The sequence below is a fragment of the Treponema succinifaciens DSM 2489 genome (assembly GCF_000195275.1).
Classification (GTDB): Bacteria; Spirochaetota; Spirochaetia; order Treponematales; family Treponemataceae; genus Treponema_D; species Treponema_D succinifaciens.
On the sequence record NC_015385.1, the window covers coordinates 2,399,602 to 2,731,853 of the forward strand.

General features: G+C 40.5%; 323 protein-coding genes, 10 tRNA genes, 3 rRNA genes, 1 other RNA gene and 1 pseudogene (1 of these 338 running past the window's edge). 127 read left to right on the plus strand and 211 right to left on the minus strand.

The annotated features are described in order from the left end of the window. The 3 genes from TRESU_RS11415 to TRESU_RS11425 form a co-directional block, all read left to right on the plus strand. On the plus strand, window positions 1-380 hold the 3' portion of the coding sequence (locus TRESU_RS11415; RefSeq protein ID WP_013702365.1) for a hypothetical protein. It extends 121 nt beyond the left edge of the window; 380 of the gene's 501 nt are visible here — the last part of the coding sequence; its start codon lies beyond the left edge, outside the window; it ends in the stop codon at window positions 378-380. 32 nt (window positions 381-412) lie between these two features. Beyond that, the gene (locus TRESU_RS14390; protein WP_013702366.1) at window positions 413-1,204 is read left to right on the plus strand and encodes a formylglycine-generating enzyme family protein; all 792 of its coding nucleotides are present in this window, start codon (window positions 413-415) and stop codon (window positions 1,202-1,204) included. Window positions 1,205-1,338: 134 nt separating this feature from the next. After that, complete coding sequence (locus TRESU_RS11425; RefSeq protein WP_013702367.1) at window positions 1,339-1,803, plus strand: AAC(3) family N-acetyltransferase; 465 nt, start codon at window positions 1,339-1,341, stop codon at window positions 1,801-1,803. A 243-nt stretch (window positions 1,804-2,046) separates the two neighbouring features. Here TRESU_RS11425 and TRESU_RS11430 read toward each other — a convergent pair whose 3' ends face one another. The 6 genes from TRESU_RS11430 to TRESU_RS11450 all read right to left on the minus strand — a co-directional run bounded on the left by TRESU_RS11430 (window position 2,047) and on the right by TRESU_RS11450 (window position 5,025). Next, window positions 2,047-2,475, minus strand: a complete 429-nt coding sequence (locus tag TRESU_RS11430) for a type II toxin-antitoxin system VapC family toxin (RefSeq protein ID WP_013702368.1) — start codon at window positions 2,473-2,475, stop codon at window positions 2,047-2,049. Further along, window positions 2,466-2,777 carry a type II toxin-antitoxin system Phd/YefM family antitoxin gene (locus tag TRESU_RS11435; RefSeq protein ID WP_013702369.1) on the minus strand — a complete coding sequence of 104 codons (312 nt, stop codon included), beginning with the start codon at window positions 2,775-2,777 and terminating at the stop codon, window positions 2,466-2,468. Before TRESU_RS11435 ends, TRESU_RS11430 begins: the two co-directional genes overlap by 10 nt. Before the next feature lie 501 nt (window positions 2,778-3,278). Further along, entirely contained in the window at window positions 3,279-3,803 is a 525-nt protein-coding gene (locus TRESU_RS14395; RefSeq protein ID WP_013702370.1) for a hypothetical protein, read from the minus strand. 17 nt (window positions 3,804-3,820) lie between these two features. Beyond that, on the minus strand, window positions 3,821-4,144 hold the full coding sequence (locus TRESU_RS11445) for a hypothetical protein (protein ID WP_013702371.1): 324 nt from the start codon (window positions 4,142-4,144) through the stop codon (window positions 3,821-3,823). 23 nt (window positions 4,145-4,167) lie between these two features. Continuing rightward, the gene (locus TRESU_RS15835; RefSeq protein ID WP_013702372.1) at window positions 4,168-4,293 is read right to left on the minus strand and encodes a hypothetical protein; all 126 of its coding nucleotides are present in this window, start codon (window positions 4,291-4,293) and stop codon (window positions 4,168-4,170) included. 225 nt (window positions 4,294-4,518) lie between these two features. Beyond that, on the minus strand, window positions 4,519-5,025 hold the full coding sequence (locus TRESU_RS11450) for a hypothetical protein (RefSeq protein WP_013702373.1): 507 nt from the start codon (window positions 5,023-5,025) through the stop codon (window positions 4,519-4,521). A gap of 138 nt (window positions 5,026-5,163) precedes the next feature. Here TRESU_RS11450 and TRESU_RS11455 point away from each other — a divergent pair, with 138 nt between their 5' ends. The 7 genes from TRESU_RS11455 (at window position 5,164) to TRESU_RS11480 (ending at window position 8,843) form a co-directional block, all read left to right on the plus strand. After that, window positions 5,164-6,216, plus strand: coding sequence for a sensor histidine kinase (locus tag TRESU_RS11455; protein WP_169309768.1), 1,053 nt, complete (start codon window positions 5,164-5,166; stop codon window positions 6,214-6,216). Continuing rightward, the gene (locus TRESU_RS11460; RefSeq protein ID WP_041612075.1) at window positions 6,185-6,493 is read left to right on the plus strand and encodes a response regulator; all 309 of its coding nucleotides are present in this window, start codon (window positions 6,185-6,187) and stop codon (window positions 6,491-6,493) included. Before TRESU_RS11455 ends, TRESU_RS11460 begins: the two co-directional genes overlap by 32 nt. A 99-nt stretch (window positions 6,494-6,592) precedes the next feature. Next, complete coding sequence (locus TRESU_RS11465) at window positions 6,593-6,862, plus strand: helix-turn-helix domain-containing protein (RefSeq protein WP_041612076.1); 270 nt, start codon at window positions 6,593-6,595, stop codon at window positions 6,860-6,862. Next, on the plus strand, window positions 6,859-7,482 hold the full coding sequence (locus tag TRESU_RS11470) for a hypothetical protein (protein WP_013702374.1): 624 nt from the start codon (window positions 6,859-6,861) through the stop codon (window positions 7,480-7,482). Before TRESU_RS11465 ends, TRESU_RS11470 begins: the two co-directional genes overlap by 4 nt. Window positions 7,483-7,520: 38 nt before the next feature. Continuing rightward, window positions 7,521-7,631: a Dabb family protein gene (locus tag TRESU_RS14760; RefSeq protein WP_245535736.1), complete on the plus strand. Its 111-nt coding sequence runs from the start codon at window positions 7,521-7,523 to the stop codon at window positions 7,629-7,631. Between the two features lie 175 nt (window positions 7,632-7,806). Next, a complete protein-coding gene (locus TRESU_RS11475; RefSeq protein WP_041612077.1) occupies window positions 7,807-8,487 on the plus strand; it encodes a hypothetical protein in 681 nt (226 codons plus the stop codon). Window positions 8,488-8,492: 5 nt separating this feature from the next. Next, window positions 8,493-8,843, plus strand: a complete 351-nt coding sequence (locus TRESU_RS11480; RefSeq protein ID WP_041612078.1) for a WYL domain-containing protein — start codon at window positions 8,493-8,495, stop codon at window positions 8,841-8,843. Between the two features lie 17 nt (window positions 8,844-8,860). Here the strand turns inward: TRESU_RS11480 and TRESU_RS11485 are convergent, their stop codons facing one another. Beyond that, a complete protein-coding gene (locus TRESU_RS11485; RefSeq protein WP_013702375.1) occupies window positions 8,861-9,226 on the minus strand; it encodes a hypothetical protein in 366 nt (121 codons plus the stop codon). A 3-nt stretch (window positions 9,227-9,229) separates the two neighbouring features. On the opposite strand from TRESU_RS11485, the gene TRESU_RS14765 reads away from it, so the two are divergent. From TRESU_RS14765 to TRESU_RS11545, 11 genes and pseudogenes are all read left to right on the plus strand, one after another. Further along, on the plus strand, window positions 9,230-9,382 hold the full coding sequence (locus TRESU_RS14765) for a DUF3791 domain-containing protein (RefSeq protein WP_081454793.1): 153 nt from the start codon (window positions 9,230-9,232) through the stop codon (window positions 9,380-9,382). 98 nt (window positions 9,383-9,480) lie between these two features. Continuing rightward, a pseudogene (locus TRESU_RS15840) lies at window positions 9,481-9,768 on the plus strand (DUF3990 domain-containing protein); the annotation flags it as partial. A gap of 510 nt (window positions 9,769-10,278) precedes the next feature. Beyond that, a complete protein-coding gene (locus TRESU_RS11500; protein WP_013702376.1) occupies window positions 10,279-11,088 on the plus strand; it encodes a GNAT family N-acetyltransferase in 810 nt (269 codons plus the stop codon). Window positions 11,089-11,329: 241 nt separating this feature from the next. Continuing rightward, a complete protein-coding gene (locus TRESU_RS11505; RefSeq protein ID WP_013702377.1) occupies window positions 11,330-11,986 on the plus strand; it encodes a TetR/AcrR family transcriptional regulator in 657 nt (218 codons plus the stop codon). A gap of 28 nt (window positions 11,987-12,014) precedes the next feature. Beyond that, window positions 12,015-12,872 carry a putative ABC transporter permease gene (locus tag TRESU_RS11510; RefSeq protein ID WP_013702378.1) on the plus strand — a complete coding sequence of 286 codons (858 nt, stop codon included), beginning with the start codon at window positions 12,015-12,017 and terminating at the stop codon, window positions 12,870-12,872. A 257-nt stretch (window positions 12,873-13,129) separates the two neighbouring features. Then, window positions 13,130-14,251, plus strand: a complete 1,122-nt coding sequence (serC, locus tag TRESU_RS11520; RefSeq protein ID WP_013702379.1) for a 3-phosphoserine/phosphohydroxythreonine transaminase — start codon at window positions 13,130-13,132, stop codon at window positions 14,249-14,251. Window positions 14,252-14,266: 15 nt separating this feature from the next. Beyond that, complete coding sequence (locus TRESU_RS11525; RefSeq protein ID WP_013702380.1) at window positions 14,267-15,445, plus strand: phosphoglycerate dehydrogenase; 1,179 nt, start codon at window positions 14,267-14,269, stop codon at window positions 15,443-15,445. 187 nt (window positions 15,446-15,632) lie between these two features. Beyond that, a complete protein-coding gene (locus tag TRESU_RS11530) occupies window positions 15,633-15,944 on the plus strand; it encodes a metal-sensing transcriptional repressor (RefSeq protein WP_013702381.1) in 312 nt (103 codons plus the stop codon). A 20-nt stretch (window positions 15,945-15,964) separates the two neighbouring features. Then, a complete protein-coding gene (locus TRESU_RS11535; protein WP_013702382.1) occupies window positions 15,965-16,327 on the plus strand; it encodes a heavy-metal-associated domain-containing protein in 363 nt (120 codons plus the stop codon). Window positions 16,328-16,378: 51 nt separating this feature from the next. Next, window positions 16,379-18,898 carry a heavy metal translocating P-type ATPase gene (locus tag TRESU_RS11540; RefSeq protein ID WP_013702383.1) on the plus strand — a complete coding sequence of 840 codons (2,520 nt, stop codon included), beginning with the start codon at window positions 16,379-16,381 and terminating at the stop codon, window positions 18,896-18,898. Between the two features lie 119 nt (window positions 18,899-19,017). Then, complete coding sequence (locus tag TRESU_RS11545) at window positions 19,018-21,894, plus strand: M16 family metallopeptidase (RefSeq protein WP_013702384.1); 2,877 nt, start codon at window positions 19,018-19,020, stop codon at window positions 21,892-21,894. Here the strand turns inward: TRESU_RS11545 and TRESU_RS11550 are convergent. From TRESU_RS11550 to TRESU_RS11560, 3 genes are all read right to left on the minus strand, one after another. Continuing rightward, window positions 21,806-23,389: a RecQ family ATP-dependent DNA helicase gene (locus TRESU_RS11550; protein WP_013702385.1), complete on the minus strand. Its 1,584-nt coding sequence runs from the start codon at window positions 23,387-23,389 to the stop codon at window positions 21,806-21,808. The two genes, TRESU_RS11545 and TRESU_RS11550, sit on opposite strands and share 89 nt — an antisense overlap. Before the next feature lie 137 nt (window positions 23,390-23,526). Beyond that, a complete protein-coding gene (locus tag TRESU_RS11555) occupies window positions 23,527-25,617 on the minus strand; it encodes a cation:proton antiporter domain-containing protein (RefSeq protein WP_013702386.1) in 2,091 nt (696 codons plus the stop codon). A gap of 101 nt (window positions 25,618-25,718) precedes the next feature. Next, window positions 25,719-26,483, minus strand: a complete 765-nt coding sequence (locus TRESU_RS11560; RefSeq protein WP_013702387.1) for a class I SAM-dependent methyltransferase — start codon at window positions 26,481-26,483, stop codon at window positions 25,719-25,721. A gap of 48 nt (window positions 26,484-26,531) precedes the next feature. Here TRESU_RS11560 and hprK point away from each other — a divergent pair, with 48 nt between their 5' ends. From hprK to holA, 4 genes are read left to right on the plus strand one after another with little or no spacing between them, the layout of a single operon-like run. Continuing rightward, a complete protein-coding gene (gene hprK, locus TRESU_RS11565; protein WP_013702388.1) occupies window positions 26,532-27,521 on the plus strand; it encodes an HPr(Ser) kinase/phosphatase in 990 nt (329 codons plus the stop codon). A 32-nt stretch (window positions 27,522-27,553) separates the two neighbouring features. Next, window positions 27,554-27,820 carry an HPr family phosphocarrier protein gene (locus TRESU_RS11570; RefSeq protein ID WP_013702389.1) on the plus strand — a complete coding sequence of 89 codons (267 nt, stop codon included), beginning with the start codon at window positions 27,554-27,556 and terminating at the stop codon, window positions 27,818-27,820. 3 nt (window positions 27,821-27,823) lie between these two features. Next, entirely contained in the window at window positions 27,824-28,438 is a 615-nt protein-coding gene (gene lexA, locus TRESU_RS11575) for a transcriptional repressor LexA (protein ID WP_013702390.1), read from the plus strand. A 1-nt stretch (window position 28,439) separates the two neighbouring features. Continuing rightward, window positions 28,440-29,456, plus strand: coding sequence for a DNA polymerase III subunit delta (gene holA, locus TRESU_RS11580; RefSeq protein ID WP_013702391.1), 1,017 nt, complete (start codon window positions 28,440-28,442; stop codon window positions 29,454-29,456). Window positions 29,457-29,527: 71 nt separating this feature from the next. Here the strand turns inward: holA and rpsD are convergent, their stop codons facing one another. Continuing rightward, complete coding sequence (rpsD, locus tag TRESU_RS11585; protein ID WP_013702392.1) at window positions 29,528-30,121, minus strand: 30S ribosomal protein S4; 594 nt, start codon at window positions 30,119-30,121, stop codon at window positions 29,528-29,530. A gap of 378 nt (window positions 30,122-30,499) precedes the next feature. Here rpsD and TRESU_RS11590 point away from each other — a divergent pair, with 378 nt between their 5' ends. Then, complete coding sequence (locus tag TRESU_RS11590) at window positions 30,500-31,402, plus strand: PilZ domain-containing protein (RefSeq protein ID WP_013702393.1); 903 nt, start codon at window positions 30,500-30,502, stop codon at window positions 31,400-31,402. Window positions 31,403-31,419: 17 nt separating this feature from the next. Beyond that, the gene (locus TRESU_RS11595; RefSeq protein ID WP_013702394.1) at window positions 31,420-32,574 is read left to right on the plus strand and encodes a tetratricopeptide repeat protein; all 1,155 of its coding nucleotides are present in this window, start codon (window positions 31,420-31,422) and stop codon (window positions 32,572-32,574) included. Between the two features lie 6 nt (window positions 32,575-32,580). Here the strand turns inward: TRESU_RS11595 and TRESU_RS11600 are convergent, their stop codons facing one another. The 4 genes from TRESU_RS11600 to murB are packed head-to-tail and all read right to left on the minus strand — an operon-like array spanning window position 32,581 to window position 35,739. Next, on the minus strand, window positions 32,581-33,033 hold the full coding sequence (locus TRESU_RS11600) for a DUF192 domain-containing protein (RefSeq protein WP_013702395.1): 453 nt from the start codon (window positions 33,031-33,033) through the stop codon (window positions 32,581-32,583). Between the two features lie 3 nt (window positions 33,034-33,036). Beyond that, the gene (locus TRESU_RS11605; protein ID WP_013702396.1) at window positions 33,037-33,582 is read right to left on the minus strand and encodes a hypothetical protein; all 546 of its coding nucleotides are present in this window, start codon (window positions 33,580-33,582) and stop codon (window positions 33,037-33,039) included. Continuing rightward, window positions 33,572-34,771 (minus strand): Crp/Fnr family transcriptional regulator, encoded by a 1,200-nt coding sequence (locus TRESU_RS11610; protein ID WP_245535675.1) that lies wholly within the window; start codon window positions 34,769-34,771, stop codon window positions 33,572-33,574. The genes TRESU_RS11605 and TRESU_RS11610 overlap by 11 nt, the downstream gene beginning before the upstream one ends. A gap of 8 nt (window positions 34,772-34,779) precedes the next feature. Further along, window positions 34,780-35,739: a UDP-N-acetylmuramate dehydrogenase gene (gene murB / locus TRESU_RS11615; RefSeq protein ID WP_013702398.1), complete on the minus strand. Its 960-nt coding sequence runs from the start codon at window positions 35,737-35,739 to the stop codon at window positions 34,780-34,782. Window positions 35,740-35,831: 92 nt separating this feature from the next. Between murB and cysS the strand changes: the two genes are divergently transcribed. The 7 genes from cysS to purD all read left to right on the plus strand — a co-directional run bounded on the left by cysS (window position 35,832) and on the right by purD (window position 43,125). After that, complete coding sequence (cysS, locus tag TRESU_RS11620) at window positions 35,832-37,364, plus strand: cysteine--tRNA ligase (RefSeq protein ID WP_013702399.1); 1,533 nt, start codon at window positions 35,832-35,834, stop codon at window positions 37,362-37,364. Window positions 37,365-37,400: 36 nt separating this feature from the next. Then, entirely contained in the window at window positions 37,401-37,955 is a 555-nt protein-coding gene (locus tag TRESU_RS11625; RefSeq protein WP_013702400.1) for an RNA polymerase sigma factor, read from the plus strand. Continuing rightward, the gene (locus TRESU_RS11630) at window positions 37,939-38,655 is read left to right on the plus strand and encodes an anti-sigma factor family protein (protein WP_013702401.1); all 717 of its coding nucleotides are present in this window, start codon (window positions 37,939-37,941) and stop codon (window positions 38,653-38,655) included. Before TRESU_RS11625 ends, TRESU_RS11630 begins: the two co-directional genes overlap by 17 nt. A 1-nt stretch (window position 38,656) precedes the next feature. Beyond that, on the plus strand, window positions 38,657-40,366 hold the full coding sequence (locus tag TRESU_RS11635; protein WP_013702402.1) for a transglutaminase domain-containing protein: 1,710 nt from the start codon (window positions 38,657-38,659) through the stop codon (window positions 40,364-40,366). Window positions 40,367-40,385: 19 nt separating this feature from the next. Continuing rightward, on the plus strand, window positions 40,386-41,117 hold the full coding sequence (gene pyrH, locus TRESU_RS11640; RefSeq protein ID WP_013702403.1) for a UMP kinase: 732 nt from the start codon (window positions 40,386-40,388) through the stop codon (window positions 41,115-41,117). Window positions 41,118-41,119: 2 nt separating this feature from the next. Then, a complete protein-coding gene (locus TRESU_RS11645; RefSeq protein WP_013702404.1) occupies window positions 41,120-41,698 on the plus strand; it encodes a glucosaminidase domain-containing protein in 579 nt (192 codons plus the stop codon). Between the two features lie 74 nt (window positions 41,699-41,772). After that, window positions 41,773-43,125, plus strand: coding sequence for a phosphoribosylamine--glycine ligase (gene purD, locus TRESU_RS11650; RefSeq protein ID WP_013702405.1), 1,353 nt, complete (start codon window positions 41,773-41,775; stop codon window positions 43,123-43,125). A 125-nt stretch (window positions 43,126-43,250) separates the two neighbouring features. Here the strand turns inward: purD and TRESU_RS11655 are convergent, their stop codons facing one another. Beyond that, window positions 43,251-44,084 (minus strand): undecaprenyl-diphosphate phosphatase, encoded by an 834-nt coding sequence (locus TRESU_RS11655; RefSeq protein WP_013702406.1) that lies wholly within the window; start codon window positions 44,082-44,084, stop codon window positions 43,251-43,253. 138 nt (window positions 44,085-44,222) lie between these two features. Here TRESU_RS11655 and TRESU_RS11660 point away from each other — a divergent pair, with 138 nt between their 5' ends. Next, on the plus strand, window positions 44,223-45,674 hold the full coding sequence (locus tag TRESU_RS11660; protein ID WP_013702407.1) for an NAD-binding protein: 1,452 nt from the start codon (window positions 44,223-44,225) through the stop codon (window positions 45,672-45,674). 9 nt (window positions 45,675-45,683) lie between these two features. Further along, complete coding sequence (locus TRESU_RS11665) at window positions 45,684-47,126, plus strand: TrkH family potassium uptake protein (RefSeq protein ID WP_013702408.1); 1,443 nt, start codon at window positions 45,684-45,686, stop codon at window positions 47,124-47,126. Window positions 47,127-47,221: 95 nt separating this feature from the next. Here the strand turns inward: TRESU_RS11665 and TRESU_RS11670 are convergent. The 5 genes from TRESU_RS11670 to hflK all read right to left on the minus strand — a co-directional run bounded on the left by TRESU_RS11670 (window position 47,222) and on the right by hflK (window position 52,589). Then, window positions 47,222-47,294, minus strand: a tRNA-Thr gene (locus TRESU_RS11670). An 82-nt stretch (window positions 47,295-47,376) separates the two neighbouring features. After that, entirely contained in the window at window positions 47,377-48,873 is a 1,497-nt protein-coding gene (locus tag TRESU_RS11675) for an acyl-CoA carboxylase subunit beta (protein WP_013702409.1), read from the minus strand. Between the two features lie 131 nt (window positions 48,874-49,004). Continuing rightward, complete coding sequence (locus TRESU_RS11680) at window positions 49,005-50,627, minus strand: hypothetical protein (protein ID WP_013702410.1); 1,623 nt, start codon at window positions 50,625-50,627, stop codon at window positions 49,005-49,007. Next, the gene (gene hflC / locus TRESU_RS11685) at window positions 50,624-51,628 is read right to left on the minus strand and encodes a protease modulator HflC (RefSeq protein ID WP_013702411.1); all 1,005 of its coding nucleotides are present in this window, start codon (window positions 51,626-51,628) and stop codon (window positions 50,624-50,626) included. The genes TRESU_RS11680 and hflC overlap by 4 nt, the downstream gene beginning before the upstream one ends. Next, window positions 51,612-52,589, minus strand: coding sequence for an FtsH protease activity modulator HflK (hflK, locus tag TRESU_RS11690; protein ID WP_013702412.1), 978 nt, complete (start codon window positions 52,587-52,589; stop codon window positions 51,612-51,614). The genes hflC and hflK overlap by 17 nt, the downstream gene beginning before the upstream one ends. A 534-nt stretch (window positions 52,590-53,123) precedes the next feature. Between hflK and TRESU_RS11695 the strand changes: the two genes are divergently transcribed. The 4 genes from TRESU_RS11695 to TRESU_RS11705 all read left to right on the plus strand — a co-directional run bounded on the left by TRESU_RS11695 (window position 53,124) and on the right by TRESU_RS11705 (window position 55,359). Next, window positions 53,124-54,470: a hypothetical protein gene (locus TRESU_RS11695; RefSeq protein ID WP_013702413.1), complete on the plus strand. Its 1,347-nt coding sequence runs from the start codon at window positions 53,124-53,126 to the stop codon at window positions 54,468-54,470. 288 nt (window positions 54,471-54,758) lie between these two features. Further along, window positions 54,759-54,908 (plus strand): type II toxin-antitoxin system RelE/ParE family toxin, encoded by a 150-nt coding sequence (locus tag TRESU_RS15675; RefSeq protein ID WP_245535676.1) that lies wholly within the window; start codon window positions 54,759-54,761, stop codon window positions 54,906-54,908. After that, complete coding sequence (locus tag TRESU_RS15680; RefSeq protein ID WP_245535677.1) at window positions 54,892-55,050, plus strand: type II toxin-antitoxin system RelE/ParE family toxin; 159 nt, start codon at window positions 54,892-54,894, stop codon at window positions 55,048-55,050. The genes TRESU_RS15675 and TRESU_RS15680 overlap by 17 nt, the downstream gene beginning before the upstream one ends. Before the next feature lie 3 nt (window positions 55,051-55,053). Further along, window positions 55,054-55,359 carry an addiction module antidote protein gene (locus tag TRESU_RS11705; RefSeq protein WP_013702414.1) on the plus strand — a complete coding sequence of 102 codons (306 nt, stop codon included), beginning with the start codon at window positions 55,054-55,056 and terminating at the stop codon, window positions 55,357-55,359. Window positions 55,360-55,471: 112 nt separating this feature from the next. Here TRESU_RS11705 and TRESU_RS11710 read toward each other — a convergent pair whose 3' ends face one another. The 7 genes from TRESU_RS11710 to TRESU_RS11740 form a co-directional block, all read right to left on the minus strand. Beyond that, window positions 55,472-56,698 (minus strand): hypothetical protein, encoded by a 1,227-nt coding sequence (locus TRESU_RS11710; protein ID WP_013702415.1) that lies wholly within the window; start codon window positions 56,696-56,698, stop codon window positions 55,472-55,474. A 182-nt stretch (window positions 56,699-56,880) separates the two neighbouring features. Further along, window positions 56,881-57,717: an Rpn family recombination-promoting nuclease/putative transposase gene (locus tag TRESU_RS11715; RefSeq protein ID WP_013702416.1), complete on the minus strand. Its 837-nt coding sequence runs from the start codon at window positions 57,715-57,717 to the stop codon at window positions 56,881-56,883. 60 nt (window positions 57,718-57,777) lie between these two features. Then, window positions 57,778-58,593 carry a dCTP deaminase gene (locus TRESU_RS11720; RefSeq protein ID WP_013702417.1) on the minus strand — a complete coding sequence of 272 codons (816 nt, stop codon included), beginning with the start codon at window positions 58,591-58,593 and terminating at the stop codon, window positions 57,778-57,780. A gap of 76 nt (window positions 58,594-58,669) precedes the next feature. Then, window positions 58,670-59,593, minus strand: a complete 924-nt coding sequence (locus tag TRESU_RS11725) for a PSP1 domain-containing protein (RefSeq protein ID WP_013702418.1) — start codon at window positions 59,591-59,593, stop codon at window positions 58,670-58,672. Between the two features lie 28 nt (window positions 59,594-59,621). After that, on the minus strand, window positions 59,622-60,164 hold the full coding sequence (locus tag TRESU_RS11730) for a YaaR family protein (protein WP_013702419.1): 543 nt from the start codon (window positions 60,162-60,164) through the stop codon (window positions 59,622-59,624). A gap of 1 nt (window position 60,165) precedes the next feature. Beyond that, window positions 60,166-60,582, minus strand: coding sequence for a bactofilin family protein (locus TRESU_RS11735; protein WP_013702420.1), 417 nt, complete (start codon window positions 60,580-60,582; stop codon window positions 60,166-60,168). Between the two features lies 1 nt (window position 60,583). Continuing rightward, window positions 60,584-61,597: a M23 family metallopeptidase gene (locus TRESU_RS11740; RefSeq protein WP_013702421.1), complete on the minus strand. Its 1,014-nt coding sequence runs from the start codon at window positions 61,595-61,597 to the stop codon at window positions 60,584-60,586. 270 nt (window positions 61,598-61,867) lie between these two features. Between TRESU_RS11740 and TRESU_RS11745 the strand changes: the two genes are divergently transcribed. The 9 genes from TRESU_RS11745 (at window position 61,868) to TRESU_RS14400 (ending at window position 72,051) form a co-directional block, all read left to right on the plus strand. Further along, the gene (locus tag TRESU_RS11745) at window positions 61,868-62,653 is read left to right on the plus strand and encodes a TatD family hydrolase (RefSeq protein ID WP_013702422.1); all 786 of its coding nucleotides are present in this window, start codon (window positions 61,868-61,870) and stop codon (window positions 62,651-62,653) included. Then, window positions 62,650-63,660: a tRNA dihydrouridine synthase DusB gene (gene dusB, locus TRESU_RS11750; RefSeq protein ID WP_013702423.1), complete on the plus strand. Its 1,011-nt coding sequence runs from the start codon at window positions 62,650-62,652 to the stop codon at window positions 63,658-63,660. Before TRESU_RS11745 ends, dusB begins: the two co-directional genes overlap by 4 nt. Window positions 63,661-63,728: 68 nt before the next feature. Continuing rightward, window positions 63,729-65,309: a DUF5312 family protein gene (locus TRESU_RS11755; protein ID WP_013702424.1), complete on the plus strand. Its 1,581-nt coding sequence runs from the start codon at window positions 63,729-63,731 to the stop codon at window positions 65,307-65,309. A gap of 1 nt (window position 65,310) precedes the next feature. Continuing rightward, entirely contained in the window at window positions 65,311-66,468 is a 1,158-nt protein-coding gene (gene dgcA, locus TRESU_RS11760) for a diguanylate cyclase DgcA (RefSeq protein WP_013702425.1), read from the plus strand. Then, the gene (locus TRESU_RS11765; protein WP_013702426.1) at window positions 66,465-67,088 is read left to right on the plus strand and encodes a rhomboid family intramembrane serine protease; all 624 of its coding nucleotides are present in this window, start codon (window positions 66,465-66,467) and stop codon (window positions 67,086-67,088) included. The genes dgcA and TRESU_RS11765 overlap by 4 nt, the downstream gene beginning before the upstream one ends. Beyond that, entirely contained in the window at window positions 67,079-67,807 is a 729-nt protein-coding gene (locus TRESU_RS11770) for a hypothetical protein (RefSeq protein ID WP_013702427.1), read from the plus strand. Before TRESU_RS11765 ends, TRESU_RS11770 begins: the two co-directional genes overlap by 10 nt. A 23-nt stretch (window positions 67,808-67,830) precedes the next feature. Next, window positions 67,831-68,265, plus strand: a complete 435-nt coding sequence (locus TRESU_RS11775; RefSeq protein WP_013702428.1) for a hypothetical protein — start codon at window positions 67,831-67,833, stop codon at window positions 68,263-68,265. 102 nt (window positions 68,266-68,367) lie between these two features. After that, window positions 68,368-69,927, plus strand: coding sequence for a phenylalanine--tRNA ligase subunit alpha (gene pheS / locus TRESU_RS11780; protein ID WP_041612445.1), 1,560 nt, complete (start codon window positions 68,368-68,370; stop codon window positions 69,925-69,927). 54 nt (window positions 69,928-69,981) lie between these two features. After that, on the plus strand, window positions 69,982-72,051 hold the full coding sequence (locus TRESU_RS14400) for a methyl-accepting chemotaxis protein (protein WP_013702430.1): 2,070 nt from the start codon (window positions 69,982-69,984) through the stop codon (window positions 72,049-72,051). On the opposite strand, the gene radA is transcribed toward TRESU_RS14400, so the two are convergent. Then, window positions 72,048-73,397: a DNA repair protein RadA gene (gene radA / locus TRESU_RS11790; RefSeq protein ID WP_013702431.1), complete on the minus strand. Its 1,350-nt coding sequence runs from the start codon at window positions 73,395-73,397 to the stop codon at window positions 72,048-72,050. The genes TRESU_RS14400 and radA overlap by 4 nt on opposite strands. Window positions 73,398-73,463: 66 nt before the next feature. Between radA and pgsA the strand changes: the two genes are divergently transcribed. Next, window positions 73,464-74,126: a CDP-diacylglycerol--glycerol-3-phosphate 3-phosphatidyltransferase gene (gene pgsA, locus TRESU_RS11795; protein ID WP_013702432.1), complete on the plus strand. Its 663-nt coding sequence runs from the start codon at window positions 73,464-73,466 to the stop codon at window positions 74,124-74,126. Window positions 74,127-74,299: 173 nt separating this feature from the next. Next, on the plus strand, window positions 74,300-74,674 hold the full coding sequence (locus tag TRESU_RS11800; protein WP_013702433.1) for a hypothetical protein: 375 nt from the start codon (window positions 74,300-74,302) through the stop codon (window positions 74,672-74,674). A 45-nt stretch (window positions 74,675-74,719) separates the two neighbouring features. On the opposite strand, the gene TRESU_RS11805 is transcribed toward TRESU_RS11800, so the two are convergent. After that, a complete protein-coding gene (locus TRESU_RS11805) occupies window positions 74,720-75,457 on the minus strand; it encodes a class I SAM-dependent methyltransferase (protein WP_013702434.1) in 738 nt (245 codons plus the stop codon). Window positions 75,458-75,543: 86 nt separating this feature from the next. Here TRESU_RS11805 and TRESU_RS11810 point away from each other — a divergent pair, with 86 nt between their 5' ends. Then, window positions 75,544-76,083, plus strand: coding sequence for a DUF308 domain-containing protein (locus TRESU_RS11810; protein WP_013702435.1), 540 nt, complete (start codon window positions 75,544-75,546; stop codon window positions 76,081-76,083). 45 nt (window positions 76,084-76,128) lie between these two features. On the opposite strand, the gene thyX is transcribed toward TRESU_RS11810, so the two are convergent. From thyX to TRESU_RS11845, 6 genes are all read right to left on the minus strand, one after another. Then, window positions 76,129-76,965: an FAD-dependent thymidylate synthase gene (gene thyX, locus TRESU_RS11815; protein WP_013702436.1), complete on the minus strand. Its 837-nt coding sequence runs from the start codon at window positions 76,963-76,965 to the stop codon at window positions 76,129-76,131. Window positions 76,966-76,988: 23 nt separating this feature from the next. Beyond that, window positions 76,989-79,001, minus strand: a complete 2,013-nt coding sequence (locus TRESU_RS11820; RefSeq protein WP_013702437.1) for a hypothetical protein — start codon at window positions 78,999-79,001, stop codon at window positions 76,989-76,991. A gap of 26 nt (window positions 79,002-79,027) precedes the next feature. Continuing rightward, entirely contained in the window at window positions 79,028-80,095 is a 1,068-nt protein-coding gene (locus tag TRESU_RS11825) for a DUF2804 domain-containing protein (RefSeq protein WP_013702438.1), read from the minus strand. A 329-nt stretch (window positions 80,096-80,424) separates the two neighbouring features. Further along, window positions 80,425-81,666: an IS110 family RNA-guided transposase gene (locus TRESU_RS11830; RefSeq protein ID WP_013702439.1), complete on the minus strand. Its 1,242-nt coding sequence runs from the start codon at window positions 81,664-81,666 to the stop codon at window positions 80,425-80,427. Window positions 81,667-81,885: 219 nt separating this feature from the next. Further along, a complete protein-coding gene (locus TRESU_RS11840; protein WP_013702440.1) occupies window positions 81,886-82,245 on the minus strand; it encodes a type II toxin-antitoxin system HicB family antitoxin in 360 nt (119 codons plus the stop codon). Beyond that, entirely contained in the window at window positions 82,232-82,480 is a 249-nt protein-coding gene (locus TRESU_RS11845; protein WP_013702441.1) for a hypothetical protein, read from the minus strand. Before TRESU_RS11845 ends, TRESU_RS11840 begins: the two co-directional genes overlap by 14 nt. A 115-nt stretch (window positions 82,481-82,595) precedes the next feature. Here TRESU_RS11845 and TRESU_RS11850 point away from each other — a divergent pair, with 115 nt between their 5' ends. Next, window positions 82,596-83,783 carry a porin gene (locus TRESU_RS11850; RefSeq protein WP_013702442.1) on the plus strand — a complete coding sequence of 396 codons (1,188 nt, stop codon included), beginning with the start codon at window positions 82,596-82,598 and terminating at the stop codon, window positions 83,781-83,783. A gap of 281 nt (window positions 83,784-84,064) precedes the next feature. Here the strand turns inward: TRESU_RS11850 and TRESU_RS11855 are convergent, their stop codons facing one another. Next, a complete protein-coding gene (locus tag TRESU_RS11855; protein WP_013702443.1) occupies window positions 84,065-85,339 on the minus strand; it encodes an ATP-binding protein in 1,275 nt (424 codons plus the stop codon). Between the two features lie 465 nt (window positions 85,340-85,804). Then, window positions 85,805-87,157, minus strand: a complete 1,353-nt coding sequence (locus tag TRESU_RS11860; protein ID WP_013702444.1) for a porin family protein — start codon at window positions 87,155-87,157, stop codon at window positions 85,805-85,807. 417 nt (window positions 87,158-87,574) lie between these two features. Between TRESU_RS11860 and TRESU_RS11865 the strand changes: the two genes are divergently transcribed. Together TRESU_RS11865 and TRESU_RS11870 are read left to right on the plus strand one after the other, a co-directional pair. Next, window positions 87,575-89,107 (plus strand): MBL fold metallo-hydrolase RNA specificity domain-containing protein, encoded by a 1,533-nt coding sequence (locus TRESU_RS11865; RefSeq protein WP_013702445.1) that lies wholly within the window; start codon window positions 87,575-87,577, stop codon window positions 89,105-89,107. Between the two features lie 5 nt (window positions 89,108-89,112). Next, the gene (locus TRESU_RS11870; RefSeq protein ID WP_013702446.1) at window positions 89,113-89,325 is read left to right on the plus strand and encodes a SlyX family protein; all 213 of its coding nucleotides are present in this window, start codon (window positions 89,113-89,115) and stop codon (window positions 89,323-89,325) included. A 57-nt stretch (window positions 89,326-89,382) separates the two neighbouring features. Here the strand turns inward: TRESU_RS11870 and trhA are convergent, their stop codons facing one another. The 5 genes from trhA to eno all read right to left on the minus strand — a co-directional run bounded on the left by trhA (window position 89,383) and on the right by eno (window position 96,014). Then, window positions 89,383-90,240 (minus strand): PAQR family membrane homeostasis protein TrhA, encoded by an 858-nt coding sequence (trhA, locus tag TRESU_RS11875; protein WP_013702447.1) that lies wholly within the window; start codon window positions 90,238-90,240, stop codon window positions 89,383-89,385. Between the two features lie 187 nt (window positions 90,241-90,427). Further along, window positions 90,428-91,678 (minus strand): multiple monosaccharide ABC transporter permease, encoded by a 1,251-nt coding sequence (mmsB, locus tag TRESU_RS11880; RefSeq protein WP_013702448.1) that lies wholly within the window; start codon window positions 91,676-91,678, stop codon window positions 90,428-90,430. Window positions 91,679-91,702: 24 nt separating this feature from the next. Further along, window positions 91,703-93,235 (minus strand): multiple monosaccharide ABC transporter ATP-binding protein, encoded by a 1,533-nt coding sequence (mmsA, locus tag TRESU_RS11885; protein WP_013702449.1) that lies wholly within the window; start codon window positions 93,233-93,235, stop codon window positions 91,703-91,705. A gap of 85 nt (window positions 93,236-93,320) precedes the next feature. Further along, window positions 93,321-94,382 carry a multiple monosaccharide ABC transporter substrate-binding protein gene (chvE, locus tag TRESU_RS11890; protein ID WP_013702450.1) on the minus strand — a complete coding sequence of 354 codons (1,062 nt, stop codon included), beginning with the start codon at window positions 94,380-94,382 and terminating at the stop codon, window positions 93,321-93,323. Between the two features lie 342 nt (window positions 94,383-94,724). Further along, window positions 94,725-96,014, minus strand: a complete 1,290-nt coding sequence (gene eno / locus TRESU_RS11895; RefSeq protein ID WP_013702451.1) for a phosphopyruvate hydratase — start codon at window positions 96,012-96,014, stop codon at window positions 94,725-94,727. A 181-nt stretch (window positions 96,015-96,195) separates the two neighbouring features. On the opposite strand from eno, the gene TRESU_RS11900 reads away from it, so the two are divergent. The 3 genes from TRESU_RS11900 to TRESU_RS11910 all read left to right on the plus strand — a co-directional run bounded on the left by TRESU_RS11900 (window position 96,196) and on the right by TRESU_RS11910 (window position 99,235). Beyond that, complete coding sequence (locus tag TRESU_RS11900) at window positions 96,196-97,488, plus strand: aminotransferase class I/II-fold pyridoxal phosphate-dependent enzyme (protein ID WP_013702452.1); 1,293 nt, start codon at window positions 96,196-96,198, stop codon at window positions 97,486-97,488. After that, window positions 97,424-98,737 (plus strand): type 2 periplasmic-binding domain-containing protein, encoded by a 1,314-nt coding sequence (locus tag TRESU_RS11905; RefSeq protein WP_148228288.1) that lies wholly within the window; start codon window positions 97,424-97,426, stop codon window positions 98,735-98,737. Before TRESU_RS11900 ends, TRESU_RS11905 begins: the two co-directional genes overlap by 65 nt. A 96-nt stretch (window positions 98,738-98,833) precedes the next feature. Continuing rightward, window positions 98,834-99,235 (plus strand): hypothetical protein, encoded by a 402-nt coding sequence (locus tag TRESU_RS11910; RefSeq protein WP_013702454.1) that lies wholly within the window; start codon window positions 98,834-98,836, stop codon window positions 99,233-99,235. Between the two features lie 3 nt (window positions 99,236-99,238). Here TRESU_RS11910 and TRESU_RS11915 read toward each other — a convergent pair whose 3' ends face one another. The 7 genes from TRESU_RS11915 to TRESU_RS11945 form a co-directional block, all read right to left on the minus strand. Next, complete coding sequence (locus tag TRESU_RS11915) at window positions 99,239-100,594, minus strand: ArsB/NhaD family transporter (protein ID WP_013702455.1); 1,356 nt, start codon at window positions 100,592-100,594, stop codon at window positions 99,239-99,241. 16 nt (window positions 100,595-100,610) lie between these two features. Beyond that, window positions 100,611-102,728 (minus strand): energy-coupling factor transporter ATPase, encoded by a 2,118-nt coding sequence (locus tag TRESU_RS11920; RefSeq protein ID WP_013702456.1) that lies wholly within the window; start codon window positions 102,726-102,728, stop codon window positions 100,611-100,613. A gap of 2 nt (window positions 102,729-102,730) precedes the next feature. Next, complete coding sequence (locus TRESU_RS14405) at window positions 102,731-103,405, minus strand: YfcE family phosphodiesterase (protein WP_013702457.1); 675 nt, start codon at window positions 103,403-103,405, stop codon at window positions 102,731-102,733. A 1-nt stretch (window position 103,406) separates the two neighbouring features. Then, window positions 103,407-104,177, minus strand: a complete 771-nt coding sequence (locus TRESU_RS11930; protein WP_013702458.1) for a hypothetical protein — start codon at window positions 104,175-104,177, stop codon at window positions 103,407-103,409. Window positions 104,178-104,280: 103 nt separating this feature from the next. Continuing rightward, the gene (locus TRESU_RS14410; protein WP_013702459.1) at window positions 104,281-105,159 is read right to left on the minus strand and encodes a FecR domain-containing protein; all 879 of its coding nucleotides are present in this window, start codon (window positions 105,157-105,159) and stop codon (window positions 104,281-104,283) included. A 24-nt stretch (window positions 105,160-105,183) separates the two neighbouring features. Further along, a complete protein-coding gene (locus TRESU_RS11940) occupies window positions 105,184-106,368 on the minus strand; it encodes a hypothetical protein (protein WP_148228289.1) in 1,185 nt (394 codons plus the stop codon). A 7-nt stretch (window positions 106,369-106,375) separates the two neighbouring features. Continuing rightward, window positions 106,376-106,846 carry a hypothetical protein gene (locus TRESU_RS11945; protein WP_013702461.1) on the minus strand — a complete coding sequence of 157 codons (471 nt, stop codon included), beginning with the start codon at window positions 106,844-106,846 and terminating at the stop codon, window positions 106,376-106,378. Between the two features lie 78 nt (window positions 106,847-106,924). Here TRESU_RS11945 and TRESU_RS11950 point away from each other — a divergent pair, with 78 nt between their 5' ends. Then, the gene (locus TRESU_RS11950; protein ID WP_169309769.1) at window positions 106,925-109,765 is read left to right on the plus strand and encodes a CHASE2 domain-containing protein; all 2,841 of its coding nucleotides are present in this window, start codon (window positions 106,925-106,927) and stop codon (window positions 109,763-109,765) included. Window positions 109,766-109,910: 145 nt separating this feature from the next. Here the strand turns inward: TRESU_RS11950 and TRESU_RS15320 are convergent, their stop codons facing one another. Continuing rightward, entirely contained in the window at window positions 109,911-110,741 is an 831-nt protein-coding gene (locus TRESU_RS15320; protein WP_013702463.1) for a hypothetical protein, read from the minus strand. A gap of 349 nt (window positions 110,742-111,090) precedes the next feature. Here TRESU_RS15320 and TRESU_RS11960 point away from each other — a divergent pair, with 349 nt between their 5' ends. After that, the gene (locus TRESU_RS11960; RefSeq protein ID WP_013702464.1) at window positions 111,091-112,599 is read left to right on the plus strand and encodes an L-fucose/L-arabinose isomerase family protein; all 1,509 of its coding nucleotides are present in this window, start codon (window positions 111,091-111,093) and stop codon (window positions 112,597-112,599) included. Between the two features lie 89 nt (window positions 112,600-112,688). On the opposite strand, the gene araD is transcribed toward TRESU_RS11960, so the two are convergent. Continuing rightward, window positions 112,689-113,405: an L-ribulose-5-phosphate 4-epimerase AraD gene (araD, locus tag TRESU_RS11965; RefSeq protein WP_013702465.1), complete on the minus strand. Its 717-nt coding sequence runs from the start codon at window positions 113,403-113,405 to the stop codon at window positions 112,689-112,691. A 174-nt stretch (window positions 113,406-113,579) separates the two neighbouring features. Further along, window positions 113,580-115,178: a xylulokinase gene (locus TRESU_RS11970; protein WP_013702466.1), complete on the minus strand. Its 1,599-nt coding sequence runs from the start codon at window positions 115,176-115,178 to the stop codon at window positions 113,580-113,582. Between the two features lie 227 nt (window positions 115,179-115,405). Between TRESU_RS11970 and TRESU_RS11975 the strand changes: the two genes are divergently transcribed. The 5 genes from TRESU_RS11975 (at window position 115,406) to TRESU_RS11995 (ending at window position 121,167) form a co-directional block, all read left to right on the plus strand. After that, a complete protein-coding gene (locus TRESU_RS11975; protein ID WP_013702467.1) occupies window positions 115,406-116,335 on the plus strand; it encodes an ABC transporter substrate-binding protein in 930 nt (309 codons plus the stop codon). 125 nt (window positions 116,336-116,460) lie between these two features. Next, complete coding sequence (locus TRESU_RS11980; protein ID WP_013702468.1) at window positions 116,461-117,975, plus strand: sugar ABC transporter ATP-binding protein; 1,515 nt, start codon at window positions 116,461-116,463, stop codon at window positions 117,973-117,975. After that, on the plus strand, window positions 117,972-119,066 hold the full coding sequence (locus TRESU_RS11985; protein WP_013702469.1) for an ABC transporter permease: 1,095 nt from the start codon (window positions 117,972-117,974) through the stop codon (window positions 119,064-119,066). Before TRESU_RS11980 ends, TRESU_RS11985 begins: the two co-directional genes overlap by 4 nt. Further along, complete coding sequence (locus TRESU_RS11990; protein WP_013702470.1) at window positions 119,067-120,116, plus strand: ABC transporter permease subunit; 1,050 nt, start codon at window positions 119,067-119,069, stop codon at window positions 120,114-120,116. A gap of 265 nt (window positions 120,117-120,381) precedes the next feature. Further along, window positions 120,382-121,167 carry a helix-turn-helix transcriptional regulator gene (locus TRESU_RS11995; protein ID WP_013702471.1) on the plus strand — a complete coding sequence of 262 codons (786 nt, stop codon included), beginning with the start codon at window positions 120,382-120,384 and terminating at the stop codon, window positions 121,165-121,167. Between the two features lie 70 nt (window positions 121,168-121,237). On the opposite strand, the gene TRESU_RS12000 is transcribed toward TRESU_RS11995, so the two are convergent. Both TRESU_RS12000 and TRESU_RS14420 read right to left on the minus strand, forming a co-directional pair. After that, the gene (locus TRESU_RS12000; RefSeq protein WP_013702472.1) at window positions 121,238-122,098 is read right to left on the minus strand and encodes a flagellin N-terminal helical domain-containing protein; all 861 of its coding nucleotides are present in this window, start codon (window positions 122,096-122,098) and stop codon (window positions 121,238-121,240) included. 138 nt (window positions 122,099-122,236) lie between these two features. Beyond that, window positions 122,237-122,665, minus strand: coding sequence for a hypothetical protein (locus TRESU_RS14420; protein ID WP_148228290.1), 429 nt, complete (start codon window positions 122,663-122,665; stop codon window positions 122,237-122,239). A 110-nt stretch (window positions 122,666-122,775) separates the two neighbouring features. Between TRESU_RS14420 and TRESU_RS12010 the strand changes: the two genes are divergently transcribed. The 5 genes from TRESU_RS12010 to TRESU_RS12030 all read left to right on the plus strand — a co-directional run bounded on the left by TRESU_RS12010 (window position 122,776) and on the right by TRESU_RS12030 (window position 127,435). Further along, window positions 122,776-123,714, plus strand: coding sequence for an AraC family transcriptional regulator (locus tag TRESU_RS12010; protein ID WP_013702474.1), 939 nt, complete (start codon window positions 122,776-122,778; stop codon window positions 123,712-123,714). Further along, window positions 123,708-124,898, plus strand: a complete 1,191-nt coding sequence (coaBC, locus tag TRESU_RS12015; protein WP_013702475.1) for a bifunctional phosphopantothenoylcysteine decarboxylase/phosphopantothenate--cysteine ligase CoaBC — start codon at window positions 123,708-123,710, stop codon at window positions 124,896-124,898. The genes TRESU_RS12010 and coaBC overlap by 7 nt, the downstream gene beginning before the upstream one ends. Before the next feature lie 11 nt (window positions 124,899-124,909). Beyond that, window positions 124,910-125,719, plus strand: a complete 810-nt coding sequence (locus TRESU_RS12020; RefSeq protein ID WP_013702476.1) for a mechanosensitive ion channel family protein — start codon at window positions 124,910-124,912, stop codon at window positions 125,717-125,719. Between the two features lie 51 nt (window positions 125,720-125,770). Continuing rightward, the gene (locus TRESU_RS12025; RefSeq protein ID WP_013702477.1) at window positions 125,771-126,256 is read left to right on the plus strand and encodes a hypothetical protein; all 486 of its coding nucleotides are present in this window, start codon (window positions 125,771-125,773) and stop codon (window positions 126,254-126,256) included. A gap of 78 nt (window positions 126,257-126,334) precedes the next feature. Next, entirely contained in the window at window positions 126,335-127,435 is a 1,101-nt protein-coding gene (locus tag TRESU_RS12030; protein ID WP_148228291.1) for a DUF8086 family protein, read from the plus strand. Here the strand turns inward: TRESU_RS12030 and TRESU_RS12035 are convergent. The 9 genes from TRESU_RS12035 to TRESU_RS12075 form a co-directional block, all read right to left on the minus strand. Next, a complete protein-coding gene (locus tag TRESU_RS12035; protein ID WP_013702479.1) occupies window positions 127,432-128,976 on the minus strand; it encodes a peptide ABC transporter substrate-binding protein in 1,545 nt (514 codons plus the stop codon). The genes TRESU_RS12030 and TRESU_RS12035 overlap by 4 nt on opposite strands. 18 nt (window positions 128,977-128,994) lie before the next feature. Next, a complete protein-coding gene (locus tag TRESU_RS12040) occupies window positions 128,995-130,401 on the minus strand; it encodes a TP0584 family protein (RefSeq protein ID WP_013702480.1) in 1,407 nt (468 codons plus the stop codon). Between the two features lie 161 nt (window positions 130,402-130,562). Beyond that, on the minus strand, window positions 130,563-131,465 hold the full coding sequence (locus TRESU_RS12045; RefSeq protein ID WP_013702481.1) for a 1-acyl-sn-glycerol-3-phosphate acyltransferase: 903 nt from the start codon (window positions 131,463-131,465) through the stop codon (window positions 130,563-130,565). Between the two features lie 172 nt (window positions 131,466-131,637). Beyond that, window positions 131,638-131,747, minus strand: a 5S ribosomal RNA gene (gene rrf, locus TRESU_RS12050). Window positions 131,748-131,793: 46 nt separating this feature from the next. Then, window positions 131,794-134,740: ribosomal RNA gene (locus TRESU_RS12055) — 23S ribosomal RNA — on the minus strand. A 76-nt stretch (window positions 134,741-134,816) separates the two neighbouring features. Continuing rightward, window positions 134,817-134,890 (minus strand) — tRNA-Ile (locus TRESU_RS12060). Window positions 134,891-134,985: 95 nt separating this feature from the next. Then, window positions 134,986-136,528 (minus strand): 16S ribosomal RNA (locus TRESU_RS12065). Together the 16S, 23S and 5S rRNA genes with 1 tRNA gene alongside form the textbook arrangement of a ribosomal RNA operon. Before the next feature lie 385 nt (window positions 136,529-136,913). Beyond that, on the minus strand, window positions 136,914-137,636 hold the full coding sequence (locus TRESU_RS12070) for a hypothetical protein (RefSeq protein WP_013702482.1): 723 nt from the start codon (window positions 137,634-137,636) through the stop codon (window positions 136,914-136,916). Window positions 137,637-137,648: 12 nt separating this feature from the next. Continuing rightward, complete coding sequence (locus tag TRESU_RS12075) at window positions 137,649-137,888, minus strand: YdbC family protein (RefSeq protein ID WP_013702483.1); 240 nt, start codon at window positions 137,886-137,888, stop codon at window positions 137,649-137,651. 280 nt (window positions 137,889-138,168) lie between these two features. On the opposite strand from TRESU_RS12075, the gene TRESU_RS12080 reads away from it, so the two are divergent. Together TRESU_RS12080 and TRESU_RS12085 are read left to right on the plus strand one after the other, a co-directional pair. After that, complete coding sequence (locus tag TRESU_RS12080; RefSeq protein WP_013702484.1) at window positions 138,169-139,167, plus strand: hypothetical protein; 999 nt, start codon at window positions 138,169-138,171, stop codon at window positions 139,165-139,167. Beyond that, window positions 139,167-139,859, plus strand: a complete 693-nt coding sequence (locus tag TRESU_RS12085; protein ID WP_013702485.1) for a LysM peptidoglycan-binding domain-containing protein — start codon at window positions 139,167-139,169, stop codon at window positions 139,857-139,859. The genes TRESU_RS12080 and TRESU_RS12085 overlap by 1 nt, the downstream gene beginning before the upstream one ends. Here TRESU_RS12085 and TRESU_RS12090 read toward each other — a convergent pair. After that, window positions 139,856-140,398, minus strand: a complete 543-nt coding sequence (locus TRESU_RS12090; protein WP_041612083.1) for an NUDIX hydrolase — start codon at window positions 140,396-140,398, stop codon at window positions 139,856-139,858. The genes TRESU_RS12085 and TRESU_RS12090 overlap by 4 nt on opposite strands. 124 nt (window positions 140,399-140,522) lie before the next feature. Here TRESU_RS12090 and TRESU_RS12095 point away from each other — a divergent pair, with 124 nt between their 5' ends. Continuing rightward, complete coding sequence (locus TRESU_RS12095; RefSeq protein WP_013702487.1) at window positions 140,523-141,347, plus strand: cytidylate kinase-like family protein; 825 nt, start codon at window positions 140,523-140,525, stop codon at window positions 141,345-141,347. 130 nt (window positions 141,348-141,477) lie between these two features. Here the strand turns inward: TRESU_RS12095 and glmS are convergent, their stop codons facing one another. Then, window positions 141,478-143,319 (minus strand): glutamine--fructose-6-phosphate transaminase (isomerizing), encoded by a 1,842-nt coding sequence (glmS, locus tag TRESU_RS12100; RefSeq protein WP_013702488.1) that lies wholly within the window; start codon window positions 143,317-143,319, stop codon window positions 141,478-141,480. 330 nt (window positions 143,320-143,649) lie between these two features. On the opposite strand from glmS, the gene TRESU_RS12110 reads away from it, so the two are divergent. Further along, window positions 143,650-144,891 carry a hypothetical protein gene (locus TRESU_RS12110; RefSeq protein ID WP_013702489.1) on the plus strand — a complete coding sequence of 414 codons (1,242 nt, stop codon included), beginning with the start codon at window positions 143,650-143,652 and terminating at the stop codon, window positions 144,889-144,891. On the opposite strand, the gene nth is transcribed toward TRESU_RS12110, so the two are convergent. Beyond that, on the minus strand, window positions 144,881-145,525 hold the full coding sequence (gene nth, locus TRESU_RS12115) for an endonuclease III (protein WP_013702490.1): 645 nt from the start codon (window positions 145,523-145,525) through the stop codon (window positions 144,881-144,883). The genes TRESU_RS12110 and nth overlap by 11 nt on opposite strands. Before the next feature lies 1 nt (window position 145,526). After that, entirely contained in the window at window positions 145,527-146,705 is a 1,179-nt protein-coding gene (gene metK / locus TRESU_RS12120; RefSeq protein ID WP_013702491.1) for a methionine adenosyltransferase, read from the minus strand. A 554-nt stretch (window positions 146,706-147,259) separates the two neighbouring features. Between metK and TRESU_RS12130 the strand changes: the two genes are divergently transcribed. From TRESU_RS12130 to TRESU_RS12145, 4 genes are all read left to right on the plus strand, one after another. Continuing rightward, window positions 147,260-147,568: an isoamylase early set domain-containing protein gene (locus TRESU_RS12130; protein WP_013702492.1), complete on the plus strand. Its 309-nt coding sequence runs from the start codon at window positions 147,260-147,262 to the stop codon at window positions 147,566-147,568. A 145-nt stretch (window positions 147,569-147,713) separates the two neighbouring features. Next, window positions 147,714-148,694, plus strand: a complete 981-nt coding sequence (locus TRESU_RS12135; protein WP_013702493.1) for an aldo/keto reductase — start codon at window positions 147,714-147,716, stop codon at window positions 148,692-148,694. Between the two features lie 28 nt (window positions 148,695-148,722). Then, entirely contained in the window at window positions 148,723-148,965 is a 243-nt protein-coding gene (locus TRESU_RS12140) for a hypothetical protein (protein ID WP_013702494.1), read from the plus strand. Continuing rightward, the gene (locus tag TRESU_RS12145) at window positions 148,907-150,304 is read left to right on the plus strand and encodes a hypothetical protein (RefSeq protein WP_013702495.1); all 1,398 of its coding nucleotides are present in this window, start codon (window positions 148,907-148,909) and stop codon (window positions 150,302-150,304) included. Before TRESU_RS12140 ends, TRESU_RS12145 begins: the two co-directional genes overlap by 59 nt. Window positions 150,305-150,524: 220 nt before the next feature. Here TRESU_RS12145 and TRESU_RS12150 read toward each other — a convergent pair whose 3' ends face one another. Further along, the gene (locus TRESU_RS12150; protein ID WP_013702496.1) at window positions 150,525-152,102 is read right to left on the minus strand and encodes an ATP-binding cassette domain-containing protein; all 1,578 of its coding nucleotides are present in this window, start codon (window positions 152,100-152,102) and stop codon (window positions 150,525-150,527) included. A 22-nt stretch (window positions 152,103-152,124) separates the two neighbouring features. Further along, window positions 152,125-153,018, minus strand: coding sequence for a LysR substrate-binding domain-containing protein (locus TRESU_RS12155; protein ID WP_013702497.1), 894 nt, complete (start codon window positions 153,016-153,018; stop codon window positions 152,125-152,127). Between the two features lie 78 nt (window positions 153,019-153,096). On the opposite strand from TRESU_RS12155, the gene TRESU_RS12160 reads away from it, so the two are divergent. Continuing rightward, the gene (locus TRESU_RS12160) at window positions 153,097-153,921 is read left to right on the plus strand and encodes a hypothetical protein (RefSeq protein WP_013702498.1); all 825 of its coding nucleotides are present in this window, start codon (window positions 153,097-153,099) and stop codon (window positions 153,919-153,921) included. A gap of 132 nt (window positions 153,922-154,053) precedes the next feature. On the opposite strand, the gene TRESU_RS12165 is transcribed toward TRESU_RS12160, so the two are convergent. Then, window positions 154,054-155,211, minus strand: a complete 1,158-nt coding sequence (locus tag TRESU_RS12165) for an ISAs1 family transposase (protein WP_245535656.1) — start codon at window positions 155,209-155,211, stop codon at window positions 154,054-154,056. Window positions 155,212-155,333: 122 nt separating this feature from the next. On the opposite strand from TRESU_RS12165, the gene TRESU_RS12170 reads away from it, so the two are divergent. From TRESU_RS12170 to lptB, 6 genes are read left to right on the plus strand one after another with little or no spacing between them, the layout of a single operon-like run. Further along, window positions 155,334-156,422 carry a polyprenyl synthetase family protein gene (locus TRESU_RS12170; RefSeq protein WP_013702499.1) on the plus strand — a complete coding sequence of 363 codons (1,089 nt, stop codon included), beginning with the start codon at window positions 155,334-155,336 and terminating at the stop codon, window positions 156,420-156,422. Further along, complete coding sequence (locus tag TRESU_RS12175) at window positions 156,415-156,939, plus strand: tetratricopeptide repeat protein (RefSeq protein WP_013702500.1); 525 nt, start codon at window positions 156,415-156,417, stop codon at window positions 156,937-156,939. Before TRESU_RS12170 ends, TRESU_RS12175 begins: the two co-directional genes overlap by 8 nt. Window positions 156,940-156,959: 20 nt before the next feature. Then, a complete protein-coding gene (locus TRESU_RS12180; RefSeq protein ID WP_013702501.1) occupies window positions 156,960-157,370 on the plus strand; it encodes a SoxR reducing system RseC family protein in 411 nt (136 codons plus the stop codon). 7 nt (window positions 157,371-157,377) lie between these two features. Further along, complete coding sequence (gene lptC, locus TRESU_RS12185; RefSeq protein WP_013702502.1) at window positions 157,378-157,938, plus strand: LPS export ABC transporter periplasmic protein LptC; 561 nt, start codon at window positions 157,378-157,380, stop codon at window positions 157,936-157,938. Further along, entirely contained in the window at window positions 157,928-158,656 is a 729-nt protein-coding gene (locus TRESU_RS12190; RefSeq protein ID WP_013702503.1) for an LptA/OstA family protein, read from the plus strand. The genes lptC and TRESU_RS12190 overlap by 11 nt, the downstream gene beginning before the upstream one ends. Next, complete coding sequence (gene lptB / locus TRESU_RS12195) at window positions 158,640-159,386, plus strand: LPS export ABC transporter ATP-binding protein (RefSeq protein ID WP_013702504.1); 747 nt, start codon at window positions 158,640-158,642, stop codon at window positions 159,384-159,386. The genes TRESU_RS12190 and lptB overlap by 17 nt, the downstream gene beginning before the upstream one ends. A gap of 4 nt (window positions 159,387-159,390) precedes the next feature. Here lptB and ffs read toward each other — a convergent pair. The 8 genes from ffs to TRESU_RS12225 form a co-directional block, all read right to left on the minus strand. Further along, an RNA gene (gene ffs, locus TRESU_RS13915) (signal recognition particle sRNA small type) lies at window positions 159,391-159,489 on the minus strand. Window positions 159,490-159,496: 7 nt separating this feature from the next. Further along, window positions 159,497-159,583, minus strand: a tRNA-Ser gene (locus TRESU_RS12200). Between the two features lie 64 nt (window positions 159,584-159,647). After that, a tRNA-Arg gene (locus TRESU_RS12205) sits at window positions 159,648-159,722 on the minus strand. A 50-nt stretch (window positions 159,723-159,772) separates the two neighbouring features. Beyond that, window positions 159,773-159,859, minus strand: a tRNA-Ser gene (locus tag TRESU_RS12210). Between the two features lie 24 nt (window positions 159,860-159,883). Next, window positions 159,884-159,968, minus strand: a tRNA-Ser gene (locus TRESU_RS12215). Window positions 159,969-160,086: 118 nt separating this feature from the next. Beyond that, window positions 160,087-160,230: a hypothetical protein gene (locus TRESU_RS15685; RefSeq protein ID WP_245535659.1), complete on the minus strand. Its 144-nt coding sequence runs from the start codon at window positions 160,228-160,230 to the stop codon at window positions 160,087-160,089. A gap of 129 nt (window positions 160,231-160,359) precedes the next feature. Beyond that, a complete protein-coding gene (locus TRESU_RS12220; protein WP_245535678.1) occupies window positions 160,360-161,247 on the minus strand; it encodes an ISAs1 family transposase in 888 nt (295 codons plus the stop codon). Window positions 161,248-161,342: 95 nt separating this feature from the next. Beyond that, window positions 161,343-161,945 (minus strand): redox-sensing transcriptional repressor Rex, encoded by a 603-nt coding sequence (locus tag TRESU_RS12225; RefSeq protein ID WP_013702505.1) that lies wholly within the window; start codon window positions 161,943-161,945, stop codon window positions 161,343-161,345. Window positions 161,946-162,013: 68 nt separating this feature from the next. Between TRESU_RS12225 and TRESU_RS12230 the strand changes: the two genes are divergently transcribed. Further along, window positions 162,014-163,015, plus strand: coding sequence for an endonuclease/exonuclease/phosphatase family protein (locus TRESU_RS12230; RefSeq protein ID WP_013702506.1), 1,002 nt, complete (start codon window positions 162,014-162,016; stop codon window positions 163,013-163,015). Here the strand turns inward: TRESU_RS12230 and TRESU_RS12235 are convergent. Next, the gene (locus tag TRESU_RS12235; RefSeq protein WP_013702507.1) at window positions 163,012-164,181 is read right to left on the minus strand and encodes an MFS transporter; all 1,170 of its coding nucleotides are present in this window, start codon (window positions 164,179-164,181) and stop codon (window positions 163,012-163,014) included. The genes TRESU_RS12230 and TRESU_RS12235 overlap by 4 nt on opposite strands. Window positions 164,182-164,323: 142 nt before the next feature. Between TRESU_RS12235 and TRESU_RS12240 the strand changes: the two genes are divergently transcribed. Then, window positions 164,324-166,549, plus strand: coding sequence for a B12-binding domain-containing radical SAM protein (locus TRESU_RS12240; protein ID WP_013702508.1), 2,226 nt, complete (start codon window positions 164,324-164,326; stop codon window positions 166,547-166,549). Between the two features lie 22 nt (window positions 166,550-166,571). Here TRESU_RS12240 and rlmB read toward each other — a convergent pair whose 3' ends face one another. The 6 genes from rlmB to TRESU_RS12270 all read right to left on the minus strand — a co-directional run bounded on the left by rlmB (window position 166,572) and on the right by TRESU_RS12270 (window position 172,403). After that, window positions 166,572-167,348 carry a 23S rRNA (guanosine(2251)-2'-O)-methyltransferase RlmB gene (gene rlmB / locus TRESU_RS12245; RefSeq protein WP_013702509.1) on the minus strand — a complete coding sequence of 259 codons (777 nt, stop codon included), beginning with the start codon at window positions 167,346-167,348 and terminating at the stop codon, window positions 166,572-166,574. A 246-nt stretch (window positions 167,349-167,594) separates the two neighbouring features. Continuing rightward, window positions 167,595-168,098 (minus strand): YchJ family protein, encoded by a 504-nt coding sequence (locus TRESU_RS12250; RefSeq protein ID WP_013702510.1) that lies wholly within the window; start codon window positions 168,096-168,098, stop codon window positions 167,595-167,597. Between the two features lie 75 nt (window positions 168,099-168,173). After that, window positions 168,174-169,415, minus strand: coding sequence for a phenylacetate--CoA ligase family protein (locus TRESU_RS12255; RefSeq protein WP_013702511.1), 1,242 nt, complete (start codon window positions 169,413-169,415; stop codon window positions 168,174-168,176). After that, a complete protein-coding gene (locus TRESU_RS12260) occupies window positions 169,412-169,996 on the minus strand; it encodes an indolepyruvate oxidoreductase subunit beta (protein WP_013702512.1) in 585 nt (194 codons plus the stop codon). The genes TRESU_RS12255 and TRESU_RS12260 overlap by 4 nt, the downstream gene beginning before the upstream one ends. Before the next feature lie 11 nt (window positions 169,997-170,007). After that, entirely contained in the window at window positions 170,008-171,834 is a 1,827-nt protein-coding gene (iorA, locus tag TRESU_RS12265) for an indolepyruvate ferredoxin oxidoreductase subunit alpha (protein ID WP_013702513.1), read from the minus strand. 137 nt (window positions 171,835-171,971) lie between these two features. Beyond that, window positions 171,972-172,403 carry a hypothetical protein gene (locus TRESU_RS12270; protein WP_013702514.1) on the minus strand — a complete coding sequence of 144 codons (432 nt, stop codon included), beginning with the start codon at window positions 172,401-172,403 and terminating at the stop codon, window positions 171,972-171,974. A gap of 208 nt (window positions 172,404-172,611) precedes the next feature. Here TRESU_RS12270 and TRESU_RS15000 point away from each other — a divergent pair, with 208 nt between their 5' ends. From TRESU_RS15000 to TRESU_RS12295, 5 genes are all read left to right on the plus strand, one after another. Next, entirely contained in the window at window positions 172,612-174,282 is a 1,671-nt protein-coding gene (locus TRESU_RS15000) for an Hsp70 family protein (RefSeq protein WP_013702515.1), read from the plus strand. Window positions 174,283-174,312: 30 nt separating this feature from the next. Continuing rightward, the gene (locus TRESU_RS12280) at window positions 174,313-176,349 is read left to right on the plus strand and encodes a flagellar assembly lytic transglycosylase (protein WP_013702516.1); all 2,037 of its coding nucleotides are present in this window, start codon (window positions 174,313-174,315) and stop codon (window positions 176,347-176,349) included. A gap of 76 nt (window positions 176,350-176,425) precedes the next feature. Continuing rightward, complete coding sequence (locus TRESU_RS12285) at window positions 176,426-178,156, plus strand: cation:proton antiporter domain-containing protein (protein ID WP_013702517.1); 1,731 nt, start codon at window positions 176,426-176,428, stop codon at window positions 178,154-178,156. A 74-nt stretch (window positions 178,157-178,230) separates the two neighbouring features. Then, the gene (locus tag TRESU_RS12290; protein WP_013702518.1) at window positions 178,231-178,467 is read left to right on the plus strand and encodes a NifU family protein; all 237 of its coding nucleotides are present in this window, start codon (window positions 178,231-178,233) and stop codon (window positions 178,465-178,467) included. Between the two features lie 3 nt (window positions 178,468-178,470). Then, a complete protein-coding gene (locus TRESU_RS12295; RefSeq protein WP_013702519.1) occupies window positions 178,471-179,016 on the plus strand; it encodes an FKBP-type peptidyl-prolyl cis-trans isomerase in 546 nt (181 codons plus the stop codon). On the opposite strand, the gene TRESU_RS14425 is transcribed toward TRESU_RS12295, so the two are convergent. From TRESU_RS14425 to TRESU_RS12315, 4 genes are read right to left on the minus strand one after another with little or no spacing between them, the layout of a single operon-like run. Next, window positions 179,013-179,588, minus strand: coding sequence for a shikimate kinase (locus TRESU_RS14425; RefSeq protein WP_013702520.1), 576 nt, complete (start codon window positions 179,586-179,588; stop codon window positions 179,013-179,015). The genes TRESU_RS12295 and TRESU_RS14425 overlap by 4 nt on opposite strands. 3 nt (window positions 179,589-179,591) lie before the next feature. Continuing rightward, window positions 179,592-180,314, minus strand: a complete 723-nt coding sequence (locus TRESU_RS12305; protein ID WP_013702521.1) for an SAM-dependent methyltransferase — start codon at window positions 180,312-180,314, stop codon at window positions 179,592-179,594. A gap of 6 nt (window positions 180,315-180,320) precedes the next feature. After that, window positions 180,321-181,508 (minus strand): TraB/GumN family protein, encoded by a 1,188-nt coding sequence (locus TRESU_RS12310; protein ID WP_013702522.1) that lies wholly within the window; start codon window positions 181,506-181,508, stop codon window positions 180,321-180,323. 5 nt (window positions 181,509-181,513) lie between these two features. Beyond that, on the minus strand, window positions 181,514-182,974 hold the full coding sequence (locus tag TRESU_RS12315; RefSeq protein WP_013702523.1) for a tetratricopeptide repeat protein: 1,461 nt from the start codon (window positions 182,972-182,974) through the stop codon (window positions 181,514-181,516). A gap of 63 nt (window positions 182,975-183,037) precedes the next feature. Between TRESU_RS12315 and TRESU_RS12320 the strand changes: the two genes are divergently transcribed. The 4 genes from TRESU_RS12320 (at window position 183,038) to ppk1 (ending at window position 190,306) form a co-directional block, all read left to right on the plus strand. Continuing rightward, window positions 183,038-184,933: a hypothetical protein gene (locus tag TRESU_RS12320; protein WP_013702524.1), complete on the plus strand. Its 1,896-nt coding sequence runs from the start codon at window positions 183,038-183,040 to the stop codon at window positions 184,931-184,933. A 146-nt stretch (window positions 184,934-185,079) separates the two neighbouring features. Further along, entirely contained in the window at window positions 185,080-186,510 is a 1,431-nt protein-coding gene (locus tag TRESU_RS12325; RefSeq protein WP_013702525.1) for an MGH1-like glycoside hydrolase domain-containing protein, read from the plus strand. Window positions 186,511-186,634: 124 nt separating this feature from the next. Beyond that, entirely contained in the window at window positions 186,635-188,173 is a 1,539-nt protein-coding gene (locus TRESU_RS12330) for a Ppx/GppA phosphatase family protein (protein ID WP_013702526.1), read from the plus strand. Window positions 188,174-188,176: 3 nt separating this feature from the next. Continuing rightward, a complete protein-coding gene (ppk1, locus tag TRESU_RS12335) occupies window positions 188,177-190,306 on the plus strand; it encodes a polyphosphate kinase 1 (protein WP_013702527.1) in 2,130 nt (709 codons plus the stop codon). A 265-nt stretch (window positions 190,307-190,571) separates the two neighbouring features. On the opposite strand, the gene infA is transcribed toward ppk1, so the two are convergent. Beyond that, window positions 190,572-190,793, minus strand: a complete 222-nt coding sequence (infA, locus tag TRESU_RS12340; RefSeq protein ID WP_013702528.1) for a translation initiation factor IF-1 — start codon at window positions 190,791-190,793, stop codon at window positions 190,572-190,574. 122 nt (window positions 190,794-190,915) lie between these two features. On the opposite strand from infA, the gene TRESU_RS12345 reads away from it, so the two are divergent. Beyond that, window positions 190,916-191,272, plus strand: a complete 357-nt coding sequence (locus tag TRESU_RS12345; protein ID WP_013702529.1) for a TraR/DksA family transcriptional regulator — start codon at window positions 190,916-190,918, stop codon at window positions 191,270-191,272. Here TRESU_RS12345 and TRESU_RS12350 read toward each other — a convergent pair. Further along, complete coding sequence (locus TRESU_RS12350) at window positions 191,269-192,111, minus strand: histidinol-phosphatase (protein ID WP_013702530.1); 843 nt, start codon at window positions 192,109-192,111, stop codon at window positions 191,269-191,271. The two genes, TRESU_RS12345 and TRESU_RS12350, sit on opposite strands and share 4 nt — an antisense overlap. A 16-nt stretch (window positions 192,112-192,127) precedes the next feature. Then, the gene (locus TRESU_RS12355) at window positions 192,128-193,363 is read right to left on the minus strand and encodes a response regulator (protein WP_041612469.1); all 1,236 of its coding nucleotides are present in this window, start codon (window positions 193,361-193,363) and stop codon (window positions 192,128-192,130) included. A gap of 91 nt (window positions 193,364-193,454) precedes the next feature. Here TRESU_RS12355 and TRESU_RS12360 point away from each other — a divergent pair, with 91 nt between their 5' ends. Then, entirely contained in the window at window positions 193,455-194,033 is a 579-nt protein-coding gene (locus TRESU_RS12360; protein ID WP_013702532.1) for a DJ-1 family glyoxalase III, read from the plus strand. Window position 194,034: 1 nt separating this feature from the next. Here TRESU_RS12360 and TRESU_RS12365 read toward each other — a convergent pair whose 3' ends face one another. The 62 genes from TRESU_RS12365 to TRESU_RS12660 form a co-directional block, all read right to left on the minus strand. Further along, window positions 194,035-194,622 carry a LuxR C-terminal-related transcriptional regulator gene (locus TRESU_RS12365; RefSeq protein ID WP_013702533.1) on the minus strand — a complete coding sequence of 196 codons (588 nt, stop codon included), beginning with the start codon at window positions 194,620-194,622 and terminating at the stop codon, window positions 194,035-194,037. A 15-nt stretch (window positions 194,623-194,637) separates the two neighbouring features. Continuing rightward, window positions 194,638-194,817 carry a hypothetical protein gene (locus TRESU_RS12370; RefSeq protein ID WP_013702534.1) on the minus strand — a complete coding sequence of 60 codons (180 nt, stop codon included), beginning with the start codon at window positions 194,815-194,817 and terminating at the stop codon, window positions 194,638-194,640. Window positions 194,818-194,833: 16 nt separating this feature from the next. Beyond that, a complete protein-coding gene (locus TRESU_RS12375) occupies window positions 194,834-195,379 on the minus strand; it encodes a flavin reductase family protein (protein ID WP_013702535.1) in 546 nt (181 codons plus the stop codon). A 165-nt stretch (window positions 195,380-195,544) separates the two neighbouring features. Next, a tRNA-Ala gene (locus TRESU_RS12380) sits at window positions 195,545-195,618 on the minus strand. Between the two features lie 116 nt (window positions 195,619-195,734). Next, on the minus strand, window positions 195,735-196,379 hold the full coding sequence (locus TRESU_RS12385; protein ID WP_013702536.1) for a CBS domain-containing protein: 645 nt from the start codon (window positions 196,377-196,379) through the stop codon (window positions 195,735-195,737). A gap of 2 nt (window positions 196,380-196,381) precedes the next feature. Continuing rightward, window positions 196,382-197,086, minus strand: coding sequence for an ABC transporter ATP-binding protein (locus TRESU_RS12390; protein ID WP_041612470.1), 705 nt, complete (start codon window positions 197,084-197,086; stop codon window positions 196,382-196,384). After that, on the minus strand, window positions 197,079-197,903 hold the full coding sequence (locus TRESU_RS12395) for an ABC transporter ATP-binding protein (protein WP_013702538.1): 825 nt from the start codon (window positions 197,901-197,903) through the stop codon (window positions 197,079-197,081). Before TRESU_RS12395 ends, TRESU_RS12390 begins: the two co-directional genes overlap by 8 nt. Next, the gene (locus TRESU_RS12400; protein ID WP_013702539.1) at window positions 197,900-198,916 is read right to left on the minus strand and encodes a branched-chain amino acid ABC transporter permease; all 1,017 of its coding nucleotides are present in this window, start codon (window positions 198,914-198,916) and stop codon (window positions 197,900-197,902) included. Before TRESU_RS12400 ends, TRESU_RS12395 begins: the two co-directional genes overlap by 4 nt. Window positions 198,917-198,926: 10 nt before the next feature. Beyond that, a complete protein-coding gene (locus tag TRESU_RS12405) occupies window positions 198,927-199,817 on the minus strand; it encodes a branched-chain amino acid ABC transporter permease (protein WP_013702540.1) in 891 nt (296 codons plus the stop codon). A gap of 120 nt (window positions 199,818-199,937) precedes the next feature. Next, window positions 199,938-201,080 carry an ABC transporter substrate-binding protein gene (locus tag TRESU_RS12410; protein WP_013702541.1) on the minus strand — a complete coding sequence of 381 codons (1,143 nt, stop codon included), beginning with the start codon at window positions 201,078-201,080 and terminating at the stop codon, window positions 199,938-199,940. A 169-nt stretch (window positions 201,081-201,249) separates the two neighbouring features. Next, window positions 201,250-201,498 (minus strand): hypothetical protein, encoded by a 249-nt coding sequence (locus tag TRESU_RS12415; protein ID WP_013702542.1) that lies wholly within the window; start codon window positions 201,496-201,498, stop codon window positions 201,250-201,252. Window positions 201,499-201,508: 10 nt separating this feature from the next. Next, on the minus strand, window positions 201,509-201,940 hold the full coding sequence (rplQ, locus tag TRESU_RS12420) for a 50S ribosomal protein L17 (protein ID WP_013702543.1): 432 nt from the start codon (window positions 201,938-201,940) through the stop codon (window positions 201,509-201,511). Then, a complete protein-coding gene (locus TRESU_RS12425) occupies window positions 201,937-202,983 on the minus strand; it encodes a DNA-directed RNA polymerase subunit alpha (protein WP_013702544.1) in 1,047 nt (348 codons plus the stop codon). Before TRESU_RS12425 ends, rplQ begins: the two co-directional genes overlap by 4 nt. 93 nt (window positions 202,984-203,076) lie before the next feature. Beyond that, entirely contained in the window at window positions 203,077-203,460 is a 384-nt protein-coding gene (gene rpsK, locus TRESU_RS12430) for a 30S ribosomal protein S11 (protein ID WP_013702545.1), read from the minus strand. A gap of 12 nt (window positions 203,461-203,472) precedes the next feature. Further along, complete coding sequence (gene rpsM, locus TRESU_RS12435; protein WP_013702546.1) at window positions 203,473-203,841, minus strand: 30S ribosomal protein S13; 369 nt, start codon at window positions 203,839-203,841, stop codon at window positions 203,473-203,475. A gap of 10 nt (window positions 203,842-203,851) precedes the next feature. Next, window positions 203,852-203,965, minus strand: coding sequence for a 50S ribosomal protein L36 (rpmJ, locus tag TRESU_RS14775; RefSeq protein ID WP_013702547.1), 114 nt, complete (start codon window positions 203,963-203,965; stop codon window positions 203,852-203,854). Between the two features lie 156 nt (window positions 203,966-204,121). After that, a complete protein-coding gene (gene secY / locus TRESU_RS12440; RefSeq protein ID WP_013702548.1) occupies window positions 204,122-205,456 on the minus strand; it encodes a preprotein translocase subunit SecY in 1,335 nt (444 codons plus the stop codon). Between the two features lie 15 nt (window positions 205,457-205,471). Further along, on the minus strand, window positions 205,472-205,945 hold the full coding sequence (rplO, locus tag TRESU_RS12445) for a 50S ribosomal protein L15 (protein ID WP_013702549.1): 474 nt from the start codon (window positions 205,943-205,945) through the stop codon (window positions 205,472-205,474). Continuing rightward, window positions 205,945-206,127 (minus strand): 50S ribosomal protein L30, encoded by a 183-nt coding sequence (gene rpmD / locus TRESU_RS12450; RefSeq protein WP_013702550.1) that lies wholly within the window; start codon window positions 206,125-206,127, stop codon window positions 205,945-205,947. The genes rplO and rpmD overlap by 1 nt, the downstream gene beginning before the upstream one ends. A gap of 2 nt (window positions 206,128-206,129) precedes the next feature. Next, window positions 206,130-206,642, minus strand: a complete 513-nt coding sequence (gene rpsE / locus TRESU_RS12455; RefSeq protein WP_013702551.1) for a 30S ribosomal protein S5 — start codon at window positions 206,640-206,642, stop codon at window positions 206,130-206,132. Between the two features lie 8 nt (window positions 206,643-206,650). Next, window positions 206,651-207,013: a 50S ribosomal protein L18 gene (rplR, locus tag TRESU_RS12460; protein WP_013702552.1), complete on the minus strand. Its 363-nt coding sequence runs from the start codon at window positions 207,011-207,013 to the stop codon at window positions 206,651-206,653. An 11-nt stretch (window positions 207,014-207,024) separates the two neighbouring features. Further along, complete coding sequence (rplF, locus tag TRESU_RS12465; RefSeq protein ID WP_013702553.1) at window positions 207,025-207,567, minus strand: 50S ribosomal protein L6; 543 nt, start codon at window positions 207,565-207,567, stop codon at window positions 207,025-207,027. Between the two features lie 12 nt (window positions 207,568-207,579). Beyond that, the gene (gene rpsH, locus TRESU_RS12470) at window positions 207,580-207,981 is read right to left on the minus strand and encodes a 30S ribosomal protein S8 (protein ID WP_013702554.1); all 402 of its coding nucleotides are present in this window, start codon (window positions 207,979-207,981) and stop codon (window positions 207,580-207,582) included. 18 nt (window positions 207,982-207,999) lie between these two features. Continuing rightward, entirely contained in the window at window positions 208,000-208,185 is a 186-nt protein-coding gene (locus TRESU_RS14780) for a type Z 30S ribosomal protein S14 (protein WP_013702555.1), read from the minus strand. Between the two features lie 11 nt (window positions 208,186-208,196). After that, window positions 208,197-208,748, minus strand: coding sequence for a 50S ribosomal protein L5 (gene rplE / locus TRESU_RS12475; RefSeq protein WP_013702556.1), 552 nt, complete (start codon window positions 208,746-208,748; stop codon window positions 208,197-208,199). Then, window positions 208,748-209,071: a 50S ribosomal protein L24 gene (rplX, locus tag TRESU_RS12480; protein ID WP_013702557.1), complete on the minus strand. Its 324-nt coding sequence runs from the start codon at window positions 209,069-209,071 to the stop codon at window positions 208,748-208,750. Before rplX ends, rplE begins: the two co-directional genes overlap by 1 nt. 14 nt (window positions 209,072-209,085) lie before the next feature. Next, window positions 209,086-209,454 carry a 50S ribosomal protein L14 gene (gene rplN, locus TRESU_RS12485; protein WP_013702558.1) on the minus strand — a complete coding sequence of 123 codons (369 nt, stop codon included), beginning with the start codon at window positions 209,452-209,454 and terminating at the stop codon, window positions 209,086-209,088. A gap of 15 nt (window positions 209,455-209,469) precedes the next feature. Continuing rightward, on the minus strand, window positions 209,470-209,742 hold the full coding sequence (rpsQ, locus tag TRESU_RS12490) for a 30S ribosomal protein S17 (protein WP_013702559.1): 273 nt from the start codon (window positions 209,740-209,742) through the stop codon (window positions 209,470-209,472). 10 nt (window positions 209,743-209,752) lie between these two features. Next, window positions 209,753-209,995, minus strand: coding sequence for a 50S ribosomal protein L29 (gene rpmC / locus TRESU_RS12495; RefSeq protein WP_013702560.1), 243 nt, complete (start codon window positions 209,993-209,995; stop codon window positions 209,753-209,755). Window positions 209,996-210,005: 10 nt separating this feature from the next. Further along, window positions 210,006-210,422, minus strand: a complete 417-nt coding sequence (rplP, locus tag TRESU_RS12500; RefSeq protein WP_013702561.1) for a 50S ribosomal protein L16 — start codon at window positions 210,420-210,422, stop codon at window positions 210,006-210,008. Further along, window positions 210,415-211,167: a 30S ribosomal protein S3 gene (gene rpsC / locus TRESU_RS12505; RefSeq protein ID WP_013702562.1), complete on the minus strand. Its 753-nt coding sequence runs from the start codon at window positions 211,165-211,167 to the stop codon at window positions 210,415-210,417. The genes rplP and rpsC overlap by 8 nt, the downstream gene beginning before the upstream one ends. A 1-nt stretch (window position 211,168) precedes the next feature. Continuing rightward, on the minus strand, window positions 211,169-211,525 hold the full coding sequence (gene rplV / locus TRESU_RS12510) for a 50S ribosomal protein L22 (protein ID WP_013702563.1): 357 nt from the start codon (window positions 211,523-211,525) through the stop codon (window positions 211,169-211,171). A gap of 14 nt (window positions 211,526-211,539) precedes the next feature. Continuing rightward, window positions 211,540-211,824 carry a 30S ribosomal protein S19 gene (gene rpsS, locus TRESU_RS12515; RefSeq protein WP_013702564.1) on the minus strand — a complete coding sequence of 95 codons (285 nt, stop codon included), beginning with the start codon at window positions 211,822-211,824 and terminating at the stop codon, window positions 211,540-211,542. A 14-nt stretch (window positions 211,825-211,838) separates the two neighbouring features. Next, on the minus strand, window positions 211,839-212,663 hold the full coding sequence (gene rplB, locus TRESU_RS12520) for a 50S ribosomal protein L2 (RefSeq protein ID WP_013702565.1): 825 nt from the start codon (window positions 212,661-212,663) through the stop codon (window positions 211,839-211,841). A gap of 29 nt (window positions 212,664-212,692) precedes the next feature. Then, on the minus strand, window positions 212,693-212,977 hold the full coding sequence (locus tag TRESU_RS12525; protein WP_013702566.1) for a 50S ribosomal protein L23: 285 nt from the start codon (window positions 212,975-212,977) through the stop codon (window positions 212,693-212,695). Continuing rightward, window positions 212,977-213,615: a 50S ribosomal protein L4 gene (gene rplD / locus TRESU_RS12530; RefSeq protein WP_013702567.1), complete on the minus strand. Its 639-nt coding sequence runs from the start codon at window positions 213,613-213,615 to the stop codon at window positions 212,977-212,979. Before rplD ends, TRESU_RS12525 begins: the two co-directional genes overlap by 1 nt. 14 nt (window positions 213,616-213,629) lie before the next feature. Continuing rightward, a complete protein-coding gene (gene rplC / locus TRESU_RS12535) occupies window positions 213,630-214,250 on the minus strand; it encodes a 50S ribosomal protein L3 (RefSeq protein ID WP_013702568.1) in 621 nt (206 codons plus the stop codon). 80 nt (window positions 214,251-214,330) lie between these two features. Then, window positions 214,331-214,639: a 30S ribosomal protein S10 gene (gene rpsJ, locus TRESU_RS12540; protein WP_013702569.1), complete on the minus strand. Its 309-nt coding sequence runs from the start codon at window positions 214,637-214,639 to the stop codon at window positions 214,331-214,333. Window positions 214,640-214,687: 48 nt separating this feature from the next. Then, window positions 214,688-215,875, minus strand: a complete 1,188-nt coding sequence (gene tuf / locus TRESU_RS12545) for an elongation factor Tu (RefSeq protein ID WP_013702570.1) — start codon at window positions 215,873-215,875, stop codon at window positions 214,688-214,690. 722 nt (window positions 215,876-216,597) lie between these two features. Continuing rightward, window positions 216,598-217,068: a 30S ribosomal protein S7 gene (rpsG, locus tag TRESU_RS12550; protein ID WP_013702571.1), complete on the minus strand. Its 471-nt coding sequence runs from the start codon at window positions 217,066-217,068 to the stop codon at window positions 216,598-216,600. A 15-nt stretch (window positions 217,069-217,083) separates the two neighbouring features. Next, complete coding sequence (gene rpsL / locus TRESU_RS12555; protein ID WP_013702572.1) at window positions 217,084-217,458, minus strand: 30S ribosomal protein S12; 375 nt, start codon at window positions 217,456-217,458, stop codon at window positions 217,084-217,086. Between the two features lie 148 nt (window positions 217,459-217,606). Next, window positions 217,607-222,091 (minus strand): DNA-directed RNA polymerase subunit beta', encoded by a 4,485-nt coding sequence (rpoC, locus tag TRESU_RS12560; protein ID WP_013702573.1) that lies wholly within the window; start codon window positions 222,089-222,091, stop codon window positions 217,607-217,609. Further along, window positions 222,084-225,641, minus strand: a complete 3,558-nt coding sequence (rpoB, locus tag TRESU_RS12565; RefSeq protein WP_013702574.1) for a DNA-directed RNA polymerase subunit beta — start codon at window positions 225,639-225,641, stop codon at window positions 222,084-222,086. The genes rpoC and rpoB overlap by 8 nt, the downstream gene beginning before the upstream one ends. Window positions 225,642-225,881: 240 nt before the next feature. Then, complete coding sequence (gene rplL / locus TRESU_RS12570; protein WP_013702575.1) at window positions 225,882-226,256, minus strand: 50S ribosomal protein L7/L12; 375 nt, start codon at window positions 226,254-226,256, stop codon at window positions 225,882-225,884. Window positions 226,257-226,425: 169 nt separating this feature from the next. Continuing rightward, window positions 226,426-227,022 carry a 50S ribosomal protein L10 gene (gene rplJ, locus TRESU_RS12575; RefSeq protein ID WP_013702576.1) on the minus strand — a complete coding sequence of 199 codons (597 nt, stop codon included), beginning with the start codon at window positions 227,020-227,022 and terminating at the stop codon, window positions 226,426-226,428. Next, on the minus strand, window positions 227,022-227,699 hold the full coding sequence (rplA, locus tag TRESU_RS12580; RefSeq protein WP_013702577.1) for a 50S ribosomal protein L1: 678 nt from the start codon (window positions 227,697-227,699) through the stop codon (window positions 227,022-227,024). Before rplA ends, rplJ begins: the two co-directional genes overlap by 1 nt. Continuing rightward, window positions 227,699-228,133 carry a 50S ribosomal protein L11 gene (rplK, locus tag TRESU_RS12585; protein WP_013702578.1) on the minus strand — a complete coding sequence of 145 codons (435 nt, stop codon included), beginning with the start codon at window positions 228,131-228,133 and terminating at the stop codon, window positions 227,699-227,701. The genes rplA and rplK overlap by 1 nt, the downstream gene beginning before the upstream one ends. 193 nt (window positions 228,134-228,326) lie before the next feature. Further along, entirely contained in the window at window positions 228,327-228,884 is a 558-nt protein-coding gene (gene nusG / locus TRESU_RS12590) for a transcription termination/antitermination protein NusG (protein ID WP_013702579.1), read from the minus strand. Window positions 228,885-228,893: 9 nt separating this feature from the next. Beyond that, window positions 228,894-229,073: a preprotein translocase subunit SecE gene (gene secE, locus TRESU_RS12595; protein WP_013702580.1), complete on the minus strand. Its 180-nt coding sequence runs from the start codon at window positions 229,071-229,073 to the stop codon at window positions 228,894-228,896. 26 nt (window positions 229,074-229,099) lie between these two features. Further along, window positions 229,100-229,172 (minus strand) — tRNA-Trp (locus tag TRESU_RS12600). A 37-nt stretch (window positions 229,173-229,209) separates the two neighbouring features. Continuing rightward, complete coding sequence (rpmG, locus tag TRESU_RS12605) at window positions 229,210-229,386, minus strand: 50S ribosomal protein L33 (protein ID WP_013702581.1); 177 nt, start codon at window positions 229,384-229,386, stop codon at window positions 229,210-229,212. A 31-nt stretch (window positions 229,387-229,417) separates the two neighbouring features. Beyond that, window positions 229,418-229,490: transfer RNA gene (locus TRESU_RS12610), tRNA-Thr, on the minus strand. A gap of 122 nt (window positions 229,491-229,612) precedes the next feature. Beyond that, complete coding sequence (gene epsC / locus TRESU_RS12615; protein WP_013702582.1) at window positions 229,613-230,476, minus strand: serine O-acetyltransferase EpsC; 864 nt, start codon at window positions 230,474-230,476, stop codon at window positions 229,613-229,615. A 36-nt stretch (window positions 230,477-230,512) separates the two neighbouring features. Continuing rightward, on the minus strand, window positions 230,513-231,019 hold the full coding sequence (locus TRESU_RS12620; protein WP_013702583.1) for a BUD32 family EKC/KEOPS complex subunit: 507 nt from the start codon (window positions 231,017-231,019) through the stop codon (window positions 230,513-230,515). Between the two features lie 127 nt (window positions 231,020-231,146). Continuing rightward, the gene (locus TRESU_RS12625; RefSeq protein WP_013702584.1) at window positions 231,147-231,413 is read right to left on the minus strand and encodes a BrnA antitoxin family protein; all 267 of its coding nucleotides are present in this window, start codon (window positions 231,411-231,413) and stop codon (window positions 231,147-231,149) included. Then, the gene (locus TRESU_RS12630) at window positions 231,385-231,705 is read right to left on the minus strand and encodes a BrnT family toxin (protein WP_013702585.1); all 321 of its coding nucleotides are present in this window, start codon (window positions 231,703-231,705) and stop codon (window positions 231,385-231,387) included. The genes TRESU_RS12625 and TRESU_RS12630 overlap by 29 nt, the downstream gene beginning before the upstream one ends. Window positions 231,706-231,868: 163 nt before the next feature. Then, a complete protein-coding gene (locus TRESU_RS12635; RefSeq protein ID WP_013702586.1) occupies window positions 231,869-233,263 on the minus strand; it encodes a KAP family P-loop NTPase fold protein in 1,395 nt (464 codons plus the stop codon). A gap of 256 nt (window positions 233,264-233,519) precedes the next feature. Further along, window positions 233,520-234,467, minus strand: coding sequence for an SUMF1/EgtB/PvdO family nonheme iron enzyme (locus TRESU_RS14430; RefSeq protein WP_013702587.1), 948 nt, complete (start codon window positions 234,465-234,467; stop codon window positions 233,520-233,522). A gap of 102 nt (window positions 234,468-234,569) precedes the next feature. Continuing rightward, a complete protein-coding gene (locus tag TRESU_RS12645) occupies window positions 234,570-234,749 on the minus strand; it encodes a hypothetical protein (protein ID WP_013702588.1) in 180 nt (59 codons plus the stop codon). Between the two features lie 248 nt (window positions 234,750-234,997). Further along, window positions 234,998-235,609, minus strand: a complete 612-nt coding sequence (locus TRESU_RS12650; protein ID WP_013702589.1) for a polysaccharide deacetylase family protein — start codon at window positions 235,607-235,609, stop codon at window positions 234,998-235,000. Next, window positions 235,606-236,358 carry a Fic family protein gene (locus TRESU_RS12655; RefSeq protein ID WP_013702590.1) on the minus strand — a complete coding sequence of 251 codons (753 nt, stop codon included), beginning with the start codon at window positions 236,356-236,358 and terminating at the stop codon, window positions 235,606-235,608. The genes TRESU_RS12650 and TRESU_RS12655 overlap by 4 nt, the downstream gene beginning before the upstream one ends. A gap of 238 nt (window positions 236,359-236,596) precedes the next feature. After that, window positions 236,597-237,316 carry a hypothetical protein gene (locus TRESU_RS12660; protein WP_013702591.1) on the minus strand — a complete coding sequence of 240 codons (720 nt, stop codon included), beginning with the start codon at window positions 237,314-237,316 and terminating at the stop codon, window positions 236,597-236,599. 138 nt (window positions 237,317-237,454) lie between these two features. On the opposite strand from TRESU_RS12660, the gene TRESU_RS12665 reads away from it, so the two are divergent. From TRESU_RS12665 to TRESU_RS12675, 3 genes are read left to right on the plus strand one after another with little or no spacing between them, the layout of a single operon-like run. Then, a complete protein-coding gene (locus tag TRESU_RS12665) occupies window positions 237,455-238,606 on the plus strand; it encodes a P-loop NTPase (RefSeq protein ID WP_013702592.1) in 1,152 nt (383 codons plus the stop codon). A gap of 5 nt (window positions 238,607-238,611) precedes the next feature. Beyond that, window positions 238,612-239,613 (plus strand): prolipoprotein diacylglyceryl transferase, encoded by a 1,002-nt coding sequence (lgt, locus tag TRESU_RS12670; RefSeq protein WP_013702593.1) that lies wholly within the window; start codon window positions 238,612-238,614, stop codon window positions 239,611-239,613. Next, window positions 239,585-240,361 (plus strand): class I SAM-dependent methyltransferase, encoded by a 777-nt coding sequence (locus TRESU_RS12675; RefSeq protein ID WP_013702594.1) that lies wholly within the window; start codon window positions 239,585-239,587, stop codon window positions 240,359-240,361. Before lgt ends, TRESU_RS12675 begins: the two co-directional genes overlap by 29 nt. Before the next feature lie 71 nt (window positions 240,362-240,432). Here the strand turns inward: TRESU_RS12675 and TRESU_RS12680 are convergent, their stop codons facing one another. The 5 genes from TRESU_RS12680 to TRESU_RS12700 all read right to left on the minus strand — a co-directional run bounded on the left by TRESU_RS12680 (window position 240,433) and on the right by TRESU_RS12700 (window position 248,865). Beyond that, entirely contained in the window at window positions 240,433-241,605 is a 1,173-nt protein-coding gene (locus tag TRESU_RS12680; protein ID WP_013702595.1) for a phosphoribosylaminoimidazolecarboxamide formyltransferase, read from the minus strand. 14 nt (window positions 241,606-241,619) lie between these two features. After that, window positions 241,620-242,915 carry a bifunctional phosphoribosyl-AMP cyclohydrolase/phosphoribosyl-ATP diphosphatase HisIE gene (hisIE, locus tag TRESU_RS12685; protein WP_013702596.1) on the minus strand — a complete coding sequence of 432 codons (1,296 nt, stop codon included), beginning with the start codon at window positions 242,913-242,915 and terminating at the stop codon, window positions 241,620-241,622. 29 nt (window positions 242,916-242,944) lie between these two features. Beyond that, window positions 242,945-244,282 carry a dihydroorotase gene (locus tag TRESU_RS12690; protein ID WP_041612475.1) on the minus strand — a complete coding sequence of 446 codons (1,338 nt, stop codon included), beginning with the start codon at window positions 244,280-244,282 and terminating at the stop codon, window positions 242,945-242,947. Between the two features lie 59 nt (window positions 244,283-244,341). After that, complete coding sequence (locus TRESU_RS12695) at window positions 244,342-246,807, minus strand: ABC transporter substrate binding protein (protein ID WP_013702598.1); 2,466 nt, start codon at window positions 246,805-246,807, stop codon at window positions 244,342-244,344. 246 nt (window positions 246,808-247,053) lie between these two features. Further along, complete coding sequence (locus TRESU_RS12700) at window positions 247,054-248,865, minus strand: YgiQ family radical SAM protein (protein WP_013702599.1); 1,812 nt, start codon at window positions 248,863-248,865, stop codon at window positions 247,054-247,056. Window positions 248,866-249,095: 230 nt separating this feature from the next. Between TRESU_RS12700 and TRESU_RS12705 the strand changes: the two genes are divergently transcribed. Next, a complete protein-coding gene (locus TRESU_RS12705) occupies window positions 249,096-249,521 on the plus strand; it encodes a uroporphyrinogen decarboxylase/cobalamine-independent methonine synthase family protein (RefSeq protein ID WP_013702600.1) in 426 nt (141 codons plus the stop codon). Between the two features lie 54 nt (window positions 249,522-249,575). On the opposite strand, the gene TRESU_RS14435 is transcribed toward TRESU_RS12705, so the two are convergent. The 10 genes from TRESU_RS14435 to TRESU_RS12755 all read right to left on the minus strand — a co-directional run bounded on the left by TRESU_RS14435 (window position 249,576) and on the right by TRESU_RS12755 (window position 263,064). Further along, window positions 249,576-250,739 carry a 4Fe-4S binding protein gene (locus TRESU_RS14435; RefSeq protein WP_013702601.1) on the minus strand — a complete coding sequence of 388 codons (1,164 nt, stop codon included), beginning with the start codon at window positions 250,737-250,739 and terminating at the stop codon, window positions 249,576-249,578. Between the two features lie 11 nt (window positions 250,740-250,750). Beyond that, window positions 250,751-251,383 (minus strand): urease accessory protein UreH domain-containing protein, encoded by a 633-nt coding sequence (locus tag TRESU_RS12715; RefSeq protein ID WP_013702602.1) that lies wholly within the window; start codon window positions 251,381-251,383, stop codon window positions 250,751-250,753. A gap of 174 nt (window positions 251,384-251,557) precedes the next feature. Beyond that, on the minus strand, window positions 251,558-253,390 hold the full coding sequence (gene aspS / locus TRESU_RS12720) for an aspartate--tRNA ligase (protein WP_013702603.1): 1,833 nt from the start codon (window positions 253,388-253,390) through the stop codon (window positions 251,558-251,560). A 123-nt stretch (window positions 253,391-253,513) separates the two neighbouring features. Continuing rightward, a complete protein-coding gene (locus tag TRESU_RS14440) occupies window positions 253,514-254,839 on the minus strand; it encodes an HD-GYP domain-containing protein (protein WP_013702604.1) in 1,326 nt (441 codons plus the stop codon). Window positions 254,840-254,899: 60 nt separating this feature from the next. Further along, window positions 254,900-257,059 (minus strand): glycoside hydrolase family 9 protein, encoded by a 2,160-nt coding sequence (locus TRESU_RS12730; protein ID WP_013702605.1) that lies wholly within the window; start codon window positions 257,057-257,059, stop codon window positions 254,900-254,902. Between the two features lie 200 nt (window positions 257,060-257,259). Continuing rightward, window positions 257,260-258,744 (minus strand): 4-alpha-glucanotransferase, encoded by a 1,485-nt coding sequence (malQ, locus tag TRESU_RS12735; protein ID WP_013702606.1) that lies wholly within the window; start codon window positions 258,742-258,744, stop codon window positions 257,260-257,262. A 23-nt stretch (window positions 258,745-258,767) separates the two neighbouring features. Beyond that, the gene (locus tag TRESU_RS12740) at window positions 258,768-259,805 is read right to left on the minus strand and encodes a LacI family DNA-binding transcriptional regulator (RefSeq protein WP_013702607.1); all 1,038 of its coding nucleotides are present in this window, start codon (window positions 259,803-259,805) and stop codon (window positions 258,768-258,770) included. A gap of 93 nt (window positions 259,806-259,898) precedes the next feature. Next, window positions 259,899-260,744: a carbohydrate ABC transporter permease gene (locus tag TRESU_RS12745; protein WP_013702608.1), complete on the minus strand. Its 846-nt coding sequence runs from the start codon at window positions 260,742-260,744 to the stop codon at window positions 259,899-259,901. Beyond that, window positions 260,741-261,589 carry a carbohydrate ABC transporter permease gene (locus tag TRESU_RS12750; RefSeq protein ID WP_013702609.1) on the minus strand — a complete coding sequence of 283 codons (849 nt, stop codon included), beginning with the start codon at window positions 261,587-261,589 and terminating at the stop codon, window positions 260,741-260,743. The genes TRESU_RS12745 and TRESU_RS12750 overlap by 4 nt, the downstream gene beginning before the upstream one ends. 143 nt (window positions 261,590-261,732) lie before the next feature. Next, window positions 261,733-263,064 (minus strand): ABC transporter substrate-binding protein, encoded by a 1,332-nt coding sequence (locus tag TRESU_RS12755; RefSeq protein ID WP_013702610.1) that lies wholly within the window; start codon window positions 263,062-263,064, stop codon window positions 261,733-261,735. 167 nt (window positions 263,065-263,231) lie between these two features. On the opposite strand from TRESU_RS12755, the gene TRESU_RS15220 reads away from it, so the two are divergent. From TRESU_RS15220 to TRESU_RS12795, 8 genes are all read left to right on the plus strand, one after another. Beyond that, on the plus strand, window positions 263,232-263,378 hold the full coding sequence (locus TRESU_RS15220) for a hypothetical protein (protein ID WP_169309770.1): 147 nt from the start codon (window positions 263,232-263,234) through the stop codon (window positions 263,376-263,378). Window positions 263,379-263,407: 29 nt separating this feature from the next. After that, window positions 263,408-264,925, plus strand: a complete 1,518-nt coding sequence (putP, locus tag TRESU_RS12765; RefSeq protein WP_013702611.1) for a sodium/proline symporter PutP — start codon at window positions 263,408-263,410, stop codon at window positions 264,923-264,925. 312 nt (window positions 264,926-265,237) lie between these two features. Continuing rightward, complete coding sequence (locus TRESU_RS12770) at window positions 265,238-266,212, plus strand: ABC transporter substrate-binding protein (protein WP_013702612.1); 975 nt, start codon at window positions 265,238-265,240, stop codon at window positions 266,210-266,212. Between the two features lie 8 nt (window positions 266,213-266,220). Beyond that, entirely contained in the window at window positions 266,221-267,138 is a 918-nt protein-coding gene (locus TRESU_RS12775; protein WP_013702613.1) for an ABC transporter permease, read from the plus strand. After that, window positions 267,135-267,938: an ABC transporter ATP-binding protein gene (locus TRESU_RS12780; protein WP_013702614.1), complete on the plus strand. Its 804-nt coding sequence runs from the start codon at window positions 267,135-267,137 to the stop codon at window positions 267,936-267,938. The genes TRESU_RS12775 and TRESU_RS12780 overlap by 4 nt, the downstream gene beginning before the upstream one ends. A 55-nt stretch (window positions 267,939-267,993) precedes the next feature. Next, window positions 267,994-269,223, plus strand: a complete 1,230-nt coding sequence (locus TRESU_RS12785) for a dicarboxylate/amino acid:cation symporter (RefSeq protein WP_013702615.1) — start codon at window positions 267,994-267,996, stop codon at window positions 269,221-269,223. Window position 269,224: 1 nt separating this feature from the next. Beyond that, entirely contained in the window at window positions 269,225-269,989 is a 765-nt protein-coding gene (locus tag TRESU_RS12790) for an RsmE family RNA methyltransferase (protein ID WP_013702616.1), read from the plus strand. 1 nt (window position 269,990) lies between these two features. After that, window positions 269,991-271,235 carry a DUF763 domain-containing protein gene (locus TRESU_RS12795; RefSeq protein WP_013702617.1) on the plus strand — a complete coding sequence of 415 codons (1,245 nt, stop codon included), beginning with the start codon at window positions 269,991-269,993 and terminating at the stop codon, window positions 271,233-271,235. Here TRESU_RS12795 and TRESU_RS12800 read toward each other — a convergent pair. The 3 genes from TRESU_RS12800 to TRESU_RS12810 form a co-directional block, all read right to left on the minus strand. Then, a complete protein-coding gene (locus TRESU_RS12800; RefSeq protein ID WP_013702618.1) occupies window positions 271,232-271,885 on the minus strand; it encodes a methionine ABC transporter permease in 654 nt (217 codons plus the stop codon). The genes TRESU_RS12795 and TRESU_RS12800 overlap by 4 nt on opposite strands. After that, window positions 271,882-272,901: a methionine ABC transporter ATP-binding protein gene (locus TRESU_RS12805; RefSeq protein ID WP_013702619.1), complete on the minus strand. Its 1,020-nt coding sequence runs from the start codon at window positions 272,899-272,901 to the stop codon at window positions 271,882-271,884. Before TRESU_RS12805 ends, TRESU_RS12800 begins: the two co-directional genes overlap by 4 nt. Before the next feature lie 103 nt (window positions 272,902-273,004). Then, window positions 273,005-273,922 carry an RluA family pseudouridine synthase gene (locus TRESU_RS12810; RefSeq protein WP_013702620.1) on the minus strand — a complete coding sequence of 306 codons (918 nt, stop codon included), beginning with the start codon at window positions 273,920-273,922 and terminating at the stop codon, window positions 273,005-273,007. Window positions 273,923-274,043: 121 nt separating this feature from the next. Here TRESU_RS12810 and TRESU_RS12815 point away from each other — a divergent pair, with 121 nt between their 5' ends. Continuing rightward, window positions 274,044-274,844, plus strand: a complete 801-nt coding sequence (locus TRESU_RS12815) for a leucine-rich repeat domain-containing protein (protein WP_013702621.1) — start codon at window positions 274,044-274,046, stop codon at window positions 274,842-274,844. A 68-nt stretch (window positions 274,845-274,912) separates the two neighbouring features. Continuing rightward, entirely contained in the window at window positions 274,913-276,646 is a 1,734-nt protein-coding gene (locus TRESU_RS12820) for a flavocytochrome c (protein WP_013702622.1), read from the plus strand. Between the two features lie 300 nt (window positions 276,647-276,946). Here TRESU_RS12820 and TRESU_RS12825 read toward each other — a convergent pair whose 3' ends face one another. Further along, window positions 276,947-277,348: a hypothetical protein gene (locus TRESU_RS12825; protein WP_148228294.1), complete on the minus strand. Its 402-nt coding sequence runs from the start codon at window positions 277,346-277,348 to the stop codon at window positions 276,947-276,949. Window positions 277,349-277,672: 324 nt separating this feature from the next. On the opposite strand from TRESU_RS12825, the gene TRESU_RS12830 reads away from it, so the two are divergent. The 3 genes from TRESU_RS12830 (at window position 277,673) to TRESU_RS14445 (ending at window position 281,992) form a co-directional block, all read left to right on the plus strand. Next, window positions 277,673-279,034 (plus strand): PFL family protein, encoded by a 1,362-nt coding sequence (locus tag TRESU_RS12830; protein ID WP_013702624.1) that lies wholly within the window; start codon window positions 277,673-277,675, stop codon window positions 279,032-279,034. A 223-nt stretch (window positions 279,035-279,257) separates the two neighbouring features. Beyond that, window positions 279,258-280,166: an orotidine-5'-phosphate decarboxylase gene (gene pyrF / locus TRESU_RS12835; RefSeq protein ID WP_052299614.1), complete on the plus strand. Its 909-nt coding sequence runs from the start codon at window positions 279,258-279,260 to the stop codon at window positions 280,164-280,166. Window positions 280,167-280,216: 50 nt separating this feature from the next. Further along, window positions 280,217-281,992: a dihydroorotate dehydrogenase gene (locus tag TRESU_RS14445; protein WP_013702626.1), complete on the plus strand. Its 1,776-nt coding sequence runs from the start codon at window positions 280,217-280,219 to the stop codon at window positions 281,990-281,992. Window positions 281,993-281,996: 4 nt separating this feature from the next. On the opposite strand, the gene TRESU_RS12845 is transcribed toward TRESU_RS14445, so the two are convergent. Then, complete coding sequence (locus TRESU_RS12845; protein WP_013702627.1) at window positions 281,997-282,365, minus strand: hypothetical protein; 369 nt, start codon at window positions 282,363-282,365, stop codon at window positions 281,997-281,999. Between the two features lie 3 nt (window positions 282,366-282,368). Further along, on the minus strand, window positions 282,369-282,914 hold the full coding sequence (gene lspA, locus TRESU_RS12850; RefSeq protein WP_013702628.1) for a signal peptidase II: 546 nt from the start codon (window positions 282,912-282,914) through the stop codon (window positions 282,369-282,371). A gap of 86 nt (window positions 282,915-283,000) precedes the next feature. Here lspA and yfcE point away from each other — a divergent pair, with 86 nt between their 5' ends. Beyond that, window positions 283,001-283,558 carry a phosphodiesterase gene (yfcE, locus tag TRESU_RS12855; protein ID WP_013702629.1) on the plus strand — a complete coding sequence of 186 codons (558 nt, stop codon included), beginning with the start codon at window positions 283,001-283,003 and terminating at the stop codon, window positions 283,556-283,558. Here the strand turns inward: yfcE and TRESU_RS12860 are convergent. The 6 genes from TRESU_RS12860 to rsmI all read right to left on the minus strand — a co-directional run bounded on the left by TRESU_RS12860 (window position 283,530) and on the right by rsmI (window position 288,787). Continuing rightward, window positions 283,530-284,645, minus strand: a complete 1,116-nt coding sequence (locus TRESU_RS12860; RefSeq protein ID WP_148228295.1) for a hypothetical protein — start codon at window positions 284,643-284,645, stop codon at window positions 283,530-283,532. The genes yfcE and TRESU_RS12860 overlap by 29 nt on opposite strands. Beyond that, window positions 284,570-285,679: a glycosyltransferase gene (locus TRESU_RS12865; RefSeq protein ID WP_013702631.1), complete on the minus strand. Its 1,110-nt coding sequence runs from the start codon at window positions 285,677-285,679 to the stop codon at window positions 284,570-284,572. The genes TRESU_RS12860 and TRESU_RS12865 overlap by 76 nt, the downstream gene beginning before the upstream one ends. Before the next feature lie 56 nt (window positions 285,680-285,735). Further along, a complete protein-coding gene (locus tag TRESU_RS12870; protein WP_013702632.1) occupies window positions 285,736-286,548 on the minus strand; it encodes a TrmH family RNA methyltransferase in 813 nt (270 codons plus the stop codon). Continuing rightward, complete coding sequence (locus TRESU_RS12875; protein ID WP_013702633.1) at window positions 286,548-287,702, minus strand: iron-containing alcohol dehydrogenase; 1,155 nt, start codon at window positions 287,700-287,702, stop codon at window positions 286,548-286,550. The genes TRESU_RS12870 and TRESU_RS12875 overlap by 1 nt, the downstream gene beginning before the upstream one ends. 76 nt (window positions 287,703-287,778) lie before the next feature. Further along, the gene (locus tag TRESU_RS12880; protein WP_013702634.1) at window positions 287,779-288,066 is read right to left on the minus strand and encodes a flagellar biosynthesis anti-sigma factor FlgM; all 288 of its coding nucleotides are present in this window, start codon (window positions 288,064-288,066) and stop codon (window positions 287,779-287,781) included. Further along, complete coding sequence (gene rsmI, locus TRESU_RS12885) at window positions 288,038-288,787, minus strand: 16S rRNA (cytidine(1402)-2'-O)-methyltransferase (protein ID WP_013702635.1); 750 nt, start codon at window positions 288,785-288,787, stop codon at window positions 288,038-288,040. The genes TRESU_RS12880 and rsmI overlap by 29 nt, the downstream gene beginning before the upstream one ends. Before the next feature lie 192 nt (window positions 288,788-288,979). Here rsmI and TRESU_RS12890 point away from each other — a divergent pair, with 192 nt between their 5' ends. Both TRESU_RS12890 and TRESU_RS12895 read left to right on the plus strand, forming a co-directional pair. Then, window positions 288,980-291,799: a DNA translocase FtsK gene (locus tag TRESU_RS12890; RefSeq protein WP_013702636.1), complete on the plus strand. Its 2,820-nt coding sequence runs from the start codon at window positions 288,980-288,982 to the stop codon at window positions 291,797-291,799. 19 nt (window positions 291,800-291,818) lie between these two features. Then, window positions 291,819-292,775 (plus strand): glycosyl hydrolase family 18 protein, encoded by a 957-nt coding sequence (locus tag TRESU_RS12895; protein WP_013702637.1) that lies wholly within the window; start codon window positions 291,819-291,821, stop codon window positions 292,773-292,775. A 7-nt stretch (window positions 292,776-292,782) separates the two neighbouring features. Here TRESU_RS12895 and TRESU_RS12900 read toward each other — a convergent pair whose 3' ends face one another. Then, window positions 292,783-294,489, minus strand: coding sequence for a hypothetical protein (locus TRESU_RS12900; RefSeq protein WP_013702638.1), 1,707 nt, complete (start codon window positions 294,487-294,489; stop codon window positions 292,783-292,785). Between the two features lie 192 nt (window positions 294,490-294,681). Between TRESU_RS12900 and TRESU_RS12905 the strand changes: the two genes are divergently transcribed. After that, a complete protein-coding gene (locus TRESU_RS12905) occupies window positions 294,682-295,461 on the plus strand; it encodes a MetQ/NlpA family ABC transporter substrate-binding protein (protein WP_013702639.1) in 780 nt (259 codons plus the stop codon). 215 nt (window positions 295,462-295,676) lie between these two features. Here TRESU_RS12905 and TRESU_RS12910 read toward each other — a convergent pair whose 3' ends face one another. The 9 genes from TRESU_RS12910 to TRESU_RS12950 form a co-directional block, all read right to left on the minus strand. Beyond that, a complete protein-coding gene (locus TRESU_RS12910; RefSeq protein ID WP_013702640.1) occupies window positions 295,677-297,017 on the minus strand; it encodes a tetratricopeptide repeat protein in 1,341 nt (446 codons plus the stop codon). A gap of 114 nt (window positions 297,018-297,131) precedes the next feature. Beyond that, the gene (locus TRESU_RS12915; protein ID WP_013702641.1) at window positions 297,132-298,304 is read right to left on the minus strand and encodes a pyridoxal phosphate-dependent aminotransferase; all 1,173 of its coding nucleotides are present in this window, start codon (window positions 298,302-298,304) and stop codon (window positions 297,132-297,134) included. Beyond that, on the minus strand, window positions 298,305-298,799 hold the full coding sequence (locus TRESU_RS12920) for an Lrp/AsnC family transcriptional regulator (protein WP_013702642.1): 495 nt from the start codon (window positions 298,797-298,799) through the stop codon (window positions 298,305-298,307). It lies immediately after the preceding gene. Between the two features lie 27 nt (window positions 298,800-298,826). After that, window positions 298,827-299,444, minus strand: a complete 618-nt coding sequence (locus tag TRESU_RS12925; protein WP_013702643.1) for an imidazoleglycerol-phosphate dehydratase — start codon at window positions 299,442-299,444, stop codon at window positions 298,827-298,829. Between the two features lie 12 nt (window positions 299,445-299,456). Continuing rightward, the gene (gene hisG, locus TRESU_RS12930) at window positions 299,457-300,329 is read right to left on the minus strand and encodes an ATP phosphoribosyltransferase (protein WP_013702644.1); all 873 of its coding nucleotides are present in this window, start codon (window positions 300,327-300,329) and stop codon (window positions 299,457-299,459) included. Window positions 300,330-300,380: 51 nt separating this feature from the next. Further along, window positions 300,381-301,100, minus strand: a complete 720-nt coding sequence (rpiA, locus tag TRESU_RS12935; protein ID WP_013702645.1) for a ribose-5-phosphate isomerase RpiA — start codon at window positions 301,098-301,100, stop codon at window positions 300,381-300,383. After that, window positions 301,100-302,593, minus strand: a complete 1,494-nt coding sequence (locus TRESU_RS12940) for a type I 3-dehydroquinate dehydratase (RefSeq protein ID WP_013702646.1) — start codon at window positions 302,591-302,593, stop codon at window positions 301,100-301,102. The genes rpiA and TRESU_RS12940 overlap by 1 nt, the downstream gene beginning before the upstream one ends. Window position 302,594: 1 nt before the next feature. After that, a complete protein-coding gene (locus tag TRESU_RS12945; RefSeq protein WP_013702647.1) occupies window positions 302,595-304,691 on the minus strand; it encodes a helicase-associated domain-containing protein in 2,097 nt (698 codons plus the stop codon). Next, complete coding sequence (locus TRESU_RS12950) at window positions 304,688-306,475, minus strand: DNA repair helicase XPB (protein WP_013702648.1); 1,788 nt, start codon at window positions 306,473-306,475, stop codon at window positions 304,688-304,690. Before TRESU_RS12950 ends, TRESU_RS12945 begins: the two co-directional genes overlap by 4 nt. A 494-nt stretch (window positions 306,476-306,969) precedes the next feature. On the opposite strand from TRESU_RS12950, the gene TRESU_RS12955 reads away from it, so the two are divergent. Then, window positions 306,970-307,512 (plus strand): ferritin family protein, encoded by a 543-nt coding sequence (locus TRESU_RS12955; RefSeq protein ID WP_013702649.1) that lies wholly within the window; start codon window positions 306,970-306,972, stop codon window positions 307,510-307,512. A gap of 77 nt (window positions 307,513-307,589) precedes the next feature. Further along, the gene (locus TRESU_RS12960; RefSeq protein ID WP_013702650.1) at window positions 307,590-307,994 is read left to right on the plus strand and encodes a Fur family transcriptional regulator; all 405 of its coding nucleotides are present in this window, start codon (window positions 307,590-307,592) and stop codon (window positions 307,992-307,994) included. Between the two features lie 2 nt (window positions 307,995-307,996). Here TRESU_RS12960 and TRESU_RS12965 read toward each other — a convergent pair whose 3' ends face one another. The 4 genes from TRESU_RS12965 to TRESU_RS12980 all read right to left on the minus strand — a co-directional run bounded on the left by TRESU_RS12965 (window position 307,997) and on the right by TRESU_RS12980 (window position 311,686). After that, on the minus strand, window positions 307,997-308,656 hold the full coding sequence (locus TRESU_RS12965) for a PrsW family glutamic-type intramembrane protease (RefSeq protein ID WP_013702651.1): 660 nt from the start codon (window positions 308,654-308,656) through the stop codon (window positions 307,997-307,999). 1 nt (window position 308,657) lies between these two features. Further along, window positions 308,658-309,260 (minus strand): TetR/AcrR family transcriptional regulator, encoded by a 603-nt coding sequence (locus tag TRESU_RS12970; RefSeq protein ID WP_013702652.1) that lies wholly within the window; start codon window positions 309,258-309,260, stop codon window positions 308,658-308,660. A 3-nt stretch (window positions 309,261-309,263) separates the two neighbouring features. Next, the gene (locus TRESU_RS12975) at window positions 309,264-310,418 is read right to left on the minus strand and encodes a THUMP domain-containing class I SAM-dependent RNA methyltransferase (RefSeq protein ID WP_013702653.1); all 1,155 of its coding nucleotides are present in this window, start codon (window positions 310,416-310,418) and stop codon (window positions 309,264-309,266) included. A 110-nt stretch (window positions 310,419-310,528) separates the two neighbouring features. Then, window positions 310,529-311,686: an ISAs1 family transposase gene (locus TRESU_RS12980; RefSeq protein WP_245535656.1), complete on the minus strand. Its 1,158-nt coding sequence runs from the start codon at window positions 311,684-311,686 to the stop codon at window positions 310,529-310,531. A 305-nt stretch (window positions 311,687-311,991) separates the two neighbouring features. On the opposite strand from TRESU_RS12980, the gene TRESU_RS12985 reads away from it, so the two are divergent. Further along, entirely contained in the window at window positions 311,992-312,444 is a 453-nt protein-coding gene (locus tag TRESU_RS12985; RefSeq protein WP_013702654.1) for a very short patch repair endonuclease, read from the plus strand. Between the two features lie 10 nt (window positions 312,445-312,454). Here TRESU_RS12985 and TRESU_RS12990 read toward each other — a convergent pair whose 3' ends face one another. From TRESU_RS12990 to TRESU_RS13020, 7 genes are all read right to left on the minus strand, one after another. Beyond that, window positions 312,455-312,958 (minus strand): hypothetical protein, encoded by a 504-nt coding sequence (locus tag TRESU_RS12990; protein ID WP_013702655.1) that lies wholly within the window; start codon window positions 312,956-312,958, stop codon window positions 312,455-312,457. Window positions 312,959-312,977: 19 nt separating this feature from the next. Then, window positions 312,978-313,214, minus strand: coding sequence for a hypothetical protein (locus tag TRESU_RS12995; RefSeq protein ID WP_041612089.1), 237 nt, complete (start codon window positions 313,212-313,214; stop codon window positions 312,978-312,980). Between the two features lie 132 nt (window positions 313,215-313,346). Continuing rightward, a complete protein-coding gene (locus TRESU_RS13000) occupies window positions 313,347-313,925 on the minus strand; it encodes a flavodoxin family protein (RefSeq protein ID WP_013702656.1) in 579 nt (192 codons plus the stop codon). A 65-nt stretch (window positions 313,926-313,990) separates the two neighbouring features. Continuing rightward, the gene (locus TRESU_RS13005; RefSeq protein ID WP_013702657.1) at window positions 313,991-314,416 is read right to left on the minus strand and encodes a methyltransferase family protein; all 426 of its coding nucleotides are present in this window, start codon (window positions 314,414-314,416) and stop codon (window positions 313,991-313,993) included. A 52-nt stretch (window positions 314,417-314,468) separates the two neighbouring features. Continuing rightward, window positions 314,469-315,164 (minus strand): hypothetical protein, encoded by a 696-nt coding sequence (locus TRESU_RS13010; RefSeq protein ID WP_013702658.1) that lies wholly within the window; start codon window positions 315,162-315,164, stop codon window positions 314,469-314,471. Between the two features lie 15 nt (window positions 315,165-315,179). Beyond that, on the minus strand, window positions 315,180-315,773 hold the full coding sequence (locus TRESU_RS13015) for a TetR/AcrR family transcriptional regulator (protein ID WP_013702659.1): 594 nt from the start codon (window positions 315,771-315,773) through the stop codon (window positions 315,180-315,182). 86 nt (window positions 315,774-315,859) lie between these two features. Continuing rightward, the gene (locus tag TRESU_RS13020; protein WP_013702660.1) at window positions 315,860-316,642 is read right to left on the minus strand and encodes a helix-turn-helix domain-containing protein; all 783 of its coding nucleotides are present in this window, start codon (window positions 316,640-316,642) and stop codon (window positions 315,860-315,862) included. A gap of 201 nt (window positions 316,643-316,843) precedes the next feature. Here TRESU_RS13020 and TRESU_RS13025 point away from each other — a divergent pair, with 201 nt between their 5' ends. Together TRESU_RS13025 and TRESU_RS13030 are read left to right on the plus strand one after the other, a co-directional pair. Beyond that, complete coding sequence (locus TRESU_RS13025) at window positions 316,844-317,863, plus strand: glycoside hydrolase family 5 protein (RefSeq protein WP_013702661.1); 1,020 nt, start codon at window positions 316,844-316,846, stop codon at window positions 317,861-317,863. 33 nt (window positions 317,864-317,896) lie between these two features. Next, window positions 317,897-320,125 (plus strand): carbohydrate binding domain-containing protein, encoded by a 2,229-nt coding sequence (locus tag TRESU_RS13030; RefSeq protein WP_013702662.1) that lies wholly within the window; start codon window positions 317,897-317,899, stop codon window positions 320,123-320,125. 93 nt (window positions 320,126-320,218) lie between these two features. On the opposite strand, the gene TRESU_RS13035 is transcribed toward TRESU_RS13030, so the two are convergent. Both TRESU_RS13035 and TRESU_RS13040 read right to left on the minus strand, forming a co-directional pair. Beyond that, the gene (locus TRESU_RS13035) at window positions 320,219-320,863 is read right to left on the minus strand and encodes a GNAT family N-acetyltransferase (RefSeq protein ID WP_013702663.1); all 645 of its coding nucleotides are present in this window, start codon (window positions 320,861-320,863) and stop codon (window positions 320,219-320,221) included. 271 nt (window positions 320,864-321,134) lie between these two features. Further along, window positions 321,135-322,124 carry a TolB family protein gene (locus TRESU_RS13040; protein WP_013702664.1) on the minus strand — a complete coding sequence of 330 codons (990 nt, stop codon included), beginning with the start codon at window positions 322,122-322,124 and terminating at the stop codon, window positions 321,135-321,137. 102 nt (window positions 322,125-322,226) lie between these two features. Here TRESU_RS13040 and TRESU_RS13045 point away from each other — a divergent pair, with 102 nt between their 5' ends. Continuing rightward, the gene (locus TRESU_RS13045) at window positions 322,227-322,508 is read left to right on the plus strand and encodes a helix-turn-helix domain-containing protein (RefSeq protein ID WP_013702665.1); all 282 of its coding nucleotides are present in this window, start codon (window positions 322,227-322,229) and stop codon (window positions 322,506-322,508) included. A 77-nt stretch (window positions 322,509-322,585) separates the two neighbouring features. Here TRESU_RS13045 and TRESU_RS13050 read toward each other — a convergent pair whose 3' ends face one another. Further along, window positions 322,586-322,864, minus strand: coding sequence for a CD3324 family protein (locus tag TRESU_RS13050; protein ID WP_013702666.1), 279 nt, complete (start codon window positions 322,862-322,864; stop codon window positions 322,586-322,588). A gap of 236 nt (window positions 322,865-323,100) precedes the next feature. Continuing rightward, a complete protein-coding gene (locus tag TRESU_RS13055; protein ID WP_013702667.1) occupies window positions 323,101-323,580 on the minus strand; it encodes a pyridoxamine 5'-phosphate oxidase family protein in 480 nt (159 codons plus the stop codon). An 80-nt stretch (window positions 323,581-323,660) separates the two neighbouring features. Here TRESU_RS13055 and TRESU_RS13060 point away from each other — a divergent pair, with 80 nt between their 5' ends. Continuing rightward, window positions 323,661-324,758: a 30S ribosomal protein S1 gene (locus TRESU_RS13060; RefSeq protein WP_013702668.1), complete on the plus strand. Its 1,098-nt coding sequence runs from the start codon at window positions 323,661-323,663 to the stop codon at window positions 324,756-324,758. 113 nt (window positions 324,759-324,871) lie between these two features. Here TRESU_RS13060 and TRESU_RS13065 read toward each other — a convergent pair whose 3' ends face one another. Together TRESU_RS13065 and TRESU_RS13070 are read right to left on the minus strand one after the other, a co-directional pair. After that, window positions 324,872-325,345 (minus strand): NUDIX hydrolase, encoded by a 474-nt coding sequence (locus TRESU_RS13065; RefSeq protein WP_013702669.1) that lies wholly within the window; start codon window positions 325,343-325,345, stop codon window positions 324,872-324,874. Window positions 325,346-325,405: 60 nt separating this feature from the next. Then, window positions 325,406-325,479, minus strand: a tRNA-Val gene (locus TRESU_RS13070). Window positions 325,480-325,611: 132 nt separating this feature from the next. Between TRESU_RS13070 and argA the strand changes: the two genes are divergently transcribed. After that, window positions 325,612-327,021, plus strand: a complete 1,410-nt coding sequence (gene argA / locus TRESU_RS13075; protein WP_013702670.1) for an amino-acid N-acetyltransferase — start codon at window positions 325,612-325,614, stop codon at window positions 327,019-327,021. A 758-nt stretch (window positions 327,022-327,779) separates the two neighbouring features. On the opposite strand, the gene gyrA is transcribed toward argA, so the two are convergent. Then, on the minus strand, window positions 327,780-330,236 hold the full coding sequence (gene gyrA, locus TRESU_RS13080) for a DNA topoisomerase (ATP-hydrolyzing) subunit A (RefSeq protein WP_013702671.1): 2,457 nt from the start codon (window positions 330,234-330,236) through the stop codon (window positions 327,780-327,782). Window positions 330,237-330,244: 8 nt separating this feature from the next. Beyond that, window positions 330,245-332,170 (minus strand): DNA topoisomerase (ATP-hydrolyzing) subunit B, encoded by a 1,926-nt coding sequence (gene gyrB, locus TRESU_RS13085; protein ID WP_013702672.1) that lies wholly within the window; start codon window positions 332,168-332,170, stop codon window positions 330,245-330,247. Window positions 332,171-332,252 lie beyond the last annotated feature (82 nt).

Genomic DNA, 332,252 nt, shown 5'->3' on the forward strand with positions numbered 1-332,252 from the left:
AAGGACAATTATTTTTTGACATCGCAAATTCATACAAAGAACAGGATGGCTGGGCATTAGTTGATGGCAGAAAACTTCATTACTGGCTCTATGATTCTTATACATACCATGATGGGAACGACAGAAATATTTTTAATAAATATATTCCTTTTTGGGTTGAAAGCATGGGATATGTAATTGATTTTGACAATATAAAAAAATACAACCCAAGTCAAAAAGTTGCTTCCTCTGTAAAAGCTCTGATGAACCAGCGCAACTGCGATGTAAGTGTTGCCCTTGTAACAGACGATTGGCGTGCTGGCAATCATTATGTAGTTATAAACAGCTATAGCAGAGCCAAGCAAATTTATATCACAACAATTATGCCTCTTATTCAGTAATCAAAAATAATCTATAAAAACAGGAGATTTTTATGAAACACACAAAATTTATTCTTGCGGCAGTTTTAGCATTAGCTACAATTGTTCCACTTTCGGCACAAAATAATATGATTCTAGTGAAAGGCGGCACATTCCAGATGGGAAGCAATTCTGAAGAAGATGCCCCAGTACACACAGTTACCGTAAGTGATTTTTACATGAGTCAAACTAAAATCACACTTTATGAATGGATGAGCACAACTGGTGCATATCCAATAGGATATTATAGAGAAGAAATTCCACAAAGCCAGTGGAAGATAACAGCTGCAGGAAACATCAGCTGGTATGATGCAATAGTGTATTGTAATTTTCGGAGCATAGAAGAAGGTCTTACGCCTTGCTATGCCTCTAACGGTTCAAAAGATAATATCAATAATGCAGAAAAACTCCGCGCAGAATATCCAAATATTACTTGCGACTGGAATGCAAACGGCTACCGCTTGCCAACAGAAGCAGAGTGGGAATACGCAGCCCGGAATGAAATAAGAATTTCTGATTTTAACAAAGGAAATCATGAGTGGTGCTGGGACTTGTATTCTAGCGATTATTATAACAAAAGCAAAAATTCAAAAGACCCGCATGGATCAGATTACGGAGAAATGTCTTCTTGGGGAAAAATGTATTTTGACAGAATACTTAGAGGAGGATTAGATGATATGCAATTAGACTTAGGAAATAAGATTCCAACACCTATATACAAAAGACTCAAATGGGAACCAAAGTATTATGACACAGCACTTGGTCCTTACCCACTCTCTTTCCGTGTAGTAAGGAATGCAAAATAAGGTTGCAAACAGCAAAGGCAACTTCGCAAGCCGCTTGGAAATTTCTAAAGTCGCAACTTCAAGTTGATTTTTTTTCAGAAACGCAATAGGCTCTAGTTCCGAAAATATCGTTAAACCATTACATGGAGAAAAAAATGGACAAGAGCTTTATCGTAAATGCGCTTAGGAAAAATGGCGTTCAAGAAGGAATGTGCCTTGAAGTTCACAGCAGCCTTAAAAGTTTTGGTTATGTTGAAGGCGGAGCTGAAACTGTAATCAGCGCGATCAAGGAAAGTGTCGGTTCAGAAGGCACAATTTTTATGCCGGCACTAAGGCTCAGCCCTGCCCTTACGCTCACGGACGAAGACAAAAAACTTGGAATAACCTGCAAAATAAAAATCCTTCCCGACGACAGAAAAAAAAGCGCAATGGGAATTATCGCCAACACTTTCAGGCTGCAAAACGGAACTCTTACAGGAAGCGGAATCATGCAGATTTCAGGCTGGGGAAAACACGCGCAGGAAGCTGTAACTGGCGGACTTAACTTTGCCATTCACAACGGAGGCAAGGCACTACTTTTGGGCGTGGACATTTATAAACTTACCGCAATGCATTATTAGGAAGCGTTGTACCCGCCCTGTTTCATGCTTTTTGAAGGATAGACTTCATATTTCCAGTCGTAGGGCGAGCCGAAAGTTTTTTCGTCACAAAAAAAACTGCCGCTTCATCGCATAAACCTGCAATTTGCTCCAGATGGTTGTACTCAACTTTCACTTGAAATAGTTTGGGGGTTCTGAACAACCTTAATCTTTCTTATCACACAAAATCTTCACAACTTGTAAATTCACTTACGCTTTTATTTTTTATTCAAACCAATTTTCAACACAAAGCGAAAAATGCTCCCTAATAGGTTCATAATCTTTTATATTCCGAGTCACAAGAATCAAGTTGTTCGACATTGCAATAGAGGCAATTTGAGTATCAATAACAGGAGTTGGAGTTCCAGCAGCAATCATCTTTGCCGCAATATGAGAATTCAAGGACGCGGCAGATTCATCATAAGAAAGAACACTGAAATTCGAGTGTACAAAATTTTCAATCGCATCAAAAACCAAATCTTTTCTTTTTCCATGCGGCAACATATCCACACCTTTCAGCAATTCAAACCAGACCGGAGCACATATCGCAGAAAAGCTAGCCTGCATTTCAATTTTTGACAAAACTTTTTCATTTCCAAACGGTTTTGCAAATTCAGAAACAATATTTGTATCAAGCAAATAGACTAGCCCCATGAATTTTCCCTCCCAAAATCAAGGCGTTCCGCATTTCTATTTTCTTCAAGAATTCTATTATATTCTTCACCGGCCTCCGCCAACACCAAAAGCTCATCCTTGCTTAATCCCGCCCGCCATTTGCGCAGCTCCTCCACAGGATTCTTTTTTACAGAGTTTTTGTAGTTCTCATCAAAATCTTTTTTGCTGATTATCACCGCCGAAACCGTTCCGTGCTTTGTTATCTCAACGATTTCTCCATTTTCAGCGTACGTTATGTATTCGCTTAGCCTTGCCTTCACATCATAAAGCGGAGCAGTCATCGCGCCTCCCGTATCAGATTTTTCCGACCATCATATAGTCATATTATAGTCATATTATAGTCATATCGTCAAGTTTAAAATAAAAATCCGGAGGTTACCTTCGCTTCGCAAGGCTCGCTCAGGTCGCTACGTTCCGGGTTCAGTTCATTCCGCTATGCGCTATCCCTAACGCAGAAAGTAGCCTCTGTATTTGGTAAGCAGCTTAGAATTGCGATGCTGTAAAATTTGACTTTATTTAAAAATGACGATACGCTTGAAATAATCTATAAATTATTTCAAGCGTATTCATATTTTTTTCCATCAAAACAAAACAGAAATTACATCAACTATAACTTCTGACCCAGATAAAGTTCCATCTTGTGCAGCTGTTTTGAAGTAGCAGCCCTCCCAAAAGGCGCACTTGTTGAAATTGAAGCCGTAGCTGTTGTAGAGTAGTTATAATGCGGATAATTATTATCCGCTTACAACCATTATGAATTTTTAGAAAAAAACGCGTTTATTTTACTTCTTTCCCTGCTTTCCGAGAATCGGTTTTAATGAATCCCAGAGAATATCTTCACATTTCTGCATTTTATTATTTATATCTGATGCATCGTTTTTATTAATTTCAAGAATCTGAAAAGTAATGTTTTGCTCTATCTGTTTTGCCCATTCAGACAGGTGAAGGGCATAAGTTTTGGGATGACTTTCTGTAAAATGTTCAGCCAAACGAGAAAGAAGTTTTCTGGAACTTCCCACATACAAACATTTCTTTGACTCCATTTTTATATTCAGATTTTGATTATTAAAGCGCGGCAAAAAAACTGATTTGCTTTTTTTTATTTCATTATATTCTTTTTCACTGTATGGAAAATCAGTGTTACTCAAATAGAAAATATATATTCCGCAATCAGATTCGTGCACTGCTTTATATTTTTCTAATGAATCAAAAGTACCTTTGTCTTTAATAGAATCTAGAAAATCTTTTTGTATGTCTTCAAGAATTGAGATTTCTCTCTCTATTCCAGTTAAAATTTTCTCCTTCATAAAATTTTAACCTTTATTTAATTAGAATTCTGATGATATTCATCAATACTAATAACATTATAATTAAAAATTTGAATTACAATATCTTCATTTCCAAGAGTTACTGACCTAAGACGTTTAGAACTGTCAGTAGACACCCCTATATGAGCATTATAATAACCTAAATATGGTTCAATAACATAATTTGAATTGTCAGTTTCAGTCTTTGATATTTCACCTATCGATTCATCCTCTAGATTTACATTTGCATAAAGAACCCACGGAAGTTGAACTTCAGTTCCTTCTTCAAGATTTTTAAAGTCAGGTAAAGTGTTTAAAAATCTTATAGTTTCATCAAACACCAAATAATACGTATCAATACTGCTTACGTTATGCTTAAAATAATCGAATGTTTACTTGGTTCACTTGTAGGATTTGAATCATCACTTGCAGAATTTGCACAAGAGAAAAGCACAAAAGTCATCGCCAAAATAATTAAAATCTTCTTCATTTTTTATCTCCTTTGATTTTTATCAATTTTCATTGATTTCTAAATGCCATCATTCTACATCAAGAGGTCAAAATTCCTTTGAGACTCTTTCCTAAAATTCTTGGGAAAATTTCCCAAACAAAAAACGGGACTTTTGATGTATACTTGATAATAAATACACAAAAGGTGTTTTTTTTATGAAAAAATTTTGCATTTTTTTGTTTTTTTTAAACAATTTACTATTCATCAGTATAGTTTTTTTCTTTTCCAATGGACTATTTCCCATTCAGCAAGAGATTGACTGCCTGCTTTTTTTCTTATTTTATCAATAATACTTTTATATTCATTCTTATCTTCTATCTGAGTCCAGTTACAGCCTTTAATCCCTGCATTTTCAAGATTGATTCTGTCTATTGGAAGATGCGGCGGTTCTTCAATAAAACCTACGCACCAATAATATTTGCACATCATATTCAGAAGTTTCTGACAGGTGCCGAAATTCAATCTATTTCCCAGTTCTATGCTTTTTTCCTGAAGTTCTGCAATATTCTTGATATGCTCTTCTTCTGTTACTTTCCTTTCGCCATAAACTTTTGATAGCTTGTCTTCCAGAAATTCTTTTATGTTTTTTCTAAAATTACCTTTTGCTTTATCTGTAGTGTTTTTATTCCAAACTAAATTATGCTCTGTTGCGGCATTCCACGAGAAAATAAAAAATTCAGTTTTAAGAAATTGCTCTTTTGAATTGCTCATTGATATAAAATCTCCTGTTTTCAGTATTTTGACACCTTCATTCTAGCGCATCAGCTGAAAATTCCTTTGGGACTCTTTCCTAAAATTCTTGGGAAAATTTCCCAAACAAAAACGGGACTTTTGATGTATACTTGGCGCATGAGCAAAAGTGTTGCTTTAACATTGAAGCATGTTTTTAAAATTGAATTACTCATCATCTATGTGGCAATAATCAATTTTGGGTTTTCCATTTATTTTAAGACCTACTCAAACAAAAAGATTTCGGAACTGGATTCTCAGATGCTCAAAGTCCAGCTGGAAGAAAACAGCGGCAATTTTAATCATGATGATTTGATAGAAAAACTCACTTACGATTACGCGCCTTTTACTTATTTTGATGAAGAATTAAAAACTGAACTTTCAGAGATTATTGAACTTCTGGAAACAAATCAGAGCACAATTGAGCCGATAATCACTTTTCAAAACAACATGCACCAGACGCAGAACCGCCTGAACCTTGGCTACGACACACTTTTGTACTGCTCTCTCATCCTCATTATGATTGCAGTTTTTCTGATTGTAGAAAAATCCTTTAAAAACAGAATTGACCTTCACCGCCTTAAAGTTATGAGCGAAGAACAGTCTAAAATCAGCCGCAACCTTCACGACGGTGTTGCTCAGGATCTAGCCGCCCTCAAACTTTATCTTGAAAAGGAAGATATTTCAAAATCAAAGTTTTATGCTCAGCAGGCTTTTAACGAAGTGCGCTATATGATTGGAACCACTCACCTGAACTTAAGTGAAACTTTTGAGGAAATCGTAAAAAAACTTGCGGTGACGCTTGAAGCAAACTACGGGATTTCCACCAAGGTCTTCATCGGTTCAACTAAAATTCAGCATTTAAGCGAAAATGTCCAAATTGAACTCGTCCGCATTTTGCAGGAAGCTCTTTCCAACATCAGCCGTCATGCAAATGCCAGTAACGTGGAAATCCGTTTTGTAGATGGAATCGACGACTTCCGCTTTATTATAAAAGATGATGGCAAAGGTTTTTCGGAAGAAGAAGTTGAACTTAAAAACAAGCAGAGCGCCAAAAAGCATTACGGCGTTTCTAACATAAAAGAGCGAGTGGAACTTTTGGGCGGCACTGTCAATTTTATAAGCGAGGGAGGAACAACAATTGCAATCACAATTAAAGATTCTGTTCGTTGATGATCATGTGGGCTTACGCGACGGCATGACGCAGATGCTTAAAAATAAAGATTCCTCTTTTGATTTTGTGTGCGCAAGTGATTATGAAAGCGCACTGGAAACCTTAAAGGAAAACCGCGGCATCAAAATTGTCATTCTTGATTTGAACCTAGACGGCAGAAGCGGACTTGAATTGATTCCCGAACTCAAAAAGCTTTCTCCCGACATTGCTATTTTGATTTACACCATGTTCAATGATGTGATTCATGTTGAAAATTCTCTTTTGAACGGAGTCTAGGGCTACATTACAAAAGACGCAACAATTGATGAACTTGCCTCTGCAATTACTACTGTTGCAAACGGCAATTCATATTTTAATAAGGCTGCAACTGAACTGATGCAATCCCTCCTTGTAAAACATGGGCGCGAACACGACATCACAAATGATTTGAGCTACCTTTTTGATAACTACAAATCACTTTCCAAAAAAGAGCGTGAAGTTTTTATTCTTCTTTCGCAGGATATGCACGTTGCAGACATTGCAAAAAAGCTCGGTAAATCAGAAAAAACAGTCATTAATCAGCGAACCGAAGTCTATTCAAAACTCGATATTAAAGACAGGCACGACCTTCTTGAAAAAGCAAAACTTCTGGGGCTTACAGTATGAGCGGCAACTTAATAAACAGCAGGTTGCCGGACAAAAACTGGACACCGCGCAGAATAATTTTTACAGTTCTCTTTATAGCAATTTCAATCGGAATAAATTATCTAGGTTCATTTCTGGCGGGATTAATTGCATTTCCTCTTTATCTTGATTCAGTAATGACAATTGCGGTAACTGCTTTGTGCGGACTTGTACCAGGCTTAATCTGCGCTTTTGGTTCAAATCTTCTTTTGTTCATTTTTGCACACACGGGAATCTTCTTTTCTGCATGTCATCTTTCTACTGCGCTGATTGCTTGGCTGGTTTTCCGTGCCGAAAGGAAAAAACATCCTAATGAAAAACTGCTTTCTTCTGACAGTTTTATGTGGGCTGGATTTTTAGCCGCAATCAGCAATTCAATTATCGGCGACACAATTTCGACCTTTGTTTATGGCGCAAACACATCAATTCCGCAGGTTGATAACGCAGTTCAGGGAATCTACGTTGTAATCAGAAGCCTGCCGGTTGCAGCATACATAGGCGGCACAATCACAAACTTTGTAGATAAGCTTGTAAGTGCCACAATTTGCCTTTTTATTTACCGCTTCGTTAAGAAAGTTTTTTCGAACTTACCGTCATTCTGAAACACAACAGATTAGTTTTCCTCTGTCGCAGTAACTTTATTCCAGAAGCCCTCAAAGAATATTCAAAACACCCGGAACACGTAGCAGTTGCAGATAGCAAGGTTCGTCCATTTACAGCAAGCCGTGCCTGCCTGGATTTTGAAATATAAACGAGAGCCAGAATGAAACTCTTCGGTCGCAAGAAAGCAAGGAAAGCTGACCTACAATTCGATCCCGAAACTCAGTATGCCGTAATCCGCTCTTCAATCTGCACTGGAGAAGCGGTATTCGCCGGCGGCATATTGAAAAGTCGCGGAAATCGTTTAATTGTGGTATACTAAAACCATGAGCAAAGCACTTTCTTCAGAAGAAAAAAGAATTCGCCAGACAAAACGCGATGAAAAAAGAATCGAAAAACTTTTAACACCAAAACTTGATGAACGCTGCTACGAAATTCTCCGAATTCTACGAGATGCGCCAAATCATCCAGAAATAAAATACAATTCAAAATATTTTGAAAATCATTTTCAAACTTCAAACATAACAATTCTTAGAGCAATCCGAAGCTTAAAAGACATGGATTTAATAGAAGAAAAACAAATACACGGAAGTTATAAAATCAAAAAAACAGTCGATGAAATCTACTCCAATGAAACTAAAAAAAATATCGCACTTGTGGCAAGCCTAAAAGGCCTTCTACAGCAATACAAAAATACACCAATTTTCGAAAGCATTACAAAACTGATTTATTTTCTTGAACCAAAAGTTGCAAAAGAAGATTCCGTTTTATCTTCCGGGCGCGTAATTGTTTCCCCTCAAATGGAATATGACATCAACGTAAAAAACTGGGATAAAATAAACGAAGCCTTATCAAAAAACCGAAAAATACAATTTCGCTACACAAAACCATACACAAATAATGAAGCAAAGCGTTTGTATGGCCTTTCCAGCTTATTCTTGACAACGGTTCTGTATATCTTTTTGCCTACAGTGAATATGCGGACACAGTTCTTCTATATGATTTGAATTTTATGGCAGATATTGTTATTACAGGCGAAGAATTCAAGCTTCCTAAAAAATACGATTTCAATAACTATTGTGGCGGCGGCAGACTTGGAGCATTTAAAAGCGATAATGTTGAAAAATATAAAATCCGTTTTACAGGATATGCAAAAGATTGGATAAAGCTTCACAAATGGGCAGATGATCAAGAATTTAAGGAAGATAAAAAATCCACAACAATAACTTTTTCCTCAAGTCAATTTGAAAAAGTGCTTCAATTAATTTTTTCATGGGGCTCACAAGCAGAACCACTTGAACCAAAACAACTGGTAAAAAGATGGAAAGAAGAAATCACCGCCTTATGGAAAAAAATAAAATAAATTCAAACTAGTTATCCTTAAATTATTTTATAATGAAAATCTGTATCAAAATCAGTAAGCTCTTTTTGAAGGCAGAAGAATTTTCTAATTTTATTAAGCTCTCTTTTTTTTAATCCACCGTGAAGAATTGTGAATCTGCCTGTATCTTTGTGAAAAACAACGCGTCCGCGAGGAATATAAAAGTATTCAGATTGTAAGTTTTGTGGAATTTTATCAAGTTCCCCGTTTTTCAAAAGCTGTTCCCAGAACTCCGCATGGTCTGAAAGTCCTGTGATACATTCACCATAAGGCAAACCATTTTCAACGGCAACAGAATCCGCAAACAGAACTTCACCATAATAAAACCACCAGATTCCAACAGATGGTGTTTTACAACATAGCATATTATGCAACCTCCTGATGTTTATCATACATTGAACAAAACGAAAATCCTCGACGATTATATCATAAAATATTACGATGTGCTTCATACGCAGGGGGAAATGGCTTTAGTCGAAGATATTTCTGATTTTGTACGTGAAAAAGGAATCGCTGTATGACAGTTTTTCACGGTTCCAACAAGGAAATTCAGGCTCCTGATGTTTCTTTTTCTAAAAACTATTTGGATTTTGGAAAATGATTTTATGTCACAACTTACCAGAATCAGGCTGAAAAGTGGCTTGATTTTGTATGTTCATGCAGAAAGGGCGACAATCTGAATGAATCCTATGATATGATAATCGAAAACGTTGCCAATGATGATGTATTTAAGACTGTGGATATGTATTTCCGAGGTTTATGGGATAAAAACAGAACCATAGAAGAATTAAGATATTATAAAATGAATGACCAAATCTGCATCGTAAATCAGGAAGTTCTTACTGCTGTTCTGAAATTCGAAAAATCCTATTTGGTTGAAAATAAATTACAAATTCAAAAGATTTAACTGAAATTTATAAACAGAATCTCGAAACAGATATTATTAATTATCTTGCGGCATCATTAAAAATAGATTTGCGGGAGGCCATGGATAAATATTATTTCAGTAAACTTGCAAAACAAATTGAATCAAGTGAAAATGGAATAGAAAATCTGGACTACAAAAATCTGGCAGAAGATTTAATCGAAAATGAATTATCTAGTTGAGTCATTCTAAAGAAACTTTAGAATAAATAGATTGTTTCAGCAACTTAGATTCTTCTACATAAGGAATCGCTCCACTTGCTATCATACAGTTATAATAGACCAAACTAACAAAAAACACAACTTGTACGGTTCAAACGTACTAAATTGATAAAAATATGATTTTGTTCGCTACACAAGGACTGAAATATAACTTATTAGAATTACAGTCACTTCACAAAAACAGTGCAGCCACAAACAGAAGCGTTCTTAACGTTGCAAAGGCGGCAAAATTTATTTAAACTGACGGAAAACACCTGTCAGCGAGGTTTATATGCCGCAAAAAATCACGGACGAACAGATTCTAAAAACCGCAATGAGACAGTCGGCAATCGACATGAACTGCTGCGCGGAAGATTTTCTTATGAGCAAAAACAAAGTCGTAATCTCAAAGGAAAATGCGGACGCACGCCGTTACCTCAAGCTTCCGTTCGCCGCAGACCTTGTGAGCTACGGAAACAACATTGTCGCATCCTGCTTGCCCGAACTCTGCGCAATCGTTGAGGAATACATCTCATCCTTCGTGTGGTACCACTGCTTTGAAACGCCGAATATGCACGTGCTTTCCCAAAAGCTGCGTCCGCTCGGATTCGACGTGTGCTTTATGGCGGAATACTGGCTGCCCGACGTGAATAAGCTTTTTTCGGAAACTGAATCCGACAAAAGCAGAAACGACTTCGTCACAAAAATCCTTGAGCCGTGCGATTTTCAGAACCTTTACGTTGACGAATGGAGCAACGCTCTCTGCGCGGACAGAAAAAATCTTGACGTGCTTGCGGTAGCCGCCTTCGATTCGGACTCTAAAAAAACCGTCGGACTTGCAGGCTGCTCCGCGGACTGCGACACGATGTGGCAGATTGGCGTTGACGTTCTTCCCGGCTTCCGGCGAAAGGGAATCGCCTCCGCCCTCACAATGGAACTTGCAAAAGAAACTCTGCGGCGCGGAAAAATTCCTTTCTACTGCTGCGCCTGGTCGAACATCGTCTCCGCCCGAAACGCAATCAGAAGCGGCTTCCGTCCCGCCTGGTGCGAACTCACCGCCAAACCGATTGAGGAAATTGAAAAGATGAATGGGGAAAGGTGAAGATTTTCCGTATCCATGCACATCAATGTTATGCTTAGAAAACAACCGTTGTACTATTAAACAGTACGATGTTTATTTTCAGAGGAAATTAAAGCTTGTGCCAAAATAAATAAAAAAATGCTATTATCTTTGCTTCGTAAAATATACTTGCCATAAAATAAAAAATTCATCACTTCTTCCTCTTTACAAAAATCGCAAGTTGATTTAGACTAACGAGCGTTAGTAATTAAGCGAGGTTTATATGTCGGAAAAAATCACAAAGGAAAGCATTATAAAATCTCTTTTGGACACAGCGTTTTATAAGTCCGCGGGCGGAACAAGTCTTTCTGACATAGCCGAATCGCTTGGAATAAAAAAGGCATCGCTTTACAATCACTTTGAAAGCCGCAGCGACATAATCGAGCGGGCAACTTCTTCCTGCGCCGAATATTTAAAAAGCATTTCATTTATTCCAGCCGAAATTGAAAACGTGGCAAAAAAATATCCTGTTGAAACAGTCCTAAAAGGAATCGTGAGCCGCTACGTAAAAATGCACGAAAAAGCTCCGCTGTTTCAAATTTACACTTTTGTGGAAAGCCAGAAATATTTCGACATAAAAACCGCGCAGATTATAAAGGAAGAAAATGAAAAGCTCGAATCCCAGACTGAAATCGTGCTTGAATGCCTTTTGAATTTGGAAAAAATAAAAATTACAAAAGAGCAAATTCCGGGAATTTCAAAATGGTTCTGCGCCGGAATAAACGACTTTTTAAATCGAAGGCTTTTGGAACGCAAGCAAGTTGTAGTACAAAATCCCAAGAGCGGCGAAGGAGAACTTTTTACACTTCAGTCTGACGACAAGGGAATTGACGAAATCAACAGGCTTGTAGAGCAGTTCAGCAGACTTTTGTGCGCATAAAATTTTTTAAAGATTCTATGAGGAAAAAATGAATCAGATAAATATGCCTTTGATTGACAGCCAGCATCTTTTTTTGCTTTTTATTTTTTATTCTTTTGTCGGATGGATTTGCGAGGAAATCTGGGTTTCTTCACTTTACAGAAAAATCGAAAAACGCGGAATGCTGCACGGTCCGATTTGCCCTATTTACGGATTCGGCGCGCTTATAATTCTTTTTGGAATTTATCCTTGGCGTGAAACTTGGTTCAGGCTTTTTGTGGCATCCGCAATTTTAGCCTCTATTCTGGAGTATTTTTCAAGCTGGCTTTTGGAAACTATTTTCCACACAAAATGGTGGGACTATTCAGCACATAAATTCAATTTAAATGGAAGAATCTGTCTTTTAAATTCATGCGCTTTCGGACTTGGCGGAGTTGCGCTTGAGCATTTTCTGCATCCAATAGCCGTAAACTTGATTTTTGCTCCCAAAATTCAGCCGTTCATTCCTTCAATTTACTATGCGTTCAGTACAATTCTCGGAATCGATGTGATTTTCACGATAAAGCGGCTTGTAAGATTCAGCGAGACAATGGAAAAACTCAAGATGTTCGGCGAGCAGCTCAAGGAAAAATACGGAAGCGAATCTTGGTTTGCAGACACAAACTTGCACACAATGATTCAGTCTGTAAAAGCTAGAATAGAATCCGGCTCAATTCAGGCAAGCGAAAAAATGAGGGAACGGCTTGAAAAATTCTCACGCAGGCAGCACAACGAAGAAAGCCTTTTCAGGAAATTTCCTACAATGTCCAGCCGCGAATATAAACTTCCGCTTGACCACATAAAGCAGACGCTCAAGGAATATATCGAAAAGAAACGCAACGAACGGCTGAGCAAAATCCGCAAATAACTAACACTTTGAAAATTACAACAGATTGCCGTGTCAAGCGCGGCAATGACAAACCGTTTACAAAGCAAAAAACACCAAAATATTGTGATTTTTCTCACATAAAGACGATTTTCAGCGTAAAATCAGCAAATTCTGGCAATTTTTGTAAGCCTTGGCTAAATTTCAATGGAAACGCCTTCTTTTTTCTTATAAAATTAAGTAAATTACAGCAAAATTATTGTGATTTTTCTCACAAATCAAATTAAAAGGGGTACAGAATGTCAAGAGTATACAATTTTAGCGCAGGTCCATCTTGCTTGCCGGAAGAAGTTTTAAAAGAATGCGCGGCGGAAATGCTTGACTACAACGGAAGCGGTCAGTCAGTAATGGAAATGAGCCACCGCTCAAGCACATATCAGGCGATAATTGACCATGCGGAATCCCAAATCCGCAAGCTCATGAAAGTTCCCGAAAACTACAAAATCCTTTTTTTGCAGGGAGGCGGTTCAACACAGTTTGCAATGGTCGCAGAAAACCTTGGAATCCACACAGGAAAAGCAGCTTACATTCAGACTGGAGTCTGGGCAAAAAAGGCGGCGGCAGAAGCAAAACATCTTGGAATAAAAGTTGACATAATCGCTTCAAGTGAAGACAAAAATTATTCTTACATTCCGCATGTTGAAAAAATTGAAGGCGACTACGACTATGCGTATATATGCTTCAATAACACAATAATGGGAACCCACTACGAGTATATTCCGGACACAGGAAAAATTCCGCTTGTTGCAGACATTTCATCCTGTGTTTTGAGCGAAGAGCTTGATGTTTCAAAGTTCGGACTTCTTTTTGCAGGCGCGCAGAAAAACCTTGCTCCGGCTGGAGTTACGCTTGTTATAATCCGTGAAGATTTGATTACAGAAACTCCGCGCGAAGGAACACCGACAATGCTTTGCTACAAAACTCACGCAGACAACGGAAGCATGTACAACACTCCGCCTTGCTACACAATTTACGTTCTCGGAAAAGTTCTTGACTGGATTGAAAAAAATGGAGGAGCTGCAGGAATTCACAAGCTTAATGTTGAAAAAGCAAACTATCTTTACGACTATCTTGACTCAAGCGATTTCTATCACGCCACAGCAGAAAAAGGAAGCCGCTCTCTCATGAATGTTCCGTTCCTCACAAAATATTCAACAGGCTCAAAAGACGAAGCCGACATTGCAAAGGAAAAAGAAATAAATGCAAAGTTTGTAAAAGAAGCAGAAGCCGCGGGGCTTGTAAATCTTAAAGGACACAGGCTTGTAGGCGGAATGAGAGCTTCAATTTACAATGCGATGCCACTGGCCGGAGTTAAAGCTCTTGTTGAGTTCATGAAAAAATTCGCAGAAGAAAACAAATAAGAACGGAGAAAAAAAATGTTTAAGATTCAGACACTAGACAGAATCAGCGCAGTTGGACTTGATAACTTTCCACGCGATGAATATGAAATTGCAAGCGAAATCGTAAAGCCGGACGCAATTCTTGTTCGCAGCCACGATATGCTTTCAATGGAAATTGACCTGAACATAAAAGCTGTTGCCCGCGCTGGAGCAGGCGTAAACAACATTCCGGTAAAAGACCTTGCGCAAAAAGGCGTTGTAGTTTTCAACACACCGGGAGCAAACGCAAACGCTGTAAAGGAACTTGTAATCCTCGGACTTCTTATGGCAAGCCGTCCTGTAATCGCCGCAAATCAGTGGGTAAATTCCCTCGCTGGAAAAGGAGCAGAAATCGCAACACTTGCTGAAAAAGGAAAGAAAAATTTCATCGGACAGGAAGTAAAAGGAAAAACTTTAGGCGTAATCGGACTTGGAGCAATTGGAGCGCAAGTCGCAAACACAGCCGTAGAACTTGGAATGAATGTAATCGGCTACGATCCGTTCCTTTCCGTAGATGCCGCCTGGAGTTTAAATCATCAGGTTAAGCACGCTGAAACATTGGATACTCTTCTTGCAAAAGCAGACTACCTTACTTTCCATGTTCCAGAAACTCCAGACACAAAAGGCTTCGTCAACGCAAATACAATCAAGAACATGAAAAACGGCGTAAAGCTCATAAACATTGCGCGCGGCGGACTTGTAAACAATGAAGATGTTCTTGCGGCAATCAGAGCCGGAAAAATTTCATGCATGGTTACAGACTTTGCGGCTGAAGAACTTATTGCCTGCGACAAAGCAATCTGCCTTCCGCATTTGGGAGCTTCAACTCCAGAAGCAGAAGACAACTGCGCTGTAATGGCTGTAAAAGAACTTCGTGATTTTCTTGAGCGCGGAATCATCAAGAACAGCGTAAACTTCCCAAAGACAACAACTGACAATCCTATTCCTTGCGGCGGAACAAGGCTTTGCATAAGTCACAAAAATGAGCCTGGACTTGTTGCGCAGTTCACGACAATTCTTGGAGAAGCAAATCTCAATATCGAAGGAATGGTAAACCAGAACCGCTGCGAAGTTGCATACAACATTATTGATGTGGCAGGAAAAGTTACAGAGCAAACTTTGGAAAATCTTGCAGCTATAAAAGACGTTACAAAAGTAAGACCAATTTACAACTAAAAATCTTTCATCAAAATGCGTCCCTGCGGAATGAATTTTATTTTACTTTCGCAGGGATTTTTTTATTTTAAATTGTCGAAAAAAATTCATTTTCACGCTAAAAAATAATTCGCAAGACTTCCTAAGATATTGACATATACAGTAGCGTGGTATAGTATAATAAAAAAATTATTACATGGAGAAAACTATGGAAATGGAAGAAAAAAAATCATGCTGCGCAAACAAAACAACAAAACGCCCAGAAGAAGAATTAAGAAAACTTGTAAACAGGCTCAGTAGAATCGAAGGTCAGGTCAATGGAGTAAAAAAAATGCTTCAAAACGATGCGTATTGCACGGACATTCTTATTCAAGTTTCTGCATGCCAAGCCGCATTTAATTCGTTCACAAAAGAGCTTCTTGCAAGCCACATAAAAGGCTGCGTTGCGGAAGGAATTAAAAACGGCGACGAAGAAATTGTTGACGAGCTTGTCCGCACACTTCAAAAACTTATGAAATAACTTTTCTCTTTAGGAAAAAAATGATAAACATAATTTTAGTTTTATTTATAATTGTAATCTTTGCGTTTGCCTTAAGAAATTCAATAAAGCATTTCAAAGGCGAAGGTTCTTGCTGTGGAGGAGATAGCGGAACTTTAGTTGAAAAAAAACACCTTGCAAATCCTGTTGTTGAAAAAAAGACAGTTTTTACAGCAGGAATGAAATGTTCAGAGTGCGCAAAAAAACTATGGAATTCACTGAATAAAATCGAAGAGCTTTCTGTAAAAAAAGTAAACTTCAAAAATGGAACTGCGGTCTTAGAGGCAAGCAGAAATATTTCAGACGAAGAAATCAAATCTGCTGTTGAAAACACAGGATATAAATTTATAAAAACTATTCCATAATAAAAAGGAAATTTCATTCTTGGCTTTTGTCTGTAAGCAATGGAGGTTCGAATGGAAAAATTTCTTATTTCAGGAATGAGCTGCGCCGCTTGTTCTGCTAGAATTGAAAAAGCAGTGGCAAAAGTAAAAGGCGTGGAATCTTGCACTGTAAGCCTTCTTACAAATTCAATGTCCGTGAAAGGAACTGCTTCCGCACAAAGCATAATTCAGACCATTGAAAAAGCAGGATATGGCGCAAAAATTTCAGGCAGTGAAAAAACAAGCAAACCAGAAGAGCAAGAACTTTTGCTAGAAAATTCAGAACTAAAAAATCTAAAAAGCCGCTTAGCAGCTTCATTAATTTTTCTTTTGATTCTCATGTATTTCAGTATGGGCCACATGATGCTGAACTTTCCGCTGCCTGCTTGGATCAACGGAAACCATGTTGCAATGGGGCTTGTTCAGCTTTTGCTTACAATTATAATTTTATTCATCAATAGAAAATTTTTTATAAGCGGAACTAAAGGACTAATCCACGGAACTCCAAACATGGACACACTCGTTGCGCTTGGAAGCGGAATTTCATTTGCGTACAGCACACTGGTTCTTTTTAACATGACTGATGCGGTTCTAAAAGGTGATGAGCTGCGCGTAATGAAATGCATGGACAATTTCTATTTTGAAGGAGCTGCAATGATTGTAACTCTCATCACTGTAGGAAAAATGCTTGAGTCCATTTCAAAAGGAAAAACTACAAACGCCTTAAAAAATCTCATAAAGCTAAAACCTGAAAATGCAACAGTCATACGTGAAGGCAAAGAAATTGTAATTCCAATAAGCGAAATAAAAAAAGACGACGTTTTTATTGTAAAGCCCGGAGAAAATATTCCTGTCGATGGAATTGTAATTGAAGGAGAATCTTCTGTAAACGAATCAGCATTAACAGGAGAAAGCATTCCAGTCGATAAATCTGCAAAAACCGAAGTATATTCAGCAACTATAAATTTAAATGGATTTTTAAAATGCAAGGCATTGCGTGTTGGAGAAGAAACTGCGCTTTCACAAATAATAAAACTTGTAAGCGACGCTTCCGCAACAAAAGCTCCGATTGCAAAAACAGCAGACAAAGTTTCCGGAATTTTTGTGCCATCCGTGCTATTAATTTCAGCAATAACATTTTTTGTCTGGATGATTTGTGGCGCGGAAATCAACTTTGCATTGTCCAGAGCAATTTCCGTCCTTGTTATAAGCTGTCCGTGCGCATTGGGACTCGCAACTCCAGTAGCCATAATGGTCGGAAACGGAGTCGGAGCAAAGAACGGAATTCTTTTTAAGACCGCAACATCTCTTGAGGAAACCGGAAAAATAAAAATTGTCGCGCTAGATAAAACAGGAACAATAACAAAAGGCGAGCCGGAAGTGACTGACATTGTTGCGGCAGATGATATTTCAGAAAAAGACTTGGTGAAAATTGCAGCGTCGCTTGAATCAAAAAGTTCACATCCGCTTGCAAAAGCTGTTGTAAAATTTTATAGCAATTCCACTTTTACCAATGAAGAACTTATTGAAACACAAAATTTTGTTTCGCTTCCGGGAAATGGAATTTCATGCACAATCAAAGGAGAAAAATTTTTTGCAGGCAATTTAGCATTTATAGAAAAAAATGCAGATATTTCATCAATAAAAGAAAAAGCAGCTTTGTTTTCTTCCGAAGGAAAAACACCGCTCGTATTCGCAAAGGAAAATAAAATTCTTGGAATGATTTGCGTTGCGGACAAAATAAAAGATGACAGCGCGAAGGCTGTTTCGCAGCTAAAGGCAATGTCTGTAACTCCGGTTATGATTACAGGCGACAATGAAAAAACGGCGCAGGCAATCGCAAAAAATGCCGGCATAGAAAAAATTATCGCAGGTGTTCTTCCAGACGGAAAAGCAAAGACAATTGCAACTTTGAAATCAAAAGGAAAAACTGCGATGGCTGGAGACGGGATAAATGACGCACCGGCACTTGCAAGCGCAGACATCGGAATCGCACTTGGAGCAGGCAGCGACATTGCAATCGATTCCGCGCAAGTTGTTCTTATGAAAAATTCATTGCTAGATGTTCCGGCGGCAATCCGGCTTAGCAAGGCAACATTGAAAAATATTCATGAAAATTTATTCTGGGCATTTTTCTATAACATTGCAGGAATTCCGCTTGCGGCAGGAGTTTACTACAAGGCATTCGGGCTGCGTTTAAATCCAATGTTTGCGGCGGCGGCAATGAGCCTTTCAAGTTTCTGCGTTGTAACAAATGCGCTCAGACTGAATTTCTTTAAGCCGTATAAATTTTCAAAATCAGAAAATAAATTTCAATCTTTAAAAAGACAAGAGGAGGTTACTATGTCAACGATTGAAAAAACTATAAAAGTTGAAGGAATGATGTGCGGACATTGCGAGGCGCACGTAAAAGAAGCTCTTGAAAAAATAAAGGGAGTTGAAGAAGCCACAGCAGACCATGAAACAGGAAAAGTTGTCTTAAAACTTTCAAAAGAAATCGATGACAAAAAAATTGCAGACGCAGTAAAAAAGGCTGGATACAAAGTGGTTTAAAACAAAAACGCCGTGGTAATAAAAATGTCGCCACGGCATTTTTATTTCATAATAAAAAATTATTCTGTGCGAAATCAAACACTCTTGAAAATCTAGCAAAAATTCAGTGAAATAAACTTATGAAACAAAACAAAAAAATTATTAAGATTATTTCATTATTTGTATTTTTATTTACACTGAATTTTATTCATGCCGAAAAAACTCCAGTCGAAAATTTATATGAATACAAAATGGAAAACGGCCTTACAGTTTTTGCCGCAGAAAATCACACAGTTCCACTGGTCTATATTGAGATTGCAATACGCGCCGGAGCTATAACACAAACTCCGCAGACCGCAGGACTTTTTCATTTGTATGAGCACATGATGTTCAAGGGAAACAAACTTTACAAAGATGCGGCATCAGTGAACAGGGCTCTTTCTAATCTTGGAGTTGCAAGCTGGAACGGAACAACAGGAATAAACCATGTAAATTATTTTTTCACAGTACCTTCAAACAAACTTGAAGAAGGACTTGCATTTTGGAATGCGGCGGTTCGCTCTCCTCTTCTTAATGAACAGGAACTTGAAAATGAAAAAAAAGTTGTGCTTTCGGAAATTGAAGGCGGAAAATCAGACCCATCAAAAATCTTTTATAGCTACTTAAACAAAAAACTTTTCCCTGATGCGCCATACAAACTTGATTCAGGCGGTTCATTTGACGCTGTAAGAAATGCAAATTCAACTCAGCTAAAAGAAATAAAAGGAAAATATTACATTCCAAAAAACGCCGCTCTTTTTATTGGCGGAGACATTCAACCTGAAGAAACTTTCAAGCTTGCAGAAAAAATATTCGGAACTTGGAGCAACAACGATTCAAAAATAGAACCTTCAGCTCAGCAAAGGAAAGAGCCTTTTGCAAGCACACAATTTTGTGTAATGCCTTTTGACAAGATCACAAGGGAACTTGCGCAGATTATGATCCAGTTTAGAGGTCCAGACGCAGATTTTGATTTGCAAGACACTTACGCCGCGGATTATCTTATGTATCTTTTGTCAGAGCCAAACGGAAAGTACATTCAGTCACTTTATAAAAATCCAGAATTTAAAATTCCAGACTTCAACAATTCATGGGCGCAGTATGCCACAGTAAGGGCAAACGGACTTTTTGAATTCGGAACAATTGTAACAGAGCCGGAAAATTTGCTTCCAGAACGAGCAGAAAAAATTCTTTTAGAAATTCAAAATTCAATTATTCCGAAAATTGCAAATGAAAAAAAATTCTTTACAGAATCATACAAGTCAAAAATCATAGAGCAATTAAAAGACAGTCAGACACAAGCAACAGAAACTCCGTCAGAACTTTTAACAAGCATCCGAAGCTGGTGGACGAATACAAATGCAGAATATTTTTTCAACTACTATGACAACCTTTCAAAAGTTACGCAGGACGATGTAAAAAGAATTATAGAAAAATATATATCGGGTAAAAAACCTCTCGTAAGCGTTCTTTTAAATCCTGAAATTTACAACAGCACAAAAAAAGATTTCGAAAGCGAAGGATTCTATGAAGTCCGTTCCGATGAAAAAAGATGGTGGCAGGAAAAACAGTTTGAATTAAAAGAACCAGTTCAAAATTCAAATTTTAAATTTACAGAAGAAAAAAATATTTACATTCCGCAAGAAAATCAATCTAGCAAAACTGAAAATAAAATTTCAAAACGGAATATTGAAATTAAAAAACTTAAAAACAAAATTCCTATTTACATAAACAACACAAGCGATAAAATTATTTCTATTGCTATTCTTTGTCCGGGCGGAGTTGAAAAACTTACACCAGAAACATCAGGAATGGAAACAACATTATTCTCTTTTATGGCGGATTCTTCCAAAAAGTTTTCGTACAAAAAGCGTACAGAAATTTCATACGACACAAATTCCAGTATAGGATATTTTTCAAAACTTTCCGGAAGCGCTCTTTACTTAAATGCAATGGACAAGCATCTTGAAAAAATACTTCCAGTTTTTCTGGACGGATTTTTAAATCCTGCATTCAAGCAAAATGAATATGAAAACACAATCAATGCTTTGCGCCAAAGAATACAAGGAATTTTCAACGACCCGGAATCTTTCTTAGCTTTCACAATTTCAAATGAACTTTACAAAGACCATCCTTATGAAGCAAAAACTTTTGCAACTCCTGATTCAATAAAAAATATTACAATAGAAAATTTAAAAAAATATCACAAAGAACTTTTGGCAAATGGAAATTTTTCAGTTGTTGTTTCTGGAAAAATCGATTCAGACTTTTTAATTAAAAAACTGAACAGCACAATTGGAAAATTAAAATTTTCAAACGAAGAAACAAAAAGAAAAATCATACAGCCAATCAGCATCAAAAAAAATGCGCCGGTCACTCTTCGGCATCCGTCAGCAGAAGGAACTGCATACATTACAAAAGTCTTCGCTTCGCCTGCAAACACTGAGCCAGATTTTATTCCATGCGTGCTTGCAGGAAACATTTACACAGATATTCTTTTTAATGTTGTAAGGGAACACTACGGAATTTGCTATTCTCCGCAGAGTTACGTCATTGGCTCAAAAGCACCTTATGGAATTGAGCATTTATTTAAAGTTTCTGATTTCATCAATTTTGAAAAGGCCATGACGGAAGCAAGAAATTATATGTCAAATGACAAAATCGTAGAAAAAACAAATGCGGACGGAAGCTATGAATTTTCAACAATTGAACAAAATTTGGAAGGCTACAAAAATTCGTATATAAATCAAACTTACCAAAGCCAGCAAACCAGCGCAGGATTAGCTTCAATAATGGGTTACAACTTGATTCAGTTCAACGACATTGACTATGACTTAAAGCAACTAGAGCAAATCAAGCGAACTACAGCTCAGGAAATTCTCCATGTTTTCAAAAAATACTGGATTGAAAATCATTCCGCTTGGTTCGCAATAACTGGCGAAGACACAACTTTAAATTTTGGCGAGCAGGAGCAATAAGGCCTTTAAACGGAAACTTTCTTATACGGATGATTTTTTGCATCTTAAGCTGGCTTATAATTTCATCCATATCTGAATGCTCATAAATATTCACTGAACAATTTTTCCCAGCTGTTTTATTCAAGGCAATCATTGCTTCTTGATTCAATTCATCTTGAGTAAAACGGTTTGGATTTTTTCTTACAAGCTCCATGACAATTTTTGCATCAGGCGCAATTTTTTTATCTGATTTTCCAGAGCAAACATCACAGCCATCGCACGCAGCCTGTTCCCCGCCTAAAGCGTCCAATAAAATTTGACGGCGACAAGTTTTGCTTTCTGCAAATTTCTGCATAACTTTTCTTCTGTCGTTTTCTTTTATTGCTGAAAATTTTTTATGGTCATAAAAACTCCAAAGCAATATCGCATTTGAAATTTCTCCATCTCTTCCGCCACGACCAGCTTCCTGAATATAAGATTCCGCGCTTGGACTTGGTTCCAAATGAATGACAGTGCGGATATTTTTCTTGTCCACTCCCATTCCAAAAGCGCAAGTACAGCACAAAATTGCATCGTCTTTTGGATAAAACCATTTTTCAACTTTTTGCTTTTCTTCACGACTCATTCCGGCATGATAAAATTTCACTTTGTCGTTTCCGCAGTAAGCAGAAAGTTCTCTTGCCATGTCTTCCGATTTTGCACGAGTTCCACAAAAAATAATCAGCGGCTTTTGTTCCGTAAGTGCAAGTAAAAAGGCAGTCCGTTTTTTCGCATAGCATTTTATAACCTGATAGTGAATGTTCGGACGATCGCTTTCACTTCTTACAATTTTTGCTTCTCCATCAAAAAGAACTTCAGAAACTCTTGAAAGAACATTTTCTGAAGCAGTCGCAGTAAAAGCGGTTACAACAGGCGGATTAATTTTCTTTATAACTTTTCCAAGATTTAAATACGCAGGCCTAAAAGAATCGCCCCACTCGCTTACACAATGAGCCTCGTCAATTGCAATGTGAACAATTCCAAATGAACAAAGCCGCTCCAAAAGATTTTTATTTTGCAACGCCTCTGGATTTGTAATTATCACTTTTGCACCGTTCTTTATGCGCATAAAATTTTCTTCACGCTCCAAATCAGTCTGTCCGCCACGAAACACAACGCAGTCAAGACCGCCTTCATCCATTCTTCTTTTTTGATCTGAAATAAGCGCGAGCAAAGGATAGATAACAAGCGTAGGTTTATCTAAAAGCAAAGCCGGAGCAAGAAAGCAAAGCGATTTTCCAGCTCCTGTCGGAAGCAAAACAATCTGCCGCCCGTTCGAGCAGACATCATCTTTTAAAATGTCATTTCCTGGATTTGCCGAATCCAAAATATTTGCAATTACAATTCTCTGCCACGGAAAAAAATATGAAATGCCAAACGTCTTTTTTGCCGCCTGCAGAACTTCATCAGAATCCAAAGTATTTTCTTCTTCCGATTCTGGAACTGAATAAAACTCATCATTGATTTCTTCTGCCATAAAGTCCTCTTTTTATTTGCGCAAAAAAAACTGCCTAATAAATTTTACTTTACTAGACAGTCTGATTTTTTCTAACAAACACTTTATTGCTTAAGAAAAACAAAAAATGCAGAATCAACTGCAAAAACTTTTTTCCTTTAAGAATTATTTTTCCGCGCGGCAAATTCCTTCATCTTTTCAAAAAGAGATTTTGCGTCAGGACACTTCAAAAGCTCTTCAACATTTTTTTCATCACGCAGAATGTAGCTCATAGAAGAAAGCAAAAGCATGTGCGGCGAAGAAGTTTTTTTCGGCGAAACAATCATAACAAACACCTTGCACTTTTCTCCATCAAGAGAATCAAAGTCCACTCCATTGCGGCTAATTCCCAAGGCAACGCAAGTGTGGGTAACAGCGTCAGATTTTCCATGCGGGAAAGCGACTCCGTGCTGCATTCCAGTGCTCATAATATTTTCACGCTCACGAACATCAGCAAGAACAGTCTCCCAGTTGCGCACAGCCCCGGAATTTGCAAGAAGCATAACCATTTCCTGAAGAATCTGTTCTTTTGTAGTTCCCTTCAAATCCACAGAAACAGCGTCCGGCGCAAAAAGCTTAAGGATGTCGGAACTTGTGCGGCTCACTTCGCTCTGATCAAAAAAATTTATTTTTTCAGGAACATAGTTTTCCTTTAAATCCTGAACAAGATTTCCAAGTCGAATTAAAACTTCGTACATTGCGTTTTTTACAAAACCTGAATCTTCCGCGCTTGTTTCAATTTTTACAACAGATTCAGTTTCTGTAATTGAAAGAGAAATTCCATCTTTTCTTGCCTGAGAAATTCCATCGGAAATATTCATCATCTGAACATAAAAACCTTCGCTTCTAAGATCCTTAAGGAAAATGTCAATTACAAGGTCTGCAATTTCATCAGAACCAAAGTCCCAGGTAAACGCAACGTTATCTGTTGAGCGCGCTTCTTTTTTTGTTCCCTTTCCGTTTATAGAAAGAGATGCAGAAATAAGAGGAGGCGCAAACAAAGTTGTAACAAGCGTCATAAGAATAACAACGCCGAACATCTGCTCGTCAAGGATTCCAGCTGTAAGACCGATTCCAGCAATAATAAGAGCAACTTCTCCACGAGGAATCATTCCGCAGCCAATTCTCAAAGCTCCCTTCAAGTTAAAACCGAATCCCAAGGCAGGAAGTCCGCAGCCAACAACTTTCGCCATAACCGCAAGCAAAGTGTAGAACGCGCCGAATGCAAGAACATTCTTGGACATAAGCTCGCGCATATTCACCATCATTCCCATTACAGCAAAAAACAGCGGAACAAAGAATTTGTAAAGTCCGTGGATTCTTTCCTGAATAATCGCCGCAATGTCTGTTGCAGAAAGCGAAAGTCCTGTAATGTACGCGCCGATAATCATCGCAAGACCCTGCTTTTCAAAGAAGCCTCCAAGAAGCAACGCAATTCCCAAAGCGCAAATCGAAAAATCATAAGAATGCTTGAAGATCTTTAGGAAGTTTGCAATTTTCTTTGAAAACACAAGACCCGCAGCAGTAAACACAAGCCATATTCCAAAAGCGCGCGCCGCAATCAAAAGAATCTTAACACCGTCAATTGAAACCTGTCCGCCTTCGGAACTCAAAGCCGCGACAATTCCCATTACTACAGCAAGAAGAATAATTCCAAGAACATCGTCAAAAACAGCAGAGGCAAGAATCGTAACGCCTTCCGGAGAATCCATCTTCTTTTTATCAGACAAAATGCGCGCCGTAATTCCTACAGAAGTAGCAGTGGACATAATTCCAAGGAAAAGGCACCTTACATCCATTATTCCGCAGCCAAAAACCATCATTCCGGCAACATCGCCCAAAAGGAACGAAGCAACAACTCCGCCAAGACCAATTACGCCGCCAGCAAGTGAATAGCGCAAGAAAAGCGCAAGGTCAGTTTCAAGGCCGGAAGCAAAAAGCAAGATAACAGAAGCCACGATAGAAAAGCCGTAAAGCTCAGGAGTTACAGCAAGCGAAACAGAATTCAAACTGAAAATTCCAGACGGAAATCCAGGAAGCGGAATTGCTCCCAAAGCGTAAGGCCCAATAACAACACCGGCAATCAGCTCGCCAAGAACTGATGAAATTCTAGCTTTCTTAGCAAGAAATCCAAAAAAGCGGACAGCAAAAAGCAAGACTCCGATTTGAATAACAAGATTTCCCATCCGGGCTGTAATATCGCCTTCCATAAAAAAAGCCTCCGTGTAAAAATATAAGTCCGTATTTTATAACCTTTTTTAGACCTATACAATAAGGGCATCTTTAAAAATGTAATGCGAAAACTGAAAAATTATTTTTTTGCCACAATAACCATTGTTTTGGCGTTTTGGTCGTAAGGCTCTCCGCAAAATCCTCCTAAAACCTGCGCAGAAGAAAATCCGCACTCTTTGCAAAGAATGTCGCGCAGCTCTGCGGCGGAATAAAGGCGCTGGACAAATTCGTGCTCAATTCGTTTTCCGTCCTTGCCAATCAGAATCCATTTTGAAACCAAGCCTTCCCATGCGCCCTGCACTTTGAATTCCGTAAGAACTGTCATTCCGGCGCGCTCGAACCATTCGCCTTCTGTAAAATATTTTACGGCAGTCTCGCGGCTTATGCATTCAAGCACAAAAGTTCCACCTTTTTTAAGGGCTGCATTCACTTTTTTTAAGATTTTTATGTCGTCGCTGATTCTGTCGCAGTAGCCAAAAGAATTGTAAATGTTCACGGCGGCATCAAACTTTTTGCGTGAAGAAAAAACTCTCATGTCCTTGTTTATAAATTCAATCTGGACACCTTCGTCTTGCGCAGTTTCAGATGCCGCATCCAAAAACGGCTGAGTTATGTCAACACCGGTAACGTTCAGCCCAAGAAGAGCAAGTTCCACGCTGATTCTTCCAGGTCCGCAGCACACATCCAGCACGGAATTTCCTTCAGAAAGTCTTGCAAGATTCATCACGCTTTTTGCAATTCCTGCCGCCTGAGCCCACTGCTGCCCGTCAAACATAATAGGACCGTAATTCAGCCAAAAATCTTCGTTTTCAAACCATTCAGTTTCAGTTTTTTCGTTTTTCATTGTCCATTCCATATTGAGTTTGTTTGTTCATCGTTGTATACTATATATATGTCGGAAAAAAAGATAACAGTATTAGACCTTCTTGACTTGGATTTAAAAGGCCAGGACTCGCTGAACATGAAGTGCATCGCGGGAAGATCCGGACTTTACAGGGAAATAACTGTTTCCGACATAAACCGCCCGGGACTTGCAATTTCCGGATTTTACGAATCTTTTGCTTATGAGCGCGTCCAGCTTTTTGGAAGAGGAGAATCCGCTTATCTTGGAAAGCTTGAATCTGAAGGAAATTTCGATCTTATAAAAAAATTCTTTACTTATGAAATGCCCTGCATAGTTTTTAGCCACAGCATTGAGCCTTCAGAATTTTTTCTTTCAGTCGCGGAATCTTCAAGATGCGCGGTTCTTCAGACTGACTTGATTTCAACGGATTTTTCACAGCGGCTTTTAAGAGTTTTTTCAAATATTTTCGCTCCAAAAAAAACGCTCCACGGAGTTTTTGTAGAAGTTTACGGCGTTGGAATTCTTCTTATCGGAGAAAGCGGCGTTGGAAAAAGTGAAACTGCGCTTGAGCTTGTTGAGCGCGGACATCGTCTTGTTGCGGACGACATTGTTGAAATAAGATGCGTAAACGGAAACTCAATTATCGGGCAGGGAGCAAACAAACTTATAAGCCATCACATGGAAATCCGCGGGCTTGGAATTATAAACATCGCGCAACTTTATGGAGTCGGCGCAATCCGTGAGCAAAAAGAAGTGCAGATGGTCATAAAACTTGAAGCCTGGAACCAAACAAAAGTTTATGACAGAATCGGAACAAAGGGAGCTTTTATAGATCTTTTGGGCGTAAAAATTCCGATTATAGAAATTCCTGTAAAGCCGGGACGAAATCTTCCAATTATAATTGAAGCCGCCGCAATGAATGAAAGACTAAAGACTATGGGCTATTATTCCGCGCAGGAATTCAACCAGAATATTTTACGTTGGATAGAAACTGGAGCCGCCCAGAGAGATTACTATGGAAAAGAAGACTCTTATTGAGTCCAAAAAATAAAAACAAAGGAAGTGCCACTGTGACAGAAAAAATTCTTACAGTTAGAAACCGCGCAGGAATCCACGCAAGACCTGCAGCATTGATTGCCCAGACAGCAAACAAGTTTTCATCAGAAATAATCCTCGAAAAAGACTCGACCACCGTAAACGCCAAGTCAATAATGGGTGTTATCACAATGGCGGCTGGATATAACACAAATATAACTCTAAAGGCTGAAGGTTCGGACGAGAAAGAAGCTGCCGAAGCTATCTTCAAACTTTTTGAAGCGAAATTTGAAGAGGAGTAGCCAATGAAAAATCTTACAGACCGGCAAAAGGAAGTTTTGGAATTTATCGCGCGCTTTACAGAAGAAAATGGTTATCCTCCGACTGTACGCGAAATTGGAGAAAACTTCGGGATTTCACTTAGAGCTGTGCAAGACCATATCGCCGCCTGCCAGAAAAAGGGCTACCTTTCACAGTGCCAGAAACGCTCACGCTCAATCCGTGTCTTAAAAGACGATGGGCTTGTAAGAGAAACAAAGCCGTTCTTGGCAAAAATTCCTCTGCTTGGAACTGTAGCCGCAGGAAAGCCTCTTCTTTGCGAGGAAAATCTTGACGGCTATGTAAACATCGCAGAGCCTTTTGTGCGTCCGGGAAAAAGCTATTTTGCCCTTCACGTCCGCGGCGCAAGCATGGCAAACGCAGGAATTCTTGACGGCGATCTTGCGATAATTGAACAGGCAGAAATCGCCACCGAAGGACAGATTGTTGTTGCCGTTGTAAACAACGCAATCACATTAAAAAGATTCTACCGTGAAGAGGAAAGAATCCGTCTTCAGCCAGAAAATCCAGATTTCCAGCCGATTTACACAAGAGATGTTCAGATTGCAGGAATAATGGTTGGACTTGTAAGAACATACTAGAATGGCAGAAACAGAAGTCTATCTTTTTACAGGTCCAGAAGCCGGTGAAAAAAACGAAGCAATAGAAAATCTACGGGATGCAGCCTCAAAGAAAAACAACGGGATTGAGCAGTACAAATATTACGCCGCCGATGTAAGAATTGAAGACATTGTAGCCCAGCTTCAAAATGCAAGCCTTTTTTCCCCGGCGCTTTTTATATCACTTAGAAATGCCGAGCAGATAAAACAAAAAAGCGACATTGAATCTCTTGTTTCCTGGATAAAGGCTTCTAAAAATTCTCCAAACACACTTGTTTTAATTTCCGAAGAAAATTCCATAGACAAAAAAATTGAAAGCGCAGTTCCTTCCAGCCACAAGAAAATTTTCTGGGAAATGTTTGAAAACAGAAAGCCTCAGTGGGTTGAAAACTTCTTCAGGAAAAACGGATTTTCTATTTCACCGGACGCAGTTGAACAAATTCTTGAAATGGTCGAAAACAACACGGAAAGCCTCAAGTCTGAATGCTCAAGATTTTTCTTTTGCTTTGAAAAAGGCACAACAATTACTTCCGATGACGTTGAAAAAATTCTTTCGCACAACAGAGAAGAAAATGCGTTTACACTTTTTGACTCAATGGCAGACATTTCAAAAAATCCACAGCAGCGTTTTGAAAGCTCACTGGAAATTCTTCAGAAAATACGCGCAACAAAAGAATCAAACGGAATCGCATTAATTGCAGGTCTTACATATTGCTTTAGGCAGCTGCGGCTGTGGCATTCGCTCCATTCAGACGGGAATTCTCCAGCCGACTCAGAGTTAAAGTCATCAGGGTTTTCAGGCAAGCGGAATCAGGAAAAATATTCAAAGGCAGCCAAAATCTGGACAGCAGGCACCGCATCTTCAATCCTCGCGCTTCTTTCCGCAACAGACATTTCAATCAGGGAAACAGGAACAGCCCTTGAAGAAACCTACCTTTATATGCTCATTTATTCAATTGTAATAAAAAACGGACTTTTCTGCTCCGTATGCGAATATTAAAAATAATGACATTTAAAACAAAAAAAGTCCGCCTGAAAACAAGCGGGCTTTCTTTTTAAAGCGGAACCTAATTATTTAGAGTAGAATTCAACAACAAGCTGTTCATTGATTTCTACAGGAATTTCTTCACGCTTTGGCATCATGATAAGTTTTCCAGAGAAAGCTTCTTCTGAAACTTCAATATAAGCAAGCGGACGGCGGTTTCCATTAAGGAAGCTTGTCTTAAACTGCTCATTTTTCTGGGCTTTTTCACAAAGTGCTACAACCTGACCTGGTTTTACCTGGAAAGACGGAATGCTGATTTTTTTGCCATCAACACGAACGTGTCCATGAGAAACAACCTGACGGGCCATGCGGATTGAATTTGCAAAACCAATGCGGTAAACAAGATTATCAAGGCGAGTTTCAAGACCAACAATAAGGTTTTCACCAGTCTTTCCTTCTTTTCTTGAAGCGATGTCGTAATAACGGCGAAGCTGGCGCTCAAGAATTCCGTAGTAAGCCTTTACCTTCTGTTTTTCGCAAAGCTGTTTTCCGTATTCAGAAGTTTTCTTTGACTTCTTAAAAGCCGGATCATTTGCTCTGTTCATTGCCTTTGGGTGTCCGCAGACATTTACACCAAGTCTTCTGCATTCCTTAAAACGAGGATTTCTTCTAGTTGCCATAATTTTTACTCCTATTCACCATGGTGATTTTCTCACCAATTTTTGCCGCGGTGAGGGATATAAATTAGTTTATAAATTATATAAAACTTTCAAACTAATTTCAATAGAGATTTTTTATAAGCTCCACAAATAAGTTTTTGGCAAAAAGACTCTGATTGTTGCGGCCGCGTGAGCTGGCACTTCTATAGTTACTTTGCAACAATCAGTGTGTAGCGCATTATTGCGCGATTTTGAACCAGGAAACCGTGTCTGGGAGACAGTTTTATGCTGAATACATTTATAATGCGTTTCTCCTGTTTATAAGTAAAAACCTTTCATAGTATTTTTTTAATATTTTCTATTGTTGAAAGAAGAATTATGAGTTATTATTGATATACTATGGCAATCGTTACAGCTCAGGTTATCAACCGCTATTACGAAAATTATAAAAACACAGAAATCACCTTTTCAAAGGAAATAATACATACTCTAAAAATGGATCCGCGTCAGGTTTATATAAAATGCAGCGGACTTCAATGGCCTTGCATTATAAATTCAACGTCATTCAGTCAGGCAAAAATAATACTCGGGACAAAAAGCGGAGCCTATGCAGTACTTTCAAATAAATCCGCACCACCAGTCAGCTTAAGATTTTGCTTTTACCAGCCAGACGGTCAACTGATGAGTTTTTTTGTTACGGCTAAAGTCTACCTGATTGAACCGTATATGAACAGCACCGATCTTTCCATTATTACAATTCAGTACACACAAAGACCGCCGGACGACTTGATTCTGATGATTGGAAACATTCTCGATGCTAATTTCAATGCGGCAAGAAGAAAAGAAGAGCGCATTCTTATAACCCAGGAATCAATGCGCAAGCTCGGACTTCAGAAAAAAGAAATTGTAATTTACATACAGAACGTTCCGCGCCATTGCATTTTGCAGGACTTGTCATTTGGAGGCGCAAGAATTGTTCTGCTTGGACTTGCAAAATTCCTTATAAACAAGGAAGCTCTTATTCAGCTTGAATTTGAAGATCCTCACGAGACAATTTCAATCCGCGGAATTATTGTAAGAACAGACTTTATAGAAGGCAGAAAGGACATTATTTCAGCAAGCATAAAATTTGCAGAAGATTCCATAAGCCTTGCATATAAAGTCCACATAAACAAATACATTGCAAACACAAAGCGCAAAGAGCTGGACAATAAGTTCACAGCCGGAGAGCTTGAAGATGCTCAGCCTGCGGACGAGATCAAGCCTGCATCTCCTGTTCAGCCGGAAAATTCAGCAACATAATTTTAGCAAGGAAAAAAATGGTTTCTACAAATTCACTGGATTCTATCTATTTTATAAAGCTGCCTGAAGGCTCTGTTCTTTCCCCAAAGGCAATGAAAATCAATCCTGAAATTCCGCTGCCTGTTCAGAAAAAAAATCCAGAAGATCCAGTTGAGCAAGATGCGGCAAAACTTTCAGAAGAGCAGATTCTCTCTGGCATTTTAACAGTTCTTGCTTATGACAAAAAAAATGAAAATTCAGAATATTACCGCAAGCTGATTACAGATGTCCGCCCCGGAATAAAAAAAGAGCTGGCAGAAGCCGCAATATTAAAAGCCCGCAACGAAGACTGGGATTTAGCGGAAGAAATTTGGCTGGCTGTAAACGGAATCGACCCGCAAGACAAAGCGATAATCCTGAATATGGCGATTTTCTTTGACCAAAAAGCGGACAGCTACCGGCGCAATTCCTTGAATGAAGATGCGGATGCTTATGACGAAGCTGCGCTTGACTACTACAAGCAGGCCATGGACAGCGACAAGGAAATTCCAGACGCATATTTTAACGCAGGCTTTTTTTACCTGAAAAAACGCGACTATGGCGAAGCGAAAGGCTGCTTTGAAAGCTACCTCGGACTTGTCGCAGATGAAAAAGACGAAGAACTTGGCGAAAACGGAATTTACAAAAAAGAGCGCGCGCAGGAAATCATCAATAAAATTTCAAACCGCAATTTGGAAAACGACAGGTTCCGCGATGCATATAAACTTATTTCAGAAGGTCAGGAAGAAAAAGGACTTGAAGAAATAAGAAAATTCATAAGGGACAATCCTGTTGTCTGGAACGCATGGTTTTTGCTTGGCTGGGGACTCAGGCGTCTTGGACGATTTGAAGATGCAAAACAGGCGTTTCTAAAAGCAAGAGAATGTGAAGGCGGAGATGAAAACGCAGACACATTAAATGAGCTTGCAATCTGCCAGATGGAAACAGGCGAACTAAAAGAAGCAAAAGAAACTTTGGTAGACGCGCTTTCAATGGATTCAGAAAACACAAAAATTATAAGCAACCTTGGCTGTCTGTGCTTAAAAATGAATCAGAATGAAGAAGCAAGAAAATATTTTGAAGTTGTCCTTGAAATCGACCCGGATGACAAAATTGCAACAGCGCAAATAGCAAAGCTAGATGCTGAAATTTAACGCGGCTTAATCTAAAACAATTTTATCGCCAGTTTTTATTCCAGTTTTTTCAAACCAACCCTGAGGAACCTCCAAAGCATATCTTACAGAACGAGTGCTTTTTACAGGCGCAAGGCTAAAAGGCGTCATATCAAAAATATTCTGAATTTTTCCAGATCTATCAATGTAGGCAATTGAAAGCGGATGCGGTGTGTTTTTCATCCAGAAACTTAAAACCTGATCTTTTTCAAAAACAAAGAGCATTCCTGTTCCTTCTGGAATATTTTTGCGGTTCATAAATCCGTAGTTGCGCTCTTCTTCTTTTTGGGCAATCTCGGCTTTTACAAAAACAGAATTGCCTGCTGAAGTTAAAATTTCAATTTCTTCTACAGAAAGATTAAATTTCTTATTCTGGCACGAAACAAAAAAAGGAAAAAAAACGCAAACCGCAAAAAATGCAAAAAACTTAAACTTTTTCATAAATCAAAGTCCTTCAAGGAATTCATCTCGCGCCATTTCTTCCGCGCTTTTATTTACAAGAGCCTTTGACTGCAAGTCCTCAAAAATTTTCCTGTCAGTATATTTTAAAGTCAGCGGACGTTCCAGCGACATAATTACGTTGTCGTCTTTCCATTCGGATTTTTCAGGATTAAGTGATGACGGATTTCCATATTTTTCAGTCAATGAGGAAAAGACAGAATAATGGTCAATTTTCGAGCGGCGCAAATTCAGTGTAATTGTGTAAAGCTTATCTTCGTAAAACTGAAACCAGCAACGGTCAAGAAATGAATACGGAGCATTTTTTGAAGTGTCGGTTTCTATTAAAGTCCTGTTTTCTCCAGGCAAAAGCGAAACATCCCTGTCGCCTCTGTAGCCAAAATTCAAATCTTTTTTTAAAGCCTCTTTTACCTGATCCACAGACATTCCAAGCTGTATTCCGCGATAGCCAAAAGGAAGCGAATCTTCAGCAAAAAAAGGGAAAGTCAAAAGCAATGCAAAAAAACAGATAAAAAAAGTTTTAATTCGCATGTCTTGAACTCTGTTTTCTATAAAATGCAGCTTGTTTTATAAGCTCCTCAACATCAGGCACATCAATTTTCCCGCCAACAATTTTTATATTCTGGTCATACTGAATCTGCCGGCAAGCTTCACCTTGCTGCTCACGCGGAATTGCACAAAGCTTAAACACATCCGTCAAAGAAAGTCCTGAATGATAAACGTTGCCTTTTACAAAAGGAACTTTTTGTTTTTCAATCTGAAGCGAAATCATGTCGATGAGTTTTTCTCTCAAATCGCCAAGTTGGGTATTTGCAAGCTGACGATGCATTGCCCAAAGACGTTCAGCAAACATCATCGTGAGTTTTGAAATCATCTGCGGCTGAGTTGTTACCATCTGATTGAAGTTAGCCATATTCACAACCATAAGACGGCAAGGTTCGTGTGCAATCGCACTTGCAGAACGCGGCTTATTTTCTAGCAATGCCATTTCGCCAAACATATCGCCTTTCTTTAAAAGCGCAAGAGTAACTTCGTTTCCGTCTACAACTTTTGAAATTCTCACAGAGCCTTCCTGAATTATAAACATATCAGCACCTTTCTGACATTCAGAAAAAATCATTGAGTCGGCAGGATACTCACGGAAAATTTCATTTGACGGCTCCAAGTAAGCGGCTTTTGCTCTTTGCCGCAAAGCAATAAATTTTCGCTTGGCATTTTCAATGTTGATTCCAGTTGAACACTGCTTTAAATACTGATAATATCCGTACAAAGCTATATTGTAATGTCCTGATTTTTCGTAATATTCCGCTATAGAAAAAAGAGATTCAGGTGAATCCAAAATAATATTTTTAAGCGTAAGCTTTGTAAGCCGGTCATTTACAATTCTCATGTCGCGGGCAAAAGAACGCACAATCTTCATAGCGACAGGCGTGTTTTTCATAATCAGCTCTGGATACTGGCTTTTATGAACCATGATTGCAACTACAGGCGTCAATGAAACAACATTTTTAGGCTGTCCATGACCGGACATACACGAAACTACTCCAATAAAGTCGCCAGGACCTAAAATTTCAGGAGTTGTTCCCGGAATTGCAACTTCACTAAAGCATTTTACCCTTCCGCTTTGGATAATAAAAAATCTGTCATTTGCAGAAGTTCCTTCAACAAGAATATATGAGTTCTGCTTAAAATTAACAAATGAAAGCTGAAGCAATTTCAAACCACCTTCTAAACAAAAACAACTTCACATTCCAGCATAAAACCAGTCCGCTCTTTCACTTTTTCTTGAGCAAGCCGAACAAGTTTTTTTATATCGGAGCAAGTTGCGTTTCCTGCGTTGATAATTATATTTCCATGCCACGGAGCTATTTGCGCCCCGCCGATTTTTGCACCTTTCAAGCCAGCCTCATCAATAAGTCTTCCGCTCGGCTCTCCAAAATCCCTGTTATTCTTAAAAACACTTCCAGAACTTGGAGCTTTAAAATGACCTTTTCGTTCTCTATCTTGTATAAAACTTTCGCACGCAGCTTTAAGCTCGGAGGCTTTTTCAGGCTGACATTTTTCTGCTTTAAAGGCAACTTTTGTTATAACAGCGGATTTTTCCATAAAAGGCGAATGTTTATAAGCCCACTGCGCACAATCTTTATTATTATGATACATTTTTATATGTTTCTCAAGAAATTTATAGGAATTTTCATCAAAATTTTCCAAGTCAAGATATTCCACAAATTCGATTTTTGAGCTTATATCATTTGAATAGCAACGGGCATTCATGTAGCAGGCTCCGCCGCAAGTTCCAGGAAGCCCCGCAAAAGATTCCATTCCAAGAATTCCATTTTCCGCAAAAAATTCCACAGCACGATTGGTTTCAACTCCAGAGCCACAAACTACAATTCCGTTTTCAAATTTAATAGAAGAAAACGCATTCATTGAAATAATAACACCGCAAAATCCTTCATCGCTTACAATTAAATTGCTTCCGCCGCCAAGAATAAAAAAATCCACGGAATTTTTCTTGCATTCTGAAATAACAAGCGCAAGTGAAAAAACATCTTCCGGCTCAACAAAAAGATCAGCATTTCCGCCGACTTTCATCGTTGTGTGAAGCCTCATCGGCTCATCAGGCAAAAACCGCCCTTTGTACAAGTTCTTGATATTTTCAACTATTTTGCGTATTCTGTTAGTCATTGCATTTCATTTTATAGAAAAAAATTAAAAAAATCGATAGTGGAAACAAGCACTTAATATAAAGCGCATAAGATTTTTCAACGGAGGAAAAAATGGCGTTGAGACTTTACAACACAATGGGCCGCAAGATAGAAGAATTCGTTCCGATTCACGAGGGTTTTGTGGGATTTTACGGCTGCGGACCGACCGTCTACAACTACGCGCACATCGGAAACCTCCGCGCCTACGTCTTTCTTGACACGCTTGACCGCACGCTCACTTTCCTCGGATACGACAAAAAGCACGTGATGAACATAACCGACATCGGACATCTTACAGGAGACGCAGACGAGGGCGAGGACAAAATGCTCAAGACGGCACAGGAACGCCACCAGTCGGTTCTTGAAGTCGCCAAATTCTACACGGACGCTTTTTTCAATGACATCGACAGGCTGAACATAATCAGGCCGGATGTCGTCTGCAAGGCGACTGAGCACGTCCAGGACATGATTGAGCTTATCAAGAGAATCGAAGCGAACGGACACACCTATATGTCCGGCGGAAACCTCTACTACGACGTTACGACCTACCCCGACTACGGAAAGCTCGCCAACCTGAATCTTGACGATTTGAAAGCCGGGGCAAGAATCGAAGTTGACCAGAACAAGCGCAATCCCTACGACTTTGTCCTCTGGTTCACAAAATCAAAATTTGAAAATCAGGCCCTGACCTGGGACTCGCCTTGGGGAAGAGGCTATCCGGGCTGGCACATCGAATGTTCCGCAATGAGCATGAAATACCTCGGTGAGCATTTTGACATCCACACGGGCGGAATTGACCACATTCCGATTCACCACACGAACGAAATCGCACAGTCGGAAGGCGCGACCGGCCACAAATGGGTTAACTACTGGCTCCACAACGAATTCCTTGTAATCGCAAAAGACAAAAAAGCCGCAGAATCTGGTCAGGCAGAAAAAATGTCAAAGTCTCACGGTAACTTTTTGACGCTTCAGTCATTAATAGACAAAGGCTACAATCCGCTTGACTACAGATTTTTTCTTTTGGGAGGACATTACCGCAAGCAAATTTATTTCAGCTGGGACGCAATGGATTCAGCAAAAAATTCAAGAACGGCTCTTGTTCAGCGTGTTGCCCGGCTTGCTCAAAATGCAGGTGGCGCAGATTCCCTGAACTATTCTAAAATATATTCAAAAGGCGAAGCTTGCAAAACTGAAAATCTGTCTGAAAAAGCAAAGGAATACATAGAAAAATTCCAAGCCGCTTTGGAAAATGACCTTTCAACTCCAGTCGCATTGAGCTGCATTCAAAAAGCAGTTAAAGACGGTTCTTTAAAGCCTGAAGAATCGCTTGAACTTGTGCGCAGAATGGACAGTGTAATTGGCTTGAACCTTGTAAAATCTGCCGCGGATTTTCTTGCTGAACAGGAAAAAGAGAAAAAAGCTTCCGTTCCAGACCATTCAGGAGATCCAGAGGCACAGGAAATTGACGCGCTTGTGGCAGAAAGAGTTGAAGCAAAAAAAGCAAAGAACTTTGCAAGAGCTGATGAAATCCGCAACATGCTTTCATCCCGCGGAATCATTATAACAGACACTCCAAATGGAGCAGTTTGGAAGCGTTCTTAAAAAAACAGAAAAAAATGTAACTAAACAGGACTTATTGTGTTTTCTTTTAATAAAAGCGAATCAGGCTCGATAAATTGCGCGGATTCAAAGGACTTTAGAAAATTATACGACTCTGCAATGGAACTTTTGTTCAAAGTTTCGTTTAAAATTGTAGAAGATGAAGAAGCCGCAGAAGATTTGGTTCACGACTCATTTATAAAGGCAAACGAAAAAGCAATGGTTTTTCCCTCTATAAATGACGCAGTTTTCTGGCTAATCAGAGTTGTAAAAAACGCTTCGCTGAATTATGCAAAACGAAAAGTCAGAGAGGCGAACGCTTACCACAAGGCGCTTTACGAAGGCCGTCAGCAAATGGAAAGCGGCGAAACAGAGCTTTTAAAAAAGGAAGCAAAAAAAATTGCCCTAGAAGCCTTAAATAAGCTTCCTGACAATTTAAAAGAAGTGCTTATTCTAAAAGAATATGCTGATATGAACTACAAGGAGATTGGCCGCCAGCTCGGAATCACAGAGGGGAATGTAAAGGTGCGGGTTTTTCGGGCAAAGGCACAATTACTAAAATTGATAGGAGAAGAAGATGTTTACTTGTCCTGAAGATGACATTCATTCTATCTATGCAGACGGAGAACTTCCCAAGAATTATGTCGCAGAATACGAAGCGCACGTAAATTCCTGTCCCAAATGTTCCGCCAAGCTAAAAAAATTCCTTGCGCTTAATTCAGTTTTTGCTGAAGACAAAGAATCCTTTCATTTTTCAAAGGATGATTTTGACTCAAGTTTTCAAAGGCTTGAAGCACGGCTTTCTTACAAAAAAGTTACTCAGGCAGGAAAAAATACGTTTAAATTTCCAAAGCCAAGCAGCGGCATAAAATATTTCGCAGCTGGAATTGCAGCGGCTGCAGTTTTTGCATTCGTTGTTCCAAGCGCAAAAAAAGCAAATCCGTTTGAAGGACAAGTTTCCGCATTTCAGCCTGTAGCGCGCACTTCAATTTCGTCAACGGCAAATCAGGTTAGCTCTGACGGAAATATCGACGTTTCAGTTTTGAATTCGATTTTAGCTTCCGACAATTCAGACAAAAACTTTTACACTTTGCCGGTTTCTTCAAATTCAGTTTCGGCAGTTCCTGTTCTTATAATCGGCGGATCAAATTTCAAGAAAATCGCGCTGATTCCTTCTCTAAAAAACTATGATGTTTTTTGTCCGCAGAACGAAAATTCAGAGAACCAAAACAGAAACAATGGATTTGCATTTCATGTTTCCTACCCTTTTTCAAATTTAAACTCAGGAAAATGAATTGGCAATTTTAAAATCTTATGCGAATCTCCTTAGAAGTTCTCCGCTGGCAAGAACAATAAGCTGGATAATTGTTGTTGCTTCCGCAATTTTCATATTTGGAATTTTGGGACGCAATGTAAAACGCAAGCCGGTGATAGATTCAATAATTCCGATGATTGGCTCGCCGGGCGATGAAATGACAATAGAAGGCAGCGGCTTTGGAGATTCAAGAGGCACTTCAAGCGTAGAAATTGCAGGCTCAAAAATCACTGCAAGCGGATATTCACTTTGGTCGGACAAAAAAATCAAATTTATAATTCCGCCAAATGCGCAGGACGGACTTGTAATCGTAGGAACTTCGGCAGGAAAATCAGAGCCTGCTTTTTTTGCAAATGAAAACGGAATTCCAGTCGCAGCAATTGCATCTCCTATAACTTCAATTCCTGTAATCACATCAATTTCCGCAGAAAGCGCAGTTACCGGTCAGACAATAATAATCCGCGGAATAAATTTCGGATCTTCAAAAGGAAAATCAAAAGTTTACTTTACAGCGAACCGGGACGAAACTTCATCTTTACATAGCTCGGAACAAAATGAAAATCAGGACAAAAACAACATTTTCATTCCGGCAACCGAAACTGACTTTGACTACATAGCCTGGACAGATTCTGAAATTTCTGTGAAGATTCCAGACGGAGCTTCAAGCGGATCAGTCTTTATAGAAACACCGCACGGAACAAGCGCGGCAAAAAAAATAAATGTGAATTTTCCTTATGGAAAAAAGCAATATTCAAACAGAAGGACTTACGTAATTCAGATTGCCGCCGATATTTCAAATCACGTTGCTTCTCAAGAAAGTTCTATTTTGCTTTACATTCCAAAGCCAGCGGTTTCTTCGTTCCAGCCGTTTGTTGAACTGAATGAAGTTTATCCAGAGCCGTTTATAGTTGACGACGCTTTTGACATAATTCACAACAAGCAACTGAACAAAATTACAAACAACAAGCAAAGATTCAGCCAGACATTCATTGTGAGCACTTTCGGAATAAAAGGAAATTTCAACCCAAAGAATCTAGGACAGTACAAAGACAAAGGCGGAATTTTGTACACAAAAAACACTTCCGCGGATGCTTGTGTTCCGTCGGATTCAAAAGCAGTTTCTTCGCTTATTGAAACAATTGTCGGACGCGAAAAAAATCCGTACAGGCAGGCAAAACTCATTTACAATTTTATGACGGAAAATTATGAAGTTTCTGAAAAAGTCCGCACAGGAAATATTTCGCCGCTTGATTTAATCCGCAGAAAAAAAGGCGACGCTTACGACTTTGCAATTCTTTACACGGCTTTGTGCAGAGCGGCAGGAATTCCTTCAGTTCCAGTGGCAGGAATTCTTGCGCAGGACAAGTCAAATGTAACTCCGCATTGGTGGACAGAGATTTACTTTGAAGGATACGGATGGCTGCCCGTTGATGTTTCTCTTGGAGCCGGACTTCCATTTTCTTCATTTATTGAAATAGCTGATCCAAAAGAATTTTATTTTGGCAATCTTGACAATCAGCATATAGCGTTCAGCAGAGGCTGGCATCAGATAAAGCAGTCATCTTTAAACAGTAAAATTGTTTACAGACCGCGCACTTATGCTTTACAATCTTTATGGGAAGAAGCTGGGGACAAAACTTCAAGCTACAGTTCTTTATGGAACAATCCTGTTATTCAAGGAATTTACTAAAATATATACGGAGAACAAAATGACTACAAAAGTTTTAAGCGTAGGCGGTTCAATAATTGCGCCTGACAAACCAGATGAAAATTTTCTTTTTGAATTCAGCAGCATGATTTGTTCTTGGCTTTCTGAAAACAAAGATGCACGTCTTATTCTTGTAGCTGGCGGCGGCGGACCTGCAAGAAACTATCAGAACTCATACAAAGCGGTTTCTGAAAAATTTGATGAAAACCAGAAGAAACTTTCAGCATTTGAAGATTCAGAAAAACTTAACTATGCCTGCGACTGGATTGGCATAATGGCAACTCGGCTCAATGCTCAGCTTTTAAAAACTGTATTCGGACCTTTGTGTAGCCAAGATGTTGTAACAGATCCTACAAAAGTCAGCGACTTTACAGGAAGAATTCTTATTGCTTCCGGTTGGAAACCTGGATTTTCAACAGACAATGACGCAGTTCTTCTTGCAGAGAGGTTTGAAGCAGACACAGTTGTAAACCTTTCAAACATCGAGAAAGTGTACACAGACGATCCGCGCAAAAATCCTGATGCAAAACCAATCGACAATATCTCTTGGAGCGATTTTAGAAAAATGGTTGGAGACGAATGGGTTCCGGGAAAAAACTGTCCGTTTGATCCAATCGCTTCAAAAAAAGCACAGGAGCTTGGCTTAAAAGTTATTTGCGCAGGCGGAAAAAACATCGGGAATATAAAAGCAGTTCTTGATGGAAAAAATTACATAGGAACAACAATTTCGTAAGCATGAAAAAAATTCAATTGCCGATTTTTATATTTTGTCTTTTGCTAACAGCAGTTTCATGCGTTTCAACAAAAGGACACAAAGAAATTTCAAGAAATCTTTCTGATCAAGGAATAAAATCAGAAAAGCAGCTTTATAATTTTTTTATGAGCGCAAATCCTTCAGCAGACAAAAAAGAAGTTGCACGGCTTGCAGCTCTTTATATTGAAGAAGCAAATGCGGAAGGAATAAACAGCGACTGTGCTTTTGTTCAAATGTGCCTAGAAACTGGATTTTTAAGATTCGGAAATCTTGTTACGCCGCAAATGCACAATTACTGCGGACTTGGCGCAATCGATGCAGAGCATCCAGGCGAAACTTTTGCAACGGAACAACTCGGAGTAAGAGCGCATATTCAGCACCTTCACGCTTATGCGACAAAAGATATTCCGCTGAACAACGAATGTATTGATACTCGGTATAAGTATGTGAATCCGCGCGGAAAATCTCCAACAATAGAAGGTCTTGCAGGAACTTGGGCGGCAGACAAAAGCTACGCTGTAAAGCTTGAGCAGCTTTTAGTTCGCCTTGAATCTTTTTAAACAGCTCTGAATTCTTATCCGCCGAAAATTCTGCAATGTTGTAACTTTTTGATTTTTAAACTATCATAGCACCTATGAAAGTTATTGTTGTAGGAAATGGCGGACGAGAGCATACAATTGCATGGAAGTTAGCACAAAGCAATATTATTGAAGAAGTAATTTGTGTTCCAGGAAACGGCGGAACAGCCTTCGAAAAAAAATGCAGAAACATTGATTTTTCAAAATGCGAATATCTTAACGGCATTACAGGAAACGATGCGTACATAAAAGTTGCAAAGGAAAACAACTGTGAGCTTGCCGTTATCGGGCCGGAAAATCCGCTTGCAGAAGGACTTGCAGATTTATTTTGGAACGCAGGGATTCCAACTGTAGGACCAAAGTTTCAGGCAGCGCAACTTGAAGCAAGTAAAGACCTTGCAAAAGGATTCATGCACAAATACAACGTTGCCTGCGCAAAAAGCAAAACTTTCACTTCAAAAGAAGAAGCTCTTATATATATAAAAGAGCAAGGCGCGCCGATTGTTGTAAAGGCGGACGGACTTGCAGCCGGAAAAGGTGTTGTAGTTGCAAAGACTTTAGAGGAAGCTGAAAACGCAGTTGAGCAGCTTATGGACGGCTCTATCGCTGGAGAAGCCGGAAAAAAACTCGTAATTGAAGAATATCTTCGCGGAACTGAAATTTCAATTCTTGCGGCTGTAAGCGTTACAAAAGAATTTTCAGAGCAAGGAAAATCCTGCATAGTTCCATTCTTAAGCGCAAGAGACCACAAAAGGCTTTTCGACGGCGCAAAAGGTCCTAACACAGGCGGAATGGGCGCAATTGCTCCTGTTGATGACGCAACTCCTGCAATAATTTCCCAGTTTGAAAAAAATATTCTTGAACCAACATTAAAAGGTCTTGAGTCTGAAAATTATGACTACCGCGGATTTATTTTCTTCGGACTCATGCTTACAGAAGACGGACCAAAGTGCCTCGAATACAATGTGCGCCTTGGAGATCCTGAAACACAGGCTGTGCTTCCGCTCATGGACTTTGACTTTGCAAGCCTCTGCAAATCCATAACTGACGGTTCTTTAAAAGATTTCAAGCTTGAATGGAAAAAAGGATACCAAGTTGCTCCAGTCGCAGTAAGCGGCGGTTATCCAAAATCCTATAAAAAAGGATACAACATTATAATCAATGAAGAAAAAGTAAATGAATCCAATGCAAAAGTTTTTATAGCCGGCGCAATGGAAAACAGAAGAAGCCAAAGCCCGGACGACACAAAACTTGTAACTAGCGGCGGACGCGTTTTAGCCTGCTCTGCTTATGGAACGACTTTTGACGAAGCTTGGAAAAATGCCTATGAAGCAATGAGCGGAATAAAATTCAACGATATGTTCTACAGAAAAGACATAGGACTTCCGGGAGCCGCTGAATCTAATTAGCTTTGATTTTTACCTAATGTCATTATCGGGCTTGACCCGATAATACTTTTCTTAAACATTTATTCTCGCATCAAGTGCGAGAATGACAATGAAAATAGTTCTAGTCAAGCTGGAAATTCAAAATGTCAATGAAGGAAAATCATTCCTAAAATTCCAACAGGAATCAAGTAGCAGGCAAACCATTCAAGCCTGCCTTTTTTTATGAGCCGCATAAGCCAAGAAAGAGCAATGTATCCGCTTGCAAAAGCCGCCGCGCAACCTGCAATAACAGGTTCTGCTCCAATCGAAGATGAAACTTCACCCAAGTCTTTCAGCTCAAGAATAAACGCGCCCAAAATAGCCGGAATAGAAACAATAAATGAGAACTCACCGGCAACGTCCCGCTTAACTCCGCAAAAAAGAGAACCCGCAATTGTTGAGCCGCTTCTTGAAATTCCAGGCAAAGTTCCAATTCCCTGCGCGAGCCCAATCACCAAGGACTGTTTCCAGGACGGAGATTTCAAAGAAGTTTCAGAATAAGCCGAATGTTTTTTTTCAATAAGTGAAGAAAAAATCAAAAGCAAGGCTGTAACAATAAATCCAGCGCAAACAAGTTTTACAGAAATCTCAGAAATAACTTTTGAAGAAAAAATTCCAAGAACTCCGGTAACAAAAGTAGCAAGAATAATGGCAACAATGTATTTTGTGTCTTCGGATTTTTTTTCAATCTGGGCGGCGGAAGGATTTTTTATAGGAACAAAAATTCTTGCAAAACTGCAAATCAGCTCCCATATTTTTTTTCTAAAATACAAAACAACAGCAAGCAATGTTGCAACATGAAGAAACACATCAAACAAAAGCGGCACTTCTTCAAGTCCAAATAAATTCTGCGCGACAATCAAATGTCCAGAAGAAGAAATCGGCAGAAACTCGGCAATGCCCTGAAGAACACCCAAAACAATTCCTTGAAAAATTGACAATTTAAATCTCCAAAAATAAATTTTAGATACGCTAGCATTTTAGTTCATCTTGATTTTTCTGTCTATAAAAAGCTACGTTTAATTCCCACCATTTTCTTAGATTGAACACAGCGCGGAGTTTCATGTATAATAAAAAAAATGAACATAATGATAATCGGTGCAGGCTTTACTGGAGTTCAGCTGGCAAAACGCCTTATAAACGAAGGCAACATTGTAAAAATAATCGAAAGCAACGAAGACATTGTTGAGCACGTAAGCAATCGTCTTGACTGCCAAGTTATAAATGCGGACGGAAACAATCTTCAAGTTTTGGAAGAGCTTGAAATTGGAAAAATGGATGCGCTTGTAACTTTGACTGACAGCGATGAAATCAACATGATTACCTGTTCCCTTGTGGACGCCGTTTATCCAGACGTACTGAAAATTGCGCGTGTAAGAAACTACGCCTACTATGCAAACACAAACACAACAGCTCGCCAGCACGCGGAAACTTTCAAGGGAAATCACCGTCCGCTTTACGGAATTGACTACATGATTCATCCTGATGTAGAAGCCGCTCAGGCAATTGTAAAAGCTGTTGAGCATGGAGCAATAAGCGACATTGTTGATTTTGGTGAAAACGGAGATTTTGAAATCATTGCGCTTCAAATTGAAAAAGGAAGCAAACTCGATGGAGCCGCGTTAAAAAACATCCGCTCGCTTACAGACAAAAAATTTCTTATAGTTTATCAGGAAACAAAAGAAAAAGATTCAGACAACATGATTTCAGCCCTGCCATCCGGCGAAACAATTTTAAATGCAGGAGACAGAATCGGAATCATAATTGAAAAAGAAAACATTCCATTTATACTTGAGCTTTGCGGAATCAAGACAGACGCAATAAAAAAAATCGCTCTGGTTGGAATCGGAAGAATCGGAACAATCGTAGCAGACAAAATTATCGAAAAAGACAAGGTTTCATTTTTAAAAAAAATTTTCACTGGAACAAAAAATATTTCGCAGACATTCACAATCATAGACAGCGACAAAAATCTTTGCAAGGAAGCTGAAAAAAAATTTCCGCAGGCACAGATTTTCAACGCGGACATCACAGACGATGTTTTTATAGAAGAAGAAGGAATTCAAAAGTACAACCTTGTAATTTGCGCCACGCACAATCACGAACTGAACATGGTTGTTTCCGCTTACCTTGAATCTCTAGGCGTGGAAAAAACAATCGCGCTAGTTGCCCAGTCCCAGTTTGGAAACATAGCCAGAAAACTTGGAGTCGATGTTGCAATTCCTATGCGGGACACTTTGGTTGACTCAATTATAAGCCATCTGCACGGAAAATCAGTAACGGGAATTCATACAGTTTCAAACGGTGCATTTGAAATCGTGGAATGCGATTTGCCTTCATCAAGCAAGTTTATCGGCAAGCAGCTAAAAGACATCGCAAGTCCCGGCGAATATCTGATTCTCCTTGTAAAGAAAATTGGAAGTGAAAAATTTGAACTTCCGCAGGGAAACACAACATTTTCCGTGGGAGACCATCTGGTTATAATAGAAAAAACTGGAGATAAAAAGATTCTGGAAAAATTCAGCAAATAGGAACTTTCAATGGCATTTACACTTTGCATAATAATTTTTTTTATAATTTCAATAATCGGACTTTCATTCTCAATTCCAATCGCCACGGCAATTTTCTGCCATGAATATTTTGTAATTCCATCTTTTTTAATTCCGATGATTGCAAGCTTGATTCTAGGCGCAATGACACTGTTTTTTTTCCGCAACAAAAAATCAAGGCTTACAATAAGATCAAGTTTTGCAGCCGTCGCGCTCGCCTGGATTTCTGCAAGTTTATTCGGAGCGATTCCACTTTATTTTAGCGGAGCAATTCCAAATTTCACCGATGCATTTTTTGAAAGTGTAAGCGGATTTACAACAACAGGCGCAACGACTCTTTCCGAAATTGAAAAACTTCCGCGCAGCATAAATTTATGGAGATGCCTTTCACACTGGCTTGGCGGAATGGGAATTGTGGCACTTACGGTTGCGCTCATGCCAGTTCTTGGAGTCGGCGGATTTCAGCTTATAAAGGCGGAAACTACAGGTCCGGAAAAAGGAAAGTTCACGCCCAAAATAACAACCACCGCAAAAATTCTTTGGTTCATTTATCTTGGAATGACGCTCATTCAGACCGCTCTTTTAAAAATTGCGGGAATGGATTTTATAGACGCGCTTTGCCACGCATTTTCAACTTTGGGAACAGGCGGATTTTCTACAAGAAACGCAAGCATCGGCGCATACAATTCCGCCGCAATCGAATGGATTTGCTTTGTGTTTATGTTTTTAGCCGGAATAAATTTTTCGCTTTACTATTATTTTTTCACACGTAATTTCAGCGAAATAAAATGCAACTCGGAACTGAAAGCATATATCTGGATAAATATTATTTCAATCGCCGCAATCGCAGTTGCTCAGGCTTCTTCTTACGGCGGATTTTTTAAGTCGCTCAGATTTTCAGCATTTCAAACAGCAACCATTTTGACCACAACAGGTTTTTCCACAGCCGACTACACAAAATGGAAAAGCGCAAGTCAAATTGTAATTTTGATGCTTTTGTTCATAGGCGGAATGTCCGGCTCAACTGCCGGCGGAGTAAAAGTCATAAGATGGGTCGTGCTTTACAAGCAGTTCAAAAATGAAATACTAAAAATGATTCATCCGCACGGAGTTTTTTCAATCAGACTGAATCAGCAGACAGGAAGAAAAGATGTCGTTTTTTCAGTCTCGGCTTTTTTCTTTTTGTATTTTTCATTTGTGATTTTGACCGCATTTTTCACGTCATTTTTCGGACTTGATATGCAGACTTCCTTTACCGGAGCTTTAACAATGATCGGAAACTGCGGACCTGCATTCGGAGCGTTGGGACCAAGCAACAACTGTGGTTGGCTCGCTGCCCCTGTAAAATGGTGGTATAGTTTTGCAATGATTGCCGGTCGTCTGGAACTTTTTACACTCTTTATTTTCCTTACGCCAGCCTACTGGAAAAAATAAAAACTGCACTTGGTCGGCGTTCGCTTCGGTACTCGGTTCAGGTTTTCCATAAAAAATAAAGACCACACTTCATTTTAAGTGCGGTCTTGTACTTTAGCCAACTCCCGGACTTGAACCGAGTACCTGCTCGTTACGAGGGAGCTGCTCTACCAGGTGAGCTAAGTTGGCAAGTGAAAGAATGTTAGCAAAAATGGCTAAATCAGTCAACAGAAAATCCGCAGCCCGGCAAAGCGAGCCACGGACAATTTTATTAAAGAGGAATGTTTCCGTGTTTTTTTGCAGGAGATGAATTCTGTGTTTTTTGAGCAAGGAATTCAAGGCTGCGGGCAACACGTTGTCTTGTTTCTTCAGGATTTATAATTTCGCTGATATAATCACGCTGAGCAGCAATTGTCGGAGTCATAATTGTATCTTTATACTCCTGAGATTTCTGGGCAACAAGAGCAGCCTGAGCTGGATCTTTCATTTCCTTTGCATAAAGAATTCCAAGAGCACCTTCCGCACCCATTACAGCAATTTCAGCTTTTGGCCAGGCATAGACAAAGTCCGCGCCAAGATGCTTTGAGCACATTGCAATGTAAGCTCCGCCGTAAGCCTTGCGTGTAATAACTGTAACTTTTGGAACAGTCGCTTCGCTGTATGCGTAAATTACTTTTGCTCCATGACGGATAATTCCCTTTTGCTCTTCATCAGGGCCGGGCAAGAATCCCGGAACATCAACAAAAGTAACAAGCGGAACATTATAAGCGTCGCAGTAACGAACAAAGCGCGCAATCTTATCAGAAGCATCGCAGTTCAAAAGTCCACCCCAGACAGCCGGATTGTTAGCAACAACACCAACAGATTTTCCTTCAATTTTTGCAAAGCCGACAACTGCCATCTGAGCAAATTCTTTCATCACTTCAAAGAAACTGTCATCATCAACAACGCAGTCAATTACATTGCGGATGTCGTAGCCTTTTTTGCTTTCTTCTGGAAGAGCTTCTGCAATTTTCTTTGCCTTTTTCTTTTCGTCAAACTTGAATTTAGCTTCAGCAACAATTTCTTCGCCGTAATAATGCGGAATGTAGTCCAAAAGTTTTCTTACAGCTTCATAGCATTCTGGCTCTGAGGAAGCTCTAAAATGGGCAACGCCGCTTTTCTGAGCATGAATAGAAGCACCGCCCAAATCTTCCGCGGAAATATCAAGCGAAAGAACACTTTTTACAACTTTTGGTCCAGTGATAAACATCTGGCTGATTGTGTCAACTGCAAAAATAAAATCAGTGATTCCCGGTGAATAAACAGCACCGCCAGCGCAAGGTCCTACAATAATTGAAATCTGCGGAACAGTTCCAGATGCGCGCACATTCTGATAAAAAAGCTCGCCATAGCCGCAAAGAGCATCAACACCTTCCTGAATACGAGCTCCGCCTGAATCATTAAGACCGATAACCGGACACTTTGCCATAATCGCCTTATCAATGAGCTCCGCAATTTTCTGTCCATGAACTTTTCCAAGCGAGCCGCCCTGAACTGTAAAATCCTGAGCATAAATGGCAACTTTTTTTCCGTTGATTTTTCCAAAGCCAGTAATTACACCGTCATAAGGAATTTCTTTTTTGTCCATTCCAAAGCTTGTGCAAGTATGACGCGCCGCTGAATAAATTTCATAAAATGAGTCTTTGTCGCAAAGATTGTTGATTCTTTCAATAGCGTGAAATTTTCCCTTTGCGTGCTGTTTTTCAAGATTATAATTAGAAGCCATATTTCCTCCAAAAAACAAAACAATGCTTTATTTGCAAGCCAGTTCCAAATAAGAAACTTTTGCAACTGACTTCTTATAATATCGTGAATATTTTTCAAAGTCAATATGACAAAAAACGTAAAACTGTCATTTCATTTATTGGCAGGCTTTACAAACACAAGGCTCTGTTCTTCCACATATTTTTCAGCATCTTTGATTTCTTGGTCGGAAGGAATAAAATCATATTCTTGGCGCAAAACAGAAGCGCAGGCAAAAACATCACCGCCGCATTTTTCCATTGCAGCAGAATATTCCGCCTTTAGCTCGCTGAATTTAAAAAAGTTGCTTTCAATTTCAGTTTGAATATCAAAAATAATCCAGCGGTCTTTTTTAAATTTCAGGGAAACTTTTTCTTTTTGAAGCGAAACACAAAGGCTGTCTTCTCCAAGCGAATCAAAAATAAAGAATTCAACTTGGTATTCTTTTTTTTCTCCCGGGAAAACTTTCTGTCCGCTTTCTTCCAAAATAGCAGGCGGCTTTTCTTTTCTGCGCTGACCTTTAAAGAAAGTTCTGCAAGGATTTCCATCAACTGTGAAATTTGAAATTCCATAAATATTGTGGCTAAGCTGATTTTTTACAAGCCAGACAGAAGGTGGAACAAGGTCGTTACCGGCATTGTACATTGAACTTGTTTTTCCTGTAACAAAAATATTTGCAAGCCGGTCTACTCTGCCACCAAGAGATTTTGCAGAACTTGCCCGAGCTGAATCCACGTCCAGCAAATTTACCGCGCTGTAGTACATTTCCACCGTTTGAAGCGAAGTCAGCCCTTTTGTAGTCCGCTTTTCACAAAAAGTCCCGTAAAGCGAAACCGCAACCGCAATTGCAAAAATAAAAACCGCAATGCAAATTTTTATCGCCGTGGATTTTATACTAAGCCATCTTTTTGCACGGATTTTCTTTTCTTGGCGCAAAAGAAATTTATGGGACTCTTCATTAAATTTTTTCAAATCCGAAGAAGAAGGCTCTTTTAATTCAAGAGCGGAAAATTCTTCTTTGGGGAACGAGCAATATTTGCCTGCAAAAGCGTTTTCTGTAAACAAAAGAATTTTTTCATCAACTCCAAAAACCGCATGGCGCAACGGACAGTAATTTAAATCCCTGATATCAATTTCCCTTGCAGAAGCAGATTTTTCAGCAAACGGAACTTTTCCACAAATAGCCTTGTAAACAATTGCCGCCTGCAAAAAGCGCACCGCAGTTTTTCCAGAAAACACAGGATTCAAATAGCTTCCATATAAATCTGAAAAATTTTCTTCCCCAAGCGACGACAAAGAAATTTCAATCAAATTCTTAGGCAAAAATAGTACTTTGGAAAAATCCTTGGAAACAATAATTCCACCTGCGCCAACCAAAGAAAGAGCTGACTTGCTTTCATCCAAAGCATCAAGCGCATTGCAGACAAGCGAACAGGCTTTTATAGACTCTTCTTTCTCCAAGGATTCTAAATATTCACTAAGCACAAATCCATAAAAGCAAGAGCCTTCAAGAAAAACAGTCTCATCTTTGTCTTGCGCAAATTCTTTTAAATCCGCAGAAGAAACTGTGCTTTCAAAACTCCATAAAGAGAAATTCCAAGTTTCGCCATTGAGCTCAGCAAGAAGTCCGTTTTCCCTGATTTTTCCGGCAAATCCAGCTTTTACAAAAACATTACCAGACATCCGGCTGTCTAAAAAAATTTTTTCGCCTTGAAGAAAAACTGGGATAGAACTCATTGACGTTTCCCATCTGAACTATACAAATATTTAAAGTAGTCCATTTTTGTGCTGTAGGTAACATCAAAATTGCCAATTGTATTTTTGTACGACTCAAGACTTTTCCAGAACTCGTAGAACTTAGGATCACGCGTGTAAGACTGAGTGTAAATTGCCGCGGCTTCCGCATCAGCCTTTCCTTTTGTCTCCTCGCTTTTTCTGTAGGCTTCTGATTCTATCGTACGCTTTTCGTTTTCAAGCTTTCCAAGCCACTCGGATTTTTTTCCTTCGCCAAGAGAACGGTACGCCTGGGCCACTTGGTTGCGCTCCTTAATCATTCTGTTGTAAACGCTTTCTGTAAGCTCGTCAGAATATTTTATCTGGCGCGGAACAATGTCAATCAATTCGATTCCATATTCGCCAACCATTTTTCTTGCATCGTCAGCCATTTCCTGGCAAAGTGCGCTTCTTCCCTTGGAAACACTTTCGTTGTTTGAATTCACATTCACCAAAGCTTCAATTTCCGCGCTGTCCTCGCCTTCGATTCCTGCAAGCTGATTTGAATCCGCACTGTCTTTTTCTTCGTTTATAAGATTGCTGCTTCTTACAATTTCGCTAAGCCGGTTGCGTGTGATAATTGTCCTAGTTGAAGAATCAATTACATCGCTAAGCTTGTTGTACGCCGCATCCAAAGTCTTGAACGACTGATAAAACAACGCAGGATCTGAAATTTTCCAGCGGCTTGTAGTGTCCACAATTATAAACTGATTTTCCTTTGTGGGAATGCGGGCCTGATCACCTTCAAGCGAAAGAATTTTTGCAGGATAAAAAGTAACAACATCAAGAAAAGGAATCTTAAAATAAAGCCCGGTAGAAGTGCAGGATTTTACAATCTGACCAAACCTTGTAACAACAGCCTGATCACCTTCGTTCACGATATAAAAAGGACCTGCCGCAAGCAAAATCACAACGGCAGCAACAAATGCCGCAAGTCTAAGATAAAATTTATTCTGTTTTGCCATTTTTTCCTCCAAGATTCTTAAACGGAAGCACATTGTCAAGACCGCTGTCTATCAAAGCCGGATTCTTTTCTGCGCCGGAAGCAAAAATTTCTTCCATAGTTTCAAGGTAAAGACGTTCCCTTGTAACTGCAGGAGCTTTTCTGTATTCCTCATAAACTGAATTGAACCTTGCGACATCGCCTTTTGCCTTGTTCACACGTTCAGCCGCATAGCCGTCCGCCACTTGAATCTGACGGTCAGCCTCGCCCTTTGCCTTTGGAATTTCTGAATTGTAGCTTTCTTTTCCTTCATTTATAAAGCGGTTCATGTCCTGAATAGCCTTGTTCACGTCCTCAAACGCATCCTGAACTCCTTCCGGCGGAACAATATTCTGAAGCTTAACCGCAAACACATTTATTCCAAGCCCAAGCTGCGAAAACTGCTCGTTCATCATGGAAACCGCAAGATTTTCAATGTTGCTTCGCTCGCTGCTCATAACATCCAAAATCGCCCGGTCGCCAACCAAAGTATTGATTACAGAACGGCTTATATCGCGGATTGTCTGATCTTTTTCCTGAACCGTAAAAAGCCAGGCACGCGGATCAACAATCCTGTACTGAATAATCCATTCAACATCCACGATATTCAAATCGCCGGTCAGCATAGTTGATTCACGCGTAATATTATTCTGATACTGATTTACAGAGCCGCTTTTTGTGGTTTTAAATCCGAACTGCTCCGTCTGGACAACTTTGTTTCCCGGAACAATAAATTTTTTGTCTATAAACGGAATTTTATACTGAAGCCCCGGTCCCAAAGTAGCATAATATCTTCCAAACCGAGTGATTACAGCCTGCTCCGCCTGATCAACAACAAAAAGACTAGAGCCTGCCGACGCAAGCAAAATAACTCCTGCAATAACTGCCACAACATAAGATGGCTTTTTAAAAAAACTCCTGATTTTTACTTCCAAATCTGACATAAATATAAATTAATGCAAATCCGCTTAAAAAACAACGGTATCTATCAGCAAATTTTTTATATTTTCAATGTCTTTTCATTAAATTCCAAATTTTGTGTAAAACATACTTCTGATATTTTGAAATTCAATTCCCGATTTGACAGCAAAAACAACCCACTGTTTTTTTCTCCAATAATTCCATCTTTAAACATAGCCTCTTACATATAATTGTTCATTCTTATACCCTTGCAAAGAAATGCGGAACAGGAAAAACGGCAGTGTTCCATGGCAGAAAAGTGAGCCTTTCTTAGTCCGCGGCTAATGCTATATTCAGTTAAAAATTAACTTAAAATTGTTTTGTTTTTAACTTAAAAATATTTTAAAATTAAGTTGATTTCGTTTTGATTTTAACTTAAAAACATTTTGAAATTAACTTAATTTCGTTTTCTTTTTAAGTTTATTTCATTATTAAATCAAATTGATTTTTCCATATCTCTCTATATTCTCCTTTGCTCCGAAAGGCTCCCCAAGATTTAAACATAAGGAGGCTAAGAGATGAAAAAGACTCTTATCGCGGTCGCAGCGGCTGCCGCACTTACAGCAACTTCTGCTTTCGCAGAAATCACATTTGGAGCATGGCTTCGTGTTCTTGCTTCTCCAGTAGCACACAACGGCGAAGACGCAATGGTTGGCGTTGCAAACTCATGGGGATGGGGCGCACGTACAGCTCGTATCAACATCAACGGAACTTCTGAGGACGGAAAGGCCGGATTCGTAATGGGCGTTTACAACGACTTTGAGAGCGGACTCGGAGATGGCGATGACGCTTACCTTTGGGTTAAGCCTGTTGACACTGTAAAAGTTTCTGTAGGTAAGTTCGACTCACCTACAAACGGACTCCGCGGCGACTTCTGCTACGGCTCATGGAACTGGCTCAGACCTTATAACTGGGCTTATGACGGCGAAGGACTCACATTCGACGGAATCTGGAGAAGCGGTATGATGCTCGAAGCAGATCCAATCGAAGGACTCCATGCGTTCGCAGTTATCCCAATGTCTGCAACTTACAAGAAAGCTGAAGATGTATACAAGAACATCCAGGTTGGATTCGGATATGCAATCGAGGGTGTAGGTAAGCTCAAGGCACAGTACATTGGTGATTACTCAAAGAAAGATGACAAAGCTGCTGCTGCACATGGCAATTACATCTGGGCTAACACAACAGATGACGAAGGAAATCCTAAATTTGATGCAACAAAGGCAACAGCTCCTACATGGACTGCAGTAGAATCAACAGATGCTGTACCGGCTAATGATGATGTAATGACAACTGGACAGATTGGAGTTGCATTCGATCTTACAGCAGTTGAAAATCTTTATGTAACAGTTGGGGCAAGATTCGGAATTGCTGACAAGGATTACAGAAAAGACTACCTCAAGATGGCATTCACAGCTGGCGCTTCTTACCAGGTTTCAGAGCAGATGAAGTTCTCTGTAGACGGTGGATATGTTCAGTATCAGGATGACTGTGTTGCAAGAGACGGTGAACTTGTTGACAATGTGTTCTTTGTTGGTGCTGGTGTAGACTATGCAATCATGGACGGTCTTAGCTTGGCTGCTGATGTTCGCTACATGAGCAATGCAAAAGCTGCAGAAAAGCCATATGACATCAAAGCTTATGGTAAAGACAGTGATGAAGGCGCAATCAGCTTCCTCGTTGGAGTTAACAAGTCTGTTGGAAGCAATGGTTCTCTTGGTGTTGGATTCCAGGGCGCAACAAACGGTTGCGGATTCACATGGGGAACACCAGGTGAAAAAGGTGATGGCGTAGGCGGACTCAAGGCTAACGCAGCCGATGACTTCGTATGGGCAATCCCAGTATCTGTAAGCGTTTGGTTCTAGTCGATAAAACGAAGCTGGCTTCGTTTTACCTCTGCTAGTTTGCCTTGCAAGCTAGCGGTGGTACTGACCAAAGCATAGGCCTCCCGGAAGGGAGGCTTTTTTGTGTTTAAATGGGGAATACAATGTTCCCTGTTATTATCTGACTTGCTCCTGCGATGCTTCTGAAAGATACTCAGTTGATAATCTATTTCAGTTTTATAAAGCAAATGCTGTCCTGTTTATGGTTAAAAAATCCTTTTCCTGTAATGCATTATTGAGTATATGTTTATTATAGTATACATTATAGGTATGTATCAAATTTTTAAAACGGAAAACTACTTAAAGTGGTTCAAGAAACTGCGCGACAACACGGCAAAGTATGCAATCATTTTAAGAATAGAACGTCTTAAAAACGGCAACTTCGGCGATTCTAAAAGCGTGGGTGAAAAAGTTTTTTGAATTGCGAATTGATACTGGAAAAGGATATAGAGTTTATTTTACAAATAAAGATAAGGAAATTATTATTCTTTTAGTCGGAGGAAACAAATCCACGCAAGAAACTGATATACAAAAGGCTAAGGAATTGGCAAAGGATGTCTGAATCATGGAAAAAATAAAGCTTACAGCTTACGACGCGGCTGAATTTTTGGGCACAGAGAAACTTCAGAAAGGCTACCTTGACTATGTGGCGAAAGAAGGCACGCCGGAAGAGCTAATTGAAGCAATAAAGACAGTCGCAAGGGCAAAAGGAATGTCCAAGACCGCAAAGGAAACTGGAATTTCCCGCAGCGGACTTTACAAAGCCCTATCTCCAGACGGAAATCCGACAATAGACACATTGATTAAAATTGCAAAGTCAATAGGATACAATCTGAATATCTCCTTTTCTCCAATAAAGACAAACTGCTGATAGCTCCGAGCTTCTTGCAGAAAAAAAACACACATCCATAAGCACAAAAAAGGCTGCCCAAAGCTGGACAGCCTTTTTGCATTACTAAACTAAGTGCAAATTGCAGCTAGAATTAGAAGCTGAATGTGAAGACAACTGGAACGCACCACATGAATCCATCGTGTGCTTTGCCCTTGTCGTCTTTTCCAGCAGGGATTTCTGAGAATCCTATGCCGTTTGTAATACCCTCAAATCCTACTCCAAGAGAGCCGTTGCTGAAGCCTTTTGAAACGCCTACGAGGAAAGAAACTGCGTCGTCTTTTCCGTCAACCTTAATACCATTCTTGCTGTACTTTGTCTCGCTTATGTAGCGTACATCAGTGTTCAATGTAAGACCGTCCATAACTACATAGTCTACACCGGCGCCGATTCCCCATTTTGGATCAAAGCCAGAGTTCTTGAAGAGTTTTACACCGCCAGCAAGAGAAACCTTCATGGCATCTGAAACCTGGTAACCAGCATTCAATGCGAAGTATGCCTTGTTCTTTGCTCCGCCCCACTCGCCAAAACTTTTTTTGCTGAAGTCGATATCACCAACTTTATAGTCTTCATCAACGATGTCGAATTTTGCACCAATTGCAAGGTTCAAGTTTTCAACTGCTGTAAGGTTAAATGCAACACCGATTTTTCCTGTGTAGTCGCTTTTCTTGTTTCCTACTTTTGTTTCTTCGCTTACACCAGTCCAAAGAACTTTTAAAGTTCCTGTTCCGTCGATTGTATACGCTGCACCAATCTGTGTCTTTTTATAGATGTCATAGGCATCCTGGATGTATGTTCCAGTCTTAAGGAACGGAATGTTTGCCATTACCTTTAGACCTTCAATAGGTGTAACTTCTGCAATGAAGCCGTCTCCAGACTTTTTGTCCATGATTGCGTCATCACCGTTGAAGAACAAATCTGTTGTTCTTGAAGGACGCAGCCAGTCCCATGCTCCGAAGCCGCTTCCCTGTCTGAATCCGTTGTCGCCGTCGTCAAAATATCCGACAGAAAGCTTTACCATGTCAATAGGTTTTACCCAGAGAACAGAGCGATCTCCGTGGCTAATCTTGTCTTCGCCTGCCTGATCACGGATTTCAAATGTGTATCCTGCAGTTCCTTCTTCATTGACACCGTTTACACCAAGTCCGGCAGTACGGGCAGCTGAGCCCCATGCCTGTGTAAGACCTGCTTTGTAGTCCTCGCCATCATTTGCTACAGGTACGAGAACTGCCTTTGTCCACATGCCAAATGTGATTTCTGCGAAAGCAGAAGTAGCTGTAAGTGCGGCAGCCGCTGCGACCGCGATAAGAGTCTTTTTCATCTCTTAGCCTCCTTATTTTTTGCGATACCATACGATATCATATCGTTATTCTACCCCAAGAAAATCTATAAGTCAACAAAAAAATTAAATTTTTGTAACCTTTAGAACTGCCTACGGTTTGTAGAATCAACGCTATATTTTCGGCAAATTCCGCGGAATTCTTTAGCGGAATCTACGGCTTGCTACCCATTGGCAAGTTTTTTCACCTGCTCCAACGAAAGTCCAGTGCACTTTGCAACCACTTCCGGCGCAATCTTTTCCGCAAGCAGTTTTTTTGCAGTTTCTTCAACTTTTTCAGCTGCCATTTCCTTTGCTATGGTTTTTGCAAGCTGCTCGGATTTTTCTTTTACCTGGATTCGCATTTCCTGTTCCCACGTCATAAACCTATGCCTCCATTGCGCATTTGTCTTGGCGTACCTCACTTTTTGCTCAAGCTGGTCTGTAAAGTCCGAGGCCGCATTCAGTCCGTTAAGGAATTTAAAGAATTCCCTTAGGCTTTCCGTGGGCATTTTATCATATTTTGAAGCGTTAAAGAAGACTTTGTGAGTTCCGTCATTTAATAAAACTTCAGAATCCTGCTTGCAAACCTGATGAAAATCATATACGGGAAGTCCGTTGCCAAAGGCATCTTCCATGCACAGAAAAATCACATAGCTTTCATTAAGCTCGCTGTAATCCGCGCCGGAAACAAGGCTGTCAACGTCCATAAGACCTTGGTAATACCTTGCGCGCTTGGCAAGATTCGTTCTGTTTGTAGTCTGAATTTCAATATCAAAGCAGCGTCCTGTTCCGTCCTTTACATAGACATCAAACCGGATTCCCTTTGAATCGTAGTCAACTTTAAAGCTTCGTTCAGCCACAGGAATTTCAATCCGTTCAATTTTTATGTTCAGCAGAAGTTCCAAAAGCTCCTTGCACAAGTCCGGGTTTGCCGTCATGACTTTGCAAAAGATAAAGTTGTCAGCCAGTGTCGCTCGTTCCCATTTTTCCGCGGGAGTCAGTTCATGCATTTCTTCCATAAATCCTCCGCATATTTAATTGCAGAAAATTATCAAAAAAATGCAGATTAAATGGGGAAATTAGTTTTTTAACAAGGCAAGAATTATTGTTGAGGCGGCAAGCAATATCAAAAACACAGTATAAACTGCATTAAACCATTTCTTCTTGCCTTTGTTAACTATAAGCATTACAAATCCAAGCAAAGTTGCAATGCAGGTAAGGAGGCAGAGATTTACTGTTGCTATTAGGTTTTTAGAAATGGTTTCTCTTGCAAATGCCTGGATATTCACGCTTACAAGTGTAAATATTGAAACAAAAACGCCCATTATTGTAAGAACATTTCCATAAATCTTTTCTTTTAAAGATTCAAGATCTTCTTTTGCGTCTTTGTATTCCTTCATAAGCTTGTCGTATTCAGGCTGATATTTTCCAACTCCTACAAAGTCTTTTTCGTTTCTGAATGAAGCTCCGTGCTGCTTGTCGTAAGTCTGCTCAGGGATTTCCTTTAGTTCTTCAAAAACAATCTGTGCAATTCCAAATCCCTTAGAAATTGTAAGAACCGAGTCAGAAATATTTTGAACGCGTAAAAAGCAGAATGTTCTGTGCCCCGGAATATATTGCGGACCGTCAACTTTAAGTCCCATTCTCATAACTGAATTTCTTTCAATAATCCGAGCGGTCAGTTGAGGCGGAAGTTCTATTTCTTCATTTGATTTTATGTAAACCACGTCTCCCGGTTTCAGTTCAAAAGACAAAACGGTATTTTTTTGAGAGTCATATACGCAATCAACAGAAAGTTCGTAGGCAATTCCTTTTAAGTTTTCTTCTTTATAACCTGAAACAATGAGTTTTCCCTGCGAAACCAGTTCTTTTATATTTTTGTCAACTAAAAGCATAAAAACCTCTTTGATATGGATTTAAGTATATTCCCTATCATTTTTATTTTCAACAGTTGTGCGCTCTTTCAGTTTTTTAATTTCCGATTTTCCATCTGTTGCCTTCGCGGACAAACCGTTTGGCGTTCACTTCGATTACACGGCCGTCTTCTCCAAGCATTTTTACCATGGAAGTTATGGGGTTCACTTCAATTACGCGGAAATTTGTATCGTCGTAAAAAAGTCTTATGCCTTCATTCGGGAGCTTTTTGCGTGCCTCGGAATACCAGTCGTACTCATAGCTAAGGCAGCACAAAAGTCGTCCGCACTGTCCGCTGATTTTCATGGAATTCAGGCTTAGGTTTTGTTCCTTTGCCATTTTTATGCTTACAGGCCGGAGTTTGTCGCTTATGCTGTTGCAGCAGTAAGGCCGTCCGCACACTCCAAGCCCTCCTGTAATTCGGCATTCATCGCGCACTCCAATCTGGCGCAGTTCAATTCGCATTTTAAAGATTGAAACAAGGTCTTTTACAAGCTCGCGGAAGTCAACCCTGTTATCGCTGGAAAAGAAGAACAAGGCTTTTTGCTCGCCCACAAGAAAGTGCACGGAAATAAGTTTCATGTCCAGATGATGATGCTCTACTTTTTCACGGAATACTTTGAATGCGGACTTTTCAGTTTCTGCAAGTGAAGAAGCTTTTTCAAGGTCGTCATTGTTTGCCTTGCGCGCAATCTGCACAACGTCGCCCGGCTTTATTCCAACGGGAACTTTTGAAATTCCAAGGTTTTCTGCAAGGTCAAGCCCGTAGCGTGTGGGAACAATCACTTTGTCGCCGTCGTTCAGCTTTCCGCCGGGAAACGTGGCGTAAATCCCTTCAAATGAATACACCAGCTTAAGCTTGTAAAGTTCTTTGGGAAAAACAAAATTCCTTGAGTCAGTGCTTTCTGATTCCTGCAAGTCTTCAAGAGAGGCAAGATCTTCATTTTCTTCATATATATCGCTTTCAAAAATATCAGACATAAAAACTCCAATTGTCTTAGTTTATCAATTATGACGCCATAAGGTCTACAAGCAGGCCGCTGATTTCGTTTACCCGGGCAAGCATTGCGAACGCTTCCCTGTGCGAACTTAAAAGCCAGTTTGCCATTTCGTCCAGTTTCTGATTTATGACCACAATCTTGAACTGCGGATCAAGCGGCTTTCCTTTTCTTGTGAATCCGCGCCGTTCTCTTTTTTTTACTTCAAAGTTGTTTTTTGCAAGGTATCTTAAAAACTGTGACACTTTTTTTCTGTAGTCAGCGAATTCTTCCGGCGTCTGCTTTTCCTTTAGGCGGTCCGCCGCCATGTCGGCCTGATCTTTTAAATAAATTGCAGCGTCTTCCGTGTCCAGCCCCGCAATTTCCTTAGGGAAGCCGTCTTTTTGCAGAGCGAATTCTTCCCGGGTCTTTTCCATTGCGCTGGAAAAAAGTTTCCGCCTTGTTTTGTCTGTTTTCTGGGATTTTTCGTCTTTTTGGGCTTTTTGAGCCTGAGCATTCGCTATGGAAGCTGCTGCGGAAAAATACAGGCTTGAAGATGTGCCTTCAACTTCCATTTTAAATCCTTATGGACATTGAAGAAATCGCCTTCATGTTTTCCTGCCGTGAAACTGCGGATGCAAATTCCGCGCTGTCTGAAAGTGAAATGCAGTGGCCGTGCAAAACAACATTTTCTTCTGAAACAAGTTTTTTTGTCTGCAAGTCTCCAATCACCACGCTTGAAGAAAGAAGCTTTATAAAGTCCGGCGCAACAATGTCGCCCAGAACTATTCCGCCTATGACCGTTATGGATTTTGCTTTTATGTTTCCGCGGATTCTGGCATTTTCACCGATTATAACATTTCCGGTGGCTTCTATATTTCCGTCAATATCGCCGTCAATACGGGCAAATCCGTTTATCTTGACATCGCCTTTTACAGAAGAGCCTGTGCCAAGGATGCTGTTAATGGAAATATTGTCGTTAAAAATAGCCATATTATTTTACGTTGATGTATTTTGCAGGATCTACTACGTCTGAACCGATGTGGACTTCGTAATGAAGGTGCGGTCCTGTTGTGATTCCTGTGTTTCCGATTGTTCCAATTATCTGACGCTGGGCGACTATATCGCCTTTTTTTACGCGGGTTGTGCCAAGATGTGCATACCGTGTGTAAATTCCGTGCTTGTGCTTGATTATTACATTGAGACCAAAACTGTCATCGTAGGCAACTGTAACAACCTGGCCGTTTGCAGTTGCAATAACAGGATCTCCTTGTCTCCAAGTACTAAAATCAAGCCCTTTGTGAATGTACCATTGCTGCGTGATTGGGTGGATGTTCTGGCCAAATTCCATGGAAATATGTCCGATTCCATTTTTTACAGGCCAGACATTCGGAATATCAGAAAAAAGTGCGCCTTGGTTTTCAAGCATTTTTCCAATCTGTTCAACTGGACGAACTGCGCTTTCCAAACAAGCCGTAAGCTGTTTTATGTCGGAAGTTTCCTTTAAAGAGCCTGAAGTTATGTCCTGTGTATCAAACAAAGATGAAAGGTCAGAATTTCTTCCGGCGGATTTTGAAGTTCCTGTATTCTGGTTTATTCCTAAAAGCGAAAGAGACTGGCTTAAAGTTGACTGAAATCTTTTTGCAGTCTGAAGAAGATTGTTGTTTTCGTCCCTAAGCTCGTCAAGGCTTGCAAGGGTTTCTCTGTTTTCGTCCCTGAGCCGTGAAATTTCAAGTTCGGAAGAAGCATTTTTCTGATTAAAGTAAACAAATGAGCCTGTGATTCCGGCTGCGAGGATAATTCCAAGGACAAGCGCAAAAACATTTGTCTGCACACTGAAAACTTTTCCTTGTGAATGCGGAACAATCATCAAAGTAAGTTTTCCATCAAAGAATTTTACGACATTTGCGCAAACTCTGCCTATGGAAACAAAGAAAAGTCTAAAGGCATGCATAATACGGGAAACTATATTTTTTTCTAATCTCTTGTATTTGCGAGAACGCGCCACAAAAATCTCCGTAAAAACTTTATCCGGAAAGCAACAAGACAGTTTCAAAACTTAACTTTTAAAACCGCTTCCAAATTACCGAACAAACAGTATATCAAAGGACGTCTATGCTGTCAAACGGACTGCGCTTGCAAAATGCCAAATTATGTTTGACTTCAAGTCGTTCCTATGTTATCTTATTAATAATATATCGGACAATCAATTAAAAAATATTAAAATTTTCTAGGGAATCTTCTTTAGAAAAGTCTTTCAAGTTTTTAAGGAAAAGCCATGCAGTTTTTTGATACTCACGCCCATATAGGGTTGATTTATGACGACCCTGTAAGACAGATTAGCGTTATTCAGCAGGCAAAACAAGCCGGCGTTACAAGAATTATAAGCATAAACAATAGCATTCTTGACTTTAAAAAAGAATATGCATTCCTAAAGTCACAGAAAGGCGTTTACCATGCAGTTGGAGTCGGTCCGTCGGAAGTAAACAATCCAGGCGCAGATTGGATTAAAATAATAGAAGAAAGTGTTTCACTTCCGAATGTTGTTGCAATTGGGGAAACCGGACTTGATTATTTTAAGCAGTACGGAGACAAACGCCGCCAGATTGAGCTTTTTATAACTCAGCTGGAACTTGCCCAAAAACACAATCTTCCAGTAATAATCCACAACCGCGATGCGGGAAAAGATATTTTTGAAATTCTTCAGGACAGATTGCCGGAAAAAGGCGCGATTTTCCATTGCTACAGCGAAGATGCTCCTTACGCAAAAAAATGCCTGGACGCAGGAATGAATGTATATTTTTCTTTTGCAGGAAACCTGACTTACAGAAACGCCCGCAATTTGCACGAAACAGTTCTTAACATTCCGCTAGACAGAATTCTTTTGGAAACTGAAAGCCCTTTTATGATTCCTGCCGAATTCCGCGAGAAAAAAAGAACAATGCCGGCATATTTGCCTTCAACTGCAAGATTTTTGGCGGAAATGCTTGAAACTGACTTGGAAAAACTTTCTGCCCAGCTTTGGACAAACAGCTGCAAAGTCTTTAACCTGCCGGAAGAATGAGTCTTTATCATCCAGTAGACATAGGAACTCTTCATTTAGACGGAAATCTCTTTTTAGCTCCTATTGCAGGCTACAGCGACATGGCGTTCCGTTCGCTTTGTGTTGAATACGGAGCTTCTCTTTGTACTACGGAGATGGTTTCTGCGGAAGCTCTTGTGCGTGGAAATAAAAAAACTGAGCTTCTTATGCGCCGTGCCCCGAATGAAAAAGTTTACTGTGTTCAGATTTTCGGCGGAAATGCGCAGACAATGGCGGAAGCTGCAAAAATCGTCCTTGAAAAAACAGACTGCGACTGCATAGACATAAACGGTGGCTGTCCTGTTCCTAAAATAACAAAAACCGGAGCAGGCAGTGTGCTTACAAAAGAGCCGGAACGACTTTTTTCAATAGTAAAAGCAGTTAAAGAATCTTCTATAAAATACACTTCATTGCATCCAGAGCGCGGCAATGTTCCTGTAACAATAAAAATCCGCAGTGGCTGGGATTCTTCCAATATAACATGGAAAGAATGTGCAGATGCGGCTTTAAAAGCAGGGGCGGACGCAATAACGATTCACGCACGGACAAAAGCCCAAGGCTATTCTGGAAAAGCCGACTGGGAAATTCAAAAACGGCTGGTTGAATTTGTCGCGAAAAGAATTCCTGTTTTTGGAAGCGGAGACGCATTCAACCCGGAAACCGCAAAACTCATGCTTGAGCAAACCGGTGTAGATGCCGTGATGTTTGCAAGAGGCGCAATGGGAGATCCGTTTTTATTCAGAAGAACAAAACAATTTCTTACAGAAGGAAAATACGAAACAGAAACTCCAAAGGAGCGACTTGAAGCAGGTCTTCGCGAACTAAAAATGAATGTAGCAGAACACGGAGAGAAAGCCGCCTGTATGCTGATGAGAAAAAAATTCTGCGCGTACAGTTCAGGAATAAAAGGCGGCGCAAGGCTAAGAGAACAAATTGTGAATTCGCGTTCTATAAAAGACTACGAAGAACTTTTTAAGCAATTTTTGTGAAAAACTTTTGCGCAACGCATTTTTACTGCACTTGAATAAATCCTTGTTTATCCATAAAATAATCTATTATGGGGTTTTTTCAAATAATTGCAGAGTTTTTCAAAACAATATTTTCTCCTACATCACCAGAAAGCCTCCAGAGACAGGCTGTTAGAAAAATTGAATCCGAACTGAAAAACCTTGCGCCGGAACTTTACAAAAAAGGTCTTGTAATGCCTGACTTTGCAGAAGCCTTGCGTGTGCTTTTTATAAACACCACCCCAATTTTTGACATTCTTTCAGAAACTTACTGCTCTACAGATTTAGATACAAGCCGGCATTTTGAAGAGCAGCTTGTTTTTACAGGATTTGACAGTGAAGCCCGGGAAATTCTAGAAAATCTTCTTTCGTATGAGAATAGAAAAAAAAGCGCAATGGAAGCCCAGTCGCTTATCCGGCATTTTGAGAGCGAGCACAGACAGCTTGAAAAAGTTGAAAAGGAACTGAATTCTCCTGCATTTATAAAAATTGAAGAAACTTTAGACAAAATAAAACAGCTGAATGACATTTGCAAATTCAGCTACATAACCGCACTTAAGCTTTTTGATCCTAGCTACAGCACAAAAGATTCCTACACACCGGAATTTCAGCCAGTGCCTATTGAATTGCTGGAAAATTCCTTGCTGGATTTGTATTTTGTCATTGCGGAAATGGACATTACAAATTCGCTTTACAATGCGGTTCTTGCCCTTTTCAGGCTTAAAAAAGGCGGAAAAATTTCAGACAGGGAGACTCAAGGTTTAAAAGAAAATTTCAAGAAAATTCAGTATATTGTAAAGCATATTTTTACCAAGGAAATTCTTTCCTGCATGATTAGAATTTCAAAGAAAAACTACGAGCTTGTTCCAGAACGCGCGGTTTACAACGGAAAATCACGGCAAAAATACGCTGAATATCTTGAAACAAGATTCCGCACAGACGAAGCACGCTTAAAAGGCGAAATTCAAGATGCGGCAATAAACAATGAAATAAAACAAATTTTTGGTGGCTCGCCGCTCGCTGCGGTTCAGGGTTACAGCAAGGACTTGGATTCTCAGCTTAGGCAAAGTACGCCGTTTTCTTTTGCCTGGATTACTCCGCTTCAGCTTTTAAAGAATTTTATTTCAATTTTCTATGAAGAGCACGTAAAGCCGCTTTTAAATGACATTGTAATAGAAGGTTTTTTTAATAATCCGGCATACAAGTCTGAATTCTCATCTTCCGTATTCACTTGCAACGATTCCCTTGAGCGGATAAGCGCGTTTGAGTCCAAATTTACGCGCGGAAACGAATTTGACGAAACAAACATCACTTCGCTCATAAGAGACAGCCACAAGGACGCGACATTTGAATCAACGCTGAAAAACCTCATCGACAGAATCAACAGGCAGGCAAAAGAACTGATTCAGACGGAAACAACAAACATTTTTCAGCTTTACAAAAAAATAAACGATATTCTTATCGAATCCAAAAAACCAAGTTCCGAAGTTATAACGAATTTAAAGGTTCTTATGATTTCTTCAAGAAACAGAGACAATTCCGACTGCATGGAAAACCAAAACAGCCAGTGGAAAGTTTTTCTTGAAGTAATGAAGAATTATGTTATAATCGGAAATATAGAGAAGAAATAAAATGGCTAAAAAGAATGCGATTTCTGCAAAGACGCAAACTCCAGCGGCAAAAGAAAAACAAGTCATTGCCGAGTTTGAAAAGCATATTTACGATTTACAGCAGATGCTTGAAATTTCAAAGTCATTTTGTTCAACAATTGAATTTTCTCCGCTCATTGAATCTATTCTTTATGTGGCGATGGCCCAGATGCGCGTTACAGGAGCTGGGCTTTTTATTTCAGAAGAATTCGGCAGCGAATATTTTAAGCTTTCAGAAAACTATTCGGGAATTGCAATAGATCCGACAATCGAATACAAAATCGGCATAGATTCTCCGCTTATTGAATTTTTGTCAAGTTCTTCATCAGTTTTTGATTTGCATGAGCTTTCTGAAAAATTCCCGGAATCTCAAGAAATAAAAGTAATTGAATCACTGAATCCGTCGCTGATAGTTCCGCTTATGCTGAAAAATCACTTGAACGGAATTCTTGTTATGGGCGAGCGGATTTTTGTGAAAAATCTCTCTGCTGACTACACAACTTACGAAAAAAACGAAATTCAGACAATCGCTTCTCTTGCTTCGGTTGCAGTTCACAACGCATCTTTGATTGACCAGTCTACAACCGACATGATGACAAAGCTTCGCCTTAAATTTTACTTCTATAATATTCTTGAAGACAAGCTTGATTCCGCATTTTTCCAAGAACAGACGTTAAGCGTTATAATGTTCGACATTGATTTCTTTAAGAAGTTCAACGACACTTACGGACATGCCTGTGGAGATTATGTTCTAAAAAAAGTTGCGGAAATTATAAGCGACAGTATCAGGGAAGAAGATCTTGCCTCAAGATACGGCGGAGAAGAATTTACAGTTCTTTTGTGCAATGCAGGAAAAGACGAGGCAATGCTAGTTGCGGAACGCATAAGAAAACGGATTGAGCAGACTACGGTTTTCTATGAAGGCCACAATATGCAGATTACAATTTCCGGCGGAATTTCTGTTTTCAATGTAGAAACAAATCCTGTGCGCTCTGCAAAAATTCTAGTAGATCAAGCTGACAAAGCTCTCTACGTTTCTAAAAGAACTGGAAGAAACAGAGTTACTGTTTTTGATCCTTCTTCGCAAAATGAAAATTCCGCAAAAGAAACAGAATCTATCCTAGAAAAAACAAATTCATGAACATAATCCGCAAACCTTTCCGCTACAGTTTTTTTAATGCGACCTCTATAATAATTGCTTTAAATCTTATTGTCTTTTTTCTGACAATGATTTTTCCGCGGCTTCAAGTTTACCTTGGAATGTCGTATTTTGGAATTTTGCTTCATTATTATTGGCAACCGCTCACTTATCTTTTTGTGCATTCAGGCTGGAGCCACATCCTTTTTAATATGCTGGCTTTGTTTTTCTTTGGAATTTCCGTGGAGCGCGCGGTTGGCTCTAAGGAATTTCTGCTTTTTTATTTTTTGTGCGGAATTCTTGATGGGATTATTTCTACGGTCTTGTACCGTCTTCTTGGAATTACAGTTCTTCTTGTGGGCGCGAGCGGAGCTGTTTACGCGTTGCTTTTTGCCTATGCCGTTATTTTTCCGCGGAATGTAATTTATATTTGGGGAATAATTCCAGTGGCTGCTCCGCTGCTTGTTTTTGTCTATGCGCTGATTGAAATTACAAGCCAAATTTCCGGCGGTTCAGGAATTGCACATCTTGCGCATTTGGCAGGATTCGCTGTCGCTTGGATTTACTTTGTTGCAAGAATGGGAATTCATCCTTTAAAAGTATGGAAAGACGCATGGAGATAAAAAAAACGCTTTTTTTTTGTGTTCTGTTTTTATTCAGCGTAAATATTTTTTGCCAGGCTCCGCTGCAGAATGAGCAGATTAGAATTCAGGTTTGGGCGGAACTGGATTCTTTCCCTGGAAAATTTGAAGAAGAAAGTTCAGTTCATGAGCAAAAATCTTCCAAGCAAGAAGAAAAATCCGACTTTGAAAAACTTTACGGATTTGCAATTGAGAGGACAAAGCAAGTTGCGCCTTTTTTAATGGAAGGTCTTTTGTACGGCTGGAATTTTGACTACACGCCCTATGACAAAAAACGCGGAGTTAAGGAATACTGGGAATTTTCCGAAGTTAGAAAATTTGACTCTTCTATAAACCGCCTTGAATATCACAATCCAGTGCCCAAAGACGGAAAACTTTTAAGCTGGGTTTACTGCGACAGAACTCAAGCCCAACAGTTAGAATACAAAAGGTGGACTTCTATAATTCACCCAAAAGTAAAAGGCTGTGGCTCAGCCTCTGTTCAAGACGGATTTGAAGGAATAAAGCAGGCGTGCAGCAACGCGGCGAAAAATGCAGTAAGAGAATATTGGCGCACAATGGAAAAAAACAAGCCTAAGGAAATTTCCGGGACTTTGCTTTTAATCCGCGACCCAAGAATTTTCATAAAAAACGGACGCTATGAAGTTGACCTTGATTTTTTCTTGGAAACTGATAGAATAGTTCCGTATACTTACTATTGACGTTACTTGAAAGGAGGTATCGCATGAAAAAGATATTTATATTAGCAACAGCAATTATGCTTGCAGCAGGAACAGCTTTTGCACAGCAGGAAGAATCATTAGAAACACAGATGGCTTTAGATCCATTGGAAGCCGCAAACAGCTACGCGGACACAAAAACAAAAATTCTTCCTATCGAAGACAAATATTCAAGCTTGCATCCAAAAGCTAAAAATGTAACTATTCAGCTTGAATTTACTCCGCTCACTGGCGAAGTTATTTTCACTTATACTTGCATGCAGTCCAGCTTTGATTTAGGTGAAGCAATGAATGTTGCAATTGCAGTTTACGAGGATTTCGCCGCAGAAAATCAGTTCAAGCATTATACTTACGCACAGAAAGACAAGAAAAAATATTTCAAGGATGACAAAGGCGTAAGAATGGCAACATACACTTCAAAAGTTATCTTCACAAAATAATTTTTACTGAACACTTATTTTCACTTGCCTGTTAGGTGATTTTCATTTTGCTCCGGTTTGAAGTACAGGTTTTTCAGCCGGATTTTTTTGGTGCATATAAAATTGGCAGACTTAAAAACTTTAATTAAAAATCTTCATCCGCTTGAAACAAAAATTCTTCTTCATTACAGCTTAAAAGACGAGCTTACTTCAACAAGGCTTGAAACTGAATTGGGATACAAGGAAGGTCACGCAAATCAGGCGTTCAGCTGGCTTGCCGGAAAAAAACTTTTGGCAGAAACTTCCCGCACTCCGCACACATATTTTGAACTTACAGATTTTGGCCGCAAGATTTTTAAAGACGGTTTTGCAGAAGAAAGAATCGTTTCTTATTTAAAGGAAAACGGTCCAAAACGTCTGCCAGAAATTGCAGTTGCACTTGGAATTGAAAACAAAGATGTAGGCTCGGCATTCGGTTCGCTTAGCAAAGACAATGTTCTTGCCATGAATGCAGAAAAAAAAGCCGAATATACAGGAGCGCCTCTTCCAGAAAGATTCGCAGTGGCAAAATCACTTATAAAAAAAGCCTCTGAAGCGGAAAACTGCCAGCTTGACGCCGCAAATCTTACAAAGTCCGAAATTGAAATAATGGGCGGACTTACAAAAAAACGCGGAATTTCAGAAACTCCATTTAAAACAATTGAACGCGAAACTGTAATTTATAAACTTACAGAAGCATTTAAAGGAGTTGCTGATGCGCTCAAGAATTCAGGAATCACAGGAAATGAAATTGGAGAAATAACTCCGTCAATGCTTGCTTCCGGTGAATGGAAAAAAGGAACTTTCCGCGGATACAATATTTCAATTCCGCCGGCACGAATAATTCCGGGGCGCACAAATCCTTACGTTCAGTTTTTAGAGTCAGTAAAAGACAAGCTTTGCTCGCTCGGTTTTCAGGAATTTGACGGCCCGCTTGTAGAAACTGAATTCTGGAACGGAGACGCTTTGTTTATGCCTCAGTTCCATGCAGCCCGCGACATTCACGATGTTTACAGACTGAAGTATCCGACGCACGCAAAGTCAATTGAAGAGCCTTATCTTTCAAATGTTGCGGCAGTCCACAGAAACGGCGGAAACACAGGAAGCCGAGGCTGGAACTACAACTTTGACAACGAATTTACCCGCCGCCTGATTATGAGAAGCCAGGGAACAGTTCTTTCTGCGCACCAGCTTCACAAGGCGGAAATTCCTGGAAAGTACTTTGGAATTGCAAGATGCTTCCGCTATGACAAAGTTGACGCAACTCATTTGAGCGACTTTTACCAGACAGAAGGAATTGTTCTTGGCGAAGAAGTAAATTTAAAGACGCTTCTTGGATTCCTTGAAATGTTCGCGGTGGAAATTGCAGGCGCAACAGATGTAAAATATGTGCCGGGCTACTTTCCATTTACAGAGCCTTCAATTGAAGTTCATATAAAGCATCCTAAGCTGGGCTGGTTTGAGCTTGGCGGTTCTGGAATTTTCAGACCGGAAGTTACAAAGGCAATGGGCGTTGATGTTCCTGTTCTTGCCTGGGGAATTGGAATTGACCGAATGGCTTTGATGGCTTTGGGACTTAACGATTTGCGTGAGCTTTTTTGTGAGGACATAGAAAAAGTAAGACTTAGAAAAGCAAAGTTCTAGTCTTACAATAAGTCTAATAAAAAAACTGTGCTTTTATATATAAAGGAGGGAATGTTGTCTAAAGCAAAGTCTATAGTTTTTAATTTTTTTGTTTTATTTTTTGCATCATTTTTTTCTATTGCTTTTGTTGTTGCTGGCAGTAGAATTTTATTCAATAAAGATGCTAAAAAAATTTTAAATCAGTCGGCAAGAATAAAAGAACTTGAATTTTCTTCTAATCTTGATGGAGAGCTTTTGCTTGCAACAAAAATGGCAAAATCTCCTTTGATTTCCCATTACATGGAAAATCCTCAAGACGCATCTCTTTCAAAAGCCGCAATGGAAGAAATTCTTTCGTATCAGGATGCATTTAAAGGGAAAAATACATTTTCAATTGCAGATACAGACTTGCTTTATTATTCAAACGGAAAATATCTTTACACGCTTGACAAGTCAGATCCTGCAAATTCATGGTTTACATCTTGCCTTGCAATTTCGGAAGACTACACTTTTATTGTGAGTTACGACACTGTTCTGAAAAAGACAATGCTGTGGGTTAATGCGGTTGTTCGTGATGAAACAAAAAAAGGAATTGGCTTGATAGGAACTGGTGTTGACCTTTCAGATTTTGTAAACATGATGTACAATAATCTTGAAAAAAATCGTAAGATGTTTTTCTATAATAAAAACAAGGAAATTACCGGTGCAGAAAACACACAGCTTCTAGAAGACAAGGCAAAGATTGAGTCACAGCTTCCAGAAATGGGAAAGATTGATAATTTCCCCGTTGAAAAAACTTTCCTCTGTGGAAAAAAAGGTTGTTATGAAATCGTCCCGATTCCATCTGTTGACTGGATGATGGTAATTTTTCTTCCATACACTATGACAGTCGCATTGTCTTATGCCGTTGCGCCTCTTGGAGCAGTTTTAATTCTTTTGCTCTTGATTGCTGCCGCTATTACACTGAAACGTCTTGTAAAGCCGCTTTTAGTTTTAAATGACGCTGTAAAAAACATTTCAGCAGGGAACGCGGATCTTACAAAAAGACTGAATTCGAATTCTGATGCTGCGACAATCGGGCTTATAAAAAAGATTGAAAAAGGATTCAATGCATTTATAGAAAAACTTCAGCAGATAATTATAACTGTAAAAAAATCCAAGGAAGAGCTTTTTGAATCTCTAGAAAATCTCCGCAGGTCAATTCATAAAATTGTAAATTCCATTGAGGAAATAAATCAGCATATTGACGGCATGGAATCTTCTGTTAGCGAGCAGTCGGGATTTTCTAATCAGACATCGGATGCTGTAAATCAAATTTCAGAAAAAATAAGTTCGCTAAATAAAATGATTTTGACACAAAACCAAAGTATTGAAGAAGCCAGTTCTTCCGTAGTACAGATGATTGGAAACATAAATTCTGTAAATAATTCTGTTGCAAAGCTTTCTGATTCTTTTTCGGCTTTGGAAGCAAGCACAACTCAAGGTGTTAAAAAGCAAAAAGAAGTGAATGAAAGAATTTCCGAAATAGAAAACCAGTCTAAAATGCTTCAGGACGCAAACTTAATAATTTCATCTATAGCGAGCCAGACAAATCTTCTTGCCATGAATGCGGCGATTGAAGCTGCCCACGCAGGAGAAGCAGGAAAAGGATTTTCTGTAGTTGCGGATGAAATCAGAAAACTTTCAGAAACCTCATCCGAGCAATCAAAGACAATTGGTCAGCAACTTACTGCTATTCAGGAATCAATTTCAAATATTGTTGTTACTTCTGGAGACTCCGAGAAAGTTCTACATTCCGTAGCAGACAGCATTCATAATACAGACGGACTTGTTCAGTCGATAATGCAGGCGATGAAAGAACAGGAGTGCGGCTCTAAGCAGATAAGCGACTCCTTGGCACTTTTGCAGAGCAGCTCACAGGAAGTAAGGGATGCGTCAATGCAAACTGAGCAAAAAAACGAGTCGATTCTTGAAGAAACAAAGAAACTTCAAAACAGCTCTAAAACTATAAAAAATCGCATAAATGAAATGGCAGAATGTGCCCGTTCAATAACACAGGAAGCAGAAACACTTGGAGGTCTTTCCGATGGAGTTGACCGGTCGCTTGAAAAAATTGGAAGTGAAATCGACTTATTCAAGGTTTAGCTTCTTTCCACAAAAAGACATTTTATAAGGTCTTTTATAGTTTCTACTTGAGTTGCTCCGGCTTCGGATTCAGGGACAATAAATTTCTGGAAACCAAGATCCCTTGCGGCTTTTATTCTTTGCTTTTGCTTCGTAACAGGACGAATTTCACCAGCGAGGCTTATTTCGCCTACAATCGCAGTTTTTTCTGGAAGAGAAATGTCTGTTCTTGCTGAATAAAGAGCCGCTGCCAAAGCTCCGTCAATCGCACTTTCTGAAAGTCTTATTCCGCCGGCAACATTTATATAAATATCCTGATCGCTGAATTTTATTCCAAGCCTTTTCTCAAGAACTGCGGCAACTCTGCTCACCCTTGCAGAGTCGATTTTTTCTGAATAAACACGGTTCACAGCCGCTTTTGCAGGAACAGTCAACGCCTGAATTTCAACGATAAAAACACGGCTTCCTTCAAAAACACTGGCGCAAGCAATTCCAGCTGGAGTTTCTTTTTTTCTTCGAGTTATAAAAAGCGAACTTGGATCTGAAACGCACTTAAGACCTTTTTCATCCATTTCAAAAAGCCCAAGTTCATCAACAGAACCGAACCTGTTTTTTTGCGCGCGTAGAAACCTAACTTCATCACTTGTCCGCTCAAAAGACAAAACTGTGTCAACCATGTGCTCAAGGCTTTTTGGTCCGGCAATGTTTCCGTCCTTTGTAACATGGGCAGTCATAAACAAAACGCTGTCTCTTTCTTTTACCCAGCCAATCAGTTCGTTGCTACAATATTTCAATTGCGTTATAGTTCCCGGCACAAGTCCTGCTTCCACGGAATAAACAGTCTGAATCGAATCCACAATGATGACCAAAGGATTCAGTGAGTCAAGCGCATCAAGAATGTCTTCAAGACGCATCGTGCATAAAATTTCCAAAGAGCCAGCTTCAAGGTTCAGGCGGTTTGCCCGGCTTTTTATTTGTCCTGCAGATTCTTCTCCGCTGACATAAAGAATTTTTCCATTGGGAAGAAGACTTGCCGCCGCCTGTAAAAGAAGTGTTGACTTTCCGATTCCGGGTTCACCGCCGACAAGAATTGCACTGCGTTTTGTAGCTCCACCGCCAAGCACACGGTCAAATTCCTCGTTGCCGGTTGAAATCCGCGAATTGCTTTGCTGCGAAACTTTTTGCATTGGAACTGGCTTTGCTTTTAAAACTGTTCCGTCGGATTTCAAAGATGACTTTGGAGCATTTGAATCTAAAATGCATTCTTCAAGTGAATTCCATTCGCCGCATTCAGGACATCTTCCAAGCCAGGCAGGTTGTGTGTAGCCACATTTTGAGCATTTGTAAACAACAGATTTCTTCGCCATATTTTTCCTACTATATTCAAAATCAGACAAAAAGTCATTACCGAAAAAACGGCGCAGATTTTCAGCATGAAAAATACATTTATTGCTAAAACAGTAAAAATCTTCTATAATGAATTTATTATGAGAATTTCAAATAAATTCACACTTTCCAGAATTATTTTAGCGCCGATAATTTTTATAATATACAACATTCCAGTCTGGTTTGGACTTGAAAACGGAAGTCCTGCCGCCATCGCTTCAATTTGCATTGCTATTCCGCTTCTTGCTTTTGCGGAACTCACAGATTATTTTGACGGACATTATGCGCGCAAGCTGAACGATGTGAGCGACTTTGGAAAAATGTTCGATCCTTTTGCCGATGTTTTTCTTCATCTTTCAATGTTTACTTGCTTTGTTTTTTCTGGATATATGCCGGTCGTCTGCTATGTTCTGATTCTTTACCGTGAATTCAGCCAGAACTTTTTAAGAATGGTCGCGGCGAAACAAGGAACTGCAATTGCGGCAAGAAAAGGCGGAAAAATAAAAACTGTATTTTATGTGGCTTCGTGCTTTGCAGCTCTCATACAAGAAGCGTTGGTTCGCACAGAACTTGCTTCAATTTGGAACTTAGACATGAAACTTTTGCTTCACATAGGCCAGGCATTTTTTGTTGTGTGCGTAATTTTGGCTTATGTTTCGTTTATAGATTACTTAAAAAATTTTGGAAGCATACTAAAAAAGGCAATGTAATTTTATCGGAGGATGTAATAAAAACTTTGCCTAAAATAGCGTCAAAGTTTTTATTCATAAGTTTGCGTTGCAAACTTTAATATAAACTGTTGTTTCTCACTTTGTTGCGAAACAACTTAAAAAGTCAAATCAAAAATTGATATTTTCTTATTGACTTTTTATGGGAGGAAAATATGAAGAAAATTTTTGCAATCGCAGCAGTCCTTGTTATGGGCATAGCGGGAATGTTCGCTCTTGACTTGAAGGACATTCAGGGAACTTGGCATGATTCAAACTGGGATGCAAACTGGACTTTCAATGCAGACGGAAAAATTGTTCTTACAAAGGCTTCTAGCGGAGAAACAGTTTTCACTTTTGATGATTCAAATGTACAGAAATTTAAAATTCTCCCAACCACTTCCGGTTTAAGTATTTCATTTGACTGCGAAGAAACAGAACGCTCGTACAAGTTTACAAAGCCGATTACTCTCAATGCTGATTTGGATATGCACATTGACCCAAAGTGGACTTCTGAAGGCTATGACGTTAAAATTAAATTTCAGAAATAAAAATTCCTAAGCAAAAACTAAATGGCATTCTCTAAAGTGAGGATGTCATTCTGTTTTTAAAACCACAATAAACTGCTCTTCGTTTCCTGTGAATTCGGATTTGTCAAAGTCAGCAAAAAATTCCGCACTTTTAAAACCTGCGTCCTCTGCAAAATCTTCTATTTCGGAAGGAAGCAAAGGATAAATCGGAATGTCTTTTACAATAGGAAGAAGCTTGCCGGTACCTGTTTCAAGGTTCATGGAAAAAAGCCTGGAATCGTCTTGCTCTGTCATTATTTCAGAAAAAAGCTTGGCTCTCATGCTTTCACGGCATTTAAGCTGAAAAAACTTTTCGTCTTTTCTGTTTTCAAAATTGATGCATTGGATTACAAGAAATCCGTCTGTAGAAATGAGCTTTTTGCAGTCAAAGAAAAACTGCCGGATTTTTTCCCTTCCACCTAAAAAAAGCAAGCGGCTATTCAAAATGGAAATAACGTTGTAAAAATTCTTGCCTAGGAATTTTGTCATGTCCTCTGCTTCCATCTGAAAAAAGCGGATTGACATAAGCTGATTTCTTCGGCGCAAATTCGCCGTGTGCAAAAGTTCATCGCAGTTTTCAATTCCTGTAACATCGTGCCCTTGCTTGGAAAGTGAACTTTCAAAAAGTCCGGAGCCACAAAAAACTCTCAAGAATCTGACCGGCGAGCTAAAATTTTCGCACAATTCCGTATATAATTTTTTTTGAGCCTCTGAAACTTTAAAAAGCTCATCGTAATATTCAACAAGATTCTGAATAAACTTCATTCTTCTATTATAAAAGCAGTTTTGCTATTTTGCAAATTATAAATAAATGCTATAATACAAATAACATTTTTCATTCGGAGGAGAGCATGAATCCAAGAATTTTTTTAGGAATCTTAAGCGCAGTTGTCGGACTTTTGGCTGTTATAAATCCGCAGTCAAGCATTGAGGCGATTGTAATTCTTATCGGAATCGGCGCAATCGTAAACGGAATCAATTCTATTTTAAAAGTGAAAAGATTTTCGTTTTCGCCTTATTTTGAGCGCACTGTAATTATAAAAAACGTTGCAGGAATTTTAGTCGGAATTCTCGCGGTAATTCTTCCATTCGCATTTTTCAACATGATTCAAAAAATTGTTCGGATTATTCTTTATATTCAGGCTGTGTTTTTGCTTTTGTCGGCAATTTCGGAATTCATTTTGGTTTCTGGCACTGAAAATTCCGCTCCTTTTTTAACCGAAGCCGTTTGCTCAATTTTTATTGCGGTTTTGCTTTTTATGCTTCCTGCCGATTTTGGCGTAAGACTTGTAAGAGCCGCCGGAGTTCTGATTTTAATTTCTGGAATAATTTTTGCGTTTAGAGAATGGAAATCTTCTCCAACCGAAGTCGAAGCAGAAATAATAGAATAGATTTTGAAGAGGCTGCCCAATAAATTTTGAACAGCCTTTTTTATTTTAAAGCTGAATGCCTGTCTTGATTTTTTCGTTGAACCTTTTCAGTTTCTTTTCATCCTGAATTGGATTTTCTTCGCCGCTCAAAATTTTGCGCAAAGCTTCCATTTCTTCGCCATTAAATGAAACCGCTTTTTCCATTGTATTTTCAAATGAATTTACTGCCATTGGACAAACTGTTTTTATAATCTCAAGAATTTCTTCTGCATACAAGCGGATTTCATACTGGGCATGGCTATCGAGCCTGAGCTTTAAAAAATGGAACAAATTGTGCAAATCCATCTGCCAGTAAAATTCCGTGTACAACGCGAGCGGAAGATTTATGCGGGCAATTTCCCTTGCGATTCCTTTTTCAACCATGTCTTTGTAAACTTCGTAGGCTTTTTGCTGACCTTCAATAAATTCAGCCTGAAACTCTTTTGCCTGCTTCTCTTCAAAAACCTCTCCGCGGCCCTGCTTGTTGTTTGTTGACTGCTTTGAAATGCACGAATTTTCCGGAACATAAAATTCATCTTTCATAATGCTGTATCTGCCGGAAACTTCATTCATTCTGGCCATTCTGTGCCTAACCCACTGGCGCGCTACAAAAATCGGCATTTTCAAATGAAATGTAAAAACAACCTGCTCAAATGGAGAAGTGTGCTGATGGCGCAAAAGATAATCAATCAACGCTCCGTCCTGACTTATAGTTTTTGTTCCTTCGCCATAGGAAACGCGGGCTGACTGTACAATTCTTGAGTCGCTGCCGTAATAGTCAACCAGGCGGACAAAACCTTTATCTAAAACTTGAAATTCCTTGTCCAAAATTTCTTCTGCGGCAGGAACAATGCAATGTGCCATAAATACCTCTTTTTAATTATTTTTTATTTGCTGCGTTTTGCTTCAATTGCCTTTTTTACGCCTTCCGCAAAAAGCTGATTCTGATCTGAACGCTCTGGAACAGAAAACAAAGGACCGCCATCTTCTTCTGAAATACGGTAAAGATTAGAACAGTTCGCGTCATAGGCTGGGCTTGAAGGATTGTTTATCCACCAGTCTAAAACTGAAACAGTACAAAGCGTATACTTTATAAGATTCGCATTTGTGGCGGCAGTAACATCGTCATCTCTTTTTGCGCCAAGAAGCACATCAATTCTTTTTGAAACCGCATTTGGCAAATCGAACGTGTAACGATCCCATGGATTCAAAACCCCAAGCACAGTTTTCTTTCCGGCAGAATTCTCATCGATTCTGCGGACAAGAGTTGTAAGAACACTTCTCATGTAGTCGGTGCGGGCGGCAAGCGGTCTGTACTTTGAATCGTTCACGGGCTTCTGCAAAACCGGAGCATTGAACTTGTAGTTTGGAAGAAAATAAAATTTTATGCGCCACAAAATATTGTTCAAGTTTTCCTTGCCGAATCTGCTCTGGGCATATTCCTTCTGCGAGTAAATTGAATTCACATAGGAACGCAAATAATCACCGAGTTTTTTTGCAAATAAATCTTCATAATAAGAAGCCCAGTCTTCCATTGCAGAATCTAGCTTATCCGGATAAGCTGCAAGTTTTTCGTCCGCTTCAATGTTGAACTTTATGTTCCGGCAGCCTTTTAGAAAATCCTCGATAATCAAAATAAGAACAATCGTCACTTGCAGAGGATTTTCCGGAGCAATAACATTGAATCCATCCTCAAAGTTGTAAATCGGATTGAAGTACGGGAACAAGTCCGGATGCCGCTCCAAGTGAAGAAATCCTGCCTGTGGAAAAAGCTGGTCAAGAATTTTAAGTCCCATATTTACAATTTCATTTTTTTCGCCTGCAACATGTTGAACTTCCTGCTTTTTCTTTTCCTGAGCTTCCTCCTGTTTTTTTTCTTTATTCTTTTTTTCAGGAAGAAGAAGGTCAAACTTTGAAATTCCAAGGAACTTAAGAATTTCCACAATCTTTACTTTAAAGAAATCCGGGAACTCAACAAATTCATCGGAAGACATTCTCATCAAAAGCGGATACATTCCATGAATAATCTGGTCATGCACATAAAGCCATTCAGTTACGCCCTGTTTTACCAACGTCTGAAGCTTCGCTTTGTCTGCATTCGGAAATTCGGCAAGATCCGTGTAAATGTCTTTTATTAAAAGAGAAACCTGCTGCTCGCCAATATAGTAAACCGTAAGAAGCTGCCTGTAGACCGTCCGCACAAAAGGAATGAGCATAGGAACGGTAAGATAGTCCGAAGCATTTTCAACATCCATTGCCAGAATCTTGATGTCGCGGAGTGTCCACTTGCCCACGGTTCTAAGAAACTTAAACTTGAGGTCTGTCTCTGTGGCAATTTTGGCTTTGTATACATCCGGGGAAATCTGAATAAAAGTTTTTATTGTGCCGATAAAAGATTGAATGTGGTCAACGTGGCGGCGCACAATATATTCGCCGAATTTTTTTTGTACACGCTCGCGGTTCTTGGCTGACATTCTATAGAAAAAGTTGAACAGTCCGAAGTCCGGCTTAATATCGCAGCCCGGAGCCATCATTGTTTTGTCCATGAGCTTTAAGTCATGCGCAGAAATTTCAGGCAAATCTTCATCTGTGCGGATTTTCTTTGTAGAAGCCTTGATTCCGCCCACAGCTGCCGAAGAAAACGATGAGCCAAACGATGCGCTCTGAGACGAAATATCCGAAGCAGACCTTCCAGAAGCTTTTACCACAACATCCTGCCTTTTCCTGTTTGCCGGCATATTTGAATAGTCTGCTGGAGATAATTTTTCGCGGAGAACTTCCCCGCCAAGTTTTTTCTGCATAAAAAGAGCCTCATTTGCATCTATTGGTCCGATATTTTTCCGGGTTTTATCAAGTGTGCCGGGTTCAAGCGTCCGCTTTGGACGGTTCTCATTTTCCATAAATACTCCTCAAGAACTGAAAAAAGTTAAAGACGTATCAAGTAATTTTCGGAAATTCCTGCAAGAGATTTGAATGAAACTTTTTCACCACTGGCAGTAATTAAAGTTCCTTCAAAGCTGCCGTATATTGTATGGTACACGCTGCGCACAATTAACGCATTCACATTGTTAACGCAGATTGAAACAGGCGTAAAAACAAGGTCAACCATGTTTTCAGTATCTTGAATAATCCATTTTTTGTCCATGCCAGAATAATGCGAAATAACAACGGGAGGAAGCGGAGTAGGTTTTCCATCATAGAAAAGAACATTGCAGTTGTATTTGTCAGTGTCCACGCTTTCATGCGACTCGGAAGCAAGTTTGAACGCAATTTTCTTTCCATTAATTTCCCCGAATCCAAGTACAGATTTTCCATGAGAACGAAATTTCATATAGGTACGCGTCATGTCAAATGAGCAGACTCCATCAGATTCCGACATGGTTTTAGTTTCACCGCTATTATAAGCAAGTGTGAGAGAACCGTGTAATGGAAGAACAGAACTGTAGCTTGCATAGCTCCGCCTTAAAGTAGGATTTGGACGCACAGAAGTAAGTTCTGCAAACTGGGAATCGTTGAACACTGCGGAAAAAGCTCCACGCGCAGAAGGACGCACAGAATCTCCCTTCAAGTCGAATATAACAGAAAGCCTGTTCTGTTCCCTGTTCCAGCTGATTCTTGTGTAACGCCGCTTGCTGTAGTTTGAAGTTGAAGCCGCTTCAAGATTATGCGGAATAAGCCTCTTTCTCGGTCCCATGAGCGAATGATAGGCAAAACGTTGCGATGTATTTTTATTCCAGAATACAACTTCTGAAAATCCAGCAATTTTTGCGTCTATAAAACTTATGCGTCCGATATATTCCCCGATATTAAACGAAAATATAAGGCGGCTCTTTATGCGAAGGTTTGTTATAAAAGTCGGAAGCGGAATCACTCCATAAGGTCTGTAGACTCCGCGGATGTCAAAACGCCTAGGATGTCCCCTGAATGTACCGAACACTGGCCGCCCATTCAGAACAAATGACGGAGGAATTTCCTGTAAATCTCGTGTGTACATATATATAACTATTTTAACATTACGTGCAGCTAAAGTCTATGGATGGAGGAAAAGCAACTAATTCGTAAGCAAAGCGATTGTATCGCCGTTTTTTACCGCCCTGGTATACCACTCTCCTTTCCTTGCAACGCCTAGGGTTGCCACCCCTAAGAACCTAGCTTGGTGTTTTTATTACTGCTGCTTTTGATTTTTTTATAAATACCTGTCATTGCCGTAGTTGACACGGCAATCTTTCCAACAGATTATCAACCGAGTTTCTTTCAGAAACATCGCAGGGTCAAGCATGATAATGACATTAAATCATAAAACTCAAAATTGAATCCAATATGTTACCTGGCTTTTAGGGCAGCTCTTGCTATGCGGCGGGAAGTTCTTGCTGTTATGGCGGGGTTTATGCAGAGCATCGGGCTGTAGTCTATGTCGTTTTTTAAGACTGTGTAGATTATATTGAGGAGCTTGTGGCAGACAAAGCCCATCGACTGAAAATGCGTTTTTCCTTTGGAAACCTGCGACTTGTAAACAATTGTTATTTCACGGCAGTGGTTTACGGAAACGAATGAAGCCATCCAAAGGCATCTTCTAAGGTAGCCGGAACCGCGCTTGGACATATGGTTTTCGTTCCCAAGAAACTGACCGGACTGCTTTACCGAAGGGTCTATTCCAGCATAAGCGCACAGCTTCTTTGGATTGGCAAAACGGCTTATGTCGCCAATTTCACTTAGAATAGAAGCCCCAAGAACTGGTCCAATTCCCGGAATCTGCGTAATCTTTGTTCCGAACGACTTAAAATGCGATGATATGTGCTTTTCAAGGATTCCAATCTGATTTTGAAGAAGCTCCATCTGGTCCATCATCTGCTTTACAAGAAGCGAAAGTGTCTTGGAAGAAAGCCGGGCGGCAAAAGAATTGCGGGCAAGGCTTATAAGTTCCTGGGCCTTTTTTAGTCCGAACTTTCCGTTGGAAGCCACCTGAAGAAGCTGGGCAAGATTGTCTTCTCCGAACAATGTGATTTCTTCCGGAGTCGTGCAGTGCTTGAGAATTGCAGTAGAAGACTTTCCGAATGTATCCGAAAAAAAGCCTTGGTATTCTGGAAAAATTCTGTCCATCATCACAATTATCTTGCGTTTTAAGTTTGCAACCATATCCACAAGGAAAAACCTCTGTCGGCACAGGTCGCGCATCATGAGCATACGGTCATCCGCAAGCTTTGTTTCTGAATACTGCCCGATTCTGATTACCTGCGCAATTATTTTTGCGTCCACGGAATCTGTCTTTGTTTTTCTGATGTAAAGATTTCGAAGCGCGTCTGACTGGAGCGGATTTATTACGTGGACCGTTGCGTGATTGTCTGCAAGCCAAGTATACAAGTTAAGCCAGTAATGTCCTGTGGCCTCCATTCCGAATTCAAAGTTTTCAAGATTAGAATCTACCGCCGCAAGCTTGTCCATAAGAAACTCGAATCCTTGCTTTGTATTTGTAAATCTGAATGACCTGCCCACAAGAGTTCCGTCTGGCTTCATTATTGCCGCCTGATGTGATTTTTTTGCGATGTCGATTCCAACTATGTACATATTTGCCCCTTGAGTTTAAAGATTGAAGTTTGAAACGGGACTATCCTGCCCGAAAGTAGCCGAGCCAAAGTCCTATTCTTATGTGCGGGCTCAAGTCCCAAGGAGGCGATTAGGATTCTTCCTGGATAATCCAGTTCAAACAGTTTTATAATATACCAAAACGTCCGGGCAAAACAATAACACAGCCGCTTTTCTTCTATATAAAAGATATTTTTTGTTTCAATTTTGGTATGCACATCCTTTTGCCAAAAGATATACACAGTATTGGTTCATGCTTATTCCTTCGCTTTTTGATTCTTCTGCAAGACGTTTATGAAGGCTTTTTGGCAATCGTAGTTTGAATTGACCTGAATATTTTTCAACAGGCAAAGGTTCGTTTATTGAAATTCCGTCTTCAATTGCAGCCTCAAACCATGCTTTCTGCGCATCTTTTGCATTTGATACAGCTTCTTGAATATCGACTCCCGATGAAATGCATCCGGGAAGTTCAGGAAATGAAACAACAAATCCTCCCTCATCTGAATCCGGTTCAATTTCCATTTTATATGGAAGCGACATATATTCTTCAATGCTTTTCATTTTGTTCCTCCTCAACAACTTTCTTGTCCATTTGCACGTATACTTTTTTATAGGCTAATGATTTGGAATTGTAATAGGATTTTTTCCTTGCTTTCTGAATGTAAAATGGCTGCTCCCCACTTTTTGGTGAGTGCATTGTATAACCAAAACTTTCAAGTATCTTCTTAAGTTCTGAAAACCTCATGCCATTTGGCAAAGAACTAATTCTGCTTAGAAGTTTTTCCCACTTCGACATAAAAGAATCCCCTGAAAACAATATAAAAGGTGTCGCCAATGGTGTCAATTCTTTGAGGTCGGTTTTGAAAAATCTGCCGGGGAACCCCAAGATTTAAACATAAGGAGGCTAAGAGATGAAAAAGACTCTTATCGCGGTCGCAGCGGCTGCCGCACTTACAGCAACTTCTGCTTTCGCAGAAATCACATTTGGAGCATGGCTTCGCACATTGACAGCACCTGTTGCTTCAAACGGTGAAGACACAGTAGTTGGAACAGCAAACTCATGGGGATGGGGCGCACGTACAGCCCGTATCGACATCAATGGAGTTTCTGAAGACGGAAAAGCAGGTTTTGCAATGAACGTTTTCAATGATATGTCGATGGATATATCTGCTGGTGATCGTGCTGTTCTTTGGGTAAAACCAGTTGATATGATTAAAATATCTGTTGGTAAATACGACTCTCCGGACAACGGACTCCGCGGCGATTTCTGCTACGGCTCATGGAACTGGCTCAGACCTTATAACTGGGGATTCGATGGCGAAGGACTCACATTCGACGGAATCTGGCGCAAGGGTATGATGATTGAGGCTGATCCAATCGAAGGACTCCACGCATTCGTTGTTATTCCTATGGAAGATGCTAATGCTGATTCTTACTATAAGAAAGCAGAAGATACTTACAGAAATGTTCAGATTGGATTTGGATATGCAATTGATGGCGTAGGTAAGCTCAAGGCACAGTATATTGGTGATGACTCTTACACAACTGATGCAGAAGGCGATAGAGACGAAACAAAGACAACAGGACAGATTGGTGTTGCATTTGACCTTAATGCTGTTGAGAACCTCTACGTAACAGTTGGCGCAAGATTCGGTATCGCAGACAAGGATTATGCTCCTGACTACCTCAAGATGGCGTTCACAGCAGGTGCTTCTTACCAGGTTTCTGACGCCATGAAGTTCTCTGTAGACGGCGGTTACAAGCAGTATCAGGACAAAACTGTTGGAAAAGACGGTGATAAAAAAGACAATGAGTTCTTTGTTGGTGCTGGTGTAGACTATACAATCATGGACGGTCTTAATCTTGCTGCTGATGTTCGCTACAAGAACATTGGATACGGAAAAGAAGGCGATGACGGCGCAATCAGCTTCCTCGTTGGAGTTAACAAGTCTGTTTCTAGCAACGGTTCTCTAGGAATCGGTTTCCAGGGCGCAACAAACGGATGCGGATTTGTTCAGTCAGGCGGAAAAGGTCTTGTTGCTAACGAAGCTGATGACTTCGTATGGGCAATCCCAGTATCTGTAAGCGTTTGGTTCTAGTCGATAAAACGAAGCTGGCTTCGTTTTACCTCTGACAGTTTTGCTAGCAAAACTGTCGGGCAACAGCGCGTAGCGCGAATGCTGGCGAGTTTGCCTTGCAAGCTAGCGGTGGTACTGACCAAAGCATAGACCTCCCGGAAGGGAGGTTTTTTTTTCAATAAGTATACACTGGATGACTACGCTCCAAAAAATCATCCAAGCACAGGAACACAACATAGCTTTTCTTGAGCAAAGAAGAAATTTATTTTATTGAGCGGCATAAGCAAGTAATATAAGCAATTTCATAACGGAATCAATTCCGGGTGCAGCAAGAATTCTATCAGATTGCAGTGGATTATTCCGTCGTCATCCGAAAAATGAGACGGAATGTCATTCTGTATGATTATCTTTGCAAAAAAGTCCTTGGCAAGTTTTAGAGAATCAAGTTCCGCCGCAATTTTTTCAGTTGTGCCCATCTGCCATGCGGACTGAATATACACCCGTCTATCGCCTTTGTTCACGACAAAATCGATTTCTTTTTGTGCGTTTGCGCCTTTTCTTCTATCAACAACAACTCCAATATCAACAGAATATCCGCGCGTAAGCAGTTCGTTGTAGATTATGTTTTCCATAATGTGCCCGGAATCAATCTGCCTGAATCCCAGCCGTGCATTCCGCAGACCAATATCCGTAAAATAATATTTGTTCGGGTAATCAAAATAATGCTTTCCTCTCACATCGTAACGCTTTGCCTCGCTTATAAGAAAATCATCCTTGCAATACCCGATGTAATCGCTTACCGTGTTCGAGCTGAATTTTTCATTCTTTACGCTTTTTATGCTGTTCGTAATATTCAGCGGATTTGTCAAAGAGCTGATAAACGTGCTGAGCAAATTCAGAATGTCGTTCAGCAAATCCGGGCGCTCAATTTTATTCCGCTCTACAATATCCTTTATGTAGACCTCGTCAAAAAGATTTGAAAGATAGTCCTTGAACTGCTCTTCGGTCTTTAAATGCAGAAGATAAGGAAGTCCGCCGTAAATCATATAACGGTCAAAGTTGTCTCGCTTGTCGCCTCCAACCGCCTCATTATATTCTGCAAAACTCAATGGAAAAACATGAATCTGCGAGGAACGGGCGCGGAATTCCGTAGAAATATCCTTGGAAAGCATTTTTGAATTGCTTCCGGTAACATAAACGTCAAGGTTCTTATAATCTTTAAGCTCGTTCAGCATGTCGTATACTGTGATTTCAAAGCCGTCATTGTCCGGATCCGGAACTGAATAGCAGAACTGGATTTCATCAATAAAAAGATAGAATTTCTCCCTGCCTGCAGAAACTGTGTTTTCCACAAAATCAGCAAGGACTATAGGATTTCTGTATTTTGCGTATTTACGCTTGTCGAGCTGCAATGTAATAACGTTGTTTTGGGAAGTTCCGTTTTTGAGGAGATGGTCATAAAAAAGGTCGAAAAGAAGTGTGGATTTTCCAGCCCGGCGGATTCCTGTGATTACCTTTATCTGGCCGTCCCACATATAATCCAATAATTTTCTTAAATATAAATCCCGCTTTATCATTTGAAAGCTATCCTGCACTGAGAATTTACAGCATTTACGTCGTAAGTTCTCAATAAGAATAGGGAAATTTTCTTTTCCTGTCAACAATAAAAGGATAAATGGCTCTACGAACTCTACAGACTAATTCCAGAAAAAATTGCTGTTAGGAAACCGTAGTTGCTGAAACAATCTATTTATTTTGGGACTGAACAAATCAGATAATTCATTTTCGATTAAATCTTCTGCCAGATTTTTATAGTCCAGATTTTCTATTCCGTGGCCGGAAACTAGCCATTTAAACACAAAAAAACCTCCCTTCCGGGAGGCCTATGCTTTGGTCAGTACCACCGCTAGCTTGCAAGGCAAACTAGCAGATTGACCGAGTTTGCCTTGCAAACTAGCCAGCATTCGCGCTACGCGCTGTTGCCCGACAGTTTTGCTAGCAAAACTGTCAGAGGTAAAATGAAGCCAGCTTCGTTTTATCGACTATAACCAAATGTTCAATGCTACAGGAACTGCCCATACGAAGTCATCGTTCTTGCCGTTCTTGTTAGCACCAGCGATTCCTGTAAGTCCGTTTCCGTTTGTTGCACCCTGGAATCCAACTCCGATGTAGCCGTTGCTAGATACGTTCTTTGTAACTCCAACAAGGAAGCTGATTGCACCGTCGCTATCTCCACCTGCATTGCTCTTGTAGCGGAGGTCTGCAGCTGCGTTGAGTCCGTCCATGATTACGTAGTCTACACCAGCTCCGATTCCGAATGCGCTGTCATCTTTTCCGTCTTTTCCTGTGCATTTGTCCTGATACTTGACATAGCCACCAGAAACAGAGAATTTCATAGCGTCAGAAACCTGGTAAGAAGCACCAGCTGTGAACTTCATCTTTTCGTTCCACGCATTATATTCTTTATCTGCAATACCGAAGAAAGCACCTACTGTTACATAGAGATTCTCAACTGCGTTGAAGTCAAATGCAACGTTTACTGTTCCAATCTGCTCGCTGTCTTCTGTGTAAGTTTTTGAGTTGTATTTCCATTCAGGTTCCTCTGATGAACTAGAATCAAGAGACCAAGTTTCATCCTTATATTTGTTAGCAAGCAAATATTCTTTTGTGGTTTCGCCTTTTTTATGCTCAGCATAGCTTCCGAAATAACCAGCCTTGAGAGTACCAAGACCTTCAATTGTATAAGCAGCTGCATACATACCGTTCTTGAATGTATCTTCGATAGTATTTTTTGCATCTTCTGTCGCTGTTTTAGCAACATATTCAGCATTGTTTCCACCCCACTTAGCATTGTATACAGGAAGCTGGATTACTGCTACAAGACCATCAACAGGAGTGATTTTTGCCATAAGACCGTTTGTGTGGCTTCCGTTGAAAGTAAGACCTTCGTCCTCTGCAATCCAGTTGCCCGGTCTGAGCCAGTTCCATGAGCCGTAGCAGAAGTCGCCGCGGAGTCCTGTTTCTCCTCCATCAAACTTACCAAGAGCAAGCTGAACAGAGCTGGCAGGTTTTACCCAAATGTATGCGTTGTCGCCAACTTCAAGAACCTGTGTTGATCCACCAAAAGTTCCGTCTGCATTAACAGTCTGTGCTTTTGTAGCATTGAAGTAAATATCAAGCTTGAATCCAGCGTTTCCGTCTTCTGATGTGCCTGCAACGTTTACTCTTGAAGGTCTAATTCCACCCCAAGAGTTTGAAGTTCCTGTAACAATGTCCTCGCCGTTAGACGCTACGCCTGTGATGCTGCGAAGCCATGCTCCGAATGTGATTTCTGCGAAAGCAGAAGTTGCTGTAAGTGCGGCAGCCGCTGCGACCGCGATAAGAGTCTTTTTCATCTCTTAGCCTCCTTATGTTTAAATCTTGGGGAGCCTTTCGGAGCAAAGGAGAATATAGAGAGATATGGAAAAATCAATTTGATTTAATAATGAAATCAACTTAAAAAGAAAACGAAATTAAGTTAATTTCAAAATGTTTTTAAGTTAAAATCAAAACGAAATCAACTTAATTTTAAAATATTTTTAAGTTAAAAACAAAACAATTTTAAGTTAATTTTTAACTGAATATAGCATTAGCCGCGGACTAAGAAAGGCTGGCTTTTCTGCCATGGAACACTGCCGTTTTTCCTGTTCCGCATTTCTTTGCAAGGGTAAGAAAGCAAGACTTTCAGTGTAAAAGAAAAAAATTGAGAAAATCGCAAATCGGGTTTATAATTAAATATAGGCAGATTTTTAGCATTACATCAGGAGGCTTTTATGGCAGTTACAGCATATTCACTTGGAGCGGCAGAAGAAGTTACAGGAAGCCGGCATATACTTGAAATTGACGGGCGCAGCATAATGATAGACTGCGGAGCTTTTCAGGGACGGAGAGCGGAATCAGACAAAAAAAACAGGGAATTCAGTTTTCCGGCGGATAAAGTTGAAAGCGTTGTTTTGACCCATGCGCATTATGACCACTGCGGACTTCTTCCAGTTCTTATGAAAAACGGATACGACGGAACAATTTACGCAACACCAGCAACAAGAGATCTTGCGAACATCGTTATGATGGACAGTGCTCGCATTCAAGCAAGGGACGCTGAATTTCTTGCAAAGCAGGCAAAAAAGAAAGGCGAGGCTTTCACTTGGAAACCTCTATATAACGAAGCGGACTGCGTAAAGGCGGCAAACCAGATTGTTACGCTGGGCTACAACCGCAAAATGTACATTGCCCCAGATGTTCAGCTTGAATTTTTTGATGCAGGACACATTCTTGGAAGCTCACTCGCCTACTTTACAATTACCGGGCAAAGAAAAAATCAAAAAGTAACAAAGGTAAACACAGAAAGCAATACAAAGCAAAAAATTTGGCACAAACTGTTCGGCACAAGACTTCCTTCAAAAAATGAACCATCTCAAAACACGGACGGAGCAGACGAGCTTAGACTTCTTTACACAGGAGACTTGGGAAGACGGAACAAGCCAATCATAAAAGATCCGGCAACAAACATGCCTGCTCCTGACTATATCTTTATGGAAAGCACTTACGGAAACAGGCTTCATGCGGAAACCTCAAGCACAATGTATGAGCTGGAAAAAGTTGTACGCCAGGCAATCGACTCAAAAGGAAAAATAATCATTCCGACATTTGCAATCGAGCGCGCGCAGGAAATTGTCTATTACCTTCATCTTTTAGTTGACCAAAAAAGAATTCCGCAGATTCCTATTTACATGGACAGTCCTATGGCGGTGAACGCAACCGGAATCTATCAGCTTCATCAGGAGTGCTACGATGCCGCAACCCAGGAAGCGTTCCTTGCGCACCACAAAAATCCGTTCGGCTTTAATTCGCTGCAGTTCATTACAAGCGTCGATGAGTCCAAGGAGCTTAACAAAAAAAGCGGCCCGATGATAATTTTAAGCGCAGACGGAATGTGCGAAGCCGGACGCATTCTTTACCACTTGGCGAACAACATTTCAAATCCAAACAACATAATTCTAATTGTAGGCTATATGTCCGAGCATACATTGGGACGCAGAATTCTTGAAGGCGAAAAGGAAGTGAAAATTCTTGGTGACTGGTACAAAGTGAATGCGCAGGTAAAGCAAATCGATTCATTCAGTGCGCACGCTGACTACAAGGAAAGTACCGAATGGCTTAAGCTCATAGACACAAGCAGACTTAAAAAGATTTTCCTTGTGCATGGCGAAAAAGATGCGCAGGCATATCTTAAAGGCTACCTTGCAGAAAATGGATTTCCGAATGTTGAAATTGTAAAATACGGCGAAACATACAATTTGGAATAATTCAAATGGAAAAAGAAGTTGAAGAAAAAATAATCAGCCTTGAAACAAAGCTTGCCTATATGGAAGACTTTGTAAACCAGCTTCAGGCAGTTTCTGTTGAGCACACAGAAACAATTGAGCGGCTCAGGACTGAAAACAAGCTTTTATCTCAGAAACTGCATGAAGTTTCTGACATCCTTGAAGGCGACATTCCAAACAGAAAGCCGCCGCATTATTAAAAAATTCCCCGGTTGCAAAAACAGCCGGGGATTCTTGTTTTAATGTGACAGACAATTTTATATAAGGTTATAAATTCCAAAGAAAACCAGAACCGCAGCTCCAATCGCAAATATATGGAAAATGCTGTGAGTCCATTTGAAATTCCGCATCATAAAGAATGCAAGGCTTATTCCATAAGCGGCTGCTCCTGCAAACAAAAATACTTTGCTTGAAAAATTCAATGCGATAGTCCCAGAAGCAGCAAGCCCTATAATAATCGCCGCAAAAACTATGTATGTAAAAACAGAAAATGAATGAAGCCTTGCGCCGAACACCGCATACAAAACCAAAAGAAATACAAGAATTCCCCACAGAACAGCACAGGCGGTTGTGGCAGGTCCAGACATTCTTGCAAGCATCAAAGGTGTAAAAATTCCGCCTATAAAGAGATAAATTGCGCAATGGTTAAAAATAGAAAATACTTTTTTCGCCTTTGAAGGTGAAATCGCATGGTAAAGAGTCGCCATAAGATGAAGAACAAAAAGACTTGAGCCGAACACTGCGAATGTTGAAATATAAGTGCTTTTCTGTGCCGCTGGAGCATAAAAATACGCGCGGATAACCAGAAGAACAATCGCCGAAACACTAAGACCTGCTCCGATTCCGTTTGCAATTGAACTTAACACATCTTCGCCAAGTGTGAACGGACGCGGCTGGCGCGCATTGTAAGACAAGCGGGCGTTTGCTTTTTGCGCTCTAAGCTCACGTTTATGCTCACGCTCTGCTGCCTTTTCCTTTTTCTTTTCAGCATCCATAGAATAGTCGACTTTTATCTGATGAATTTTTTCTTTTGCCTGCGCCTTTATAGTTTTTATAGCCGCTTTTCTTTTTGCCTTTAATGATTTTCTTGTGATTCTGCGGGTAATATCGCCCATGACAAACCTCTTTAAAATTAATTGAAACCTCTAAAAACTTAAGTTCGTTTGAGGAAATCCTATGTTTTTATTATACAACATTCCAAGGCTTTTTTAAATACATAAACATCAATACAAAAAAAACACCCGGCATCTTTTTAGACACCGGGCAAAATGAAAGGAGGAAAAAATGAGTAAGAATTAACTTCTATTTTGAGCTGCTTCTTTTCTTTGAAACAACATCAAAGATTACAGCAAGCAAAAGAACAAGGCCTTTTACCGCGCGCTGCCAGTTAGCATCAACACCAAGAATCGACATACCATTATTCAGGATTCCCATAAATACAGCGCCGATTACAGCACCGCCTACAGTTCCTGTTCCGCCGTAAGCAGAAGCACCTCCAATAAAGCATGATGCAATCGCATCCATTTCATAGCTTGTTCCAACTGTAGGAGCTGCAGAGTTCAATCGCGCGGCGCAGACAAGTCCTGCAACAGCTGCAATGAATCCCATGTTTGTGTAAGCAAAAAACATAACGTTGTCTGTGTTTACGCCGGAAAGACGGGCAGCTTTTTCATTTCCGCCGATTGCATAAAGATAGCGGCCTGGAACTGTATTTTGTGTATAGTAAGAATAGATTCCGACAATCACTGCAAGAATTACAAGGATAAGCGGAAGTCCTTTGTCCTGAGCAAGTAGCCAGCCAACAAGCATAATAACAGCGCACAAAACAACCTGCTTTCCCATAAACGAGCCGGCAGAAGACACAGAATATCCCTTTCTCTTTTTTGACGCGCGGCTACAAAGTGCTGATGCCACAGTAACAAAGCAGCAGATAACGGCAATAATCAAAGTTACAATCAAAGTAATCTGCGCATTCTTGTCAACAAGAGCATAATAGGCATCTTCTGAAGCTTCAAAAAGCTCGTCTGTAGCCTGCTCAAGCGCAAGGTCTGGAAGATAGCTGTTGAAGATATTCATGAATGTTGAAGGGAACGGAGAAATTGTCATTCCGCCAAGAAGGATCAAGGCAACTCCGCGCCACAAAAGCATTCCGGACAATGTACAAATAAACGGCGGAATGTGAACATAAGCAATAAAAAATCCGTGCCATGCACCGATTGCTGTTCCGACAATAAGGCATACAATAATCGAAGGAATAACCGGCCAGCCAAGATTTACAATTAAAATTCCTGCGACCGCGCCAACAAGACAAATTACAGAGCCAACAGAAAGGTCAATGTTTCCGCCGGTAAGAATACACAGAAGCATACCAGTTGCAAGAATTACAACCCAGGCGTTCTGGTTTATAAGGTTTGTAATATTTTCCGGTGCAAAAAGCGATCCTTTTCCGAATCCAACAATCAAAGCCTGAAAAAACAGCATGACTGCCAGAAGAATAAAAATCATCGTGTTACCCTTAAGCATTTTCTTTAAGCTGTTTGTATTAACTGCCATATTTACACTCCTAATAAATTTTGGCTATTTATTTTCCGAGCTGATGATGCATGACATGATTTTTTCCTGACTTGCATCCTTCGCATTCATTTCTGCAATCATGCGGCCTTCATTCATAACATAAATACGGTCGCTCATTCCAAGCACTTCCGGCATCTCAGAAGAAATCAGAATTACAGATTTTCCTTCTGCAACCATGCGGTTTATAATGCAGTAAATCTCGTACTTTGCGCCAACATCAATTCCGCGTGTCGGCTCGTCAAGAATCAGAATATCCGGATCCGCAAAAAGCCATTTTCCAAGAAGAACTTTCTGCATGTTCCCGCCTGAAAGATTTCCTACAGCTTCGTCTACAGTTGCGCATTTTGTCCTCATTTCTTTTGATGAATCCTGGGCAACGCGCCTGCATTCGTCAAAGTTGTAGATTCCGTGCTTAGAAACTTTTTCCGGCCTTGCTGAAACTGTGTTCTGCGTGATTGTTTGTGAAAGAATAAGCCCGTTGCCTTTGCGGTCTTCTGTAACATAGGCAATCTTGTGGCTGATTGCTGACTTTACATTCGGAAGCTCAATTTCTTTTCCGTTAAGAAAAATCTGTCCGGAAATATTCGCGCCATAGGAATGTCCAAAAATGCTCATTGCAAGTTCTGTGCGGCCGGCTCCCATAAGCCCCGAAATTCCAAGAACTTCGCCTTTACGCAAATTGAAATTCACGTTGTCGCAAACCTTGATTCCGTCGAAAACAGGATGGTCAACGCACCAGTTCTTGACTTCAAAGCAGACATCTCCGACTTTTGAAGCGCGCTTAGGAAATCTATCTGTAATATCACGGCCAACCATCGCCGCAATAATTGTATTCTCTGAAAAATCGTCTTTGCTCTTGTCGAGCGTTTTTATTACAGCGCCATCTCGGATAACTGTAATTTTGTCAGCAACATAAGAAATTTCATTCAGCTTGTGGGAAATAATAATTGAAGTCATTCCCTGTTTTTTAAATTCAAGGAGCAAATCCAAAAGATGCTTGGATTCATTTTCATTCAAGGAGGCGGTTGGCTCGTCCAAAATCAAAAGCCGAACTTTTTTTCCAAGCGCCTTGGCAATTTCTACAAGCTGCTGCTTGCCAACGCCAATGTCCTTTATAAGTGTATGTGATGATTCTTTAAGACCAACTTCCGCAAGAAGGGAATCAGCCTTATCGAATGTTTCTGCCCAGTCAACCTTGAATTTTGAGCCGCGCTCATTTCCAAGGAACATATTTTCCGCAATCGTCAGAAGAGGAACAAGAGCCAGCTCCTGATGAATAATTACAATGCCCAGCGATTCACTGTCTTTTATTGTCTGGAATTTGCAGAGTTTGCCGTCATAGATAATATCGCCGGAATAAGAGCCGTATCCGTAAATGCCGCTTAAAACATTCATAAGAGTAGACTTTCCAGCTCCGTTTTCGCCGCAGAGAGCATGAATCTCGCCTTCTTCCACAGAAAGCGTAACGTTGTTCAGAGCTTTGACGCCAGGAAACTCTTTTGTAATATTCCGCATTTCCAATAATGCCTTTGCCATTGGAATCTCCTATTTTAAGCCGATTATAAACTTCTAAAAAAGACGGGGCTTTTGACCCCGCCTTGACCATTTTAGTTTTTACTATTTAAGCTGAGCTTCTGTGTAATAATCCAGAATCAACAAGGAGAGCCTTGTAGTTTGAAACATCAGCATAAACTGGATCACAAAGGTATGAAGGAACGATTCCTTTTCCATTGTCATAAGTCTTTGTGTCGTTGATTTCTGGTTTTGTTCCCTGAAGAAGAGCGTCAACCATTCCTACAACTTTTTCTGCCAAAGTGCGTGTGTCTTTGAAAACAGACATTGCCTGTGTTCCCTTGAGCATGTTCTTTACAGAACCAATGTCGCAGTCCTGTCCAGTAACGATTGGGAAGTTTGCCTTTGTGTAGCCAGCTGCAACAAGAGCATTTGTAATTCCCATTGCAACAGAGTCGTTTGAAGAATAGACAGCGTCAAGTTTTGTTCCGCGTGGACCGTATCCGTTTGAAGTGATAAGGTTTTCCATGCGTTTCTGACCTTCTTCTGTAGACCAGTTCAAAGTTGCACACTGTGCTTTTGAAGTCTGTCCTGAACGGCAAACAAGAACTCCGCTGTCAAGGTAAGGCTTGAGTGTGTCCATTGCTCCGCCGAAGAAGAAGTTGATGTTGTTGTCATCTGGAGATCCTGTGAAGAATTCAATGTAAGCAGGGTCAGATTTTGTGCGGTTCTTAAGATTCAGCTTGTCAACAAGATATTCACCCTGAATTGTTCCTACTTTGTAGTTGTCGAATGTTGCATAGTAAGAAACTGAATTTGTGTTCATAATCAAGCGGTCATAAGCAATAACCGGAATTCTCTTTTTCTTTGCACCGTCAAGCGCGTTTTTAAGAGCTGAACCATCAATAGAAGCAACAACAAGAACGTTGCATTTTCCAGTAATCATGTTTTCAATCTGGGAAACCTGAGTTGCAATGTCGTTGTTAGCATACTGCAAGTCAACAACATATCCTGCTTTTTCCAGCTGAGCCTTCATGTTTGCTCCGTCCTGGTTCCATCTCTGCAAGTCTTTTGTAGGCATAGAAACACCTACTTTTGTTCCTTTCTTTTTTGCTGCGAAACATGGAAGCACGAGCGCGCAAGCCAAAAGAACAGCGATAATTTTTTTCATAAGATAAACCTCCTTAAAAATGCATATCTTATTTTTTTAGTTAACAGAACTCCAAAAATGTTCCGTTACGTTCTAGATTGATTAAAGTATACAATATGAAACGTTTTCTGAATTCCCAATTTTCTTGATTATTTTGTTAATTTATGTGATTTTTTGAATAAATCTATAAAAAACGAAAGAAGAACATTAGGATTTTTTTGTTGTAAGAAAAATACAGAACGGCAAGAACGTAAAATATTCCCCGAAAAAAAACTCCGGGCAAGGAGGCTTACATTCCTTTTCCCGGAGCATATTCTACAAAGGTCCCGAGGTTGAACCCTATTGTATAAAAATTAAAAACAGCTATTTCACTCTCTTATAGCCGTAAACAGCCAAGTCTCCAAGCTCTTCTTCTATGCGCAAAAGCTGATTGTACTTTGCCATGCGGTCTGAACGAGATGCAGAACCTGTTTTAATCTGTCCTGAATTTGTTGCAACCGCAATGTCGGCAATTGTTGAATCTTCTGTTTCGCCGGAACGGTGAGAAGTTACGCTTGTATATCCGTGGCGGTGAGCCATTTCAATCGCATCAAGTGTTTCTGTAAGAGAGCCAATCTGGTTTACTTTTATAAGAATTGAATTTGCGCATCCAAGCTCGATTCCTTTCTTAAGATATTCAACATTTGTAACAAAAAGGTCATCGCCAACTAGCTGGCATTTTGAGCCGATTTTGTCAGTAAGAAGTTTCCAGCCTTCCCAGTCGCTTTCCGCCATTCCGTCTTCAATTGAATCAATCGGGTATTTTGAAATAAGGTCTGCAAGATAATCTGCCTGCTGTGCGGAAGTAAGTTTTTTTCCGTCCGCGCCTTCTTTCCAAGTATAATCGTAAATTCCATTCTCATAGAATTCAGAGGAAGCGCAGTCCATTGCGATTTTCACATCTTTTCCAGGCTCGTATCCTGCTTCTTTTATCGCCTTTACGATTGTATCAAGAGCATCTTCTGTTCCGTCAAGCTTAGGAGCAAAACCGCCTTCATCGCCTACAGCAGTTGAAAGTCCGCGCGCCTTTAAAACAGCCTTCAAGCTATGGAAAACTTCTGTTCCCATGCGGATTCCTTCCTTAAATGAAGAAGCTCCAACCGGGCGAATCATAAATTCTTGGAATGCAATAGGAGCGTCTGAATGCTGACCGGCATTTATAATGTTCATCATTGGAACTGGCAATGTGTAAGTGTTTGTTCCGCCAATGTAGCGGTAAAGAGGAATACCAAGATAAGCTGCGGCAGCTTTTGCCACTGCAAGTGAAACTCCAAGAATTGCATTTGCGCCAAGCTTAGACTTTGTTTTTGTTCCGTCAAGCTCAATCATTTTTTTGTCAATCGCACGCTGCTCGAGTCCGCACATTCCAATAAGAACAGGAGCAATTACTTTGTTAACATTTTCAACTGCCTTGAGAACTCCTTTTCCCAAGTAGCGTTTTTTGTCTCCATCGCGCAGCTCAAGTGCTTCGTTTTCACCAGTAGAGGCTCCAGAAGGAACTGATGCTCTGCCAAACGCGCCGCTTTCCAAAATAACGTCAACTTCTACCGTAGGATTTCCGCGAGAATCAAGAATTTCACGTCCGACAATTTTCTGAATTTTACAACCGCCCATAATTTCCTCCTGGGATAAAAAAATAGTTAGCTAATGCTAATTAATTTAAATATAATAAAATCCAGTGAATTTTTCAAGTTAAAACCAAAATTTTTTCAGAAAATTTATTTTCAACGGTGGACAATTATCTTGTTCTCAAAATTATTGAAACAAACAGGCAAAAAAGCTATAATTTGCAATCATGATAAATCCATTAGCACAAGAATTAAATGACGCGCTCAAAGGCACAACGCCAGGCGAGCTGCTTTCTGATGTTGGAACAAGACTTTACTTTCCAAAGGGAATAATCGCACAAAGCGCAGAAGCCAAAAAACTTGGAAAAACTGCGAACGGAACAATCGGAACAACTGTTGTTGAAGGCAAACCGATTATGCTTCCTTCTATAAAAAAATATGTGCCGGACTTAACTTCTTCAGAACTTGTAGGATATGCGCCGACAGCAGGAAATCCGGATTTGCGTGCAATGTGGAAAGAATCAATTATCCGCAAGAATCCGCTTTTAAAAGACAAAAAATTTTCATTGCCGGTTGTTGTTCCGGGACTTACAGCGGGAATTTCTTATCTTGCTGACCTTTTCCTTGACGAAACAAAACCGCTTGTCGCAGCAGATCCGTCTTGGGACAATTATGTTCTTATAGCTGAAGCGAGACGTAACGCAAAATTCGTTCAATTTAAAATGTTCAAGGACGGAAAATTCAACATTGAAGGATTGAAAGAAACGATGCAAAAACAGGCTGAATCCGGCTCTGTCCGCATTCTTTTGAATTTTCCACAGAACCCTTCAGGATACAGCCCTACTTCAGGCGAAGCAAAGCAGCTTGTTTCAATTGTAAAGGAAATTGCAGAAAAAGGCGCAAAAGTAATGGTTTGGTGCGATGACGCATATTTCGGACTGAACTACGAAGACAACATTGAAAAACAGTCGCTCTTTGCATATCTTTGCGACCTGCACGAAAATGTTCTTGCCGCAAAAATTGACGGACCTACAAAAGAAGATTTTGCCTGGGGATTCAGAACTGGATTTATAACTTTTGGCTGCAAAGGACTTTCTGACGCGCAATACGAAGCTCTTGTAAAAAAGCTCATGGCTGCAATCCGCTCGTCAGTTTCATGCGCGGCAACTCCGTCTCAGTCGCTGATTTTAAAAGCCGCATCAGATGGAAAACTTGAAGAAGAAAAAGCTGAATTCCGCAAAATTCTTGAGCGCCGTTATAAACTTGTGCGTGACTTTGTTTCCACACACGAAAGCAAATTTATAAAGCCGCTGCCATTCAATTCAGGCTACTTTATGTCATTTGACACAATGAGCATTGATGCAGAAAAATTAAGACAGAAACTTTTGAACGACCGCGGAATCGGAACAATTTCCATAGACGTAAAAACTTTAAGAGTTGCATTCTCAAGCCTTGATGAAGAAAAAATCAACATTGTTTATCAGGCGATTTACGACATTGCGGATGAACTTGGAAAATAAAAAATTTCTTGCAGTTATAGCCGCGCTGATTTCTCTTTTGCTTGCCTCCTGTAAAAATTCGGGAAGCAAGCCATTGATTATCTGGACAGACAATGCGGAAATTGTTTCTTACGTTGAGCTTTTTAACGCCACACACGAAGACATAAGCGCATTTGCAGTCTACAAAGATGAAGCCGCGCGCTCACTTCCACCTGCAAAAGACGAGCTTACTCCAGACTTGGTTGTAGGCTCCTGGCTCAAGAATTCCGCAACACGAAAATATTTTCAGCCGTTAGATTATCTTTTTCAAGAAAAAAGCCTTAACCGCACTTTGTTTTACAAACAGCTTCTTGAATACGGACAAATAAACGATAAGCAATATCTTATTCCCATAAGCTTTAATTTGCCCGCAATGATTTTCAGCAAAAAAAATGAAGGCTTTGTAGAATCAGAGCATTTTTTAAATCTTGAGCAGATAAGAACTTTTTCAACAGCATTCAACAAAAAAAATAAAAACGGCACATACACAGCGATGGGATACGCGCCTTCTTGGGACACAGATTTTATGTATCTTGTAACAAAACTTTACGGAGCCGCCTACCATGAAAAAGGAACAAGTTTTATATGGAACGAAAAAGCGATGGAAACTTCAATTTCCGAAATGCGACAATGGACAATCGCGCGTAATTCCAGCACTTCCGCAGAGCAAAACTTTCAGTTCCGCTATCTTTATATGCCGGGCTACAAGCAGGTTGCCACAACACGATGCCTTTTTTCGTATACAACCAGCGATAAGCTTTTTACGCTCACAGATGCGCAGATTACAGACCTTTCTTTTAGATGGATTGAACAGGACAATAAAATTCCTGTTGAAGACAATATTCTGACAATCGGGCTTTACAAAAAATCCGAGCATTCAGCGCAAGCCGAAGAATTTATTTCATGGTTTATGAAAACCGAAACTCAGCAGCTTTTAATTGAACGTACGGAAAAAATGAAGCTGGACACTGAAAACTTTGGAATTGCAGGCGGATTTTCTACCTTGCGCGAAGTAAACGAAAAATTTTATCCAGCATTCTACAGGCATCTTTTAGGAAATATGCCGCCGGAACAATTTATAACATTGCCGAATATTCTTCCATATAGATGGAACAGCTTAAAATCAAATGTAATAATTCCGTATTTAAAAGACAACACAAAAACTGAAAATTCAGGCGCAGTTCAGTCGCTTGAAGAAAGAATCGCGGAATGGACAAAGCAGTTCTACTAATATCTTAAAGCAAAAGCCAGCTAAACTTTTTATTTTAAATTCCGATACATAAGATAGTGCAAAGAAAATTGCTTGCACTAAACTGAGGGTAGACTTATGTATTCAAATGGAATCAGCCTAAACGCGGCATCTTACAGAACTCTTTTCTCTACTTCTTCAGGCTCGCTCTGTGTTCCAGTAAAGCCTAGCGCAGTCATATATTCTCAATTTGACTACGTGCATGGAACCGCAACAGAGCATGGCCAGCGCGGAGTTCCAATAAACCGACTGCGCATTTTAAACACACTGATTTCCCAGCTTGTTTCCATGAAGCAAAAGCCAGCCCTTTCAGAAGAAGAAGCCACTGGACTTTCCGAAGAACAAAAAGACGAGCTTATAAAAAGCTACCAGCAGCAAATAAAAACTGCAATTGCCGCCAGCAGCGCACAAGGACAGGCAGCTTATGGACTTGCAGGTCTTATGCCAGAAGCAGGCGCAGTTGTTTCTGTTTCTGCGTAAAAATTACGCCCAGATAAACCATAGCAAAGCAGATGCAGCGGCTGTTGTAATAAGCGTGAACGGAACACCGATTTTAAGCCAGCCGGAAAATTTCATAGGATAATTTTCTTTCTTTAAAATTCCCATTGCAACAATATTCGCGCTAGCACCAAAAGGAGTAAGGTTTCCGCCAAGGCAGCTTCCGACCAAAAGCGCAAACATAAAAAGCTCCGAATTTATTCCAATTTGAGCCGCCATTCCGCCAGCAACAGGAAGCATCGCGATTATATAAGGAACATTGTCAACAAATCCGCTTACAATAACAGAAATAAAAAGGATTACAAAAAATCCCGCAACTTTGGAACCACCAGTGACATTCACAAGCAAATCGGCAAGGTCATTCAAAAGCCCGGTTTCTTTTATTGCGCCGATTACAACAAAAATTCCAAGCAGGAAAAAAATTGTTTCCCAGTCAAGCTCCTTTACAACTTTTGCAGTTTCGGCATTTGTTTTTTTCTGAAACAACTTGAACCAAAGCAAACTCAAAATTCCAATCGACAATACTAAAGTTCCGCTCAAATACTCAAACCTGGTATTTACAAACGAAACTCCGGCAAGCCCAAAAATCATAAGCAAAAGGCAAACAAAAGGAACCCAGGAAATGACTTTTTCGCTTTCAACCAGAACTTTGTTTTTTCTATTTTTCGCAAAGAAAAAATAAAAGAAAACGCATCCGGCAACCATTCCAGCCTGAATTATAAAGAAAATAGAAGGTTTATCCGAATAAAAGAAGAAGTCGTTGAAACTGTATCCAGCATAGCTTGCAAAAATCATTGAAGGCGGATCTCCAACCAAAGTCGCAGTTCCTTCAAGATTGCTCATAACGGCAAGTCCCATCATAAAAAATGTAGGATTCGTTTTCAGCTTTGAGCAAAGCGCAAGTCCAATCGGAGCCATAACAAGAACCGTAGCAACATTTTCAACAAAAATTGAAATTATTCCCGTCATCGCAAGAATCGCAACCATCGCAATGCAAGTGTTCCGGCTTCTGTTCACAATTTTGTCAGCGATTTTTACTGGAACTTTTGAATAAATAAAAAGAGAGGCAATAATCATGCTGCCAAGGTAAATCATAATAACGTTCCAGTTTATGATTTCAAATAAAGAATGATAAAGCGCGTATATTCTCTGCGGAAACCAGCCTTCAAGCGCAACCACATCCTGCGGAAGCGGGAAAATCTGCCCCGGAAAAAAAGTCGCAATAATAACAACAAGAACTGCCGCTCCAGTTGTAAACAAAACTTTTTTATTCTGAAATAAAATCACAAGCGCATACATCAAAACTGCAATAAGCGCAACCAAAGTTTTCATGCTAAACATATTTTCTCCAAACTATCTATTTAAAATATCTTGCAGTAAGGGCATCAGCAAGGCAACTTGCTTTTCGGATTGTCTGAAGAACAAGCGGCACAAAAACAGGAATTATCGATTTTATTTTTTTTATTCCTTTTGCGTTTCCAAATGTTCCGCGGATAATCTGTGTTTTTATAATGCCCGAAAATTCATCTAAAAGCAACGGTATAAATCTAAAAATAATTCCAACTATTAAAACAACGCTTCTGACAGGAAATTTAAAGAAAGTAAGAGGCTTTAAAATAGCGGCGATTCCATCCATAACCTGTCGTTCATCCGCAGTAAAAATATAAGTTCCAATCGCAAAAATGGCGCAGACTGAATGAACAAAGGAAGCTGCAAAAAGCAAAAGTTTCCGAGGCGTGACGAAAATCATTTTCCAGCTGAAAAGGATCCTGTCTCCTTCATAAACTGGAAAAAGGATAATTCCAAGCAAAGAAAAAATTACAATCCAAGGAACAAGCCTTGCAATTATTTTAAAGGCATTTTTTAGCGGCGATTTTGCAAGAATAGAATACAAAATGTTTACAAAAATCATCGCAATGCAAGCCGGGAACGGAAGTAAAATGGAAACAAAAAACAAAATAAGAAATAAAAATGTTTTCTTGCCTGCGGAAAGCGAATTTATAAACGAAGGAGGAATTTTTTCGGGCGAAGAAAAAACTGAAGACGCTTTGGAAATTTTTTCAAGCATCAAAGCGTTTTCAATTAAATTCATTTCCCTTAAATTACCCAAGACTGAATCAGAATTTTCTTCACGCTTAGAAATCAAATCTTCCCAGCGCAGTCTGAAATCAGCAGCTTCCGCTTCCTGAAATCTATGCGTACTAAACAAAACGGTTTTTCCGCTTTCAGCTAGCTTTCTAAAAGACGCAAGGAGATTTTTTCTTGAAACAGGATCTAAGCCAGCAGTCGGCTCATCAAAAATCAGAATGTCGCTGTCAAGAGCAATAAGTCCCGCAACAGAAAGTTTTCGTTTTTCACCGCCACTAAGCGAAACAATCGGAAGATTTCCGTATTTTTTGTAATCAAGTCCGGCAAGTTCCATGGATTTTTTTACACGCTCAAAAAGTTCCTTGCCTTTTATATTTTTATTTTTAGGACCGAACGCAACATCATCCGCGGAATAAGGTTCAAACAATGCAGCCTCGCTTTCCTGCAAGCCAAGAACAGGACGGCTCAAAGCATAAATTTTTCCACCTTGATTTTTTTTGAGACCTGCAAGACATTCAAACAATGTTGATTTTCCGCAGCCGCTCGGTCCAGTCAAAGCAACAAGAGTTCCCTTTTTCAACTCAAAAGAAATATTTTTAAAAACTGAAAAATCGCCATAAGAAAACGAAAGCTCCTGAACTTTTAAAGATGTTTCTGCAGATTTATTTTTTTCTGAATTTAAACTTTTAAATGAAGTGTACTCTCCGTCAATTCCGAAAATCGATTCAAAAATATTTTTAGTTTCTTTAAATTCTTTTGGCGAGCCGTCGAAAATTACCTGCCCCTGATCCATAACGATGATTCTTTTTGCAGCCAACGCTTCGTCCAAATCATGCGTAACAGAAATAACCGTGTGCCCTTTTTTATTCCAAGCATTTACAAATTCTACAAGCTGATTTTTTGAATCCGGATCAAGCATTGCCGTGGCTTCGTCAAGAATCAGCAAATCTGGAAAAAGCGCAAGGATTCCGCTGAAAGCAAGCCGCTGTGTCTGCCCTAAGGAAAGCTCAAAAGTTTTGCTCAAAGCTTTGTCCACAAGAGAAACAACAGAAAGACATTCGATTGTACGCAGTTCAATTTCTGATTCCGTCATGCTGAGATTCTGCGGACCAAAAGCTGTATCGCGCTCAACAATTCCGGCTACAATTTGCTCTTTTGGTTGCTGAAAAACAATGCCTGGAAGAATTCCGTTTTGCTTTATGACTTCACCTTTTAAGGGCTCAAAAAATCCTGCAATAAGCCGGGCAAGCGTGCTTTTTCCAGAACCGTTAAGTCCAAGAATTGCAATATATTCGCCTTGGCTTACAGAAAAATTTATATTGTCGAGCGCAATTTTATTTGTGTGAGGATATTCATAGTAAACATTTTTTAGCTCAAGCAACGGCATTTTCAAAAAGTCCTAGCTGGAAAAAAAGGTTTGCTTCCCAAACTCGAAAGCTCATAAAAAATACATTCAAATCCGATGTTTTTTGTTAAATTTAACATCGCAAATGAAGGTTTTTGTCCGCCGCGAGGTCTAAAACAGCTCCCTGGATTTATAGTAAAAACTTCACCAAGTTTTTCAGCCGCAATATGAGTGTGGCCGTAAAGCGCAATTTTGCAGTTGCTTTTTTTTGCCGCGGAAATAATTTCACCAGTTCCAAGATAAAGGGAATTTCTGTGTCCATGCGTAAAAAAAATTCTTTGCCCGCAGGCTTCAAGCACATTAAAAATCGGAACTTTCCACTGAACATAATAAGGCTCATCGGAAAGAACATTTCTAACAGGATAAAGGTCTGCATCATTGTTTCCTTCGACAATTCCAATTACAGGCGGAATAATAGCTTTGATTTCAGCTTCATCAACGGCATTTGAAATCAGCTTGGAAATATCACAAATTCCGTCGCCGCAAAAAACAAGGGCATCGCTTGCAACTCCAAACTGACGCAAAATCAGCAAAAGATTAGAATACGCGCCATGAGAATCAGACACCACAAGAATCCGGGCAGAATCTTTTGTTGCGAGTTTTTGTATTTCTTCACGGCTGCCGATAAGCAAAGATTCGTCTTGTAAAAGTGTGTTCAATTTATTCCACCGAATTTAAAATTACAAAATGGTTTCTTGACTGAATTCCAGTTTCGCTGTCAACATAGCGGGCAACTTTTCTTTTTCCTGCCACAGCCTGAACATGATAATAAAGATCACTGTCCTGCGGAAGAACAAACGGAAGCTCCGCGGCATACTCAACAGCCGAAATCAAAAGCGCCAAAGTGTCATCGGCTTCATTTTTATTTTCTTCATCGCCAAACTGAATTCCAGCCGTATATTCATGGTCAATTACAAAGTTGCAAGTGAATTCCTGTCCCAAAACATCATCCTGTGGAAAAATCGAAAAAACATTGAACGGTGGATTGCCATCCCATTCTTCTTTTATCCTTGCAAGCGGAGAATGCGTATTTTCTGGCGCGCCAAGAAGAACGATTCCATGTACATTGTTTTTTTCGATTATATCACGCAAACTAGAAATTCTGCCATGCAAATCATCTGGAAAAACAATCGGAAGAACAAGACCTCCGTTTTCTGTAAGTCCAAATTTCTTCTCCAAGGAATTTATCGCTTTTTTTACAAAATCATCATCATTGAAACCATATCCAATAAGAACGCAGACGAGTCCATTTTCACTTGTCCAAAAATTTTCTTTTAATTCAGAGAAACTTTCGCGCGGCTGAATTTCAATAGAGTCGTCTGAAGCAATTTTTATGCTGGGAACATCTTTTTCTTTGCAACCTGAAAAAATAATCGCAAAAGCAAAAAAAAGAAGTTTTCCCATAAGAACAATTTTCTTTTTTAATTTCATTTTTTAAAATTCCATTCTATAAAACAAACAAACCCCGCTGCAAAAATAACAACGGGGCGCATTTTGGGTTACTTTACAAAATCACAAGTTTTCCGTTAATAAATCAGTCTTCCCAAACAATTGTAATAGCAACCGAGCCTCTGCCTTTATTAGAGCCAGATTTAGAACCCGCACCCGGCTCAACACTTGTTGTATTTATTAAGTTCATTCCCATGGATTCATTCTCTAATCCTTTTCCAGAAACTGCCGCAACTTTTTCCGCATGAGGATTTGAAGGCCTGCTTGCTGTAACATCAGACTTGCTGTCCTGACCTGCAAAAACTGGAACTCCATTTTTTTCTCCAACTTCCGCGCTGGAAGTAAACGGAGTTGATTCTGGATGTTCTTCGGCAGCAACGTTTCCGTCAGAAGTTTCATTTGCAGAAGCAACTGTTCCTGCATTGCTTTCTTCAGATGGAGCAACGTCGGTAGAATTATCCTCGGATTTAGCGACTTCCGCAGAAAAAGCTTCAGGACCGCCAAAACTTACAAGTCCCTGCGTAACAGAAAGACGTCCGGAAGAAGTAACTTTGAATTCTGTTCCTCTTACTGAAGCTGTTGCAACTGCGGAACGAACTTTGAATCCAACTTTTCTTCCATCAGAAGAAGAAACATTTGCTTTAAGCGAGCCGGAATCAATATAAATCTGAGTTGAATCCTTGTTTTCCATTGCGACCATGTTTTCAATTGTAATTCTTGTCAACGGTCCCAATGTAAAATTTGTTTCTTTTACAGAAACTACAGCATTTGATTTAAATCCAGTTGAAATAACGGCCCCTCTTTCCTGAATAATATCGCCCTCTTCAACAGGAATCCACATTCCGCCTTCCAGAATTTCAACTTTGCCTTCAATGCTTACAAATTTAGCTTCCAAAGCAGAAGCTGAAAAGCCCGCAAAAACTGCAAAAGCAAGCAACGGCAAAAACTTAAAACTCAATTTCATACAACACCTCCTAAAATTTTACGGCTAAAACGAAATAACCGCATTAAGCGCAATTTCTGTTCTGCTGGAATCACTTGAATCTCCTGAAAAATGGCTTGCAAAAAGCGTCAAAGCAAGATCAGAGAACAAGTAATATTTTGCATTTCCATAAACTTGGAAACCATAATAATCAAAAGCATTATCATCCCTGTCAAGGAAAACAGCATCTCCGCCAACAGCACAATAAAGTTTGTCAATTGGAACTATAGATGCAAACAATCCAGCTTTTGAAATTCCTGAATAAATCGGTTCATCAGCCGAAAGGCAGGCAGTAATCTGTGTAAATCCAATAAACGGAACAAAAGGACCTCTGTCTCCAGAAGCATAAGAAGCAGAAATAGTAACAGAAGAAGACTTAAAATCCGGGAACAAAGAAATGTTGGCTCTTCCCAAAAATCCAAAATCAGAAAAATCTGTAGAGCTTGCAGTTCCGCTCAAGCCGTAAAAAAGCATAGGAGCAAGCGGTCCGTCTAAGCGCAAAGTTCCATAAAAGCGGTTGTCTTCATCTTTTGGAGAATCGGCAGGGCCTTCTGTGTCCCAAAATCCAAGTCCTTCCAAAGAAATTGTCTGGTTAAACAATAAATACGGAAAGCTGATTTTTACTCCGCCTGCTATATAGGGAGCGCAAAAATCATAGAAGTCATTTTCATCATCTGGAGTCCATTCATAGCCACTGCTGTTCATAATAGAAATATTCTTTAAATTCAAAAGCCCTGTGTATCCGCCGAAAGCAGAAACATCAAGCCAGGAAGCGGAAAACTGCGCAGAAGCTCCGTCAAGCGATTGGGCAAAAACAGATTGCGAAAGATCCGGCAAGAAAAGGCGGCCTGCATCCAAGAAGAATTTTCCAGCAGAACACTCCATAATAGAAGAAAATTTCAAAACATTTAAATCTGCAATAAATTCATTTTCACTATTCTCATGGTCGCCAAAGATTTTTTCATAGCTATGGCTAAGGCTGGCTTCTAAAAAAAGAAATGTTGTGCCTTTTTTATTGAAAGGAATTTTTGCAAGCGCAGAAAAAGCCTCGCTTTGCTTTAATCTAGGCTCTTTGTATTCCTCACCATCAAATTTCAAGTCTGTGTTATCGCCCAAAAAGAAAGAAAGTTCAGCAGAAAAAGCAAACACCGAGAAAACTGAAAATAAAATAACGGCAAAATATTTTTTCATATTCATGCTAGTTTCTCACCTCATAAAAATCAATGCAGTCTGTAACGACATTAAGAAATTCCCTGCCAGTCGGAATGCGTTTTGGATCAAAAGAAGTCGAAATTACGCCGCCATTGCGAAGTTGTTTAAAGGCGTAGCGCGGACTTGGAAAAAACTTCATCATAAGACTATCTGGAACATTCCAAGTAAAATAGCACAGCCAGGCAAGATTTTCAAAGTTGATAAAATCATCTGCGGAAATCTCTGCTTTTATGGCTGGTTTAGAATACTGTTCTCCTATTTTTTTCCAAGCATCGACAGCATCTTCTTCTGAATCATCATCTGAAATATAGCCCATTGCGACTGCTGTAAAATACGCGGCAGTTCCGTAAGTGAGCTTTTCAGTAGATACAGTTTTCTCCACAATTTCCGCAGACTGAGAAAAAACAGCCGAAACAGAAATGAGAGCAAACAGAAAAATCGAAGTAAAAAGTTTCATACCACTCCTCTAAAAATAATGTTCGCAAATGTTCATTTACAAGAAATTATACTATATGATATAGTTTTTGTCATGGTAATGAAAAATAAATTCAAAGAATTTTTTAAAACTAAGATAGAACTGATTATTATGGCAGTTTTTGCGCTTTTGAGCGTAATGGCAATTCAGACAAGCCTTTTTCAAAAGCTCGACTACAGGCTTTATGATTCAATGCTAAAAATAACAAAAGAAATCGAGGCGCATCCAAACATTGTAATTGTCGATGTTGATGATGAGTCATTGGGACGCGTTGGCTCTTGGCCTTGGACTCGCGACATTCTGGGAAACGCCTTAATCCGCATGAAAGAATTCGGCGCAAAACAGGCTGTATTCGATATTGAATACATTTCACCTTCTTCAAAAGGTGTAAACGAAAATTTAAGCGACACAGTAAACAAGACTTTTATAGACGGCGAGCAGGCAATTTCAAGTTCAATTTCGGAATTTGCGAACGGAATTGAAGGTGGAACTGTAAACGCGAAAAATGCTCATGAACACGCGGAAAATCTTATTTCAAATGAAATCGATGGAATTCTTTACGAAATGCAAAAGGAAATCACTTCCGGTTTTGAGCTTGACTACGATGATTTTTTTGCAAGATGCGTTCAGTTCTTTGGAAATACTTCTCTAACCGTAAACATGAGGCACATTGCGCAAAAAGGCGATGAATCAGAGGAAAATTATGCCAGAACAAGATTTCTTTTTAACAATGTAACAGACGAAAAAAATCTTATTCAAAAAGGAAATATTTATTCAGTAAAAGAAGAAGCAAGCCAGGAACTTGGATTTACACCGGCGCTTCATAAAATTCTTTCACGAGCGCAAGGACTTGGATTTACAAATGTTATTGTAGACAAAGACGGAATCAGGCGCAGAATTGAGCTTTTGAATTTTCAGGACGGAAAATATGTCGGGCAGCTTTCTTTTGCGCCGCTTATGAAGATTTTGGATGTTCAGTCAATGGAAAGAACTTCAAATTCAATAATTCTGCAAGGCTTAAAGAATCCGAATTCGGATTCACGGTACAATATTTCAATTCCGCTGGATAAACATGGACGGATGCTGATAAACTGGCTTCATGAAAGTTACGTTGACAGCTTTAGACACGTTCCGGCATACTTGCTTTACAATCTTGATCTTGCGGAAAAACTTATAATAGAAAATCTTGCGGATATAAAAAATGCCGACTTATCGTCGCTTTCCGAAGAAGATGCGGAATACATTTTAAATGCAATGTATTTTGAAGACGAATATGAAAAAATTTCAAATTCAAAAAAACGTCTTCTATTAAAATGCCGCGGATTTGACGAGGAAGGAAATGCAATAAGAGGCGGACTTTCTGAAGAAGACTACGAAAAATATTTTTCAGCCAGAACAGAATTCTTTAAAAATCTCAAGGAATTTTCTGATTCATTTGCAACAGTTCAGGGATTTGATCAGATTCCTGAGCTTTCGGAACTTTCAAAAAGCATTGAATTTTACCTTCGCGACTTTGAAATATTAAAAGGCAGTATGGAAGGCTCGTTCTGCATAATCGGAAACTCGGCGACCTCCAGCACTGATTTGGGAGTAACGCCATTTTCAAAGCAATACGCAAACCTTGGACTTCACGCAAACGTTATAAACACAATTCTTCAGAAAAAATTCATACGCGAAATAGATTCACTTTGGGGACTTGCATTCTGCGTTGTTTTCATTTTTCTTACAATGTGCATAACAGCAAAATTCAGTACAGGAAAGAAAAACTTCACAAGATTTTTATACGTAATTGTTCCTGTTGTTCTTTTTTATATTTTGATGACGCAGTTCAACATTTATGTTCCGTTTGTAATTATTTTTGCATTTTCGTTCCTCAACTATTTTGCTGGAATAATTGTAAATTTCCATGCTATAAACTCAGATAAAAAATTCCTCCAATCAACATTCAGTGCTTACGTTGCTCCTGCTGTTGTAGACGAAATTATCAAGAATCCGGAAACAGCACAGCTCGGCGGAAACAGCAAAAATATAACCGCGCTTTTTTCAGACGTAAAGACATTTTCTGGATTCACAGAAGCTGTAAACAATGCGGAAGGCGAAAGCAAAGGTGCTGAACGGCTTGTTTCAATTTTGAACGGATACCTTGGAGCTTTGAGCGACGCAATAATGGACTGCCACGGAACAATCGATAAATATGTAGGAGATGAAATTGTTTCGTTTTTTGGCGCGCCGGTTGACGACGATGAAAATGCGTTCCATGCGTGCCTTGCGGGAATAAGAATGCTTCAGGCAGAAGCAAAATACAACGAAGAAAACAAAGATAAGCTTCCGATAAATCCGCATACAGGAGAGCCGTTCTATTTGAATTCCCGCGTAGGAATAAACACAGGAAACATGGTTGTTGGAAACATGGGCACAAAAAAGAAGCTCAATTATACAATCATGGGAAACAACGTAAACCTTGCGTCCCGTCTTGAAGGAACAAACAAAGTTTACAATTCCTGGATAATGTGTTCGGACAGCACTTGGAACGCCGCCGACAACGGAGCAAACAAAGGTCTTTTAGCCGCGCGGAAGTTCGACTTTGTGCGTGTTGTGAACATTGAAAATCCTGTTCAGATTCACTGCATTCTAGGACTTAAAGATGAACTTCCGGCAAAGCAAATTGAAGCAGCGGAAATTTTCAACGAAGGAATCAAATGGTATCTAAAGGGAAATGATTTTCCTGACACTCCAAAAGATCCGGAGGATTTCAAGAAAGCGTACCAGTTCTTTAAAAACGCAAAGGAATGCTTTCCGCAGGATATGTCGTCTGATGTGTTTATGAAACGCTGCAGCTACTTCTTAAAATACGGTTCCGGCGAAAAATGGGACGGCGTTTTCACAATGAAAGAAAAATAATATTGCTTCTTGCATCAAGTGCAAGAATGCAGCAAAAACAGTCAAAAACAAAAAAAATCCGTGTCAGTGTAATTGGCACGGATTTTTTTATTCAGCCTGAAATTTGATTTTTTATAAAATCAGCATTCAAGCTATTTAATTAAAACTACATTCTTTTTAAAGTTATAGGACCATCTGGACTGTCGTTAACCTTAATTTCTTTGTCAGACAATTTGCAAGACACTGTTACGGTTTGGCCGTCTTTTTTTTCATCTGTAAATTCCAAAGTACTTCCTGAAACTGTGCCTCCTAAAACATAAGGGTCGTCTAAACCATTCTTGCTTGAACATGTATGCTGTTCAAGATTGCAAGCTGTGCCATCAACAATTATTATATAAGCTACTGCTGACAGTTCTTCACTATCTGCTTCAGCTTTTGCAAAGGCATAAAGATTTCCTTTAAGTTTTTTCATTCCATCTATGCTTCCGTCTGACTTAATTGTAGCAATTAAATCCTTACCGACACCTTCAGGTGCTTTTACTGTCAAAGTTGAACCAGAAACTGAATAATCACATTCATCAGACTCAATAATATTGTCGTTGTTTTTGTCAACAGCTCCATTTTCAAAGTCATAAGCAAGTTCAGTATATTTTACTTTTTGTCCATTAGAATCAAAAGCAAACATACTAACCCGGATTTTCGCTTTGTTAATTGATTCTGAGGTATATTCCTTTTCTTCAAAGTCAATTGAATAATAAGTTTTTCCTGCAAGAATATTTTTTGTAGAAGAATCTTCTGATGATGACGAGCCTGAACCAGACGAATTTCCAGAACTAGAAGAGCCACTGCCACCCGATGAACCTCCAGTTTCGCTTCCAGAAGATGAGCCTCCAACCGTCACATCATCACTAGAGCTTCCGCCATCACTGCAACCTGCAAATGCAAGCGCAAGGACCATAGCTGCCAATACAGCTGAAATTTTAGCAAACTTTCTCATAAGTTCACTCCTTAAAATAAATAGATTCCGCTGAAAAAAATTCAGCAACGCCTATTGTACCCCCCCCCGGATTTGTCAAGTACTTTGAGGAATTTTTATGATTTGTTTTGCAGATGAAATTTTCAAAAGATTATCCGATCAAGCCGGATAATGACATAGCGTTTAAGCCCAAAGATAACACTTTTTATGCGCAACTGTTGCCCACCTTTTCATTTTCCAAATGTACAGACCTTCCACTTGCAAGAAAAAAAACTTGACATCTGCCATTTGTGAACTTAAACTGATTTTTAAGATTCCGCAGAAAATGCAAATCTAAAAAACACACAAATCAATTCAAGGAGGCTTTTTAATGGAAAAGTTTTCAAACATACCGGAAGTCAAGCTCGGAATAATCGCAGTAAGCCGAGACTGCTTTGTAATTTCACTTTCTGAAAAAAGAAGAGCGGCAATCGTAAAGGCATTCAGCTCAAAAGGAAGCCTTTATGAAGCAAAGACAACTGTAGAAAATGAATGCGATATGCTGAAGGCGGTTGAAGAAGTAAAACAGGCCGGCTGCAATGCGCTTGTTGTTTTCCTCGGAAACTTTGGACCAGAAACTCCAGAAACTCAAATTGCGCAGAAATTTGACGGTCCTTGCATGTTTGTCGCCGCCGCTGAAGAAACTCAGAATGATCTTATAAACGGACGCGGAGACGCTTACTGCGGAATGCTGAACTGCTCATACAATTTGAACTTGCGCAAAATTCCTGCCATAATCCCAGAATATCCAGTTGGAACAGCAGACGACATTGTAAAGATGATTGAAGAATTTATTCCTGTTGCACGCGCAATTATCGGTCTTAAAAATCTCAAGCTTATCACATTCGGACCTCGCCCGCAGGACTTTTTTGCTTGCAATGCGCCAATCAAGGGACTTTATGACATTGGAGTTGAAATTCAGGAAAATTCGGAACTTGACCTTCTTGTTGCATACCGCGCCCACAAAGACGACAAAAGAATTCCAGAAGTTGTCGCTGACATGGAAAAAGAGCTTGGTTCAGGCGGAAACAACTTCCCGGATCTTCTTCCACGCATGGCGCAGTTTGAACTTACACTTCTTGACTGGATTGAAGCAAACAAAGGCTGCAAAAAATATGCAGTTCTCGCAGACAAATGCTGGCCGGCATTTCCTAAGGAATTCGGATTTGAGCCTTGCTATGTGAACAGCCGGCTTGCTTCCCGCGGAATTCCTGTTGCCTGCGAAGTTGATATTTTCGGCGCGCTTTCTGAATATATTGGAACTTGCATTTCCGGTGCTCCTGTTACACTTCTTGACATCAACAATTCTGTTCCGCAGGATATGTACGATGAAAGCATCAAGGGTAAATTCTCTTATCCTTATGTTCTTAACGATACTTTCATGGCGTTCCACTGCGGAAACACACCTTTCTGCTGCATGAACAAGGCTTGCAATCCTGGAGTCAAGTATCAGTTGATTCAGCACAGACTTCTTGAGCCAAAGGATTCAACGCCAGACTTTACACGCGGAACTTTGGAAGGCGACATAATGCCAGGCCCAATCACATTCTTCAGATTGCAGTCAACTCCAGATACAAAGCTTCAGGCTTACATTGCGCACGGCGAAATTCTTCCAGTTGCAACCCGTTCGTTCGGAGGAATAGGTGTATTTGCAATTCCAGAAATGGGAAGATTCTACCGCCATGTTCTTATCCAGAAAAATTATCCGCACCACGGCGCAGTTGCTTTCGGCCACTACGGAAAAGCACTTTTTACACTTTTCAAGTATCTTGGAATTCCTGATGTTGCATACAATCAGCCAAAAGGAACTTTGTATCCATCGGAAAATCCGTTTAACTGATTTGCAATTTAGCATTTAGCTTGGAAACAAAAAAAATCCGTCTGTGTTTGCGCAGGCGGATTTTCTGTTTTATATAAACATTCTTATTTCTACTTCTGGCCGTAGTAGGCGTTCGGGCCGTGTTTTCTCATGTAGTGCTTGTTGATGATGTAGTCCGGAAGCGGCTGCTGCGACGGGTTAATCTGCAGCGTGTTCATGGCCATGTGGCTCACTTCCTCAAGGACTGCGGCGTTGTAGACGGCTTTGTCCGCGGTTGCTCCCCAGGCGAAAGGTCCGTGTCCGCCCACAAGAACCATGTTCACTTCATACGGATTCAGTTTTAGAGAACGGAAGTGGCTTACAATGAGATTTCCGGTTTCCTTCTCGTAGTCGTTCTGGACTGCCTCGCGGCTAAGATACGGTGTGCAGGGAACTTCCGTCTGGATGTGGTCTGCGTGGGTTGTTCCGAACAGTGGAACTGCCTTTACAGCCTGAGCCCAGCTCACCGCGTAAGTTGAATGAGTGTGGATTATTCCGCCGATTTTCGCTCCGTCCGAAACAGCGAATTCACTGTAAATAACAGCGTGCGTCGGAGTGTCGCTTGAAGGTCTTAGTTTTCCCTCAACAACATTTCCTTCAAGGTCAACAATCACCATGCTTTCGGGCGTAAGTTCCGGGTAAGGAACTCCCGAAGGCTTGATTGCGAACACGCCGGCCGCCTTGTCGAACGCGCTGACGTTTCCCCAAGTGTAAAGCGCAAGATGCTGCGCCGGTATCTGCATATTCGCCTCGTAAGCCTCTCTCTGCAGTTCTGTGTATTTTCCCATGAATTTTTCCTCCATTTGTTTTTATGTCATTGCCGTGTCAGGCACGGAAATGCGGTGGTTGAGCCTGCCGAAACCACCATGCACAGTGTATCCGGTCATTTCTACAGGCTCAATGACCTTCAGAACTAAAACTTATTGTACTCCAGAAGTTAAACTTATTGCCCCTGAAACTGATTATTTCACATTCTCAACTGCGGTGCGTTCGGCTTTGAGCGCGGACTTGTAGCCTTCAAGCCATCTGTCAAAGCCTGCTACATCCGCTGTGTCAGGTTTTACGGTTTTCTTCTGCGCGCCTGCGAAGACTTCGGTTTCAAGCCAGTCGCCCAGATTTTTTCCCTTTGAGTCCGCGGTGTATGAGGCAAGAAGCGCCATTCCCCAGGGACCGCCCTCGCCTGCTGTTTCCATCGCGCTGACCGGAGTGTGCATTGCCGCAGCCATCGTCTCAAGCCCCACGCCTTCCGTCTTGAAATATCCGCCGTGGCCTGTCATCGAGTCAATCTTCACATTCTCAGCAAAAAGAACGTCCATTCCGAGCCTGAGAGTTGCGACCGCGGAATAAATCTGGCTTCTCATAAAATTCGCAAGGTTCAGTTTTGAGTCCTGGGAGCGCACAACCATCGGCCGTCCCTCGCAGAAATCCGTAACGCTTTCGCCCGATATGTAGTTGACAGTGTAAACGCCGCCGCAGTCCTTTGCTCCGTCCTTCGCGCAGCCGAGAATCGTGTCGTAAAGTTTTCCCGTGCTGAATTCCGCGCCAAGAAGTCTCGCCGCCTCGCCGATAAGCTCGACCCACTTGTTGTATTCGGCGGTGCAGGTGTTCACGTGAACCATCGCGGTGGGTTTTCCGTCCGGAGTTGTAACAATGTCGATTATTCCAGGATAAGCCTTTGAAAGCGCCTTCTCAAGGACGACCATCGCGAATACGGAAGTTCCCGCGGAAATGTTTCCTGTTCTCGGAGCAACCGCGTTTGTCGCCACCATTCCGGTTCCCGCATCGCCTTCAGGAGGAGCGCACAGAATTCCTTCCGCAAGCTCGCCGGTCGGGTCAAGCCACAGCGCGCCTTCCTTTGTGAGCTTTCCTGCATCTGTTCCGGCTGGAATCGCCTTTGGCAGAAGCTCCAGAAGTTTTTTTGCACTTCCCTTTCCTTCAACAAGAGAATCGAATTTTCCGGCCATTGACTTGTCGTAGTCGCCTGTCTCCGCATCAATCGGGAACATTCCGCTCGCGTCTCCCACGCCCAGAACTTTTTTTCCTGTGAGCATGAAATGCGCGTAGCCTGCGAGAGTCGTAAAAAAATCCACCTGCGGAACATGGGCCTCGTTGTTCAGAATCGCCTGATAATAATGAGAAATGCTCCACCGCTCCGGGCAAGGATAATTGAAAAGCTCCGTGAGTTTTTTTGAAGCCCCGCCTGTAATCGTGTTCCTCCAGGTTCTGAACGGAACAAGAAGATTGTTTTCCCTGTCGAACGCAAGATAGCCGTGCATCATCGCGCTGATTCCAAGAGCCTTCAGATTGGAAAGCTTGACGCCGTATTTTTCAAGAACATCTTTTTTAAGCTCAGAATATGCCGAAACGATTCCGCCGTGAATTTCATCCAGACTGTAAGTCCAGATTCCGTCCGCAAGTGAATTTTCCCAAGTAAAGCCGCCCTGAGCCACGGGATTTTTTTCAGAATCAATAAGAACCGCCTTTATGCGCGTCGAACCGAATTCGATTCCAAGAACAGCCTGACCGTTTTCAATTTCTCTGGCAATATTTTCTTTCGTCATGTTTTACCTCTGATTTTATAGTAACTGACATTGCGAAAAAAACAAGTGGCGGTTTTCCCTAAAAAATGCCCAAAACTATCATCAAATATGAAATTCCGAACAAAATGATAGGAAAGTCCGAAAATCGGGAACAAAAAAACTATTCCTTTCTTTCGGATTCAGGCTGATAATCATAATCACAAGGGATGCAGAGGTCATCCTTAATCCAAACACATAGAGGTGAAACCATGAAAAAGAATTTAGTTTTGGCTGCCGTAATGGCAATGATGGTTCTTCCCACATTCGCCGCAAAACTGGTAAAAGTCGGAATCATCAACAACGACCCGAACGAGTCGGGCTACCGCACTGCGAACGTCAACGACATGAAAAAGACATTCACAAAGAAGAACGGCTACAAACCGACTTTCTTCTACAGCCTTAAAAACGACGAGCAGATTGCCGCCGCACGCAAGATGGTTCAGGACGAAGTTGACTACCTTCTGATTTCCGCGGCCGGAACTTCAGGATGGACATCAGTTCTCAAGGACGCTCAGGATGCCGGAATCAAGGTAATTCTCTTTGACCGCACAATCGACGCTGACGAAAGCCTTTACGAGGCATCAATTGTTTCCGACATGGCGCAGGAAGGAAAGACAGCCGTAAACTGGCTCGCAGGACAGAATCTCAAGGAATACAACATCATCCACATTCAGGGCGTTATGGGTTCAGCCGCTCAGATCGGACGCTCCGGCGCGCTTGACGAGAAGGCAAAGGCAGAAAGCAACTGGAACATCGTTGCCCAGCAGACAGCTGAATGGAACGCGGAAAATGCCCAGCAGATTGTTCAGGCTGTAATCGATTCCGGCAAGAAATTCAACGTAATCTATGCGGAAAACGACGACATGGCAAAAGGCGCGGTTGCTGCCCTCGACAAGGCGGGAATCTCTCACGGAGTCGGAAAAGATGTAATCATCATGGGATTCGACTGCAACAAATGGGCGCTTGAGGAGCTTCTTGCAAAGAGATGGAACTACGACGGCCAGTGCAATCCGTTCCAGGCTTCTTACATCAACGATATCATCAAGAACGGCGCGAAACAGAAGACAGTCATCATGGAAGAAAAAGGATTTGACGCCGCAACAATCACAAAGGCCGATGTCGCAAAATACGGTATCTAAGCATATTGTCAGGCGGATTCTTCTGTAAACAACAACTTTAAAAACTGACAGAGAATCCAACACCTTGGACACGGGGTTCGGATTGTCTTGAAATCTGAATCCCGTGTTTTTTTTGGAGGCATAGCATGGAGGAAAAATCAGTTCTTGAAATGCGCGGAATACACAAGAAATTTCCGGGTGTATATGCATTGCAGAATATTGATTTTACTTTGCGTGAAGGCGAAATTCACGCTCTTATGGGAGAAAACGGAGCCGGAAAATCAACGCTGATTAAGGTTCTGACTGGCGTACACCACAAGGACGAAGGCCAGGTTTTTGTAAAAGGAATCGGAGCGGTCAACATCCGTTCCCCGCAGGATGCCCAGAACGCAGGCATCTCAACAGTTTATCAGGAAATAACTCTCTGCCACAATCTCACCGTAGCGGAGAATATGTATATAGGAAGAACAAAAGGCTCCTTCATCAGCTGGAAAAAGATGAATGAAGGCGCGGAAAAAATCCTTAGGGATCTTGAAATTCCGTGTGGGGCGGAGCAGCAGCTTTCAAGCTGTTCAATCGCCGTACAGCAGATGGTCGCAATCGCGCGCGCCGTTGACATGGACTGCAAGATTCTGATTCTTGACGAGCCGACTTCATCCCTTGATGATCAGGAAGTCCAGAAGCTGTTCCGGCTTATGAGGAATCTGCGCGCAAAGGGAGTCGGAATAATTTTCGTTACCCACTTTCTTGAGCAGGTTTACGAAATCTGCGACAGAATCACCGTTCTGCGCGACGGACAGCTTGTGGGCGAATACGAAATCCGAGACCTTCCGCGCCTTGAGCTTGTCTCAAAAATGCTCGGAAAATCAGTCGAGAATCTTGACAAGTCGTCCAAATCTTCGGAGACTCCGGTATTCTCCGCGGATGAAGTTCCGGTCTACGAGGCGGAAAACCTTTCAAGCACTGGCGGCGTAAAACCGTTCAACTTCAGGATTTACAAGGGCGAAGTGAACGGATTCACAGGGCTTCTCGGATCCGGAAGAAGCGAGAGCGTGCGCGCGATATTCGGTGCGGACAAGGTTCTCGGCGGAAAAGTGAAGGTGAACGGAAAAAGCGTGAACATCACAAAGCCGATTCATGCGATGAAAAACGGAATCAGCTATCTGCCGGAAGACAGAAAACGCGACGGCATAATCGGAGACCTTTCCGTGCGTGAGAACCTGATTCTCGCGCTTCAGGTGATGAGAGGATTCTTCAAGCCTTTCAGCCGGGCGGAACAGGAAAAACTTGCGGACGAATACATCAGGCTTCTTGAGATAAAGACAGCCTCCGCGGAAACTCCGATAAAATCCCTTTCGGGCGGAAACCAGCAGAAAGTGCTCCTTGCGCGCGCCCTGCTCTCAAATCCGCAGTATCTGATTCTTGACGAGCCTACACGCGGAATCGACATCGGAACAAAAACGGAAATTCAGGAGCTTGTCCTGAAGCTTGCAAAGGAAGGCAAGAGTGTTACGTTCATCTCATCAGAAATCGACGAGATGATAAGAACCTGCTCGCGTCTTATCGTCATGCGGGACCTCAAGCAGGTCGGAGAGCTTTCCGGCAATGACCTGAACCAGACAAAGATTATGGAAACTATCGCAGGAGGAGAAAAACAATGACTTCCAAAAAAATCACGGACTTTCTTCTTGGACTTATAAAAAAGCAGATTTTCATTCCGATTGCGGCGCTGCTGATTCTTGTAATATTCAACCTTGCAGCGGATCCGTCATTCTTCAAGATTACGCTCGGGCAGAACAGCGAGGGCTTCCCGGTTCTTTCAGGCTACCTTATTACGATTCTGGACAACGCTTCCGAGCTTGTGATTCTTGCGATTGGAATGACGCTTGTAACTGCTGCTTCGGGCGGACAGGATATTTCCGTGGGCGCGGGAATTGCGATTGCCGGCTCGGTGATTCTGCGTGTTCTGTGCGGAACAGACGCGCGCCCCGAAACTCTTCAGGCTCCGATTTTTGTTGCGTTCCTTGTGGGCTGCATTGTGAGCATGGCGTTCGGCGGATTCAACGGTGTTCTTGTCTCGTACTTCAAGATTCAGCCGATGGTCGCGACTCTGATTCTTTTTACGGCCGGACGCTCAATCGCCGCCTGGATCAACGACAACGCACTTCCAATTGTTGTGGAGCCTGTTTTCGGCTACTTCGGAAACTTCATTCCGGGCATTCCTGTTCCGACTCCGGTTTTCATCGCGATAATCTGCATAATAATCACGATGCTTGTGCTCAAATTCACGAACCTCGGTCTTTACACGCAGGCGGTGGGAATCAACAGCAACTCGTCAAGGCTTAACGGACTTGACCCTCAGTTCATCAAATTCATCACCTATGTGATTATGGGACTTTGCGTTGCGGTCGCCGGATTCATCAAAGTCTGCCGAATTTCTTCTATTAATTATTCCGTTATCGCAAAGGACATAGAGATGGATGCGATTCTTGCGGTCGCGCTGGGCGGAAATGCTTTGAGCGGCGGCAAGTTCAATATGTGGGCTTCGATTCTTGGAGCTTACGTAATCCAGTTCCTTACGACAACACTGTTCAAGTTCAACGTAGCCTCGACCGCGCTTCCGGCTTACAAGGCCGTTGTTGTAATCATCCTCGTTGTAATCAGCGCTCCGGTATTCCGCGAGAAAATGTCGCAGCTGGCAAAGCAGATTTCCGGAGCAAGAAAACACGCTGCGGCGAATGGAGGCTGTTAAATGAACTTTCTAAATAAAAAAAGGCAGAACGAGACTGCGCTTGCAAAAAGAAAACCGCTTTCAGACACGAATCTTCTTCTTGTGATTACGATTTCGGTTTTTGCCGCGATGTATCTTCTTGCGGTAATTTTTCTAGGCGCAGGATTCAGGAAGCCACAGACTTTCCTAAACCTGCTGAACGAGAACGCCTCGCTCATAGTCCTTTCATGCGCGCTGAGCCTTGTAATGATTACCGGCGGAATCGACATTTCCGTTGGAACTGTAACGGCTCTCGTCTGTATGTGCTGCGCGGTTCACCTGGACAAAAACGGCGGAACAATTGCGGGAGCGGTAATCTACGCGCTGGTTATCGGAGTAAGCTTCGGACTTGTGCAGGGATTCCTTGTGGCATTCCTCGACATCCAGCCGTTCATCGTCTCGCTTGCGGGAATGTTCTTCGCAAAAGGAATGACGACAATCGTAAACGCGACTCAGTTCAACGTAAAGCATGAGGGATTCGTAAAGCTCATAGAAACAAGAATATACGTTCCGGGCATGGGCTCGGTGAACAAAGTCGGAAAATATATTCCGGCCTATGTGGAGCCGGGTGTTCTTATTGCGCTTCTTGTGGTCGTGATTCTTTTCCTTGTGCTCAGATGGACAAAGCTCGGACGCAACTTCTACGCTGTCGGCGGAAACCAGCAGAGCGCGAACATGCTCGGGATCAACGTCAAGATGACAAAATTCCTTGCGCACTTCATCTGCTCGGTTCTTGCGGCGGTCGGCGGATTCGTGTACTTCATGCACGTAGGTTCGGCTTCCCCAAGCCATGCAAGCGGCTACGAAATGAACGCAATCGCATCTTCGATTATCGGCGGAACAATGCTCACGGGCGGAGTCGGAAACATCGCAGGAACATTCTTCGGCGTGCTTTCACTTGCGACAATCAAGAACATCGTCTCCTCGCTCGGACTTGACGACGCCTGGTGGACGAACATCACGGTTGCTTTCATGATCTGTCTCTTCCTCCTGATTCAGAGCGTGGTTCTCTCAAGGAAGAATTCAAAGTGAATCCGGTTTGTCATCAGGGCTGTCCTATAGGCTGAAAATGCGGTTGTTGAGCTTGTCGAAACCACCATTCAGACTGGTCATTTCAGCAGGCTTAATGACCTTCAGGAATTAAACTTATTAGACATATCCGTGACAATAAAAAAATTACGGCTGCCCCTGAAAATTTGGAGCAGCCGTTTTCAGCGTCTTTCGGACATAGAGACTTGAAACTCAGACGAATTCCGCGACTGACATTTCCTTCAATTTTAGTTTATAATCAATATCAATGAAAATAGATTTTGCCGGAGCATTTTACAAAAAAACCGAAGAATCCTCTTTTAAAATGAAATTCGTTTCAGGAACCAAGGAATGTGTTCTTCTTCATTTCTACAATCCCATGGTCATAACACTGGACGGAAAACAGATTGAAACTCAGGCGAACGCGTGCATTCTTTACAGACCCGGAACTCCGCAGATTTACTGGTGCAAGAACAACGAATTTGAAAACGACTACATAAAATTTCTTCCGGCGGACATGACTTTTTTCAACGACTTTCAGATTCCGTTTGACGAGATTTTTTACGTGACCAACGCGGACATAATCAGGCGCGAAATGACGGACATCACATATTTTCTGACGGAACGCTACGAAAACCACGACCACGAGCTTCTGGACCGCCTGTGCAAGGTTCTTTCCAACCTCCAGAACAACCGCCTTTATCCGAGCATAAAGACAAAGCGCGAAAGTGAAATCCGATTCAGGCTTAACCAGCTGAGGAAAAAAGTTTCGGAAAATCCTGAAAAATGGACCGTTGACCTTATGGCGGATGATTTCTTCCTTACGCGCTCGCATTTTTCGGTGTTATATAAGAAAACATTTGGTGTAACGCCGCAGTCCGACATTCATTTTTTTGTAAACGAAAAAGCCCTCAAATTGCTGAATACAACGGAACTCTCAGTCCAGGAAATCTCCCAGAAATGCGGCTACAACGAATGTGAGAATTTCATCCGCGCCTTCAAGAAAACGAACGGCGTCTCTCCTCACCAATATCGAAAACAGAAAGGGGAATAAAAAAAGCTTCCTTAAAAGTTTTCACTTCTAGGGAAGCTTTCGTTACGCAGATTTTACGCTGCTTTCAATTCTACTGGAGAAGAGAAAGAACGTTCTGTGAGCTCTGGTTTGCCTGTGCAAGCATCGCTGTTCCAGCCTGAGAAAGAACCTGATTCTTTGTAAAGTCAACCATTTCCTTTGCCATGTCTGTGTCGCGGATGCGGCTCTCAGAAGCCTGAAGATTTTCTGCGCCAATATCAAGACCAACAACTGTCTTTTCAAGGCGGTTCTGGTATGCACCAAGGTCTGCACGCTGTTTGTTAATCTTCTTGATTGCTTCATCCAAAGTTCCGATTGCGCGGTTTGCTTCGTCTGGGCTTTCAAGAGTCATAATCTCTTCTGTTCCAACTGCGCGGAGTCCAAGAGCTGTTGCGCTCATTGTTCCAATATATACCTGTGTGCGCTGATCCATGTTTGCACCAATGTGGAGCCACATAGAAGCTGTAACGCTGTTTTCACCTGTTGGGCGTGCAAAGCGACCAGTAAGCATATTCATGCCGTTGAACTGTGCGCAAGAAGCAATGCGGTCAACTTCAGCGATGAGTGAAGAAACTTCAACCTGAATCTGCATACGGTCTTCGTCAGTGTAGATTCCGTTGCTTGACTGAACTGCAAGCTCGCGGATGCGCTGAATAATATCTTCAGTTTCCTGAAGGTATCCTTCTGTTGTCTGGATGAAAGAAATGCCGTTCTTTGCGTTTGTAGAAGCCTGATTCAATCCGCGAATCTGGGATCTCATTTTTTCTGAAACAGCAAGTCCAGAAGCATCATCACCGGCGCGGTTGATTTTCATTCCAGAAGAGAGTTTTTCCATGTTCTTCTGGTTGTTCAAATCAGTCAAACCCTGTGAACGCTGTGCAAACATTGCACTCATGTTGTGATTGATAACCATAATTTATCTCCTATGATCAAGATACTGGAGTTCTAAGCAAACATTTTGTGCCTGCTTCCCCTGCTTTGGGTTTACCACCCTATATTTTGATTGTCGGAGTTTGATTTTTTTACTTTAGATTTTTTTAGATAAAATGTGCTATTTTTTTCCTTTGCAGCATGAATTGCATCCGGTTACAATAACGTGCTTTTTTCCTTCAGTTTTATTAAAAAGCCGGGCAACAAGATGACCGTCTGAAAGAGGAATTTCTTTATGGCAAACAGGGCAAATTCTTTTTAATCCAGGCTCAACTCTTGGATAGCAATGCGGACAGCCATTTATTGTGCAAAGCTGATCTGGAACATTCATAGGTCTATAAACTCTGCTGACCAAATCTTCACCCGGCAAAAGAGAAGAACCGCAAATCGGACACGAAACCAAAAGTCCTTTTTTCTTTGCATTTTCACTGCGGATTTTTCTAGCTTTAATTTCTGAATTTTTATTTTCCAAGGATTTAAATTTTATATAAAGGTTCAGCAAAAAAATTATAAGCGCAAAAGCAGCGGCGGCAATAAAATATGTCAGCATGGAGCCATTATAAATTTTAAAAAATTTTATTTCAACAAAAAGCAGCGCATCTACAACAAAAGGTTGTTTTTGATAAAACCACATGATATAATCGGAACGAGAATAAAAATATGACAAAAGTATCTTCTAATTTGAAAGAAAAAATTCCTGTAAACGAACGTCAGCAGCGCGGAACTTCGCTTTTTCCATTGGAGTATAATTTTTGCAATACAGAAAATCCGTACTACGACTTATGGCTTCACTGGCACACAGAATTTGAGCTTATCCACATTCTTTCTGGAACTTACAATCTTTTTCTCAGCGACCACGAAATTGTCTTGAACAAGGGAGATTCCTGCATTATTCCCGGAAAAATTGTCCACGGAGATGCACCAGACAAAGGTGCAAGCAAATACGAATCCGCAGTTTTTGACATAGAGCTTTTACGCCAGCATGGATTCAGCCCGGACAGTTTTATAAACGACATTATATTGGAAAATATTTCGCTGAAAAATTATATTCCGGCGGAACAAAAAGATATTTTTACCACAATTGAATTTTTGTTCGACACAATCCGCGAACAAAGAGAAGGCTTTGACATAATCGCTTCCGGTGCGTTGATTGTTTTCTTTGGGCTTTTAAAAAAGAATCATTTTTATTCTGAAAAGAAAATTCTTCCGGCGCAAAAAAGAGCTAGAAACAAAAAGCTTGACCTTGTTTTGGATTTTATAAAAAAGAACTACGGAAACGACATTTCACTTGAGCAGCTTTCTGTAACCGCTGGATTTTCGCCAAAGTATTTTTGCCGCGTTTTTAAGGAAATGACGGGACGATCTCCAGTTGAATATTTAAACTGGTTCAGAATCAGCAGAAGCTGCGCGCTTTTACGCGAATCAAATGACAAGCTTTTAAATATCGCTCAAAAATGCGGATTCAAAGATTTCAGTTATTTTATAAAAATGTTCCACAGATACAAAGGAATGACGCCGCTAAAATACAGAAACATGGAACTAAAGTCAAATAAAATTTCAGAAGCTGAATCCACGCAAAAGGAAAATAAAATATGCTGAAAGACAAAACAATTTTAGTCGGAGTTACAGGAAGCATTGCGGCATACAAGGCAGCAACACTTGTAAGCATGCTTGTAAAGACAGGAGCTGAAGTCCGCGTGCTAATGACAAAAAATGCCACAAACATAATCAATCCGATTACATTTGAAACTTTAAGTGGACACAAATGCTTCATAGATACTTTTGACAGAAACTTTGAATTCAAAGTAAGCCACGTTTCACTTGCACAAAAAGCGGATATTTTTTTAATCGCGCCGGCAACTGCAAACACAATCGCAAAAGTTGCAAACGGAATGGCGGATGATATGCTTACTTCTGTTTTTCTTGCAGCAAAATGCCCGAAAGTAATCTGCCCTGCAATGAACACAGCAATGTACGAAAATCCAATAACGCAAGATAATCTTGAAAAATGCAAAAAATTCGGATTTAAAATTCTTGAGCCGGAAACAGGACATCTTGCCTGCGGTGAAAACGGAAAAGGAAAAATGCCTGAGCCTCAAGCAATATTTGAATTTATCGAAAACGAAATTTCATTTGAAAAAGATTTTCTAGGCAAAAAAATTCTCGTTACAGCCGGACCAACTCAGGAAGCAATAGATCCTGTTCGATTTATCACAAATCATTCATCTGGAAAAATGGGCTATGCAATTGCAAAAATAGCGGCAGCAAGAGGCGCGCAAGTAACTTTAATTTCAGGACCAGTATCGCTTAATCCGCCGCAAAATGCAAAGACAATAAAAATCACCAACGCAAAAGAAATGCTTGAAGCCGTAAAGGAAAATTTTCCAGATTCAGACATAGTAATAAAATCCGCGGCAGTTGCAGATTTCCGCCCGAAAAATATCAGCGCAGAAAAAATAAAAAAAACAGGCAAAGAGATTTCAATAGAACTTGAACGCACAGACGACATTCTTGCTTTCCTTGGAAAAAATAAAAAGCCCGGCCAGATTCTCTGCGGATTTTCTATGGAAACACAAAGCCTAATTGAAAATTCCAAAAAGAAACTTTCAGCAAAAAATTTGGATTTAATCATTGCAAACAATTTAAAAACGCCGGGCGCAGGATTTCAGGCGGACACAAACCAAGCCACAATAATTTCAAAAGATTTTCAAAAAGAACTTCCGCTGATGCAAAAAGAAGAACTTGCAAGCCGCATACTTGATGAAATAAAATCATTTTTATAGAAGGAAAATTTATGGAAGAAAATTTTTCGCAGGCAATTGAAAAAACAAAAAGCATTTTTCACATAAACGAATTTACAAAATATTTCACATTTGAAAACATATTGAAAATTGCAATAAGTGTTGTTTCCGTCATAATTTTCTATATTGTCTATAGGCTAATAAAAAAATTCATAAGAAAAAAAGCAACGACAAAACTTGAAAAAAATACCGCAGTTCTTGTAAACAAAGCCATAAGCTACATTTTTTACGTTTTAATCGGAATGTACATTTTGGGCCTTTTCGGAATCAACTTAAAAGCAATCTGGGGCGCGGCAGGAGTTGCAGGACTTGCAATCGGATTTGCAGCGCAAACAAGCGTCAGTAATTTTATAAGCGGACTTTTTGTGCTCGGCGAAAAATCCATGAAAATCGGAGACACAATTTCTGTAAGCGGAACAAGCGGAACTGTGGAATCCGTAGGACTTTTAAGCGTAAAAATAAAAACGCTGGACAATCAGCTAGTCAGAATTCCAAACAGCAGCATAATAAATTCCGTGCTGACAAATTACAGCAGCTACAAAACTACAAGACAAACTTTTGAAATTCACATAAGCTACGAAGCCGACTTGCAAAAAGCAATGCAAAAAATAAAAGAAATCGCATTAAGATGCCCGGCAGTTCTCCACTCTCCAGAACCGCAAGTTTTTTACGACTCGCTCATTGGCTCTGCAAAATTAAAACTTATAGTCTGGCTAAAAAATGAAGATTTAATCAAAGTTAAAAATGACATTTTAACCGGCATTGTAAAAGAACTCAGACAGGAAAATATAAAAATAACATAAAAACTGAACTTTTTTCTGCAATTTTTTTTATTCCGCGGATATATAATAAGCATGAAAAACTTTTTATTTATCTGCCCGATCATTTTATTTTTTTCATGCGAATTTTTCAGCTACACAGAAAATGAAAAATTCAGTCTTCCGTATTCTAGCGAATGGAGCGTAAAAACGAGCCATCAGCCGGATTCAGAAATATTCGTTCTCGGAGAAAATTTTTATTCTGAAGTAAACAAAAACGAAGCCACAGCCTTGCTCGCCTATTCGCATTCAGATAAAAAAATCTACGGTGCAATTTATCCCTACGGAAACGATTTGACTTATTCAGACGGATTTGCCGCAGAGGTTTTATTTTCAATTTCAGCCGCCGCAGTGGATTCCGATTCATGCAAAAACGAATATCTTTCAAAATTCAACTGGCAAAAATTTATGGAAGAATGCCGTGCCTTTGAAGAAAATGTCTGGAAACTTGACAAAGAAAGAATTATGAAAAAAATTTCTTCAGGCAATTTCAAAAAGAGTGATTTAAAACTATTGGAATGAAAAAGAATTCGTTGTATCATAAAATGGATTTTAAAATAAGGATTTAAAATGAAAAATATATTTTTCAAGATTTTCATAGTGACAAATTTAATATTTCTGTTTTCTTGTACTGAAAAAAATAAAACTACCGCAACTGAACTGCCGACTGTAAAAATCCATAACTGGTACTATTTTTCAACTGAAGGATTTCAAAAAATCGATTTGCCGCAAAACGCTCCAGAAGTTTATGAAAAGCCCTGGACAGAATCAGTGCGAATAACAAGCGCGGCAAGTCTAGTAAATTTAGAAAATAAAAATTCTGAATTTTCTGCATTCGCCCTGGTCAACAAAAAAGGACTTCTTTGCTTTAACGACGACAAAATAGAACTTTATTGCGACAATTCAATTTTTCTTCCGGACACAGCAGACTCTTTGGTATTCAGCAACGGAAAGCCTGTTTTTTACTTGTACAGAAGCAGTTTTTTTAATTCGGATTTAAACCAAACCACAATTCACAGCACGCGACCTTTTTTAGTTGAATTCGCGCCAGACTCAAAACTTTTTTATCCAATAGTTTCCTATTCAAATTTAAATCTTAAAGATGAAGATCAAATTACAGGATATTTTTGGGACGGAAAAACTTGGGCTTGCTCTGCAAAAAAAACATTAAAAAACGGAGTTGAATTTTCATACTTCTGCTGGCAGCCTTTAGTTCCGTTGACAGAAGCCAGTCCTGCGCTCGGTCAAGAATTTTTTGTGTTCAATTCATTGACGGAAAACGGCTACAAAAAAATGATTTTGCCCAAGCTTTTTGAAGAATCTCCAGAAGAACTAAAATCGCTGCTTGCCTCTATTCCCAAAGAGTTTTCATTTTATATTTCATGGAAAAATCCATCTGGAACAAGTCCAGAAAACTACAGCCACATTGGAACATCTGACAATTTTTTGAGCGCACATGCAGGATTTTCAACTGGGAAAAAATACATAACGGCAGTTTTTTCAGACGGAACAACTTACATAAAAAAATCATCAGAAAATTCTATAAAAGCATTCAGGCTTCCGCTTTTACCAAAAGGATTTTCTTATGGCGAAATAGCAGTTTCTGGAGACACACTTTACATCGCCTGGGAAGAAAGTTCTTTTTTTAAAACTGCAAGAGCCGGCTTTATCAGCGTAAATTTAAAGGAAATAATAAATTAATAGCAGACTAAGTTCGGAACTTTTGAAAACGGAGCTAGCTTTATATAAAGATATTTCAGCGGATGAATATCAAGACCGTTTATTTTCCAGCCGCCAATTTCATCAGTATTAACAAGATGCGCGCTTACAGGATGCGAAACAGGAATCAGAACGCTTTCATCCAAAAGAATTTGTTCAGCTTGCGCCATAAGTTTGTAACGCTCGGAAATATTGTCAATCCGCGAAGCTTCCTGCAAAAGAGAATCGTAAGTTTCATTTTTAAATCCAGAAACATTCAGCGAAGAATTTCCGCGGAAAAGCTCAAGAAACGCCAGAGGGTCTGCAAAGTCGCCAATCCAAGAATAATAAAACAAGTCGGCTTTCCAGGACGGAATCGAAGCATTGTATCTATCAAAAGTCGTTGTCTGAATTTTAAAATCCACACCAAGCGGCTCCCAGGCATTTTTCAAAATATTCGCACACTCTGAAAGATAACCATCGCCAGTCGCAGCAAAAATCAAAGGCAGTTTTTCTTCCTGCGGAATTCCATTTTTCTGCCGCGCCTCATTCATCATTTTTAAAGCGTCATTTTCATCATAATCAGAAATTCCTGCAACTTCAGGATAGCCCGGCAAAGGATAAATAAAAGTTTCAGCCTTTATATTGAATTTTTCGCGCAGTTTGTCATAAGGAATCGCTTCAAGCAGAGCATCGCGGAATTCTTTTTTTGCCCAGACATTGTCTTGTTTTTTAAAGAAAAAATAAACCGTTCCAAATTCTGTGCCAATTAAAAGTTTTGACTTGTCGATTATTTTTGCAGCTTCGGCATTTCCCATAATCCAGTCAATTTCGCCGTTATTGAATTTGTGGGAATTTTCAGAATAATCATCGCTTAAAGAAATTTTTATTTCAGGAATTTTCACATTTTCGGAATCCCAGTAAAATTCATTTTTCTTAATCAGAATTTCATTTCCATCGTAAGATTCAAGCGCAAAAGCTCCGCTATAGGCATTTTTATTTTCACTTACAACACTAAAAGCATGATGACACAAAATTTTCGGAAGATGACCGGCAGGCTCAGTCAAATGAACAACAACTGTAAAATCATCTCTCGCATCGATTCTTACATCCTGTGCAGAAATTTTTCCATTCCTGAAATCAGACGCACCTTCGATGCAGTCCAAAAGCGAAGCAAACGGAGCGTTCGCAGTTTCTAAAAGTGAAATCCAGGAATTCTTTACATCTTTTGCAGTAATTAAAGTTCCGTCGCTGAATTTCGCATCATTCCGTAAAGAAAATGTCCAGCGTTTTTTATCACGCGAAATTTTATATGATGAACAAATCGCAGGCAAAGGCGCAAGATTCACAGGATCATAAGAAAACAGACCTTCGTACAAACCGGTAAAAAGCTGGGCTTCGGCAGTAAAAGCGGCCGTATGCGGATTCATGTCATAAGAATGAAGTGACGCGCAAATATTTACTCTGCGCTGTTTCGGCAAATCCTGTGCAAAAGAAAATACGGTAAGGCAAAAGAATATTAACGCTGCAAAAACTTTTTTCAAATTAAACCTCAATAAAACTTATGAAATTCCAAGTTTTTTCATCTGTTCCTGCTCTTCAACATAGGAAAGATATTCTGCCCGCTTTTGATTGAATTTAACAACAATATTTTTGATTGTCATTAGCTCCATTGACAAGCCTTTGATTTTTGAGCGGTCAACAGTTTTTGAAGTGTTCTTGAAAAATTCATCAAGTCCGTAAAGCTGCGCAAAAATATGATTGTTCTCAACCATCTGCTTGTTCAAATATTCAAGAATCGCGGAATCATTCTGGCTGTCGGCTTTTTTATATCCAGGAGAATTCGGGCTGATAAACGAAGCGTAAACTCGCGATTTTTTCAGAAGATTTGCATAAAATTCATTGTATTTTATTGTTTCCTTTTTCTTTGTTTCAGTGCGCTTGTCAGTAATAAAAATATCGTAAGAAACAGGCGGCTCTTCCAATCCGAAAATGTTCCGCAAAAATCTAAGAATTGTGTCTTTTAAAGTTTTCTTTTCACTCTGAAAAATTTCATGATTCAAGTTGACTTTTTCAGCAATCGCATTGAACTGCTCGCCAGTTGAAGCCAAAATCCGCAAAGCGTCCATTATAATGGCATGAGTGTCAATTGTGGGCTTTTTTTCTTCCTGAGCTTCTTTTACTTTCAGTCTTTCATACAAGGAATTTTGGAGTTTTTCTTTTTCCGGCGAAGTTTCTTCTGCAACCAGTTCTGAAACAAGCTCATTATTAAAAGGTTTTCCTGGAATGCAAGATGGAAAAAGCCGCTTTATTTCACCAACTAATGAACCAGAAGAAGCAAACGCCTTTTCCTTGGAAAATGATGGATTTGCAAAAACCCTTTTTCTAATTTCAATCTTATAACGTTCACGCTGAAAATCCGCAAGATTCTTCAAGCCACTGTCAATTTCAGCCATCGCAGTTTGTGTTTTTGAAACACTGTCTTTTAGAAGACTTTGAACAATCGGCTGAACTCCAGTTTTTAGCTCATTCATTACAATTGCAAGCGCACGTGTATTCGGCCTAGTCGAATTAACACTCAAGTTTGCCCAGGAAAACGTATTGTTCAATTCAATCATCTTTTTAATTTTTCCGTTGTCAAGCTGTGAAACAGAAAATTTCATAAAGTTGCAAACATAATCCAGCATAGTTTCGTACTGGCTGAGCCTTATTCCAAGAACAATTGAACGCTCATTGTCTGCAAAAGATGAAGTTTCAGGCAAGGAAATTTCAGTAACCCGGCTATCGTTTTTATACGGATCTGGAACAACCAAAGATCTTTTTACAAGATTGTCAAAAATATTTCTTAAGCAGGAAAAATGAAGCCTGTAGTCTTCCAAAAGCTTAGGAAGCTCAACATTATCAAACCATTTCTCCCGCTCTTCTGCAGCTGAAATAATTTTCTGATTAAAATTTTCGTTCTCGGTCATATTTTTTTCCATAATTTTAGCACAGCGGAACAAAAGGAGCAATTCAAATCAAAAGGCTTTTTTCCGCAGAATTATCTTATAATGCTAATAAATATCTTCTTTTAAATTTCGGAAAAAAATAACCGCTACTTAATAAAGTTTTTTGATTTACAAAAGATTTATTAAGCAAGCCGTGTCTTTTCCACATTTTCATGCTGAACTTCAAGAATGTCCATGATTTTATCTATCATTTTCTGCTTAGGATCAGGTTCGTTTTCCGGCAAAGTCGCAAGATACTCACTGCGGAATTTTTTGCATTCAATAACAGAACTTGAAGTGAAGACAAGTTTGTCCGGACCAACCAAATCGCTCAGCATATCTTCTTTTCCATCCTGAATTTCAAGAATCGAACCGTTTATGCTTACACAAATCGCAATGTCAAACAAACGAAGATAGCTGTCGATTTCCCTTAATCCGCGTTTTGTTTCTGGATGTCCCGAACGGTATCTTGTTCCCGACGGAAAAACTAAAATGACTTCACCGCGTTTTTTGCAGTCATCCATTGCTCGCATTGCCGCCAAATTAATTTTTCTTGCCTTGAGCATTTCTTCCTTTGCTTCTTCTTCAGACTGAGCCTTTTCTTCATTTTTTGTGAGGCTTCTAGTAGGATAAATTACAACTCTCGTGAAACTTTCGGCAAATGCACGGACAATTGGATTGTCTTCATTCAGCTTCATGCCTGCAATTGCAACTGTCCGTTTTGAAAGGTCGGCCAAATCAGAATTTCCACTGTGCTCAAGCATATAAAGCAACGCAGGCAAATCTGTGTTTGAATAATGCTCCATTAAAATCAGCCCGCTTTTTCCTGATTTCACCTGATTATAAAAATCCAAAAAATTTTCAACATTTTCCAAATGGCTTTCTGGCAAAAGATTGTCTTCAACCAGTTTATCCATCAGTTTTCTATTTTTTGGGTTTGCAAGCTGATAAACATTTGAACTGTCAATTTTAGCAGCGGCAACAGAATTCAATGAAAGGGCTTTAAAAAAGTCAGCATAAGCTTCACGGATAGTCTTCTTTTCCATGCAATAACCTCTAAGAAAAATAAAAAAATGATTTTATATTTTAAATTCAAAACGGCAGGATGTCAACAAAGGTGCTGGAAACCGCGGGGGGGGCTCCGTGGCTCCTGCGGCATCCCGCTCGGAAAAAAAAGAAGCCCCTTCCGGAGGGGCATGAAAACATGTATAAGATAAAAGCCGGCCGCTACCTACTTTCCCGCCATGGGCAGTATCATCGGCGCAGGGGAGCTTGGCTTCCGTGTTCGGGATGGGAACGGGCATGTCCTCCCCGCCATGGCGGCCGGCGTATAGACAAAGGAAAACGGACGCGGTGTCCAGAGGAAACGGTAATATGGCCAAGCCTCACGGCCTATTAGTACCGCTCGGCTGTGCGCGTCGCCGCGCCTGCACCTGCGGCCTATCGACCCGGTATTCTCCCGGGGGCCTTCAGGGGGATCACGTCCCCAGGGACGCCTAGTCTCGTGGCGGGCTTCCCGCTTAGATGCTTTCAGCGGTTATCCCTTCCAGACTTAGCTACCCGGCGCCTACCCTTGGCAGGATAACCGGCACGCCAGAGGTCTGTCCGCCTCGGTCCTCTCGTACTAAAGGCAGCCCCACTCAGGCGTCCAACGCCCGCAACAGATAGGGACCGAACTGTCTCGCGACGTTCTGAACCCAGCTCACGTACCGCTTTGATTGGCGAACAGCCAAACCCTTGGGACCTGCTCCAGCCCCAGGATGCGATGAGCCGACATCGAGGTGCCAAACTTTCCCGTCGATGTGAACTCTTGGGGAAAATCAGCCTGTTATCCCCGGAGTACCTTTTGTCCGTTAAGTGACGGCCCTTCCACTCGGAACCGCCAGATCACTAAGACCTGCTTTCGCACCTGCCCGGCATGTCTGCCTCGCAGTCAAGCCCCCTTGTGCCTTTACACTCGCGCTCCGATTCCCAACCGGAGTGAGGGGACCTTCGCGCGCCTCCGTTACTGTTTGGGAGGCGACCGCCCCAGTCAAACCGCCCGCCTAGCCCTGTCCCCGCCCCCGCTCAAGGGGCCGGGTTAGAAACCCCATCCGGCAGGGCTGGTATTTCACCGGCGCCTCCGCGCAGCCTGACGGCCACGCCTCGCAGGCTCCCAGCTATCCTACACATGCCGAATAGGGTCCCAGCGCTAAGCTGCGGTGAAGGTTCACGGGGTCTTTCCGTCTAATTGCGGGTATCCGGCTTCTTTACCGGAACATAAATTTCACCGAGTCTCGCGTTGAGACAGCGCCCAGAATCGTTACACCATTCATGCGGGTCGGAACTTACCCGACAAGGAATTTCGCTACCTTAGGACCGTTATAGTTACGGCCGCCGTTTACCGGGGCTTCGGTTCGCAGCTTCGCCTTGCGGCTGACCGCTCCCCTTAACCTTCCGGCACCGGGCAGGTGTCACCACCTATACGTCCCATCGCTGGTTCGCAGATGGCTGTGTTTTTGATAAACAGTCGCCTGGGCCTGCTTTCTGCCGCTCATTATCATCTCTAACATGAGCCGCACTTCTCCCGAAGTTACGTGCGCATTTTGCCGAGTTCCTTAACGCGAGGTCGCTCGTGCGCCTCGGATTTCTCATCCTGCCCACCTGTGTCGGTTTGCGGTACGGTTCCCCCATGCCTGGCCTTAGACAGTATTTCCCGGCACCATGGCTGCGCCAGCTTCGCTTCGACTTTCTCTCCGCTCGCTCACGGCTCGGCTCGGGCGGTGGATTTGCCTGCCGCCCTCGACGCCTCGCCGCTCCGGCCGGAACTACCGTTCTCCGGCCTGGCCTCGCCTCATGCGTCCTGCCCTCGAAACATGGGGAAGCATCGGACTATGGACCGATTTCCCATCGGCTACGGCTTTCGCCCTCGCCTTAGGGGCCGGCTTACCCAGGGCAGATTGCCTTTACCCTGGAAACCTCGGGCTTCCGGCGGACGGGGATCGCACCCGTCTTTTCGTTACTTATGCCTGCATTCTCTCTTCCGCCTCCTCCAGCGCCCCTCGCGGGCGCGCCTTCATGGGTCAGCGGAATGCTCCCCTACCAGTCGCGCCATAAGGCGCGAATCCGCGGCTTCGGCGCCATGCTTAGCCCCGCTACATTGTCTGCGCGCGGATGCTCGACCAGTGAGCTGTTACGCACTCTTTCAAGGAATGGCTGCTTCTGAGCCAACCTCCTGGCTGTCTGCGCATCCGCACCTCATTTCACACTCAGCATGGCTTTGGGGCCTTGGCCGGCGGTCCGGGCTGTTTCCCTCTCGACTACGGACCTTGTCGCTCGCAGTCTCACTCCCGCGCGACAGGCGCCGGCATTCGCAGTTTGGTCGGAACCGGTAGGATTTGACTCCCCCTCTCCCGTCCAGAGCTCTACCTCCGGCGTCCCTGCGCGAGGCTGTCCCTAAAGGCATTTCGGGGAGAGCCAGCTATCTCCATGTTTGTTTAGCCTTTCACTCCTTACCACAGGTCATCGCTACCTTTTTTAACAGATTACCGTGCGGGCCTCCACAGGGTCTCACCCCTGCTTCACCCTGCCCATGGTAAGATCACATTGGCTTCGGGTCCGCGACGCGCGACTTTCTCCGCCCTGTTCGGACTCGGTTTCCCTCCGGCTCCGGGACTGCAATCCCTTGGCCTCGCCGCGCACCGCGACTCGCAGGCTTATTCTACAAAAGACACGCCGCAAGCTCCTGTGCCCGCGGCATCTTGGCGGTCCATGGTTTCAGGTTCTCTTTCACTCCCCTCGCCGGGGTTCTTTTCGCCTTTCCCTCACGGTACTTCTTCGCTATCGGTGGCCGCAGAGTATTCAGCCTTGGATCGTGGTCGACCCGGATTCAGGCAGGGTTCCTCGTGCCCCGCCCTACTCAGGCACCGCATCACGGAGGCGGGGCGCGTTGCGCGTACGGGGCTGTCACCCTCTCCGGCGGAGCTCTCCGGCTCCTTCCGCTGCGCGTCCCGATTCGTTCCCCTCCGCGGGTCATCCCCATGCGGCCCTACAACCCCGCTCTAGGCGGTTTGGGCTCCTCCCCTTCCGCTCGCCGCTACTCAGGGAATCTCTGTTGATTTCTTCTCCCGCGTTACTTAGATGGTTCACTTCACGCGGTGTGGCTCCGCCGGGCTATTTCATTCGCCCGCGCGGTGCGCGCCTCCCGGCGCGCGGGTTGCCCCATTCGGCTACCCCGGGATCACAGGATGTGTGCTCCTCCCCCGGGCTTTTCGCAGCTTGCCGCGGCCTTCATCGCCTTGCGGCCCCAAGGCATCCGCCATGGACCTCTTCTCGCTTGGCCATATTGCCTCTTCCTCTTTCTTACCTTCTCGTCTCGTATTCCTTCCCTATCAGTTTCAAACAGCTTTCTTCGTTACTGGGACAGAATAGAGTTGAACTATTGACCCCCGCCTTATCAGAGCGGTGCTCTAACCAACTGAGCTACTGTCCCGTCCGCCGCCATAATGGCAGCTTGAGGCAAGGAAAGAAGAACTCCATGAAAAGAGCGCGCATTGCGGCGCACACTTGCCGCTCCCCTTCTCTTAGAAAGGAGGTGATCCAGCCGCACCTTCCGGTACGACTACCTTGTTACGACTTCACCCCCCTCGCCGGGCATACCTTCGAGAGCGGCCCCCTTTCGGTTGGCCTGCCCGCTTCGGGCATCCCCGACTCGGATGGTGTGACGGGCGGTGTGTACAAGGCCCGGGAACGTATTCACCGCGCCGTGCTGATGCGCGATTACTAGCGATTCCAGCTTCACGGAGTCGGGTTTCAGACTCCGATCCGGACTACGGCAGGTTTTCTGCGTTTCGCTCCGCCTCGCGGCCTCGCTTCACTCTGTGCCTGCCATTGTAGCACGTGTGTAGCCCTGGACATAAGGGCCATGATGACTTGACGTCGTCCCCGCCTTCCTCCGGCTTGTCGCCGGCAGTTCCGCCAGAGTGCCCACCTCTACATGCTGGCAACTGGCGGCAGGGGTTGCGCTCGTTGCGGGACTTAACCCAACACCTCACGGCACGAGCTGACGACAGCCATGCAGCACCTGTTCACAGGCGCATTGCTGCGCCCGCCTGTCTCCAGGCGGTCCCTGTGTATGTCAAGCCCAGGTAAGGTTCCTCGCGTACCATCGAATTAAACCACATGCTCCACCGCTTGTGCGGGCCCCCGTCAATTCCTTTGAGTTTCACCCTTGCGGGCATACTCCCCAGGCGGCACACTTAACGCGTTCGCTTCGGCACCCGGGCTCATGCCCGGACACCCAGTGTGCATCGTTTACTGCGCGGACTACCAGGGTATCTAATCCTGTTCGCTCCCCGCGCCTTCGCGCCTCAGCGTCAGCCGTCCGCTCGCAGCCTGCCTTCGCCATCGGTGTTCTTCCAGATATCTACAGATTTCACCCCTACACCTGGAATTCCGGCTGCGCCACAGCGGCTCAAGCCCAGCAGTTCCCAGCGCGGTTCCGGGGTTGGGCCCCGGGATTTCACGCCAGGCTTGCAGGGCCGCCTACACGCCCTTTACGCCCAATGATTCCGAACAACGCTCGCGCCTTACGTGTTACCGCGGCTGCTGGCACGTAATTAGCCGGCGCTTATTCGCGCGCTACAGTCACCGGGAAGGCATTCCCTCCTCCCCTTATTCCTCGCGCGCAAAAGGGCTTTACAACCTTCCGGCCTTCCTCGCCCACGCGGCGTCGCTCCGTCAGGGTTCCCCCCATTGCGGAATATTCTTAGCTGCTGCCTCCCGTAGGAGTCTGGGCCGTATCTCAGTCCCAATGCGCCCGTCCGCCCTCTGAGGCCGGGTACCCGTCGTAGCCTAGGTGGTCCCTTGCACCGCCTACCAGCTGATGGGCCGCGGGCCGCTCCTCCGGCGCCCCCGTGGGGGCTTTCCACGCACGGCTCCAGCCCGTGTGTTCGCATCCGGCATTACCCTGCATTTCTGCAGGCTATTCCCGTCCGGAGGGCGCGTCGCCCACGTGTTACTCGCCAGTCCGCCGCTCTCACCACGCGCAAGCGCGTGGATCCCGCCCGACTTGCATGCTTAAGACGCGCCGCCAGCGTTCGTTCTGAGCCAGGATCGAACTCTCCATGCCTATTTCCTCGGCCCCCGAGGGGACCGGAGATCTCCATAAACACGCAGAGCCTCAAAAGGCCCTCTCATCTTCTCGAATCTGACCGCCTATAACACACCGACAAAACTGCTCTCCTCCTGTACGCTCTTTCTGTCGTTTCTTCTTTCCTTCCCTTAAACTGTCAAATAACGGCGATATAAACTAGCAGCCATGCTGCCTAATATTTTTTATTTTGTTCCTTTGTTTTCAAAGGGTGAGATAGAATATATAACTGTGAAGAAATATTGTCAATAGCAAATTTCAAAAAAAAGATAAAATTTATTAATTTTTTTTCTGTTCCGAATAAAAAAAGCAGACGTTTTCAGCCTGCTTCCATTTATTTATGGAGTATAAAACTTTTAACTTCCTAGTTTTCCTCGTAATCAGTGTTTTCTTCCGCTGGCAAGTCAGTTTCTTCATATTCGCCGCTGTCATAATCATCATCAGCAGGAAGAACAACCATCTGGGACTGCACTGCACTCTGAATTTCCTCTTCAGCTATCGCATCGACCAAGTCCTTTGCCTGCGCCCTTGTAAAGTACAAAAGATTTCCGCCGTATTCAATTTGAGTGTCGCCCTTTCTTTGATTTGACTTTGTAGAAGGAATTTTTATGCAGAAATAAGGAGACTTTCCGACAAAAACATAGCCCATGGAAATTTTAGGGTCAGCATAAGAAGAATACTGGAAAGGTCCCCATTCAATTTTTGCACGGGCATATTCATAAGTCGCCTTGTATTTTTTCTGATTACGGTCAAGTTTTTTTTCTTCAAAATCCTTTAAATAAGCATTGTAAGAAGTGATAACAGCTTTGCGCGCATCTTTGTCCAAAAGAAGACGCTCCTTGTTCGGCATATTTTTATAGACAATTCCTGCCGTTCCGTTCTTTGGGAAAAGCATAACGGAAAAATCTTTTGCCTCAAGCTCATTAACAAAAATTTTTCTTAGCCTGAAAGTTCCAGAGCCAAGCTCAACAGGATCGAATTTTCCAAGCTTTACAATTTCAATTTCCTGCTTTACCTTTGGAGTTCTTGCCGCAAACGACAACGCAGCCATTGTTCCGACCATTATAAACAAAATTTTCTTTTTCATATTTTCCTCTATTTAATTAAGTTCTTCCATTCCGTTCAGAAGATTCTTTAAAGCGCAAAGCTCATCTTTTGTGAATGTTACGCCTTTTCCCATTTTTTGATGCTCGGAATCCCAGGAACGTATGTCGTACTTTGCAGGACGATCTCCCCAAGATACAAAATTCAACTCAAGGTTCCAGCCAGACTTTGATGTGGAAAGAACACCGATATTTTTCTTTATATCCGGCGGAGTAAAACCTTCAGACATTGCCATAAAATCCTCCGACAAAATATGCGCCTCACTTTTATAGAAACAACCGCTCACAAAACAAAAAGTTACAGGCGTTTTTTAGCTTTTATATTAATGCCGTTTGTCTTTTTTGTCATCAATAAAATTCCATTCTAAAACAAAACGTATTACACCTTTTACGCAATCTGTTTATTGCCGAAATGCAATTAGTATTATATATTGATAGTAAGCAAAATCGCTTTTATGAAAACTGAAATTCAAAAGGCAGACAAAGCTTTTCTTTTTTTTACTTTATGGAGGAAAAATGATTAAAAGTAAACTTGTATTGGCAGCATTCGCAGCCATGTCGCTTGCACTGATCTCGTGCGGCTCATCGCCAAAAGAAGAGCCAGAGATTCAAGAAGAGAATGTTTCTGAAAACACAGCAGAAGAATCTCAAGACCAACAGCAAATTTCCGAAGACACCGAAGAGTCAAATGAAGCAACACTCAGCAAAATTGAGTCTTCAAGGCAGGACGCAATAAATGCCGGCGCGCAGAACGCAGCTCCAGACGCATTTAACGCCGCAGAAGAAGAATACAATTCTGTAAAAGCAGCAATGGAGCAAGGCGAAGATGTTTCTGCAAGGCTAAAAGATCTCCTTGCACGCTATCAGGCTTTAAAGGCTTATGCAGACGCAGTTGCAAAGAAAGCAAAAATTGATGAAAACGGATTTGCTTCTTATGCGCAGAATGTATACAACGACGGCTCTTCCATTATCAGTGAGCTTGCATCTTCAAAAGACTACGGAAGCGATTGGAATAAAAAAGCAGTTTCCGCAGATGCAAAAATGACTTTTGTTCTTAAGGCAGCTTATAAATCGCTTGCACAGGCTGAACGCACAGAAGCATTTAAAGCAAAGAGAAATGCGGACAGCATAAAGTGCTCTGTTTCAAGAAAAGCTGACTACGATAAATTTGTTGCAAACTTCAAATCTGGCGATCAGAATTACGTTACAGGAAATCCAGAAGGCGCGATTGCAAACTACACAAAGGCTAAAGAAGGATTCTCATCTCTTTATGCACAGGTTTCCGAAGCAAGAGCACAGGCCCAGGCAGCAATTGAAGAAGCAAAGAAACGTGTTGCAGAAAGTGAGACAAATGCTCAGTGGGCAGACAAGGAAAAACCTCTTGGAGACGAGCCGGTAGAAGGAATCGAGGAAGCAGACACACAGCTTCTTGAAGCAGACGACTTTACAAAAGCAGAAAACTCAGAAGTTGAAATCGAAGAAACTATCGAAGAAGCTGCACAGGAGGCTGAATAATGAAAAAAATACTTGCTTGCACAGTCGCATCTGTTCTGGGACTTTCAGTTTTTGCAGCCAGCTACACAAACAACACATACCAGAAACTTGCAAAAGAATACACACAGAAAGCAGAAAGAGCATTAGACGCAGGAGAATATGTTCTTGCTGAAGAATACGCTGCAAAAGCAAAAGAAAACGCAGAGCTTTCTGACACTTACATAAGCCACATGCTCTCAAAGGAAAGCGCAGAAAAAGACCTCAACCTTGCAAGAAACAGGCTCGCCTATGTTGAAAGCATCAACGGAAAAGAAAACTTCCCGATTGCTTATGATTCAGCATCAAAGTCTCTTGCACAGGCTGAAGACGCATTTGCAAAAGAAGAATGGAATGCAGCTTCAAGCTATTCAAAGCAGGTTCTTGACGCTTTGGCAGAAATAAAAGAAGTTACACCGCTTCCAAAATACTATGTTGTAAAACCTTGGGAGTCAGATAAAGACTGCTTCTGGAACATCTCTGGAAGACCTTACGTTTACAACAATCCTTATTTGTGGGAAAACCTTTACGAAGCAAACAAGAATTCCCTTCCAGATCCAAAGAATCCAAACTTGATTCGTCCGGGAATGAAAATGGAAATTCCTTCAATTTCTGGCGAATACCGCGACGGAGTTTACAGCCCGGACAAAGACTACGAGCCTTTTCAGAAACGCTAAAAATTCCTAGCTAAATACAGGGCAGCTGCTGAAGCCATCAACGCATGGCAATATTCGTGGCTGCCCATTTTTTTTATCACTTCGGACTTTGAAATTTCCATGTAGTTTACATATTCATCAGAATCCAGATTCTGTTTACCGGAAAACTCCAAGTCTTCAGCAAGAAAAACATGGACGTGATTTGCAAAGAGAGCCGGATTAGGATTCATAGAGCCGAGACAAGTCATTTTTTTTGCGGTTGCGCCGATTTCTTCCAAAAGCTCACGTTTCGCAGCCTCAAGCGGAACCTCTCCCTTGTCTATTACACCGCCTGGAAATTCAATGCTTAAAGATTTTTCTCCGTGCCGCCATTGCCTTACCATAAGAAAATTTTCACCGTCATCTGGAATTACAATCACCCAGTCAGGAGCTTCGTTCACAATGTAAACACCTTCAGTTCCATCGGGACTTACGCTGATCCGTTCAGTAACAGCAAAAACAGGAGTTTTAAAAACCTCCCTGCGGAATTTTTCGTGCCATATAAGTTTTTTGTCGTCCATGCTTTTTATACTAAAATTATTCTGAAAGTTTAGCAAGAAAGATAACATTATAAAAATTGCAAATTTCAAAAAACGGATTTATAATTTAATTATCAAAAATAATATTTAAAACAGGAGGCGTATTATGGCAATCATCGCAATTTCAAGACAGGTGGCTGCACTGGGAGACGAAATAGCTGCGGCGGTGGCAAAAAAACTTGGCTACACATTTATAACTCGCAAACAGATAGAAGACCGCATTGTAGAGCTGGGATTTCCAAAAGAAAAGCTTCAAAAATATGACGAAATAAAACCAGGATTTTTCGCAAGCCTCGCAAAAGGACGTGATGAATACCTGAACTATTTGCAGTATGCGATTCTGGAAGCGGCAAGCAAAGGAAACTGCATTTTAATAGGGCGCGGTTCATTTGTAATTCTTGAAGATGTTCCAAATTTGATTTCACTGCGCTTCGTAGCAAAAGAATCTGTAAGAGCTAAACGGCTTGAAAAGGAATTCAATTGGACAGAGAAGCAGGCAATGGCAAGAATAAATGAAAGCGCGGCGAACAGAAAAGGATTCCACAAAAGTTTCTTTAACGTAGACAACGAGGATGCAAGCCACTACATGCTCACAATAAACACAGGAATTCTTGAACCGGAGGAAGTCGTAAAGCAAATCGTAAACTTTGTAAAATATTTTTCAGCCCCGGAAAAAGAAGCCTTAGGAAAAAAGCGCATTGAAAATATGCTCAAAGCTCAGGACTTAACAAACAAGCTTCTCTTTGAATACAAACTGAATATAAATTTTCTGCGTGCAATAATCGATGACGAAGGAACATCTATAACATTGCAAGGCGTGGCAGATTCTCAGGCTGTAGTAGATAGAGCCGTCACACTTGCGGCAAAAATTCTTCCAAGCTGCACAATAAAATCAGCAGTAAATATTGTTCAGGACTTTAAAGGTTGCTAACAGAGGGCGGTTTATATGAAAAGTTTTTAATGCATATTTTTAACTGTGATTCCCATGCAGTGTGCCGCAAAACGAACGTCGACATGGGAATCTTATATACAGCTTATCTCAAGCCCGATAATGACAGTTTTTATTCAACAGTAACAGACTTTGCAAGGTTGCGTGGCTTGTCCGGGTTATTCCCCCTGTGAACTGCACAATAGTAAGCAAAAAGCTGCGCCGGAATTATTGAAAGCATCGGTTCAAAAAAACTTTCCGTAGAAGGAATCTTTACAATTTCATCTGCGGAAGAACTGAACGCCCCGGAATCATCCTGAGTAATAACAAAAGTAGAAGCTCCGCGGCTCTTGACTTCAATAATGTTGCTTGCAAGTTTTTCATAAAGCTCAGGAACTGTGGCAGTCGCAACAACAAGAGTGTCCGTGTCTATAAGCGCAATCGGACCGTGCTTAAGCTCGCCCGCAGCAAAAGCCTCGCTGTGCATATAGCTTACTTCCTTAAGTTTAAGTGCGCACTCAAGGCTTGTCGCGCTGTCATACTGGCGGCCAATAAAGAACACTTTCTGCTTGTTGTAGTTCTTGGAAACAAATCTCTGAATAGAAGCCTTGTCTTCAAGAATCTGCTGAACTTTTTCTGGAATAGAATTCAGCTCGCAAAGATATTTTTTATAGTCAGAAGCAGAAATAGTTTCTTTTATAAATGCGGCTTTCAAGGCAAGCATGCAAAGGCACATAAGCTGAGTTGTATAAGCCTTGGTTGAAGCAACCGCAATTTCAGGACCTGCCCAAGTATAGACGACATCATCAGCTTCGCGGCTTACAGTTGAACCTACGCAGTTTGTAATCGCCGTAACATGAACGCCGTTCTGCTTGGCAAGACGCAATGCAGCCAAAGTGTCGGCAGTTTCCCCGGACTGGCTTATTACAATAAAAATATCATCCTTGCATAGAATAGGATTTCTGTAGCGGAATTCGCTTGCAACATCGACTACAACAGGAACACGCGCAAGCTGCTCAAAAACATACTTCGCCACAACTCCGGCATGGTAGGCAGTTCCGCAGGCGACAATCACAATGCGCTTGGCTTCCTTCCATTTTTCGTCAAAGCAAAGCTCGTCAAACTTTATGTCAACAGGAGCTCCGCCTTCAAAAACAAGACGAGGCCTCATTGTGTCTGTAAGAACTTTTGGCTGCTCGTGGATTTCCTTAAGCATAAAATGCTCGTAGCCGCCTTTTTCCGCGGAAGAAATATCCCAGTCAACATGGAACGGCTGCTTTATTATGCGGTTTCCGTCCTCGTCAAAAAGATCAACATGGTCTTTGTAAAGCACTGCGATTTCTTTCTGATCAAGGAAGTAAACATCGCGGGTGTACTCAAGGACAGCAGGAACATCGCTTGCAATAAAGTTTTCATCCTTGCCAAGCCCTACAATGAGCGGACATTCTTTTCTTGCGGCAATGATTCTGTCCGGGAAGTCCTTGCACAGAACTCCAAGAGCGTAGCTGCCTTCCAAGCGGTTTACAGTCGCCTTTACAGCTTCAAAAATATCAAGAGAATATTCATAGTAATAGTTTATAAGATGAGCAATGACTTCTGTGTCTGTGTCGCTCTTGAACACAACGCCTTCACTCTGAAGCCACGCCTTTAGCTTTGCGAAGTTTTCGATGATTCCGTTGTGAACAACAGCGATTGTTCCGCTTTCGTTAAGATGCGGATGAGCGTTTATGTCGCTAGGTTCGCCGTGGGTCGCCCATCTTGTATGCCCTATTCCAAGAGAGCCTTCGATTGTTTCCTTTGCGATTTTTTCTTCAAGAGCCTTGAGCGCGCCTTTTACCTTGCGCACCAAAATATCCTGACCGTTAAACACTGCGATTCCCGCACTGTCATATCCGCGGTACTCAAGTTTTTTAAGAGCATTCACCAAAACCGGTGTAGCATTTTTATTGCCGATATATCCTACAATTCCGCACATGGCATTATTCTAGCGAATTTCCTGTCTTTTGAACAGAATGCATTTCGTAAAAATAAATGTAAAATCTAATCAAGGAAAATTGCTTCAAGAATATTTTATTTTTCTCTGGAATTCTTTAAAAAGTTCAGGAATATTTCATTTTCTATGTGGAATTCGTCAAAAAACTCAAGAATATAGAATTTTCCTGAAGAATATGCATAAAAACTCTGGAATATCTTTTATTATTCAATTTTTATACAAATTTTTCAGGAATATACAATATTCTTGGAGAATATTATTTATTCCTGTATATTTATGCAAAATTTATCATTTCACAAAAAATTCTCCTCTATGAAAAAAAACGCGCAATGCACTATAATGGCGCAAGGTTTTGGACAAATGAAAAGGCTTTTGGGATTCGCCGCAGTTTTAATATTTTCCGCAGGAATTTTTGCCGCCACATTAAAGGACGCGCAGGACAGGCTTTCTGCAATCGAAGAATTTAAAAGCGGAATTCTAAGCTCAAGTCCAAGCGGATTTTTTTCTGACGAGGAAATGGACGCGTTAAACCTTCTTTACCAGGTTCTTGAAGGAGATGAATACACCGTAAACTCGCTTAACGGAGAAATGCAGTTTTCCATAGGAGAATACAGCCTTGTAGAAACAAAATGGCCCACGGAAATTCAGGCATTTTTCTTCGGCGGAAAAATAAGCTATGAGCGCAGCGTAGACATCATGTATTCCGACGCAATGGAAAAAAAATACGTTCCAGAACCGCAAATGACTGAATACCAGCGGCGCGACTATGAATATTACATAAACGACTACGAAACCAGAATCCGTTCCGGGGAAAAATTCTTTTATGCGGAGCTTACATTTAAACTTACGCACTGGCATGGAGCAAGCGAATACAGATTCGAGCCGGCCGCGCTAAAAATCTACAAAAATTCAAAACGTCCGCGGGCAATAATCACAATAGACGAAACGCAGAGCAAGGATTTTTTTACATTCGCAGAAGAAAAAGAATTCAGAACAGAAAAACAGATTGAAAGAAACAGCGCGCGCATAAAAAAGCTTCTAAAGGACGAAAACAAAAACGCTTCTACAGAAAAAGCAAAGAAAAAAGACATAATATTCACCGAGCAAAAAGGAAGACGCTCCTTTTACGTAAGCGCGGAAACTTCCACGGACAACATTGATTTTTCAAACACAGACTTTGCTTCGTACAAGCTTGACAATATGTACGGAACTCTTACGCTTGGACTTGGAAAATTTATCTTCGCAGGAATTTCAGCCGGAATAGACTTGCCTTCGCTTAACGAAAATGTTCCCGTTTATTCTTTCGGCGGAATCTTCGGATTAAACTTGAACCTTGGAACTCACATCCGGCCTTACGGTCAAACTTCAGTTTACGCACGCACAGACGACCACGTTGTATTTAAAACCGGAGCCGGAATAGATTTTAAGCTTGGAAAATTCATGCTGAATCTTGAGTACAGCTACAATTGGAGCAACAACGTAAACGCTTCTGTAAAAGACGAGGAAACGGAAAAGTTCGGCTCGTACACGGCAGGAATCGGACTTACTTGGTAAAGTTTTCGTTGTGAAGGCACAGGTCGTTTATCGGGCATTCCGCGCACTTGGGGCTTCTCGCTGTGCAAATATAGCGTCCGTGCAAGATAAGCCAGTGGTGGGCGTGCATCATAAATTCAGAGGGAATGCGTTCAAGCAAGGAACGTTCAACTTCAAGAGGAGTTGAGCCTTGGGCAAGTCCAATCTTGGGGCAGATTCTAAGCAGATGCGTATCTACCGGCATTGTGGGCTTGTGGTAGACAACATTCAGAATAACATTCGCGGTTTTTCTTCCCACGCCCGGCAATGACTCAAGGTCTTCCCTGTTGTCTGGAACTTGCGAATTGAATTTTTCCACAAGCATTTTGCTCAAGCCCACAACGTGCTTTGCCTTGTTCTTGTAAAGCCCGATTGACTTTATAAAGCCCCTTATTTTTTCTTCACCAAGAGCAAGCATAAGTTCAGGCGTATAGGCGACTTTATAAAGCGACTCGGTTGCTTTGTTCACGGCTTTATCCGTAGTCTGCGCGGAAAGAACCACGCTCACCAAAAGACAAAAAGCGTTCGGAGCAACAAGCTCAGTTTCTGGAGAAGGATTCAATTTTTGAAACCGCAGAAAGACTTGCGAAATCTGCTGCGGAGTTAAAAGTTTCAAGCTAGAACTCTTTCTTTAGAAGCGCGGCTTTGTCTGTCTGTTCCCACGGAAACTCTGAATTTCCAAAGTGGCCGTAAGAAGCTGTCTTGGAATAAATAGGACGCTTGAGGTTGAATGTCTTTGTTATTCCAGCTGGAGTGCAGTCGAAAACTTTTTTTACAGCATCCGCAATCTGGCAGTCAGGAACAATTCCAGTCCCAAAAGTTTCAACTAGAACAGAAACAGGGAACGGAACTCCAATCGCATAAGCAAGCTGAACTTCGCATCGTTCCGCCAAATCCGCGGCAACAATGTTCTTGGCAATGTAGCGCGCCATGTATGCTCCAGAACGGTCAACCTTGCTAGGATCTTTTCCGCTGAAAGCTCCGCCGCCGTGCCGTCCCATTCCGCCGTAAGTATCAACAATTATTTTTCTGCCTGTAAGACCAGTGTCTCCAACAGGGCCACCGATTATAAACTGGCCTGTAGGATTTATAAAATACTTTGTGCTGGAATCCAAAAGCCCTGCAGGCTCAAGAACTGGCTTTATTATTTTTTCCATTACAGTGGATTTTATTTCGTCATAGCTGATTCCCGCATCGTGCTGCTGGCTTATAACAACAGTGTCAATTCTTACAGGACGGTGGCCTTCATATTCAATTGTAACCTGGCTTTTTGAATCCGGGCGCATCCATTTGACTTCGCCGCTTTTTCTTAGCTCTGCGGATTTTCTCATAAGCTTGTGGGCAAACATAATAGGAGCGGGCATAAGCTCAGGCGTTTCCTTGCAGGCAAAGCCGAACATCATTCCCTGATCTCCCGCGCCCTGCTGACCTTTGAATTCATCAAGGCCTTTTCCTAAAACTCCCTGATTTATATCCGACGACTGGGAATGAATCATATTAAGAACAGCCATGGAATTGCAGTCCAAGCCGTAGTCTGGATTTGTGTAGCCGATTCTCTGAACAACATTGTATGCAACTTTCTGAACATCAATGTGAGCATTTGTAGAAAGTTCACCGCCTACAAGAATAAGAGCCTGGGATGCAAAAGTTTCGCAGGCAACATGGCTTTCTGGATCCTGACGCAGACATTCATCAAGAATTCCATCTGAAATCTGGTCGCAAACTTTGTCCGGGTGACCTTCCCCCACGGATTCCGAAGTAAATAAATAATGATTTTTCGATAAGACAGCGCTCATTTTTAGAGCCTCCTGTTTAGCAAGTTTCAGTTCCACAAGAAAACTGTTCCGCCTGCAATTTGGATAAATCAGCGGATAATTTGTTCAAAACAATATAATCAAAAGCACAAAAACAAGCAAGGGAAATTTTTTTTTCACCTTTAGCTTCTAAAATTACAGTAATAAGGTGCCGATTAGTGCTCTAACAATGAGGCAATTACTGCACTAAATGGGTGTTGATGAGCGCACTAATAAGGAGGCATTTAGTACAGTATTTAAATGGCAATTTGAGTGGAAATCTTTTATGATGCCTAAAAGGCTATTAAATACCGTTGCCGCTTGTCTGTCATATTTTATGAGATACATTGTTACCACTCAACTTCATTTTCAGAAAGACAATCTTCTAAGGGAGTATTTTTCCCTTGAACGTTTTTATTCATGCTCTTGATTACATTTGAAATATTATATAATATATGAATATAGCAAAGGAGCGGAAACAATGCATATATATGCGTTATTTTCTATCCGGCAATTGTTGTTTTTATCAAATTGTTTTTATAATAAGGAGACATGAAATGTCACTGAAAAAGTCTTATTCCAAAGACAAGAAAACTTGTAACGTAACTTTTTCTGTTTCTCAGGAAGCAGCACACGGCGCAGAAAAAGTTTCAATCGCAGGAGACTTTAACAGCTGGAGCAGCACAGAAACTCCGTTGAAAAAAGGCAAAGACGGTTCTTTCTCTGTAAAAATTCCTCTTGAAGCCGGAAAAGAATATCAGTTCCGCTATCTTCTTGACGGAAAGCACTGGGAAAATGACTGGGCGGCGGACAAGTACATTCCTGCTCCATTCTCACACACAGATAATTCTGTTGTAATCTGCTAAGCTAGCTTAAAATCTTTTACTTTATACAAGCTGTCCAAGTGAAGAAAACTTCAAAGGGCAGCTTTTTTTTTATAAAATCTGCAAAAACACGCAAAAAAGTGGAAATTCCAGAACAACTCATTATAATGTATAAAAGGAGATGCGCATGGACTTAAAAGGAATCTATACAGCAGACACCCGCCGCTATGATGACTCCCAAGCTTTATACAATAGATGCGGAAAAAGCGGAATTCTCTTGCCCAAAGTAAGCCTAGGATTTTGGCACAACTTCGGCGGAAACGACTCTTATGAACGCAGCCGGAAAATCACACACTTTGCGTTTGACCACGGAATAAATCATTTTGACCTTGCAAACAACTACGGTCCTCCTTATGGCAGCGCAGAAGAAACAATGGGCAGTCTCATAAAAGACGACTTTCGACCTTACCGCGATGAACTTTTTATTTCAACAAAAGCCGGCTATGATATGTGGGAGGGGCCTTACGGAAACTGGGGTTCGCGCAAGTATCTTACAGCAAGCCTTGACCAAAGCTTAAAGCGCATGAATCTTGAATATGTAGACTTATTCTACAGCCACCGCTACGATCCGGACACACCTTTGGAAGAAACTTTGCAGGCAATGGCGGATATTGTAAAGCAAGGAAAAGCCCTTTATCTGGGTTTAAGCCGCTGGCCGCTTGAAGCATTGAAATTCGCCGACAAATATCTTCGCGAACGGGATGTTCCGCTTCTTATTTATCAGGGCAGACTGAATCTTCTTGACCGCTCTCCGAAAGAGGAAGGCATTCTTGACTACTGCGCCGAGCATGGAATTGGATTCATTTCATTTTCTCCACTGGCGCAAGGCTTGCTTACAGACCGCTACCTTAACGGAATTCCTTCTGACAGCAGAATGGCAAAGGAACATTTTCTAAAAAGCAAGGACTTGACTCCAGAACTTCTGAAAAAACTAAAGGCATGGAATGAGCAGGCAGGCAAACGCAATGAAACTCTTGCAGAAATGGCTTTGTCCTGGATTCTTAGCCAGAAAGGTGTAACAAGCGTGCTGGTTGGTGCAAGTTCCACAGAGCAACTTGAAAAAAACATGAAATGTGTTCACGCCGAACCGTTCAGCAGTGAAATGTAAAACCCAAAATTAAGCCTAGGAGGATTTTATGAACATTAAGAAATTTTCATTTGCATTTTTGCCGGTACTAATCCTTGCTCTTGTATCTTGCATGAACATGAACAGCTCAAACGGAAAAGAAGGCGCAATACGAATAACAGTTCCGGGAGAGGAGCGCGGGCTTTACACTTTTAACAAGAGCAACGCCAGTTCTTACAAAGTAAGCATAATCCTTGACAAAGAAGTTATCGACTCGCAGACCACGGAACTGGGGGGGGGTAATTACATTTGATGAGCTTGAGCCTGCCACATACACAGTAAAAGCCGAAGCGTTTGATTCAGACGGAATACGCATAGGAAGCGGAAGCATAGAAGTAAAGGTCGTAGCCGGCGAAACCGCAGAAAAAACAATTTTAATGATACTAGCTAGCAATAGAGATGTAATTAATTATCAAAAATATTATTTATGGAATGTTTATAATTCTAAATATTATTATGATGAGTTTAACTCTATAACAAGTGATTTAACTATAAATAATATTGATTCCGTTAGCTCAAACAAACCTGGCAATTCGACTATTCTAGGATTTGCAGAATCTTTTTATGCATATTATATCTACTATATAGAAAACGCTGATAGTCAATTTAATAGAACAAATTTTATTTACTATAAAGGGAAAGGCTCAGGACCTTATGACATTAAATTTACTAGCACATCCGTAAAAGACCCTTTGTATTTTGATGATAGCACAGATTGTCTATGGATAGGCGGATATGATTCTTCCAGTGGCGAACTAAAACTTTTACAAATAACAGAACCTTCAACAAACTTTATTTCCACAATTTCATCAGCGACTTCATTATATTCCACAAATTTTTCTGTTTCCAGGGCAAGTTACACGGCTTTTGCAATTCAGGGCAGCGATATTTACATTGCATACACGAACAGCGGCACATCGTACCTTCAGCGTGGAACAATCACGGGCAGCAATGATTCAGGCTTTTCAATCACAGCAAAAGGAACGGCGCAGTCCACAGAGCAAATGGGCGTTGCAGGCACAATCAACGACATAGCTATTTTGTATGACGGTTATGTTTATGTGCTGATTTCAGATATAGAAAAACTCACTGGTCATACAATAAATGATGGCGATACTGTAAAAAGCCGTGGAGCAATTTTAAAGATTTTAGGCACAGATTCAGGGTTTGAAGTAGAAGACATCTTGGGCTGGACAAATTCCGCAAGAACAATCAGCTCAAAACTGAATAACGACAGCAATAATCTCTACAATAATACAAATGCAATCTATCAAATAAACTCAATAAAGGCATATATTCCAAAACTTTCAGAAAGTTCAAAGAAATTTTATGGCGCAGAACGTTTCGTTGCGATAAAACCAAAAGAACTTGCAATTGCGGACTGCGGTGCAAACATAATACTTCCAGACTACAAAAACAAAAAGAACGGAAATATGTTCCAGCATGACAGAGTTGTTACAGTAAATCTTTACGACTTTGCAATAACCAATGTTACAGAACTAAACAACCTAGACTTCAAAAGACTTTATATAAGCGGAAATATTTCTTCTATAGATGGCTTTTCTTCATCCTATTCTTCAGATGAAGAATAGAAAACATTTTACTACGATGATTATAAGCACAGGGCAGCCCTACTGTTATGTGCTTGTAACACCCCCCCTTGCAAAGACTATTTTGACAAGCAAAACATTGCAGTAAACTCGGTCAGGAATCTGTTAAAAATTTTCAATAGATTATCAACCGAGTTTCTTTCAGAAACATCGCAGGGTCAAGCCCGATAATGACATAAAATCATAAAACTCGAAGTTTGGGCTATTTATGCAAAATCTTATACATTGGGGATTGGCCGGGGCAAAGCTCTAGTATGTTTTTTTCGCAAGCAAGGACTTCTGAAGGCTCGTGGGTTACATGCAGGAGCGTTGTTGTTCCTGTTTCCGCAACGGTTTCAAGAAGGTCTAGGATTTTTCCGCGGTAGTTTTCGTCAAGTCCGTGGCAAGGCTCATCCAAAATAAGAACACGAGGCGACTTTACTGCGGCTCTAAGAATCAGAATTGCGCGCTGCTCTCCGTAGCTTAAAGAGCCAAACGATTCCTTTTCGCGACCGGAAAATCCTGCAAGTTTAAGCCAAGCATTTGCCATTGCAAGTTCAAAATCCGTGGCAGGCTCGTAAAGTCCAATGCTGTCTTTGAATCCGCTTACAATCACACTCTGCAAATCAGTTCCACCAACCATTCTGTATTCCACATGAAGCCTGTAGCTTACAATTCCAAGATGTTTTTTTATGTCCCAAATTGATTCGCCTGAACCGCGCCGGCTTCCAAATAAGTAGACTTTTTCGCGGAACACTTGCATATTGTCGCCCGTTATAAGTTCCATGATTGTGGTTTTTCCAGAGCCGTTTGGTCCTCTTACAAGAAAATGCTCACCTTTTTTAACCTCCCAGTTTAAGTTTACAAGAACCTTGTGGTCGTCCCAGCCAACATTCACATCCTCGAATTTTATGAGACTTTCCGGCACTTCGGAAAATTCCTCTGTTTCCAAGGCGGCGTTGCTTTCACTGCGGATTCTTTTTAGCTCGCAAAGAAATTCCTGCCTTTCTTTTTCACGGACTGATTTTTTTTCTGCGTTTCTAGCTTCAAGGAGATTTTCGTATTCAGAACGGCTTGCGCAGAAGGAAATTTTTTTATCTGAAAACTCAAGCACGCGGTTTATTTTTTCAGGAATTTCAGTAAACCGCTCCATACACAAAATTATGCGCGGAAAATCTGTTCCGGAATTTTCAGTCTGCCGCTTTAAAATCATGTTGAAAAATTCCATTAGAATTGAACGTGATTCGGCATCAAGCCCCGCAAAAGGATCGCTCAAGACAAGCAGTTTGGCTCCAGACAAAAGTGAACGGCACAAAAGCGTGCGCCTTATTTCCCCGGTAGACATAAAGCGAAGTCCGCGGTCAAGAATTTTTTCCACGCCGCAAAGTTTTACCTGCGGAAATGTTTCAAGCTTATATGCGTCCTTTGCAAGAGGCTCTGATTTATTTTTTGCACCGCCAATCACTTCGTAAATATATTCACGGCCGGTTCTTCCTATGTCTATTTTGTCCAAGTATTCGCTTTCGTCCCTCTCTCGTTCTTCTTCTATTAACTTTGCGGCTTCTTCAAGTGAAACTACAGCCGTGCTTTTTGCAAATTCAGAATAGAACGAGCCTCCCTGTTCCGGATAGAATTCCAAAGAGCCATACAACGCTTTTATAAAGTCAGCCTTTCCGCCGCCGTTAGGACCTGTAACAAGCCAGGCTTCGCCCTCTTTCATTGTCCAGTCAATCCGCGGAATTAAAACAGAGCCGCCTTTTCTTACCTGGCATTTATCAATGCGAATCAAATCTTTTTCCATAAGTATTCTCCAAATTTATAAACTATGCCTGCGAATGCAATATTTCATTTACTGCAATGCGGATTTTTCTTGCGCTTTCACTTCCTGTAATTTTTGCCTTTTGAATAAAACCTATGTCATAAAATCCCAGCGCGTTTCCTGCGTTATGCGACACAAAGCCTTCTTTGTACGGTCCGTTTTCAAGGACAATCTTCGGAACAAGTCCTATTCCAAGTCCAAGAGCGGCAAGAGCCATTACAGCTTCGTTTCCTTCTGTTTCCGCGGCAACCTCCGGATGAACATTTCGGCTTTTTATCCAGGAATCGAATCTTTTGCGAGCAAGTCCGGCTTTGGGCAAAATCAAAGGCACTGTGGAAACTATGTCCTGCGGACTTCCCTGCACGTCAACATAAGGACCGTTCAAAGCGGCGGCAAACACAAGAGGACTTCGGCACACGGAAATGCAGTCAAAAAAAGCAGACCGTTCATCTGGAATCGCCGCAACCGCAAGTTCAGCCCTACCTTCCCTTACCGCGCTCACAGCCCCGGCAGGATCTCCTGTTTCCACGGAAAGATGAACCGCCGGATACTTTGCAGAAAGCTTCTTTATGAACGGAGGCATTATCGTGTAGCACGCTGTAACGCTAGCATAAACATGAAGAGTTCCACAAACACTGTCCTTTATCTGCGAAAATTCATTTACAAGATTCTCTTTTTCTTCCACACACTTTGAAGCAAATCCAAGAAATTTCCTACCTTTTTCTGTAAGAAATATATCCTTGCTTCTTCTGTCAAAAAGCTCCGCGCCTGTCTCTTCTTCCAGCCTTGAAATAAGCCGGCTTAATGCGGAAGGACTTAAATTGATTTCATTTGCGGCACGAGCAAAATGCAGATTCTTCGCCACGGAAACAAAAGCCTTAAGCTCAAAAAAATCCATGCATTTACTATAAAAATTTTTCGTTTTTTAGTCGATAATCAAGAAGATAAATTTACACTTTTAACACTTGGGGGACTTATGAAAAAAACCGCTTTTTTCGCTATTGCTGTACTTTCAGCATTTTCTGCTTTTGCCGACAATTTTTCAACTGGATTCACTCCAGCCGGAAATGTTTCTTCCTACACAAAGACAAATTATTCTGTAACTTCTAAGTTCGGTGAATATTTCCGCTCTGTTTCAGAAAAAGAAATTCACAAATTCAGTAAAGGACTTGAAACAGAATTTTCACTTTTGAACGCAAAAGACGAGCTTATAACAAAAACTACATACGTTTACGATGCAAAAAAACTTGAAGGCTTTACCTATTCAGACATTGCCTCTTCAGCCGAACTTAAGACTGAATACGAATACGGCGTTGACTCAAAAATCAAGTCGTACACAGTTACAGAAAGTGACTCAGGCAACCTTAGCTCAAAGACAATTTATAAATATGAAGGCAAAAAAGTTACACAAAGCAACTACGACAAAGACGGAAAACTCTATATGCGCATAATCCAGACTTTGGATGACGACGGAATTCCTGTTCAGGAAACCGAATACAACGGAGACGGAACATTCAGCCTTTCAAGAAGCTATTCATTTACAGAATCAAAAAAAATCTCCGCAATAGAAACTTTTGACGAGGAAGGAAACTGCACAAACAAAGTTGCTTTCCGCTATGACGCAAACGACTTCCTTACAGAAATTCAGGTTTACGAAAACGGAAAAATCAAAGAACGCCGCATTTACAAGAATGACGCATTGGGAAATCCTGTAAGAATAAGCTACTACGATGTCGCAGAAAAATTCGGAACAACGGTAAACGAGCTTTCCCGCATAGAAGACTTTTCTTATACTTACTAAAACTGATTTCATTCCAGGTCTAAAATTATGTCATGCTCCGGCTTGCCCGGAGTATCTTAATTCCTTTTCCTATTTCCCAGGGCAAACGCATGTAAAAACACTTTCTGATAAAATTACAGAAAGTGTGAAATTTTAAAGGAGCCTTAAAACCGTTTGGCGGAACTGGCGGTTTTCCCGAAACCAGATCGTGCGCTTGCTTAAACTGTCCTGTTTTTTATTCTCCGGTTTTTCTGCTTGGCGTAAGATATTTAATGCAAGCCGGCGCATAACTGTCATGTTTTCCGGACTATGATCCTTTCGGTGCCTTTTGTAGTCCTCATTGAAAGTCATATCAAGACACCAGTGAAGGCGGTTTTCAATTCCCCAGTGTAGTCGAATTGATTTTTTCACAAGTTCAATGTTATCAAGTGAAGTTAGAAAAAACCTGATGTCTGTGGAAGTTTTTCCATTTACAGTCCGTTCTTCCCGTGCCATGGCAACAGCCTTAAGTCCCGGCCACTCATCTTTATTCTCCAGCCACGACAGGTTCGTGCACAGGTAATACTGCCTGTTTTCAATTCGTCCATGGTCAGGATTACATTCCTTTTCGCTTTTTATAACTCCGTATTTTGCAAGCTCCTTTTCATCCATAGAGAAAAAGTCTTTTACGGCTTCGTGTGTCGTGCTTTGATTTCCTTTCAAAGAAAGAACATAGTCTGCTTTTTTTTCCTTAATTTTCTCGCAGATTTTTTTCTGGCAGCCCATTGCATCGATTGTGATTATCATTCCCCTTATATCAATCAGTTCCAGAAGCTCAGGAATTGCAGTGATTTCATTTGACTTTTCATCTGTCTTTACCTGCCCAAGAATGAGGGACAGTTCATCTGCCCATGCACTTACAATGTGAATTCCCTTTGCTCCCGTGACCTTGTTTGAGCCGCACATCGTCTTTCCGTCGATGGCAACAATTGTTCTGTCCGGTTCAATTTTTACTTTCTCGTAAATTCCATGAGCCCACTTTATAAAAACTTTCTCGATTTTATCTGCGTTCACATTTCTGAAAACCCGGAGAATTGTGTCGGCACTTGGCGGACCGAACTCAAACTTCACCAGCCCCTTGATGGACTCTTCCGCTTCCTCCGCCCATTCAGCTATGTGCTCAATGTCCTTGATGCCGCTTAGCAGCCCGAACAAAACCAGCAGGAAAATATCAGCCAGTTCAAACTTCCTGCACCTTTTTACTCTAAAATCGTCTATTTCTTCCAGACTTTCTCTTAAAAGCATAATTCCACCCAAGGGGAATTTTACCATTTTGTGCATTTTTTAAATAGTAGTTTAGAGATTTAAAACAAAAAATTTTTACATGCGTTTGCCCTGTCCTATTTCCAAATAGCCATAGACTTTTGAAGCAACCTCAGTTATTATTGTATTCTATGAATAAGCATTTTTTGGCGCATTTGGAACAGATTGAGTCTTCTATAAAAAACTTTCTTCCGCTTGAAGCAAACAGCGAATGGAAAAAATTTTCATTTGGAAACGAAAACATAGACTCCAAGCACATTTTTCCGCTTATAGAAACAACTCGCTCTTTGGTGGATTTGGGCGGAAAAAGATGGCGGCCGTTACTTTTGGTTTTATGCGCGCGTGCTTGTGCCAAAGATAAAGAAAAATCGCAGGAAGCAGCATATTTGCTCGCTCCTCTTGTTGAATTTGTGCATACTGCAAGCCTTATCCATGACGATATTGAAGACAGTTCTCCTGTCCGCCGCGGAAAACCAGCCGCATACATAACTTATGGAATCGACACTGCAATAAACGCAGGCTCATGGCTATATTTTGAAGCTCCGCTCTGCATAGAGAAATTAAATTGCTCTATAGAGCTTAAAAATAGGCTTTACAGCAACTATCTTATGGAGCTTAGACGGCTTCATTTAGGGCAGGCAATGGACATAGCTTGGCACAGGGACAATACAAAAGTTCCTTCCGTACAGGAATATCTTAAAATGGTAAAAGGCAAAACCGGAACATTGGCTTCTCTTGCCGCAAAGACAGGAACTCTTGCTTCCAACGCAGACGAAGAAACTGTAAAAAAAGCCGGAATTATAGCTTCTGAAATTGGAGCCGGATTCCAGATTATTGACGATGTTATAAATCTTACAACAGGAAATCCCGGAAAAAAGCGTGGCGACGACATCGTTGAGGGCAAAAAATCGCTTCCAGTCCTTACATTTTTTGAGCAGAACAAGAAAAATCCGCAAAAAACTCAGGAGCTTAGCCAGTGCTTTATTCAGGCTTCAAAAGAAGGAATTGAAAGTCCGGCTGTGGAAAAAGCAATCACCCTTATGGAGCAAAATTCTTCTATTGAAATAGCAAAGAAAAAAGGAATCGAGCTTATTTTTAACGGCGGAAACTCTTTTATTAAGCTTTTCGGAAAAGACAACGAGGATGCGATTCTTATAAAAGAGCTTTTTATTTCGATGATTCCAAAAGAACTTATGGGAGCAGAAAACAAAGATGCTTGAAAACAGCGAAAAACTAAATAATCAGGCAGTTCATCTTGCCTCAAAAGGTGAATACGAGGATGCTATTGCCTGCTTAAAGCGCGCAATAACTGTAGAAAATTCAAATTATCTTTTATGGTTCAATCTGGGACTTACTTACCATGACGCAGGAAACATTTCACTTGCAAAAGCCGCAATGGAACACGCTTATAGAATAAATCCCTACGACGAAGACACATTGGACAGCCTTGCTTCATTTTGTGTTTCTGCAAAGACATTCGATGAGGCAATTTTGTACTGCGCAAAAGGCCTTGAGCTAAATCCAGTGAATCCTCATTACTGGAACACAAGCGGAGTCATAAGATTTCAGCAGGGAGATTATTTGGAAGCCGCAGAATTTTTTGAGCATGCGGTTTCGCTTAGTCCGCATTATTACGATGCCCTGTTCAACCTGCGCGACACTTACCAAGAACTGAACAACCAAGCCGGCGTCCAGGAATGCAATAGGATGCTTGAATCAATAAAAAAAGCTGAATAAAATCCGTCAAGAAGGAAAACATGACCGAAAAAGCTCTTATAATGTCGATAACTGAAAACAAAATTCTTGCCGCAAGATTTGAAAAAGAAGAATGCACAAGCTGCTCAGCCGGATGTGCCAAACGAAACCATGCATTTGAAATTGCAAATCCGCAGAACATGAAAATTTCAAGCGGCTCTATTGTAATCATCGGAGCGAACAAAAAAGTGCAGGCAGCTCAGGGAATCGTTTCGCTTTTTATTCCGTTTTTATGCGCAATCGCAGGATATTTTTCAGCCTCGCCTATAATGAGTTTTTTTGGCAAATCGATTTCAAACGACGGAAAAGCTGTGTTTGTGCTTTTATTTCTTCTTTTGTCTTCCACATTAGTTTTTGCAGTTACACGGAAAGTTCCAATCCCCGGCAAGCCTGAAATAATCGAAGTTCTGTAAACACAAAATGTCCAAAGCCGTTCTTTTACTTTTGCTCCTTGCATTTTCCTCCTGTTCCTTAAAATACGATGAAAATCCCAGCGGAACAGATTCTTCCCCGGAACTTGAATTTAAAGACGCCGACTATAAAAAATACGAAGATAACAAACTTTCAACACAAATTCAGGCGCAGACTCTTGAGCAGTACAAGGACAGTTCAACTTATGCAAAAAATGCAAGATTTAAAACTTGGAATTCAGGCGGCGACCTTTTAACTGAAGGATATTGCGCTTTGCTTGGAATCAACAGCGACACAAAAATCTACACGCTGTTCAACGAAATTTTCATAGACAGCATAGAGCAGAATTTCAAGATAAACGCGGAAAGCCTAAAATGGAATTCAGAAACAAAGCAGATGGTTTCCACAAAAGACGGAAATGTAAAGCTCACCAGAAGCGACATTGAAATTCAGGGAAGCGGATTTTCTGCGAGCGGCGCGTCAAAAAGCTTTGAGTTTACAAATCCTGTAACAGGAACAATTACAACTGACGACAATGAATCAAACGGAGAAGATTTCAGTGAAGAGTAAAAAATTTATTTTGTTCTATATAATATTGCTGATTTTTTCTATTACGGCAAACACGGAGCAGATAACGTTCAGTGCGGATTCAATGACAGGAAAAGCCGGAAGCAAAAACAGCACAACAATTCTAAAAGGCAACGCAAAAGTAAAAACTGAAAGCATGGAAATTTCTGCGGAAACAATAGAACTTTCCGGAAAAAATTTCAGGCGGATAACAGCAAGCGGAAATGTTATAGGTAAAAACACAGAAAGCAAAATGGATTTTACCTGCGAAAGAATGAAATACGACAGGCAGACAAAAATCGCGGTTCTGGAGCAAAATGTTGAGCTTTCGGACATAGAAAACGGAGTAAACGCAAAAGCTGAGCTTATTGAATACGACCAAAAAAAAGAAACCGCCATCATGCAGATTCAAGTGAATTTGACGCAAAAGAAAAATGTCTGCACTTCCGCCTATGCAATCTACAGCAAAAACGAGCAGACTTTGGAGATGAGCGGAAATCCGAAGATTGTGCAGAACGGAGACACTTTCCGCGCGCAGGTAATTCTTCTTGATATGGAAACTCAGGAAATAACGCTCACAGGAAGAGTAAAAGGCTCTGTTTCCACTGCGGAATCAAGCAAGCCGGAGCAAAAAAATTCCGCCGAGCCAAAAACAGAAAGCAGCGAAAACGAGGAAGAAAAAGAAGAAATCCCGGAGGAGCAAAATGGAATCCCAGAATAAAGATAAAAACACGCTAAGAGTTTCTTCATTATACAAATCATTCGGAAAAAAAAGCGTTGTAAAGGGCGTTGATTTTTCAATGCAGACCGGGGAAGTTCTTGGACTTTTGGGACCAAACGGAGCTGGAAAAACCACAACTTTTTATATGATTGTCGGATTTTACAAGCCAACGGCAGGCGATGTTTTTCTTGATGAAGAATGCATAACGCAACTTCCGATGTACAAGAGGGCAAGAGCAGGAATTTCGTACCTTCCGCAGGAACCTTCAGTTTTTAGAAAACTTACAGTTGAAGAAAATATCTGGGCAATTCTTGAAACACGCAAGGATTTAACTCGAATCGAAAAAAAGCGGGAACTTGACCAGCTTATTGAAGAATTCAATATCGGGCGCATAAGAAAACAGCAGGCATACACTTTGTCTGGCGGAGAACGACGCAGAACTGAAATAGCGCGCTCGCTTGCAATAGAACCGAAGTTTCTGCTTTTAGACGAGCCTTTTGCCGGAATAGACCCGATTGCAGTTGCGGATATAAAAGGAATCATAAGGCTGCTTGCAAAAAGAGGAATCGGCGTTCTTATAACAGACCACAATGTGCGCGACACTTTGGAAATAACCGACCGCGCCATAATAATTTCCACAGGAACAATTCTGGTTTCGGGCGGAAAGGAAGAAATCTTAAAATCGCAGGAAGCCCGAGAAATCTACCTTGGAAAAGACTTTTCAATGTAAAAAAAGAGCCTAGATAATCTCCGGCACCACTGCAAGCTGAATACCGTTGCTGCGTTCCCGCTCTGGCGGGGTTTTCCAGCTGCAATGTGCAGAGCATCTAGGCTCAAAATCGGAAAGAGGGGGATTCGAACCCCCGGTAACATTTCTGCTACGCACCCCTTCCAAGGGTGTACCTTAAACCACTCGGACATCTTTCCTAAATGTCAACAAAAAAAGGATTCATTCTTGCTGAATCCTTATAAACTGAAATCTAAATATAATTGAGACTGACACGATTCGAACGTGCGACCCCCACCTCCGCAGGGTGGTGCTCTAATCCAGCTGAGCTACAATCTCATAAACAGACCTTTTCTCTGCTGCTAAATCAAGTAAAACCTGTTTAGTAGCGGAGGCGACAGGAGTCGAACCTGCCCGGCCCTTTAGGGAACCGACGGTTTAGCAAACCGTTGTATTAACCGCTCTACAACGCCTCCAATTCCCTAAAACTCTGTTTAGGACGGAGCGAGAGGGATTCGAACCCCCGGTACCTTTCGGCACGCCTGTTTTCAAGACAGGTACTTTCGACCACTCAGACATCGCTCCATGAATGTGGAAATATACTAGCAAAATTCACATCATAATGTCAATAGGATTAATGCAGAAATTCAGGGCAAACGCATGTAAAAACACTTTCTGATAAAATTACAGAAAGTGTGAAATTTTAAAGGAGCCTTAAAACCGTTTGGCGGAACTGGCGGTTTTCCCGAAACCAGATCGTGCGCTTGCTTAAACTGTCCTGTTTTTTATTCTCCGGTTTTTCTGCTTGGCGTAAGATATTTAATGCAAGCCGGCGCATAACTGTCATTGTTTTCCGGACTATGATCCTTTCGGTGTCCTTTTGTAGTCCTCATTGAAAGTCATATCAAGACACCAGTGAAGGCGGTTTTCAATTCCCCAGTGTAGTCGAATTGATTTTTTCACAAGTTCAATGTTATCAAGTGAAGTTAGAAAAAACCTGATGTCTGTGGAAGTTTTTCCTATTTACAGTCCGTTCTTCCCGTGCCATGGCAACAGCCTTAAGTCCCGGCCACTCATCTTTATTCTCCAGCCACGACAGGTTCGTGCACAGGTAATACTGCCTGTTTTCAATTCGTCCATGGTCAGGATTACATTCCTTTTCGCTTTTTATAACTCCGTATTTTGCAAGCTCCTTTTCATCCATAGAGAAAAAGTCTTTTACGGCTTCGTGTGTCGTGCTTTGATTTCCTTTCAAAGAAAGAACATAGTCTGCTTTTTTTTCCTTAATTTTCTCGCAGATTTTTTTCTGGCAGCCCATTGCATCGATTGTGATTATCATTCCCCTTATATCAATCAGTTCCAGAAGCTCAGGAATTGCAGTGATTTCATTTGACTTTTCATCTGTCTTTACCTGCCCAAGAATGAGGGACAGTTCATCTGCCCATGCACTTACAATGTGAATTCCCTTTGCTCCCGTGACCTTGTTTGAGCCGCACATCGTCTTTCCGTCGATGGCAACAATTGTTCTGTCCGGTTCAATTTTTACTTTCTCGTAAATTCCATGAGCCCACTTTATAAAAACTTTCTCGATTTTATCTGCGTTCACATTTCTGAAAACCCGGAGAATTGTGTCGGCACTTGGCGGACCGAACTCAAACTTCACCAGCCCCTTGATGGACTCTTCCGCTTCCTCCGCCCATTCAGCTATGTGCTCAATGTCCTTGATGCCGCTTAGCAGCCCGAACAAAACCAGCAGGAAAATATCAGCCAGTTCAAACTTCCTGCACCTTTTTACTCTAAAATCGTCTATTTCTTCCAGACTTTCTCTTAAAAGCATAATTCCACCCAAGGGGAATTTTACCATTTTGTGCATTTTTTAAATAGTAGTTTAGAGATTTAAACAAAAAATTTTTACATGCGTTTGCCCTGTGCAGAAATTTAACTTTTAAAATGAAGTTTTCAGTTTATAGCCAGAGTTTCAAGAGCAGTCAAAAGGCTTACATTTTCTATTGGAACTTCGATCGGAACTTTTAAAACACAAGGCGTGTAATTCACAATTCCCTTTATTCCGCAGTCAATAAGCAAATCAGTAAGCGGCTGGGCTTCATCTGAATCAACGGTAAGAATCGCATAGGAAATTTCTTCTTCATGGATAATTTTTTTCATCAAAGTCGTGGGATGAAGCGGAAACGATGAACTTAGAACTTCAGTTTTATTCACGCTTGAGTCAAATCCGGCTACGATTTTAAATGGCGAATCATAAAGCTCCGAAGTGTCCAGCAGTGCCTGCCCCATTCTTCCAAGACCAACAATGCAGCACCGCAAGCTTTCTTTTTTTTCACCGAACATTTTTTCAAGATGAGACTTTAGCTCTTCAACCTTGTAGCCGTTCGTTGCGCCGCAGTTCAATTTTAAAGCCGAAATATCACGACGGACAACTGCAGAAGTCCAGCCGGTAAGCTCCTGAATTTTTTGCGAAGTTATGTTTTTTTCTTTATATCCTGAAAGCAGCCGCTCCAAAAGAACAAGCCTGCGTTTCGTTGGCAAAGGAATGTCTTTCATTTTTAAAATATTTTATCAATTTAATACATTTTTTGTAAATATTCGAATATATATTTTTGGAGGAAATTATGAGGAAAATTAATTTCAACAAGCAATTTAAATTTTATGCTGTTTTGTGGATTTTATTTCTGCCGTTTTTTGCCTGCTGTGATTCCGGCAAGTCTGAGGTAAAAATTGCAAACTGGAATGTCCAGACTTTTTTTGATGCGAACAATGACGGAACAGAATATTCTGAATTCGCCAAAAGCAAAACCTGGGGAGAGGAAATGTACAAGGAGCGGCTCAAGCGGCTTTGTTCCGTTATAAAAAAACTTGACGCTGATATTTTTATAATGGAAGAACTTGAAAATTCAAATGTTCTTTTTGACATAAGCAATTTTCTTGCAGGCGAATGGAATCCGCGGAAAATCTACAGATATGCTTGCTTTTCAAAAAACGAAGGCGGCGCAATTGGGTGCGGAGTTCTTTCAAGAATTCCATTGCAAAAAATGAATTTGCATTCGCTCGACATAAGAACTGAAAATGAAAAAATGCCTCGAACAAGACCTTTGTCAAAAATTGAAATAAAATTAAAAGAAAAAACTTTGAGCATTTTTGTAAACCACTGGAAAAGCAAAAGCGGAGGAGAAGAAAAAACTGAAAAGTGGCGAAACCGTGAAGAATGCGTTCTTTCATTTTTTATGAGCCATGCATTAAATGAAGGCAAAGCTGTTTTCGCAGTTGGAGATTTCAACCGGGACATAAATGATTTTTGCGTAAAGAAAAACGGAAATGTACTGCTTAGAGCCTGGCACGGAAAGCTTCTTGGCGATGAAGGACTTTTGGTAAAATCAACTTGGTTTGATGAAAATGAAAACTTAATAGAGCCTGGAAGCTATTATTTCAGAGAAGAATGGTCGCGCATAGACAATATTTTTTATTCAGGGAAAATAGAAGTTGAAGATTTTTTTCCTGCGACAGAAGGATTTTGGTGCAACGAAAATTCAATTCCGTACAAATATTCACTTTGGAACGGAAGAGGATACAGCGACCATCTTCCGCTTGTATGCAAAGTACGGCTTTTAAATTAAACTTCCGAAGTTTTCTTTACAAGTTTTTCATGCATAATAAAAAGAAGCGCAAGGGCAAGTAAAAGACAAAAAGGATACAAAGCAATTGTAGTTTTTGATGCAATCATTCCAAACAACGGCGGCATTAAAGTTGTGCCGGTATAAGCACTTGCCATCTGAATTCCAATTATTGCCTGAGACTTGTCTGCTCCAAAATGCGCTGGAGTGGAATGTATTATGCATGGATAAATCGGCGCGCATCCAAGTCCGATTGTTACAAGTCCTCCAATTGTGGAAATTTGTCCAAAAGGCAAAATTACTGCGACAACTCCTGCAAGCGCAAAAATTTGTCCAAGCCGAATCATTTGAGTGTCATTCATTTTCATTGTTAAAAATCCGCTGATGGCGCGTCCTGCTGTAATTCCAATGTAGAACATTCCTGCAAAAAAAGCGGCTTTTTCAGGAGAAACATTTTCATAAAGCGCAAGATAGCTTCCTGCCCAAAGTCCAGTTGTCTGTTCAAGCGTGCTGTAGCAAAAAAATGCAATCATAACTTCCTTTGCGCCTGGAATTAAAAAAATCTGACGCAAGGAAAGTGGCCTTTCATTTTTTTCAGATTCATGCAAATCAGATTGGGCTTTATTTTTTTTCCAAAGCGGAACTGAAGCAACAAGAATCACCGTAAGCGCAGTCTGAAAAATCGCAATATATCTGTAGCCATAATTCCATCCGTGCTGACCAGCCAACGCAAATCCCATTATAGAAGGACCAATCGCAGTTCCTACTCCCCACATACAATGAAGCCAGCTCATGTGTCGGCTTTTGTAATTAAGGGCGACATAATTATTAAGTGCCGCATCCACACTTCCGGCTCCAAGTCCATAAGGAATAGACCAAATACAAAGCATCCAAAATGAAGTGCTTATTGAAAATCCAAAAAGCGCAAGAGCTGTTGTAGCCACACTTATCACCATGACTTTTCCAACACCGGCTTTTTTTGTAAACCAGTCGCTCATAAGGCTTGAAAAAACAGTTCCTGAGGCAATAATCATCGCAATAATTCCAGCAAAAGAAATGTCAACGCCAAAATCCTTGTACATAGAAGGCCATGCAGAACCAAGCAATGGGTCAGGAAGCCCAAGACTTATAAAAGCCACATAAATCACAGCAAGAAGAAGCGATGCCATACAAACCTCACTTAATTGCAATTTTTAGAGAATTATAATACACAAAAATATTTTTTTCTTTAACGATTTTCCGCATCGATATAACAATCTTCCATAAAAAATATTTGACAGCAGCTTTCCTTATAATTAAAATTATAACGTTATGAATGTAATTGTAATCCAGCCGCCTTTAGTTCAGCTTAATTCCCCATACCCATCTGGAGCATATTTAAAATCTTTTTTCAATAAAAACGGACACAATGCCGTATGGCACGATTTAAGTGTGCAGCTCGTACATTCAATTTTTTCAAAAAACGGACTGAAAAAACTTTTTGAACTTTCAAAAGAAAATGCAATGAAGATTGCTTCCACCGCAGAAAAAAACGGAGAGTTCGCAACTGCAAAAAATTTAAGACGATATATTTTTCAAAGCGATTTATGGATTGAATGGATTGAGTTTATAATGTCAACTTTATGCGGAAAACAAAATCCAAGCGCACACGAACTTTGCCACAGATTTATTTTAAGTCCATACACTCCGCGCGGAAACCGCATGGAAAACTACATAGAAAATCTTGACAGAGAGCCAACTATAAACGACACAAGAAATATTGCAAGCCTTGCCCTTGAAGATTTGGCTGACTACATTTCAGTTGCGTTCGATAAAAGCTTTTCACTCGTGCGCTACGCAGAAAGCATTGCTGTAAACGAAACTTCTCTTAGTCAAATTGAAGAAAAACTTAACTCACCGATTTTGACAACTTTTTACACGGAAGTTCTGGAAGCCGCGTTTTCAAAAACATCTATTACTGAAAATAAAAAAACGCTTGTATGCATTTCTGTGCCGTTCGCGGGAACTTTTACTTCAGCTCTTTTCACGGCAAAATATCTGCGGAAAAAATATGGCGAAAAAATTTTTATTTGTTTTGGCGGCGGGTTTATAAACACAGAGCTTAGAGAATTCAACGATAGTTCATTTTTTAAATACGCAGATGCAATAAGCTACGACAGAGGCTACGGTTCATACAAAAATTTCTTTGATGTATTTCCAGACGGAAAAATTTCAGAAGAAAAGCATATTTACAAAATGCGTCTGTTTACAAAAGAAAAAGTCATAGAGCCATTGCTGTCATCTTTGAAATACGAAAAATTTGAAAACGAGCAGACATCGTTAATTGTTCCTGATTATTCAGAAACGGATTTTTCTATTTATCCGCGTGTTGCCGATGATGAAAATCCAATGCAGCGTTTGTGGTCGGACGGAGCCTGGATGAAAGCTTATCTTGCACACGGATGCTACTGGCACAAATGCGCGTTCTGCGATGTAAGCCTTGACTATGTTGCATCCTACAGGCTTGTTCAAATTGAAAATCTTTTTCACGGATTAAAATCACAATCAGAAAAAAATGGAATACACGGAATTCATTTTGTTGACGAAGCAATGCCTCCAGCCGCAATGTTAAAATTTTCCAAGTTAAATTTAAAGCATTCCGCATCTTTTTCATTTTGGGGAAACGTAAGATTTGAAAAAATTTATTCCCGTGACATAGCAGAATTCTTATCATCCGGCGGACTTATTGGAGTTTCCGGCGGAATTGAAATTGCAACAGGAACAGGCTTAGACAGTATAAGCAAGGGAACAGATTTGGATTCAATTGTAAGTGCGTGCTGTGCATTCAAGGAAGCAGGCATTTTAATTCACGCATACATGATTTACGGCTACTTTGGAGAAACTGAGCAAGACACAATAAATTCCATGGAAACTTTACGGCAGCTTTATGCGGCAGGACTTCTTGACTCATGCTTCTGGCACAAATTTGTCTTAACAAGACATTCAAGAATTTATTCGGAATGGAAAGAAGGACTTCACAAAAACTTAAATCCATTCGCTCCCAAAAATTCTGGAGTATTTGCAAAAAATGGACTGCACTTTAAAGATGAAGAAAAATCCGCAAAATTCGGAAACGGACTTTATGCTGCACTTCAAAGCTGGATGCACAGAGAAAATTTAAATGTTCCTGTTGAAAAATGGTTTGAATTTAAAGTTCCTCGTCCAAATGTTCCAAAAGACTTAATTTCAAAATCAATTGAAAAATATGAAGAACGCCGCAACAAAGAATGGAATTTTCCGTTAAATGTAAAAAAACTTTTTTGGCTTGCAGGAAATGCCATTTTCTGTGAAAACAAGTTTTTGTGGAACTATATGCATGAAGATTTTAAAATCCCTGTAAATATTTCATCACAGGAAAAAGAAGAATTTTTTCATGCGCTTTATTGCCTTTCACCTAAAAGTTTTGACAGTTCATTCATGGAAAATCTTATTCAGAAAAATCCGAAAGTAAAAAAAATCCTTCGCGCGCTAAGAGGCAAAGGACTTGTAATGCTTTAGAAAAATAAATAAGCAGTGCAAATTAATTTTCCAGTTTTTGTCTGTAGGCTTCATAAAGAAGAACTCCGGCCGCAACAGAAACATTCAGGCTGTCAATTTTTCCGCAAGTTGGAATGGAAACAATTTCGTCACACTGTTCCTGCAAAAGCCGGGCAATTCCGCTACCTTCGCTTCCCATTATGATACAAGTTTTTTTTGGAAATTTTATTTTTGAAAGAGTTGTTCCACCTGCATCTGCTCCGTAAATCCAAAATCCGGCTGACTTTAAAATCTGAACTGCACGGACAAGATTTGGAACTTTTGCAACATCAACCCAAGAAGAAGCTCCCGCGCTCGCACGTGCAATTATTTCGTTATTGTTTATGTCCGCACTTCGATGATCTGGAACAACCATAAGGCTTGCACCGAACTGATCACATGAACGCAAAATCGCGCCGACATTATGCGGATCGGTAACACTATCAAGAACAATAACAACAGCATTTTCCGGACAGCAAGTAATCCACTGCTCAAGCTGAATTTGATTTTTTGAATTTTCTTTTTCGCCTTCAACTAAAAGAATAATTCCGCGGTGATCACGAGCAGTTTCTGGAAGTGAAGAAACCATTGAGTCAAGTTCTTTTTCATTCACAAGTGAAACTTCAAAATTTGAATCCTTTGCAAGTGAAATTATTTTTTTGATTCTTGGTCCTGGCTTTGAATAAAAAATTTTCAAGCTGATTTCTTTAGGTTTAGAAACTGAATACAGCTTGACTTTTTCTTCTACAGCATGAAAGCCTGTATAAATATTTTTTGACATATAGATTTTTATTTTTCAAAAGAAAATTCTGACTAATACCGCTTTGCAAATATGGGTTGACCAAAAAGTATTTTTTTGTCATTTTCGGACTTGAGCCGAAAATCTAAATGTATAATATATATAGATTGTTAACCGAGTTTCTTTCAGAAACATCGCAGTATCAAGTACGACAATGACATTTTGAACTTTTTGGACAGTTCCATATTATTTTTTATCTGCAATTAATTATTGTACAAAATTGCTGCGTCAATTCTTGCCGCAGCAATTTTTATATTTTTTTCCGCTTCCACAAGGGCATGGTTCATTGCGGCCGATTTTTCTGCCTTCTCTTACAACTGTTGTCGGACGCATCATGCCTTCACTGTAAAGCCATTCGCCGTTTACTTTTTTAAAACCTCCGATTTCGTGATGAATGTCGTGCATTCCTTTTGAAGTATATTCAGCCTCAAATTCAACAATACCCTCGTCATCGTTTTCTGTTCCTTTTTCTGTGCGAAGAATTTTCAAGCCATGCCAAGTGCTATTGTTGCTCCAGTCTTCAGTTGCCTTGCGGTCAATTTCTGCAATTTTTTCACCTTTCTCGCAGCTGTTGATAATGAAATCAATTTCATGCTTTACATAAGCCGTATAGCGCGCCCTCATAAGAGCTTCAGCGGTTTTTGCTTTTTCTGTGCCCTTAATAATTTTTTCGCAACATTCAGCATAATCTTTTCCTGAACCGCATGGACACAAATTTTTTTTATCACTCATAGTTTCTCCAATAAAATTCTGTTTGTAAATATTTTTTTATTCTACCAATTTATCCAACTTGTTGCAAACTCTATTTCAGTTGTCGCGGTAGTCGGTTACGCGTTTTGTTTTCTTTTCGCTGCGTGGAAGAGTACCGACCGGAACAATTGTAATCTTTGGAGTTACACCGATTTTCGACTTGAACATTTCACCGATTTTTTTTGCGGTTTCTTCAAAATTCACTCTGCCCTCGGCTTCCGCAGTAAGAATCATAATGTCCTTGTTGATTTCATCATCGTGCGCAATCGCAATTGAATATTCGCTCGAAACTCCGTCAACATTTTGCAGCAACTCTTCAACTTGGCTTGGGAATATATTTACGCCGTGAACTTTAAACATATCATCGCTTCTTCCCTTTATCATGTCGATTCGCGGATAGCATCTTCCGCAGCTGCATTTTTCAGGAATGATTCTTGAAATGTCGTGTGTTCTGAATCTTAAAAGCGGTGCACCTTCCTTTACGAGAGTTGTAATTACGATTTCGCCTTCTTCTCCGTCCGGCAAAGTTTTTCCGGTTTTTGGATCGATTATTTCTATATAAATGTAGTCATCCCAATAATGAATACCGCTTTCTTTTTCGCAGTTAATTCCGATTCCCGGTCCGTAAATTTCTGTAAGTCCATAAATATCGTAAAGCTCAACACCAAGCTCATCTTTGATATATTTGCGCATTTTTTCAGACCAGCGTTCAGAACCGAACACGCCCTTTTTCAAATAAATTTTATCTTTCAGTCCGCGCTTGTTGATTTCTTCCGCAAGCAAAAGCGCATAAGATGAAGTCGCAGTTAAAACAGTGGATTTTAAATCCTGCATCATCTGAATCTGTTTTTCCGTATTGCCCGGTCCCATCGGAATTGCCATTGCGCCAAGTTTTTCACATCCAGCCTGAAATCCGATTCCCGCTGTCCAAAGTCCGTAGCCAGCCGTAATTTGAATTCTGTCATTTTTTGTGATTCCGGCAACTTCATAGCATCTCGCGAACATAGCAGCCCAATCGTCAACATCTTTTGCAGTATACGGAATTATAACCGGTTTTCCTGTTGTTCCTGACGATGAATGGATTCTAACAATTTCTTCATCCGGCACAGCCTGAATTCCAAGCGGATATGCATTGCGCAAATCATCCTTACTGGAAAACGGAAGAGCTTCAAATTCTTCCTGACTTGAAACGCCGGTAATTTTTTTCTCTTTCAAAATTTTTCCGTAGTAACTGTCGCCTGCAACAAGACGCTTAATCTGCCTGTCAACTTGAGCAAGCTGCTTTTCATTTAATTTCATATTTTTCCTCCAAAGCCTTTTTCCAGTGCTTTTATATTAATGTCAACCAACGCAGGTTTTACCGTTGTTCTTAAGGCTTCCTTTATTTTTTCTATGCTGATTCCGTTTATTCCGCGTGAAGCCGCCGCACCCAAAAGAATTGTGTTTACAACTTTTGAAGTGCCAAGCTCGCAGCAAATCTTTTCTGAATCAACAACGCAAACCGAACCGCAGTTTTTATTCAGGAATTCCAAAAGCGAATTTTCATCAGCTGAATTTTCCTTTCCGGCACAAACTGAAGACAACGTAACTTTTTTATTAACAACAATTGTTCCGCCGCGTTTTAAATACTGAATGTTTCTTACAGCTTCTGTCATTTCAAAAGAAATAATCATGTCCGCCTGGCCGAGCGTAATGAGAGGCGACCAGCAGTTCTCGCCGATTCTGACGTGGCTTACGACTGAACCGCCGCGCTGAGCCATTCCGATTGTTTCCGCAGAATGAACCGTAAGTCCGCAAAGAAGAGCTGCCTGATCTAAAAGTTTAGCGGCAAGAACAGTTCCCTGTCCGCCGATTCCGCATATCAAAATATTCACACTCATTTTTTCCGCCTTTAATTTTTTGAAGCAATCGCGTTCACCGGGCAAATCTGCGGGCACAAAGAACATCCCGTGCAGAGCGAAGAGTCAATCCGGGCTTTTTTGCCGTTCATGCCGAGCGCGGGACAGCCGATTTCGTTTATGCATTTTTTACAGCCGACGCATTTTTCATTTTCAACGCAGAGAGCGGGCTTTCTGAATTCCTTGAATTCTTCCTTGCGCAGAAGTGCGATGCACGGAGACTTGAAAATAACCGCGCTGACTCCCTCGTGAGAATCGCATTCTTTCACCGCCGCAATGCTTTCCTCCAAGTTAAACGGATTCACCGTAACAACCGGCTCAACTCCGACCGCCTTGAGGATTTTTTCGATGCTGATTTTTTCCGTGATCTCGCCCATCATCGTAACGCCTGTTCCGGGATGAGGCTGATGTCCTGTCATCGCAGTTGTGGAATTGTCCAGAATGCAGATTGTCTGCCGAGCCTGATTGTAGACCGCATTTACAACGCCTGTGATTCCCGAAGCAAAAAAAGTCGAGTCGCCGATAAATGAAAAGCAGTGCCTGTCGTTTTCCGCATGAAAAAATCCCTGAGCCATGGTTATGTCCGCACCCATGCAAAGACAAGTGTCGCACATATCAAGCGGCTTGGCGTTTCCCAAAGTGTAGCACCCGATGTCGCCGCAGTAGACTGTCTTCTCGCCTTTCATCGCCTGCTTTACCGCATAGAAACTCGCACGATGAGGACAGCCGGCGCACAGAACAGGAGGACGCACTGGAAGAGGCGGAAGTTCAATTTTATTTTCTGAAACTTCGAGCCCGATAAATTTTGCAATCGCCTGCTTTACAATTTCCACAGAATATTCTCCGGCTTCCGGAATTTCTTTTGTGAGCTTTCCATGGATTTTATTTTCAAGATGATTTTTTCCGCACAACTTTAAAAGCTCGTTTTCAATAACCGTGTCAAGCTCTTCAATTACAAGAACTTCTTCTGCGTCCGCTAAAAAACTTTTTGCAAGATCAGAAGGAAATGGATAAGGAGTTCCGATTTTTAAAACAGGAATATTTTTTTCACCAAGAATTTCCAAGGCTTCCTTTGCATAGCAATAACTCACGCCGCTTGCAACAATTCCCTTTTTGCTACCAGGGATTTTGTTTTCTATAAAATTAAATTTGCTTTTTGAAAATTCAGACGGAAGAATAAATTCGTTGCGCTCAAAAATCCGCTTGTGGTTCAAAAAAGATGTGCGCGGAAAAATCACCCAGCGGCCTGTGTCTTTTTCAAACCCTTCAATTTTTTTTGCCTTTGGAAGCTCCGGGATTTCCATGCTTGCGTATCCGTGGTCAACTCTCGTTGTGGGACGAAGCAATACCGGTGTATTGTATCTTTCAGAAAACTTGAATGCCTGCTGAATCATCTCAAAGGCTTCTTCCGGCGAGCTTGGATCAAAAACCGGAATCTTTGAAAATGCGCCGTACATTCTTGTGTCCTGTTCTGTCTGCGAGCTTATTGGTCCTGGATCGTCCGCGCTTACAATCACCATTCCGCCTTTTACGCCAACGTAGGAAAGACACATTGCAGGGTCTCCGGCAACATTCAGTCCAACCTGCTTCATTGTAACTAAAGTCCGCGCACCACAATATGAAGCTCCAGCCGCAACTTCAAGAGCCGCTTTTTCGTTGACCGACCATTCTATGTAGGCTCCGGTCTGCTTTATGTATTTTGCCGCAAATTCTATTATCTCTGATGAAGGCGTTCCCGGATAGCCGGAAATTACATTTACCCCGGCACAAATTGCGCCCAAGGCAATCGCCTCGTTTCCCATTATCATTTTCTTTGACATTGCGAAAAACCTCAAAAAGATTAAAAAGTGTATGTATCTTTTTATAGTAACACGAATATACGGCTTTTACAATAGAAAATTTTAAAGACAAAAAAGGCCGCCTCCAACGGCAGCCTTAAGCAATTCTTGGCTAAAAATTATTTAACAACAATTTTTGTATAAACTGTTTGTGCAGATGCACTCGTATTAACAAGAACAAAGCAGGCATGGCCGGCAGTAGCACCTGCTGTTATAGAAAAATTCTTTGTAGGAGTATCAGAAGAAAACTCTGGGTAATATTCAACTGTTTCTGGATTTTTCTTGAAACTCTCAAGATCTGATTTGTCCATTGCATAAATTTCAACACCGTCTCCACTTTTTACTTCTACAGTTACGGAAATAGTCGCTGCCTTTGAAAGGTTTATATCAAAATACTGATATCCAAAGTTGTCAGCAGTAGCAGGTATTTCTACTGTCTTGTCAATAAGAACATTCTCGTCGTCGTCATCATCGTCATCTTTGCAGCCTACAAATGCAAGCGCAAGAACCATAGCTGCCAATACAGCTGAAATTTTAGCAAACTTTCTCATAAGTTCACTCCTTAAAAAATAGATTACGCTGAAAAAATTCAGCAATGTCTATTGTACCCCCCCCCGGGATTTGTCAAGTACTTTTATAAATTTTTATTAAATTTTTTCTGTACGTTCATTGGCATTAAACGAAACTTTTTTCCTAAACATCCGCTTTATTTTTTCCGAAAATCAGAACAAGGGAATCTTTTTATTCAGAGGGTGCAATATGAAGTCTATTGGAATAAAACTCGCAGACGGAACTTTCTATCCGCTTTTGGAAGAAGGCAATCCAGAAAAGAAAACTATTGACCTAACAACGGTCATGGACAATCAGACAAAAGTCCAGGTCGACGTATATAGAACAGAAACTGGAACACTCGAAGGCGCAGAATATGTTGATACGCTTGAAATCACAAATTTGAATCCGCATCAGAACGGAGAGCCGACTTTATGTCTTGCAATCGACGTGGACAAAAATAACGGGCTTTCCGCAGAAATCCGAGACCTTGAAACTGGAAAAAAAAGCGAAATCCAAGTTACCCTCGCATCCCGCACTCATTCAGAGGCAAACCAGCCAGAAAAAATTCCCCAGGAAGAAGAAGCGCCAGTTACAATTTCTGACAGCGATCTTGCAAATGCAGGACTTGCGGATTTTGTTGCAGAGCAGGCAAAAAAAACAAATGACGACGACTTTCATTTTGACGACCTGAACAATCCCGAGCCACAGACTGCGCCAGAATCTTCTGCGGATGAAGAAATTTTTAGCAAGGACAGTTTGAATCTTCCAGAATTTCCTTCAGATGAAAATGAAGAAATTTCTGCGGATTCATTCCTTGATGAAGATGACGACAAAACTTTTGTGCCGGACAGCACAAAGCTTCATCCTGAAATTGAGGAAATGGAAAATTTTGAAACAGAGGTTTTTGAAGAGCCAGACACAGACATTCAGGAAGAATTCACGGACGAACCAATAGAAGAGGAAGCGCAAGAAATTCCAGAGCAGGAAATTTCAGAAATTCCTTCAGAAGACAATGTGATTGACGTTGACCACACAGAAGTTGAGGTTCCAGATGAAAAAACAGAAATAAACGGTCTTCCGGATTTTGACAGCACAGGATTAGTTGAAGATGAAGAACCGAAGGAATCAGCAGAAAATGAAACTCAAGTTTCAGAAGAAAACAACGAGCTGCCTGATTTTAATGACACAGAATTTTCACTTCCAGATTTTGAAGATGAAAAAACAGAAGATCCTCTTTCCGATGATGATTTTTCTCTTCCGCCGGAATTTGACGACAAACCAGAACTTCCGCAAGAAAACGAAGAGCAGCCAAAAAATCCGACATTTCAGCCAAACACAAATATGTTCAGCAATCTTTACGACAAAGAAACAATGCAAGGCGCATCATCTTCATACAGCGAAGAAGACGAAATAAAAAGAAAAACAAAAGCGCCTGTAATAATCTGCGTGGTCTGCGCAATAATCTGCGTGATTGCGGCTCTCCTTGTGCTTTTTGTAATTCCTTCCAAGCTGAATATTTTTGGAAAGCACACTGAAAAAATTTCAGAACAGGAACAAGTAACAAATCTTCCTTCTGAAGAAATTAATCAGCAAGAACAAATTGCAGAGATTCCTCCTGAACCTGAGCCAATTCCTGCGAAAGAAGATGAAATTGTAATTGCAGAAACTCCAGAAGCTGTTGTGCCAGAACCGCCAGCTCCGGCTCCAGAGCCAATTGAAGACATCCGCTACAAAATTGTCTGGGGAGACACATTGTGGGACATTTCAAATGCCTACTATAAAACTCCGTGGAAATACAAGCGGATTGCAAATTACAACGGCATAAAAAATCCTGACCACATTATTTCAGGAAACTGGATTCTTATTCCGGCGGAGTAATTTTTTGGCATTTAGTTTTTTATATTATTGATGAAAAAAATCCGTGTATTTATTTCCTGCCTGATTGTCTTGGTTAGCTTTACAGGATTTGGATGCGCACAAAATAATTCTCTGCAAAAAAAATATGGACAGGATTCCGCGTATTTTATGGCGCTTCTTTCTCTTGAAAACGGAAACCATCGTCAGGCTGAACATCTTTTAAAGCAAGCTGAAAAAAAAGCGTCTCCATTAATTGCAAGGCGTTCAATGGAAAAACTTTCACAGCTTGGAAATGTTCAGGAACATATAAACAGAAGCTACAGTTTATACAAAAAATTTCCAGATGAAGAAACCAAACTTGCAGCCGCAAAAGAATTTTTTAAAAACAAAGAATATGCAAGAGTAATCTGCCTCACAGAAAAAATTGATTTAAAAAACTGCCTGAATGAAACTGTGTACTACAGGCTTTCTTCAATGCAGAAAAAAAACGACTCAAGATTCAGCAAGGAATTTTTTGAGTGGTGCGTATCAAGAGCATTTTCTGATTTTCATTACAAGCTTTTTTGCGAAATATTCAAATCCGAAGAAGCAGAAGAATCAAATGTTATCCAGCTACGTGCAGATGTCTTTACAAAAAATTATGTCGCCGCATATTCAAATGCAAAGTTAATTCTTGAAAATAAAAAATTTCTTTTGCCGCAAATTTTAAGCGATGCAGGAAAAGCATTTTTGTACGGCTCAAACAATTTTTTTTCAAATGCGCTTTATCTTGATTCCATAAAAAAGAATCTGCCGGACGACTGCAAATTTTACGCAGACTTTTATTCAGGGCGGCTTTACGACAAATCAGATTCCTACAAAACAAGAGCCTTGAACCGGTTTGTTTTTGCGATGCAGGAATCTTTGTCAGATGAAAATTTTGACAACGCACTCTGGTATTATTTAAATTGCCTTTTAAAAATTTCAGTTCCAAAAACAATCGATGCGATTACTCAATACAAAGACGAATGGAAAAATCCTTCTTACTTTGATGATTTTTTTGAAACGCTTTCTGTGCGGCTTCTTTCGCTTCATGCTTGGAATGATTTTTACAAAACTACGGATTTGATTTATGGAAAAGCAAGCCCGGAAATTTCTGCAAAATATTCATATATTTCCGCCCGGCTCATTCAGGAAAATTTTATCAAGACTCCAAAAGAAAAATCAGAAGAAGAGCAAAGGCTTTTTTCTCAGGCACTTCAAAGCGGAAGCGATTTGTACTACAGATTTCTTGCGATAAAAAATTTGGAGCTGGATAAAACAAAAGCAGAAGAAATTATTTTTTCAGTGGGAAACAAAAAGGAAATTCAGCCGGATCCACAAGCCGAAAAACTTTTGCTTGGCTATGCGGACTTCGGGCTTAAAGAATTTATTTATCCTGAATACCAAAAGCTTAAAGATAAAATCGGAATGGAATGCACAGAAAAAATTGCAGAGTTTCTAAGCCAGTGCGGAAAAGAACAAGAAAGCATCCGCATTGCTTCCCGACGGTTATTTTCAAAAGACCGGCCTTTTCAAAAAAGACTTTTGGAACTTTCATTTCCGCAGTATTTTAAAGAGAGCGTTCAGAAATCTTGCCAGGATTTTTCGCAGCCAGAATATCTTCTTTATGGATTAATCAGAAGCGAAAGTTTTTTTAATCCGAATGCAAAAAGCAATGCAGGCGCAAAAGGTCTTACGCAGCTTATGGAAGGAACTGCCGCAGACGTTGCACGAAAATTAAAAGTAGCGCAATTCGATTTAATGGACAGCGCAACAAATATAAGGTTCGGTTCATTTTATCTTGAAGAACTCAGGCGCAGACTTGACGGCTCTTCCATACTTGCAATCTTTTCTTACAACGGCGGAATTTCAAGAGTGCGTTCCTGGGTAAAAAGCGCGAACCTTGAATTCGGAATTTCAGATTTGCCCAAGGATTTGTTTTTAGAAGCGATTCCATTTTCTGAAACAAGAGAATACGGACGTAAAGTTGTTTCCGCAGCGGCAATGTACGGTTATCTTTATTATGGACTAAGCACATCGCAAGTTGTTGAAGAAATTATGAAATGAAACTAAAATACATTGCGCTTTAACAAAGCTCTAAAAATATTTTTATTCTTTTTAATTTTATAAACGGAGAAAAATTATGGCTGACCCGTTTGCACAAGTTTTGCCGCAGGTATTTCATTTTTCACATTTGCAAGGAACACAGTTTGTACTTTTACTCGGAATCATTATGTTCTTTGGCGCGCTCGGAGGACGCATTTTTCAAAAACTGAAAATTCCGCAGGTTGTAGGATATATTGTAATCGGAATTTTAATCGGCTCTTCAGGCTTTCAAATTCTTCAGATTGAAACAATCATCGCATTAAATCCAGTAAACACAATCGCGCTTTCTTTAATAGGATTTTTAATCGGCGCAGAACTAAAAATCGATGTAATAAAAAAATACGGCAAGCAGTTCGTTGGAATTCTAATCGGCGAATCTGTAACTCCATTTTTTGTTGTTGGATTTTTTGTTACTTTAGTCGCATACATTTTTATGAAAGATTTCAAAACTGCGATTTCCTTTGGACTGATTCTTGGAGCAATATGTTCTGCAACAGCACCGGCGGCAACAACTGATGTTTTAAAAGAATTCAGAACACGCGGGCCTTTAACAACAACAACTCTTGGAATTGTCGCAATGGATGATGCTGTCGCACTGATTTTGTACGCAATCGCATCTACGGTTGTTTCACCTTTGCTTGGCGGACAAGGGCAGTCATTCGGAATGCAGATGCTGAATATTGCAAAAGATATTTTTGGCTCTATTATAGCCGGAAGCATTTTTGGCGCGCTTGTAACTTTTGTTGTAAAAAATCTTATGAAAGATGAAGGCAGAGTTCTTTCATTCGGACTTGGAGGACTTTTTCTTTCAACAGGAGTCTGCACAATTTTAGGACTAGACAATATTCTTGCCGCAATGTCTCTGGGATTTTTTATGGTGAATTTTGCACCTGCAAAGACACGCCCGATATTCAGTCTTGTTGAAAAATTCACGCCGCCGATTTATGTTTTGTTTTTTGTGCTTGTCGGCGCAAAACTGAATATCTGGGTTGTTACACCAATCTTGGGAATTCTTGCAATTGTCTATGTTGCAGGAAGAACTTTAGGAAAATCCATAGGCGCGCGTCTTGGCGCAAAGATAACAAAAGCTCCGCAGACAGTCCACGATTTTTTGCCATGGTGTCTTTTAAGCCAAGCCGGAGTCGCAATCGGACTTAGCATTGCAGCCAGCAACGACTTTGAAAATTCAATCGGACCTTCTATAATACTCATAATCACGGCGACAACTTTTATCGTTCAGCTGATTGGTCCAATCTGCGTAAAACATGGAGTTACAAAAGCCGGCGAAGTTGGTCTTGCCATAACAGAAGATGACATTTTGAAATCCTCAAAAGTAAAAAACGTTACTTGGGGAAGTGAAAAAATTTGCTGCGCCGACAGCCACGCAATTGTCACTGAAACAGAAAAAATTTGCCATATACTTAAAAATTTTGAAACCCACCACAACCAGTCATTTGCAGTCGCTTCAAATGAAACTGGAAAACTTTCAGGCATAATCACGCTTGAGCATTTAAAAGAAACGCTAATGATTGGAGAATTTGCAGACACGCTTCTTGCCGTTGATATTATGGATAAGCCGATTTGCACTTGCAGCCCTGAAGATTCGCTTCCCGATGTCTATAAAAAATTCAGCGATGCAGACACGGAATCAATGCCGATTGTAGACAACGATGGAAAACCTCTTGGCATTATGGAAAAGTTCGCCGCTGATCATTATCTTCACACAAGAATTCTTGAAATAAACCGCAAGCTCGAAAACATGGCATAAAATCGAAAAACTGAATCATTGCATAAATCTGCCAAATTTTGTATCTTTAGAAAAATAAAATTTTAGAGGTAGAAATGGTAGACGAAGCTCTCATTGCAAAAGTAAAAGAAACTTTGGAAGCATTCCGCCCGCAGCTTAATGCAGATGGCGGCGACATGGAATTTATAAATATCGATGATGAAAATAAAGTTCATCTAAAACTCACTGGGGCTTGCGGCTCATGTCCAATGGCAACGATGACTCTTAAAATGGGAATTGAACGATACTTAAAAGAAACCTGCCCCGAAATTTCCGAAGTTGTACAGGACTAAGCGATGACAGTTGAAAACGACAAATATGTTTCTATCCATTATATATTGAAAAATGATGAAGGAGCAGTTCTCGATTCTTCCACTGAAAAAACTTTAGATTATGTTCATGGGCGCGGCTATCTTTTGCCTAAGCTAGAAGAGCACTTGGCTGGAAAAAATCCCGGAGATAAATTCAGTGTAGTTCTTGAACCGAAAGATGGCTACGGAGAATATAGAAAAGAGCTCGTTACAGATGTTGACCGCTCGAATTTTGAAGACGGAGTTCCTATAGAAGTCGGAATGGCTTTTCAGGCAATGACCGCATCCGGACCGCAGATTGTGCGTGTTACAAAAATCAGCGATGACAAAATAACAGTTGACGCAAATCACGAGCTTGCAGGAACACGCCTTCATTTTGAAGTTGAAATTGCAGACGTGCGCAATGCGACAGAAGAAGAGCTGAATCCACCATCTTGTTGCTGCGGCGGAAATTGCGGTGGTGCCTGTGGAGGCGAATGTTCCGACGGAGAATGCGGCAACTGCGGTGGAAACTGCGGCTGCGAAAACTAAACTTTAGAAGAAACAGATTCGATTATTTTTGCAGCGTTCGCTTCTTTTGAAGAGCTGGACATATCAATAACAACATCAGCTAGCTGTTCATAAATACATTCACGTTCAATAAAAAAGTCATGGAAAATTTTTTTTGCATCGGCTACTGAGCGTGGATTTTTTTTTGCAATAAAAGCAGGAACATTTAAAATTGTTCCATCTTGAGCAACAGAAATTTCCCGTAAAACACGGAAACTTGCAATTCTTTCTGGAGTCTTTAAAAAAACAAAAGTTCCGATTTTTTTTAAAACATCAAGGGCTTTTTTATTTCCGCAGATTCCGCCACCAGTTGCTATAACTGCATTTTTTTCAGCGGAAGAATTTATTTTTTCAAGCAAAAATGAGCAGGCTTTTTCTTCGGCTTCCTGAAAACCTTCATTTCCAAGTTCTGTATAAATCTGCCGCGGAGTTTTTCCTGTCATTTCAAAAATCACATCGTCCGTGTCAAAAAATGGCACTGAAAGTTTTTTGCTTATTATGCGGCCTTGAGTTGATTTTCCACAGTGCTTAATGCCCATTAAAATTATGCTCATCTTTCAGCTCCGGTAAATTAAAAAAATTGCTGGAAGTTTATTTATAGGCGGCTCATTTGATTTTTTCCATTCAGCCACAGAAAGCGTCTTGATAAACTCCTGTTCAGTTGTAAGACCGGCCGCAACACAAACCAGGGTTTCATTCCGGCACGAATTTAAAATAGATTCCAGCATCTTTAAATTTCTATACGGAGCTTCTATAAAAAGCTGCGTCTGTTTTTCATTCCAGGCTCGGTTTTCAAGCTGCCTTATTTTTGCAGCGCGTTCATTCGGCTTAACAGGAAGATAGCCGTTAAAAGCAAAACTCTGACCATTCAGTCCGCTTGCCATTACAGCCATAATCATCGAAGACGGTCCGGAAAGAGGAACAACTTTCAAGTTTTTTTTCTGCGCCATTTCAACGACAGCGGCTCCGGGGTCAGCAACAGCAGGACAGCCGGCTTCTGAAATAATTCCCATTGGAAGTTTTTTCTTCAAAAGCGGATCAAGATAATTTGAAATTCTTGCAAGGTCTGAATGCTCGTTAAGCTCAAGAAATTCCAGCGAATCAATATCAATCGATGAATCAGCAAGCTTTAAGAAACGGATTGCAGAACGGCGGTTTTCAACAATAAAATTCTTTATTCCGCGGAGAATTTTTTTGTTGTATTCAGGCAGAACTTTTTGGTATTCAGTTTCGCCCAAAGTTACAGGAATAAGATAAAGCGCAGGCTCAATTTTTTCCATTGCAAATCACCGCGTAAAAATTGAAATAAAAGTTGCGCCGCCAACAAAAGTTCCAATGCTACTTCCAAGCGAAGATAAAAAGAAAACTAGCAAAACGCGGAGAATTCTGTTTTTATAAAAACCTTTCACGCTCGAAGCATCAGCCTGCAAATTTTCCATGTCCTCAACTGCCGGCTTTTTTACAAGAGCCTGAACAATTCCAGAAACAAATCCAATTCCAATAAACGGACAAAGCGAAGTGAACGGCGCGCCAACTGCAGAAACTAAAATTGCAAGAATGTGTCCGCCCGCAACAGCAGCACCAATAGCTGCAAGAATTCCATTCCACAAAACCCAGCTTCCAATCAAGTCCGCGCCTTTTTCAATTCCGCCCACAACAAAGCCAGTAACGATAAGTCCCAAAATCAAAATCGGAATTATCCAAGAAGCAACTTTTGCTCCAGCTGATTTTTCTGGAACTTTTTCAATTGCACTTACATCAGGAATTTCTTTTCCAGCCGCAATTTTTTCAAGATGAGAAGAAACTCCCGGCAAATGTCCTGCTCCCAAAACCGCAAGAATATTTTTTTGCGGACAAGACCAAATTTTTGAAGCAAGGTAAAAATCACGCTCGTCAATCAAAACTTCTTTTACAGCCGGAAGATAAGACGAAAGTTCCTGCATCATTGTATCCATTTCGCTGGACTGCTTTAAATTTTCAATTTCAGTTTCCGAAACTTCTTCTTTGGAAAAAGCAGTGGCAATAAGCAACGAAAGCAACTTGCATTTTCCCATAAAAGAATTTTTTGCCCAGGCACGGCGCAACGTAACTGTTACAGGACGGTCAACCATTATCTGCGGAATTCCTAGTTCCTTGGCTTTTTTGATTGCGGCCGCCATTTCATCTCCGGGCTTTATTCCAGCGTCTTCTCCCATGCGTTTTTGATAGGCTGAAAGGACAATGTTTGCAAGCAAAAGAAATCCTTGTTTTTTCTTAAGGATTTCAATAATGTCCATTTTTTTCCAGGACTCTTTATCCTCCATGTTTTTCAAGCGGTTTTCGTCAAGTTCAATTGCAACAGAATCCGGCTTCTGATCTTCAATTGCATTCTCAACTTCCGAAATACTGGCTTTTGAAACGTGCGCTGTTCCAATGAGGATAAATTTTCTTCCATTAAGTTCAAGAACTTTTTGTGTTGACTTGTTTTTTTCCATAAAAACTATTTTAAAGGAACTTTTCCTTTTGTTCTCCATTCTGCCAAACGAAATTCAAAAAACATCGGGCTGTTCATGCTGACAACCTTTGCGTAATATTCATTGGCAAGTTCTGTTCCACCAAACATATCATAAAAAAGCGCAAGATAATAGTACATTTTTCCCTGCAAATTTCTATTCGTCATTGCGGAAATTCTCTGCGGCAAAGGACGCTCGCCCGCCCTGTCATGGAAAACCCGGAGCATAGAATATTCAATAGAATTTCTGTCCATTTTTCTAAGAACCTGATTGCTGAAATTTTTTGCTTCAGTTCCATTGCCTTCCTTGTAATAGCAGTAAGTAATCATCAGTGGATAAGAAATATTATTTTTGTTGGAATCATAGCATTTCATAAAAGCTTCGCGCGCAGTTGTCCAGTTTTCTTCGTGAAGGGCGAGGATTCCAAGGCTTTCATAAGCAAAATAGTAATTTGGATTCAGCTCAATGACTTTTTTGTAATCTTCCATCGCATTTACAAAAATATCTTGCTCATCATAAAGCCCTGCCCGGTATGCGTATGCTAAAAAATAATCCGGTTCAATTTCTATTGCCTTTGTCCAAGAAGATTCCGCATTTTTGTAATGTCCAAGATAACGTTCGTACATTCCGTAATCCATATTGCATTCATAGTTTTCAGGGTCCACATCGAGCGCCTGCTTTGCATAGTCAGAAGCGATTTTGTATTCATTTGCAGCGTAGGCAAGTTTTCCTAAATACAAAAAAGCCTGTGTGTTTTTCGGATCAATCTCAAGAATTTTTTTGAAAGTTTTTTCCGCCTCATCATCATTTTCAAGATAGTAGTCACATTGTCCGGCACCGCGCAAAGCATCAATATTTTCAGGCTCGCGGACTAAAGCTCTTTTATAATAAATTTTTGCCTGCTTGTAATTTTTCTTTAAGAACATATCTTCACCAAGCTCCACATTCGCTGCGGAATTCAGTTTGTCTTTTGCCAAAAGCGAATTAACTTGTTTTGTGCGCTCTGCATTGTCGCCTTTCATTTTTGCAATCACAACCGCAAGAGAAGCAACATCATTATTCTGCGGATCGCGTTGTGACAGCTCATTGCAAAGAGCCTGAGCCTCGTCAAGGTTTTCCGCGCTTACATTTATCGCGGCCTTTAAAAAAAGCAAATCAAAATCGTCCGCATATTTCGCCGGAAGCTTAGTTTCATAAAGGGAAAGAGCCGCTTCTGGTCCATCTTTATTCAAAACTGACTTCAAATCTTCCATAAAATCAGTTTTTGAATATTCAGTCTTTTTCTTTGCTTCTAATTTTTTTTCAGTTTCAACGGGTTGAGCCGTCTCTACAGTTTTTTCAGTGGAAGCACAAGAAGAAAGCCCCATGCTCAAAATAACAGCAACCGCCACAACAAGAACAACCGCAGCAAAAAGCTCCGCCAATGTAGTTTTTACCGAACTTTTCATAATTCCTCATATTCCAGAATGCTTATTGCCTTTTACAATTTTTAAATATAAAATAGCAAAGTTATGCGTAAACATCCTGTAAGAAAGTTTTTTGGACTTACACTCCTTTATTCAGCTATTATTGTCGGCATTTTTGTTATTCAATTTAAGTCCAACTCTGTATTTTCCAAATCTTTGGGAGACTTGAATTTTTCAATTTCCCAGATTCAAACAGAAAACAATGGGACAAGTTTAAAAAATCAGATAAAAGTATCTTTTAAAGGTATTACATTTTCAGCGGACGACAAAAATCCGATAACTGCAAAAGATTCCAACGGAAACTTAAGGCCTCTTTTTCTTGAATCCTATGAAGAACTGACTGATTCCGTGGAATTTTCTTTTAACGGTGGCGCGCACATAATGTTCCGCCAGATTCAGGATGAAGAAAATTCAACTGCTCTTTCAATTCTTGCAGTTCCGCCTGAAAACTGTACAGAAATTTTCCTTCCATATAAGATTGCGCAAACCTACAGCACGGAAAATGTTTCTCCGGCAAATATTCTTGTAACTTCAAAAGACGGAATTTTCAGTTTTACATCCCACAGATTCAGCGCGGAAAAAATTGCATTTACAAAAACAGATTCCGCGGCGCAATATTCGCATTACAATCCCACAAAAAAATTCACATTTGACCTTGTTGCAGATCTCAAAGGAACCAGCGACAGCGAAATCAGAGAACTTACAACAAAAATCCGCTACAGCCTTGTTGAAAAAATTCAGTCCGCATTGGCTCAGGCAAAAATCGACTCGCTTTCGGAAACAGACATCACGGCTTATGTTGCGGAACTTGCTTCCCAAGGAAAATATAATCAGGCAATTGATTCAATTCCAGATTCGTTCAAAAAAGGAAACAAACGAACTTATATTTCTTCTCCATATTTTGACAATCTTCTTTCAATGAGCAGAAGCCTTTCAGTTCAAACTGAAAAATACGCGTCGCTTGTGCAGTCAAATTCGGCGGAAGTTTTCACAGTTGAAGGAATTTCCGATTACATTTTGCGTGAAAAAAAATCTTCGGCAATAAAAAATCTCATAGAAACTGTTTCAAAGGCAAGCGGATTTTCTCCGTTTCAGGCAGCCGGAATTATAAGCGTCTACACGAATTTAAAAGCCAAAGATTCCGCGCTCGTCCAGCCGCTTGAAGCCGTAATAGAAACTTGCGTAAATTCCATTCAGGAAAACTGCAAAATTGAAAATGGAATTCTAAAAGTTCAAAAAGACGCAGAAAATTCGATGGACATTTACGAAATGGTCTTTACCGGAGACGCTTTGCAGAAACTTGGAATTTTGCAAGAAAATAAAATTTTGGTTCAAGCTGGAAATCTGATTATTTATTCAAGCCTTTCTGGAGCAGACACAAGCATAAGGACAATCGCAAATATTTATCCTATTATAGTAAAGAGCAATTATTTTTATCCGCACACAGAAATTCTTGGCTGGTACGGAAACACTTGCGTTTGGGCATGGACTTGCGCAAAATCGATTTTTTACACACAGGAACCGGCAAACACAGCAAATATTTTCATAGATTTTCCGTTGTCTTTAACGCATTACATTATGCTGAACGGAATTCCTAATTTCCACGGAAAAATTGAAATCCAGAGCCAAATGTTCAGAACTGATCCGCGTTTTGAAACTTACAATTCATCTGGCTATGTTTACCAGAATTCTTCACGCTCGCTGTTTATAAAATCGCGTCATAAGTCAAAAATGGAGCTCATAAGACTTTTCTATGACGAACCAAGGACTTTTGAGACAACCGCAGACTTGTCAAAAGTTCCGCCGTTGCCAAAACCGCCAGCACCAGAACCTAAAAAAACAGAGCCAGAAACGCAAAATTCAGTTTCCGCAGAAGAAAATCCACCGGAACTTTCAAATTCTGAAAGCAGCACGGCAAATTTAATTTCCGAAGAACAGTAAAAATTCTTTGACAACCTAAATCCTCGGAACCGAAGCGAAAAAAAATAAATTTTTTCACTATTTTTTGTCATTTTAAAGAAATATGTGCTATAATTACTCAAAATACCGTTACATCAACTTTTTGAAAAACAGCAGCAGGAGCAATTGTGAACAAACGTGATTTCCCAAAAATCCACTTTTACGATCAGGATTTTGTAGATATTTATGATAAAACTTGGAACTGGCTTTCTGAATATTGGATTAACACAGAAACAGGCGAACAAGACAGCGAAGGACTTTTTGTTTATCCTGTAAATGGAAAATATATACTAGATCAACTTGAAACAATTTTTTCATCATTTTTCCTCGTTTACTCAAATAGAAATTATCCGGCAAGCAAAAACATAGATTATTTTTATGCGCGTCAAGAAGAAAACGGAGCAATCAGATGGAAGTATGATGCAGCTACAAACAGCCCTGTTATTGACAAAAAAAATCCAGAGGGAATAGGTCTTCCGCTTTTTGCCTGGGCTGAATTCAATTTGTATCACAAAAGCGCAAACAAACGCCGCATAAAAGAAGTAATGCCGGTGCTGCAAAAATACATGGAATGGATTGACAGAACTTTCAAGCAGCAAAACGGACTTTATTCAGTTCCACATGAATGCTCAACAATGTTCAATTCTCCGCGGAAAGGCGCATTTTATCCTGTCGATTTCAACTGCTGCATGGCAATCAATATGGCGCATATGTCAGCACTTGGAGATATTCTGAATGACAAGGACTTGAGCTTTCAGTATAAAAAAATGTATTTCAGCCTAAAAACCAGAATAAACAGTCTTATGTGGGATGTGGAAAGCGGTTTTTACTACGATTTGGACAAAAACGAGCAGCGTCTTTCACAAAAAACTATAGCCGGATTCTGGCCGTTGCTTGCGGAACTTTCAAATGCAGACAGGGCTGACACTCTTATTGCTCATTTAAGCAACCCAAAGACATTCGGCACAGACCATCCATTCCCTACTTTAAGCGCGGACAGCCCGGACTTCAAAGAAAATGGCGAAGGATTCAAAGGCTCTGTTTTGGCTCCGTTCAACTTCATGGTTATAAAGGGACTTGAAAAATATCAGCGTTACGCATTTGCACGCGAATGTTCAATCCGGCACTTGTATTATATTCTCGAAGCATTAAGCCCGGCGGACTCAAAACGGAAAGGCGACTTGTACGAAGCATATCTTCCATGCCAGGAAGGTCCTGCAACCTGCCGAAGCGAAAAAGATTTTCCGCGCAAACGTTTTTTGCATTTTACCGGTCTTTCAACAGTTGCGCTCATGATTGAAAACGTAATCGGTCTGAACATAAGCCTTCCAAGAAAGACTGTAGACTGGATTATTCCGAACCTTGAAATCATGGGAATTGAAAAGCTTTCATTAAAGCGGAACCTTATCACAATTCTCAGCAATAAAAGCAAACGCGGCTGGGAAATTCAGATGGAAAGCGAAAAACTCTACTATTTTACAATCAATATTTTGGATCAAAAGAAAAAAACGCTTCCTATTCCAAGCGGAAAATGCTCAATGCTTATCGACAAATTGTAACATATTCCGCTCTGAATGTTTTAGAGCTAAAAATGTAAAATAGTTTTTAGAAAACGCCGGATTTAACAGCAAATTAACACAAATCAAAGCGTTTCTAAAAGTTAATGGAATAAGGTAATTTTTAATGAACACACCTCAAGCTGTAATTGAGATTGGCTCAACAGGAATAAGGCTTCTTGTTGCTGAACCAGTTGAAGTCCAATCACAGAAAAAATTTAACATTCTCGACCGAAGCGATCAGCCTGTGAATTTGGGACGCGATGTTTTTACCACACGCTCAATAAGCCGCGAAACTCTTTTGATTTGCCTGCATATTCTTGAACGCTACGCAGAGCAACTGGCAGCCTGGGGAATCAGCCGGGAAGAAACAATTGTAATCGCCACAAGCGCAGTCCGCGAGGCAGAAAACAGAGATCCATTCGTTGACCGAATAAAAGTAAAAACAGGCTTTATTGTCCATGTAATCGATGGAATTGAAGAAAACAGGCTCATGTATCTTGCCGTAAGCGAATGCATAAAAGAAGGAAGCGTTGCAATCCGTCAAAACGACTCAATTTTCCTTGACATTTCAGGCGGTGCAACAGAAATGATGCTCATGGAAAAAGGCAGAATCATCGGGGCGCACAGCATGAGGCTGGGAACTGTAATCATTGAGCAGATGATTCATTCCATGATGGGAAACCTTGACGATGCCCGAAGATTCATTTCAGAGTTTATACGAAACACAAAAAATACGCTGAACGCAGAAATAAATTTGGACAAAATCCAGCAGTTTATTGTTTTAGGCAACGACATGAAAATTGTTTCGCTTTTTGTCGGAAAGCCAATCTCACCGTTTTTGTGGGAAGTTGAGCGCGGAGCATTTGAAAATTTCGTGGATGAAGTTCAGCATTACACGCCAGAAGAATGCATTGCAAAATTCAAAATGAACTACAATGAAGCGCAGACATTTCAAATTTCTTTAGTCGCCTACAAACTTTTTATTCAGCTTACAAATGTAACAAAGTTTATTGTTCCGGACACTTCAATCCGCGAAGGAATTCTTTTAAGCCGGAATCAGCTTTCCAATCCTGAAATTCAAAACGACTTTACCCAGCAAATTTTAGCAGGCGCAAAGGCAATTTTGAAAAAATATCAGGGCGATGAAAGCCATGCTGAATACGTGCGCAAAACCAGCCTTCAAATTTACGATGCGCTCCAAAAGGAACTCGGCTTCGATTCCCACGTCCGCGTGCTTCTTGAAATAAGCGCAATTCTTCACGATGTCGGAATGTTTATCAGGGCGGAAGATCACAATATCCATGGAAAATACATCGTAAACAACAGCGAAATTTTCGGGCTGAACCGAGATGACAAATCCATTGTTGCGCAGATAATAAGCTTTCACCGCGGAAGCAAAATGCCGCAGGAAGATGAGGAATTCAGGCTTTTGTCCAGAAGCAGAAGAATGACCGTTTTAAAGCTAAGCGCAATTCTCCGTGTGGCAGACGCGCTAGACAGAACGCACAAGCAGCATCTGTACAACTTCAACATTTCTTTTGCGAAAGACAGCATAACGTTCAGAACAAAAGGACATAATAATCTTTCCTTGGAAAAACTTGCCGTCTCAGAAAAAGGCGACTTGTTTGAAAATATTTTTGGCTACAAAATAGTATTGGTATAGCTTATGGCAAAGACAAAATTTTTTAACAGAGAATTAAGCTGGATTGAATTCAACGCAAGAGTTCTGAATGAATCTTTAAGAAAAGAAGTTCCGCTTTTGGAACGGCTTAGGTTTCTTGCAATTACAGAAAGCAACTTTGACGAATTTTTCCAAGTAAGGGTCGCAAGCATAAAACGCCGGATTCAAAATTCCCAAGGAAAAAACTTCGTTGATGCGAGCGGACTTACAGATTCCGCTGTGCTCAAAAAAATTTCAGAAAAAACACGCGCGCTTACAAAGCTTCAATATTCAACACTGATGAATGACGTTTTGCCCTCTCTTGCAAAAGAAGGCTTTGTTTACGTTCCTTCAAAAAACTACACGCAGGCGCAGGAAGCATTTACAGAAAACCTTTTCAAGCATGAAATTTTTCCGCTTTTAACGCCATTAAGAACTGACATGGATGTTTTTCCTCATGTAGGCGCACTTTGCCTTACCGCGGCATTTCTTCTTGAGCCAATGGAAGGAGTAAGAAAAATCAAAAATGCGCTTTCAACTTCGCAGGAATCAGATATTGTTGCACTAGTTCAAATTCCATCGGCAATAAACAGAATTGTATGGCTTCCGTCTTCAGAAGGAACAAAGCAATTTGCGCTAATTGACGACATTATTCGGCTTTACGGAACAAAACTTTTTCCGGGCTACAAAGTCCAGGAAACAATGCTTTTTAAAATAGCACGGGATGCGGATTTCGCAGTAAACGAAGATTCCGGGGAGCATTTTATTCAAGCGATGGAAGAAGTTCTTGAAAAACGCCAATCCTCGTTCGCAGTAAGAATGACTTACGATTTTGCAAGCGAAAAACTTTTAAGATTTTTAAAGCAGCACCTTAATCTTTCAAATGAAGATGTTTACGAAGCCTGCGGAATTCTTGATCCTTCATCTTTGGATGATCTTTTTAACATCGAAGGCGCAGAAAAATACATTTACCCTGAATGGGAGCACTTCTTTCCGAATTCGCTTCCAGAAGAAGAAACTTACTGGAATGTTTTTAGACAACAGGATATTCTTTTAAATGTTCCTTACGAAAGCTACGAGCCGGTTGTAAATTTTATACATCAGGCGGCGCATGATGAACAGGTTCTTGCAATAAAAATGACCTTATACAGAACGGGAAGCAACAGCCCGATTGTAAAAGCATTAAAGGAAGCAGCGCAAAACGGAAAGCAGGTTACAGTTTTCGTTGAGCTTAAAGCCCGCTTTGATGAAAAACGAAATATTTCCTGGGCAGAAGAACTTGAAAAAGCCGGCGCAATTGTTGTATACGGAATTGTAAATTTAAAAGTCCATGCAAAAATCTGCCTTGTTGTAAGACGCGAAAGCGATGGAATCCGGCGTTATGTGCACATAGGAACAGGAAACTACAATCCAAAGACTGCAAAGCTTTACCAAGACTTGTCAGTTTTTACAACAAACCACGAGCTTGTAAACGACGCCACTTTGTTCTTCAATGTAATTTCTGGATACAGCGCGCTTCAAACAATGCATCATCTTTACATGGCACCTGTAACTTTAAAAAGCCGGCTTCTTGAACTTATTGAGCGGGAAATTCAACAAAGCACAAAAGAAACTCCGGGACACATTGTTGCAAAAATGAACAGCCTTTGCCATCCGCAGATAATTGAAGCACTTTACAAGGCAAGCAATGCAGGCGTAAAAATAGAACTCAATATCCGCGGAATCTGCACATTAGTTCCCGGAGTAAAAGGCATGAGCGAAAACATAAAAGTTGTAAGTATTGTGGACAGATACCTTGAGCATTCAAGAATTTTTTATTTCCAAAACGGCGGCTCTGAAGAAATTTATTTAAGCAGCGCAGACTGGATGGAAAGAAATCTTGACAAGCGAATTGAACTCATGTTCCCGGTTTCTGACAAAAAAGTCTTTAAAATAGTCAAAGAGATTTTGTTTTTGTATTTTCAAGACAACACGCACAGCCACATTTTGCAAAAAACAGGACTTTGGAAACAGATTTCTCCAGAAAAAAATGAGCAGGGAGTCCGTGTTCAGGAAGTTCTTTATAAAAAATACAAGAAAAAAGCTGATATAAAAAAGAACACACCGCGCGCAGAATTCACTGTACGCCGCAAATAAAAAAATATCGGTTTAAACTGAAATTATTCTGTCATGGAGTGTCTAATAAGTTCTAAATGTCATTTTCGTACTTGATACTGCGATGTTTGCATAGCAAACTCGGTTAGCAATCTCTAAATGATTGCAATATATGCATTTAAATTTTCAGGTCAAGCCCGAAAATGACAAAAAAGATACTTTTATGACATCCCCATCTATTGCTACATATAAAAAAACTGCCCAATTTTTTGGACAGTTTTTTTCATTTTAAATAAACTTGACTTTTTTATCTTTCGCGGAAAATAATACGACCGCGGTTCAAATCATAAGGCGAAAGTTCTACTTTTACACTGTCACCAGGAACAATACGGATATAGTGTTTGCGCATTTTTCCGCTAAGATGTCCCAAAATAATATGGCCATTTTTTAATTCAACACGGAACATTGTGTTAGGCAATGCTTCTTTTACAATTCCTTCAACTTCTATAGCCTCATCTTTACTAGCCACAATTCCTCCAAAAAAATGTTTGCCTTTTTGACAAAATATTCGTATACTATTATGAACAAAACATTTAAGACTGTCAACATCAAACATTGAAATCAAAGGCAGTTTTATAGGGGAAGGCTCAAATGAAAAAAGAATTTGTAGATAAACAGAAAAAAAAGTTAATCGCAGAAAGAAATGAAATCCTTGATTCGCTCGCAGGACGCAATGAGCAGCTTACAAAGCTTGTTGACACATTGGAATCAGGCGATGATGTAGACATTGCATCCGACACAATTGACAGAACTCTTCTTAACTCGCTTGGAGAAGCTGACCAGCGCAGGCTTACAATGATTGACAGGGCATTAGACAGAATCCGCCAGGAAACTTACGGACAGTGTCTGTCATGCGGAAAACAAATTCCAGAAGCCCGCCTTGAGGCTCTTCCTTATGCAGTTCTTTGCGTAGAATGCCAGGCAAAAGAAGAGCGTAAAAACCGCTAGTAAATTTCTTGAGTTTTTAAAGATCCGTCTTCATAGTACGAAAGTTCTGTGTAGCCGGATTTTTTTATGTACTCAACAGCCTCATCAAACCACCAGTCAATTCCAAAAGCCAAATGCGCATCGGATGTTATCGTAACAGGAACATTCCGCTCTTTTAAAAGCGACAAAAAATACGGCGATGGATACGGAAGATTCATTCCGCTTCTTAAAATTCCGCCTGTATTCACTTCGACACAAACTCCAGTTTTTGCCGCCGCCTTTGCAACTTCCTTAAGCTCGTTTTTATACCACTGCGAATTTTCGTCAAAAAGATTTCTTCCGCCTAAATTTTGCTTTCTAATCAAATCCGCATGGCCAAGAAATGTAAACGAAGACTTTTCAAGCATTTCGCGTTCCAAAGAAAAATACTCCTGAACTGCTTTTTTCACATTTCCACCAAAGCATTCTTTTATTCTTTTGCAAACTGAATCCTGGTTTCCGTCAGCTTCAAAAAATCCTTTTTTTCCGGGAACAAAATGAACAGAGCCAATCAGAAAATCAGGATTAAATTTTTCATAGTTCTTAAAATCAGGGCTGCAAACTCCAGCGATGTAGTCAGCCTCAAAACCTGCGTAAATTTTTATTCTGCCAGAATATTTTTTCTTTAGCCGCAAAATTTCTCTTATATATTCTTCGTGGGAATTGGACGGAATGTGCCAGTCGCTTGAAAACGGATACATCGAATGGCTTGAAAATCCCAAAATGTCTATTTTTTTTTCTATTGCGACTTCAACCATTTCTTCAGGAGTGTTTTTTCCGTCGCAAAAAGTTGAGTGCGTGTGAAAATTCGATTTTATCATAAAATATTATATTTTTTTAGAAATTGGAATGCAAAATTTCCAAAACTTTGCCCAAAACTACAGATGGTTTCTGCGGCTTAACAAGGTAGCTTCTTGCGCCCAAAGAAAGCGCCTGCATTACAACTTCTTTTGCCGCTGCCTTTGAATACACAATAACAGGAATCTGCAAGGCTTTCCGCTGAAAATTCTTTAGAACACTAATTCCGTCCATGTCCGGCAAATACAAATCCATAATAACAGCGTCATATTCTTTTCCGGCTGAAAGTGAATCAAAAAAAGCCACGGCTGTTTCAAAAAGATCAGTTTCACCGCTTACAGAAGAAAATGTGTTTTGCAGAAGCTTGCGCACAACAATGTCATCGTCAATAACTGCGATGCGCATCATGCTTCCAAAATTTCCTTCGAGATTGCTTTTAGAATCAATAAATCCCAAGACGGATTCTTCGACAGGCTTATCAGATGTCAAAAGTTTATCAAAAATGAATTCCTTGATATTGCAGTTTGAACCTTGGTCAACCATAAATTCCATAATAGTTTCAATGTTGCTTGAAACTTGTATTCCAAAATATTCAGGATGTCCTTTTACAAGCTCCTTTGTAAAAACATCGTTTGTCAGGATTTTTATATATTTGTTCGGAATTCTTCCTTCCGCGGAAATATTGTCAATCAAAAGCTCAAGGTTCAAGCCGTCAACAAAGCTAAGCTGAATATTCGTCAGCATAAGGATAACCTTGGGAACATTTATTTTGTAATGCTCAATAAGCTCCGCAAGCCTATACTTTAAAAGCATGAGTTTTTCACGGTTAAGCCCAAACGCAACTTCAATAAAAAACAGGCTTCCGTTCAAATGGACATCGAGAATGCAAGGCGTTTTGTCCATTGAAAATTCAATCTGAAGAATTTTTCCGACAGCTTCAAAAAAAACATCAAACTTAACTGGTCTGGAAAAATATTTTACTACATTATATTCAACAAGATTCGCAATTTTTGAGCGTTCAATTACAGGACCCGTGATTATTATAGGAATTTTGCGCGCATTTGGATCAACGCTCTTTTTTTCCAAAAAGTGCATTACATCTTCTGAAAGTCCGTCTTCAGTCTCGATGATTATCAAATTAGGAAGCAGAGTTATCATTTTTGTATAGGCTTCTCTACTAGAAACCGACTCAAGCGAAATTTGCTCAGTTGAAAATTTGTCATGCAAAAAACCGCCGAATAAAGAAGAGCAGTCTATAAGAAGTACCGATTTCATAATATACATAATACTTCATAAATTGTATAATTTCAATTATAAACAAAATTTAGAACAGCTGCACAAAAGCAGTTCAGTTCACGGAGAAAAAATGAAAAAAACAGTAGTTCTTTTGGCAAATGGATTTGAAGAAATAGAAGCACTTTCGCCGGCAGATTATCTTCGCAGGGCAGGAGCTGAAGTCATAATCGCAGCAACCGGAACTTCCTCTAGAAATGTTGAAGGCGCGCATAAAATTCTTGTAACTGCCGACATGACGCTGGACACATATTTTTCAACTGAAAAAGAGCTGCCGGATGCGGTGGTTATTCCAGGCGGAATGCCCGGCGCAAAAAATATAAGCGAATGCGCAAAAGCAATGGAATTTATAAATCAGATGTTCAAGGCAAAAAAACTTGTTGCGGCAATTTGCGCTTCTCCGGCTGTTGTTCTTGGCAAAACTGAAATTCTAAACGGAAAAAATTGGACTTGCTACCCAGAAATGGAAAAAAGTCTTTCCGCAGAAATTCAGAAAAACCACAAAATTCAGCCAGTTGTTACAGATGAAAATTTAATAACAGGAAGAGGTCCAGGAACTGCCGAGCAATTTTCAATGGAAATTGTAAGAATTTTATTTAGCGAAGAAACAAAAGCAAAAATTATGGAAGCCTCTGTTCAAAGAAAATGCTAAGCTAATTTGCATTCTGATGAGTCTGAAAAACACCGCTGTTGAAATTTCCGCTTGAATTCAACTTAAAAGAAAATCCATTGTACATTGTAAGAAATTCTGTGCGGTTTTTAACATCGAGCATTTTGTAAAGCTCAACCATGCGGGCTTTTACTGTGCTTTCAGAAACATCATGGAGAAAGGCGATTTTGCTGTATTTTTTTCCTTCCAAAACTGAAGACAAAAATTCAATGTCGCGAGGAGAACATTCTGTGTCTTCAAGAATTTTTATCCGCTTAACTGATTCCGCCTTTTTTAAAATCGGATAAAGAACTGCAAAAGCAACAAAGCCCATGTAAACGGCTCCGGCAATATGCGCAAGAGAAAGCAAAAAAACAAGAGAGCCGGATCTAAAAAACTGCGTTGTCAAAGAAACCACAGGAAGAATCATAAAAACACAAGTCTTAATACTTCTGTAGCTTTTGAAAAAATTAGAAAAGTTCAAAAACAAAAATGAAAGTCCAAGACACAAAATGCCCAAAATATTTCCGTTGTCGAAAAAATTTCCTATTCCGTAGCAATAAAAAAGAACAGAATAGCAGCGAAAATCCAAAGAATCAAAACAAAGTCATAAAAAAAGAAGAAATGCAATAATATTTATGGCAATTCTAATAAATTTTCTTATGTCGTCAAGATTTTGTGAATCATCAGTAAAAAACTGAAACAAACTCACAATCAGGCAAAATGCCGTAATTGTAGCTCCAATCCGGCCTAAAATTTCCCATAGTTTTTTTTCGTCAAAATCCATTTTTGTTTCTGCGGATTCATTTTAAGTCCCTTGATTCCGCCAAGACTTTTGTAATCTCTCCTATATAAATTGTATGAAAATCATTTTTTCTATAAAACTGATTACAAACTTTCTCTTCCACAAATTTAAATGAATCTAGTTCCTGCGAATAAAGTTTTTGGCAAAACAAGACAAGCCGAGCCTGCTTTATCCAAGGAGTTCCATTCATATATTCAACATCAAGTTTTGTCGCACGGAATTTATCTTCGTTGCGTCCTGAATGGCAACCGCAGTAGTCAAGAGCAGTCTTATATCTTTCAGGAAGAAAACTCAACGAAAAAGTATCCGTTTCATCTATAATTTCCTTTGTATATCTTGAAGGACGAATATAAACTGTCGCCACATTTTTGTTCCAAAGAACACCAAGTCCGCCCCAGTTCGCTGTCATTGTATTCGGACGACCTGTAATAATATTTCCGTCATCTGAAATTTTTTTTGTACAAGCTGTAATTAGCATCTGGTCTTTTCCAATCAGCTTGAACGGATTATCTAAAATCGCCTCTGGCTTTATAACTTTCAACATAAATTTTTTACTCCTTTTATGAGCATCCGACTTTGCAATTTTAAAATACGTCTGATCAAGACACGCTTACGCCCAAGACCTTGAGTCACCCGTTTTTACGGCTTGGATAAACCTTAAATAAAAAAAAGCCGGTCTGAACTTATCAAACCGACTTCCGCTCAAATTTGGAGATGACCGGACTTGAACCGGTTACCTCTTGCATGCCATGCAAGCGCTCTAGCCAGGTGAGCTACACCCCCTTAAATATTTTTGAATTTTACCAAAAAATAATAACAAGGTCAATACGTACATTAAAAGGAAGTGTACCTAAAGGCTTTGGAAAACCTGCGTAACACTTCCTGTCAACAGCAAATTTTTAAACTAATCTTATGTCTTTTATTTCAGCATTATTGGATTCAAGCAAAGATTTTAATTCTGCTTCGGAAATATTTGAAACTTTTACAGTAACAGTTCTGTGCTTGGAATCGCTGGCATCAGAAGTTACAAGCGAAACAATATTTCCGTTTTTTTCTGCAATAGCCACGGCAAGTTTTGCAAGCTCACCGGGAATTTCATTAACAACTGCGACTGCGCGCACACCAGGAGTTCTTGTATTGAACATATCAATAAATGTCGCAAACAAATCTGATTCAGTTACAAAACCAACAAGCAGATTTTCTTTTACAACTGGAAGACAGCTGATTCCGTAGTCATTCATGAGGCGGGCAGCTTCTTCAACTGTCTGGTTTGCTGTTGTTGTCTTTACGGATTTTACCATTGTTTTTTCAACTGAAAGCTTGCTTAGCAAATATCCAAGCTCAAACATATCAAGGCTTGTTGCCGCGCTAGGAGAAGCTTTTGCTAAATCAGTGTTTGTAATAATTCCAACGAGCGCGCCGCTTCTGTCAACAACAGGAAGCTTTTTTATTTTGTTTCTGCTCATTATTTCTTTCGCTTCAAGAACAGAAGCCTCTGGTCCAATTGTTATAGGATTTTCAGTCATAACATCTTTTACTAACATAATCAGCCTCCTAAATATGCAGATTTTACTGCACTGTCTTTTATCAAGTCTTGAGCGTTTCCGCTTTTTGAAATCACACCTGTTTCAAGTATATATGCGCGGTTAGCAATTGACAACGCTTTGTATGCGTTCTGCTCAACCAAAAGAATTGTCGTTCCTGCTGAGCTGATTTTTTCAATTATGTTGAAAATTTCATCTACAAGAATTGGAGCAAGTCCCATGCTCGGCTCATCAAGCAAAAGAAGCGACGGCTTTGACATAAGCGCGCGGGCCATTGCAAGCATCTGCTGTTCACCTCCGGAAAGTGTTCCAGAAATTTGTCCTATTCTTTCTTTTAAGCGCGGAAAAAGTTCAAAGCACCATTCCATGTCAGTCTTAATAGCATCTTTGTCTTTGCGTGAATAAGCACCCATTTCAAGGTTTTCTTTTACGCTCATATTTGCAAAAACCCTGCGGCCTTCCGGAACTTGAATAAGCCCAAGCTGAACAATTTTATCTGCGCTCATATTTGTTATGTCTTTTCCTTCAAATTTTATTGTTCCGCTTGCCTTTTTTACAAGGTTGCTGATTGAATGAAGCGTTGTGGTTTTTCCAGCCCCGTTTGAGCCAATGAGCGTAATGACTTCGCCTTTTTCAACATTGAAAGAAATTCCTTTCAGCGCCTTGATTGCTCCATAAGAAACAACAAGATTTTCAACTTCAAGCATGCTCATTTTTTCCTCCAACGTCCTCATAGCCAGAACCAAGGTACGCTTTTATAACTTCTTCATTTGACTGAATTTCCGCAGGAAGCCCCGAAGCAATTACACGTCCGTAGTTTAAAACCATGAGCCGCTCGCAAATTCCCATGACAAGCTTCATATCGTGTTCAATCAAAAGAACTGTAAGATTAAATTTTTTGCGGATAAACGAAATAAGCTCCATAAGTTCTTCTGTTTCCTGACCATTCATTCCAGCCGCCGGCTCATCAAGCAAAAGCAGTTTTGGACTGGAAGCAAGCGCGCGGCAAATTTCAAGCTTACGCTGCTCACCATAAGGCAAGTTGTGCGCAAGTTCATTTTTTTTGGAATCAAGATGAAAAATAGAAAGCAAAAGCTCTGTTTTTTCCTGCATGATTTTTTCATCGTCGCGGAATTTTTTAGTCCTGAGCAAAACATCAATCGGAGTAACGGTTCTAGTCTGATGAAGTGCAATTTTTATATTTTCCGCGGCAGTCAAATGTCCAAAAAGCCTGATGTTCTGAAAAGTACGGGCAATTCCAATTCTGTTCAACTGGGCAGGCGATTTTCCACTTACAACCTGAAGATTTTCGTCGCGTCCAACAAAAGTAATTGTTCCTGAAGTCGGCTTGTAAATTCCAGAAAGCATATTAAAAACTGTTGTTTTTCCGGCTCCGTTCGGACCAATAAGTCCAATCAATTCGCCCTGATAAAGCTCAAGGTCAAAATCACTTACCGCGCGCAAACCGCCAAAAACAATTGAAATGTCCTTTGCACGAAGAAGAAGCTCCCTTTTTTCGCTCATTTTCTTCCTCCTTGCTTTTTAAACAATCTGACAAAAAATCCAGGAATTCCATCGTATATTTTTATAAAGCTCAATTCTTTTGTTCCAAGAAGTCCCTGCGGACGGAAAAGCATTACAAAAATCAAAACAACTGGATAAATCAGCAAACGGTAATCGCGCAAGAATCTAAGCGCTTCCTGAAGAATTGTAAGAACAAATGCCGCAAGAATTCCGCCGGTTATGCTTCCCATTCCGCCCAAAACAACAAAAATCAAATCATTAATTGAATTGTTAAATGAAGCCAAATCAGGTTTTATGAATCCAATAAACGGAGCATAAAGCGCACCGCCAATTCCTGCGATAAACGAAGCGATTACAAAGCCCGTCATTTTATAGCGGAAAACTCCGATTCCATTGCTGTTCGCCGCAACTTCATCTTCGCGGACAGCAAGAATTGCCCTTCCGTAAGTTGAACGCAAAAAATTCTGAAGAAGAACAACAATCACAACAAGCGAGCCAATTACCGCAAGATAAGAAATTGCCGCGCTGTGGTCAAGTGAAGTTGTAAAAATCGTGCTGAATTGTTTTCCATTCGGACCGCCAGTTATCGATTTTAAATTTATAAGGCAAACTCTGATAATTTCACCAAATGCAAGCGTTACAATCGCAAGGTAGTCGCCTTCAAGCTTAAGCGTAGGAAATCCAATCAAAAATCCCAAGAATGCCGCAATAAGTCCGCCAAGCAAAATGCTGACAGGCAATGGAATTCCAGCTTCTGTAAGAATAATAACTGAATATGCTCCGAGCGCCTGAAATCCTGCCTGCCCCAAAGAAAGCTGACCAGTGATTCCGCAGATAACATTTACGCTGATTGCCATGATTGCGTTTACACCAGCAAGAGTTATAATCTGAGCAGTGTAGGCATCTATCAAAGGCATTCCAAGCGGCAAATCCATAAGAACCGCAGGAACTGCAATGCAGACAAAAGCGATAACAAAAAGAACTATTGTATTTCTAATAAATTTGTCTTTCATTCCGCCGCTCCTAAACTTTTACAACTTCTTTTTTGCCAAGCAAACCTGCCGGCTTAACAAGAAGAATTACAATCAAAATGCAGTAAGAAATGGCGTCGGCATACTGTGAAGAAATATAAGCCTTGGTCATAGTTTCCGCAATACCAAGAATAACGCCGCCAACCATAGCACCAGGAATAGAGCCGATTCCACCTAAAACCGCCGCGACAAACGCCTTAAGACCAGGAATATACCCCATGAACGGATCAACTTGCGGATAAGCAGTCGCATACAAAACTCCGCCAGCTCCAGCAAGAACTGAACCTATTACAAATGTAATTGCAATCGTTCTGTTTACATTTACACCCATGAGGCTTGCGGCTCCAAGATCGTAGCTTACAGCGCGCATAGCACGTCCGGTTTTTGTATAATTGATTATATAATTCAAAATAACCATTAAAACTGCTGAAGAAATAATTACAATCAGCTGAATATTGCTTATCTGTACTGAACCAAATGTAAAAAATTTTGTTTCCATTGTAGGAAACTGGCGCGGATTCGGTCCAACAAAAGGAAGCACGCGCATAGCATTCTGAAGAATCAGCTCAACCGCTATCGCCGTAATAAGAGAATTTAAACGTGGAGCAGTTCTCAAAGGTCTGTAGGCACAACGCTCAATAGCAATACTTAAAACCGCACATACAACCATCGCGCCCAAAAATGCAAGAACAAGTCCAAGCGGAGTCGGACCTGTCGCAGTTAGCACAAAGTATCCTGTATAAGCTCCAATCATCATAACATCGCCATGTGCAAAGTTGATAAGCTTTACTATTCCATATACCATTGTATACCCAAGAGCAATCAAGGCATATATGCTACCCAAAGAAAGCCCGTTGACAAGTTGCTTAAAAAAAGTATCCAACGTATCCTCCAAGAAAAAAATCCTACTGATTTTACTATAAATTCATAAAAATAAAAAGGGGCGTTCCTCAATTACGAAGAACACCCCATTGTGTCGGAATATTAAAAACTGAATTATCCGCTATTTGCTAATATCAACTGTAGCCGCATAAGCTGTAGAAAGTTTTCCGTTTTCCTTTACAAGCTTAATCATTACAGCTGACTTTACAGGATTGCGTTTTTCGTCAAATACGATGTGTCCTGTTACATAGTTTCCGTCAGTTTTTTCAAATGCATCACGGATTTTTGCAACATCTGTAGTTGTTCCAGATTTTTCCATTGCATCCTTGAGCATATAAACGCTGTCGTATCCAAGAGTTGCAAAAGAGTTCGGAGACTTTCCATATTTTGCTTTGAATGAATTTACAAATTTTTGAACAGCTGGACTATCGGAATCTTCAGCATAGTGATTTGAATAATATCCATTAAGAACTTCATCTCCAGCATTGCCTGTAAGTCCGTCCCATCCGTCTGCGCCTACGATTGGAGTATTGATTCCCTGTGCACGAAGCTGCTTTGCAATAAGCGCAACCGTTCCGTAATAATCAGGAAGATAAACTACATCCGGCTTTGCTGATTTTATCTTTGTAAGCTGAGCATTAAAATCCTTGTCGCCAGTGTTGTAAGATTCCTTTGCAACAACTTTTCCGCCCAAAGAAGTATATTCAGCAACAAAGTTTTCCATAAGACCTACAGAATAGTCATTTCCGATGTCATAAAGAACTGCCGCATTTTTTGTGTTAAGATTCGAATATGCAAATTTTCCGCCGACTTTTCCCTGAAACGGATCGATAAAGCAAGTGCGGAAAATGTAGTTTCCGGCGTCAGTTATTGCAGGAGCTGTCGCAGCAGGAGCAATCTGAAGCACTTTCTGAGCCTGCGCTTGTTTTGTAATGGCAATTGTGCATCCGGAAGTAAGAGAACCGATTATAACACGAACTCTGTCTCTTGTAACAAGTTTTTTATACGCATTTACTGATTTTGCAGCGTCGCCTTCATCATCTTCGCAGATAAACTGAACCTGCTGGCCGTTAATTCCCCCAGCCGCATTGATTTCAGAAACGGCAAGATCAATTCCGTTTTTACATTCAACTCCGTAAACTGCTACCGCACCAGAAAGTGGTGCAACTCCGCCTATTTTAACAGTTTTCCCTTTTGGAGCTGCAAATGCAACGGCAGAAAAAGCCATTGCTCCCAAAACTAATGCTTTTGAAAATTTATTCATAAATCCTCCTGCGGAATTTTTGCAAATTAAAATGCAAGTTTCCGCACCTATCATTTATGAAGCAATTTTATACAATTGTTGAAATTTAGTAAACAAGAATTTTAAATATATTTAAAAAAATACAGCCGCCCTTAAAAAAGGACGGCTTTGAAACTGAATGCAAATAAAATTATGCTTCAGCTGGTGCTTCTGTTTCAGCGGCAGGAGCGGCCTCTGCAGCAGCCTTTTTAGCAAGTTTTGCTTCTGCCTGAGCTTTGTTTTTAAGAGCAGCCTTACAGAACTTGCAAATCTTAACTTTTTTTCCGTCTATTTCCTGATCATACAAAGTCTTAATCTGCTGTTTTCCACAAACAGGGCAAACTCCGCGACCATGATTAGGATCTTTACGGATTCCAGTTCCACGATGAGCTTTAGACATTGCTTACTCCTTATGCGTCAGCTTTTTCAGTTTTTTTTGCAGACTTTTTAGCGGCTTTTTCTTCTTCAGCTGAAGAATCTGGCAGCTTGTAGTCAACCAATTCAAAAATTACAGTGTCGGCCGCATCACCCTGACGGAATCCAAGTTTAAGGATGCGTGTGTAACCGCCGTTGCGTTCCTTCATGCGAGGTCCGATTTCTGTAAAAAGCTTATTCAGAATCTTCTCATCAGCAATAAATTTGGCAACAGTTCTTCTGTTGTGAACAGAATCAACTTTTGCACGTGTAATTAATTTTTCTGCGGCTTTGCGTACTTCTTTAGCCTTTGCTTCTGTTGTAGTAATGCGCTCATATCTAAAAAGCGAAGTTACCATGTTGCGAGTCATTGCGCGGCGATGGGCTGTTGTACGTGAAAGCGGATTAAATCCATTTCTGTGGTTCATTCGTTTTCGTCCTTATGTTTACCTAAGTCAACATCTTTAAGGTGGCTATAATCAGTCATTCCAAGAGTCAAGCCATGCTCTTCAAGTTTTGCTTTGATTTCTTCAAGGCTCTTTTTTCCGAAGTTGCGAGTTTTTGTAATATCGTCTTCAGTCTTCTTGGTCAACTCACCAATTGTTCTAATGTTTGCATTCTTAAGACAGTTTGAACTGCGAACAGAAAGCTCAAGCTCTTCTACCGAAGTATTAAGAAGCTGGCGAATCTTTTCGTCCCCTTCATCAAGCTCATCACTACCAGAATATTCGCTTTCATTAAAGTTTACAAAAATAGCAAAATAATCTTTAGCAATTTTTGCAGCCTCAGCAAGTGCGTCTTCTGGAGTAATTGAACCATCAGTCCAAATCTCAAGAATCAGTTTATCATAGTCATTTCGCTGTCCTACACGGCAAGGTTCAATTGAATACTTAACCTTTGGCACAGGCGTAAAGATACAGTCCATTGCAATTGTACCAACAATCTCAATGTAATGCTCATTTACTTCAGCAGGAACATAACCTCTTCCAAGGTCAACCTGAAACTCGATCTCAAGATGCGCGCCTTCCATCATGGTAAAGATTTCAAGGTCTTTAGACATAATTTCAAGCTGGCCTTCTTTTGCCAAGTCGTCACTTTTTACAGTGCCAGGTCCTTTGAATTCATAGAAGAAAGTTTCCTGCTCAACGTCCCGCGGCAGGCGCAAACGAATCTGTTTCAAACTGTTCAAAACTTCCAAAGTATCTTCTGAAATATTTGGAATTGTCTCGAACTCACTGGAAATTACATGAGGAACACCATCTGCATCATAAGAAGTAATACGCACTGAAGAAATCGCATATCCCTGAATTGAAGAAAGAAGTACACGGCGGAGTGTGTTTCCAACTGTTGTACCAAATCCCGGCTCAAATGGATACGCAGTGAACTTTCCGTAATTCGGATTGTTCTCCAGATGTTCAAATATAATTCCCTTTGGTTTCTTAAAACCCTTAAGCAGATTTTTGCGAGCCAATCTGAACTCCTTATTTACCCCGAAAAACTGAATAAACAGAATCCCGGGCTTGCATTATCATTAACCGGCACAAAAAAGAACCGGTTATCGTCATTACATGCGGCGTGTCTTGCGCGGACGGCATCCGTTATGAGGAATCGGAGTAATATCAGAAATTGACTTTACTTTGAGTCCCAATGTACCAAGAACACGTATTGCGTTTTCGCGACCCATTCCAGGTCCTTTTACAAATACATGAACTTCACGCAAACCATAGCTTGCCGCACGTTGAACAGCAGTTTCTGCTACAGACTGTGCTGCAAATGGAGTAGATTTTTTTGCTCCTCTGAATCCCAGACCGCCAGAAGAAGCCCAAGCGATTGCGTTTCCTCTTAAGTCTGTGATTGTAACAATAGTGTTGTTGAAAGTAGCCTGAATATAGATATTACCTTCAAAAACGCTTTTTTTCTCTTTTCTCTTTTTTACAGTTGTTGCCATCTGTTACCTCGCTTAAGCCTTCTTCTTGTTAGCAACGGTCTTCTTCTTACCTTTGCGCGTACGAGAATTGGTGCGTGTGCGCTGACCGCGGCAAGGAAGACCCTTACGGTGACGAAGTCCACGATAGCTTCCAATATCCATAAGACGTTTAATGTTAAGACCGATTTCAGAGCGAAGACGTCCTTCAGTCTTAAAATTCTCATCAATATATTTACGGAGCTTTGTAAGATCATCCTCTGAAAGATCATTCAAATGTGCATGAGGATCTACATTTGTCGCTTCGCAAATCTTATTAGCTGATGAACGGCCAATACCATATACGTATGTCAATGCGATATTGACATGTTTGTTTGGGAGATCAACACCCGCAATACGTGCCATCAGTTACTCCTCAGCCCTGTCTCTGTTTATGCTTTGGATTTTCACAGATGATGCGGATAATTCCGTTTCTCTTGATTACCTTGCATTTGTCGCAGATGGGCTTTACGCTGGTTCGTACTTTCATAAAAGTCCCCTTGGAAAACATATATACATCGAATCATGGCAATCCGAAGTGAAATTTTTACACCATGGATTACAATCCGATGCACTACCGTAAAAAACAGCAGTGCAATAATATAACATAATTTTCCTAACTTAATCTAGTCCTAATCACGAAATTTTACAAATTGCGCGATTTTAATCCCTTCTTTGTAAGTCCGTCATGGTGATGCATTTTAAGAAGAGCCTCAACCTGAGCCATAGTATCAATATCAACACCGACCAAAATCAGCAACGAAGTACCGCCCATCAACATAGAAATTGATGCAGGGAACTTAAATAAAATTTGAATCAGTGTAGGAAGCAAAGCAATTGCAGCAAGATACAGTGAACCAGGAAGAATCAGACGGTTCAAAACCTTCTGAAGATATTCCTCAGTCTTGTCAGTTCTGATTCCAGGAATGGAACCGCCGTTTTCACGGATATTCTTAGCGATTTCAGTGGGGTTCAGGGTTACCTGAGTGTAGAAGTATGCAAAGAATACAATCAACAACACTTCGATGAAATTATACCAAAAACCAAGTGGATTCAAAACTGCCGCAACCTTCATAAGCCATGTAGCTTTTGTAGAAAGGCTGTTTGCAATCTGAAGAGGGAAAGTCAAGAATGCAGAAGCAAAAATGATTGGAATGACTCCCGACGGATTGATTTTAAAAGGAATGTAAGTGCTCTGTCCACCATACATTTTGCGTCCAACAACACGTTTTGCATAATGAACAGGAATTTTGCGCTCACCAGACTGCTCAAAAACAACAAGTCCGATAATAGCAAGAAACAGGAACACTGCAACAACAACGAAAACAACATTTATGTCTTCATTGCGCACACCTCTAATCAATTCATAAACAGCACTTGGAAGACGTGCGACGATACCAGCAAAGATAATCATTGAAATACCATTGCCTATACCACGCGCAGTAATCTGATTGCCCATCCAAACTGTAATCATAGAACCTGTGGTTACAGTAAGAATAGCAAGAAGATTAAAATAGACCTTGTTATCAAAAATAATCGCCCCAGGAATCTGCTGGTTGATGGAATCAGCATAAACTGTAATGGCCATAGACTGAATCAGACAAACGATAATTGTTCCAACACGAGTCCAACCCTGCACTTTCTGCTGACCACCTTCTTCCTGCGCAATTCTCTTGAGCGATGGGAAAATAACAAGTGCGAGCTGCATGATAATCTGTGTAGAAATGTATGGCATTACACCAAGCATGAACACTGAAAATCTTTCAAATGCACCGCCCGCAAAAAAGTCCATGTAACTGGCAAACGCACTTTCTGCGCCACTAGCAAGATTGTCAAAATACTGCAAAAGCAATGTGGCATTGATGCCTGGAATAGTAAGAACACTTCCCAAGCGGAAAACAGCAAGAATGAGCAATGTAAAAAGAAGCTTTGAACGCAATTCCTTTACTTTGAACATATTTACAACTGGATTGTTTGCCATTTAGTCACTCCACGTTTATTTTGCTTTCGCAGACTTTTCAGCAATCACCTTTACTGATCCGCCAGCTTTTTCAATCTTTTCTTTGGCACTTGCAGAAATTTTTTCAACTTCCACAGTGAGTTTTTTGGAAATTTCACCGTTTCCGAGAACTTTAATACCGTCAACGATTTTTCCAACCAAACCTTTTTCCTTCAAAGATGTGCGGTTCACGGTTTCACCATCAGCATATTTTGCTTCAAGGTCAACCAAATTGATGATTGCAAATTCCTTTTTGAAAGGTGAATTTGAAAATCCGCGCTGAGCAATACGTCGATACAAAGGCATCTGTCCGCCTTCGAATCCAACATATGGTGTTCCTTTTCCTGAGCGTGACTGCTGACCTTTATTTCCTTTTCCAGCTGTTGTTCCAAGACCAGAAGAAGATCCGCGGCCTACACGCTTAGGTTTTTTATTTGCACCCTCTGGTGCTCTTAAAGTAAAGTCAGCCATTAGTTAATTTCCTCTACTTTTACCAAGTGAGAAACAGCAGCAGCCATGCCTCTTATAGAAGCAGTGTCTTCATGTTCCACACTGGAATTGATTTTTTTAAGACCAAGGCTACGAACAGTCGCTCTTTTTGCAGGCTTCTGTCCAATAACACTTCTAACAAGGGTAATACGTATCTTTGCCATAATCAGCCCCACATTTCCTTGAGAGTCTTTCCGCGGCTCTGTGCTACAGCACGTGCATCCATAAGATTTGCAACTGCATCAAATGTAGCACGAACAACATTTACAGATGTGCGGGAACCCTGAGATTTTGAAATAACGTCAGTTACTCCAGCCGCATCCAAAACTGCACGGACAGGACCACCGGCAATAATACCAGTACCCGGGCAAGCAGGCTTAAGCAACACAGCAGAACTCTTGTACTTTCCAATCATTTCATGTGGAATTGTTCCATTCTTGAGCGGAAGAGTAATAAGGTTTGCTCTTGCTTTTTCAAGGCTCTTTCTGATAGCTTCGGTAACATCGTTAGCCTTTCCGAATCCAAAGCCGATGCGTCCTTTCTTGTCGCCAACTACAGTCAATGCCGAGAAAGACATTCTGCGTCCGCCTTTTACAGTTTTTGCAGTGCGGTTAAGCTTTACAAGTTTTTCTACAAATTCGTCAGCAGGCTTTTTTTCATAGTTTTTCTGGTGTTCCATAGCCTCTCCTAGAATACAATCCCGGCAGAGCGGGTAGCGTCAGCAAGGGCTTTTACAACACCATGGTAAAGATAACCGTTACGGTCAAACACTACTTTTGTAATGTTCTTTTCCTTGAGGCGTGAACCCAAAGCTTCTCCAAGTTTTGTTGCGCTTTCGACATTTGCCTTGAGCGTAATAAAATCCTTTTCAAGAGTTGAGATGGCGGCAAGAGTTCTGCCTTCATCATCATTAATTACCTGTGCATAAAGGTTACGGCCGCTTTTATACACTGTCAAGCGAGGGCGTTCTGCAGTTCCATAAACAGACTTACGAATGTGAATCTTTCTATGCAGGCGCTTTCTGTTTTTATCACTAAGTTTCTTGAACATATCAATTCACCTTATTTTACGCCGGTCTTACCGACTTTACGTCTGATAACTTCGTTGTCATAGCGTATACCTTTTCCTTTGTAAGGCTCAGGCTTGCGCAATTTGCGAATCTGTGCGCTGAATTCACCAACCTGCTGCTTATCAATTCCAGAAATTGTAAGTTTTCCGTCTTTGTCAGCAGTTACAGTAAGTCCTTCAGGAATAACAGCAACGAACTCAGAAGAATATCCAAGGTTCATTACAATTGTTTTTCCCTGAACTTCAGCACGATAACCAACACCTGTAATTATAAGTGTCTTAGAAAAGCCCTGTGTTACTCCCACAATCATGTTGTGAATGAGATTGCGGTACAAACCGTGGCATGCACTTGCAGGCTTTGTCTCATTTACAGGAGTAACAATGACCTCGGCGTCTTTCACTTCAACATTTACAAGACCGTTAATATCCTGCTTAAGCTCGCCTTTTGGTCCTTTTACAGTAACCAAGTTAGGAGCAACAGTAACAGTAACGCCTGCTGGAATAGCAACAGGAAGTTTTCCAATCTTAGATGCCATTTCTTCCTCCTATTACCATACTTTGCAGATCAACTCGCCGCCGACCATCTTTTCAGAAGCCTTTTTGCCAGTTGTAACACCGCTTGATGTTGAAACGATTAAAGTGCCGTATCCGTTGTAAACGCTAGGCAATTCTCTGTAGCCAGAATAAGCACGGCGGCCTGGTGTAGAAATTTTCCTCATGCCGTGAATAACTGACTTGTTGAAGTCGTCATATTTCAAGAAGATACGGATAACAGTGTGTCCGTTGTCATCCTGAACTTTCTTGAAATTCTTAATATATCCTTCTGTTTTAAGGATCTTTACAATTTCCAGTTTCATCTTAGAAGTAGGAACATCTACTTTTTCATGACCGGCTCTTGCCGCGTTCTGGACTTTTGCAAGCATATCTGCTATTGGGTCTGAAGCTGCCATTTCTATAATCTCCTGTCACTACCAAGATGATTTTGTGACGCCCGGTAAAAGGCCTTCACTTGCTAATTTGCGGAAGCAGATACGACAAATCTTGAACTTACGCAAATATCCATGTGGACGACCGCAAATTTGGCACCGATTATATCTACGAGTAGCATATTTCGGTGTGCGGTTTGCCTTGATAATCATTGATTTCTTAGCCATGAACTTCTTCCTTATTTTCTAAACGGCATTCCAAACTTGGTCAACAGTGCGCGGGCCTCATTGTCTGTGCGTGCGCTTGTAACAATGCTGATGTTCATACCGGCAATCTTAACGATTTTATCGAAATCAATTTCCGGGAAGATAATCTGTTCTGTAATACCAAGAGAGAAATTTCCATGTCCATCAAAACCAGTAGCTTTGATTCCGCGGAAATCCTTTACACGAGGAAGAGCAACATTGATAAGACGATCGAGGAATTCATACATGATGTTTCCACGAAGAGTTACCATTGCTCCTACTTCATTGCCTTCACGAAGTTTGAAGTTTGCAATACTTTTCTTAGCTCTTGTTTTAACAGCTTTCTGGCCGGTAATCTGAGTGAGATCTGTAACTGCAGCATCAAGAAGTTTCTTATTCGTGAGAGCTTCGCCAACACCCATGCTTACGACAACTTTTTTTACTGCCGGAATCTGCATTACGGATGTGTATCCAAGCTCCTTGAAGAGCTCTGGAGCGATTTTTTCCTTATAGACTTTCTTAAGCCGTGGTACGTAATTTTCCATTACAGTGCTTCTCCACACTTGCGGCAAACACGAGTTTTCTTGTCGCCATCAAGTTTATATCCTGCTCTGACAGGGCGTCCGCATTTTTTACATACGAGCGCTACATTTGATATGTCCAGAGGTGCTTCTATTTCAGCGATTCCGCCTGCATCCTGCTGGGACTTCCTCTTTATTGCTTTCTTTACAATATTGCAACCGCTTACAATAACACGTCCCTTGTTATTTTTTTCAAATACACGGACAATTGTTCCGCGCTTGCCTTTGTCTTTTCCAGCAATGATTTCAACGTTATCATTCTTATGGATCTTGTATTTATGCTGCATACTGTCCAAGCTCCTTAGAGAACTTCCGGAGCAAGGGATACGATCTTCATAAAATCCATATCACGAAGCTCACGAGCTACAGGTCCAAAAATACGTTTTCCCTTTGGATTTTTATCTGCATCGATAAGAACACAAGCGTTGTCATCAAAGCGGATATATGTTCCATCTGGACGGCGGTATTCTTTTGCCACACGGACAATTACAGCCTTCTGTACTGAACCTTCTTTAATTGTAGATGTAGGAATCGCTTCCTTTACAGCTACCACAACAATGTCACCAATACCTGCATAGCGGCGGTGTGTGCCACCTAAAACCTTAATGCACTGAACCAATTTAGCTCCGGAGTTATCGGCAACAACCATTTTTGATTGCATCTGAAGCATAATCTTACTCCTGCCTTATTTGGCTCTCTCGATTATTGTATCGAGACGCCAGCATTTTTCTTTGCTGATCGGACTGCATTCTACGATGCGAACTGTGTCTCCAATATGAGCTTCATTCTTTTCATCGTGGGCCTTGCATTTCTTGGTCCGTGTAACATATTTCTTGTAAAGGCGGTCCATCTTTTTCTTATCAATAGAAACAACGATAGTCTTGTCCATCTTGTCGCTAGTGACGATACCTACGAATGAACGTTTTGCACCTTTTTTCTGCACATTCTGTTCTTCCACGGGTCAGCTCCTAGTTTTTTGCAGCAATAGCTTCAGCAGCAGCCGCTCTGAACTTTGCCAGATCCTGCTGATGAATAAGCGTATTAAGGCGGGCAATTTCATGGCGCATTGTACGCTTCTGCATTGGATTATCTACATGACCAATTACGCTCTGAAAGCGAAAGTCCATGTACTGTTTTTTAAGTTCATTGCGCTTTGCAACGAGTTCATCATAAGAAAGATCTTTATCCTTTTTTTTCTTTGAATCAGCCATTTCTTACTCCTTACTCGACTGTTGGGCGGAATGCCACTTTTGTTTTAATTGGAAGTTTGCTTGCAGCAAGATGCATTGCTTTTTCAGCGAGCTTTTTGTCTACTCCGCCAACTTCAAATAAAATCATACCAGGTTTAATAACAGCGGCCCAGAATTCAGGCGCGCCCTTACCTTTTCCCATACGAGTGTCAGCCGGCTTCTTTGAAACTGGCTTGTCTGGGAAAACGCGTGTCCAAAGATTACCCTGACGGTTAATGCAACGGTTAATAGCAACACGGGCAGCTTCAATATGTTTTGCATTCAACCAAACCGGTTCCATTGCAACAAGTGCTATATCACCAAAATCAACATAGTTAGTACGTGTAGCATTGCCTGTTGGACGGCCACGCTGAACTTTGCGGTGCGCAACTCTTTTAGGACTAAGCATTTTCTACTTTTCCTCCCTCAGCTTTTGGGGAACGAGCAGACTTACGGTCGCCATTAGAGCGGTCGCGGCGAGGCTTTCTTACAATATCACCTGCATCCTCATTCTGCTCACGTCCGTAATTCATTCCGTTGTAGACCCATACTTTAATGCCGATCTTACCATAAGTAGTAAGAGCTTCATAAGTACCATAATCGATGTCAGCACGAAGAGTATGAAGAGGAACGCGTCCTTCCTTAAGCTCTTCTGAACGTGTCATGTCAGCTCCGCCAAGACGACCAGAAATACGGATTTTTATACCCTGAGCTCCGCCCTTCATAGCATTTGAAGCAGACTGCTTGAGAGCCTTACGGAAAGAACCGCGGCCAGCAAGCTGACGGCCTACATTCTGCGCAATAAGAGAAGCATTGATTTCAGGACGTTTGATTTCCTTAATCTTAATCTGAACTTTCTTTGTCAGTTGCTTCTGAATATCTGCGCTGATTTTTTCAATAGTAGCGCCTTTAACACCAATAATAACACCCGGGCGTGCTGTGTGAATTACAATAGTAACACGCTGCGGATGACGAACAATTTCAATTTCAGCAATATCTGCGTTCTTGCATTCAGGAAGAGATCCAACAAGCTTGCGGATTTTCATATCTTCCAAGAACAAGTCTGCATATTCACGTGAATCTGCATACCAACGAGACTGCCAAGTTTTGTTTACACCAAGGCGTAAACCGATAGGATTAACTTTCTGACCCACTTTATTTTCCCGCCTTTTCGTCAACTACAACAGTGATATGACACATCCGCTTCAAGAGCTGATCAGCACGTCCGCGTCCACGGAACCATACTCTTTTAAGTCTTGGACCTTCGTCAATACGAATTTCCTTAATGTAGAGCATATCTTCATCAAGTTGCTTATTCTTATTGAGAGCATTCGCTACTGCAGATTTTAATGTTCCGCTGATAAGACGAGCGCCTTTCTGCGGCATTACATCAAGAATAGCCATAGCTTCAGAGCAAGACTTTGTCTTTACAACATTAGCTACAGGACGAACCTTTGTAGGAGATGCAATGAGAAATTTAGTTGTGGCTACATAACCTTTCTTTTCAGCCATAATATCCACTCCTATTATTTACCAGCTGATTTGTCTGAACCGCCATGTCCTTTGAATGTGCGTGTTGCAGCAAACTCGCCAAGCTTGTGACCTACCAAGTTTTCTGTAATATACACAGGAATCCATGACTTACCGTTGTGCACTGAAATAGTATTTCCTACCATCTCAGGGATGATTGTCGAGCAGCGGGAATAAGTTTTAATCATTTTCTTATCAGCTGCTGATGCTTTGTTCATTTCTAAAACCTTTTTGTAAAGAGATTTCTCTATAAAAGGTCCTTTCTTAACTGATCTTGACACGATTAACTCCTACCCTACTTCTTGCGGCGACTAATAATGAAACGACTAGATGTCTTTCTCTTATTGCGTGTTTTGTAACCACGGCAAGGCTGTCCCCAAGGAGTAACAGGCTGATGTCCTTTTCCAGCGCCTTCTCCACCACCAAGCGGATGATCAACAGGGTTCATTGCCATACCACGTACAGTCGGGCGAATACCACGCCATCTGTTGCGTCCAGCTTTGCCAAGCTTAGTGTTCATGCGGTCTTCGTTTCCAACAATACCGATTGTTGCATAGCACTTTCTGTGAATACGGCGAAGCTCTCCAGAAGGAAGCTTTATAGTTACGTAATCACCTTCTTTTGCAGCAACAAGAGCTCCTGTTCCAGCCGAACGAACAAGCTGTCCGCCACGACCAAGAGTAAGCTCAATATTGTGTACAGTGAATCCGATTGGAATAACATCCAGTGGAAGAGCATTAGCTACAGTAGGAGCTGCGTTTTCACCAGACATAATTTTCTGTCCAACTGTAAGACCTTTTGGAGCAATGATGTAGCGTTTTTCACCATCAGCATAAGCAATCAAAGCAATGTTTGCACTGCGGAACGGATCGTACTCAATTGTCTTTACAGTTCCAGGAATACCGTGCTTATCGCGTCTAAAATCGATTTCACGGTATTTTCTTTTATGACCGCCGCCCTGATGACGTACAGAAATACGTCCGCCTGCGCCACGACCAGCTTTTGATTTGCGGCCATGAGTCAAGCTTTTTTCGGGTTTATCGGCTGTCAATTCTTCGCGAACCAAGTCAACACGGCCGCGTGTACCTTTTGAATAAGGCTTGTATATCTTAAGAGCCATATGGTTCCCCTTACTTACAGTTCAAAGGCTTAAACACCTTCGAACACCTTGATTGTTTCGCCAGCAGCAAGTTTTACAATTGCCTTTTTGTAGCCGGCAGTTCTTCCAGGTCTTCCGCGAAGACGCTTAATTTTACCTTTTACATTGATAGTCTTGCAGTCTTCAACATTTACATTGAAAAGCTTGCGTACAGCTTCTTTAATCTGAAACTTTGTAGCTGCAGGGTCAACAATAAAAGTATATTTATTCTGCTCACGGAGTGCTGTTGCTTTTTCAGAAAGAACAGGTTTAATAAGAACATCATTGAATGTCATTATTTTGCCTCCTTGTCTTCAGCATAGAAATCAGAAAGATTTTTTGCAGCACCTTCAAGCATGATGATTTTTCTTCCGTAGAAGAGATCATGCGCACGAAGACGGTTGTAAGAGAGGAAATAAACATTCGGAAGGTTTCTTCCAGCCTGCTTGATTTTTGCATCGTCATCTTTAAGAAGAATAACAGTGCGCTCATCTTTTACAAAGTTCTTAAGGATTTTTACCAAGTCCTTTGTCTTTCCGCTTTCAATAGTAAAATCTTCAACAACAGTAAGTCTGTCTGCCTGAGCCTGAAGACTCAAGATAGACTTCATTGCGAGACGTTTTTCTTTTTTTGGAATTGCATAGCTGTAATCACGTGGTTTTGGTCCAAAAATTGTACCGCCGCCAACTGTAATTGGAGACTTTTTATCACCACGACGTGCATTACCAGTTCCCTTCTGCTTGTAAGGCTTAGCATTGCTGCCATGAACTTCTGCACGTGTTTTTGTACATGCTGTTCCAACACGTTTATTTGCTAATTCGTTAGTGATGGCATAATAAATAACATCTTCGTTAACTGGAAGTCCGAAAATTTTGTCATCAAGATTGATAGTCCTGAGTTCTTTGCCATCGATTGAATAGACTTTCTTTTCCATACTATTCCTCGACCTTATTTCTTAACCGCAGCCTTAACGATAAGAGTACAGTTTCTTACACCAGGAACTGCACCACGAACCATCAAAACATTGAGCTCAGGGTCAACTTTCACAACCTTGAGGTTTTGTACTGTAACGCGATCAAACCCCATGCGGCCAGGCATCTTAACATTTTTAAGACAATGTCCCGGAGTTGTACAGCATCCAGTGCCGCCAGCTTCACGATGGAATTTTGAACCGTGTGTAGCACGTCCACCATGGAAGCCCCATCTCTTCATTACACCCTGAAAACCTTTACCTTTTGAGGTAGCAGTTACGTCGATGAAACGAACCTTTTCAAACAATTCTACACCAATCTGGTCGCCAACTTTAACTTCACCTTCAAAGTCTCTGAATTCTTTAAGATGACGTTTTGGTGTAATGTTCTCTGGAAACTGCTTTGCGTATGGCTTTGTAATCTTGTGAGGCTTCAAATCCTCAAGTCCAAGGACAACAGCTTCATAGCCGCACTTTTCCTGTGTCTTTGTAGCAACAACAGTGTTTGGCTCGACGCGGATCACGGTTACTGGTGTCAGATTGCCGTTTTCATCGAAAACCTGTGTCATTCCTACTTTTTTTGCTATCAGACCTTTCATCTGAATCTCCTAAACTTGGCCGCCATCCCCGATCCAAGGGGACCGTTACCTTTATTTTACAGAAACCGGATTTATTCCGATTACTGCTTAATTTCTACATCAACACCTGCCGGAAGTTCAAGTTTCATTAAAGAATCCATTACTTCTGAGCTTGGTTCAAAAATGTCAATAAGGCGTTTGTGGGTTCTCATTTCAAACTGTTCACGTGACTTCTTGTTAACGAAAGGTGAACGGAGAACTGTAACTTTATTGATTCTTGTTGGAAGCGGGATTGGTCCTGAAACCTTTGCTCCTGCCTTCTGAACCTGCTGCACGATGTCTTTTGCGCTCTGATCGATAAGAGCTACGTCAAAAGCACGAAGTCTTACACGAATCTTGCCATTTGCCATGATATTCTCCAAATAGGGCAGAAAGCCAAGCCTTCTGCCCTTCAATAACTATTCGATAATCTTTGTTACCTGTCCAGAAGCGATTGTGCGTCCACCTTCACGGATAGCAAGCTTAAGACCTTCATCCATAGCGATTGGGTGAATAAGTTCACCGATAATCTTAACGTTGTCGCCAGGTTTTACCATATCTGTTCCTGGTTCGAGCTCAACAGTACCAGTAATGTCTGTTGTTCTGAAGTAGAACTGTGGGCGGTAACCTGTGAAGAACGGGCTGTGGCGTCCACCTTCTTCCTTTGAAAGAACGTAGATCTGAGCCTCGAACTTTGTGTGCGGGTGGATGCTTCCTGGAGCAGCAAGAACCTGTCCACGGATAACATCTTTCTTTTCAACACCACGAAGAAGAATACCAGCATTGTCACCAGCCATACCTTCGTTAAGAGTCTTGTTGAACATTTCGATTCCAGTTACAGTAGAAGACTGAGTTGGGCGGATACCAACGATTTCAACAGCGTCACCCATATGGATAACACCGCGCTCGATACGTCCAGTAACAACAGTACCACGTCCTGTGATTGTGAAGATGTCTTCAATTGGCATCAAGAATGGCTTCTGGTCATCACGAACTGGATCATCAAACCATGTGTCCATAGCTGTAAGAAGCTCTTCGATGCATTTTGTATTTTCTGGATTGTCAGATTCGTTCAAAGCCTTGAATGCAGATCCCTGGATAATTGGTGTATCCTCAGAGAAGCCGTAGCCTTTGAGAGTTTCTTTTACTTCGTCAACAACGAGCATAAGAAGATCTGGATCGTCAACAAGGTCGACCTTGTTAAGGAATACGATAATCTTTGGTACGCCAACCTGACGAGCAAGAAGAAGGTGCTCTTTTGTCTGTGGCATAACTGAATCTGGAGCAGAAACAACGAGAATAGCTCCATCCATCTGAGCAGCACCAGTAATCATATTCTTGATGTAGTCAGCATGTCCCGGGCAGTCAATATGTGCATAGTGACGCTTGTCAGACTGATACTCAAGGTGGCGGCTGTTGATAGTGATACCACGAGCCTTTTCCTCCGGCGCATTGTCGATTTCATCGTACTTCAAGAGCTTATCACCGTATTTTTTTGCACAATAAGCAGTGATAGCAGCAGAAAGTGTAGTCTTACCATGGTCAACGTGACCGATAGTACCAACGTTCATGTGAGGTTTAGTTCTGTTGAACTCTTCCTTTGCCATGATTTTCTCCTTGCCTTGCAGTGTTTTACTGCGGCATTATGTTGTATTTTATGTGTTGCACTTTAAGCCAGAAAATATGCCTCTTAAAAAGCAGACAATATTTTCGCATACACACTTGACCAATTTAACTAGGACGATTATATACGTGAATGGACAACATCAAAAATTCTGTTTCATCTATTCGAAGCAGCTGGCCTTTTCCACCTAGCATCATCCGGGCTGACGATTGGTTTGGAATTCAGAACCTTTTTTAGCTGAAACAAACTGCGGGAGCAATTATTTCAGCCAGTCAGAAGCCTGAACACACAATCATCTAATAGAAAGCCTCAACGAAACTTTCTGCACATTCAGGGTGTGAAACTCTACAGCCGCACTGCGGAAGTTTTACGATTTTCACCAGACAGCTTAAACTGTCCGTCCGACTATCAAACACTCTGTCTGCAAAAATGCAGAATACGCCTTATAAAGGCATAAATGTTCTGTATTTATATACTTTTTTCAAAAAAGAATCAAGAGGCTAAAAACTTTTATTTGGAAAATAATTAAAAAATATATAATTTTAAGCGAACATCAAACTTTGTATTTTACTGTCACTATCGGGCTTAATCCGATAACCCTCATGAAACTTTGCGACAGATTGCCGACCGGCTTTATCATTTCTACAAGGACATAAAAAAACCGCCTTGGAAAAAACCAAAGCGGCCGTTTTGAAAAAGCAAGAACTACCAGCGGTAATGAGCAAAAGCCTTGTTTGCCTCTGCCATCTTGTGTGTATCTTCCTTCTTCTTATAAGCAGAACCTGTGTTGTTGAAAGCATCAAAGATTTCAGCAGCAAGAGTTTCAGCCATTCCGTGTCCGTTACGTGAACGGGCAGCATTAATCATCCATCTCATTCCAAGAGCTTCGCGGCGTGCATCACGAATCTCAATAGGAACCTGATATGTAGCTCCACCAACACGGCGGCTTTTTACTTCCACCATTGGCTTTAAATTTTCCAAAGCCTTAAGGAACACTTCAAGAGGATCCTTGTCAGTTTTTTTCTTCAATTTGTCCAAAGCCTCATAAACGATTTTCTGGCAAACCTGCTTTTTTCCATCAAGCATCATGCGTGTTACAAATTTTGAAATAACTACGCTGTTGTATCTTTCGTCTGGCATAACCGGACGGTTAACTGATTTCTTATGTCTTCCCATAGTATTAACCTCCTATTATGCCTTTGGTTTTTTAGCGCCGTATTTTGAACGGGCCCTTTTGCGTCCATCAACGCCAAGAGTATCTTTTGTACCGCGGATAATGTGGTAGCGCACACCAGGAAGATCCTTTACACGTCCACCGCGAACAAGTACAACTGAGTGTTCCTGCAAATTATGTCCAATTCCTGGAATATATGCAGTAACTTCGATTCCATTGCTCAAACGAACACGGGCAATCTTACGAAGAGCCGAGTTCGGTTTCTTTGGAGTCATTGTCATAACACGTGTGCAAACACCGCGTTTCTGCGGGCAAGACTGAAGTGCGGGGGCCTTAGTTCTTTTTGCAGAAGACTGACGTCCTTTACGAATTAATTGGTTTATTGTAGGCATCGCCTATTCTCCTATATTATTGCCGAGCAGCACCTCGGACAGAATAACAAAATAAGTATTTAATTTTACAGAATTCAAACTTGTTTCGTCAAGGGAATTTCGCAAAAGCCGCTAGAAAAAGTTGAATTTTCCTAGCGACAGGCAATTTTTAATCCTCGTCCGAAGCAGAATCCATTGCTGGAACAACAGCAGCTTCTTCAGCCTCCTTCATTTCAAGCATACGCTGCTCAAGAATTTCCTTCATCTTGGCATCCAAGTCGGCGTTTGAATTGTCTGAAAGCTTTACATTATTGTACTGGCGGATTCCTGTACCAGCGGGAATTCTGTGTCCAATAATAATATTTTCCTTAAGACCGTGAAGATTGTCTACAGAACCTGCAATCGCGGCATTTGTAAGAACACGAGTCGTTTCCTGGAATGAACAAGCCGAAATAAACGAATCAGCGGCAAGAGCAGCTTTTGTAATTCCCTGGAACATAGGACAGGCAACGGCTGGCTGTCCACCTTCCGCAACAACTCTGTCGTTTTCTTCGCGGAATGTGTACTTGTCAACCTGCTGACCGTAGATGAATCTTGTGTCCCCGACTTTGATGATTTCAACTTTCTTGAGCATCTGGCGGATAATAGTTCCGATGTGCTTGTCGTTAATATCTACGCCTTGAGCACGGTAAACAGACTGAATTTCATCCATAAGGAAGTTCTGAAGACGGTCTTCGCCAAGAACAGAAAGAACATCATGTGCATCTACTGCTCCATCGCAAAGCTTTTCTCCGGCTTCAACTTTATCGCCATCGCGGACAAGAAGACGCTTAACCATAGGAATAAGATGGCTGTGCTCTTTTCCGTACTCGTCAACAACGATAACAGTTCTTTTTCCTTTTACAATCTTATCGAATTTCACAGTTCCAGTAATCTTTGCTATTACAGCAGGATTCTTTGGCTTGCGCGCTTCAAAAAGCTCGGAAACACGCGGAAGACCAAGAGTAATATCGTTCGCCTTTGCAGCATCTTTTGCCATTTTTGCAAGAGTTGTTCCAGCTTCGACCTTTCCCTTGTCCTTGATGTCGTTGCTCAAAATAGCACCAACAGGCATATGGTAGCTTCCAAGCTCGTTTCCGTCTTCATCCGTAATAATAATACGAGGCTGCTTTACATCAAGGTGAAGATCTGAAATGCGGCGTTCAACAGCTCCAGTCTGAATATCAGTTTTTGTTTCAAGAGTTACGCCGTCAATAATATCTTCATAATGAATGTAGCCGGAAACTTCCGCAATAATCGGCTCGCTATAAGGATCGAATTCACCCACAGGCTCGCCAGCCTTTGCAATGCATGAAGCTTCTGTGAATTTTGCATATACAGTCGAACCGTTGGAAATTTCAACTTTCTGGTCATTGCTTGTAAGGTAAATTACATTATCTCTTATGATAATGCGGCCGCCGTCAGAAGCAAGAACTTCCTGTCCTTTGTGCTTCAAAACCGGATTATCCTTGCGGACATAAGCGCCGTCTTCAACAAGAACTTCATCAGAAGAATCAAAAGCATAAGACTTGAACAGCTTTGTAACAATCATTGAGCCACGGCGTGTAAAGAGCCAGTTTCCATTTTTTGCAACAACATGGGTTCCCTCAAGGCTTTTGATGTAAACATCGTATTTCATTGCGATGTGGTTGTCTTTCTGTCCACCTTCCGCAGCACCACCAGTATGGAATGTACGAAGTGTAAGCTGTGTACCAGGCTGACCAATTGACTGGGCCGCAATAGTTCCAACTGCTTCACCGATTTCAACAATCTTGTTGCGGGCAAGGTCTTTTCCGTAGCATTTTACACAAATTCCGTGTTTGCTTTCGCAAGTAAGAACTGTGCGCAGCTTAACTTTTTCAACTCCAGCCTTGTCGATTTTTTCAGCAAGGGTTTCATCTATATATTGGTTTACATCACAAAGAAGCTCACCAGAAACAGGGTCGATTACCCGTTCGATTGTATAATGTCCCGCAATGCGTTTTGCCAAAGGAACTGTAACAGTATCTCCGTCCTTGATTGCAGCGTAGTCAATTCCGTTGATTGTTCCGCAGTCTTCTTCATTTACAACAACATCCTGAGCAACATCTACAAGACGGCGTGTCATGTAACCAGCATCAGCAGTCTTCAAAGCTGTATCAGACAAACCTTTGCGCGCACCGTTTGTTGAAATAAAGAACTCAATAACTGAAAGTCCTTCCTTAAAGTTCGCGCGGATTGGAAGCTCAATGATGTCTCCGTTAGGCTTCTGCATAAGTCCACGCATTGCCGCCAGCTGGGAAATCTGCTTTTTGGAACCACGAGCGCCGGATGTAGCCATCATATAGATAGTATTAAATCCGTCCTTGTGCTTTGCAAGGTTATCCATCATAAGGTTTGTAAGCTTTTCGTTTGTGTTTTCCCAAACTGTAACAGACTTATTGTAGCGTTCGTCAGCTGTAATAGCACCGCTGTTCCACTGACCTACAATTTTTTCAACTTCCTTGTTTGCTTCTGCAACCATAGCTTCTTTTTCTTCTGGAACAAGAATATCGTCCATTGAAAGAGTTGCGCCGTAGAATGTAGCGTTTTTGTATCCACAGGCTTTGATTGCATCAAGCATCTGGATTGTAAGCCATCCACGGTCAATTGCATAGAGGCTCGGAAGAATTTTTCTGAGTTTGTACTCTTCAAGCGGAGTTTCTCTATTGTAGATTTTGTCAATCTGCTTTCTAAGGGAAGCATCTTCAATAACTTTGTCCAATGTTTCCGCATCAAAAGTTTCAAACTGATATTTTTCTTCAATAAGGCCCTTTATGCGTTTGTCGCTTGTCTGCTCATTGTGGTAAACACTTTCAATCATTTTCTTGAGCTTTTTGTCACCAAGCTGCTCGTTGTAGAAGTCAACTTCGTCCGGCATTGACTCATTGAAAGCCATGCGTCCGGCAGATGTAAGAATGTACTTGCTGTCTGGCTCTTTGTCGTTGTTTACGCACTTGTTGAGAATATTCTTGTGAACCTTGATTTCTGCCTGCCATTCAATTGCTCCGCTAGAAGCCGCAAGACGAACTTCATCCGCACTAGAGAAGAATTTTCCTGTACCTTTTGCATTCGGCTTTATAGAAGTCATGTAGTAAATTCCCAAAACCATGTCCTGAGAAGGAGCTACAATTGTGTTTCCGTTTGCCGGGTCAAGAAGGTTGCGTGCAGAAAGCATAAGTGTCCAGCATTCCATTTGAGCTGCCTGAGTAAGAGGCACGTGGATTGCCATCTGGTCGCCATCGAAGTCGGCGTTAAATGCTTTACAAGCAAAAGGATGAAGCTTCAATGCCTTTCCTGGAACAAGAACCGGCTCAAATGCCTGAATTCCCAAGCGGTGCAAAGTAGGAGCGCGGTTAAGCATTACAGGATGCTCGCGGACAACTTCATCAAGGATTGCAAAAACTTCTGTGGATTCGCTTTCTACAAGTGAGCGAGCCTTTTTAATATTGAAGACAACACCCTTGTCAACAAGTTTCTTCATTATAAACGGCTTGAAGAGTTCCAACGCCATTTTTTCAGGAAGACCGCACTGCCAAAGCTTAAGTTCAGGTCCAACAACAATTACAGAACGTCCAGAATAGTCAACGCGTTTTCCAAGCAAATTCTGACGGAAACGTCCCTGCTTTCCTTTAAGCATATCGCTGATTGATTTAAGCGGGCGGTTCGCGGCACCTTTTAAAACACGCTGTTTGCGCTTAGAGTTATCAAACAATGAGTCAACTGCTTCCTGAAGCATACGTTTTTCGTTGCGAATAATAATATCAGGCGCAGACAAAGACTGAAGCTTCTTTAAACGGTTGTTGCGGTTAATTACGCGGCGGTAAAGGTCGTTCAAGTCGGAAGTTGCAAAGCGTCCTCCGTCAAGTTGAACCATAGGGCGCAAATCCGGCGGAATAACTGGAATAACATCCAGAATCATCCAAGAAGCCTTGTTTTCTGAAGTGCGGAAATTTTCCACAATTTCAATTCTCTTCAAAAGACGCTTGTCGCTCTTTGGACCTTTTTCAATCATTTTTGCACGAAGCTCAGCAGCAAGAGCATCAAGGTCAAGATTTTCAAGCAAAGTCTTAATTGCCTCTGCTCCCATTCCCGCTGTAAATGCGCCGCCATAGCGTTCCTGCGCTTCAAGATATTCATCTTCTGTCAAAAGCTGATTTTTCTTTAAATCTGTGTCGCCCGGCTCAATTACAATGTATTTTTCATAGTAAAGAATTGAGCGGAGAGCAGCCACCTGCAAATCAAGCAAAAGTCCCATGCGGCTAGGAACCGAATGATAATACCAAATATGGCTGACAGGAGCCGCCAAATCAATGTGTCCAGTGCGCTCACGGCGGACTTTAAAGTGTGTAACTTCAACTCCACAGCGGTCACAGACAACACCTTTATAGCGGATTGACTTGAATTTTCCGCAGTAGCATTCCCATTCTTTTGTTGTACCAAAGATGCGCTCGCAGAAAAGTCCGTCCCTCTCCGGACGAAGAGTTCGGTAATTTATAGTTTCCGGCTTTTTTACTTCACCGTAAGACCATGAACGGATATTTTCCGGGGAAGCAAGTTTAATTTTAAGGCTTGTGAAATCCTGAATGTCACGCATTTTCGTTCTCCTTGTCAAAACCAGCGCCTACTTTATCAATAAGCTCCTGATCACGTTCAGTAAGGGCAATCTGCTTGCCTTTGTCATCATAAATAGTAAAGTCCAACGCAAGACCGCGAAGCTCCTGAACCAAAACATTGAATGATTCCGGTACTCCGATTGGAGCTGTTGGCTCACCCTTGACAATCGACTCGTAAACTTTAGAACGTCCGTTCATGTCATCAGATTTGATTGTCATCATTTCCTGCAATGTATTTGCAGCGCCATAAGCCTCAAGCGCCCAAACTTCCATTTCTCCAAGACGCTGACCACCGAACTGGGCTTTTCCTCCCAACGGCTGCTGAGTAACAAGAGAATATGGACCTGTTGAACGAGCATGCATCTTGTCGTCAACCAAATGGTGAAGCTTCATAAAGTATATAACACCAACGAAAATTGGGTTTAGGAAAGGCTCGCCTGTAAATCCGTCGTGCACAATCTGCTTGCAGTCCGGTGAAAGTCCAGCCTGAACAAGTTTTTCCGCAATCTGTTCCTGGCTAGGTGTCTGGAATGCAGGCGAATTGTACCATTCATTCAAAACAAGACCGGCTCTTCCAAGCTCAGATTCCATAATCTGTCCAATATTCATGCGCGAAGGAACACCAAGAGGATTCAAGCAAACATCGAGTGGAGTTCCATCCTCAAGATATGGCATATCTTCAACAGGAAGAATGCGGGCAACAACACCTTTGTTTCCGTGGCGTCCAGCCATCTTATCACCAACAACAAGCTTACGTTTGTCTGCGATAATAACTTTTACCTGCTCATCTACGCCAGGCTGAAGCTCATCGCCCTCGCTTCTCTTAAGACGCTGAATGTCAATTACAACGCCCTGAACTCCATGAGGAAGCTTAAGTGAAGAATCACGTACTTCTTTTGCCTTTTCACCGAAAATAGAATTCAAAAGCTTGAATTCCGGTGTAGTTTCGGTTTCGCTCTTTGGAGTAACTTTTCCAACAAGAATGTCTCCGGAGCGGACTTTTGCGCCGATGCGTACAATTCCTTCAGAATCAAGATTATCAAGAATTTTTTCTGAAGTGTTTGGAATATCACGTGTAATGCGCTCTGGTCCAAGCTTTGTCTCGCGGATTTCAGTCTGAAACTCGTGAATATGAACAGAAGTATACATATCCTCTTTTACAACACGCTGGCTGATAAGAACAGCATCCTCGTAGTTGTATCCATTCCACGGAACAAATCCAACAAGAATATTGCGTCCCAATGCAAGCTCGCCATTGAATGTAGCAGGACCATCTGCAATGACTCCGCCGGCTTCAACGTGCTCGCCAACTTGAACTGTAGGACGCTGATGGTTTACAGTGTCGCTGTTTGTTTTCTGATATTTAAGCAACGGATATTCATCAAATACATCGCCTTTGACTCCATCCGGCTTGATTTTAATAAGATCGCTTTCAACCCATTTTACAGTTCCTGCACGGCGGGCTTTTGTAAGAACTCCAGAATCGTAAGCAGTTTTCTGCTCCATGCCAGTACCAACATGAGGAGGCTCCGGGAATAAAAGCGGAACAGCCTGACGCTGCATGTTACAACCCATCAACGCGCGGTTAGCATCGTCATGCTCAAGGAACGGAACAAGTGAAGCAGAAACAGAAATTACCTGACGCGGTGAAACATCCATATACTGAATATCTTTTGGAGAACGGCTTGTGTAGTCTCCACGGTGGCGGCAAGAAACCAAGTCCGTAGGGAACGAGCCGTCAGCCTTCATCCCTTCTGTAACCTGTCCAATGTAATATTTATCTTCATCCATTGGATCAAGATATTCAACTTCATTTGTCGCTTTTCCGTTTACAACTTTGCGGTAAGGCTCTTCAAGGAAGCCGTATTCATTTACGCGGGTAAAAATCGCAAGGGAAACAATAAGACCGATGTTCGGACCTTCAGGAGTTTCAATAGGACACATTCGTCCATAGTGGGTATAGTGAACATCGCGGACTTCAAAACCTGCCCTGTCACGTGAAAGACCTCCCGGTCCTAATGCGTTAAGACGGCGTTTGTGAGTAAGTTCTGCAAGCGGATTACACTGATCCATGAACTGCGAAAGCTGGCTTGAACCAAAGAATTCACGGATAGAAGAAATAATCGGCTTTATAGAAATCAAGTCGCCCGGCTTAAGAGTTTCTGTTTCCTTTAAGTTCATGCGGTCCTTTGCAATGCGCTCCATGCGTGCAAAAGCTGTCTTGAACTGATTTGTAAGAAGTTCGCCAACAGAACGAACACGGCGGCGGCCCAAGTGGTCAATATCATCGAGAGGCTCGTCTCCAATGTAAACTTCTATAAGATGCTTCATTGTGTTGATGATGTCTTCTTTTGTAAGAGTTACATCTTCAACCGGCTCTTTATAGTCAAATTTTTTATTAAGCTTGTAGCGTCCAACACGTCCCAAGTCGTAGCGGCGGACACTAAAGAACATAGTTGTAAGGTCACGTTCTGCAGCCTCAACAGTAATCGGCTCGCCCGGCATCAAGACAGCGTAAACCTTCGAAAGACACTCTTCCTTTGTAGGCTCATCCGCTGTAGAAGAACCTTCCTTAGAGAACACAATTTCTTCACGCTCAAAGCAGTTCACAATCATTTCGCTGTCCAAAGAAGGATTTTTTTCCTCTTTGTCGTCAGGGCGTTTTTTCATGTTGAACTTTATTACATTGATTTCCTTGATTCCATTTGCAACAAGATCGTCAATATCATGCGGATGGAGCTTGTCTCCTGCGCGGAACAACTTTTTTTCTTCACCGGTTTCTTCATCTTTTATGATTACAGGTTTTCCAAGAACTCTTCCTGCAAGCTCATCGCGTTTTTCTAAATCTGAAGGAATTTTTACATCTTCTGTAACATAGAAGCAGTTTATAATTTCTTCACGTGTTGAATATCCAAGCGCACGGAGGAAAATTGTTCCCAAGATTTTTTTCTTGCGGTCGATTTTTGCGTAAATAAGCTCTTTTTTTTGGTCAATTTCAAATTCTAGCCAAGAACCGCGGTAAGGAATTATGCGGCTAGACAAAACGCCCTTATCGCGCTGAAAAATAACTCCAGGCGAACGGTGAATCTGGCTTACAACAACGCGTTCTGCGCCATTGATAACAAAAGTTCCCCTGTCTGTCATAAGAGGAACATCGCCCATGTAAATATCTTTTTGGAGAATAGCTCCAGTTTCTTTAAAATTAAGATTGATGCGAGCCTTTAAAGGTACTGCGTAAGAAACACCCTTTTTCTTGCATTCCTGCTCGGTGAATTTCATTCCGTCATAGTCAAGCTCATAAAATTCATACTCAAGCGACATATCACCGGCCGGGCTTTCAATAGGGAAAGTTGAAGTAAAAACTTCCTGAAGCCCTTGGTTTAAAAGCGGCTCGCCTTTTTCAATTCTGCCTTTTTGGATGAATTCTTCGTAGGAAGAAAGCTGAATGTCGATAAGATTAGGAAGTTCCATGAAATCCTGGATGTCTTTTCCTATGTACTGGCGAACAATTTTCTTGCTCTTTGCAAACATCAAATACCTCTTTAGGGGTTATGAACTGGTACGCCCAGACCGCTACAAGCAAAGACTTTGCTCAGCACGAGAAAAAGCGCCCTATCGGAAATCTCTGTCCCGTCAGATTTATTTTTATTTTCAAGCCAATCTGCAGGCTCTTTTGACAACAAAAGCCTCAGGAAAAGAAAAATCTTTCCCTGAAGCTAGAGTTCAAGTTTTATAAATGTCTTGAAGAAAAACAATCAAGCATCTGCCAGATTATTTCTTGCTAACTTTTCCACCAGCAGCAGTGATGTCAGCGATGAGCTTGTCAGCATCAGCCTTAGATACTCCCTCTTTTACAACCTGTGGAGCACCAGTAACGATTGCCATTGCTTCCTTAAGACCAAGACCTGTTGCAGCCTTAACAGCCTTAATAACATCCATTTTCTTTGCTGGATCAATAGATTCAAGAGTAACAGTAAATTCTGTCTGCTCTTCTTCAGCGGCCGCTGCTGGACCTGCTGCTACTGCTACAGGTGCTGCCGCAGAAACACCGAATTTTTCTTCCATTGCCTTTACGAGATCAGCTGCCTGCTGAACTGTCATGTTTGCAATTGCTTCAAGAATTTCATCATTTGTAAGAGCTGCCATATTGTCTTCTCCGTAATCAAATATGATTAGTAATTTCCGTGCAGATAAAAACAAACTGTTTCTAAACCCTGCATCGGTTTGTCTGCGGACAGTCGACAGCTATGAAGCCTGACCGCAGGGAAAAATTCCGCTCTGGACATTGCAAAAAAGCGTTTGTCCTACTGAGAATTTACTCAGCTGCTGGAGCTGGAGCTGCTTCGGCTGCTGGAGCCTCTGCCGCAGGAGCTGCCTCTTCCGCCTTTGGAGCTGCAGAAGCCGGACCTTCTTTTTCCAGTTTTTCAACATATGCTTGCAATGTTCCAGCAAGTTTTCTTGCAGGTCCATTGATTGCAGACATAAGCATTGCGATGAGCTGTTTCTTTCCAGGGAGTTTTGCAAACGCCTCGATTTTTGCAGCATCATAAAGCTCGTCTTCTACCCAAGCGCCTTTTACAACGAGAGCTGGAGTTTCTTTCGCAAAGTCAAACAAAACTTTTGCAGACTCGTTAGCCTCTTCCTTAATCATGGCAATGGCCGTTGGTCCAGAAAGATACTGAGCAACTGCATCATTCTTCATTTCGTCAAAAGCTACACGCGCAAAGTTATTCTTGATAACCTTGAACTGTGAATTCTTTTCACGCAAAGAATGGCGGAGCTTTGAAATCTGCTCAACAGTAAGTCCTCTGTATTCAACAAAGATAAAATCTTTATATTCACTAAGAACTTTCTTTGCTTCTTCAATAGCCTGTGCTTTGCTAGGCTGAATCTTTTTTGCCAAAATAGCCATTATTCTGCCTCCTTAAAGTCAATCCAAACACCAGGTCCCATTGAAGAGCTGATTGAAACAGAGCGTACAAATCCTACTTTTGCATCAGCCGGCTTTTTGCGCTCAAGTTCTGTGAGGAAAACTTTTACGTTTTCAGCAGTGTCCTTTGAATCCATGGAAACTTTTCCAACAGGAATATGAACAACACCTGTCTTGTCTGCGCGGAATTCTGTGCGTCCCTTTTTGAGCTCAGCAACAGCCTGCGCAATGTTTGGTGTTACAGTTCCTGTCTTAGGGTTTGGCATAAGACCTTTGCGTCCCAAAACCATACCAAGACGACCAACGTCTTTCATCATGTCTGGAGTAGCAACTGCAACATCAAAATCAAGCCATCCGCCCTTTACTTTTTCAATGTACTCTGTACCTGCGTAAGTTGCACCTGCATCAAGAGCTTCTTTTACACGGTCATCTTTACAGAAAACAAGAACGCGCTTTTCAGCAGTAAACTGATGCGGGAATACAAGAGTATCACGTACAGTCTGGTTTTTTTCCAGCTTAAGGGAAACTGAAAGCTCAACTGTCTCATCGAACTTTACATAGTGAAGATCTTTTACAAGCTGGCAAGCTTCTGAAATTCCATAAGCCTTTGCCGGATCATACTTCTTCAATGATTCGCGGTATTTCTTTCCGTGCTTCATTATTCAGCCTCCACTTCTACGCCCATACTGCGAGCAGTACCAGCGATGATTTTCTTAGCAGCCTCAATGTCGTTTGCGTTAAGATCAGGAAGTTTCTGTTTTGCAATTTCTTCAAGGGACGCTTTTGAAAGTTTTCCAACTTTGTTGCGAAGCGGATTTCCAGAACCTTTCTGGATTCCAACAGCCTTTTTAATAAGAACAGCTGCAGGAGGAGTCTTGAGAATAAATGTGTAAGATTTGTCCTGATAGACAGTGATGACTACAGGGATAATAAGTCCCTTCTCCATGCTCTTTGTGCGGTCATTGAATTCCTGAACGAACTTAGGCGCAGAAACTCCATGAGGTCCAAGAGCCGGTCCAATAGGTGGAGCTGGTGTAGCAGCGCCGGCAGGGCACTGAAGTTTAATGACAGCTGTAACCTTTTTTGTGGCCATAATGTATCTCCTTACATTGGTGGTGGGTATCAGATTTTCTGAACCCTAGCGAAATGCCTATGTCCAACGGACTTGCACTTCTCCCAAATTAAGAAAAAAGCATTCATTGCGAATGCAAAATTCTATCAAACATCAGAGCCAGCTTTAAAAATAATAATTAAAACCGGCATAAAAATTAAACTGCAAAAACAACCTATATTTTTTCAACTTGAAGAACATCAACTTCTACAGGAGTTGCTCTTCCAAAAATCTGAACATTAACACGGAGCTTGTTCTTTTCTGTATTTATATCTTCGATAGCACCGCTGAAAGTCGCAAAAGGACCTTCTGTGATTTTTACAGTCTCGCCAACTTCAAAATTCTGCTTAATGCGAACCTGCTTTTCACCTTTAAGCTCGCCAGCCATCTGCAAGATGTTTTTTGCTTCATCTGTGGAAATTGGGCGTGGCTTTTCAGAAGGCTTAACGCCAACAAAACCAGTTACACCCTGAACACGACGGATTAAAGAGCAGGTATTCTTCCAGCCAATCTGCGGAAGATCCATTTCAATCATAATGTAGCCAGGAAGAATCAAATTATTGCGGACGTGTTTTTTTCCATTTGAAATTTCAACAACTTCTTCCATTGGAACTTTTACTTGAAAAACAATATTCGAATCAAGTTTCTGCTCAGTGAGCATGGTTGCCAATGTTCTTTGAATTTTTTGTTCGTATCCCGAATAAGTCTGAAGAATATACCAGCTTCTTGCCATTTGACTCCCCTAGAATACGAGGCGTAGGCCTTCTGTAAACAACCAGTCAAGAAAGCCAAGAATCAATGCGACAATAATTGTAGAGATGAAAACAACCTTTGTAGAAGAAAGAACGTCGCTGCGTGTAGGCCAAGTTACTTTTCTAAGCTCTCCGGCACATTCTTTAAAAAACTGAAAAATCTTTTTCATTTTCATCCTCGTCTTTTGTAAATTAACAGGCCAGGCAGGACTCGAACCCGCGACAACCGGTTTTGGAGACCGGGACTCTACCAACTGAGCTACTGACCTAAAATATATTCAGCCTCCCTATAAGAAGGCATATATTTTATTTGGCTTTTGTTTCCTTATGAAGGATTTCCTTGCGGCAGAACGGGCAGTACTTGTTCTTTTCAAGTTTGCCAGTGATATTCTTGCGGTTTTTGTATGTTGTGTAATTTCTGCGTTTGCATTCTGTGCACTGCAATGCAATGATTTCTACGGCTGACTTTTTCTTGCTTGCCATAATATTTGCTCCTCTGTTTTTCTAATCTTATAGCTCCCGAGCGGAATCGGACCGCTGACCTCATCGTTACCAACGATGTGCTCTACCGACTGAGCTACAAGAGCATAGGGATAATATTCCCTTGAAAAATGGTATGTTTTGGAAATATAACTTAATAGAAAAAATATGTCAATAAGAGATTCTCGAATTTGTTGAAATTCAAATAAGATTTTTCGGAGCAACAACTTTACGAGCGGCATTCCTGCGTAAAGGTTGTATGCGGAGGAACAGACTTTGTAATCCAAGTATTTCCGCCTATTACGCAGCCTTCTCCAATGACGGTGTTTCCGCCTAGAATCGTGGCATTGGCGTAAATTGTAACGTTGTCTTCTATTGTTGGGTGGCGTTTTTTGTTCATAAGCTCCTTTTTTACGCTCAAAGCTCCCAGCGTAACGCCTTGGTAAATCTTTACATTGTTGCCGATAATGCAGCTTTCGCCGATTACAACACCAGTTCCATGGTCAATAAAAAAACTTTCGCCTATTTTGGCACCCGGATTTATATCAATTCCAGTATGGCTGTGCGCGTACTCGCTCATTATGCGCGGAATAACAGGAACTCCGTTTTCAGTAAGAAAATGCGCAATCCTATAAACTGAAATCGCTTCAAGGCACGGATACGAAACTATTACTTCCTCACTGGACTTTGCAGCCGGATCTCCAGCATTGGCAGCCTGAACATCAAGCCCGATTTTTCTGCGGATTTCTGGAATTTCCTCAATAAGCGCGAGAGAAGCCTTTTCCGCAAGGTTAAAACAGTGAGAAAGCTCCACTTTGTCGTTCTGGACAACAAAAGAAAGGGCTTTTTTAATTTCGCGGGTAAGCATTGAAACTATGCGGTTCACACGCTCGCCTGTAACAAACCTCAATGTAAGCGAATCAATTTCTTCCGCAACCCTGTAGCCTGGAAAAATCAAGCACTGAATGTCCTTTAGAACCGTTATGACATTTTCCCTGTTTGGAAACTTCATGGCTTCATCAAGGTTGATTCCTCCGTACTTTTGGTAAGACTCAAGTATTTTTTCTACGGCAGTGTCAATTGTCGCGCTCATAAGACCTCGCTTTTAATTTTCCGCAAAGCAAACTGGCTAGCTCCAGTACTTTTTGCCCCAGTTTTCAAAATTCCATTCATCGGAATATTCATTGCATTCATAGTCAATGTAATATAAAAGTCCATTCTGTACAATAAAATTTGTAGGATAATAATCAATATTAAGGTGAAGCGGATAAAGTTTGCGGCACATTTCTTCTACTTGGGCGATGTATTCGGGTTTTACAAGATTTTCCTTGGCAAGCTGCTCGATTGTAGAACCGTCAATATATTCCTTTAAAATACGCTCATTCTGAACATCATGCGCAATCATAAGCGGAATTCTTATGCCCGCATTTTTCAGCCGCTCATAATCGTTAAGTTCCGCCATTATCTTGTTGCCAAACTGATAATAGCTGCACGGCTCGTGGTGAATCTGCTTGAGAACAAAAAAACTTCCACCGCAAGAAGCAAGATACGAATATCCGCCCTTGCCTTTGCCCAAAAGCTTTTCAAGTTGATAATCCTTATCGCTTAATGAAATACAAGAATTAAGCTCAAGCATAAAGCCACTCTCCTTGTTTGGTTTAGTTTTTGTAATTGGTGAAAAACTCGGCGAGAATTCAAGGAAAACACGGCGAGTGTTTTTGAGACAATAAAAAAATAATGAATGCACAAAAAAATGCGAAAATTCACTTTAAAGGGCAATTATTCATTCTTGCCCAACGCAGAACTTCATTTAATCGGGTTTGACAGTTTTCTTTGCCTACACTTTGAAGCCAAGAAAGGTTATCAATATCAATTCTAAACGAAATCATCTTCTTTGCAGGTTTATAATATTTGAACTGACCTCTGTCAAAATCAGATTCTGTTAGCTCACGAGCATCAGACAAATCAATGTCATCGTAGGATTTTCCATTTTTTTCACATTTAGCAATAAGCTCTTCTAAGTCTTTCAAAGTACACCTCCCGCTCTTTTGGCGTTGCATCACGAGCAGTTATTATATGAATGCGCTCTTCTTCTGTGTAGCTTACTTGTAGCACAAGGCATTTTTCCTCAATAATTCCAAGACCAAAATATCTAGCTTGCTCCTCATCTGAATGCTCAATATCATAAATTTCATAAAAATAAGGATCGTTAAAAATTTTTTCAACTTCTTTGAATGAATAATGATGCTTTTTTATGTTTGCTTCATTTTTATCTGACCACCACTCAAAGAGACCATCAATTTCCAACTCACCTTTCAACAATTATTACCGCCTATCTATAATTATATATACTAAAAGTTCAAAAGTATATATAAAAACTGCAATATCCTTGATAATTTTTTTTACTTTATAGTACGAGCTATGCGGAAACCGTTTCTATTTAACTTTTAAGTATAGAGCGTATTGATAATATATTGTTTTAAAACTAAAAAAGCATTGTGTGCATTATCTCATCATATTTTGAGAGAAAAACTTTATCCTCTGCTATAAAATCAAAATAAATTTTTTGAGCATAAAAGCCAGAATTTTCTATAATATTTGCCAAAAATTTCATAAGATATGATTTTTCATCACAAATAAAAAAATTATCTGATTTTGCGGCATAATCAGTATAAAGAGTTTTACTCAAACAGAAAAAATCCTTAAGATTTTCAGCAAGCTGCTTGTATTTGCCAGCATAAGGATTAGGTGAAAATTCAACGTCCTTAAAAACTAACGTAAATGTGCCGTTTGAATTGTTTGTTACCACGCAAAGATTCTTGGAATGAAAAACGTAAGACGCTATACAGCTTACAATTTCATAAATCAAAATCGCATAGCTACAAAGTTCTGGTTTTACTCCAGTCGCCAGTGTCATTTTGTGGCAAAGCTCAACTTGGCTGAATATTTTTTCCTGAAGCCTGCGGTCAATTCCGCTGAACATTTCTGCTAAAAATTCTTCAAGAAAGTTCTCATTAAAATTAATCGGAGCACCAGCAGAATTATCTCTTGTCCACTCGCAAAACGTTTTTTCAAGTCCGTTCATCACTTCCAAGGATTTATCCGGCTTGCCGTTTGACAAAGGAATTGAAATGTCAATAAATTTTTGAAGATATGAATCAACAAATTGCATTATATTATGCTCCGGAGTCGTCTTTAAAAAATTCTTTCCAAAGACCTTGCAAATGCTGTCTGCCAAATTAAATTTATCAATGGAGATAATCTGAAAAACCTGCATTTTATTGCAAACATGATGAAGCCTCTCCAAAACTTTTATCGCATATTCTGGCAAGCAGCGGTCTAGCTCATCAACAACGAGGAGGATTTTGAAATCAGAATTTAACTCAGATAAAACTTTTCTCACTTGTTTTAATGCATTGGATAATGGCAATAAAGTATTAAAATCTTCATCGGTTAATGCAGCATCATGCAAAGCCGCATTTGTATTCTTTATTGCATCAAATGTATCTGAAAGATTTACACCAAGTTTCTTTTCTGTTATTACACCAACAATTTTAGATAAAGCTAAAATTGAACTAGATACAACATTTGCCCTGCTGCCTATTTCTTTTACTTTTTTAATTTGTCTTAGCGACTCCAGCATCACTGAAAGCAATGCGACAAGCGGCTCTTCATAAAAATCATTCTCCCAAGCGTTGTAGTGAAAAATCAAATATTCATCATTAGGCAACTGGGATTCAAGCGCGTCCAAAATCCAAGTTTTTCCGCTGCCCCAGTCTCCGTCAATGGCAACAGAAAAGCCGTTCTTATTATTGGATTGATTTGCGATTATGTTTTTTAGAAGAGTTATAAACGGCTGGCGGGAAAGATGGTCGGTCATAGTTTGTTAATCACTCCAAAGACTATAGTAATTTACAGATTTTAATTTCTATTGCAGATTTTCTTTAGAGATACCTTTTAAACCATGCGAAAGCAGTAGTTCAACTTTATTTTCAACCAATAAAGGAAGCTTGTCATATTATGTTTTCAAAAAAGGTCTCCTAAAAAAATAGCCTTGCTGGGTGCGCATTGTTAAGAGGCGTGCAAGGTCTAGTTGGGGTTAATATAGTATGGTTATTGGCAAAAGTCAATGATTTTTATTTTACAGTACGAACTATGCGGAAACCGTTTCTATTTGAACCATCAGTATAGAGCATATATAAGTGATAATAAACTGTACACATAGTTGAATTAACCATTTTAGAACTACCGCCTCTAACACATCTTTTTCCAGAATCATTCGAATCCCAGCACCATTCTTCTACATTTCCACTCATATCATACATACCAAGTATATTTGGTGATAGTTTTTTTGTTTCATAGATAGTATTGTCGCACCATCCAACATCAGCCAAAGTATCACTTCCTGAATACATATACTGCGTACCGGTCAATCCGTTTCCGCCGCGTGCCGCATATTCCCATTCAACTTCTGTAGGCAATCGATAGCCATTTGCTTCAAAATTACAAGTTGAATTATTTCCATTTACGACATAACAAGGCGTTAGTCCTTCGGCTTCACTTCGGGCATTGCAATATTTCAATGCCGCTGTCCAACTCACATTATATGCAGGATAATCTCCACCTCCAGAGGAGGTAGCTCCTCCATACTTACTGTACTCTGCCTGCGTAACTTCATGGTCACAAATATAAAAGTTGCCAATAGTTTTTGATTCACTACCATCAAAAATTTTGCTATTTGGAGCGGCTTCTGCTATTGTCGCCCCTTCTACAAATACAAATCCATCCGTAGACCATTTTGCATAAAGTGTAACATCTGTTTTTTCAAATACATTAATAGAAGCATTATTGTAAACCGGGTCGCTGTCTATGCTAGTCGCCCAGCTTTGAAATATAAAGCCGTCTTTTGTGAATAAATTTTCTGAAAGAGACTGAGAAGTTCCGTAAGTAAAAACTTGAGAAGACATTGTTCCAGTTCCGCCATTCGAATCAAAAGTTACAGTAAATTTGTCATGAAGCGTTACAGTGCAAGGAGAAGTTTCTCCAGCAACAACTGTTACTTCTGAATTTCCAAGACCAGACAAAACATTATTTTTATAAGCCTTGACTTCAACTGTGTAAATTTCCGGACTGACTTCTGAAAACTCCAGCCCCCCGAAGAGCCAGTTTCAGTCTGAACAACAGTTTCATTCAACAAAAGTTCTACTATAATAAGTATCAGCTTTTGTACTGGAACTAATTTCACGTGCGCCGCCCGGCAAGGCAACACGGATTGAGCCGCCTTTTTCAGAGCCGCCGCTCATGTTCATGCAGGACGCAGCCACAAATAAAAACGCAAATAAAGCCGGAACAATAAATTTCTTCATAAAAGACCTCCAAATTTTATATTTCCGGGTCAAGCCCGAAAATGACAACTTTCATCTCTCTGTCATTTTAGTACTTGATACGACAATCCCATTTTAACTTTTCAAGAATCTAGATTAAATTATACTGAATAAATTTCAAAAAACAACTTTTTGACAAAAATTTATTGATTTTTTTGTTGAAATCGCAATAAATACAAAAAATCGTTAGTTTTTTCTAATCAGTGTGGAAAAATAAAGCAAAATCTATTCTATTTTACTGTTGTCCAAATATGTGATGGAATACAAGGATTTATATTCTTTATCCTAAAAAGTTCTGGCAGGTTTACAAATTCATAGCCGCGGGATTTTAAAACTGGAATAACAGACTTTACAGCCTGAACTGTCGCATAATTTTCTTCCATTACGTGAAGAAGTACGATCTGTCCATCTTCCGCAGATTTTAAAATACGCTCAGCTCTTTGTTCAGCAGTAATTTCAGGAAGCCAGTCCTCGCAACCTTTTCCGCCAACAAAAGGAACTTTTATAGCCTTGTGCATATTGCCGCTTACGCTGATATAAGGCGGACGGAAAAATTCGCTTCTTTTGCCGATGCACTTTTCTATAAGAGATTCAGTTTTTTCATATTCGTCCTGAATCATGGCAATGCTCATTTTTGACATATCGGAATGCGTAAATGAATGATTTTGAATGTCGCATCCCATTTTAAATGCGCGCCTTACAACTTTTGCAGAGTCTTCATTGATTTTGTTTCCGACTAAAAAAAATGACGCCGGAATCCTATTAAATTCAAGAACATCTAGCATGTCTGACATAACATTTGCATTAGGTCCGTCATCAAACGAAAGCGTTATATATTTCATAAACTTCTTTTGTATTCTTCAATTTGCTGCTTTAGATTTTGAATATGATGATTAAACATAAAGTCAATGAGGCTTGCGGAAATTACCTTTATATATTCAGCACGTCTTTCTTTTTTTACAACCGATGGAACAAGATTTTTTTCATATTTAACCACATTCATCAGCAAACGGTCCATTCTTCCGTTTCCGTCAGCCCAAGGATGAATTGAAGCAAGCTTAAAATGAGATTCAAAACTTAATTTATATGCGTTTTCAATGTCATCTGAATCAGTTTTTTCAAGTTCTTCATTGAGCCAGCCGCAGAATTCTTGAAGCCTGTCAGGAACTTTTTGCCAAGCAAGATAAGATTTTCCGCCGCGCCCAGCACTTACATTCAAAAGCCTTAATTCTCCTTTTGCAGAAGAAAAAGAACCTGCAACTGTATTATAAGCGGAATCTATATTTTTCATTAAAGTTCCAGAAAGAGAACAAAGAAACCCAACTGTTATTTTTTCGTGTTTTCTTGCAAAATCAAAGCTCTGTTCATACGCTTTTTTCAGGTCAAGATTCATAAACTGCTCTGAAATAGGCTTTGAACAAGAAATTCCGTTGTCAAACAAAACCTGATTTTCAATTTCCGTAATCGTAGAGCCTTCAATCGCTGTTGAATGTGTAATTATCGAATATAAATAAAACTTATCGTAATCAAGCTGCTGATTTATTCCAAGAGAATTATATTCATTCAAGACCGCTATTATTTCATTTTTCATTTTCGCCGTGCAATAACATTCTTTAAGACTATTCGAACACAGGACGTTTTTTCTTTTGCGCACTGCAAAAGATACAGGTTTATAAGATTCTGGTAAAGAAATACCTGTCTCTTACTTTATCGCTTTTCTAGCAGAAATAATGCGGGTTCTATCATGCCCCCGCTCATAAACCATATTTACATACCACAATGCCATAAATATCTGTCAAGTTTTTTAAAATTTCACAAATAAAGATACACTAATTTCTTACAAATATAACAAGGTCGCCTTTTTGTTTTCTTGCTTCAAAATTATATTTTTTTCCATTTTTTGAAACGATTGCAAAATACCTAAAACTGTGAAGTGTTTTTTCAATGGGAGAATCCAAGTCTTCTGAATCATTATATTCTTGCAGAGTAACACCGCCGGCTCTTTTCCAGTCTTTATTATTATCAGAAGCATAAACCGCAAAAGAAATTCCATAGTCGTCAGTAAAGTTTACAAACTCTATTTCGTCATAAAACTTATCTTTTATATTGTCTGAATCAATTATAAAGGCGGTTTCAAGTTCCTTTTTAAAATCAAATTCGGAATCTGGCATTACAAAAATGCAAAGGTCATTCTCAATTTTCTGCGCACGATAGTTGTAAGCCTTGTTATTTGTAGGAACTACTGCAAAATACTGAATTTGAGAAATACGGTATTCCATGTGGGAGTCAACATCTTCTGAATCATAAAAATCTTTTAAGTATGTGCTTCCATAAAACTGCCATGAGGCATTTTTGTTATCATAATAATAAACTTCAAAGCCAATTTGCTCTTCTGTTTCGTTTATGAGCTTTACATCTTCCCTTGCTTTTCCATCTATAGAGTTGGCATCAAGAACAAACACATTTTCAGCATCAAGGTTAAAATAAGGAGCCTTAGCAAAACAAACAAAACTAAAAATCAGGCAGGCAAAAAAAATATTTTTTTTCATTATGTTCCTCCAATAAAAAAATAGCATTTCTAAAAAAGTTATGCAAGAAAACAATATACATTCTGCGCAACAAGATTTACCATATCTATTTTAAAACTCTGTCTTTAAAATCAAAGTATTCTATGATACAATTGCATTATGCAGATTATTCCAGTAGCAAGCGGCAAAGGCGGTGTTGGAAAAAGCCTTTTAAGCGCAAACCTTGCAATTGCCTTAGGTCAGGCAGGCAAAAAAGTTCTTCTCATTGATTTGGATTTGGGGGCTTCAAACCTTCACCTTGTAATAGGCCATCCTAATCCAAAAGCAGGAGTCGGCACGTTTCTTACAGGCGAAAGCAAGTTTGAAGACATAATTTGCCCGACAGACTATGACAATGTAAGTTTTATTGCAGGCGACTCTGAAATTCCTGGGCTTACGTCCCTTAAAGTCAGCCAGAAAAACGAGCTTATAAAAAGCTTCAATAAGCAGGAATCTAAATTCGACTATCTGATTCTGGACTTAGGAGCGGGAACTCATCTTACAATTCTTGATATGTTTCTTCTTTCTCCGCAGGGAATTGTTGTTACAGCTCCAACTGTTACCGCCACGCTGAACGGCTATCTTTTCCTTAAGAATGTAATGTTCCGAATGATGTATAACACTTTCAAAAAAGGAAGCGCGGGCTACAAATATCTTGAGTCTCTAAAAAAAGATTCCCTTTCGCTCCAGCGGCTTTATATTCCCAAGCTTGTTGAAATTCTTGAAAAAGAAGACCCAGAAGGAACTGCATTGTTCAAAAAGCGCATAAATGAATTTCATCCGCGGCTCGTGCTTAACATGATAGACGATCCAAAAGACGCAGACAGGGCGCAAAGAATTCGCCGTTCATGCCAGCAATATCTGGATTTGGACTTGGACCATCTTGGCGTAATCTACCGCGACACTTTGCAGGACAAGGCTCTTTCTTCAAGGCTGCCTGTCATTGTCTACAAGCCGCAGTCAATTATAGGTCAGGCAATCTACAGAATCGCAGAAAAAATAATTCAGTCTGAAACTTTAAAATTCGACGACAGTTATGACATAACCCAGGCTTCGGACACTTCATTTGAAATTGCCACAGAAGAAGCCAACGATGACTTTGGGCAGAAAATGGCTTACATAGAAGAGCTTGCAGGAACTGGCGCGCTTACTGCCGGGGAACTTGCGGAAACTTTAAAGCAACAGCAGTACGAGCTTACAAGACTAAAAAACGAAAACAATTTATTAAAGAAAAAACTTCTGGAAGCAGCGACAAAAGGATTCAAAGTGTAAAAAAAATGTTAAATTCTCTTTTATATATAAAATATCCGTCTTGGATTCACCCGGAGCTTTTTCCTGGAGTTCCGCTTTTGGGACTTGTGCGGTGGTACGGTCTTATGTACATAATCGCATTTGGAACGGCTTTTTATATTCTGCGGAAAATTCAGCGTGAAGGCGCATTGGACACGCCGGATTCAAAAACCACAGAAGACGACATTTTTAGCTTTATTGCATTCGGAATTATTTTTCTTTTAGCGGGTGCGCGGATTCTTTCAACGCTCGTATACGACACTTCGGGGCTTTACTGGAAAAAGCCTTGGCTGATTTTCTGGCCGTTCGACACAGTTACAAAAAGATTTACAGGACTTGCCGGAATGTCCTACCACGGCGGATTTCTTGGCGGATTTATAGGAATGCTAATCTGGTGCAAAAAACACAAAAAGCCTGCGCTCAAATGGATTGACGCAATGGCAGTTGCAATTCCGCTTGGCTACACTTTCGGGCGAATCGGAAACTTTATGAACGGAGAGCTTTACGGCAGAATAACAAAAGCTCCTTGGGGAATTGTCTTTCCACGCGCAGAAACTTTTTCTTCAAGCCTTGACTGGGTAAAGAAATTCTCTTCTTCGATAGGAATGTCTCTTGATGGCGCAAGGCTTGTAAATCTTCCGCGGCATCCAAGCCAGCTTTACGAAGCTCTTTTTGAAGGACTTTTTCTTTTTGTTCTTATCTGGTGCCTGAGAAAGAAAAAACCGTTCGACGGATTCCTTACAGCCTGCTACACAATAGGCTACGGATTTGTAAGATTTTTTATAGAATATTTTCGCGAGCCTGACGCAGACATTGGCTACAGAATTTCTGCAACAAAAGACGCTGCAATCTACACAAACACTTCGCTTTTAAATCTTAGCACAGGACAAATTTTCTGTCTTATGATGATTGCAGGCGGAATTCTTATGATTTTTATTCTTGCAATTCTGAACAAAAAAAATGACAGAAATAGAAAAGCACTACAATAAGCACAAGGAAGAAAACAGGCTTTTGACGCGGCACGGAAAAGTCGAATTCGCCGTCGCAATGAAATACATCCATGATTCTCTTCCTACGCAAGACAAACATCTTTTTAAAATTGCGGACATTGGAGCCGGAACAGGAAGATATTCAGTTGCACTTGCAAAAGAAGGATTTGATGTTACAGCGGTTGAGCTTGTAAAGCATAATCTTGAAATACTTGAATCCAAACACGAGCACGTAAAATGCTGGCCGGGAAACGCGCTTGACCTTAGTTTTTTGCCAGATGAAACTTTTGATGCAACAATTCTTTTTGGGCCGCTTTATCATCTTCATAAGGAAGAAGAAAAACTCACAGCTTTAAAAGAAGCGCGCAGAATAACCAAAAAAGGCGGAAAAATTTTTGCCGCGTATCTTTTAAACGAATACAGCATTCTTTCATATTGCTTTGCGCAAAACAGAATCCTTGAGCTTATAAAAAGCGGAAATGTCTCTAAAGATTTTCATATTGTGCCAAAAGAAAATGAGCTTTACGACTATGTCCGCCTAGAAGATATTGACAGGCTTAACAAGATGGGCGGAATAAAGCGGATAAAAATATTTTCTCCAGACGGACCTGCGGACTTTATGCGCAAAGAACTGAACTCAATGACAGAAGAAACTTTTAAAAAATTCATTGAATACCAGATTTGCAATGCGGAACGCAAGGATCTTCTAGGCGCAGGCTCCCACATTGTAGATATTCTGGAAAACTAAAAACAGATTTAGCAGGAAATTATCCAGTTTGACTGGATAATGACACCCGCCATGAAGATAATAAAAAAGTATCAGTGATGGAAAAGCCTGATTCCTGTAAACGCCATAACCATGTTGTATTTATCGCAGGTTTCAATGACATTATCATCACGGATTGAGCCGCCCGGCTGAGCTATGACTTTTACTCCGCTTCTGTGCGCACGTTCGATATTATCTCCAAATGGGAAGAAAGCATCGCTGCCCACTGCGACATCTGTATTTTTTGCAATCCAAGCCTTGCGCTCTTCACGTGTAAATACAGATGGCTTTTCAACAAAGAAATTCTGCCATATTCCTTCAGCAAGAACATCGTCATAGTCATCGCTTGTATAAACATCGATTGTGTTGTCACGGTCGGCTCTTTTTATATCAGCCTTGAATTTCAAATTTAAAACCTGGGGACTCTGACGTAGCCACCATTTGTCCGCCTTGTCACCCGCAAGACGTGTACAGTGAATACGGCTCTGCTGTCCGGCTCCAATTCCAATTGCCTGTCCGTCCTTTACATAGCAGACACTGTTGGACTGAGTATATTTCAAGATAATCAGGGAAATCAAAAGGTTGTCGCGCTCTTCTTTTGTGAGAGTTTTATTTTTTGTTACAATGTTTTTTAAGCAGTTGTCATCAAGCTTTATAAAATTGTGTCCCTGCTCAAAAGTTATGCCAAACACTTGCTTTTTTTCTATTTTAGCTGGAACATAGTTTTCATCAATCTGAAGAACGCAATATCCTCCTTTTTTCTTTGCCTTAAGAATTTCAAGAGCGTCATCATCATACCCCGGAGCAATTATTCCGTCGGAAACTTCTTTCTTTATTAAAAGAGCAGTCGCCTTGTCACACTTGTCGCTAAGGGCAATAAAGTCTCCAAACGAAGACATTCTGTCTGCTCCGCGTGCTCTTGCATAAGCGCAGGACAAAGGAGTTAGCTCAACATCATCAGTATAATAAATTTGCTTAAGAGTGCTGCTCAAAGGACGACCGATTGCGGCTCCAGCAGGAGAAACATGCTTAAAAGATGTTGCCGCTGGAAATCCAGTCGCTTCTTTCAATTCCTTTACAAGTTGCCAGCCGTTAAGCGCATCGAGCAAGTTTATATATCCGGGCTTTCCATTTACAACAGTTACAGGAAGCTCTCCGTTTTCCATGTAAACTCTAGCCGGCTTTTGGTTTGGATTGCATCCATATTTCAACTCAAGTTCTTTCATATTAAACTCCAAAATTATTTTTTATGTCTTCTGTCAAGCTCGTTGTAAACATCCTGCCAAGTTACGCCTTCCTTGTACATTAGGACACTCGCAAAATAAAGCAAGTCTGCAGCTTCCCAGATTACTTCGTCTTTTCCTTCAGCTTCTGTAAGCTCCTCTGCTTCTTCCAGGATTTTTTCACGGACTCGCTTGTCATTTAAAGTCGCAGTGTAGCTTCCCGGACGCGGATTTGCAAAGCGTTCTGCAATTGTTCCGTAAAGACGCTCCATGCTGCTTTTTTCATCAGCCTCGCTAGAAAAACAGTTAAAGCTTCCTGTGTGGCAAACTCCTCCATGCGGAATAACAGTCGCAAGAATTGTGTCCCGGTCGCAGTCAGCTCTCATTTTTACAAGCTCAAGGAAATGCTCGGAAGTTTCACCTTTTGTCCAAAGAGTGTTTCTTGTGCGGCTAAAGAAAGTAAGTTTTCCAAGCTCAAAAGTTTTTTCCAAAGCTTCCTTATTTGAATAGCCCATCATAAGAACTTCGCCAGCCGGACTTTGGGCAATGATCGGAACCATTCCGTTTGTCTTTTCCCAGTCAATGCAGCTTATAAAGCTTTCTTTAAGATTTACAGCTCCAGTATACAAAGCCATTCCAAGCTGAACATCGCAATGAAGTTTTTCAAGCTGAACAATCTGCTCAAGAGAATTTACTCCGCCGGCAGCAACAACACGGCATTTTACAGAACCACGGAGCTGCTTTACCATATCCATATCCGTTCCCTGCATACAGCCTTCTTTTTCAACGCAAGTAAACAAAAGTTCGGATGCGTATTTTTCGGCTTCATGCGCACCTTCAATCAAAGAAATGTCCGCGGTTTCTGTCCAGCCTTTTACTGCAATTTTTCCGTTTATTGCATCCACGGAAATTATAATGCGCTGTTTTCCAATTGAAGAGGCAAGCTCGTCAAGGAATTCTGTGTTAAGAATTGAGCCGCCGTTTTTTCTATCAAGATTCCAAGCCGCAGAGCCAATTATAACTTTTTCAGCTCCAAGCGAAACAAGCTCTCGGGCTTTCTTTACAGTTCTGATTCCGCCGCCAACCCGGACATTTCCTCTGCGCAAAAGAGACTTTAAAAGATCCGTGTTCGCAGTGTTTCCTTTTTCATCAGTATTTCCCAAAGCCGCATCCAAATCTATAACTGCGACTTCGCCATATTTATTGAATTCTGAAATCAATGAGTCGGCATCATCACGCTGAAGAACAAGGTCTTTTCCGTTTTTCAGCTGAACAACATGACCGCCCTTTAAATCTATAGAAGAAATTACCATGCGCTGATTTTACCAAAAAAAAATGACTGTTACAATGATGAAAAAACAATGTTTCCGTTGAATAAAGTTTCCTTTATAAAGCCAAAGAGCTTTTTTCCTTCAAGCGGAGTGAATTTTCCTTTGCTTGCGAATTTCTGGCCGCGTACAGTCCACTGCCTTTCCAAGTCAACAAGAACAAGATTAGCTGCAAATCCTTCCTTTAAAAGTCCTTCGTTTTTTAAGCCAAGAATTCTTGCAGGGTTCGCGCTCATAAGCTCGGAAAGTTTTTTTAAACTCATGCCGTGTTCTTTTACGAGCATTGTATAGCAAGCCGAAAATGCGGTTTCAAGTCCGCTGAATCCAGGGCTGCCGTTTTTCTTGTCCAAGGCTGTATGAGGCGCGTGGTCAGTTGCAATGCAGTTTGCGCTTCCGTCTTTTAAAGCCTGAATCAAAGCAAGCCTGTCATTTTCTGAGCGAAGCGGCGGATTTACAATATTAAAAATGCCGGGAGCTTTTTCTCCGTTCATAAAAATATGATGCGGCGTAATTTCAAAAGTTACGTCAACTCCTTCTTGACGGGCTTTTTTTGCGGCCTCTACGCAAGCAGCAGTGCTCACATGGCAAAGATGAATATGGCAGCCGGCATCTTTTGCAAGCCTAAGATTTCTAAAAGTCGCAGTATCTTCCGCGCAGGCCAAAAGTGAATCGGCTTTTCTTAAATTATTTGCAGCTTCTTTTTTTTCAGCAGGCGAAATATTTTCTTTTGACAGAAGCTCCAATGCTGCTTTTCTAAACGGACGCGCGCTTTCTGCCAAAAAAGAATCTTCGCAATGACACGAAACAACAATTTTCTTTTTAGCGGCAATTTTCATCGCTTCAAGCATAACGGAACTGCTGCAAACTTCTTTTCCGTCTTCGCTTATGACTGGAACTTTTTTTTGATCAAGGGATTCAAGATGGCTTATAGTTTTTCCATCAAAATTTTTGGTAATTGAAACAGCCTGAATTGTCCTACACCGCCCGAATTCAAAAGCTTTTTTGTTATTAACTTCCGCCTGCTCCTGACTTGAAACAACAGGATTTGTGTTCGGCATAAGAACGCAAGTGGAAAAACCTCCGTCAGCCGCCGCAGAAGAGCCAGTTTCAATGTCTTCTTTTTGAGTAAGGCCAGGATCCCTAAAATGCGAGTGCATATCAATAAATGAAGGCAAAACGCAAAGTCCTTTTGCATCAAACTTAGAAACTGAATCGTCATTTAAAAGTTTTTTTAGAGAAGCCTTGTCTGGAAATGATTTAATTTTTCCATTAGCTAAAAGTACTGCGGCATTTTTTTTATCAGTATTGGCGTCAACAAGCCTTGCATTAAAAATCAAAACTGCATTTTGCATAGACCCATTATAAAATGAATCCATGCAAACTACAAGATTGAATGACATTAATCAGTTTATTATCCAATGCTGCGGAACTTTCTGTTGAAGTCCTCTATTTCTGCCCCGGAAATCGGCTTGGAATAATAGTAGCCCTGAATATAGTCGCAATGGAAAGTCTTAAGCTTTTCGTTCTGCCACTGATGCTCAACACCTTCAACAGTAAGCTTCATTGCAAGCGAATGGACAAGGCGAACGATGTTCTTTATAAAGTCGCCTTTTTCGTTTGAAAGATAATTGTCCACAAGCGACTTGTCGATTTTTACAACATTAATCGGCAGGAATGTAAGATAGCTAAGGGAAGAATATCCAGTTCCAAAGTCGTCCAAGGCAAGAGAAATTCCACGCTTTACAAATTCATTCAAAAGCTTTGAAACCGCTTCCTTGTTTGAAATAAACAGGCTTTCTGTAATTTCAATGCAGATAAGTTCCGGCGGAATATTATAACGCTTTAAAAGCTCTTCAAGGAAATCAACATAATGAACGTCCGAAACCTGGCTGTAGGAATAATTTATTGAAACTTTGTACAAAGGAATTCCGTGCTCGCGCCATTCCGCCATCTGCCTTACAACTTTTTCTGTAAGGATTCTGTCGATTTTTATAATCCGACCTGTTTCTTCTGCAATCGGAATAAACTGCGCCGGCGAAACTTTGGTGTTTTTTAGCCTCATAAGAGCTTCGTATCCGTGGATTTCTCCAGTTTCAACATCAATCTGCGGCTGATACGCAACCCAAATTCCGTCGTTTGCAATAGCGTCATCAAGAATTCTTGAAATACGGTTATTTTCAAATATGCGGTCTCGCATTTTTTCGTTAAAGAAAACCGACTTATTCTTTCCGGAATTCTTAGCACGGTAAAGCGCAATGTCCGCATTTTGAATCATTTTTTCCATTTCATCATCATTAGAATTCACAATTCCCAAGCTAGACTGAATATGGATATTGCTTTCAGCATAGTTAATCGGACTTTTTAAAATAGCTCTAAGTTCATGAATCTCTATTGAATCTTCATTCAGTTGCTTTTCAAGATAAAGCACAAGGAATTCATCTCCACCGAACCGCGAAACAAAAATATCTTTTCCGGCAGAATAAGATTTGAGCCTTGAAGCAATTGTCTTTAAAACAATATCGCCGCAAGCATGGGAATAAAAGTCGTTTATATTTTTAAAGTCGTCAATGTCAAAAAGAACAAGCGAAAAGTTTTTTCCGGATTTCTGAATATCATTGAACACAGCCTGAGTCTTGAATCTGTTAGGCAAATCTGTAAGCGAATCATGCCCAAGCATATATTCCATTTTTAAGTTTGAACGACGAAGCTCGTACGAATCTTTTACTTGCGAAATTATAAGAATCAAAGAAACCGCAATAAAAATAAAAAGCGAAACCGCGACTCCGATCATTCCAAATAAAACTCCGCGCCTGTTTTTTTGCATTTGATCATGAATATTTACAAACACAGAATCAAGAGGAAAAGCTGAAAGATTTAACTTGCGCTCTTCGATTATCTTGTAGTCAAAAATAAATTTTCCATCTTTTATTCTTTGGAACGGAATGTATTTTTCACCGTCAATAATATCAAGCACGATTTTTGCGGCGAGAGCACCGGCTTTTTCATAGTCAACCATTTTTCCGCCAAGAAAGCCGAATCCCACGCCATTCGCATTGTGGCTGAATACAGGTGCAGAAGTGTTATTTACAATAAAGTTCGCCTGTTCTTCCATGGAATATTTTATGCCGTCAGCATCTTTTGAAGCTCCCAAGTAAAACACAACAGTCTTGTCATCCAGCGCGGAAAGCTGTCTGGCAATCTGGCTTTTTGTAAATGCAGAAGCATCAATTCCAGAAAACTTAATATTTGGAATTTTTTCACTGGCATTTATGAATACATTGTAATTTTCATAACTAGCATCGCTTTTGTCATAAATTGCAACATAATGTTCTGCAGAAGGAAAAAGCTTTCTTGCAACTGAAATTGTATCCGCCAAAAATCTTGTTGTGCCGATTCCCCAGAAATTCTTTTTTTCATAAAGACGTTCCGCCCTTATGTTGCTTTCTATGCAAAAAAACACAATAGGAATTCCTGCAAAAAGAGAATCACTATTGCGCTCAACAAAGTTGCATGAATTACTTCCGCTTACAAGAACAGCGTCATATTTTGTTTCCTGCTGCAAAAACTTAACACGCTCCTTTAAGAATTCTGGAAGCTTTTTATCATAAAAATCATCAGGCTCAAAATATTCAACATCGACATTTATATTGTTCTTTAAGAAAACATTTCTTATTCCTTTTTTCTGAAGCTTAACAACATAAGAGTTCGGCATTGAGCTTAAAAAAAGAACATTCGCTCTTGGATTTTTTAACTTTGTATTTACAAGAGTTGAAGACAAACGGTTTCTATATAGAAAGAAACAAAGCGAAAGAACACTGCTCAAAAGAAGAAAAGACGCAATGCCCATCAGAATAGAAAAAAATCTTTTTTTTGCCATAACACTGCCTCCATAAAAAGCCAAATTAAAATCTCTCTTTAAGATAGCTTTTTAAGCCGCTTTTACGGTTTGGACAAACCCTAAATGAAAAACGGCAGTTAATGTTAAATTTTGCAATGCAAATTTGCAAACTGGTGGTTATAGGTAACTAAATTATACCCCAAAAAAATTATTTTTACAATATCCCCCCCCCCACGAATTTTTTTTAACAAAAACAGCTGAATTTTTACATTTTAAGGCAGAAATTTATAATAAAATCTTTATTAAGTCCGCTCTTCCAGCCTGAATCAATGCTTCTTTTACAAGCTGGGCATTTTCTTTTTTGTTAAACTGAAGCAAAGCGCGCTGAAGTCTTCGTTCGTGTCCGCCGCGGGCAACATAAACTTCTTTAAATTTTCCGTCTGATTTTTTTTCATGCGGATTCAGCCCTGTATAATACATGCAAGTTGCAAGGCTTCCCGGTGTTGGATAAAAATCCTGAACTTGATCTGGAACAAAGCCTGTTTTCTTTAAATAAAGAGCCGTTTCAATCGCTTCTGGAATTCCGGCTCCCGGATGCCCCGCAATATAATATGGAACTAGATACTGTTTAAGCCCAAGCTCTTTGTTTGCCTTTGCATATTCCGCAGAAAACTTTTCATAGACAGCATGAGTGCTTTTGCGCATAAGAGCAAGAACTTTGTCGCTAACGTGTTCGGGAGCAACTTTAAGCTGTCCGGAAACATGATGCTTGCAAAGCTCATACAAAAATGTCTTGTCTTTATCAAGCATAAGATAGTCAAACCGTATTCCGCTTCTTATAAAAACTTTTTTTACATTTGGAAGCGAACGAAGCTTTTTTAAAAGCTCTATATAATCTTTGTGGTCGGCTTTTACATTCTGACATGGAGAAACTCCAAGACAGTCGCGGTTTTTGCACGCTCCGTTTTTCTTCTGAAACTCGCAGGCATCACTTCTAAAATTCGCAGTAGGTCCGCCAACATCGTGAATGTATCCTTTAAAGTCAGAATCCTGCGTCATTTTTTTTGCTTCGGACAAAAGACTTTCGTGGCTTCTAGACTGAATGCGCCGCCCCTGATGAAAAGTTATTGCGCAAAAACTGCAAGCTCCAAAACATCCGCGGCAACTCGTAAGACTAAATTTCACTTCGGAAAGAGCGGGAATTCCCTTCTTGCCATTTGAAGCAGCAACATCATACATTGGATGCCACTTGCGCTCAAAAGGCAGATCATAAATCGAATCAAATTCAGCCTGCGAAAGAGGAAACGCGGATTTTTCCTGAATTACAAACCGGCTTTCTGAAGGCTCGGCAAGAACGCTTCCGTTTATTGCGTCTGTATTTTCTTCCTGAATTTTATAGGACAAAGCGAACATTTCCTTGCTTTCCGGCGTATTTTTGCTTACCTCTTCAAATGAAGGAAGCATTATAGCGTCAGCGGGAACTTCATCTTTTTTTCCAGTGAACCAGCACGTTCCTCTTACGCCACGGATTTTCCGCGCGGAAATTCCTTTATCAAGCTGAGATGCAATTTCAAGAAGAGCTTTTTCGCCCATTCCGTAAATAAGAAGATCAGCTTTTGAATCCAGAAGAACAGAATGCTTTACCGTGTTTGACCAGTAGTCATAGTGAGCAGTGCGGCGCAGGCTTGCTTCAATTCCGCCGATAATAACATTTACGCCCTTATATGCTTCGCGGATTTTTGCCACGTATTGAATTACAGCTCTGTCCGGCCGATGACCTTTTTCGCCTCCGTGGGAATACGAATCTTCTGAGCGAGGCTTGTTGTTCGCAGTGTAATTTGAAACCATGCTGTCCATTGCGCCTGCTGTTACAAGAAACGAAAGACGAGGCTGACCAAGAGCTTTAAAATTTTCCGCAGATTTCCAGTCCGGCTGGCACAAAATTCCTACAGAATATCCGCGGGATTCCAAAAGCCGTCCCAAAAGAGCCGCTGCAAAAGAGGGATGGTCAACATAAGCGTCTCCAGAAACAAAAACAAAATCAAGCTGACCTATTCCGCGCTCTTCAAGGTCTTTCCTGCAAACTGGCAAAAACATTGTTCTACTATACTTTAGTTTTTGGTTAAAATCCATAATTTTAAAGCAAAATTGTATCGCCATTATTACCCGAATTTTCAAGCTGATTAACAGTTAATCAGTTATAGAGTTCTTCTATAGCTCAATATAAAAAAACAGTATAAATAAACCTATTGAATCAATAGGAAATAATCATTATTGTTTCCTCATCGCGCGGAAAAATTCACTCTTGATTACGATTGGAGGAAAATATGTCAAACAAAAAGCAGCTTGTGCTTGACGCATTGAACAATAAACCAACAGAACGTGTTCCTGTGGGATTTTGGTTTCATTATACAAAAAACGAAATGCTCCCGGTTTCAGAAAATCCAGAAATGAGAAAACAAAACTTGGACGGACACAAAAAATTCGTTCAGGAATTCAAGCCGGACTTTGTAAAACTTATGAGCGACGGATATTTCTTTGAGCCAAAGACAGCAAAGTTTCTTCACAATGTAAAATCCGCAAAAGAGCTTTACGAGCTAAAGCCGGTTTCCAAAAACGACAGCTGGATATCAGAGCAGGTTTCGCTTGTAAAGGAACTTACTTCTTCGTTCGTGAATGAAGTATCTTCATTTATAAAAAACAGCGAAATACCGGCAAGACACGTAAACCTGCACAAAAAAATCATAAAATAATAAACAATTTAAACAATTTTTTTCATATAAATCTCCAATTTAATAAACTGATGTTTAATGTGCAAAAAATTTCAAAATTATTTCGATTGAATTAATTGTAAAAGCCGAAGACATAATCGCCCCGAACGTAAAAGCCGCAAACCTGAACAGATTTTCTGGCGCAAAGAATTTTTGAATTCCTTTTGCAAGCTTCGTTTTTGGCACAGGCGCACAGCATCCCTTATTAAATCTAAACTGATAAGAAATTGCTTTTTCAGGACAAACCGCAACGCATTCTCCGCATTTTGCACAAGTAATTTCCGGCGAATTTTTTTTCTGCTGAATTGTTGCAACATCGATTGCTCCAAACAGACAAGCCTGCGCACATTTCATGCAGCCTTTGCATTTTTCAGTGTCAATGCGCATTTTGAATGGACTTAGTTTGTCAGTCAAAGAAGCAAATGCACCAAATGGACAAAGCATACTGCACTGTGTCCTGCGCTTAGTCAAAATCGGAAGCACAACTACAAGCCCCAAGAAAAGCCCTATAAAAATAATTCCCGCAATAAGTCCAGGAATTGTCGTCATAGGAAAAAATTCCGTCACAATTTTATACGGGCAGAACCAGTCGCAATAAAGAGCCGACATAGTTCCAAAACAGGCAAGAACCAAAAAGAACAAAAATCCAAACTGAAACTCTCGGATTTCCTTGTTATGAGCCAAAAGATTAAGCCGCCTTTTTTTTGCAATGTGCGAAAAACCTTCATCCCAGCCACCGTAAAAACAAACCCAGGCACACCAGCCGCGCCCAAGAACAAGAGTGAACACAAGCCATATACCAAGCATACTCGCAATTGAAGCAAAATGCCCTGAAACTCTTGCAGGAAAAATCACAGTTTGCGTTGCAAGATAAGACAAAAGTCCCTGCGGAATTACAATATGACAAAACGGAAGCTCGCAAGTTGCAAGAGCCTCGTTGGTAATTGCCATGCTTCCCCTTTCTGCAAAAAGATTCGCAATAAATCCAATGCAAAAAAACACAGCATAAGTTGTCAAAAAAATTCTGCGGTATATGGTTCCGCTTCCTTTCTTTTTGTTTTCTGAAAAAGTCATTCCGCCGTAAATAAACATAAGGAACAAACCATAAAAAATAGATACTGCGGAAAATCCGTTGTTGGCAATTACAAAAAACAAAATGACAATCGACATCAAGCCGCAAAGAATAACTGAAACAATCATCTTTCCCTCTATTAAAAAAACAGTTTTATCAAGCCTTCAAAAATAAGGAAATAAAATCCGATTAAAAGTTGCGCAATACGTGAAATTCTTTTCAGCACAGGAAACATTTTTTGGACAAGCGGAATTCCAAAAAGCGGAAGAAAAAACGGAAGAGTTCCAACGTAAAAGAAAACAAGATAAAAAATTCCTTTAATGCCGGGCAAAAAGACAGAACGAGCAATAGCAGTCCACAAAGGAGCGCAAATATGAAGTCCCACCGCAAGCCCCGTAAAAACCGCAGTCAAAAAATCATTTCCTAGTTTTTTTAAGCCAGCGCATTTGCAGCCATCTTTTTCCCAGGGAAATTTTGCGCCGAATGAATTTAAAAGCAAACTCGCTCCACAAAAAATATAAGCGCATACAGAAAGGCGCCTTGCAAAATACGGATCAAAAAATTCACTTGCAAGAAGACCTGCCGCGCTTAAAGCAACTCCAAGAACAAAATATATCGCAAGCCTTGAAGCCAAAAATAATCCAATCAATCCCGCATTCCGCCTGCAAGAAATTTTTTCTGTTCCGAATAAAAACGGAATCAGCACAGGACCGCAGTACATTGCGCAGTAAGTTCCTGTTGAAAGCCCCAAAAGCACAGCCTCTAAAATCATTTTCAACCTCCAGCTTTTTAGCAGAACTTTACAGGCTGACAAAAAAATAGAAAAGATGATTTTAAGCGACTTGCAAAAACAAGAATGTAAGCTGCAAAATTTTAAAGGTGAAAATAAGAGGGAATAAAAAAAGGCGACCCCAAAGCCGCCTTTTACACTTTTTAATTAATTGTTTTATTTCTCAACTTCTGTACACTTTAGATGCAAATCATCCAATTGGCTTTGGTCAACCGCGCTTGGGCATTCGTCCATCGGCGACATTGCAAGGTTGTTCTTCGGGAAGGCGATTACTTCGTGGATGCTTTCCTCGTGGCACATGAGCATTATAAGGCGGTCAAGGCCTGGGGCGATTCCTCCGTGCGGCGGCGCTCCGAACTTGAATGCCTGTACCAAGAATCCGAACGCTTTTTCTGCACGCTCGCGGCTGTAGCCTACGATTTCAAAGATGCGTTCCTGCAGCGCCGGGTCGTTGATACGCATTGAGCCTGAGGCAAGCTCGTAGCCGTTCAGGACAAGGTCGTAAAGGTCGCCTTTTACAGAACCCGGGTCGCTTTCCAAAGTGTCCCAGTATTTTTTCTGCGGAAGCGTGAACATGTGGTGCTCTGTTTCCCAGTGGTTTTCTTCCTCGTTCCATGCAAAGTACGGGAAGTCGATAATCCATGCGAAGTGGAATTCGTCTTTCGGGTTGTAAAGGTTCAGGTCTTTTCCAAGCTGCTTGCGGACCGCTCCGAGCGCAACGCACGCTGTCTGCCATTTTTCGTCGCTTACAAACAAAAGAAGGTCGTTCTTTTCCGCTCCAAGCCTTGAGCAGATTTCCGCTTCTTTTCCGGCGAAGAACTTTGAGATTCCGCCTTCAAATTTTCCTTCCGCGTCAACCTTCATCCAGGCAAGGCCTTTAGCGTGGTTGATTTTTGCAACTGCTTCAAGCGCTTCAATGTGCTTTCTTGAATATTTGTCCGCGGCGTTCTTTACAACAAGGGCTTTAAGTCCGCTTCTCTTGTGTCGCTCGATGTTCTTGTCTGCGTTTGCGGCTCCAGCCTTGAATGCGTTAAAGTCGCTCAAATCCGCCATAAAAGCCGCGTCCTGCATCTTCATGTCAAAGCGCAAGTCCGGCTTGTCGCTTCCGTAAAGGTCAAAAGCATCGTCCCAGCTGATTCTGTCAAAATGAACCGGAAGCTCGTAGTTCAGGGTTTTCTTGAAAATGTGGCGCATAAGCTCTTCTGTTGTGTCCAGAACTTCCTCGCGGTTTGTAAAGCTCATTTCCATATCAATCTGGGTAAATTCCGGCTGGCGGTCTCCGCGGGCATCCTCATCGCGGTAACAGCGCGCAATCTGGAAATACTTGTCAAATCCCGAAACCATCAGAAGCTGCTTGTAAAGCTGCGGCGACTGCGGCAAAGAATAGAATTTTCCCGGATGAACACGGCTCGGAACAAGGTAGTCGCGCGCGCCTTCCGGTGTTGATTTAATAAAAGTAGGAGTTTCAATTTCCAAAAAACCCTTGGAAGTCAAAAATTCGCGTGTGGCAAAAGTTACAGCCGAACGCAAGATGATGTTGTGCTGCATAGGTTCGCGGCGCAAATCAAGATAGCGGTATTTTAGGCGCAAATCCTCGTTCGCAACAACAAGAGTTCCATCCTTCTGGCGGACTTCTTCAATGCTAAAAGGCAATTCCTGCGACGTTGTAAAGATTTCTATGTCGCAAGCTTCAACTTCAATCTCGCCGGTCGCCATGTCCTTGTTCACGTCTTTTTCAGCACGTGCGGCAACAACGCCTTCAACAGCGATACAATATTCCGACTTTAAGGAAGCGGCGATTTTTTTAACTTCGTCCGAAGCGTTGTCGCCAACCATTACCTGAGTAATTCCATAGCGGTCGCGCAAACGGATAAAAATAAGTCCGCCAAGGTCGCGCGTTCGGCTGACCCAACCGTTCAATACAACTTTCTTGCCAACGTCAGCCTTAGTAAGCTCGCCGCAAGTTACAGTTCGTTTAGAATTTTCCATAAGATATTCCTTTTTGCCGCGGCATGAATCCGCGTTGATTTGTTTTTGCGAAAATTTTTCAAAAAAATATTTTAATGTTTCACACTTTTTTTTACAACAACCTTACAGCTGCACTGAACGGATTCAGACCTTGAACGCACCTTTCTCTGCAAGGCTTAGGAACGCTTTTACAACTTCAGGGTCAAATTGCTTGCCGCTGTTCATTTTAAAGTCCTCTATGATTTTTTCCAGCGAAAAAGCCTTTCTATAGCAACGGTCTTGACTCATGCAGTCAAAAACGTCAGCAACAGAAATAATGCGCACAATTTCCGGGATTTCTTCTCCTTTAAGACCTTTCGGGTAGCCTGTGCCGTCAATCCGCTCATGGTGATAAAGAGCGGCAAGGCAAGCATCAGGAATCAATGTAAGTTCCTTTAGAAGATTATAGCCAGTTGTTGTGTGGCTCTGCATAATCTTGTATTCGTCATCAGTAAGTTTTTCTGGCTTTCTTATAATTTCGTCAGGAATACCAATTTTTCCGCAATCATGGAAAAGCCCGCAGTAATAGGCGTTAAGGCATTCATCTCTAGACTTGCCCATTTCCTTTGCAAGCATATATGAGTATTTTGCAACGCGCTCTGAATGTCCGCCTGTGTAAATATCCTTGGCATCGATAAATTTTGTAAATGCCTTTATTACCTGCTCAAGCATAAATCTGTCATGCTCACGGTCTCTTTCTTTTGCAAGCCTTATAGCATGAAGTCTGATTCCAGAAATTACGAGACAAAACCACATTATGTAGAAAAGCAAAAAAATATAGAAAAATGGACGATAAAATAATCCGTTTTCAAATTCGTAGTTTACTTTCCAAGATTTGAATTTCATAAGCTCATTTCCATCTTCAGTATAGAAAACAAAGCCCATGGAAATGCTGTTCACGTCCAGAAGTCTACCCGGAATATATTTTTCTATGCTGGGATAAAAAACAATCCTGCTGCCAGGATTAAGCGGAATAAGAATGTTGTTCAGATTTTTTATTGTCTTAACTGAAAAGTCAGACTCCTTTGCTTTTTTTAAGTCTATTAAAGGCTGAGACGGTTTTTTTTCCGCCCGGCTTTTATAAATTTCAACAAATCCGTTCCAAGCATTATTCAAATAGCAATGCTGCGTAATGTTTATTTCCACATTCCAACTTTTTATCGCGTGCTTGTTAAGATTTTTAACAACTCCGGTGTAGATTCTGCCTGTAAGGTTTCCTTTTTCTGGATTATCAGAAGCAATATGAGGAACATAAATTGTCCAGACATCTCCCTTTAGCTGTCGTTTTCCTATTGAAAACTGAACATCTGGAGAAATATCATTTTCGGTAATATGTTCTTTTGTTGTGGCAAAAACAAAAAATCCAACTGTTGCAGCCAAAAACGAAACTGCGAGAAGAACTATGTAAATCTTTTTTAAGAACTTTTTCATAGCAGCATCTTTTTCACGATAAACTGCTGCGCATTTTACACGACAGTTTTTTAAGTTCTTTTACTCCATACAGCCCGAAATCAAATACACAAGCGGAGAATTCCAGTAAATTGTAACTTCATTACAAGAATAGCTCTGCACACTGTCTATGTAACAGGCAGAATAAGGAGCGTCAGAAAGATTTGCACGCGCAAAAGGGTCTTCAAGCTTTGAGTCAGGTCCGCCTACAAGCATTCCCGGCATAGGTTTTTTTGCAACTTGCGAAGGCCGGTGATGTGGAAGAATCGGCGAAAGTGTTCCAAAACCAGTCACAAAGCAATACGAAGTTGTATTTTTTCCAAGCAGATAGTCAATCTGGCATTTTGCGGCTTCCTTGTATTTTTTGTTTGGTAAAATTCTGTCCGCCAGCAAGAAAAGCATTCCGTTGTTTGCGGCTCCCATATTACTTCCCCAGACATATTCATACATTGAAAGTGAAACATCGTAAGAATCCGCGGCAACATTCTTGAGTTTTTCATTAGTCTTTGAAAGAAACGCCTTTTGTACTTTCTGATAAAATGAATCTTTTGGAGCATCACTTGAAAGATATTCAAAAAGTCCGTAAAGCCCAACCTGCTGCCAGCCAAGATCCTGTCCGATTTCAAACGGATCATAAACTTTTAAAAGCTCAAGATATTTTTCGTCCCCAAAAGTTTTATAAAGCTCTGCAAGCGCCCAAAATCTTTCATCAGCATCCTGCGAATCATTGTAAGCTCCGGTTGTAAACAAAATCGGATTTGTAAAACCTTTTCCGTCAAAAGGAGTTTTTTCAAGATAGCCCCATGCCTTTTTTGCGGCGTCGGAATATTTTGCGCTTTCCTCATATTCTTTGAAAATTCTTGAAGCCATTGCCATTGCAGCGGCAAAATCAGCAGTAGCGGCAGTTGAAACAGGACACAAAACGAGTCTGTCTTTTTCGTCCTGCGGCATAACTTCTCCAGGAAATTCTCTGCAAGAAACTTTATGGAACACAGCCCCGGTTTCTGGAATTTGCATTTTAAGCATCCAGTCAAGCTCGTATTTTATTTCATCAAGAATATTTTCAGAAGCAAACGCATTTTTGTTGTGCTCATAGGCAAGCATCAGGTCGCAGGCAGCCTTTGCGGCAGGAACAACATAGCGTCCGTAGTCGCCGGCATCGTGCCAGCCTCCAGTTACATCATAGGAAGTTTCAACATTTCCATAAACAACTGCGCGCGCTGTGTGGCATTCAGGATGTCCAAAATCCGCATCCTGAACTTTTGTTCCGCATCTTTGCAAGTAGAAAAATCTTACCGCGCTTTTTAAAATTCCGTCGTAAATATTATTTGCAATTTTAAACTCAAACGACTCGCCGTATTTTCCAGCCTTGATTTTATAAGTTCCTTCCGCGGAAAGTTTTGTAAAATCAGCAATCGCAGTCTGCTCTCCAGAAGCCTCGTTGAACCTTGCATTTTTCAGTTTGCCGGAAAAAACAACAGCTTCAGTTTTTGTATCTATAACATCAAAAGTTCCAGAAATTTTCGCACTTTTCTTTGAACGGACAACGGCAGTTTTTTTTGCGGAAGGCAAATATCCAAGCTGATTCAAGTTGACATTTGAAGTCGTTGTTGAAGTAACAATTTCAGTAATTCCAGAAGCGTCAACAAGCTCAAGGTCAAAGTTGTCAAAGAAAATCGAATGTCCTTTCATGTCTTCCGGGCAGCCTTTTCCCATTCCAACGTTCAAAACAAGCCGCGGAGAAAAATCTGTAGGCTCGAGCATTGTAAATGTAGTTTCAATATGCTTGGTTTCTTTTCCCACGGAATCACAGCCGCCAACATAAGCGTGGTAATCTCTTCCGTTCACCTGAAGCCGCCATTCAAAAGTTCTTTCTATAGAAGAATGAACGTCAAAAGAATATTTGTAAACGCCGCCCTTGTACAAAGAAAATCCGTCGAAATACGGCTGAATTGCATATTCGTAAGGTCCTGGATTTTTTATGCGGATCTCCATTTCTCCGTTTTCAGTTACAAGCTGATCCGCGCTTCCATTTGAAAGGAACATATCCCAAAATTTTTTGCCTTTGCTGAAATCTCCATTTTTTATAAGATTTGAAGTTTTTTCAGGCTCTTCTATCTCTTCATTTTTTGCAGATTTTCCAAAAGCAAACGAAACAAACAAAGCCGATGCCGCCAAAAGAGAAAAAATCAGTTTTTTCATAAAAGCTCCTATGATATAAGCTGATTCGACACTCAAAATAGATTATAAACCGCTTTTTGCAAATTAGAAAGGTCTGAAATATAAATTTAACAAAATTTATATAAATGCTTGATAAAACCTTGACATTATGTGTAAAAAAAATCCCCGTGCAAAACAAAATTTAAGTTCTGCATGGGGAATATTCAGTTAAGCTTTAAAAACTAAGCTCTTCCGTAGAGATGTGTAAAGTGCGCAAGGAAATTTCTGGAATCTTCTGAAAACTGCTCTTTTGTTGCGCGCCATTTCCAGTTGTTTCCAACTGTTGACGGAATATTCATACGGGCTTCTTTACCAAGTCCAATCAAATCCTGCATAGTAAGAATGCAAGTATTTGCAACACTCGAAATTGCGGCAATCATCATTTCCTTTACAACATCGCGGTTTTCTTTTACACGAAGATATTCCTTTGCATTTTCCACGTCTTTTTTCGCGGCAGTTTCTGTCCAGCCAAGAATTGTGTCGTTGTCGTGAGTTCCTGTGTAAACAACGCAATTCTGTGTGTAGCGGTAAGGAATGTAGTCGCTTGTCTCGCGGGAATCAAATGCAAACTGAAGCACTTTCATTCCAGGGAATCCTGAATCCTTTAAAAGCTGCTTTACGCTGTCTGTAAGGAATCCAAGGTCTTCCGCAATAACAGGCATTTCGCCAAACTGCTTTTTAAGCGAATTAAACAAATCCATTCCCGGTCCCTGCCGCCAAACACCAACTTTCGCATTTGTAGAGCCATAAGGAATGCAATAGAAAGAATCAAATCCGCGGAAATGGTCAATTCTGATAACATCGTAAATCGCCATGCTTTTTTCAAGGCGTTTTTTCCACCAGGCGTAATCCGTCTGCTTCATATATTCCCAGTTGTATACAGGATTTCCCCAGAGCTGACCGTCCGCAGAAAATCCATCTGGAGGACAGCCGGCAACTTCAATTGGCTTGTAATTTTCGTCAAGCATAAACTGGCTTGGATTTGACCAAACATCGGAACTGTCCGCCGCAACATAAATCGGAATGTCGCCTATAATCTGAATTCCTTTTTCATTCGCATATTTTTTAAGGGCATACCACTGCTTAAAGAAAAAATACTGGAGCATTTTGTAGTACTGCATACACTCCGCGGATTTCTTTTTCCAAGCATCAAGGGCATCTGGCTTTCTGCAGCGGATGTCTTCTTCCCAAAAGTCAAATGCAATTCCTCCGTGAGCATCTTTTATAGCCATAAAAAGAGAATAGTCTTCAAGCCAAAACGCATTTTCAGCGCAGAAAGAATCAAAATCAGATGGAATATTTTTATTGAAATTCTTCTGGATTATTGAAAAAACTTTATGCCGCTCAATGTACAATGTTCCGTAATCTACATAGCGCTCATTGCCGCCCCAGTTCACATTTTCGTAGTCGGATTTCTGCAAAAATCCCTGTTCCATCAAAAAATCAAAATCAATAAAGTAAGGATTTCCAGCAAAAGTAGAAAAACTTTGGTAAGGTGAATCTCCATAGCTTGTAGGACAAACCGGAAGAATCTGCCAGTACTTTTGGTCTGCGCTTTTCAGATAATCAACAAACTCATAGGCGTTTTTACCCATTGTTCCAATTCCTGTTTTTCCAGGCAAAGACGAAATGTGCATCAGCACACCGCAAGCACGTTTGTTCAACATATATTTCCTCGTAATTTATTGAATTATTTATTTACAATTGATTTCACAGTTTCGCCTTCGACAAATTCAAAAGGAATAATCTTATGAACTGCCGGAGTTTTCTTTTCAACGCAGTCTATAAAAGTTTTTAGACCTTGTATAGCCAGATCTTCGTTAGACTGCTTTATAGTTGTAATTCTAGGACAATAAAAATCCGCAATGGAAAGTCCGTCAAATCCGATTATAGAAATATCTTCTGGAATTGAATAGCCAAGCTGCTTAAATTTTCGGCATGCGCCAATCGCCATAACATCGGACATACAGAAAATCGCGGTCAAGTCAGGGAACTTTTTTATAAGCTCTTCCGCCGCAGAAGCTCCGCCTTCAAAACTGTAGCGAGTTGTAACATAAGATTTTTCAAAGTCAAAGTCAAGTCCGGCAAGCTCAAGTCCTTCAATAAATCCATCGTAGCGGTTTTTAGAAGTTTCAGAGCTTTCAAAGTCGCCGCCAATTACTCCGATTTTTGTGTGTCCGTGCTTTACAAAATAGCGGGCAACATAAAGCGAAGCCTGAAACTCATCTGTGCTTACACTTGAAAGATTTTCAAAGCCTTCTTTTTTTGGCTTGGTAGTAATAAGAATGCAAGGTACTTTTATTTTTTTAAAGTCCTCGCTGAACCGTTCAGGGTTTCCGCCTAAAAAGACAAAACCAAGCGGTTTTTTTTCATAGTAAATATTCAAGGCGCACTGGGCTTCGTTGCTATATTCGCCGACAATTTCGTTGTCATATTCGTCAAGAATTACAACACTTGCATTATATGGAAGTTTTTCAATACGCTTTTGCATAAGCTCAAGAATATTGTAAAAAAGCATATTGTTTGTTCCCTTTACAATAATCACAATTGTCTTGCTTCCACGGGATTTAAGTTCCTTTGCGTTTTTATTAAGGACAAAATCATGCTTGGCTACAACTTCCAGAACTTTCTTGCGCATTTCATCGCTTACGTAAGCCTGATTATTTAAAACACGCGAAACAGTTCCAACGGCGCAGCCACACTCTCTAGCAATATCCTTGATTGTCATACAAAACCATCCTGCATTTTTAAATAAAATCTTTTTATTAAAACAAACAATACGGCAAAAGAGCGGAAAATCCGCCCTCAAGCCTGAATGTACCTAGCCTTTTACCGCCCCGGAAATTACGCCTTTTATAATGTATTTTTGCGAAGCAATGTAGAAAATTACAATCGGAATAATCGCAAGAACAAGCATCGCCATGAATCCGCCGTAATCAGTTGCGCCGTAAGCTCCCTGCATTGCAATCTGAATCGCAACAGGAACAGTTTTGTGGTCTGTTCCTAAAATAAGATAAGGAAGCAAATAGTCGTTCCAAACCCACATAGAGTTCAAGATTGAAACCGTAATAATAGTAGGCTTTAGAATCGGGAAAACAACAAGGAAGAAAGTCTGAAGCGGATTGCAGCCGTCAATTTCAGCAGCTTCCTCAATTTCAAGCGGAACAGCCTTTACAAATCCTGTAAACATAAATACAGAAAGTCCGGCTCCGAATCCAAGGTAAACAAAGACAATTCCAAAAACGTTGTCAAAACTGATTCTGTTTACAATGAAAGTCATTGTGTACATAACCATCTGGAACGGAACAATCATACTGAATGCAAACAGAAAATAAATTGCCTTTGTGAATTTATTTTTTACACGGACAATGAACCAGGAAGCCATCGATGTGCATACTATAATAACAAGAACCGAAGCAATTGAAACCCACACAGAACGGATAAACGAAATAAAGAATACCGAAGACGAAAGTCCGTTCAGGTAGTTTTCAAAACCAACGAAAGTCTCTGAGTTCGGCATTGCAAACGGCGAACTTGAAATATAAAAGCGCGACTTAAAAGAATTGAGCAAAACAAGCAAAATAGGAATTAAAAATATAGCCGCAAGCAAGCAAAGAAAAGCAAAAGCTATTGTGTTGCTGCAGGTCTTCTGCTTTGAAAGTGTCATTGTTCAACCTCCTTCTGGTTTGTAAGCTTAAGCTGAATAAATGCAATAGCCGCAACGATGATAAAGAAAACAACAGCCTTGGCCTGTCCTACTCCGTGCCAGTGCATATTGCGTCCGTAGAAAGTGTTATATATATTCAAAGCAAGCATCTCGGTTGTTTTTTCTGGAGCGCCAGCTGTCAACGCCAAGTTCTGGTCAAACATCTTAAATGTGTTTGTAAGCGTAAGGAAAGTACAAATTGTAATTGAAGGCATTACCATTGGAATTTTAATCTTGAAAAGGACAGTCATTGGAGAAGCACCGTCAATCTGAGCCGCCTCAATCAAGTCATTTGGAATATTCTGAAGTCCGGCAATATAAATTACCATCATATATCCAATGAGCTGCCAGTTTGTAAGGATTACAAGTCCCCAAAAACCAAACTGAGTCTTAAAAGTTATGTCCATTCCAAAGTGCGAAAGAACACCGTTTATAAGAAGGTTCCAAATATATCCCAAAACAATTCCGCCAATTAAGTTCGGCATAAAGAAAATCGAGCGGAAAATCGCGACACCTTTAAGTTCCCTTGTAAGAAGAACCGCAAGGCTGAATGCAAAAACATTTACAGTTACAATTGAAACAACAGTGAATAATGAAGTAAATCCCAAGGCGTGAATAAATTCATTGTCTGCAGTAAAAGCCTTAATATAGTTCGCAAAGCCAACCCAAGTAGCATCTGTAACAGTAGGAAAATCCGTAAAAGAAAGTCCGATTCCCATTAAAAATGGAACCACAAAAAACATTGCAAATGCCAGCAAAGTAGGCAAAAGAAATATAGGGAAATACCCCGCCAATGGTTTTTTCATTTTTCACCTCTGAAGAATTGAAAGGCATTCCTGCGGCAAAACCAATTGCATGATAAGTTCCACCGCAGGAACAGATATATTTTTAACTAATGAAGGACTGTGAAAAACACGCGGAATCTTTTTTTTCAGACTCCGCGAAAATTCTACATATTAGATTCTTTTTCCCATGTAGAAACAACATCAGCTGCAACATCGTCCCAGCTCTTTGAGCCCTGTGCATATCTAAGCAAAGAAGCTCCGAAGTTATCCTTGAATGTCTGTGAAGGGAACAATGTGAAGTTCCATGCAACAGAAGTAATTCCAGGCTTGCTCATCCATTTGCTGATTTCAACTGCAAGAGGATCTGTTGGGCGTTCGCTGTCAGAGAATGTATCAAACGGAGCAATGAATCCGAGCTTGTTTGTTACATAGTTCTTTCCAAAATCGCTTGAATAGAGCCAGTAAATGAAGTCCGCTGTAGCTTTCTGCTCTTCTGCTGAAGCTTTTGCGTTGATACAATAGAAGTTTTCTGTTCCAATGCACAAGCCCTGTGACTCTTCACCTTCAACACCTGTGTAGATTGGAAGATATTTTACATTTTCTGGAAGAACCTTGTTTCCTGAAACACCGGCAACCTGTCCCCAAGCCCAGTTTCCGTTCTGAACCATTACACATTTTTCAAGAGCAAATTCAGACATAGAATCTGTAACTGTTTTTGTTCCAACAGCCTTGCGGTCAACAGTTGAATCGTTCAAGTAAAGGTCAAGAATGTTCTGGAATTCTTTTCCGTACTGGAACTTGATTTTCTTTGTTGCGTCAGAAGCAAGGTCAATGTTGTTGTTTTTGAATTCATAGTAAACTGGAAGGTTTGCAAGGTGAGTCTGCCATCTCCAGTCTTCGCCGGCCTTCAATGATGTAGAAGCGAAAACACCATCGATTCCAAGAACTTTTGCGTTCTTCTGCATATCATCAGCAACAGCCTTGAGCTTTGCAAAGTTGTTTACTTCTTCCATGCTTGAATATGGAACTGCCTTGCTTGAAAGAGCAAAATATTTATCTGTGAGAGCCTTGTTGTAAATGATTCCATAGCCTTCTACAACATAAGGAACACCGTAAACACCTTTTCCAGAAGTTATAGCCAAAGACTTGTCTGAAAGATGCTTGTAGATTTCTGTATTTGAAAGATCTGCGCAATATGATTTCCAGTTTGCGTATCCACGCGGTCCGTTAATCTGGAAAAGAGTCGGGGCTTCTTTTGTTGACATTTTTGACATAAGTGTTGATTCATAGGCATTGTTGGCCGCTGTCTCAACAATAACTTTTACGCCAGTTTCTTTCTCATACTCATCTGCAAGTTCCTGATAAACACCTGCAACTTCCGGTTTAAAGTTCAAGTAGCGAACTGTAAGCTGTTTTTTTCCGCCGCATGAAGCAAGCATAAAAGCAGAAGATGCCGCCATAGCAACAGCAGCTGCAACTTTAATAAATTTTTTCATTTTTTTCCTCCTAAAAAAAATCAAAAACAATAAAATACATAGCATGGAACGTGGAAACGTTTCCATGATTTCAGTATACACATTCTAAAAATATTGTCAATTTTTTTTTCAAAACTTTTACTTAAATGAATTTCATTTTATTTTTTATAGATTTTTATTATATTTTTATGGAAACGTTCTTAGAATTTGTCGCATTTTTCAACAAACAGTCTAAAATAGAAACTTACACTCCAAGCAAAATTTCAATATTTCATGGCAAAAACGCAAAAAACCGCTTTAGCTGTCCTGTTGAAAACATCATATTTATGCACTAAAATTGCATATATTTAAATTTGGAGTACTTATGACATCACAAATGATTGCAAAAATCATAGCCTTTGCATTGTACCTTGGTTTTATGGTTTATATCGGACTTAGGAATGCAAAGAAAAACAACAGTTCTTCTGATTTTTTTCTAGGCGGAAGAAAACTCGGACCTTGGGTTACAGCATTAAGCGCGGAAGCCTCTGACTCTTCAGCGTGGCTTTTGATGGGACTTCCTGGACTTTGCTATCTTGGAGGAATCAAGGAAACTTTCTGGACAGCAATCGGGCTTATCGCCGGAACCTACCTGAACTGGCTTTTCATCGCAAAACCACTTCGCCGCTGCACAATAGCTTTTGGAGATTCCATAACAATTCCAGAATTCTTTACAAACCGCTTTAAAGACAAGACGCATCTTCTTTCACTTATTTCTGTTATTTTTATCGTTCTTTTCTTTACTATCTATACAGCTTCGGGATTTGTAGCCTGCGCAAAGCTTTTCAATTCTGTATTCAATCTTCCTTATCATGCAGGACTTGTAATCGGGCTTGTTGTAATTCTTTCATATACAATTATGGGCGGATATTTTGCAGTCTGCACAACTGATTTTATACAAGGACTTTTGATTTTTGTGGCGTTTGTTGTTTCTTCGTTGGTTGCAATTTTTGCGCTCGGCGGACCTGCGGAAGCATTTGCAAAGGCGGCGGAATTCAGCGAAAAAGCCATGAACGGAGAATTCGGCGCGGAGATGCTTGCAAAATTCACAGCAAACAAAAACTATAGCGCAAGCTCAATTGTTTCAGCCCTTGCCTGGGGACTTGGATATTTTGGAATGCCTCACATCATTGTGCGCTTTATGGGAATCCGCTCAGAAGAGGAGCTTACAAAAGCACGCAGAATCGGAACAGTCTGGATGGTTATTTCGTACATCGGAACTTTTTTAATCGGAACACTCGGAACCGCATATCTTCTGCCAAAGCTTCTTTCTGGAGCAGCAGCCGAAACAGTTTTCAGCGAAACAATGCTTAAAATGTATCCGGCATTTATAGCAGGAATTTTCCTTTGCGCGATTCTTGCGGCATCAATGAGCACGGCAGACAGCCAGCTTCTTTCAGCAGCAAGCGCAGTAAGCCGGGACTTCTTCAAAGGAATTGTAAAAAAAGATGCGGATGAAAAAGCTGTGCTAAATGTAGGACGCATAACGGTTTTTGCAATCGCAGCAGTAGCATTTTTCCTTTCGTTAAATCCAGAAAGCTCAATCTTCGGACTTGTAAGCTATGCCTGGGCTGGATTCGGCGCGACATTCGGACCGCTCGTTCTGCTTGCCTTGTTCTGGCGCGGAATGACAAACAAAGGCGCAATCGCAGGACTTGTTGCAGGCGGAATCACAGTTGTTCTTTGGCACAATATGTCCGGCGGAATTTTCAACATCTATGAAATTCTTCCAGGCTTTATAATCTGCCTTTTTGTTTCTGTAGTTGTAAGCCTTCTTGACAAAAACAAAGATGCAGAAATGCTCGCGGAATTCGACGAGTACAAATCTCTAAGTAAAAAATAAATAAAAGACACAAAAGCTGTCCAGCTAAAGTTTAAACTTTGTTGGGCAGTTTTTTTTTGTATAAATCTATTTACAAACGTTTCTTTTAGAAGTAACATAAGGACATTGAAAACTTTTTCAAAGTAAACAAAAATTCATTCTTTCACTAGGAGAGTGTAATAAAAACTTCGTCTGAAATAGCGTCAAAGTTTTTATTCACAAGTTTGCGTTGCAAACTTCCTTATCAACTGCATATTCTCATTTCATTGCGAATATGCTCAAAAAGCCAAATCGGAAATTGAAATTTCCTCATTGACTTTTTATGGGAGAAATATGAAAAAACTTATTTTTATCGCAGCTCTTTTTTCTGCACTTTCAATTTATGCCAAGCCAGCAAAAAAAGTTAAAATAGGAATTGCAAAAATTGTCCAGCACGTTGCCTTGGACGACATTGAGCGCGGCGTAATTGACGCAATAAAGGACGCAGGAATTGACGCGGATTACGACTTGCAAAATGCAAATGGAGACGTTGGAACTGCGGCTCAAATTGCAAATCAGTTTAAAGCGGAAAAAGTGGATGTCGCAGTTGGAATAGCAACCCCAGTCGCAGTCGCACTTGCAACAGCAATAAAAACTACACCGGTTGTTTTCGGAACAGTTACAGATCCTGTTGGAGCCGGGCTTGTTTCAACTGTAGAACACGGACAGCGCAATGTAACTGGAATGAGCGATGCAATTCCGACCGAGCAGCACATAAAGCTTTTTAAGGAAGCCGCCGGAATAAAAACGCTCGGATATATTTACACAAGCAACGAAGACAATTCAGCAAGCGCGCTTTCACTTGTGGAAAAAGGCTGCAAGGAAGCAGGAATAAATCTTGTAACTCAAAGCATCACAAAATCCGATGAAGTAAAACAAGCCGCAGAAGCAATCGTGAATAGAGTAGACGGAATTTACCTTTCCACAGACAACACAGTTTTCAGCGCAATTGCAAGCCTTGTAAATGTTTTTGGAAAAGCCAAAAAGCCGATTTTTTCAGGAGATGTTACAGCGGCAAAAGAAGGCGGAATTTTTATGGCAAGCGGATTCAACTATTACAAAGCAGGACGTGCAACAGGAGAAATGGTTGTGAAAATTCTTAAAGGAGCAAAACCGGCAAGTCTTCCTGTAAAATTTATGACAGATCCCTCTGATTCAGATTTCCTGATTGACTTGGACTCAGCCAAAAACTGCGAAATTTCAATAGACCAAAAATATATTGATTCAGCAAACTTCATATATCAAAACGGAAAACTTTCAGAAAAATAAAGAGGCTTATGATTTCATCAATAATAATTGAAGGACTGATTTACGGAATAATGGTTCTGGGTGTTTTTTCAACATTCAGAATCTTGAATTTCTGCGACATGACAGTTGACGGCTCTTTTCCTTTGGGAGCTTGCGTTCTTGCAGCTTGTCTTTTAAAAGGCATGAATCCGGCGGCGGCGATTTTTATTTCATTTTGCGCAGGACTTACTGCAGGCCTTGTAACAAGCGCGGTTTACACAAAACTTAAAATTCCAGATTTGCTTGCCGGAATTCTCACAATGACAATGCTTTATTCCGTGAATCTTAGAATTATGTCAAACAAGGCAAACGTTTCTTTTCTAAAGATTCCAACACTGTTTTCAAAGATTTCTGATTCAATGTATGAATATTTTCCTTCAGTTGATCCGCAGTGGGGGATTGCTGTTTTTCTGATTATTTTTGTTTTTGTACTAAAGGCTCTGCTCGATCTTTTTTATCACACTGACCTTGGACTTACAATGGGCGCGCTCGGAGCGAATCCGCAGCTTATAGTTTCGCAGGGAATAAATCCAAGCATTTTAAGAGGAATCGGAATTTGCTTCGGAAACGGACTTGCGGCATTGGCAGGAGCTTTTGCGGCAATGTACAATGGCTTTGCTGACGTTGGTATGGGAACTGGAATTGTAGTTTCAGGACTCGCTTCTTTAATGCTCGGAGAATTTGCAATCCGCTCAAATAAAATTTCAGTGCAGACATTCCGCGTAATCGCAGGCTCTTTTATTTACAGAGCGCTCATGATGCTTGCCCGTAGCTATGGATACAAAATCCACATAACGCCGAATGACTTAAAGCTTGCGACAGGAATTCTAATTATAATCTGCCTGATTGTTTCCCGCACAAATCTAAAGGAAAAATTCAAATCGTCCAAAAACGGAGCTTCAAAATGATTGAGCTAAAAAACATTGGAATTACATTTAACAAAAATACTCCAGACGAAAACACCGCGCTTAAAAACATAAATCTTTCAATTAATAAAGGCGACTTTATAACTGTAATCGGAAGCAACGGAGCCGGAAAATCAACTTTATACAATGTCATTTCCGGAACATATTCTCCAACAGAAGGCTCGATTTTTCTTGAAACAGAAAGCGGAATAAAGGACATAACAAAAGACAAAGAATACAAACGCGCAAAATATATCGGACGAATTTTCCAAAATCCGCTTTTGGGAACAGCTGGAAAAATGTCGCTTGAAGACAACATGGTCATTGCATCAAAAAAAGGATTTAAAGGACTTAAAATCAGCCTGAACAATAAGACGCGCAGTTTTTTCAAGGAAGAACTTTCCAAACTGAACATGGGGCTTGAAAACCGGCTTGGCGACAATGTTGAGCTTTTTTCAGGCGGACAACGGCAAGCATTAACGCTTCTTATGGCTGTAATGTCAAAGCCATCTCTTCTTTTGCTTGACGAGCACACGGCGGCACTCGACCCTTCAAACGCCGCGATTGTCATGGAACTTACACGGAAATTTGCAAAGGAATACAATCTTACAGTTATGATGGTAACTCACAATATGCAGCATGCGCTTGACTATGGCACACGGCTTTTGATGATGGATTCAGGTGAAATTATAATGGACATAGGAAAAGAAGAAAAGCAAAAGCTTACAATGGATTCAATAATAGAAAAGTTCCGCGCCATAAAAAAACATTCGCTTCAAAACGACCAGATGCTGCTTCAGTAAATCCACGAAATCGCTTAATTGTAATTTTCCCTTAGCCTTGCTATAATCCGTTGCTATGAGAATTTGGCTTAAATATTTAATTGGCATTGCAATCGGTTTAATTTCCGCCCTTGTGTTTTCACCTTCAACAGCACAAGGACAGGCGGTTCTTGATTTTATTGTGGAAATTGCAGTACGCTTCGGAAGATATGCGCTGCTTCCAGTTTTGTTTTTTTCTGTTTCAATTTCATTTTTTAAGCTTCGGGATGAAAAACTTTTAACAAAAGCCTCACTTTGGACATTCAGTGTAATATTTTCTTCATCATTTGCGCTCATGCTTTTAGGACTTGTTTCCGCGCTTGCAATAAAACTTCCGCGCATTCCAATCACAACTGAAAAAGCTTCCGAAGTTTCTTCATTTGCATGGCAAACTTTGATAACAAAACTTTTTCCTTTTTCCGGATTTGAATCTTTGATGGACGGCGCATATCTTTTGCCTTGCTTTATTTTTGCAGGACTTGCAGGAGCTGGAGCCGCCAGTGATAAAAACGCCTCAAAAGCAGCGGTCGGACTTTTTGATTCGCTCAGCAAAGTATTTTACATTGTCTTGAGCTTTTTCACTGAAATTTTCGCAGTCGGAATGATTGCCGTAATGTGCCGCTGGACACTGGATTTTATTTCAGCCGTAAGCAGCGGAGTTTACAACGGACTTATAATAATGCTCACTGCGGACTTGTTCATCGTAGCCTTTATTATTTATCCGCTAATATTAAGATTTCTCTGCCACGAAATGCATCCGTACAGAGTTTTGTACGCTTCCATTTGTCCTTTTTTGGTCGCATTTTTCAGCGGAGACACAAACCTTGCGCTTGTATTGAATCTTCGGCACGGAAAAGAAAGCCTTGGAATAAAAAGAAGAATCAACGCATTTTCGTTTCCGCTTTTTTCTATTTTTGGACGCGGAGGAGCTGCCTTAATTCAGGCGGCCGGTTTTGTTCTGATTTTGCGCTCTTACTCTAGCCTTGGAATTCCAGTGCTGGACGTTTTGTGGATTGCAGGCGTTTCTTTCTTGCTTTCATTTGCCTTGGCAGAAATTCCTTTAGGCGGACCGTTTGCGGCAATAACTTCAATGTGCCTTTTATACGGACGCGGATTTGAATCTGGCTATCTTCTTTTGAAAAATGCAGTTCCAGTTATCTGCGCCTATGCAGCCGGAATCGACGCTCTTACCGCAATGTTCGGAAGCTATATAATTGCTGTAAAAACAAAAATGATTCATCACCAGGAGCTTAGAAAATTCATTTAAAATGAACATCTGTCTTTTTTCCCCGGAAGAAATTTTAAATCCGCTTGACATTCAAGATGAGCGCGCACAGCACATTCTGAAAATCCTGCACAAAAAAGAAGGCGAAAGTTTTTCAGCAGGAATCATTGGAAATCAGGCTGGGACTGCCGTCATAAAAAAAATTTCCGTTGAAGAAAAAAAATCTTCTGACGGAAAAAAAATATTTAAAGGCGGAAAAATCTATTTTGACTTTACACCTGAATCCGACGGAAAAAAACTTTATCCACTTAAAATGATTATTGGTTTTCCACGGCCGATTCAGCTCAAGCGGCTTTTGCGCGACATGGCATCTTTGGGCGTGCAGGAAGTTCACCTTACAGGAACTGAGCTTGGTGAAAAATCATATTTAAAATCAGACCTTGCAACAAAAGGAGAAGCAGAAAAATTTCTTTTGGACGGAAGTGTTCAGGCAGGCTCTACTCAGATTCCAAAACTTTTTATTCACCAAACGTTAAAAAACTGCCTTGAACAAATTGACCTCGAAGGAAAACTTCTTGCGCTTGACAACATTGAACCTTCTCAGAGCCTTTCATGCGCGTTAAAAGAAAAACCACAAAAAGCAATAGCCGCAATTGGAAGCGAACGTGGCTGGACAAATTACGAACGTCAGCTTTTTAGGCAAAACGGCTTTGAGCTTTTAAGCATGGGAAAAAGAATTCTACGGACTGAAACAGCGTCAACAGTCGCTGTCTCACTTATTTTGAATTCAATGGAAGTTTTGGACTAAAATGATAAAGCGTACAGGGCACGCAGACTTGACGCTTCATGTTGGAACAGTTCCAAAATGGCTTGCAGACAGAATGCGAGACCTTGGAACTTTAATTGTAGAATCACTTTTAATTCAATATGGAAAAAAAGAAGTTTTGCGCAGACTAAGCGACCCTTTGTGGTTTCAGTCGTTCGGAGCAGTTCTGGGAATGGACTGGCATTCTTCTGGAATAACCACAAGCGTAATGTACGCCTTAAAGCGTGGAATAAATCCGCGTGCAAGAGACTTCGGACTTTGCGTTTGCGGCGGAAGAGGAAAATATTCACGCAGAACACCACAGGAACTTTTATATTTAAGCGAAGCGACTGGCTTAGACGGAACTTCCCTTGTAAACGCAAGCAGGCTTTCAGCAAAAGTAGACGGAGCCGCAGTTCAAGACGGATTTCAACTTTATCAGCACAATTTTATTTTAAGCGACCAAGGCGACTGGGCAATCGTTCAGCAAGGTATGAATACCCAGACCAAAACAGCGCGCCGCTACCATTGGTGCTCGCAAAATTTAAATTCATTTGTTGAAGAGCCGCATTCAGGAATTACAGGAGAAAACAAAGGACTGATTTTAAATCTCACGGATTCTTCCGCATCAAGCACAAGAAATTCAATTCTGGAACTTTCAAAGGAAAAACCTGAAAAAATAATCGCCGAAATAAAATCAGTGCAGAAATTCGGACTGCCGCAAAAAATTCAGCATGAACTTTTTGAAGACGAAACTGAAATCCAAATTCAAAATGAAAGAAACATAACACTTCCCTCTCATCACAATGTTACAGAAAAAGATGTGGACTTAAAACGGCTTGGTGCAGTTCTTGCAACCGCCTATGAAAGTCCTGCCGAAAATTTTGAAAACCTTCTTTTAACACCTGGACTTGGTCCTAGAACATTGCAGTCTTTAACTTTAATCAGCGAAGTTATAAACGGAACTCCAAGCAGATTCAAAGACCCGGCAAGATTCAGTTTTGCCCACGGCGGAAAAGACGGACATCCATTTCCTGTTCCGCTTAGAATTTACGATGAAAGCATAAGGGTTCTAGGAGACGCAATAGAAAAATCAAAACTCGGCTACAATGACAAAAGCCAATGCATAAACAGGCTTCATGCAGCCGCCCTTCAGATAGAAAAAAACTGCAATCCAAAAGCTGACTTTGACAAAGCAATCACCTATGAAAAGCATAATTCAGTTCGCTGGGGCGGAAAAACAGTCTAGCGTTTGCTAAGCATCTTATTTACAAGAACAGTTCCAACAAATTGAATCAGCTCAACAAGCACAAGAATAACAACAACCGCGGCAACCATTACATCAGTACGGAATCTTTGATAACCGTATCGAATCGCCAAGTCTCCAAGTCCGCCGCCGCCAATTGTTCCAGCCATTGCAGAATATCCAATCAAGTTTATAATTGTAAGCGTTATTCCTGAAATCACAGACGGAAAAGCTTCTGGAATAACAACTTTGTAAATAATCTGCCAGTTTGTTGAGCCCATAGCTCTTGCAGCCTGAATCATTCCAGAATCAACTTCACTTAAAGCAGTTTCAATTACACGGGCAACAAAAGGAGCAGCGGCAATGCTAAGCGGAATAATCGTAGCTTCTGTTCCAATGCTTGTCCCCAACATAAGGCGTGAAAGCGGAAAAAGCACAATCATCAAAATGATAAACGGAAAAGAACGCAAGACATTTACAATCCGGCTTAAAACCTGATTCAAAATCGGACGCGGAGAAATTCCAGTCGGATTTGTAATGTAAAGCAAAACACCCACAGGAAAACCAAGCACAAGAGAAAACAATGTTGAAAAGAAAACCATTTCCAAAGTCTGCAAAGATGACTGGCCAACTAAAACAAAAATCTGACTCATTTTTTTCCTCCAGAAACGTCTTCAACAATAATGCCCTGCTCCCTTAAAAATTTCAGAGCCTTTCCTATTTCAGTTTTTTTGCCGGAAAAATCAACAAACATGGCTCCAATGTCTTCATTTTTTATACGCTGAATTCCGCCTGCCCTGATATTGAATTCCACATCGAACTGCTTTGCCATGCGGCTTAGAACAGGCTCTCCGGTTTTTTCTCCAACAAAATGAAGCTCAAACTGCCCGCCTTCATCAGACCAGCGTACAATTTCATCTTTGGAATTTGAAACAATTCCTCTCATAAATTCTTTTGTAACTTCTGATTTAGGACAGCTGAAAATTTCCTTTACGCTTCCCTGCTCCACAATTTTTCCAGAATCAACAACGGCAACCTGCTCACAGGCATCGCGCACAACTTCCATCTGATGAGTAATCATTACAACTGTCAAATTCATTTTTTTCTGAATGTCGCGGATTAAATTCAAAATTGAAGTTGTTGTCTGCGGATCAAGCGCGCTCGTTGCTTCATCACAAAAAAGAATGTCAGGCTGAGTTGCAAGCGCGCGGGCAATTGCAATTCTCTGTTTTTGTCCGCCGGAAAGTGTGCTTATCGGGGAAGCGGCTCTGTCTTCAAGTCCAACAAGCTTAAGCATTTCCTGAACACGCGGCTTTATAACTTCTTTTGGAGTTCCGCAAATTTCAAGAGGATAAGCAATATTTTTTTCAGCGGTTCTTGAGCTGAACAGATTAAAGTTTTGAAAAATCATGCCAATCTTTCTGCGGCGCAAAATAAGCTCACGTTTACCAAGATTGTCAACTCTGTCATTGTCATAAAAAATTTCACCTTCGTCCGGCTTTTCAAGAAGGCTAATCAAACGCACAAGACTACTTTTTCCAGCTCCGCTTTTTCCGATTATTCCAAAAATTGTATTTTCTGGAATATCCAATGAAATTCCGTTTACAGCGGCAATCTTTCCATTTGGACCTGAATATGTTTTTTTCAAATTGTTAAGTTTAATCTGCATAATAAAATAATAGTGAAATTCAAGTTGTGCTACAAGAAGATTTTCTTTATAGCCAGCTATAGTTTTTTCTAATAAATCAGCATAACAAAAACTATCGTTAGTTTTATTTTATTCCTGATTTTCCACGCGCAATAAAGTCCATTTTTCTAGCCTGTCGGCGTAACGAATGGTCGGGAGTTTTTATGTTTTCAATCTGCGCATTATACTGAATCCGCTCCTTACGTTCGTTAGCCCAAACTGGAGTTTGAGGATGCAAATCGCCTTTTTTAACATACAACTCCCATTCTTCTGGCTCTGGAATTTCAAAGCTCATTTTTTCTCCTGTAACAGGATGAATAAATGCCAGCGTTCTTGCATGAAGCGCAAGCCTATGAAAGGGGTCAGTTCTGGCCCTATAATTTTCGTCTCCGGCAAGCGGATAATGCCTTGAAGCCAAATGCGCCCTTATCTGATTCTTCTTTCCAGTATCCAAAGAAAGCTCAAAAAGAGTATGAGTTCTGCCACGCAGCACAACACGGAAATTTGTGCGTGCCTCGCAAGTTTCAGCATTATCACCAAGTTTTTTGGGAACATATCCTTGGTGGCACGCATTTTTTGCAAGCGGCTCATCAATGAGACCAGAATCCGTCAGTTCAGGATGATTTCTTCGGGGATTTTCAGCAACAGCCCGATAAAGCCTATCTGTAACCATAGTTTTCCAGCTAGACATTATTTTTTTCTGTACCCTTTCATTCAAGGCAAACATCATAACTCCGCTTGTATCTCTGTCCAAACGATGTACAACAAAAGGCCGGCGGCTTTCAGAAAAAGTTCCTTTTTTACGCATGATTTTTTCCAGAAGCTCAATCGCAGTACGGGACTTGCTTCCCGGATAAGGAACAGAAAGAAGCCCTGAAGCTTTGTTTATAACAACAATATCCTTGTCCTCATATAGAATTTCTATGCGTTCCTTTCCATAGTCGCTTTTATGCTCTCTCTTATACCTTGTGCTGGCTTTTACAAAATGCAAAGTTTCTTTCATATCTCTACTATATAAATAATCTGAATAAAGTTCAAACGTTGCGCACAAAACTTAAAAAACATTAGACATCAAAAGCTAAGAATGATAATATTAGTACAACTAATTTTTATCGGAGCTAAAAATGGATTTGCCTTTAATCGATGTTGAAATTCCAGAGGGAACAACAGAAATAACAGGAACAACTTTTCACAACCACCGCATGGTTTCTTCTATAAAAATTCCAGAAAGCGTCCTTGTAATCGGGGAAAACGCTTTTGCTGACTGTGTGAATTTAAAGTCGGTTGAGCTTACTCAAAATTTAATGGCAATCGGAAAACGTGCATTTTACAACTGCGCATCCCTTGAGTCCGTGGATATTCCGTCAAACATAACTACAATTGAAGAAGGAACTTTTGAAGACTGCACCGGGCTTCAGTCAATTGTTCTGCATGAAAACATTACTTCCATAAATGAAAAAGCATTCGCAAACTGTACCGGAATAAAAAATCTTGTTCTTCCAGACAACTTGATTTCATGCGCAAAATCAGCATTTCCGAACAGCGAAAAATATCTTCCAATTAACAAAAACTACAAATACGAAGACGGAATGATGTTCAACACATTCAACAGCATGCTTTTATTTTACAGCGGAAGCAAAAAAAATGTAGCGACTCCTGAAGGAATAAAAGGAATCGGAAGAAGAGCATTCTTTGGAACAGACATGGAATCTGTAAGAATCAGGGAAGGCGTTATAAGCATCGGAGAAGAATCGTTTGTAAACTGCGGAAGCGACACAAAAGTTATAATTCCAGAGTCAGTAGATTTTATTGAAAATAGCGCGTTCGGAACTTCTGTAAAAATATTCTGCAAAAAAGCTTCATATTCGGAAAACTGGTGCCGCAACAATCCAAACTGCATCCAGCTTGAAGACGAAGAATTTTAATATTAACCTATGCTAACTTGTGTTTTTAATGTATATTTTAATCGGCAAAAAATTTTTCGGAGGAATATATGAAACACAAGAATCTACGGAATTCACTGGCAGCGGCAGTTTTTATAGTTGCATCAGGAATTTCAATAGCTGTAATGGCAGCCTGTTCAAAGCCAAAAGCTCTGCCGGACGGAACATTTTCTGGCAGAGCAGACGGAAGAAACGGCGCAATTGAAATCGCATTTTCTGTAAAAGACGGAAAAATCACTTCAACAGAAATCCTAAAAGAAGAAGAAACTGATTTTGCAAAGCCTGCAATAAAATCAATTCTTGAAAAATTCACTTCAACAGGAAAAGCAGCCGGAATTGATACAGTTTCAGGCGCAACAATAACTTCCAAGGCAACTTTAGCGGCTTTGGAAAACGCAATAAATTCAGCCCGCGGAAAAAAATCAGAGCAAACAGAATACAAAGACACTTCCTGCGACATTGTTATAATCGGAGCTGGCGGAGCCGGACTTTCTGCGGCAACAGAAGCTGCAAGCAAAGGCGCAAAAGTAATTGTCCTTGAAAAAATGGGAAACGCAGGCGGAAACACAATTTCTGCGACAGGCGGACTCAATGCAAGCGAAACTTCAATTCAAAAGAAACTTGGAATTCAAGACACAAACGAGCAGTTTTTTGAAGACACAATGAAAGGCGGACACTACAAAAACAATCCAGAGCTTGTGCGCAACATGACTGAAAAATCCGCTGAAACTGTAGACTGGCTCATCTCAATTGGCGCAGACTTGACTGATGTTGGAAAAATGGCAGGCTCAACAAACAAACGCACTCACCGACCGCAAGGAGGAGCTGCAGTTGGCTCAAATCTGATTCCAGCACTTGAAAAAGCCGCATTAAATTCCGGAGCAGAAATCCGCTATTCAAACAAAGTTCTTGACATAATCGAAAAAGACGGAAGAGCGGCCGGCGTAAAAGTTTGTGCAGGAAGCAGCGAATACACAATCAACGCAAAAGCCGTAATAATTGCAACCGGAGGATTCGGCGCAAATCCGCAGATGGTCGTTTCCTACAAACCTGAATTAGAAGGCTTTGGAACCACAAACCACAAAGGCGCAACTGGAGACGCATTCAGCTGGATAAAAAAATTCAATGCCGGCCTTACTCAAATGGAAGAAATACAAACTCACCCTACAGTTGTTCCAGGAAACGGCACAATGATTACAGAAGCTGTCCGCGGAAACGGAGCAATTCTTGTAAACCGCGATGGAAAAAGATTCTGCACAGAAATGGCGACACGCGATGTAATGTCAAAGGCGATTCTTGCGCAAAAAGGAAAAACAGCATTCCTTGTATTTGACCAGGATGTTCGCGAATCTTTAAAGGCAATTGAAACTTATATAAAGAACGGACTTATTACCCAAGGTGAAACCACAAAAGAGCTTGCAGAAAAACTTGGAATTCCAGCGGATGAATTTGAAAAGACAATGGCATATTATGCGCAGATTCAAAAATCAGGAAACGATCCGCTTGGCAGAAAGCCTTCCGAAATGCCGCGGCCTCTTACAAAAGCTCCGTTCTACGCTGTTGAAGTAGGTCCTGCAGTTCATCATACAATGGGCGGAATCACAATAAACACAAAGGCACAAGTTTTGGATACAGACAAAAATCCAGTTCCAGGACTTTATGCGGCTGGTGAAGTTACAGGCGGAATCCACGGCGCAAACCGTCTTGGAGGAAACGCAGTGGCAGATATTTGCATCTACGGAAAAATCGCCGCCGACACTGCGCTTGAAGAAATTAAAAAATAAAATGCAAGATTATCCGCTCTAGCAAGGTAATGACAAATAGGCAAAATCTTAACTGTCATTCCCATGCCCAGACACGGGAAATCTTCTATAAAAAGCAAAAGGGGCTGTCCAAAAAGAAACGGGCAGCCCTAATTATTTTAAATTTACAATCCTACAAAATTCATTTAACATAAAAAAGGCCGCCCTTTTTGAAGTCTGCTAATAACTTCTAGGACAGCCCCATTCTTTTTAACTTGAATATATTAAAAAACTACTTTCTATACGGTGCTGTTGGCTTTGGCATTTCAAGAAACTGACAGCCTAAAAATTATTCTGTGAATAAAAACCTTGCCTAGTTAATTCAAAAGGGCATACAGAATTAGGAGCAGTCATTTTATAGTCATAATAATCATGGTTATAATCATGGTTATAATCATAATATGGATACGATTTAATTGTAAAATCGAACTCAAATCCTGGGCATTTTGCTTTTATTTTTCCATCTTTGGTAGTGTCGCCAGTGTATGTTCCTGATAAATGTTCATAAGTTATGCCACTAACAGAATGTGTTGATTTAAATGTGTTATCATCATAGAAATAAAAATCATATCGATTAGAACTTTCATATGAAGACCAAGTTGTTACAACGCTTGGATCGTCATCGTCGTCGTCGTCATCAGACTTGCAGCCCGCAAATGCAACCGCAAGGACCATAGCTGCCAATACAGCTGAAATTTTAGCAAACTTTCTCATAAGTTCACTCCTTAAAATAAATAGATTCCGCTGAAAAAAATTCAGCAACGCCTATTGTACCCCCCCCCCGGGATTTGTCAAGTGCTTTGCGGAATTTTTATGCATTTTTTTTCAGATAAATTTTTTTGCTATTCCGTGCCCCTACCCTGTGTCATTTCATGCACAGCCCCTTTGTCATTCCCATACACAGACAATCTCCCCCATTAAAAACAAAACTCTGCATTTTACCCTATCAATTGCAACAATCCACGCAATAAAGTAAAATGAACTTCAACTTAGAACTTTGAGGAATTTATGATTTTTTCACCTGTAGAAATCGAAGAAACAGTAAATATGTTCATGCGTCAAAAACTCGATGTGCGATGCATAACAATGGGAATATCACTTTTAGACTGCGCGGATTCAGATGCAAAAAAAGCAAATCAAAAAATCTATGACAAAATAATGCGCTACGCTGGAAACCTTGTGCGTGTAGGCCAGGACATAGAAAAAGAATTCGGAGTTCCAATCATCAACAAAAGAATTTCTGTAACTCCAATCGCCTTGGTCGCAGGAGCAAGCGGAGAAAAATCCTACGTTGAATATTGCCGCACGCTCGACAAATGCGCAAAGGAACTCGGCGTAAATTTCATTGGCGGATTCAGCGCGCTTGTTCAAAAAGGAATCACACCGGCAGACAGAATTTTAATTGATTCAATTCCAGAAGCCCTTGCCACAACAAATTTTGTCTGCTCAAGCGTAAACGTGGGAACAACAAAAAACGGAATCAACATGGATGCTGTAAAGCTCATGGGAGAAACAATAAAGAAAACCGCTGAAGTTTCCCGTAACTGCGAAATCAACGGCTGCGCAAAGCTTGTAGTCTTTACAAATGCGCCGGAAGACAATCCGTTTATGGCGGGAGCTTTCCACGGACCGGGAGAAGGAGACGCGGTAATCAACGTTGGAGTTTCAGGACCTGGAGTTATTCTTGCCGCCGCCCGTGAATACAAAGGCCGCCCGATCAATGAGCTTGCAGACGGAATCAAAAAAATGGCATTCAAGATTACACGCATGGGACAAATGGTCGGAACAGAAGCCGCAAAACGTCTTGGTGTAAACTTCGGAATCCTAGACCTTTCACTTGCTCCTACACCGGAAGTCGGAGACAGTGTTGCCCGCATTCTTGAAGAAATCGGACTTGAAGGAGCAGGAGCACCGGGAACAACAGCAGCCCTTGCAATGCTTACCGACATGGTAAAAAAAGGCGGCGTAATGGCTTCAACAAACGTAGGCGGATTAAGCGGCGCATTTATTCCTGTAAGTGAAGACGAAGGCATGATTAACGCCGTAAAACAGCATTCCATTACTCTTGAAAAACTCGAAGCTATGACTTGCGTCTGTTCTGTAGGACTTGACATGATTGCAATTCCGGGCGACACGCCTGCAACAACAATCAGCGGAATCATGGCAGACGAAATGGCTATTGGAATGGTAAATAACAAGACAACAGCCGTGCGCCTTATTCCGGCTCCAGGAAAAAAAGCAGGTGAATGGGTTGAATTCGGAGGACTTTTGGGAGGCTGTCCAGTAATCGATGTAAACAAATTCGGCTGCGCAGACTTTATAAACCGCGGCGGAAGAATCCCAGCACCAATTCACAGCTTCAGAAACTAAAAACACATATCCTCTGTCATGGGGATGTCCCATAAGTATCTTTTTTGTCATTTTCGGGCTTGACCCGAAAATCTAAATGCATATATTGCAATCATTTAGAGATTGTTATGCAAACATCGCAGTATCAAGTACGACAATGACATTTAGAACTTATTAGCCCCCATCTCTTTTCAGCTTTACACAGCAATAGACTTTTAAAACTAGCTCATGGTATAATCAGCGTATGAAACACAATATGCAAATTTTACAAGAGCTAGCCGCAAAAAACGGACCTCTTTGCGTTGGGCTAGACACAGATCCGTCTTATATTCCGCAGAATTTAGTTGAAAAGTTTTCTCCAGCACAAGCTGTTCTTGAATACAATAAGCTTTTAATAAAAAAAATCACAGAGGACAAAAGTGCCTGCTGCTTTAAAGTCCAGATTGCTTACTATGAGGCAATGGGAATTGAAGGACTTAAAGTTTATGCGCAAACTTTAAAAGCTGTAAAAGATTCCGGGCTAATCTGCATTTCCGATATAAAAAGAGGAGACATTGCAGCCACAGCAAGCGCGTATGCAAAAGCTCATTTTTCAGGTGATTTTGAATCAGATATAATCACAATAAATCCTTACATGGGATTCGACACATTAAAGCCTTTTACAGAATTCTGCGCTTCCAAAGGAAAAGGAGTTTTCGTTCTGCTTAGAACAAGCAATCCGGGAATGACAGACATTGAACAGAAAGAATTGAAAACGGGTGGCCGTGTGCTCGATGAAGTCGGAAAAGAACTGGAGCGTCTCAGCAATCAGATGAAGGAAACTTTCCCGGAGCAAACCTGCAGCCCCATTGGAGCAGTTGTAGGCTGCACAGAAGAAAGCGACGCAAATTATCTTAGACAAACCTATAAAGATATTTTCTTTTTGATTCCAGGATACGGCGCACAAGGTGGAGCCGCAAGCATTTGCACAGCCCTGTTAAAAAATGCAGGTGGAACAGTAAATTCTTCCCGCGGAATTCTATGCGCTTGGAAAAAAGATTCAGACTGCATAAAAAAACAGCAAGACGGAAAACTTCTTTCATTTGATGACATAGTAGAAGCCGCCGCAAAAGCCGCCATAGCTTCAAAGAATGAATTAACTAACATCCGGTAATATTAACAAATATAAAAACTAACGGTCATTAATAAAATAAGGAACTTTTTATGGATAAGCCAGAAATTGACAAAGACGGAAATGGGATTCTTTTTTCAGGAAATGCAAAAGTTACAGAATGCAAGGAAATTCACAGCAATGTATTTCTTTTAGAAACAGAACTTGAACTAGAACGGAAAACCCAAGTTTCACCTTTGCCAGGTCAGTTTTATCTTGTAAAAAGCACAAGAAGCAATGTTCAGTTTGGACGTCCAATAAGTGTTTATCATGCCGACCGGAAATCTGATACCATTTTAAGGGTACAGTTTTTAATCCTGCAAAAAGGTGAAGGTACAGCTGAGCTTTGCCACCTTTTAAAAAATGACTTAGTAGAACTATCTGGCCCCTTAGGTAACAGTTTTAAAAAAACAGAAGGAAAACTTTGTATTTGCGGCGGCGGAATTGGAGTTGCCCCAGTTGCAAATTTTGCTTCATCACTTCCGCCAAAAAGCTATGACTTCTACGCAAGCTTTAAAAGCGGATCTTATGGTCTAGAAAAAGTAGAACCAGAAAAACTCATAATAACAACTGACGATGGCTCTGTTGGAATACATGGAATGGTAACAGCTGCGCTTACATCTGACATCATAAAAAAAGAAGGGTACAGCGCAATATACGCCTGCGGTCCCACGCCAATGCTAGCCTATATACAAAAAATCGCAAAAGAAGCAGATGTAAAATGCTTTTTAAGCATAGAAAAAAAGATGCTTTGCGGAGCCGGAGCTTGCCTTGGATGCACAGTACGCACAAAAGAAGGAAACCGCAGAGTATGCAAGGACGGTCCTGTTTTTAACGCTGAAATTCTAGAATTTGAAAAGCCGGAATTTGCAAAAAGAAATCCATTGCCACTAGGCATAGAGCCAGATTTAAGTGTTGAAATTGCAGGAATAAAATTTAAAAACCCTGTAATCGCGGCAAGCGGAACATTCGGCTTTGGGCAAAACTACCGCGGATTTTTCGATGTTTCCAGGCTAGGTGGAATAAGCTCAAAAGGCCTTACACTAGCTCCAAAGGGAGGAAATTCCGGTGAGCGCGTTATCGAAGTTTCATCTGGCGACATAAATTCAATAGGTCTTGAAAATCCTGGAGTTCCTCACTTTATTCAAAACGAGCTTCCAGAAATGCTAAAGCTAGACACTGTTTCAATTGCGAACCTTGCAGGACACGACCTAGATTCCTATATAAAAGGCGCAGAGCTTTTGGACAAAACTCCAGTTCCGGCAATCGAGCTGAACATAAGCTGTCCAAATGTAAAGGCAGGCGGAATGGCTTGGGGAATAAATCCAGAAGCCGCGTTCACCTGTGTCAGCGCAGTTAGAAAAGCGACATCAAAGCCTTTAATTGTAAAGCTGTCCCCTAACGCACCGGACTTGGTTTCTGTAGCCCTTGCCTGCATAAAAGCCGGAGCAAACGCATTAAGCCTGATTAACACGATTCAAGCAGTTGCAATCGACATTGAAAGCGGACGTCCTGTATTCGACAATATAAAAGCCGGACTTTGCGGACCTGCCGTAAAACCAATTGCGCTCCGCATGGTCTATGACGTTGTAAAAGCCGTAAATTCACTTCCGAAGGAACAGCAAATTCCTGTAATCGGTCTGGGAGGAATTTCAAAATGGCAAGACGCAGTAGAATTTATAATGGCTGGAGCTAGTGCAATTCAGGTTGGAACTGCAACATTTTCAAATCCAAAGACAATGATAGAAATCATCGAAGGCCTAAAAAAATTTATGCAATCCCACGGATACAAGAAAATTGAAGATTTCCGCGGAATAGCACAAGTATAAAATTCTATTTACGCCATTTTTCATCTTCTTCCTCTTCTTTTACAGAATCTGGAAGAACTGTTTTTCTTGCGGCAACTGTATTTTCAGAAGAATCTTTTGTTTTTTTTGGTGAACCGCCGAATTTTTCATCAAGTGAATATTTTTTTACAAATTTTGTCGTGATTTTTGAATACAAAAAAAAGCTTAATACAAGTCCGATTGTAAAGCTTCCAAACAGCGCGTTTCCGTATGCTTCAAAACTAGCCGCATGAAAAACAAATTTCAAGAAGACAAGGCAAATTCCAAAAAGCGAGCCAATTATCAGCGCAGTAAAAAGAATGTTTACAATGCTTGAAATCAATATATATAGAAGATAAAAAACTTTTTTGTTCATAATCTATTCCTTTTTATTGTTCTTGCGGTCTGATTTTACTTGAAACACAAATGTTATTACAAAAATAATTCCGCAGACAACAACCGCAGCGTCTGCAAAATTGAATGTCGGCCAACGTTCCATTCCGAAAAGTCCAAAGAAATAGCAGTCAACAAAATCAACAACTCCTTCCGGACGGAAAAATCGGTCAATTAAATTTCCAATGCCGCCGCCAAGAATTCCGCAGACAGCCCACCGCTGAAGCTTTGTAAATTCATTGTTTCTAAAATAGATCACGTAAACCGCGATAATCACAAAAAGCGGAAGCAATGCAAAAAGAATTCCCCTAAGTCCATCGGAAAGCCCAGAGCCCATGCTGAACGCAATTGCATTGTTGCGGACATGAATCAAGCGCAGATATTTTCCAAAAATTTCAATTACGGCATCATCAGCAAAAACTGTAAGACGCGGAATAAATTTCACAACAAGGCACTTTGTAATCTGATCAAGAAGAATCACCGCAAAAGAAAGTGTAAGCGGCAAAAGTTTATTTTTTGTGTTCTGGTTCATAAAATAATTATAGTACAAAAACACCAAGCTTTACAACAATTCAAAATGCACTTGAAGGTAATTCGCATTTTCTCTATTATTTTTGCATGAAATGGCTTATTGCTTCTGATATACATGGCTCATCTTTTTATTGCAAAAAACTTCTTGAAAAGTTTAATGAAGAAAAAGCGGACAGACTTTTGCTTTTAGGCGACATTCTTTATCATGGTCCAAGAAATGACTTGCCGAAAGAATACAACCCGAAAATTGTAACTGCGCTTTTAAATGAATATTCAGAAAAAATCAGTTGTGTAAGAGGAAACTGCGATTCCGAAGTAGACCAAATGGTTTTGAATTTTCCGATTATGGCGGAATATGCGATTCTCGATGTTGGAAGCAGACTTATTTTTGCAACCCACGGACACATTTTTAATGAGGTCAATCCTTTAAAAATGCCAAGCGGAAGCGTTTTGATCTGCGGACATTTCCATGTGCCGAAAATTCTTAAGCACGAAAATTATCTGTACCTAAATACAGGGTCAGTTTCTCTACCAAAGGAAAATTCCTGGCACAGTTATATACTTTTTGATGGGGACAGATTCTACTGGAAAGACCTAAAAAACGATGAAGAAAAACTTAGTATCCGCCTATCATCTGAGTATTGATAAAATCTGTCAGAACTGTACCCAAATGATTTGACATATAGCCGCTTCTGTCTGGCTGTACCCCAAGAACTGCACCCAAAACTGGCTCTGTATTTTCAACAGGACCAAAGCCTTTTGTAGTGTAATCATCTATATAAGCCAAATCAAAGCTACCGAATATTTTTACAAAACTCTTTTGGCTTACATACTGCATTGAGCCAGACAAATCTCCATCTGTAATCAAGAAAATTACATCTTTTTCTGTAGGCTTGCACAATGAAAGCAAAATCCAAAACTTTTCGTTTATAAAATCCGAATTTTTTTGAACCTGCTCATATTTATCAGGATTAAAAATCTTTTGCCATATTGCCGAAAACCGCTTTATCCATTTTAAATCTGCACCCTTTTTTGAGGCCAGATTAATTTCCTTGTAAAAATCCAAAGAATAGACAGAAAATCCATTGTATGCAAGCTTGCAGAAAAATGACTTGTAAATTTCAGAATTTGCTGTTTCTGGCGGCGCAAACAAAACAATTTTTCTTCCTGCAGGACTTTCTATTTCCGGCTCAAAATTATAAAGCTTTATAGAAGGAACTGTAAAGGGCTCTTTTAGCTCAGAAAATCCTTTTTGAAAACTTCCTGAATACAAAACCGTGTTTTGCTTTACAGGCAGGCGATTTTTTTTAGGATTCATAGGACGGAAATAAATAACTACAAAAATCATCAGTGCGACAAAAATAGCATTCAGCGAGCAAATCAAAATAAGTTTTAACTCATACGAATCCAGAATAACATCAGAAAACATCCTTAAAACGGAGCGGACATTCCAAATAGCAGACAAAAATGCAAGCACAAAAATCAGAAAATTTTCAACAGAAAGTGTAAAAACAAAAATGTTTACAATTGCAATAAAAAGCCCCGCAAAAGGCGCAATCGACAGCGAATCTTTTTTTGAATGATTTACAAAAACAAATCTGGCGTTTCCTATAAAAAGCAGGGCAAGAACAAGCAAGTCTGCCAAAGTCTGGTTTGTCATTTTAACTTTTCCTGTGTTTCCTTGATTATTTTCTGAAACTGCTCCATCGATTTTTCTATGCTGAACTGGCACGCATGGCTGATAATTTTTTCTTTCTTGAAAACACCTTTTGAATCAAGCCGCTCAAATTCAAGAATTGAAGATGCAACGCTGTCTGTTTCCTGCTTGTCAAAAAAAATACCTGTCTTTCCATCAATGACAGTTTCCAAAGCTCCGCCTTTTCCAAATGCAATTACAGGCCGACCGCAAGCCTGAACTTCCAAAGGTGTAAGTCCCAAATCTTCTTCCGCGCAAAAAATAAGAGCTCGGCAACGCTGAAGATATGAGCGCACTTCTGAATCTTCTGCTCTTCCTGCAAAAAGAATGTTTTTGTCGTTTCCTGCAAGTTTCTTTAGATTCTCCATTTCAGAGCCAGCACCAATAACAACAAGCCTGCGTCCAAGTTTTTTACACGCGCTCACAGCCAAATCAATGCGCTTGTAAGGCACAAGACGAGAAAATGCGACATAAAAATCTTCAGGCTCAACATCAGCAGAAAAAAATCGTTCAGTATTTATAGGACAGTAAACAACTTTAGCATCCAAATTCCAGAATTTTTTTATACGCCGGGCAATATAATTTGAATTCGCAACAACAGCGTCAATTCTCTGGCTTGAAATAAAATCCCACTGCCGCAAAGCTGGAATCCAGCGGTTCATAAAAAATCGTGTAAGTATTCCGCTTCTCTTTCTGTAGTCAAAAAACAAATCCCAAGCATAACGCATTGGTGAATGAATATATGCAATATGTGGAACAGAAGGCGGCGTAATTACACCTTTCGCACAACAAGATGAAGAGCAAAGCACCAAGTCATATCCTGAAAAATCAAAGGATTCAAAGGCATTCGGCATGAACTTTAAAAGCTTTGTATAAATCCGCGAAGCAAAAGGAAGTTTTTGTATATAAGAAGTGTAAATTTTATTCTTGGCAAAATGACTGCCCATCTTTTTTTTGTTGTACACAAGAGTATAAATATCAGCATCTGGATAAAGACGAAGCATATACTCAACCCAAGTTTCAGCACCGCCATAATTTACAAGCCAGTCATGTACAATTGCAACTTTCATTTTTTGTTTTCCTATGAGCGAATTTTAATGTAAATCTGAATTGTTTTCAATGAATTTCAGTCTGAAAGCAACTGAACCCAAGCCTGCATAAGAATTCCAAAAGCAACGCCAACATTTAAAGACGCTTTTAATCCTGTCATCGGAATTGAAACTCTTCCATAATCAGCTCTTTTTAACGCTTCCGGGCTTACACCAAGCTCTTCTGAACCGATTATTACAATTCCTTCTTTTGGAAAAGAAAATTCAGTTATTGGAGTTCCGCCTGTTTCCAAAACAAAAACCGGCTTGTCCTGCGGAAGTTCTTCTAAGGAACATCTTTTGTAGCCTAAGGTTTCTATGCAGCCCATTCCGCTTCTTAATGCACGGGACTGATTTGGATCTGTGCAGTTCGGGGAAATAAAAACATTTTCGCAACCCATAGCTTCCGCAGTTCTAAAAATAGAGCCTATGTTAAACGGAGAGCGAATATCTTCTGCATAAACACTTACGCCTTTGAAAAACTTTCTGTTTTGAACACAAAAACTTTCATTAGAATGCGGCGCAATAACCAAATCCCATTCAGCCGGAAAAGTTCCTATTATGGCCAGCAAAGAATTCCGGGCAAAATTGCAAACCCTTCGCTCATCAAAGTCTTCCGCTTCAATAAGTTTTTTTAGTTCTTCGGCGGCACTTTCTGGAAGTTTTGGGTCATCCATCACAATCCGCGCAACGGTTTTTGTATATTCAGCACGCGTCATTCCCGGAAAATTATATTCAGTTCCATGTTCTGCAATGCCGGCAATATCGCGTTCAAGCTCGCCAAAAGTAAGAGCCAGCTTACGTCTTTTTTGTCCCGGTTCAAGCTGAAAAAGTTTTCCAGGATTTATCATCAGTAAGCCTTCTTTATGATTTCAAACAAATCGTCAGTTGTCATGCTGCGCTGAAGACTGTTCATAAGATCAAGCTCACCTGCATCTTCCGCCGCAACAGAAAGCTGTTCTATAGAAAGCGAAAGGTCTTTTAAACGTGCCGGAATATTTATCTTAGCAATTTTCTGTCTTACATAATCCGCAAGAGAAGCAACAGCCGAAGAAACAGAATCTTCCGGGCGGGAGGCATTCAAAAGACGTGAAAGAACCGCAAGTTTTTCAGCCTTGAAAGAAGCCGCATCTTCAATAATATACGGAAGTAAAATTGCAGAAATCAGCGAGCGGGAAATTTTATATCGAGAATTTATTGCAAGCGAAAGAAGATTTGCGGCGCCAAAAGAACTTGAGGCAGCCCCCAAAGAAGCCATGCATCCGCCCTGGGCCAAAAGAACTTCCTGCGGAGTTGTAACGGAAAGATTCGGTGCGCCATCTTCGGCATAACTCAAAAGCTGAACGGATTTTTCTATAATCATATCGCTGAAAAAAGTAGATTTCTGGCTTAAATATCCTTCAACCGCAAAAGCCAAAGCTTCAATTGACATGCAGGAAATTTGCTTTTCTGTCAAAGCCATCTGAAGATTCGGATCCCAAAGAACAAGCTTGCAAAGTCCGTTTTGAGTTTTTATAAGCTTTACTTTTGTTGAACGCGCGTCAGTTACAAAAGCTCTGTCTGTAAAAATAAAACTATCTCTATTTGTTGAAGGCAGGCAAATAAGCGGAAGAGTTCTTTTAGGCGGAATCAAATTTTCGTCAATATAATCGTAAATGCTCTTGGAATTTTCGTAGTAAAGAGCGCAGACAATGCGTGCAAGCGAAAGTGTTCTTCCGCCTCCAACCGCAATAACTCCATGTACTTTTGCATCCTGAGCGAGCTTCAAGACAACTTTTGCAGTTTCTGAATCAGATCCAAGCGGAATTTCGTCAAAAACAAAATAATCAACGTTTCTTTCTGCAAGAGACGCCGTAACTTTTGAAGCTGTTCCCGATTCCTTTAGAACCGGATCCATTAAAACCAAAAAATTAGAGCCGTACTCCAACGCATACTGACCAAGACGGGTCGCAGTATAAGAACCAAGAACAATATTAGGTGAAATTTTGAATATAAAATCTGCCATATTAGAAAAAAACTCCTGCAAAAAAAAAGAGCGGAACTATTCCGCCCTAATTTATCCCCTGCAAAAAATACGGAAATTACAAACCGTAAGCACTAAGAATTTGATCCGCAGTAGCTGCAATCGTAGCTTCATTGAGGTAATTTGGATCCTGAATCTTGAGCTTAATCTGCTCCACCAGCTCTGAACGAACATCTGGAGTTTCCTCTGCCACTTTATTCATAAACATAGCTTCTGCCATGGCTTTGGCTTCATCGGAAACACTGATTTCATCAGACACATACTGAGAACCTGCAACATTATTTGAACGTTTTGTGTTCTGCAATGAGTTTAGAGCATTAACCTCTGAAATCTTGTTTATCATCATATCTTGCCTCTCTTATCTTATCGGAAGATTCTTCTGAAATCTTGATATTTTTATTTCCTGAAATAAAAACAGCAAATTCCCCAAGAATCTTCTGACGGGAACTGTAATCTTCAAAAACTTCCTGCGCCGTTCCTTCTGTTATTTCTTCATGAAGCTTTGTAAGCTCCCTGCCAACAACAACACAGCGGCTACCTTCAATATCGGCAATGTCCGCCAGAAGTTTTACAATTCTAAACGGACTTTCGTACAAAATAACGGCATCTCCAGTTTCCAAAAGCTCCTTTACACGGCTTTTTCTCCTACCCGGCTTTGGAGAAAGAAAACCTTCAAAAATCAAGGTTTTTCCGCCAGCACCTGCAACACTTGCCAATGCCGCAAAAGCACTTGCTCCTGGAATCGGAATAACGGAATGACCTGCTTTGCGCGCAAAACCAGCAAGAACTGCCCCCGGATCACTTATTCCAGGAGTTCCAGCATCGCTTGCATAGGCAACTTTCTGACCTTCGTCAAGCAGCTTTATAATTTTTTCAGAAGCAAACTGCTCATTCTGCGCCCGGCAACTGACCAAAGGCTTTCGGATTTCAAAATGATTCAACAATTGAAGCGTATGGCGCGTATCTTCCGCCGCAACAACGTCAACACTTTTCAAAATTTCAACAGCCCTAAAAGTCATATCGCCCAAATTTCCAATAGGCGTAGCTACAATATATAATTCCGACACCGTATTTATAGTATACAATTACTAATATCTTTTTGCAATGTTTAAAATCGGCTTTGGTATTTTTCTTAAAGCATCACGGCTTAACTTCGTGAAAAAAAAACCGATAATAAAACGAGGATCAGTTTTAAATTCTGCTTCCGCTAAAAACTGGCTCTCGAACTTATCAAAGCAAAATTAGAAGGTAAAAATACAATGACAAAAAAAGAAAGGATTGCCGCAACTCTTACAGGAATTGCCTTGTATTGCGTGGCGGCTTTATTTTCTATAGGTCTTTTTCTTGGCGCGCTGAACTTCGGGCTTTCTTCAGGAAAAAATATTCTTTTTAAAATGGGAGAAATGCTTGTTTCTGTTTATGGAATCTGCTCAATTTTAATCCCTGTGTTTTTCTTTGTGGCAGGTTCGTTCTGTTTAAGCGCGAAATGGTCAGTTCAAAGAGCTTTTATCCTTTTAATTAGCATTGTTCCGTTTTTTACACTTGTAATTGCCGAGCGGACTTCCCAGACAATTGCAGCGCAGGACACAAGCCCGATTGCATTTGCCAAAATTTTCACATTGGTTGCTATTGCGCTTCTTCTTGTTGCGCTTGAATATCTGCTTGCCGTAACTGCCGCAACTTACATTGAAAAGGCAATGGAACAAAAAATTTCCATAGATATAAAAAAAATCAAAATTAATCCAAAAAAAATAAAAACAATTATCAAAAGCAAGCTGAATTTTCCAAAGCCAAAAATTTCTATGCAAAAAGAAAAAACGCATGAAAAGAAAGAAGAGGAAAAAATTCCTGAAGAGGAACTTGATTTTGAAATTCCGCAGAAAAAAATCAGCGGCGTCTGGTCAATTGATTCGGAAGGAAATGTAAAAGGCAAAATTTCCGCGCCGGAAGAAAAACACGATGAAACTGTTCAGGAAGAAATTCAAATTCCTGAAAGTGAAAATTCCGCAGAAGAAAATGAAGAAGACATAATCGATTTGTTTGAAAAAAATTCAATGGATTTGACTGAAGAAATTTCAAAATCTGAGCAGGAAGAACTTGAAAAAAATTCCGGACAAATTGATTACGACATTGATTTTGAAGAGCCGGAAGATTTTTCAGAAGAGCAAGACAACGGATATTTTGACATTAAAGATGAAAACGAGCCAGAGGAATCAGAATTTTCTGAAATAGAAACTCAAGGTGATGAAACGGAACTTTCGGAAGATGACTTTGAAATAAAAGATGAAACCGAAGATGATTCAGATGAAAATGAAAGTCAAGAAACTGAAAACGATTTTGAAATAGAAGATTTCGATTCTGAAGAAAATTTTATAGAACCAGAAGAAGAACAGGAAATCTCTTTTGAAAATGAAGATTACCAAGAAAATGTTCCAGCTGAAAATTTCAAGGCTGAACACAACGAGGGAAATTCTTTAGAAGAAAAAAAATCTGCGCCTTCAAATCTTGAAAGTGTTTTTTCAAAAATGGAAGACGACGCGCGCATTCAGGTTGAAAAAGAAAATCCGGCTCAAGAAAAAAATTCCGCTCCAATCGCATTTACAACAACCGAAGACGGAAGCACAAAGCCAATTCCGCTTCCGCCTAAAAAGAAAAACAACGGTCCGTATAAAATTTCCACAGACTTGCTCACAGCTTATGACGAAAACAAATACTGGATTATCGATGAGGAAACCGAGCAAGCCGCAAAAAGCCTAAAAGACACTTTGAGTGAATTTAAAATCGATGCGGAAGTTACAGGAATAAGAAAAGGTCCGGTTGTAACAATGTTTGAGCTTCTTCCTGCTCCAGGAGTAAAATTAAGCAGAATCGTAGCGCTTTCAGACAATATCGCATTGCGTCTTGCGGCAAGTTCAGTCCGCATTGTAGCTCCAATTCCGGGGAAACGCGCAGTCGGAATTGAAGTTCCAAACAGAAACCGCGCGATTGTTTCGTTCAGGGAATGCATTGAGCAGCAAAGAAATGAATGGAAAAAAATGGCAGTTCCTGTTGTGCTCGGAAAAGACATTCAGGGCGAAACCCAAATAATGGATCTTGTGAAAACTCCGCATCTTTTGATTGCCGGTTCAACTGGAGCCGGAAAATCAGTCTGCGTAAACAGCATGATTCTAAGCATTTTGTACAAACGGAATCCACATGAAGTAAAGATGATTCTCATTGACCCCAAAATAGTCGAGTTGAAACTTTACAATGGAATTCCGCACCTTTTGACTCCAGTCATAACAGAACCAAAAAAAGCAATGCAGGCTCTTCAGTATTGCCTTTGCGAAATGGAACGCCGTTATGCGGTTTTAGACAGCATGGGATGCCGCGACATAGCAAACTACAACCGGAAAATAGTTGAGCAACACATAGCAACGGAAAAACTTCCGTACTTGATTGTAATAATCGATGAATTTGCGGACTTGATGGCAACAACTGGAAAAGCTCTTGAAGGCGTTGTAGCTCGTCTTGCAGCAATGAGCCGCGCGGTTGGAATTCACCTTGTTCTTGCAACACAGCGTCCATCTGTTGATGTAATCACAGGTCTTATAAAGGCAAATATTCCAAGCCGAATCGCATTTATGGTTGCCGCAAAAATGGACAGCCGAATAATAATCGACCAAGTTGGAGCTGAAAAACTTCTTGGAAAAGGCGATATGCTTTATGCCAGCGCAACAGATCCTTTCCCTGTGAGAATTCAAGGAGCTTTTGTAAGCGACCAGGAAGTTGAAAATGTTGTTGAAGCTGTAAAAGAATGGGGCGAGCCGGAATACATTGACGATGAAATTTTTGTTGACGATGAAGATGATGAAAATGCCGATCAGCTTTCTCTTTTTGGGGAAGGCGCAGAAGATCCTCTTTATGAAAAAGCACTGGACATTGTAATTCAGGCTGGAAAAGCAAGCGCAAGCTATATTCAGCGCAGACTGAGCATTGGTTATAACCGAGCCGCACGTCTTGTAGAAGAAATGGAAGAGCGCGGAATTGTAGGACCTGCAAATGGTTCTAAACCACGCGAAATTATTCACGTACCGTAATCATAAAAAGAGGAATAAAATGAAGAAAGTTATAACATTTATTGCATTAACAGTTCTTTCCGCCTGCGCATTTTCTCAGAATAAAATCAAATTCAACGAAACCTGGAGCTACGTTCTCACAGGATATGAAAACGAGTTTTCTGCGGATTTGCCAATAACGGATCTTTGCTATTTTAGCGCGGAAATAAATGAGTACGGCGAAATTCCTTCAATTCCAAATCGTGAAACTGTTCCACCTGAATTCAACGGGAGAGTTCATATTGTTGCAATTTGCGAAAGCCGCTCTCTAAGCCATTTTGTAATCGACCCGAAATACAAAGTTTCAAAAAAAATTATTAAAACTCTGGCAGAAGCAACAAAAGACTTCGACGGACTTCAAATTGACTTTGAGCTTGTTCCAAAACGAGATGCTGAAAATTTCAAAATTTTTCTTAAAAAACTGAAAAAAGCAATCGGCAAAGACAAAATGCTTTCTGTTTGCGTTCCTGCAAGAACAAAGACAGTTCAAGATGATGTCTACGATTACAAAGAGCTTTCATCTTGCGCAGACAGAATTTTTATAATGGCTTACGATCAGCACTGGGCAACAAGCGCACCCGGTCCGGTTTCTGGAATGGACTGGTGCAAAAAAATTGCAGACCATGCATTGAATACAATTCCAGTTGAAAAAATAATAATGGGCTTGCCTTTCTACGGAAGAAGCTGGACAGAACCAAATTTTTCCAAAGCATGGTATAACAGCGGAATCAACAGAATCCTTGGCGAAAATTCTGCATTAGAAGAAGTTCAAAGAACTGAAGGAATTCCGCATTTTGAATTCAAAACAGAAATTACAGTAAAAGGCTGGTTTGACGACAAAGAATCTTTAGCCGCAAGATGTCTTATGCTTTCTGAAAAAAACATTCCAAATGCTGGATTCTGGAGAATTGGTCAGGAAGACAAAGAGTTCTGGCAAATTCTTTCTGTTCCAGATTAATTTTTCATCAATATCCATCACTCATGCTTCTGTTTATATCACGCTGATAAAGTTCCTGATAAACAAGGCTACGTTTCTTTAAGTCATCTTTTGTTTCCTGCGGGAAAGGAATATAACGCCAGAAAATTCCACGGACTTCTTTTTCAAGCTTCTGTGTTCCCATGGATTCTTTTGTCATCCAAAGAATATAGTCTTCTATAAAGAACTGCTTTATGTCGCCCTTCATTTTGTGCTCTTCAAGATACTGATAATAATGTCCAGTAAGTCCATCGCTCATCCAGTCAAATGAAGCTTTCTCTTTTGCAACCTGCCATCTTAAATCAGCAACCGCAGTAAGACACGCAATCTTTAAATCACGCGGATACATCGGAATCGCAATACGTCCGCGGCTAGAAAGTCTGTTGTAACGGTCAAATGGCTCCCAGCAAAATCCAACATCGCCATAAGTTGGAACAAGCAAAACATAAGGAACAATTCTATGAGGAATATTTTTATGTATACGGCAAAAGCACTGCGGGTCAATCGATTCTATCCAAGAAAGCTCGCGGATTACATTTTCGCGGAATCCAGTTCCTTTTTCTGTGCAGTGGAAAAATTCCCTTGTAAAAATCGGATACTGATTTCCCTGACGGCCGCAAGTCATTTTTGCCATCTGGCGGATTGTGTTCATTTCGCCAAGAATTTCTTCTTTTCCAACGTTAACTTCTTCCACAAAGTTAGTTGACTTGTCATTGAGGCTCTGCTCAGTCTGTTTTGCTTCCTTGAAATCCTCAAGATGCTTTGAAAGCTCCTTGTCTATTTTTTGAAGCTGACGAAAATCATTTATAACATCAGAAAAAAGTTTTCTTTGCAAATCTGTGTAAGGATTTTTATGCGGCTCAAGTCCGGGCAATGAATCATGCTGAAAAATATCACGGATTTTGCCTTCAACAGAATTTTCCAAGCTAGCCCTTTCAGCTTCCTTTGCGTTTAAAAGGCTTTCTGAGGTCTGTATTTTTCCGCTGTTCTTGCTTTTTAAAGCCATGATATGCTGTTGTTCCGCAGCAGGTCCTTTTGCAACTCCTCTTGTTGGAACTTCATCAGTCGTACTAGGCTTCATGTGTCCAAGCGCAACAGAACGAATCCATTCATCCATATAAAGAATCGGCTCATAAGTATTGTTCTTGTCTATTGCACGGGCAAACATATTTTTTTGTTCTGGAGTTGCCAAGGACGGAAGCAAAATACCGAACCGCATAGCCATTCGCTTGCAGTCTTCAATGGAAGAACTTGCCATTTTTGGCGCAAGACTTCTTAAAAATTCCCAATAAGCCGTGATTATCTGCTGGCGGTAAACTGTGCGGTCTTTTTTATCCTGGCAATTAAGATATTTTACCAAAAGCGAATGAAGCCTCTGGGAACTTGCGCCTTCTCCTGTAAGGCATTTTTTATAATACGAAGGATCATCGTAGCATTTGCTTGGAGTATCTTCAAAATATTTTTCAATTGGAGCAAATGATTTTATATTTAAATCAACTTCAGGAACACAGCCGTTCATTTTGGGCTTGCCTGACGCTTTTTCAGATACAAAATTTTCAAAGTCTTTATTCTGCGGTCCGCCAAAAGAAGAAATTCCGTCTTTTTTAGGCACATTTAATTCCACTTCTGGAATTTCATCTTGAGTGTCAGCAAGCAAAGCGGCAATACTTGGATCAATATCATCATCAAAAGCCATGTTGTTCTCCAACTTTATTTAAATGCATTTTATAAAAAAAATTTCATCTTAATTATAACATGACTGTCTCAGTATTGCAAAGCAATAAATGTTATAAACAAAATCTATAGCCAAGTATAAAAATATAATAATTGACAGTTAGGGCAAGAAAAGATATTTTTAGCTTATCTTAAATATTTTTGGAGGAAGAAAATGAAAAAAATATTAACATTGGCTGCGGCAGTTTTTGCAGCCGCTCTTTTGTCTGCACAGGCAAAACTAAAAGTTGGAGCAACTCCTGTTCCCCATGCAGAAATGCTCAATCTTGTAAAAGATGATTTAAAGGCTCAGGGTGTTGACATTCAGGTTATTGAAATGACAGATTATGTTATTCTCAACGATGCCCTTGAAAGCGGCGAGCTTGATGCAAACTTTGACCAGCACATTCCTTACATGGAATCCACAAACAAGGAAAAAGGCTATCACCTTGTAAATGCAGGCGGAATCCACATCGAGCCAATCGCCCTTTATTCAAAAAAAGTTTCAAAGCTTTCTGATTTGAAGAAAAAGGCGACAATTGCAATTCCAAACGATCCTACAAACGGCGGACGCGCGCTTTTGCTTCTTCAGGCAGCAGGACTTATTGAACTTAAAAAAGATGCAGGAATAACAGCGACAACACTCGACATAGCAAAGAATCCGCTTAAGCTGAAATTCAAGGAGCTTGACGCAGCTTCAATTCCACGCACTTTGAACGATGTTGATGCGGCTGTTATCAACGGAAACTATGCAATCCCGGCAGGACTTTCAGCAACAAAAGACGGACTTTTTGTAGAAGGAAAAGATTCACCTTATGTTAACATTATCGCTGTAAAAGACGGAAACCAGAATGATCCTCGTGTAAAAGCACTTGTAAAGGCATTGCAGAGTGACAAAATCAAGAATTACATTTCTGAAAAATTCAAAGACGGTGAAGTCGTAGCCGCATTCTAAAATTAAGTTTTACAGACAAAGCGGACTGTTCAAGAAGTTTTGATAAATTCTTGGGCAGTCCATTTTTTATTTAGATTGAATATCAAGTTTTATAATTTAATGTCATTATCCAGCTTGACTGGATAATTAATGAAAATCTACAGCAGATTGCCGTGCCAAGCACAGTAATGACAGCTAATCAGTTAATTTTTCAAAAACTCAAAATACAGACATATTTAAATTGAAATCTGCTTTAATATTTTTGTAAGTTCTGTTTTTTCTATTAAATCGATTGGGCGGCCTTCAATATATTTTTTGCTTTCCTCTGAAAAAATTCCTGCGGAAACACAAAATCCGCGCTCAGCATTTACATCGCTCATGTGCTCATGGAATTCCCTGATGTAAATTTCGCCGACAGAACCTGTTGTCCTGAAAAATCTGAACAATACAACATCTTGCCAAGTTGCCGCAAAAATTTCAGTTAGAATATCAGTATAAAGCGAGTCGTTTTCTATATTTTGAATTTTTACGTTTGAATTTTTATATTTAGTCAAAATAAATTTACGGCAAAGCGTTACAAAATCGTTGCTATTTGCGGAAATATAAATCTGCAGGTTGTTGTTCTGGCTTAGCTCCTGGTAACGGTTTATAAGCGAATTTACATCCTTGTAATTCTGAACAGAATTTCGGATTGCCTTTAAAAGCGCAAGACCTTTTGCAATCTGATTCTTTTCAAAATAACAGCGGGCAAGGTTGTATTCAATTTCAACCCTTATATCAGAAGGCTCGTTTTCATGCTTAAGTCCGATTTCATAATCCTGAATTGCGGAATTCAAGTCATTTATTTTTGTATGAAAAATTCCGGCTCTAAGACAAGACCTTGCGCCGTAAACAGGATCAGCTCTAAGATGCATAAAAATTTTTATAGCACGGTCGCCGCGTCCTTCCTGAAACATCGCATCCGACATATTGAAAAGCGCTTCTTTATTTGAAGGATCCTCATCTAAAGCTTTTTTAAAGAAAGAAAGACATTCTCGGTATTTCTTGGCAAAATAAAGACTTTGTGCAAGCAAAAAATAAACGCCGGTAGATTCAGGTTTGGCAAGAATCGCTTTTTTAAACAAAGGCACGGATTTTTCATAAAGCTTTTGGTTGAACATTGCCTTGCCAAGGTAAAAATTATTTTCAAAGCTGACTGAATTTATTTTGTATGCGCTCACCAAAGCCTGAACTGCTTCTGGATTTTTTCCAAGTTGAAGCGCGCTGATTCCAAGCCGCAAAAAACATTCGCCTAAATTAACAAAACCAGACTTTGAATCAAGCTTTGAAAGGTCATTGTAAATCAAATATGCCTTGTCCCAAATCTGGCTCGAAAAATAAACATCGCCAAGCGGAATAAGACCCGCCGGATCATGCGGATTTTTCGCAAGTTTTTTGTTTGCTTCTTTTATAATCTGGGCTTTGTTTCTATTGCTAGTTTTTTTATCTTTGGTGCTGCCGCCGCCATTTTTTCCCATGAACAAAGTAAGAACGGCGACAAGAGCAATCATTATAACGCCAGCAATAAGATATGACATATTATAAAACCTTCCTTAACAAAATGAAATTATTTGAGGGAATTTCAAAAACTTTTATGAAGTCAAGAATTCCTCCATTTATTATTTATCGGAATTTCTTGCGGTTACCAAAATTTAATTTTTTCGGCATTCCTGAACAAAATCTGCAATTCTATCCAAAGCAACTTTAATTTTATCAATAGCGGTTGCATAGCAGCATCTTATGTGCCCTTCTCCTCCTGCGCCAAAAACGCTTCCCGGAACAACAGCGACATTATGCTTTTGAAAAAGCTTTGTAGCAAATTCTTCACTTGAAAGTCCTGTTGACGAAATGTCCGGGAACATATAAAAAGCTCCGGAAGGCTCAGGAACAGAAAGTCCCATATCACAAAACGCCTTGTACATCAAATTTCTTCGCTGCTGATAGCTTACACGCATTTTTTCAACTTCAGACCAGCCGTTGCGTAAACCTTCCGTAGCCGCATACTGACTGAAAATCGGGGCGCAAATTGTATTGTATCCGTGGAGCTTTACAATCTGAGCAAGAAGTTCCGCAGGAGCCGCAATATATCCGATTCGCCAGCCTGTCATTGCAAAAGATTTTGAAAATCCGTTAAGAATAATCGTGTAGTCTTTCATTTCAGGGAAAGAGCCGATTGAAACGTGTTCTGAGCCGTCATAAGCAAGCTCGCAGTAAATTTCATCGCTTATAACCCAAAGCTGATGTTTTTTTACAATTTCCGCAATTTTTTCAAGTTCATCTTTTGGAATCATAGTTCCAGTCGGATTGTTCGGGGAACAAATCATAACTGCTTTTGTTTTTGGAGTAACTGCTTTTTCAATTTGCTCTGCTGTCGGATAAAATCCATTCACGCTTGTATCAATTGGAACAACATTGACTTCACAAAGACGCGCCAAAGGAACATAATTTACGTAGCAAGGCTGGCAGACAATAATTTCATCTCCAGGATTAAGAATAGCACGCAAAGAAGCATCAACGCCTTCGCTTGCTCCAACTGTTATAAGAATTTCCTTCTGCGGATTATAATGCATATTGTATTTCTGCATATATTTTGAAATTTCTTCACGCAGCTCAAGCAAGCCCCAGTTTGAAGTGTAGCTTGTATGTCCCTTTTCAAGATGATAAAAAGCTTCCTCGCGAATACACCATGGAGTCGGAAAATCAGGCTCTCCAACAGAAAGCGAAATCACATCATCGTGTCCAATCAACATTTCAAAAAATTTTCGAATTCCGCTTGGAGGAGTCTGCACCATTGATGAACTGAATTTGTCTTCTCTTGTATTCATTTAAGCCATTGCTCCTTCCCGGCTGTCGGAATTTTCTTCTATATAAACAATGTCATTTTCTTTGTAAGTCTTTAAAATAAAATGGGTTTTTGTGGAGCGCACACCTTGAAGCGTAGAAAGTTTTCTTGCAACAAAAAGCGCCACTTCCTGCAAAGTTTCACCTTCAATTATTACTTTTAAATCATAGCCGCCGCTCATAAGATAAAGGGATTTTACTTGCGGAAACCTGTAAATTCTGTCGGCGATTCCGTCAAATCCATGCTCGCGTTCTGGCGTAACTTGAATTTCTATTTCCGCACAGACTTTTTCTTTTGCCTTGGAATCTTTTTCAGGATTTATAATTGCGGCATACTTCATAATAACGCCGTCATTTTCAAGCTGCTGGATAATCGACTTGACTTCTTCAACTGATTTCTTTGTCATCGCGGAAATATCTTCTACAGAAATACGCGCATTGTCACGCAGCAAATTTAAAATTTCTTCTGTGCTGTCCATTTTTTTACCTTCTATAAAAATAAAATTCTAAATCAGTCCTTTTGTGCTTGGAATTTCTCCGTTGCGTCTTGGATCAATTTCTACTGCCTGACGAATTGCCCTGGCTGCGGCTTTAAAAAGTCCTTCGATTTTATGATGATCGCTTCTTCCGCGGATTGTATCAAGATGCAAATTGCATTTTGCGCCGTTTACAAATCCCTGCCAAAAATCATCAAAGCAATCAGTTTGAAACGAAGAAGATTTTCCGTCCTGTCCAATTGAAACAAGCGGAATATTGGAAAGAGCCGCATTTACAACACAAAACGGACGTCCGCCAAAATCAACAGCAGCCTGCAAAAGACTTTCATCCATCGGATAAATTGAAAATCCACTTCTATAAATTCCAGCGCAGTTTCCCAAAGCAGAAGCAAAGCATTGTCCAAGAACAATTCCTGCGTCTTCTACAAGATGATGCTGGTCAACTTCCAAATCGCCTTTTAATTCTCCGCTCAAATCAAAAAGTCCATGCTTGCAAAAAGAATTCAGCATGTGGCCAAAAAAGCCTATTGGATTTTTTACAGAGCATTTTCCAGTTCCGTCAAGATTTAAAGAAAGCTCTATTTGTGTTTCACCAGTTATGCGTTTTATGCTTGCAGTTCTTTCCATTTGAAAAATTCCTTATGACATGACTTTTCTAAGTTCATATTCCAAAATGTCTGTAGCTCCAAATTCTTTGAGCTTTGGAAGAAGAACTGGAACTTCACTTTTTTTAACAGCAGTTTTTACAGCATATCCCGAATCACCAAAAAGAGGGCTTACGGTCGGGCTTCTCATAGACGGAATTGCCTTTACAAGCGTGTCAAATTTTTCCTTGGAAACATTCATCTCAAGCATGACACGGTCGCGCGCATCAAGAACCGCAGAAAAAAGCATTTTAAGTTCAAGAATTTTTTGTTTTTTTTCCGGGTCAGCCATCGCTTCTTTTGACGCATACATTCTTGTAGAACTTTCCATGAGAGTGTCCACAATTTTTAAACGGTTCGCCTTTAAAGAAGAGCCTGTGCTTGTATTATCAATAAGAATCTGCGCAATTGAATCTTCTGTGTTCTGAACAAATCCTTCGCTTGTTCCCCAAGTACGGAAAATTGTTCCGTTGATTTTTTTTGCTTCAACCCATTTTTTACTTAGATTCTGGTATTCAGTTGCAATTGTAACATTTTTCTTTGCAAGCTCTTCATAGTCAAAATCTTCTGGAATCGCGGCAACGACACGGACTGGATCAAATCCCAAATCCATTATTTCAACAAGCGAATCTTCAACGCCATTTTCAAAAACCCAGTCTTTCCCAGAAAAAGCAATATCCGCTTTATTTGCCGCAAGAAGAACACTCGCAATCTGAGGTTTTACAACTTGAAACGCAAGATCTTTTTGATTTGTTATAGGAAAATATGTCCTGTCTGGAAGCTTTAAAGAAATTCCAACATCACTTAAAAGCTCATATACAGATTCGTAAATTCTTCCTTTTGCCAATAAAATTTTTAATTTTTCCATAATACACAATTATAAATTGAAGTCGCCTCTAAATTCAAGTTGCAGAGTAAACTAGCGGCGCTCAACAGTTCCGTCAGATTTTGCAATAAAAACTTCTGGCTTTATCTTTGTAAAAAATCCGCATTCAACAACACCGATTATTCCATCGATTTTTTCTTCCATTTCATGCGGATTAACCGGAGACTTCCATTTGCAGTCCAAGATTAGATTTCCGTTGTCTGTAATTACAGGACCGGCTTTTTTTACACCTTCACGCAGCACACATTCCGCGCCAAGTTTTTCCAAAGCTTTAATTACGGGAACACGGGCTTCTGCTATAATTTCAACAGGAAGAGCAAAACCAGTTCCAAGGCTTTTTACATCTTTTGAAGAATCCGCAACAATTGCAAAGTTTGATGAATTATATGCAATGATTTTTTCACGGAGCAATGCCGCGCCGCCGCCTTTTATAAGATTGTTATCTGGATCAATTTCGTCCGCGCCGTCAATTGCAAGGTCAAGAGTTCCATTTATTGCTCTGTCATTCAATGTGTAAACTGGAATTCCAAGTTCCTCGCAGGCCAATGTAGTCTGAAAACTTGTTGCAACGGCTTTTATATCTTTTAAAGTTCCGTCTTCAATTCTCTGCGCAAGTCTTTTTACAGCCGGCATTGCAGTAGAGCCAGTTCCAAGTCCGATTTTCATTCCGCTGAAAATTTTTCCTTCTTTGATTAAAGAATCAATTGCTGTTGTCGCGGCTAAAATTTTTTGTCCGTCTTTAGAAATACCCATCAGTATTCAACTCCTGTATATAATTCAAATTGCCTATATCCCTGATAAAGAAGCATACTGAATCCATTGCAGATTTTGCAGCCAGCCTCTCTTGCGCGCACCATTATCGGAGTAGCTTTCGGCATATAAATTATGTCGAACAAAGCTTCCTTTCCTGTAAAGTCATAAAAATAAAGCGGATCATTTTCTGGATTAGAAGGTTCTTCGCAATGCATTCCTTTTGATGTGGTCTGAATAATCACGTCTGAATATTTTCTAATCGTGGAAACTGATTCAAAATTCAACGGAGCATATTTAAAATCGTATTTTTCAGCAAGTTCTTTTGCCTTTGACAAAGTGCGGTTAAAAATGCAGGCTTTTCCGCCGGAATTATAAACTGCATACGCAATTGCTTTTGCAGCTCCGCCAGCTCCAATTATAGAAATTTTTTTATGCTTTAGATTTTTTAAATTCAAAAATTCAAGCAAAGCTTTTAAAAATCCTTCCGCATCAGTATTGTACGCAAGCCATTTTCCGTCTTTTTTTATCAATGTATTGCTTGAGCCTATTTCAAGCGCGGCATTGTCCACAAAATCAGCCCTTGCAAGAGCAGCTTCCTTATGCGGAACAGTTACAGAAAGTCCCTGCACTCCGACTTGCTCAGAAAAATCAATTGCCTGCTCAAATTTTTCAGCTGGAAAAGGAATATAAACGGCATTCATTCCATGGCGGCAATATCCTGTATTATGAAGCTCAGGACTTGAAGTTCCAGAAAGCGGCCAGCCGGTAATTCCAAAAATTTTAGTTGATTCATTTATAGATTTTGTTCTGTAAAGTCCGCCAAGTTTTACAGCATCCAAATGGGCAATATTTGAAGTATTTTGAATGGATTCCGGCGCGGAAGTATATGTCAAAAAATTTTTCAGCTTTGCGCCAAGAACTCTAGTTGGAATTCCCATTGTTCCCATCGCAAGCATAATATGGTTGTTTCCAGAAATTTTAGAAGCCTGCTCAAAAAGATTTGTAACATCGTCAAGACTGTGCGGCATAAATGCAATTTTTGGAATTTCAAGTCCAGAAGGATTCAGTTCCTTAAGACGCTCCAAAATATTTCTTACCGGATTTTTCATGTCATGGAAACTTCGGATTACTTTTGTTTCAAAGGCAAGAGTCGCATCTTCAAGACTTGAAATATGAAAATCTTCCTCAAAATCAACATAGGCAAAATTTTTAGTTTTATCTTCATCGGCAAAAGAAAGCGCGCGGGCAAAAAGAATTGTGCGGGCAGATTCTCCTTCTACAAATTTTCCACCGTCTATTTCACGCCTGATTGTCAAAATGCACGGCAAACCAGCCATTGAAGGAAACCGTCTTGCATAAAGCCGCTCATCCTGATTCAAAAAATCAACACGCAGCTCCGCCATGTCAACATAACTTCTATATTTGTTAAGAAGCTCCAAGTCTTCTGCAAGAGTTTTTCCTGTCAGCGTAAGACAAATTTTTGGCGATTCCATTTCAAGACTCCTTTGCAACTAAATTTAAAAATGAAGCCGAGCTTCTGATTTTTTTTACTTTTGAAATCAAGGCAATTGAAATTTCGTATTCTTCAACTGAATTTGTTTCAGGATTTTTGCAAACTAAAAAAAGAATCTGATTTTTTACAACAGCCCTTGGAACGCCTATTAAAATTTCTTTTGTCGTAGACATTTCAATCTCAACCAAATCTTCATTTTGAACTGCGCTTTCCAAAACCCTGAGCTTTCCGGTGAAATTCATTCCGCTTGCCTCGGTAAGCTCAAACTTAACGCTTTCAGGCCTAAGCTGAGCCGAAGACAAAACCACGCGCCGTTTTATCCGCTCCTCAAGTCCTTCTTTTTGCTCTGCAGAAGCTGAAATATTTTCAAGCTGATTTTTCAAATCCTCAAGAATTTTAGAAACTTCTTTTTTTGAACCAGAAATCATAGAATTTTCTATAGGCAAAATTTCGGAAGAGCAAGCCAGAATTTTAGAATCAAAATCAATTTCTGGAAATCCCAAAGCAGGCGCAGTTTTTTTCGTGGATTTTACATTTCCAACAAAATCAAGTCCAAGGCGCTCAACGCAATTTTTTGCCTGTTCATCGGATGAAAAATTCATCAGAAAAATTCCCGGCGACAAAATTTCAATGATATACGATGAAAGTTTCTTTTCAATTACAATAGAATTTTCAGGACAAATTTTTAAAACATAGCCTTTGTAAAGCGCGGCTGAATTATAAGAATCCGCCCATTCATCAAGCGAAACCAAAAGATTCTGCGGAATTTCATAATGCGAATATTTTTTCAAAATTGAGGAAATCTGATCTTTCGTCATATCAAAATCAAAAGCTTTTAAAACAGACTGGCGCGTAATTTCAAAAACAGCAGCAGTATCACATTTTTTTGGACAAAGAAATTTTATAAGCGGAACAAGATCCGAAAGCAAAAATCCCGGCAAAACTATAACTGAAAAACCTGCATCAATGCTCAAAGAGCCTTGCGATTTATTTTCTTCAAAAATTTGATTCACACGGATGAATTCATTTTCGCCCTCAGAAAGAGAATCGACAATTCCAAGCTCAATCGCGCAGTCAAGCATCGCATCCAAAAACTTTGAATCAACAGAAGAATTTTCCGCGGAAGAACCAAACGCAACAATTCTTGAAAAACGGCTGAAAGAATTTTCTGAATAGCGGGAATTTTTATCTTTCAGCAAAAAAACAATCTGAATAATTTTCTGCCTTGTGTAAACTTCCTGCTTTAAAAATGAAAGTGTCTTGAAAAAAATTTCCGCGCTAGACAAAATCATGCTTCGGGAAAAGGAACCTGTGCAAGCAGCGCAAATATAAGCAACCTGATTCCCAAAAGTCAAATTCGAGAAAAGCTCAAGCCTCTGCCAGTCAACAAAAAATCCTTTGCCTTCAGAATCTTCCTGGACAAGATGAAGATTTTTGAGAGCTTTAAAAAGTGTTTCAAAAAATTCCTTGTTGAAATTCTCCTGAAAAATTTCAGCCAAGTCAGAAGACGCTTTCTTTTTAAGTTCCCCGTTGTTTTTGCAAATATCAGGATGGCTTGAAATATAGCAGATAAAAACCGCAAGAAGATCAGAAGAAATTTTTAGTCGGCGCTCAGGAAATTTTTTTTCGTTTTCTGGACTTATCAAATTTTGCAAATTCAACAAGCCGCTCAAATCATCTTCAAGATACGGATTTATTTTTATTAAATTCTTTTCATTTTTTACATGGACAGAAAAAATCAAAAGACGTTCTTCAAGGCTTGCAACTGCGCTGTAAAAATCTCCCTGCTGAATTGAAGATGAAAAAAATTTTTCAAGTTTTTCAATGTCAGGCTCGTTTAAAAATTTTATCGCTGTAAGAATTTTTATATCAGTGCCGTCAAGAAATTTTACAATTGAATCCCTGGTTTCTTTTTTGCGCAGAAAAGCTCCTATTTCTTCCGCCAGCTTTTGCTTGTTGTAAGGAGTCTTTACTTCTCCAAGATAAATACGTACCAACTCGAAAAAAAATTTGTCCGGCAAAGTGCAAAAACTTTCACGCCATTGAATTATCTTTTGAACTTTTGCATCTAAATTCATTGGCCACATCCTTCGATTTGAATCGGAACTTCAAGGTCATCAAAACTTTTTTCATTTTCGTAGCGGACAATTCTATAGGAATATCCTTGCTCTGCTAAAAATTTTTGTCGGTTGCTTCCAAAATCTTCTTCAACTGTTCCGCGCGTAATCAAAGTAAAAAATCTTGAAGTTCTTTCTTTTGGACGAAGAATTCTTCCAAGCCGCTGAGCTTCTTCCTGCCTTGAACCGAAAGTTCCGCTCACTTGAATTGCCACGCTCGCGTCCGGCAAATCGATTGCAAAATTCGCAACCTTGCTGACAACAAGCACACGTATTTTTCCGCTTCGAAAATCGTCATAAATTATATCACGTTCGGAGTTTTTTGTTTTGCCGGTAATAATCGGAACATTCAAAAGCTTGGCAATAATTTCAAGATGAGTTAAAAACTGCCCGATTATAAGAATTTTGTCATCCTTGAATTTTTCAACAAGCTCCTGAACAATTTTATTCTTCAAAGGATTTTCACTTGCAATTCTGTGCTTTTCTCTGTTGGCCGCAACTGCATATTCAATTTCTTTATTTTCAGGAAGTCCAAGGCGAACTTCAATACATTCAGCCTTTGCAATCCACTTTGCTTTTTCAAGCTCTTTCCAAGGAACATCATATCTTTTTGGACCAACCAAAGAAAAAACATTGCCCTCGCAACCATCTTCACGCACAAGAGTCGCAGTCAGACCGACACGCCGCACAGCCTGAAGTTCTGCCGCAACTCTAAAAACAGGAGCCGGAATCATGTGGACTTCGTCGTAAATAACAAGCCCCCAGTTGTTCTGCCTGAAAAGTGAAAAATGCGGATACGGGCCGTTTTTGTCAGGACGCCAAGTAAGAATCTGATAAGTGGCAACCGTTACTGGTTTTATAGTTTTATTTTCTCCAGTATATTCCGCAATCTGGCTTGCATCCAAATCAGTTTTATCAATAAGCTCGTCTATCCACTGATGAACAGCTGTAATATTTGTAGTTACAATAAGCGTATTTGTCTTTAAAAGGCTCATTATTTCCATGCCGACAATCGTTTTGCCCGCGCCGCAAGGAAGAACAATCGTGCCGAATCCAGTTCCCGGACCTTTGTTTCCAACAAGCGCATTTGCAGCAGCTTTCTGATATTCACGCACTTCAAAAGACCGTCCGCTAAAAGTTGTTTTCCGCAGATTTATTTCAAGAGGAAATCCGTCCTGAAGAGGAACATCATCTTTTACAGGCCAGCCAATCTTTAATAGATTCTGCTTAATAATTCCGCGGTCAGTAAGCAAAAGTTTAAAGCAAAACGTTTTTTCTTTTTCTGAAAGTCCTGCTGAAAATTCTTCTGCACATTCGCACGGAACAAGAAATTTTCTGGCAAAAGCATTAGCTTCAATCTGCTTAAAAACATACGGAGAATTTGAAACAAGATAAAGATATTCTTCTTTTATTCCGTCTGAATTTTCCACGGAAGGCCCCTGAACCAGCCTGAGTTTTCCAAAACGCCCGGAAGTTTCTTCAATCCAAACAACAACGCTCTGCGGAATTTCATAACGTGAAAATTTTTTTAAAACCTCAACCGCCTGTTCGCCTGTAAATCCTGAGCTTTCAGCGTTCCACAATGAAAGAGATGAAATTTGATATGTATGCAAATGTTCAGGAGAGCGCACAAGTTCCGCAAAAGGAATCAAGGCAGCCCTGCATTCTTCGGCAAGAGGCGCATGGACATCAAGCAAAAGCGTTCTGTCAGACTGAACAATCAAAGGATTTTCGCTTTCAGGCATATCACTGCATTATATAATGAATCAGCAAGGCTTACAATATTTTACGGCAAAGCACACAGAGCAAACGCATTATAAAGTATTCAACATAAAACTGGCTCCCAGACACGGTTTCCTGGTTCAAAATCGCACAATAATGCGCTACACGCTGATTGTTGCAAAGTAACTATAGAATTGCCCGCTCATGCGGCCGCAACAATCAGAGTGTTTTTGCCCTCACGAACCGTTCCTTCGCGCAAACTTTACTTAAATCATTTATAATGAGTTTGCCCTTGCAAAGCACATAAAATAAAAAACCAGCCTGCCAACGACAAACCGGCTTTTTGAGGAGAGTCTATCTATGAAAAACAACAAGAGTTTTCCGACATTTTTATTTTAAGATCGGAAATTAAATTTGTCAAATTTTTGTTGACAAAACAAATTTATTATAATAATATTATTATTGTAATAAATACAAATTTACAAATAATCAAGTGTAAGGAACTTAGGAGGTTATTATGAAAAAATGGGTTTGCAAAGTATGCGGATATGTTCACACAGGAGACAATGCGCCGGAAGAGTGTCCAGTTTGCCATGCAAAAAATGCTTTCAATGAAATGGTTGAAACGAAAGGATTTGCCTGCGAGCATCAAGTTGGTTCTGCAAAAGGCTTGGACGAAGAAGTTGTAAAAGGACTCCGTGAAAATTTCGCCGGTGAATGCTCAGAAGTCGGCATGTATCTTGCAATGTCCCGCCAGGCAGACCGCGAAGGCTATCCGGAAATTGCAGAGGCATACAAACGCTATGCTTTTGAAGAAGCCGAGCACGCAGCAAAATTCGCCGAGCTTCTTGGGGAAGTTCTTACTGATTCAACAAAGAAAAATGTCCAGATGAGAGCCGATGCAGAAGCAGGAGCTTGCGAAGGAAAACTTCAACTTGCAAAACGCGCAAAGGAACTTGGCTACGACGCAATTCACGACACAGTGCATGAAATGGCAAAAGATGAAGCGCGCCACGGAGCAGGATTCAAGGGAATAATGCAGCGTTATTTCAGCAAATAAAATAAAAAACACTGTGCTTTGAAAACATTTTCATTGCATGGTGTTTTTTAAATTCCAAAAAGTTTCAAGAGAAAAAAATGAACCACGAACAAATCGCAGCAAAACTAGAAGAAAAAAATATCCGGCCGTCAGTTCAAAGAATGGCAATTTACAACTTTCTTGCGGAAAATCCAGTGCATCCGACCGTTGACACAATTTACACAGCACTTTCTCCGCAAATGCCAACATTATCTCGAACAACAGTTTACAACACTCTTAGGCAATTTTCTGAATGCGGACTCGTGCAGACAATTACAATTGAAGACGGCGAACTTAGATATGATGCGGACACTTCAAATCATCTGCACTTTAAATGTATAAAATGTGGAAAAATCTACGACATTTTTAAGCCAGTCGAACTTCCGCCACAGTTTTTGCAAGACGGATTCAAAGCGGAAAAAATTCAAACCAACATCTGGGGAATTTGCAAAGACTGCTCTTAATTCTACCGAAAAAGAATCAGCCCTTCCGGATTCATTGCCCTGTAACGAATCCGGCATTCCACAACAGCAACCAAAACTACAACAAGCGAAAACCAAAAGAACATGCTGTCCATTTTAAATCCAGCAAAATAATTGTAAATTCCGTGCAGAAAAACCGCCAGAACAAACGGATAAATTTTAAGGCTTCCATTCTTTAAGTTAAAAACAAAAAGCCCCGAAAGTCCTGCGCAGCAAGAATGAATAACAACCGCAGTCAAAAGCCTAAGCTCAAGATTTTTTATTCCAGAAGCAATGTAAATTAAAGTTTCAAAGCAGCCAAGCGAAAGTCCGCTCAAAACGGCGCAGGCAAAAAAAACTTTCATTGACATTTTCTTTGAAGGAAAAATAAAAAACACCGCCATTTTTATAGTTTCCTCAACAACGCCATTCACAAGAATGCTTTTAATCAAAACAGAAAAAAGAGAATGCAAATTAATCAACCCGGAAGTTTCCATGAAAAACTGAATTGCATAAATCGGAACAACGGCAAAAAGTCCGCAGAAAACAGCAACAAATCCAAAGCCAAGCTTGAATTCTTTTATAAGAACAACCATGCAAGCCAATGCCGCCAAAACAGGAATTGTGCAAATTAAAAATGCTGGAATCAAACCTGTAAAATTCATTTTATTTTTTCTCCGTCCTGAACTGCTCTATTACAAACTGAACCGTTCCGCGCATTTCATCAAGATTTTCCTGATTAAGAATTCCAAGGCGGAAAATTGAAGTTTCCAAAAGGCAGTAAAGCAAGCTGTTAATTTCTTTTATCGGAAGATTTTTTATTTCATCTTTTTTTTGTCCGCGGATTAAAACCATATTCATCAAATGCTGAATCCGGATAACGCGCCTTGTTACACGGTCGTTTATATCCACGCCGCTTTTTTCGAGCTGCATAAGATACATTTTTAAAACACGGAAAAATGCCCGGTTGCTTTCCGCAATATCGATTATGCACAAAAAAATCCGCTTAAGGCATTCTATTGAATCAATCTGGTTGTTTTTTATAATTCCAATAAGCTCCTGCTCAACATCGTTTGTAAGCTGCTTTATGCTCCACAAAAAAATTTCACGCTTGTTTTTAAAATAGATATAAAGAGTTGTACGAGTAATTCCGCATTTGTCTGCGATTTTCTGATAAGTAACATCTTCGTATCCATCTTCTATAAAAAGCTGAAATGACTTTTCAAGAATTTCCCTTTTGCGCTTTTCGTGCTCAACAACAATCGCCATATTTTACCTGTAAATATAAAAAGAAGTGTCCAGATTTCCAGCTTTTAAAGACTTTACCGCAGAAGCTTTTTTCCCAAAACAATTCTCAAAAGACTTTTGGCTTGTAATAACACCAATATGCCAGTTTTCAAAATTTGAAATCAAGCTGCCCATTTTTCTGTAAAGACTTTCAGCCTGAAATTCATCGCCCAAGCGTTCGCCGTAAGGAGGATTGCAAAGTATAAGTCCGTTTTCAAATTCTGAATGCAAATTTTCAAAGTCGCTTACAAAAAATTCAGGACGCTCAATGCGCATATCGCTTCCAATCAGCTGCAAGGCTCTTCCTGCCATTGTGCAAGCATGTTCAGCATTCAGTTTTGCACGGTCGATTGCAAACGGATCTATGTCGCTTCCGGCAATGTGGCATTCAACATCTGTGCGGATTTTTGAGGCTTCTTCTTTTTTTATTTCAAGAGCGCGGGAAGAATCATATATAGAAAGATTTTCATAGGCAAAATTTCTTCCAAGCCCAGGAGCAACATTGTGGGCATAAAGAGTAGCTTCTATTGCAATCGTTCCGCTTCCGCAAAAAGGATCATGCAAAGGAGTTTTTCTGCGCCACATCATTTCCTGCAAAAGAACCGCAGCAGTTGTTTCCCGCAACGGAGCTGCGCCGCCTTCAGTTCTGTAGCCGCGCTTATGCAAAGCCTGCCCGCTTGTATCAAGCAAAATCACAGCTTCGTCCCGCTCCATGTAAACACGCACATCCGCTTGATTTCCAGATTCCGGCAAAGAATTCATGCGCCAAATATCTCCAAGCTTTGTATAAATTGCCTTTTGAATCATTCCCTGAATCGTATGCTCGCTGTTAATCCGGCTTTTGTAAACACGGACTTTATCTACAACAACACGAACATCTTTTCTAAAAAAATCCTGCCAGTCGATTCTATAGCAACCTTCAAAAAGGGAATCAAAATTGTCTGCTTTGTAACGAGCCATCTGAAGATAAACTCTGTCGCTCGTCCTAAGACAAAAATTTGAGCGGTACAAAGCATCATTGTCGCCTAAAAACGAAACACGGCCAGGAGCATTTCCTGCAAGAGCATAGCCCAAATGTTTTATTTCATTTCCAAGGATTTTTTCCGCGCCAACTGCGCAAAGAGCAACAAAAGTATTCATAAATGACATTTTAACATTTTATGTTCAATTGCACAAGAAAACATACAGGTTGAATCAGGGCAAACGCATGTAAAAACACTTTCTGATAAAATTACAGAAAGTGTGAAATTTTAAAGGAGCCTTAAAACCGTTTGGCGGAACTGGCGGTTTTCCCGAAACCAGATCGTGCGCTTGCTTAAACTGTCCTGTTTTTTATTCTCCGGTTTTTCTGCTTGGCGTAAGATATTTAATGCAAGCCGGCGCATAACTGTCATGTTTTCCGGACTATGATCCTTTCGGTGCCTTTTGTAGTCCTCATTGAAAGTCATATCAAGACACCAGTGAAGGCGGTTTTCAATTCCCCAGTGTAGTCGAATTGATTTTTTCACAAGTTCAATGTTATCAAGTGAAGTTAGAAAAAACCTGATGTCTGTGGAAGTTTTTCCATTTACAGTCCGTTCTTCCCGTGCCATGGCAACAGCCTTAAGTCCCGGCCACTCATCTTTATTCTCCAGCCACGACAGGTTCGTGCACAGGTAATACTGCCTGTTTTCAATTCGTCCATGGTCAGGATTACATTCCTTTTCGCTTTTTATAACTCCGTATTTTGCAAGCTCCTTTTCATCCATAGAGAAAAAGTCTTTTACGGCTTCGTGTGTCGTGCTTTGATTTCCTTTCAAAGAAAGAACATAGTCTGCTTTTTTTTCCTTAATTTTCTCGCAGATTTTTTTCTGGCAGCCCATTGCATCGATTGTGATTATCATTCCCCTTATATCAATCAGTTCCAGAAGCTCAGGAATTGCAGTGATTTCATTTGACTTTTCATCTGTCTTTACCTGCCCAAGAATGAGGGACAGTTCATCTGCCCATGCACTTACAATGTGAATTCCCTTTGCTCCCGTGACCTTGTTTGAGCCGCACATCGTCTTTCCGTCGATGGCAACAATTGTTCTGTCCGGTTCAATTTTTACTTTTTCGTAAATTCCATGAGCCCACTTTATAAAAACTTTCTCGATTTTATCTGCGTTCACATTTCTGAAAACCCGGAGAATTGTGTCGGCACTTGGCGGACCGAACTCAAACTTCACCAGCCCCTTGATGGACTCTTCCGCTTCCTCCGCCCATTCAGCTATGTGCTCAATGTCCTTGATGCCGCTTAGCAGCCCGAACAAAACCAGCAGGAAAATATCAGCCAGTTCAAACTTCCTGCACCTTTTTACTCTAAAATCGTCTATTTCTTCCAGACTTTCTCTTAAAAGCATAATTCCACCCAAGGGGAATTTTACCATTTTGTGCATTTTTTAAATAGTAGTTTAGAGATTTAAACAAAAAATTTTTACATGCGTTTGCCCTGACAGGCATATCAGGGCAAACGTATTATAAATGTATTCAGCATAAAACTGGCTCCCAGGCACGGTTTCGTGGTTCAAAATCGCGCAATAATGCGCTACACGCTGACTGTTGCAAAGTGACTATAGAATTGCCCGCTCATGCGGTCGCAATAATCAGAGTGTTTTTCCACAGGAACCGTTCCTTCGCGCAAACTTTACTTAAATCGGTTGCATTTTTATCTTGGCAAAATTAAGATACAGAAATGGACACATTGAGCACAGAACAAAGAAGCCTGAACATGGCAAAAATCCACAGCAAGGACACAAAGCCCGAAGTCTTTTTAAGAAGCGCGCTCCACAAAGCCGGATTCAGATTCAGAAAAAACGACAAGCGGTACTTGGGAACGCCGGACATTTTTCTTCCGCATTACAACGCAGTTATTTTTATACACGGATGCTTCTGGCACGGACACAGGAACTGCCGGCTTTTCAGGCTGCCAAAAACAAATGTTGAATTCTGGAAAAATAAAATTGAAAGGAACATTGCGCGCGACAAAAAAGTAATTTCAGCCTATCTTGACAACTGCTACAGAGTCGCTGTTGTCTGGGAATGTTCAATAACAGGAAAACAAAAGGAGCAAAAACTTTCAAAAGTGACGGAAGAAATTTCCCTGTGGCTTGAAGAAGATTTGACCGAAAACTACAGGGAATTCTGAAATTTTTATTTCAGTCCAGACCAAAATATTTGAGCCATCCGTTTCTGTTTTGGGCGTTTATCGCGGAAGAAATTCCCACATGACACATTACATGGCGGAACTGCCCAAGAATCAGCTCAAGCCGTGTGAATTCGCAACCATCTAGTTTTTCTGAAAGCATTTTATCCGAAAGTTTTGCAAGATAGATTCGGATTTTTTGAGCAACCGACACTGCATATTTTTCCAAATTTTCACGAGAAATAACAACGCCCGGCGCGGCATCAAAACCCTGACGGTAACTTGAAATGACACTAAGATTTTCAGCGACACCGCCAGAAGAATTTTCATCATATTTGTATTCCGCAGGGTTCACAAACCACTTGTCGAGCGAATGCAGTGTATGGAAAATAAAGCGCGATGCATTCAAACCGTCAAATTCAGCCTCAAGATTTGCGGACTGAACAACAGAATTTATATTCTTCAAAAGAATTTCGGTCTGTTCAGCAATAATTTTTGAAAGCAGATTTTCAGACATTTATGTGCTCCTTGTATATTTAATTTTTTTCCACTAATTTTCCGTCCCAGTCAGTTACAGTGGGACTATGGCGAGCGTACCATTTTTTGAAGAAACAATCGATATTGCGGACTTTTTTCTGCGTCAAGTTTTTCAACCGCTCAATTCGCCTTGCATATCCTTTCTTTGTAAAGCAATGTCCTATTTTCAAAGTCTTAAACCAAAAATCTATTGAAAACACAGGAGAACAATCTGTAAAATCAACATCGATACGCATTTTTTTCGCGCTGCCAGGAGGAATTTTGTAATTTAATCCGTCAATTCACTTTAACAAGGAAACAGAGTGAATCTCAGGAGTTAATTTAAATGAATTTATCTGTCTTTATTCGGGCAATTAAAAACCTTTTTTTTATATTTTTTTAGCAACCTTCACAATCTTGCGTTTTCTGCTCATTGTAAGTCCCGGTTTTTGCTTTGTTCCGGACGCGCAGATTTTTGCGGTGATTTTTATTCCGGCTGATTTTAGGATTTCGCCGATTGAACTAAAAACGCCCGGTGACTGCCTGCAAATCACATTAAACGGAAACGGAGTTGTGCAGGCTGTTACGATTGCGGCTTCTTTACCTTTGAGGAGCGCAAGCGGAATTCCGTGCTTTGATTCTCCCATCAAGCGGAAAACGTTGCGGTCAAAAAGCGACTTCAAGCTGCCGGTCATGTTGCCCCACCAGCACGGAGAAGCCACAACAAGAAAATCTGCGCTTGCAATTTTTTCTCCTGCAACATCTGCGTCATCTCCGGCAAAAACGCATTTTCCACAAGAGCGGCACTTCATGCAGCCTGTGCAGGCGGAAAATTTCAGTGAAGATACGCGGATATTTTCAATTTCAGCGGATGGATTTTTCCGGCGAATTTCGTCTTCAAGAAATTTTAGCATTTGAGAAATTGTTCCTAAAGGTTTTGGAGAGGCGTTTAGAATCAATATTTTCATTTCTTTTTAGGAAAACCCGGAATGCAGCGGTTGACGTTTCTGCAGTATTCGGCGTATTCGTTTCCCTAGAGAGCTTTCAGCCACTTTTCCTCTGTGTTTTTAATAATAACCGTCATGTAAAAATAGAACAGAACAGGCAGGATAAGCAGAATAAGGTTCGCAGGAAACAGAAGAATTCCCGTGCAGGCCAAAAAGAATGCGCTGTAAATCGGATTTCTTACAATCGAATACACGCCGTCTGTCGCAAGAGTATTTTCCTTTATATGACTTTCGATTTTCGTCTTGAAATTCGCATAAACCCAAAGACACAATCCCAGAATAATAAGAACAACTCCCAAAACCGTGAACGGAATTCTAAATGCGGAAATCCTTGCAAAGGAAAGGAATTCTTTTGTGCTGATGAAAATTCCTGCCGCAGAAAGAACAACTTGAGGCACGACGATAACAGGACCTACTCCTATGACAGGAAGATGTTTTTTATTTTCTTTCACTTAAAAACTCCTATAAAAAGACAAAAAACGTCAACTGTGTTTTACCGAATTTCTACAAGGTTTTTGTGGAAACTTCAAGGCTCACGACAATTTTTTCCATAAGATTTTTTGCGGTTGTAAGAGTTTCCGTCTTGTCTTCAATCAAGCCGCTTTTTCCGTCGAGCGAGCCTGTTCCAATAAGCTCCAGTTTAGCCTCATGATTTTCAAGGCTGATTTCAGCGCGGTAAACTGCGGAAGGCTGACCGTTCACACCGGAATATTCCGCGGAATTCTTCCCGGCGTCTTTTGGATAGAATTCGTTGTAATCAAAGCTTTTGTTCACTTCCGCAAAAACAAAATATTTTTTTCCTTCCTCAAGCTGAATTTTCCGAGAAACATCAAAGCTGCCTTTTGGAGTAGCCGAGCTTACCGCATCCATCTCATTCTTTGATTCCGGAACGTAGAAATTTTCGCAGGAATGATACCACACAGGAAGCGATTCCGGGCGGCCGTCTTTGGGCGCGAAAATCCATTTTTTCTTCGAGGCTTTTTTTGTGGCAAAAATTGTCCGGCTGAAGTTTCCGTCCGAATCCTGAATCCACAGCGCAAACTGCGGCGGAAATTTTCCCTTCCATTCGCTGCCCGGAGTTACAAGCACCCTAACCTTTGCAGTCCGATTTTCAGAATTCTCTTCCGCCCAAACCTGCTGAAAAACCAGAAGCGCAAAAGCCGCCACAAAAATTTTCTTGATGATTGATTTTAAAATCATAGTTTCTCCTGTTTTTTAATTTACAAAAATATTTTCCGCCCACATACTGATAAAACGTTCTGTAAACGGCTCGGAATTTTCCCAGTATTCAACTTCCGACTTGCGCGAAATCACGGACTGAAGACAGCCCCAAAGTCCGAATACAAGCACACCGACATCCAGCCGGGGATTTTCAGAACGCGCCGCTCCTTCTGCAATACAAAGCTCAAGAAGTTTTTCCCCGGTGCGGTTGCAGACATAGAATTTTTCAGTTTCTTCCGGCGGAAGATTCACCGCGGATTTTATTTTTTCCATCACAAGAGAGGCGACCCGCGGATTTTTAAGGCTCCAGTTGCGAAACGCCCTGATTGCGGCAAGAACCTTTTCCTTTGAAGAAGCGGCTTTTTCCGCGGCGGCTTCAATCACCGAATTTATCTGGTTCAGACAGTCCAGCGAAATCGCCTGAAAAAGGCAGTCCTTGTCCCTATAATAATGATAAATTGCCGTGGCTGAAACGCCGCACTTTTTGGCAATTTCCCTCATTCCGATTTCCTCAAGTTCTTTTTCCATTAAAAGCTCAAGTGTCCGCTTTTTTATGGAAGAAACCAGCTCAGGATTCGCATTTCTCATAATTCTTCCGCCTTTTATAATGTAACACAGATAACTTAACAATGTTACACAAAATAGTCAATAGCTCTTTTTTTTTAGTCGGATTCCTATTTTTCTGCCATTGTGGTGAATGCTTCGCTGCGCCGGATTTTTCGGTAGTGGGACGGAGTGAGTCCTGTCTCTTTTTTGAATATTTCTATGAAGTGGCTTGCCGAGCTGAACGAGAAGAGCGCGCTTATCTGTGCGGATGAATTTTCACTGTAGAGAAGCATTTTCTCCGCCGCCTCGATTTTTTTCTTCATTACATATTGCCCGACTGTGATTCCGGTTTCCCTTCTGAAAAGAGCGCAGAGATATGTCTTGTTCACGCCGAGCGTCTCTGCCATCCGGAAAAGCTGGATTTTCTCGTTCAGGTGGTCGTAGATGTAGTCGATTGCGGCTGTCGTTCTGCGCGAAAGTCCATGAACTTCCTTGAGCTCCTTCATGCGGCTGGTGAAATCGAATACAGCCTCGCGGTGCAGCATGGTGATTGTGTCCTCGTCCCCGGCGCTGTCTATCTGTCGGATGTAGATGTCGCTCAAGGTATATGCCGGTTCAGGCGGAAGACCTCCCTCAATGCAGAACCGGGTTATCATCGCGACCGTTATCACAAGATGATACTTGAGGTTCCGCAGCGGATTTTCCGAGAGTTTTCCGAGCTTTTCGTTGCGCAGTGGAAGCATCAGGCGTTTCACAAGGTCAAAGTCGCCCTTCTTCACAGCATCATAGAACGCAAGCTCCTTGTCGTATTCCAGGTGATAGATTGAATATTCCCGCCGTCTGAAAAGCTCCTGTGAGAGCGCAGGCTCGGACTTTATGCGCGCAAGCTCATCGTTCATGTTCTTTTTCATTTTTTGTGTTTTCCTTCCGTCGTCCGCAAAAAAATCAGAATATTATGATATATGTACAAATATTATGATATATCAGACGGAAATTCAATGATATTATTCTGCCGTTTGCAAGATTGGTCTGTGCAGAACTCATGCTTTTGCGTTGCAGCCAGTTCATTCCAGTTCTGCAAATTCAGAGTTCGGCTTAAAAACGGAGGAAACATGAATCTTTCAAAGGGAATAAATTTCGGAGGATGGCTTTCGCAGTGCCGCCACACAAAGGAGCATTACGACAGTTTTATAAATGAGGACGATGTGCGCCGTGCCGCCGGCTGGGGCTTTGACCACATAAGGCTTCCGTTCGACAGCGAGGTTGTCCAGAATCCGGACGGAACTTTCATTGAGGAAGGATTTTCGCGGCTGGAAAAATTTGTCGGATGGGCGGAAGATTCCGGGCTTGATGTGGTCCTTGACCTTCACAAGGCTTGCGGCTACGACTTCAACGACGCGGGAACGGAAAATGGAAACCCGCTTTTTTCAAGTCCGCATCTTCAGGAGCTTTTCGTGTCGCTTTGGAATGAAGTCTCGTCAAGATTCGGCGGAAAAAAGAACGTCGCGTTTGAGTTTCTGAACGAGGTTGTGGAGCAGGAGGCAGCTGAGCCTTGGAACACCCTCATTGACCGCACACTCAGCGTAATCAGAAAGAATGCTCCTGAAACTCCGGTGATTTACGGCGGAATCCAGTGGAACAGCGCGCGCACTCTCCGCCTTTTAAGGAAGCCAGAATTCCGCAACGTTATTTTCACCTTCCATTTTTACGAGCCGCTGATTTTCACGCATCAGAAAGCGCCCTGGGTTCCGGGAATGAGCCCCGACCGCGAGATAAAATACCCTGCCTCGCTGTCATATTTCCGCGAGGAATCCGTTCCGCTCGGATACAAGGGAAAAGATGTCGCCGACACTGACGGAAATCTTCCGGGAATCGAGCTTATGCGGCAGATGATTGGGGAGGCTTGCGCGGCTGCTGAAAACGCCGGAGTTCCCGTCTACTGCGGAGAATATGGAGTGATTGACCGCGCGCCCGTCAAGGGAACAGAAGCCTGGTTCGCCGATGTGCATAAAATTTTCAGGGAATTCGGTGTGGGACACGCGGTGTGGACCTATAAGGAGATGGACTTCGGACTTACGGAAAGCCACTACGACGGAATCCGCGCCAGTCTTATAAAAATGATGACCGAATAATTTATATAGCACGGAGCTTTACAAGGAGGAAACATGAAAAAGACGATTGCATTTGCCGCGGGAATTATTTTCGCCGCAGCTCCATTCTTCGCGCAGACCAGCTACAGCGAAAGCGACCTTGTCTGGAAGGATGATTTTGACGGAAATTCCCTCAATCTGGATGACTGGAACTACGAGTACCACGAGCCGGGCTGGGTGAACAATGAGCTTCAGGAATATGTGGACTCAAAGGAGAACATCTACGTAAAGGACGGAAATCTCGTGATTCAGGCCGTTCAGAAAAAAGCGCGGGGCGGAAAAACTGCGTACACTTCCGGCAGAATCAACACAAGAGGAAAGCATGACTTCAAATACGGACGGATTGAGGCGCGCATAAAATTTCCTTCCGGCAAGGGATTCCTCCCGGCGTTCTGGATGATGCCCACGGAAGAGAATCTCTACGGACAGTGGCCAAAATGCGGCGAGATCGACATTGCGGAGGTTCTAGGCGACAGGACAAAGGAAATATACGGAACGCTCCATTACGGCGAGCCTCACAAGGAGTCACAGGGAAAGGCAGCCGCGCAGGGAAAAAGCTTCTCCGACGACTGGCACATTGTAGCCTGCGAGTGGGAACCGGGCGAAATCCGCTTCTATGCTGACGGAAAAATGTACCACAAGGAGAACAGCTGGTACACAAAGCGCAAGGGATTCGGCGAGGTAACTTATCCGGCTCCGTTCGACCAGCCTTTCTACATAATCCTGAACCTTGCGGTGGGCGGAAACTGGCCTGGAAATCCGGACCGCACGACCAAATTCGCAAAGAACGCGCAGCTTCTCGTGGACTACGTGAAAGTATATCAGAAAAAAAGCTACGACGAGAACGTGAGGAAGCCTGAATCAGGAAAGGCGGAATTCCGGACGGCGGATTCTGACGGAAACTATATCCGAAAAGACGGCGGCTCCTGGAACTTCCTTCTTGCCCAGGGCGGAAAAGGCAGCTTTGATTACGACGGCGGAAACATCGTCATAACCTCAGATGCGGCTGGAAGCGTTGACTATTCTGTTCAGCTCGTGCAGGCAGGTCTTCCGATGCTAAAGGGCGCGGAATACAGGCTTTCGTTCGACGCATCCGCGGAAAAGGAGCGAACGATTATAACCGCAGTTACAGCTCCGGAAGCGGGATGGATACGCTATCTCAAGGACACAAAGATAAAAGTGGGACCGCAGAAAAAGCATTTTGACTTCACATTCAAGATGAACGATGCCGACGATCCTGCGGGACGGCTTGAGTTCAACCTGGGAAACCAGAATTCCACCGCGGCGGTAAGAATTTCCGGTGTGCGTCTTGAGATGGTCAGCGCGCCTCAAAATTCATCAGGAAAAAAATCGGTGCTTCCCGACGGAAACCTTGTGCACAACGGAGAATTCCAGGAAGGAGAAAACCGGCTTGCGGAATGGAGTGTTTCCGCCAAAAACGGCGCGAAATTCCAGGTCACGAACACGGACAACATCCGCAAATTCCGCGCAGAAAATCCCAAGGACGCTGAAATCCGGCTTGTTCAGGAAGGAATTCCGCTTGTCCCGGGAACTGAATATCTTCTGAGCTTTGACTCATCCTCAGCTTCTTCCGGAAAAATAAAGGCTGAAATTTCGGGAAAAAGTTTTGAGGCTTCCCTTTCTTCCGGCGAGAAGAAGTTCAAGTTCGTGTTCACGGCGGAAAAGGAAAAATCATCCGCGCTCTCATTCAGCTTTGACACAGACGGAACGGTTCTTCTTGACAACGTGCGCATTCAGGAGAACGCAATGCTCGTGAACGGAAACTTCTCCTCCGGGCTTACAGGCTACGAGGTCTACCTGAACGAGTCGGCTTCCGCTGATTACGCCGTCGATTCACTTTCCGAGGACAACGCGTTCTGCATGAACATCTCCGACACAGGAAATCTTGACTGGATGATTCAGCTAAAGCAGAACGGAATAACATTGGAAAAAGGAAAAAAATACAGAATTGAGTTTGATGCGAAGTCAACAATTGACCGCACCATAATGTTCGCCCTCCAGCGCGACGGCTCTTCGGACAACAACTGGATTCCGTATTCTGGAACACAGAAAATAGACGTCTCAAAGGAATTCAAAAGATACTCATGCGAATTCACGATGAACGAGCAGACCGACAGGGCTGTAATCCTGAGCGTTTCGATGGGAGCCGTGAACGACAAGCAGATCACCAGAAAGCACACAGTTACAGTAGACAACATCGTGCTCGAGGAAAAGGGAAACTGATTTTTCTCTTCTAAAAAAAACTCTCCTGCGCCGTATTTCAGCAAGATTCTGTCTGAGGTTCAGGGGAGTTTTTTCATTCAGCTCAATAGAAACTTACCCGAAAATCTGTCCCGGCAGACTGAGCCGCTCTTTTATCGGAAAATGCCTATCGAACTCTTCAGCTTCATTTGCATCAATAAAATATCCGTCCGGTTCCTTGAAACTTCCACCACCGCAATTTTTCACTTCGTCCAGAAAACTCGGAACAAGTTCTTTTATCAGAAAATAATCCGCATCCGGGTCAGCATAGTAGCGAACTCCTTTTGTTTTTGCCACAACAAATCCGTTTTTTCCGTAAAAGTCGATATTGCCGGTGATTGCAAGCGCGCCGCAGTCCATTTTCTTTGCCTTTTCCATTGCGTACCTAAGAAGAACTGTTCCGTATCCCTTGTGCTTAAACTCCAGCGCAATGCTGATTGGCCCGAACGTCATGATTGGAAGTGTTTTACTGTTGTTAAGTTTTATTTCCGCCCTTACGAACATAACGTGTCCAACAAGAATTCCTTCCTCTTCCATTATAATATCAAGTTCCGGAACAAATTCGCTTCTTGTGCGGAAATTATGCAAAATAAAATGCTCGTCGCAACCTGGTTTGTAAACATTCCAGAATGCCTCGCGCGTAAGGTTTTCAACCGCCCTGTAGTCCGCAGGAGTCTCGTTCCTGAACGTGATTTTTTTCATGTCTACTTTTTTTTCCATTTTTCCTCCAAAGTTTTTTCATTGCCCGCCAGATAAATTATTTTGTCTGATTTTTCAGGCTAAAATTCATCCGGCAGATTCCGAATCTAAGTTCGAAATGGCTTACCTGTTTGTCATTCTGAATCGGAATGACATTTTTATTTAATTTAATAATAAGCAAAGCCGCACCAGTTTCCTACCTCAAAGACCTTTCAGAAAAGAGAATGAGAAAATCTGCAAACAAAAAAAGCCCTGCAAAACGCAGAGCTTTCGTCAGTCAACACTCGCTAAATCAGTATTGAACTTTCGCTTTCCAGATGTCTGTTTTATTGTTTGCCGCCGAGATAAAGAAAATTGTATTGTCCGCACCCCAGACTGGAGTATATGCATCAACAGCACCGCTTGTAAGCTGAGTTTTGTTCATGCCGTCAGATGAAATAAGATACAAATGAATATTTGTTCGACTATTTGCAATAGAAATTATCCTTTTTGAAAGGCTTGAAATCATGGAACCTTTTGTATTTACAGGAGTCAATTGTGAAAACAAGATATATTTTCCGTCTTTTGAATATGAAGGTTTATAGCAAGGAAAATCAACATCCTTGTAAATTTCTGTAGCCTGATTCAAGTCGAGATCCATTTCAAAAATTCCACCGTCACGAATAAAGACAAATTTATTTTCTCTAGGATGCCATGAAGGACTGTAGCCTTCGCAAATTAAAGTTATTTCAGTGCCGTCATAATTCAATGTAACTATTTGATTCTTTCCATTTATTTTTGTCTGACATAAAATAATATTGTCCTTTATATCAGGTCTTATATCTTCACTTCCAATCGGCGTTCTTGTAATGTAAGTTTTCCTTCCGCCTTCGATGTTCGCGCGGACTAGCTTGAACTGGTTGTTTTCAAGCGAGGCAAATACAAATTCCTTTCCGTTTTTATTCCATGCAGGCCAATATGAGAATGTCAGACCAAGCGGAGTCTTTGAAGGACGACTAATATCACGGAGCAAATACATTTGAGAACTGTAATAATAAATGTCATCTGATACCTTCATGTTTGTTATATAGCTATTAACACTTTTGTCAATCTCAACATAAAGTAACTGATTTCCATCCGGAGAAACCGCTATATCTGTCTTTGCAGTGCCATCATCTGTAACCTTTGAAACATTCTGCAAAACGCTTTTGTCGTACGAAACCTGAACTTCATCAGTGGTAACGCAAGAAAAAACTGTAACCGAAAACGCAATCACAGAAGCCAAAAAAATAAATTTTTTCATAAAAACCTCTTTTACATTAAGTCAAATATTACAATACAAAAGTATTTCTTTAAAGTCAATTAAAAATTATACAATGGTCAAAAATAAGTAGACAGGTTTTTTATGCTGAATGAACAAATCCGTGAGCTCCGTAACATCCGTGGAATCAGTCAGATTCAACTGGCAAACAAACTCGGAGTTACAAAGCAAAGTGTTTCAAACTGGGAAAATGACAATATTCTTCCTTCTATAGAAATGCTTGTGAAAATTGCGAATTTTTTTGAAGTTTCAACCGATTATCTTTTGGGTCTTGATAAAAAACGAACTTTGGATGTTGAAAATTTGACGGAGATTCAGATTTCGCATATTCAGCTTATTGTTGACGATTTAAGAAACGCAAAATAATTTAAAATAAAAAAACTGACCCTATTTATAGAGCCAGTTTTTATACAACAGCTTTAGCGACATTTAATCAGAAAAGTTCAACTCATCTGCTTTTTTGCGCACAAGATGATTCTGTAAATTGATTTTTCGCTCAGAAAGAATTTTTGAGAAATCTCGCTGACTGAAAATCCTTCTTCGTAATTTTTGTATATCCGCTGATTCCGTCTTTTGTACCAGTTTTTTGAATCTTTTGATTCTCCCCAGTTTTTGCGGTTCTCGCATTTCTGCGGAATATACAAATAAGTTCCAGCCACGTATTCCTGAATTTTTTCAAGAAGTTCAGAAGGAAGAACATTTTTCGCTTTTACGTAATTCATTTTGATAACGCTTTTCAAAAAGATTTTTCTAATTGAACAAGCAGTAAAAGCCTTTGAAACTCAAACTGCGCCTTTACTGCCGGCGCGGCACAAGCTCCATTTTTGTCATGTTTTTTATAAGTCGCTCCTTAGAAAACAAATTTGTTTTCAACATAAAAACTGTAGTATAAAAAAACATAAATTTCTAGAACTAATGTCGATTTTTGATAAAACAAATAATGACAGTAAAATTCAATTTACTTTTCATGGAATTTTCCAGTCAAATCGTCCACTTCAATTCTTATCATGCTTACTTTTTTTATCATAATAGCAGGAAAAACAGACGGACCTTTGTATCCATATTTTTTTAGGATACAGATTAGTCCTTCTTTTTTTTCATCTGCATCCTCTAAAATAGATGCATTTCCTTTTCCGCAAACACTTCTATAAAAGTCTGTCCACGCGCAAGGCTCTTTATTTTCACCTATTTCAGAATAGCTTACAGCAGAAAAAGATACACGAGGACAATTTTTTATGCAGTTAAGCTTTGTGCCTTCTGTAGCTCCGTGAATAAAAATCTGAATTCTTTTTCTGTCACCATCCAGTTTGTACCCAAAATTTACGGGTACAGAATACGGCTCAGTTCCATTTATCATAGCAAGCGTCAAAAAATTTGACTCATCAAGAATTTTTATAATTTCTTCAAAGTCAGTTATTTCTCTTTCTTTTCGCCTCATTTTTTACCTACAAAATTTGCAAATTGAAATTTTTTCAAATTCATTTTATAATTTAGAAATCAATTTTACAAGGAAAACAAATGAAAAACTTATATGAACAGGGACAGATGATAGAAACAACTGTTGCCGCAATTTCAAATGACACAGTTTTTATTGATCTTGGACTGAAAAGCGAAGGTTTCGTTAACAAATCAGAATTCTGTGATGAAAACGGAAATTGTTCCATAAAAGAAGGAAACAAAATAAAAGTTTATTTTCTAGGCGGAAAAAACGAAGAACTTCACTTTACAACAAAACTTGCCGGTCAAAACGCAGGAAAATCTGTTCTCGAAAATGCATTCAAAAACGGAATTCCAGTAGAAGGCCACGTTACAAAAGAAATTAAAGGCGGATTTGAAGTAATGATTGGCACAAGCCGTGCATTCTGTCCCTATTCTCAAATGGGATACAGACAGAAAAAGGAGCCAGCCGAATATGTAGGCGAACACCTTGCTTTCAAAATCCAAGAATTCAAAAATGACGGAAAAAACATAGTTCTTTCAAACCGGGCAATTCTTGAAGAACAGGCAAATGCAGAACTTGACCAGCTTTCAAAAAAGTATACAGAAGGAATGACCGTTAATGGAAAAGTAAAATCAATCGAATCCTACGGCGCATTTATCGACTTAAACGGATTCCAAGCGCTTCTTCCAGTTTCTGAAATTTCCCACGCAAGAATAAAAAATGTTTCAGATGTTTTAAAAGTAGGACAGGAAATAACGGCAAAAATCATAAAAGCAGACTGGCAGCACGAAAAAGTTTCTCTTTCAACAAAAGAACTTGAGGCAGATCCTTGGGACAATGTAAAAAAAGACTTCCCTGCGGGAACAAAAATTGAAGGAACAATTTCCCGCGTAACTGATTTCGGAATTTTTGTAAACATAGCATCTGGAATAGACGGACTTGTACACATATCCAAGCTGAATGTTGAGCGAAATACAAACCTGAAAAAAATCTATAAGCCAGGCGAGAAATTTCCAGTCATTGTTGAAAAAGTTGATTCTGAAGAAAAAAGAATTTCGCTTGCTCCAGTTGTTTCAAATGAAGAACAGGACAATGCGGCGGAATATCTTTCATCACATAAAGACGATGATGACGGAGAAACTTACAATCCTTTTGCAGCTCTCTTGAAAAAATAAAATATAAAAAAGAGGATGACCCCAGAAGTTGAAAATGCGGCGCTTGAGCTTGTCGAAAACAACCTACTTAGTGTACTCAGTCATTTCGGCAAACTCAAGGACACCTCTTTTTTTTACCTTATCTTTTTTCCATTCAAAACAGCTTCCTTTAAAGTTCCAATTCTATATATCAGCTTAAGAGAAAAAAACGGCTCATTTTTTTCCAACAAATCCAGAAAAATTAAATCGCCTTCCCAATGCTCAAGATTCTTAAAATCTGATTTTTTTATCCATTCAAGATTTCCTTCATCGCATTCAATAAGATTCCCGGAAAAATCATCGCTTGTGTAGAGGCACATATATTCAGCAGGATCATCATCAGACAAAAATGTAACAATTCCTCTAAAAGAAAACGAATTTAAAACAAGCCCTGTTTCCTCTTTTACTTCCCGGAGCAAACAATCTTCAGGACTTTCCCCAGCTTCAAAATGTCCGCCAACGCCAATCCATTTATCGTGGTTTATATCATTTTTTTTCGTAACTCTATGAAGCATCAGATAGCAATCATCTTTTTCAATATAACACAAAGTTGTAAGCTGACTTTTCATTTTTTTCCTGCAAATTTCCGTAAATAAAAAAAGACCTCATGTAAAAACATGAAGTCTTTATGGGCTCTGAGGGGATCGAACCCCCGACATTCTGGGTGTAAACCAGACGCTCGTACCAGCTGAGCTAAGAGCCCTTATATTTTTGAATATTAGCATATATAAAAAACTCTGTCTATATAAAAAATCAAAAAGATTTCATTTATAACAATTTGTTATTATATTTTAATGATTGACAGTTTTTTTTAGCTTCGTAATACTAACATATTATGGAAGAAAATCTAATTCACGAAAAAGCCGAAAGAATCCGGGACGTAATCCGCTATATAAAAAGATTTAAAAATGCGCTCGTAGTAATTTACATAGATGACAATCTTATTGACAGTCCGCATTTTCTGAACCACATAAGAGACATTTGTTTTATTCACGAAGCTGGCTTAAAAATAATTTTAGTTCCCGGAGCAAGCAAAAAAATAAATGAAATTCTCTCAAATGCAAATATAAAATGGAAAATTCACTGCAACTGCCGAATAACAGGACCAGAAGCAATGCCTCTTATAAAAATGGCGGCATTTGATGTTTCAAATCAAATAATGACAGCTTTTGCAGGTGAAAGAAAAACCTCAGTCATAGGAAACTGGGTCAGAGCCAGAGGAAAAGGCGTTATCGACGGATTTGATTACGGCACAAGCGGCGAAATAGAAAAGCTTCAAACTGATTCAATAAAAACAGTTTTAGACAATGGATTTATTCCGATTTTTCCTTGCATAGGATGGAGCATAGCCGGAAAGCCTTACAATATTTCTTCAATTGAACTTTCACAGCAAATCGCAATCAACCTGAACGCCGACAAGCTTTTTTTTCTTGTTCCAAATGCGGAAATCAGCTCAGAAAATTTCTTAATTCCAAAAGAAATAGGTCTTTCACAGGAAGGAAATATTCCAGCTTTAAACTTAGAAGAAGTTGAATTATTTTTAAAAACAAACGAACCCTCGGTAAATTCAACTGAAAATAACGAAAATTCTACCGAACGTTTGGTAAATTTAGATAAAAATGTTTCACCTGAAACAAATAAAATGTATTTGAAAGAAAAAATTTTCACTCTTTTAAAAAAAGCGGAAAAAGCCTGCACTCAAGGAGTTGACAGAGTTCACATACTGAACGGCTCTATAGACGGAGTTGTTCCATGTGAAATATTTAGCGACTTGGGCTCTGGAACAATGGTTTACAGTAACAACTACGGAAAAATCAGAGAAATGACAAGAGAAGACATTCCAGCAGTTCTAAATGTAATGCAGCCATTTATAGAATCAGGAATTCTTCTTCCTAGAACAAAGGAAAGTCTTTCAGCTCAGTTCAACAATTTTATTGTATACGAACTTGATGGTGCAATTAGAGCTTGCGCTTCACTCATTACTTACTCAGACGGACAAACAGAAATTGCAGGCGTCGCAGTTGACAAAAACTGCTCTCATATAGGAATCGGTCCAAGAATGATAGAGTTTCTCGTGAAACAAGCAAAACAAAACAATTCAAAAGGAATATTCCTATTAACGACACAAACAGCAGATTGGTTTGAAAAACTAGGCTTTAAACTTTCCGATATATCAACTTTGCCAAAAGAAAGAAAAGAAAAATGGAATCCAAATAGAGGTTCAAAAGTATTAAGGCTTTTTTAACGTCAAAAACTTAATTCAAATTTTAAAATAAAGAATGAATACCTGTGTTTCACGTGAAACATGGGTATTTTTTTTTAATAAAATTTTTAAAACTATATTTGTTAAGAATTACTATTACACAATGATGAAAGAACTATAATTGAAAATTTACAGCAGATTCACAACTAAATTTATTATGAAAACATTACAACACCACAGCAAGCAAACTGCCCAAATATCGAGTTTTGATAAGAACAGTCACTTAAGTGTCATTCCCATACTACGACGAAAGAATCTGCTGCAAGATTTCAATAGCATATCAACCAATTTTCTTTCAAAAATACAGCAGTATTAAGTTCAATAATAAAATTAAAACTCGATACTTTTCCTAATATTAAAATATTTTTTATCAAAATTAATAGGAAAACATAATATACAAAAACAGTGAATGTGTTTCACGTGAAACATAGATGTGGAAAAACTATGGAAATTTTCAAATTTTAAAACACAATTGAATTGTAAAATTCTGTAATTCTTTGTTTTATAAGAAACTACAATAGATTTAAAATTCTTAAAAGGAAATCTACACTTGTGGAAAACTTGTTGAAAAACAATGTTTCACATGAAACATTTTAAAATATCTATATTTAAATAAAGATAATACAAAATTTAAATAAATTTATATTAAAAACAAATTTGACAAAAATTTAGTAAAATTTCATAAAAAAAGCCGCGGAAATTCAAAAGAAAATCCACGGCAATTTTTCACTTTTTAAAAGTTATTTTTTTTCATCTTCATCGTTGGCAATTCTATCCACTCCAACAACGTAATCAGGATCTGTGATTGAAACAACTTTTATTCCGCTCGCTCCCCTGCCCTGCACTGTAATATCCTTAGCTTCAACACGGACAGAAGTTCCTTGGCTTGTAATACACATAATGCTATCTGTATCACGAACACACAAAGCACCTATAATTTCACCTTTGTCTTCAACATTGCCAAATATCTTTTGACCTCCAGTTCCTCTTCCATGCGCATTGAATTCTGCGGAATCAACTCTTTTTCCTATGCCTTTTTCTGTAACTACAAGAATTTTTGAATCAGGCTCTGTATGAATCCTTATAGCAGAACAAAGCTCATCGCCTTCAGAAAGTTTTAATCCGGCAACACCGCGGCTAGATCTTCCCATTGGACGCACATCCTCTTCATTGATTCTTAATGCTTGTCCACGGCGGCTTACAAGAAGCAGCTCATCTTTTCCTGTTGAAAGAATTGCACTTACAAGAGTATCTCCTTCATCAAGACGAACAGCCTGCATTCCACGGGATTTTGCGTTTTTAAAGTCGCTTGTAGGAGTTTTCTTGACAACGCCATTTGCAGTAGCCATAAACAAATAATTATTCTCTGAAAATTCCTTTAAGCTGACAATTGTCGTAATATCTTCATTTGCGTTGACAGCAAGAAGGCTTTTTATATGGGAACCGCGGCTTGTTTTAGACGCTTCTGGAATTTCATGGACTTTTATCCAATAAGCTTTTCCTTCGGTTGTAATAAACATCAAATAATCATGTGTTGAAGCGACAAACATTTGATTTATATAATCTTCTTCAACAAGTTTTGCTGAAATAGTGCCTTTACCGCCTCTTCCCTGGCTTTTATACTGGCTTACAGAAACTCTCTTAATATAGCCAAGCTTAGAAATAAGAATGACCATATCTTCTTCTTTTATCAAGTCTTCAACATTTATGCTTTCTACTTCGCCAGCGACAATATCAGTTTTTCTGTCATCTCCATATTTTTCAGAAAGCTCGTTTGTTTCATCTTTTATAATCGCAAGAATTTTTTCATGATGAGCAAGCAAATCTTCGCAATGGGCAATAAAAGCCTTTACTTCTTCCATTTCTTTACGAAGCTCGTCAATGCGCAAATTTGTAAGACGACCAAGACGCATTTCAACAATCGCTTCAGCCTGAATTTCATCAAATCCAAAACGCTGCATAAGTCTGGCTTTGGCTTCTGTTTCATCACGGCTAGAGCGAATCATTTTTATAACTTCATCAATCGCATCAACAGCTGTAATCAACGCCTCAAGAATATGTTCACGCGCACGTGCTTTGTTCAAGTCAAAAGTTACGCGGCGAGTTATAACTTCATCACGATGATCAACAAAACATTTTATAATCTGCTTTAAATTTAAAATCTGCGGACGACCTTTAACAAGAGCAAGATTTATAACTCCAAAACTTGACTGCAACGCTGTTTTTGCAAAAAGCTGATTTATTACAACTTTTGTTATTGCGCCACGTTTTAGATGAATTACAATTCTCATTCCGCTTCTGTCGGAAGACTCGTCATTTATTGCGCTGATTCCATCAATAACTTTATCACGCGCAAGTTCTCCTATTTTTTCACAAAGAGTTCTAGTATTCACTCCGTAAGGAACTTCAGTAAATACAATTGATTCAAGTCCTGTTTTACTTACTTCAATATTGAATCTTCCGCGGACAAGAATTTTTCCACGGCCAGTTCTGTAAGCATCTGCAATTCCATGTTTTCCAAAAATAATTCCACCTGTAGGAAAATCAGGTCCTTTTATATGATTTAAAAGCTCATCGACTGTTATATTCTGATTATCAATATATGCGCTTATAGCACTTGCAACTTCACGCAGATTGTGAGGAGGCATATTTGTAGCCATTCCGACGGCAATTCCAACAGAGCCATTGCATAAGAGAAACGGAAACTTTGAAGGCAAAACTGTAGGTTCTTCCTTTGTGTCATCATAGTTAGGAATCATATCTACAGTGTCTTTGTTTATATCCTCAACCATTTCCTCGGCAATTTTTGTCATTTTTGCTTCGGTATAACGGTAAGCGGCTGGAGGATCTCCTGCTATTGTTCCGAAATTTCCGCCCGGATGAACAACAATATAACGCTGACTAAAATCCTGTCCAAGACGAACAAGAGCATCATAAACAGAAGCGTCTCCATGAGGATGATATTTTCCAAGAACATCACCAACAATCGTGGCACATTTTTTTGTTTTTCCGCCTGCAGAAAGATGATTTTCTTCCATGGAATAAATAATTCGGCGGTGAACAGGCTTTAAACCATCTCGGGAATCAGGAAGCGCACGACTTACAATAACAGACATCGAATAGTCAATAAAAGCCTGCTTTACTTCATCTTCAATCGGAATTTTTATAAGATTTGTTGTATTTTCTGTGTTTTCCATTTTTTATCCTAAACATCCAGATTTGCATAGACAGCATTTTCTTCAATAAACTTCCTGCGGGGTTCTACTTCTTCTCCCATGCAAATGCTGAAAATTCTGTCTGCCGCAACCGCATCTGGAATTGTAACTACTTTCATTCTGCGTGTTTCAGGATTCATAGTCGTATCCCAAAGCTGGTTTCCGTCCATTTCACCAAGACCTTTATAACGCTGAACATCCGCTTTTTCTCTTTTGTCTCCAAGTTTTTCTAGCTCAGCATCACGCTCTTCGTCGGAATAAACATAAATTTTCTGCTTTCCAATTTCAATTTTAAACAAAGGCGGCATGGCAAGATAAACGTAGCCTTTTTCAATAAGATCAGGCATATATCTGAAGAAAAATGTTAAAAGCAAAGTTCTAATGTGGCTTCCATCAACATCGGCATCAGCCATTATTATAATTTTGTGATAGCGGAGTTTTTCAATATTAAAATCTTTTCCGAATCCAGCTCCAAGAGAAGCAATTACAGGCTGAAGTTTTTCATTGTTAACAACTTTGTCTGCGCGAACTTTTTCAACATTGAGCATTTTTCCCCACAAAGGAAGAATCGCCTGAGTTTTAGCATCGCGGCCTTTTTTTGCAGAGCCTCCTGCAGAATCTCCCTCAACAATATAAACTTCACATTCAGCGGCATTTTTAGAAGAACAATCGCTTAATTTTCCCGGAAGTCCAAAACTGTCTATGTTGTTTTTACGGCGCGCACTATCTTTAGCTTTTCTAGCCGCAATTCTGGCAGCAGCTTCTCCAACAGCTTTTTCAAGAATCATCGTTGTAATCTGCGGATTCTGCTCACAGAAAAGTGTAAGTTTTTCTTTTACAAGAGAATCAACATATCCGCGGACTTCTGAGTTTCCAAGCTTGGTTTTTGTCTGTCCTTCAAACTGCGGCTCTGGAATTTTTAATGACAAAATAGCAGTAAGCCCTACCCTAACATCATCTCCTGTAAGTTTTTCATCTTTGTCAAGTTTTTTAAGGAGCTTTTCATTTTTTTCAAGAAATTTATTTAAAACTACAGTAAGCGCAATTTTAAAGCCATCAAGATGAGTTCCGCCTTCTCTAGTATTAATATCATTGACGTAAGAAAAAATATTTTCAGAATAGCTGTCATTATATTGCATTGCAAGTTCTATAATCACATCATTCTCTTCACCGTTAATATAAATTGGCTCTTCTGGAATTATTTTTTTTCCTTCATTCAAATAGCTTACATAATGCTTAATTCCTCCTTCAAATTTAAAGACAACTTCCTTTGGATTTTCGAGCCGTTCATCACGAAAAATAATTGTTATTCCAGGATTTAAAAATGCAAGTTCTCTAAGCCTTGTAGAAAGAACATCAAAATTATAAGTCGTTGTTTCTGTAAAAATAGAAGCGTCTGCTTTCCAGCGGATTGTGGTTCCATGAAGTTCTGTATCGCCAATACATTCAACTTTAGATTTAGGAATTCCTTCCGCGTACTTCTGATGATAACGTTTTCCGTCTTTATTTACAAAAGCTTCCATCCAAACAGAAAGCGCATTTACACAGGAAACTCCAACTCCATGAAGTCCGCCAGAAACTTTATAGTTTGACTTGTCAAATTTTCCGCCGGCATGAAGACGAGTAAGAACAAGCTCAAGCGCTGAAATATGTTCCGTAGGATGAATATCAACAGGAATTCCACGTCCATTGTCTTCTACACGGCAAATATCGTCTTTTTCAAGTGCCACAGTAATTTGCGTACAATATCCAGCCATGGCTTCATCAATACTGTTGTCCACAACTTCATAAACAAGATGATGAAGTCCATTCGGTCCTGTAGAACCTATGTACATTCCAGGTCTTTTTCTTACAGCTTCAAGCCCTTTTAAAACCTGAATGCTTCCTGCTCCGTATTGATTGTTTTCTTCAGACATGAAAAACTCCGAAATTTTCGCAAAATGAAATGTATATAAAATAGAAATAAATTGAAAAACAAGTATACTCATATTGAAGAAA

Coding starts and splice junctions, on each gene's coding strand:
- TRESU_RS12660 (WP_013702591.1), bottom strand. CDS start 237,316: ATGAAAAAAAATATTTTTTTTGCCTGCCTGATTTTTAGTTTTGTTTGT.
- TRESU_RS11960 (WP_013702464.1), top strand. CDS start 111,091: ATGGAAAAGTTTTCAAACATACCGGAAGTCAAGCTCGGAATAATCGCA.
- TRESU_RS12080 (WP_013702484.1), top strand. CDS start 138,169: ATGATTAAAAGTAAACTTGTATTGGCAGCATTCGCAGCCATGTCGCTT.
- dusB (WP_013702423.1), top strand. CDS start 62,650: ATGAGTCTTTATCATCCAGTAGACATAGGAACTCTTCATTTAGACGGA.
- TRESU_RS11735 (WP_013702420.1), bottom strand. CDS start 60,582: ATGGCTATTTTTAACGACAATATTTCCATTAACAGCATCCTTGGCACA.
- rpoC (WP_013702573.1), bottom strand. CDS start 222,091: ATGCGTGACATTCAGGATTTCACAAGCCTTAAAATTAAACTTGCTTCC.
- rpsK (WP_013702545.1), bottom strand. CDS start 203,460: ATGGCAACAACTGTAAAAAAGAGAAAAGAGAAAAAAAGCGTTTTTGAA.
- TRESU_RS12925 (WP_013702643.1), bottom strand. CDS start 299,444: ATGGAAAGAACTGCAAGCATAAAACGCATAACTGGTGAAACACAAATA.
- TRESU_RS11860 (WP_013702444.1), bottom strand. CDS start 87,157: ATGAAAAAGACTCTTATCGCGGTCGCAGCGGCTGCCGCACTTACAGCA.
- nusG (WP_013702579.1), bottom strand. CDS start 228,884: ATGGCAAGAAGCTGGTATATTCTTCAGACTTATTCGGGATACGAACAA.
- hflC (WP_013702411.1), bottom strand. CDS start 51,628: ATGGCAAAACAGAATAAATTTTATCTTAGACTTGCGGCATTTGTTGCT.
- TRESU_RS11710 (WP_013702415.1), bottom strand. CDS start 56,698: ATGAAAAAGACTCTTATCGCGGTCGCAGCGGCTGCCGCACTTACAGCT.
- TRESU_RS11725 (WP_013702418.1), bottom strand. CDS start 59,593: ATGTCTGATATTTTTGAAAGCGATATATATGAAGAAAATGAAGATCTT.
- TRESU_RS11830 (WP_013702439.1), bottom strand. CDS start 81,666: ATGTACATAGTTGGAATCGACATCGCAAAAAAATCACATCAGGCGGCA.
- TRESU_RS12280 (WP_013702516.1), top strand. CDS start 174,313: ATGAAAAAAATCCGTGTATTTATTTCCTGCCTGATTGTCTTGGTTAGC.
- TRESU_RS12920 (WP_013702642.1), bottom strand. CDS start 298,799: ATGGACAGCACAGAAGAAATTTTAAATTTGCTGCGTGACAATGCGCGT.
- TRESU_RS12220 (WP_245535678.1), bottom strand. CDS start 161,247: ATGGTAAAATTCCCCTTGGGTGGAATTATGCTTTTAAGAGAAAGTCTG.
- TRESU_RS13035 (WP_013702663.1), bottom strand. CDS start 320,863: ATGGAAAAAAAAGTAGACATGAAAAAAATCACGTTCAGGAACGAGACT.
- murB (WP_013702398.1), bottom strand. CDS start 35,739: ATGACTAACAGAATACGCAAAATAGTTGAAAATATCAAGAACTTGTAC.
- TRESU_RS12375 (WP_013702535.1), bottom strand. CDS start 195,379: ATGTTGAAAGTTATAAAGCCAGAGGCGATTTTAGATAATCCGTTCAAG.
- secE (WP_013702580.1), bottom strand. CDS start 229,073: ATGAAAAAGATTTTTCAGTTTTTTAAAGAATGTGCCGGAGAGCTTAGA.
- rpsJ (WP_013702569.1), bottom strand. CDS start 214,639: ATGGCAAATGGCAAGATTCGTGTAAGACTTCGTGCTTTTGACGTAGCT.
- TRESU_RS12945 (WP_013702647.1), bottom strand. CDS start 304,691: ATGAATTTAGATGCAAAAGTTCAAAAGATAATTCAATGGCGTGAAAGT.
- lgt (WP_013702593.1), top strand. CDS start 238,612: ATGTTAAATTCTCTTTTATATATAAAATATCCGTCTTGGATTCACCCG.
- TRESU_RS11505 (WP_013702377.1), top strand. CDS start 11,330: ATGTCGGAAAAAATCACAAAGGAAAGCATTATAAAATCTCTTTTGGAC.
- TRESU_RS11825 (WP_013702438.1), bottom strand. CDS start 80,095: ATGTACACACGAGATTTACAGGAAATTCCTCCGTCATTTGTTCTGAAT.
- hprK (WP_013702388.1), top strand. CDS start 26,532: ATGTCGGAAAAAAAGATAACAGTATTAGACCTTCTTGACTTGGATTTA.
- TRESU_RS12815 (WP_013702621.1), top strand. CDS start 274,044: ATGGATTTGCCTTTAATCGATGTTGAAATTCCAGAGGGAACAACAGAA.
- malQ (WP_013702606.1), bottom strand. CDS start 258,744: ATGTTGAACAAACGTGCTTGCGGTGTGCTGATGCACATTTCGTCTTTG.
- TRESU_RS12780 (WP_013702614.1), top strand. CDS start 267,135: ATGATTGAGCTAAAAAACATTGGAATTACATTTAACAAAAATACTCCA.
- TRESU_RS12800 (WP_013702618.1), bottom strand. CDS start 271,885: ATGAGTCAGATTTTTGTTTTAGTTGGCCAGTCATCTTTGCAGACTTTG.
- yfcE (WP_013702629.1), top strand. CDS start 283,001: ATGAAATGGCTTATTGCTTCTGATATACATGGCTCATCTTTTTATTGC.
- TRESU_RS11545 (WP_013702384.1), top strand. CDS start 19,018: ATGAAACAAAACAAAAAAATTATTAAGATTATTTCATTATTTGTATTT.
- TRESU_RS11800 (WP_013702433.1), top strand. CDS start 74,300: ATGAAGAAAATTTTTGCAATCGCAGCAGTCCTTGTTATGGGCATAGCG.
- TRESU_RS12025 (WP_013702477.1), top strand. CDS start 125,771: ATGAAAAACTTTTTATTTATCTGCCCGATCATTTTATTTTTTTCATGC.
- TRESU_RS12345 (WP_013702529.1), top strand. CDS start 190,916: ATGAAAAAAGAATTTGTAGATAAACAGAAAAAAAAGTTAATCGCAGAA.
- TRESU_RS11810 (WP_013702435.1), top strand. CDS start 75,544: ATGAATCCAAGAATTTTTTTAGGAATCTTAAGCGCAGTTGTCGGACTT.
- TRESU_RS11435 (WP_013702369.1), bottom strand. CDS start 2,777: ATGACTGCTCCGCTTTATGATGTGAAGGCAAGGCTAAGCGAATACATA.
- TRESU_RS11455 (WP_169309768.1), top strand. CDS start 5,164: ATGAGCAAAAGTGTTGCTTTAACATTGAAGCATGTTTTTAAAATTGAA.
- TRESU_RS13000 (WP_013702656.1), bottom strand. CDS start 313,925: ATGAAAATATTGATTCTAAACGCCTCTCCAAAACCTTTAGGAACAATT.
- TRESU_RS12880 (WP_013702634.1), bottom strand. CDS start 288,066: ATGATGATAAACAAGATTTCAGAGGTTAATGCTCTAAACTCATTGCAG.
- TRESU_RS12285 (WP_013702517.1), top strand. CDS start 176,426: ATGGCTGACCCGTTTGCACAAGTTTTGCCGCAGGTATTTCATTTTTCA.
- mmsA (WP_013702449.1), bottom strand. CDS start 93,235: ATGGCAAAGGCATTATTGGAAATGCGGAATATTACAAAAGAGTTTCCT.
- pyrF (WP_052299614.1), top strand. CDS start 279,258: ATGAAACACAATATGCAAATTTTACAAGAGCTAGCCGCAAAAAACGGA.
- TRESU_RS11480 (WP_041612078.1), top strand. CDS start 8,493: ATGGCAGATATTGTTATTACAGGCGAAGAATTCAAGCTTCCTAAAAAA.
- TRESU_RS12770 (WP_013702612.1), top strand. CDS start 265,238: ATGAAAAAACTTATTTTTATCGCAGCTCTTTTTTCTGCACTTTCAATT.
- rplB (WP_013702565.1), bottom strand. CDS start 212,663: ATGGCTCTTAAGATATACAAGCCTTATTCAAAAGGTACACGCGGCCGT.
- TRESU_RS11470 (WP_013702374.1), top strand. CDS start 6,859: ATGAGCGGCAACTTAATAAACAGCAGGTTGCCGGACAAAAACTGGACA.
- rplP (WP_013702561.1), bottom strand. CDS start 210,422: ATGCTTAGTCCTAAAAGAGTTGCGCACCGCAAAGTTCAGCGTGGCCGT.
- TRESU_RS11970 (WP_013702466.1), bottom strand. CDS start 115,178: ATGACGAAAGAAAATATTGCCAGAGAAATTGAAAACGGTCAGGCTGTT.
- TRESU_RS11870 (WP_013702446.1), top strand. CDS start 89,113: ATGGAAAAAGAAGTTGAAGAAAAAATAATCAGCCTTGAAACAAAGCTT.
- TRESU_RS12940 (WP_013702646.1), bottom strand. CDS start 302,593: ATGGAATCGCCAAAAATTTGTCTTACGCTGACAGGAAAAACTCTTGCA.
- TRESU_RS11940 (WP_148228289.1), bottom strand. CDS start 106,368: ATGAAAAAATATTTTGCCGTTATTTTATTTTCAGTTTTCTCGGTGTTT.
- TRESU_RS11820 (WP_013702437.1), bottom strand. CDS start 79,001: ATGGAAAATGAGAACCGTCCAAAGCGGACGCTTGAACCCGGCACACTT.
- rpsH (WP_013702554.1), bottom strand. CDS start 207,981: ATGGCAGCTTCAGACCCAATAGCAGATATGCTTGCAAAAGTCCAGAAC.
- TRESU_RS11555 (WP_013702386.1), bottom strand. CDS start 25,617: ATGGAAGGCGATATTACAGCCCGGATGGGAAATCTTGTTATTCAAATC.
- TRESU_RS12700 (WP_013702599.1), bottom strand. CDS start 248,865: ATGTTTTTGCCAGTTTGCAGGAAAGACCTTGAAGAGCGCGGAATAGGT.
- TRESU_RS12250 (WP_013702510.1), bottom strand. CDS start 168,098: ATGAGTGATAAAAAAAATTTGTGTCCATGCGGTTCAGGAAAAGATTAT.
- TRESU_RS12875 (WP_013702633.1), bottom strand. CDS start 287,702: ATGGCAGATTTTATATTCAAAATTTCACCTAATATTGTTCTTGGTTCT.
- TRESU_RS14765 (WP_081454793.1), top strand. CDS start 9,230: ATGCAACCTCCTGATGTTTATCATACATTGAACAAAACGAAAATCCTC.
- TRESU_RS12175 (WP_013702500.1), top strand. CDS start 156,415: ATGCTTGAAAACAGCGAAAAACTAAATAATCAGGCAGTTCATCTTGCC.
- TRESU_RS12645 (WP_013702588.1), bottom strand. CDS start 234,749: ATGAAGAAATTTATTGTTCCGGCTTTATTTGCGTTTTTATTTGTGGCT.
- TRESU_RS14780 (WP_013702555.1), bottom strand. CDS start 208,185: ATGGCTAAGAAATCAATGATTATCAAGGCAAACCGCACACCGAAATAT.
- rpsL (WP_013702572.1), bottom strand. CDS start 217,458: ATGCCTACAATAAACCAATTAATTCGTAAAGGACGTCAGTCTTCTGCA.
- TRESU_RS12705 (WP_013702600.1), top strand. CDS start 249,096: ATGTCAAACAAAAAGCAGCTTGTGCTTGACGCATTGAACAATAAACCA.
- TRESU_RS12395 (WP_013702538.1), bottom strand. CDS start 197,903: ATGAGCGAAAAAAGGGAGCTTCTTCTTCGTGCAAAGGACATTTCAATT.
- TRESU_RS12095 (WP_013702487.1), top strand. CDS start 140,523: ATGGCAATCATCGCAATTTCAAGACAGGTGGCTGCACTGGGAGACGAA.
- secY (WP_013702548.1), bottom strand. CDS start 205,456: ATGGCAAACAATCCAGTTGTAAATATGTTCAAAGTAAAGGAATTGCGT.
- ppk1 (WP_013702527.1), top strand. CDS start 188,177: ATGGCAAAGACAAAATTTTTTAACAGAGAATTAAGCTGGATTGAATTC.
- TRESU_RS11905 (WP_148228288.1), top strand. CDS start 97,424: ATGAAGAAAAAATCAACATTGTTTATCAGGCGATTTACGACATTGCGG.
- TRESU_RS12960 (WP_013702650.1), top strand. CDS start 307,590: ATGAACCACGAACAAATCGCAGCAAAACTAGAAGAAAAAAATATCCGG.
- TRESU_RS11695 (WP_013702413.1), top strand. CDS start 53,124: ATGAAAAAGACTCTTATCGCGGTCGCAGCGGCTGCCGCACTTACAGCA.
- TRESU_RS11775 (WP_013702428.1), top strand. CDS start 67,831: ATGAAAAAGATATTTATATTAGCAACAGCAATTATGCTTGCAGCAGGA.
- TRESU_RS12385 (WP_013702536.1), bottom strand. CDS start 196,379: ATGTTAGTAAAAGATGTTATGACTGAAAATCCTATAACAATTGGACCA.
- putP (WP_013702611.1), top strand. CDS start 263,408: ATGACATCACAAATGATTGCAAAAATCATAGCCTTTGCATTGTACCTT.
- TRESU_RS12150 (WP_013702496.1), bottom strand. CDS start 152,102: ATGGAAAAAGATTTGATTCGCATTGATAAATGCCAGGTAAGAAAAGGC.
- TRESU_RS12775 (WP_013702613.1), top strand. CDS start 266,221: ATGATTTCATCAATAATAATTGAAGGACTGATTTACGGAATAATGGTT.
- TRESU_RS11720 (WP_013702417.1), bottom strand. CDS start 58,593: ATGCTTTTAGTTGACAAAAATATAAAAGAACTGGTTTCGCAGGGAAAA.
- TRESU_RS15685 (WP_245535659.1), bottom strand. CDS start 160,230: ATGACAGTTATGCGCCGGCTTGCATTAAATATCTTACGCCAAGCAGAA.
- TRESU_RS11660 (WP_013702407.1), top strand. CDS start 44,223: ATGAACATAATGATAATCGGTGCAGGCTTTACTGGAGTTCAGCTGGCA.
- TRESU_RS15675 (WP_245535676.1), top strand. CDS start 54,759: ATGTATCAAATTTTTAAAACGGAAAACTACTTAAAGTGGTTCAAGAAA.
- TRESU_RS12985 (WP_013702654.1), top strand. CDS start 311,992: ATGGACACATTGAGCACAGAACAAAGAAGCCTGAACATGGCAAAAATC.
- TRESU_RS12665 (WP_013702592.1), top strand. CDS start 237,455: ATGCAGATTATTCCAGTAGCAAGCGGCAAAGGCGGTGTTGGAAAAAGC.
- TRESU_RS11975 (WP_013702467.1), top strand. CDS start 115,406: ATGAAAAAGAATTTAGTTTTGGCTGCCGTAATGGCAATGATGGTTCTT.
- TRESU_RS12020 (WP_013702476.1), top strand. CDS start 124,910: ATGGAAGAAAATTTTTCGCAGGCAATTGAAAAAACAAAAAGCATTTTT.
- TRESU_RS11475 (WP_041612077.1), top strand. CDS start 7,807: ATGAGCAAAGCACTTTCTTCAGAAGAAAAAAGAATTCGCCAGACAAAA.
- rpmD (WP_013702550.1), bottom strand. CDS start 206,127: ATGGCAAAGATACGTATTACCCTTGTTAGAAGTGTTATTGGACAGAAG.
- TRESU_RS12170 (WP_013702499.1), top strand. CDS start 155,334: ATGAATAAGCATTTTTTGGCGCATTTGGAACAGATTGAGTCTTCTATA.
- metK (WP_013702491.1), bottom strand. CDS start 146,705: ATGAGCGCTGTCTTATCGAAAAATCATTATTTATTTACTTCGGAATCC.
- TRESU_RS12635 (WP_013702586.1), bottom strand. CDS start 233,263: ATGACCGACCATCTTTCCCGCCAGCCGTTTATAACTCTTCTAAAAAAC.
- TRESU_RS12260 (WP_013702512.1), bottom strand. CDS start 169,996: ATGAGTGTGAATATTTTGATATGCGGAATCGGCGGACAGGGAACTGTT.
- rplX (WP_013702557.1), bottom strand. CDS start 209,071: ATGCAGCATAAATACAAGATCCATAAGAATGATAACGTTGAAATCATT.
- rpoB (WP_013702574.1), bottom strand. CDS start 225,641: ATGTTTGCAAAGAGCAAGAAAATTGTTCGCCAGTACATAGGAAAAGAC.
- TRESU_RS11645 (WP_013702404.1), top strand. CDS start 41,120: ATGAAAAAAATTCAATTGCCGATTTTTATATTTTGTCTTTTGCTAACA.
- TRESU_RS11680 (WP_013702410.1), bottom strand. CDS start 50,627: ATGAGTTCTATCCCAGTTTTTCTTCAAGGCGAAAAAATTTTTTTAGAC.
- TRESU_RS11450 (WP_013702373.1), bottom strand. CDS start 5,025: ATGAGCAATTCAAAAGAGCAATTTCTTAAAACTGAATTTTTTATTTTC.
- TRESU_RS11915 (WP_013702455.1), bottom strand. CDS start 100,594: ATGTTTAGCATGAAAACTTTGGTTGCGCTTATTGCAGTTTTGATGTAT.
- mmsB (WP_013702448.1), bottom strand. CDS start 91,678: ATGGCAGTTAATACAAACAGCTTAAAGAAAATGCTTAAGGGTAACACG.
- rplR (WP_013702552.1), bottom strand. CDS start 207,013: ATGTTCAAGAAACTTAGTGATAAAAACAGAAAGCGCCTGCATAGAAAG.
- TRESU_RS11985 (WP_013702469.1), top strand. CDS start 117,972: ATGACTTCCAAAAAAATCACGGACTTTCTTCTTGGACTTATAAAAAAG.
- TRESU_RS12970 (WP_013702652.1), bottom strand. CDS start 309,260: ATGGCGATTGTTGTTGAGCACGAAAAGCGCAAAAGGGAAATTCTTGAA.
- TRESU_RS12730 (WP_013702605.1), bottom strand. CDS start 257,059: ATGAAAAAACTGATTTTTTCTCTTTTGGCGGCATCGGCTTTGTTTGTT.
- hisG (WP_013702644.1), bottom strand. CDS start 300,329: ATGGAAAAATTAAAAATTTTATTGGCAAAAGGAAGAATTTACGAATCT.
- TRESU_RS11465 (WP_041612076.1), top strand. CDS start 6,593: ATGCAATCCCTCCTTGTAAAACATGGGCGCGAACACGACATCACAAAT.
- rplO (WP_013702549.1), bottom strand. CDS start 205,945: ATGGCTGACTTTACTTTAAGAGCACCAGAGGGTGCAAATAAAAAACCT.
- rplF (WP_013702553.1), bottom strand. CDS start 207,567: ATGGCATCTAAGATTGGAAAACTTCCTGTTGCTATTCCAGCAGGCGTT.
- rlmB (WP_013702509.1), bottom strand. CDS start 167,348: ATGTCAAAAAATATTTATACAGGCTTTCATGCTGTAGAAGAAAAAGTC.
- TRESU_RS11540 (WP_013702383.1), top strand. CDS start 16,379: ATGGAAAAATTTCTTATTTCAGGAATGAGCTGCGCCGCTTGTTCTGCT.
- TRESU_RS14410 (WP_013702459.1), bottom strand. CDS start 105,159: ATGAAATTGAGTTTTAAGTTTTTGCCGTTGCTTGCTTTTGCAGTTTTT.
- radA (WP_013702431.1), bottom strand. CDS start 73,397: ATGGCGAAGAAATCTGTTGTTTACAAATGCTCAAAATGTGGCTACACA.
- TRESU_RS12390 (WP_041612470.1), bottom strand. CDS start 197,086: ATGCTTGAAGTTGAAAATCTTGTTGTTTCTTATGGAGCAATCAAGGCG.
- TRESU_RS13060 (WP_013702668.1), top strand. CDS start 323,661: ATGAAAAACTTATATGAACAGGGACAGATGATAGAAACAACTGTTGCC.
- TRESU_RS11990 (WP_013702470.1), top strand. CDS start 119,067: ATGAACTTTCTAAATAAAAAAAGGCAGAACGAGACTGCGCTTGCAAAA.
- TRESU_RS11535 (WP_013702382.1), top strand. CDS start 15,965: ATGATAAACATAATTTTAGTTTTATTTATAATTGTAATCTTTGCGTTT.
- gyrA (WP_013702671.1), bottom strand. CDS start 330,236: ATGGAAAACACAGAAAATACAACAAATCTTATAAAAATTCCGATTGAA.
- thyX (WP_013702436.1), bottom strand. CDS start 76,965: ATGGCACATTGCATTGTTCCTGCCGCAGAAGAAATTTTGGACAAGGAA.
- TRESU_RS11595 (WP_013702394.1), top strand. CDS start 31,420: ATGGTTTCTACAAATTCACTGGATTCTATCTATTTTATAAAGCTGCCT.
- TRESU_RS12820 (WP_013702622.1), top strand. CDS start 274,913: ATGAAACACAAGAATCTACGGAATTCACTGGCAGCGGCAGTTTTTATA.
- TRESU_RS11665 (WP_013702408.1), top strand. CDS start 45,684: ATGGCATTTACACTTTGCATAATAATTTTTTTTATAATTTCAATAATC.
- rplD (WP_013702567.1), bottom strand. CDS start 213,615: ATGGAAAAGAAAGTCTATTCAATCGATGGCAAAGAACTCAGGACTATC.
- TRESU_RS11550 (WP_013702385.1), bottom strand. CDS start 23,389: ATGGCAGAAGAAATCAATGATGAGTTTTATTCAGTTCCAGAATCGGAA.
- TRESU_RS11910 (WP_013702454.1), top strand. CDS start 98,834: ATGTATTCAAATGGAATCAGCCTAAACGCGGCATCTTACAGAACTCTT.
- TRESU_RS13040 (WP_013702664.1), bottom strand. CDS start 322,124: ATGAAAAAATTTATTTTTTTGGCTTCTGTGATTGCGTTTTCGGTTACA.
- argA (WP_013702670.1), top strand. CDS start 325,612: ATGGAAGAAAATCTAATTCACGAAAAAGCCGAAAGAATCCGGGACGTA.
- TRESU_RS12310 (WP_013702522.1), bottom strand. CDS start 181,508: ATGGAAAAAAACAAGTCAACACAAAAAGTTCTTGAACTTAATGGAAGA.
- TRESU_RS13015 (WP_013702659.1), bottom strand. CDS start 315,773: ATGAGAAATGCGAATCCTGAGCTGGTTTCTTCCATAAAAAAGCGGACA.
- gyrB (WP_013702672.1), bottom strand. CDS start 332,170: ATGTCTGAAGAAAACAATCAATACGGAGCAGGAAGCATTCAGGTTTTA.
- TRESU_RS12975 (WP_013702653.1), bottom strand. CDS start 310,418: ATGAATACTTTTGTTGCTCTTTGCGCAGTTGGCGCGGAAAAAATCCTT.
- TRESU_RS12830 (WP_013702624.1), top strand. CDS start 277,673: ATGATTTTTTCACCTGTAGAAATCGAAGAAACAGTAAATATGTTCATG.
- TRESU_RS11605 (WP_013702396.1), bottom strand. CDS start 33,582: ATGCGAATTAAAACTTTTTTTATCTGTTTTTTTGCATTGCTTTTGACT.
- TRESU_RS13055 (WP_013702667.1), bottom strand. CDS start 323,580: ATGAGGCGAAAAGAAAGAGAAATAACTGACTTTGAAGAAATTATAAAA.
- dgcA (WP_013702425.1), top strand. CDS start 65,311: ATGGCTAAAAAGAATGCGATTTCTGCAAAGACGCAAACTCCAGCGGCA.
- TRESU_RS15320 (WP_013702463.1), bottom strand. CDS start 110,741: ATGAGAAAGTTTGCTAAAATTTCAGCTGTATTGGCAGCTATGGTCCTT.
- TRESU_RS12075 (WP_013702483.1), bottom strand. CDS start 137,888: ATGGCAATGTCTGAAGGTTTTACTCCGCCGGATATAAAGAAAAATATC.
- TRESU_RS11430 (WP_013702368.1), bottom strand. CDS start 2,475: ATGGGGCTAGTCTATTTGCTTGATACAAATATTGTTTCTGAATTTGCA.
- TRESU_RS12715 (WP_013702602.1), bottom strand. CDS start 251,383: ATGATTTTAGAGGCTGTGCTTTTGGGGCTTTCAACAGGAACTTACTGC.
- TRESU_RS12655 (WP_013702590.1), bottom strand. CDS start 236,358: ATGAAAAATGAAATAATAGCGGTCTTGAATGAATATAATTCTCTTGGA.
- TRESU_RS12890 (WP_013702636.1), top strand. CDS start 288,980: ATGACAAAAAAAGAAAGGATTGCCGCAACTCTTACAGGAATTGCCTTG.
- serC (WP_013702379.1), top strand. CDS start 13,130: ATGTCAAGAGTATACAATTTTAGCGCAGGTCCATCTTGCTTGCCGGAA.
- hisIE (WP_013702596.1), bottom strand. CDS start 242,915: ATGGTAATTTCTTCTATAGATTTAAAGGGCGGTCATGTTGTTCAGCTG.
- TRESU_RS13010 (WP_013702658.1), bottom strand. CDS start 315,164: ATGATTTTAAAATCAATCATCAAGAAAATTTTTGTGGCGGCTTTTGCG.
- TRESU_RS15835 (WP_013702372.1), bottom strand. CDS start 4,293: ATGAAGAAGATTTTAATTATTTTGGCGATGACTTTTGTGCTTTTCTCT.
- TRESU_RS11865 (WP_013702445.1), top strand. CDS start 87,575: ATGGCAGTTACAGCATATTCACTTGGAGCGGCAGAAGAAGTTACAGGA.
- rplQ (WP_013702543.1), bottom strand. CDS start 201,940: ATGAACCACAGAAATGGATTTAATCCGCTTTCACGTACAACAGCCCAT.
- TRESU_RS12270 (WP_013702514.1), bottom strand. CDS start 172,403: ATGAGAAAGTTTGCTAAAATTTCAGCTGTATTGGCAGCTATGGTTCTT.
- TRESU_RS12110 (WP_013702489.1), top strand. CDS start 143,650: ATGAAAAAAAACGCGCAATGCACTATAATGGCGCAAGGTTTTGGACAA.
- TRESU_RS13045 (WP_013702665.1), top strand. CDS start 322,227: ATGCTGAATGAACAAATCCGTGAGCTCCGTAACATCCGTGGAATCAGT.
- TRESU_RS15000 (WP_013702515.1), top strand. CDS start 172,612: ATGAAGTCTATTGGAATAAAACTCGCAGACGGAACTTTCTATCCGCTT.
- rpsE (WP_013702551.1), bottom strand. CDS start 206,642: ATGGAACACCAGAAAAACTATGAAAAAAAGCCTGCTGACGAATTTGTA.
- glmS (WP_013702488.1), bottom strand. CDS start 143,319: ATGTGCGGAATTGTAGGATATATCGGCAATAAAAATGCTACACCGGTT.
- TRESU_RS12415 (WP_013702542.1), bottom strand. CDS start 201,498: ATGTCTAAAGCTCATCGTGGAACTGGAATCCGTAAAGATCCTAATCAT.
- TRESU_RS12000 (WP_013702472.1), bottom strand. CDS start 122,098: ATGGTTATCAATCACAACATGAGTGCAATGTTTGCACAGCGTTCACAG.
- pyrH (WP_013702403.1), top strand. CDS start 40,386: ATGACTACAAAAGTTTTAAGCGTAGGCGGTTCAATAATTGCGCCTGAC.
- TRESU_RS12370 (WP_013702534.1), bottom strand. CDS start 194,817: ATGGATTTTGACGAAAAAAAACTATGGGAAATTTTAGGCCGGATTGGA.
- TRESU_RS11845 (WP_013702441.1), bottom strand. CDS start 82,480: ATGTCGAAGTGGGAAAAACTTCTAAGCAGAATTAGTTCTTTGCCAAAT.
- TRESU_RS12680 (WP_013702595.1), bottom strand. CDS start 241,605: ATGAAAGAACTTGAGTTGAAATATGGATGCAATCCAAACCAAAAGCCG.
- TRESU_RS12180 (WP_013702501.1), top strand. CDS start 156,960: ATGACCGAAAAAGCTCTTATAATGTCGATAACTGAAAACAAAATTCTT.
- TRESU_RS12235 (WP_013702507.1), bottom strand. CDS start 164,181: ATGGCATCGCTTCTTCTTGCTGTGATTTATGTGGCTTTTATAAGTCTT.
- TRESU_RS12865 (WP_013702631.1), bottom strand. CDS start 285,679: ATGAAAGTTGCAATTGTACATGACTGGCTTGTAAATTATGGCGGTGCT.
- TRESU_RS12950 (WP_013702648.1), bottom strand. CDS start 306,475: ATGCCTGAAAGCGAAAATCCTTTGATTGTTCAGTCTGACAGAACGCTT.
- holA (WP_013702391.1), top strand. CDS start 28,440: ATGGCAGAAACAGAAGTCTATCTTTTTACAGGTCCAGAAGCCGGTGAA.
- purD (WP_013702405.1), top strand. CDS start 41,773: ATGAAAGTTATTGTTGTAGGAAATGGCGGACGAGAGCATACAATTGCA.
- trhA (WP_013702447.1), bottom strand. CDS start 90,240: ATGGGCGATATTACCCGCAGAATCACAAGAAAATCATTAAAGGCAAAA.
- TRESU_RS12790 (WP_013702616.1), top strand. CDS start 269,225: ATGAACATCTGTCTTTTTTCCCCGGAAGAAATTTTAAATCCGCTTGAC.
- rplA (WP_013702577.1), bottom strand. CDS start 227,699: ATGAAGCACGGAAAGAAATACCGCGAATCATTGAAGAAGTATGATCCG.
- TRESU_RS12400 (WP_013702539.1), bottom strand. CDS start 198,916: ATGAAAGACAAATTTATTAGAAATACAATAGTTCTTTTTGTTATCGCT.
- TRESU_RS12040 (WP_013702480.1), bottom strand. CDS start 130,401: ATGACCGAGAACGAAAATTTTAATCAGAAAATTATTTCAGCTGCAGAA.
- TRESU_RS12650 (WP_013702589.1), bottom strand. CDS start 235,609: ATGAAATATATAACGCTTTCGTTTGATGACGGACCTAATGCAAATGTT.
- tuf (WP_013702570.1), bottom strand. CDS start 215,875: ATGGCAAAGGAAGAGTTCAACAGAACTAAACCTCACATGAACGTTGGT.
- TRESU_RS12135 (WP_013702493.1), top strand. CDS start 147,714: ATGGACTTAAAAGGAATCTATACAGCAGACACCCGCCGCTATGATGAC.
- TRESU_RS11805 (WP_013702434.1), bottom strand. CDS start 75,457: ATGAAGTTTATTCAGAATCTTGTTGAATATTACGATGAGCTTTTTAAA.
- TRESU_RS12360 (WP_013702532.1), top strand. CDS start 193,455: ATGAAAAAAACAGTAGTTCTTTTGGCAAATGGATTTGAAGAAATAGAA.
- TRESU_RS11950 (WP_169309769.1), top strand. CDS start 106,925: ATGAAAAATAAATTCAAAGAATTTTTTAAAACTAAGATAGAACTGATT.
- TRESU_RS11855 (WP_013702443.1), bottom strand. CDS start 85,339: ATGATAAAGCGGGATTTATATTTAAGAAAATTATTGGATTATATGTGG.
- TRESU_RS12675 (WP_013702594.1), top strand. CDS start 239,585: ATGACAGAAATAGAAAAGCACTACAATAAGCACAAGGAAGAAAACAGG.
- TRESU_RS12320 (WP_013702524.1), top strand. CDS start 183,038: ATGCGTAAACATCCTGTAAGAAAGTTTTTTGGACTTACACTCCTTTAT.
- pgsA (WP_013702432.1), top strand. CDS start 73,464: ATGAAAAATACATTTATTGCTAAAACAGTAAAAATCTTCTATAATGAA.
- TRESU_RS11980 (WP_013702468.1), top strand. CDS start 116,461: ATGGAGGAAAAATCAGTTCTTGAAATGCGCGGAATACACAAGAAATTT.
- rpsM (WP_013702546.1), bottom strand. CDS start 203,841: ATGGCACGTATTGCGGGTGTTGATCTCCCAAACAAACATGTCAATATC.
- TRESU_RS12785 (WP_013702615.1), top strand. CDS start 267,994: ATGAGAATTTGGCTTAAATATTTAATTGGCATTGCAATCGGTTTAATT.
- cysS (WP_013702399.1), top strand. CDS start 35,832: ATGGCGTTGAGACTTTACAACACAATGGGCCGCAAGATAGAAGAATTC.
- TRESU_RS11630 (WP_013702401.1), top strand. CDS start 37,939: ATGTTTACTTGTCCTGAAGATGACATTCATTCTATCTATGCAGACGGA.
- TRESU_RS12695 (WP_013702598.1), bottom strand. CDS start 246,807: ATGGCAAAAAAAAGATTTTTTTCTATTCTGATGGGCATTGCGTCTTTT.
- TRESU_RS12740 (WP_013702607.1), bottom strand. CDS start 259,805: ATGACAATCAAGGATATTGCTAGAGAGTGTGGCTGCGCCGTTGGAACT.
- TRESU_RS11590 (WP_013702393.1), top strand. CDS start 30,500: ATGGCAATCGTTACAGCTCAGGTTATCAACCGCTATTACGAAAATTAT.
- TRESU_RS13025 (WP_013702661.1), top strand. CDS start 316,844: ATGAATCTTTCAAAGGGAATAAATTTCGGAGGATGGCTTTCGCAGTGC.
- TRESU_RS12895 (WP_013702637.1), top strand. CDS start 291,819: ATGAAGAAAGTTATAACATTTATTGCATTAACAGTTCTTTCCGCCTGC.
- rplJ (WP_013702576.1), bottom strand. CDS start 227,022: ATGGCTATTTTGGCAAAAAAGATTCAGCCTAGCAAAGCACAGGCTATT.
- TRESU_RS14445 (WP_013702626.1), top strand. CDS start 280,217: ATGGATAAGCCAGAAATTGACAAAGACGGAAATGGGATTCTTTTTTCA.
- aspS (WP_013702603.1), bottom strand. CDS start 253,390: ATGGAAAATTCTAAACGAACTGTAACTTGCGGCGAGCTTACTAAGGCT.
- araD (WP_013702465.1), bottom strand. CDS start 113,405: ATGGGAAAATACACAGAACTGCAGAGAGAGGCTTACGAGGCGAATATG.
- TRESU_RS12525 (WP_013702566.1), bottom strand. CDS start 212,977: ATGACATTCAATGATGTTCTTATTAAACCTGTTCTTTCTGAAAAAGCA.
- rplC (WP_013702568.1), bottom strand. CDS start 214,250: ATGAAAGGTCTGATAGCAAAAAAAGTAGGAATGACACAGGTTTTCGAT.
- TRESU_RS12810 (WP_013702620.1), bottom strand. CDS start 273,922: ATGAAAGAAACTTTGCATTTTGTAAAAGCCAGCACAAGGTATAAGAGA.
- TRESU_RS12085 (WP_013702485.1), top strand. CDS start 139,167: ATGAAAAAAATACTTGCTTGCACAGTCGCATCTGTTCTGGGACTTTCA.
- TRESU_RS12410 (WP_013702541.1), bottom strand. CDS start 201,080: ATGAATAAATTTTCAAAAGCATTAGTTTTGGGAGCAATGGCTTTTTCT.
- TRESU_RS12915 (WP_013702641.1), bottom strand. CDS start 298,304: ATGAATACAAGAGAAGACAAATTCAGTTCATCAATGGTGCAGACTCCT.
- TRESU_RS12795 (WP_013702617.1), top strand. CDS start 269,991: ATGATAAAGCGTACAGGGCACGCAGACTTGACGCTTCATGTTGGAACA.
- coaBC (WP_013702475.1), top strand. CDS start 123,708: ATGCTGAAAGACAAAACAATTTTAGTCGGAGTTACAGGAAGCATTGCG.
- rplK (WP_013702578.1), bottom strand. CDS start 228,133: ATGGCCACAAAAAAGGTTACAGCTGTCATTAAACTTCAGTGCCCTGCC.
- TRESU_RS11755 (WP_013702424.1), top strand. CDS start 63,729: ATGGGGTTTTTTCAAATAATTGCAGAGTTTTTCAAAACAATATTTTCT.
- rpsG (WP_013702571.1), bottom strand. CDS start 217,068: ATGGGAAGACATAAGAAATCAGTTAACCGTCCGGTTATGCCAGACGAA.
- TRESU_RS12070 (WP_013702482.1), bottom strand. CDS start 137,636: ATGAAAAAGAAAATTTTGTTTATAATGGTCGGAACAATGGCTGCGTTG.
- TRESU_RS11745 (WP_013702422.1), top strand. CDS start 61,868: ATGCAGTTTTTTGATACTCACGCCCATATAGGGTTGATTTATGACGAC.
- TRESU_RS11920 (WP_013702456.1), bottom strand. CDS start 102,728: ATGCCGTTGCTTGAGCTAAAAAATGTTTACTATGAATATCCTCACACA.
- TRESU_RS12870 (WP_013702632.1), bottom strand. CDS start 286,548: ATGATAAATCCTGGAAAACTTTTTCAGCTTGAACCGGGACAAAAAAGA.
- iorA (WP_013702513.1), bottom strand. CDS start 171,834: ATGTCAAAGAAAATGATAATGGGAAACGAGGCGATTGCCTTGGGCGCA.
- TRESU_RS14420 (WP_148228290.1), bottom strand. CDS start 122,665: ATGCTGACATATTTTATTGCCGCCGCTGCTTTTGCGCTTATAATTTTT.
- TRESU_RS12240 (WP_013702508.1), top strand. CDS start 164,324: ATGAATGTAATTGTAATCCAGCCGCCTTTAGTTCAGCTTAATTCCCCA.
- TRESU_RS11840 (WP_013702440.1), bottom strand. CDS start 82,245: ATGAAAAGCATTGAAGAATATATGTCGCTTCCATATAAAATGGAAATT.
- TRESU_RS12980 (WP_245535656.1), bottom strand. CDS start 311,686: ATGGTAAAATTCCCCTTGGGTGGAATTATGCTTTTAAGAGAAAGTCTG.
- TRESU_RS12295 (WP_013702519.1), top strand. CDS start 178,471: ATGACAGTTGAAAACGACAAATATGTTTCTATCCATTATATATTGAAA.
- TRESU_RS12225 (WP_013702505.1), bottom strand. CDS start 161,945: ATGAAAGACATTCCTTTGCCAACGAAACGCAGGCTTGTTCTTTTGGAG.
- TRESU_RS12745 (WP_013702608.1), bottom strand. CDS start 260,744: ATGACACTTTCAAAGCAGAAGACCTGCAGCAACACAATAGCTTTTGCT.
- rpmJ (WP_013702547.1), bottom strand. CDS start 203,965: ATGAAAGTACGAACCAGCGTAAAGCCCATCTGCGACAAATGCAAGGTA.
- TRESU_RS12995 (WP_041612089.1), bottom strand. CDS start 313,214: ATGCGTATCGATGTTGATTTTACAGATTGTTCTCCTGTGTTTTCAATA.
- hflK (WP_013702412.1), bottom strand. CDS start 52,589: ATGTCAGATTTGGAAGTAAAAATCAGGAGTTTTTTTAAAAAGCCATCT.
- TRESU_RS12905 (WP_013702639.1), top strand. CDS start 294,682: ATGAAAAAAATATTAACATTGGCTGCGGCAGTTTTTGCAGCCGCTCTT.
- TRESU_RS14425 (WP_013702520.1), bottom strand. CDS start 179,588: ATGAGCATAATTTTAATGGGCATTAAGCACTGTGGAAAATCAACTCAA.
- TRESU_RS14435 (WP_013702601.1), bottom strand. CDS start 250,739: ATGATTGTTTCAGTTATTCTTTGCGGCTTGATGTCGATTGTCATTTTG.
- TRESU_RS12620 (WP_013702583.1), bottom strand. CDS start 231,019: ATGCTTGAGCTTAATTCTTGTATTTCATTAAGCGATAAGGATTATCAA.
- TRESU_RS12160 (WP_013702498.1), top strand. CDS start 153,097: ATGAAAAAAACCGCTTTTTTCGCTATTGCTGTACTTTCAGCATTTTCT.
- TRESU_RS11945 (WP_013702461.1), bottom strand. CDS start 106,846: ATGAAACTTTTTACTTCGATTTTTCTGTTTGCTCTCATTTCTGTTTCG.
- TRESU_RS11425 (WP_013702367.1), top strand. CDS start 1,339: ATGGACAAGAGCTTTATCGTAAATGCGCTTAGGAAAAATGGCGTTCAA.
- rplN (WP_013702558.1), bottom strand. CDS start 209,454: ATGCTTCAGATGCAATCAAAAATGGTTGTTGCCGATAACTCCGGAGCT.
- TRESU_RS13065 (WP_013702669.1), bottom strand. CDS start 325,345: ATGAAAAGTCAGCTTACAACTTTGTGTTATATTGAAAAAGATGATTGC.
- TRESU_RS13050 (WP_013702666.1), bottom strand. CDS start 322,864: ATGAATTACGTAAAAGCGAAAAATGTTCTTCCTTCTGAACTTCTTGAA.
- TRESU_RS12305 (WP_013702521.1), bottom strand. CDS start 180,314: ATGGAAAAAATTGAGCCTGCGCTTTATCTTATTCCTGTAACTTTGGGC.
- TRESU_RS12990 (WP_013702655.1), bottom strand. CDS start 312,958: ATGTCTGAAAATCTGCTTTCAAAAATTATTGCTGAACAGACCGAAATT.
- rplL (WP_013702575.1), bottom strand. CDS start 226,256: ATGGCAGCTCTTACAAATGATGAAATTCTTGAAGCAATTGCAAACATG.
- TRESU_RS12755 (WP_013702610.1), bottom strand. CDS start 263,064: ATGAAAAAATTTATTAAAGTTGCAGCTGCTGTTGCTATGGCGGCATCT.
- TRESU_RS14390 (WP_013702366.1), top strand. CDS start 413: ATGAAACACACAAAATTTATTCTTGCGGCAGTTTTAGCATTAGCTACA.
- TRESU_RS11485 (WP_013702375.1), bottom strand. CDS start 9,226: ATGCTATGTTGTAAAACACCATCTGTTGGAATCTGGTGGTTTTATTAT.
- TRESU_RS14440 (WP_013702604.1), bottom strand. CDS start 254,839: ATGAAAAAGTTCTTAAAAAAGATTTACATAGTTCTTCTCGCAGTTTCG.
- TRESU_RS11930 (WP_013702458.1), bottom strand. CDS start 104,177: ATGAAATTAAAAAAGAAAATTGTTCTTATGGGAAAACTTCTTTTTTTT.
- TRESU_RS12355 (WP_041612469.1), bottom strand. CDS start 193,363: ATGAAATCGGTACTTCTTATAGACTGCTCTTCTTTATTCGGCGGTTTT.
- eno (WP_013702451.1), bottom strand. CDS start 96,014: ATGGGCGGTTGTAAAATTCAGAAAATTGTCGGACGTGAAATTCTTGAT.
- TRESU_RS12750 (WP_013702609.1), bottom strand. CDS start 261,589: ATGAAAAAACCATTGGCGGGGTATTTCCCTATATTTCTTTTGCCTACT.
- lptB (WP_013702504.1), top strand. CDS start 158,640: ATGGAATCCCAGAATAAAGATAAAAACACGCTAAGAGTTTCTTCATTA.
- rpmG (WP_013702581.1), bottom strand. CDS start 229,386: ATGGCAAGCAAGAAAAAGTCAGCCGTAGAAATCATTGCATTGCAGTGC.
- TRESU_RS12045 (WP_013702481.1), bottom strand. CDS start 131,465: ATGGAAAAGAAGACTATCCGTGAAGCTTATGCTGACTTTTTTAAAGCC.
- TRESU_RS11530 (WP_013702381.1), top strand. CDS start 15,633: ATGGAAATGGAAGAAAAAAAATCATGCTGCGCAAACAAAACAACAAAA.
- TRESU_RS11730 (WP_013702419.1), bottom strand. CDS start 60,164: ATGGAAGTTGAAGGCACATCTTCAAGCCTGTATTTTTCCGCAGCAGCT.
- TRESU_RS12965 (WP_013702651.1), bottom strand. CDS start 308,656: ATGAATTTTACAGGTTTGATTCCAGCATTTTTAATTTGCACAATTCCT.
- TRESU_RS11675 (WP_013702409.1), bottom strand. CDS start 48,873: ATGGCTTCTAATTATAATCTTGAAAAACAGCACGCAAAGGGAAAATTT.
- chvE (WP_013702450.1), bottom strand. CDS start 94,382: ATGAAAAAAATTATCGCTGTTCTTTTGGCTTGCGCGCTCGTGCTTCCA.
- lptC (WP_013702502.1), top strand. CDS start 157,378: ATGTCCAAAGCCGTTCTTTTACTTTTGCTCCTTGCATTTTCCTCCTGT.
- TRESU_RS11600 (WP_013702395.1), bottom strand. CDS start 33,033: ATGAAAAAGTTTAAGTTTTTTGCATTTTTTGCGGTTTGCGTTTTTTTT.
- TRESU_RS12090 (WP_041612083.1), bottom strand. CDS start 140,398: ATGGACGACAAAAAACTTATATGGCACGAAAAATTCCGCAGGGAGGTT.
- TRESU_RS14395 (WP_013702370.1), bottom strand. CDS start 3,803: ATGAAGGAGAAAATTTTAACTGGAATAGAGAGAGAAATCTCAATTCTT.
- TRESU_RS12255 (WP_013702511.1), bottom strand. CDS start 169,415: ATGAAATTAAATGAAAAGCAGCTTGCTCAAGTTGACAGGCAGATTAAG.
- lspA (WP_013702628.1), bottom strand. CDS start 282,914: ATGAACCAGAACACAAAAAATAAACTTTTGCCGCTTACACTTTCTTTT.
- rplE (WP_013702556.1), bottom strand. CDS start 208,748: ATGGAAAATTACGTACCACGGCTTAAGAAAGTCTATAAGGAAAAAATC.
- TRESU_RS11770 (WP_013702427.1), top strand. CDS start 67,079: ATGGAGATAAAAAAAACGCTTTTTTTTTGTGTTCTGTTTTTATTCAGC.
- TRESU_RS12805 (WP_013702619.1), bottom strand. CDS start 272,901: ATGCAGATTAAACTTAACAATTTGAAAAAAACATATTCAGGTCCAAAT.
- TRESU_RS12900 (WP_013702638.1), bottom strand. CDS start 294,489: ATGGCTTTTGATGATGATATTGATCCAAGTATTGCCGCTTTGCTTGCT.
- TRESU_RS12140 (WP_013702494.1), top strand. CDS start 148,723: ATGAACATTAAGAAATTTTCATTTGCATTTTTGCCGGTACTAATCCTT.
- rpmC (WP_013702560.1), bottom strand. CDS start 209,995: ATGGCTGATTCAAAGAAAAAAAAGGATAAAGATCTTTCTTATGATGAA.
- TRESU_RS12165 (WP_245535656.1), bottom strand. CDS start 155,211: ATGGTAAAATTCCCCTTGGGTGGAATTATGCTTTTAAGAGAAAGTCTG.
- TRESU_RS12315 (WP_013702523.1), bottom strand. CDS start 182,974: ATGAAAAGTTCGGTAAAAACTACATTGGCGGAGCTTTTTGCTGCGGTT.
- TRESU_RS11560 (WP_013702387.1), bottom strand. CDS start 26,483: ATGAAAAACGAAAAAACTGAAACTGAATGGTTTGAAAACGAAGATTTT.
- TRESU_RS13030 (WP_013702662.1), top strand. CDS start 317,897: ATGAAAAAGACGATTGCATTTGCCGCGGGAATTATTTTCGCCGCAGCT.
- TRESU_RS12155 (WP_013702497.1), bottom strand. CDS start 153,018: ATGGATTTTTTTGAGCTTAAGGCTTTTGTTTCCGTGGCGAAGAATCTG.
- rplV (WP_013702563.1), bottom strand. CDS start 211,525: ATGGCTGAAAAGAAAGGTTATGTAGCCACAACTAAATTTCTCATTGCA.
- TRESU_RS11715 (WP_013702416.1), bottom strand. CDS start 57,717: ATGGAAGAAATGCATGAACTGACTCCCGCGGAAAAATGGGAACGAGCG.
- TRESU_RS11995 (WP_013702471.1), top strand. CDS start 120,382: ATGAAAATAGATTTTGCCGGAGCATTTTACAAAAAAACCGAAGAATCC.
- TRESU_RS15220 (WP_169309770.1), top strand. CDS start 263,232: ATGGAAACGTTCTTAGAATTTGTCGCATTTTTCAACAAACAGTCTAAA.
- TRESU_RS12230 (WP_013702506.1), top strand. CDS start 162,014: ATGAGGAAAATTAATTTCAACAAGCAATTTAAATTTTATGCTGTTTTG.
- TRESU_RS12130 (WP_013702492.1), top strand. CDS start 147,260: ATGTCACTGAAAAAGTCTTATTCCAAAGACAAGAAAACTTGTAACGTA.
- TRESU_RS11510 (WP_013702378.1), top strand. CDS start 12,015: ATGAATCAGATAAATATGCCTTTGATTGACAGCCAGCATCTTTTTTTG.
- TRESU_RS12910 (WP_013702640.1), bottom strand. CDS start 297,017: ATGTCATATCTTATTGCTGGCGTTATAATGATTGCTCTTGTCGCCGTT.
- TRESU_RS11705 (WP_013702414.1), top strand. CDS start 55,054: ATGGAAAAAATAAAGCTTACAGCTTACGACGCGGCTGAATTTTTGGGC.
- TRESU_RS11900 (WP_013702452.1), top strand. CDS start 96,196: ATGATAAATCCATTAGCACAAGAATTAAATGACGCGCTCAAAGGCACA.
- TRESU_RS12010 (WP_013702474.1), top strand. CDS start 122,776: ATGACAAAAGTATCTTCTAATTTGAAAGAAAAAATTCCTGTAAACGAA.
- TRESU_RS12290 (WP_013702518.1), top strand. CDS start 178,231: ATGGTAGACGAAGCTCTCATTGCAAAAGTAAAAGAAACTTTGGAAGCA.
- lexA (WP_013702390.1), top strand. CDS start 27,824: ATGAAAAATCTTACAGACCGGCAAAAGGAAGTTTTGGAATTTATCGCG.
- TRESU_RS12845 (WP_013702627.1), bottom strand. CDS start 282,365: ATGAACAAAAAAGTTTTTTATCTTCTATATATATTGATTTCAAGCATT.
- TRESU_RS12690 (WP_041612475.1), bottom strand. CDS start 244,282: ATGCAAAATGCAGTTTTGATTTTTAATGCAAGGCTTGTTGACGCCAAT.
- TRESU_RS11500 (WP_013702376.1), top strand. CDS start 10,279: ATGCCGCAAAAAATCACGGACGAACAGATTCTAAAAACCGCAATGAGA.
- TRESU_RS11850 (WP_013702442.1), top strand. CDS start 82,596: ATGAAAAAGACTCTTATCGCGGTCGCAGCGGCTGCCGCACTTACAGCA.
- TRESU_RS13020 (WP_013702660.1), bottom strand. CDS start 316,642: ATGAAAAAGAACATGAACGATGAGCTTGCGCGCATAAAGTCCGAGCCT.
- TRESU_RS11765 (WP_013702426.1), top strand. CDS start 66,465: ATGAACATAATCCGCAAACCTTTCCGCTACAGTTTTTTTAATGCGACC.
- TRESU_RS12330 (WP_013702526.1), top strand. CDS start 186,635: ATGAACACACCTCAAGCTGTAATTGAGATTGGCTCAACAGGAATAAGG.
- TRESU_RS12955 (WP_013702649.1), top strand. CDS start 306,970: ATGAAAAAATGGGTTTGCAAAGTATGCGGATATGTTCACACAGGAGAC.
- epsC (WP_013702582.1), bottom strand. CDS start 230,476: ATGAGCGCGACAATTGACACTGCCGTAGAAAAAATACTTGAGTCTTAC.
- rpsD (WP_013702392.1), bottom strand. CDS start 30,121: ATGGCAACTAGAAGAAATCCTCGTTTTAAGGAATGCAGAAGACTTGGT.
- TRESU_RS11525 (WP_013702380.1), top strand. CDS start 14,267: ATGTTTAAGATTCAGACACTAGACAGAATCAGCGCAGTTGGACTTGAT.
- rpiA (WP_013702645.1), bottom strand. CDS start 301,100: ATGGGTATTTCTAAAGACGGACAAAAAATTTTAGCCGCGACAACAGCA.
- TRESU_RS12350 (WP_013702530.1), bottom strand. CDS start 192,111: ATGATAAAATCGAATTTTCACACGCACTCAACTTTTTGCGACGGAAAA.